Annotated in this window: 391 protein-coding genes, 2 pseudogenes and 1 riboswitch (1 of these 394 running past the window's edge); of the genes and pseudogenes, 96 read left to right on the top strand and 297 right to left on the bottom strand. The window is 48.6% G+C overall.

The genetic code is table 11. The annotated features are described in order from the left end of the window. Window positions 1–288: 288 nt before the first annotated feature. From ligA to V5J77_RS24105, 10 genes are all read right to left on the bottom strand, one after another. On the bottom strand, window positions 289–2337 hold the full coding sequence (ligA, locus tag V5J77_RS24060) for an NAD-dependent DNA ligase LigA (RefSeq protein ID WP_338557039.1): 2049 nt from the start codon (window positions 2335–2337) through the stop codon (window positions 289–291). Between the two features lie 32 nt (window positions 2338–2369). Beyond that, entirely contained in the window at window positions 2370–4721 is a 2352-nt protein-coding gene (gene pcrA / locus V5J77_RS24065) for a DNA helicase PcrA (RefSeq protein ID WP_338553321.1), read from the bottom strand. Between the two features lie 115 nt (window positions 4722–4836). Next, the gene (locus V5J77_RS24070) at window positions 4837–5559 is read right to left on the bottom strand and encodes a heptaprenylglyceryl phosphate synthase (RefSeq protein WP_338557041.1); all 723 of its coding nucleotides are present in this window, start codon (window positions 5557–5559) and stop codon (window positions 4837–4839) included. 164 nt (window positions 5560–5723) lie between these two features. After that, the gene (locus V5J77_RS24075; protein WP_338553322.1) at window positions 5724–5930 is read right to left on the bottom strand and encodes a hypothetical protein; all 207 of its coding nucleotides are present in this window, start codon (window positions 5928–5930) and stop codon (window positions 5724–5726) included. A 92-nt stretch (window positions 5931–6022) separates the two neighbouring features. After that, on the bottom strand, window positions 6023–8560 hold the full coding sequence (locus tag V5J77_RS24080; RefSeq protein ID WP_338553323.1) for a DUF3656 domain-containing protein: 2538 nt from the start codon (window positions 8558–8560) through the stop codon (window positions 6023–6025). A gap of 168 nt (window positions 8561–8728) precedes the next feature. Next, the gene (locus V5J77_RS24085; RefSeq protein WP_338553324.1) at window positions 8729–10666 is read right to left on the bottom strand and encodes a hypothetical protein; all 1938 of its coding nucleotides are present in this window, start codon (window positions 10664–10666) and stop codon (window positions 8729–8731) included. Window positions 10667–10792: 126 nt separating this feature from the next. After that, window positions 10793–11998 carry an efflux RND transporter periplasmic adaptor subunit gene (locus tag V5J77_RS24090; RefSeq protein ID WP_338553325.1) on the bottom strand — a complete coding sequence of 402 codons (1206 nt, stop codon included), beginning with the start codon at window positions 11996–11998 and terminating at the stop codon, window positions 10793–10795. Between the two features lie 157 nt (window positions 11999–12155). Beyond that, window positions 12156–15266, bottom strand: a complete 3111-nt coding sequence (locus V5J77_RS24095) for an efflux RND transporter permease subunit (protein WP_338553326.1) — start codon at window positions 15264–15266, stop codon at window positions 12156–12158. 168 nt (window positions 15267–15434) lie between these two features. Then, window positions 15435–16823, bottom strand: coding sequence for a HAMP domain-containing sensor histidine kinase (locus V5J77_RS24100; protein ID WP_338553327.1), 1389 nt, complete (start codon window positions 16821–16823; stop codon window positions 15435–15437). After that, window positions 16817–17500, bottom strand: a complete 684-nt coding sequence (locus tag V5J77_RS24105) for a response regulator transcription factor (protein ID WP_338553328.1) — start codon at window positions 17498–17500, stop codon at window positions 16817–16819. The genes V5J77_RS24100 and V5J77_RS24105 overlap by 7 nt, the downstream gene beginning before the upstream one ends. 250 nt (window positions 17501–17750) lie before the next feature. Between V5J77_RS24105 and V5J77_RS24110 the strand changes: the two genes are divergently transcribed. Both V5J77_RS24110 and V5J77_RS24115 read left to right on the top strand, forming a co-directional pair. After that, complete coding sequence (locus V5J77_RS24110) at window positions 17751–18719, top strand: sugar phosphate isomerase/epimerase (RefSeq protein WP_338553329.1); 969 nt, start codon at window positions 17751–17753, stop codon at window positions 18717–18719. A 175-nt stretch (window positions 18720–18894) separates the two neighbouring features. After that, window positions 18895–19329 carry a hypothetical protein gene (locus V5J77_RS24115; RefSeq protein ID WP_338553330.1) on the top strand — a complete coding sequence of 145 codons (435 nt, stop codon included), beginning with the start codon at window positions 18895–18897 and terminating at the stop codon, window positions 19327–19329. 129 nt (window positions 19330–19458) lie between these two features. Here V5J77_RS24115 and V5J77_RS24120 read toward each other — a convergent pair whose 3' ends face one another. The 13 genes from V5J77_RS24120 to ftsE all read right to left on the bottom strand — a co-directional run bounded on the left by V5J77_RS24120 (window position 19459) and on the right by ftsE (window position 35395). Then, a complete protein-coding gene (locus V5J77_RS24120) occupies window positions 19459–19881 on the bottom strand; it encodes an OsmC family protein (protein WP_338553331.1) in 423 nt (140 codons plus the stop codon). 83 nt (window positions 19882–19964) lie between these two features. Then, window positions 19965–20738, bottom strand: coding sequence for an amino acid ABC transporter ATP-binding protein (locus V5J77_RS24125; RefSeq protein ID WP_338557044.1), 774 nt, complete (start codon window positions 20736–20738; stop codon window positions 19965–19967). A gap of 121 nt (window positions 20739–20859) precedes the next feature. Continuing rightward, the gene (locus V5J77_RS24130) at window positions 20860–21504 is read right to left on the bottom strand and encodes an amino acid ABC transporter permease (protein ID WP_338553332.1); all 645 of its coding nucleotides are present in this window, start codon (window positions 21502–21504) and stop codon (window positions 20860–20862) included. Between the two features lie 78 nt (window positions 21505–21582). Continuing rightward, the gene (locus V5J77_RS24135; protein ID WP_338553333.1) at window positions 21583–22458 is read right to left on the bottom strand and encodes a transporter substrate-binding domain-containing protein; all 876 of its coding nucleotides are present in this window, start codon (window positions 22456–22458) and stop codon (window positions 21583–21585) included. A gap of 79 nt (window positions 22459–22537) precedes the next feature. Next, window positions 22538–23119, bottom strand: a complete 582-nt coding sequence (locus V5J77_RS24140) for a TetR/AcrR family transcriptional regulator (protein WP_338553334.1) — start codon at window positions 23117–23119, stop codon at window positions 22538–22540. A gap of 192 nt (window positions 23120–23311) precedes the next feature. Beyond that, the gene (locus V5J77_RS24145; RefSeq protein ID WP_338553335.1) at window positions 23312–23524 is read right to left on the bottom strand and encodes a hypothetical protein; all 213 of its coding nucleotides are present in this window, start codon (window positions 23522–23524) and stop codon (window positions 23312–23314) included. Between the two features lie 466 nt (window positions 23525–23990). After that, entirely contained in the window at window positions 23991–26873 is a 2883-nt protein-coding gene (uvrA, locus tag V5J77_RS24150; protein ID WP_338553336.1) for an excinuclease ABC subunit UvrA, read from the bottom strand. Between the two features lie 42 nt (window positions 26874–26915). Further along, window positions 26916–28922, bottom strand: a complete 2007-nt coding sequence (uvrB, locus tag V5J77_RS24155) for an excinuclease ABC subunit UvrB (RefSeq protein WP_338553337.1) — start codon at window positions 28920–28922, stop codon at window positions 26916–26918. 320 nt (window positions 28923–29242) lie between these two features. Next, complete coding sequence (locus V5J77_RS24160) at window positions 29243–30580, bottom strand: PDZ domain-containing protein (protein ID WP_338553338.1); 1338 nt, start codon at window positions 30578–30580, stop codon at window positions 29243–29245. Window positions 30581–30721: 141 nt separating this feature from the next. Further along, on the bottom strand, window positions 30722–32257 hold the full coding sequence (locus V5J77_RS24165) for a S41 family peptidase (protein WP_338553339.1): 1536 nt from the start codon (window positions 32255–32257) through the stop codon (window positions 30722–30724). 272 nt (window positions 32258–32529) lie between these two features. Beyond that, complete coding sequence (locus V5J77_RS24170) at window positions 32530–33795, bottom strand: peptidoglycan DD-metalloendopeptidase family protein (protein ID WP_338553340.1); 1266 nt, start codon at window positions 33793–33795, stop codon at window positions 32530–32532. Between the two features lie 12 nt (window positions 33796–33807). Continuing rightward, complete coding sequence (gene ftsX / locus V5J77_RS24175; RefSeq protein WP_338553341.1) at window positions 33808–34719, bottom strand: permease-like cell division protein FtsX; 912 nt, start codon at window positions 34717–34719, stop codon at window positions 33808–33810. Then, the gene (gene ftsE / locus V5J77_RS24180) at window positions 34709–35395 is read right to left on the bottom strand and encodes a cell division ATP-binding protein FtsE (RefSeq protein ID WP_338553342.1); all 687 of its coding nucleotides are present in this window, start codon (window positions 35393–35395) and stop codon (window positions 34709–34711) included. Before ftsE ends, ftsX begins: the two co-directional genes overlap by 11 nt. Before the next feature lie 172 nt (window positions 35396–35567). Between ftsE and V5J77_RS24185 the strand changes: the two genes are divergently transcribed. After that, window positions 35568–37040, top strand: a complete 1473-nt coding sequence (locus tag V5J77_RS24185) for a VanW family protein (RefSeq protein WP_338553343.1) — start codon at window positions 35568–35570, stop codon at window positions 37038–37040. A 101-nt stretch (window positions 37041–37141) separates the two neighbouring features. Here the strand turns inward: V5J77_RS24185 and argH are convergent, their stop codons facing one another. The 20 genes from argH to V5J77_RS24285 form a co-directional block, all read right to left on the bottom strand. Further along, on the bottom strand, window positions 37142–38557 hold the full coding sequence (gene argH, locus V5J77_RS24190) for an argininosuccinate lyase (RefSeq protein ID WP_338553344.1): 1416 nt from the start codon (window positions 38555–38557) through the stop codon (window positions 37142–37144). 96 nt (window positions 38558–38653) lie between these two features. Then, window positions 38654–39883 carry an argininosuccinate synthase gene (locus tag V5J77_RS24195; protein WP_338553345.1) on the bottom strand — a complete coding sequence of 410 codons (1230 nt, stop codon included), beginning with the start codon at window positions 39881–39883 and terminating at the stop codon, window positions 38654–38656. A gap of 94 nt (window positions 39884–39977) precedes the next feature. After that, complete coding sequence (gene argF / locus V5J77_RS24200) at window positions 39978–40934, bottom strand: ornithine carbamoyltransferase (protein WP_338553346.1); 957 nt, start codon at window positions 40932–40934, stop codon at window positions 39978–39980. A 44-nt stretch (window positions 40935–40978) separates the two neighbouring features. Continuing rightward, complete coding sequence (locus V5J77_RS24205; protein WP_338553347.1) at window positions 40979–42181, bottom strand: acetylornithine transaminase; 1203 nt, start codon at window positions 42179–42181, stop codon at window positions 40979–40981. A gap of 30 nt (window positions 42182–42211) precedes the next feature. Continuing rightward, window positions 42212–43003: an acetylglutamate kinase gene (gene argB / locus V5J77_RS24210; protein ID WP_338553348.1), complete on the bottom strand. Its 792-nt coding sequence runs from the start codon at window positions 43001–43003 to the stop codon at window positions 42212–42214. Window positions 43004–43048: 45 nt separating this feature from the next. Then, window positions 43049–44290 carry a bifunctional glutamate N-acetyltransferase/amino-acid acetyltransferase ArgJ gene (argJ, locus tag V5J77_RS24215; RefSeq protein WP_338553349.1) on the bottom strand — a complete coding sequence of 414 codons (1242 nt, stop codon included), beginning with the start codon at window positions 44288–44290 and terminating at the stop codon, window positions 43049–43051. A 49-nt stretch (window positions 44291–44339) separates the two neighbouring features. Next, the gene (argC, locus tag V5J77_RS24220; RefSeq protein WP_338553350.1) at window positions 44340–45389 is read right to left on the bottom strand and encodes an N-acetyl-gamma-glutamyl-phosphate reductase; all 1050 of its coding nucleotides are present in this window, start codon (window positions 45387–45389) and stop codon (window positions 44340–44342) included. A 197-nt stretch (window positions 45390–45586) separates the two neighbouring features. After that, complete coding sequence (locus V5J77_RS24225; protein WP_338553351.1) at window positions 45587–46510, bottom strand: YitT family protein; 924 nt, start codon at window positions 46508–46510, stop codon at window positions 45587–45589. Between the two features lie 223 nt (window positions 46511–46733). Beyond that, window positions 46734–47841, bottom strand: a protein-coding gene (gene prfB, locus V5J77_RS24230) for a peptide chain release factor 2 (protein WP_338553352.1) whose coding sequence is annotated in 2 segments (ribosomal slippage) — window positions 46734–47768 and window positions 47770–47841 — 1107 coding nt in all. Because the reading frame shifts where the segments join, the coding sequence is not laid out codon by codon here. A gap of 262 nt (window positions 47842–48103) precedes the next feature. Further along, window positions 48104–50608 (bottom strand): preprotein translocase subunit SecA, encoded by a 2505-nt coding sequence (gene secA, locus V5J77_RS24235; RefSeq protein ID WP_338553353.1) that lies wholly within the window; start codon window positions 50606–50608, stop codon window positions 48104–48106. Between the two features lie 310 nt (window positions 50609–50918). After that, window positions 50919–51464 carry a ribosome-associated translation inhibitor RaiA gene (raiA, locus tag V5J77_RS24240; RefSeq protein ID WP_046229713.1) on the bottom strand — a complete coding sequence of 182 codons (546 nt, stop codon included), beginning with the start codon at window positions 51462–51464 and terminating at the stop codon, window positions 50919–50921. Window positions 51465–51698: 234 nt separating this feature from the next. Then, complete coding sequence (locus V5J77_RS24245; protein ID WP_056036940.1) at window positions 51699–51896, bottom strand: cold shock domain-containing protein; 198 nt, start codon at window positions 51894–51896, stop codon at window positions 51699–51701. Window positions 51897–52034: 138 nt separating this feature from the next. After that, window positions 52035–52931, bottom strand: coding sequence for a methyltransferase domain-containing protein (locus V5J77_RS24250; protein WP_338553354.1), 897 nt, complete (start codon window positions 52929–52931; stop codon window positions 52035–52037). A 19-nt stretch (window positions 52932–52950) separates the two neighbouring features. Next, window positions 52951–54132: a UDP-4-amino-4,6-dideoxy-N-acetyl-beta-L-altrosamine transaminase gene (gene pseC / locus V5J77_RS24255; protein WP_338553355.1), complete on the bottom strand. Its 1182-nt coding sequence runs from the start codon at window positions 54130–54132 to the stop codon at window positions 52951–52953. Window positions 54133–54154: 22 nt separating this feature from the next. Continuing rightward, a complete protein-coding gene (locus V5J77_RS24260; RefSeq protein WP_338553356.1) occupies window positions 54155–55105 on the bottom strand; it encodes a GDP-mannose 4,6-dehydratase in 951 nt (316 codons plus the stop codon). Between the two features lie 29 nt (window positions 55106–55134). Further along, window positions 55135–55935, bottom strand: a complete 801-nt coding sequence (locus V5J77_RS24265; RefSeq protein ID WP_338553357.1) for a methionyl-tRNA formyltransferase — start codon at window positions 55933–55935, stop codon at window positions 55135–55137. Continuing rightward, the gene (locus tag V5J77_RS24270; protein ID WP_338553358.1) at window positions 55932–57281 is read right to left on the bottom strand and encodes a DUF4910 domain-containing protein; all 1350 of its coding nucleotides are present in this window, start codon (window positions 57279–57281) and stop codon (window positions 55932–55934) included. The genes V5J77_RS24265 and V5J77_RS24270 overlap by 4 nt, the downstream gene beginning before the upstream one ends. Window positions 57282–57309: 28 nt before the next feature. After that, the gene (gene pseI, locus V5J77_RS24275) at window positions 57310–58359 is read right to left on the bottom strand and encodes a pseudaminic acid synthase (RefSeq protein WP_338557047.1); all 1050 of its coding nucleotides are present in this window, start codon (window positions 58357–58359) and stop codon (window positions 57310–57312) included. Continuing rightward, window positions 58313–59440 (bottom strand): UDP-2,4-diacetamido-2,4,6-trideoxy-beta-L-altropyranose hydrolase, encoded by a 1128-nt coding sequence (pseG, locus tag V5J77_RS24280; protein WP_338553359.1) that lies wholly within the window; start codon window positions 59438–59440, stop codon window positions 58313–58315. The genes pseI and pseG overlap by 47 nt, the downstream gene beginning before the upstream one ends. 14 nt (window positions 59441–59454) lie before the next feature. After that, window positions 59455–60180 (bottom strand): NTP transferase domain-containing protein, encoded by a 726-nt coding sequence (locus V5J77_RS24285; RefSeq protein ID WP_338553360.1) that lies wholly within the window; start codon window positions 60178–60180, stop codon window positions 59455–59457. Window positions 60181–60477: 297 nt separating this feature from the next. On the opposite strand from V5J77_RS24285, the gene pseH reads away from it, so the two are divergent. The 4 genes from pseH to V5J77_RS24305 are packed head-to-tail and all read left to right on the top strand — an operon-like array spanning window position 60478 to window position 63236. Continuing rightward, window positions 60478–61014 (top strand): UDP-4-amino-4,6-dideoxy-N-acetyl-beta-L-altrosamine N-acetyltransferase, encoded by a 537-nt coding sequence (gene pseH, locus V5J77_RS24290; protein WP_338553361.1) that lies wholly within the window; start codon window positions 60478–60480, stop codon window positions 61012–61014. 26 nt (window positions 61015–61040) lie between these two features. Beyond that, window positions 61041–61265 (top strand): phosphopantetheine-binding protein, encoded by a 225-nt coding sequence (locus V5J77_RS24295; RefSeq protein ID WP_338553362.1) that lies wholly within the window; start codon window positions 61041–61043, stop codon window positions 61263–61265. A gap of 1 nt (window position 61266) precedes the next feature. Then, window positions 61267–62514, top strand: coding sequence for a fatty acid--CoA ligase family protein (locus tag V5J77_RS24300; RefSeq protein WP_338553363.1), 1248 nt, complete (start codon window positions 61267–61269; stop codon window positions 62512–62514). Then, window positions 62511–63236, top strand: a complete 726-nt coding sequence (locus V5J77_RS24305) for an SDR family NAD(P)-dependent oxidoreductase (RefSeq protein WP_338553364.1) — start codon at window positions 62511–62513, stop codon at window positions 63234–63236. The genes V5J77_RS24300 and V5J77_RS24305 overlap by 4 nt, the downstream gene beginning before the upstream one ends. Window positions 63237–63814: 578 nt before the next feature. Here the strand turns inward: V5J77_RS24305 and V5J77_RS24310 are convergent. From V5J77_RS24310 to fabZ, 42 genes are all read right to left on the bottom strand, one after another. Next, entirely contained in the window at window positions 63815–64993 is a 1179-nt protein-coding gene (locus V5J77_RS24310) for a glycosyltransferase (RefSeq protein WP_338553365.1), read from the bottom strand. 16 nt (window positions 64994–65009) lie between these two features. Next, window positions 65010–66167, bottom strand: a complete 1158-nt coding sequence (locus V5J77_RS24315) for a glycosyltransferase (protein WP_338553366.1) — start codon at window positions 66165–66167, stop codon at window positions 65010–65012. Window positions 66168–66211: 44 nt separating this feature from the next. Next, window positions 66212–68191, bottom strand: coding sequence for a glycoside hydrolase family 99-like domain-containing protein (locus V5J77_RS24320; RefSeq protein WP_338553367.1), 1980 nt, complete (start codon window positions 68189–68191; stop codon window positions 66212–66214). 54 nt (window positions 68192–68245) lie between these two features. Then, entirely contained in the window at window positions 68246–68899 is a 654-nt protein-coding gene (locus V5J77_RS24325) for an RraA family protein (protein WP_338553368.1), read from the bottom strand. Continuing rightward, on the bottom strand, window positions 68892–69587 hold the full coding sequence (locus V5J77_RS24330) for a hypothetical protein (protein WP_338553369.1): 696 nt from the start codon (window positions 69585–69587) through the stop codon (window positions 68892–68894). Before V5J77_RS24330 ends, V5J77_RS24325 begins: the two co-directional genes overlap by 8 nt. Next, window positions 69584–70579 carry a 3-deoxy-7-phosphoheptulonate synthase gene (gene aroF, locus V5J77_RS24335; protein WP_338553370.1) on the bottom strand — a complete coding sequence of 332 codons (996 nt, stop codon included), beginning with the start codon at window positions 70577–70579 and terminating at the stop codon, window positions 69584–69586. Before aroF ends, V5J77_RS24330 begins: the two co-directional genes overlap by 4 nt. Beyond that, entirely contained in the window at window positions 70580–71587 is a 1008-nt protein-coding gene (locus V5J77_RS24340) for a CBS domain-containing protein (RefSeq protein WP_338553371.1), read from the bottom strand. Window positions 71588–71605: 18 nt separating this feature from the next. After that, window positions 71606–73342 (bottom strand): hypothetical protein, encoded by a 1737-nt coding sequence (locus V5J77_RS24345; RefSeq protein ID WP_338553372.1) that lies wholly within the window; start codon window positions 73340–73342, stop codon window positions 71606–71608. A gap of 2 nt (window positions 73343–73344) precedes the next feature. After that, window positions 73345–74334: an SDR family NAD(P)-dependent oxidoreductase gene (locus V5J77_RS24350; protein WP_338553373.1), complete on the bottom strand. Its 990-nt coding sequence runs from the start codon at window positions 74332–74334 to the stop codon at window positions 73345–73347. Between the two features lie 181 nt (window positions 74335–74515). Continuing rightward, complete coding sequence (locus V5J77_RS24355) at window positions 74516–76762, bottom strand: 6-hydroxymethylpterin diphosphokinase MptE-like protein (RefSeq protein WP_338553374.1); 2247 nt, start codon at window positions 76760–76762, stop codon at window positions 74516–74518. A 13-nt stretch (window positions 76763–76775) separates the two neighbouring features. Beyond that, on the bottom strand, window positions 76776–79031 hold the full coding sequence (locus tag V5J77_RS24360) for a 6-hydroxymethylpterin diphosphokinase MptE-like protein (protein WP_338553375.1): 2256 nt from the start codon (window positions 79029–79031) through the stop codon (window positions 76776–76778). A 138-nt stretch (window positions 79032–79169) separates the two neighbouring features. Further along, window positions 79170–79493 (bottom strand): hypothetical protein, encoded by a 324-nt coding sequence (locus tag V5J77_RS24365; RefSeq protein WP_338553376.1) that lies wholly within the window; start codon window positions 79491–79493, stop codon window positions 79170–79172. Next, window positions 79493–79885, bottom strand: a complete 393-nt coding sequence (fliS, locus tag V5J77_RS24370) for a flagellar export chaperone FliS (RefSeq protein ID WP_338553377.1) — start codon at window positions 79883–79885, stop codon at window positions 79493–79495. Before fliS ends, V5J77_RS24365 begins: the two co-directional genes overlap by 1 nt. A 16-nt stretch (window positions 79886–79901) precedes the next feature. Beyond that, window positions 79902–81386 (bottom strand): flagellar filament capping protein FliD, encoded by a 1485-nt coding sequence (gene fliD, locus V5J77_RS24375; protein WP_338553378.1) that lies wholly within the window; start codon window positions 81384–81386, stop codon window positions 79902–79904. Between the two features lie 15 nt (window positions 81387–81401). After that, a complete protein-coding gene (locus V5J77_RS24380; protein WP_338553379.1) occupies window positions 81402–81791 on the bottom strand; it encodes a flagellar protein FlaG in 390 nt (129 codons plus the stop codon). A 160-nt stretch (window positions 81792–81951) separates the two neighbouring features. Continuing rightward, on the bottom strand, window positions 81952–82719 hold the full coding sequence (locus tag V5J77_RS24385; RefSeq protein WP_338553381.1) for a flagellin: 768 nt from the start codon (window positions 82717–82719) through the stop codon (window positions 81952–81954). Between the two features lie 122 nt (window positions 82720–82841). After that, the gene (csrA, locus tag V5J77_RS24390) at window positions 82842–83078 is read right to left on the bottom strand and encodes a carbon storage regulator CsrA (protein ID WP_338553382.1); all 237 of its coding nucleotides are present in this window, start codon (window positions 83076–83078) and stop codon (window positions 82842–82844) included. Window position 83079: 1 nt separating this feature from the next. Next, window positions 83080–83529: a flagellar assembly protein FliW gene (gene fliW / locus V5J77_RS24395; protein ID WP_338553383.1), complete on the bottom strand. Its 450-nt coding sequence runs from the start codon at window positions 83527–83529 to the stop codon at window positions 83080–83082. Window positions 83530–83622: 93 nt separating this feature from the next. After that, window positions 83623–84546, bottom strand: coding sequence for a flagellar hook-associated protein FlgL (gene flgL, locus V5J77_RS24400; RefSeq protein WP_338553385.1), 924 nt, complete (start codon window positions 84544–84546; stop codon window positions 83623–83625). Window positions 84547–84592: 46 nt separating this feature from the next. Then, a complete protein-coding gene (gene flgK / locus V5J77_RS24405; RefSeq protein WP_338553386.1) occupies window positions 84593–86125 on the bottom strand; it encodes a flagellar hook-associated protein FlgK in 1533 nt (510 codons plus the stop codon). 15 nt (window positions 86126–86140) lie between these two features. Beyond that, window positions 86141–86638: a flagellar protein FlgN gene (locus V5J77_RS24410; protein WP_338553387.1), complete on the bottom strand. Its 498-nt coding sequence runs from the start codon at window positions 86636–86638 to the stop codon at window positions 86141–86143. 16 nt (window positions 86639–86654) lie between these two features. Continuing rightward, the gene (gene flgM, locus V5J77_RS24415) at window positions 86655–86933 is read right to left on the bottom strand and encodes a flagellar biosynthesis anti-sigma factor FlgM (protein ID WP_338553388.1); all 279 of its coding nucleotides are present in this window, start codon (window positions 86931–86933) and stop codon (window positions 86655–86657) included. A 118-nt stretch (window positions 86934–87051) separates the two neighbouring features. Further along, window positions 87052–87471, bottom strand: coding sequence for a flagellar protein (locus V5J77_RS24420; protein ID WP_338557049.1), 420 nt, complete (start codon window positions 87469–87471; stop codon window positions 87052–87054). A gap of 388 nt (window positions 87472–87859) precedes the next feature. Beyond that, a complete protein-coding gene (locus tag V5J77_RS24425) occupies window positions 87860–88360 on the bottom strand; it encodes a hypothetical protein (RefSeq protein ID WP_338553389.1) in 501 nt (166 codons plus the stop codon). Between the two features lie 425 nt (window positions 88361–88785). After that, window positions 88786–90825, bottom strand: coding sequence for a helicase-related protein (locus tag V5J77_RS24430; protein WP_338553390.1), 2040 nt, complete (start codon window positions 90823–90825; stop codon window positions 88786–88788). Window positions 90826–91184: 359 nt separating this feature from the next. Beyond that, window positions 91185–91619 (bottom strand): hypothetical protein, encoded by a 435-nt coding sequence (locus V5J77_RS24435; RefSeq protein WP_338553391.1) that lies wholly within the window; start codon window positions 91617–91619, stop codon window positions 91185–91187. Between the two features lie 338 nt (window positions 91620–91957). Next, window positions 91958–92686, bottom strand: coding sequence for a response regulator transcription factor (locus V5J77_RS24440; RefSeq protein ID WP_056036894.1), 729 nt, complete (start codon window positions 92684–92686; stop codon window positions 91958–91960). 8 nt (window positions 92687–92694) lie between these two features. Then, window positions 92695–93855 (bottom strand): sensor histidine kinase, encoded by a 1161-nt coding sequence (locus V5J77_RS24445; RefSeq protein ID WP_338553392.1) that lies wholly within the window; start codon window positions 93853–93855, stop codon window positions 92695–92697. Window positions 93856–94218: 363 nt separating this feature from the next. Continuing rightward, window positions 94219–96930, bottom strand: a complete 2712-nt coding sequence (locus tag V5J77_RS24450; RefSeq protein ID WP_338553393.1) for a stalk domain-containing protein — start codon at window positions 96928–96930, stop codon at window positions 94219–94221. A 321-nt stretch (window positions 96931–97251) separates the two neighbouring features. Continuing rightward, a complete protein-coding gene (locus V5J77_RS24455; RefSeq protein ID WP_338553394.1) occupies window positions 97252–101610 on the bottom strand; it encodes an Ig-like domain-containing protein in 4359 nt (1452 codons plus the stop codon). A 313-nt stretch (window positions 101611–101923) separates the two neighbouring features. Beyond that, the gene (metK, locus tag V5J77_RS24460) at window positions 101924–103126 is read right to left on the bottom strand and encodes a methionine adenosyltransferase (protein ID WP_338553395.1); all 1203 of its coding nucleotides are present in this window, start codon (window positions 103124–103126) and stop codon (window positions 101924–101926) included. 179 nt (window positions 103127–103305) lie between these two features. Beyond that, a complete protein-coding gene (locus V5J77_RS24465) occupies window positions 103306–103578 on the bottom strand; it encodes an alpha/beta-type small acid-soluble spore protein (protein ID WP_338553396.1) in 273 nt (90 codons plus the stop codon). Window positions 103579–103684: 106 nt separating this feature from the next. After that, window positions 103685–104200: a hypothetical protein gene (locus V5J77_RS24470; RefSeq protein ID WP_338553397.1), complete on the bottom strand. Its 516-nt coding sequence runs from the start codon at window positions 104198–104200 to the stop codon at window positions 103685–103687. A 94-nt stretch (window positions 104201–104294) separates the two neighbouring features. Continuing rightward, a complete protein-coding gene (locus V5J77_RS24475; protein ID WP_338553398.1) occupies window positions 104295–106439 on the bottom strand; it encodes a hypothetical protein in 2145 nt (714 codons plus the stop codon). A gap of 193 nt (window positions 106440–106632) precedes the next feature. Beyond that, on the bottom strand, window positions 106633–109359 hold the full coding sequence (locus V5J77_RS24480; RefSeq protein ID WP_338553399.1) for an S-layer homology domain-containing protein: 2727 nt from the start codon (window positions 109357–109359) through the stop codon (window positions 106633–106635). 534 nt (window positions 109360–109893) lie between these two features. Next, window positions 109894–113556, bottom strand: a complete 3663-nt coding sequence (locus V5J77_RS24485; protein WP_338553400.1) for an S-layer homology domain-containing protein — start codon at window positions 113554–113556, stop codon at window positions 109894–109896. Between the two features lie 360 nt (window positions 113557–113916). Then, entirely contained in the window at window positions 113917–115059 is a 1143-nt protein-coding gene (locus V5J77_RS24490) for an MraY family glycosyltransferase (protein WP_338553401.1), read from the bottom strand. Between the two features lie 103 nt (window positions 115060–115162). Continuing rightward, window positions 115163–115873: a WecB/TagA/CpsF family glycosyltransferase gene (locus tag V5J77_RS24495; RefSeq protein ID WP_338557051.1), complete on the bottom strand. Its 711-nt coding sequence runs from the start codon at window positions 115871–115873 to the stop codon at window positions 115163–115165. A gap of 58 nt (window positions 115874–115931) precedes the next feature. After that, window positions 115932–117131: a polysaccharide pyruvyl transferase CsaB gene (gene csaB / locus V5J77_RS24500; protein WP_338553402.1), complete on the bottom strand. Its 1200-nt coding sequence runs from the start codon at window positions 117129–117131 to the stop codon at window positions 115932–115934. After that, window positions 117095–119245 carry a DUF5693 family protein gene (locus V5J77_RS24505; RefSeq protein WP_338553403.1) on the bottom strand — a complete coding sequence of 717 codons (2151 nt, stop codon included), beginning with the start codon at window positions 119243–119245 and terminating at the stop codon, window positions 117095–117097. The genes csaB and V5J77_RS24505 overlap by 37 nt, the downstream gene beginning before the upstream one ends. Before the next feature lie 86 nt (window positions 119246–119331). After that, window positions 119332–121041: a phospho-sugar mutase gene (locus tag V5J77_RS24510; RefSeq protein WP_338553404.1), complete on the bottom strand. Its 1710-nt coding sequence runs from the start codon at window positions 121039–121041 to the stop codon at window positions 119332–119334. 32 nt (window positions 121042–121073) lie between these two features. Continuing rightward, entirely contained in the window at window positions 121074–121505 is a 432-nt protein-coding gene (fabZ, locus tag V5J77_RS24515) for a 3-hydroxyacyl-ACP dehydratase FabZ (protein ID WP_338553405.1), read from the bottom strand. Window positions 121506–121943: 438 nt separating this feature from the next. Here fabZ and V5J77_RS24520 point away from each other — a divergent pair, with 438 nt between their 5' ends. Beyond that, complete coding sequence (locus V5J77_RS24520) at window positions 121944–124145, top strand: bacterial surface protein (RefSeq protein WP_338553406.1); 2202 nt, start codon at window positions 121944–121946, stop codon at window positions 124143–124145. Between the two features lie 177 nt (window positions 124146–124322). On the opposite strand, the gene V5J77_RS24525 is transcribed toward V5J77_RS24520, so the two are convergent. The 47 genes from V5J77_RS24525 to ychF all read right to left on the bottom strand — a co-directional run bounded on the left by V5J77_RS24525 (window position 124323) and on the right by ychF (window position 175924). Next, window positions 124323–124625, bottom strand: a complete 303-nt coding sequence (locus V5J77_RS24525) for a DNA-directed RNA polymerase subunit beta (RefSeq protein ID WP_338553407.1) — start codon at window positions 124623–124625, stop codon at window positions 124323–124325. 17 nt (window positions 124626–124642) lie between these two features. After that, the gene (locus V5J77_RS24530; RefSeq protein ID WP_338553408.1) at window positions 124643–125488 is read right to left on the bottom strand and encodes a flagellar hook-basal body protein; all 846 of its coding nucleotides are present in this window, start codon (window positions 125486–125488) and stop codon (window positions 124643–124645) included. 36 nt (window positions 125489–125524) lie between these two features. Next, complete coding sequence (locus tag V5J77_RS24535; RefSeq protein WP_338553409.1) at window positions 125525–126394, bottom strand: flagellar hook-basal body protein; 870 nt, start codon at window positions 126392–126394, stop codon at window positions 125525–125527. 195 nt (window positions 126395–126589) lie between these two features. After that, complete coding sequence (locus V5J77_RS24540; RefSeq protein WP_338553410.1) at window positions 126590–127591, bottom strand: rod shape-determining protein; 1002 nt, start codon at window positions 127589–127591, stop codon at window positions 126590–126592. Window positions 127592–127724: 133 nt separating this feature from the next. Next, on the bottom strand, window positions 127725–128012 hold the full coding sequence (gene spoIIID, locus V5J77_RS24545) for a sporulation transcriptional regulator SpoIIID (RefSeq protein WP_338553411.1): 288 nt from the start codon (window positions 128010–128012) through the stop codon (window positions 127725–127727). 171 nt (window positions 128013–128183) lie between these two features. Continuing rightward, the gene (locus V5J77_RS24550; RefSeq protein ID WP_338553412.1) at window positions 128184–128927 is read right to left on the bottom strand and encodes a M23 family metallopeptidase; all 744 of its coding nucleotides are present in this window, start codon (window positions 128925–128927) and stop codon (window positions 128184–128186) included. A 118-nt stretch (window positions 128928–129045) separates the two neighbouring features. Beyond that, a complete protein-coding gene (spoIID, locus tag V5J77_RS24555) occupies window positions 129046–130227 on the bottom strand; it encodes a stage II sporulation protein D (RefSeq protein WP_338553413.1) in 1182 nt (393 codons plus the stop codon). Between the two features lie 96 nt (window positions 130228–130323). Continuing rightward, window positions 130324–131496 carry an ABC transporter permease gene (locus V5J77_RS24560; RefSeq protein ID WP_338553414.1) on the bottom strand — a complete coding sequence of 391 codons (1173 nt, stop codon included), beginning with the start codon at window positions 131494–131496 and terminating at the stop codon, window positions 130324–130326. Then, window positions 131438–132196, bottom strand: a complete 759-nt coding sequence (locus V5J77_RS24565) for an ABC transporter ATP-binding protein (protein ID WP_338553415.1) — start codon at window positions 132194–132196, stop codon at window positions 131438–131440. Before V5J77_RS24565 ends, V5J77_RS24560 begins: the two co-directional genes overlap by 59 nt. Then, window positions 132193–133755, bottom strand: coding sequence for an efflux RND transporter periplasmic adaptor subunit (locus V5J77_RS24570; RefSeq protein WP_338553416.1), 1563 nt, complete (start codon window positions 133753–133755; stop codon window positions 132193–132195). The genes V5J77_RS24565 and V5J77_RS24570 overlap by 4 nt, the downstream gene beginning before the upstream one ends. Window positions 133756–133962: 207 nt before the next feature. Then, on the bottom strand, window positions 133963–135444 hold the full coding sequence (locus tag V5J77_RS24575) for a glycoside hydrolase family 32 protein (RefSeq protein ID WP_338553417.1): 1482 nt from the start codon (window positions 135442–135444) through the stop codon (window positions 133963–133965). A 25-nt stretch (window positions 135445–135469) separates the two neighbouring features. Then, window positions 135470–136297: a carbohydrate ABC transporter permease gene (locus V5J77_RS24580; RefSeq protein ID WP_338553418.1), complete on the bottom strand. Its 828-nt coding sequence runs from the start codon at window positions 136295–136297 to the stop codon at window positions 135470–135472. Further along, window positions 136297–137181 carry a sugar ABC transporter permease gene (locus tag V5J77_RS24585; RefSeq protein ID WP_338553419.1) on the bottom strand — a complete coding sequence of 295 codons (885 nt, stop codon included), beginning with the start codon at window positions 137179–137181 and terminating at the stop codon, window positions 136297–136299. Before V5J77_RS24585 ends, V5J77_RS24580 begins: the two co-directional genes overlap by 1 nt. Before the next feature lie 103 nt (window positions 137182–137284). After that, the gene (locus tag V5J77_RS24590; protein ID WP_338553420.1) at window positions 137285–138628 is read right to left on the bottom strand and encodes an ABC transporter substrate-binding protein; all 1344 of its coding nucleotides are present in this window, start codon (window positions 138626–138628) and stop codon (window positions 137285–137287) included. A 177-nt stretch (window positions 138629–138805) separates the two neighbouring features. Then, window positions 138806–139783, bottom strand: a complete 978-nt coding sequence (locus tag V5J77_RS24595; RefSeq protein ID WP_338553421.1) for a LacI family DNA-binding transcriptional regulator — start codon at window positions 139781–139783, stop codon at window positions 138806–138808. An 86-nt stretch (window positions 139784–139869) separates the two neighbouring features. After that, window positions 139870–141306: a UDP-N-acetylglucosamine 1-carboxyvinyltransferase gene (murA, locus tag V5J77_RS24600; protein ID WP_338553422.1), complete on the bottom strand. Its 1437-nt coding sequence runs from the start codon at window positions 141304–141306 to the stop codon at window positions 139870–139872. Between the two features lie 311 nt (window positions 141307–141617). Continuing rightward, complete coding sequence (locus tag V5J77_RS24605) at window positions 141618–141884, bottom strand: DUF1146 domain-containing protein (RefSeq protein ID WP_338553423.1); 267 nt, start codon at window positions 141882–141884, stop codon at window positions 141618–141620. A gap of 69 nt (window positions 141885–141953) precedes the next feature. Continuing rightward, window positions 141954–144494: a S8 family serine peptidase gene (locus V5J77_RS24610; protein ID WP_338553424.1), complete on the bottom strand. Its 2541-nt coding sequence runs from the start codon at window positions 144492–144494 to the stop codon at window positions 141954–141956. 473 nt (window positions 144495–144967) lie between these two features. Continuing rightward, the gene (locus V5J77_RS24615) at window positions 144968–146482 is read right to left on the bottom strand and encodes a proton-conducting transporter membrane subunit (protein ID WP_338553425.1); all 1515 of its coding nucleotides are present in this window, start codon (window positions 146480–146482) and stop codon (window positions 144968–144970) included. A 4-nt stretch (window positions 146483–146486) separates the two neighbouring features. After that, on the bottom strand, window positions 146487–148118 hold the full coding sequence (locus tag V5J77_RS24620; protein ID WP_338553426.1) for an NADH-quinone oxidoreductase subunit M: 1632 nt from the start codon (window positions 148116–148118) through the stop codon (window positions 146487–146489). A 1-nt stretch (window position 148119) separates the two neighbouring features. Next, window positions 148120–149985, bottom strand: a complete 1866-nt coding sequence (locus V5J77_RS24625) for a proton-conducting transporter membrane subunit (protein ID WP_338553427.1) — start codon at window positions 149983–149985, stop codon at window positions 148120–148122. 85 nt (window positions 149986–150070) lie between these two features. Next, entirely contained in the window at window positions 150071–150733 is a 663-nt protein-coding gene (locus V5J77_RS24630) for an NADH-quinone oxidoreductase subunit K (protein WP_338553428.1), read from the bottom strand. A gap of 251 nt (window positions 150734–150984) precedes the next feature. Next, window positions 150985–153213, bottom strand: a complete 2229-nt coding sequence (locus V5J77_RS24635) for a methyl-accepting chemotaxis protein (RefSeq protein ID WP_338553429.1) — start codon at window positions 153211–153213, stop codon at window positions 150985–150987. A 335-nt stretch (window positions 153214–153548) separates the two neighbouring features. After that, the gene (locus V5J77_RS24640) at window positions 153549–154334 is read right to left on the bottom strand and encodes a CpsB/CapC family capsule biosynthesis tyrosine phosphatase (protein WP_338553430.1); all 786 of its coding nucleotides are present in this window, start codon (window positions 154332–154334) and stop codon (window positions 153549–153551) included. Window positions 154335–154521: 187 nt separating this feature from the next. Then, on the bottom strand, window positions 154522–154920 hold the full coding sequence (locus V5J77_RS24645) for a F0F1 ATP synthase subunit epsilon (RefSeq protein WP_338553431.1): 399 nt from the start codon (window positions 154918–154920) through the stop codon (window positions 154522–154524). A 24-nt stretch (window positions 154921–154944) separates the two neighbouring features. Then, window positions 154945–156348: a F0F1 ATP synthase subunit beta gene (gene atpD, locus V5J77_RS24650; protein WP_338553432.1), complete on the bottom strand. Its 1404-nt coding sequence runs from the start codon at window positions 156346–156348 to the stop codon at window positions 154945–154947. A 78-nt stretch (window positions 156349–156426) separates the two neighbouring features. Beyond that, the gene (gene atpG / locus V5J77_RS24655) at window positions 156427–157290 is read right to left on the bottom strand and encodes an ATP synthase F1 subunit gamma (RefSeq protein WP_338553433.1); all 864 of its coding nucleotides are present in this window, start codon (window positions 157288–157290) and stop codon (window positions 156427–156429) included. Window positions 157291–157448: 158 nt separating this feature from the next. After that, complete coding sequence (atpA, locus tag V5J77_RS24660; RefSeq protein ID WP_338553434.1) at window positions 157449–158963, bottom strand: F0F1 ATP synthase subunit alpha; 1515 nt, start codon at window positions 158961–158963, stop codon at window positions 157449–157451. Between the two features lie 15 nt (window positions 158964–158978). Continuing rightward, window positions 158979–159527: a F0F1 ATP synthase subunit delta gene (locus V5J77_RS24665; protein WP_338553435.1), complete on the bottom strand. Its 549-nt coding sequence runs from the start codon at window positions 159525–159527 to the stop codon at window positions 158979–158981. Then, entirely contained in the window at window positions 159524–160006 is a 483-nt protein-coding gene (gene atpF / locus V5J77_RS24670) for a F0F1 ATP synthase subunit B (protein WP_056036774.1), read from the bottom strand. The genes V5J77_RS24665 and atpF overlap by 4 nt, the downstream gene beginning before the upstream one ends. 89 nt (window positions 160007–160095) lie before the next feature. Then, window positions 160096–160308 carry a F0F1 ATP synthase subunit C gene (gene atpE, locus V5J77_RS24675; RefSeq protein ID WP_338553436.1) on the bottom strand — a complete coding sequence of 71 codons (213 nt, stop codon included), beginning with the start codon at window positions 160306–160308 and terminating at the stop codon, window positions 160096–160098. An 85-nt stretch (window positions 160309–160393) separates the two neighbouring features. Next, the gene (gene atpB, locus V5J77_RS24680) at window positions 160394–161152 is read right to left on the bottom strand and encodes a F0F1 ATP synthase subunit A (RefSeq protein WP_338553437.1); all 759 of its coding nucleotides are present in this window, start codon (window positions 161150–161152) and stop codon (window positions 160394–160396) included. 22 nt (window positions 161153–161174) lie between these two features. Further along, entirely contained in the window at window positions 161175–161543 is a 369-nt protein-coding gene (locus V5J77_RS24685; protein ID WP_338553438.1) for an ATP synthase subunit I, read from the bottom strand. After that, a complete protein-coding gene (locus V5J77_RS24690) occupies window positions 161536–161769 on the bottom strand; it encodes an AtpZ/AtpI family protein (RefSeq protein WP_099518189.1) in 234 nt (77 codons plus the stop codon). The genes V5J77_RS24685 and V5J77_RS24690 overlap by 8 nt, the downstream gene beginning before the upstream one ends. 189 nt (window positions 161770–161958) lie before the next feature. Continuing rightward, entirely contained in the window at window positions 161959–163107 is a 1149-nt protein-coding gene (gene wecB, locus V5J77_RS24695) for a UDP-N-acetylglucosamine 2-epimerase (non-hydrolyzing) (RefSeq protein ID WP_338553440.1), read from the bottom strand. A gap of 39 nt (window positions 163108–163146) precedes the next feature. After that, window positions 163147–163776 carry a uracil phosphoribosyltransferase gene (gene upp, locus V5J77_RS24700; protein ID WP_046231319.1) on the bottom strand — a complete coding sequence of 210 codons (630 nt, stop codon included), beginning with the start codon at window positions 163774–163776 and terminating at the stop codon, window positions 163147–163149. Window positions 163777–163898: 122 nt separating this feature from the next. Beyond that, the gene (locus tag V5J77_RS24705) at window positions 163899–164990 is read right to left on the bottom strand and encodes a hypothetical protein (protein ID WP_338553441.1); all 1092 of its coding nucleotides are present in this window, start codon (window positions 164988–164990) and stop codon (window positions 163899–163901) included. Window positions 164991–165185: 195 nt separating this feature from the next. After that, window positions 165186–166433 carry a serine hydroxymethyltransferase gene (gene glyA / locus V5J77_RS24710; RefSeq protein WP_338553442.1) on the bottom strand — a complete coding sequence of 416 codons (1248 nt, stop codon included), beginning with the start codon at window positions 166431–166433 and terminating at the stop codon, window positions 165186–165188. Window positions 166434–166574: 141 nt separating this feature from the next. Further along, window positions 166575–167198, bottom strand: coding sequence for a TIGR01440 family protein (locus V5J77_RS24715; protein WP_338553443.1), 624 nt, complete (start codon window positions 167196–167198; stop codon window positions 166575–166577). Window positions 167199–167273: 75 nt separating this feature from the next. Continuing rightward, window positions 167274–167726 (bottom strand): ribose 5-phosphate isomerase B, encoded by a 453-nt coding sequence (rpiB, locus tag V5J77_RS24720; RefSeq protein ID WP_338553444.1) that lies wholly within the window; start codon window positions 167724–167726, stop codon window positions 167274–167276. Between the two features lie 153 nt (window positions 167727–167879). Further along, a riboswitch (ZMP/ZTP riboswitch) is annotated at window positions 167880–167960 on the bottom strand. Window positions 167961–168057: 97 nt separating this feature from the next. Beyond that, window positions 168058–168636: a low molecular weight protein arginine phosphatase gene (locus tag V5J77_RS24725; protein WP_338553445.1), complete on the bottom strand. Its 579-nt coding sequence runs from the start codon at window positions 168634–168636 to the stop codon at window positions 168058–168060. A gap of 14 nt (window positions 168637–168650) precedes the next feature. Continuing rightward, window positions 168651–169163, bottom strand: a complete 513-nt coding sequence (locus V5J77_RS24730) for a manganese efflux pump MntP family protein (RefSeq protein ID WP_338557053.1) — start codon at window positions 169161–169163, stop codon at window positions 168651–168653. Window positions 169164–169445: 282 nt separating this feature from the next. Beyond that, window positions 169446–170519 (bottom strand): L-threonylcarbamoyladenylate synthase, encoded by a 1074-nt coding sequence (locus V5J77_RS24735; RefSeq protein ID WP_338553446.1) that lies wholly within the window; start codon window positions 170517–170519, stop codon window positions 169446–169448. A 736-nt stretch (window positions 170520–171255) separates the two neighbouring features. Then, entirely contained in the window at window positions 171256–172008 is a 753-nt protein-coding gene (gene spoIIR / locus V5J77_RS24740; protein ID WP_338553447.1) for a stage II sporulation protein R, read from the bottom strand. 317 nt (window positions 172009–172325) lie between these two features. Beyond that, the gene (locus V5J77_RS24745; RefSeq protein ID WP_338553448.1) at window positions 172326–173417 is read right to left on the bottom strand and encodes a HemK/PrmC family methyltransferase; all 1092 of its coding nucleotides are present in this window, start codon (window positions 173415–173417) and stop codon (window positions 172326–172328) included. A 149-nt stretch (window positions 173418–173566) separates the two neighbouring features. Continuing rightward, the gene (prfA, locus tag V5J77_RS24750) at window positions 173567–174637 is read right to left on the bottom strand and encodes a peptide chain release factor 1 (protein ID WP_338557055.1); all 1071 of its coding nucleotides are present in this window, start codon (window positions 174635–174637) and stop codon (window positions 173567–173569) included. Window positions 174638–174823: 186 nt separating this feature from the next. After that, on the bottom strand, window positions 174824–175924 hold the full coding sequence (gene ychF, locus V5J77_RS24755; RefSeq protein WP_338553449.1) for a redox-regulated ATPase YchF: 1101 nt from the start codon (window positions 175922–175924) through the stop codon (window positions 174824–174826). 233 nt (window positions 175925–176157) lie between these two features. On the opposite strand from ychF, the gene V5J77_RS24760 reads away from it, so the two are divergent. Further along, window positions 176158–176580, top strand: coding sequence for a macro domain-containing protein (locus V5J77_RS24760; protein ID WP_338553450.1), 423 nt, complete (start codon window positions 176158–176160; stop codon window positions 176578–176580). Window positions 176581–176696: 116 nt separating this feature from the next. Here V5J77_RS24760 and V5J77_RS24765 read toward each other — a convergent pair whose 3' ends face one another. Beyond that, window positions 176697–178925, bottom strand: coding sequence for a methyltransferase domain-containing protein (locus V5J77_RS24765; protein ID WP_338553451.1), 2229 nt, complete (start codon window positions 178923–178925; stop codon window positions 176697–176699). 182 nt (window positions 178926–179107) lie between these two features. Between V5J77_RS24765 and V5J77_RS24770 the strand changes: the two genes are divergently transcribed. Beyond that, window positions 179108–179251 (top strand): hypothetical protein, encoded by a 144-nt coding sequence (locus tag V5J77_RS24770; protein WP_338553452.1) that lies wholly within the window; start codon window positions 179108–179110, stop codon window positions 179249–179251. Between the two features lie 126 nt (window positions 179252–179377). Here V5J77_RS24770 and V5J77_RS24775 read toward each other — a convergent pair whose 3' ends face one another. The 11 genes from V5J77_RS24775 to V5J77_RS24825 all read right to left on the bottom strand — a co-directional run bounded on the left by V5J77_RS24775 (window position 179378) and on the right by V5J77_RS24825 (window position 192048). Further along, window positions 179378–181726 (bottom strand): S-layer homology domain-containing protein, encoded by a 2349-nt coding sequence (locus V5J77_RS24775; protein ID WP_338553453.1) that lies wholly within the window; start codon window positions 181724–181726, stop codon window positions 179378–179380. Window positions 181727–181930: 204 nt separating this feature from the next. Next, window positions 181931–182242, bottom strand: coding sequence for a thioredoxin (gene trxA, locus V5J77_RS24780; RefSeq protein ID WP_046231307.1), 312 nt, complete (start codon window positions 182240–182242; stop codon window positions 181931–181933). Between the two features lie 70 nt (window positions 182243–182312). Beyond that, entirely contained in the window at window positions 182313–182732 is a 420-nt protein-coding gene (locus V5J77_RS24785) for an Rrf2 family transcriptional regulator (RefSeq protein ID WP_338553454.1), read from the bottom strand. Window positions 182733–182866: 134 nt separating this feature from the next. Beyond that, window positions 182867–183700, bottom strand: a complete 834-nt coding sequence (locus tag V5J77_RS24790) for an aldo/keto reductase (protein ID WP_338553455.1) — start codon at window positions 183698–183700, stop codon at window positions 182867–182869. A gap of 162 nt (window positions 183701–183862) precedes the next feature. Further along, entirely contained in the window at window positions 183863–184645 is a 783-nt protein-coding gene (locus tag V5J77_RS24795) for a hypothetical protein (protein WP_338553456.1), read from the bottom strand. Continuing rightward, a complete protein-coding gene (locus V5J77_RS24800) occupies window positions 184629–185780 on the bottom strand; it encodes an ATP-binding protein (protein ID WP_338553457.1) in 1152 nt (383 codons plus the stop codon). Before V5J77_RS24800 ends, V5J77_RS24795 begins: the two co-directional genes overlap by 17 nt. Before the next feature lie 182 nt (window positions 185781–185962). Further along, the gene (locus V5J77_RS24805; protein WP_338557057.1) at window positions 185963–186787 is read right to left on the bottom strand and encodes a carbohydrate ABC transporter permease; all 825 of its coding nucleotides are present in this window, start codon (window positions 186785–186787) and stop codon (window positions 185963–185965) included. 78 nt (window positions 186788–186865) lie between these two features. After that, on the bottom strand, window positions 186866–187777 hold the full coding sequence (locus V5J77_RS24810) for a sugar ABC transporter permease (RefSeq protein WP_338553458.1): 912 nt from the start codon (window positions 187775–187777) through the stop codon (window positions 186866–186868). Window positions 187778–187852: 75 nt separating this feature from the next. Beyond that, window positions 187853–189235: an extracellular solute-binding protein gene (locus V5J77_RS24815; RefSeq protein ID WP_338553459.1), complete on the bottom strand. Its 1383-nt coding sequence runs from the start codon at window positions 189233–189235 to the stop codon at window positions 187853–187855. Window positions 189236–189282: 47 nt separating this feature from the next. Beyond that, window positions 189283–190608, bottom strand: a complete 1326-nt coding sequence (locus V5J77_RS24820; RefSeq protein WP_338553460.1) for a glycoside hydrolase family 125 protein — start codon at window positions 190606–190608, stop codon at window positions 189283–189285. A gap of 282 nt (window positions 190609–190890) precedes the next feature. Further along, window positions 190891–192048 carry a GntR family transcriptional regulator gene (locus V5J77_RS24825; RefSeq protein WP_338553461.1) on the bottom strand — a complete coding sequence of 386 codons (1158 nt, stop codon included), beginning with the start codon at window positions 192046–192048 and terminating at the stop codon, window positions 190891–190893. A 226-nt stretch (window positions 192049–192274) separates the two neighbouring features. Here V5J77_RS24825 and V5J77_RS24830 point away from each other — a divergent pair, with 226 nt between their 5' ends. Further along, window positions 192275–192481: a hypothetical protein gene (locus V5J77_RS24830; RefSeq protein ID WP_338553462.1), complete on the top strand. Its 207-nt coding sequence runs from the start codon at window positions 192275–192277 to the stop codon at window positions 192479–192481. Between the two features lie 58 nt (window positions 192482–192539). On the opposite strand, the gene V5J77_RS24835 is transcribed toward V5J77_RS24830, so the two are convergent. From V5J77_RS24835 to V5J77_RS24860, 6 genes are all read right to left on the bottom strand, one after another. Further along, complete coding sequence (locus V5J77_RS24835; RefSeq protein WP_338553463.1) at window positions 192540–193205, bottom strand: serine/threonine protein kinase; 666 nt, start codon at window positions 193203–193205, stop codon at window positions 192540–192542. 139 nt (window positions 193206–193344) lie between these two features. Beyond that, on the bottom strand, window positions 193345–193659 hold the full coding sequence (locus tag V5J77_RS24840; protein ID WP_338553464.1) for a multidrug efflux SMR transporter: 315 nt from the start codon (window positions 193657–193659) through the stop codon (window positions 193345–193347). 1 nt (window position 193660) lies between these two features. Further along, window positions 193661–194074 (bottom strand): multidrug efflux SMR transporter, encoded by a 414-nt coding sequence (locus tag V5J77_RS24845; RefSeq protein ID WP_338553465.1) that lies wholly within the window; start codon window positions 194072–194074, stop codon window positions 193661–193663. A 41-nt stretch (window positions 194075–194115) separates the two neighbouring features. Beyond that, window positions 194116–194730 (bottom strand): TetR/AcrR family transcriptional regulator, encoded by a 615-nt coding sequence (locus V5J77_RS24850; protein WP_338553466.1) that lies wholly within the window; start codon window positions 194728–194730, stop codon window positions 194116–194118. Between the two features lie 307 nt (window positions 194731–195037). After that, the gene (locus tag V5J77_RS24855; protein ID WP_338553467.1) at window positions 195038–195733 is read right to left on the bottom strand and encodes a hypothetical protein; all 696 of its coding nucleotides are present in this window, start codon (window positions 195731–195733) and stop codon (window positions 195038–195040) included. A 468-nt stretch (window positions 195734–196201) separates the two neighbouring features. Then, on the bottom strand, window positions 196202–196789 hold the full coding sequence (locus V5J77_RS24860; protein ID WP_338553468.1) for a hypothetical protein: 588 nt from the start codon (window positions 196787–196789) through the stop codon (window positions 196202–196204). 59 nt (window positions 196790–196848) lie between these two features. On the opposite strand from V5J77_RS24860, the gene V5J77_RS24865 reads away from it, so the two are divergent. After that, on the top strand, window positions 196849–197184 hold the full coding sequence (locus tag V5J77_RS24865; RefSeq protein ID WP_338553469.1) for a DUF3139 domain-containing protein: 336 nt from the start codon (window positions 196849–196851) through the stop codon (window positions 197182–197184). A gap of 219 nt (window positions 197185–197403) precedes the next feature. Here V5J77_RS24865 and V5J77_RS24870 read toward each other — a convergent pair whose 3' ends face one another. The 4 genes from V5J77_RS24870 to V5J77_RS24885 form a co-directional block, all read right to left on the bottom strand. After that, window positions 197404–198750, bottom strand: a complete 1347-nt coding sequence (locus V5J77_RS24870) for an MBL fold metallo-hydrolase (protein ID WP_338553470.1) — start codon at window positions 198748–198750, stop codon at window positions 197404–197406. A gap of 3 nt (window positions 198751–198753) precedes the next feature. Continuing rightward, window positions 198754–200424, bottom strand: coding sequence for an iron ABC transporter permease (locus tag V5J77_RS24875; RefSeq protein ID WP_338557059.1), 1671 nt, complete (start codon window positions 200422–200424; stop codon window positions 198754–198756). A gap of 182 nt (window positions 200425–200606) precedes the next feature. Beyond that, a complete protein-coding gene (locus V5J77_RS24880) occupies window positions 200607–201692 on the bottom strand; it encodes an ABC transporter substrate-binding protein (protein ID WP_338553471.1) in 1086 nt (361 codons plus the stop codon). 73 nt (window positions 201693–201765) lie between these two features. Then, a complete protein-coding gene (locus tag V5J77_RS24885; protein ID WP_338553472.1) occupies window positions 201766–202740 on the bottom strand; it encodes an ABC transporter ATP-binding protein in 975 nt (324 codons plus the stop codon). 223 nt (window positions 202741–202963) lie between these two features. On the opposite strand from V5J77_RS24885, the gene V5J77_RS24890 reads away from it, so the two are divergent. Next, on the top strand, window positions 202964–203887 hold the full coding sequence (locus tag V5J77_RS24890; RefSeq protein ID WP_338553473.1) for a LysR substrate-binding domain-containing protein: 924 nt from the start codon (window positions 202964–202966) through the stop codon (window positions 203885–203887). An 87-nt stretch (window positions 203888–203974) separates the two neighbouring features. Further along, on the top strand, window positions 203975–204838 hold the full coding sequence (locus tag V5J77_RS24895; protein ID WP_338553474.1) for a hypothetical protein: 864 nt from the start codon (window positions 203975–203977) through the stop codon (window positions 204836–204838). A 134-nt stretch (window positions 204839–204972) separates the two neighbouring features. Here V5J77_RS24895 and V5J77_RS24900 read toward each other — a convergent pair whose 3' ends face one another. From V5J77_RS24900 to V5J77_RS24930, 7 genes are all read right to left on the bottom strand, one after another. Beyond that, window positions 204973–206580: a ribonuclease J gene (locus V5J77_RS24900; RefSeq protein WP_338557061.1), complete on the bottom strand. Its 1608-nt coding sequence runs from the start codon at window positions 206578–206580 to the stop codon at window positions 204973–204975. A gap of 195 nt (window positions 206581–206775) precedes the next feature. Next, window positions 206776–207198 (bottom strand): hypothetical protein, encoded by a 423-nt coding sequence (locus tag V5J77_RS24905; protein WP_338553475.1) that lies wholly within the window; start codon window positions 207196–207198, stop codon window positions 206776–206778. Further along, window positions 207198–208262 carry a histidinol-phosphate transaminase gene (gene hisC / locus V5J77_RS24910; RefSeq protein WP_338553476.1) on the bottom strand — a complete coding sequence of 355 codons (1065 nt, stop codon included), beginning with the start codon at window positions 208260–208262 and terminating at the stop codon, window positions 207198–207200. The genes V5J77_RS24905 and hisC overlap by 1 nt, the downstream gene beginning before the upstream one ends. A gap of 96 nt (window positions 208263–208358) precedes the next feature. Next, a complete protein-coding gene (locus V5J77_RS24915; protein WP_338553477.1) occupies window positions 208359–209027 on the bottom strand; it encodes a YIP1 family protein in 669 nt (222 codons plus the stop codon). A gap of 20 nt (window positions 209028–209047) precedes the next feature. Next, window positions 209048–209554, bottom strand: a complete 507-nt coding sequence (locus tag V5J77_RS24920) for an N-acetyltransferase family protein (RefSeq protein ID WP_338553478.1) — start codon at window positions 209552–209554, stop codon at window positions 209048–209050. Between the two features lie 81 nt (window positions 209555–209635). Next, on the bottom strand, window positions 209636–211228 hold the full coding sequence (locus V5J77_RS24925) for a helix-turn-helix domain-containing protein (RefSeq protein WP_338553479.1): 1593 nt from the start codon (window positions 211226–211228) through the stop codon (window positions 209636–209638). A 174-nt stretch (window positions 211229–211402) separates the two neighbouring features. Then, the gene (locus tag V5J77_RS24930) at window positions 211403–212431 is read right to left on the bottom strand and encodes an ABC transporter substrate-binding protein (RefSeq protein ID WP_338553480.1); all 1029 of its coding nucleotides are present in this window, start codon (window positions 212429–212431) and stop codon (window positions 211403–211405) included. A 367-nt stretch (window positions 212432–212798) separates the two neighbouring features. On the opposite strand from V5J77_RS24930, the gene V5J77_RS24935 reads away from it, so the two are divergent. The 3 genes from V5J77_RS24935 (at window position 212799) to V5J77_RS24945 (ending at window position 215714) form a co-directional block, all read left to right on the top strand. Further along, window positions 212799–213845, top strand: coding sequence for a fatty acid desaturase (locus V5J77_RS24935; protein ID WP_338553481.1), 1047 nt, complete (start codon window positions 212799–212801; stop codon window positions 213843–213845). Window positions 213846–213969: 124 nt separating this feature from the next. Next, entirely contained in the window at window positions 213970–215118 is a 1149-nt protein-coding gene (locus V5J77_RS24940) for a sensor histidine kinase (protein WP_338553482.1), read from the top strand. Continuing rightward, window positions 215115–215714: a response regulator transcription factor gene (locus V5J77_RS24945; protein WP_338553483.1), complete on the top strand. Its 600-nt coding sequence runs from the start codon at window positions 215115–215117 to the stop codon at window positions 215712–215714. Before V5J77_RS24940 ends, V5J77_RS24945 begins: the two co-directional genes overlap by 4 nt. A 170-nt stretch (window positions 215715–215884) precedes the next feature. Here V5J77_RS24945 and V5J77_RS24950 read toward each other — a convergent pair whose 3' ends face one another. Together V5J77_RS24950 and V5J77_RS24955 are read right to left on the bottom strand one after the other, a co-directional pair. Beyond that, window positions 215885–216697, bottom strand: a complete 813-nt coding sequence (locus V5J77_RS24950; protein ID WP_338553484.1) for an inositol monophosphatase — start codon at window positions 216695–216697, stop codon at window positions 215885–215887. A 166-nt stretch (window positions 216698–216863) separates the two neighbouring features. Beyond that, window positions 216864–217310: a hypothetical protein gene (locus V5J77_RS24955; RefSeq protein ID WP_338553485.1), complete on the bottom strand. Its 447-nt coding sequence runs from the start codon at window positions 217308–217310 to the stop codon at window positions 216864–216866. A gap of 307 nt (window positions 217311–217617) precedes the next feature. On the opposite strand from V5J77_RS24955, the gene V5J77_RS24960 reads away from it, so the two are divergent. Beyond that, on the top strand, window positions 217618–219600 hold the full coding sequence (locus V5J77_RS24960) for an AraC family transcriptional regulator (protein ID WP_338553486.1): 1983 nt from the start codon (window positions 217618–217620) through the stop codon (window positions 219598–219600). A gap of 229 nt (window positions 219601–219829) precedes the next feature. Here the strand turns inward: V5J77_RS24960 and V5J77_RS24965 are convergent, their stop codons facing one another. After that, complete coding sequence (locus V5J77_RS24965) at window positions 219830–220252, bottom strand: hypothetical protein (RefSeq protein WP_338553487.1); 423 nt, start codon at window positions 220250–220252, stop codon at window positions 219830–219832. A gap of 199 nt (window positions 220253–220451) precedes the next feature. Here V5J77_RS24965 and V5J77_RS24970 point away from each other — a divergent pair, with 199 nt between their 5' ends. Together V5J77_RS24970 and V5J77_RS24975 are read left to right on the top strand one after the other, a co-directional pair. Next, window positions 220452–221141 carry a helix-turn-helix domain-containing protein gene (locus V5J77_RS24970; protein ID WP_338551410.1) on the top strand — a complete coding sequence of 230 codons (690 nt, stop codon included), beginning with the start codon at window positions 220452–220454 and terminating at the stop codon, window positions 221139–221141. Between the two features lie 32 nt (window positions 221142–221173). Next, window positions 221174–222016, top strand: a complete 843-nt coding sequence (locus tag V5J77_RS24975) for an IS3 family transposase (protein ID WP_338556511.1) — start codon at window positions 221174–221176, stop codon at window positions 222014–222016. A gap of 138 nt (window positions 222017–222154) precedes the next feature. Here the strand turns inward: V5J77_RS24975 and V5J77_RS24980 are convergent, their stop codons facing one another. After that, complete coding sequence (locus tag V5J77_RS24980) at window positions 222155–223828, bottom strand: glutamine--tRNA ligase/YqeY domain fusion protein (protein WP_338553488.1); 1674 nt, start codon at window positions 223826–223828, stop codon at window positions 222155–222157. 204 nt (window positions 223829–224032) lie between these two features. On the opposite strand from V5J77_RS24980, the gene V5J77_RS24985 reads away from it, so the two are divergent. Genes V5J77_RS24985 through V5J77_RS24995 form a run of 3 tightly spaced genes read left to right on the top strand, consistent with a single transcriptional unit; the run spans window position 224033 to window position 227365 of the window. Further along, window positions 224033–225397: a hypothetical protein gene (locus tag V5J77_RS24985; RefSeq protein ID WP_338553489.1), complete on the top strand. Its 1365-nt coding sequence runs from the start codon at window positions 224033–224035 to the stop codon at window positions 225395–225397. After that, window positions 225394–226152, top strand: coding sequence for a glycosyltransferase (locus V5J77_RS24990; RefSeq protein WP_338553490.1), 759 nt, complete (start codon window positions 225394–225396; stop codon window positions 226150–226152). Before V5J77_RS24985 ends, V5J77_RS24990 begins: the two co-directional genes overlap by 4 nt. A 4-nt stretch (window positions 226153–226156) precedes the next feature. Then, entirely contained in the window at window positions 226157–227365 is a 1209-nt protein-coding gene (locus V5J77_RS24995) for a glycosyltransferase family 4 protein (RefSeq protein ID WP_338553491.1), read from the top strand. Between the two features lie 241 nt (window positions 227366–227606). Here the strand turns inward: V5J77_RS24995 and V5J77_RS25000 are convergent, their stop codons facing one another. From V5J77_RS25000 to V5J77_RS25015, 4 genes are read right to left on the bottom strand one after another with little or no spacing between them, the layout of a single operon-like run. After that, on the bottom strand, window positions 227607–229628 hold the full coding sequence (locus V5J77_RS25000) for a glycosyltransferase (RefSeq protein ID WP_338553492.1): 2022 nt from the start codon (window positions 229626–229628) through the stop codon (window positions 227607–227609). Between the two features lie 32 nt (window positions 229629–229660). Further along, window positions 229661–231256 carry a glycosyltransferase gene (locus tag V5J77_RS25005; RefSeq protein ID WP_338553493.1) on the bottom strand — a complete coding sequence of 532 codons (1596 nt, stop codon included), beginning with the start codon at window positions 231254–231256 and terminating at the stop codon, window positions 229661–229663. Continuing rightward, window positions 231213–233429 (bottom strand): glycosyltransferase, encoded by a 2217-nt coding sequence (locus V5J77_RS25010; RefSeq protein WP_338553494.1) that lies wholly within the window; start codon window positions 233427–233429, stop codon window positions 231213–231215. Before V5J77_RS25010 ends, V5J77_RS25005 begins: the two co-directional genes overlap by 44 nt. Before the next feature lie 18 nt (window positions 233430–233447). Further along, entirely contained in the window at window positions 233448–236633 is a 3186-nt protein-coding gene (locus V5J77_RS25015; protein ID WP_338553495.1) for a DUF6385 domain-containing protein, read from the bottom strand. A gap of 242 nt (window positions 236634–236875) precedes the next feature. Between V5J77_RS25015 and V5J77_RS25020 the strand changes: the two genes are divergently transcribed. After that, window positions 236876–237409, top strand: coding sequence for a hypothetical protein (locus tag V5J77_RS25020; protein WP_338553496.1), 534 nt, complete (start codon window positions 236876–236878; stop codon window positions 237407–237409). Next, on the top strand, window positions 237410–237994 hold the full coding sequence (locus V5J77_RS25025; protein WP_338553497.1) for a hypothetical protein: 585 nt from the start codon (window positions 237410–237412) through the stop codon (window positions 237992–237994). Window positions 237995–238083: 89 nt separating this feature from the next. On the opposite strand, the gene V5J77_RS25030 is transcribed toward V5J77_RS25025, so the two are convergent. The 3 genes from V5J77_RS25030 to V5J77_RS25040 all read right to left on the bottom strand — a co-directional run bounded on the left by V5J77_RS25030 (window position 238084) and on the right by V5J77_RS25040 (window position 240589). Then, window positions 238084–238629 carry a glutathione peroxidase gene (locus V5J77_RS25030; protein WP_338553498.1) on the bottom strand — a complete coding sequence of 182 codons (546 nt, stop codon included), beginning with the start codon at window positions 238627–238629 and terminating at the stop codon, window positions 238084–238086. Window positions 238630–238719: 90 nt separating this feature from the next. Next, a complete protein-coding gene (locus tag V5J77_RS25035; protein ID WP_338553499.1) occupies window positions 238720–240063 on the bottom strand; it encodes a DUF2252 family protein in 1344 nt (447 codons plus the stop codon). Between the two features lie 43 nt (window positions 240064–240106). Continuing rightward, entirely contained in the window at window positions 240107–240589 is a 483-nt protein-coding gene (locus V5J77_RS25040; RefSeq protein ID WP_338553500.1) for a cytochrome c biogenesis protein CcdC, read from the bottom strand. Between the two features lie 240 nt (window positions 240590–240829). On the opposite strand from V5J77_RS25040, the gene V5J77_RS25045 reads away from it, so the two are divergent. From V5J77_RS25045 to V5J77_RS25065, 5 genes are all read left to right on the top strand, one after another. Continuing rightward, window positions 240830–241534 (top strand): hypothetical protein, encoded by a 705-nt coding sequence (locus V5J77_RS25045; protein WP_338553501.1) that lies wholly within the window; start codon window positions 240830–240832, stop codon window positions 241532–241534. A gap of 4 nt (window positions 241535–241538) precedes the next feature. Then, window positions 241539–242804: a hypothetical protein gene (locus V5J77_RS25050; protein ID WP_338553502.1), complete on the top strand. Its 1266-nt coding sequence runs from the start codon at window positions 241539–241541 to the stop codon at window positions 242802–242804. Window positions 242805–242807: 3 nt separating this feature from the next. Further along, window positions 242808–244454 carry an MFS transporter gene (locus V5J77_RS25055; protein ID WP_338553503.1) on the top strand — a complete coding sequence of 549 codons (1647 nt, stop codon included), beginning with the start codon at window positions 242808–242810 and terminating at the stop codon, window positions 244452–244454. Window positions 244455–244616: 162 nt separating this feature from the next. After that, window positions 244617–244895 (top strand): type II toxin-antitoxin system RelB/DinJ family antitoxin, encoded by a 279-nt coding sequence (locus V5J77_RS25060; RefSeq protein WP_338553504.1) that lies wholly within the window; start codon window positions 244617–244619, stop codon window positions 244893–244895. 21 nt (window positions 244896–244916) lie between these two features. Continuing rightward, window positions 244917–245057, top strand: coding sequence for a type II toxin-antitoxin system YoeB family toxin (locus V5J77_RS25065; RefSeq protein WP_338553505.1), 141 nt, complete (start codon window positions 244917–244919; stop codon window positions 245055–245057). Between the two features lie 68 nt (window positions 245058–245125). Here the strand turns inward: V5J77_RS25065 and V5J77_RS25070 are convergent, their stop codons facing one another. Further along, window positions 245126–246223, bottom strand: coding sequence for a hypothetical protein (locus V5J77_RS25070; protein WP_338553506.1), 1098 nt, complete (start codon window positions 246221–246223; stop codon window positions 245126–245128). Between the two features lie 358 nt (window positions 246224–246581). Between V5J77_RS25070 and V5J77_RS25075 the strand changes: the two genes are divergently transcribed. From V5J77_RS25075 to V5J77_RS25085, 3 genes are all read left to right on the top strand, one after another. Continuing rightward, window positions 246582–247040 (top strand): MarR family transcriptional regulator, encoded by a 459-nt coding sequence (locus V5J77_RS25075; RefSeq protein ID WP_338553507.1) that lies wholly within the window; start codon window positions 246582–246584, stop codon window positions 247038–247040. Window positions 247041–247052: 12 nt separating this feature from the next. After that, window positions 247053–248798 (top strand): ABC transporter ATP-binding protein, encoded by a 1746-nt coding sequence (locus tag V5J77_RS25080; RefSeq protein ID WP_338553508.1) that lies wholly within the window; start codon window positions 247053–247055, stop codon window positions 248796–248798. 70 nt (window positions 248799–248868) lie between these two features. Beyond that, window positions 248869–250647 (top strand): ABC transporter ATP-binding protein, encoded by a 1779-nt coding sequence (locus tag V5J77_RS25085; RefSeq protein ID WP_338557063.1) that lies wholly within the window; start codon window positions 248869–248871, stop codon window positions 250645–250647. 103 nt (window positions 250648–250750) lie between these two features. Here the strand turns inward: V5J77_RS25085 and V5J77_RS25090 are convergent, their stop codons facing one another. Together V5J77_RS25090 and V5J77_RS25095 are read right to left on the bottom strand one after the other, a co-directional pair. Further along, a complete protein-coding gene (locus V5J77_RS25090; RefSeq protein WP_338553509.1) occupies window positions 250751–252337 on the bottom strand; it encodes a hypothetical protein in 1587 nt (528 codons plus the stop codon). Window positions 252338–252594: 257 nt separating this feature from the next. Beyond that, window positions 252595–254085, bottom strand: a complete 1491-nt coding sequence (locus V5J77_RS25095) for a catalase (protein WP_338553510.1) — start codon at window positions 254083–254085, stop codon at window positions 252595–252597. A 265-nt stretch (window positions 254086–254350) separates the two neighbouring features. On the opposite strand from V5J77_RS25095, the gene V5J77_RS25100 reads away from it, so the two are divergent. Continuing rightward, the gene (locus V5J77_RS25100) at window positions 254351–255652 is read left to right on the top strand and encodes an ATP-binding protein (protein WP_338553511.1); all 1302 of its coding nucleotides are present in this window, start codon (window positions 254351–254353) and stop codon (window positions 255650–255652) included. Continuing rightward, the gene (locus V5J77_RS25105) at window positions 255642–256304 is read left to right on the top strand and encodes an RloB family protein (RefSeq protein WP_338553512.1); all 663 of its coding nucleotides are present in this window, start codon (window positions 255642–255644) and stop codon (window positions 256302–256304) included. Before V5J77_RS25100 ends, V5J77_RS25105 begins: the two co-directional genes overlap by 11 nt. Window positions 256305–256378: 74 nt before the next feature. Here V5J77_RS25105 and V5J77_RS25110 read toward each other — a convergent pair whose 3' ends face one another. From V5J77_RS25110 to cls, 3 genes are all read right to left on the bottom strand, one after another. Continuing rightward, window positions 256379–257230 carry a winged helix-turn-helix domain-containing protein gene (locus tag V5J77_RS25110; RefSeq protein WP_338553513.1) on the bottom strand — a complete coding sequence of 284 codons (852 nt, stop codon included), beginning with the start codon at window positions 257228–257230 and terminating at the stop codon, window positions 256379–256381. Further along, on the bottom strand, window positions 257212–257601 hold the full coding sequence (locus tag V5J77_RS25115; protein ID WP_338553514.1) for a transcriptional repressor: 390 nt from the start codon (window positions 257599–257601) through the stop codon (window positions 257212–257214). Before V5J77_RS25115 ends, V5J77_RS25110 begins: the two co-directional genes overlap by 19 nt. 569 nt (window positions 257602–258170) lie before the next feature. Then, on the bottom strand, window positions 258171–259616 hold the full coding sequence (gene cls / locus V5J77_RS25120) for a cardiolipin synthase (RefSeq protein ID WP_338553515.1): 1446 nt from the start codon (window positions 259614–259616) through the stop codon (window positions 258171–258173). A 147-nt stretch (window positions 259617–259763) separates the two neighbouring features. Here cls and dgt point away from each other — a divergent pair, with 147 nt between their 5' ends. After that, window positions 259764–261080, top strand: a complete 1317-nt coding sequence (dgt, locus tag V5J77_RS25125; RefSeq protein ID WP_338553516.1) for a dGTP triphosphohydrolase — start codon at window positions 259764–259766, stop codon at window positions 261078–261080. Between the two features lie 419 nt (window positions 261081–261499). Here the strand turns inward: dgt and V5J77_RS25130 are convergent, their stop codons facing one another. Continuing rightward, window positions 261500–262462, bottom strand: coding sequence for a nucleoside hydrolase (locus V5J77_RS25130; RefSeq protein WP_338553517.1), 963 nt, complete (start codon window positions 262460–262462; stop codon window positions 261500–261502). 215 nt (window positions 262463–262677) lie between these two features. Further along, window positions 262678–263661: a D-alanyl-D-alanine carboxypeptidase family protein gene (locus V5J77_RS25135; protein ID WP_338553518.1), complete on the bottom strand. Its 984-nt coding sequence runs from the start codon at window positions 263659–263661 to the stop codon at window positions 262678–262680. A gap of 272 nt (window positions 263662–263933) precedes the next feature. Between V5J77_RS25135 and V5J77_RS25140 the strand changes: the two genes are divergently transcribed. Continuing rightward, window positions 263934–265802, top strand: a complete 1869-nt coding sequence (locus V5J77_RS25140) for an LTA synthase family protein (RefSeq protein WP_338553519.1) — start codon at window positions 263934–263936, stop codon at window positions 265800–265802. A 98-nt stretch (window positions 265803–265900) separates the two neighbouring features. Here the strand turns inward: V5J77_RS25140 and bcp are convergent, their stop codons facing one another. From bcp to V5J77_RS25200, 12 genes are all read right to left on the bottom strand, one after another. Next, window positions 265901–266368, bottom strand: a complete 468-nt coding sequence (gene bcp / locus V5J77_RS25145; protein ID WP_338553520.1) for a thioredoxin-dependent thiol peroxidase — start codon at window positions 266366–266368, stop codon at window positions 265901–265903. A 64-nt stretch (window positions 266369–266432) separates the two neighbouring features. Beyond that, on the bottom strand, window positions 266433–267494 hold the full coding sequence (locus V5J77_RS25150) for an asparaginase domain-containing protein (protein WP_338553521.1): 1062 nt from the start codon (window positions 267492–267494) through the stop codon (window positions 266433–266435). A gap of 131 nt (window positions 267495–267625) precedes the next feature. After that, window positions 267626–268201: a ferric reductase-like transmembrane domain-containing protein gene (locus V5J77_RS25155; protein ID WP_338553522.1), complete on the bottom strand. Its 576-nt coding sequence runs from the start codon at window positions 268199–268201 to the stop codon at window positions 267626–267628. Further along, window positions 268198–269298, bottom strand: a complete 1101-nt coding sequence (locus V5J77_RS25160) for an FAD:protein FMN transferase (RefSeq protein WP_338553523.1) — start codon at window positions 269296–269298, stop codon at window positions 268198–268200. The genes V5J77_RS25155 and V5J77_RS25160 overlap by 4 nt, the downstream gene beginning before the upstream one ends. A 2-nt stretch (window positions 269299–269300) precedes the next feature. Further along, on the bottom strand, window positions 269301–269690 hold the full coding sequence (locus V5J77_RS25165) for a hypothetical protein (RefSeq protein ID WP_338553524.1): 390 nt from the start codon (window positions 269688–269690) through the stop codon (window positions 269301–269303). Window positions 269691–269933: 243 nt separating this feature from the next. Then, window positions 269934–270953 (bottom strand): galactose/methyl galactoside ABC transporter permease MglC, encoded by a 1020-nt coding sequence (mglC, locus tag V5J77_RS25170; protein WP_338553525.1) that lies wholly within the window; start codon window positions 270951–270953, stop codon window positions 269934–269936. A 33-nt stretch (window positions 270954–270986) separates the two neighbouring features. Next, window positions 270987–272498: a sugar ABC transporter ATP-binding protein gene (locus V5J77_RS25175; protein ID WP_338553526.1), complete on the bottom strand. Its 1512-nt coding sequence runs from the start codon at window positions 272496–272498 to the stop codon at window positions 270987–270989. A 145-nt stretch (window positions 272499–272643) separates the two neighbouring features. Next, window positions 272644–273672: a galactose ABC transporter substrate-binding protein gene (locus V5J77_RS25180; protein ID WP_338553527.1), complete on the bottom strand. Its 1029-nt coding sequence runs from the start codon at window positions 273670–273672 to the stop codon at window positions 272644–272646. A gap of 144 nt (window positions 273673–273816) precedes the next feature. Further along, complete coding sequence (locus V5J77_RS25185; protein ID WP_338553528.1) at window positions 273817–274815, bottom strand: substrate-binding domain-containing protein; 999 nt, start codon at window positions 274813–274815, stop codon at window positions 273817–273819. Further along, window positions 274812–276602 (bottom strand): sensor histidine kinase, encoded by a 1791-nt coding sequence (locus tag V5J77_RS25190; protein WP_338553529.1) that lies wholly within the window; start codon window positions 276600–276602, stop codon window positions 274812–274814. The genes V5J77_RS25185 and V5J77_RS25190 overlap by 4 nt, the downstream gene beginning before the upstream one ends. Then, window positions 276599–278254 (bottom strand): response regulator, encoded by a 1656-nt coding sequence (locus tag V5J77_RS25195; protein WP_338553530.1) that lies wholly within the window; start codon window positions 278252–278254, stop codon window positions 276599–276601. Before V5J77_RS25195 ends, V5J77_RS25190 begins: the two co-directional genes overlap by 4 nt. Window positions 278255–278587: 333 nt before the next feature. Next, window positions 278588–279259: a pectate lyase gene (locus V5J77_RS25200; RefSeq protein ID WP_338553531.1), complete on the bottom strand. Its 672-nt coding sequence runs from the start codon at window positions 279257–279259 to the stop codon at window positions 278588–278590. A 285-nt stretch (window positions 279260–279544) separates the two neighbouring features. Between V5J77_RS25200 and V5J77_RS25205 the strand changes: the two genes are divergently transcribed. Together V5J77_RS25205 and V5J77_RS25210 are read left to right on the top strand one after the other, a co-directional pair. Beyond that, window positions 279545–280366 (top strand): formate/nitrite transporter family protein, encoded by an 822-nt coding sequence (locus V5J77_RS25205; protein ID WP_338553532.1) that lies wholly within the window; start codon window positions 279545–279547, stop codon window positions 280364–280366. A 53-nt stretch (window positions 280367–280419) separates the two neighbouring features. Further along, window positions 280420–281343 (top strand): L-lactate dehydrogenase, encoded by a 924-nt coding sequence (locus V5J77_RS25210; protein WP_338553533.1) that lies wholly within the window; start codon window positions 280420–280422, stop codon window positions 281341–281343. A gap of 155 nt (window positions 281344–281498) precedes the next feature. Here V5J77_RS25210 and V5J77_RS25215 read toward each other — a convergent pair whose 3' ends face one another. From V5J77_RS25215 to ggt, 4 genes are all read right to left on the bottom strand, one after another. Next, window positions 281499–283502, bottom strand: a complete 2004-nt coding sequence (locus V5J77_RS25215) for a CotH kinase family protein (protein ID WP_338553534.1) — start codon at window positions 283500–283502, stop codon at window positions 281499–281501. A 235-nt stretch (window positions 283503–283737) separates the two neighbouring features. Then, window positions 283738–284631 (bottom strand): fumarylacetoacetate hydrolase family protein, encoded by an 894-nt coding sequence (locus tag V5J77_RS25220; RefSeq protein ID WP_338553535.1) that lies wholly within the window; start codon window positions 284629–284631, stop codon window positions 283738–283740. Further along, window positions 284632–285978: an amidase family protein gene (locus V5J77_RS25225; protein WP_338553536.1), complete on the bottom strand. Its 1347-nt coding sequence runs from the start codon at window positions 285976–285978 to the stop codon at window positions 284632–284634. Between the two features lie 83 nt (window positions 285979–286061). Beyond that, window positions 286062–287642, bottom strand: a complete 1581-nt coding sequence (gene ggt, locus V5J77_RS25230; protein ID WP_338553537.1) for a gamma-glutamyltransferase — start codon at window positions 287640–287642, stop codon at window positions 286062–286064. 227 nt (window positions 287643–287869) lie between these two features. Here ggt and V5J77_RS25235 point away from each other — a divergent pair, with 227 nt between their 5' ends. Genes V5J77_RS25235 through V5J77_RS25245 form a run of 3 tightly spaced genes read left to right on the top strand, consistent with a single transcriptional unit; the run spans window position 287870 to window position 289531 of the window. Beyond that, on the top strand, window positions 287870–288352 hold the full coding sequence (locus tag V5J77_RS25235) for an Lrp/AsnC family transcriptional regulator (protein ID WP_338553538.1): 483 nt from the start codon (window positions 287870–287872) through the stop codon (window positions 288350–288352). Between the two features lie 3 nt (window positions 288353–288355). Next, window positions 288356–288976, top strand: coding sequence for a chromate transporter (locus V5J77_RS25240; RefSeq protein WP_338553539.1), 621 nt, complete (start codon window positions 288356–288358; stop codon window positions 288974–288976). 12 nt (window positions 288977–288988) lie between these two features. Further along, entirely contained in the window at window positions 288989–289531 is a 543-nt protein-coding gene (locus V5J77_RS25245) for a chromate transporter (RefSeq protein ID WP_338553540.1), read from the top strand. 109 nt (window positions 289532–289640) lie between these two features. Here the strand turns inward: V5J77_RS25245 and V5J77_RS25250 are convergent, their stop codons facing one another. The 18 genes from V5J77_RS25250 to V5J77_RS25335 form a co-directional block, all read right to left on the bottom strand. Then, the gene (locus tag V5J77_RS25250) at window positions 289641–290162 is read right to left on the bottom strand and encodes a tail fiber protein (RefSeq protein WP_338553541.1); all 522 of its coding nucleotides are present in this window, start codon (window positions 290160–290162) and stop codon (window positions 289641–289643) included. Between the two features lie 20 nt (window positions 290163–290182). Beyond that, window positions 290183–290686 carry a tail fiber protein gene (locus V5J77_RS25255; RefSeq protein WP_338553542.1) on the bottom strand — a complete coding sequence of 168 codons (504 nt, stop codon included), beginning with the start codon at window positions 290684–290686 and terminating at the stop codon, window positions 290183–290185. A 23-nt stretch (window positions 290687–290709) separates the two neighbouring features. Further along, entirely contained in the window at window positions 290710–291225 is a 516-nt protein-coding gene (locus V5J77_RS25260) for a tail fiber protein (protein ID WP_338553543.1), read from the bottom strand. Between the two features lie 50 nt (window positions 291226–291275). Beyond that, window positions 291276–296405, bottom strand: coding sequence for an Ig-like domain-containing protein (locus V5J77_RS25265; RefSeq protein ID WP_338553544.1), 5130 nt, complete (start codon window positions 296403–296405; stop codon window positions 291276–291278). 205 nt (window positions 296406–296610) lie between these two features. Beyond that, window positions 296611–299787 (bottom strand): MMPL family transporter, encoded by a 3177-nt coding sequence (locus V5J77_RS25270; RefSeq protein ID WP_338553545.1) that lies wholly within the window; start codon window positions 299785–299787, stop codon window positions 296611–296613. Then, window positions 299784–300257: a MarR family transcriptional regulator gene (locus tag V5J77_RS25275; RefSeq protein WP_338553546.1), complete on the bottom strand. Its 474-nt coding sequence runs from the start codon at window positions 300255–300257 to the stop codon at window positions 299784–299786. The genes V5J77_RS25270 and V5J77_RS25275 overlap by 4 nt, the downstream gene beginning before the upstream one ends. A 209-nt stretch (window positions 300258–300466) precedes the next feature. Next, window positions 300467–301675 carry an ABC transporter permease gene (locus V5J77_RS25280; RefSeq protein WP_338553547.1) on the bottom strand — a complete coding sequence of 403 codons (1209 nt, stop codon included), beginning with the start codon at window positions 301673–301675 and terminating at the stop codon, window positions 300467–300469. Next, window positions 301669–302355: an ABC transporter ATP-binding protein gene (locus V5J77_RS25285; RefSeq protein ID WP_338553548.1), complete on the bottom strand. Its 687-nt coding sequence runs from the start codon at window positions 302353–302355 to the stop codon at window positions 301669–301671. The genes V5J77_RS25280 and V5J77_RS25285 overlap by 7 nt, the downstream gene beginning before the upstream one ends. Further along, the gene (locus tag V5J77_RS25290) at window positions 302342–303484 is read right to left on the bottom strand and encodes an efflux RND transporter periplasmic adaptor subunit (protein WP_338553549.1); all 1143 of its coding nucleotides are present in this window, start codon (window positions 303482–303484) and stop codon (window positions 302342–302344) included. The genes V5J77_RS25285 and V5J77_RS25290 overlap by 14 nt, the downstream gene beginning before the upstream one ends. Before the next feature lie 23 nt (window positions 303485–303507). Continuing rightward, complete coding sequence (locus V5J77_RS25295) at window positions 303508–304221, bottom strand: hypothetical protein (RefSeq protein ID WP_338553550.1); 714 nt, start codon at window positions 304219–304221, stop codon at window positions 303508–303510. Window positions 304222–304257: 36 nt separating this feature from the next. After that, window positions 304258–304776, bottom strand: coding sequence for a stage II sporulation protein M (locus tag V5J77_RS25300; RefSeq protein WP_338553551.1), 519 nt, complete (start codon window positions 304774–304776; stop codon window positions 304258–304260). 110 nt (window positions 304777–304886) lie between these two features. Then, complete coding sequence (locus V5J77_RS25305; RefSeq protein WP_338553552.1) at window positions 304887–305093, bottom strand: hypothetical protein; 207 nt, start codon at window positions 305091–305093, stop codon at window positions 304887–304889. Window positions 305094–305132: 39 nt separating this feature from the next. Beyond that, on the bottom strand, window positions 305133–305309 hold the full coding sequence (locus tag V5J77_RS25310) for a hypothetical protein (protein ID WP_338553553.1): 177 nt from the start codon (window positions 305307–305309) through the stop codon (window positions 305133–305135). Window positions 305310–305321: 12 nt separating this feature from the next. Continuing rightward, window positions 305322–306029, bottom strand: coding sequence for an ABC transporter ATP-binding protein (locus V5J77_RS25315; protein WP_338553554.1), 708 nt, complete (start codon window positions 306027–306029; stop codon window positions 305322–305324). A gap of 17 nt (window positions 306030–306046) precedes the next feature. Then, window positions 306047–307795, bottom strand: a complete 1749-nt coding sequence (locus tag V5J77_RS25320) for a hypothetical protein (protein ID WP_338553555.1) — start codon at window positions 307793–307795, stop codon at window positions 306047–306049. A 484-nt stretch (window positions 307796–308279) separates the two neighbouring features. Next, window positions 308280–309170 (bottom strand): hypothetical protein, encoded by an 891-nt coding sequence (locus tag V5J77_RS25325; RefSeq protein WP_338553556.1) that lies wholly within the window; start codon window positions 309168–309170, stop codon window positions 308280–308282. Between the two features lie 206 nt (window positions 309171–309376). Beyond that, window positions 309377–311398, bottom strand: coding sequence for an ABC transporter ATP-binding protein (locus V5J77_RS25330; RefSeq protein WP_338553557.1), 2022 nt, complete (start codon window positions 311396–311398; stop codon window positions 309377–309379). A gap of 45 nt (window positions 311399–311443) precedes the next feature. Then, window positions 311444–313192 (bottom strand): ABC transporter transmembrane domain-containing protein, encoded by a 1749-nt coding sequence (locus V5J77_RS25335; RefSeq protein ID WP_338557065.1) that lies wholly within the window; start codon window positions 313190–313192, stop codon window positions 311444–311446. A 757-nt stretch (window positions 313193–313949) separates the two neighbouring features. Between V5J77_RS25335 and V5J77_RS25340 the strand changes: the two genes are divergently transcribed. Continuing rightward, window positions 313950–314846: a GGDEF domain-containing protein gene (locus V5J77_RS25340; protein WP_338553558.1), complete on the top strand. Its 897-nt coding sequence runs from the start codon at window positions 313950–313952 to the stop codon at window positions 314844–314846. Window positions 314847–314881: 35 nt separating this feature from the next. Here the strand turns inward: V5J77_RS25340 and V5J77_RS25345 are convergent, their stop codons facing one another. The 5 genes from V5J77_RS25345 to yidC form a co-directional block, all read right to left on the bottom strand. Beyond that, window positions 314882–316102: a Bcr/CflA family multidrug efflux MFS transporter gene (locus V5J77_RS25345; RefSeq protein WP_338553559.1), complete on the bottom strand. Its 1221-nt coding sequence runs from the start codon at window positions 316100–316102 to the stop codon at window positions 314882–314884. 230 nt (window positions 316103–316332) lie between these two features. Further along, a complete protein-coding gene (locus V5J77_RS25350; protein WP_338557067.1) occupies window positions 316333–316563 on the bottom strand; it encodes a cold-shock protein in 231 nt (76 codons plus the stop codon). Between the two features lie 298 nt (window positions 316564–316861). Beyond that, complete coding sequence (locus V5J77_RS25355; protein WP_338553560.1) at window positions 316862–317194, bottom strand: hypothetical protein; 333 nt, start codon at window positions 317192–317194, stop codon at window positions 316862–316864. Window positions 317195–317226: 32 nt separating this feature from the next. Continuing rightward, on the bottom strand, window positions 317227–317925 hold the full coding sequence (locus tag V5J77_RS25360; RefSeq protein ID WP_338553561.1) for a pirin family protein: 699 nt from the start codon (window positions 317923–317925) through the stop codon (window positions 317227–317229). Window positions 317926–318172: 247 nt separating this feature from the next. Then, window positions 318173–319033 carry a membrane protein insertase YidC gene (gene yidC, locus V5J77_RS25365; RefSeq protein ID WP_338553562.1) on the bottom strand — a complete coding sequence of 287 codons (861 nt, stop codon included), beginning with the start codon at window positions 319031–319033 and terminating at the stop codon, window positions 318173–318175. Window positions 319034–319491: 458 nt separating this feature from the next. Between yidC and V5J77_RS25370 the strand changes: the two genes are divergently transcribed. Further along, a complete protein-coding gene (locus V5J77_RS25370) occupies window positions 319492–320238 on the top strand; it encodes a hypothetical protein (protein ID WP_338553563.1) in 747 nt (248 codons plus the stop codon). Between the two features lie 147 nt (window positions 320239–320385). On the opposite strand, the gene V5J77_RS25375 is transcribed toward V5J77_RS25370, so the two are convergent. Together V5J77_RS25375 and V5J77_RS25380 are read right to left on the bottom strand one after the other, a co-directional pair. Further along, window positions 320386–320802, bottom strand: coding sequence for a glycosyltransferase (locus V5J77_RS25375; RefSeq protein ID WP_338553564.1), 417 nt, complete (start codon window positions 320800–320802; stop codon window positions 320386–320388). Window positions 320803–320935: 133 nt separating this feature from the next. Then, window positions 320936–321583, bottom strand: coding sequence for a hypothetical protein (locus V5J77_RS25380; protein ID WP_338553565.1), 648 nt, complete (start codon window positions 321581–321583; stop codon window positions 320936–320938). 92 nt (window positions 321584–321675) lie between these two features. Between V5J77_RS25380 and V5J77_RS25385 the strand changes: the two genes are divergently transcribed. Next, window positions 321676–322650: an aldo/keto reductase gene (locus V5J77_RS25385; RefSeq protein WP_338553566.1), complete on the top strand. Its 975-nt coding sequence runs from the start codon at window positions 321676–321678 to the stop codon at window positions 322648–322650. Window positions 322651–322801: 151 nt separating this feature from the next. Here the strand turns inward: V5J77_RS25385 and V5J77_RS25390 are convergent, their stop codons facing one another. After that, entirely contained in the window at window positions 322802–323461 is a 660-nt protein-coding gene (locus tag V5J77_RS25390) for a TetR family transcriptional regulator (protein WP_338553567.1), read from the bottom strand. Window positions 323462–323587: 126 nt separating this feature from the next. Here V5J77_RS25390 and V5J77_RS25395 point away from each other — a divergent pair, with 126 nt between their 5' ends. Beyond that, the gene (locus tag V5J77_RS25395; RefSeq protein ID WP_338553568.1) at window positions 323588–325153 is read left to right on the top strand and encodes an FAD-dependent monooxygenase; all 1566 of its coding nucleotides are present in this window, start codon (window positions 323588–323590) and stop codon (window positions 325151–325153) included. Between the two features lie 118 nt (window positions 325154–325271). Further along, window positions 325272–325421, top strand: a pseudogene (locus V5J77_RS25400) (putative sulfate exporter family transporter); the annotation flags it as partial. Window positions 325422–325648: 227 nt separating this feature from the next. Here V5J77_RS25400 and V5J77_RS25405 read toward each other — a convergent pair. Continuing rightward, window positions 325649–327625: a translation factor GTPase family protein gene (locus V5J77_RS25405; RefSeq protein WP_338553569.1), complete on the bottom strand. Its 1977-nt coding sequence runs from the start codon at window positions 327623–327625 to the stop codon at window positions 325649–325651. Between the two features lie 352 nt (window positions 327626–327977). On the opposite strand from V5J77_RS25405, the gene V5J77_RS25410 reads away from it, so the two are divergent. Further along, the gene (locus V5J77_RS25410) at window positions 327978–329423 is read left to right on the top strand and encodes an RICIN domain-containing protein (protein ID WP_338553570.1); all 1446 of its coding nucleotides are present in this window, start codon (window positions 327978–327980) and stop codon (window positions 329421–329423) included. A 254-nt stretch (window positions 329424–329677) separates the two neighbouring features. Here the strand turns inward: V5J77_RS25410 and V5J77_RS25415 are convergent, their stop codons facing one another. Continuing rightward, the gene (locus V5J77_RS25415) at window positions 329678–329935 is read right to left on the bottom strand and encodes a hypothetical protein (RefSeq protein WP_338553571.1); all 258 of its coding nucleotides are present in this window, start codon (window positions 329933–329935) and stop codon (window positions 329678–329680) included. A 1041-nt stretch (window positions 329936–330976) separates the two neighbouring features. On the opposite strand from V5J77_RS25415, the gene V5J77_RS25420 reads away from it, so the two are divergent. Next, the gene (locus V5J77_RS25420; RefSeq protein ID WP_338553572.1) at window positions 330977–331732 is read left to right on the top strand and encodes a hypothetical protein; all 756 of its coding nucleotides are present in this window, start codon (window positions 330977–330979) and stop codon (window positions 331730–331732) included. Between the two features lie 307 nt (window positions 331733–332039). On the opposite strand, the gene V5J77_RS25425 is transcribed toward V5J77_RS25420, so the two are convergent. From V5J77_RS25425 to map, 3 genes are all read right to left on the bottom strand, one after another. Then, on the bottom strand, window positions 332040–332552 hold the full coding sequence (locus V5J77_RS25425) for a DUF5412 family protein (protein ID WP_338553573.1): 513 nt from the start codon (window positions 332550–332552) through the stop codon (window positions 332040–332042). 549 nt (window positions 332553–333101) lie between these two features. Next, entirely contained in the window at window positions 333102–335309 is a 2208-nt protein-coding gene (locus V5J77_RS25430) for a bifunctional 2',3'-cyclic-nucleotide 2'-phosphodiesterase/3'-nucleotidase (protein ID WP_338557070.1), read from the bottom strand. A gap of 235 nt (window positions 335310–335544) precedes the next feature. After that, window positions 335545–336291: a type I methionyl aminopeptidase gene (map, locus tag V5J77_RS25435; RefSeq protein WP_338553574.1), complete on the bottom strand. Its 747-nt coding sequence runs from the start codon at window positions 336289–336291 to the stop codon at window positions 335545–335547. Window positions 336292–336566: 275 nt separating this feature from the next. Here map and V5J77_RS25440 point away from each other — a divergent pair, with 275 nt between their 5' ends. Next, on the top strand, window positions 336567–337070 hold the full coding sequence (locus V5J77_RS25440; RefSeq protein ID WP_338553575.1) for a hypothetical protein: 504 nt from the start codon (window positions 336567–336569) through the stop codon (window positions 337068–337070). 65 nt (window positions 337071–337135) lie between these two features. Here V5J77_RS25440 and V5J77_RS25445 read toward each other — a convergent pair whose 3' ends face one another. After that, entirely contained in the window at window positions 337136–338188 is a 1053-nt protein-coding gene (locus V5J77_RS25445) for a hypothetical protein (RefSeq protein ID WP_338553576.1), read from the bottom strand. 176 nt (window positions 338189–338364) lie between these two features. On the opposite strand from V5J77_RS25445, the gene V5J77_RS25450 reads away from it, so the two are divergent. Further along, window positions 338365–340650: an ATP-binding protein gene (locus V5J77_RS25450; protein WP_338553577.1), complete on the top strand. Its 2286-nt coding sequence runs from the start codon at window positions 338365–338367 to the stop codon at window positions 340648–340650. 134 nt (window positions 340651–340784) lie between these two features. On the opposite strand, the gene V5J77_RS25455 is transcribed toward V5J77_RS25450, so the two are convergent. Further along, window positions 340785–341354, bottom strand: a complete 570-nt coding sequence (locus V5J77_RS25455; protein ID WP_338553578.1) for a CatB-related O-acetyltransferase — start codon at window positions 341352–341354, stop codon at window positions 340785–340787. Between the two features lie 153 nt (window positions 341355–341507). Here V5J77_RS25455 and V5J77_RS25460 point away from each other — a divergent pair, with 153 nt between their 5' ends. After that, the gene (locus V5J77_RS25460) at window positions 341508–342365 is read left to right on the top strand and encodes a lipoate--protein ligase family protein (protein ID WP_338553579.1); all 858 of its coding nucleotides are present in this window, start codon (window positions 341508–341510) and stop codon (window positions 342363–342365) included. A 138-nt stretch (window positions 342366–342503) separates the two neighbouring features. Here V5J77_RS25460 and V5J77_RS25465 read toward each other — a convergent pair whose 3' ends face one another. From V5J77_RS25465 to V5J77_RS25475, 3 genes are all read right to left on the bottom strand, one after another. Continuing rightward, the gene (locus tag V5J77_RS25465) at window positions 342504–342947 is read right to left on the bottom strand and encodes a threonine/serine exporter family protein (RefSeq protein ID WP_338553580.1); all 444 of its coding nucleotides are present in this window, start codon (window positions 342945–342947) and stop codon (window positions 342504–342506) included. A 21-nt stretch (window positions 342948–342968) separates the two neighbouring features. Continuing rightward, window positions 342969–343730 carry a threonine/serine exporter family protein gene (locus V5J77_RS25470; protein WP_338553581.1) on the bottom strand — a complete coding sequence of 254 codons (762 nt, stop codon included), beginning with the start codon at window positions 343728–343730 and terminating at the stop codon, window positions 342969–342971. Between the two features lie 96 nt (window positions 343731–343826). Continuing rightward, a complete protein-coding gene (locus V5J77_RS25475) occupies window positions 343827–345209 on the bottom strand; it encodes an MATE family efflux transporter (protein ID WP_338553582.1) in 1383 nt (460 codons plus the stop codon). Between the two features lie 280 nt (window positions 345210–345489). On the opposite strand from V5J77_RS25475, the gene V5J77_RS25480 reads away from it, so the two are divergent. Both V5J77_RS25480 and V5J77_RS25485 read left to right on the top strand, forming a co-directional pair. After that, window positions 345490–347064, top strand: a complete 1575-nt coding sequence (locus tag V5J77_RS25480; RefSeq protein WP_338553583.1) for a histidine kinase N-terminal 7TM domain-containing protein — start codon at window positions 345490–345492, stop codon at window positions 347062–347064. A 10-nt stretch (window positions 347065–347074) separates the two neighbouring features. Continuing rightward, the gene (locus tag V5J77_RS25485; RefSeq protein ID WP_338553584.1) at window positions 347075–347701 is read left to right on the top strand and encodes an NAD(P)H-binding protein; all 627 of its coding nucleotides are present in this window, start codon (window positions 347075–347077) and stop codon (window positions 347699–347701) included. Here the strand turns inward: V5J77_RS25485 and V5J77_RS25490 are convergent. After that, window positions 347690–348169: a glutathione peroxidase gene (locus V5J77_RS25490; protein ID WP_338553585.1), complete on the bottom strand. Its 480-nt coding sequence runs from the start codon at window positions 348167–348169 to the stop codon at window positions 347690–347692. The genes V5J77_RS25485 and V5J77_RS25490 overlap by 12 nt on opposite strands. A gap of 211 nt (window positions 348170–348380) precedes the next feature. Here V5J77_RS25490 and V5J77_RS25495 point away from each other — a divergent pair, with 211 nt between their 5' ends. From V5J77_RS25495 to V5J77_RS25520, 6 genes are all read left to right on the top strand, one after another. Beyond that, a complete protein-coding gene (locus V5J77_RS25495) occupies window positions 348381–348830 on the top strand; it encodes a MarR family transcriptional regulator (RefSeq protein ID WP_338553586.1) in 450 nt (149 codons plus the stop codon). A 169-nt stretch (window positions 348831–348999) separates the two neighbouring features. Continuing rightward, the gene (locus V5J77_RS25500; RefSeq protein ID WP_338553587.1) at window positions 349000–349371 is read left to right on the top strand and encodes a GntR family transcriptional regulator; all 372 of its coding nucleotides are present in this window, start codon (window positions 349000–349002) and stop codon (window positions 349369–349371) included. Further along, window positions 349368–350258 carry an ABC transporter ATP-binding protein gene (locus tag V5J77_RS25505; protein ID WP_338553588.1) on the top strand — a complete coding sequence of 297 codons (891 nt, stop codon included), beginning with the start codon at window positions 349368–349370 and terminating at the stop codon, window positions 350256–350258. Before V5J77_RS25500 ends, V5J77_RS25505 begins: the two co-directional genes overlap by 4 nt. Window positions 350259–350260: 2 nt before the next feature. Further along, on the top strand, window positions 350261–350947 hold the full coding sequence (locus V5J77_RS25510) for a hypothetical protein (RefSeq protein ID WP_338553589.1): 687 nt from the start codon (window positions 350261–350263) through the stop codon (window positions 350945–350947). 195 nt (window positions 350948–351142) lie between these two features. Next, window positions 351143–352195, top strand: coding sequence for a Glu/Leu/Phe/Val dehydrogenase dimerization domain-containing protein (locus V5J77_RS25515; RefSeq protein ID WP_338553590.1), 1053 nt, complete (start codon window positions 351143–351145; stop codon window positions 352193–352195). Between the two features lie 310 nt (window positions 352196–352505). Continuing rightward, the gene (locus V5J77_RS25520) at window positions 352506–354209 is read left to right on the top strand and encodes an alpha/beta fold hydrolase (protein ID WP_338553591.1); all 1704 of its coding nucleotides are present in this window, start codon (window positions 352506–352508) and stop codon (window positions 354207–354209) included. A gap of 119 nt (window positions 354210–354328) precedes the next feature. Here the strand turns inward: V5J77_RS25520 and V5J77_RS25525 are convergent, their stop codons facing one another. The 3 genes from V5J77_RS25525 to V5J77_RS25535 all read right to left on the bottom strand — a co-directional run bounded on the left by V5J77_RS25525 (window position 354329) and on the right by V5J77_RS25535 (window position 356826). Beyond that, window positions 354329–355336 (bottom strand): ABC transporter substrate-binding protein, encoded by a 1008-nt coding sequence (locus V5J77_RS25525; RefSeq protein WP_338553592.1) that lies wholly within the window; start codon window positions 355334–355336, stop codon window positions 354329–354331. Between the two features lie 93 nt (window positions 355337–355429). Beyond that, window positions 355430–356269 carry an AraC family transcriptional regulator gene (locus tag V5J77_RS25530; RefSeq protein ID WP_338557072.1) on the bottom strand — a complete coding sequence of 280 codons (840 nt, stop codon included), beginning with the start codon at window positions 356267–356269 and terminating at the stop codon, window positions 355430–355432. After that, the gene (locus V5J77_RS25535; protein WP_338553593.1) at window positions 356269–356826 is read right to left on the bottom strand and encodes a DUF1697 domain-containing protein; all 558 of its coding nucleotides are present in this window, start codon (window positions 356824–356826) and stop codon (window positions 356269–356271) included. The genes V5J77_RS25530 and V5J77_RS25535 overlap by 1 nt, the downstream gene beginning before the upstream one ends. 241 nt (window positions 356827–357067) lie before the next feature. On the opposite strand from V5J77_RS25535, the gene pepT reads away from it, so the two are divergent. Next, complete coding sequence (gene pepT, locus V5J77_RS25540; protein ID WP_338553594.1) at window positions 357068–358300, top strand: peptidase T; 1233 nt, start codon at window positions 357068–357070, stop codon at window positions 358298–358300. Between the two features lie 133 nt (window positions 358301–358433). Here pepT and V5J77_RS25545 read toward each other — a convergent pair whose 3' ends face one another. The 4 genes from V5J77_RS25545 to V5J77_RS25560 form a co-directional block, all read right to left on the bottom strand. Beyond that, a complete protein-coding gene (locus tag V5J77_RS25545) occupies window positions 358434–359054 on the bottom strand; it encodes a flavin reductase family protein (protein WP_338557074.1) in 621 nt (206 codons plus the stop codon). Further along, window positions 359054–359665, bottom strand: a complete 612-nt coding sequence (locus tag V5J77_RS25550) for an alpha/beta hydrolase (protein WP_338553595.1) — start codon at window positions 359663–359665, stop codon at window positions 359054–359056. The genes V5J77_RS25545 and V5J77_RS25550 overlap by 1 nt, the downstream gene beginning before the upstream one ends. An 18-nt stretch (window positions 359666–359683) precedes the next feature. Continuing rightward, window positions 359684–360613, bottom strand: a complete 930-nt coding sequence (locus V5J77_RS25555; protein ID WP_338553596.1) for a ring-cleaving dioxygenase — start codon at window positions 360611–360613, stop codon at window positions 359684–359686. Between the two features lie 103 nt (window positions 360614–360716). After that, window positions 360717–361193, bottom strand: a complete 477-nt coding sequence (locus tag V5J77_RS25560; protein ID WP_338553597.1) for a MarR family transcriptional regulator — start codon at window positions 361191–361193, stop codon at window positions 360717–360719. Between the two features lie 191 nt (window positions 361194–361384). Between V5J77_RS25560 and V5J77_RS25565 the strand changes: the two genes are divergently transcribed. Then, window positions 361385–362398: an LLM class flavin-dependent oxidoreductase gene (locus V5J77_RS25565; protein ID WP_338553598.1), complete on the top strand. Its 1014-nt coding sequence runs from the start codon at window positions 361385–361387 to the stop codon at window positions 362396–362398. Between the two features lie 157 nt (window positions 362399–362555). Here the strand turns inward: V5J77_RS25565 and V5J77_RS25570 are convergent, their stop codons facing one another. The 11 genes from V5J77_RS25570 to V5J77_RS25620 form a co-directional block, all read right to left on the bottom strand. After that, entirely contained in the window at window positions 362556–369896 is a 7341-nt protein-coding gene (locus tag V5J77_RS25570; RefSeq protein WP_338553599.1) for a S8 family serine peptidase, read from the bottom strand. 62 nt (window positions 369897–369958) lie between these two features. Next, the gene (locus tag V5J77_RS25575; RefSeq protein ID WP_338553600.1) at window positions 369959–370501 is read right to left on the bottom strand and encodes a hypothetical protein; all 543 of its coding nucleotides are present in this window, start codon (window positions 370499–370501) and stop codon (window positions 369959–369961) included. 111 nt (window positions 370502–370612) lie between these two features. Beyond that, window positions 370613–370843 (bottom strand): hypothetical protein, encoded by a 231-nt coding sequence (locus tag V5J77_RS25580; protein ID WP_338553601.1) that lies wholly within the window; start codon window positions 370841–370843, stop codon window positions 370613–370615. A 66-nt stretch (window positions 370844–370909) separates the two neighbouring features. Continuing rightward, a complete protein-coding gene (locus tag V5J77_RS25585) occupies window positions 370910–371464 on the bottom strand; it encodes a hypothetical protein (RefSeq protein WP_338553602.1) in 555 nt (184 codons plus the stop codon). A 220-nt stretch (window positions 371465–371684) separates the two neighbouring features. Then, complete coding sequence (locus V5J77_RS25590) at window positions 371685–371852, bottom strand: hypothetical protein (protein ID WP_338553603.1); 168 nt, start codon at window positions 371850–371852, stop codon at window positions 371685–371687. A 255-nt stretch (window positions 371853–372107) separates the two neighbouring features. After that, on the bottom strand, window positions 372108–372653 hold the full coding sequence (locus V5J77_RS25595) for a hypothetical protein (protein WP_338553604.1): 546 nt from the start codon (window positions 372651–372653) through the stop codon (window positions 372108–372110). A 384-nt stretch (window positions 372654–373037) separates the two neighbouring features. After that, the gene (locus V5J77_RS25600; RefSeq protein WP_338553605.1) at window positions 373038–374759 is read right to left on the bottom strand and encodes a PAS domain S-box protein; all 1722 of its coding nucleotides are present in this window, start codon (window positions 374757–374759) and stop codon (window positions 373038–373040) included. A 189-nt stretch (window positions 374760–374948) separates the two neighbouring features. Continuing rightward, the gene (locus V5J77_RS25605; protein ID WP_338553606.1) at window positions 374949–377006 is read right to left on the bottom strand and encodes a methyl-accepting chemotaxis protein; all 2058 of its coding nucleotides are present in this window, start codon (window positions 377004–377006) and stop codon (window positions 374949–374951) included. A 169-nt stretch (window positions 377007–377175) separates the two neighbouring features. After that, complete coding sequence (locus V5J77_RS25610) at window positions 377176–378513, bottom strand: sugar ABC transporter substrate-binding protein (protein WP_338553607.1); 1338 nt, start codon at window positions 378511–378513, stop codon at window positions 377176–377178. 131 nt (window positions 378514–378644) lie between these two features. After that, entirely contained in the window at window positions 378645–380438 is a 1794-nt protein-coding gene (locus V5J77_RS25615; RefSeq protein WP_338553608.1) for a response regulator, read from the bottom strand. Then, on the bottom strand, window positions 380435–382309 hold the full coding sequence (locus V5J77_RS25620) for a histidine kinase (RefSeq protein WP_338553609.1): 1875 nt from the start codon (window positions 382307–382309) through the stop codon (window positions 380435–380437). Before V5J77_RS25620 ends, V5J77_RS25615 begins: the two co-directional genes overlap by 4 nt. A gap of 197 nt (window positions 382310–382506) precedes the next feature. On the opposite strand from V5J77_RS25620, the gene V5J77_RS25625 reads away from it, so the two are divergent. From V5J77_RS25625 to V5J77_RS25660, 8 genes are all read left to right on the top strand, one after another. Beyond that, window positions 382507–383397 (top strand): sugar ABC transporter permease, encoded by an 891-nt coding sequence (locus V5J77_RS25625; protein WP_338553610.1) that lies wholly within the window; start codon window positions 382507–382509, stop codon window positions 383395–383397. Then, a complete protein-coding gene (locus tag V5J77_RS25630) occupies window positions 383397–384230 on the top strand; it encodes a carbohydrate ABC transporter permease (RefSeq protein WP_338553611.1) in 834 nt (277 codons plus the stop codon). The genes V5J77_RS25625 and V5J77_RS25630 overlap by 1 nt, the downstream gene beginning before the upstream one ends. Window positions 384231–384446: 216 nt before the next feature. After that, window positions 384447–386261: a sensor histidine kinase gene (locus tag V5J77_RS25635; RefSeq protein ID WP_338553612.1), complete on the top strand. Its 1815-nt coding sequence runs from the start codon at window positions 384447–384449 to the stop codon at window positions 386259–386261. Next, window positions 386239–387471, top strand: coding sequence for a helix-turn-helix domain-containing protein (locus tag V5J77_RS25640; RefSeq protein WP_338553613.1), 1233 nt, complete (start codon window positions 386239–386241; stop codon window positions 387469–387471). Before V5J77_RS25635 ends, V5J77_RS25640 begins: the two co-directional genes overlap by 23 nt. Before the next feature lie 293 nt (window positions 387472–387764). Next, window positions 387765–389246 (top strand): DUF5605 domain-containing protein, encoded by a 1482-nt coding sequence (locus V5J77_RS25645; protein WP_338553614.1) that lies wholly within the window; start codon window positions 387765–387767, stop codon window positions 389244–389246. A gap of 34 nt (window positions 389247–389280) precedes the next feature. Continuing rightward, complete coding sequence (locus V5J77_RS25650) at window positions 389281–390573, top strand: extracellular solute-binding protein (RefSeq protein ID WP_338553615.1); 1293 nt, start codon at window positions 389281–389283, stop codon at window positions 390571–390573. Window positions 390574–390763: 190 nt separating this feature from the next. Further along, window positions 390764–391639, top strand: a complete 876-nt coding sequence (locus V5J77_RS25655; protein ID WP_338553616.1) for a sugar ABC transporter permease — start codon at window positions 390764–390766, stop codon at window positions 391637–391639. A gap of 26 nt (window positions 391640–391665) precedes the next feature. Then, on the top strand, window positions 391666–392499 hold the full coding sequence (locus V5J77_RS25660) for a carbohydrate ABC transporter permease (RefSeq protein ID WP_338553617.1): 834 nt from the start codon (window positions 391666–391668) through the stop codon (window positions 392497–392499). 129 nt (window positions 392500–392628) lie between these two features. Here the strand turns inward: V5J77_RS25660 and V5J77_RS25665 are convergent, their stop codons facing one another. Next, window positions 392629–393135: an effector binding domain-containing protein gene (locus V5J77_RS25665; protein WP_338553618.1), complete on the bottom strand. Its 507-nt coding sequence runs from the start codon at window positions 393133–393135 to the stop codon at window positions 392629–392631. A gap of 168 nt (window positions 393136–393303) precedes the next feature. Continuing rightward, on the bottom strand, window positions 393304–394236 hold the full coding sequence (locus V5J77_RS25670) for a YafY family protein (RefSeq protein WP_338553619.1): 933 nt from the start codon (window positions 394234–394236) through the stop codon (window positions 393304–393306). 125 nt (window positions 394237–394361) lie between these two features. Between V5J77_RS25670 and V5J77_RS25675 the strand changes: the two genes are divergently transcribed. Continuing rightward, window positions 394362–395081, top strand: a complete 720-nt coding sequence (locus V5J77_RS25675) for a 3-ketoacyl-ACP reductase (RefSeq protein WP_338557076.1) — start codon at window positions 394362–394364, stop codon at window positions 395079–395081. Between the two features lie 78 nt (window positions 395082–395159). On the opposite strand, the gene V5J77_RS25680 is transcribed toward V5J77_RS25675, so the two are convergent. The 3 genes from V5J77_RS25680 to V5J77_RS25690 all read right to left on the bottom strand — a co-directional run bounded on the left by V5J77_RS25680 (window position 395160) and on the right by V5J77_RS25690 (window position 399960). Beyond that, entirely contained in the window at window positions 395160–397688 is a 2529-nt protein-coding gene (locus tag V5J77_RS25680; protein WP_338553620.1) for a glycoside hydrolase family 3 N-terminal domain-containing protein, read from the bottom strand. A 221-nt stretch (window positions 397689–397909) separates the two neighbouring features. Then, a complete protein-coding gene (locus tag V5J77_RS25685; RefSeq protein ID WP_338553621.1) occupies window positions 397910–398200 on the bottom strand; it encodes a hypothetical protein in 291 nt (96 codons plus the stop codon). A gap of 59 nt (window positions 398201–398259) precedes the next feature. Then, the gene (locus V5J77_RS25690) at window positions 398260–399960 is read right to left on the bottom strand and encodes a methyl-accepting chemotaxis protein (RefSeq protein WP_338553622.1); all 1701 of its coding nucleotides are present in this window, start codon (window positions 399958–399960) and stop codon (window positions 398260–398262) included. Between the two features lie 215 nt (window positions 399961–400175). Here V5J77_RS25690 and V5J77_RS25695 point away from each other — a divergent pair, with 215 nt between their 5' ends. From V5J77_RS25695 to V5J77_RS25705, 3 genes are all read left to right on the top strand, one after another. After that, the gene (locus V5J77_RS25695; protein ID WP_338553623.1) at window positions 400176–400796 is read left to right on the top strand and encodes an acetate uptake transporter; all 621 of its coding nucleotides are present in this window, start codon (window positions 400176–400178) and stop codon (window positions 400794–400796) included. A gap of 259 nt (window positions 400797–401055) precedes the next feature. Next, a complete protein-coding gene (locus V5J77_RS25700; RefSeq protein WP_338553624.1) occupies window positions 401056–401481 on the top strand; it encodes a YkvA family protein in 426 nt (141 codons plus the stop codon). Then, complete coding sequence (locus V5J77_RS25705; RefSeq protein ID WP_338553625.1) at window positions 401471–401947, top strand: hypothetical protein; 477 nt, start codon at window positions 401471–401473, stop codon at window positions 401945–401947. Before V5J77_RS25700 ends, V5J77_RS25705 begins: the two co-directional genes overlap by 11 nt. A 109-nt stretch (window positions 401948–402056) precedes the next feature. On the opposite strand, the gene V5J77_RS25710 is transcribed toward V5J77_RS25705, so the two are convergent. The 4 genes from V5J77_RS25710 to V5J77_RS25725 all read right to left on the bottom strand — a co-directional run bounded on the left by V5J77_RS25710 (window position 402057) and on the right by V5J77_RS25725 (window position 405105). Then, complete coding sequence (locus V5J77_RS25710) at window positions 402057–402470, bottom strand: organic hydroperoxide resistance protein (RefSeq protein WP_338553626.1); 414 nt, start codon at window positions 402468–402470, stop codon at window positions 402057–402059. Window positions 402471–402484: 14 nt separating this feature from the next. Then, the gene (locus V5J77_RS25715) at window positions 402485–402772 is read right to left on the bottom strand and encodes a putative quinol monooxygenase (protein ID WP_338553627.1); all 288 of its coding nucleotides are present in this window, start codon (window positions 402770–402772) and stop codon (window positions 402485–402487) included. 406 nt (window positions 402773–403178) lie between these two features. Next, the gene (locus V5J77_RS25720; protein ID WP_338553628.1) at window positions 403179–403679 is read right to left on the bottom strand and encodes a hypothetical protein; all 501 of its coding nucleotides are present in this window, start codon (window positions 403677–403679) and stop codon (window positions 403179–403181) included. 4 nt (window positions 403680–403683) lie between these two features. Continuing rightward, window positions 403684–405105 (bottom strand): AAA family ATPase, encoded by a 1422-nt coding sequence (locus V5J77_RS25725; RefSeq protein ID WP_338553629.1) that lies wholly within the window; start codon window positions 405103–405105, stop codon window positions 403684–403686. A 294-nt stretch (window positions 405106–405399) separates the two neighbouring features. Here V5J77_RS25725 and V5J77_RS25730 point away from each other — a divergent pair, with 294 nt between their 5' ends. Then, window positions 405400–406035, top strand: a complete 636-nt coding sequence (locus V5J77_RS25730) for a DUF1361 domain-containing protein (RefSeq protein WP_338553630.1) — start codon at window positions 405400–405402, stop codon at window positions 406033–406035. A gap of 31 nt (window positions 406036–406066) precedes the next feature. On the opposite strand, the gene V5J77_RS25735 is transcribed toward V5J77_RS25730, so the two are convergent. Together V5J77_RS25735 and V5J77_RS25740 are read right to left on the bottom strand one after the other, a co-directional pair. After that, complete coding sequence (locus V5J77_RS25735) at window positions 406067–406291, bottom strand: hypothetical protein (protein ID WP_338553631.1); 225 nt, start codon at window positions 406289–406291, stop codon at window positions 406067–406069. Further along, window positions 406243–406584: a sigma factor-like helix-turn-helix DNA-binding protein gene (locus V5J77_RS25740; RefSeq protein WP_338553632.1), complete on the bottom strand. Its 342-nt coding sequence runs from the start codon at window positions 406582–406584 to the stop codon at window positions 406243–406245. Before V5J77_RS25740 ends, V5J77_RS25735 begins: the two co-directional genes overlap by 49 nt. Window positions 406585–406815: 231 nt before the next feature. Here V5J77_RS25740 and V5J77_RS25745 point away from each other — a divergent pair, with 231 nt between their 5' ends. Further along, window positions 406816–407094 (top strand): hypothetical protein, encoded by a 279-nt coding sequence (locus V5J77_RS25745; RefSeq protein WP_338553633.1) that lies wholly within the window; start codon window positions 406816–406818, stop codon window positions 407092–407094. Between the two features lie 331 nt (window positions 407095–407425). On the opposite strand, the gene V5J77_RS25750 is transcribed toward V5J77_RS25745, so the two are convergent. Both V5J77_RS25750 and V5J77_RS25755 read right to left on the bottom strand, forming a co-directional pair. Next, window positions 407426–408139, bottom strand: a complete 714-nt coding sequence (locus V5J77_RS25750; protein ID WP_338553634.1) for a DUF3169 family protein — start codon at window positions 408137–408139, stop codon at window positions 407426–407428. Next, window positions 408136–408357 (bottom strand): helix-turn-helix transcriptional regulator, encoded by a 222-nt coding sequence (locus tag V5J77_RS25755; RefSeq protein WP_338553635.1) that lies wholly within the window; start codon window positions 408355–408357, stop codon window positions 408136–408138. Before V5J77_RS25755 ends, V5J77_RS25750 begins: the two co-directional genes overlap by 4 nt. 233 nt (window positions 408358–408590) lie before the next feature. Here V5J77_RS25755 and V5J77_RS25760 point away from each other — a divergent pair, with 233 nt between their 5' ends. Next, complete coding sequence (locus tag V5J77_RS25760) at window positions 408591–409145, top strand: helix-turn-helix transcriptional regulator (protein ID WP_338553636.1); 555 nt, start codon at window positions 408591–408593, stop codon at window positions 409143–409145. Then, the gene (locus V5J77_RS25765; protein WP_338553637.1) at window positions 409120–409875 is read left to right on the top strand and encodes a CPBP family intramembrane glutamic endopeptidase; all 756 of its coding nucleotides are present in this window, start codon (window positions 409120–409122) and stop codon (window positions 409873–409875) included. Before V5J77_RS25760 ends, V5J77_RS25765 begins: the two co-directional genes overlap by 26 nt. Before the next feature lie 94 nt (window positions 409876–409969). Here the strand turns inward: V5J77_RS25765 and V5J77_RS25770 are convergent, their stop codons facing one another. Continuing rightward, complete coding sequence (locus tag V5J77_RS25770; protein WP_338553638.1) at window positions 409970–410941, bottom strand: ankyrin repeat domain-containing protein; 972 nt, start codon at window positions 410939–410941, stop codon at window positions 409970–409972. A 277-nt stretch (window positions 410942–411218) separates the two neighbouring features. Beyond that, window positions 411219–411482, bottom strand: a complete 264-nt coding sequence (locus V5J77_RS25775; RefSeq protein ID WP_338553639.1) for a hypothetical protein — start codon at window positions 411480–411482, stop codon at window positions 411219–411221. Window positions 411483–411893: 411 nt separating this feature from the next. Here V5J77_RS25775 and V5J77_RS25780 point away from each other — a divergent pair, with 411 nt between their 5' ends. Continuing rightward, window positions 411894–412628: an MgtC/SapB family protein gene (locus V5J77_RS25780; protein ID WP_338553640.1), complete on the top strand. Its 735-nt coding sequence runs from the start codon at window positions 411894–411896 to the stop codon at window positions 412626–412628. 119 nt (window positions 412629–412747) lie between these two features. On the opposite strand, the gene V5J77_RS25785 is transcribed toward V5J77_RS25780, so the two are convergent. The 3 genes from V5J77_RS25785 to V5J77_RS25795 all read right to left on the bottom strand — a co-directional run bounded on the left by V5J77_RS25785 (window position 412748) and on the right by V5J77_RS25795 (window position 414988). Next, a complete protein-coding gene (locus V5J77_RS25785) occupies window positions 412748–413170 on the bottom strand; it encodes a DUF1284 domain-containing protein (protein WP_338553641.1) in 423 nt (140 codons plus the stop codon). Window positions 413171–413262: 92 nt separating this feature from the next. Then, window positions 413263–414078, bottom strand: a complete 816-nt coding sequence (locus V5J77_RS25790) for a GNAT family N-acetyltransferase (protein ID WP_338553642.1) — start codon at window positions 414076–414078, stop codon at window positions 413263–413265. A gap of 28 nt (window positions 414079–414106) precedes the next feature. Then, on the bottom strand, window positions 414107–414988 hold the full coding sequence (locus V5J77_RS25795; RefSeq protein WP_338553643.1) for an NAD-dependent epimerase/dehydratase family protein: 882 nt from the start codon (window positions 414986–414988) through the stop codon (window positions 414107–414109). 121 nt (window positions 414989–415109) lie between these two features. Here V5J77_RS25795 and V5J77_RS25800 point away from each other — a divergent pair, with 121 nt between their 5' ends. From V5J77_RS25800 to V5J77_RS25815, 4 genes are all read left to right on the top strand, one after another. Further along, the gene (locus V5J77_RS25800) at window positions 415110–415787 is read left to right on the top strand and encodes a response regulator transcription factor (RefSeq protein ID WP_338553644.1); all 678 of its coding nucleotides are present in this window, start codon (window positions 415110–415112) and stop codon (window positions 415785–415787) included. Beyond that, window positions 415784–417202: a HAMP domain-containing sensor histidine kinase gene (locus tag V5J77_RS25805; RefSeq protein WP_338553645.1), complete on the top strand. Its 1419-nt coding sequence runs from the start codon at window positions 415784–415786 to the stop codon at window positions 417200–417202. The genes V5J77_RS25800 and V5J77_RS25805 overlap by 4 nt, the downstream gene beginning before the upstream one ends. Before the next feature lie 92 nt (window positions 417203–417294). Beyond that, window positions 417295–418419, top strand: a complete 1125-nt coding sequence (locus V5J77_RS25810; protein ID WP_338553646.1) for an ABC transporter permease — start codon at window positions 417295–417297, stop codon at window positions 418417–418419. Further along, window positions 418416–419096: an ABC transporter ATP-binding protein gene (locus V5J77_RS25815; protein ID WP_338553647.1), complete on the top strand. Its 681-nt coding sequence runs from the start codon at window positions 418416–418418 to the stop codon at window positions 419094–419096. Before V5J77_RS25810 ends, V5J77_RS25815 begins: the two co-directional genes overlap by 4 nt. Window positions 419097–419341: 245 nt before the next feature. On the opposite strand, the gene rsgA is transcribed toward V5J77_RS25815, so the two are convergent. Continuing rightward, window positions 419342–420505, bottom strand: coding sequence for a ribosome small subunit-dependent GTPase A (rsgA, locus tag V5J77_RS25820; RefSeq protein WP_338553648.1), 1164 nt, complete (start codon window positions 420503–420505; stop codon window positions 419342–419344). A gap of 521 nt (window positions 420506–421026) precedes the next feature. On the opposite strand from rsgA, the gene V5J77_RS25825 reads away from it, so the two are divergent. Next, on the top strand, window positions 421027–421542 hold the full coding sequence (locus V5J77_RS25825; RefSeq protein WP_338553649.1) for a nucleoside 2-deoxyribosyltransferase: 516 nt from the start codon (window positions 421027–421029) through the stop codon (window positions 421540–421542). A 155-nt stretch (window positions 421543–421697) separates the two neighbouring features. On the opposite strand, the gene V5J77_RS25830 is transcribed toward V5J77_RS25825, so the two are convergent. Next, window positions 421698–422297, bottom strand: coding sequence for an AAA family ATPase (locus V5J77_RS25830; RefSeq protein WP_338553650.1), 600 nt, complete (start codon window positions 422295–422297; stop codon window positions 421698–421700). A 300-nt stretch (window positions 422298–422597) separates the two neighbouring features. On the opposite strand from V5J77_RS25830, the gene V5J77_RS25835 reads away from it, so the two are divergent. From V5J77_RS25835 to V5J77_RS25845, 3 genes are all read left to right on the top strand, one after another. Beyond that, window positions 422598–423374 (top strand): IclR family transcriptional regulator, encoded by a 777-nt coding sequence (locus V5J77_RS25835; RefSeq protein WP_338553651.1) that lies wholly within the window; start codon window positions 422598–422600, stop codon window positions 423372–423374. A gap of 25 nt (window positions 423375–423399) precedes the next feature. Then, the gene (locus tag V5J77_RS25840) at window positions 423400–424044 is read left to right on the top strand and encodes a bifunctional 2-keto-4-hydroxyglutarate aldolase/2-keto-3-deoxy-6-phosphogluconate aldolase (protein WP_338553652.1); all 645 of its coding nucleotides are present in this window, start codon (window positions 423400–423402) and stop codon (window positions 424042–424044) included. A gap of 227 nt (window positions 424045–424271) precedes the next feature. Further along, window positions 424272–425573, top strand: a complete 1302-nt coding sequence (locus tag V5J77_RS25845; RefSeq protein WP_338553653.1) for an MFS transporter — start codon at window positions 424272–424274, stop codon at window positions 425571–425573. Between the two features lie 122 nt (window positions 425574–425695). On the opposite strand, the gene V5J77_RS25850 is transcribed toward V5J77_RS25845, so the two are convergent. Then, entirely contained in the window at window positions 425696–427417 is a 1722-nt protein-coding gene (locus V5J77_RS25850) for a family 10 glycosylhydrolase (protein ID WP_338553654.1), read from the bottom strand. A 122-nt stretch (window positions 427418–427539) separates the two neighbouring features. Further along, window positions 427540–428040: a hypothetical protein gene (locus V5J77_RS25855; RefSeq protein WP_338553655.1), complete on the bottom strand. Its 501-nt coding sequence runs from the start codon at window positions 428038–428040 to the stop codon at window positions 427540–427542. A 176-nt stretch (window positions 428041–428216) separates the two neighbouring features. On the opposite strand from V5J77_RS25855, the gene V5J77_RS25860 reads away from it, so the two are divergent. Further along, window positions 428217–430259 (top strand): DUF2157 domain-containing protein, encoded by a 2043-nt coding sequence (locus tag V5J77_RS25860; protein WP_338553656.1) that lies wholly within the window; start codon window positions 428217–428219, stop codon window positions 430257–430259. Here V5J77_RS25860 and V5J77_RS25865 read toward each other — a convergent pair. From V5J77_RS25865 to V5J77_RS25900, 8 genes are all read right to left on the bottom strand, one after another. After that, entirely contained in the window at window positions 430252–430623 is a 372-nt protein-coding gene (locus V5J77_RS25865) for a hypothetical protein (protein ID WP_338553657.1), read from the bottom strand. The two genes, V5J77_RS25860 and V5J77_RS25865, sit on opposite strands and share 8 nt — an antisense overlap. 233 nt (window positions 430624–430856) lie before the next feature. Beyond that, a complete protein-coding gene (gene speD, locus V5J77_RS25870) occupies window positions 430857–431300 on the bottom strand; it encodes an adenosylmethionine decarboxylase (RefSeq protein ID WP_338557078.1) in 444 nt (147 codons plus the stop codon). A gap of 2 nt (window positions 431301–431302) precedes the next feature. Beyond that, complete coding sequence (locus V5J77_RS25875) at window positions 431303–432187, bottom strand: carbon-nitrogen hydrolase family protein (protein ID WP_338553658.1); 885 nt, start codon at window positions 432185–432187, stop codon at window positions 431303–431305. Window positions 432188–432201: 14 nt separating this feature from the next. Then, a complete protein-coding gene (locus V5J77_RS25880; RefSeq protein ID WP_338553659.1) occupies window positions 432202–433743 on the bottom strand; it encodes a GNAT family N-acetyltransferase in 1542 nt (513 codons plus the stop codon). 279 nt (window positions 433744–434022) lie between these two features. Next, window positions 434023–434298 (bottom strand): hypothetical protein, encoded by a 276-nt coding sequence (locus V5J77_RS25885; RefSeq protein ID WP_338553660.1) that lies wholly within the window; start codon window positions 434296–434298, stop codon window positions 434023–434025. A gap of 41 nt (window positions 434299–434339) precedes the next feature. Further along, window positions 434340–434822: a transcription elongation factor GreA gene (gene greA / locus V5J77_RS25890; protein ID WP_338553661.1), complete on the bottom strand. Its 483-nt coding sequence runs from the start codon at window positions 434820–434822 to the stop codon at window positions 434340–434342. A 208-nt stretch (window positions 434823–435030) separates the two neighbouring features. Continuing rightward, window positions 435031–436122, bottom strand: coding sequence for a 23S rRNA (adenine(2503)-C(2))-methyltransferase RlmN (gene rlmN, locus V5J77_RS25895; protein WP_338553662.1), 1092 nt, complete (start codon window positions 436120–436122; stop codon window positions 435031–435033). Window positions 436123–436246: 124 nt separating this feature from the next. Beyond that, complete coding sequence (locus V5J77_RS25900) at window positions 436247–436684, bottom strand: hypothetical protein (protein ID WP_338553663.1); 438 nt, start codon at window positions 436682–436684, stop codon at window positions 436247–436249. Between the two features lie 198 nt (window positions 436685–436882). Here V5J77_RS25900 and V5J77_RS25905 point away from each other — a divergent pair, with 198 nt between their 5' ends. Further along, the gene (locus V5J77_RS25905; protein ID WP_338553664.1) at window positions 436883–438457 is read left to right on the top strand and encodes a sensor domain-containing diguanylate cyclase; all 1575 of its coding nucleotides are present in this window, start codon (window positions 436883–436885) and stop codon (window positions 438455–438457) included. Between the two features lie 3 nt (window positions 438458–438460). Here the strand turns inward: V5J77_RS25905 and V5J77_RS25910 are convergent, their stop codons facing one another. The 4 genes and pseudogenes from V5J77_RS25910 to V5J77_RS25925 form a co-directional block, all read right to left on the bottom strand. Further along, window positions 438461–439012 carry a DinB family protein gene (locus V5J77_RS25910; protein WP_338553665.1) on the bottom strand — a complete coding sequence of 184 codons (552 nt, stop codon included), beginning with the start codon at window positions 439010–439012 and terminating at the stop codon, window positions 438461–438463. 62 nt (window positions 439013–439074) lie between these two features. Continuing rightward, window positions 439075–440022, bottom strand: a complete 948-nt coding sequence (locus V5J77_RS25915) for a YafY family protein (RefSeq protein ID WP_338553666.1) — start codon at window positions 440020–440022, stop codon at window positions 439075–439077. A gap of 177 nt (window positions 440023–440199) precedes the next feature. Continuing rightward, window positions 440200–440298: pseudogene (locus tag V5J77_RS25920) on the bottom strand ((2Fe-2S)-binding protein); the annotation flags it as partial. Further along, the gene (locus tag V5J77_RS25925) at window positions 440255–440395 is read right to left on the bottom strand and encodes a hypothetical protein (protein WP_338553667.1); all 141 of its coding nucleotides are present in this window, start codon (window positions 440393–440395) and stop codon (window positions 440255–440257) included. The pseudogene V5J77_RS25920 and the gene V5J77_RS25925, both read right to left, overlap by 44 nt. A 198-nt stretch (window positions 440396–440593) precedes the next feature. Between V5J77_RS25925 and V5J77_RS25930 the strand changes: the two genes are divergently transcribed. Then, the gene (locus V5J77_RS25930; protein WP_338553668.1) at window positions 440594–442066 is read left to right on the top strand and encodes an MBOAT family O-acyltransferase; all 1473 of its coding nucleotides are present in this window, start codon (window positions 440594–440596) and stop codon (window positions 442064–442066) included. 10 nt (window positions 442067–442076) lie between these two features. Continuing rightward, window positions 442077–443165, top strand: coding sequence for a hypothetical protein (locus V5J77_RS25935; protein ID WP_338553669.1), 1089 nt, complete (start codon window positions 442077–442079; stop codon window positions 443163–443165). 176 nt (window positions 443166–443341) lie between these two features. On the opposite strand, the gene V5J77_RS25940 is transcribed toward V5J77_RS25935, so the two are convergent. After that, window positions 443342–444109, bottom strand: a complete 768-nt coding sequence (locus V5J77_RS25940; RefSeq protein ID WP_338553670.1) for an ABC transporter ATP-binding protein — start codon at window positions 444107–444109, stop codon at window positions 443342–443344. A 2-nt stretch (window positions 444110–444111) separates the two neighbouring features. After that, window positions 444112–445215, bottom strand: coding sequence for an iron ABC transporter permease (locus V5J77_RS25945; RefSeq protein WP_338553671.1), 1104 nt, complete (start codon window positions 445213–445215; stop codon window positions 444112–444114). 125 nt (window positions 445216–445340) lie between these two features. Between V5J77_RS25945 and V5J77_RS25950 the strand changes: the two genes are divergently transcribed. Beyond that, entirely contained in the window at window positions 445341–446420 is a 1080-nt protein-coding gene (locus V5J77_RS25950; RefSeq protein WP_338553672.1) for an ABC transporter substrate-binding protein, read from the top strand. 141 nt (window positions 446421–446561) lie between these two features. Here the strand turns inward: V5J77_RS25950 and V5J77_RS25955 are convergent, their stop codons facing one another. Beyond that, a complete protein-coding gene (locus tag V5J77_RS25955; protein ID WP_338553673.1) occupies window positions 446562–447626 on the bottom strand; it encodes an LLM class flavin-dependent oxidoreductase in 1065 nt (354 codons plus the stop codon). A 24-nt stretch (window positions 447627–447650) separates the two neighbouring features. Then, window positions 447651–447992, bottom strand: coding sequence for a zinc ribbon domain-containing protein YjdM (locus V5J77_RS25960; protein ID WP_338553674.1), 342 nt, complete (start codon window positions 447990–447992; stop codon window positions 447651–447653). Between the two features lie 226 nt (window positions 447993–448218). Between V5J77_RS25960 and V5J77_RS25965 the strand changes: the two genes are divergently transcribed. Then, a complete protein-coding gene (locus tag V5J77_RS25965) occupies window positions 448219–449268 on the top strand; it encodes a trifunctional transcriptional activator/DNA repair protein Ada/methylated-DNA--[protein]-cysteine S-methyltransferase (protein ID WP_338553675.1) in 1050 nt (349 codons plus the stop codon). Between the two features lie 19 nt (window positions 449269–449287). Here V5J77_RS25965 and V5J77_RS25970 read toward each other — a convergent pair whose 3' ends face one another. The 3 genes from V5J77_RS25970 to V5J77_RS25980 all read right to left on the bottom strand — a co-directional run bounded on the left by V5J77_RS25970 (window position 449288) and on the right by V5J77_RS25980 (window position 454044). Further along, complete coding sequence (locus V5J77_RS25970) at window positions 449288–450304, bottom strand: SDR family oxidoreductase (protein ID WP_338553676.1); 1017 nt, start codon at window positions 450302–450304, stop codon at window positions 449288–449290. 138 nt (window positions 450305–450442) lie between these two features. Continuing rightward, entirely contained in the window at window positions 450443–451456 is a 1014-nt protein-coding gene (locus V5J77_RS25975) for an NADP-dependent oxidoreductase (RefSeq protein ID WP_338553677.1), read from the bottom strand. A gap of 281 nt (window positions 451457–451737) precedes the next feature. After that, window positions 451738–454044, bottom strand: coding sequence for a beta-L-arabinofuranosidase domain-containing protein (locus V5J77_RS25980; RefSeq protein ID WP_338553678.1), 2307 nt, complete (start codon window positions 454042–454044; stop codon window positions 451738–451740). Between the two features lie 196 nt (window positions 454045–454240). Between V5J77_RS25980 and V5J77_RS25985 the strand changes: the two genes are divergently transcribed. Further along, window positions 454241–454942: an AraC family transcriptional regulator gene (locus V5J77_RS25985; RefSeq protein WP_338553679.1), complete on the top strand. Its 702-nt coding sequence runs from the start codon at window positions 454241–454243 to the stop codon at window positions 454940–454942. A gap of 48 nt (window positions 454943–454990) precedes the next feature. Further along, window positions 454991–455641 carry a pentapeptide repeat-containing protein gene (locus V5J77_RS25990; RefSeq protein ID WP_338553680.1) on the top strand — a complete coding sequence of 217 codons (651 nt, stop codon included), beginning with the start codon at window positions 454991–454993 and terminating at the stop codon, window positions 455639–455641. 48 nt (window positions 455642–455689) lie between these two features. Here the strand turns inward: V5J77_RS25990 and V5J77_RS25995 are convergent, their stop codons facing one another. The 4 genes from V5J77_RS25995 to lepB form a co-directional block, all read right to left on the bottom strand. After that, complete coding sequence (locus V5J77_RS25995) at window positions 455690–457111, bottom strand: hypothetical protein (RefSeq protein WP_338553681.1); 1422 nt, start codon at window positions 457109–457111, stop codon at window positions 455690–455692. Between the two features lie 36 nt (window positions 457112–457147). Then, window positions 457148–457918 (bottom strand): class III extradiol ring-cleavage dioxygenase, encoded by a 771-nt coding sequence (locus V5J77_RS26000; RefSeq protein WP_338553682.1) that lies wholly within the window; start codon window positions 457916–457918, stop codon window positions 457148–457150. Then, window positions 457915–458571, bottom strand: a complete 657-nt coding sequence (locus tag V5J77_RS26005) for an alpha/beta hydrolase-fold protein (RefSeq protein WP_338553683.1) — start codon at window positions 458569–458571, stop codon at window positions 457915–457917. The genes V5J77_RS26000 and V5J77_RS26005 overlap by 4 nt, the downstream gene beginning before the upstream one ends. 194 nt (window positions 458572–458765) lie before the next feature. Further along, window positions 458766–459326: a signal peptidase I gene (gene lepB, locus V5J77_RS26010; protein ID WP_338557080.1), complete on the bottom strand. Its 561-nt coding sequence runs from the start codon at window positions 459324–459326 to the stop codon at window positions 458766–458768. A gap of 173 nt (window positions 459327–459499) precedes the next feature. Between lepB and V5J77_RS26015 the strand changes: the two genes are divergently transcribed. Further along, window positions 459500–460048 carry a hypothetical protein gene (locus V5J77_RS26015; protein ID WP_338553684.1) on the top strand — a complete coding sequence of 183 codons (549 nt, stop codon included), beginning with the start codon at window positions 459500–459502 and terminating at the stop codon, window positions 460046–460048. A gap of 136 nt (window positions 460049–460184) precedes the next feature. Here V5J77_RS26015 and V5J77_RS26020 read toward each other — a convergent pair whose 3' ends face one another. Then, window positions 460185–461373: the final stretch of a hypothetical protein gene (locus V5J77_RS26020; protein ID WP_338553685.1), read on the bottom strand. The gene runs 1973 nt beyond the window's last position; only the last 1189 of its 3162 coding nucleotides appear in the window; the start codon falls outside the window, past its right edge; it ends in the stop codon at window positions 460185–460187.

Genomic DNA, 461373 nt, shown 5'->3' on the forward strand with positions numbered 1-461373 from the left:
CAAGGAACTTGTTTGTCACATTTTGTAGTGACAGTTGTATATGTTATCATCATTCTTCGACAGTGTCAACAGCTTATTTTATTGTTTATTTCTCAATATTTCTGCTGTGTAACTCGATGTCTCCGAAGCGACAAGAAGTAATATACCATGTCCATTTTCGAAATGCAACTACTTTCGCGAAAAACTTTTCATTTTTTTATAAACCCCCTCCTGAAACCTTATCCCTTATTATGAAAAAAAGCGCCGCGCACGTCCCAGAACCTAGGTGTGGCGGCACTTTTCGGCCAATTACGCTTCGTTTCCTTCCAATAAACGCAGCAATTCAGCTTCATCTTCAATTACGGTTATGCCTAGCTCCTTCGCTTTCGTGAGCTTGCTGCCTGCATTTTCACCAGCGATGACATAATCCGTCTTCTTCGACACACTTCCGGACACCTTCGCTCCGCACGCTTCGAGCTTCTTTGCAGCTTCGTCGCGGCTCATTCCCGATAAGGTTCCTGTAATGACTACGGTTTTGCCGCTGAATACACTATCTTCCCGCACAACGGCTTTATGCTCGGCTTCCGCCCTTACCCCGGCAGCCCGCATACGAGCGATGCTTTCAGCCATAACCGGGTCGGCAAAGAAGCTTACAATACTCTCCGCTACAATACTGCCGATATCAGGCAGCTCAACCAGCTCTTCCACCGAAGCCGACATTACAGCATCCAAGCTGCCATAATGATCCGCTAGCGTCCGCGTCGTAGACTTTCCTGTGTTCGGAATACCGAGCGCATATAGAAATGCCGTCAAATCACGGCTTTTGGACTTCTCAAACGCATCAAGAAGCTTACGCGCCTTCCGTTCCCCGAACCGTTCCAGCTTAATTAGATCGTCATACTCCAGCGCATATAGATCGGCAGGATCATGAACCTTGCATTCTGTATACAGCTGCTCAGCCGTCATAACGCTGAATGTATCAATGTCCATCGCATCCCGCGAGGCAAAATGCGTAATGCGACCAATCATTTGCGGCCCACAGCCTAAGCGGTTGTTGCAGAACAAATGCGCGCCGCGCTGCTCAAGCTCCGTGCCACAGGAAGGACACTGCTCTGGAAATACGATTTCCTGGCCCTCTATTTCATCGGTTTTGCCGAGAATTTCTGGTATGACATCATTGGAGCGACGAATAGTAACGAATGTACCAAGCGCAAACTTAAGATTTTTCCGTTCGATATCGCCAATATTATTGAGCGTACAGTTTTGTACAGTAACACCTGCAAGCTCCACAGCTTCGACGCGGGCGACGGGCGTTATTTTGCCGGTACGGCCAACTTCCCAAGAAACGGATTGCAGTATAGTTGCCGCTTCTTCCGCCTCGAACTTAAACGCGACCGCCCAACGCGGGAACTTGTCTGTGTAGCCGAGAGCTTCCCGAGTACGGATATCCGTAAGCTTGACCACAGCTCCATCTATTAGATAATCGAGATCGTTACGGCCCTCTGCCAAGCGCTCCAGCTCAGCAGCTACCTCTTCAATCGTGTCAAAATAAACCGCATATGGATTTACTTTAAACCGATTGTCCCGCAAAAACTGCTGCATTTCCTGATGGGTGGTGAATGCCAGCTCCTCTGAATAGCCTATATTGTAGAAAAATGCGCTCAGCTTCCGCTCCGCAGTCGTCTTCGGATTTAAGTTGCGCAGGGCACCCGCTGCTGCATTGCGCGCATTTTTGAGCGGCTCAGCTGCCGTCTGGTTGTACTTCTCCAGCACCGACAGCTGCATAATTCCCTCGCCTTGCACCTCGATCAAACCTTCTCGATAAGGAATGGTGAGAGGGACTGAGCGAATCGTCTTCACCTGTGCCAAAATTCCTTCCCCTATCGCGCCATTGCCCCGCGTAGCCGCCTGAGTCAGCTTGCCATCCTCATAGGTCAAATTCAACGTCAATCCATCAAACTTCAGCTCTATCACATAGCTTGGGTCTGGGAGCGGATCAACATCCGGATTTTTCGTATTATAATCGTTAACTGCCCGCAGCATTCGCTGGTTCCAGGCATGCAGCCCTTCGATGTTTTGCGCCTTGTCCAGGCTCCATAGCTTGGCACGGTGACGATGCGGCTCAAAGCCCTTAAGCAGTTCTCCCCCAACACGCTGTGTTGGAGAATCCGGCAGCACGATTCCCGTCTCCTTCTCCAATGCAACCAGCTCATCATAAAGCTTGTCATAGTCTGCATCGTCAATGGACGGCTGATCCAGCGTGTAATACTGGTAGTTATGAGCCGTAATTTCATCAATTAATGTAATCATACGTTCGGTTTGGGCAGGTGTAGCTGCAGCTGCTTCCGCTTGGTTCATTTCCACAGCAAATGTCCCCTTTCAATAATGAGCTAAACTTTCGTTATTGGCGCAAAGCCTGCAAGCAGTCGTTTCACTCCTGTCGGAGCGGGAAAAGCGATCTGAAGCTCCATGTCATTGCCTGTTCCTTTCACAGATACAATAACGCCTTCGCCCCATTTGCCGTGGGCTACTCGGTCGCCAGCAGCGAACTGCTTCGCGCCTGCATCTCCAGAAGCGCCCGTCACTCCTGCACCAGCTGCTTGCGGCGTGCTTACTCGAACACCGCTGCTTGAGCTCGTACCAAGCGATCGGCCGCCTGAGCCAAGCCCGCCAGTTGCCGCAGGACGCGAAGGAGCTGTGCGCCCACCTGAGCCAAAGCCAGCCGAGCTCCCAGCGCCGTATCTGCCTCCTCCTCCGCTGCGGCCAAAACCGCCCGAAGCGGAGGCATCCTTTTTGAGCTCGCTAGGCACTTCATCCAAAAAGCGCGAAGGCATATTCGATGCCGTGCGTCCAAACAAGGTACGCATCCGGGCCGATGTCATAAACAGCTGCTTCTCTGCCCTTGTAATGCCTACATAAGCAAGTCGTCGTTCTTCCTCCAGCTCATCATTGTCGTTCAAGGCACGGCTATGTGGAAAGATGCTCTCCTCCATGCCAATAATAAAGACAACAGGGAACTCCAAGCCTTTGGCGCTATGCATCGTCATCAGCACGACAGCGTCGCTTGGGGCGGCATTGCCTTGCTCATCCTGCTTATCCATAGAATCAATATCGGCGATGAGAGCAAGATCTGTCAGGAAGGACACGAGCGTCTTGTCTTCGTTGCGCTTCTCAAAGTCCATCGTAACGGACAGGAACTCGTCAATATTTTCGACCCGTGCCGTCGATTCTAATGTTTTCTCGCGCTGAAGCTCCAGCTTGTACTGGGTCATCTCCAGCACCTTCTCCGTCAGCTCCGTCACCGATAAATAATCGACCATACCGGCAAGGTTGCTGATCATAATATAGAACTCTCCAAGCAGCGCTTGCGTGCGGGCATTGATATCCAGTCCCTGTAGGTTGCCCAAAACGTTAAAAATCGAAGTGCCGCTCCGCGCGGCCTCCTCGGCCAGCTTGCCAACCGTCGTATCACCAATGCCACGCTTTGGCACATTAATGACGCGTGCAAGACTAATATCGTCATCCGGATTGGAAATTAGCCGCAAATAAGCGAGCAAATCTTTAATCTCTTTACGATCGTAGAACTTGATGCCGCCGACGATTTGATAAGGGATATCCGATTTAATCAAAATTTCCTCTATAACCCGTGACTGTGCATTCGTCCGATACAAAATAGCGTGATCCCCAAATTTACGGCCGCTATTTTTATTTTTGCGAATCTCACCTGTAACAAAATAACCCTCATCATGCTCGGAATCCGCCTGATACACTGTAATTTCGTCTCCGGCACCTTGATCGGTCCAGAGGTTCTTCGGCTTGCGCCCGGTGTTCAGGCTGATGACCGCATTCGCCGCATTCAAAATATTGGCCGTAGAACGATAGTTCTGCTCCAGCATAATCGTCCGCGCTTCAGGATAATCGCTCTCGAAATTCAAAATATTCGTAATGTCCGCCCCGCGCCAACGGTAAATCGACTGATCGCTGTCACCGACGACGCAAATATTGTGATGCTTGTCAGCAAGCATGCGGCACAGCATGTATTGCGCACGGTTCGTATCCTGATACTCATCGACATGGAGGTAACGAAATTTGTTCTGATAAAAATACAGTACATCCGGTACTTCCTGAAACAATTGAATGGTCTTCATAATCAAATCGTCGAAATCGAGCGAATTATTGCTTTTGAGCCGCTTCTGATAGGACTTGTATACCTTTATGACGATATCCTGAAAATAGTCCCCCGCCTTCTGCTCATAACGCTCCGGCGTAAGCAGCTCATTCTTCGCTGCGCTGATGGAGGCTTGAACGGCCTTTGGCTCGAACTTCTTCGTATCGAGGTTTAGGTCCTTCATGCAATTACGAATAACCGACAGCTGATCGCCAGAATCCAAAATGGTAAAATTCGAGGTAAAGCCTATTCGGTCGATATCCTTGCGCAAAATCCGTACACACATCGAGTGAAAGGTAGATACCCAAATATCATTGCCCGACGGGCCAATCAGTGCGCTAACTCTGTCCCGCATTTCACGCGATGCCTTATTCGTAAAGGTAATCGCCAAAATGCTCCAAGGCGCGACGCGCTTCTTCTCGATTAGATAAGCGATCCGATGGGTTAATACGCGGGTTTTGCCACTGCCCGCTCCAGCCATAATCAACAGCGGCCCATCGGTTGCTTTTACCGCTTCGCGCTGCGGGGAATTAAGCTTCTGTACCGCCTCGTCGATGCTTATAAAATTAAACATGGTCGTACTCCTTTGTTCGCATTTGTTCGCCTATCAATAGTGTAGACAACGGGCCGTGAAGTGTCAATTTGCAAACACAATTAATCGTCTAAACCGCCAATTGTTTTTATTTCAGCTAGGCTTCGTTTCTTATATGCTTGCGAATGATGCTGTGAACGGCAGGGACAGTAGCCAGCGCCGCCTCCAAATCCGCATAAATAATATTGCCAACGATGACGGTATCGCAAGCTGCCGCCGCCTCTGCCGCCTTCTCTGCACTATCAATGCCGCCGCCATAGAACAGCTGGGCCTGCGCAATGGTGTCATATGCTTTTTGAACGAGCGACATGTCTCCGTACTGACCGCTGTATTCCAAATAAATGACTGGCAGGCGCATGAGCCGATCCGCCATTTGCACATGTGCCAGCACCTGCTCCTCGTTCAGCCCGGCATTTGCTCCTGTCAGCTTGGCGGCGGTCGCTTCCCCATTCAAAATAATATAACCTTGCGCCGCCGTTTCCTCCCAAGGAATGAAGGAGCCGAATGCTTGCAGCCCTTCTGTCTGGCGGCCATTGATCCACTCAGCCCTGCTCGTGTTCAATACAAGCGGCACGAAATAGCCGTCGAAGCCGGGCACCGCCGCATCCATCGTCGACACCTCCAGCGCGCAATCTACCGCATAACGGCGAATGCGCGACATTAAATCTACGGTATTCTCAAACGTCACGCCGCTTGAGCCGCCTACTAGCACCGCATCCGTGCCCGACATGCAAATGGCATCCAGCTCCTCGTCTGAGATGCTGCGCTCCGGGTCCAGCTTAAATACATGTCTCCAACCTGCATACCAGTGTGCGTCCATCCTCATCATTACCCCGCTTTATCCTTATCCGTTATTCAGCTCACTTATCGTTATGAGTGCTTCAGTTATTTCAGTAACTATGGCTCTAAATTGCAGCCTGCTTCTTCCTATGCTAAGCGAGCCGCATGGCGGTGTCAAACCGCTTGAGAAGCCCCCATTACAGGTTAGACCTCCCGTTCCCAGCGCTCTTCCAGAAGCTCTTTATTCGACAACGTTTGCAGGCGCGTTTCTTGCAGGACAAAGCCCATTTTTTCATAAATTCTTCTTGCTGAGACAAGCTCAAAATTCGTCCAGAGCGTAATTTTCTTATATCCCGACTCCTTACAAAAAGCAATCGCCTTCTGAACGGATATAATCGGCGTCTTCTGCACGATATGCTCGTATCATTCTGCCACCCCTCCTTTGCCTTCAAAAAAGCCGGCACTGCGTTTCCCGCAATGCCGGCTCTCCTCTTTTCGCTTTGTTATTTCACCAATTGTCCGCGTGTTACGCCGATTTGGTTTGTTGCCTTCAGCGTGCGCCATACTTTCGTTCCCGTAATCCGCCCATCAAGCGCATCGCGGTAAAGGGACAATACTTCCGTTACCCGCTCCGGCGTTTCTTCCAAAAACTCGACGCGGAAGGATGGGATGCCCAGCTCCAAAAACTGCTTAATATATTCAGCTCCCGATTGCTCAATCGCATTGTACACGGTATTGCGGCAGCCTTCGTCTACGCGAACCGGATGGGACATGCCAATACGGTCCTGCAAGGAAGCACGTGAATCCTCACATGGCCGTCCACAATTCGTGAAGTTGGTGCCTTCACTCATAAAGGTGCAATAGACGCAATGCTCCGTATGGAACATGGGCAAATGCTGCTGGATGACAACTTCCAGCTTCGCCGTGTTAGCCTTGTTCAGCATATCCATCATTTGCTGAATGTTCAGGTCATAGGACGGTGTTATCATATCGAGGCCAACTTCTTCAAAAAGCTTTACCGTCTTGTGATTAGCTACATTCAGCGAGAAATCGCCAATCAGCTTAGGGAATGGCTGATCGGGGTTCTCGGCCTTGGCGCGCAAATAATAATACAGCGCGCCCGTATTGCGGACAAGCACAGCGTCTGGCTTAAGCTTCAAAATGTTGGCATGGTAGCCGTTCTCACCTGGCATATGAATGCGCGGTGTTGCCAGAGCGATAGGCTTGCCTGCCGCTCGCGCCAGCTCTACTGCCGCCGGAAATTGCTTAATAAATTCAAAATCAGCGTAAATCATATCGACATCGGCGGCAATCGCCGCTTCGACTTGAGGCAAGCTGCGGCATAGAGCCGTCAGGCGCGGCGCAAGATCGCCTTCGTGCGAATAGCCGGAGGCAGCGGCTGGAACAGCCTGTCGATCCGCGGTGTCTGCCAGCGGGTCGATGTTATTTTTCACATAAACGGGCGGCTTTGGTCGTTCTCCAGCCAAATGCTCCACCGCCTCGCGGCGCATCCGGTTAAGCTCGCGCACGGGCACAATCAGCTCGCCCTCCAGCAGCACTTCCAAATGGTCAAGCTGATAAACCGTTCCGCCTAGACGGCCCAGCTGATCATTAAGCAGCTCGGCATCCATCGGACGCTTCTGCGCCTGCTCCAGCAGTAGCTCAGATACGACCTCTACCGTCGTCCCCTTCTGCATATCCGTCCATATTGTGCGCAGCGGCTCGCCTAGCTTGCCCGTTACCGAAACATGAAGCGGGAACACGCGGTAAGGCTTCTCCGTCTCATAGGTCGCACGCAGACGCTTATCAAGCGCAGGATCATTCGTTTTCCATACCCGATCGCCTACATGCACCTTGCGCAAATCAACGTCGCTGCGACCTGGAACGAGCTCCAGCAGCGTGCCTTCCTGCGCCTCGCCTTCAATCTTCACGCCTTGTCGGCGAATGTCATAGACGCGGCCGCCCTCTTCCTTCTTCGTCGGATCTCCGGCATCGAAGACGACGCCATCGCCGCGCTTAAGCGGAGCTTCCAGACGGACGGTTACAGCATCGCGAAGAATACGTTCGACACGGCCAATAAAGACGCCGCGGCTTTTGGGAAACGTGCCTTCTACTAGCATTTTGTTGTTCGTGCCCGACAGGAAGCCGTGTGTGAAGCCGCGCGAGAAGCTTTGCTGCAATTCGCGAACCTCCTCTACCGATGGCTTCGACAGGTCGCCGTCAAAATATTTATCAATCGCCTTACGGTATTTGCTGACCACATTGGCAACGTATTCCGGGCTTTTGAGACGTCCTTCGATTTTGAAGGAGACGACGCCCGCCTCAATCAACTCGGGCACGAGGTCAATTGCCGCCAAATCCTTCGGCGACAGCAAATACGAAATGTCGCCCATCGGCTGATGCTTGCCATCGACCATCAGGTCATAAGGCAGACGGCAGGCCTGCGCGCATTCGCCGCGGTTTGCCGAGCGTCCGCCCCACATTTCCGAGGTCAGACACTGGCCAGAATACGATACGCATAGCGCTCCATGCACAAAAACCTCCATAGGAAGCTTCGCCTGCTCGCCGATTGTTTTAATTTGCTTGAGGTTATTTTCGCGGCCAAGAACGACGCGCTCCATATTAAACGGCTTCGTAAACTCCACCGCCTCTGGAGAAGTAATCGTCATCTGCGTCGAGCCATGAATCGGGAAATCCGGGGAAAGCTCGCGAATGAGCTTCACGAGTCCCAAATCCTGTACGATAACCGCGTCTACACCTGCATCTATACACATTTCAATGAGCGCTTGCGCATCGCGCAGCTCGTCCTCAAATACGAGAATGTTGAAAGTCAAAAAGCCCTGCACGCCGTAGCTGTGCAAAAAGGCCATAATCTCTGGCAGCTCCTCGCTGCGGAAATTATTCGCTCTCGCACGCGCATTGAATTTTTCCACACCAAAAAAGACAGCATCCGCGCCGTTCGCAACCGCCGCCCGCATACATTCCCAGTCACCTGCCGGAGCAAGCAACTCTACATCTTCACGCCTTATATTTGCTTTCATAATACCGCACATTCTCCTCAATAGTTAGCAATCTGTTGCTACTAGTGTAACAAACCGCCGCCAGCTATTCCACCATACATTGTTGACAAAATAGGAGATTCATAAGCAGAAGACTGCAAAAGCGCTATTTTATCAATCATTTATGAATCATTTAAGAAACGATGCCTTTTAGAATACCTCCTTATCGAAAGGTTGATAGTGAACCGTTATAGCTTCGTATAGATTCTCTTTATACGGTATGATAATCGTAGCGCTATCCTCTATAAACGGAGCCAACATACGAACGTCAAATTTTCCCCAGCCCACATCTACAGGAATTTTCGCGAGAAGCTTCTTTAAATCTGTCGTATATACTTCAATCATCATGGTTTGATCCTTAAAATGAAGGTTGTAGCCCTCGATGCTTAATCGTTTATTATGCTCCAATGTTACGAGTGCTCCATAACGACTAATTGTCACATCAGCCGCTTCTTCAAAGGGAGCCTCCGGATTAGCACGCTTCAGCATTCGAACCTCTTTCTCAATCGAATTTACTTCTTCGCTCACACCATCACTCTGCTCTTTTTCCTTATCTATTAAGGTAACCTCCATATTTAGTTTATTAAAGAAAAGAGTATACGAAGGGTCTTTCGTTTCAGACACCTCTAAACCAAGATCTTCATTCCAAGTCCCTAATGGGAGATACAAGTTATTGCCCCTTCTAATGACTTCATTACCTTTCATCGAGAGTGATGCTCGACGTTCATATCGAGAAAAAGATATATTTTCTTTACCTACAGAATAATCAATATGGAAGGCTTCGGAAAATTCCTTCAAAGGGACATAATACTGCTCATTCAGATAAAAAGCATTTTGCTCCTTCGACTCAAGCACAATACGACCTGCTTTAATGGCTACTGGAACAGCGACTATAAAAAGATCGTCATTACTAAAGGTTGTCCAGCCCGCATACATAAACTCATCTAAATAAGGATCATATTCAGCTCTTATACTCGAAAGACTTGAAAAGCTGGTGAAGTACATCGGATAATCAGAAATGATGTCTATATTATGTTCACCAACATATAGATCGTCGGAAACCCAAGTTACCCCCGTCATCTCTTTGTTATAGGGCGATTTATATTTTTTAAGCCATTGAAACTTTTCCAAGCTAATCATATGTACGACGGAGGACTCCAGCTTTTTGCCTTTGTTGGTTTCTACCGTTAACAGCAGATTTTTTTCATGAGGCGAAGCGAATGCCTTAATATTGGAGGCGTAGCCTTCGAAGAAAACGCTAGTTTGCCCGTCTTTAATAGCTGTTACTTTCCATTTAGAGGGATTGAACCTTCGATTTTCCTCCAGCGTTACTTTTACACCTCCTGCTGTAAATGTACGGGTACGTATTTTTTCAGCAGCATCATACTTGGCCTTGTTTACTGTAACTTTTATATTCTTCCCCCTATCTCCACCAAATTTTAATTGATAACAATCTTTGAGATTCGCATCAGAACAATAAACAATATAATTTCTACCTTCTGGAAAAGGCTCCATGCTATATTCGGTCATCCCAACCTGATAGCTTCCAAGCATGACTCCTCCTGTAAAAACAGGTTTATTATCGGACAATGAATAAAATTCCGCACTTGAGCCCTTTGACTCAATAGAATACAAGCCAACTCTTGAATACAAATGAGCATCTTGATTTTGATTCAATGAAAATTCTCTGACCTTCCTTAAAGAAAGCGTGGCATAATCAAACTCATAAATGACTACCACCCTTTGCTTCGATTTATTTATTAAATCTATCAAACCATACCCTTTAAGACCTGAAGGAGTGTCCTCAACAGCACTCGCTATTCCGTTGTGTAAATACCCATTACGGACTTGCGGAAGTAAAGAGTCATCAGTAAACCTATAATCCGCACGTTTAACCAAGCCTGTATCGTAGCTTATTTTATAGGTTGTTAAATTAACCGAGTCACCAAAAACCCAATAATCAAAATCAATCATATGCCTTATTCTTTGTTTCTCCGTCGCAGGAGCTTCCGCCATCCCTAATGCAGGCAACGAGGAAAATATGATGATTAAGCTCAACAGCATCTTGATTGACGTATTTATACGCATTATGCATCCCCCTGAACAATAAGCTTCTATAGCAAAACACCCCGCATTATGAGGAGTGAGGCTCCAAATGCGGGATGAATGACAGTATTCCATAACGGCTTCTAAACATGCTTTCTTGCGCTTTGTTTACTTCGCAGCCTCTTCGTTCTCAATCTTCTGTCCATCGCTCAGCGTATGCTGACCGGAGACGACTACGCTCTCTCCCTCTTTCAGCCCTTCCAGCACTTCCTGATAGACGCCATTGATACGTCCCAGTTTAACGGCACGCTTCTCAGCTGTACCTGCATTGGACAGCATAACGAAGGTTTCGCTGCCATCACGCACAATGCTCAGCGATGGAACAGCAATTACATTCTCCTCTGCAACGGTCGTCAGCTCCACCTGAACGCGACTTCCGGGCTTCAGTACGCCATCCGCATTGTCCGTTGTAAGCTCAAGCGCGTACATTCTCGTTTTTGCATTAGGCACTGAGGCGAGATAGACCACTTTCGCTTTTTTCTTCACAGATGGATTTTCCGCATTGTAGTAGACAAGTTCTGACTTGCCGCGGGCCAGCTCGGCTGCTGGTTCGCTAAGCTCCGTTTTAATCGAAATTTGCTTCACGTTCTGCACGACAGCTACTACTGTACCTGCGTTTATCGTCATGCCCTCGCTCACGGCAAAATCAGTAATCGTACCGCTCGCTGGAGCGGTAATTTGATAGCTGTCCAGCTGAAGATCAGCCTGCTCCACAGCTAATCTCGCCGCATCGATTTGGGACTGCAAGCCCGCAAGCGAGCTGCCATTATCCAAGTCGGCAAGCTGCTGCTTCGCCGACTCCAGATTACGACGTGCGGCATCAATCAAATTTTGATCATCACCGGCACTCGCCTGAATGTACTGCGTCTCCAGACTAGCAATATTATTAAGCAAGGTAGAACGACCTGTTGCAATTTCCTGCTTAGCCTTTACTAGAGATTGCTCGGCAGCTGACAGGCTGGTTTCCGCACGCTTACGATCCAGCACTGCGAGATTCGACTCCAATTGAATGATAGCTTCTCCTTTGTTAACGGTGTCGCCATTGCCCTTAAGCACGCGAGCAATTTTGCCGGAAGCCATTGTCGGAATGTCCAGACGAACCGAGGCGCTTACCTCAGCTACCTGCTCGCGCGGATTTCCCATGCTGTGCTTGGCTACCGCCTCTGTTTTAATGACTGTCACTTGCTGCTCTACTGCTGTCTCTTCTGCAGCAGGTGCGGCGCTTGAGCATCCCGCAGCCATTAAAGCCATTGCAAACACGGCTGCGAGAGCCGCTTTGCTTCGCCGCTCCTGCTTGATCAAACGAAAAAACATATATTCCAGCTCCCCTCTTTATTGTTAACCCTCTTAACCATTTATGTGCCAAGCAAAAACGACTTCGTCGTTCTTCTAGGACGTGCGCAAAGCTTTGTCGGAGAAATATAAGCCTGTTTATAAGAGAAAAATTTATAAAGGCTTATATTTTAAATGTTTAGCCTTCCAAATGGGCAGGCTTATTAAAATCCACTGGTGTTGCTTGGCCCTTTCCTTTGCGGAACAGCTTATTGCTAATCGCCTCAAGCATCTCATATACGACTGGTACAACTACAAGCGTAAGCAGTGTAGATGTAATCAAGCCGCCGATAACAACGACCGCTAGCCCTTTAGAAATAAGTACACCTTCACCAGTGCCCATTGCCAGAGGTATCATCGCTACTATCGTTGCGCCTGCTGTCATAATAATCGGACGCAGCCGGACTCTTCCTGCTTCAACCAGCGCATGGCGGACGGAGAAGCCATCATGCCGCAGCTGCTGCGCTCGGTCGAGCAATACGATCGCATTGGTAACGACGATGCCGATCAGCATCATAAATCCTATGAGGGATGTAATATTAATTGATTCATTCATAACCAGCAGGCCCAGCAAACCGCCAATAATCGCGAGCGGCAGCGAGAACAGAATCGCGAACGGCGTGCCGGCATTGCCGAAGCACAGAACCAGTATAAAATAAACAATAGCGATGGATACAGCCATAGCCATAAACAGCTGCGTAAAGCTTTTGGTGATGTCCTCCGTCACGCCTTTTACCTCGGTAGATACACCTGCTGGAAGCTCAATTGCATCCAGCGCAGCCGCCACTCTTGTGCTGACATCATTTTGATTTGCTGCATCAATGGTAGCCGTCATCTTCACGATCTGCGAGCGCGATTCCCGGCTCAATGCAGCAGGGGCCTGTACTTCCTCCACTTTGGCCACCTCTTGCAAATAAACGATGCCTGCCGTCTGCGATAAAATCGGCATTCTGCCAAGCTTATCCAGCGAGCCTTTATCTTCATCGCGAAGCTTGACCACTGTGGAATACAAAACATTATTAAAGCGAATATCGCCAAGACGCTGCTCTGCAAGCCACATCCGAACGGAATCTCTGACATCAGCAGGATTAAGTCCAAGCTCTCTAGCCTTCGTCTGCGAAACGGTAATGCTTATTTCCGTTTTGGCGTCGCTAAGCGTATCCTTGATTTTTGTAAGCTCAGGGAATTCCTTCATTTTATCCTTGACGAGTGCGGCACCCTGCTCAAGCACCTCTTGATTGTCACCTTTCAGCACATAAGAGAAGGTTCCTCCGTTAAGTCCTCCACTGCCACTTGCTGTCTCTCCCGTTACTTCCGTGCCCTTCGGCAACTGATTTTTAATCAGCTCCACATAGTTGTTCAAGACCGCAGTAGCATTCTCTGCTTCGCTGATCTCAGCGGTAAGCAAGGTTGTATAAGGAACGGTATCGTCACTATCCGCATATCCAACCAAGGACTCCACGAAGGTGAACACGGGGTCGCCCTTGCTGTCCTTGGCATCCAGCAGCATTTTCTCAATTTCTCGCGACTGCATGTCATTGCTTTCAAGTGACGTTTCATAAGGATACTTCACTTGGAAGTAAACGAGCTTCTCCGGACCACCCGAAGGCAGGAAGTTAACTGCCAAATTCGGAATTGTAATCGCCATCGTCATAATCAGCATGACAAGCGACAGCAGCAAGGTTTTGATCCGATGAGACAAGCACCATACTAGAATACGCTCATATAGACGCGTCACTTTGCCGTCATGCGCATGCTCGTTGTGCTTAATCTGCTTGCGGCTGCGCAGTACGAGCAGCTTTGTCATCATAGGAATGACCGTCAGCGCCACAACGAGTGAAGCAAGCAGAGCACATGATACCGTCAGCGCAAATGGTCGGAACATCTGGCCAACGATTCCGCCAACAACTGCGAGTGGCAGGAACACGCCTGCCGTAACGAGCGTCGAAGAGGTAATCGCCATGGAAACTTGGCGGGTAGCCATAAGAATGACGGAATCGCCGCGCTCCTGCGCTTTTTCCAGATTGCTGTATATGTTCTCAATGACGACGATACTATCATCCACAATTCGCCCAATGGCGATGAACATACCGCCAAGCGTCATAATATTCAGCGTAATATTCATGGTCGACATCATAATCAGCGTAATCAGAATCGAGAGTGGAATCGAGACGAGAACGATCAATGTCATCCGAATATTGCGAAGGAATAGCAGAATCATAAGCGAGGCAAGAGCAATTCCGATAAAGCCTTCTTTTAAAATGCCGCTGATCGACTTTCTAACCTCATCTGCGCCATCGTAAATTTTTTGGAATGTAATCGCTGGCTGCTTGGTCTCCCAATCGGTGAGCACCTTATTGACTTCATTGGAGAAATCTACCGCATTGGCTTCGCTCATCTTATAAAGACGAATGCCCAGCGCAGGCTGATTGTTGTAGCGGGCAATAAACTTCGATTCGTTCACAGCCTGAACATCTCCCAAATCCTGAAGCAGCACCGTTTGGCCGGTCCTCGTGGCAAACTCCAAATTTCGCAGGCCGTAAATGCTGTTCAAATCGCCACTCACCCGTGCCATCTGCGTTTTGCCGTCCAGCTCTACAGTACCGACTGCACCATCCGTCAGAGCGGATTGAATGGCACTGGTTACCTCTACAGCCGATAAGTTGAACACGGATAAAGCATCTGCATCCAGCAATATATCGAGCGAGGTTGAACTAACGCCAATAGAATTAACATGGTCAATACCATTAACACCTTCCAGCGATGGCTTAATGCTATCGTCGTAAAGCTTGTTGAGCTCCATTTGCGACATGCCTTCCCCAGCATATAGCGTTAAGTAATAAGCAGGCTGGGAGGAAAAGCCGAAGGTCATTACCTTTGGCGTACTTGTGCCAGCCGGAAGCGCTACCTCCTGCAGCAGACTTTCCAGCTCCGTCTTTTTCTCCTTTACATCGTAGCCCTGTTTGAACTGGACAATGATGCTGGAAATATTATCGCTAGATGTCGAGCTGAGTGTATCGAGCCCTTGTATGTTCGCGATTTTATCCTCAATCGGCTTCGTCACCTCATCCATTACATCCATTGGCGGTGCCGGATATGAGGTCTGAATCATGACGACTGGAAACGAGATATCGGGAATCGTCTCCATTTTCAGAGTCGCCGTTGCGTATAGCCCCCCTCCTACAAGCAGGGCAATCAATATAACCATTGCAGCCACTTTATTCATCGAAAAGCGGATTAAACCATTCAACCAGAACCCCTCCTACTCGCGTGTATACCTCAACGTTAAACTTTCTGTATGAACATAACGTGAACCATGCAAAAAAAATGATACAGGCAGCCCTTTTTTTTGCGTGGTACGCATTTGTAGAAGTAGAATGGCAAGCTATCGGGGGAGGCAAGCGGCTGCTTAAGACCGTCAGGATATGCGTTTTTTGGCTGCCATGCTCGGCAGCGTCACGTCTACGCGCGCACCGCCTTCCACCCGGTTTGTAATACGGATGACGCCTTTATGCAAATTTACAATTTTCTGGGCTATGGAGAGGCCAAGGCCGCTTCCGCCCAGCTTTTTGCTGCGCGATTTGTCCGCCTTATAAAATCGTTCAAACAGCCTAAAGCCGTCTTCGTCAGGAAACCCGCTGCCGTTGTCGGACACGGATACTTTAATGCTGTCTGTATCCAGGCTCATTTCAATGCGTATATATCCGCCTTCCGGCGCAAATTTAATTGCATTGCCGATTATATTTATCCATACTTGGCTAAGCCCATCCTCATCGGCATTAATTTTCACATGCGGCAGCTCCAGTATCATTTCAATTGATTTTTCGGACCACTGCGGCTCGTAGACCAAAATAACTTGGCGCAGTTGCTCATCGAGATCGTAGGTAACCGGATCAAATGCGGGCACTGCCGAATCCAGCTCCGCCAGCCTAAGCAAATTATCGCTAAGGCGCGACAGACGCTGGCTTTCTGTATAAATAATGTTTAAATATCGCTGCTTCTGCTCGGGATTCTCCACCGCATCCATCATAAGCATTCGCGAAAATCCGGCAATTGACGTCAGCGGCGATTGAATCTCATGCGAGACGCTGCTCACAAATTGCCCCCGCAGTTCATCCATCTGCTCAATTTCCTTCGCCATGCTGCTAAAGCTTTGAGCCAGTTGCCCGAGCTCATCTGTACGCTTGCCTGATCTTAGCTGAATGTCAAAGCGCCCACTCGCCATCCGCTCTACCGCCTGCTTCATTTCTTTAAGCGGACGCACCAAATAGATGGCGGCCACAAAGATGCACAGACCGCCCACTCCGAGCACAACAGCAAGCGCAACGAAGAGCATCTGATTGAAAATAACTGTCTTGCTCGTCGGCTGGTGTACAAACAACGCGTACGTTTTATGATTAGAAGTAAATGGCATCCCGAGCACGAGGCCTTTGCCTTCCGTAAGCCCAATATCAAAATACACAAACGGCTCGCCCTTTAATACTGATGCCGAAATGCTGCCTCCGGGAGCAATGCCAAATTCCGCAAACAGCTTCCCCTCCTCGGTGAGCCAGCCCTTGTCATCCATAACCATATATTTATAGTTCGGGGTAGGCTCTAATAGCGTAACAATTTGCTTCGCTTCCTCTATGCCATACTGCTCATATAAAGCGGCAATCGAATGGCCGTATTGCAAGACATCCTTCTGAACCTCGGTGATCACCTGGTCCTTAAACAGCGTAATCGTAATGAAGAAGGCGCTGACCAGACCAATCAGCACCGCTGTTATAAAACTAATAATAACCCTTACATATAAGGTTCTTAGCATGCGTCCACCATTTCGAGCCTGTAGCCAAGCCCCCGCTTGGTCACAATCGTAAACGGTGCATCCAATTCTACAAAACGTTCGCGCAATCGTTTAATATGTACATCCACTGTCCGCTCATCGCCGAAAAACTGCGGACCCCAAATTTGGCTGATCAGCTCGTTGCGCGTGAAAATTTTTCCCGGGTTGCCCGCTAGCTTGAACAGCAGCTCGAACTCCTTCAGCGGCAGCGCTACCCGTACCTGCCCCTGAATCATCTCAAACGTGTGCCGGTCCAGCACAAAATCACCCAACTGCAGCCGCATAGACGCCTCAATCCGGTAGCGCTTCAACAATGCCCGAACGCGCAGCACAAGCTCATAGGGCTCGAAAGGCTTCACCATATAATCATCGGTTCCCAGGCCAAACGCTTTGATTTTTTGATTAATTTCACGCTTTGCTGTTACCATCAGTACTGGGACATTCGGGTATTCTTCCTTTACAAATTTGCATAGCTCCCAGCCATCCATGAAGGGCATCATCACATCCAGCACTACTAAATCTGCTTTTTGCTTTCGCAGCAGCCGCATGGCCTCTTTGCCGTGACTTGCCTGAATCGTCTGAAATCCCTCACTGCTAAGCTGTGCGTGCATGAGCTCGCGTATATCTGGATCATCATCTACCAGCATGACACTTGCCATCTCTTTGTTCCTCCCGCTCTCCTGTGGCTTTCCCATTATTTTCGGCAGCTTCTTTACAAAATTATAGCCTAAAGATAGAAAAAGCTGTCAAGTATTATCTTTATCTTGTACGTATGAGCGGGCTTTAGGTAACCTTTTGTTTTGTTTATATGCAATTATGTCAAATTTGCAGTTTTCATTAGATATCGGCAATTAGGCAATGGTATAATGGGAATTAGCTTTTCTTATAAAATAGGAGGAATGATTGCACATGAAATTAGGAGTATTCAGCGTGCTTTTCGCACAGAAGTCTTTTGAAGAAGCGCTCGATTACATAGCTGCCAAAGGATTGGATGCTATTGAAATCGGCACTGGCGGTTACCCTGGCACAGCCCACTGTGATCCTGATGCCCTGCTTGCCGATGAGGAAAAGTTGAAAGCGTTTAAGCATGCGGTAGAATCACGCGGCCTGATCATCAGCGCCCTGAGCTGCCATGCTAATCCGCTGCACCCACAAAAGCATTTAGCTGCTGCGGATGACGCTACGATTCGCAAAACGATTGAGCTCGCAGGCCGCCTCGGCGTTCCTGTCGTAAATACATTTTCCGGCTGCCCCGGCGACCACGAGGATGCTAAATATCCGAACTGGCCGGTTGCACCTTGGCCAAACGATTTCCAAGAAATTTTGGCTTGGCAGTGGGAACACAAGGTTATCCCTTATTGGACTGAGATCGGTGCACTTGCTGAAGCGCATGGCGTGAAAATCGGACTTGAGCTGCACGGCGGCTTCTCCGTTCACAGCCCGGCAACGCTGCTTCGCCTTCGTGAAGCGGTTGGCCCGGTTATCGGCGCCAACCTTGACCCAAGCCATATGTGGTGGCAAGGAATTGATCCGGTTCAAGCTGTTCATATTTTGGGACGCGCTGGCGCCATTCATCATTTCCACGCGAAGGATACGACGATTGATCCAATCAACGTCAACCATCACGGCGTAACGGATATGCAATCGTATTCGCTGATGCTGGATCGCGCTTGGCAATTCCGCACCGTCGGCTTCGGGCATGACCTGAAGGTATGGGCGGACATTATTAGCGCGCTGCGTCTGGTCGGCTACGACTATGTGGTGAGCATCGAGCACGAGGACGGTCTGATGTCCGTAGACGAAGGGTTCACCAAAGCGGTGCAAAACCTGCAGCAAGTGCTGATTAAAGAACCACTGGGCGAAATGTGGTGGGTATAGGTTAAAGGAGGGCGGCTGCATCCGGCGAGGATGCAGCCGTTCTTTTTTCACAAATAGAGGGTAGGCTAGCTCGTGTAATTTTAACATCCCGCTAATAAATAACACTCTCCGCGTTAATCCTACCAGCGTAAGCTATAAGAGCAACTCCCACTACAACAGAGGATAGGTGATTCATATGACTAGCCATGCTTCTGATTTCAACGTTGTCGTTGCTGCATTCGTCCCTCAGCTTGCTACAGGCCAAACCTGCTATGAAGCACTACAGCTGTTCCGCAGCTACCCGGAAGCTCCATACGCTGTCGTATGTAATTCGCTGGCAGAGCCTGTTGGGCTCGTTATGCGCGACCGATTTTTTCTCCACTTATCGAGCAGCTTCCTTGGCTATTATCAGGCGGACATTACCAAACTCATGAACACCCGCTTCCACTCCATCATCGCTTCCTCCACAGACACAAGCTTTAATCTGCATAGCAGCTCCTCATTGAAAAATATAGCCTCTGATCGTCACGCCGACCTATGCAGCGATTGCATCGTTATGATGAATGAGCAGGGCAAATTCGCTGGTATCATTCATGCTACCGCCTCGGAGACAGCTCCAGCTTATGCTTAGATGCTAGCTGAGCGGTAGCCCTACTGCTTCCTGTATAGACAGAAAAAAAGCCGTAACCCTAACCGCCAACGGCAGTTTCGGATTACGACCTTTTTGTATGTGCTTAGTTGTGTTTGTACAGAGATCAGCTTATCCCCGCGTCATTTCTACCCCGTTGAGCACAAGCCGGTAACGAATGTCCGCTTTCAGCGAATCCGAGACAGCGCAATATTTTTCCTTGCCCAGCTCAATCGCTTTCCAAATCCGGTAATCCGGCACATCGCCATTCACTTTAAAAATAAGATCAATGGCCGTAAAGCCCTTCGGCATTTCCTCCTTGCGCGTGCCCTCCGCATCAATCTCGATGCTGCTGATTGAACCAAGGAACGCATCCATAATCATCGTAATATCAATGCCGATACAGCCTGCGAGGCCCGCCAGCAGCAGCTCCATCGGTGTAGCTCCTTGCCCGTCGCCGCCATAGGCTGCGGTCGCATCCATTCCAACGCTGTAGCCAGATGGCCCAACAGATGTAAATGCACGCTTGCCTGTCCATGTTGTTGTAACCTTCATTGTAATGTACCCTCTTTCTTTCGTAAGAATCGAAGGCCAAGCCTCCTGGTTTAACCTTGTCGTTCGTATTTATATTTTGTCGATCATAATTGCTGTTCTTGCTGCAATCCTCTGTGCTGACCCAGCTTGCTTAGAAATCGGCGCGCCCGTTCGGTAACAGGATGATCGAAAAACACATCTGGTGCTGCCTCCTCGACAATTTGCCCATCATCCATAAACACAATACGATTCGCGACATGGCGGGCAAAAGCCATTTCATGCGTTACCACCAGCATCGTCATCCCTTCGCGAGCCAGCTGCTGCATCACATCAAGCACCTCGCCAACTAACTCCGGATCAAGCGCGGATGTCGGCTCATCAAATAATAAAACATCCGGCTCCATTGCCAGCGCCCTTGCAATGGCTACCCGCTGCTGCTGTCCGCCAGACAGCCTTGACGGATATTCATCCAGCTTGCCCTCCAGCCCGACGCGCTTCAGCATTTTTTTGCCGATGGCAACCGCTTCGCTTCTAGGCAGCTTTTTCACGACGAGCAGCGATTCTATGACGTTGCCAAGCGCCGTTTTATGAGGATACAGATTAAACTGTTGAAAGACCATCCCGCTATGACGACGAATGGTTTGGACATGCTGTCTATGCTCGCGTGGCTTCATCTGGGCATCAAGGCGAACACCGTTCATCTCAATACGGCCGCCGCTTAATGTTTCCAGCCCGTTCAGGCAGCGAAGCAGCGTGCTTTTTCCCGAGCCGCTTGGGCCGAGCAGAACAATAATTTCCCCTGGATTAACCTGGAGGTTGATCCCCTTCAGCACCTCATTGCCTTGAAAAGACTTCGTTAATTTCTCCGTCGTAATCATCGTATTTCTCACGCCCCAACCCAAGCGTAAACGGCTGCCGCCGTCCTCTGGCGGCAAAGCTCCCGTTTCGCGATGAAATATAAGCCCATTATAAGAATGAAGCTTATCATTGCTTATATTTTTAATAAGCCTTGGACAAGCGCTTCTCAATCGACTCCAATATAGCTGAAAAAGCGGTGCTCATCACCCAATACATAACTCCAATTCCCACATAAAACGGCATATAGACGTAATACTGTGCTATAAGCAAGGTCGCCTGACGCAGCAGCTCGGTTACAGTAATAGCTGAAACGAGCGATGTCTCCTTAAGCATTCCAATAAACGTATTTCCCATTGGTGGAATGGCTACCCTTGCCGCCTGCGGAAGCACGATTCGATAAAGCGCCTGCCAAGAGGTCATGCCTGTTGCATATGCGGCCTCCATTTGCCCTTTTGGAATGGACAAAATCGCTCCACGAAACGTTTCCGACAAATACGCACCCACATTAATACTTAGTGCAATCGTTGCTGCCGTAAGTGGCCCTAATATAATTTTATAGTCCGCCAAGCCATAATAAACGACAAAAATTTGGATAAGCACCGGGGTTCCACGAATAATCGAGACATATCCCCGAGCCAATAGCCGAATGGGACGGTTACCCTTTAAACGGGCTATCGCAACTACTCCTCCAATTATGAGCCCAAAAAACATCGACATTATCGTCAGCAGCAGCGTGTAATACGCTCCCTTAAGCAGAAAAGAGAAATTTTCAAAAACGAGATTCATAACGTGAAGGTTCCCTTCCGTCTACGTGGTTTCGCGAGGTAAAGCTTATAAATCCATTTATTGTGACGAGGGCCGGGCTTATTCAGCCGCTGGCTCCTCACCGAACCATTTTACAAAAATAGTTTTATATGTCCCGTCGGCTTTCATCGCCTTCAAAGCCTCATTCAGCGCGTCACGGAACTCCGGGTTGTCCTTGCGAACGGCGATGCCTGCATTGTCCGATTTAATAGGCTCGCCAACCGCTTTGATTTTGAAGCCATTTTTCTCAACGATTGGTTTAAGAGCATACAGATTGTTGATTGTCGCATCAATACGTCCGGCATTCAGATCCTTCAGCGAAGTAATAACATCATCGTAGGTTTTAATCGTGAAGTCGCCGACTTCTGGAATCGCTGTTTTGCGAAGATACGTTTCGTCATTTGTGCCAAGGCCTACGCCAATATTTTTGCCTTTAAAATCAGCCAGCTTCGTAATCGTATCGTTATTTTCGGCTACGATGATTTTTACAGAGTTCGTAATGTACGGCTCCGTAAAATCCATTTGCTCCTTGCGCTCGTCGGTAATCGTCATTTGGCTAATAACGACATCGAACTTCTTCGCCTGCAGTCCAGCGATCATGCCGGAAAACTCCTGTGCGACAAACTCAGCTTTTACACCAAGGCGTTTGGCGATTTCTTTGGCAATATCGGCATCAAAGCCATCCATTTCCTTGTTATCGTTCAAAAAGTTATAAGGGGCATAGGTTCCCATCAAGCCTACCTTCATAACACCCGCTTGCTTCACTTGCTCCAGCAAATTATCAGAGGCTGCTGTCTCTGCTGTAGGGGAAGCCGTACCCGCATTGCCGCTGCTTGCGTTGTTTTCGTTTTTCGAACCGCAGCCCGCCACAATAACCGCCAGCAGCAAAATAGCTGTCATCAGCAATAACGTTTGTTTTTTCAGTTGAATCTTCATCTTCCACTCTCTCCTTCATTGCTTCTCTAATTTTTTAGTTTTGCTTATTAATGTGTCCGGCTTTCACAGGGAAATGCAGCTAAATGCCTAATAAACCGAAAAATTCAAAGCGTGCCGTTTCCGCAGCCAGCAATTCCGGAGATTTCTCCGCAATAGCATCGCCATCCAGGGAGCTGCGAAACAACCAACGGGACAACACGCCTTCAATGAGGCTCATCAGAAATGCCGCTCGCAGCTTGGCATCAATCGCAGCGGGCAGCATACCCAGCTCAGTGGCGCGTTCAATATTGAGTACAAAGGATTGCTCCATCGCCATTTGAGTGCCCGTTATTTCCTGTCTAACGACTTCGCTGAAGCCTGTGCCGTCAAGCAGCATACCCATTAAATAGCGGTTTTCCTGCGCAAAATGGAAGAGCTCGGCCAGCAGATGCTCCGAGGCTGACACCATATCGTGCACCGAGCCGGCATTTTTTCGATAGCCTTGTCCAATAACCGCAAGCAGCCGCTCCCGTCCGTCCTGTACAATTTCTATAGCAATAGCTTCTTTACTTTTGAAATACCAATAGAAAGTGCCCTGCGCTACTCCAGCATCCGCTACAATATCCGATACTTTCGTCGAATGGTAACCATGAAGGGCAAAACGCTTCAGTGCGGACTCCATTATTTGGCGTTTGCGCTCCGCATTGTTCGCCCTATTGCGATCTACGGTTCCGATACCAGCATCGCCTCCATTGATTGACTCGTCAGTCAGTTTTTATTTAAATCCTATCGGATCACTCGTATATTGTCAAGTGGCTAACAAAAAAAGACCGTCCAAGTCGTATTCAACCTGGACGGTCCTTCTTATTCGTCTTTATGCCAGCCATACTTTGGTGATCATGATGAAATCAATAAACAAAAACAATCCCAAAGATACAGCTGTGAAACCAATTGCAAAAATGTTCTTCTTGCGCTCTTTCACCAACCGGACAAAGCCGATCAATAACAAAATTGTAAACGCAAGCATAAACCAGTCAAACGTGTTAATGTTGCTGGTTGCTTGTGCTGCTTCTTCTGCCAAAAACATGTGAATGACCCCTCCCACAGTTAAGCTTTTGCTCCATTTCACTTGCTTTAGGACCTGTCCTCCAAACCAAGGTGAACCGGCTTTCGTCGTCCTCTGACGACGCGGCGCGTTTCATTCCGAGAAATATAGAGAAAAGATAGAAACCTCATATCCTTTCCTATATTTTCAAAAAAAAACGATTTGGCCACACGCATCCTATCCTAACCTATATGTTATCTTTTCCATGCGCCTGACGCAAGTCCGAATCTGTTTTCGTAACAACTTTGTCACGTTTGTCCAATAAGCATGACGATTGCCCGATTACCAACCAAGCAAGTCCTCCTCCACTATCTCCTTATACGTTGTCCAGCTTTGCCCAACCTTATAACATGCGGCCATCATGGAATAGGGATGAATTTCAATCAGACAAAGAAAAAAAGGGCTAACCCACACATCAGTGGGCTAGCCTAACCTAACATCATCAGATCTAATTAGACGCCGCAGCAACGGACACTTGCGTCTCGCGCCGCTGGATGGTCCGCTCCCGATCTCGCTCCATAATCGGCTTCAGGTATTTGCCCGTATAGGAGCTGTCTACCTTCGCCACTTCCTCCGGCGTTCCAGTCGCAACGATTAAGCCGCCGCCGCTTCCGCCCTCCGGTCCCAAATCAATCAAATAATCGGCTGTCTTAATGACATCGAGATTATGCTCAATGACAAGTACCGATTCACCTGAATCAACAAGACGATGCAAAACCATCAACAGACGGTCAATATCATCGGCATGCAAGCCTGTCGTCGGCTCATCCAAAATGTACAACGTTTTCCCCGTACTCCGGCGATACAGCTCGGAAGCCAGCTTAACACGCTGTGCTTCGCCACCAGACAATGTCGTTGCAGGTTGTCCCAGGCACATATAACCTAAGCCTACATCAAGCAGCGTCTGCAATTTGCGCTGAATTTTTGGAATATTCTCGAAAAACTTGCAGCCGTCTTCAATTGTCATTTCAAGCACATCAGAAATGCTCTTGCCTTTATATTTTACTTCCAGCGTTTCACGATTGTATCGCTTGCCTTTGCAAATTTCGCAAGGGACATACACATCAGGCAGGAAATGCATTTCAATCTTAATAATGCCATCTCCACGGCAAGCCTCGCAGCGGCCGCCCTTCACGTTAAAGCTGAATCTACCCTTCTTATAGCCCCGCACCTTGGACTCATTGGTAGAAGCGTAAAGATCACGCACATCGTCAAACATACCCGTATACGTAGCAGGATTCGAGCGTGGCGTTCTGCCAATTGGCGATTGGTCAATATCAATAACCTTCTCCAAATGCTCGATGCCGCGCATTTCTTTATATTGTCCAGGCCGTGTTCTCGCTCGGTTCAAATCACGCGCGAGCGTCTTATAGACGATTTCATTGACGAAGGTTGATTTGCCCGAGCCAGATACGCCAGTAACCGCCGTAAAAATGCCAAGCGGAATCTTTACATTGACACCGCGCAAATTGTTTTCCTTCGCACCGCGAACTTCCAGCCATTTGTCTCCCGCTGCACGGCGCTCCAGCGGCACCTCAATAAACTTACGCCCGCTCAAATATTGACCCGTCAATGAATTTTCATTTTGCATGATTTCCGCCGGTGTGCCTTCCGCGATAACGGTACCGCCATGAATGCCCGCACCAGGGCCAATATCTATAATATAGTCAGCAGCCAGCATTGTATCCTCATCATGCTCTACAACAATTAGCGTATTGCCGATGTCCCGCATATGCACAAGCGTCTCAATCAACCGATCATTGTCCCGCTGATGAAGTCCGATGCTCGGCTCATCCAAAATATAAAGAACGCCCATCAGACTCGAACCGATTTGTGTTGCCAATCGAATTCGCTGCGCCTCACCGCCGGACAGCGTTCCAGCCGCCCGATTCATCGCCAAATATTCCAGCCCGACATTGACTAGGAAGCCTAGACGGCTGTTGATTTCCTTCAAAATTAGATTGGCAATCGTTTGCTCCTTCTCCGTTAATACCAGTCCTTCGAAGAAGCGCTGCGAATCGCCAATAGAGAGCGAAGTAACGTGCGCGATGTTCTGGGAAGCGATCGTAACCGCAAGTGTTTCCTTTCGCAGCCGCTGTCCTTTACAGCCGCCACAAGGCTTGGCACTCATATAAGCTTCGATGTGCTCCCGCATGGAATCAGACGCTGTCTCGCGGTAGCGCCGTTCCAAATTATTGACGATGCCTTCAAACGGTACATAGGCTTCTTTACGATGGCCAAAGTCATTTTCATATAGGAAGCGAACGCGTTCTCCACCAGTACCATATAGCAGCTTATTCATTTGCTCATCACTAAGCTCAGAAACCGGCACATCCTGTGGTATGCCGTAATGCTCACAAACCGAGCTTAAAAACTGCGGATAATAATTGGACGTGCTTCCAGCCCAAGCGAGAAAAGCAGCTTCTTTAATAGATTTGCTCATATCGGGAACGAGCAAATCTGGATCGACAATCATCTTCGCGCCTAGTCCGTCGCAATCCGGACAAGCACCGAACGGGCTATTGAACGAAAACATCCGAGGCGCGAGCTCCTCGACGCTAAAGCCGCATACTGGACAGGCCAGGTTTGAGCTGAACAACAGCTCTTCCTGCTCCATGACATCTACGAGCACCCGGCCATCGGCCAATTTGAGCGCCGTTTCTATCGAATCAGCCAAGCGGCTGTGCACGTCTGCCTTGACAACGATGCGGTCCACAACGACCTCAATGTTATGCTTCTTGTTTTTCTCCAGCTCGATCTTCTCACTGAGCTCGCGTAGCTCACCATTGACGCGAACGCGGACAAAGCCCTGCTTCTGGATATCAGCAAACAGCTTCGTATGCTCACCCTTGCGACCGGATACGAGCGGCGCCAAAATTTGCAGCTTCGTCTTCTCCGGGTACTCCATAATGCGATCGACCATTTGCCCTACGGTCTGCGAAGTAATTTCAATCCCATGCTCTGGGCAATGCGGCTTGCCGATTCGTGCGTATAACAAACGAAGGTAGTCGTAAATTTCCGTTACGGTACCTACAGTAGAGCGCGGATTGCGGCTCGTCGTCTTCTGATCAATGGATATCGCCGGAGACAAGCCTTCGATAGAATCTACATCTGGCTTCTCCATTTGGCCGAGAAACTGTCTTGCGTAGGCAGATAAAGACTCCACGTAACGGCGCTGTCCTTCGGCGTAAATCGTATCAAATGCAAGGGACGATTTTCCTGAGCCGCTCAAACCTGTCAATACAACAAACTTGTCGCGCGGAATGGTGACATCAATATTTTTCAAATTGTGTGCACGAGCGCCTTTTACTACAATTTTGTCGCTTCCCAATCTTATTGCCTCCTCTTTCCTATCCATTCTCTTCTTGCGCTTCTACATTCCCGCACGCAGCTCCAACAACGCATCCCGAAGCTCAGCCGCCCGCTCAAATTGCAGGTTTTTCGCCGCTTCCTTCATTTCGACTTCTAATCTATTAATCATCGACTGACGATCCTTCTTCGACATTTTGCCAGATCCGGCATCTGCCAAATAATCAGCCTTCTGCTCGGCAACCTTAGTCGCTTCAATAACCTCCATTACTTTCTTGCGAATCGTCTGCGGCGTAATGCCATGCTTCTCGTTAAAAGCTTCCTGAGTCGTCCGCCTACGTTCCGTTTCCTTAATCGCACGGCTCATTGAATCCGTCACCTTATCGCCGTACATGATGACCCGGCCATCGCTGTTACGCGCCGCACGTCCAATCGTTTGAATAAGCGAGCGGTCCGAGCGCAAAAAGCCTTCCTTATCCGCATCCAAAATCGCTACCAGCGATACTTCAGGCAAATCCAGCCCCTCCCGGAGCAGGTTAATGCCAACCAGCACGTTGAACACGCCAAGTCTTAAATCCCGCAATATTGCAATCCGCTCCAGCGTCTTAATATCCGAGTGCAAATATCGCACCTTCACACCAATTTCCTTAAAATAATCGGTTAAGTCCTCCGCCATCTTCTTCGTCAGCGTCGTGACTAATACCCGCTCATCCTTCGCAACCCGATCGCGGATTTCGCCTAGCAAATCATCAATTTGTCCCTTCGTTGGCCGAAGCTCAATGATTGGATCAAGCAGGCCTGTTGGCCGAATAATCTGCTCTACCATCGTCGGACATTGCTCCAGCTCAAGAGGGCCCGGCGTAGCGGAAACATAAATCGTCTGCTTGGCCTTCGCTTCAAACTCCTCGAACTTAAGCGGCCGATTGTCCATCGCTGACGGCAGCCGGAATCCATGGTTGACGAGCATTTCCTTCCTTGCCCGGTCGCCGTTGTACATCGCGCGAATTTGCGGCAGCGAGACATGCGACTCATCAATAACAATGAGCATGTCATCCGGAAAATAGTCGAACAACGTGTACGGTGTCGCTCCGCGCTCCCGGAATGTCAATGGCCCTGAATAGTTCTCAATGCCAGAGCAAAAACCCATCTCGCTCATCATCTCGATGTCATAGCGCGTACGCTGCTCAAGCCGCTGCGCTTCCAGCAGCTTGCCTGCTTCCTTAAGCTCGGCAAGCCGCTCCTCCAGCTCTCGCTCAATATTAACGAGCGCAAGCTTCATCGTTTCCTCATGGGTAACAAAGTGAGACGCCGGGAAAATAGCTACATGCTCACGCTCGCCCACGATTTCGCCGGTCAAAACATCAATTTCCGTAATCCGTTCTATCTCATCGCCGAACAATTCAATTCTAATCGCCCGCTCATTATTGGCAACGGGAAAAATCTCTATAATATCGCCGCGGACACGGAACGTGCCACGAATAAAATTAATATCGTTGCGCTGATATTGAATATCGACGAGCTTATGCAAAATCGCATCGCGGGGCTTCTCCATCCCCACGCGCAGCGACAGCAGCATGCTGCCGTACTCCTTCGGCGAGCCTAAGCCGTAAATACAGGAGACGCTGGCCACGACGATGACGTCTCTTCGCTCGAATAGCGAGCTTGTCGAAGAGTGGCGCAGCTTATCAATCTCTTCATTAATGCTCGAATCCTTCTCAATATACGTATCGGTTGAAGGAATATAAGCTTCCGGTTGAAAATAGTCGTAATAGCTAACGAAATACTCCACGGCATTATCGGGGAAAAATGACTTGAATTCGCTGCACAGCTGCGCTGCGAGTGTCTTATTATGCGCAATTACGAGCGTAGGCCGATTAACCTGCGCAATCATATTGGCAATCGTGTAGGTTTTCCCCGTTCCAGTCGCTCCCAGCAGCGTTTGAAACCTCTCTCCTGCTTCAACGCCTTCAACTAGCTGCCTAATCGCACGCGGCTGGTCGCCTTGCGGCGTATAATTGGATTTAAGCTCAAAATTGCGGGCTTGCGGTGCAAAATTACTCACTTCAGCCATCCACTCCTTCTTCCTTCCTCAGCTATCTATCAGTATAGTCTATATCGTGCAAAAGAAGCAGCAAGCCTCCATTTGTTCATGCTGTTACAATTAATTGAATAAAGGCAAGTGTGCCCTTTATAAGAATATGTGTTCCCGTTCATTATAGCTCTAAGCATTCTCCGTTGCAACCAGCTAAATTTCCCTACATTAAAAAACCGCACTGGCAGCAGGAAAAGTCTGTCAGTGCGGTTTTGATTTCTATTGGAGAGGGAGCCACTCCAGCCAATATTGTCATTTCGGGCAGTGGCCATCATTTCGTAAAGCGCCTCTGCTTGCAGCTATACTGATGTTTTCTCGCTAGCAGCAGCGCCATTCACAGGGGCCGACGCTGCAGATGAGCTCCGGCGATGCGCAGTTCGCTTATTCCTCAACAAATCAAGCAGCGAAGCTGGGCCTGATGCCGCATAGAAATTCGCATCCTCGTCCGGCGCCAAAATAACCCCGAGCTGATGATGCTCATTTTCATAACGTGCACGCTGAACAAATTTCACTTCTCCCTCGAAGTTCAGCACTTCCAGCTTGCAGAAAGCCGAGTTGAGATGCAGCGCGGCATGCAGATCTGTTTTCGAATGCACGGGAACGCCATTAACCTTTGATATAATCTCGCCTGCCTGAAGCCCCAGCGCCTCAGCTGGCGTTTGCGGCAAAATACCTAACAAGCGCAAGCCGCGCTGGTCATGAACGAAGAGCGGGCTGCTGGCATTTTCCAAGCTGCGGCTGCGCCAGATAATCGCTTCATGGAGCAGCAGCGAGCAAAGCGCGGCAAGGGGCAGCAGCACGGGCAGCCACCAAGCCAGCAAGGCTGCGGCTGCGAGTGCGACACTGTAAAGCAGCAAGCCTTTCGCAGCGTGCTTGGCCTTCTCCTCAGGCAGCATCGAGCGTGTCAGTTCGCTAAAGCCGATAATCATTGGCAACGCAGCTATCGTCCAGCCCTGCGACCAGTCCGCGCCAAACAGCGATGTCCATGGCAAAACGGTTGTTGAAGCATCTGCACCCGTACCTCCGCCAATGGGAACGATCAGCAGCAGAGGGACTGGCCAGAAGCTTTGCAGCATGTAGCCGCCGACAATTTTCCCTCTCTTGCCCGAGAGGAACAGGGGCGTCGCCAGCTTGCCGCCCTGCTTTCGCACGAGCAGCGCCTCTGCCAAATGCAGCAGAGCTACCAGCAAGAACAGCCCTGTCATATCCATGGCTGCGAGCGAGGCTGCTGCTTTACCCGCTATGCCCTCGCCTGAAGCAAGCGGCGTAAACCCAACGATCCATTGCAGCAGGCCAAGCACGCCAGCCGCATAAGCAAAGCATAAATAGCGGATGCGAAACAGCATGAGCAGCGCGGATACGCCCCATAGCCACATGACCGACTGCTGCGTAACGGAAACGCCGATAAAAGCCCCTATGAAAGATACTGCTATGCCTACCAGCAAGCCTGTGACGATTGCCCGGCCGAGCAGCCGGGGCCATATATGCAGCTTAACGGCAAACAACTGCCGTTCAAGCTTAATCTGCTTCGTGTATTGGAGCAATATAAATAAAATAGCCACATAATAAAAAGGTTGTACCAGCAGTTGAAGCAACGCCAATTGAAATTGCTGCAACAAAGCAAGAGCCTGACTCACCGCATACACTCCTTCACATTTACCAACTTGTTCCTCTGTCCGCCTAGCGGCTTTTTCCCGTCTCATGCCTGATGTCTGCTCAAAAGAAAAGGCTGACTCCGAAGACAGAGTCAACCTTGTTATGGATTCGACAACGAGACGTTATTTCCTGCCTACACGTTCAATCGCTTCCCGAAGCTGCACATCGTTGTTCTTGTCTTTAATCCAAGCAACGACTGCTTTCTCCAATGCTACCGCTGTCGACGAGTCCAATTTCCCTGTCACCGCCAGACTCGATTGCCTCTGGAATTGCTTGACCGCCTGCACGGTTTCCTCATTGAAATAACCATCGTCACGCTTCGGCTCATAACCAAGCCCCTTAAGCATAATTTGCGCACTGCGAATTTGCTCATTGTTCATATCACGCTGCAGCGTTTCAGTTATGGTCAGCCGCGCAACGGTGTAAAGCGAAGGTGGAGCTACAGCAATCGTCGGCTCAACGCCCTTCTCATGAATCCAGCGGCCTTCCGGCGTCAGCCACTTGGCAATCGTCATTTTCACCAGACTGCCATCGCCCAGCGCTTTATTATAACTGACCTGCACCGTTCCTTTGCCGAACGTCGTCTCGCCGACAAGCATCGCCCCAGCTTCCTCGCCAAGCGCTCCTGCCAATATTTCTGAGGCGCTGGCGCTGCCTTTGTTCATGACTACGGCGACCGGATAAGCTTTGCTGCTGCCTTTTGACAGCGTTTTTTCACGCTTGCCGTCGCGATCCTCCACCTGTACAATCACATCGCCCTTGGCAATAAACTGCTCGGCAATTTCCACAACGACCGGCAATACGCCGCCAGGGTTATTGCGGACATCAATTACGAGCCCCTTAAGGCCTTGTCGCTCCTTATCGCCTGCTCCTTCGCTTATCTGGGCTCCAGACTGCATCTGAGCCTGCCCTGCTGACTGCTGCTTCGCCTCCTGCTCCAGACGAGCAAGCTCTTCCTTGAAGCGCTCGGCTGTATTGAGCGAAAACTGTCTAATTTCAATGACACCAATCCGGTCATCGGACAAATGGGCATATACCGTTTCCACATCAATATCATCCCGAATTAAAATCAGCTGGATCGATTCGCTTGTGCCTGAACGCTGGATTTGCAGCTTAGCCTTCGTCCCCTTCGGTCCGCGAATTTTGTCTACCGCCTCATTAAGTCCAAGGCCCTCCAGCTTCTCTCCATTAACCGAAATGACGACATCCTTCGCCAGCAGCCCCGCCCGTTCGGCAGGGGAGCCTTTAATCGGAGAGACGACGACGAGCTTGCCGTTTTGCAGTGTCACTTCCGCACCAATACCTGTGAACGATCCTTCGATGGATTCGGAAAAATGCTGAGCCGACGTCTTCTCCATATAAACGGAGTAAGGGTCATCGAGCGATTCCAGCATGCCTTTGACCGCACCATCTACAAGCTCTTCTCGATCCGTCTTCTTCACGTATTTGGTTTCAATCAAATCCAGCACCGCATTCATTTTGTCAATCTCGGCTTCATTCAGTTCATGTTGCCCGCTAGTTTCGGCAGTTGCCGGAGCGGAGCCTGACGCCTGATAGCTTCCCACGACAAGATCGCGGGCCACTACAAGCGTGACCAGAACAGAAGCGAGCATCGTAATCATTACAAAAGCAATGACTGTACGGCCTCTAAACTGCATATTCAGGACACCACCTTCTCGTTTGACCAAAGCATTAAATAGAACCTACTTCAGTTCATGCCTTCCGCTTGGAAGACACGCCCTAGTATATGACAAGTTCTGTCCATTTATTTGCGTCTGCCCAGCGACCTGCCTATTCCATATCTTTCAAGCGTAAACGGCGTTGCCATCCTTGGATGGCAACGCCCGTTTCGTACAGAAGCAGAAGAGTCGTATCATGGCTTTAATTTCGAACAAGGCAGCCCGAAGGCTGCCTCATGCTACTGCTCTTCCTATTTTAAATAGCTGCTTGGATCCGTTGTTGAACCATTAATCCGCACCTCAAAATGCAAATGCGGCCCTGTCGAATTGCCTGTGCTGCCAACCTCGGCAATTTTTTGGCCTTTTGTAACACTGTCGCCTTTGCTTACTTTAATGCCGCCTTCGCGAATGTGGCCATACAGTGTCCACATGCCGCCTCCGTGGTCGATAATGACGGCATTGCCATAACCGCTCCAGCGCTGCGCCATAAGAACAACGCCGCTTTCTGCCGCATGTATTGCTGTTCCCTGCGGAGCTGCAAAGTCAATGCCGGTATGGAGCTTTCTTGAGCCCGTTATGGGGTGAATCCGGTAGCCGTAGCCCGAGCTAACCCGATACGAGTCGAAAATTGGCATGCCCAGCTTTCCACCCGTATAGACGGTACCGCCGCTTCCGCCTCCACTGCTGCCATTTCCTTTAGCCGCAGCAGCGGCCGCAGCCGCTGCTGCGGCTTTTTCCCTCGCGATTCTTTCCGCTTCCAGCTTCGCTACCTTCTCGGCCTCCAGCTCGGATACCTTCTGTGCAAATTCAATCATTAGCGCTTCCTGCTCTGCGCTTATATCTTCGAGATCCTCAAGCTGATGATCGTATTCGGCAACCAGCTTGTTTTTCTCTGCTTCTTTTTTCGCTAGCTCGCTTTGGTATTTTTGCAGCTTGGCGTACATCGTTTTGACTTCTTCAAGCTTGTGCTCGACCTCGGCTTTTTTCTCCTCAACCAATGCCTGATCGGCTTTGTTTTGCTCTAAAATGCTGCGATCCTGGCTTAAAATCAGCTGAAGCGAATCAAAACGGTCGAGAAAATCGGAAAAGCTGCTCGCATTCAGCAAGACATCAAGATACGACACCGAGCCGTTCTCATACATAAGCCGCAAACGCTGCTGGATCAAAATGTCGCGCGTTTTAACACGGCCTTCTGCCTCAACCAGCTCTGCACCGGCCTGCTGAAGCTCCGTTTCCGTTTGGTCAACCTTTGCTTGCGTATTATTCATATTGACGACAACTGCATCCAGCTGTGCCAATACGGTTTTGATGGAGGCTTGTACATCAGATTTGAGCGTCGATACTTCCGTCTTTTGCCGCTCTGTCGCATCAGCTTCCTTCTGCGCTTTGTCAATGGCCTTCTTGGCATCTGAAAGCTGCTTGTTAATGCTGTCCAGTGAAGCGGCACTGCTGCTAAGTGGCTGAACGAGCAATACCGTCATTATCACCATAAGAACGATTAGATTTCTTCTCTTCACCGACGCTTCCACCTACACTTTCAAATATTTTCGAATGGATATCGTACTTCCCCATATGCCAATCAATGTGCCCAGCCCAATCAATACACCGCTAATTTCCAGTCCAACCTGCTGAACCGACACGAGACTGAGCATCATCAGCCCAAGCCCTTCTTGCGTCACTTGAACAAACTGCGCATAGCTCACAAGTAATACAGCTGTCGTCAATATTGAAGCAATCAAGCCAATAAGTGCACCTTCAATGAAAAAGGGCCAGCGGATAAACGCATTCGTCGCCCCTACCAATTTCATAATGCCGATTTCCCGGCGCCGAGCAACAATCGTCACTTTAATCGTATTGGAAATGAGGAACATAGCCGTAACCGTAAGTGCCAGTACGATCACGAGCCCAATTGTACGCACTGCATTCGTAATTTTGAACAGCGTCTCAATTTTGCCTTCTCCATATTTCACACTCGTAATCGGCACTGTTTCATCGCCCGTGTTAAGCGCCTCGATCTGCGCTGCTGCACTGCTGACAGACTGAGGCTTAAATACTTCTACGGTAAAAGAGTCCGGCAGCGGGTTGCTCGCTTCATCGTAGCCGTCAAGCAAGCCCTCGTCGCTCAAGTTTTTGCGAAGCTCCTCAAGTCCCTCTTCCTTCGTAACCAGCGTAACTTGCTTCACCTCAGAGAGGGCGAGAATTTTATTCTCGACCTCCTTCATCTTTGCCTTGTCTATGTCCAGCTGCAAAAATACGCGAATTTCCACCTTGCTCTCCACCGAGGAGGCAAAATTGTTTACATTCAGCGCCAGCAGCATAAAAGCCCCTAACAAAAATAACGAAATAAAAATCGAGCTAATGGAAGCAAACGACATCCAGCCGTTGCGAATAATATTTTTACAGCCTTCTTTAAGGTGGCGGAGCAGGGTTCTAAATTTCATAACCGTACTCCCCTCTTGCCTCATCCCGAACGACCAAGCCATTCTCGATAGCGATGACACGCTTGCGCAAGCTGTTTACAATATCGCGGTTATGCGTCGCCATGACGATGGTTGAACCGCGAAAGTTGATCTCCTCCAGCAAAGCCATAATTTCCATGGACGTCTCTGGGTCGAGGTTGCCGGTAGGCTCATCCGCTACAATAACCGACGGGTTATTCACTATTGCCCGGGCAATCGACACACGCTGCTGCTCTCCGCCTGAAAGCTGGGCCGGCAGGCTGGCATGCTTATGCTTAAGCCCGACGAGATCGAGAACCTCCATCGTCCTTTTTTTGATAATCCGCTTGGGCGCTTCAATAACCTCCATCGCATAAGCGACATTTTCAAACACCGTCAGCTTCGGAAGCAATCTAAAATCTTGAAAAATAACGCCTATGTTGCGCCGTACAAATGGGATTTTGCGCGGCTTGAGCTTGCCTATATTAAAACCATTTACGGAAAGCTGCCCTTTCGTAGGCACTTCCTCGCGATAGATCAGCTTCATAAAGGTTGATTTGCCTGCCCCGGAAGGCCCTACCAGATACACAAATTCATTACGATCTATGCGTACGGATACTCCTCGCAGTGCATGGGTACCGTCGACGTAAGTCTTCCATATGTCTTGCATTTCAATCACGTTATCACATCCTGTTTTTAGTCAGCATTATTAATTCGACAATGACGTGGCAAATCCTTTCTTTTCGACGGTTTCTTTCCTCATTTTTCACAATTCTCATATTCATTCTAGCTGCATGCATATATATAACAGAGTCGTTTTTGCTTGACCCGTAGGAAGGGGGATTGGTCTATTGAAAAAATTGCATCTCATCAGCATTTTTGTATTTGCCCTGCTGCTTGCAGCATCCGTCGGCTGGGGTGGACTCACCTATTATGCCGAGCAGCGCACCGTGCCGTCAGGCGTAACAGCGGGCGGGCTTAATATTAGCGGAATGCCTATTACGGAAGCGATAAAGCTTCTGAGCGACTATGAGCAGGCTCTAGGAGCGCGTGAACTGACGGTAACTACCGGCAACGCAGGCTCGGATAGGCGCACATGGAGGGCGGAGGAGCTCGGCTACCAAGCAAATACTGCGGAAGTGCGCGAGGCTCTGAAGCAGCTTGGCAAAGGAACGTTATGGGAGGCGGCAAAATATCGCTTTTATTTTCCGCGCACCTTCGAGCTTGCACAGACGTTTGATCAAGCATTATTCGAAAAGCTTGTTCGCCAGCAGTGGGGCTGGCTAGAGCAAAACGAGCCCAAGGATGCCACCCGAACCATTACGGATCAGGACGAGATTTTTTATGAGCCGGAGGCAGAAGCCTACCGTATTGAAATGAGCCGCCTCGCTGCTGAGGTGAAAAATTGGCTTTGGCTCGCCGCAAATGCTAGTTCTCTTGTAAATCAGGCGGCGTATCGCATAGAGCTTCCTATCCTAACCCTATCTCCATCCGTCACGCTGGAGCAGCTCAAGGCGCAGGGGGTCGAGCGCAAATTAATGTCGTTCACGACCGACTTCGCCGCTAGCACAGAAGGCCGCGCTTATAATGTCGCCTCAACGGCGGCGGCTCTCGATAACTGGCTCCTTGCTCCTGGCGAGGTGTTTGACTACAGCAAGGTCATTCGCAGGGCCGAGGAAAAATATGGTTTTCGGGAGGCGCCCGTCATCTTGAACGGCAAGCTTGTTCCCGGTATTGGCGGCGGCATCTGCCAAGTGTCCAGCACGCTTTACAATGCCGCATTGCGCGCCGGACTTGAAATTGTCGAAAGACGCAACCATTCGCTTCCCGTTTCCTATTTGCCCGTTGGACAAGATGCCACCTATGCTGACGGCGCCATTAACTTTCGGTTTCGCAATTCAACGGACAAGTATATTGTCATTCGTGCTACATCTGAAGGACGCAAGCTGACGGTCAAGCTATTCGGAAATAGGTCAGAGGATGTCCAATATCGCATTGAATCGGTTACTGTCGGCACGCTGTCTCCAGAGGTGCAGCAGCTTCAAGACCCCGCACTGCCAGCCGGCACACGCAAGATAATCGCCCCAGGGCGCAAGGGCTACGTCGTCGACACCTTTAGGGTGACGCTGGAAAATGGCAAGCCTCCAGTAAAGGAACGCATTTCGCGCGACACTTACCGTGCCCAGCCTACTATCATTCATATTGGCACGGGGAAGGCGGGGAAGGCTGATCAGGCCCCCGTCCCTCAACCCGCTCCCGCTCCAAGCGCACCCAACGAATGGGCTACACCGACCGAGCCGCTGCTTGAGGATGGCATAAGCTAAATTTCTTGCTGCCTCTATTGCTGCAACTAAGCAAAAAAATCTCCAAACCCAGCCTTCACTGGATTTGGAGATTTTTAATTACAGATTATAGGTTGATAAGCCTAACGGCTGCGCTCTGCGTATTCCGTTACCCAAGCCGCTACCTTCAGCAGCTCCTCATCAGCACGGCCAATAGCCGCTTCAACCTGAACGGTCGCTGTGCCGCCGTAGACGTTGCGGGCATCCACAACCTGCTCCGGCTGGAGCACCGCATAAATGCGATCATCGAACAGCTCGGAAAATTGCTTGAACTCCTCCAGCTTCAGATCGAGCAAATATTTGCCCTGCTCGATGCAATAAAGCACCGTCTTGCCAATGACTTCATGCGCTTGACGGAAAGGCAAGCCCTTGCCGACGAGGAAATCGGCAATATCGGTCGCATTGGAGAAATCCTGATTGACCGCTTGGCGCATCCGATCCTTATTGACCTTCATCGTTGCAATCATCGGCGCGAACAGCTGAAGCGCGCCTTGCAGCGTGCGAACGGTGTCAAACATGCCTTCCTTGTCTTCCTGCATATCCTTGTTGTACGCGAGCGGAAGCGATTTTAACACCGTCAGCAGGCCTACAAGATTGCCATAGACACGGCCTGTCTTGCCGCGCACTAGCTCAGGCACATCCGGGTTTTTCTTCTGCGGCATAATGCTGCTGCCTGTGCAGAAGGCATCATCCAGCTCGACAAAATTAAACTCTGTGCTGGACCACATGATAAGCTCCTCGCTCAGACGCGAAAGATGCATCATAATGATCGAAGCATGGGAGAGAAATTCCAAAATAAAGTCGCGATCGCTGACGGCATCGAGGCTATTTTCATAAACACGATCAAATTTCAGCTGGCTGGCTACAAAATGGCGGTCGATCGGGAACGTTGTACCCGCAAGTGCACCTGCGCCTAGCGGCAGCATATTGATGCGTTTGTAGCTATCCTGCAAGCGCTCGATATCGCGACCGAACATGGATACGTATGCCATCAAATGATGAGCGAACAAAATCGGCTGGGCGCGCTGTAAATGCGTGTAGCCCGGCACGATTGTAGCCGTATTCGCTTTCGCCTGCTCTACAAGCGATGCTTGCAGCTTTTGCAGCAAATCGACGAATTCCACAACGCGCTTGCGCAAGTAAAGATGCATATCGGTCGAAACCTGATCATTACGACTGCGTCCAGTGTGCAGCTTGCCGCCAACGGAGCCAATATCGTCAATGAGCGTCTTCTCGATATTCATGTGAATGTCCTCGTCAGAGACGGAAAACTCAATATCATTGCGTTTAATGCGCTGCAAGACGCGGTGCAGGCCGTCCTGAATCGTCTCCACATCTTTATCCGGCAAAATACCCTGCTTACCCAGCATCGTCACATGAGCCAGGCTGCCTTGAATATCTTCTTCCGCCAGTTCCTTATCGAACAGGATGGATGCTGTATACTCCTCCACCAACTGATCGGTCTTCTTCGTAAATCTGCCGCCCCATAACTTGCTCACGTTATCGCACTCCCTTCCGGATAAGGCACAGGCCGCTGCATGCAGCGGCCTCTCCCTTGCTTCCGGCATCTATTAATAAACGACGTACTTTTATTGTTATTTACCGCTGTATTTCGTTCCAACCTTCAAACGCAGCGCATTCAGGCGAATAAAGCCCGTAGCATCGCCTTGGTCATAAGCTTGCGTCGGATCAGCTTCCATCGTAGCGATTTCCGGGTTGTACAAGCTCACAGGGCTTTGTACGCCAGCGCCGATGATGTTGCCTTTGTACAGCTTCAGGCGTACCGTACCTGTGACGTTTTTCTGGGATTCAAGCACGAGAGCTTGCAGAGCAAGACGCTCAGGCGCGAACCAGAAGCCGTTATAAACAAGCTGGCTGTATTTTGCAATGAGGGAATCACGCAAATTCATAACCTCGCGGTCCATCGTGAGCGACTCCATTTTGCGGTGTGCGCTGAACAAAATCGTACCGCCCGGCGTCTCATAGACACCACGGCTCTTCATTCCGACAAAACGGTTCTCAACCATATCCACGCGGCCGATACCGTGCTTGCCGCCCAAGTCGTTAAGCTTGTCCATCACTTGCAGCGGAGTCAATGACTCGCCGTTAATCGCTGTACAGTTGCCCGCTTCAAAGGACAATTCAACATATTCGGACTGATCCGGCGCATCTTCCGGCGCTACGCTCAGTACGAACATATCCTTGTTCTCGTCGGAGCTTGGATCGAACCATGGGTCCTCCAGCATGCCGCTCTCAAAGCTGATATGCAGCAGGTTGCGGTCAGTAGAATAGGGCTTCGCAGCCGAAGCTTGAACGGGAATGTTGTGCTTCTCCGCATAAGCGATCATTTCTGCTCGTCCCGGGAACTCTTCACGGAACTGCTCTTCACGCCAAGGCGCGATTACTTTAATATCAGGAGCAAGCGCGGCAACACCAAGCTCGAAACGAACCTGGTCGTTTCCTTTACCAGTCGCGCCATGAGCGATCATGATCGCACCCTCAGCGCGTGCAATATCAACCATGCGCTTCGCGATTAGCGGACGTGCAATCGAAGTGCCAAGCAGATATTGACCTTCGTAGAAAGCGCCAGCTTGGAACATTGGGAAAATAAAGTCAGACGCGAACTCGTCGCGAAGATCGTCGATATAAACCTTCGAGGCGCCAGTCGCTAATGCCTTTGCTTCCAGTCCGTCCAGCTCATCCTTCTGTCCGATGTCAGCTGTGAACGCGATAATTTCCGCATCATACGTTTCTTTCAGCCATTTGAGAATAACGGACGTGTCCAGACCGCCCGAATATGCCAATACGATTTTTTCCTTAGCCATTGTAATTGTCGCACTCCTTAGTATCATGATGATTAATTCAGGCGAACCTTCTGCTATGCTTGCAGCAAGTCGAATAGTGCCGAATTAAGCTTTGTTACATAATGGCGGCCATAATAGCCTTTTGAGCATGAAGACGATTTTCCGCTTGGTCAAAAATAATCGAGTGGTCGCCGTCAATAACGCCCTCACTCACTTCCTCGCCGCGATGCGCAGGCAGGCAGTGCATGAACAAATAGTCTTTCTTCGCATGTGCAGTCAATGCTTCATTCACTTGATAAGCAGCAAATGCTTTCTCGCGTTCCTTCTGCTCCGCTTCTTGCCCCATGCTCGCCCATACGTCTGTATACACGACATCAGCACCTTCAATAGCTTCTCTCGGATCGCGGCACACATGAATGCGCGAGCCTGTCTCTGCTGCATGATCCTTCGTCTGCTGCATAATGTCCGCATCCGGCTCATAGCCTTCTGGAGTCGCAACCGACATGTGCATGCCAAGCTTAGCTGCTCCCATCAGCAGGGAGTGAACCATGTTGTTGCCATCGCCGATGTAAGCCACCTTCAAGCCTTCGAGCTTGCCCTTGTGCTCCAAAATCGTCTGGTAGTCAGCCAGCGCCTGGCAAGGATGCGAAAGGTCGGTCAAGCCATTAATAACCGGAATTGTTGCACCGCGAGCCAGCTCCACGACTTTGCGATGAGCAAACGTACGAATCATAATGCCGTCCAGATAGCGCGAAAGCGTCTGTGCTGTATCCCAAATCGATTCGCCGCGTCCAATTTGCAAATCATTGCCGCTCAGGAACAGTCCGTGTCCGCCGAGCTGGTAAATGCCTGTCTCGAACGAGACGCGCGTACGCGTCGACGATTTTTCAAAAATCATCCCGAGCGTTTTTCCTTTAAGCAAATGATGCGTTTCGCCCGCCTTTTGCTTCTGCTTAAGCTCGATAGCGAGATCAATCAGGTAACGGATTTCCGCTGGCGCATAATCCACCAGCATGAGAAAATCACGGCCTTTCAGGCTCGCAGCCATTTCTTCTTTTATTGCTTCTTGCAAACGTATCTCCTCCACTTCCATCTATGTGTCCATTATGATAGCAATTATTTGTTCAAGCCTGCATCTGCCAGCAGCTCTGCCAAAATGCGAACCGCCTGATCAATCTCCTCATTCGTCACGAGCAGATTAGGCAGCAAACGGATGACGTTCGGTCCCGCCGAAATGACGAGCAGCCCTTTATCCTGCGCCGCCGTGAGCAAGCCAGCGATTGGCTCTACGCATTCGATGCCTACAAGCAGCCCTTTGCCGCGAATGTCCTTCACGAATGGATTGCCTTCAAGCTTTGCTTTCAATTGCGACTTTAAGTAGTTACCCTTCTCCTCTGCGCGCTCAGACAGCCGGTCGCCTATAATCGTCTCCAGCGTCGCTTTCACAACAGCTGTAGCGATAGGTGTGCCGCCAAAGGTCGAGCCATGGCTTCCCGGACCAAACGCTTCGCGAAGCTCCTCCTTGCACACAGCCGCCCCCACGGGGAAGCCGCTGCCAAGCCCTTTTGCCAGCGTGAAAATATCCGGTTCAATGCCATAATGCTCATAAGCGAACAGCTTGCCCGTACGGCCCATGCCCGTCTGAATTTCATCGACGATCAGCAAAATGCCATGCTTGCGGCATAGCTTGCACAGGGCATGCACAAATGCCGGATCAGCCGGATAAATACCGCCTTCCGCCTGTACCAGCTCCAGCATAACCGCCGCTGTTTTGTCGCTGATTGCCGCTTCCAGCGCTTCAATATCGTTGTATGGAATATAACGGAAGCCCTCCGGCAATGGAGCAAAGCCTTCCTTTACCTTCTCTTGGCCCGTCGCAGTCAACGTTGCCAGTGTCCGTCCATGGAAGGAATTTTCGAAGGTAAGGATTTCGTAGCGGCCATTTCCTTTAATCTTCTGCTGGTATTTGCGAGCCAGCTTGATTGCCGCTTCATTCGCTTCCGCACCCGAGTTGCAGAAAAATACAGCGTCGCCGCTGCTGTTGTCCGTCAACAGCTTAGCAGCCTCCTCCTGATTCGGTATATGAAACAGGTTAGATACATGCCACAGCTCATCCAGCTGCTTAATCAAGGCTTCCTTGATTTTACGAGGAGCATGTCCCAAATTCGTAACAGCAATACCGCTCATGAAATCGAGGTACTGCTTGCCCTGATCATCCCACAGCCAGCTGCCCTCGCCCTTCACGAGCGCGATTGGGTATCTCGCATAAGTAGGCAGCAGCGAGTTTGCCGCTGCCGCAGACGTTGTTTTTTCACTCATCGTTTATATCCTCCCTCCCGCTCTCGCGAATTAAACCCCTTTGACGATTCGCGTACCTACTCCGCCCTCGCGCACGGCCTTAGTCAATACGCCCGGCTCCTCGCCGCTGACGATGACAACCTCCTGCACCTGTCCTTGAATGCATTGGACAGCTGCGCGGACTTTGGGAATCATTCCGCCATATATTTCTCCGCTTGCGATCATCTCGTCAATATCGGCAACGGTCACTACAGGCAATACCTGCTTCATACCATCAACCGTACGCATAATGCCCGGCACATCGGTCACTACGATCATTTGATGAACGCCCAGATGGGAAGCGACTGCACCAGCCGCGGTATCTGCATTAATGTTATAGCGCTGCCCTTGTGCGTCAATGCCTACCGGCGCAATAACAGGAATATATCCCATCGCCATTACACCCTCTATAACAGCAGCGTTGATGTCCGTCACATCGCCTACAAAGCCAATCTCATCGGCGTTTGCGACCGGACGAGCGGTTATAAGCTGACCATCCACACCGGATAAGCCGAGCGCCTGTGCGCCGCAGGAGGACATTTTTCGCACAATCTCCTTGTTGATGCGTCCAGACAACACCATCTCTACAACGTCAAGAACCGCATCGCTAGTCTTACGCAGCCCGCCGACAAACTCAGTCTCAATGCCCAGCTTCGCAAGCGTCTCCGAAATCGCCGGTCCGCCGCCATGCACAATAACCGGGCTAACGCCGGATTGCTGCAACTCCCGCAGCTCGCCAAAGAAAGATTCAGGCAGCGCAGCCAGTGTACTGCCGCCGCATTTCATTACAAATCGTTGCGTCATGCTATTATGAGCTCCTTTATCGCTTAATGCTTGCCTCAAGCACCGTTATGTACGGTAAGCCGCATTAATTCGCACGTAGTCATAAGTCAGGTCACAGCCCCAAGCTGTTGCTGCGCCCGCTTCCATATGCAGGTCCACATGAATGACGACCGTATCGCCCTTCAAATACTCCAAAGCTTTCTCCTCATCAAAAGCGACCGGCTTCGACTGTTGCAGCGTTACAATGCTGCCCAGTGCAATATCAACCGTATCCGGGTTGACAGGCTCGCCAGCACGTCCTACTGCTGCAATAATCCGCCCCCAGTTCGCGTCTGCGCCAAATACAGCAGATTTAACAAGGGAAGAACCAATGACGGTCTTCGCAATCGCCTGTGCCGATGCATCACTAACCGCTCCGCGCACTTGAACCTCGACCAGCTTCGTAGCGCCTTCGCCATCACGCGCAATCGCCTTCGCAAGCACCTCGCACACATAGCGAAGCGCCGCGCCGAAAGCAGCCCAGCCTTCATGCTGCGGGTTAAGCTCGCTATTGCCAGCAAGTCCGCTTGCCATCGCAACGAGCATATCGTTCGTGCTTGTATCGCCATCGACCGTAATCATATTAAAAGTATGGTTCGTCGCTTCACGCAGCTGCTGTTGCAGCGCTTCGCTGCCTATCGCCGCATCCGTCGTAACGAAACCAAGCATCGTTGCCATGTTTGGGTGGATCATGCCGGAGCCTTTCGCCGCTCCAGCGATATGGATGAGCTGTCCATCAATTTCAACGGACACGCATACCATTTTTTGCACCAAATCGGTCGTCAAAATCGCTTGGCAGAAGCTTTCTGCCGCTTGCTTGTCGGAAGCCAGCTTCGCTGGCAGCTCACTGATCCCGCTGCGCACGTTGTCCATCTTAAGCAGCTCGCCAATGACGCCAGTAGAAGCTACTGCTACCTCATCCGCTGCAACACCAACACGCTCAGCGAATTTGTTGCGCATCTCATAAGCATCCGCTTCGCCCTGCTCACCCGTGCAAGCATTGGCATTGCCGCTATTAACCAGCACAGCACGCAGGCGACCGCCTGCGCCAATGCTTTCACGCGTCACCTTAAGCGGTGCCGCCTGAAACACATTTGTCGTGTACACGCCCGCCGCCGCTGCAGGAACCTCGCAAACAATCGCACCAAGGTCATTGCGCGTCGTTTTTTTGAGGCCGCAGTGAATGCCGCCCGCTGTAAAGCCCTTCGGTGTTGTAATCGAGCCTTCCGCCACAACCGTATAAAGGAGTGCTGTGTGTTCCTGTCCCATAATTACATCGTTCTCCTTCGCTTCATGCTAAATTAGATTATGCTGCTTCTTATGGATAAACAGGAACAAACTGCAATCCAAGCGTCTCATCCCAGCCCATCATGAGGTTCATATTCTGAATCGCTTGTCCAGCTGCGCCCTTGACCAAATTATCAATAACCGAAACAATCGTCACTCGGCCTGTACGGCTATCGAACGCAAACCCGATATCGCAGTAATTTGAGCCCCATACTTCCTTCGTTGCAGGAAATTGTCCTTCTGGACGCAAGCGCACAAATGGACGGTTCTCATAATAGCTGCTGTACAGCTCCATAAAATCAGCTGCGCTTCTGCCATCCTTCACCGTTGCATACATCGTCGTCATAATGCCGCGAGTCATCGGCACGAGATGGGTCGAGAATGTGGTCACAACGGGGCTCCCCGCAACATCGGAAAGCACCATTTCGATTTCAGGAGTATGCTGATGCTGATTCAGCTTATACGCCTTTAAACTCTCGTTCAGCTCCGAATAATGCGTACCGAGGCTAGCGCCGCGTCCTGCGCCGGAAACACCCGATTTCGCATCAATAATAATGCTGTTCGGGTCAATAAAGCCTGCTTGTACGGCCGGAACTAGGCCCAGAAGCGCTGCCGTAACGTAGCAGCCGGGATTGGAAATGAGCTTCGCACCAAGTACACGGTCGCCATACACTTCAGCTAGTCCATATACCGCTTGCTTCAAATACTCCTCATCCGCCGCCGGCTTTTTGTACCATTTCTCATATAATGCTCTATCTTGCAGGCGGTAGTCGCCGGATAAATCAATGACTTTAAGGCCAGTCGCCAGCAAACTAGGTGCCAGTTTGGAAGCGACAGCTGCTGGTGTTGCCAAAAATACAACATCCGCCTTGCTGCGAATCGCCTGTGGCTCTACATCATCAAGCAGCTCTTCACGAATGCTTATCAAGTGCGGGTATCCTTCCGTTATCGGCGTCCCCGCGCTGGATGATGAAATAACCGAGGTCACCTCAGCAAGAGGATGTGAGGCTAACAATCGAATAAGCTCAACGCCGCCGTAGCCAGTTGAACCAATAATAGCTATTTTCAGTTTTTCGCTCATATCCTTCATCTCTCCCTATGAGACTATCTAAAAGTATATTGTACATGATTCGGCAGTCGATTAAAACACACTGTTTTTCCGTATTATTATACATGCCATTCTATATTAATACAATGCGCGGATGGATGTATTTTTGTATCGCGCAAGCTAACACGACGCGCTGTTAGGGCGCCCAATCGAGTGCCTAATCGCTATTTTCACTCCAGCTTAAACCCTTCGCCTACTACCTCTGATGTGTTGCTGATGATGACAAATGCGCCCGGGTCCACTGTCCGAACGAGCTGCTTGAGCTTCGCCACCTCCATCTGCCCTACAACGACCATCAGCACGGTCCGTCCTTCCCCGCTGTAGCCGCCATGTCCATCAAGCCTCGTCAAACCGCGGTCGAGATCATAAAGGATCGCCTCCGACACTTTTTCAGGCTCGCTGCTAATGATGAAAGCAACCTTCGACACCGGCAGGCCGCTTTGGATAATATCAATCGTTTTGCTCGTTACAAATAACCCGACTAAAGCATACAACGCTACTTCCGGAGAAATAAGCAGGCCTGCTGCAATGATGACACATCCGTCAAAAATAGCGACAGCGAGCCCGAGCGACAATCCCGTATAACGATGTAAAATTTGCGCAGCCAAGCCGAGACCGCCTGTCGAGCCGCCCCCGCGAAAGACAATGCCGAGACCGAGACCAACGCCGATCCCTCCATATATAGCAGCAAGCAAGGGATTATGTGTGGGTGTTTCCCAATGGGATGTGAGCAGAACGAATAGCGGAAGCACAACGGAGCCAAGCGCCACCTTAAGCGCATAACGCTTGCCCAGCAGCCACAGCCCTACAAAAAACAAGGGGATATTTACAGCCCACTGCGTATAAGCTGGCGAAATGCCGGCAAAGCGCTGGACCAAAATCGAAATGCCGGAAACGCCGCCTGAGGCAATTTCATTGGGCACTAGAAATAAGTTAAAGCTTGCCGCCATTAGAAAAGAGCCCAGCAGCACCTGCAGCATGCTCCAAGTGAGCTGTTTTTCTGGGCTTAGCGGTTTTTTTATCCGTTTATTTTTGACCGTCGATTTAGCTGTGTACGACCTGCGGCTGTCTTTTTCATTCTTTTCTTCCACCATATTAAATCCCACCTAAGTTCATAAAGTCTTAAGTAAATCGCTCATAAAAAAGAAGAGTTCCACCCTTATTCGAGTCGGAACTCTTCTTAGCTTACGTCAATATGGCTTGATCCATGCGTATTCAACCATATCCTGCATTCCTTCAGCCTTATATCCTTGTAGCCTTTAACCGCAAATGCTCTCCACTCAGGCTAGCTTATAGAAACGCCGCAATCGGCAGCTATTAGTCGTGGCGAATTTGATGGCGTAAATATCCGTTGATAAACGCATTCAGATCGCCATCCATTACGGCGCCAACATTGCCCGTTTCCACCGATGTACGATGATCCTTGACCATGCTGTAAGGATGAAAAACATAAGAGCGAATTTGGCTGCCCCAGGCAATATCCGATTGCTCGCCGCGAATTTCCGCGAGATGCTGCCGCTGCTCCTCAATTCTCCGCTCATAAAGCTTGGAACGCAGCATATTCATGGCGCGCTCACGGTTCTGAATTTGCGAACGCTCCTGCTGGCAGGCAACGACGATGCCCGAAGGAATATGCGTAATACGAATCGCCGATTCCGTCTTGTTGACATGCTGCCCGCCCGCCCCGCTCGCGCGGTATGTATCGACCTTCAAATCCTCGTTGCGGATTTCGATTTCGATGTCATCAGTAATTTCTGGCACGACATCGCAGGATGCGAAGGAGGTATGACGACGACCTGACGCATCAAATGGCGAAATGCGAACGAGCCGGTGTACACCCTTCTCTGCCTTAAGATAACCATAAGCATTATAGCCCTTGACCAAAATCGTGACGCTCTTGATGCCCGCCTCATCACCTGGCAAAAAATCAAGCAGCTCGACCTTAAAGCCGCTTTTCTCCGCCCAGCGCGTATACATCCGGTACAGCATTTGGCCCCAGTCCTGCGACTCCGTGCCGCCTGCGCCAGGGTGCAGCTCTACGATAGCATTGAGCTTATCATACGGCTGATTGAGCAGCAGCGTCAGCTCAAAATCATTCAGCTTGCTGAGCAGCTTGGACGTTCCCTCCATCAGCTCATGCTCAAGCGACTCATCCTGCTCCTCTTCCGCAAGCTCCAGCATCGTCTGCAAGTCTTCCATCTCACCATTTAAACGTAAATATTGATCAACGACCGATTTGACAGCATTCATTTCGGAAATGACGTTTTGCGCCTTGTCGTTATCATCCCAAAAATCAGGCGCCGTCATTTTTTCCTCGTAGTTTGCGATCAGCTCGTATTTAAGATCTAAGTCAAAGAGACCCCCTAAGATCTTGGAGCCGCTTCGCTATTTCTCGCAAGTCCTGCTTTACCGTTGGTTCTATCATAGCGCACGCTTCACCTCAAATTTCTTATCTTGTCTGGTCGCCCAGCTTGTACTTTAAATATAAGAATTTATAAGTATTTCCCCTTATAAATAGGCTTATATTTCTAAGGCAATGCTCTTCGCACGTCCTAGAAGGACGACGAAGTCGTTTTTGCTTGCTATGCTGCTTGATGGCATAAACGCGCCTGCTGCGAAGCGTTGCAGCCTTTGCCGCATCTCTTTCGCACACTGGCGCGTTAAGCCTTGCCTATCTGATCAGCACCTTATTTACCGTGGCACTGCTTGTATTTCTTGCCGCTGCCGCATGGGCAATCATCATTGCGCCCGACCCGCTCCAGACGCTTCGCCGGACGTTTCTCTTGGCTCTCGCCTGGGCTGTTCGTCGTCGTCTGACCTTGAGCCACCTCTTGACGCTCCAGGTTGCTCTCTACGCGCGACTTCATAATATATTTGGCAACTTCCTCTTGAATCGTATCAATCATCGCCTTGAACATCTCAAAGCCCTCAAATTGATACTCGCGAAGCGGATCTGTGCCGCCATATGCCCGAAGGTGAATACCTTGACGAAGCTGATCCATTGCATCTATGTGATCCATCCATTTGCTGTCAACCGCGCGAAGCGAGACGACCTTCTCGAATTCACGCATAGTTGCTTCGCCCAGCTCAGCTTCACGCTCGTCATAGTAAGCAACAACTTTGTCATAAATAAATTGTGTGATTTCCTCAATTTCTTTACCCCAAATGTCGTCTCTCGTGATGGTGCCTTCGTTGAGCAGGTTGGCATCTACGTAATCAATAATAGCCTCCAAGTCCCACTCTTCCGGAATATCCTCCGTACAATGAGCTTCAACCGTGCGGCCAATAACCGCTTTAATCATTTCCATGACGATTTCACGGATATTATCTGAAGTAAGCACGTCCAGACGCTGCTTGTAAATGACCTCGCGCTGTTGATTCATGACATCATCATATTGGAGAACGACTTTACGCTGGTCGAAGTTGTTTCCTTCTACTCGCTTCTGAGCCGATTCTACTGCACGGGTGATCATCCGGCTTTCGATCGGTTGATCCTCTTCCAGACCAAGGCGATCCATCATGGCCATAATGTTTTCCGAGCCAAAACGACGCATTAGTTCATCCTCCAGCGACAAATAAAACTGGGATGAGCCCGGATCGCCTTGACGTCCGGCACGACCACGCAGCTGGTTATCAATCCGGCGGCTCTCATGGCGCTCCGTACCAATAATATGAAGACCGCCAAATTCGGCTACGCCTTCGCCAAGCATAATGTCCGTACCGCGTCCTGCCATGTTCGTTGCAATCGTAACAGCTCCCGCTTGTCCAGCACGCGAAATAATTTCAGCCTCTTCCGCATGGAACTTCGCATTGAGCACTTTATGTCCAACGCCGCGGCGTTTGAGCATATCTGACAGCTTCTCGGAGTTTTCAATAGAAATTGTGCCAACCAGCACGGGCTGATTTTTCGCGTGACGAGCAACGATCTCCTCGACAACAGCTTTGAACTTGCCTGCTTCCGATTTATAGACGACATCTTGAAGATCTTTACGAATCATGGAACGGTTCGTTGGAACCTGAATAACGTCCAGTCCATAAATACGCTTAAACTCTTCTTCCTCAGTCTTCGCCGTACCGGTCATGCCCGCAAGCTTGCGGTACATCCGGAAATAGTTTTGGAAGGTAATTGTCGCCAAGGTCATGCTCTCATTTTGAACCTTGAGTTGCTCCTTCGCTTCTATCGCTTGATGCAAGCCATCGCTGTAGCGACGTCCCGACATTAAACGTCCCGTAAACTCATCGACGATAATAACCTCGTCATCTTGAACGACATAATCGACATCGCGCTTCATGATAACATTAGCTTTAAGTGCCTGTTGGATATGATGATTGAGCGTTACATTTTCATGATCAAAAAGATTTTCAATGTGGAACGCCTTCTCAGCCTTCTCCACACCTTCCTCCGTCAGCATGACGTTGCGCAGCTTTACATCAATCGTATAATCCTCTTCCGCCTTCAAACGGCTCAGGAAGCGGTCTGCTGCGTAATAAAGCTCTGTCGATTTGGCAGCCTGTCCCGAAATAATAAGCGGCGTACGCGCCTCGTCGACGAGAATGGAATCCACTTCATCAATAATCGAGAAATAAAGCGGGCGCTGCACCATCTGTTCCTTGTATAGAACCATATTGTCGCGCAAGTAATCGAAGCCAAATTCATTGTTCGTACCGTACGTGATATCGCAAGCATAGGCGCTTTGCTTCTCTTCATGCGATAAGCCGTTCAGGTTACAGCCGACCGTCATGCCGAGGAAATTGTAAAGCTGAGCCATTAGCTGGCTGTCACGAGAGGCCAAATAATCATTGACCGTTACGACGTGTACGCCTTTCTCCAATAGCGCATTCAAATATACAGGCAGTGTTGCCACGAGTGTTTTACCTTCACCGGTTCTCATCTCAGCGATTTTGCCTTCATGAAGAACGATGCCGCCCATCAGCTGCACATCAAAATGACGCATGCCGAGCGTACGCTTCGAGGCTTCACGCGTAACGGCAAAAGCTTCTGGCAATATTTGATCAATCGTCTCCCCTTTTGCAAGGCGAGCTCTGAATTGTGCCGTTTTAGCTGTAAGCTCCTCATCGGACAAAGCCGATATGGTTGACTCTAGTGCATTAATTTCTTCTACTTTACGCGTGAGGCGTTTAACCTCGCGCTCGTTCGCATCACCAAATATTTTTTTCACTAATCCGAGCATGGGCTTCCCCTTTCACCTTACGCTTGTTTGCCTTAAATTGTAACAGTTTGCAGGATGCACCGCAACGCATCACCATTATTTTCAGGTAAGAATATAACAAACCTTTCGAAAAGAAAAAGGCGAGCCGTCTATGTTTTCAACTGAGTTCATTATACATCGCGCAGAGGGCGAAATCAAAATGTCTCCCTATAAAAAACAGCACGGTCTCCTATGGATAAATACTCCATGCCAAAAAAATATAAAAGCCCTCCCTCCCGTAGGAGGAAAGGCTTGAAATTGCAATAAATGTATAAGTACGACTGGCCTTCTGCTAGCCTTGTTCAATTAGTCCATATGTTCCGTCATCGCGTTTGTACACGACGTTCACCTCTTCGTTAATGCTATTGGCGAATACGAAAAAGTTATGACCGACCATATTCATTTGCAAAATCGCCTCCTCCACATCCATCGGCTTGAGCAGGAATTTCTTCGTTCTTACGACCTCGAAATCCTCTTCCTCATGCTCGAGAACGCCTACGGCGGAGCCTTCTTCCCTGAATAGCGATTTCACACCGCTATCATGGCGGAATCTACGGTTGACTTTCGTTTTGTGCTTGCGAATTTGTCTTTCCAGCTTATCCACAACTGTATCAATTGAGGCGTACATGTCGGCACTTTTCTCCTCTGCTCTCAAAAAATTGCGGGCAATTGGAATCGTGACCTCAACAGCGTGTATGCCTTTCGTCACCGATAAGGTAACGGTTGTTTCGGAGGTAGGGGCTTCAAAATACTTCTCTAAGCGGCCGAGCTTCTTCTCGACATATTCCTTGAGTGCATCTGTCACTTGTAAATGTTGACCTCGAATGATGTATTCCATGGGGCATGCCTCCTTTACATGTTCTTATTATAACATAGGAAGGGAGGTCTAGCAAAACTATTTTCTATCTATTTAGAATTTTCTAATTATTTATGTCGAAGTTTTGAACGGCCGTTTGTTCGGGTATATCGGTGCGATTCAAGGACACTTATGGCAAAAATAAAAGCTCCGGTTGCCCGGAGCTTAAAGTTACATATAAATGAATCCTATAGACTGGCTATTGCAGCCTGATGATTACAGTTTAGTGACGTTAGCAGCTTGTGGACCGCGTGCGCCTTCTACGATGTCAAATTCAACCGCTTGGCCTTCGTCAAGAGTTTTGAAGCCTTCTGTTTGAATAGCCGAGAAGTGAACGAATACGTCGCCGCCTTGATCAGTTTCGATAAATCCATAACCCTTCTCCGCGTTAAACCATTTAACTTTACCTTGCATGCATAAACAGTCCCTTCATCTTCAAATACTGTGAAACACCTTACTCCTGTGGCCCACAATTTGACTATACCACCGCGTTATTGGAATTGTCAAACAATTTATTGTAAGCGAATACATTGTGCTTACGCTCTGCAATTATCAACTCAAATATTTGGAGGCTACAATCGCATTTTGCGGCAGCAGACACGGTATCCCACCAAGAAGCGGGTATGCTAGCAGGCTGTCAGCCGAATAATAGCAATCCTCCGATTTTTCAATTTCCGCCTTTGTAATTGGACAGCAGACAGGCTCCTCCACCTTCATGAACGCTTCATCATTTTTGCTGATAATAATCACGCTTACTGGATTAAGCTCATGGTAATTAGCTTCGAAAGGCCGATGCTCAATCACATTATAACCAAGCTCTACTGCTTTCGTGTATAGATCCTTCACATATCCATGCTGCGCCATGCGGCCTTTCGCTTCATCAGATGCAAACTCATTTGTCGGCTCCAGCAACACTAAATATTTTTTAGAAATACGGTATAGTTCCTTCAGCGCTTCCTCTTCTCTCCCGCCATTGGATTCAATGGAATGTGTCGTATACACAATATCAATTGAATTATCTTTAAACGGTGACTGGAACAAATCACCTGTCATCAACTCGACATGGTCCAGACCTTGTTCTTTGAGAAACGCTTTCGCGTATTTAATTCTTGACCATGAAATATCAAAGCCGTAAATGCGCGAAGGCGTTTGTTTCATTCGAGGGATCATGATTCCCAGCATCGTACCTTCACCGACTCCTACCTCTACGATAGAATCGCAGGAGCCCAAGCCATCCAAAATTTCCGCGAGGCGGGTGCTGAAGGTCTCTCTGCCAGTCGGGTTATTTTTATAGCCTTGCACATAAGTTCCCGCTTGCAGATCGTAGCTGATCATGATGTCTTCCGTACTATTATTAGCGCTTCCGCTCATTTCTTTTAGATACTGAATGATATTTCCGTTTTTTTGATAAATATCTTTCACTTTGTTTAGAATTGCGTACTTATCCATATGACCTCCTGAAATAACTTTAACGATCGAAGTAATACTTCCTATAAAGACTTTTCACAACAGAAACAACTTTTACGATGTCATCATTACTCATTAATGGGAATAGAGGCAAAGAAATTGCGGTTTGGTAATAGTTTTCGGCCTCCGGACATATCACTTCTGACGTTGCGATTGCTCTGTAATATGGCTGCGTATATACAGGTATGTAATGCACCTGTACACCAATGTGATTTTCACGCAGCTCCTCAAAAAGCTGTTTTCGATCAACAGTAAAGCGCTCCTGCTCCCAACGAACGACATAAAGATGCCAGCTTGACTGTCCGTCAGCATGCTGAAAGGGTGTAATTAGACCAGGCATATTTTGAAAAGCCTCATTATAAAAAGCCACAATCTCACGTCGGCGGTTTATGAATTGGTCTATCTTACCCATCTGGGAGCAGCCAAGCGCCGCCTGAAGATCCGTCATTCTATAGTTGTAACCAAGCGCCGTCATTTCGTAATACCATGGTCCATCGTTTTTCTCCAGCAATGCCGGCTCTTTCGTCATGCCGTGATTACGAAACAACAGCAGCTGTTGATAGTAGTGCTCGTTATCCGTTACAATCATGCCGCCTTCACCCGATGTAATATGCTTCACTGGATGAAAGCTGAACATTGTCATATCCGCCAGCGTGCCTACCTTTTTCCCCTTATACTCAGCACCTAATGAATGAGCAGCATCATGTATAACGACTAGCCCGTGTCTATGTGCCATTTCATTTATCCGATCCATCTCGACAGGCTGGCCTGTGAAATCTACCGGAATCAGAGCCTTTGTACGCTCTGTAATTTTCTTTTCGACTTCAGTCGGATCAATATTGTAGGTATCTTTTTTGATATCGGCAAATACAGGGACGCCTCCCGCATATAATACACAATTGCTGCTTGCCAAAAAGGTAATCGGAGTCGTAATGACTTCATCTCCCGGTCCAATGCCTGCTGCAAAGCACGCACCGTGCAAGGCAGCTGTTCCATTGCAGAAAGCGACAGCATAACGAGCGCCCACATAATGGGCTACTTTTTGCTCGAAGCGCTCTATAGCAGGACCCTGCGTTATAAAATCGCTGTTAAGGACCTGCATGACAGCTGCCTTATCATCCTCATCCAACCACTGCTTGCCATACGGCAGCATCGTACTACCGCCCGATTGAGCCATATTCATTGTCGCTGCCCCTCTCTGCAAACTAAATCAAATCCGTAGACTCAATCCATTCTCCCGTTCTTCTAATTCCTTCTTCCAAGCTAACCTCCGGCTTCCAGCCGAGCAATTGATAAGCTTTCTCCGAATTGCAAAGCAGCTTCTGGATTTCACTCTGCGGATGAATATGCTCTACATGCCGAATGCGGGATTCATCTCCATCCAACACAAGTTTAGCAAGCTCGTTGACGGAAATATCTCTTCCCAGACCGGCATTGACTATCTCTCCATCTACTTTGCTTGAATAGCCCGCCTGTACAACAAATCTCGCGCAATCCGCCACATACAGCAAATCCCGTGTCTGTGTTCCTTCTCCGTAAATATTCAATTCCTTGCCAGCGAGTTTGTTTTTCAGGAAGATGGCAACGACACCGCCTTCTCCTCCAGTTTTTTGGAATGGGCCATAGGTATTAAATGGGCGTATAACGACCGTCGGCAGTCCATAAGCATAATAATAGGACAGCACCATATTTTCAGCGGCGATTTTCGCGCCTGCATATGGAGAAGCTGGCTTGATTGGATGCTGCTCGGTAATTCCCGTCTCCTCCGTGCAGCGATCGTACACCATGCAGGTGCTCATAAAGACAACTTTAACATGATGCTTCCGAGCCTGCTCCAGCACGTAAAACGTGCCTATTGTATCATTATTAAAAGTCGTGCGGGGATCATCAATTGAATCCTGAACGTTAATGGATGCACCTAGATGATAACAAATATCAAATTGATGCTCGTCAAAAAGCTGTGTCAGCAGCGCCTCATCGAGAATCGAGCCCTTTACGAAGCTTTGCAGTTGAGGATGCTGGCGAAATTCTTCCACATTAGCCTCACGGCCATTCGACAAATCGTCAATAATCCACAATTTATGACCATCTTCCAGCAGTTGCTTAGCTACCCATCGTCCAATAAAACCTGCCCCGCCAGTCAGCAATATGTTCACAATAATCCCCCTACAGAATGTTCTTTGAATTAAAAAGCTTTGATCAGCTTTGGCTCCTCGTGCCCAAGCTCGCCATCCAAGTAACGATCGACAATATCATTATTGAACGTATTATAGACCAGCCTCAAATGCTGCGGCGTCCAGTCCTTTGACGTAAACAGCTTGCCGGTGGAGCGCTGCGGCACCGCTTCAAACCGATGGCCGCCGTTCATCATCACAAACAGCTGGACAAGATCCTCTGCCGCCTGCTTCACCGCGTTGCACGCCACGTCATGAAGCCCTTCACCCCGGCTCAATTGTGGGACGGAATGGTGAATAACAGCTCCGCCGTCCAATTGGGACGTCAATTGATGGATCGTCATGCCTGCCCAGTTCGGCTTCAAGAAATAGAAGGGCCAGAACAGCGTAATGTTCCCTCTGTACCAAGGAGATAAGCCGCCATGGATATTCCAGGATATTTCCGGGAAAACACGCAGCGTTTTTTCATCAAGCTTATGTACGCCATAGCTGATTACAGCCTCCGGCTTTTGCTCAGTTACCCACTGCCTTGTTTCCGCACTGTTCAACTGGTCAATCGACACTTCCCGCACTGGTATGCCGCTAAAAACTTGCAAATCAACATGTCCAAATGCTTGCTCCTCCGCCGTCTGCCGATCGGTAAAATGACGGACAAAATTGCGCTGGTCCAGCTCAGACCAACTGGGATGAGGCTTTGGCATCAGCTCTTCCCGCTTTTCAATCAATAGCGCTTGAAGCAGCCCTTCGGCATGTAGGCGCTTGGCGATATGCAAGTGACGCGGATGCGAGCCTGTCAATAAAATCAATTTCATGTAAACAGCCTTCCTTTCTCAGCATAGGGACCTTCAATAATGCCTTTTTCTTTCAATTTATCGACAAACGGTACAAGTATAGCGACACTGCATCGGCATATATCAGCAATTTCCGTCAGCGTATGCTCACCATCGGCATAATTCAGCAGCGTTAAAATAATGTTCAGCTGTCTGCGGTTGTCCATCACATCATTGGAGGACTGGGACCGGTTAAGCGGTGAATTAATATCCGGATACAAGCCATGCTTGTCCAGCTTTACTTCGCCAAAAGGAGAACGGTTCACATAATAGCCTTCGGCTTCATTTAGAAGCAGCAAACGCTCCAGCTCATCCACACTGCGCTGAAGCGCTTCAATCGTCATCGCTTCCTTCGTATCCAGCGAATTATGATAGCCGTCATAGGCTCCATAAACCGTTCTTGCCATTTGACCAACTGGAAGATTAAAGCCCGGCGAGCAGTATTGGCGTTCATCCGAGCCGAAAGCTGGCGTAAATGGACGAGTTTTGCCTTCCTGTTCTTCCCGCTCTACTAGCTGCTTCCAAATCCGGTCCAGCGGATTCTCCCCTGATCGGGAAAGCTTGTAATTCAGCGGATCAGCACCGCCAAGACACGTCAGCACGAGCCCAGCATCTGTCTTTTGCTTCATTTCCGCTCCGAACCTATGCAAATAGGCAATGCTGCCAATCGTCTCCGGCACAAAAACAAAACGGTATGTATAGCGGCGGCGGCTCCATTTGGCTATCCGATTGTACAGGAAGGCCGCCACAAGCGGACCGCTCAGCTCATTATTCGCCATGGAAGGATGGCAAATATAAGTGCTGAGCAATACCTCTCGGTCGGACTCTCCGGGAAGAATACTATGCGCATAGTTGAGCTCTCCGTCAATATGCTCGCTGTCGATAAACGCCTCATACTCCCCCTCTTCCAGCTTCTCCCGCTCACGATGCGTCAAGCAAAACCCCCAACGCTCCTTATAGTAGGAGGTAACATACGGGACGGCATCCGGCAAATGCGGAATGGAAAAAAGATGACCCTCAAGCTCCTTTAATGAAAGCTTCGCCTTAATCGGCGCGCTATAGTTTAAAATTTGCAAATTGCTGCTTTTAAAATCAGCCAGCTTGCGCCCGTCGGGCGCCTTTAGCCATCCGTCTCGTATGACCCATTCCTTCGGTATTTCCCAGTCGAACACCTGCTTGCCAGTCGGCTCGCCAAATGCTTCAAGAGGAAGATATTCCGATAAAATAGCAATCGTCTCGCGAAGGCCTTCCCCTGTAATGCTTCTGCATATGGGGAACAAGCGGTCAAACAGCCGATCCATTTCCGCCAATTCTTTTACTTTATCCACAGCTACTGCCCTTTCTTTTGCGATTTTATTATAAAATGTCCCAAGAAAGCGGCGTCCCTTTTTTCAAATCGGTTCTGGCTTCCTTGCCATTAATAAGCTCCATGTATTTGGTCGGCAGCCCTAGGCCCGGTCTGATTGCTCTGACATTATGGCTGTTAAACTGCTCTCCTGCCTTCATATCCTCCGCAATATAGAGGGAGCGGCGATAGTTTTTGGAGTTTTGCTCCGCTTTCGTCGCGCCGTATACGACCTGGCCGACTGCCTGCCACGCCCGCTCTGTTTCAACTGAAAGCAGCTTAAACTCTTCAGGCTCTAAAGAGAAGGTCGAATCCACCCCACCATCAGCACGTGAAAGCGTGAAATGCTTTTCAATGACTGTCGCGCCAAGCGCTACGCTCGCAACAGCGACTCCTACACCCATCGTATGATCGGACAGCCCGATTTGGCATCCGAACAGCGTTTCCATATGAGGAATCGTAGCTAGATTCGTATTTGTCGGCGTAGCCGGGTATGTACTGGTGCATTTTAAAAGCACAAGATTTTCACAGCCTGCTTCCCTTGCAGCCCGCACCGTTTCGTCAAGCTCCGCAATAGACGCCATTCCGGTTGAAATAATGACCGGTTTGCCCGTAGCAGCTACCTTGCGGATAAGTGGAATATCTGTATTTTCAAATGAAGCGATTTTATAGGCTGGCACTTCAAGCTCTTCCAGAAAATCAACAGCGCTCGCATCAAACGGCGTACTGAAGGCAATCATGCCATGCTCGCGGCAACGATCAAAAATAGGCTTGTGCCATTCCCAAGGCGTGTACGCCTCTTGGTATAGCTTGTAAAGCGAGGTACCTTGCCATATGTTATCGTTACTTGAAATAAAAAAATCTCCGTCGTGAAGATTCAGCGTCATTGTATCCGCCGTATATGTTTGCAGCTTGAGCGCATCTGCCCCGGCCTCAGCCGCTGCATCAACGATGGCAAGCGCCCGCTCCAGCGATTGATTGTGGTTGCCCGACATTTCGGCAATAAGAAACGGCTTATGTGTTTTCCCGATCGTACGGTTTAAAATTTGAATGTCCTTCATCACGCAATCGTTCCTCCGTTATAACCGTCATCACCCGGCTGTGTATCTGCCCGGGCCGGCTGCCCATTAGTTCAAGCGCTATAGCGCTCATATTGCTCAAGTTCCCGCCAATAGCCAGCACTTTATTAAGTATATCGGCATAATGCCCGGAATTTATTTGGGCATGCCAGCCCATATTCATAACAGCCCCAAGCTGCCCGGCCAATTTAACGGTATCTGCCTGATTGTCCGCTACAATGGCCACAGCTGCTGGCAAGCCTAGGTAGCAGCGCTCCCACATGGCCACGCCGCCAGCCCCGAAAGCAAAATCTGCCTCAGCAATAAGCTCCGCCATATATTCGATCTGAATATGCAGCGTAACTTCCTGCAAATCCATGCAGACTCGTCTGATTTCCTCCAAATAGGGATTGGCGTTCCCGACCACAACATCAACTTGCAGCTGCTGATCGCAGCTTGCGCGATGCTTCTCCCCCTCGCGAAGCGCCTCAAGCACCTTCGCCGTTTCATTCGTTGGATCGCTCCCGCCGAAAAAAACAAGCAGGCGACGAATCGCTTCCCCGCGCCGCTTCAAAGCCGCACGCTGCTCGTAGAAGGAGGGTCTTAGCAGCAAATAGGCCGGGCCCAGCAGCAGACGGCAGCCAGACGGCACAAGCTGCTGGTATCGCAGCTCTGGATTTTCCGCCAAATTCTGATCCAGCAAAATGTCTGCTGCATGCTTGCGATTCGCAAGATCATCTATCACTAATAGCTTTCCGGCATACGGCCTCACCATGCTCTCCCAGTAATTGTCTAAAGCATAATGATCTACGATGAGCCAATCAGGCTGTATGCTCACGCAATATTGAATCGTGTGCTCGGCATCCTCCTGCACCGCTGGCGTATCGTCCAGCGCCAGTGGCACAGGCAACGAGAGCAGCAAGGAGCGATGACCTCGCTCTTCAATATACTGGTGCATATTCCCCTCAAGCCCGCGGTTTACGAAGGCAATTGCGTAACCGGCTGCAGCCAGTTCATCCGCGAGAGCCAGACAGCGCATAATATGACCAGTCCCTATTATTTGAGACGCATCTGCACGAATCATGATGCGACCACCCATTAGACGACCGGCTTCTGCTCAATATGAGCGTTGAGCTTGGCGACCTCGGGGGTAGCTAGCAAATAACCGATAACTTGCGCTGATGGCACTGCCATATCGCCTTTGAAGGCATTTGCAGCTGCGCGGCACAAGGCATAATCCTCGGCTGTGTCCAGCGTAATCCGAAGCTCGGGATGGCGGAGCGCTGATGGCACCGATACGGTCGTACTGGAAAATTGCTCTGCATATTCATAGGCATAGTAGGTTACATGCTCCCGGTGTCGCTCCTCGTTCGGCGCGTGCTGAATGTGCGTTAATGCGCTGTGCGAAATCATTTCAACAGCAAGTCCTCTTGGAAGCTTGCCCTCCAGCAGCGCTATGTCCGAAGGCTGCTTCTCCATAGCTCTTACAATCTCGCTTGCAAGCCCGTAATCCACAAACGGACAATCGGAAGTGACTCTTATAACATAATCGGGCTCATAAGGAGCCGCGCATTCGTAAAAGCGGGAAAGCACATTTTGCTCAGAGCCTCTAAAGCAAGCAATTCGATGCTCTGCGCACCAGTTAGCAATAGCGTCGTCACTGGGCAGAACCGAGGTCGCTACGATCACCTCCTGAACGGAAGCAATAAGCCTGCTGCGGCTCACGACATAATCGAGGACGCAGCTGTCTCCTAGCGGCAGTAAGATTTTTCCCGGGAGTCTGGATGAGCCCATACGGGCTTGAATAATGACGATGGTTTTCATAGCTTCTCTCCCTTGGCGCTTAATCTCGATATGTATGTTATCGGCTGCCCGGATGATTACGAATAGGGCAAATACTTCCTGTATTATAGCATACGGGCTTCACGGCCAACGGCTGAGGCGCATTCGAAATCGTTAATACCCTACGCAGCCCTTTAACTCAACAAATGGAAAAATATTATAATCGGAGCAATCTAAGAAGTTTGGCTTGAAATGCCGATATTAATGATACAATTGCGATAAGCATGCGGAGAACTAGGCATGTCTTATTCGCCTGCTGCATGAGTTAGGAGGCCTTTCATGTTAACGTTCATCAAGCTCCGCGAAGAGCATCTGGAGCAGGTTTTGGGCTGGCGAACCAAGGAGAACGTCACCAAATATATGTTTTCGGACATCGACTATAACCTGGAGCATCAAAAAAGCTGGTTTCACCGCATCTCCCAATCGGAATCGGAAAAATATTGGGTCATTTCGATTAAAGGCACGCTCGTCGGCCTGATTTCACTGAACGGCATAGATTTTACCCATAAGCGGACAAGCTGGGGCCTTTATATTGGAGAGGAAGCCTACAGCATGTATGGGGGCATCGTCCCTCCGTATCTCTATTATCATGTATTCCATGAGTTGGGGCTTCATAAAATTACAGCCGAGGTCATGGAGGGCAATGACAATATTATGAAAATACATAAGCTGCATGGCTATCGAGAAATCGGCGTCTACAAGGATCACATTTTCAAATACGGATGCTTTCACGATGTGCATGTGATGGAGTTGCTTAAGGATACTTGGGCTGCGAAAAATAAATCTAAAAAATATGCAGGCAGCTTTGAAGCTTGAAGGCTGCACCTACTGGAGGAACGAACGTGAACGAACTATTGAACTTGCTGAATGAAATGCTGGAGGAAGCGGGACAAGAGCCGCTTTCTGCACTGGAAGGCTCTCTGAGCCTGCGTGATGACCTGCATATGGATTCCTTTATGCTCGCTGAGCTGACGGTCAGAATTGAAGAGGCATTTGAGGTCGATATTTTTGAAGATGGCATCGTGCAGACATTAGGCGAGGTAGTCGCCAAAATTGAAGGTAAATAGGATGGAGCAGCTTTTTCTGGTTGACCAAGACAGATTGTACACCTATTCCGAGCTGCTGAGTGATATACAGGCCAAGCAAACCTATTCCCCGTATGTATTTGTAAAAAACAATGAGCCCTACGCCATTTTTCTCGCCATTGTGCACAGTCTCGTTCATGGGCATGCCATTGAGGTGCTCGACGGTGATTTCTCTGAACAGGAGCTATCGGCACTGGGCATCGACTCAGTCGGCCTATTCGCCGAATTTCCCGTCCAACAACCGCTTGCTGTTACCGATATTGCCGACCTATGCATGCGAATCAAGCAAAATCAAGCCTGGTCTGCTACTCTGCTGACTTCAGGCACAACCGGCAGGCCAAAAAAAGTTATACATACTTTAGAAACCTTGACGCGCACGGCAAAAATAAATGAACGCTTCAGGCAGCATGTGTGGGCCTTTGCCTACAACCCTACGCATATGGCGGGGCTGCAGGTGTTTTTTCAGGCGCTGCTGAATCAAAATACGATCGTTTACGCCTTCGACGGCCGGCAAAAACAGCTGGCCGCGTTAATGAACGATTTTTCGATTACACATCTTTCGGCGACTGCCACCTATTATCGCAATGTGATGCCTTACCTGCGCGGCAGCGTCTATCCTGCTGTACGGGCCATTACATTTGGCGGAGAGAAATACGATGTCCAGCTGGAGCAGCAAATTTTCGAACTGTTTCCCAATGCCCGCATTCGCAATATTTACGCATCAACTGAAGCCGGCAGCCTGTTTACAGCCGATGGAGACAGGTTCGAAATAGAAAAAACGATAGCACACCTTATCAGATTTTCGGATGATAATGAACTGCTGCTCCACCGCTCGTTGCTAGGCGGTTCAGATACTTATGCGCTTGAGGGAGATTGGTATTCGACTGGCGATATCGTAGAGCGGGCAGAAGATGGCAGTTTCACATTTGTTTCCCGTCAATCGGAGTTCATTAATATCGGCGGCTACAAGGTTAATCCTTCAGAGGTAGAAAACGTGCTGATGCAGGTGCCGGGGGTGCTGAATTTGCTTGTTAAAGCAAAGGCCAATCGCGTGACTGGCCACATCCTCGTGGCCGAGGTGGTCAAGGATGAGCTTTTTGAAGAAACAGCCTTGAAAAAAGCGATTAAACAGTATGCTGCTGAGCATCTGCAGGAGTGGAAGGTGCCCCGTATCATTCATATTGTGGATGAAATTGCCGGCTCACGTACAGGAAAGAAGGTTAGAGCATGAAATGGATTATTGTCACGGGTCATTCAACCGGACTAGGTAGAGCGATTACGGAGCAAATTTTATCAGAGACGGAATATGGCGTCATTGGAATTAGCCGCTCTGGCGAGGAGGCTGTGCAAAGTCTTCTAGTCGCTTATCCCGATCGCCTGAAGGTACTTCCTTTCGATTTGTCGAACAGCTCGGATATTAAGACGCTGTATTTGCAGCAGATTCGGAAAATCGGCCCCGTATACGGACTCGTCAACAACTCAGCTGCCGCCTATGATGATATTGTTACCAATTTGAATATGGAACGGCTTGAGCATATGTTTCAGGTCAATGTATTCGCTGCAATGCATCTCACCAAGTATGCGATTAGAGATATGATTTTGAATAAAATACAGGGTTCGATTGTTCATATATCCTCTGTTAGCGCACACACAGGCTATAAAGGGCTAAGCATGTACGCCGCTACGAAGGGAGCCATGGAGGCCTTCTCCAAAAACGCCGCTCGCGAATGGGGAAGCAAGGGCATCCGTTCCAATTGTGTAGTACCCGGCTTTATGGAGACGGCGATGAGCTCCACACTGACACCCGAGCAGAAAGAACGTATCTACAACCGCACGTCGCTGAAAAAAGAAACAGAGGTTGGAAGCGTGGCCAGCACGGTGCTTTTCCTGTTGTCGGATCAGGCCCGTTCCATTACGGGTACGGTTGTTCATGTGGATAATGGGACGCTGTGAAAAGAATTTAAATATAAATTAAAATCAAAGCCGCTTTCAACCAAGAACTAAATTTAATTCCTAGCGGCTCGATCTTGAAATAACAATTGCTCAAGGAAAGCATAGTGCAACTAATTACAAAGGAGAGCAAAGAAGACAACTGCCGAGTTCAGTATCTGAAAAATGGAAGTCCGCATCTCCACAAATCTATAATCATAATATCCTATCTTTTTTCACTTTTTGCAAATCATATTACAATTTTATTTATATATGCTGGCGGAAGCCATACCTCTACTTTAATAAAGCGACTTCATTCGTTGGGCTTGGGTGAAAATATTTTTTTGGGGTATTGATCCAGATCTAAACAAAGCTGGACAATTACTAGAGGGGTATAAACGAAAAAGATATATAATGGGGATGAATATATAAAGCTATTGAGCTAATGATATTTACCACTATGCATTAAATTTCATTTCGATTCATCTTGGTTTACAACTTGAAAAATAAGATTACTAATATTCTTTTTAAATCAAAGTAAAAAGACGTAGCTAGTAGCCTGCCCAGATAAGCAGGGCTTTAGCTGCGTCTTTTTATCAATTCTAGCTTTCATATTGCAGGAGAACTGGCCTTAATTCTCTCCAAGTGATTTTCAGTTGATCCAATGAAGCATCCGGATTATTAAGAACTGCCATTAGATTATGGCTGCTGTCCATATAATTTTTAATTATTTCTGTCGCAAGAGTGAAGCAAGCTACTGCATTTGCTTTATCGTTCTCCAGAGCGTAACATACGCCGAGATTATTCCAGCTGGCTGCATCATAATCATTCAGTTCCGTTGCTTTTGCAAAGCTTTGCTTTGCATCCGCCGTTTGACTTTTATAAAGATGGTACAAACCGCTGTAAAAATAGCCTGACGAATATCCTGGATTTTCAGAATTAAAATGGGAAAGCTTCAAATATCCCTCTTCCCAAAAATCAAATTTATATAAGATACTAATAAAATCAATAAAGTTCTTCTCTTTAGAAAGGTTCCTTTTATTGATCTGCTCTTCTATAAAGGATAAAGAGTACTTTGAAATAATGACCTTTTCACCTTGCAGCACATCCTGAATATTTTTAGACACATTTGTGCTGTGGCGACGAACATAAAATAAAGGCTCGTCCACATATACAAACCCGCCTTTTGCAGCTAGCTTCAGCCATAAATCCCAATCCTCACAATATGTAATGCCTGGATCAAAGCCGCCGCACTCTACAAGCGCATCTCTTTTGACCAGCGTACCTGACAAGTAAATGTGATTTCTGACTAATTCATAGCCTAATATCTCTTCGGCTCCAACTTGTTGAAATCGCGTTATTAATTCGGACTTGCTGCCCAACTCATTGATCTGGCTATATGCACTATGAATCAACAGGTAAGGCTCGCATCGATCCATCGTGTAATGATTATACCGCTCCAGCAGACGCTCAACTAAATGGCTTTCTCCTACATCGTCAGCATCCATAAATAAAATCCACTCTGTCTTGGAAAGCTCTATGCCACGATTACGAGAAAAGGAAGCCCCGCTATTCTTCTCGTTGCGAACCACCCTAATGGTTGATCCATTCCTCTCAGCCAAGCTGTTTTTAATAATTTCCAAAGTATCATCTGTACTGCAATCATCTATAATAATGATTTCGTCCAATGGACACGTTTGATTCAGCAGACTTTCGAGCGTTTTGCCTATATATTTTTCCGCATTGTACACAGGAACGACAGCTGTAACACTATGCTTCATTATATAACTCCTCCAGCTATTGATTAACTGCAATACGGCAATAGCTGTTGTACACCGCATCTTTATCAGATAAAAAATGAATGAGCTTAAGCGACGCTATATCTTCTGTATCCATAAGTTTTATATTTTTATCAATTAATAAATAGTGGCTTTCCATGTGTTTCGCTTGCTCCAACAGCTGCCGGGCCTCCGTAAGCCTTTGAAGATGTAGGGCAGTCATTACTCCAAAGTTATGAACAATATGAAAAGAATCGGGTCTTATTTCATAGGCCTTCTCGCAACACTTATAAGCCTTCTCCAGTTCACCTTGCTTGAAGTAAATGTTTCCTAAATAAAAATAGGACTCTGCATTTCCTCCCCTATTAACCGCCTCTTCAAAATAGAATTCAGCATTCTGATAGTTTTGATGAAAATAATACTGATTTATCCCAAAAGTCGTGTTGATCTCAAGCAAGGAATGCTTTTGTTTTGTCCATTGCTCCAATAAAAAGGGATATTCGAAAATCCCCTGCACCTCCATTAAATTAGTAATCAGACGACCTGATTGTCCTGAGGTGTTATTTCCATGTATTCTATAATTTGTTAGTACGGAGCTTTCATACTCAAAGCCGTAGCCTCTACCTACTATTTGCAAAGTGATATAGTAGTCACAACAAATTAAATTTTTATCCCATTTCAACCATTCATAGTTTCGGAACGACATTCCCGATCCAGTAAAAAAGCCTCTCCGATACAATTGCATAAATAAATTTTCGTTATTCACATAGTCAGGTAAATCCAAAAACAAATGAAAAGATTCGCTATTTTCGTTAATTAGCAACATTCGAGAATAGACAATCCCAGTATTTGAATTATCAAGAAACTTCTCTGCGGTTTTTTGCAACCGATTAGGCCTTGCCACATCATCAGCATCCAAAAAACAGATAATCTCCCCGGTTACATGAGGAATTGCCTCGCGATAAGCGGAAGAAATCCCTCCATTTGACGCTTTATAAATGACTTTGACCATTGGATGATCTTCATATTTTCTCAAAATGTGGACCGATCCATCAGAGCTACCGTCATCTACAAAAATACATTCCATATCCGCATAAGTCTGATTTAATAGGCTTTGAATACACTCCTCCAAATACCTTTCATTATTATACACTGGAGTAATGGTGCTAATGCGCATAAGAGAATCTCCTTTACCGCTATCCCTATATTAACAACTACTAACTAGCCGTTAAAGCTATTAATTATAATGACATGCTGCATCCCTGTTTTGTATTTTCTAAAATCCCTGTCGACTCTAAAAACATTCGATCCATCTTGAGAAAAATGAGCATAAACAACATCCGCAAGTCGCTGGTCTGCTGCAAGAATAACAAGATTTGAAGTACGCGCAGTTGCTTTATTCAGCAACTGAAACAGTTTCTCTTCATAAAATTCCTTATCCTTAAGCCTTATTAAAGCATAGTCAAAATACTGATTGAGCTGATCAACATTTATTGGAGCTAGTGAAATATGAGTAAAGATGAGCTCTAAAAATGGAATGCTATCACGTACACCTTCGAGGTTCAATAATTTCACATGCTTATGGCTCGCCCAATTGGCAAGAGGAATGCCTGCTGTCCCCAACTCTTCTGCCACTATTTCCAGCAGCATTCTCTCGGCAGGCGAAGAACCGCATTTTCTGCACTCCAGTTGTTCTAAGGAAAATTTATTAAAGCCACACAAATTGCAGAAACAGTCATTCTCGAACATAACATAAGACTGTCCATTATAAAGCCTTTTTTGAATAGTTGATTGGTTGATGTTAATCGCAAAATCCTGGTTTCGGATATAGCCAATTGCCTTCAAATCTTTTTCAATTTCCTCATGAAACATAGAAGCAATGCAAATAAAAGGCTTCTCTTCTTTCACCTTTTCCATTAAAGCAGATTTGGATTTTACGATAACACCCTGTACGAGTGTATTAATTTTTAGGGGATTGTTGTCAATAAAGCCTTCGACCTTGATTCCAGCATCATTTAAAAAGTCCAACGTCTTTATCCCAGCAGCACCTGTTCCCCAAATATAAACGGGTCTTGCAGTATTCACTGTTACATTGACACTATGATGGCTGGTTTCGTCGGCCTCAGGCTGCTTTTCTGTTGGATGCGCGCCGGCTTTAATGCCTTCACGCGCGCTCCTCGTCGCTTCCAAAAATAAATGGCCGTTTCTGAGGTCAGGCTCTAAATGGCAGCCCTCTCCCCACTCATTCCAGGCATTGATGAACACAATCTGTTCATCAGGAGTATACCCTTCTACTCTCTTCATGCTATGCTGAAGCCAGTTCCTATATAAATCGGCATCCTCGTTCTGAATGATGGTTGCATTATTACTTCTGCGTGCCGTATTATCCCAGCTCGGAAACACACATGGAAATGCGGGCAGTTGTTCTTCCGCTTCTTTAACTAATTCCTTGGCCACCATGTCTTGATAGCTATAGATCGTTAAGCCAGGGAGTGTTGAAACGGAAAGATGCTCATTTGCTGTATCTCTAAAGTCAGGAGTAAAATCATACATGGAATCAAAGCCCGCCTCAAGCATATCCTCCACCGTGAAACTGGCTTTCGAATTATTGGCACAACACAAATAAATATCTTCAAATCCATACCTTTTAATTTCTTCACGCCATACCGCAATAATTTTCTTGAGATTAGTAATTTCGTTGGCGCGATAAACTAAAAAGAGCGGTTTATTATTAACTCTTATGTACCTTGAATCCTGAAAAGCTTCAGCCAACCACTTCATATGCTCAGCAGGGTCATACTCCTCATATTCCTGCTTAAGAAGAATTTGCTGATCCATACCATCCCAGCGTCTTGTCCAATTTTCATTGGCCCAGCATAAGCAAAAATCCAGATTAGGCTTGCCTGAATGAAGAACCTCATTAAATGGACGCTCCAATATCATTTTCCCATTAAACCAGTAATGGTAATAACAAAAAGCATCTATTCCATAGCTTGCAGCTAATTCGCCCTGTGCCTCACGGGTCTCAGGCAGCCTTAAATCATAGAAGCCAAGATCTGAAGGGATATGAGGTTGATAATGACCGTTAAATAACGGCCTAGCCTTGGCCACATTCGTCCATTCTGTAAAACCATTGCCCCACCATTCATTATTTTCTTTAACAGGATGATATTGCGGGAGATAAAAAGCAATGATTTTCATAGAACCTCCGAATTAAATTATTGAAATTCACTTCATATTTTCTAATTTCTCGAATTAGAAGCCATCAACGACATTTAATATTTCTTTAATGCTCTTGCCTTCTTTAATCATTTGTTTTATTCCATACTCTGTTTTAGCTGCTTCATTTACTACTTCAACAACTTGCTCAAATATAGCTTGAGGAATGAAAACAACTGAGTCGCTATCCGCAAAGAGATAATCTCCACTATTTACTGTAATTCCATCAATTATAACACTGACATCTGTATCCTTCACTCTTCCACGGCCCTTGATATCCACCGGGCTGTATCCTTTTGCCCAAATAGGCAATTCAATACTTTGCGTATAAAATGTATCTCTGGTTAGGCCATCAATAATGACTCCTGCTAGACCAATTTCCATTGAAAGTCTGGACATTAGTTCTCCAAAATAAGCAAAATCATTATTACCCTTTACTACAAATACCTCATTATTATTTAGGCTACCGAGGAAGGTCAGACCAACTTGAATTCTTTCGTCATTCGTTTCCAATGCCTCTAATTCTAAAGTGCGGACTTTTCCAAAAAGTCTTGCCTTTGTATTGTTTAGTTTCCACTGTGTGGAAACTTGATTTTTATATCCAAGTCGATCCAATTCATCGGAGAATACACCCGTACAATATTCATCCATATATTCATTTATAAAATATGTTTCAAATAGATTATTCAATGATATCACTCCTCAATTTTTGTATGCCGCTCGTGTAAGGATTTTCACTAGGGAGACCATTAGCCACCGCTGTAGCAAGCTCCATATCCTCGAGATAATCTATATCGATAGCTTCAAATTTATCTATTTCCAACATGCTGTAATTCCCAGCTACACGTACTTTTGTTTGCTCTAATATGTTTCTTTTAGTAAAATACAGCCCCATTCCCTCAATAATTGTGGGAGGAAGAGTAAAGCTGTTAGGCAAGTTGTACAGATCATACTTAGGCGCTGTTTCACCCCATAAATAGCATTGTGTCTTTAATACTGAAAACACTGAGTCGTACCCTGATTCGATCATCTCTATACCTTTTTGAAGGGTAGATTGCTTCAAAAAAATCATTGGAGGTAGATGCTGAATATAAACATCAGCATCTACCTGGCTCATTTCCCACAACATCAGTTCATTTCCATTCGTTGCATTAGTCGCAAGAGCTTCTGGCCGCTTTATTGCCCCAAAACCATGCTTCTCAGCAAGCAAAAGAATTTCATCACTATCACTATCAATAAAGATATCTTTACGATCTAATACACGATTTAAATTATTTGCTGCCCATAAAAATAAAGGCACGCCTTGGATTTGATACATATTTTTATTTGGCAGCCTTGTACTGCTACCCTTTGCGGGGATTACTCCGGCATACTTCAAATCATATTCCTCCCAATGCTTTCTGCTATTGGTTTTAATGTTTGAAGCATTTCGGAGAATTGATTGTGGTTTAACTGCTGAGCGGCATCTGATAGCGCCTCTTTAGGATTCGGATGAACCTCAATAAGTACCCCATCTACTCCCATAGCTACGGAAGCACGAGTTAGATCGGCAACCCCGTAGGAATATCCCATAGCATGAGATGGATCAACAACAATCGGAAGATTCGTATATTCTTTCAAGTAGGAAACACCACATAGATCCAAAGTAAATCTAGTTTTAGATTCAAAGGTTCTAATACCCCGTTCACAAAGTATAACCTGCTCATTTCCTCCACTTAATACAAACTCAGCCGCCTGCACGAACTCCTGCAAAGTGGAACCAAAACCACGTTTAATCAATACTGGTTTATTGCTTTTTGCGCATTTGCGTAAAATTCCTTGATCATACATTGCCTTAGCACCGATTTGTACAATATCGGCTGCTTCAATAATTTCATCAATGTGGGTAGCATCACGTGCTTCCGTAATGATTTTCAAACCATACTTTTCCTTCATTTCTGTTAGAAGCTCGAGACCTTTACTTCCTAACCCTTGAAATGTATAAGGAGACGTTCTCGGTTTAAAGCTTCCCGCCCTCATAATTTTAATTCCAGAATCTTTTAAAAAAGCCGCAGAGTGCTCAATTAATTCTCTCGATTCAACCGAACATGGTCCGCTAATAACGATTGTATTTTTACTGTTGCCTCCAATCGTCAGATCACCGACTTGAATTGCTCTCGCCGATTTGTATTGCTTGCTTGCCAATTGTATATCGTCAGACAAGACATAATAATCGTCTACCAGGTCTGCAAACTGATCCTCTAGCGTTTTTACTTTAGACGGAGTCACAAGTTTAATATGGTCTTCATTTGTTATTTGTATAGCCTCATAAAATACAGCCATTTTTTCTAAAAGCTCAGCACTGACACCCTTTTTTACGTGAATAATCATTTACATTTCTCCTTTAATCAAATCATTAAATGCAATCCAACCTACTAATTCTTTAGTGCCGCCTACAACTGGCAAAAACATAATATGCTTTTTACTATTTGAAATCATATCAAGCATTTCTTGAATTGTCGATTGATCGCTTATAATAAGCGGATTTCGATTAATGCTGTTATAAATATCAAATCTATTTAAGTCATCAACATTGGCTAAAAGCTCTCTCCTAATATCGCCATCAGTAACCACGCCCACTAATTGACCACTTTCATTTACAATAACTGTAAATCCAGCCTTTGACTTTTCAATTGCCTGAAGCACAGCTTCCAATGAAAGAGCGTCCTGCTGGACAACCGGAAAGTCATCAGAGGAGGACATAAAGTCCCTGATTTTAATATCGTGATCTGCTTTTTCCGTTCTCAATCTTAACAATGCATTGGCAATCAAGGGAGCATTCATCAAATAAGAGCCTGAGACAGCACAGTATACTCCCATATGACGAAGAATGAATGAGATGTCATTTGTAATTCCGCCATCTACATGTATGTTTTTACTAGGAAATTTTTTCCTGAAATCCCTTATTTTATTGAAGACAATATCATTAAAGCTGCCACCACTAATCCCTGGAGTTGTTGTCATAAATAAAAAGAAGGAGCATTCCTCCGCATATTCCTCAAAAACATCAATAGAGGTTTCCATTGTAATAGCTATACCCTTTTTCCCAGTGAAAGCAGCAGGCCATCTGAGCTTTTTATTCAGATTTTCATATTGAAAGGTAACTGCTTCTATGCGATGCTCAATAATAAAATCAAAAAACTTTTCAGGCTCACTAGTTATAATATGTAAATCAATCGGCGTACTACTGATTTCTCTTATTTTGCGAATGTCTTCAAAAACCTCAGTTTTTTCAATTGAGTCAATATGAAGATAATCAATTTTAAATAAATCCAATTCTGCTACAGCACTTAAAATATCCATATTTTTTGTTGAATAAATAGAAGCAGAAATTTTCATGTAGAGGCCACCGCCCAATTATGTAGTGTAACGCGAGTAGAAATTTTTGTATTTTACTGCTGGCAGATTATGATCGGTTATAATGTACGAGTTGGATACCTGATTTAAATCATTCACTGTCTCCATCTGGCTGGCAATTAACTGAGAAACTACTTCATTCGCTTCTAATTCATTTGAAAAAACAAACTTCGAATCCAAGGCAAAATAATCACTAAACAGTGGAGTATCCTCGCTTTCGTAAGCAAAAGCAGGTACATAATGATAGATTGATTCTAAAAATGTAGTACTGGCTGACACAAATGAAAAATCAATCAGGTCTAGCAATTCTATTATCGTTTTATCATGTGCAATTTCTCCCAAACAATGAGATAAGCTATTAATTGGGTAACTTTTGAAATCAGTAGGATGTTTCCGAATGTAGTAATTCAAATTAAAATCATTAGCAATTTTTTCAGCAATATTTATTAACTGCATATTAACATTGAAGTTATTATAAGCTGGATAACTTAAAAAAACGCAAAAGCTATTAATCTCTCTTGTACGATAAAATGTACGCTTTATTTTTGCATCATAATTGTATTTAGGATTGCCTAGTATAATGATTTGCTCAGAAGGAACACCGTATCCCTCCATAATTTCCTTATACTTCTGCCCCCAAACAATATGATGTTTGGCAAGTAAGTAATAATGTGTAAAATCCGTCATTGGATGCTTATTTAAATGTTCGGTTAATTGCTCAGCTTGAGCTGTTATGGAATGCTGCATTGTAATGGTATCTCTTTGAAGCTCATTCATAATCTGTGTAATAACATTCTGATATCCAAACACTTCGTTCACAGATATATTCATTTTAAAATCTTGCTTTTGCAAAAAGTCATACATGAAATCAATATAATTTTTATAGAAGTTCATCCAACTGCATAGCCATGAAATTTCTTCTTCGTTAACTGGCAGTTTCATTTGTTTCACTAAGCTTTGCATGGTTTCATCATTACTTGATAAGTAAGCATGACTTGCTCTATTTTCAAAAGTTAAGAGTTGTTGCTCCTCATAATAAGCTGAAATATCCTCTTCACGTTTGACTAAAAATGAAATATTAGCTTGGTTAATGAGACTAGCCGAGGCCTTCATGAGCTGAAAATAATCCTGACGACCAGGCAGCAGATTCGAGAAAAGCATTTTCCCTTGACCACAAAGCTTATATTCCAATCTGTTTGGAGGATAATAAAGATATCGTTCTACCTCTGGAGAACATAAATAGTCGATTAATGAACAAAACTCACTATTCAAAACATAGGAAAATATTATTTCTCTATAGCGTATTTCCGAAAAAGCCTGCATTAGATTATCATAATACTCTTTTTTATTAAAAATAATTTCACTATTGAGCTCTTCCATTCTAAGTTCTCGCTTTATACGTCGAAGTTCGTTAAATGTAACGTATTGCTTCTTAGTAATGTTGAGCTGTTCGAGTTGTCTCACGATTTCATCTGTGGCTGTACTTGCAATGAACACAATGAGCTCTTCTTTAATTTCTTCCTTTAAAATATTCGAAGAATAAATAGGACAATCGTTTACTTGCTCTGCCCATTTCAAAGGATTATTATCAATAAAATAAGAAACTTCACAATTATCTAAAACGAATGAGGAAATTTCAGAGTATGCGGCTCCAGTTCCCCAGATAACCACTTTTTTTCCATAGGTGATGGAAGCTATAAGCTCATTAGATGATAACTCCCCATGTTTTCCTCTCATTATTATCCCCCATCCAATATATCCTTCTCTAGCCATTCGATTATAGTTTCTTTAGTCACCAGATTATCTATCATATTATTTGAAACTATTCTTTTTTCTTTTTGAACAGTATTATAAACAGATGGAATCAAATACATATCAGAGAACTCTTCTGCAATTTGTTCTTCTTCCTTAGTCATGAGCTCTTCAAAGTGCTTTTCGCCGGCCCTGTAACCTACCGTATCAATATGAATTTTTGAATAAATATTATGTTTTCGAGTTACTACAGTAATAATCGCCTCCGTTAAATCACCAAGCTTAACTACAGGCATTTTAAGTACAAATACCTCTCCACCATTTGCCGATTCATTCGCCTTTAGTATTAATTGAATCGCCTCTGTTGGAGTCATCATATATCGGAGCATCTCGGGATCTGTTACCGTTATTCTGCCATGCTCTAGTATTTGTTTTTTAAACAATGGTATAACAGAGCCTCGTGACCCCATTACATTTCCAAAACGTACGGATGAAAATACCGTTGATTTTGCTCCTTTTTGATACTCGGCAGCCGATATGAGTCGTTCGCCCATCAGCTTTGTAGCACCATATGTATTGGTTGGCGATATGGCTTTATCTGAGCTTGTGAACAATACCTTCTGAACTCCAGCCTGTATAGAAGCTTGGATGACATTTTGCGTGCCGATAACATTCGTCTGCACTGCTTCAAATGGGTTGTATTCACAAAACGGCACGTGCTTCATAGCAGCCAAATGGAACACAAAATCAATATCTTCCAGCGCTCTTAACAGCCTCTGCTGATCGCGCACATCTCCAATTAAATAACGCATTTTATCATGATGCTCGTGAAAATCCTGACTCATTTGATACTGTTTATATTCATCTCTGCTGAATATCCGAATTACGCTTGGATCATAGGCTAACAAATGCTTTGTCAAATGGTAGCCTATTGTACCGGTTCCACCTGTAATTAATATTTTTTTGTTTTTGTACATTGCCCAAGCACCTCTTCTATTCACCTTTAACTATCCAAATAACTAATAAGCTGACGTCTTTTACTACTATCTATATCGGTTGATAGCGCTTGATTTATAAGAAAAACCGCAAGGAAAATGTATCCTTGCGGTTTTTCTCTAATGAGACGCTTTACGTTTATATATTATGTCACTTGGTGCTCTAGGAGCTCAAACTAGACAAGCGCTGCTGCAGTGCCTCTATAATTTCCATTAGAGGCTTCGCCTGATCCAGCAGAACTTTAATCAATGGCTGCATATGCTCCCGGTAAAAAGCAATCTGCTCCTGTAAACTGCGTGCTTCCGTTAAAAGATGCAAATGATGTTCAAAGTTTTCAATTGCTACTCGACTGCTCTGCAAATATAATCCGTTAAACACGTCACTCTTGACCACAAACTCCCAATCGCTATCAATCTTCTCCATCATACGATTACACTTATTAATATTTATTCGACTCTGCTGCTCTAGCTTTCCAATCTGGCTCACGATTGAGGTTAGTTTTTCAGAACATTCCTCCATATTTTTCGGCAAACTCGCAAGCTTGCTTAAAATATGATTTTTGCGACTTTCATTATAAGGGGCTGCAGCTTTAAGCTGATTATCAAGCTCAAGCTCCAAAACCTGCTGATTTTTCAAACGCTTATAAACCGACTCCATTGGCTCCCAGAGCGTATGTTTAATCTTCGCGCCCGTTTGCGAAGTATTTATAAATCGAATGTCAGCGTGTTCAGCTAGAAGCTCTTCTATATCCGCCAAAGCAAGCGCCAGTGCGTAGGTTGTCCGATTCACCGATCCGTGTACATTTTGGACAGTTATATCGGCAGATTCGACTGACTTGGCCATGATTGTCTCGGAAACATGCTTTGCTCCAACTGCATACATTTGATTATTAGGATAAGAAAAGTCTTGCCCAGCAAATATAATTTCTTGGCAGCCCATATAAATAGCAGCCTGTACTGCTGTGCCCGTAACCGTATGGTTCGAACGGAAGACTGGATCCTGGTCTCCCAGCTCGAGAAAGTAACGAGAAACCCAATCGCTCCCGACGAAAAAATGCACAAGCTGCTCTCTTTGAAGCGGCTCTATCACTTCAAAATGCACCGTAGGCGAGAACAGCATCGGAATATTAGATAGATTCAAATGCTGAAAAGCCTGCGCATTGGCCACAGCCCCATCAATAGAAACAATGAGATGAGGGATAATTTCATGATACAGCAGTGTCTGTACCGCAGAGCCTGCCGCAATAACAAATGCATGTGCTTTGAGCTTTTTCAGCTGTACAATATCCTGCTCTAAAGAAGGTCCTCCGCCGACAACAATAACCGTCTTCCCGTTTAAAGCTGTTTTTAATCGGGATAATGGAGGGGACTGCAGAACAGCAGGCATATTAAACAATCCATTTTTCACCCAACTCAAACCTAAACGCTGATAAATTCTCACATGATTTACATAGTTATAAAAAGCCATCTCCGCTTCATGACGAAAATCTGTTACTTCTGAAGCAAAGCTGCTAGCATAAGCTGGCGCTGCTGCAATACAAAGCGGCTTTTGCTCGAATATAGCTGCTTTTATAAACTGCTCTCTTCGCTGCTCCTTCGAGCTGGCAAGTCCAAAAAAAGCGACCTTTGCCCGCGAAAGCAGCTGTTCCATATTTACAATTTGCAAAGCAGCTAGCAAAATTTGCGGCTCCGGCTCGTAGATATACAGCTGATGCTTAGGACACGCCTCAGTCAGTGCCATAGCATAATCGCCTAACCCAAATCCATATAAAATAATGGCTTGATGCTCCGACGCTGTGCTAGCAAGTCCCTTCGCCCAATCAGTTATCTGCTTCATATGATTTAAGCCCAGTAAACGTTTCCTCTCCCCGCTGTCCCGCTCTATCGTCAAATTAACAACACCGTAGCGGTTGTATTCTATTTGATAGGCAGTCGCATTTGCTGCTGCAAATTGTAGCTGTGAAAAAATATCCGGATAGGCCCGCTTTAAAAATGCCATATTGTCCGCAAAGCGGCGCTCGCGCACCGAGCCGCTCTCACCTAGTCCTGACTTTAACAGCTTAAAAAGAGGAATCAGCTCAAATTGAAGGCTATCAGCTGCACCGATATAATTTTCATCATCGACATTCTGATTCAGCATCTGAAACTTTGCGCCAAATTGCTCCAGGGCACCATTAAGGAATAGATGCAAGGAGCTGTACTCTTCCACATCGCTAATTTCTTGTTGAATGGACTGCAAAGCTCTGTACAGATCGTCCATGCCTTCTACAATTTCTCCAAATGAAGGCCAGGTCTGCTCCATTTCAAAAGCATGAAACAGTGGCACTACCAATTCGCTTGCCTCAATCAGCTTTGGAAGAAAGGCGCGAACATCATCAATATAATTTTCCGTTGTAATGATTTGATTCATAGGGGCCTCTTTTCTAGCTGGTATATTCCTTCAGCCTGTGCAACGTACCTTCCACCACTTCTTTCAAATCTGGAACTTTATACAGCATTTTCGTGATCAGCGGCAGCATAATAGTTTGAGCTAAATCAGATTTTTTGATTATATTTTGCTCATTCGCTAGCTCAGGCAAATCTCGTTCGAACTCATTTAGTTCATTACGGAAAAGCATAAAACCAAAAGCAGTAAAAGGTACACTGGCTACAATCGCTTGCCAATCTTTGTTGATTGACTGTATAGTCTCTGCACTTTTTTGCGGATTTTTCCGGCTATTTTCGACCGCTTTCCCAATATTTCTTTTAATTCTTTTTAAGTGCTCCTCGTATACGAACATCTGCTGCGGCAGCTCAGTGAGAGCAACCGTCACTTTTTTCCTTTTCTCTGCAGAATAGCCGCTCATGCTCTCCATGGCTGTAATCAAAAAATTTTCTGGCAGCTTGTTATTTTGCAGACGCAGCAGCACCTTGTCCATCGTTTCAAAGCTCGTATGCCGAATACGCGCACCGTATCGCGATGTATTCACAAAACGAATATCGGAGAGCCCTTCCAGAAAATCTTCCACATCAGCTAATACAAGCTTCATAATTTTATTTGTTCGATTTAATGTTCCATTCACATTTTCTACCGTTAACTCCGCTGCAGAAACCGTTTTTTCTATGTAACTCTCCGAGACATGCTTCGCTCCTGACGCATACATTGCACCTTCAGAATAAGACAAGTCCTGACCAGCAAAAATAATTTCCTTACAGCCCATATAAGCTGCAGCTTGAATAGCTGTTCCTGTCACAGAATGGCTCGATAAGAAAATAGGATCGTCACTCGTCACTTGCATAAAATATTTTGTGACAGAATCATTCTTAAAGTGAACATGCATTAATCTATCTTTCTTCTCCTCCAAGATGCGATATTTCACCTGTGGTGTATATAAAAGAGGAATCCCCTTAATGTCCAAATGTCTAAAAGCCTGATAGTTTGATTCGGCTCCATCCATACTTACAATCAAATGCGGTTTAATGCCAAAATGAAGCAAGGATTGTATCGATGATCCGGCAGCAATAATAAAGGCATGCTGCTTAAGTTTTTTTAGATTTTCAATATCTGCGGAAAGGGACGGACCCGCTCCTACAATAACGGCTGGCACATCGGCAAACTTATTTTCCAGCTGCTGAATCGATGGGCTTGCTAACGTCGCAGGCAAATTGTACATGCTATTTTCAAGCCACTCCATGCCAAATCTCTCATACATGCGATAAGAGCTTCCATAGTTCATAATGGCAATTTTAGCATCATTGCTAAATTCCAATACCTCTTCTTTCATTAATTTCTCATACACGGGAAGAGCAATAATTTCCGGCTCTCCCTTTAAATATTTCAGGTAGGTATAAAACATACCTCCTCTTGTAGTTGCATTACCTCCAACAACAAAGTTTTTCACATTGGGTAGATCAAGCCACTGCTTAAGCTCTACCTGATGCATTGCTGCAATTAAAATCTGTACATCCGGCTCATAAAAATGCAGCTTGTGCTCAGGAAATGCCTGGGCATACTTGACTTGATGATATCCAAACCCTGTCCCATAAATAATAATGTCGCTTTTATTTTGCACTTTTTGCTGAATGTTTTTTATCCAATGAGCTATCTCATTTTGCGGATCATATTTGCTGTATAAAAAAGAGGGCTTCCCATCTACTGTTACGATGCATAAATTGGGCTGACCGTTTCTTGCATGGATAGTTTGATAATATTCCCGATTTCTAGAACATGCAGTGATCTGTTTATAGACCTCAGGGAATTTCCCAGCCAAATACTCGAGGTTGGATTGAAATAGCACCGCCTCTGCTTGGCGCCCTGCATGTCCCCCAAGCTCTACTGCAAGCTGTCGAAGCATTGGAATGAGTTCAAAGCCTAGGCAGTCTCCAGCATCCATATAATTTTCGTTATCCATATAAGCATTCAGTTGCCCGAAACCTTCTTCCAGCTCAGATGAAAACCGCAGTATAGTTTCCTGCAAAGCACAAAATACCTGCCATTCTTGCAGATGGCTATCAATAGCATTTAAGGTCCGGTATAAGTCATCCATTCCTTCTACGATTTCAGCGAAAGAATCCCAAAATGCATCAGCCAAAGACTCATATAACAATACTTGAACGGTTTCGGAGGCAGCAATCAGCTTTGGCAAAAAAACACTGATGTCCTCAATAACTTCTTCTATGTCCAACTGCTGCTGCTCCATATGTAAAAGCTCCCCCAATATACATATCGTTTATTTTAAACGCAGAAAATAACATATAAACTTTTCCGATAAAAATATAAACCGCCAGAGCATAGTTCCGACGGTCTCATAAAAGCTATATCTAGTAAAATGGTATCATTATTCTTTGTAATCAACAAAATAGCTTTCCGAAGTATAAGCTTGCTCATACTTTTGCTTTTGCAGGCGGTGAGTCTTCATCCTGTTCAATCCGGAAGAAGCCTCCCCCATTAAAAAATGCATACGCTCCAAAAGAATATTGTCATACTCGCCGATCAAACGAATTACCGTCTTCATTTCCTCTGAAACCTCGGCCTGCTGCAACGCGCATAGAACTTCCGTTCTTACATCTATAAGCTGAACGAGCTCTTCATAGCTTGTTTCTTGAATTTGCTCAACCATATGCTGGGTCTGAGCATAGAGAGATTGTAAGGAGGCTAGCATTACGATGCACCAGTTGGTGATTCGGAAATAGCCGCTTTCATCGCCTGCTTCCAAGTATCTCTGAATTCCTGTAAATAGCCAAGAGCCTCATTTGCTGCTTTTACATTCTTTTTCATATTAGCTTCAATCAACAAATGCAGCAAATACTCGTAAATACGTGAAAGCTCTTTAGAAATTTCATAACCCGCATCCAAAGACGCCATAAGCTCATGCACAATGGCTTGGGCTTTTTTTAGATTTTTGTTTGTTGCTTCATAATCCTTTTTCTCCAGGCCGTCTATTCCTGCCCGTGTAAATCGGACAGCCCCTTCAAAAAGCATAATGATTAACTGGCCAGGTGTCGCTGTCTGAACAGAGGACTGCTGATAAGCTTGATACGGCGAGTTTAACAATTCGTTTCACTCCTTCTTAGCTAGAAAAGCTCGATAATGCGGAAGACTGTGTATTAAAGCTGCTGATTGCCTTTTCCATTGCACTGAACTGCTTAAAATACTGATTTTCAATTGCGTTCAGCCTCGAAAGCATACGGCTTTCCTGATCCTTCATGGCCCGAATTTGCGTACTCATTAGCGAGCTCTCAAGAAAAGCTGCACTTGCGTCCGAGCTAACCAGAGACGTACCTGCTTTAGATGATAAGCTTTTTATAGCCGTCATCGAGGTTGCGCTCATTTTGGCGAACACGCCAGATGTGGAACTATTTGGTGAAGTATCAGTACCTTTAGCGGTGAAAAGGGAAATGACCTTATCCGGTTCCGTTTCCAGCGCTGCTCTCAGCTTGCTTTCATCTAGTACCAGCTTCCCCTTCTCCGAGTAGCTGCCAGTGGTTATCCCGATAGATAATTTGTTTCCACTGCTATCAACAATTCCCGCTATTAACGGGGTGGCGGCAATACGGAAGTTTGAAAGCATTCCACTCAAAATGCTATCATTGCGCAAAGTTCCACTGCGAGCCTTTTCTTCCCATTGTTTTATTTCATCCTCAGTCATTTCCTTCTTCTCGTCGGATGTTAACGGCTTATAAGTACGATTAACCGCCTCTGAAAGCTCTGAATTAATGGATCCAATCAAGCTGTTATACTCCGTTACAAACGATTTAATCGTATCAATAATTTTGGATGTATCCTGTACCGCCGTAATGGTTGTAGGGATAGCTGATGCAGATTTAGCTTTGACCGTAAAATCGAACCCGTTAAGATCGAATCGATTGCCCGCCTGATTATAACTAATTCCGTTTATGGTCACTTTCGCATCTGAGCCCGCATTACTCTCCAAAGCAGATAATCGACTAGAAAATACAGTATCTGTAATAGAAAGTTGATTTTCCCCAGTTTGTGTAGATGTAATAGAAAATTTACCTGAAGTTACATCATAAAGCGCTGTTGCTTTCAATGTACTTGAGCTTGCATTAATAGCTGTTGATAAATCGCTTAGTGTTGCATCTTTATTTATTTTAATCGTTTTATTGTTGATTGTAACATCCACAGTGCTTGCTCCTGCCCCGGACAAAGAAAAACCTAAATCCTCCAATGATTTCCCCTTATCAGCAGCCGAAAAAGAGTAAAGATTGTAACCGGCCGTCGCTACCTCGTCTACCTTTACGTTCAAAGCCCCACTTGCCGTAGAGCTAGTGGAATTGATCGTCAAAGTGTTAGCATCTCCGCTAACCTGCGAGGTTTTTGCGCTAATTGCCGAGGACAAGTTAAAGCTTGATAATTTATTGTTGCGGAAATCAACGATTTTACTGCTTAATGTCCGGTAATCCTCCTGCTGCCATTCCAGCTTCGTCCGTTTTTTAATCATGTTGTCGTAGCTGGCGCGTCGAGCCTTCATCATCTCCTTCACCATGCTGTCGACATCCATGCCTGAAGCCAAGCCTGTAATTCGATTAGCCATATCGTATACCTCCTTCTAAACTTTTTCGTCAATTAAAATGCCATTTACAAGTCCATTAAGCTCCATTAGCTTGGCGGCCATATCCAGCAGCTTTTCTTCCGGAATTTCCCGAATGACTTCCCCGGTATCCTTGTTCCGTATTTTATAAACGATATGGTTCGTTTCCTCGTGTACCGAGCGATCGACCATCGTATCTGGACCGCTAATAGATTCAATGACACGATCTACATTTTTGGCGAGCTGCCTGGCATCTCCTTGAATGGAAGCAACCTCTGCAAAGCCATCAATCGTCGTTCCTGGGCCAGATAGAGCTCCTACAGCTCCAGTAATCGGTTTTATAGAAGCGGCACCCGCCGCTTTATCGGATGCATAGCCGGTTGTGGTATTTACAGATGAAATATTCATCTTCATTCCCCACCTCAAATAAATTTAGTCATCTATATTTAATATCGGATTGAATCACATACTTTATTAGTCTAAATTCGCTTTTTCAAGCTCATTTACCGTTTTAATTATAGAAAAAGAGGCCCTAGATAATCTAAGGCCTCTCCGCTCAGAGCAACGATTATTGCAGCAAGGACAGAACGCCTTGTGGTTGCGAGTTTGCTTGAGCAAGCATCGATTGGGAAGCTTGAAGAAGAATGTTGTTCTTCGTAAGCTTAACCATTTCACTAGCCATGTCTGTGTCACGAATACGGGATTCGGAAGCAGTCAGGTTTTCAACAGTTGTACCCAAGTTGTTGGAAGTGTATTCCAGACGGTTTTGAACCGCACCAAGCTTAGCGCGCTCAGTCGATACCGATTTGATTGCATTTTCAACTGTCGACAAGCTGCTCGAGGAGCTCAGGGAGCTGAAGTCAGAAGTTGTAATGCTGCCGATGGAGATTGTTTGCGATGCATCATCGGATTGGATAGTAGCGCCGCTAGTGATATTAATGCCGTTAAATTTAGTGTCCGTCATGATGCTCGAGATTTGGGAACCAAGCTCGTTCAACTCAACATCAATGTTGGCTTTGTCGCCGGAGCTGTAAGTACCGTTCAGTTTTTGAACATTCAGCTCTTTCATACGAGTCAACATTGCAGAAACTTCGTTCATTGCGCCCTCAGCTGTTTGTACGAAGGATACGCCGTCTTGAACGTTCTTTTGAGCTTGCTCAAGACCACGGATTTGACCACGCATTTTTTCGGATACTGCCAAACCAGCAGCATCGTCCGCCGCACGGTTGATACGGAGACCGGAAGACAGCTTCTCCATGTTTTTACCTGCAGCAGCATTGTTCAAAGTCATGTTGCGGTGAGTGTTCAAAGCTGTGATGTTGTGATTAATACGCATTGTTATTTCCTCCCTGAAATGGTTGTTTAGTCCCACATCCTTGTGGTTAGCTGATCAAGCCGTTAAGCTCAACCCGCTCTATAATATTTATCGGCATATTTAACCAAGACTTTATAGCAAAATCATTTTTTTTTGAGATTTTTAAATTGATCCTTCAGCTCACTCGCCGTAATGGCTGAATCCCCTGCGGTCATATTCATTTCTTCAACCGATACATAGAGCTCTTTCCTCAGCAGCCCGACTTCTTTGGGCGCTTTAATGCCCAGCTTCACCGTATCCCCTACTACCTCCAAAACAGTGAGCTCAATATGCTCGCCGATGAGAATAGACTCTCCTTTTTTTCTTGATAGCACAAGCATTCTATTCCCCTCCTGTCACAGCATTTTTGCTAAACAGCTGATGCTGAGTGGAATAAGGGCTATTGGATAAAATGTACTGTACAGCAAGCTGCTTTGGTCCATTAATAATGATAGGAGCTAGCAAATTAATTGTTGCTGAAGACAGCTCCTCAGGAACCCTCACAATATTATAGATTTCCAGCCCCTCCTCCTCGGTGATTTTTAATTCGTCCTTCACTTGTTCAGACAAATCAAATTCATAATCGGGGTAAAATTCAAACGGCGATACAATGATAAAAGCCAATTCCCCATTTTCAAGCGACTGTAGGTACTGGAAAGGACTATCCTCTATTGTAACGATCATAAATGTCACATATTGCTTGAAGCCCGGTATACCTGTGACAAAAGAAATAATCTGCTCTGAACCGTATTCAAGCGCTCCGAATCGTGTTGTCTCCATAATCATGTTCATTCACACTCCACCCTCTGTAATAAAAAAGGAAGAAGCTACGGCACCATCACGGATTCCATAGCTTCTGTTCTATAATATTTCACCCCTAAAAGCTTAGCCTAAAAAATCCACCAATGATTTGCTAATTACCTTAGCGCCAACAGATAATGAAGCCTCATAAATATTTTGAGCGGTTGTCGAGTCAATCAGCACCTGCTCCAAATCGGCATCCTCAACTTTGGATTGCATGTCTGTGAGGCTTAGCTTAAAGTCAGCAATACGGTTTTGCATCAGCTCCACCCGGTTGACTTTAGCGCCTACCGCCGCGCGAGCGTTCAACATACGGTCCATGCTTGTTTCGATATTAGGAATTTCATTAGATATCGCATCATAGTCTGTCGTTGGAGGCGTCATAGCTGTCATTAACCGATCCAGCACGGAGAATACATTAGTCCCGGTACCCGCCGGGTCCGCGTCGCCAAATACTGCGTTGCCAGTCAAGCTAATTCCAATTGTGACATTCGCTCCTAAAGCATATTTCACGCTTTCTGAATCGGTTTCAATAGCTTTAGGATCAAAACCGGCTGCTGACGTATCAAATGGAACAGTTGTGAAATTTTCTCCGTTAAAAATATATTTGCCGTTAAACTTGCTGTTCGCAATGTCCACCAATTGGCTTTTTAGTTCTTCAATTTCGCTTTTAATAGCATCAAGCGCCTCTTGAGGGTTGGTACCGTTAGCTGCTTGAGTCGCAAGCTCTTTAACACGCTGCAAAACATCGCCAGCCTGATTAATAACGCTATCCGTATAGTCTAGCCAGGACAAAGCTTGATCTGTATTTTTCTCATACTGATCATTGGAACTCAGTTCCGTACGATAGCGAAGGGAATAGGTAATGCCGACAGGATCATCAGATGCTTTATGCAGCTTCATGCCTGTGGAGGACTGATTCTGAATATCGGACATTTTATTTAAATTTTTGCTTATATTTCTTGTGAGCTGGGCATGCATCATACCTTGCGTAATACGAAGAGCCATTACTTAAAACCTCCCTGTTTGGAGAAAAGTATTATTCTAATTAAAATTAACGTCCCACTACACCCGTATTATTAATGAGCTTATTCAGCATCTCATCGAATGTCGTCATGAAGCGTGCCGCCGCGCTGTAAGCATATTGATATTTAATCATATCGGACATTTCCTCATCCAGCGAAACGCCGCTAATGGACATCCGGCTACCGTCTACCTGAGCCAGCTGAGCTTCCGCGTTTGTATTTTCCCGTGCAGCAGATTGACTCTTAACTCCAAGCGCACCAACCAAAGCACTATAAAAGTCGCCTAGAGTCGCTTCCTTTATCCCGCCGCCTGTTGCCGTCTCATCAAATGAAAACTTGACTTCTGTCATTTGCGACATTAGAAGCGCCAAGCTATTATTCCCACTTACAACGGTAGAGACACCAGCACCATCCGTTGTTGTCCGCATAGATGAAGCAATCAGGTTGGAGTCCGCAGCAATGTTGGAATTGATTTCAATGCTCGCCGCCGTAATCGAGGTAAAGCCCGTCTTCACCGTAAACAACGGTTGCCCGGATGTAGCCGGATTACCCAGCGTATAGCCTAGCTGGTGCAGACCATTAATACCATTGACGGTCATCAATTGATCTGCCGTTGTTGGTACTGTTGTACCAGGCAGAACAGAGCCCTTTGGAATCGTGACCTGAAACTGTCCGTTTACAATCGTATTCGCAAGCGTATCCAACTGGCCAGTAAACTCGGCTGCAATATCTAAGGAGGTAAACATTCCGTGGACTTCTCCACCTGTCAACGTCCCGTTATCGTATGACTGCTCAAGTGAAATTGCATTTACCGGAGTAGTTTCTCCGCCAGTTACCAGATTCGCGCCGCCCATATTAATCGTATAGCCGTCTTCCGTATCTGTAACGGTTACATTCACCATTTTGGATAATTTATCCGTCAGAAGATCGCGCTGATCGCGAAGATCATTAGCGTTATCGCCAAGCGATTCAATTTTCTTAATTTGATCATTTAATGAAGCAATTGAGCCAATCATCGAGTTAATTTGCTCGGCAGACGTTTCAATCGTCATATTAATGTCCGCATCCAAATCGGAAAGCTGTTTGCTAAGACCATTAAAGGTATCCGTAAGAGCCTGTGTACGCTCTACCAAAATTTCGCGAGCGGTTACGTTCTCCGGATCTTTACTCAGATCAGACCATGCGTTCCAAAAGTCCGATAACACGGTACGAATACCAGTTTCCGATGGCTCGTTAACGAAGCCCTCCAGCTTGCTTAGTGTATCCATTTGTACAGAGGTAGTCCCAGCAATATCCGACTGATCGCGGTACTGCGCATCCAGAAAGGCATCGCGGATACGTGTAATAGATGTATACTCGACACCTGTTCCGATTTGACCGGGTGCTGTGGATTTCGTCATGCCATACGCTTCCATTGGACGAGTGGCCACCATTGTAACTTTCTGCCGTGTGTAGCCTTCTGTGTTGGCGTTTGCAATGTTATGGCTGAGCGTAGTCAAAGCAACCTGCTGCGTGATCAAGCTTCGCTTCGATGTTTCTAATGAATGAAAAGTTGAGGTCATCTGCTTGTCTCCTCCTTATGCTTTACTATCAAATAATCCATTGCGCTTACTGCCTGGATATTGATTCATCGGGTGCTGATAGACAAGATCCTCATTCGGGTCATCCATCATCAGGCTGATTGAGAAATCCAGAAAGGACAACGATTGCTTAATTAATTGCTGATTTAAAGTACTTGCTTCCTTAAGCTGAGCCAATACCGTATTGAGCTGACCGTGCATCTCCATCAGCTGTGATTTAATGACAGGATCAGTGACGGAGCGAATCAGCTCAGCTAAAATACCGCTGCGGATTCTAAAACCGATATCTTTAAAATAGCGGGAGGTCAGCTGGGTTCGCATACGCTCAAGCTCTTCTGCCTTCGCAACAAGCAGCTTCTGCTTCTGAGTGTGCACATTTAATTGCAGAACATCATTCTGAATAATCATGTCCTTCTTACTCTGTTCAATTTCCAACAGGGTTCTATAGAGCTTTAACTGCTGCTGCAGAGTATCTGCGATTAACTCAAGAGACATCTCCGTTCACCTGTCCTCATTCGCTTGGATTGTTGCCGAAGTACGGAAGCAGCTTCTCAGCCAGCTTGCCTGATTCAACATGATACGTTCCAGATGCTATGGATTGCTTCAAGCTCTCAATTTGCTTGGCGCGTTCGGGGCTATTCGTCTGACTCGTAGAGAGCATCTCCTTCGCGGCGGCTGAGATTTGCACCTCATCCTTCTTCTGCTTCTTATTGGCATTATTCACTGCCATTTCATTCTTCTTCTGGTACTGATTAATCGAGTTTATACGACCAGGTTCATTTATCTTCAATTTGTTCACCTCATTTATTTGGACACATGCTAATAAGCCGATAACCTTTAACAGTATTATCGGCTTATTCCCCAAGAAATTTATAGTTATATCGACGATTGACAAATATTAATAAATTCTAACGATCCTTATAGCGGTCCAAGCCTTTGTAAATGTTCTGGTTAGCCTTCTGTGCTTCCAGCTCCTCAGCCCTTCTGGCATCCTCGCTGCGCATCTTCCCTGTATCGCTAATTAAACGCGATCTACAGCTGTCACACATATTATTATCCCTTATGAGCGTACCGCAAACCTCACACGGATAGGACATATTTGGCGCATTCATAATCGAAATTCTGCCTTCTCGAACAAACTTCGTAATCTGGCGGACGGAGACTCCTGTTTCATTGGATAAATCATTTATATTTGTGCCTTTGTTTTTACGCAAGTAATCGGAGCAAAGCTCATACTCTTTATCTATTTCTCTAATGCAAGCCGGACAGACGTCACGAAAGTTTTTGGAGAACAGCTTGCCGCAGCGTGGGCAATTATCTAAATTCATCATTAATTTCCGACCTCCCTGATCTACCTTTTAAAGTTATGATTAGCTCTATTCTAGCTGAAAAAAAGGTAAAATTCACTAGTTATCTTTTTACAATCCTATTACAGGCTGTATCCCGCTAGCTTTCACTCTTTCATTTCTACACGCTATCTTCCCCAGCTTTCCATCTCATTTAGGGCTTAATGAACGATTCATAAACAAATATACCCGCTGCGGATACAAATCTTCTTTTATACCAGAAGAAGCTGAATGTGATAAAGCATTGAGATTATGGCGTAACCATTGCGGCCATTTATTAATCACTCATTTAAGATTTAGACATTTGAAAACAAAGGTGCACGCGGTTTATATTGAATTAGAATAATCAGAAATATATTCCCAATCGACTTCAGGAACGCGCCCAAGTCAAAGCGTATATTTCTAAAGGGCAGGATACCCCTCTATGAATAACCTCCGAGCAAGCTTGAATGGTACTTCCTGTCGTATAGATATCGTCCACAAGCAACAGCCTCATCGGTGCGTTTTGCGAGGCAGACTTGGAAAAGCATTGTACCAAACCTTCCAGCCCTTCCCGTTCAATTTCAAAAATATTTTGCATATCGCGCATTCTCTCCGAGCGCGTTTTAAAGCTTTGCTTGGCTGAATGCTTTTGGCGTACCAATAAGTTTACTAGCGGGATCCCACAGCTTCGAGAAACCCATGCTGCCAGCCTTTCCGCCTGATTAAAACCACGTTCTTCAGCTCTCTCATCGCTAACGGGCACATAAGTAATGGCGTGCCACATAGTAGACGACAGATTTCCCGCTCGGATACCAAGCCTTCCCATCAGCTCACGAGTCATCTCAGTGAGCGGGTGCAGCAGCATTTCTCCTAAATAGGGCTCCAGCAATTCATTTCCCCGATATTTATACTTAGCTAAAAGCTCCCGCATCTGCTCGCTATATTGTACCGCGCTCCTGTTAAGAAGAAAGGCAGCATTACTGCGCCTGATGCAGTCAGAGCACGCCACAGCCCTGCCACATATCCGGCATTTCACAAAACGTATCCAAGGAATGCTTTCCAAACAATTACCACATAACAGCTTTGCAAAGGATATCGACCATATTTTTTGTTTCTTTAGATCTTTGACAAATCCCCCTGCCTGTAGCGGTCTTGCGATTTTGCCGCATAATGGACAGAGCTCAGCAGATGGGCCCAGCAGACTCAAAATATGACCCATATAATTAGTAAGCCTCTGTCCTAAACGGTATATTGTGAGCCTGTTCATCTCAACGTAAGCCTCCTTTATAAAGCGTCCCCATCCTTCTCGATTCCCTACCTGATATAGCCTTTTGCTCGTGCGATACGATTCATCTTTTTAATATGATGGACAGCCATCATCTGGGAGCGAGTACGTTCTTTGGCGCAAAAAATAACATTGCCCTGCGGATCCTCGCTGGATCTTCCGGCTCTCCCCGCCATCTGCACAAGCGAGGCCTCATCAAACAGCTGTCCGTCTGCATCCAAAATAAAAACATCGCTTCTTGGAATGGTTACCCCGCGCTCCAAAATGGTAGTCGTCACCAGAATGCGAATTTTCCCTGCTCTAAAACGTTGAACCTTGTCCGCCCTCTCCTTATCTTGTGAAGAGGTACCTGCTACTTCGAGGTGCTTAAGCGCCTTCTGCAAAAGCTGTACCATACGTTCAACCTGCGAAATGCGCTGTACAAAGACAAATAGCTGGGCTCCTCGTTTCAAGGAAAACAGCATCGCTTCTTGAAGCTGACTCGGAAGCCGAAGCTTTGCCAGCATTTGCTCCACTTTCGGTGTTCGGAGCAGCCTTGGAACGGGGAGCGGGTGGCGATGAAAACGTACAGGCACTCTCGCATGGGCAAGCCTTCCCCGTCGTGCCAGCCGCTGTAGCTCGGTTGGAGGCGTCGCGGACAGCAGCACCCTTTTTCCTGTTGGGGAACAGCTTTTCTCCGCAGCATAATGAAGCTGAGGGTCATTGTGGTACGGGTAAGCGTCCAGCTCGTCTAAAATGACTAAGTCAAATGCTTGGTTAAATCTCAGCAGCTGATGCGTCGTCGCAAGCGTAATATCTCCTTGCTCCCACCGTTGCTCGCTGCCGCCATACAGCGTAACCACACTACATTTGGGAAATGCCCTTCTAATGCGTGGATTCAGCTCCAGCACAACATCCCTTCGGGGTGTAGCTATTAATGCTTTTCCCCCACGAAGTAGTATCGACTCCACAAGCGGAAAGGTCATTTCCGTTTTGCCAGCGCCGGTAACCGCCCATAATAGGAAGCTGGTTTGATTGACGTCCGAGGTGCGGTTTAGAGCAACACGAGACGTTTCATAGGCTGAGCGGCTTGGAGCAGGACGCTCTATAAAATGAAGCGCGGACTCTGCCGCCGCTGCTTGGGCAGGGCTTAGCCCCCAGCGCGCGAGTCGCTGCTTTGGGGGCGAAAGCTTGAAAGCGGAGCTGCTGGCGGTGCCAGCTCCGCCTAATATAAGCAGCTCGCATTCGCGGCTGCGTCCCATTGAGAGGCATGCGGTGCAATACGCGCATGCCTCTCGCCCACAGGCTGCACAGGGCGCCTTGTGCAGCTGCTCTTCTCCGCTGCCGCAACGCAGGCAGCGAAGCCCGCGATGTGGCCAGCCTGCTTCGCGGCTGGCCCCCATTGATACAGCGCTGCGCAGCTGTATCAAGCCCAGCAAGGACGCAAGCTGCAGCGCAGCGTCCTTGTCCACGGCAGGGCCAGCTGCCGCAGGCGCTGTCCCTTCAAGCAGTGCGTGCGCTTCGCCGCGCAGCAGCGCACGGCCTTGCAGCGCCGCTGCGGCCTGCTGCGCAGCGGCGGCAAGCGCCTGCACTGGCGCGCGTTCCACGCCGCGCGCCGTCCCCCCGCGCTCGCGGCTATCCGCAGCGAGCATCCAACCGCCCTGACCTTGCAGCGCCTTGGCAGCAATCAACCCTGCCGGACTTTCCAGCGTTGCTTGCCCCGCAGCGTTCTTCCCCTTGCTGCTCCACTGGCTTACATACGCCGAGATTCGGCTTAACCAGCTGCTCTTATGAGCATATCTGCCCTCCCCTGCCGCACGCTGAATGACAACGGCCAAGCTTCTGAGCATCTCGGCTGCGCTCCCGTGTTCTCCCTCAGGATGCCTGCCGGAATTAAACAGCTCTGCGGCCTGGCAGGCTAAATCAAGCGGCAGCCTTTCACCCAAAAGCACTGGATTCCGCTGCTCTTCGTATGGCGTTTTCTCTGCCAAATCACTCCAGAATAGTCTGTCCGCCTCAATAGCAATAGTCGCGAAGGCAAGCCATCCGAACTGCTTCCCCTTGTAAATCACGTAAACGTTAGCCTTCATATTTGGCTTATCCTCCCTTATTTTTTCTCACGCGATTCTTGTGTGAACTCCACTATCCAGAAGGGATGTGCCTCTGAGCACGGCCCAAATAAAAAAGCACATCCAAACGACGCTCCAGCGTCATTAAGATGTGCTTCATCCCATGTTATCGTTATCCCCGCCGCAGCGTAAAATAACTTCTATAGAACTATTTTACAGCTAAACCCATTCTCAAGCAATAGACTCAGAAAAGTGCAACTGCTTGACCTCTACTCTCGCTTTCCTTTGCTCATCTTTGTATTTCTACCCCAGCAACAGCAGCCTCACCTAATACTTGTTCATTTTAATATATGAGAACCTACTCATGGTCATTGACCGGCCTAAAAAGGCAGCTTCGATAAATCCTCCGGATTTTGGAGATCAATAAGTACGGGCGGCTCTGACCCGATAATCAAACCATTCCCCTTAAGCTCCCATAACCAGCCCTTTTCCTGTTGAGCCTCTTTTTTCACAATCCCAGCTTCTGGCCTATAGAGCCTTATTCTCTCATGAGCATGACTCATCCTCTCAACTATTTCCCGCGTTTGCTCACCAAGTCCGGCATCTATGACTGTCAATTGCACATCAACACCCATCCAACGCGAGAATGCGAAAAAGGATCGAATAGTCCGTTCCATATTAGCATGCTGACTGCCGCAAAGCAGTACATAGTGCCTGGTGGAATGCTGCCGATGGCGTTTCAAGCGGTATATAACATGCACCAGAAAGCCTGCCAGCACGTAGCAGCCCACGACTATCAAAAAAATATTGATCATGGCACCGCACCTCCTATAAAATACTTCAAGTCTCGGTCTCCTCTACCGACCGCTCTGCCTGCCCCCAACATGTCTTGTTCTGCATTATATGCCTGCTGGCGCCTAGTGGTTCCACCATTAGCGGACAAGCGCATAACTCTTGGAGAAAAAAAATAAACCCTTGTGCTAAATCCTTTTGCCCTAAACGATTTCCGTTACACTAGGCAAGCGCAAAAAAACTTCCAGCCATATTACTATGGTTCTGGAAGCTCTTTTTTCATGCCTATTTATTTCTTGTAACCTGTTTCACTACTGACACTTCATTCATTCATATAAGCAGCTACTGCCTGCCAGCAAAATTACAGCGTAACCCAGCCAAACTTAATGGAGTTGATAACGGCTTGCGTACGATCATCCACTTCCATCTTTTGCAATATGCTGCTGACGTGGTTTTTAACTGTTTTTTCGCTGATGAATAGAAACTCGCCGATAAGCTTATTGCTTTTGCCCTCAGCCATCAGACGCAATACTTCAGCCTCACGCCGTGTTAATGGATTGTCGTCGCCAGCGACAAATTTCACGCCTGGCTCCTTCGCAGCCGCCGCGCCAGATACGACACCCATCTCATCTAAGTACGTCATACGACGCAGTTGGTTGATCAGCTTTCCTGTGACTTTAGGATGTATGTAGGCATGTCCGTTAACGACAGAGCGAATAGCATTAATGAGAGCTTCCGCCTCCATATCCTTCAGCAGGTAGCCTGTCGCTCCCTTCCGAAGCGTCTCGAATACATAGCTCTCATCATCATGAATGGACAAAATAATAACCTTCACATCTGGGAAAATCGTCTTAAGCCGTTCGGTCGTTACGACCCCGTTTTCAATCGGCATATTGATGTCCATCAGGACAATTTCCGGAATCGTATGATTGCAAAATTCGAGTACCTGAATACCGTCACCGCATTCGCCAATGACCTCCAGGTCCTCCTCCATATTCAAGATACGTTTCAATCCTTCACGAAAAAGCTGATGATCATCAGCAAGCAAAATTTTAATTTTACGTTTATGATTAGGTGCGCTTTGGTTCATTCGTCATCTTACTCCTTTCTGTTCTCCGCTGTAATAGGAATTTTAAATATAATCTTCGTACCTTTTCCTACATTTGAGTCTATGTCCATCTTCCCTTCCAAGAGGTCAATCCTTTCCTGCATGCCTACTAACCCAAAATGCGAGTTGTCTCCGTTATGCACCTGAATGAGCTCTTGTTGGAATCCATTTCCATTATCGAATACGGTGATAGTAACTGAATCTGAGGTATAGACCATGTCTAAAGTAACGTAAGAGGCATTGGCATGCTTAAGCGCATTGGAGTAGGCTTCTTGAACCAAACGGTATATAGCAGCTTCCATGGCGGAAGGCATCCGAATCTCTCTCCCCGTAAGGTCAAATACAGTATGTATTTTGGTTTTCTCTTCAAAATCCTGTACAAATTTGCGCAGCGTGGGTACAAGTCCTAAATCATCAAGCGCCATTGGACGCAGATTAAAAATAATTTTGCGAATTTCCTCGAGCCCTAGACGAACCTGACCCTTTAAATCTACTAATTCGTCCTGTACTAGCTGAAATTCCTTCTTTAGAAACATTCTTTCTGCAATTTCCGTACGCATGACAATATTTGCAAGAGATTGCGCCGGTCCGTCATGGATCTCACGGGCTATACGCTTGCGCTCTTCCTCTTGTGCTAAAATAATTTTCAGGCCGATCAGCTGCCTTGTTTTAGCGGATTCTAAAATACGCGTAACCTGATTGAGGTCGCCCGACAAATATTCCAATACGACATTGATTTGCGAAGCAATCATCTCCGCTCGCTCAATCGAGGACTCCACATTGCGCACACGCTTTTGAAGATCATCCCGTCTTGATTTTAAATACGTTTCCTTCTCGCGGCAAACCATTAAATCCAGCTGAATCTGCGTCGCTTTTTCATACGCGGATTTAATATCCTCTTCTTTATATCTGACAAAATCACGGCTAACCTCCGTTAGGCGTATTCTCGCCTGCCGGTAATCCAGCTCAAGCTTGTCAACGCGTTCAATCGTCTTTACCGTTTCCTGAATGACGACTTCGAGCTCCTGCTCCAGTGATTCAAGCTCAGCGCGTGCAGCCTCGCATATTTCAAAAATCTGAAATTTGCTGTCCTCCATGACCTGCGTCGCATTCGTAATGACACGGTTAATATCTAAAATATGTTGATCCATAAACCATCGGCAACCTTTCTAATAGAAGGTTCTTTTAGACTATCATAACACAATTGCATAGTCCGCCGCCTCCTTCGCCTTGAACTCTAGCTGTCGATTACTGCGGGAAGGAGAGGGAATAAAGGAATAATTACCCATGTATGCTAGGCAATAATCCCTCTACTTGCCTCTCCTCCTGCAACTCCAGTCAGAGCTCCTCCCTAGGGCGTGTCTGAAAACCCGTTCAGTGGCCCCTTTCACCGCCTTCTCGCCCCCTGCTTCGTTCCGTTTGCTTGCCGTACCCCCGGTACGCCTTCACAAACGCGCCTTGCATAGAACGAAAATTCGGCAAAATTGGCTGCCCTCAGCGTTCTCAGACACGCCCTAGTTAATGGTAATTTTCTTCGTGCTATTATCAAAGCCTACCTTAAGTCCCAGCTGCTCCGAAAATAGTCGAATGGGAATGAGCGTACGATTGTTCCGCACAATAGGCGCAACCTCTGTTGTGGAGCGCTTGCCATTTGCCACAAGCTCTTTCTTTCCAATAACCATCTCTAGCAAATGAGCGCCATCAAATACCGTCACCCGATTCAGCTTATTGTCCCATTGAAGATTGGCTCCAAGCGCTTCGGATACGAAACGGATTGGAACGTAGGTCGTGCCCTTAAGCGTAATTGGCGTTACGTCAAGCGTTGTCGCCTTGCCACCAATGGAGGCCGCTTTACTGCCAATCGTCATGACAATGTCTTTCGCTTGGGAATTCGCGGCTTCGCCCGGATATTGTAGTTTCATATTGTCAATGCCAATCGTGCCAGTTGCCGCGCGCTCATCCGCACCCTCGGCTATTGTAACGACGTATACTCGCTTGAGCTTAACCGGATATTTCATCCCATAAGACGATAAGTCAGCCTTCACCGTCTTCCAGCCGCTCCAATTGAGCTGCTTCGCCACATCCACCAGATGTGATTTGCCATCGGCATCGGTGAATTCCGCCCGCAGCCAATTGAGGCTCTTATCACTAAAAACATCAAGTGTCATGGCCGTAGGCGAGCCTTCAACCGTTTTGCCAGAAGTGCCGTTAAACACTGCATAGACTGCCTTCGTCCCTGTTCCTGCGCTAAAATCGTACGTCAGCTGCAAAGCTTTAGCTGATGTCTGACCCGCCAAATCACTAGTCAGCTTGACGCTGCCCTTTGTGGTGGCCGATGGCGTTAGCTGTGTCGAAATGCCGTAGTTCACATTTTCAAAATCCTCAAGCGGCTTCTCCGAGCCTCCCTGCGTAAGCGGGAGCATTGTCGGATAGCCATCATAACGACCGATGGCATAACCAGTTGTTGCACCTTCGTTGACCGATTGCACGGTAAGCGTATCGCCCGATACTTTGCCGGTAAAGCCTACGAACTCCCATTTTAGCGAATCGCCGCTCAGCTTATAGCTTTTGCCATTTTTCAAGGTCATCGTTACTGGCACCGATACAGTTGCTCCTTTGGAAAGCATGCCTGCTGCACTGTCAATCGTCATCGACGCAATTTGATCCTGTCCGACAACATCTACCTTGTAGGTAGCACTCGCTGACCCAGACTTGACGCTAATAGTCGTAGAGCCCGCTTTAGTGGCCGTAAAGTCCGCGCCCTTGAAGGTGCCGATCGCCGAGGAGCTGCTCCATTTAGCATTGGTGCCGTCAACCGCTACCGGATTGTAATAGGTATCGTAACCTTTTACCGTAAAGGTGGCTTGCTGTCCAATAAGCAGGGCATTCGTGCCTCCTATTGTGATGCCTTTTACTTCTCCTTTAGGCGCTGTAGAAAACACGCCTATTCCACTGGCTACGCTGCGCATCGTCGTCCCATAAGTCGTGGAATGCGCCGATTGCAGGGCAAACTGCCCCAGCGGGCGCTCGATCATCGTTGTTGACCCGCCGCCATCCAAATTTATGCCTTTGTAGACGCCAAGCTTCACCATAATCTGCTGCAGCTCCGCCAAATTCACGCCCTTGCTGTCTCCATACTGTTCGCTGGTAATCAGATATACCTTTGTACCGTCCTTGGAATAGCCCACGGCTGAACGGGAAAGGTACGCCGCTCCACTAACACCTGTAATGCTTCGCGAGAATGTTGATGCTGCCCCATTATTAACCAGAATCGTATGACCGCTAACCATCATTTCGAATTGATTAGGATCTACTTTGCTTCCCGTCGTTTGGGAGACTAACGAGTAGTCTGACTTCAGCTTGTCCCCAACCTTAATCTCGGCACGAATGAATTTAGCTGCCGTACCGTTGGCGCGTAAAATATACCCGTCTTTAGGTGCCGCCATCGTGAGCGCAGTCCCATCAGAAATCTGCTCGACAACGCCATTGCGAACAAGCACTTCGGTCGGCAAGGCGGCAGAATTTTTCGGACGCTCCGTGCCTGCCCACGCGCTCGTATAAATATACATCGTGTTGGCGTGGCTGTATGTAGAGTCTCCACTATCCGGCGTATAAGCCGACTGGTTAATGCCAGAAAGGGCAAAGGAAGATCCGCCTGCAGAAGTTACCGTGCCGCTGAAGCTGTAGCTGTCGATTTTCGGCTGGCGGTCCTTCGTGACTCCAAAAGCATACATGCCTTTAATTTGCATCGGCGTCGTCATGAGCGTTCCGCTAGTAATCTGCGCCCCCATCGGCGAGCCTTCGCCCGTCGTCACATAGACGTCGCCGTTAATGCCGGCTACCGCTCCACTCGTTTTTGCCATATTCAAAATCGTATCACGATCGCCAATCGTATTGTTTTTGCCGCTCAGCGCATTCAACTGCACGTACTTATTCGTGAGATCGACCTCTATGACATGGACGTTCGCTTGCGCCGTTTTCCCGCTGCGTGTTGTCGTCCAAAGATAATCGACTCGTTTGGCGCCGGATGTCACATAGGACTCCTGCAGCTGTTTTAGCGTTCCGCTGCCTGCCGCTGCGGCCGTTTCTATTTTAAGCATCTTCCAGCTTGCCGGAGCAATTTCTGAAATGGGATGCAGGAGCAACGCTCCTCCGATTATAACAATAGCTACCTTTTTGCCTAGCCCGCGTTTATCTTGGTCGTATCCTCTTACTAGCTTGCGCATTATTTTCGCAACTCTCCCATCTCAGGCCCTGCCCCACCCATGCCAAAAATAGTAAAAAGGAAGGTTGGCAGCAGCCTAATCTACTAAGTCTATTAAATATAGACTATAAAGAGGTGCAAAAAGTTCCGCTAATCTTCCGATTTTTGCGAATTTTGTCGTATGGCAACAGCGTTCATCTCTGAGCCTGCTTCTTGCTGTGAGCGCCTGTCGCTGCGGCATCAGTCCTCTCTCAAATAAATGTAACCCCAAATTTGTAAGTACTTATTAAAAAAAGCCCCGTACAACCTTTATGCAAGGTTTCCCGGGGCTGGTAACAATGGACTACGTGTTTAAAAATTGAATATGCTCTAATAAACGCTTGATCATGACGACTGCTTCTGCCCGGGTTGCATTCGTCAAAGGACTAAAGGTTTTTGTAGTTTTACCGCCGATTATGCCGGTATAAATCGCTTTTGCCGCATCCGTACGCGCCCATGAGCTGATGCTGTTGCGATCAGTAAATGGCTGCAAATACGTGGAGGCTGAAGATGGCAGTTGAATGGTGGCGCCAGCTGCACTTGCTGCGCGCGTCATCATTGCCGACATCTCCTGGCGTTGAATGTATTTATCTGCTTTGAACGTTCCGTCCGTATAGCCAAGCACAATGCCTGCTTCGGAGGCCGCTCCAATATAGGCTGCAAGCTCGCTGCCTATGTTGACGTCCGAATATTTGGCAGCCGCTGCCTGGTTGCCCGGAAGCCCTAACCCCTTCGCAATATACGTTGCGAACTCACCGCGTGTTATTGGCCTGTCTGGAACGAACTGGTTGCCTGTGCGCGCTGCAACAATATTTTTGTTGGCAAGTGACTGCGCAGTTGGTCCAGCCCAATGACTGCTAATATCTACAAGGCTGACCGAATTGCTAACTAATGCAAAGGCGCCGATGCTTTTGCTTCTAAAGGTAGCAACCGTCTTGCCGCTCAACGTGGAAAACATCGTCGGTACGTAGGTCAATGCACCCGCAACAGGGTCAACCCGTACGATTGCCGTATTTTTCCTCGTTACAGCCAAGGATGTATCCACGCTTAAAGTCGCATAGCCGTTAAGCTCTGTAATCTCGCTTTTCATTGTACCACTAACTGCATAGAGCTGAAAATGTACAATTCCTGATAGTAGCGAAATGGTTGATACATTCAGCCTATTCGTCAGCGCTGTTGTGAGTGATGTCGTACCAAGCTCGATCTCGATAAGCAACTCACCCGTGGAGCCCACGGTGCTAGTGAGCCTTGAGTAGTTCAAAGCTCCCAGCGGAATTTCATATGATGTGCCATTATATTTCACAACAAAAAACGGACTCGTATTAATAGAGCTTGCATTTAGCAATGTTGATAGTGGCACAGCTACAACAGCCGCATTTTCCGAACTCGGAATTTCTACGATAATTCGCGATTTCGTGAGATTAGCCGTTCTTGCCGCCTGATAGGCAGGAGCAAGCTTATCCGCTGAGATAGAATATTTCACTGACGATCTGCCTGATGCGGTCTGATGGGACGTCTTTGTAAAAGCACCACTCGTCATTAGAACCCCGCCATCGGACGATTGGGTAAACTCCCCTGGAATCAAATCAATGATGGACGAGCTGTTCGTCACCGATTGGCTTAATATATTTTCAATGATTTTGCCCGATGAAGTACGAAGCGTCGTTCCTGAAGCATAATAGCTAAAGGTTACCGAACTGGTCGAAGCAATCGCCGTTGCAAGCGTCAGCGTAACGGTTGATCCGCTAATGGACACACTGGATACTGTCGCCGTAGTACTTCCTGCCAGAACTGAAAACTGCGTTGTATAGGGTACATAGGAGCTATTCATCGTTTCTCCGAATGTAAGCACAAGGGAGTTTCCTTTAATGACGGCTGAAGACAGCGAGCTGCTTGTGCTTCCCATAGATGCCCTTTGTGTAGAGAAACTTGCTGCCGCGTTTCCAGCCAAATCCACTACTCTAGGCGAAGACATATTATACGATACATAGATCGTATCGCTTAAGCTAATGGACGAGCTCAGTGTAAGCAGTACTTGGCTGCCTGACACAGAAATTTGCACAATTGAACGAATGCTTCCATTCACACTGACTGTATAGCTGCTAACAGGGGGAATGGCACTTGTACTCAGCGACTCATTGTAGCTTAGCGTAATGATGCTTCCATTTGCATATACGCCTTGCAGGGTTGGGGCCGTCACATCAACCGTATTCGTAATGTAGTAGCTGTTAAAGGCAGCCACAGTGCCTCCATCCGTACTTTTAAGCGGATAGCTGCCTGGTGTGTAAGAAACGTAAACGGATTGATTGGCAATCGTCGCATTTACACTCATCGTGACAACTGCGCCATTGATGCTAATAGCCGTCGGTGTATAGGAAGCACCACCGATATTGACACGGAATTGCTGATACGCCAAATTATTGACGGAAGCCAGCGCTTTATTGAACGTAAGCGTCACAACGCTGCCTGTTGCCGTCCCGCTGGAAAGTGTTGGCGCTGTTGCATCTACGGCAAATGCCACGTCCTGATTCGCAATGCTGAGCGCTTGATTTCCAGTGATATCCTGTATACCGCCCGTTGTCGTCGTAGGCTTGGAATAGGAAAGCTTGACTGTCTGAATATTAACGAGCGTTCCCGCTAACGTCAATGTAACAGTACTACCCGCTACAACGGCCGACAGCAATTCCCGCCGCTCGCCATTAACTGTAACATAGAAGCTGCTTAAGGCCGGGACAGAGCTTGCTTTAAGATCCTCGTTAAACGTCATGACGATAGTAGAGCCCCTGACCTCCATCTTGCTGACCGCAGGAGGCGTCGTATCGACACCTATTGTTTTAAAAGCCCACTGATAAGCGTTCTGAATACCTAGAAACGCATTATCCGACAGATCGTAAATTGCCGTTGGGCTAATCTCGATATAATAATTCGTGTTCGGAACCATCGTCGTTCCTGTTGGAAGCGTGATGACCAACTGACGGCTATTATCCGGATTAATGTAGAAATTAGCTGGAATATCAACTACGCCTGTCGCTGGGGTGACCGGTCTAATCGTTATTGTTCCGCTGCCCTTTACAATCGTTTCGCTGAAAATAGCAGAGAAATAGGCATCTGTAAGTACATTTTGCGTATTATTAACAGCATATTGCGACTCAATTGTTGGTCTTACCGTATCTTGAGTCACTCTGAACGTCCAGCTGTTTGCTGTAATTCCAGCGAAATAGTTCCCCGCGGCATCGCGGAAAGCACCGCTGCCAATAACCACATAATACTGCGAGTTGTTAATAAAGGTCTTATTCGGGTTGATCGTAATTTTACTCGTTCCACCACCTGTTACATAGCTTGAAGTGACAGGAATAGTGGCAAAAATCGTATTATTCGAGTTGCGTATTTCAATGTTGCCTGCGCTCGGATAAACCGGCTCTGTAAAGTTAATTTCAATGCCGGAGTTAAGTGTACCGATTGCTGCCGTATGAGCAGGATACGTACTCTGAATCCTCGGTGGATCGGTTTCATCGCCTGGACTCGTCGTAAAGCTCCACGTAGCAGCATTGGATATACCTTGGAACCAGTCCCGAGTCGAGCTGTCTGCGAAGGCTCCTGCATCAATTAAAATATAATAGCGTGTGTTCGCGAGCAGCTTTGGAGGCGTAAAGGTAACGGTATTTCCGCTAACGATAATACGGGACGTATCCGTTGCCTGATAGCGATCCGCATAATTATCATTTACGCGTACGAGACTTATGTATTTCCCAGCATTCGCTATCACATTTTTATCAAAGCTCATGCTAAAGGAGCTGCTTACTCCGACAGATGTTGCGGAGTTTGCAGGGGATAAGCCTGTTGCATTCACTGGTGCTGGTGCAGTTGTGAAGCGCCATGTCGTTCCGGCATAGCGATTGCCCGAGCTGTCTTGAATGACATGACTAGGAATCGTAACGGTATAGGTCGTATTCGGATAAAGCGCCTCAGTTGGCTTAATTGTTAAGGTTGAGGTGCCGCTGCCTACTACCTGCACAGAATTGACGGCTATCTCTCTGGAGTCGTACGCCGTTGCACTTGGAGCTGAAACAAGTGTAATCGCCCCATATGTTGTATATACATTCTCATTAAATGGGAGCGTTATTATTGTTGTAATAGGTGCTCCACCCGACTCAGGAGCAGGGGACACCACAGACCGCAAATCGGGAGGTGTACTATCTACCTGACTTACCGTTTTGAAGTTCCATTCCGCAGCATTGGATATGCCGCTAAAATTCGCACCATTGGACGCATTCACAAAAGCACCTTGGTCTATAAATACATAATATTCGGTGTTTAAGGTGTAGGAAGCACTCGGCTGTACCGTAACCGTTCTTCCGGCAGCATCAAGGGTAACACGATTGCTTGTCGCAACATTAAACGTCTCAAATAGTGAATTATTCGTATAATTGTAGATGGTAATCGAAGCAGGACCCGTTCCTTTTATTACACTTTCATCAAAAGTAAAGGAAAGCGGAGCAGACAGGCCGACGCTGCCAAAAGTATTAGCTGGTGATTTGCTTGTAATAACAGGTCCAGTGACTGCCGCATGCACTTCATTGGTCAGTAGGCTGCTGCTTGGCGGCAATGCAATTTGTAGCAAGAGTACGAATACTAGAAGAATACTAATTTTGTAACGACTCATTTCATTCACTCCCCAAAAATTTACACTCGTACCTTATTTGTCGGCTTCTGAGCGCCGAAAATGTAGGTTTTCCGTATAATTTCCATCCATTTTGAATAATTCGTCATTTCTCATTAAAAAATATTCTGTGAATGGCATTCTCATTCGAGATAATGCTTAGTGGAAGTCTATTCATATTCGAGTCTATTTTTTTATAAATTAACTTCTTTTTCAAACAATATTCCAAACTTAATTTACACAAAAAACCCTTCAGAAAAGTAAAGAACCGATGTTCTCAACTTTTTTCTGAAGGGCTTTAGTTTAGAAAAATGAATTAAGCCAAAGCATCTGCTTTCAGCTTGTCCGCTTTGTCAACGCGTTCCCATGGAAGATCCACATCTGTACGGCCAAAGTGACCATATGCAGCTGTTTGGCGGTAAATTGGGCGACGAAGATCCAGCATTTTAATAATGCCGGCAGGGCGAAGGTCGAAGTTGTTGCTGATCACTTCAACTAGCTTTTCTTCAGCCACTTTGCCTGTACCATAAGTGTCCACGCTGATGGAAACCGGATTCGCCACGCCAATCGCGTAAGCAAGCTGAATTTCACATTTATCAGCAAGACCAGCTGCAACGATGTTTTTAGCTACATAACGAGCCGCATACGCTGCAGAACGGTCAACTTTTGTAGGATCCTTACCGGAGAAGGCGCCGCCGCCATGACGTGCATAACCGCCATACGTATCAACGATGATTTTACGGCCAGTAAGACCTGCATCACCTTGAGGGCCACCGATAACAAAACGGCCTGTAGGGTTAATATAATATTTTGTCTCAGCATCCAGCCATTCAACTGGCACAACTGGTTTAATAACGTGCTCAAGAATGTCGCTTTGAATTTGCTCAAGGCTAATTTCCTCAGCGTGCTGTGTGGACACAACGATTGCATCAACACGTACCGGCTTGCCATCGACATACTCAATTGTAACCTGAGTTTTGCCATCTGGGCGAAGATACTCGAGAGTTCCGTTTTTACGAACTTCGGACAAACGACGCGCAATACGGTGCGATAAAGCAATCGGAAGAGGCATAAGCTCAGGTGTCTCGTTAGTTGCAAAGCCAAACATCAGGCCTTGGTCGCCAGCACCAATATCCTCGTTCTCTTGTTGAATATCTTTGCCATCACGTGTTTCAAGCGCAGCATTAACGCCTTGAGCAATATCAGCGGACTGCTCATTAAGCGAAGTCAGAACCGCACAAGTGCTGGAGTCGAAACCAAACTTAGCTCTAGTGTACCCAATTTCTTTAATTGTACGACGCGCGATTGCCGAAATATCGACATAGTCCGCACGGCTGCTAATTTCACCAATAACGAGAACAAGTCCTGTCGCTACAGATACTTCACACGCTACACGCGCATAAGGATCTGACTCCAGGAATGCATCCAAAACTGCATCAGAAATTTGGTCACAAATTTTATCGGGATGACCTTCCGTTACTGATTCTGATGTAAATAAATGACGGCCTTTAATTGACACCCGTATCAACCTCCTACAGATTTAGTATAAATAAGTTCAGAACTTATAAACAAAAAACGAACCTTTTCCTTAGGGAAAAGGTTGTTTTACAACTCTCTAATAAAGTATGTTACCGAAAATGTCGCTTCCTGTCAATGGATACTATCCCGATAAGAATTAAATTTGAGTAAAGATATATTTTAAATATAACCGTTTAAAACGGACTCTGCTTGAGCTACAAGGCGTTTCGTCATTTCACCGCCAACAGAACCGGCTTGCCTTGTTGAAAGCTGTGACCAATGCACCGAGCCTCTCGTTTGTGGTACTGCTCCTAACTCGCCAGCAAACTCTGTATCATCACCGAACGGGTCGGATACATAGGAGTAAAGTCCAAATTCTTCAGCTATTTCATACTTCATTTGCTGTAATGCTGCTTTGCTTAATGGAACGGCTACTTTATTAGAACGACTCATTATAAGAACACCTCACTTTTGGATGATTGGAGCATGCTCTTATTTTAACCTCAAGGCATTTGTTCAAGCGTATAATCTAATGTCAACTTGTACAAATTATACTAACTCAGTTAACGGATTGCAGTTTATATCCGCCTCGAACCAATACGGTCAACGATTTAGTGTAGCCTGTCGCGGCCGTAACGCCCCTGCCTGAGCGAGGCATCAGTAAAAGATGATTGTTAGTAATGGATTTCCCTTTAACCAGATCCTTGCCATCCGTTATATCCACAATTCCACTGCTATCTGAGCTGTAGGCTACTGCCTTGCCCACACGAAGAATGATCTCTGTACCTTCCTCACCAAGCAGCACTTTGCCGCTAGGTACATTTACGACTTGCAGTGAGGCCTGAGCACTGGAAGCGTTCGAGGAGCCACTAGAGCCACTCCCCGAGCTGCTGCCACCAGAAACTTTAGCAAGCTGCTCATCTAAATAACTTTTGGTAATAACAGGATCGTCGATAGAGCCTGGAGTTGTTGATACGCCATCTGCTTCGATAGCTTTTGGATTGAGGATACCAATACCGAAACCTATCAATAGGAGTGCTGCACCAATAGCCACTTTCATTGCTTTTTTCTTCAACTCTATTACTCCTCTCAGAAAAAAATCAGGTATCCTATTAAGATACCTGATTTCTTAAAAATTAACTACAATATTTTAATTAGCTATTATGAAATTAAAATTCCTTATTTTTTGGGTCAGCCCAGTTCAGGTATGCCGACCACTTAATATTTTTGGATACCAGCTTTGTTTTGTAACCATTAATCTCCTCATAAATATTGAGCTGAATGGTTTTGGCAACTAGCTTATCTGTGACGCTTTGGACAATGTTCGTATAGTTGTTGCCAACTTTCCAAACATATTGACCTGCAGTGCCACCTGCACCTTCGAGTTCAAATGGAGCATTAATCATGGAAATATTAGTAGATTGGTCCTCGATAGCAAAAGTGAACTTCTTAGCGCTAAAGCCTTCATAGCTAAGATCCTTCGTTACTTGACCAGAGAAATCAACATCAATTTTATCATCAGTCAAATAAGTAATAATGTTATCCATATTAATCGTATAAGGACCAACTTGAACCTTGTTAAATTCGGATGTTATCGTCTGGCTATACTGTGGCAATGCATAGCTCACTGGATTTACAAAGCCTGAAATTTCAGCATCATCTTTTTTAACAATACCTTGTGCATTAAAAGCACTACCCAGCACAACCGATGCGCCTGTTAAATCAAGCTGCTTCGGCACTTCTGTAGTAACAATAATTTGTTCCTTCTTGCCAGGATTGATCAAATTGCTTGTTTTCAACAATTTAATATCGTATTTGTCTCCATCAGCTGTTTTCAGAAAACCGACAAGCTTGGAAGTTGCAATTGCGCGGGATTGTTTATTTGTAACATCTAAATATACAGCATACAGATTGTTCGAATTGCCTTCGAGTAATTGTGTCTTCATTACATTTACTGCGAAGTTTTCTCCAATATCATTAACATTATTTTCACTGCCAATTGCAATTGATTTTGGTACGATAGCCGCAGGTGTTTTCAATGCAGCCAATTCTGTTTGTGATTCACCAGACTTCTCAAAAAGCTTGAGCTTAAGATCAGTTAACGAAGTAGTTGTAGGAACTGTACCCGTATAATAGATCGTTATAGAGCTCTTAGCTGGAATAGCTACAGGGTTAGTAAATGGAATAATGGTTGTTTTCACAGCCGCTTTATCCCCAAGATACAATGAACCCTCAATTGCTGGAATTGGAGCTGTTTTGGAGCTTGTATTTGTAATAACAAGCTTTCCGATCAGGCTGTCTTCACCGCCCCAAGTATTTCTTTGAATAGAAGCAACGTTCATTTTATAAGTGTAATCATCTTTAATATATTCATAGCTAGTTGATGTTGCTGTATTCGCTGTTTTTAAATTATACCCTATTTTAGAAACGGGCAGAGATAAACTAGATGCTCCTTCTCCAGTTCCAGAGCTAATACCTTGTGTAATAACAAGCTTTTGCCCTTTTGTAGAAACAGATTTAGGAAGAGTGATGCTTAATTTAATCGTTTCCAGAATTTTCGGACGCAAGACGATAGCATCCGCAGTACCTGAAGTAGTCGAAGTGACTTTCATCTTGTACATTCCACCAGCTGCGGACTGAGCCAAAAATTGCAGATTGGCAATCGAAAGCTCCGAGCTGCTAGTATTTCGCATGGCAAGCTCAATATTAACCGTGTTATTATCTGTGCTCGTCGACATCGTCGATTTGCTAATTCTAATATTTACAGGAGTACTATTCAACTTTACAGAGCTGTAGCCGCCTGCTTTAACATCCGTAGAATAGTCTGCTGGAAACTTAAATTGTCCCAATGTCTTCTCGTAACCGGCCACACTGAAATCAAACTTCACCACTTTAAAAATGAGCTTAGGCAAAGTCATGCTTGATGGCAGCTCGCTATAAAAAGTCAAAGTAACATTCGAATTGGCTTGAACGGTTTTTTTCGTCTTATCACTATCCAGCATATACAACGTATATTTAGTACCGCTAGTAGAAGCCAAACGGAACCAATAGTCTTGCAGATTAATCGCTTTGCTTCCTCCGTTATAAAACGTGATCGTGAAGCTGGCTGTTTTTCCTTTGCTAGTCGACAGTATATCCGCGCTATCGAGCTTTACATACGAATTGCTATTTATGTACACAGGTTTAATACTGCTTGCCGTAGAGGCCGCCTCACTCATAGCGGGCAACGTAGGGAATAGCAGAGCCACTACTAACAACATGCCTACATAAAAACGCCATTTCAATTTCGAGCTTGCTGAAAAAACCGTCTGCATTAAAATATCACTCCACATCTTTTTTTATATAGACGTTCATACCCAACAAAAAGTTTCGCTGCAATGCCGAGCAATTCACCCCTTCGGAACATTTTTTTCTACTTTAAGTATAACAAACTTTTATGAATCAAGTGTGAACGCAAAAAAAGAAGTCGATGAGATATCTCATCGACTTCTTTGGGTTAAAGAAATATTATTTCTTTTTAACAACTACGATTGCTTTAGCAAGTGTGAAGTTGCCATAGCTTGCATCGCCAACGATAGCGATACCGTATTTGCTAGTTGCTTCACCAAGGTGAGCAGTTACATCAGCAAAGATACCATCAGTTACAAGAGTATCATTTGCTTCGTCGTAAACATAGATTGCAGTCGAGCTGTTAACATAGTATACTACGCCGTTAACAGTTACAGTCGAATCAGTGTTGTTTACATTAGTCAAAGCGTTAGTAGCTGCATACACATTAACTGTGTCATAAGCAGTGCTAGCTTCTGCAAGGTTACCAGCAGCGCCAGCAATTACAGAGTCTTTAACTTCAATCAAAGTTCTGGAATCTTTGTTGTAAGTCGAGTTACCAGCAGATACGCTAGTTACGATCGAGTTGTAGATAGCAGCACCTTCAGTACCAGTCAAAGCAAGAGTTTCCTCTGTACCTTTTACGTTGATAGTGATCGAGTAGTCGTCACCAGTTTTAGCAGCGCCAACATACAAACCGTACTTAGTTTCTTTAGCATCAGTAGCCGATTTTTTAGTGATCAGGACATACTTAGCAAAAGTAGAAGTACCATCAGGGATGACAGTTACTCTGTTACCAACTGCAAGGTTTGCAAGAGTACTTGTTTCAACTTTACGATCACCAGCAGTTGCTTTGTCGTAAGTGCTAGCATCAAGAACTACAGTGTTAGCATTGATTTCAAAAGTAACTGATGCGCTAGTAGTAGTGTTTGTAACTTTAAGAGTAGTATCTTTCTTCTCTTTAACTTCCCATACTTGAGTCAATGGTGTAATTTCTTTAATACCATTGATGCTTGCATCGGAGTTTTTCAAAGTCCAAGTAACGAATGCAGCTGCACTGTTGTCAAATGCAGTTGTAGCACCAGTAAATGGAGAAGCATCTACAGCATCGCCCAAACGAATTGTTGTTTGAACAGCTTTGTTGACATCAGTTCCACCAATCCAAGTAAGTTCATTCAAGCTAACTTCATAGTTTTTGTTGTCTTTAATCGAGTAGTACTTGAATACGTCTTTGTTGTCACCAAATGCGCCCGATGGGGACACTTTGTTTTCAGCGTTCAGGATAACACCGTATTTAGCATCGGAGCTTCCACCGCTCAACAATTCAGCACCAGCAACTTTACCGTCTTTGTTCAAGAACAGTTTGAAAGTACCATCTTTAGTAACTTCTTTCGAACCAGTAAGGTTAGCGTTAGCACCTTTTACACTTGTGTAAGTTTTGCCATCAATAGTGTACACGAATGTACCATCAACAGATGTACTTACAAGAGTTACTTTACCTTCAACAACATTACGAGTCGCAACAACTTTAACCGCTACTCTGTCTTTGTTGTAAACAATGTCAAGAACATCGTTTTTAGCAAGATCAGTTGCAGCTTTAGCTTCACCGTTCAGAACGATAGAAGTGGAGTCGTTAAGCGATACAGAAAGGTTATCTTGTGTAAGGATACGAGCTTTAGCAGATGCAGTTGCAGCAACATAAGAATCAAGCAACTTGTCAGCGCCGTTAGCTTTAGAAACAACTACTGCGCGTACTTTACCAACTACACCAGCGCTAACGTTAGTGGAATTGTTATCGTACAGGTAAACAGACACATCAGCGTCTTTTTTCAGGTTCGAGTCAGTACCTGCAACAGAATCACTGTTGAAGTAGTAAACCGAGTTACCTACAGTGTTGTATTTAGTAACAGCAGTACCGTTTTTAACTTCAACTTGTGGAGCGTTATTGAAATCAGCATTCAGTGTACCAGTTACTACGTTGTTTTCATTTTGGTTGTCAGTGATAGCGCGAATACGACCATCAGTATCAGCCAAAACTGTTACATTGTGAGCAAGCAGATCAACCAGTTTCACTCCGCCAGTGATGATGAAGTTAGGCGCCAAAGTTTTGGAAAGACCGTTCAACGAAAGGCGACCATTGTCATCAAGAACCGCAGAAGTAACAACTTCTTCAGTTGTTGTTCCCAGACGGGAGATCAACTTTTTGCCAGTGCTGCTGTAAACTTTGGAATCAGCGATCCATTGTACCAGGTCAGTACCCAGTGCGTTGCTAATTTGTTGTGCTACAACACCACGTGTTGCTGCAGTACCAAGAGCTAGATCAACTTTCTTGAATACGCCAACTTCTTCAGCTTTCAAAGTGACGTTATAAGGCCACGAGCCAGTCAGGTTGGAGTCTTGGTAACCAAGAGCACGAACCACGATTGCAGCAACTTCTTCGAACTTGATGTTAGCGTTCGGGCGGAAGTTTTTAGTACCTTTGTCACCAAGCAGCAAACCTTTGCCAGTTGCTACGTTGATGTAACCAGTGTACCATTCGTTAGTTTTAACGTCTGAGAATTGGGATTTAACGTTTTGCAGAGCAGTAGCAGCTTGCTCGCTACCTGTTGCGATAACGATAATTTTAGCAAGCTCAGCACGAGTGATGCTGTTGCCTGGTTTGAATGTACCGTCAGTATAACCATTGATAATTCCAAGAGCTACAAGCTCCTCAATTGCACTTTGTTCTTTCACGCCTGCTACGTCAGTAGGAGTTGCAGCGAATGCTGGAACTGCCAGAGACATACCAAGGGAGAGAGATAGCACGGATGCCAATAAACTTTTCTTCATAACCTTTTTTTCTCCTCCTCTAAATTGCTTCGGTTGTTGAGAGTTTTGTTTAGAAAATGAATTGCTCGTTTCCCTCATGTGTGTGTCACCCCCTTCCCAGAGTTGAGCAGTATTAAGTATAAATAATGTCTGTCGCCATGTTTAACCCTATGTAATAACATGTCGCAGAAACTCGTAAACACGCAGAAAATTGCTAGACCCTTATACCACTATAACATTATACAATGGCATACCCTTATCGTAAAGAGAAAGTTGAGAATTCATTCCAACTAACTCTGATATTAGGCAAGTCTTAAGAGTGATTTTTGCCGATTGATGTAACACCACTTATTTAGACGCACAGGTCTCAGAAAAGTTGCGCTCATCTTAAAAATAATTTCAAAAAAGTTTTACCCTCGCTATGTAGCTTCGAAACAACTGCATGCGATCTTCAAGAAAACGGTCGCTCTAGTTCTTAATTCACTTCTATGTTTTATTACTTGTTCAGTATAGCTTGGCTGGACGCCTTACGTCGATGCAAAAGATTTTCCATGGATAATCTTACTCATTTCTTTAATGAACAGGAAGGATCAGCCAGAAGCGAACCCTTCCCTGCACCATTACTACTGAATTTTATAGAAGTTTGTTCTTTCTCATAACACGCTCAGCAATGATAGAAGCATCACCGCGTTTAAGATTAGCCTTAGGATCAAAGCGATAGGTCGCTTTAGCTGTCCCAGTGGTCGTGTTAGGTAACCCCTCTAAAAATTTGGATTTCACGACTGCAATAACCGAGCTTAATGCATACCCATCAATAGAGTTGGCATCCGTAAACTGTTTTTGCAGCGTTGCTCGATCTTTAGTTTGATCGTCCTTGCCATCCTTAAGAAGATTAGCAGCACGAGCGATCATAACTGCGGCTTCCTCTCTTGTCAGAGCTTCATTCGGCAGGAACTGACGCGGACCTTTACCTCGAATAATGCCTTTTCTTACTGCCGTTTCAATATAGCGATAATCCCACAAACGACTTATTCCAATCACTGGTATTACATCATCAAAGGTCATATCGTTTGGATTATAATCCAATGGAATTTGGAACATTTTCACGAGAAGTTGAGCAAATTCACCCCTGGTAATATTATCATAAACTCCAAATTCATTACTGCTCGTCGATGCCATTACTCCTCTTGCAAACATAAGCTCCATTGAGTTTCGAGCATAAGAATGCCCGATAACATCTGTAAAGCTATAGCGCAGCTGCATAACGACATAATAACCAAATCCATCAATTGGTGCGGTAATGGTTTTGCTTCCTGTATTTACTTTACCGCCCATATTGCTCCATTGACCATTGTAATAACGCCAAATACTTAATGTGTTTGCTGCCGTATTTATAATACCTGAATCATATTTCAATGTAATAGTACCCTGATTAGTAGTTTCCAGCCAACGTGTCAACGGTCTTGTATGGAATACATTCCCTGATGCATATGGTTGCTGACCCGCCACAAAAGTATAGTCCGTACCCTTTGAGCCTTCTACATAGCCTGGATCAATCCAGAATAGTTTAGAAGCGTAACCAAAATGTGCGGAAGGTCTTAACACAGCTGCGCCATAGTCATCATAACCAATAGCTGTAAAGGTCCCATCTTTTGCTGTTGGATCAGATCCTGTCGTATACTCCCCGACTGCATTATATAATTTTGTCGTTCTGCCATCTGCGCGATCAGCGATGGAGAATAAAATTTGCTGGGAATCAAACATATCGATCGTTGTTACATCTTGCCCTGGGCTAACATTAGCTGGGCGTAAGAACGTATTTTTAGGAAAGTTAACCGTCAACTCCCCTTTGAAAGCCGTTGCTTTACCTGCTTTGGTAATCGACGTTTTGTACTGTGCCCCGGACGAATTATCGGCAGCGTAGTTTACGGAAAATTCACCATTAATCTTCTGTGTCCCCCGAAGAACAGTAAATTTAACCTTATTAACACCTGCTTTAAGACCCGTTAGTTCATAACGGAAGATATCATCAGTAATGCTTTTATTCATTTCTGCTTTACCGATTACGATGCTGTCAGCACCTTCTGCGCGAATACTTACATTCAAGAAGTTCTGATTAATAACAGCCTCCTGCGGCAGTTTAGGTGATAAAAGCTCATAAGTTGGACGTTCTCTTGTAATCGTGACTGTCTGACTGACGCTTTCTGTACCTACTTGCGAGGTAACCGTAATGCTTTTAGTTCCGGTTGCCGGCAATGCAATGTTGTAAAGACGCAAACGATATTGTTTATTAGCCGAATCTGTTCCCACTGGCTCTAAATATAAATTATTGTTAAGCGTTGGGAAAACTATATTATTGCTACCATCCACAGATGCTGTCGTAAATGTCTGTCCATCTACGGAAATAATCAAATTAGCCAGCTTCGTTACAGTAAAGAGCAAATCCACCTTTTTCTCGGTAGTTGTGAAGGTATCCGCTGTGTCGCCGGGTATAAACTTATTATCAATGTCACTCTGATAACGACTATTGGTTGAGTCCGTTGTAGGATCGATTGCATATGGAACAGGAATAAGCTTCGTTACTCCCGGCTGTTGGTCGGAGAAACGGTAAATTAGAAGCGTATTAGTTACATAAACTCCATTGGCCCGTCCACTTAACACCAACTCATTGCTACCAAATACAAGCTTTGAACTTGTATCAGCATTTGTTAATGGAATCGTAAATTCAGAACCACTGAACATAGCTGCATTGAGCGCTACATCTGTTCCATTCAGCTTAAATGTAATAGAAGAAATATCCGTCGTTAAGTTAAAATTCAACAGTTTACCATTTAAGGTTGCTAAACCATTTCCGTAATATACCGCACCATTATAGGTATTGGTCACCTGAATGGAGGAAATCGGATTAAAATTAAACGTTCTAGTAACAACGTCCTTCTCAGCGCCTTTAATAATAGTAAAGGTTAGTTCAATTTCCCCTTGAGGCATATTATCAATTCGATACACACGCTCGGAGTTCGGTCCAGTAAATGCTGTAGAGCTAAACGAAGATCCCGAAATCGCATTGCCATTCAATTTCGCAGTCAGTGTTGTCGACCCGCCGGCCAAGCTAAAGTTAGATGTATCAATAGCTACATATAACGGAAGCTGTGTTACTGCAGCATTATTAGAAAAGATTCCACTTGATGTATAGCCTACAGTCGTTCCTGATGGAACGGCATCATACACTTGCTTAAGTCCTGTAATATAAGGCGCTGTTGCTGTTCTAACTGTAAAGTTCACCGGAAAATTAGCCTGCTGACCACTGTATGCCGAGCTTTTAACACGCAGTTGGTATTTACCGCTAATTGCCGCCGTTAAAGTAGTATCTGAAGTAAAGTTGAATTCTGTATAATCAGTATTTGATGTACCTGAAGTTACTGTAGTTGCATGAGTGCTTACAACGGTTCCTGTGTCATCGAAAAGCTCCAAAGTAATTGTAGGAGCTGCGGTTGCAGCAGCTGGTGTTGAGAATAAAACTTTACCAGTAATCGTTTGATTGGAAATTGGTGAAATGATAGGATCCCCATCCAACTGCGTAGTATTGGCAAACACATTATAAGCAGCTGGGGTATTGGCCCTAAAATATACTAATTCGCGATTCAACGTATAGCTTTTGTCTCCATTACGAGAAACAATCGTTAGCTTATTCAGTCCAAGCTGCAGCTCCAGATCGGAAGTAACGAATGTGCCTGCGCCACCATTAAACATAGCCGTACCGTTAATTAAAACTTCAGTCGCATTAGCGGCTTTGACAAGAAGTGACGGACGGGCAGCGGTGACAATTTTAGGTTGTCCCTCCTGAAGAACAGTCCCATCAGCAAGAGCAATGCTGGAGATAACCGGAACATTGCCATAGCTGACGTAACTTACGCCCTCCACTGTCCCACCGTTACCTGTAATACTGCTACTCATACCTGTTACTGTAATCCTGTTCAAGCCCTCATAGAGCTGTACTCCTGCAAACAAAAAGGTATTGCCTACAATTGACGGAGTAAGTGCTCCATTAGAAGAAGCAACTACAGCGCCATTAACGAGACGCTCTACTTTGAAGGTAATCGAGTTAGCCGATACATCACTGAAAGAGCCTCGCAAATCAACTGTACTCGTATTAACAATAGTTGGGCTTGCCTCTACTGTACTAAAATCAGTAAACTGAAAATAGATCGACGCAGCCTTCGCTGGTTGGAGCGGAGCCAACGTTACAATCAAGGCAATTGATAAAAATAAGCTTAGCATTTGTTTCCACTTTCTCATCGCACTGGTTCCCCCTTATATGCATTGCTTTTGAATAAGCACCCTGATGACCAGTACCTACTCTTCATAAAAATGATTTATGAACTTGCTGTATAAATAAACGTTGATATCGCACAGAAGAGCTTATCGTTCTCTACTCTATAAACTTTCCTCCTTCTCCCTCTTGAGCGAATGTTTGTCATTAGTCGTTACAATTAGACGCAAAGACCCAAGAAAAGTTCCGTACTGTAGTTATCGGTTATTACAGCCTAGATTTTTAGTCTATTTGGGAAAGTTACGCAAAAAAGCTCCACAGCCATTGCAAAGGCTGTGGAGCTTCATTATTAAAGTCTAATATAAAATAATAGCAGAAATCCTAATTTATTTCGAACGCGATTGCGCATCTACCTTTGTTCGCAGCAGCAGCCGATTAAAGAGATTAATAACCGGTCGGCGCGTTTTGTCAACGATCCCAATAAGCTCGGCGCCAATTTGCAGGCCAAACATCAGCAAGCAAATAACGGCGAACGTAACCCAGTTGGCTGCGGTTGATTGTATAACAGTAGACTGCAAAATCGCAAAACCTCCAAATATTGCCGCCACACCCCAAATAATCAGCACCGTACGACGATGGCTAAAGCCAAGCTCCTGCAAGCAATGATGCAGGTGTCCTTTATCCGGTGCGAAAATCGGACGCTTGTTCACCCAGCGGCGAACGATTGCAAAAAAGGTATCCGAAAGCGGAACACCAATAATGAGCAATGGCGTAACGAACGAAACAATGGTTACCTGCTTAAAGCCGATCATGGACAACGTAGCTAGGCTGAATCCAAGGAACAGCGAGCCCGAATCGCCCATAAAGATTTTTGCAGGATGAAAGTTGAAAAATAAAAATCCGACAATGCCGCCGAGCAGCAGGCTGCTGAGCAGAATAATAGGGATATTGCCCATTACGATCGCCATAATCAATATGGTAGAGATCGCAATACCTGAAACACCCGCCGCGAGCCCATCCAGGCCATCAATTAAATTAATCGCATTGGTTACGCCGACAATCCAGAGAATCGTAATCGGAACAGCGATCCAACCAGCAATTGGTTGCATAGCCTCACCGAACGGAATGTTAACTAAATCAATTTTGATACCAAAGCCAAATACGACAACGCTTGCCGCGACGAGCTGTCCCAGCAGCTTCACTTTGGCAGACAGCTCCAACCGATCATCCAAAGCGCCAATCAAAATAATAATCGTGCCGCCTACAAGCAGCGCTTTAATCATATTCATATTTGCATCTGTCAGCATTCCATCAGGAATGAACGGGAACAGCAATAAAAATCCTGCGACAAATGCAGCATAAATTGCCAGACCACCCATGCGTGGCATAATGCGGGTATGAACCTTCCGGTGATTCGGCTTATCAATCGCACCGACGAAAAAAGCGAATTTTTTAACAAGCGGTGTCATGACTAGCGCTAACGTCAGAGCAAGAATAAAACCAATCGAATACAATAAGCCTTCTGGCATGTAATGCAGCTCCCCTTTTGTTTCTACCGAAGTGAATTATACTCCGATCGAAAAAGAAACTCCAATCCCGTTTTCATTCAATTTCAACGGTTTTCACGAGTTTTTACGATAATGGCCCAGGTTTTGTTACGTTTTCTTTGTCGCGCATCACTTTCACAACGAATTTCGGCAAAACGAGCATTCTTGGCAGCCTTTTTGGCTCTTGAAGCAAGCGGTAAAACCACTCTAAACGCAGCTTTTGAAAAATCATCGGCGCACGCTTCAGCTTTCCTGCAATAATATCGAAGCTGCCGCCAACGCCCATTATATAGGGGACGCCAAGCTGTTGCTTATATTTCGCAATCCAAGGCTCCTGCGTCTCTGCTCCTCTGGCAACGAGCAATATGTGCGGCGCTGCCCGGCGAATCTCCTCCACAACCTCCTGATCCTGATCGGGACCAAAAAATCCGTTGCGATATCCTACGATTCGCACCTGCGGATATTGAAGCTGCAGCTTTTCGGCTGCTGCTTCAATCACCTCCTGAGATGTTCCGAGCAAATAAGCCGTCCATTTGCGCTGTTCGCCTTCGCGCATTAAACGATGCATCAGGTCAAAGCCGGCAACCCGCTCGGCAACAGGCGTACCTACATAATTAGCCGCCCATACTACGCCTGCGCCATCAGGAACGATAAGCTCCGCCTTTGTCATCATTCGGTAGTAATCAGCACTCTCCAGAGCAGACATCACCATAATCGGATTAGCTGTAATGACATGCGTTTGACGCTTCTCCTCAATTGCTTTCACTAAATAGCTGACCGTCTCATCCATTGTCATTTTAGAGAAGGGTATGCCGTAAATAGATACGGTTGGAACATGGTTCGACAAACGAATATCACCTCGATATGGGATGGAGCAGCAGCTTCATAATTTGCTCAGCAGGCTGCTGCGCTTGTTGCTTCAACTTCGAAATCGCTTCCTGATGAGATCTGCGCCAGCTGTCGCCATTTTCAAGCATCCGCTCCGCCTCATCGGCGAAAGCTTCTGCATCGAGCAGCTCCGTTGAGCCAATCGGCTGCAAATGGATTCTTTTCAGAAATTGATCAATTTTGGGATCATAGGATAAACCAAGCATGGGCACCATCTGGTTTGCCGCATAAATTAATGCATGCAGACGCATCCCGAATAATAGAGCGCAATGACTCACTTCCAGCAGCATTTGCTGCGGGTCGTCGCCCGGCGACGCCAGCTCAGCGATGCTTCCGCTGGCGAGCCTCCCTTGCAATCGTTCCATGACCTGCTTCGATGTTTCCACATCATCTGGGGTATGGAACGGGAGAAACCGCAGCCGCACTGGGCGGCGGCGCGTCAGCGCGATTAGCGCATCGACGGCGCGCGCAAGATCCGCGCCGTCTTCGCGCCAGCGGCGCAGGGACACGCCGACGACCGGCATCGCTTCGCTGCCGGCCTGCGCGGTCCCCGCACCGCTAGGCGCAGCCGCCGCGGTTGCCCCGCCGCCTGGCGCCCCGGCCGCCGCTGCGCCTAGCGGCAGCGGCAAGCCCATAACCGGATCGGGTACAACCTCGATCCGGTCATGCGGCACGCCCATCCGCCCCAGCAAAGCGGCGGATTGCTCGTCCCGCACTGAAACATACGCGCTCCGCCGCATAATATGGCGGATCATCGGGTCCATCCATCGGCGGTTCACCGGCCCGATGCCCTGCGAATAAATGAACGTCGGCTTGCCCAGCAATTGGGCAAGCTTCACGATTCCGGTATAATACGGAATCGTCTTCGTGCCTGTAGCATCCTGCAGCAGGCTTCCGCCGCCGCTGATCAGCCCATCGCAGCTGCGCAGCGCGCCCCACACATCCGCGGGGCGCATCCGATGCACGGCCTCTACGCCGTACATCGCCTTCGTCCAGGCCGGGTCGCCCGACAGCACGACTGGCTGCACCTCAAGCCCATGAGCCTTGCTCTGCTCGGCAAGCGCCAGCAAAATCGAGCGCAGCACCGCCTCGTCGCCGCTATTGTGACAGCCGTAATAGCCAGAAATCGCTATTCGGCGAATATGCGTTTGAGAGCTGGCGACCATTTAGACCAAACTCCTTCCAGAAGCTTCCACACTCCGATGAGTATAAACCCAACTGCCGCGCCGAGGCCAAGGCCAAGGAATACGCGGATGATGGAAATATGCAGCGGCGTATGGATATGCGCAAATGTATCGACCATTGAAAGCTGGCCAATAGAGCCAATAATAACGAACAGCCATGCTGCGCGATAACGCAGCGCGGCGAACAATCCCACCAGCAGCAATGGATGTGCCAGCAAAAACTCTTTATTTCGCGGACGAACGCCAAACGTGCCTTCCAGCCATTCGCGGAAAGGACGCTCAAATGGTAGCGTCTGTCCCTCATTACCTGTACGTGATAAATAATACATACCCGCCGCTAAAACAATTAAACCAACGATAACCATTAGCACATTAATCGGCGTAGACAGCATTTTGCGAATGCGGGCGATAGGAGCATGTCCTGTATAAAACACTACATAGATCGCAACGAGCCCAATCGGCGCAAGATGCAGCAGGCTTACGCCGCGGAATTGCTGAAGCACAAGCATATACGTAATATTGTTCAGCAAGCCGAACACATAAGGGACTGCAATAAGTGACATGAGCGCTACTACAATAAACCAGCTGAAAGCGAGTCCCAGACGGCGGCTCGCCGGCAAGCCCTCGAATACCCACTTGCCGCCAGCATCACCGGCGCTGCTCAGCGGAATAACTACGCCCTTTCCTTTATCTTTGCTGCGGAACGTCCAATCTGCCCCGCCAACAAAACGCTGGTTTCCTTCGGTTCTGGAATAAATCCGGTTCATGACCCAGATGAGCGCAAGCGTCGGCGCACTAATCCCGGCTCCAAGCGCAAGCGCCTGCTCCAGCACAGAGCTGCTAAGCACATATAAGCCGCCGCTTCCGATTATACCGAGCAGGAATACCGCGATAAGCGTCCCTGGCAGAAAAGCATTGATTAAAAGTGCAATTAAGGCAATCGCGCCAATAACCACGATTCCTTTCAGCATTTTAACCCATGACGGATATTCCCGATCAAATGGCTTCGCTATACCCGGAGCAAATCCGGCATCCGCCAAACGCTGAATCGTGCCTTTGTTGCCATCCTCCCCTTTAAGAGACAGGTAGAGGTTATCCAGTGGATTAATAACAGCTGATTTATCCTGGCTCGACGTTGGGGCACCATTTAGGAAAAACATCCGAATGTTGCGATCCTTCGCCGCGAGCAGGAAGCGATCTGCAATATCTTCCGGCTTCATTTTCATCGCATCTGTAGGAGACAACGAATAAAGACGTACAATGTTATAATCCGTCAGGTAGGCGAGTGTAGTCATGCCCGACTGCTCTTTTTTCAAATTCTCGATAGTCGTTACACCGATTTGATATTTGTTAAGCAGCTCCGCAAATGCGCGCAAGCTCTTGTCCTCGGCATTATCGGTGTAGCCTTTTACCTTATCGCCGTCGAACAAAATCCGTGTAACGCCGTAATTTTTCAACTGAGCAAGAGTAGCCTCTGCTTCTGACTGTGAGTACGGAAGCACCCGGTCAGTCAAACGAGGAAGAACATTGAAGCCTGCCGCTTTAATCCTTTCCAGAGACATCGGATCAAAACCAAGCGGTTGAAGCAGTGAATTTTGCAGCGGCAGCTCCACCACAAGACCATCGCGTCCATCGAACGACCAGTCCCGATAAACGACGCCAATCCGGTCAAATGCCGCTCGAATAATCGGCCCAATCTGCTCCTTCTCAACAGCTCCCGTATACAAAATATAAGTGAAATTTTGTCCCGGCGTCTCCAGCTTGCCTTGAAGCATAGCTGCATCCTTGGAGTTATAGTAGGTCAATCTGCCCGCCTGCATCAGCTCGCGAAGCGAGCTTTCATAGACGGCCATGGTCGATACGCCGGCTTCTTTCATAAAAATGAGATGCTGTGCCAGAAAATCCTGCGGCTTCGCCGAATATTCCGCAATTTCGATCAAGTCACGATAATCAAACACATACTCCACTTGCTTAGACGTTGACTCTGTATTCATTCGATTATAACCAATAGGAAGTGCCGCCATTACGCCAATCAGCGTAATGATCCAGAGCCACTGCTTGGCTCTGCGATTCCATTGCAGCCAGTTTTGAAGCACGAAAATCCTCCGTTCATCTATCCTTTTCATTCCGCTTCCTAACGCTCTATTACCGAGCACCTGTCCACGGTTGAAGCCTCATATTCCTATCCGTCTACTCTTGCCATAACCGCCTGACGCAAAGCATTCAACGCTGCTTCAGCTTGCGAGGTCGATTCACCGCGAACTGCAAAATAAACTTTAATCTTCGGCTCAGTACCCGATGGACGAAGACAGAACCATGAGCCATCAGCCAGCATATATTTCAGCACGTTTTCCGGGCGGAGACCATCCAGACCCAGCTTATAATCAAGCACCTGCTCTACCTTCACGCCGTTAATATCAACGGGCGGCTGATTGCGCCAGCTGTCCATAATGCCAGCAATTTTTTGCACGCCGTCAAGACCCTTCAGTGTCCGCGACTCCAAACCTTCCAAATAAACGCCGTGCTTCTCATACAGCTCAAGCAATACATCATATAGTGTCTTACCTAAGCTTCTATAATATGCTGCCGCTTCACAAATCAGCATAGCCGCTACGATAGCATCCTTATCCCTCGCGTAAGTTCCAGTCAAATAACCATAGCTTTCCTCATAGCCGAAAAGGAAGGAGCGCTCGCCTGTTTTTTCATAGCTGGTCATTTTCTCGCCGATATATTTAAAGCCAGTAAGCGTGTTTTCAACAGCTACGCCGTAAGAACGAGCAATATCCGCACCCATCTCGCTCGTAACAATGGTTTTAATCACAACGCCGTTATCCGGCAATTGTCCACGCTCCTTGAGCTGGTCGAGCACATAATTCACCATCAAAGCACCTGATTGATTGCCTGTCAGCACAACATATTCACCGTTATTATTTTTTACAACGGCGCCCATACGGTCGGCATCTGGATCAGTTCCGATAATAATATCGGCATTTACCTGCTGCGCCAGCTTGATTGCCAGCGTAAACGCCTCGCGTTCCTCCGGGTTAGGAGATTTCACAGTGCTGAAGTAGCCATCCGGTTGCTCCTGTTCAGCGACAATATGTACATTGCTGAATCCGACTTTCGCAAGCACCTTGCGAACGGGCATATTGCCTGTTCCATGAAGCGGAGTGAATACTACGCTGAACTGCTCGCCTACGCCGCTGCGAATAAGCTCTGCATTCAAGCTTTGCCCAACCACCGTATTAATGTAGGATTCGTCAGCATCCTCGCCCAGCCATACGAGCAAGCCTTGCTCCTCTGCTTCTTCACGGCTCAGACGCTTCACCTGATCAAAACCCGTCACCTGCTGAATGGACGCAATAACCTGCTCCGCATCCTCAGGAATGAGCTGACAGCCGTCAGCGCCATACGCCTTATAGCCATTATATTCTGGCGGGTTGTGACTCGCCGTAATGACAATACCGCTCGAAGCTTTAAGCGAGCGCACCGCATACGACAGCTGTGGCGTTGCGCGCAACGACTTGAACAAATACGTTTTCACGCCGTTAGCCGCCAGCACAAGCGCTGAATCGAGCGCAAATTCCGGTGAATTGTTGCGCGAGTCGTGAGCGATAACCATTGAGGGAGCATCGCCCGCAGCATGACCCAGCAGCCAGTTCGCCAGCCCCTGTGTCGCTTTGCCGACAGTATAAGCATTAAGACGATTCGTGCCAGCGCCCATAACTCCGCGCAGACCGCCCGTTCCGAATTCCAGATCGCGGTAGAAACGGTCTGTAATCTCCTTCTCATCGCCCGCGATGCTGCGAAGCTCCTCTTTCGTCGCCTCATCAATCAATGGATCGTTTAACCATGCCTTGTAACGCTGAATTGCCACTTCATTTTGACTCATATAGCCATCTCTCCTTTATATATAATGAAACTTTAGGCTGGGTCTGACAGAGCAAACATAAGCTCGCCTTCAGCAACAACTTGGTCTCCAACTTTTGCAGTAGCTCGTCCTTTGCCGATGCTCCCTTTTAATCTGGTTATGACAACCTCAAGGGTAAGTGTATCGCCAGGCTTTACCTGACCGCGGAACCGAAAGCCATCAATACCTGCAAAAAAGCCTAATTTGCCTTTATTAACCTCCAGCATAAGCATCGCTACAGTGCCGACTTGGGCCAGCGCCTCAACGATAAGCACGCCAGGCATAACCGGATAGCCTGGAAAATGTCCTACAAAATAAGGTTCGTTCATCGTTACATTTTTAAGGCCAACCGCTCTGACACCCGGCTCTACCTCCAAAATACGGTCTATGAGCAGAAATGGCGGGCGATGGGGGATAATTTCCTGAATTTGAGTAATATCGAGCATGAAAAAAGCTCCTTCCTTGTTATCGAGGGTATAAAAAACACAATTTTTACTGACACTATAGATATCCTTCATGAAGCTGCAGTTTGTGAAGGTTGAGATAGAGAGCTTGGCTATGCGGACCCGAAGCGTCTGCGGCCAAGCTTCTTTCATTTTACCGCTAATCCCGCTGGACTCCTTCGCGGCACGCAAGTAAAGAATGATAGGCATTCTCCCCCTTGACGGGCGCGGCATTAAGACTCCAAACCATTATACAACTACCGTATCAAAAATAAAACTGCCACGGCCCATGTATGGCTAAACTTGGGACTTGCAGGTACAAATACGGCAACTAATGATTTTTTTCAAACAAAATACGACATCTTTATTCATTTCCTCTATATGTAAGCCGTTATATAGACTAGAGAGTTTTTTATTCTATAGACGAAGGGATAGGATGTAGTGAATTTAAGTGTAAACGGAAACCAGTCGCTCAGAGAAATCAGGAGATGGCTCGCCGCCGTTCTATCTGTCATGCTCATCGCTACCACATTCAGCGGCATCGCAAGTGCTGCAGACGAAACTGTAACAAGCATTGAACTAAGCTATGATTCTTGGGATTACAATAACAGCACTTCATCATTGGAAGTATTCATTGAGGATGATGCCGTTATTGTTTCCTTGCTGGCTGCCACTTCAAGCTCTTCTACCAAGAAGGACGTTAGCGCCTCCGCTACTTGGAAGTCGTCCAACACCTCCTACGTCAAAGTGGACAAGGGCGTCCTGACGGCTGTAGGAAAAGGAACGGCTACGATTAGCGCTACTTATGGCGGATACACCGAAAATATTAAAGTTACATCCAATTACGTATATGATTCTGTACAAATTTTGAAAAACGGCAGCAACGCCGCAGAAAGCTACGATGTAAATCTTGGAGCAGAGCAAGTGTTTACACTAAGCGGTATTAAAAGCGGCTCATCTAATGAGAACATTACTACTAACGCAACATGGACATCCTCCAACTCCTCTGTCGCTACAGTTGATGACGGCACAGTTACGCTTGTAGGCGCAGGGACAACAACGATTACAGCAAAATACAAAGGAAAGTCCGACACTGTAAAGCTCGTCGTAACTTCCCCTTATACATCACTGGCTTTGTCGCCAAAGACAATACTTGAAATTGATATGGGCAGCGATGATCAGAAGATCGATGCCATAGCTACAACTACTAGCGGATCGACAGAAACCGTAACGGCGAAAGCAACTTGGACAACTAGCAGCGCTGCTGTTGCAACCGTCAAGGATGGTGTTGTAACTCCAGTTGCAACTGGTCAAACTAAAATTACCGCAACTTATTTGGGAGTAAGCTCGACTATTGATGTTGTCGTTCGCACACCCTACCAATCAATCAAGCTGTCGCCAGCCAAGGAATATCAAATGATGCTAAACAGCCCTGGCTTGCAAATTACGGCTGAAGTTCAGGAGCTTTCCGGCAATGACGAGAACGTTACTACGCAAGCGGAATGGACGTCCTCCAATTTGCTGGTCGCAACAGTAACGAATGGCCTTGTTACACCTAAGGCAGTTGGAACAACTAAAGTAACTGCATCCATTAAAGGCATCAGCCGCAGCATCGACATTACCGTTTTCCCAAGCGTCAATGAGCTGACAATAGATAAAGAATCTATCGACACCTTCCCTGAGAAAAGCGAGACGCTGCCTAAGGTCAGCGGCACTACCTTCGGAGGGGATACAGCAGATGTTTCCAAAATCGTAACATGGACCGTTGCCAACGAAAAAATTGCTACTATTAAAGATGGCAAATGGACAGCAGGAGCTGTCGGCAAAACGATTATAACAGCTGAGCTCAATGGACTGAAAACGACATTCGAGCTAAATGTGCACCTTACGCCTGTGAAGCTTGTCCCAAGCACAAAAGAGCTTAGCGTAGTAATCGGCAAAGATTCGGCGTTGCCTACGATTACCGTTGTGAATCAGGATGGATCGGAAGAGGATGTTTCATCAAAAGCAACGTGGAAAGCGTCCTCGGACAATGCGATTGTCGTTAATGGCAAGGTAAAAGGGATTGAATCCTCTAAAGTGACGTTGACGGCAACCTATTTAACTAAAACGACTACCGTAAAAGCTTATGTTGAAGAAGAAATCGAGAAGCTCGAAGCAGAACCATCCCGTCTGGAGCTTTTCCCAGGCAAGAGCAAGTCGGTAAAGGTAACAGGCTACTATGTGAGCGGCAAGAAGGTCGTTTTGAGCTCTAAAATGAACTGGACTGTTTCTTCCAGCACTCTGGCCACTGTTACTGGAAGCACCGTTAAAGCGCTGGCAGTAGGCAGCGGTAAATTGACTGGCTCTTATCAAGGAAAAACGCTGGAAATTCCGATTACTGTATCGCCTAAGCTTAAATCTTTGACCTTGTCGGATAAGTCGCTTAAACTAAGCCCAGGCACCTCTTATTCGCTTAAGCTTCAGGCCAACTATACGACTGGCAATCCAGTAGACGTAACAACGAGCGCAGCTTGGGTAACAAACAAAGCGAGCGTAGCCACTGTATCGAATGGCAAAATTATTGCTTTGAGCAAAGGTTCAGCTACTATTAAAGCTACCTTTGACGGAAAGACAGTATCCATGCGTGTAACTGTAAAATAAGCAAGGATAACATTTATCAATGCATATATTTAAAAAAAGAACACCGTCCGTATTGTTTTATTAACAAACGGATCGGTGTTTTTTCGCATGCTGATTTTCCCAACCTGCTGACGACGCAAAAAAACGGCATCCGCAACAAGCTGCGAATACCGCTTTCAACCATTCATACGGTGCGAACTACGAATCCGAGAATACAAGATCATAGACATGCTGCCAGGTTGACCACTCGAACACGTCATCCCCCGATTGCTTGCCCAGCACCGTGTAGCCGATGTAGAGGCCGGCAATCAGCATAATGACCATGATGCAAGGCACTATGCTGCGGAGCAAAATCCATAATATGATTCTCAGTACCAGGGGCCGTTTCTTCTTCTCTGGAGTGGAGCCCTGCCCCTTCCTGCGCGAGCTGCTGGTCTGTTCTGATTGTTCATCTTCCAGACTGCCATCTGCAAAATCAGCTCGTTCATTCGTCGTACTCATTACCACCATCACCCTATCTATCTGCGCAAGCCGTTCGCCAATCCCATCATCGAATCGCTTGATGTTAATGCCCTAGCTACCAGCTGGTAAGCACGTTGGACATTAATCAGCTCAGTCATCTCGCTGCTCATATCCACATTGGATTGCTCAAGAGAGCCTTGGCGCAGCGCGATCGCATTATCCGCGTCAGGAGTAACCCCTTGGATTACATCACCCACATTCAGTCCTTCAGCTACGGAGAACAAATTGTCATCCAGCTGAGTAAGAGCAGAAGGCCGGGTTGCTTGCATCAATTTAATTGTGCCTAAATTAATAGTCGTACCGTCAGCAGCAACACCTTGTGCGCTGCCATTAGCACCGATAACCAGCTTATAGCCATCTGGAACAGTTATCGGCTGCTCAACTACTACATTGCCTGGCTGGGTCACCACTGTCGAAACGATAGGATAGCCTTCAGCCGTTGCCAAAATGTTATCACCGTTTGCATTAACCGTCAACTGAAACGCACCGTTGCGCGTATAGGCGCGGTCGCCATTAGCGTTCACAATGACCTCAAACAATGCATTTCCTTCAATCGCAAAGTCCGTCTCCTTGCCTGTTTTGGCAATCGTTCCTTGCTCTAAATTTGGCTTAATCATCGTCAACTGGGAGCCCCAGCCTTGGTTGAAATCAAGCGGCGTCATACGACCTGGCTGTTTAAAATCATTTGGCTGCTTGCTGACATTCGTCAACAAATCCTCAAACGTTGCTTCCTTCCGCTTATAACCTACTGTATTCACGTTGGCGATATTATCAGCGATCATATCAAGCTTCTGTTGGAGTCCACTCATCGAGACTACTGCATTAATCATTGAGCCGTTCATCGTCTGCCTCCTTCACGTTCCGTTGCTGACTTCGTCTTAAACGCGGCCTACTTCCGTTACAGCCTTCTCCAGACTTTGATCGTAAAATTGTACAACCTTCTGATTGGCTTCATAAGCGCGAAGCGCCGCCATTAAATCAACGGAGGATTGTGCCGCATCTACGTTGGAACGCTCCACATAGCCTTGCTTCACCTCTACCTGATCCGTTTGCTGAAGCGCAACAGCCTGTGCTGTATCTCCATTAAAACGGAACTGGCCGTCTCCAGCGCGTACGAGTTGGTTTGGCTCATTAATCCGTGTCACCAGAAGCGGCTGCACCCCACTATCCACACCAGTTAACGAATTAACAAAACGCAAATCCTTCGTCAGTGACAGCTGCTCAAGCCCTATGCCTGCTGCGAATTGAATAGGGTTCCCATCAGCTCCAAGCACATTGGCGCCGTCTCCGTTAACGAGAAAACCGTCCGCCGTCAGCGTAAAGGAGCCTCCCCGCGTATAACGAATATCCCCTTGCGCATCCTGCAACGTAAAGAACGCTTGCGGCTGGAACGTCACTGTACCGTCATCCGCTACGTATTTACCGGACTCGTCAAAAGCCGCACCCTCCACCGCAATGTTGGACACGAGTGCAAAGTCAGTAGGCTTGTCCGTCTGGGACAAGTCCCCTTGAACGTGCAGCGACAAGCTTTCCTCTGCAAAAACCCCCATGCCGAGACGGCCGATAGACTTGCTTGGCTCGCCCTGTACCCCTGTCATGGAAAGCAGTGTATCCGGGAATGAACGCGTGACCGCATTCGTCTGCTTATAGCCCGGTGTATTTATATTTGAAATATTATTCGTTACGGTATCATGTCTGCGCTGCTGAGCCGTCAAGCCTGCAGCTGCTGTATAAAGCCCTCTAAGCATTGCAATTGCCTCCTCGAAGATCGTATAAGGCTGTTCCCTCTCGCTGTATATGCCATTATTTATATATCGGTTGAAGGCATGTCTTCAGTTATAGCATCCTATGCGACCTTTGACTCAATTTACGCCTCGGCGCGTCCCCTTTTAAACGCCCTACCTGCGCAAACGGCTATGCAAGCGCTGCTCCTGCCTTGTCTTCTAAAAACGAGGCTTCTTGCCGAGCTTGTCCAGGTTGTCAAGCAGAATACCAGTACCTTTAACGACGCAATGCATCGGATCCTCCGCAATCAGCACCGGGACCTTGAGCTCTTCTGCAAGCAGCGTATCCAGGCCATTAAGCAGTGCACCGCCACCGGTCAATATAACGCCCCGGTCAATAATATCTGCCGACAGCTCAGGCGGTGTTTTCTCCAGTACAGACTTCGCCGTAGCCACAATCGACATGACCGAATCCCAAAGCGCTTCTTGAATCTCTTCCGAATGAATCGTCATCGTAAGCGGCAGGCCCGTTACCATATCGCGTCCACGGATATCCATTTCTGAACGTTGTCCATCGTCGTAAACTTTACCGATTTTGATCTTGATGTCCTCGCTTGTTCGCTCGCCGATCAACAGCTTGTACTTATCTTTAATATACTTCATGATCGCAGCATCGAACTTATCTCCTGCGATTTTAATAGAAGAAGCGGTCACGACGTCGCCCATGGACAGGACAGCTACGTCCGTCGTGCCTCCGCCAATATCCACAACCATGTTGCCGCTAGGCTGGAAGATGTCCATTCCAGCCCCGATAGCAGCAGCTTTAGCTTCCTCTTCCAAAAATACTTCCTTGGCTCCGCTGCGTTCCGCCGCTTCACGAATCGCCTTCTGCTCAACGGATGTAATATTCGTTGGCGCGCAGATCAAGATGCGCGGACGGCTCAGCCACTTGCGCCCTTCCACCCGATTAATAAATGCTTTCAGCATAATTTCCGTTATTTCGAAGTCAGCAATAACCCCATCCCTTAATGGGCGGATTGCAACAATATTGCCTGGCGTACGACCCACCATTCGGTGAGCTTCCTCACCAACGGCAAGCACCTTCTTCGTGTCGCTTTCAATCGCGACAACAGACGGCTCATCGAGCACAACGCCTCTCCCTTTTACATGAATAGATACGTTAGCCGTTCCCAAATCAATTCCAATGTCCTTGCTCAGCATAAGGCGTAAGTCCTCCAACGAATAGTGTAAACGCTACGGTCAATTAGTTCCCACGACGTAGAAACCCCTAACGTACATTATTCGCCAAAAAACTATAAAATCCTCTACCCGTTTGTAATAATTTGCGAATAATTTAGGTTTTTCCGGCCGTCAGCACTTCCCTCTTCTTCGTGCTCGATTTCTTATATTTGATTTTCGTTGCTTCTCCCCCGCGCAGATGGCGGATTGACTTGTGATATTCCAAAATGTGCTTCACCTGATCCGCCAGGTCGGGATTTATTTCCGGCAGGCGTTCGGTTAGGTCCTTATGGACCGTACTCTTGGATACGCCGAATTCCTTGGCGATCGTTCGTACCGTATGCTTCGTCTCCACGATGCAACGGCCTATTTTAATGGTTCGCTCTTTGATGTAATCGTGCACGTTCCCGCCTCCCTACTCGAGATAGTTTGGTACATTATATGAGGGGAGCGGGTATATATTCTTTGTGGTCAAGCCTGACAAGCCAGTTTGTCATAAAATTTTCATAAAAATACAAAACAGGCAGGGGATATTCCCCTGCCTGCAAGGTCCAGAGACCTATTTTGCCCGCGCTTATTGCTCGCCGACTACAGTGCTTGGATTGACGGCTTTTCCGTTTTCACGCACTTCAAAGTGCAGATGGACGCCCAGATCCTTTTCCAGCTCATTGCGAGCTGCTTTGGCAATAATGGTTCCCTGCTTCACTTCATCGCCTACAGCCACGTTTACGTCGCTAAGGCTTTGATAAGTGGTCACAAGACCCTCACCGTGATTGATTTCGATAATACTTCCATTTGTCGGGTGGTTGAGCACTAAGCTAACCTTGCCCGACATAGCGGCTACAACATCAAATGGCTGGTCATTCGGGTCTACAAGATCAATACCCATGTGCGGCGAGAATGTATTCCCCATCTGTACCATAGCTGCCTGGCGTTCATCACTGCTTGCGTTAGCATCATAGAAAGGTGTCTCGATTTGCAGCGAATCCTTGTTCACAACCGGCCATTGCAATTGCTCGCCTTCGCGTATGACTTCATCTACTGCGCTCTCCGGCTGTACTGCCGTACCCTCGTCTACTGTGGCTTCCGTTTGGCCCGGATGTTCTGTAGCTGTCGTCTGCTTGCTGTCATCCGCTCCCTGGTAGGCCCACATTAAGGTTACGATAATTGCTGCCGCGGCCATAAATATGGCTGGCGAAACCCATTTGCGTGCCAGCAGCCTTTTAAATCCATTGCCTGAACCCGCGGCAGATGATGCTCCCAGTCCATTTTTGGGAGTTTCCTCTGATCCTTGCTTTGGTTTGTTTTGATTGTTCATTTCTATCACCTCACTAGCCATTGTTGCCAGATTCGCTAGGTTTATACGTGAGGCAAATGGAATGCCGGGTAAAAATATAGAGACTTTAAGATTTTGAAAAAGCCTATGCTTCATGGGGTTAAGAGCGCTCCAGCAGCTTGGCCGAGAACTTGGAAGCCTGCTCTACCTTTGCATCCGTATAATAGTAGGTTAATATATCTTTCGCCGAGTAGCCTAGCTTTGCCATGCCGTTCGCTCCCCATTGGCTCATGCCCACGCCATGCCCGTACCCATAGGTTGTAATGGTAATGTTCTTATCATTTATGATCCACGTAAACGCGGCTGAGGCTAGTCCCAAACGCTCGCGCACCTCGCGGCCAGTGAACACCGTTCCGGCAATTTCGATTTTGCTGATGCTTTTTCCCGCCGTTGCGGCTAATACCCGAATGGAAGGCTGAACCCTGCTCTCCCCCTGAAGGCCAAGCTTCTCATAAAATTGCGCCAGCGTCAGCTTCACGCTTTGTTTGTATCGCGGTGAAAGCTCGATATCCCATGGACTCGCGACGCTGCGCAAATATGGAATCTGATACGACCAATAGTCTTCGGAATTTTCCGTATAGCCGCTGCTTGTGGAGAAAAAAGCAGCCTGGATCGGCTCGCCCTTATAGGTGACGATCAGCCCCTCTGTCTGCTTCACCGCTTCATTCAGCTTTTTCATATTAGCTGTCTGCTTGGCTCCTTGCCAATGCTGCCTCAGCTGCGCGAGCGGCAAATACGCTTGATGGGCAATCGTGTCCGTTACGTCTGCCTCTACATTCTCTACGCCGCTGTCATCACCGGAAGCGAGGCGGCGCACGATATAGGTGCGTGCGGCTATCGCCTGCGCCTTGAGCGCCTCCAGCTCAAAATCGGCCGGCATTTCCGCTGCGATAACGCCGCGCACATATTCCTCCAGAGGCAAGCTTTCCGTCCGCTGCTCCTTCATCATATAGGTGCGTACGATGAGCCTGTTCAGCGCTCCTGTCGTTTTAGGCAATAGCCCGCCCATTTGCTGGGCGATAACGGCGTTGGCCGCTTCGACTTTATTCGCCCCGCTGCCGCTGCCTGTGCCGGGTGGCTCAACAGCCATTCCCGCTGCCCCTGCCGGCTGCGCATTCGATAGAGTCTCGGGCATGCGATCAGGCATGCCTCCAAGGGAAACTTTCATTAAAGCTACAGTAATGCCAAGCAATAAACCTATTGAAAAAACATGCACCCATCGGCTGCTCTTCAAGCGTTGCAGCGCTTCTGACACTTTGCGTTCGACTCTCCCTCGTCTCATTCCTGCTCCTTCCGCTCCTTTTATAGCAATGTCATCCTGCTTAACTGGATAGTCCATTCTATGAGCGGATTTAATAGGGTAGAACAGAAAGGAGAGCTAATCGTGGCGCAGCGCGTCGACTGGCTTCAGTCTCGAAGCTTTATTGGCCGGGAAAATGCCGAACACGATTCCGACAAAAGCAGAGAAGGCAAACGACAAAATGACCGTATTAAACGGAACGGAAGTATCCGTCCCATTCACCACCCCAATGACATAGGAGCCCAAATAACCAAACCCGATGCCGAGTGCGCCGCCCATACCGCTAATGACGACAGCCTCCACAAGAAACTGGAACAAAATATCTCTGCGCTTTGCGCCCAGCGACTTGCGAATGCCGATTTCCCGCGTTCGCTCCGTGACAGACACCAGCATAATATTCATGACGCCAATGCCTCCGACGAGCAGAGTAATGGCTGCCACGTAAAGCAGCATCGTATTCATCGTTTCGTTGACCGAATTAAGCGTCTCAACCGCATCCTGCTGGTTGAATACCCGGTAGCTGCTGTCATCGCCTCTGAATTTTTCCAGCAGCTTGGCTTTGAGCGCCGCTACTGTTAAATCCATTAGATCCAGATCGGTCACCTTCAGAGCAACCGTACGCACACCGACACTATCAAAAAGCTTTTGTCCTGTCGTAATCGGGATCACAATTTTCTCATCGTTGGAGCCGGTGAGCGTGCTCCCCTTCGCCTCCAACAGCCCGACAATCGTAAATCGGCTGCCGTTTACTTGAATCGTTTTGCCTACCGGGTCTTCTTCTTCGAATAGCTCCGTTGCCGTCTCCACCCCAATTAAGGCGACCTTTTGCGTGTTTTTAACATCCATCGCGGCGATGTATCTGCCGGACTGCACGCTAAAATCACTGACCTGCTCGTAATTCGGTGTAATGCCCTCTACCGTGACACTCGTGCTATTTTTCCCATACTTCACTGTCGCACTGCCGCTTACCGTTGGAGACACGCCCTCTACATTCGGAATATCAGCCAAAGCCAGTGCATCTTCGAGCGAAAGCGAGGTTGCCGTTCCACGGCCCGTTATCGTTACCGACAAGGAATTAGTACCAAGGCTGGCTACTTGCTCCTCCACCTGCTTCGTCGAGCCTTGCCCCATACCGACCAGCGCAATAACCGTCGCTACGCCGATCAGGATACCCAGCATCGAGAGGGCCGTTCTAAGCTTGCTTGACAAGACGCTCTTGATTGCCATCCTGAACCCCTGCGTCAGCTTCATCACGGTTCCTCCTTTCCTCGGTCAGCACGCCGTCCCGCATAATGACTGTACGGCTTGCCCGATGAGCAACCTCCATATCATGGGTAATCAGTACAATCGTGTGGCCCTGCCGATTTAAGTCCTCCATCAGCTGCAAAACTTCCTGCCCCGTCTTCATATCGAGCGCTCCAGTCGGCTCGTCCGCCAGCAAAATCGGTGGATTCGTCGCCAGCGCCCGGGCAATGGCAACCCGCTGCTGCTGACCACCCGACAGCTCGCTCGGACGATGATGCACTCGCTCCCCAAGACCGACCTGCTCCAGTGCCTTCATTGCCATCGCACGGCGCTGCTTGGCAGGCAAGCCACGATAAATGAGCGGCAGCTCGCAATTTTCAAGCGCGGTAAGCCGCGGCAGCAGGTGAAAGCCTTGAAATATAAAGCCGATCTTCTTGTTGCGAATATCCGCCAGCTTATTCTCGCTCATGCCTCTTACCTCAATGCCATCCAGCTTATAGCTGCCGTCGGTTGGCGTATCCAGACAGCCGATGACATTCATCATCGTTGACTTTCCCGAGCCGGAAGGCCCGACAATCGCCACAAAATCGCCTTTTTCCACCTGAAAGGATACACCTTTAAGAATCGTCACCGTTTCTCGGCCCATCACATAGTTTTTGACGAGATGGTTAATGTCGATTAAAGTACCGTTGCTCTCGCTGATCATGGGCGACCACCGCCTGCTCCGCCGCCGCCAGTAAATCCGCCGCCACCGCCGCCGAATCCGCCACCTGCTCCACCGCCGAAGCCACCTGGCATCATGCCGCCTCCCATATTCGCTTGATTTTGCTGAGTCGTCGTTGTCGTCATGCCAACTGTGCCCTGCGGTGTTGGAATAAGCACCGAGTCGCCTTCATTCAGCCCCGAAATAATTTCCACATACGTCTCATCGCTGATTCCCGCTTCCACTTCGACTAGCTGCCCTTCCATTTGAGCGCCGCCGCGCTGTGTACCCATCGCGCCTTGCGATGCAGCGCCCGTACCAGTTAACCCCTGCGCTGCCGCTCCTGTACCCTGAGCACCACCCGCCGTTCCTTGCGCTCCACGTGTGCCTTGTGCGCCGGAGCTGCCTTGCGCGCCCGCTGCATCTTGCGCGCCACGTGTGCCTTGTGCGCCAGAGCTGCCTTGCGCGCCCACTGCACCTTGCGCTCCACGTGTGCCTTGTGCGCTGGAGCTGCCTTGCGCGCCAGCTGCATCTTGCGCAGCTGGCGCCCCAGTCGCACCAGTCGCACCTTGCACTCCCGCAGCACCGCCCGTACCTTGTCCGCCGGCTGCGCCTGCACTACCTTGTGTGCTCGTTGGCACGCGAACAAAGGATTTGCCGCCACGTTCAATAACCGCATCTACCGGTACCACAACGACATCATTTCTGGACTCCAAAATAATGTCCGCTTCACCCGACATGCCAGTCATCACGCCCTCTATTGTGTCCAGCGAAAGGGTGACCTCATAGGCGGATACACCGTTTGATGCTGTGCCCTCACGAGCCAGGCTGGTTACCTTGCCTTCAATCGTCTTATCTGTCAGGGCGCTCAAATAAATCTGCGCCACTTGGCCTGTTTTGACCGACGGAATATCCAGCTCATCGACCTGCACGACGAAATCAAGCAAATCATAATTGACGATAGACGCAATAACTGTATTTGCTACAACCTCGTCTCCAACGGAAACCTCGCTTTCCGTCACCTCTCCAGCAATCGTCGCCACAACCTCCGTCACCTTTAGCTGATCTTCCCTCATGGTTTTCAGGCTGTCTTGGTTTTGCTTGATTTCCAGCGCCAGCATGTCCATATCCGTCTTGATGCTTTGCTGAGTCGTCAGCTCATCCTCCGTGCCCGCAGCTTCCTTATATTTGGTCTGATATTGCTCCATCTGCACTTGCTGCTTCTTAATGGAAAGCTCCGTCTGCTCAATCTGGCTATCGTAGTCCTTCTCGGATTCAAACGTTGCCAGCACTTGGCCCGCCTTCACTTTATCGCCGACTTTAAAGTTCAGCTTTGCAATCGTACCGGATACGCCGGACGTTACGGTTTCGCGAGAATTGGCTTCTACACTGCCTGTCGCGCTTATTTTCAGCTCAATGTTGCCCCGCGTCGCTTTCACCGTTTGCGAGGTTGCCGCCTGCACAGTCTCCGACTGCCCCATGTTCAAATAATAATAGGCACCGCCTCCCCCGGCCGCGCCTACTACAAGAATAATACCTAGCCATAGCTTCCACTTTTTCATCGACTGTATTCCACCCTCCGACTGACATATTCGTGACGAATATAGCATGAAAAAATGAACGGAGAATGAACAGGTCACGCAGTACAATCGCCCTAGCCAGTACCGTATAGGAAGAACCCTCATTATTTAGTCTACTGAAAATAAAAAAGAGAACAGGACACTTCCTCTGTCCTGTTCTTAAGCCTGGCCTTGCGCCAGTGGCGCTCATTAAAGCTGGCGCTCAATATTCCATTTTTTTAATGAAACGAGTGTACTCGTTCCGCCCAAGGCAAAGGCTGCAATGCCTGTCGAAGCCTCGCTTGGGTAAATACGTCCCGTCATCACTTTTTCCCCGCCTTGGATAAATACCTCAACCGACGATTGATCGACGAAAATCCGCAGCGAAAGCTCGCCGCCTTCTGCCAGCGCAACGTCCGTCCTCCTTTCGCCGCCCTGCCCGATTCCGGAGTGATCCCGATTGAAGCGGAACAGCCCTTCCTCCACATTATAAGCCAGCACCGTCTCTTCTCCCGCCCCATTCGTCCGCAGCTTCAAACCGAGCTCGCGAGCACTCCCGGTACGAAGCACGACTTCAAGCTCATAGCAGTCGCCCTCGGCAGCAAGCAGCTGTTCACCTGCAAGCGCAAGTCCGTTCAGCTCATAGCCATCGCGGCGGTAAGCCTTCAGCTCTTCCAGCGGCTTGAACAGCAGCTTCCTATCGCTGCTGCGCAGCACGGCTTCACGCGGCAGCGTCATCGCCCCGGCCCAATAATGCCCGAGTTGGGTCGGAATTTCTTGCTCCCACGTTTCCATCCAGCCGATGACAATGCGCCGGCCTTGCGAATCCAGCACCGTTTGCGGCGCATAAAAATCAAAGCCAAAATCAACAGGCTCATAGCCAGCATATACGAACGAGCCTGACTCCAAATTTAGTTTTCCTACCATATAAGTGGTGGAATGCAAATTGCGATAATGGTCACCTTGAGCTGGCATTCGCTGCGGCGACATCATCAGCACATCATAGCCGTCAAGCTCGAACAAATCGGGGCATTCCCAATTGTCACCCAGCTGACCGTTGCTGCGCGCCAGCTCGCCAACTAAGGTCCAGTTCACGAGATTTCGAGAACGGTAGAGCAAAATCAGGCCATGCCCAGCGCCATCATTCGAGCCAATGACTGTATAATAGAAGCCATCCCTAACAAACACCTTCGGATCGCGAAAATCCTTGCGGCTCACTCCAGCCGGAATCTGCTCCAGCCCTAGCACGGGATTGCTCGCCAGCTTAGCGAAATGTACGCCGTCCTCTGATACCGCAATATTTTGCGTCTGATAATAATCCGTATCTCCATTCGGCCCCGTCACAACATGCCCCGTATACATAAGATGGAGCTTGCCCTCATGGACAATCGCACTTCCAGAGAAGCAGCCGCCGCTGTCATAAGGCTGATCTGGTGCGAGCGCCACCGGCATATACTCCCACGAAACCAAGTCACGGCTGATTGCATGACCCCAATGCATCGGCCCCCATGCAGGCTGATACGGATAATATTGATAAAATAAATGATAATGCCCATTATGAAAAATAAAGCCGTTCGGGTCGTTCATCCAGCCGAATTCCGCCATTAAATGATAGCCCAGACGGTACTGCTGGCGCAGCAAATGCTTTCTTCCCGCCACAAACTGCTCCGCATTTTCAAGCGTATACAACATGTTCAATCATCCTATTCTTACGCGTTTATTTAATGGAGCCTTGCATGACGCCTTGAATAATAAATTTCTGTGCAAACAAATAGACGATGAGTACCGGCAAAATCGTAAGCAGCAGTCCCGCCATCAGCGGCCCGTAATCGACGGTATAGGTTCCATAGAAGTAAAAGGTTGAAAGCGGCAGCGTACGCTGCTCCGACGAAGTCAGCACAAGCGATGGAAGCAGAAAATCATTCCAAATCCACAGCACATTCAAAATCGCAATCGTCACTGACGTTGGCGCAAGCACGGGGAACACAATGCGGAAAAACGTCTGCGTCCGCGTACAGCCATCAATCATTGCGGCCTCCTCAAGCTCGGCCGGGATGCTTTTCACAAAACCATGATAAATGAATACCGCAAGCGGACTTCCGAAGCCGAGATACATATAAATCAGCGACCATTTGTTATCCAGCAAATGCAGATTTCCATACACCTTTACGAGCGGAATCATAATCGCTTGGAATGGGATTATCATCGCCGCCACCATCAGGAAAAACGTATATTGATTAAATTTGCTTTGATTTCGCACAAAGAAATGGGCTGTCATGGCCGCGAGCACCGAGATAAGCAAAACGCTCAGCACAGTAATGATAACCGTGTTTGTAAACCCGGATACATAATTCATTTTCGTAAACGCCGACTCGTAATTCGCCAGATTAAAGCTGGCAGGCAAAGAAAGCGGCGATGCCGTAATCGCTTTATTTTCCTTAAAGGAATTGACGATTAGCAAAATAAATGGAAAAACGAAGGCGATAAGGCCAACCAGCAATACAATAAACTTGCTCCATTCCATAGAGGCTTTCAAGCGTTTCATTAGGCCTCCACCTCCAGCTTCTTGCTGAAATACACTTGCAATAACGTAATGCCAGCTACGAGCAGGAACAATACAAGCGCCTCCGCTTGCCCTACCCCATAATCCCTTGAAAGAAACGCTTTCTCATATACATGCATGGAGACCATTTCCGTGCTTTTGAACGGTCCGCCCTTCGTCAGCGTCAGGTTCAAATCGTAAACCATAAACGTGCGCTGCAGCGATAAAAATACACAGACGATAAACGACGGCACCATAAGCGGTAAAATCATCGTCCGCAGCTTGCGGAATGCCGTTGCCCCGTCAATGCTGGCCGCCTCCATAATATCCTTAGGCACATTCATCAAGCCCGCGACGTAAATAACCATCATATATCCGGCATATTGCCATACTGTGACAATAATAAGTGCGAAAAACGCTTTATCCGGCTCAGCAAGCCAAGAGGTACCGAATAAGGCGATGCCCGATTTTTGTCCAATGGATACGAGAACGTTAGAGAAGATGAACTGCCATACGAACCCAAGCACAATGCCGCCGACTAAATTTGGAATAAAAAATCCAGCCCGGAAAAAGCTCTGGCCCCTCAAGCCGCTTGATAAAAAATAAGCCAGCAAAAAAGCCACCACATTAACGAGCGCCACACTAATAACCACATATTTTAGCGTTAAATAAAATGACTTCCAAAAAACCGCGTCTTTCCAAACATGCGCATAATTTTCAAAGCCAACCATCGTGCTCGTTGTCGAAATGCCATCCCAATTCGTAAACGTTAAATATATGCCATACAGAAAAGGCACAATCATGACGGTGGCAAAAGCAAACAGGGTCGGGCCAGTGAACAATAGCCTTAGCCAAAGACGGCTCCAAAGTCCTTTTTCCGATATCATCGTTATCCCTCGCTAACGTTTCTTTGAAGCAAAGCAATGGACAAGTCACATGGACTTCTCCACTGCTTCCTCTTCTTAGCTGTTGTTTATCGTCTATTTGACGTTACTTTACAGTCGGCCAGTAATCCTGAATTTCCTTAGCAAGCGTGGCGCGGTCAGCGGCTCCTGCCAAATATTTTTGCATCGAGGCGCCAAGCTTGCTCCAGTGATCTGCTGGGAGCGCACTCATTGATTCCTGAATTTTGCCGCCAGCGATATAGGCTTGAATCGACTTGGCAAGCGGGTCCTTCGGCTCAAGCGTAATGTTATTGAAGGCAGGAACAATGTTTGCTTTATTAATCAGGAAGTCCTGACCCTTCTCTTGGTAGACCATCCACTCAAGGAATGCCTTCGCCGCTGACTGCTGCTCTGGTGTGCTTTTCTCCTTGTCTAAAACGAGACGCTTCGAAACCGCGGCAGAAATTTGCGTGTTGCCAAAATCATCTGGGTTGTTGCTGATTGGCACGGGCAGAAAGCCGTATGCACCGCTGGCCGTATCGAAGCTGCTAATTTGCGGCCAAGCCCAATTGCCCTGGAACCAAATACCGACCTCACCTTTACCCAGCACCTCAGGCCCCCTCTCATAGGTGCCCGCGAGCGGCGATGCTTTATCAATGTTGTGCTCCTTCATAATGTCGAATGTATCCATCAGTCCGTTAAATACTGTATTCGACGACAGGTCTACACTCCCAGCCTTCAAATCCGCGATAAACTGATTAACCACCGCTTTATCCGCGGATTGTCCAGCGTAAGCAAGCGGAAGATAGTGTGCGCCCAGCGACCAATCCATTGGCGAGACGATCAGCGCGCCCGTTCCGGAGGCTTCGGTCTTTTTAAACAAATCCTCCAGTGCCTGCGTCGTCGTAATGGTAGCGGGATCAAAGCTGCCGCCAACCGCTTTGTCTAAGACTGCTTTATTGTAAATAAATCCGTAGCCTTCAATGGAAAGCGGGAATGCGTAGTTTTTACCGTCAAAGGTCGTCAGATCTGTACTGCCATCAACCTTGTCGGACATCCATTTTTCCCCGCTTAGATCGAGGATGCGATCCTTGAACTTCTCGACATCCCCTGTGTCTAGCATCGTAATCGTCGATGGGCTGTTCGCCGCATATAACGCTGATGCTTTCTCGAATGGCGATTGTCCTGCCGGAACTGGAATAATTTCCAGAGTGATGTTCGGATAGTCCTCTTTGAAGGCTTTCGCTGCATCCTCAAGCTGCGTTTGAATTTCGCCTTTAGAATTCAGCAGCGTAATTTTCACATCGCCAGAGGCGCTCCCGCTATTAGCACTTCCTTCAGCTGTGTTTGAAGCTGCAGGCGTTGAGCCTGCATTTCCTCCGCACGCTGTTACAACCGTTACCATTACAAATGATGCAAGTAGAGTCTGTAGGCTTTTCCAAGATTTCATTTAATCGTCCCCCGATTCAAAATGATAACTATTCTATGCTGAAAATAAATTGTAAACCGCTTTCATTACGTATTATAGTCTGTGCTAAAAAATATGTCAATCGTTTGACATGTCAAACGATTGACATTCCACATAAAAAATAAAAATCCCTTGCTGTATAAGGGATTTCGGCCTTTCCTAAGTCGTCAGTCTCTCCACTAGTTCAACATCCAAAACATACCGATGCTCCAGCGGCTCATTGTTCATTTGCCGGATGATTGAATCAACCGCAACCCGCCCGATTTCGACAATCGGCTGGCGAATCGTCGTTAACGCCGGTGTTATCCAATTGGCCGCGCTCACATCATCATAGCCGACTATTTTGATTTGCTCCGGAATAGACTTGTCCACCCTGCGGCATTCCTTCACCGCGAAGGAGGCGATAATATCGCTTGTCGCAAACAGACCATCAATCTCAGGATGCTCCGCAAACAGACGGCTCATAATCTGCTCATACTGCTGCTCGTCAAATACGTTCATATCCGTCTGAATGATAATAGGTTCGAGTCCATTGGCAGCCATTATATCACGGAAAGCAGTCGTTCGCTGGTTCGCCAGCAGCTGAAGCTCAAGATTTCCGCAAATATGTGCAATTTTTCTGCATCCTTTGTCTACTAGCAGTTGTGCAGCTAGTCTGCCGCCCTTGTAATTGTCCGATGATATAAACGGAATTTCCTCGCTGATCTGTCGATCTATCGTCACAATCGGAGAATGCAGCTTCCTATACTCCTTGACCTCAAGCGTATGACTGCCCATAATAATGCCGTCTACTCGGTTGCGCTTGAGCATTTCAATGTATTCCTTCTCCTTCACAGGATCAAGGTGCGAGTTGCATAGCATAATTTTATAGCCCTTCTCGTAGGCATAACGTTCGACGTGGCTGGCCAGCTCAGCAAAAAAAGGATGCGCCACGTTCGGAATAATAAGCCCGATGACATTGGATTGCTTGCGCAGCAAAGAACGTGCCAGCTCGTTCGGCTGATAATTCAGCTCCTTCATCGTCTGGAACACCTTATTGCGGGTCGTCTCGCTAATGTACCCCCTGTTGTTTAATACGCGGGAGACCGTCGTTACCGATACTTTAGCCATCTTCGCGACATCATGAATAGTTGCCATAGAATCTCCTTCTCAAAAAAAGAGCTGTTCACATCACCCCATCCGGCGCGTCTGCAAACAGCTCTGCTCTTATGCTGATTAAATGGTTAGGCCCAAGTAGGCTGAATCTTCAAAACCGTTGCTTCCTTCTCACGCTTGAAGCTTGAAGACGAATCCAGCTCAACTGCTGCTATGACAGCGGCCGTTTCTTTCGCTTGCTCTACAGCAGCAACCGCTTTAGCTTGAAGTGCATTTTCCACTTCAGCCGCCTGCTGTTTTTCCTCCTCCGCTTCTACACGGTGAATAAGCGCTCCAAGCGATGCCAGCTTGCCAGTAATATCTACATAACCGCGATCAACATGGTGGATACCCGTTACTTCCGTCTCGCCATCCGCGCGCAATGCCGCACAGATCAAGGCTGCACCTGCACGGAGGTCCGTCGCACATACTTTCGCGCCAGTTAACGGCATATTGCCGCTAACGATTGCGGAACGGCCTTCGATCTTAATATGCGCATTCATCTTCTGGAATTCTTCCACATGCATAAAGCGATTCTCAAATACCGTTTCGGTTACAACCGACGTACCCTCGGATACGAGCAAGAGCGCCATCATTTGCGATTGCATATCTGTTGGGAAGCCTGGGTGCGGCAACGTCTTCACGTCTACCGACTTCAGCGGATGATCCGCTTTAACCCGAATGCCATTATCCGACTCCAGCACCTCGACGCCCATTTCTTGCAGCTTGGATATGACCGGTGTCAAATGATCGCCAATCGCGCCTTCTACAAATACGTCGCCGCCTGTAATGGCTGCAGCAATCATATAGGTACCCGCTTCTACACGATCAGGAATAACATGATGCGTCACACCGCGCAAGCTTTCAACGCCTTCAATGCGAATGAGGCCCGTGCCCGCGCCGCGAACCTTCGCGCCCATCGCGTTCAAATAATTGGCGAGGTCGACGATTTCCGGCTCCTTCGCAGCATTTTCAAGCAGTGTTGTGCCTTCTGCAAGTGCAGCAGCCATCATAATGTTCTCGGTAGCGCCTACGCTTGCTACGTCGAGATATATTTTTGCGCCCTTCAGACGCGTGCTTGTGCTCGCTTCAATGAAGCCGTGTCCGAGCGTAATTTCCGCTCCCATCGCTTCGAAGCCTTTCAGATGCTGATCAATTGGACGTGTGCCAATCGCGCAGCCGCCTGGAAGAGATATACGCACCTTGCCGATTCGTGCCAGCAGCGGTCCCATAACAAGGAAGGAAGCACGCATTTTGCGAATCAGCTCATAGGGCGCCTCATAAGAAGCAATGGTACCCGCCGATATTTTCATGGTTGTATCTTGATACGATATCGTTGCGCCTAATGATGCCAATACCTTCTGTATAGTCATGACATCGTCGAGGAGGGGAACGTCACAGATGACGCTGTCTCCTTCCGTCGCAAGTAAAGAGGCTGCTAGAATGGGGAGTACTGCATTTTTTGCACCGCTGACACGTACCGTTCCCGATAAACGCTTGCCTCCGCGGACGATAATTTTGGTCATCTTATGGTTCCCTCCGCGAACTGAATTTCTGTCTCTCGCTTTAAAATTATTGTTTAAAAGTGAAAAATTCCCGTCTTAATCCAAACTCCATATTAACACTTATCTACACTAATCGACAAGCTTTAAATTTCCCTGTAACCGCAGCATTTAAAGCAGCCCGATCCTGACCCTAACATCCTATGCTGAACGATGCTTTTAGGTGTTGCCCTGCCTGATACTGGAACAAAATTCCCACACTTGTATAGCGTTCGGACGCGGGCGGGATTTTGAGTCCGTCATGTATTACCCATTGTTAACATATTTTGCTCTCGTTATTCGACAAAACTCTTCAGCATTGTCGTCCAAGACCAGTAATCCAAAATGAAGCTGGCAAATGCGTGCCCGAGTATGATAGCAATAACTGCCTGCAGCATGCGAGCCTTCGGGCTGCGGGGAAAGGCAAAAAAAACTTCCCATTTCAGCTCCTGCATAATAAACCATATAAGTATGATGCTAACAAGCGTTACAACAATGGAGAACAGTCCTGTTATTCCTGTGGCTGTCTGCATACTATTCAGCATATCCTGAGTCAAACCCATCCGTGCTCCAGAAGCCTCCTTTTATTCGCCTTAAGTTCCAGTGTGCCGCCTGTTTACTCCTATAATCAGCTAATGCACGAGCAGCCGCTCTTTAGCAAATAGCTGCCCTCTGCTTTCCAAGGCAGGCTCCTCCAGTCCAAACATACGGCGTGCTTCATCGGCTCCCGCTCCGGTTACCGGAAGCTTCTGCTCAGTCATCGCAGCAGCTCCCGAAGCTGCATTTTTGACCGTGACCTTGAAGCGGTAATATTGCTTGTCGAAGGGCTCATTGGCTGTCAATTTAAAATAATAAACGCCCGCAGGAAGCTGCTTGTTTTTCACTTCCAGCTTGCCTGTGCTGCCTGTTTTCTGCGCGAACAGCTGCTGCTGCTTTTTATCGTATGCTATGACTTGCATTACCTTTCCTGACGGAACATTAAACACCTGCAAGTCAAGTTGGCTCGCTTTGGTGAGGCGCAGTTGGAACCAATCGACATCGGTGCTGCTATCAATGACACCTACATACTCTGTACCGCTGCGTATGCTCAAGCCTTCGTAATACTGATTGTTCGGCTCGTTAGGATCATCGTATTTCGGCACATAATTCATTTTAAGCGTGTATTGTCCAATAACGGGGCTCGCCTCAGACGAAATCGCATTATGCACACGAATATAATATTTCCCGGGTGTTACTGTCAAGATTGGTGAAACTTCAGCTTGGCCTTCCGACTCCTCATCATAGGTCCGAAGCGATTGTCCCGCTCGCTGAATCGCAAGACCTGCATCTATTCGCGCTGTATTCCCTTCCAGAGTAAGGCGCAGTGTGCCGCTTTGCTTGAAGGTAACCGAATACCAATCGCGATCCGCCTTCTGATGGAAGTTGCCCACTACCGTCTGGCTGCGCGGCGACAAAGCGAATGCCTCATACGTCTGATCATTCGATTCATAAGCATCAGGCTCCATAATAAAAGAAGAGTCCAGCAAATAAGGCTGGCGAGCTCCGTTATCGCTGTTCATGAACTGGACGCCTATTTTTTGCGGCCCTTTCTTTACGATGAACTCGGCATTGCCGCTGGCAAGCTTCGTCGTATACGTATTTTTTTGGACACCATTCACATAATGCAGGAGCCGAACTGGCGGAATTGCCGCTCCGGGTTGTGTAAGCGATTGGTACTTCATCGTGAGCTTGCCGTCATACGGAGCCTCCACCGTATACCAGTCTATATCCTTGCCTGTATTCAGAAAAGCAGCTATTTGCTTGTTCAAGGGTAGAAAAGCCGCCGAGCCCCTCGTGTCATTCGGCTCATAGCCGTCCGCATTAACTGGCGTGCTCAATGCTTTATCAATTTGCAGCAGCCCATAGCCTGTTCGATTGTCGAAGCCGGACTGACCAATGCTGCGCGTCGTTTGGCGCAGCAGCTCCCTGACTTGATACGTTTTGAGCTTCGGATAACGGGCCCATAGGAGTGCCGCTGCCGCTGCCACCTGAGGAGCAGCCATCGACGTGCCCTCCTCCTTCTTATAGCTCCCGCCTACCGCCGTCGTATAAACGTTCCAGGCTGCTGACAAATCCAGCTCCGTACCGGGATTCGAACGTAAATCTGGCGAATTGTCAGCCTTCACGCCGCCAACGGCAAGCACCGTCGAATAAGCGGCAGGGTATTTTACAACAGCCTTGCTTTCGAGCGACTGACCGTCATTGCCAGCGGCCGCTACTAGCAGCACTCCTTTGCTTTCGGCATAATTTACAATGTCCTGCATATAAGGAGAATAACGATATAATCCGACGGAGAGCACGACGATCTTAGCCTGTTTGCGAACGGCATATAAAATCGCTTCGCCCAAATCCTGCTCCGTGCCATCACCATGATGATCAAGCGCCTTGATTGGCATCAGCTTTGCTTTCCACAAAATACCAGAGATGCCGATACCATTGTTGCCGGATGCAGCGATTACTCCGGCCACGCTTGTCCCGTGGCCGTTATTGTCCTCAGGCGGCATGTCCGTATCAATCAAGTTTATGCCGGGGACAAGATTTTTCTTGAGATCGGGATGGTCGAGATCAATGCCCGTATCGACAATCGCGATTGTCAGTGCGGTTTGCTCGCTCACGGTTTTCCAAGCGGCTAGCGCGCCAATCTGCTTGAGATAGCCTTGCTTCGCAAGCTCGGGGTCGCTGGCCGCCGCATTTAGCGCGGCGGCGGCTGAGAGCGCCGAAGCCCCGCTTGCGGCAGCTTCGGCTGGAGGGCTGTCGCCCGCCTGCTGTGCGGCGGGCAGGTCTAAGGCGTGCACCCGGCCATTCGGGTGCACGTATTCGACGCCCGGCGTGCTTCGCAGCCGGCGCAGCCATGCTTCGACGTCCGCCGATGCTTCGGCCGGACGTACGACGTCCACCGCCGCCTCAGCCTGGCGGCGGATCACGTGCGTCCCGCGCAGCGCGGCTGCTTGCGCGGGGCCCTGCCATTTGAGGAGCCAGCTTTGCGGCGGCTCCTCTTGTGCACCCCAGGCGGCGTCAATGCGTTCCGCCGCCATGGGCACTGCGGCGGGTACAACGCCGCAGAGCAACATAACCGCCAGCAGCGAGGCAAGCTGGCGGCGCAAACTGCGGAACCTACCATGATTAAGCAACATGTTATTATTCTGCCTTTGCATTCGTATTTTTCTCGCACTTTGCATTCGTACTTCTCTCGCACTTACATTCGTACTTCTCTCGCACTTACATTCATACTTTTCTCGCACTTGCATTCATATTTTTCTCGCACTTGCATTCATATTTTTCTCGCACTTTGCATTCGTATTTTTCTCGCACTTTGCATTCGTACTTTTCTCGCACTTGCATTCGTCATTTTCTCATGCTTTTCGTGCTCTCATTGCTATTGCCGTTTTTTCAACTGACTCTCTCATTGCTATTGCAATTGTTTCCGCTGACTCTCTCATTTTTACGCCGTTGTTTCCGTTAGCTCTCTCATTTAACTCTACCATTAATTTTCGCGCTTCGAGTAGACATGTCCTTGTTCTCGCTTAAGATAGTGACTAAAGACCCCCTTTGTCGGGACCATACTGTCTTCTTACCCAGTTGGTGGCCTTCCAATCAGCAGCACCGACTACTTCATCAGCAAGCCTGGGAACAAGCCCAGCACGACAAGAGTAACGGCGCAAATCGCAATGCCCGCAGAGACGGCAATCGGCAGCGGCAGCGCTCGCTCGTCGCTGCCTGTTCTCATAAACATTTGCCGGATGAAGCCAAAATAAGCGTAGGCGGCTGCCAGACTGCATACCGCCATGACACCCAGCAGCCAATAAGCCTCTGCTGCAATGCTGCCCAGCCAAATATACACTTTAGCAAAAAAGCCCCCTGAAACGGGCAGCCCTGCAAGCGACAGAACGAAAACAGCCATAGCCGCCGCAAGCCCAGGCGACCGATGATACAAGCCAGCCATACCGCTAAGCTTGCCATGTCCCACTGCTTTCTGAACGATTGACAAAACAGCCGTAGCCCCAAACATCGCCAGCATATACACGGAGAAATGATAGACGAGCGGTGCCAATGAGCCGCTATGAGCAGGTGCAAGACTAAGTGCAATCGGAACAAGCAAATATCCGCTATTGATGACGCTTGCCCAGCCCAATATGTGAGCAGCCTGCTTTTGCCTCAGCAGGGCGACCGTGCCCCAGGCTATTTGACTGGCTGCAATGGCCTGCAAGCCGATGTAGGCGCTATTTAAACCTAATAGTTGAACAATGCCCATTTCTTCAAGCAAATGAAATAATACAGCGGCAGTTGCACCTTGGCCAGCTATAGTTAGAAATATTGCACCAGCTGTATAAGAGAAACCTGTGTTAGTATCTTCATCGTTTGATACCCAAATACCGAATGGCAGAGCTGCCACTTTTATGCCAAGACCACATGCCATTAGCAAAATCGCCATGTAAACAAGCGAAGTATAAGGCTTTAAATCAGAAACACCCGCTCGAATAGAAGAAAAGTCCAGCTCTCCAGTCAAGCCATAAATATAAGACATGCCGAACAGCAGCAGGGCAGTGGCGGCTCCAGAACGAGCCGAGAAGCGCAATGCCGGGCGCCAGGGCCGCGAAAGGTGCTTATAACGCTTATCTAGCGTAGCAAATATCAGGCTGAGCGCCGCCAAGCTGAATAGCTCAAGTCCAATATACAGGGTAATCAGATTGGAAGGCGTCAGCATCAGACGTATGCCAAGCAGAGCAGCAGGAATAAAGAAATAATGGTTGATACGCTGCTCCCGCTCTTCTCCAAGGCTTAGCAGCACCGCTATGAATGCACCAGCAATAGCCAGCAAGAACATGATGCTTTCCGCATTCAAGGCAAGATACTGGATTCCCGCGACTTCGCCGGGCGGTCTGCCTTCTGCATTAGCCGATGCCGCCTCTGTGCCATTTGCTAGCATGCGCCATAAAACGGACGCAAATACAACGGCCAGCCATGGCAGCATCAGCGAGACTGACGGCGCTCCCTTGCGGTACATGAAGCGAAGCCGGTCACCCGCGGCCAGTATAATCAGCAGCAAAAGGAGGAGCAGCTCCGGAATAAGCTGTACCGCAGCCAACCAAAGCTGCGATCCTAGCGCTTCATTATTTGTCATAAGCTTATCCCTCCATCCTGCCTGACAGCAGCTGACTATAAAGTCCCGTAATGCTTTGCTGAACCGTGTCGGTCAAAAATGACGGGAAGCAGCCCAGCAGGACGATAAAAGCAAGCAATATAATCATCGGCATCGCCTCAATGAAGCGGGCATCCTTGAAGGCGCTATGCCGATCATCAATCGGCCCGAAGCTTACGCTAAGCAGGCCTCTCAGCATGTAAACCGCAGTGAGTATGATTCCCGGTATTGCAGCAGCCGCAAGCCATGGCAGCGTATCGAACAAGCCAAGCAGCGACAGCAAAATTCCGGGAAAGCCAGCTAGGCCCGGAATGCCGACAAACGACAGCACGGCGGCCATAAGCATGCCGCAAATAAACGGAAGCGAACGGGCCAAGCCGCCAAGCTCACCTATCGCCGTTGTTTTAGCTCTCTCCTGCAAGCTGCCGACAACGAGCCATAGCAGGGCAAAGCATAAGCTGATCGCCATGAGCTGAAAAATTGCCCCTTGCAGCCCAATCTCATTAAAGGCGGCGATACCCAGCCAAACAAATCCCATTTGGCTAAGTGACGCGTAAGCAAGCAATTGCCTCATATCCGTCTGACGCAGCGCCAGCAAAGCCCCATACAATAGCTGAATAATACCGATAACAGCTATAGCCGGCGCCATTTTCTCCGCTTGCTCTGGAAACAGAAACACCCCATAGCGCAACAGTCCATAAGCTCCCGCCGCCGGTAGAAGACCTGAAATAATCATAGCTACAGACAGTGGTGCATTAGCCTGCGCTCTCAAAAGCCAACTATGAACAGGCAGAAGCGGCATAAACAGCCCGAAACCGACAAGCTGCAACATAAACAGCGCCATCCTCACGCCTTCTGACAATGGCTCGGCGGATACCCGGCCCTGTACGGCTTGGCTTGCTGCCGTTTCTCCCGCAAGCAGTCCATAGGCAATTCCCCCGTATCCCCCGCTATATACCGTTTGGAGCTGCTCGCCAGCCTTTTCTACACGAAGACCCGCCGTACAGGTCAAAATAAGGAATACGACAAGCAGCAGCATGGAACTGAGTCCAGCTCCTGCCAATAACCGATTCGCCGTACGCTCGCTATCTGGATGACCCCAAATGCCAACCAGAAAATAAAGAGCGACGACCGCAGCCTGTAAAAATACAATAAACAGCAAAACATCTCTGGCCATAAACATGCCTATCAGTGAAGCCTCCAGCCCTAGCAGCCAAAAATAAAAAGCTTTGCGCCGCTTTCTAAGCTGAACAGCTGTCACAACAGCAAGCCCTGTCACTAGGGAGGCGACGAGCAGCAAAGGCAATGAGAGCCCATCTACCGCGAGCGCGTAGGAGAAGGATAATTTTGCTTCGCTATGTGCTTGTCCTGCTGATGCAGCAAATGGAAGCGGAATTTCTATCCACGGATGCTGCTCCGCATAAGCGCCGCCTCCCTGCTGCTGATTAAACGTCGCATATAAAAAAGCGGCAAACAGCAGCGGAAGCAGCGCCGCCAGCACAGCAAGCAGCTGCAACGCTCGTCCTTGCCCTGCTGGGATGAGCAGTATAAGCAGCATCCCGACAGCTGGGGTCAGCCACATCAAAGACAAAAGCGGCAGCTCTGTCAAAAATGTCATTTTACCAATCCCCCTTTGCTGCCATGATGATGATGGTGATGACTAGGCCGAGTATAATCGCCAGTCCCATCCCTCGAATCGTACTGCGAGCGCTCCAGCTCACAGCCAGCCTCCCCATCGCATACAATAGCTGAGCCGCCAGCTTGGGCAGTGCACCCATAGCTTGCTCAATCGCCGCTAATACCGCTCCAGCAGACTGGAGCATCCGCTGGAGCGCACTCGCTTTGCCTGCCGTCCATCCGGCAGAAGCATCCCGGAGCTTCGTATCTTCAGACAGCAGCTCGCTCGTCTCTCGCTTGTTTTTCAGCCATCCAAGCCAAGCTCCGCCTAGAAGGATCACCACAGCAGCAAGCAGCCATACTATGGACATACTGCCCGTCCTGCTGGCCGCTTCTCCATCAAGCCATCGTTCAGGCAAGCTGCCCCAGACCAATTGAAGGAAGCTCGAAAGGGCAATGATTGAGGCCAGTGCAGCAATCGCATAGCTCATAAGGCGTGAACGCTTTTGCCCTTGAACAAGTGTTGCAGCAGCAGTTGAACGCGGCCTGCCTTCAAATATAAGAAAATACATACGAGCCATATAAGCTGCTGTCAAAAGCAGTACAAGCATGATCGCGGCCACCCATACGCTATTACGCTCCGATGCCTCCACCCAAATAGACTGGTGCAGCCAAAAGCCCGTAAAAGGGGGAAACCCGCACAAGGCCAAGCCGCCAATTAAAAATGTCCACGCTGCAAGAGGCATATGCTTACGCAAACCGCCCATATTCCGGATATCTGTTGTTCCTACTGTCTGCAATAAATAGCCTGCTGCCAGTACGAGCAGCGTTTTGACAATCGCATGGACCAGCATATAAAGCATACTGCTCACAGCTGCCCCAAAAGCTAGCGAAAGCTGAACAACTCCTAACTGGCTAATCGTCGAATAAATCATTATTTTATTTATATCCCGCTCCATGAGCGCCCTTACAGCAGCATAGACCGCTGTCACAACGCCAATATAGAGCGCTGCCTTCGTTACATTTGGAGCTAATTGGAATATTTCTATCGTTTTGTACAGAAGCAGAGCCCCGGCTATCATACCGGCACCTTGCAGCATTGCGCTCGCTGGAGCAGGGGCTTGCTTGGCACTAATTAACCAAGCATAAAGCGGAAGCTGCGCAGCCATTCCAGCCGCTCCAAGCAGCAGCAAGCTTGCGATCAGCAGCGTTATATTTTTTGCAATCGCACCGGATTGGCCTTCAAATACATTATGTATAGCAGCGAAATCGAGCGCATGCTCCGGCATGAACCAGAACAGCAGAAGCAGCGCAAGCAGCAGTCCCGCACTAGCTATGCGCAGCATTATAAAAGCTCTATTGGCAGCGGCTCGCGCTGCGCTCTTCGCGTACCAGAAACCAACCAACAGAAAAAAGCTGACGGAGGCCAGCTCCCAAAACAAATAAAAGGCGAGTAAATTATCTGCAAGAGTAAGCGCTAGCAGCGAGAAGCTGCATAAGGATAAATAGCCGTAAAACACCGTCAAGCGTTCATCCTTTTTCATGTAACCAGCGGCATAAACATGAACAAGCACGCTCAGCAAGCTGACACCTGCCAGCAGCAGCGCGCTCAAATTGGTAACTTCAAATCCAAGTCGCAATGTAAAGCGATCTATAGAAATCCAGTTAAAGCTATCATTATAATCGACCGCCCCCTCGCGCAGCCGCTCGATACATACCAGAAGCGACAACAGCAGCGAAGCAGCTGCGCCTCCCGTTCCCACAAAGACGCCCGCAGGATGAGACCCTCGGCCAAGTGCCATCAGGATCAAAAAAGCAGCAAGCGGGAGCAGTGGAATAAGAAAAGCAACCTCTGCATACATTTGCATCTGCTATGATCACCTCCTGTCCAACTATGGTTCACAATTAAAAATGATGAAAAAAGTACCGCTAATTTGCTAACAATAGTGGGTACTAATTTCCTCGCAGCTCCTTAGAGATGGAGTCGCGTTTATATAAGGCATTTAATACGGCCACTCCAATTGAAGCTTGAGCGCAAAAAACCACCAAAGGAAGCATTCGAAGCCCCTCCGCTATTCCCTGCTTAAATAAGCTTAAAGCAGCAATATTCAGCTGGACACCACATAAAATGATACTTACACACAGCAAGGCCACTAAAGAATTTCTTTTGACAATTACCCCATACATACCAATAGCCATCAGCATCGCCGCTATCATCAAATGAGCGGGAAGCAGCGGCATTTCAGCCCCAGAATAAGGAGCCTTTACAATGACATAGAATAAAATAGCGAGTAAAGGCGGAATACCGGCAATAGCGACCATTTCGCGGGAAGCGATTGCAATCGCCCGGTTATGCCTGCCTATTTCCGAATGTCTCCTAATCTCTGAGCCTAGCAAAATTCCCGTTATCCCCACATAAAGGAAGGCTTGAAAAAGCGCGATCAGACCAGCGTCCAATCGGACGAGCAATCCTGAATTTCCAATAATAGTGAAGACTGCACCTAGAGCCAGCCTGGGCAGCATTCTGGCGTGAATCATAATGAAAGAGCCCACGACAACAAGGGCCGAATAAAGGAAGAACACGGTTGTTTCTGCCGCAAACCATCCATTAAACAATGAACCGCACTCTCCCTCTCTAAGTTTAACATGAAAGGACCGAGCTAATCATTAGCTTCGGTCCTTGCAATAAGGGATTTGCTGCTCCCATGCATGCCAGCTTAGCATGGTGCTATCTTCCCTTTGCCGTCACCTTTAACTATCCGATGAAAAAGGGTTGCATTTTGCTTTTTTTCCAATCCTACTAATAGCTAAAATTATAACAAATGCTCTCACTACCGTCTATTCTATTACCTTTATGCTTGGAAGCATTATCGGATTCTGGATTCCGTTAATTTAAATTGGCCTACGAGCTGCTGGAGCAGCACTGTAATAGACTCAACATTCGTTGAAGTATGGCGAACGTTGTCCATCTCCACAATCAGCTCCTGCACTTGTCCTTCCACATCAGAGGAAACCGAGCGATTTTGCAGACTGACCTCCGCAATTTGTTCCATCAGCCTGACAACCTCCTCTACCACCTGGGTTTTGCGTTGATCATCCGCTTGCGCTGATTGCAGGGTGCGGGCTGCGGCGGCTACCAGTTCCGTTCCCTCTTCTACAACCTTCGTACCTTCGTCCATAGAATGATAGGCATGTTCAGCTTCCGAATAGATTTGACGCGTAATCCCATGTACTTCCTCTGTCGATTTCTTGGTCAGCTCCGCTAGCTTGCGGATTTCGGAAGCGACGACCGCGAAGCCGCGACCCTGCTCACCGACACGCGCCGCCTCAATAGAAGCATTTAATGCCAGCAAATTGGTTTGTGCCGATATTTCCTCAATAACCTGCAGCACATCGCGAATATCTTCCACCGTCTTCATAAACTTGCGAATTGTACCGTTCGTATCTTCTACCTTGGAGGAAATATGCTGCATCTTCTCGCCGATACGGCCAACCTCCGTTTGCGCGACTGCGATTTGCTCTGCCGCCTGGCTCTCCAGCATGGACAGCGTATCGCGCATTTCGCCAGCCGCCTGCTTCGCCTTGTCAATATCCTTCAATTGGTGGCGCAGGCTGCCGATCATATCGCCTACCTTATTTCCTACACGCTCCGTTGACAAAGCGGTATGGACAGACGATTCATTCATAACGGTCTGGCTGCTCAGCACCTCCGCAGCAGTGAGCTTCACCTGCAGCATAATGCCCTCGAGGGAATCAATCATATTGTTGATCCATTTTGCCAGCTCCTGCGTCTCGTCGCAATCAAACTCCTTCGTCGACAGCCGCTGAGTTAAATCACCCTTCCCCTCGGCATTAATGCGAATAAAACGGTTGATTCGCTCCATATGGCCCGTCACCCGCTGTGATTCCTTGCGCTGCACCGACATTGCAAACAAAATGCCGAACAGCAAATTAAATCCGCCAAGCACAGCGGCCGCTCCCCATAGCGGCATATAGCCGATGACCAGAGAAGCAAGCAGAAACGTCAGCAGGCTTTGCAGCATCGCCGCATACATTTGCAGCTTGCGCTGCCGCCAGCCAATACTGCGCAGTCGGTAAACCTCTTCAAGATCGCCCTCGCACATCATCCCCCATAGATCAGGGCAATGAGGCATTCGGAAGGTCAATCCTTTGCCGATGACGGCAATGTGGCGATAGTCCGAGTAGCCGGGAAACTGCGCGAACAAATTACTGCCATTGCGAATGGTGCCTGCGACGCCAGGATGCAGCTCGCCCGTTGCCGGATCGGTAAAAATAATTTCCAGCTCCGTGTGCTCCTTAATGGATACGGTACCCCAGTCTGTCGTTACGCCATCCTTTAAATTTTCGCCATGTGTAAATGTACGATCCTCAAAGCGGCTGCGGGACAACGCCGTTCCGGGAACAATATTACGTTGCAGGCCAGGCTCTGCCATAAACAAATAATTGTCGCCTGAATCCGGATATACATGCCCTGACTCACGCTGAATCAGATCGCCAAGCACATCATTAGGAACCCTCCCGCATAAGGTTCCGACTCTGCTTCCGTTCACATGCAGCGGCTGCATGAACATGATCGTCATTTTGTCGTGAAAAGAGGACGTTCGAGCCCCTAGCTTGAGTGTAATCACGTCTTCGAAAGGGCCAAAGAAGCAGCGTCTGTCCGCTGGGCTGCCTATTTGGGTATATTGCATACCTGGAGAAAGGGGACTGCCCTCTCCATAATGTGTGCCGATATGTGCGGGATAGGTGGAGTGAGCTACATGGTTGTCGTTGTCTAGGAGGAACAGCTCCGTAAAATCCATCCCCCTCGCATAGGATCGTTCGAGCAAAGGAGCTATCCATTTCTGCTGTTCTTTTGAGAACGCAGCGGTTTGCAGTGCAGATAGGCCATCCGTTAATTGATTCGATAAGCGCTCCATATGCCCCCAATACTCATCTGCCCATTGCAGCAGCAGCTCCTTGCGAGTATCTGCAACGCCCTCGAAAATATGCTCGACATCTTCCTTAATGCCAGAATTGAGCTTCCATGATACCCACAGTGGAAACCCCGCCCTTGTACCTAGCCAATCAAACATACGAACTCCCCCTATACCCTTCCTTAATCTACTTATATGTAAAGTATATTAACATACATTTCCATCCTATTCATAGATAAATGTTAGCTTTTTCAGCCAAATATGTTTAGATAACAGCGATATGAACGAAAAAAAACCAATCATCTGTACGAATTCCGTACAATTGATTGGTTTGCTCATTATATTGAATGATTAGTTCAAAAGGCTTAATTCATAAATATAAATGAATATCCCTTACTTCTCGAGCAAAAACGACTTCGTCGTCCTTCTAGGACGTGCGAAAAGCTTTGCCTTAGAAATATAAGCCTATTTATAAATGAAAAACTTATAAATTCTTATATTTTGAAAAATGCTTTTAAAGCTCTCCAGCGTTTTGCCGCAGCACTGCCCTGCCAATCTGGCGCATCGGCAATAGCCTCATTCCTTAATAGTGAAGCAGCATTTTGCTGAAAATAATCCGACCATTCCCCGCCCATGACCTCATGTATCCGGTTATACGCTTCCTTGAGCCTAAATCCTCTGCGCTCCACATGATGTGCATCAGATGACACGAGATGAATAAGTCCCGCTTCACACAGCCTCCATGAGGCCCGCTCCACCGTCTTGCCGAAAGCGCCAAGCAGGGAATGGCTCGTCACTTGCCCAAATGCTCCTAGACGCACAAGCTCTTCAAGCCGCTCTGGATGCGCAATGATGGCTGCGTTCCGCTCTGGATGCGCAATTATCGCATGAATGCCACGCAAACCAAGCTCATAGACGGTCTGCTCCGTATTTTTCGGAATATGAGACGACGGCAGCTCCAGCAGCATGTAGGATGAACCGGCCAAAGACAGCAAGCTTCCTTGCTGAAAGTGATCCAGCAGCTCCTGATGCAGCCGCACTTCTTGTCCAGTATGCACAACAATCGGAATATCCAGCTTCTGCAGCAGCTCATTGAGCGTACGAGTAAGCTCTTCTACAGCTCGAGCTGGATTCATATATCTCCCATTATAGTGATGGGGAGTTGCAATAATCGTTTTGATTCCCTCGGCAGCAGCCGCTCTTGCCAGTGCAACCGAATCTTCCAGGCGGGCCGCACCATCATCAATACCGGGAAGAATATGTGTATGAATATCAATCATAATGGAGGGCTCCTCTCCTGCATGTGAATTTACAAGGTGAAACAGCCGAAAGCCGTCCTTTGGCGGCACAGTGCGATTCATTCCAAGGAAAATAGAGAAAGGAGGGCAAAATCATATACTTTCCTATATTTCAAAAAACACCGCTAATGCCTCTTACAGGCCATTAACGGTGTTTGGGTATCAGGTATTATTTTTTCGCTATGCCAATACGGTTCATTGCACGCTGCAAAGCAAGCTCCGCACGGCGGAAATCAATCTCATCGCGTTTGGCCGACAGAAGCTGCTCGGCGCGTGCTTTCGCTGCTTTCGCACGATCAAGATCAATATCGGTCGCCAGCTCGGCGCTTTCAGCCAAAATAACGATTTTATCTTTACGAACCTCGATAAAACCACCATTTACAGCAATAACATCAACTTTTCCATCGCGCTTGATTACAACTGGTGCAATACGAAGCTGTGTTACAAGTGGAATGTGGTTTGGCAAAATGCCAAGCTCGCCTTCGACACCCTTCACACTAATCATATTCGCATTCTCCGCGTACACTTTACGCTCAGGAGTAACGACTTCTACCAAAAAGGTACTCATGTGGATTCCTCCCGCCTTTCGCTACTACAGCGTTTTGGCTTTCTCCACGGCCTCTTCAATCACACCTACATACCGGAAAGCTTCTTCCGGAAGGTCGTCATGTTTGCCCTCGAGAATTTCTTTGAAGCTGCGCACGGATTCTTTAACTGGTACATATTTACCTTTGATGCCTGTGAAAGGCTCGGCAACGTGGAACGGCTGGGACAAGAAGAGTTGAATTTTACGTGCGCGAGCAACGGTCAATTTATCTTCCTCGGACAGCTCGTCCATACCAAGAATCGCGATAATATCTTGAAGCTCTTTATAGCGCTGAAGAATTTTCTTAACGCCTTGAGCTACATTGTAGTGCTCTTCGCCTAGAATATCCGGGCTAAGGATACGGGAAGATGAAGCAAGTGGATCTACCGCTGGGAAAATACCCATCTCGGAAATTTTACGCTCAAGGTTAGTCGTTGCATCCAAGTGAGCAAACGTTGTAGCTGGAGCTGGATCCGTATAGTCATCGGCAGGTACATAGATCGCTTGGATCGAAGTAACCGAGCCTTTTTTCGTCGAAGTAATACGCTCTTGCAGTTGACCCATTTCAGTTGCCAGCGTTGGCTGGTAACCTACCGCGGACGGCATACGGCCTAGAAGGGCCGAAACCTCGGAGCCTGCTTGTGTGAAACGGAAGATGTTATCGACGAACAGAAGTACGTCTTTGCCTTCCTCATCACGGAAATATTCAGCCATTGTCAAGCCTGTCAAAGCTACACGCTGACGTGCGCCTGGCGGCTCGTTCATTTGACCGAATACCATTGCTGTTTTACCAAGTACGCCGGAGTCTTTCATCTCGTGGTACAAGTCATTACCCTCACGCGTACGCTCACCAACACCCGCGAATACGGAAATACCGCCGTGCTCCTGTGCGATGTTGTTGATCAGCTCTTGAATCGTTACCGTTTTACCTACGCCCGCGCCGCCGAAGAGGCCGATTTTACCGCCCTTTGCGTATGGTGCAAGCAAGTCGATAACCTTGATTCCTGTTTCGAGAATTTCCGATTGTGTCGACAATTCGTCGAAAGCAGGGGCTTCACGGTGAATAGGAAGATTAATGGAAGAAGTAGCATCGCCAGCTTCATCAATTGGTTGTCCAAGTACGTTAAATACACGGCCAAGTGTTGGAGCGCCAACCGGAATGGTGATTGGAGCGCCAGTATCAATGGCTTCAGTACCGCGTACAAGACCGTCCGTTGTGCTCATCGCTACAGCACGGACTTTATTGTCACCGAGGTGAACAGCGACTTCAAGCGTAAGATTAATATCTGCACCGCCATTTTCGCCCTTCTTCTCGATTTTGACAGCGTTCAAAATTTCCGGCAGGTTGCCGCGTTCGAACTCTAGATCGACGACCGGACCCATGACGGATACAACGCGTCCTTTTTTCATGGTATTCCCTCCTGGTTCCTTCTTGTTACTAGGCAGCAGAACAGCCCCTCTTAAGGCCTCTGCCCGCTAGTGTATTGCCTAAGATTGAGCATTCGCTCCTGCAACGATCTCGGAAATTTCCTGCGTGATTGCCGCTTGACGAGCACGGTTGTACGTAAGCGTCAAATCGCTGATCATCTTCGTCGCATTTTTCGTCGCACTGCCCATAGCCGTCATCCTAGCACCGAACTCACTTGCCTTGCCGTCCAACACTGCGCTGTAAATAAGCGTCTCCGCATATTTAGGCAGCAATGCCTCCAGCACGCCTTCCGGCGATGGCTCGTATTCATAAGCTGCTGTAGAAGCTGCGCTTCCGTCTACCGAATCAAGCGGCAGCAGGCGCATTTCTGTAGGAATTTGGGTAATGGCATTAACGAATTTATTGTAATAAACGTACAGCTCGTCGAAAGTGCCATCGGCAAATTTCTGAACGGCTGTTGAAGCTACGATCTTAATATCAGCAAACGTAGGAGAATCCGGAAGACCGGTTACCTCTTCTATGATCGGCATATTGCGGCGGCGGAAATAATCCCGGCCCTTCTTGCCGATGACGAACAATACGAAATCATCGTTCGACTTATGCTTACTGCGAATCGTGTCCGTTACCTTACGAAGCACGTTGGCGTTATAGCCGCCTGCCAGACCACGATCAGACGTAATGACGAGATAGCCTGTCTTTTTGATCGGACGGGTTTCCAGCATCGGGTGCTTAACGTCTTTCGTGCCAGCAGCGATGCTTGCCACTACTTCCTTCAGCTTCTCTGAATACGGGCGGGACGCCTGTGCAGCTTCCTGCGCTCTTCTCAGCCGGGAAGCAGAGACCATCTCCATCGCCTTCGTAATCTGCTTCGTATTTTGTTTACTCTTGATTTCGCGTTTAATTTCGCGCATACCTTTAGCCATTTGGTTTCACCCGCCTTTGTTGCCTCGCAGCTTTCCTGTACGCAAGCTCGGATATAGAGCCGCGCAAGCTATAAGGGATGGCTGCGAAGCCTAATGATTGGTACGAGCAGCATATATAAGAACTTAGAGGAACCTATCGTTCCTCGCAAGCTCCAAAATTAAGCCGTTACGGCAAAGCTTTTCTTAAATTTGTTGATCGCATCAACAAGGGCTTTCTCGTTGTCAGCAACCAGATCCTTCGTATCGCGGATCGAATTGCCGATTTCCGGGTGATTGGAATCGAGGAACGCCAGGAATTCTTTCTCAAAGCGCAAAATGTCGGCAACCGGAATATCATCCAGATGACCTTTAACCGCAGAGTAGATCGAGATAACTTGCTTCTCAACCGGCATCGGCTGGTTAACGCCTTGTTTCAGAATTTCCATTGTGCGAGCACCACGGTTCAGACGAGCAAGCGTTGATTTATCAAGGTCGGAACCGAATTGCGAGAACGCTTGAAGCTCGCGGTAAGCCGCAAGGTCAAGACGGAGCGTACCGGCAACCTTCTTCATCGCTTTAATTTGTGCGGAACCGCCGACACGGGATACCGAAATACCAACGTTAACCGCTGGACGTTGACCGGAGTAGAACAGGTCTGCTTCCAGGAAGATTTGACCGTCAGTAATCGAGATAACGTTCGTCGGGATGTAAGCCGATACGTCAGAAGCTTGTGTCTCGATGAAAGGCAGGGCAGTCAAGGAACCGCCGCCTCTTGCATCGCTCAGCTTAGCTGCGCGCTCAAGCAAACGGGAGTGAAGATAGAAGACGTCACCTGGATAAGCTTCCCGACCCGGTGGACGACGAAGCAGCAAGGAAAGCTCACGGTATGCTGCCGCTTGTTTCGACAAGTCATCATAAATAACGAGTACATGCTCGCCTTTGTACATGAAGTATTCGCCCATCGAGCAGCCTGCATAAGGAGCCAGGAACAAGAGTGGAGCTGGCTCAGAAGCGCCCGCCGTTACAACGATTGTATATTCCAAAGCGCCATGACGGCGAAGGGTTTCTACAACGTTAGCAACCGTGGATTGCTTTTGGCCGACAGCGACATAAATACATTTTACGCCATTGCCTTTTTGGTTGATAATCGCATCAATCGCGATTGCTGTTTTACCTGTTTGACGGTCGCCGATAATAAGCTCACGTTGACCGCGGCCAACTGGAACCATTGCGTCGATCGCTTTAATACCTGTTTGCATAGGCTCATGAACCGATTTACGGTCGATAACGCCTGGAGCCGGAGATTCAACCGGACGGGAATGCTTCGTGTTGATTGGACCTTTGCCGTCAAGCGGCTGTCCAAGCGGGTTCACGACGCGGCCCAGCAGCTCTTCGCCAACTGGAACTTCCATAATACGGCCTGTACGTTTTACTTGATCGCCCTCACGAATGTCCTTGTAAGGACCGAGAATAACGACACCGACGTTGCTTTCTTCAAGGTTCAATGCCATGCCGACAACACCGTTGGAGAATTCGAGCAATTCGCCTTGCATCGCATTTTCCAAACCGTGAACGCGAGCGATACCGTCACCGATGCTAATAACGGTGCCAACATCCACGACTTGAATTTCGGATTTATATTGTTCGATCTGCTGTTTAATCAGCGTGCTGATTTCATCAGGTCTGATACTCAATTCGCTCACCCCTATCTACAGTGCTTTAGATTTTAACTGTTTTTCTAACCGTTCAAGCTTGCCGGACAAGCTGCCATCATAGAGACGGTCGCCAATGCGAACCTTCACTCCACCCAGAAGGGCAGGCTCTACAACTTGCTCGGCAATAATCGTTTTGCCCGTCAAACCGCCGAACTGTGCTGCAACCTCTGCCAGTTCTGCGTCATTCAGCTGACGAGCTGTATATACAGTCGCATGCGCTTGCTTAAGCACTTCGCCTGCGATTTTTGCAAACGCTTCGTTAATTTCTACAATTAGCTCCTGACGCCCGCGCACAAAAATCAGCTCCAGCGTATTCAGCAGCAATTCGGAAATGCTTCCACCGAAAGCGGCCTTAAGAACGGCCAGCTTCTTCGAAGCATCAATATTCGGATAGCTTAGAAACTTTTGAATTTCCAGATCTTCTCCAAGCGTTTGTGCAATAGCTTGCAGCTGCTGCTCTACCTCAGAAATAATGCCGCCTTGCTGTGCAAGCTCGAACAACGCTTTGGCGTAGCGCTTCGCTACCGCTGCGTCCCGGCTCATTTGCCGCTTACTTCTTTCAGGTATTGATTAACAAGCTGCTCCTGCGATTTCTCATCGACCTGCTTCTCAATGATTTTCGAAGCGATTTGAACAGAGATGCCGCCAACTTCAGAACGAAGGGCTGCAATTGCCTTGTTTTTCTCGCTTTCGATGTCTTTAAGAGCATCATCTTTCAAACGAGACGCCTCTGTCTTAGCTGTATTCACAATCTCATCAGCTTGCTTGCTGCTTGTAACTCTCGATTGCTCAATAATTTCGTAAGCCTCTTTACGAGCCTGCTCAAGAGCCGCTTTCTGCTCAACCATTTGCTGTTCAGCTTGCTTACGGCTGGATTCAGCTGTATTCATCTGTTCAAGCACGAGCTGTCTCCGTTTCTCCATAACGCTGAGCAGCGGGCCGAATGCGTACTTGTTCAGCAACCAGTACAATACTAAAAAAGCTACTATCGCATATACTGTCGATTCCCAATGCCATCCCATTAAAGACACTCCTTTCCTACCACAAAATTGTCTCAATCATAGCGAAGGCGAAGAGGGCTAGGCCTTCCCCGCCAGATGCGTGTTTTGAATTATTTAAAGAATGCAAGGAAGCCGATAACTACGCCGATAATCGGCACAACTTCGACGATACCTACACCGATAAACATAGTTGTTTGCAGTTTGCCTTGAAGCTCAGGCTGACGAGCGATACCTTCAACTGTTTTGCTGACGATCATACCGTTACCTACGCCTGCGCCGATAGCGCCCAAACCAACTGCCAATGCTGCTGCCAATACTTCCATTTTTAAAATCCTCCTCAATAATATCTCGTTTTGGTTTTGTATTGCTAACCTAGGGGGTAATTAAATCCTAGGCATAAAGCTTAACTTAATGGTCTTCCTCGTGAATTGCAGCCTGTGAAATGTACACCATCGTAAGCATAGTGAACAAGAAGGCCTGAATCGCACCGACAAAGATACTGAATGCTTGCCAAGCAGCGAGGAACGGAGTTCCGATAACTCCCAGCATCAAGATGGTCGAGATCAGCACTTCGCCCGCATAAATGTTAGCGAATAGCCGTAGTGCCAAAGTTACTGGCTTCGAGATTGTCTCGATCAAGTTGATCGGCAGAAAAATCGGGAACGGATGGAAATAGTGTTTCACGTAATGCTTCGTGTTCATCTTCAAGCCCAGATAATGGACGAGGATGAATACGATTAGCGCCAAGCCAGCTGTTACGGAAAGGTCAGCCGTAGGTGATTTCCACCAAGCCATCTCCAGATGTCCGCCCTTCGATTGCAGCAGCTCCTCTGTAATACCTAGCGCCGGGTAAGCGTGATGGACATCCGTCACGATACCGAAAGGCAAACCAAGCAGGTTGGAGATGAAAATAAACATAATCAACGTCATACCCAAGGAAATGAAAGGCTTGACGCGGTTAAGCGGCATTGCGCTGGAAATCAGATTGTGAACAAATTCGACGACCCATTCCAAAAAGTTTTGCATCTTGGAAGGGTTGTCCACCGATAAATTGCTCACAGCAAGTCTCGCCACAATAAACGTGATGATGGCGGAAACCGTTATCGCAATAAACGTTGAAATGTCGATCTGTAGCGATCCGAGCTGCCACACCGGAAATTCATGCATGTAAAATTCTCACCCCTTTCCACTAAAGTTTATTTCTATTATGAATATAAGCTGCTACCAGAAGAATAAAAGGCATAACCATACAGCCAATTAATGCGGCTGGCATGCTGAAGTCTTCCGGAAAGCGATAAGCTACCATGGCAACCAGCAGCACCATAGCGATGCGGCTTCCAAGTCCCATACCCATTCTGCGAGAATTTCCTCCTGCTGCTTTAAGCGTAATCATTTCCACTCTGCGCCTCAGTAAAAACGCATTCATGAAACTCGCTGCAAGCCCTAGCAGAAGACCAAGAGCGACCGTTCGCAGGTCCGGCATCAATGCCCAGACAAGCAGACATACCCCCATCGCGAAGAGCAAAGACCGTACTGCGGTGTTCATTATTTTATCCATCGGCATCCTCCATTACCTTCTTCACAAGCAGAATGCCTGAGAGAAGACCGACAGCCAGACCGACCAGTATGCCCCCGACCGTCCAACCCGAACCTCCGCCAAAGCGTTCACCGAGCGACGATCCGAGAAAGTACCCTAAAAAGATACAAATAGCGACTTGCAGTCCGAGTCCGCCGACAAGACCTGCCGCGAACAGCGGATTGTCTCTTCTGTTCTTTTTATCCATGGCCCATACCCCTGTCAATCCTCATTTATTTTATCCAAGCGGCGCAAGGTTTGTCAATTGATAATCCTGTATAGTTTTACTGTACAGATTGCCCAAAAACCAGTCAAATCAAGCATTCAGAGCCGACAAAACCATACAGTACAACTGTATGCTGTGCATTGCGCCGCTATTTATAAGACCAGGTGTAAACTATGAACGTTGTGTGAACGGATCAGGACGCTCCGCATTTCTTCCAAAATGATGCAGCAAAGCTTGCACGATACGTGTCGAAGCTTGTCCATCGCCGTATGGATTTGCCGCATGGCTCATCCTTTCATATAAGGAAGCATCGTTAAGCAAGGCGCTTGCCCGACTATAAACAACCTCTTCATCCGTACCCACTAGCTCAAGTGTACCCGCGTCAATACCTTCAGGACGCTCTGTTGTATCGCGCAGCACCAGCGTCGGCACGCCAAACGAAGGAGCTTCCTCCTGCAGGCCGCCGGAATCGGTCAAAATCATGTAGGCATGTGGATAAAAATTGTGGAATTCAAACACGTCCAGCGGATCGATAAGCTGAATACGCGGATGACCGCCGAGAATTTCCATTGCCGGTTCTTTGACGGCTGGGTTCGGGTGAACGGCATAAACAATGGCAACATCCTCATGCTCATCTGCAATGCGCTTTACCGCACGGAAAATATTGCGATGCGGCTCGCCCAGCGACTCGCGGCGATGCGCCGTCATTAGGATCATCCGTTTTCCCTTAGCCCAGTCGATAACCGGGTGAGCAAAAGAAGGATCAACGGTGTATTGGAATACGTCCGTTGCCGTATTGCCTGTCACATAAACCGTGGATTCCGACTTATTCTCCTTGAGCAGGTTGTTCGCCGACCACGAGGTCGGAGCAAAATGCACATCAGACAACACGCCTGCAAGCTGGCGGTTCATCTCTTCCGGGTACGGAGACAGCTTGTTCCAGGTCCGAAGGCCCGCTTCCACATGTCCAACCTGGATTTGCTTCAGGAAAGCAGCATAGCTGGCAAGGAACGTCGTCTGCGTGTCACCGTGCACCAGCACGATATCCGGCTTTGCTTCCGCCAAAATCGGATCAAGGCCCTCCAGAACGCGTACGGTCGTTTCCGTTAGCGTTTGACGGTCCTTCATCACATTCAAATCATAGTTCGGCTGGATTTCAAAAAAATCAAGCACCTGATCCAGCATATGACGGTGCTGCGCAGTTACGCAGACGATAGATTCAATATCGTCCGAGTGCTTGTTCAACTCAAGAACAAGCGGCGCCATTTTAACTGCCTCCGGGCGCGTACCGAAAATAGTCATTACTTTTAATTTGGACAAAACAATTCACTCCTATAATCTGCTTGCGCCAGGCAGGCGCTAATTAGTGCCGAACATGCGGTCGCCCGCGTCGCCAAGACCTGGAACAATATAGCCCTTCTCGTTCAGACACTCATCCAGCGCAGCAATATAAATATCAATGTCCGGATGCGCCTCCTGCACGGCCTTCACGCCTTCAGGCGCAGCAATGAGACACATTAGCTTAATATGCTCACAGTCGCGTTTTTTGAGCGCAGTAATAGCCGCGATTGCGGAGCCGCCAGTCGCCAGCATCGGATCTACAACAACGAGCAGACGATTCGGAGCATCCGTCGGCAGGTTGATATAATATTCCGTCGGCTGCAGCGTCTCATGATCGCGGAACAAGCCGATATGACCAACCTTTGCAGCAGGAATCAGCTTCAAAATACCTTCTACCATGCCAAGACCAGCGCGCAAAATCGGAACAAGACCGAGCATCCGGCCCGATACAACCTTCGATGGCGTCTCCGCAACCGGCGTTTGCACCGTAATCGTTTCAAGCGGAATGTCCCTTGTAATTTCATATGCCATTAATGTTGCTACTTCATCAACCAATTCCCGAAAATCTTTCGTATTCGTATCTTTATTCCGAATAAAGGTCAGCTTATGCTGGATTAACGGATGGTCGCAGATGACCAATTTGCTCATGGAGCGTTATTCCTCCTGTGTGATAACGTATTTCTGTATCAGTAGACACAATCCCGTATATTATAGCATTGTAAAAGGCCTGATGCATCCTGTGATTTTTCACTTTGAAAAATCGTCCATTTTCAGCTGCTGCAGCCGCCGCCACAGCCACCACCGCCGTCTCCCCCGCTGCTGCCTCCGCAGGAGCTGGATGAGTCGCTGCCGCTGTCATGACCGCCGCCGGAATCATCACGGTCATGAGAGGAGCCCAATCCGTCGCAGCCGTACGTCGAGGACCCGCTGCTATTGGCATCTCTTTGGGCTTTTGACTGCGCTGCATGCATTTGCTCGGCAAAGTCATTAGGCGAAGAAGTGGATAGGGAATGAAAAATGAGCAAGCCGGACAGCATGCCTGTCGCTCCGATTACCGGATCATAGCCGCCATTCCAGGAGGAAGGGGCTCCCCCCGGATAAGCCTTAGCCTGCTCATCGCTGCTATGAAGCTGCGATTTCAAGCGCCACTGCAAATAATTTATCGTCTTCTGCATATCAGGATATGCTGCCGCTGCCTTTGCATTAAACCACTTCTCCATCAGCGCCTGCTCCGATTGCTCGGCAAACTCATCCATCCACTCGCGAGGGAGCGGCATCTTGAAAAATGCGCCCCACACCCGCCCGCTTGCCGGCGTTTGCTGAAACAGCTCTGTGTATACCCAATCAAACCACGCTCGGCCATCGACATTTGGACGTTCATTTTCAGCGTGCGGGGCATGATGAATCAGACTGCCGCAGAAGGATGTGCAAAACTGCTCATACTCCCGTGTAAACATCAGCATTTCATGCCAGATGAGATCCGCGCGGCCGCTGTACATCGGAACTCCCCGGAGCAACCCGCACATAAGGAAAAACCGTTTCAGCTCGAAGAAGGTCCATTTCCATTCCTTATCGGACAGGCTCGGCAGCTGCTTGAGCACCCGATCCTTGATCCGGTTTTCAAAATCATTCGTAAGGGCAGCCTCAAGACGCTCGGCAGCCGGGCGGGCAGGATGCTCATAAGGAACACCCAGCGCAAGCGGCGGCTCCTCCGAAGGCCAAGAGGTTAACGACAAGCTTCGTTTGCCCCGCGAGGAGCCATTTTCATTTCTTTGTTGCCAACGATTGGCTCGGGTTACACTTACAATTACTATTCCGATAATGACAACGACAATCAGAACGAGAAAGATCGTATCGCTCATGGCTGTACCATCACCTTCCATTTAGCTTTGTCTGTACTATTGTAGCATGCCGAATGTCTTTCCTGCATAACATATCTACCATAAATGAATAAAATTCCCTTTTTGTAGCGTGACGAAAGCGTCCAAACGCTTGTTTATACGCAAAAATGCCGCAAAGAGGCCAAAGCCCTATGCGGCATTTTTCATAGTTTAAGCTTAGTATTTCAGTTCTGGATAAAGCGGATATTGCGCTGTCAGATCGCGAACGATTTGACGGGATTTTTCGAGCGTTGCCTCATCCTTCGGATTTTTCAGCGTAGCAGCGATTACTTCGCCGATTACCTTCATCGCTTTCTCATCCATGCCGCGCGAAGTAGCTGCTGGCGTTCCAAGACGGATACCGCTAGTAATGAACGGGCTCGTAGGATCGAAAGGAATCGCATTTTTGTTAGCTGTGATACCGATTGAATCCAGCACATGCTCAGCTTCTTTACCTGAGATGTTCAGGGAACGCGTGTCGATCAGCATCAGATGGTTGTCTGTGCCGCCGGATACGATGTTAATGCCTTCTGCAACGAGTGTATCGGAAAGCACCGCAGCATTTTTCACAACGTTTTGCGCATATGTTTTGAACGATGGCTGCAAAGCTTCGCCGAGCGCTACTGCTTTAGCCGCAATAACGTGCATCAGAGGGCCGCCTTGTGTACCTGGGAATACCGCTTTGTCGATCGCAGCCGCCCACTCTTTACGGCACAAGATCAAGCCGCCGCGAGGACCGCGAAGCGTTTTGTGCGTTGTCGTTGTAACGAAATGTGCATGCGGCACTGGGTTAGGATGAAGACCAGCAGCCACAAGACCTGCAATATGAGCCATGTCTACGAACAATAGCGCGCCTACATCGTTGGCGATTTTAGCCATTTTTTCGAAATCAATAATACGCGGATATGCAGATGCACCAGCTACGATCATGCGAGGGCGGTGCTTGAATGCCGCTTTGCGAACTTCTTCATAATCAATCGTGAAGGATTCTTCATTTACGCCGTATGCTACAAAGTTGTAAAGCAAGCCGGAGGCGTTAACCGGGCTGCCGTGCGTCAAGTGGCCGCCATGCGCCAAATTCATGCCCAGTACCGTGTCGCCAGGCTTAAGCGCCGCCAAATAAACAGCCATATTCGCTTGTGCGCCGGAATGCGGCTGTACGTTGGCATGGTCTGCGCCAAACAGCTCTTTTGCGCGATCGCGTGCGATATCTTCAACGATGTCCACATGCTCACAGCCGCCGTAGAAACGTTTGCCTGGGTAGCCCTCTGCATATTTGTTGGTCAAAGCAGAACCCAAAGCTTCCAGAACAGCTTCGCTTACGATGTTTTCTGATGCGATTAGCTCGATGTTATCGCGTTGACGCTGCAATTCCAATCCCATTGCTTTCAAAACCTCTGGATCTTGTTTACGTAGATTTTCCATTATTATTGCCTCCTCAGTAGTGTGTACTTGTTATATAAATTAGGATCAAGCAGGATATGCTTGTCAGATACATGTTCTACGGGATATTCGCCAAATCTGCCAATAATAAATACGAATGAAATACGAATGAAATACGAATGCTTAATCGCAAGTCCCGGCCGACTGCTCTGGAGTCAACACAACAGCATCACGGCTGTCTGCCACGCCCCCCAGCTCATACACCGCACGCACACCGCCAATCAGCTTTGGCCGCGTAGCCGCCATCGTGACATGCGCCTGACCAATACTGCGAATAGAAGGCCGCACTGGAACCGCTACTCTGCGCAAATGCATGCCGATGAAGGTATCGCCGATATCTATTCCAGCATGAGCAGCTACCGTCTCGACGAGGCAAGCATCGCTGATGTGCCGATATGCGTAGGCCGCCATGGAGCCTCCTGCCTTCGGAACGGGAATCGCCGCGACCAGTTCAAGCCCATAGCGTTCAGCGGCTTCACGCTCGATAACGAGCGCACGATTCAAATGCTCACAGCATTGATACACGGGATAAAAGCCAATGTCGCGGCGTACCGCCTCTACTCCAGCGAAAATTTCCGCAGCCGCTTGAAGCGTGCCCGACGTTCCAATACGCTGACCCAGCACCTCACTCGTGCTCGTGCCGATGACGAGAAGCTGTCCAGCCCGCAGACTGCCTGCTGCCGCAAGCTCGCGAACGATCGTCTCCACTTCCCTTGCTATCGCTAACGTTTCCTCGTTTGCACTCATCGCAAGCGGCCTCCTTGTCTGACTAACCGTTTCCATGTAAGAAGGCAGCAAAGCCTTCTTCCGTACTCATTTAGCTTAAGCGTTATATTTTTGCTCGATTTGGCCTACTTTATGAATGCGTCCCTCGTGGCGTTCGCCGCCGGAGAATGGCGTTTCCAGCCAAATACGAACAATTTCCTGTGCAACGCCAGGGCCAATGACCCGCTCTCCGAGTGCAATGACATTCGTATCATTATGCTCGCGCGTCGCTTTGGCGGAAAATAAATCGTGCACCAGTGCGCAGCGGATGCCTTTAACCTTATTAGCGGCAATCGACATGCCAATGCCTGTTCCACAAATGAGTATGCCGCGATCCACATCCCCGCTTGCCACCTTTTCAGCTACAGGCAGTGCATAGTCCGGGTAATCGACCGATTGGTTGCAGTCACAACCGAAATCTTCAATTTCATGTCCAAGCGATAGCAGAAATGGTACAATCTCATCCTTCAGCCGATAGCCGGCATGATCGGCGCCAATGGCAATTTTCACGTATAAACCTCCTCCAAAGTATGACGATGCTGCACTTGCAATGATACTTGCGGCGCTCGGCACATAAACTCCGCTTCCGCAATTCGACGCCTTTATTATACCTAAATTTGTCCCAAAGACGAAAAAAGAGCATGACATGCTCATCAGCATGCTGCTCTTTGCCCAGGCGACCGGCCGTATGTTCCGATGCTCCACCGTGGTTACCCACTTCCGTCGCCAGTCACATCGGAAACCGTATATCTGTACCCATCATAGCCGAAATATTGTGAAAAATCAATCGTTCCTACGCCTAAATTCACACTTTCACTTTTGCGCCGCCGCAGTCATCCGTTTATTCCTGCTTTAAACGCGCGAGCAGCAGCTGCAAGCAGCTGCGAATTTCCTCAGCGCAGCTTTTGTAATTCCCAAGCGTCCCGCCAAACGGGTCTATAATATCAAAGCTCGGTATGCGGCGCTCCAGCACGAGCAGACGATTACGCTGGCTATCTGTCAGCTGCTGTCCCAGCGTCTGCTTCATATGCAGCTCCGTATACAGCTGCTCCAGCTCCTTAATGTCTGCCAGCACGTCCGTATCCTGATTGACATACTCTTTGAGAGTATGTGCTTTATCGACAGCTTCAGGAAACCATTGAAGCAGACCTCTTTTGTGGCTGGCCGTCATCGTCAGCACGAGGTCTGCCCATTTCACCGCTTCTCCAGTCAGCGCGCACGAGGAGCTTTGATGTTCAATGCCATAATCGCGCAGCACCTCTGTCGCATGGCCGGAAACGGCCAAACCGTCAATCGTCGAAATGCCTGCCGAACGTACTTCTATAGCTACGTCCTGCTGGCTTGCCATATTTTTCAGCATCGCCTCCGCCATCGGAGAACGACAGGTATTTCCTGTACAAATGAACAAAATGCGCTTCATGCCGCATGCCCCTTTCAGAAAATAAACATTAAACCGAATACGAGCAGCACCGCGCCGCCGCATGCCTCGCCGTAGCCGCCCAGCCTGTGACTGACCTTTTGGCCAAGCAGAAGTCCCATGATCGACATTATGCTGCCAAAAAAGCCAAACAGCAGCACCGTCAACAGTAAATCAGCTGCGAACATGCCGAGCGTTACGCCAACGGAAAAAGAATCAGCGCTAACGCCAAGCGCGAACAGCATCGTTCCCCAAATCGTGCGGTGATCAAAGGTTTGTGCATCCTCTCCCCGCAAGGAGCTATAAATCATATGCCCGCCGAGCAGCACCAGCAGTACACCAGCAGCAGCCGTTGCTACATGACCGAGCATGCCGCTGACGAATCCCCCAGCGTACATGCCCCCAAGCGGCATAATAATATGAAATATCCCGATAATGGCACTTAATCTGATCATATGGAGCCAACGAATGCCGCGCAGCCCTATTCCAATTCCTAGCGAAAAAGCATCCATGCCAAGCGCAACCGCCATAAGCAGCAGTGTAACAAATTGCCCTCCAAGGATATGGCTACCCCACAAAACGATCTCCCCCCACGTCCAAGAACATTAATACTCCAACATATGCGGGTGTGGGGACAAACATACTATAGCTTGTTTAATCGGTTTTTGACATAATCTTACCCTTGTATGATATAAGGCAAACTCCAAGGCTTGAAACACATCACTTCATAGGATTGCACAACAGGCACAGACTTACGCGATTCTAGTGAAAAATAGAGCTCTGGCTCTTCTCTGGCTTAAGCTTGTCTCACCTTATACTTGATTCATGCGATGACCAGCTGCCTTGAGCAGCCGATTCATAAGCGCGGCTCCAATGCCATCTGGCACGCAGCCCTCTGCCCAAATTCGCTGCACGCCAGCAGCATCAAACTGGCGCAACGCCGCATAAAGACGATGCGCAGCCTGCTCCAGCTGCCGCTCATCTCCATAAGTGAGCACGAGGGCGGACCCGCCTTCCATGGCAGCGGCCTGCTCATTGAACACGAGCACGCCTGCTTTCAGTCCGGCTTGTGCAGCTTGCAGCACCTGCTCCTGCATATAAGCAACACGCCTCGCCGCTGAGCTTCCTTGCACAATGCTAAGCTCGCCCTTCGGTGCATAATGCGTGTATTTCATGCCCGGGGAGCGCGGCACGGCAAGCTCCTCTGCTGCCGATTCGACATCCACAGGCGCATCAATTTCCACTTGCGGCGCCGCTTGGCGCAGTTGCTCCACCGTTACGCCGCCGGGGCGCAAAATACGAAGCGCCCGCTCGCCCGTCAGTTCAATGACGGTCGACTCAAGGCCAATGCCTGTAGCACCGCCATCGACAATGCCGCCGATACGGCCGTTAAGGTCTTCGGCCACATGGTCTGCGAGCGTTGGGCTGGGCCTGCCTGAGCGATTAGCGCTCGGCGCGGCGACTGGACAGCCTGCGGCTTCAAGGAGGCGCAGCGCTACCGGATGGGAAGGCATCCGCACGCCGACCGTGGATAAGCCCGCCGTCACAAGCGGCGACACGGCTCCCGGCTGAACGGGAAGCACAAGCGTGAGCGGTCCCGGCCACAGTTGCTCCATCAGTTGCTTCGCCAGCAACGAATAAGGCAGCACCAGTTCATCGAGCTGCGCAATATTTGCAATGTGAACAATAAGCGGATTATCAGAGGGGCGGCCTTTGGCCTGAAAAATCCGCGCCACGGCCTCCGAGCTGCGGGCATCGGCCCCAAGTCCATACACCGTCTCCGTCGGGAAAGCCACAAGCTCTCCAAGGCGAAGCAGCTCCGCTGCTTCCGCAATAGAAGCCTCCGCATATTGATCCGTCATGCGCCATACCTTCGTTGTCGTCATCTCTATCCTTCAATCCTTACGCTGTTATAGTCATCCTTCTAGTCCGTATACTCCCGTTAGTATACCATACGCTTGGATAAAAACAGAGCCAGCAGCAATACCGCAGCCCACGGATGCTCACCGGCTCAAATCAATGTATGGACTTCTGCATGATAGGATGTGTATGCAAGCATAAGTGCTCCTTCCACTCTCTGCTCAGAGCTTAACAGAAAGCCAAGCCCATCTGGTGGTTTGATGCCTGAAAACAAAAGCGCACGATTGTCGCAAAGACCTCAGTTGCCGAGCCAAAACAGCGGTTGTCGAGCATTTGCCGCGCTTGTCTTGCCAATGTGGCTGTGACTGACTAAAGTACATTGCAGAAGACCGCACAGCTCGGGACGCCTCTCTCTTTTTGAGGACTGAGAATCCGCTATTCTCGCTGTTGACTCGATTTCTAACCATAAGCGGACAGGAAATTCGTTATCGTGCTCATTATCCCGTCAAAATAGCTAAAGACAGCGTATTAGCCTCACCTGAGTCCGCCGCCAATGCCTTTCCCGTAATCTTGTTGAAATAGCGGCCGCTCTGTCCACCAAACCTATCATTGCAAAGGTTGTAATCGTCTGGAAAGATGAATATGACACTAACTCCAAAAAATATGCTCACCTTTATAATGTATGACACTCCTTGCTGGAGAGGCATTATGTTTGACACTACATGTGATCGGCTCTGGCTTACTTAAGTCTACACACACGCTCTAGGCAAACAGGCTTTGCACCCAAGCAAGCAGCTTTTGCAGCATTTCCCAAAGAAAAAATTTCGCTTCTGGCGCTTCGCCCTCCGCTTTGCTAGGAGCAGAATCCTGCTTGGCATGTACGACCTCGCCGGTATTTGCTTTTTGTACGGACGCCTTTTTTACAGATGCTTTCGCTTCTTTCGCTTCTGCCTTGCTTACTGCATTGGTCGCCTCTACCTCGGCATCAGCGGCTACCGCTTCCCCGGATGCTGCGTCGATGAAGCAAAGCGGCGGAAACAGCACGCACCACCAGTTTTGGCCTTTTCCTTCTCCTAACGTAATGAGCAGCGCTTCGTAGCTGCCAGCAGGATATACTTCGCTTCCGTACATTTTAGTAGGGAAAGGAACCTGACCAAGCTCCATGTGAAACGCATAATCAAAACCTCGGCTGCTCAATACTTTGCCAACCACAAGCTCCATCTCGCCCATATGCTGACGCATCGTTGCACGGGCTTCCTCTATTGTTTGCGGCCCAGTTACCCAGCTATTCATCGCCTCTACTACCGCATCACGAACGACGCGTTTAACCGCCTGATCGGCAGGGGCGTCGGAATTAGCCAATATGCGGAGCCTGATCGACTCCTTCGGAATATGACTGCCAGCTACAGCGGCATCTACCTTTTGCAGCTCCCAGCTCATCACAAGTACAGCAAGCACAACCACAATAAGAACAACGGACCTACGGTAAGAAAAACGGGAATAATGGCGGGACATACACAAGCTCCTCTCGATGGCACCCGTCGGCACCTCTGCTTGCGTTCCGGAACGTATCTATCCGTAAGTATGTCCGCGATTCCCGTTCTATAAACCTCAAAGCTAGTAAATTTTAATAGACAAGCAAAAACGACTTCGTCGTCCCTCCATGGCGATGAAGAGCTTTGTCGTAGAAATATAAGCCCATTTATAAGTGTGAAACTTATAAATGCTTATATTTCAAGCGTAAACAACTAACGCCGTCCTCTGAGAGCACGGCGCATTTCAATCCTAGAAATAGCAGAACAGTAGAATGCAAATGAGATTGTTCATCCTGCCTATCCGTTAGTGCGAACCGCGATAACATGGCGGTCAATGCCGCCATAATCCGTAATCGTCCGCACCTCGTCCCATGGTCCGGCTTCCCTTAGAAGCTTCGCCACCGCTTCCGCTTGGCCCATGCCCAGCTCGAAGGCGACGATGCGCGGCATTTGCCTTAGCAGCGGAAGCTGCTCTACCATGCGGCGGTACGGGTTCAGACCGTCCGCACCGCCATCCAGCGCGAGGCGCGGCTCGTAATCCCGCACCTCGCGCTGCAAGCCCGGGAGGTCATCCGCCGGTATGTACGGCGGATTGGACACCAGCACATCGACGCGGAGGTCTGCCGCGGCGGGTGCTTGGTTTGCGGCGGCGCCGCCCGTTCCGAGGAACGGCGCCAGCAGGTCGCCCTGCACGAATGCCATGCGGCCCGCCGCCCCATGGCGGGCCGCATTCGTGCGGGCGACAGCGAGCGCGTCCGGCGAAAGATCGGACGCGCATACGCGCCAGAGCGGACGCAGCGCAGCCAGCGTCACGCCGATGGCGCCGCTGCCCGTGCCGACATCAAGCACCGTCGGCCGCGCAGCCCAGCCCTTAATCGCGTCAGCAGCTGTTGCTGACGCCTCTTCCTGCTTCGCCTGCTCGCCCCCGCTGCCGCTGCTCACAGCAGCGGCAAAGCCCGCTCCGGCCGCGCCCTCCACTGGCGCGCCCTCTGCTTCCGCCTGTGCCGCTTCCGGCCACAGGCGGTCCGCCGCCTCAAGCACGGCCTCGACGAGCAGCTCCGTCTCGGGCCGTGGAATCAGCACGGCCGGCGTAACCGCAAACGGCCTGCTATAAAACCACTGCTCGCCGATAATATATTGCACCGGCTCGCCATTTCCTTTTCTCCCTATGAGCGCATCCCACGCCGGAGCCAGCTCAATCGGGAAAGGCTCGCCCCCGTCGCGCAGCAGCTCCATGCGCCCGATGCCCAGCAGATGCAGGAGCAGCAGCTCCGCATTATTGCGCGGCTCCTCAACGCCCTGCCCCGCCAAAAACGAAGAAGCCTGCAAGCAGGCTTCTCTAATCGTACAAGGCAGCAAAACGCTCCACTCCTTGAACCTGTCACCCATCTATTCAACGTCCCCTTCTTTACTTCCCTAAATGCTCGGCCATTTAGCACATAGCCGCATAAAAGGCAGGCTCTCCAAGCACTGATGCTCGAAAATCCTGCCTCTTCATACCGCATGCCTTAGTCGGCAGCTCACCTTGGGAAAGCAACTTAGTTCAGTTCTCTCTCCATAATATCCGCTTGCTCTGCAATGGTCAGCGACGAAATAATTTCCTCCATATCGCCGTTCATAACCGAATCAAGCTTATGCAGCGTAAGTCCGATACGGTGATCCGTCACGCGGCTCTGCGGAAAATTGTACGTGCGAATCCGCTCACTGCGATCGCCCGTTCCGACTTTGCTTTTACGCTCGCCGGCATATTTCGCTTCTTCCTCTTGACGCTGTACATCGACAATGCGCGCACGCAATACTTGCAGCGCTTTAGCTTTGTTTTCATTTTGCGATTTGCCGTCTTGGCAGGTCGCCATAATGCCCGTCGGTACGTGCAGCACCCGGACAGCGGATTTTGTCGTATTAACCGACTGACCGCCAGCGCCGCTGGAGCAGAACGTATCTACCCGAATATCCTTGTCGAAAATCTCGACCTCGACTTCCTCAACCTCCGGCATAACCGAAACGGTTGAAGTGGACGTATGAATACGGCCGCCAGACTCCGTTACCGGAATACGCTGCACCCGGTGAGCGCCGCTCTCGAATTTCAGCTTGCTGTAGGCGCCTTTGCCCGTAATCATGAAAATAACCTCTTTAAAGCCGCCAAGATCATTTTCATTAAAATCCATCAGCTCTACACGCCAGCCTTGCGTATCCGCAAACTTCGTGTACATCCGGTAAAGCTCATAAGCGAATAAAGCCGCTTCATCGCCGCCAGCAGCGCCGCGGATTTCCACGATAACGTTTTTGTCATCGTTCGGATCCTTCGGCAGAAGCAAAATTTTAATCTGCTCTTCCAGCTCTTCCTTGCGGCCAGACAGCTCGTCAATCTCCATCTTGACCATCTCGCGCATTTCATCATCCAGCTTCTCGCCCTGCATAATCTTCGCATCGTCTAGTTGCTCCGACACTTGTTTATATTCAGTATAAGCTTCATAAGATTGTTGCAGATCGGACTGCTCCTTGGAATATTCCCGCAGGCGCTTCGGATCACTTGCTACATCTGGATCACACAGCAGCTCACTAAGCTTCTCGTAACGATCGGCTAGTGCTTGTAAACGGTCCAACACCATCATTCACCTCTGTTATCACACTTTGATACTCCATTATAACATATACGCGTCAATCTATCGACAAGCGAATTCCTTACGCCGCGCCCAGTTTTTACTTATCCGTTTGCCAGCTTGTCCACCTAGACGAAAGAGCCCCCGAATCCGCTTGTGCAGCAGATCGAAAGCTCCCTCCTCCTTCAAAATCTAAACGTTGAAACGGAAATGAATAACATCGCCGTCTTTTACAACATAATCCTTGCCTTCCAAACGAACCTGGCCACGCTCTTTCGCCACGTTCATCGAGCCAGCAGCAGACAAATCGTCAAACGATACAATCTCGGCGCGAATAAAGCCACGCTCGAAATCCGTATGAATAACGCCCGCCGCCTGCGGCGCCTTCGTCCCGCTGCGAATTGTCCAAGCGCGAACTTCCTGCACGCCTGCCGTAAAATACGTATAAAGGCCCAGCAGCTTGTATGCTGCACGGATCAGACGGTTAAGTCCCGACTCCGCAAGACCAAGCTCCTCAAGGAACATCGCCTTGTCTTCGCCCTCCAGCTCAGCAATTTCTTCCTCAACGCGAGCGGAAATAGGCACCACCTCTGCATTTTCAGCAGCCGCAAACTCGCGTACTCTATTAACAAATTCATTATTGTCCGTATCGGCAACCTCTGCCTCGCTCACATTGGCTGCATAAAGCACAGGCTTCATGGTCAGCAAATGAAGATCGCGAATAAGCAGCTTCTCGTCATCGGACAGCTCCAGGCTGCGCGCTGGCTTATCATTGTAAAGCGCTTCTTTCACACGTTCAAGCACTTCAACCTCTTGCGCAACTTTTTTGTCGCCGCCCTTGAGATTTTTGCGGGAGCGCTCGATCTTTCTATCAACGGAATCAATATCCGCCAAAATCAGCTCCAGGTTAATCGTCTGAATATCGTCAATCGGGTCGATTTTGCCCGCTACATGCGTAATATTCTCGTCTTGAAAGCAGCGAACGACATGAACAATCGCATCCACTTCACGGATATGCGCCAAAAACTTGTTGCCAAGTCCTTCGCCCTTGCTCGCGCCAGCTACGAGACCGGCAATATCAACAAACTCAAATGCTGTAGGCACGATGCTTTTCGGCACTACAAGCTCAACGAGTCTATTCATGCGCGGGTCCGGCACCTCTACCACACCGACGTTAGGATCAATTGTACAAAAAGGATAGTTAGCGGATTCAGCACCCGCTTGCGTAATTGCATTAAACAAAGTCGATTTGCCGACATTCGGCAAGCCTACGATACCAGCTTTTAAAGCCATGCGTAAAGACACCCCATTTTCCGAAGTAACAAGCTCTCGTCATTATACCCGATGCGTATAAACAATAAAAGGGCGAGTTCGCTGACACGTCTAGCAAAAGACCCATGCGGAGCCATTGGAGCTACCTATTCCAGCCATCGAATAAGCCTTCCCAGCTAGATCAACCACCAGTAAAAACTCTTCCCAAGCCTGCTTGAGCTTATGATAAAATCATAGCAGAGGAGTGACCATTCATGGAATTTACCGAAATAAAAAAGGATCTATTCACGATGCCGGACACGTACAGCTTGGCCCACTGCATTTCCTCCGATGCCAAAATGGGGGCGGGAATCGCCGTTTTATTCCGAAAGCATTTTAAGCTTGCATCCCTTCAAAATATGGCAAATAGCAGCCCCTTAGTTATAGGAACTTGCTATAAGGTCGACAGAGCTTTAAATTTGGTAACCAAAGCAAAGTATTTTCAGAAGCCCACCTACCAAACACTTACTCTAGCCATAGAATCCATGAGGGACATCTGCTTGCAAGAAGGCATTGCCCAGCTTGCTATGCCGCAAATCGGCTGCGGACTCGATAAGCTCCAATGGGGCCGGGTGCGGGAAATCATTAAAGATGCTTTTGCAGAGACGGACATCGAAATTGTTATATGTACATTGTAACGCAGAAAAAACGCCGACCGCCGCACCAACGCACAGCTCCAGGCAGTTGCCCGTCTCCATCAGACGGGCAACTGCCTGTGAAACTGCCTGTGATCTCTGTGCAATACCGCCTTCCCTTATTTCTTGCGGCACACCGCAACTACATACATGGGCTCGCAGCTCTTAAAGCGGCTCAGCGGTATTAGCTCATGTCCCTCCGATTGCAGCACCCGCTCCGCATTTCTCCCCGGCTCCAGCTGGAACATGCGTCGCAGCCCATTCATCGCTGCCATACGTGAATCGTCGACCGGATTTTGCCCGTACAGCTCCACAATATTGTAATGAAGCAGCAGCTCGCCAGCCAGCTCCGCTGTTCTGTATTCAAACTGATGGTAGGGATTAAATGGCTGCTCCTCAAAATAAAGCGCCGGATTCGTCACCGCCCGATTCGGTGTGGATACGATGAACAATCCTCCCGTCTTTAAAACGCGCGCCGATTCTGCAATCCAAGCCGCCCCATTCGCAACATGCTCAATCGTCTCAAAAGAAACCACAGCATCAAATGCCTGCTCGTCAAATGGCAATTGCAGTACGTCGCCAACTGCGAAGGATACACCGGCTTCGCCATAATCCCGCTGCGCCAGCTTCACTGACTGGTCGTCGATGTCGATGCCAACAACCTCGCTCGCCCCTGAACGCTTAAGCAGCGCAGCTCCATAGCCTGCCCCGCAAGCGGCATCCAGCACCCGCAGTCCGTCTACAAAATGGGAGGCCAAGGTATAACGGGCAAGATGCTCCTCGTACACATCCTTATATTGCTGTTTCACCTCGCGATTTATGACAAGCCTTTCCCCACTGAAAACAACATCATTTTGCTCGCGAATGCCCTGTTCATTTATCTCAGCTTCATCACTTGCATAACTCGCAGACGGCTCAATCGACTGCCTATCCCGTACAGCCCAGCTGTTTGGCGCTGTAATTGTCTTGGCACGGCGGCCGAAAGCAAGCAGCTCGCTTGCGGTCAGCCTTCCTTTCAACTCCTCATTAGTCAGTTTAATGACCTGCTCCAAACCCTCCACCACACGACGCTCCTGCTCAGCCAGCTCTTGGCCAGCCTGCACAAGCGCAATGGCCGTCCCAACGAATCCAGCCTGCCCATACAATTGACCTAGCTGCTCTGCGCCATATAGGCAGGCTGCCTGCTGCTGCGCGCCGTAATTATCAGGAGCCAAATAATGACGTATATAGCGGTAATAGTGGCGATTGGCAAACGATCCGATCAGCCAGCCGCCGGGCTTGAGAAGTGCCGCGAGTTGCTTTAGCTGCTCTAAATTTCCATATTGATGGGCATCCCCAATCATAATGCCATCCATGCTGCCTGCTTCAAGCCCCCAAGCCTCGAGCCGCTCCGTATCGTACACTGTAACGCCAATGGCGGCAGCCATTTGCGCGGCACCCGTGTTTTTCTCCACCCCGAACAGCTCAGCCCGCGGCAGCCGCTTCTTCAAGCGCAGCAGGGTTGCCCCGCAGCCGCAGCCAATTTCCAGCAGCCTCGCGGGCGCCGCTCCTTCATAAGGCTCAAGCCGGGGTTCAATCAGCGACACCATATCCGAACGAATGACGAGTGCCTCCGTCGGCTGAAAGCCCCATTTTTCCATAAAACGTCTGCGGTTGCTTTCATAGGCCGCTTGATACAAGGCAGGCTCCGCCTTGAAGCTTGCGCCTCCCCGATGATGAATGAACGTATCCTCGCAGAGCAGAAGCTTATAGCCGGCGAGCCGCAGCCGCAGCGAATAATCATCATCCTCAAAATTTCCAATACCAAAGCTTTCATCCAGCCCGCCAACTGCCTCATACGCCGAGCGGCGCAATAACAGACAGAAGCCTACCAGCTTGACACGCTCCTCCCATCTGTGCGGCCCATGTTCCCCCCTCCGCGCTTGGGCGAAAGCGTCCAGCTCCTCCAACGACGCATACTCCGCCGAAACCTCGCTCCAATAGGATGCCGAATTCGTAACCGGACCTACTGCACCGACTTTGCTATCGCTAAGCAGCGCCTCCTTCAATCCTTCGAGCCAGCCAGGCGTCACAACAGTGTCGTTGTTAAGCAGCAGCAAATGGCTTCCTATCGCTTGCTCCAGTCCCTGGTTGCAGCCCTTTGGAAAGCCTTCATTTTCCGCATTAGCGGTCACTCGCATATCAGGCTGCCCCAACGCCCATTGAACCGTTCCATCGTCGGAGCCATTATCAATTAACAGTAATTCGTAGCTTCCAGCTTCCGTATGCTTGCGTATGCTGTCCACGCATTGTTTTGTATAATCCAACTGGTTGCGGGTAACCAAAATAATGCTCGTTATTTCCTTCATCTGCCCCTCCACGGCTCCCTCTCCTTCATATACGCAATAGCCCCTTTGCTCATTCCTTCAGCATATGTCCGCAGCAGGCAATCAGTATAGGCGAAAAGGGGCTTCTGCCGATTTCAGCGCATGCTTCCAGACGCATCGGTCATACTAATGCAGGGATAGACCCACAAAGGAGGTGCGGCACAATGGAAAACAATACCCATAAAGGCAACTACAAAGGCACGACCAAAACACATGCAAAAAATCAGGATATGGCTTTCGTAAACGACAATATCAAAGACACAAAATCCGTATCCAACTTCTCAGACAATAAGCAAAAAACGGATTAACGCTCTTCGCATCCAGTAAAAAGGAAAACGGAAGAGCGGTCAGACGCTTCCTCGTCTGCCCATAAGCTCTTCCGTTTTTTGGACTGTTCATATACATCATTCGCCTTGGCGCAGCTTAGCTGCAGGTTAATTGCGAATCGGCGCCTCCTTCAAATCCGCTCGCGTTTGCAGGTAACGGAAAAATGCTGTTGCCGCCTCTGCTCGCGTCACTTTACGCTCCGGGAGGAAGCTCCCGTCCGACAGCGACATAATATTCAGGCCGACAACGATTGCCGCCTGGCCTTTTTTCTCTGTTTTGTCCGCATCTTTAAAATTAAGATTAAACAGTTGGTCATATTCCGCCAGCGTATTGTAGCCCAACGCCCGCACGATCAGCTCGGCCATTTCCTCACGGTCTACCTCGCCCGCCGGATTAAAGGTGCCGTCGCCAATATCAATCAGGTTTTGCTCAAGCGCGCTTTGGACATATACATAATAGCCTGATCCCGCTGCCACATCATTAAAAGCCGCGCTTGCTGATTCAGCATTCGCCATCACCTTCGGACCACGCCCGCTGTTCATGGCAAGCACAAGCATTTTAATCAATTCGCCGCGGGTCACAACCGCATTCGGACGAACCTTGCCATCCTTCACATCCAGCGCTTTGTAAGCAACCATCAGCTCCAGCTGACGCTGCGCCCAGTGACCCTTCACATCCAGCGCCTTAGGCTTCTCCAGCGCCGTAGCCTCTCCACTTTCGCGATTCCGCCATTGCCCGCTTTGGGCATCCAGAAATACGGATTCATCAATAGCAGCGGGCACAAGACGGTAAACAAGCTTCACTTCTGCCTTGCTCTCCACCTGCTCGGAATCTAGTTCGCCAGCAGCGAGCATCAGGTTATATTTGTCGATAGGAATAGGCTGGCCTTGCAGGGAATATTCCCGCTCTACATAATACGTCAGTTCTGTTCGATAGTAGGTGAGCCACTTTTCAATCGCTTCCGTTTTCTCGATGACCTTTGGCGCTTGCGCCGGGTATTCGAAGGAAGCAAGCTCGGCATCATACATCGTCACTTCATTCGTCCGGGCATCCACATTGACGTTGACCCGATCATAGGACACCGTCGCTCCTTGAATTTTTCGAACAAAAGAAATGTAGTAGGAAGTAATCGTTCCGGCAGGCGCCTCGCTGTACTTCGATGGGTCAGGCTTTTCAACGTACAGCTGCGCTGCCGCCCATGGAAGCTGCTTTTTAACCATATCTATTGCGATTTTCTCCGCCTGCTCGTAGGACAGGGAAGGCTTAACCGACGTGTCCCCGCCATCATAAGCATAGGCATAATAGCTGCGAATAATCCCCGTCTTGCTATCCACGGTTGCCGATACAGAGCCCGTCTCTCTGGCACCGCTTTTCGTCGTCCAGTTGAGGTTCCAATACGATTGGTTACGGCCTGTTGTATCGTCGCTGTACTCATTGTAGCTTGTATTAGACAGCATAGCGCCTGCTGGCAGCTTGAAGGTCGACTCTACGAGTGCAACCGCCTGTTTATCGGTCAAATCGCCCGCTTTAGGCGCTTCCCCGAGTGCTACTGGGGCGATTGGCGTTGCAGATACACTGCTTGTTTGATTATACAGCTTCTTAATAAGCGAGCCGTCTAGTGCATTTATCGCCAAGCCGCCCATCTCGTAGCTAAGCAGAGGGGTGTGCTGGCCTTCTGGACTATAAGGCACAATATATTGAAGCTCTGGCTGGGCAAGCTCGCGAAGCTTTGCATTTGCCTGAGCTAGCGTAATACGCGAGTCTGCTGTTGGAAATTGCAGCGTATCATCCCATTGCAATTTATAGTTGGTAATATGCCCTTCACTGTCCACATCGACTTCAATGTAGTTGTCTACATAAAGAATGTCGTTAACGATTCGGTCATAACGAATTTTATGAACAACCTCGCCTGTCAGCGGAGGAAGCACCTGCGCCCCGTATTCCGGATTGTAGCGCACCTGGCCTGCGTAATTTGCTGCAATTTGCTTCATGAAGGAAGCCGCAATATCCTGGGCAGCCAAACGCTCTACCTTAAGAGGATACGTGGGCTTGGAGTTAGGATTGTCTATATAGGATTGAAAAGACAGCAACTGGCCGCCGTCAGCATCTATTTGAACATAAATGCTGCCCTTATGCTTGCCATTTACTTTCTTGACGAAATCAAGACCCCAAATATTACGTTTGCCCTGTGCCAGCACGCTAACCGCCAAAGATGCGCCTTGCAGCGTGTATTCCTTCGGAATGCTCACAAGCTCGCGCGCCAGCTTCTCTGCCTTATCCTTCGAAACCGATACATTCACTGTAGAATCCATCGAACCCTCCCCGGAAATACGGTCTGCCAGAGTATTCTGGCGATCAATCGTCACCTTCGTCCCATTTGCAAAAGCGGCAGTAGGCACACTGCTTGTAATCGCAATCAGCGCAACAAATGCAATCAACCTTTGTTTGCTTCCCATCTCCTGCTTCCCCCTCCAATACATTCCTGAATATCCTATAGACGCCCGAGCTTTGAGGGAAGTTGCGTCTTTTTGAAGAATAATTAACCTAGTGTAAACGGAGTTGTCGTCCGTTAGTTTCTTTATCCAAAAAAAGAAGCCGCACACCGATAATCATCGGCAATGCAGCTTCCCTTCATTTCATCCATGTAAGGCCAAAAGGTCTTACAGTTGGTTGTTGATTTTTGTTTTCAAAGCATCTTTGCTTTGCAGACCTACCATTTTGTCAACGGGCTGTCCGTCTTTGAACAAAATAAGCGTTGGAATGCTCATTACGCCGAATTGCGAAGCCAGTTCAGGCTCTTCATCGACATTGATTTTAGCAATTGTAGCTTGGCCTGCAAGCTCAGTTGCCAATTCTTCCACGATTGGAAGCTGCATTTTGCAAGGTCCGCACCAAGGTGCCCAGAAATCTACCAGAGATACGCCGCTCTCTACGTTAGATGAAAAGTTGTCTTTCGTTAATGCTACTGCCATTTCAATCATCCTCTCCAGCTGTGTTGTATGATAAGGGAATACCCCTCACACCGTCTTATTAATCAGTTGCCTATTCACATGCATGAATCTGGCCTAGCACATCCTGAATGGTCGTGTGACTGAAATGCGCTTCTAGCTGCTTCTCCGCCTCACAAAAAATCCGGAACATCACTTGGTTCATATTGGAGCCTACGACGCACTCCATGCCCGGATCTCCCGAGCACCAGCTTGGAATAAGCGAACCTTGCGCCATCACTCGGTAAACGTCAGCTAGCGTCACTACACTCGGATCAATCGTCAGCCGATAGCCGCCGCCCGATCCTTCGCGTGTATCCACATAGCCGCTGCGGCGCAAGCCGCTCATCACCTTGCGAACGCGGGCCGAATGAGTCCCAACGTTGACGGCAATCATCTCGCTGCTTGCCATGTTTTCCGGCAAATGAGCTAAATATACAAGACTGTGTACGGCAATTGTAAATTCGCTGTTCAATGTGAACGGCCTCCCTGTTTAGTACTGTAATTTTATCAATTACAGTTCAAACTGTCAATAGTCCGTTCCGCTAAAATTCATCATTAGGATGCGATGACACTCGGTCTATTATGCATGGGCCATCTGTGGCCGCTTTAAAAATTAAAATTCATTGGATTGGAGCCATAACGGCGGCCCTCGTTCAACCCATCAATGGCTGCAACTTCCGCTTCTGTCAGCTCAAAATCAAACACGTCGCCATTTTCGATAATGCGCTCTTTGCGAATAGATTTCGGAATCGTAATGACACCTTTTTGGAGATCCCAGCGAATGACAACCTGCGCCGGGCTTTTGCCGTATTTGCCTGCAAGCTCCTGAAGCAGCGGTACATCTAAATTCCCTTGCATGAGCGGGCTCCAAGCCTCAAGCTGGATGCTTTGCTCGCGGCAGAAGCTTTGCAGCTCCGGCTGTGTCAGCAGCGGATGGAATTCCACCTGATTGACCATTGGCTTAATCTCGCACCCTGGCAATAGCTCATCGAAATGCGGCAGCAGGAAATTGCTTACGCCAATGGCACGCACGTAGCCATCCTTATAAAGCTTTTCAAGCGCACGGTACGTTTCCGTAAATTTGCCGGCTACTGGCCAATGAACTAAATATAAATCTATTACATCCAGGCCTAGACGCTTGCGGCTTGCTTCAAAAGCTTGCAGCGTCGTCTCATAGCCTTGATCCCGGTTCCATACCTTTGTCGTAATGAACAGCTCGTCCCTCGCAATACCGCTATCGGCAATAGCACGCCCCACACCGGCTTCATTGTTGTAAGCGCTTGCCGTATCAATGCTGCGGTAACCTGCCTCTATGGCATAACGCACGGCGTTCTCAACCTCATCGCCTTCTTTCGACAAGTATACGCCAAGCCCCAGCCGCGGCATTTGCACCCCGTTTTGCAGCGTCGTCACTTCCGTGCTAATTGATGCTTTAGTCATTTTGGTTCCTCCTGTTCTTTTTGAAAATATAAGAGAAAAGTGATGGACGATAGCAATAAAACTATTTTCCACAAAATAGTAACAACAAAACGTGGGTGGGTCAACCTCGTGCATTAGCCAAGAGTGAACTATATCATTAGAATTTTATAATAACTAAAATGCTTACTCTTCTGTAGAAACGATTTCGATTAGTCCTAAATCCAATAATATAATACAGACTAAACTTATAACTTTGTATTTTCTAGTTTTTACATAATTATTTTCTTGAAAATTAAATACCAATAAGTTAGTTTCAGAGAAATCATCTAAATTGTAATGGTTAATACCTAGCTCAGCTAAAGCATTTTCCATCTCCATCGTTGCTTTTTTTATTGATGCTGCAGTAATATTACTTTGATTCACCTTACACTCATTTAAATACTGCTTAAGCTCTTTTCCTGTCCTAAATGAAAGCTCAAATGAATTATCAATAAAATTTGAGGCAATAAAACTTTCCACAGAAGGGAAACTAAGAAGCAGTAAACCCTGACGATTAAAGCCATTATCTTCTCGGGAGCTACTTAATGATTCAATTAGCTTTTGTATAAGAAGAGTGTCCGTATTAGAATCCACATCTCTATCGAACACATAAAAAATTGCAGCACGATCCACAGGAAACTGATACTCTTCGATGAGCATTTCAAATATTGAATCCAAATAGGCATCTGAGTCTTCAATAAAAGAGATTGCGGATTCTTTAGAATTGACGACGAAAACAGACGACTGTATCCCTTCCTTCTCATTATATTTCCTGTACTTCAACATACGATCAAACTTCTCAAACTGAAAATCAAAAATTCGGGTGAAAATTTTATGCAGTATATAAAATTCATCACTCAAACCCTCTACAATTATCAGCACTTTCCCTATATTTTTATCCGCATTTATTTTAGTTGTTTTTGTCATCTTTATACTCTGGCACTCCTCCAAAGACATCGCCTGTGTACATCCTCTCAAGATTTTGAGCTACTCTTGGCTGCTCTGTAGAAAATCTCTTTAGTACACTTCCTTCTATCCCATTGAAATTAACAGCATATATTTGATCAGGTCGTAGTAACGAATTAGATAGTAAGTTTGTAGAGTGCGACACAATAAACAATTGCGATTTTTTTGATTGTTGCATGAAATATCTCACGAGTAACTCTTCTAAAAAATTATGGAATCCGCTTCCAAACTCATCCACAATTAGCATACCACCATTTTTCACCACATAAAAAAAAGAAGGTAAAAATCTTAGTAATTTTTGATTTCCTAAAGATTCCCACGGAAACGGAATAGGCTCGCCCACTCCTTCACGCTTAAAGAAAATATCTTTCTCATCAGGGGACTCTATTCTTGTCATTTTTCCTGAGCTTGCCTTAGAGTACTCGATCCTCTGATTGAAATTAAACTTCTCAAAAAAGTTATTAATTTCCTCTGCTCCCTGACTCTCAAGATAGTCTTCAATTTCCAAATCAATTTTCCCTGGAGAAAAAATAGTCCCTAAATACCCATCCATGTAAACTGAATTCATCAGAAAATCAAACCATTGTTTTAAAATAATTTGCTTTCTAAATTTTGTATTAAAATAAATCTCCCTCAGCAATAGGGTATTTTCATCAATATCATTGTATATCTTATTCTCCGTTATTTCGGATTCGGCATTATTCCCAATACGATTTAACACCATATCGTTATTAATAAATAATTTCTCAATTAGGCTTTTTTTCTTTCTTTCATATTCTATATAATATTTAACCATATCGCCTGAAAACTCAAATTCATATTCTACAAAAAAAGATTTCTCGGCAGAAAATAAACATGCTTGCATTCCTAAATTAATACTCTTTTCTGCGAATAATAAATCAAGTAATACTTTTAAAGCACGAATTACATTCGTTTTACCAGAAGCGTTTGCTCCTACTAAAAAAAAACCTTTCAAAACATCATTATATACATTGGATTCAGACAAAACTTTATATCCAGTCGCTCTCATATCCATCATTGTTTGATTTTTAAAAGAGAGAAAATTATTCATCGTTATTTTTCTTAACATCATCATCACTCCTTTCTCTATATTTTACTCCATAACGTAAAAAATATACATTAACTATTTTATGAAGCGTAATATTTTTACTATCTTTCGAGAGCTGGCTATCCTCTAATTTATAAGTTATATCTATCAATATGATAAAAGCCGTCCTAGCAGCAAAACGCTGGTAGCACGGCTTTATTTTTTAGCTATTAACCCTTATTCGCCCCGCCAAAGCTAAAGCCTTGGGACATAAAGCGTTGGCCGAACACATAAAGCGCGACCGCTGGAATCGTGTAAATGATCGAGAAGGCAGCCAGCTTGCCGTATTGCACAATGCCATTTTGCCCAAAATACTGGTAAATGGTAACGGCGGCAGGAAGCTTCTGCGGGCTTTGCAGCAAGATGAATGGAACGAGGAAGTTCCCCCAGCTGCCGGCAAAGGCGAAAATACCGACTGTGAAAATACCTGGCAGCATCAGTGGCGCAACGACTAGACGAAGCGTCGTCCAGATGGATGCGCCGTCCACCCAAGCAGCCTCCTCCAGCTCCAAAGGAACGGAATCCATGAAGTTTTTCATCATCCAGATGGAGTATGGCAGTGCAGATGCAGCCAAGAACAAAATGGTGAAAAACAACGAATCCTGAATTTGCATGTACAGGAAAAACTGATAAACCGGAACCATAACCGCCGTAATCGGCAAGCCTGTTGCGAACAGGATGACATACATGAACGGGCGTTTATACCGCAGCTGATAACGTGACAGCGGATAAGAGGCAAGCCCCGCCGCAGCAACGACAAGCAGCGCTTGTCCAAGAGCGAGCAGCAAGCCATTGCCGAAGGACCTCTGATTGTCAGAGCTCGCTAACGTAGACGTATAGTTGCTTAGCGTTACCTCTTCAGGTATTTTCAAAGTAAGGGTTGCCGCTCCGTCGAACGAGGCCAATACGAGCCACAGCATAGGAAGCAGGAACAATAAAGCGATAAAACTCAAAATAATATAAGGAAGCACCCGGCCGACCATAAACCGATTCATTCTGGGGCGCTTGCGTACGTTGCTGCTCATTCTCGCGTCCTCCTTTTTATAAACCTATATCCAAGCATAACGCAGGGCTTACAGCTTCACTTTTAGAAGCTTCATATACAACAGACTGGCAACAATACCGATCAACAGCAGAACAAGTGAAATAGCTGTGCCGTAGCCAAGCTGATAGTTGACAAAGGCCTGATGATACATATAAATGGGCAGCGTCTCCGTTGCATTTCCCGGACCGCCACCTGTCAACGCATAAATAAGCGTGAAGGAGCCTAATGTTTGAAGGGTTACGAGTACCATATTCGTTACAACAGAACCGCTGATCATTGGAATAGTAATGCGGATAAGTCTTTGCCAAGCCGAAGCGCCATCAATCATTGCCGCTTCCTCAACCTCTTTAGGCACATCGCCCAGTGCAGCCTGGAATACCATCATCGAGAAGGCCGTTCCATGCCATACGTTTGCAATAATAACGGATACCATCGGGAAGGTGTACAGCCAAGCAATAGGCTCAAAGCCGATGCTTTGAATGAATGCATTAGCCGTTCCCGTATCATTCAGAAAAGCAAACCATACAAATGCGCAGACCACTTCTGGCGCTACCCAGCCCGAAATGACGATAGAGCCAACAACGCTTCGGAATACGCGGTTTCTACCATTCATTAGAAACGCAATAAGGAAGCCCATAACTTGCTGGCCAATAACGGCCGAGAAAATGAGGAAAAGAATCGTGTTACCTACAGAAATGCGGAATGTTGCATCCTGAAACATATTCACGAAGTTTTGGAATCCGACAAACTGCGTATTCGCTGCTGCCGCTCCGGTCAAAGCCATATTCGTAAATGCGAAATAAAAAGTTAAAACTGCCGGCACGAAGAAAAAGAGTAAAAGCAGCAGCCAGCTAGGCGATAAGAATAGCGCCGCCCTCCACTGTTCACCGCCGTTCCCTTTCCTTTTCGCTTTGGGAAATCGCGAGTTTATCGCTTCCATCTGATATCCTCCTGACTGATTTTGAAAAAGACAAGCCGATTGTTGTTAAGCAACAATCGGCTTCCCAGCTGTGTGCTACTTCGTCGCTACTTTATCAGCGCCGACCGTTCTTTCTACGCTTTTTGCATATTCTTGCATAGCAGCGTCAGGAGCAAGTGAGCCCGATGCCACTTTTTCAACCATTTCTTGAATGGATGTCGATACTGCCGGGTAATTCGCATTAGTTGGACGAACGTGCGTGTACGTAATAAACTCAGCTGCTACGCCATACAGCGTACCAGGCTGGCCTGTGTATTCCGCATCAGCCGCAACGTCGGTGCGAGGCGTCAAAGCGCCGTCCAGCATGGCGAACTCTTTGTTGTGCTGTTCATTAGTAGCCATTTTAATAAATTCGAAGCCCAGCTCTTTTTCAGTCGATTTCGCGCCAACGCTAAGCGTCCAGCCGCCAGACATCGAAGTGAAGCCAGGAGCTTGACCTTTCTCTGTCGGCATTTTCACGAAGCCATAAACATCAAGCGCTTCCGGCCAAGGCTTGCTGCCGCTTGCCGCCCAGTTGCCTGTCAGCCAGTTGCCGTTCAGGACGATTGCTACCTTTTGATTCGGCATCAGATCTGTTTCCAATACTTGACCTGCTTGCGCAGTCAAAACTTGCGACATTTTTGGACCCATGCCCTCGGAGTAGATCGTGTGAATGAAGTTCAGCGAGCTCAGGATGCCTGGGCTTTGTGTAACCCATTTGCCATCCTCATAAAGCTCGTCATCCGTTCCGTAAAGCAGCATTTCGAACGTTTGCATAGTTGTTGCTTCTTGACCAGCTTTACCAGAGTTCATCCAGAAAGGAATAATATCTGGCAGCTTGGATTTAATAGTACGGGAAGCGCTCAGTACTTCATCCCAGCTTTTAGGCTCCCAAGGCACAGGCAATCCTGCTTTCTTGAACAGCTCTTTGTTGTAGTACAAGCCGCGAACGTCAGTAGAGAAAGGTACGCCATAAACCTTGCTGTCCGTTGCTGTTACAGCCGCTTTAATACCTTCGTTGAACTTGCCCCAATCTTCCCATGCATCCACAGCGAGCGGTTCTAGGTAACCAGCCTCACTGTCGGCATTAATCATGAAGGAATCTTCAGCAAGCACCTCAGGCGCCGTTTTGCCATCCATCATGAGCAGCGGAATTTTCGTTGCATATTGTGAGCCTTCAATCGGCTGCAGCTCAACCGTCACGCCAGGGTTCGCTTTCTCAAAATCCGCCTTTACGCTAGTCAGCCACTTGCCCCAGTTATCCGTTTCATTCCATTTGCCATAAGCAACTTTAACCGTCTTTGTTGCTCCAGCTGCGGAAGTTGCTTCTGCACCCTCCGTGCTATTTGTGCCATTTGTGCCTGCATTTCCCGAACATGCTGCTGTGAATACAGTTAAAGCTGCAACCGTACCTGCAAGAATTCTTTTTTTAGCTGCCATCTTGATCGCTCCCCTTATTGTCCGTTTGTTACGCTTATTATTTGTTCCTATAATGAACGAGCATTCATGCTCGATGGAACCTTAAAGCCGCAATACGTCAAAATCAATTCGCTAAACAAGGCATTAGCCCAAGAAAACCATTCCCGTGTATACTCGCTTGGATTATCTTTATGAAAGCCTTCATGCAGAAAATCAGTTCCCGCATCCGTGCTTTCCAGCACGCTCAGCAGCCGTTCAACCTCTGCCTCATCCTGTGAAGTCAGCGCTTGCATAGCCAGCGAAATGTGCCAGATATAGTTTTCCGGGGTATGAGGGCTGCCAATTCCTTGTGCCGCCGTCCCCTTGAAATAATAAGGATTTTCCTCGCTGAGTACAAATTGTCTTGTATTCATATAGATTGGATCATCCAGCTTGCAGCAGCCGAGATAAGGCAGGGACAGCAGGCTCGGCACATTCGCATCGTCCATTAGATTGTAACCGCCAAGACCGTCTGTTTCATAAGCGAAAATTTTGCCGAACCGCTCATGCTCGACAGTGGCATACTGTTCAATACCGGATTGAATTTCCTGCCGGAGGGCAACCGCCTGCTTCGCCAGCTCTTTATTGCCAAGCACCTCAACTGCCATTTCCGCCATATAGTCCAGCACTACGACTGCAAACATGTTCGAAGGAATGAGGTAGCCATAATCGCAAGCATCATCACTTGGGCGGAAGCCCGACCAGGTCATGCCCGTTACTGCGCTCGGCGTGCCTTTGCCTTCATTAAGCAGCGTGTCCGACGGCGGGCAATCCGTTCTTTGGAAACGATAGCTCGATTGCTGATCGTGGTTCTGCTCTGTTCTCCACAACCGCAAAATGCTGTAGCAGGCCTCTTTAAAAGCCTCGTCCAAATGCGCGGTGGTTCCCGTCGTCTTCCAAAGAAGATAAGCGAGCTGAATCGGATAGCAAAGTGAATCTATTTCATATTTGCGCTCCCATAGCCATGGAGACATTTCCGTTAAATCGTTCTGATGACCCTTGCTGTTGGCGTGCTCATTAAACGCATTCGCATAAGGGTCCTGCAATATATGTTGAATTTGCCTTTTGACAACGCCTTCAATGAGGCGAGCCATCGCGGCATCTTCCTTCGCCAAAATTAAATAAGGACGAACCTGCGCCGCGGAATCCCGCAGCCACATCGCTGGAATATCCCCCGTAATGACGAAAATAGCACCGTCAGGCTGAGGCTTCAACGTCGTTGTTAAAGTATTGGAGAAACAGTTTGCAAACATCCGGGCCAGCTTTGTACGGGAACCAAGCTTCCCTTCTACTTCCTGGATTAACGACTGCACCGATGCCGGCAGCGTTTCCATTACTTCAGTCATTTGATACATCCCTTTCTATTAAGCGCTTTCAAGAGGTTTATGTACCGATATTAATCTATATTTCATGTCATGTCAATATACTATGTTATATTATTTATAAACAAATAGCATACTAATCATTTTGCTAGACACACCTCCGATTCGAGCCCTTAAGGCATAACGATATATAACAGAAAACCCTTGCTGTCTCGGTTGACAGAAGGGTTTTGTCTATCTTCTCACTCGTATTCAGCTTCTCACATTAGCCGAAAAATATGCAAAGCGCACATAACTCAACGCTTGCCCGTTAGCCTATTGAGGCGCCGGCCCTGTCGATTTGCCTGGGACAAGCTTTACTTGCAGCGATATTTTGCTTGGGAGCGTGGCGCCTTGAATCAGCTCCAGAACATTATTGACGGCGAGGCGGCCAATCTCCTTCTCATTTTGCTCCAAGTGCGTGAACGGATACAGCGCCGACGTGCTCTGCGGGCTATCAAAGCAAATAATCGAAATTTGCTGTGGAATATGCAGGCCCATCTTTTCTACCGCTTCCTTCGCGATGAGCGCCAGCTCATACTCCATCGCGAACAATGCGGTAATCCGCGGATGCTCGCGCAGCATCTGCTGAATGATGTTCACATATTTATCAATGAGGTGGCTGCTGGAATTGTCATTGGACGTCCAGTTCATATCGGTCAGCCAGGACGAGCGGTCCAGCAAAATGCCGCCTTCGGCATGCGCCTGCACAAATCCCTCAATCCGTTCCTCAATCGCTACATTATCCGTCACCCGCGAAGCAAGCAGCCCGATATGGCGATGCCCGTGGTTAAACAAATGCTGTACTCCCATTTTCGCCGCTTCCACATTGTCTGAGCTTATTGCCGTTGTGTCCGTCCATTTCAAATATCGGTCAACCAGCACATGAGGGAATTTATCAATGACCAGCTTCAAAATTTCCGGACTGAAGTTTTGCCCGCGCGTTGGATAAATAATTAAGCCATCTACCCCATATTGGCGTAGCATCTGAATCGCTTTCTCCTCCACATCGGGCTGGGAAAACGAGATGCGCAGCATCAAATAAACGCCGAGCTCCTGCGCGGTTCGCTCCATCTCCGACAGCATTTCCTTGCCATAGCTGTCGCTGAAATCCTCCATGATAAGCCCTAATACCACTTGCTGCGTGCGCACAGCTGCGGTTACGGATTCTTGCGCTGGCGGAGCCTCCGCCTGCTCCTGCATAGCGTGCTCGATAACGAAGGAGCCGCGGCCCGGCTGACGCATAATATAGCCGTCCTGAACGAGCATATCCAGCGCCTTCTTGGAGGTAATTCGGCTGACTGAAAACTCCTCCATCAGCTCCTTCTCCGAAGGGATGCGGTCACCGACCGTATAATCTCCGATTTGAATCTTTTCGCGCAGCATCAGATACATTTGCTCGTATCTAGGCTTTAAAGCGTTCATGCCTTCCATTATACATTCACCTTCAGCATCTATTTGGTCGTACTGGGTCGATGTCGTAATTATACATATCCACCTAGTATACTATGTCATGTCATTTCTGGAAAGCTTATAATGCCGCTTCCGGCAAATGCAAGCTTATCCTTTAGCTCTCGAATAAATCTGTCATGGTAGCGGGAGGAGCCGGAATATATATAGCTTGAACGGATAATCTGTGCAAAACTCGGAGGTGCATAGGATGGGGCTGCTATGGCGACGGTGGGTAGCCATCAGAACCGAAAGCGGTTCTAGGGCGGATATCATTGACCGATTGGAGGCTCATTTGAAGGCAAGCGGCATTAAGGCAAAAGTTACTCTCGAAGGCAATTTAAAAAGGCTTCATGTGCTTAAGAAGAACGTTGAAGCCGCTCAGCAACAGCTGGACGCTTTCGACTCCGAACCTTAAGCTCAGGCGCGGGCCGGGCGGCACGCATTGAAGGATGCAGTTGCCCGGCTGCGCAGAACTATCTGGAGGAAGAACGCACCCAGCGATAGCCTTTGCGTACACCATTCATAACCCATTCCGGCACGGGCATGGAATGCTTGAATAGAAACGGCATGTAAATCCGGTTGTACGCTTTTTTCAAGTCATCCCACATCATGCAAGGCTCTTCTTTAAGAAAGTCAGACACGTCCACGACAAGGCCTCGGTCATCATTAGATACCATGACATTTTTGCCATGAACATCATGTGGAAACAGTCCCTGCTCACGAGCATAATCCAAGGCTGCATCAATTTCCGCAATAATGCGCTCCTCAATAATGACGCCCTCAAGCACGCACTTATATAGCGTCGTCCCTTCAAGCCTGCGCAGCATCAAATATTCCAGCCCATTGCATTTGGATGCATGATAGCAAGTGGAATATGCGGGATGATCGCCCAAACGGCGATAAACCTCCCTCTCCGCCTCCCAGCCCTCTCTGCCCGGAGCATAAACCTTCACTGCTATATCCTGCGCATCCTTGTGGACGAATACCCCGGCATAATTTCCTGCCCCAAGCAGCTCCCAGCCCTCCGGCAATACATCCACTTGAATGGGCTCTCCATGGTTAATGCTTTGCAGCTTCACACCTTCAAGCAGCGTCCGTTCAGTCATCTCGATCCATTTCTTCAGCCGATTCTCTTCCATACCTCGTGCCTGCCTCTCTCGCCATGTCTATACTCTATTCTATTATTTTAATTCGGACGCGGCGAAAAGAAAAGAAGAGCGATGCAGGCTCGCTCTCCTTCTTTAGGTTTATTGTCTACTATTATCCAATTCTCAACGTTTAAGCTACCAGCTTGAGACCTATTACACTTCCAACGATGAGAAGGACGAAAAATATTTTACGCCAGTCGCGCGATTCTTTGAAAAAAATCATTCCGAGAATGACGCTGCCGACCGATCCGATTCCCGTCCAAATGCCATATGCGGTACTGATCGGAATGCCCTGAAGCGACCGCGATAGGAAGTAAAAGCTGGTGAAGCCAAAAAGAATGGCTCCAACCGTCCCTCTCCACTTCTTAAAGCCATCCGACAGCTTCATGAAGGTCACACCGCCGACCTCGCTAAGGCCGGAAATAATCAGAAAAATCCATGCCATATTATTTTCCGCCCCTTCCCTGTACGACCGATGCTGATTTCAGCGCTTCCGGCGATGCTCCATCAGTTGCCTGCTCCTGCTCCTGCTTCGGCTTCTCGCTCGATACGAGCTTTAGCCCGATTATGCCGATGATCAGCGTTCCGACCAGCAGCAGGCGCTTAATATCCGCAGACTCGCCTAATACCAAAATACCGAATACGACCGTACCCGCCGTACCAATTCCGGTAAATACCGCATAAGCCGTGCCAATTTCCAGCAGCTGCATCGAACGGGCGAACAGCACAAAGCTAATAATAATTAAAACGAGCGTAATGGCGCTTATCAAAGGATCTGTAAATCCATTCGAATATTTAAGTCCGAAGGTCCAGAACACTTCAAATATGCCCCCAAATATGACATAAAGCCAAGCTTTCATAATAAATCTCCTCCTGTTATGATGCGATGAAGCCAAGTTGATTAAGCTTTCGCCCACTCCTTCTCCAGCATTTCCCATACGATCTGCTTGCGCGAGCTAAATTCCGACTGTTCATAAATCTGATTGGCCACGAGCAATCCATCCAGCAGCGTATAAAATACCACAATCATCTTCTCCACATTCTGCTTTGGAAAAATGCCTGCTTGCTGTCCTTCCAAAAATAATGCCCCTACGATGGTGTCTACTCGCCGCTCATGCTCCAAAAAATCGGTGCGAAACTGCTGCTGCAAATGCTTGGGCGGCATCAGCATCATCCGTTTCAGAAACCACTGACCGACTGTCAGATGAGGGAAATCCGTGAAAAAATCATATACCTCGCGCAGCCGCCCCAGAACGGGCTTGCCTTGCGATTGCTGCATAAGCTCCTCAAATTTCATGCCTTCTTCGGCAATAACATCTGTACATAACGCCAAAAACAGCTGTTCCTTCGACTTAAAATGAGCATAGATAGACGGGGTTTTAATTTGAACCGCCTTGGCAATGTCAGACATTGACGTTCCTTCGTAGCCAAATTCGGTAAAGATCATCAAGGCAGCATGCTTAAGACGCTCTGCCGTTGCCTTTGATGCCGGTATTTGTATGTTGTCCTTCTTCATAGCCTCATTCACCTTTCGGCAATCACTATTTTACCTAACGAACGTTAGTTAGTCTTTTTGTATTTTATGCTGCCTTTATCCAAAAGTCAAGGCCACAGGTTTAGTAACGCGTTTTGTCCCCCTACCGCCTTCTATGCTGCACACGCAATTGCGGCGGCGTTTACCTTTACATACAAAAAAAGTCCCCCGCCGCTTGGAGTTGAACTGTGACCCATAAGAGGGTCACAGTCCACAGACAGCAGGAAGGACTTCTTTATATCTATATTTCAATATTCCTATAGTGAGGCGATTATTTTCCTCGCCAAGCTTATAGTTTAGCGACGCTCACTGCGATTTTTTCCATTTGCGCCTGAGTCAGCGCTTGGTCAGGGGAGCTGATGGTAATTGTGCGATCATCAAGCTGGAAGCTCAGCATTGGCAGATCGCTCGGCGTATACCATTTTGCTTTTACCCCATTCGACAGCACGACCTCCTTGCTTTCATAACCAGCCGAGTAGTCCCTTGGCGATACATTGACATTCATATGCTTGAAAATAACACTAACGCCGTCGCCCCCGGCGAACGATTTAACAAAAGCATCTCCGGCTGCCATCTGCTTTGGCGCATAGGCTGTTTCAAAGCCTTCAAATGCCGCAAATTCCTGCTTGATCGCTTTAATTTGCGCATCGCTATATTTGACCTCTGCATATTGCTCGGATGCTTGCTGCCCTTTGCCAATCAGCACCTGATTGTTTTTGGAATCATATTGAATCGGCGTATGGAGCGCTCCCGCAAGCGAGCGGACAGGCAAATACATTTTATCCTGATACATAATGGGAGAGAGCTTGCTGCCGTTCTCATCTTTCAGCGTATAAGCAGCCCCATCGACTTTGACGCTAATATTGCCGTTTAAATAGGCTGAGATTTTTTGCAGGCTCGCTCCAGCATATACGCCTGCCGCTCCTGTCAATGTCATTCCGACAACGACCATAGATACAATTCCTTTTTTCATGTTGTTTTTCATTTTATGATCTCCTTTTGAATACTCCGTTTTTTTGTTTTATCTCTATATTTTATAATTTCAATTTTTGGACGCTCTAGCTGGACGGCTACCGCTATCCCTCCTTATATGCCGCCACTGCGTCCTCCCTGATGAATACAGTATATAAAGCGGATATCTCAAGACTACGTCCAGCTTGTATCTAACTTGTAAATAATATTGTGGGAGATATGTAAGAAACAATTGCAGCATATTATAGAAAAACTCCCTATATAGATTGCCGTGCAATCCTGTTGTACTCCCCACTCCTAAAATTTCACAATTCAAAATCCCAACTTTCTTAAGCCGCATTTTGTAAATGCTCGTTTCTTGAACTTCTATATCATAAAAGATTACATAAAAAACGACGCCTGCAGAGTACAGACGCCAATTTTCATTCTGAATATTCGTATTAATCAGTTAATTTAAGATAATGCTTTATTATAAGTTTATTTATGAGACTTTGAAACTACCTACGTTATTCATTACGAAAGAAGCTTGAAAATCTAAAGGTGTCCATATACTTGTTGATGTTCCCGTTTTATAATTGCCTAAATAGGGTCTATCAATATTTGTATCTGCTCCATAATAGAAAGATTGCCAAATAAACTTTGTGCAGTAATTTGAGGATATAACACTCATTTTCAAATTCGACGTAAAGCTATACTCTGTAATTTTAGACACATTCTCCCGTGCCCATTTACCTGCTTTACCCCGTTCTAAATAAGGACCAACTGAACTTCCTTTATATACATACACATCTAGAGTAGTACCAGAATCAAATCTGGATAGATAGGCAGTCAGAGACTCTCCTACTCCACCTGATGCAACAGCAGGCGTAGAATGATAAATTTTACCATCATCTCCTACTATTGCTACGTGTCCAACAAAGAATGTTTGCCACCCTTTTGAACTATAAATAACATCTCCTGGTGAAACTACAAGTCCGCTATTTGGATAGGTAGCTGCTTCCGCTTTTGGTACTGATAGTGTTAAAATAGAAACTATCAACAACAATAGTGCTGGGAAACATTTTTTCACAAAAATCCCTCTATATACTTTTTTTGTATAATTATACCATGGAAAGGTTGTTTGATCAAATGTATAGAAAAAAAGTCGTTTTATTCTTTGCCATACTCGTATTTTTACTAATCATACTCTATGCCTTTTTTTCCATTAAAGAATACCAACTCAAAAAAAGTGTCGTAGATTATCTTAAAGAGAAAAATTATCAAGAAAGCGAAATACTTAGCATAGATACCTCAATAGCAAAGGCTCCTGTCTTTTCGGCTAGAGTTATTTTTTTCGATGAACCGGACATTATCTATTATTATAGAAATAAAGATGGAAAAATAATTCAGTACGGGACGCCTTCTAATCTTAAAAGCACTAACAATACTGACGAACAAAGCTTCAAACATCAAGAGCATCAGTAAGTGAATCTTGACTGTATGGAAATATAAATTGCCGTCGTACATTTCGTATGCCCGCCTAAAACTTTTAAAAAAAGATAAGACATCCCTAAACCCTGTTTTATGCAGTGTTAAGGAATGCCTAATCATTTTTTGGACTCTCATTTATAGAATTTCACCCTATTATTGTATCAAATTCAATAAAAGGAGCTAAGAGATGCCTGAGCCTAAACTACCCACCTTTCAAACAAAGAACAGGTCACCCGGACTCAGCGAATAAACTCCCTTATAGCCCTCTTCCTTCAACACTTCAAGCAACTCATCCGTTCTAGGCTTAACGGCATGTGCCAGCACGACAGCACGGCTGGGCACCCGCTCCAGCATCTGGCGGACATCCGGCAAGCCCTGATGCACCTTATAGCAGATATGCTGCACCGGAAGCGGGAAGTCGGGGACTCCGCTGTCGCTTCCCCGCAGTGCCATTTCGCCATAAGAGCCGGAAGCGAGATGACCGGTCAGCAGTACGGCATGGCGGGATACGCTCGCAAGCTGCTGGTAGTACCAGCGTGCAACCTCAGACTGCATCATGCCATCATTCGTAAAAATCAGGGAGCTGCCCTTGCCAGCAAGCGCCCTCAAGCGCTCCTCTTCACTTGCGACAATCGTTAGCCTGTCACTCGCCAGCAGCTTCTCTATACGAGCCAGCGCTCCGACATGAAGCCATTCAGGCAACGCAGTCAGCTGGCGGAGCGGCTCCATCAGCGCCCGCTCCACAATAAGCTGCGCCTCTGGGAAGCGCTCGCTCGCCCACAACAGCAGCTCCTGCCCTCTCCCGCTCGTCGGTACCGGATACAGCACAGAGCCCTGCGCCCGCAGCACCACTTCGGTTGCCTGCTCCAGCTCCGCCAGCCGAACCGCCTGTGAATCCGAATTCGCCCCGTAGGCTGCGTCGATGATTGCAAGATCCGCGATACATCTCGTCGCTGCAATCAGGCAGCGGGCGGCATCCGTCCCTTCACTTCCCTCGCCCATCATTCCTAGTTGCGGCTCATCTGCCGCAAGCAGAGCTGATTCCGCGGTGTAATCTCCCGAGAAATAAACCAGCTTTCCATGCCAATCCAGCGCTAACCACACCGCGCCCGGCAAATGCCCGCTGCGCCCCCACTTCATGCGCAGCCCCGGAAATACATTGCTCCATTCACCGGCGCTGGACCGCTCCTCCAAATAAGCATAGCGGATAGCCGCAATATGCTCTTCCCCATAAGGAAGCTCGGCAGCCTGCGAGCGGGCATAACGACCCCACGCCTGAAAATAACCCGGAAGCTGCTGCGCCGTCACGCGGCTCGTCCATACTTCACCTTCATAACCGTGCTTATACAGCAGCGGCAGCGCCATCGAATGATCCTCATGCGCATGCGATAAAAATACCGCTTTCAGCTGTGGAAGCACTTCCGGGCTAATGAGCGGATACTGGCCGCCGCCTTCTTTTTTCCCGCCGCAGTCCAGCAATACGGCCTCGTTCTTATATTGCAGCAAATAGCTGGAGCGTCCATGCTCGCCCGCTCCACCCCAAATGGTCAGTTGCATCATCAGCTATTCCACTTTCTGTTGTGAGCTAAAAACATTCATCGCCAGCAGCAGCACGGTTGTGACGCCGACCGTAATGACGGCCATCGCCATTCCCATCGACACCTCACCCTGCTCAAACTGGGCAAAAATATAGGTCGCCGACGTTTTCATCGACGGCGGCAGCACGAGCAGCGACGCCACCAGCTCCCGATTGGATATGGTGAACGTCATCATCCAGCCCGCCAGCATGCCCGGCAGCAGCAGCGGCAGCAAAATCCGCCGCAGCACATAGAGCCTGCGCCCGCCAAACACTTGACCCGCCTGGAGCAGCATGGGGTCAATTTGCCCGTAGCTCGCTTTCACGTATTGCACCGTGTATGGCAGGAACAAAATGACATACGTCAGCACAACCATGCCGTACGTATTATAAAGCGGAATCGGCATCCACTTTGCGTTCCATAACAGAATCAAACCGACAACGATGACGATGCCCGGCACTGTATTCGGCAGCAGGCTGAGCAAATCAACCAGCTTCTGCCCCGGCGTACGCGAGCGCTGCACCGTCAGAGCGAACCATGTGCCAAGCACGACGGCAATCGTAGAGGCGACAATCGACAGGCCGAAGCTGTTCAACAGCGCATCCAGACTAGAAGACCCCGGCGTAAGCAGCTCCACATAATGCTGAAGCGTCAAATTGTCCCATGCCAGGCCTACGCCGCGCAGCTTCAAGAGCGATGCCGTAATAATCGAGAAATACGGGATGCCGATGGAGGCAATGAGCAGCACCGCAATATACAGCCAGCACAATGCACGACCCCAGCGGCTCATCGTCGTTGCCTGCTTGATGGCACCCTTCCCTCCGACTAAACGATAGGAGTAGCGGCTGCTAATCGTGCTTTGGATATACCACATCACAAGGCATGCGGCGAGCAGCACCGAAGCAAGGGAAGTTGCCTTGCCAAAATCAATCGGCCAGTTGGAAATATATTTATGAATTTCCGAGGTCATGACGTAAAAGCCGATTTTGCGCCCAAAGGTCGCGGGTGTGCCGAACTCAGCAATCGTTTTTACAAAAATGAGCAGGCTGCCCATAACGTAGCTGGACAGCAGCAGCGGCAGCACGATGCGCCGCAAGCGGTACAGAAAGCCGCCGCCATGTACCGCCGCAGCCTCCTCCATGCTGCCGCCGATTTGCAAAAGCGCATTGCGCAGCAGCAAATACAGAAACGGAAATAAATGCAGGCTCATAATCGCCACCATGCCGCCAAAGCTGAAGAAGGCGGGAGTGATAGCCGAAGCCGCCGGAATGAACTGCTCCATGTAGCCATTCGTCTGCATGAACAGCATCCAGCCCATTGACCCGATGTAAGGCGGAGTCATAAAGGGGATGAGCAGCACGATATCCAGCCACTTATGACGGCGCAGCGGTGTCTTCGCCATAACCCAGGCCAGCGGAAAGGCAAGCACCGTCGTGGCCGCGATGACGCATAGTCCAAGCCAAATCGAGTTAAACAGCACCTCGCTCAGCTCGCTCTGCCTAATGATTTGCAGCGGAGCTAGCAAATCCAGCCTCTCGTCGGTATATAAGCTCGTGCCAAATACGATTAGCAGCGGCGCAAGCACCAGCATGACGAGCAGCGCCAGCGCCAGCCCCATGCCGAGCCATGCATAGTTTTTGAATGTAGAGGATTGCATCATCAGACCACCTATCTATTGCCTGTCTATTGCCTAATCTATTGCCTGATCTATTGCCCGTCTTATGCTTGTCTTATGCTTGTCTAATGCTTGTCTAATGCTTGTCTAATGCTTGTCTATTACCAGCACCGCCTGATACCTGCTGCCTTAAGGCAGCAAATATCAGGCGGCGGGTGTTCCCTTTATTTAAACAATTGGGTAAACTTCGTCGTCACGCTGTCGCTATTTTCGTTCATCCACTGCCAGTTCACATCGAAGGTAGGAATTGCGTCCACACTTGCGCGATCCTTCGCCTCCACGTCCGAGCGGCCTGGGAGCAAATAAGCGCCAGTAACCATTTTTTGAGCATCATCAGACAGCAGATAGTCGATAAAAGCTTTAGCATTGTCCGCGTTTTTGGTTGTGCCGACAATAGCGGCTGGACGCGGGCTAATGACGCTGCCCTCTTTTGGATAAACAATATCAACTGGCTCGCCAGCCGCTTTCGCTTTGTACGCCATGTAATCAACGCCAGCCGCTACAACGGATTTCGCTCCTGTGATAACGGGATCAAGCGCCTCTTGATTCGCGCCAGCCATCGCTACGCCGTTTTGCTTATAGCTTTCGAATAGCGACCAGCCGCCATCGCCCGATGCGCTCAAATAGCCGGAAATAAAATCAAGTGCCGAGCCGGACAACGATGGATCAGGAATGTTAACCTTGCCGCTCCACTCCGGCTTAGCCAGATCGGCCCATGATGTTGGCGGCGTCTGTACAAGCTTCGTATTATACACAATGCCAAGCGCAGAAGCGCTGTAGCTGAAATATTGACCATCCTTATCCGACCAGTCAGCAATCAGCTTGTCTGCATGAGCCGCTTCCGGATAGCTCATAAGAATGCCATCCTCCTTCAAGCCCTGCATCGCCGGAAGGGATGCCAGTACAAGCACATCAACGGCCGGATTGGATTTTTCCGCTTCCATGCGAGCAAGAATTTTGCCCGTTGTGCCTTGGAACATTTCGACCTTCACGCCAGTCTTCGCTTCAAAGCCTTCCTTAATTTTGTTCGCAAGTCCTTCCGGTCCTGCGCTATATACCACTACGCTGCCGCTCAGCTTTACCTCTGCCGGCTGCGCTTGCTCCGCTGCTGCAGAAGCAGCAGGAGTCGAAGGTGATGCAGATGGTTCACTGCTCGCTTGCCCATTGGTTGCTGCAGCTCCGCAGCCTGCTAAGCTGACTCCCATAAATGCGGTTAAAGCAAGCATCATGCCTTTTTTAGCTAATTTCATTGGTAGTGCCTCCCGATTTTTCTTATTTTATATTTATGATTTAAAACCTATCGCCCACTTGTGCATGAAACCACTACGACACTACTTCGTGTACATGCTCTGGCGAGGCGTATACCTGAACCTTATCGCCAACGAGCAGCCTTGACGGTGAATAGGCTGTCCAAATGCCCATATTCTCTTTCATCTCCAGCTCTACCTCATAACGGTCGCCCATGTAGCTGGCATGGCGCACCTCCGCCTCGAAGCGGTGGTCCTCCGCATCCGCCTCACGAAAGCGCACATGCTCAGGTCGCAGCATCCATTTGTCCTTCATAAGCCAATTGGACTTGCCGATAAAACGAGCGACGAAGGGATGCTCCGGGGCGCTATAGATTTGCTCCGGCGTGCCTTGCTGCAATATTTCTCCGCCTTGCAGCACGACAACCTCATCCGACATGCTCATCGCCTCCGTCTGATCATGGGTGACGTAAAGCGCCGTCACACCCGCTTCCTTCACCAGATGCAGCAGCTCTGCCCGCATCTCATCGCGCAGCAGCGCATCCAGCGCACTGAGCGGCTCGTCGAACAGCACGAGCTGCGGCTTCATGACGATCGCTCTGGCAAAAGCAACGCGCTGCTGCTGTCCGCCGGACAGCTGATGGGGGTAGCGCTTCTCCATTCCCCCTAGACGGACAGTCTCGAGCGCGCCCAGCACCGCTTCCTGAAGCCCGGCTTTCATACCGGCTGCACGCAGGCCAAAGGCGACATTTTCAAACACCGTCATATGCGGCCAAAGCGCAAAATCTTGAAAAACCATTCCGAAATGCCGCTGATGAGCTGGTTTATTGATCCGCTTCATTTTGGAATAGTAGCATTCTCCATTCACATGAATCTCGCCGCCATCCGGGGTTTCAAGTCCTGCGAGCATTCGCAGCAGCGTCGTCTTGCCGCAGCCCGAAGGGCCAAGCAGCGTCGTAAAGCTGCCTTTGGCAATTGATAGGCTGGAAGGCCGCAGCGCCTGAACAGCACCGAAGGACTTTTCCAAATGATTCATTACAATATGTCCCATATGCATTAACCTGCCTGTCTATTAAATGACTGGCGGAGCAGGCAACCGAGGCTTCCTTGTCCGCTAGGCTTTAAGCTTGACCTCAGTATAGCCCCCGACTATTCGTTATTTATTTGAGCTGTGTAAATGAAAGATTAACTTTTTAGTGGATTTGTTTTAACATCCATCGAATTTTTCTATGCTACTTTTGTACATATCCGCTAAACGTAGGAGGCAACCGCCCGTGAATTTATTGAAGCTAAAAATTATCGAGCTGCTCGACAAGCATAAGAAAATTACCCCCGTTGCCCATGAGCTGGATCTCAAGCAACCAACCATCACCTATCATATGAAAAGCCTAGAGCAGGAAATGGGCGTCAAGCTGTTCGAGGCACGGGCAGATAAAATGCTGCTGACCGCACCCGGCAAAGCGCTGCTCCATTATGCGGTGCGCATCAATAAGCTGGCGCAGGAGGCCGAGCGCGTCGTTATGGAATATGGCAGCCTTACCCGCGGTAAGCTCACGATCGGCGCGAGCTACGTACCTGCCACCTATGTGCTGCCGGAGGTGCTGAGCGATTTTTCCAAGCATCATCCGGGCATTGAAATTTCCGTTCTGGTGAAGCCTGCACCTATTATTAAAGAAAAGCTATGGAACCACGACATTCATCTCGGTCTTATCTCCTCAGAGCCTTTCGAACAGCCGTCCCTATTCACCAAGCGCCTTTGCGAGGACGAACTGGTCGTTATTTTTTCCCCTGAGCATCATCTGGCTGCTTATGAAGCACTTAATCCGGGTCTCATTGCAACAGCAAACTTTGTGCTGCATGGCGAGCAGTCCAGTACACGGGAAATGACAACGAGGTGGCTGGATAATCACCGCATTGCTCTCATTGGGCCGATTGAGCTCGATTCAATTGAAGCAATTAAGCAGACGGTGCAGCAAGGCGGGCATATTGCTTTTATATCAGAGCTTTCCGTGCAGGAGGAGGTTAGAAAAGGGCAGCTGCTCATGCGCAAAATTCCGAATACCCGCTTTCAGCGATCGATTTATTGCTGCTATAACAAGGATCGCTATGACTCCAAGCTAACCGAACAATTTATGGATACCCTCCAAAGAAGCTTCAAAAATTCTCTGACCCCATCCAATAATTATTGGAATAATTAACATAATCCATCTCCCTTTATGATTCTTTACGAACAATAGCTCCCTAAAGTAGAGCTTGTACTTCCATTATGAAGAGGAGCTGAGATAATGAAACATTGGTTAACGAAAGCAGGCACGATGGTATTAAGCGCGACACTGCTGCTGTCGGCGTTCCAAGCGCCCGAGACGGTACAGGCAAAAGCACAGGAAGCGAATATGGTCCCAACCTACGAGGTCAAGCTGCTGCTCGATTCCACACAAGTGTTAAACAGCAATTCAACGCTAACCTCCGCGGTAAGCTCCCAATTTAATCTGACTACCTCGAGACAAACCAATGTGGAATACTTCGATACCAATAGCCTTGGTCTTGATGATGCCGGCTGGAATGCGCGTTTTCGCAAAAAAGAAGATAAAAATAACTACGAGCTCACGTACAAAAAACGTTATCCCGTACAAAATGGCAATATTGATGCAGCGCTAACACTCGCCAACTCAGAAGGCTTCGACATTACGGATGATAATTACAAGGCGGAGATTGATTGGGGCTACAGCAAGCAGACACTCAGCTTGTCAGTAGATAAAAAGGTAACAAAATCCTTGAACGGCGCACTCGGACTGCCTTCAGAATCCGCAGCCCGTCAAATGCTGCTCGACGAGCTGCCAGGCAAGCTGAAAAACTGGGGTACTAGCAATTGGGGCAAAACGCAGCTGCAAAACTCGCGCGCTTACGGCCCTGTCCTCGCAACGAAGCACACAGGCACTTGGAATGGCCTTGAGGTAGATGTTGAAATCTGGCCGATTCGCAATGCTGCGGGTACAGGTGTAGAGAATATCGTGGAAATATCCTTCAAAACAGATGAATACAGTATCGCGAATACGAAGCGGACTGCGCTAATCAACAGCTTAAATAGCCTAGGCTGGCTCGTGCCAGCAGATGGGCTGAAAACACAGCTCGTCATGGAACGTTATTAATCAACCAGGTTATTAAGAAGCAGAAGACCGCATAGCCACCTGTCGAAACAGGTCGGTTATGCGGTCTTCTTGTTCATGAATCTATTCAATGATCGGCTCACTAAGTAAAGTGAAGTGGACTGGTTAGGTGCCGATTAAACTTCCATGATGATCGGAAGAATCATCGGCTTTCTTTTCGTTTGCTCATATAAGAATCGTCCGAGCGCGTCTTTTACATTAGATTTTAGCGTCGTCCATTGATTGACGTTGTCGCTAATTGATTTAGTAATGGTGCGGGATACAATGCGGCCTGCTTCGTCGAGCAGACCTTCCGATTCACGTACATAGACGAAACCGCGCGAAATAATATCCGGACCTGATTTGATCGTTTTATCCTGCTTGCTGATTGTTACTACGACAACGAGAATGCCATCCTGCGACAAATGCTTGCGATCGCGCAATACAATATTGCCGACATCGCCAATGCCCAGGCCGTCGATATACGTATTGCCGGACGAAACCTTACCCGCTTTGCGCGCTTGGCCATTCGCAATTTCGACCACCTCGCCATTATCGACAAGGAAAATATTTTCCTTCGCGACGCCTACTGCTTCAGCAAGCTTCTTGTGGTGAAGCTGCATCCGGTATTCACCGTGAATCGGAATGAAATATTTTGGAGCCATTAGATGAAGCATCAGCTTCAGCTCTTCTTGGCTGGCATGGCCGGATACGTGCATGCCTGTAGCAGCGCCCTGACCATAGATGACGTTCGCGCCAAGGCGGAACAGCTCATCTACTGTACGGCCAATGCTCCGCTCGTTGCCTGGAATCGGCGTTGCGGAAATAATAACCGTATCTCCCTCCAGAATTTCAATCTGGCGGTGGTTGGAACGCGCCATACGCGTAAGCGCCGACATTGGCTCGCCTTGGCTGCCCGTGCACAAAATAACGACCTGATTGTCAGCATAACGGTTTACTTCATTCGTTTCAATGAGCATTCCATCCGGAATATTCAAATAGCCAAGCTCAGAAGCAATCGTAATCATATTGACCATGCTGCGGCCAATAATCGCCAGCTTGCGGTTCGTTGCGACACCCGCGTCGATAACCTGCTGCAAGCGGTATACGTTCGAGGCGAACGTCGATACGATAACGCGGCGCTCTGCTTTGCGGAAAGCGTCTATGAAGTTCGCTCCGACATTTCTTTCTGAAGGCGTGAAGCCTGGACGCTCTGCATTTGTGCTCTCCGATAGAAGAGCCAATACGCCTTTGCGGCCAATCTCAGCCATGCGGTGAAGATCAGCATGGTGGTCGTTAACCGGCGTCTGATCAAACTTGAAGTCGCCTGTGTGTACGACGACACCTTCAGGCGTATCCAGTACAACACCGAGGGAATCCGGAATACTGTGGTTTGTACGGAAGAAGCTTGCAGTCATTGTTCCGAATTTCAACTCGGATTCTGCATGAATCAAATGTCTTTCCGTTGCGCCAAGCAGGCCGGCTTCCTTCAGCTTGCCTTCGATCAGTCCCATTGTCAGACGACTTGCGTAGACAGGCAGGCTAAGCTGCTTCAAAATATAAGGTAATCCACCGATGTGGTCTTCATGGCCGTGCGTAATGAGCAGCGCTCTGACCTTGTCCTTGTTCTCGATTAAATAAGAAATGTCCGGCACGATAATATCAATGCCCAGCAGCTCTTCATCGGGAAACTTGGAACCGCAATCAATGACAATAATATCGTTAGCGTATTGTACTGCGTACATATTTTTCCCAATTTCACCTACGCCGCCCAAGGCAAAAATGGATAGTTTGTTTTCTGTTCTGTTATTCAAAATAATCCTCCTATTTTATAAGACTGACGACGATTAATATACCTCAAACTAAAAAGATCCGAACCAGTCACTTGTCACCATTATAGCACGAAAATTTAATAAAAAGGAAATAGGCTTATTCACCTGTTATTCCTTGTTCATTCGACCCAAAATGTAAAGCAAGCCTTTAACAACAATCCCCATGAAAGCCGATGCCGCTACCGAGCATAAATTCAGCCCGTGAATATAAACAACGAGCAGGCCTCCCGAAGTCACTTCATCGGATAAAGGGAACAACAGCCCAAGCCCATACGATAAAATGACCGTCAGGGGTACCCAAAGCACCGGAATAAATAGCGGAAAATACCAATAGTATCCGCCAAAGCTTCGAACGATAACTATCGTATAAAGCACGCCAAGCAGGACCAGCAAAGTGAATACACCATTCAAAATCGTCACGCTGTAAGCCGTCGCATAATACAAAGTATTGCCGATTAACGAGAAAATTAAGCTAAGCAGCGCAACCCTCCGCATAGCAAAACCGAACGACGAACGATTTCCCTCGCGCATTACGGCATTACAATGTCAGCGATTACGTTAAGAAATACGTCCATTTCCTCATCCGTACCAATACTTACCCGCAAATACTGATCAATGCGAGGCTGCTTGAAATATCGAACGAGTACGCCCTGCTCGCGCAGCTTGCCAAAAATCGTTTCCGCCGCTTGGTCAGGGTGGGAAATAAACAGGAAATTGGCTGTGGAATCGGTCACGACAAAGCCGAGTTCCCGCAGACGCACAGCCGTCTGTTCTCTAGTCTCATTCACTTTAACCGTAATCTCCTGGAAATACTCCTCATCTTCTATAGCCGCAACAGCACCCGCAAGCGCTAAACGGTCAATCGTATAGGAGTTGAACGAATTTTTCACACGGTTAAGACCTTCGATAAGCTCCTCGCTGCCAATAGCCCAGCCTACCCGCAAGCCAGCCAGCGAACGCGACTTTGAAAGCGTCTGAATAACGAGCACGTTCGGATAATCGGCAACTAGCTTAACAGCCGATTCGCCGCCGAAATCAATATAGGCCTCGTCAATGATCACCACTTGATCGCGGTTATGCTCAAGAATCGAGCGGAACTCATCAACCGGAACAAGCATCGCCGTCGGAGCATTCGGATTAGGAATGACAATGCCGCCATTTTCACGTGAATGAAATTGCTCCAGAGGTATACGGAACTGCTCATCCAGTGGAATTAAATCCGCCTGCAACCCGTAAAAATCGGCATATACTTTGTAGAAGCTGTATGTAATATCAGCAAACAGCACCGGCTTAGCAGGATCGAAAAACGCCGCGAAAGCGAACGCCAGCACCTCATCAGAGCCATTGCCCACAAACACCTGATTCGGGGTAACGTCAAAATAAGAGGCCAGCGACTGCACAAGCGCCCCGCCCGTAGGATCAGGGTATAAGCGCAAATCCTCATTTGCCGCCGCTTGGATCGCCTCGATCACCTTCGGAGAAGGCGGATAAGGGTTTTCATTTGTGTTGAGCTTAATATATTGCTTGTCCTTTGGCTGCTCGCCCGGCACATAAGGCACTAACGATGCCGCAAGTGGGCTCCAGAACTTACTCATGAGTCAAGCTCCCTTCCTTCGATTAACGGCCCTTGCCGTTTGTCCGTTTTATTCATCCTCATTCAGCATAAAACATTTTGATGCCGAATGCATCCACTAATTTGCGATTAGACCAATGACTAAAAATGGCAATACAAGAATCATTATAAGTGCGAATGTGGCGAACGTAATAATCAATGAAACGCCGAGTGCGCGCCAAGCCGAAAACTGGTGAGCTTCACCCACCGCATGCAGCATAATAATGGACATCCAGATGGTCAAGCCAATTTTGATAATGGCTAGCAGCCATTGAAGAGCAGTCAGTAGGCCACCTGGAAGGTTAAGCGCCGAGGCGAGTCCACTCGCATACATAGCTGGTGAATCGGTAAAGGCACCTTTTCCGAACAGCAGCAGCTTCGGAATCCAAAGCAGCCCAATTAATACAGAAGGCGCCAAAACACCCCGAGCAAAGGCAATGTACAATTGCTGCCTGCTGGCAGTGCCGCCGAACCACGAGCCCACCCATTTATACAATACACTAGATAAAAATAAACCACCTATCCCGAGCGCACCGCCAGCTACAATCGCCAGCAGCAATATAATACCTAAGTATAGGTAGTGTCCCCATGCAAACTCAGCACCAGTATCCAATATTTGAAACAATCCGCTAAATGAGGCAATCACGACAAGCGGCCAAAATGGCGCCGGGTGATTGAGAAAATGCCTAATCGTCTGACGAGGATGAACCCACACTCGAAGCCAATATGTCCAATTTCCCTGCTGCATCTGATCTCTCCCTTCGTCCTTTATCCAACCCGCAGTCCCATAATGACCAAATCCCGCTCTACCCCATCCAGCTCGGCCACCTTGGGCATATATGCCCATTGCTCAAAACCGAACTTGCCAAGCAGTCCAAGGCTAGGAGCATTGTGGGCAAAAATAAAGCCGAGCAGCGTTCGAATATGCAACGCCGGACATGCCTCAAGCGCATGCTGGAGCAGCATGCTTCCCAAACCGCGCGCACGATGCGGCTCCGCTATATAGATACTGATTTCAGCCGTTGCCTGATAGGCTGGACGTCCATAAAAGGACTGAAAGCTGAACCAAGCCAGCAGCTCTCCATCCTCTTCCACTACCCAGAGCGGCCTAGTATCCGGCGCATGCTCGTCAAACCAGGCCTGCTTAGCTTCCACCGTTGACGGCTCCAAATCCGCTGTCACCTGACGCGATGCAACCGTTGAATTATATATAGCTACAATGCCGGGCAAATCCTCCTGCACGGCATCGCGAATACGATACGTTTCCTCTGCCATAAACCGCTCTCCTTAGGATCTGCGAGAAAATGAGCAGTACATTATTTCGTCGCAGTCTCTTAGCTTTATAATATCAACAGTTTAACACAATACGCGCAGCACATCGTCGATTTTTCTATGATGGGACAGCACGCCATAATTCATCCACGACAAAAAATCGACCTCATACACGCTGCCATTTCGCACAGCGGGCAGCGACCGCCAGAGCGGCGATTGCAACAGCTCAATCTGCTCACCTGCAATCTTATCAATGGTAATAAACAGATGATCGGCGTCAAGCAGCGCCAGTTCCTCCATTGACAGCTCGATAAACCGCAGACCTTTAGCCAGCTTTTCTACAAACGAATGCTGGGTGAGACCTAAATCGCGATACAGCACAGAGCCAGTGTAGCCATGGTCCGGCCCGCCATATAATAACACCGAGTTTGCGGACAAGCGCAAGCAGGCGACCGTCTGTCGCTTCGCCACTCGCAGCAGCTTTGCCTTTGCGGCAGCCGCTTTACGTTCATAGTCAGCAATAACGGGGCTTACTTCCCTAGTCTTACCTAGTAAATCTGCAATGTTGTGCAGCGTTTTACGCCATTCCTCGCCTCTATAGGAAAGCTGGATGCTAGGTGCAAGACTCGCGAGCTTGCCCATGCCCCAGCGCTCAATGCCCGTATCCATCAAAATAAATTCCGGTGCAAAGCTAGATAGGGTCGCTTCATTATCGGTAACCACATTAAATTCAGGCACATCATCGAGACCAAGATATTCCTGCCGTCCCCAATGATCGTGGCTGAATTGCATAATGGGCTTGATGCCAAGCGCCAGCAAATAATCCTCGATGAAAGGTGCGAAAACCCGAATATCTTCATGTTGATGGCGGCGATATTGACCCGGTGTAAGGCCGACGGACTGCTTGAAGCGACGGCTAAAATAATATTCATTACTGTAGCCTACGCTTTGCGCGATGTTGAACAGCCGATCATCCGTGCTTGCCAGCAGCTTCTTCGCCCGCTCCACACGTACGCCATTCAGATAATGCAGCGGAATTTCTCCTGTCAGCTCCTTGAATAGACGGGAATAGCGCCAGCGCACCATGCCCGCATGGTCGGCAAGCTTGTCTACCGTCAGCTCTTCCCGGTAATTTTGCTGGATGTGCGCAATGGACAATTCGATTGCCCGCCTCATGCTGCTTTCTGTGCGCTGAGGCAGGTTTTGCTGCATGATGAACAATAGAAGCTGTTGAAACCTGATGTCTTGACGGAAAGCCTCCAGCTCATCCTCCGCTTCCCGCTTATCATAGAGCGCTTGCAGCTCACTTATGCAATGAGAGAAAGGCTTGCAGGAAACCTCGCCCAGACAAGGAAAGGAAACCAACTTCGGCTCCGCACCGATTCCATCAAAGGCGACAGAGTAGAACGACAGTCCTGCTTCTTCGTCCTCGTATCCGCAGGCTGTCAATTCCAGCCTTGTACCCGGGCCAAAAATAAAACAGGCTCCAAGCTCCAGAGTATGCCGCTCGCCATTTACGCTCAGCGTTCCCGTTCCGCCCGTCACTATCAGGATAATATGTTCATTAACGGTGAGCAGCAGCTGCTCCTGTCCATCCTTGACATTCATATGTTGTATCGCAGTCAGCCTATAAAAAATCGCATGGCGCAGCTGCGGCTTATTCCCCTCGTCGCTCACTTCATATCCCCCTTAGGAAGTCTTGGCAAACAGCAGGCGCTGTGCCTGCACATTCCGAAGTAAATGAGAATGATTTTCACAACTAGTATAAATGAAAAAGGAAAGCCCATCAATGCGCAGATGGACCTTCCTCTTCATTTGTTGAATAGCGCAGCCTGTCAGGGGCGCTCCTTATTAGAAGAACATTTTCATAATATCATCAATTTTCATCGAGTTAGCTGTAACCGCTCCGGATTGCCAGTGTGATCTTTCTACACGGTGTACATTCCCAGCCTTCACTGCGGAAACAGCCTTCCACATTTTCCCTTCCAGCAGCTTAAGCGCCTCAGCATTTTCTGGCGAGTCCCAAGCGCCGTTGGATGGGAAAATAATGATGTGGTCGGCATCAATGTCTGGAATGCTTTCTTCCGCAAGCACCTGATGGAAATCCGTCATCTCCTTCGACCATTTATCTGGATTCAAGCCCAGATCGGAGAAAATAAAGCCGGTATACCGATTGTTGATTCCGAACAGCGACAGCGTCTGGTCATCGACATTCAAGCGCACAACCGCTACCGTCTCTTCGCCGAGCGTTTTAGCAAGCTTGTCCTTGGCATCGGCAATTTTCTGCTCGTAGTCACTCAGCACGCCTTCACTCTGCTCCTTCATATTCAATACATCGGCAACTGTCTGCAATATCGCTTTTGAGTCCTGCAAAATGCTTTCCGGCAAGCGATAGGTAGGCGCTACTTTAGAAAACATGTCATATTTGGTTTTGTCCGCCCAGCCATCCAAAATAATAAGATCCGGTTCATAAGCGAGCAGCGCCTCAATATTTCCCGTAATATCAAATGTCGGCAAATCCAGCTTCAAATATTCCTGCGTGCCCCAGAGAGGGTGATACCATTGTACGACTGGCGTTACGCCAAGGGCTGTCAAATAATCCTCCATATAAATCGCCGCCACGCGCTTAGGATGCGCCGGAACCGTTACCTCGCCAAATTCGTCCTGCAGCACTCGTGTTTCCGCTTCCTGTTCTGCAATTGCCGGCTCATCCGCTTCAGCAGGAGACGGGCTTACAGTCGCCGCCGCATCGCTAGCCTCCGTATTAACAGCTGGCTCGCCTTGCGAGCCGCAACCCGCAAGCGCTATGATAACGGCTAACGCCAGCAGCGTAAGTGCCGTCATTTTTACTTTGAGCGTTTTTTTTCCCCATTGCATCATCTCTGTTCGACTCCTCTTTAAATCAGTGATTATCATTATCAAATGATGTGATCAAGTTTAGTCTATCCCCACCCTGCCTTCAATGCACATACGCTACAATTTTCTTATACAAACGCTATCGGCACAGCCTATTCTTTCAGCCCCTTCCAACTGCCCTCTATCTATTCCAGCCCCTGCAAAAATATTGCTAATAATTTGAACTTATGGGCATATAGAAGCGTTTTCACATGACATTTGTCATATAGCTTTACTGACGTTTATGACTTATGGCGCATGACATTTTTCTTTACAATTTAAATATAGCTATCAGGATACGGGCATCTTTAACAGTGGATGAACGTCTTGTTATTGAAGGAGGAGCTTCATCATGGATCAGAAAGCCAAGCAAGCAAGCTTGAAAAAGAGTCTTGCCCCTTATGAAAAAGTGAATATGAAAACCAGCATACAACAATTAATCAACACTTTACTCCCACTAGGGTTTTTCTGGTACGCGGCGTATGCCGTCATGCCAATCTCCTACTTGCTCACGATTGTTTTCTCCTTGATTACAGCAGGCTTCGTCATTCGAACCTTTATTATTTGCCATGATTGCTGCCACGGCTCTTTCTTCAAGAGCAAACGGGCAAATGCTATCATCGGCACGATAACGGGAATTCTTACCCTCGTCCCTTTCCAACAGTGGAAATACAGTCACTCCATCCACCATGCAACGAGCAGCAATCTCGATAAGCGCGGCGTTGGCGACATTTGGATTATGACTGTAGATGAATATATTGCTGCAACACCTTTGCGCCGCCTTTTCTATCGTATTTACCGCCATCCGGTCGTCATGTTTGGTCTTGGCCCGATTGCTGTTTTTCTTATTCAATATCGCTTCAACCGCAAGGGCGCTAGACGTCAGGAACGCCTTAACACTTATTTGATCAATGTAGCAATTGTCGCCTTATATGCAGGTCTCAGCTGGCTTCTCGGCTGGCAGGCTTTTGTCATGGTACAGCTGCCTGTTATGTTCTTGTCGGGACTGTTCGGCATTTGGCTGTTCTACGTCCAGCATCAGTTCGAAGATACGTATTTTGAAAATGAAGATGAGTGGAGCTATGTGAAAGCAGCCGTTGAAGGCAGCTCTTACTACAAGCTTCCCCGCCCATTGCAATGGATTACCGGCAACATCGGCTTCCATCATGTGCATCACCTGAGCCCAAAAGTGCCGAACTACTATTTAGAAGATGCCCATAACTCATCCGTTCCGCTTCAGCAGGCAACGACCATTACAATCAAAACTAGCTTAACGGCACTGCGTTTCCGCTTATGGGATGAAGAGAACAATATGTTCGTCAGCTTTAAAGGCATGAAGCATCGTCTGCACAAGCCGCGTGCGGCAAGCACCAAGCTGGATACCAGACGCGTTGGCTAACAGGTACAAGGATATACACACGAAAGAGGCCGCGCGGAACAAAATGCGCGAGCCTCTTTTATGTTAAAATAGCTTCAAAGCAGCTCCTTATGCTGCAACAGCGATTTGAAAAGGCGGGACGCATATGCAAAAATGGCATCATATTTTTCATAAAAATACGGGAATCAGCCCCTATGTATGGGTCGTTTTCTACATCCTGCCCTTCTATTTTATTTTCCGCAACTCATCGCCCTACCAAGCAACCTCCGGTATTGTGATGATCGTTTTATTTTTCATCTGCTACATGCTTTCCTTCATGTCCAAGGGCTGGCAGGTTTATTTCTGGACCAGTATCCAAATTATTATTTCCATCGCGATGACGCTCATGTTCGGCTATGTGTATTTTTCCATCTTTCTCGCCTATTTTATCGGCAATATTCAGAACCGCATCGGCTTCTTTACACTGTATTCCATTCATATCGTCACGACCTTCCTGAGCATCAACTATGGACTAGCTGTGCAAAATCCGGTCTTCCTCGCGCAATTCCCCTTCGTGCTCATTAGCTTAATCGGTGTCATTTTGCTTCCGGTCAATACGTACAACCGCAATAAGCGGGACAAGCTGGAAGGCGAGCTTGAGCATGCCAACAAGCGGATTTCCGAGCTAGTCAAGCTGGAGGAGCGGCAGCGGATTGCCCGTGACCTGCATGATACGATCGGACAGAAGCTGTCGCTTATAGGTCTGAAAAGCGATCTGGCAGGCAAGCTGATGCAGAAAAATCCCGCCAAGGCGCAGGAGGAAATTGATGATGTGCGCCAAACGGCACGCACGGCGCTCAAGGAAGTACGGGAGCTTGTGACGGAAATGCGTGGAACACGGCTTGAGGATGAGCTTTTTCGGGTAAAACAAATTTTGAAGGCTGCCGATATTCAGCTTATCGTTGAAGGCGACCCGTCGCATACCGACACCTCCCTGCTTGCCGAGAATGTCGTCAGCATGTGTCTCAAGGAAGCAGTAACGAATATCGTCAAGCATAGCTCCGCCACCAAATGTCTGGTTGAAATTGAACCGACTCGTACAGAGCTCATTGTCCGCGTGCAGGACAACGGCACGGGTATTGCTACGGGCGGCAAGGAATCGCGCAGCTATTACCGGGGAAATGGCCTTAGAGGCATGAAGGAAAGACTGGAGTTTATTAATGGCAGTCTGGATATTATTTGCGGCGACGGCACGCTGCTCGTCATTAAAGCGCCCAATATCGTCCAGAAGCCTGAAAAGGAGTCCTCTCTATGATAACAATTGTCATCGCCGAAGACCAACGAATGCTGCTGGGGGCGCTTGCGTCCCTGCTTGAGCTAGAGGATGATATGACCGTGGTTGGCAAAGCTGGTAACGGCGAGGAGGCAATCACGCTCGTCCAGCTTCACAAACCGGATATTTGCATTATGGACATTGAGATGCCGGTCAAGAGCGGACTTGAGGCAGCGGAAGAAATTCGCCAGCTAGGCTGCAAGGTTATCATTTTGACCACCTTCGCCAGAAGCGGCTATTTCGACCGTGCGCTCAAGGCAGGCGTATGCGGCTATTTGCTCAAGGACAGCCCAAGCGAGGAGCTAGCCAGCTCCATACGCAGCGTCATGACTGGCCGCCGCATTTATGCACCCGAGCTGGTGGACGACGCCTACGGGCAGGAAAACCCGCTCACCGAACGGGAGAAGGAGGTTCTTGGCCTCATCGCCGACGGCAAAAATACGAAGGAAATCGCTGACCAGCTATATTTGACCAACGGCACCGTACGCAACTATATTTCCGTCATTTTGGATAAGCTTGGCGTGAGCAATCGGATTGAGGCGATTACCCGTTTTAAGGAGAAGGGATGGTTTAAATAAAAAAAGCATGCTCTTTCCCGCAGGCAGCGGTGCGGAGCATCCTTTTCTTGGTTTGACCAAGCTTGGCTTGTCGATTTTGCAGCAGCGCGGCCTTTTAGCAACGAATATTTCATTTGAAAAACCTCCTGCCGCTGCCAGCTTAGTCTAGCTGTATCGTAAAGCATTCTCGCTTACTTCCCAACAAGGCCATTATGCACAAGACCGCGAAAAAAAGGCAAATGCTGCGGATGGCACGCAATCAAATACGGCTCGCTGCTCATGCCCGTGAAAGGCCTGCCCTCAAAGTCGGTAATGCTGCCGCCTGCCTCGCGCACCATGAGCATTCCCGAATAAAGATCCTCGCCCTCCGAGTTGTACAAAATAATTGCATCCAAATCGCCCTTCGCCAGCATCGTCCATTGCAAGGTAGGCGCCCACAGCCGCATCATTCGCTTGGTGCTCGTATCAAGATGCTGACGCAGTCTAACCGCCTGCGGCTCTTGCTGCACTTTATGCCCTTGAATCCAGCCAACAGTCGCTTTATTGTATGCACGCGGCTCACCTAATCTAATGATTTTGCCATTGCAGCGAAAACCGCCGTTTGCCACCGCCTCATACAAGCGGTTCGTCATCGGCTCATAAATAACCGCCATCACGGCCTCCCGCTGATACATGAGCGTAATGGAAACGGCAAATAAGGGCATTCCGACGGCAAAATTGTTCGTCCCATCCAGCGGATCAACGAGCCATAGCCAATCGCTTGAAAGACGGTTATCTCCCGCTTCCTCCGATATGATGTGATGGTCAGGGAAGCTATGTTTAATTTTGCCCAAAATAATCTCTTCCGCTCTGTGGTCGGCTTCCGTCACTAAGTCGCCATGCTCGTCCTTTTGCTTATAGGTACCGGTATCCAGCTTGTCAAAAAGCTTTCTCAGCAATTCCCCCGCTTCTTTCGCTGCCTCAACAGCGACTCGCCGCGCTTCTCTTACTACTGCTTGTTCCACTTCAAAGACCCCCTCTTTCATTCACTTGCTGAATGAGAAAACATGACTCAAAAGCACGATAGGCAAAATAAAATCCTTCTCGAGATGAAGAAGGATTTTATCTACTGTAACAATCACGGACCACCTTAGAACAATAGACTGAAGCTATTATTATCTATTAATTATTCTATTCCTGATTTGTATTTCGGAATTGGTTAGGCAATGGCGGCGGCGACGTTTTGGTCAACTGAATTTGGTTCGCTGCTTCATAAGGGCTGCCTGGCGGGTTGATAGGAGCAGGAGCCCCTTGCTGATAGCCGTGCCCTGAAGGTCCATTGAATACAAACTCATTCTTTTCTTCCACAATAAGCTCCAGTCCACCAAACTTCTTGGCAAGCACACCATACAGAAGTGCAATAACCATGCTAATAACGCCGTACATTCCAATGATAAAGACCGGCATAACGGTGTAGGCTAGCCCAATGCCCCATAAGCTCGGCTCGCCTACCGCTATTCCGATCAGCAGCATCGCTAAACCTATTAAAAATAAAAGTCCGGCAGGGATAATGGTAATATAAGTGACCGCTTTAAAAGCACTTATCGTCCCTATTCCTTTTATTTCCATTTTCTTCATTCATTTCGCTCCTGTCTTTGTTTTGGCTGAAAATCATTAAAACGGCAATAAAAATTCCAACAACCGCTAGGCCTCTCCGAGGTCGAAGCCTAGATGTTGTCACGAATTTACAATATCATATAAAGTATCCCCTAAATTTGTCAACCTAGCATCCAGAAGAAGCTCCCCAAAAGCCCCCTTCCTGCTCGTTTCTAATGAGCTTTTGTCGTCTAAAATCTGATTCTAAAAACGATGCTTATTGATTGTGATAATGATTATCAGTAAAATGAAGGAAACATATGAAACAGACGATGATAGGGGGTGCAAGATGGAATGGAATGAGCATGCTCATTTATGGACACAGGCGTCGGTGAAGCTGATGGATGTCAGGTTCGTGTCGTTGCGGGGAAGCGATACGCCGCCGGTCTATCAGCTTCCAGCAAACGGCTTCCTCTTTGCCGTGCGCGGTGCGGCGCATATCGCCATTGATTATACGGAATATGAGGTGAACGGCATGTTCGCGCTGCATGGCGGCAAAGGGATGCTATTGGATATTCGCCTCGTAGCAGAGCAGTTCGACTACTATCTTGTTCTGTATAAAGCCGATGTTTTTGTGCCAGGTGGTCGGCACAAACAACCTATTCAATCGCCCGCTTGCCCTTTTCAGGTACAATACGGCTGTATTCCCTCCTATCCATTGTCGCTGTTCGATAAGCTTGAGCTTCTCTTGCATGCTTGGAATTCGCTGGGGAATGTGGAGAAGCTTCATGCCAAAACCTTATTTTATCAGCTCATATATGAGCTAACACGGCAGCTTCGCGAGCAGACGGTAACAATCATTTCGGCTGATCCAGCCGAACAGGCTTTGCGGTATATTCATGAGCATTACGCGGAACCCCTTACACTTGACAAGCTGGCGTCTGTGCTGGATTGCAGCCCCAGCCATCTCTCACGCCTATTCAAGCAGCGCGCCTCCTGCAGTCCTATTGAATATATGATTCGTTTAAGAGTAGACAAAGCTCGCCACCTGCTCAACCACACGGATGCGAGCTTACAGGACATTGCTGCGGCTATCGGTTATTCCGATGTCTATTATTTCAGTAGAATATTTAAAAAACAGGCCGGTTTATCACCACTTAAGTATCGTGAGCGTGAGTCGGAGAACCGCAATAACATCAAACAACATAATCCATTCCTGATGCTAAGATCGTCCATTGCTCCAGTCAAGCCCAAACGTTATATTAAAGCTCGGAGTGATAATGGTTATCAATACAAGAGCAGAGGGGATTTTCAATTGGTTAGGAACAAAAGAAACTCAGCGGCGTTGACATTACTGGTATGTCTCACGCTGTTATTGAGCGCGTGCTCAGGGACGACAGCAGGTAATCGGGCAGAAGGCAGCAATAGTGCCGCAAATCATTCTGCCGCTACGTCTGGCAATACTGCAGGCAATGTTGTGCAATCGGAAGCAGCAACTATGAATTACACGGGAGCAGACGGCGAGGTTGCGGTTCCCCGCAATCCCCAACGAATTGTAGTCCTCACCCACGCTTATGTCGGTTACTTTATGGTGCTTGGCATTAATCCGGTCGGGGCGCCCAGCATGACGATGGAAAACCCGCTTTACGAAGGTAAAATTGACGGAATGGAAGATATCGGGGCATGGGGTGCCTTCTCGATCGAAAAAATCATTTCCTTGAACCCAGATCTTATCGTAGCACTGGCGAACACGGAAAATCTGGATGAAATTAAGAAGATTGCTCCAGTAGTTACCGTGAACTATGGAGAGAAAAATTATAAAGAGCAATTAATCGAATTCGGCAAGCTGACAAACCGCGAGGAGGTGGCCAAGCAGTGGGTAGCTGGCTGGGAAGCCAAAATCGCCGAAGCTAAGCCGAGAGTGCTGCAAGCAGTTGGCGATAAGACCGTTTCTGTGCTGAGCCCTCACAGTAAAGGCATAAACATTTACGGCGAAGGCTTTGGACGCGGAACTGAAATTTTGTATGACGAGTTTGGGCTCAAGGTTCCCGCTGACTTTGATGTCAAGCTTGGCTCCAAGGGAATCTCGCTTGAGAAGATTGCCGACTACGCAGGAGACTATATCTTCACGACGCTAGATACAAGCGAGAGCAGTGAAACAAGCCCGACGTATGATACTGAAATATGGAGAGGACTTTCAGCCGTTCAAGCGAACCGTGTTTTCTACATGGAAAAAGGGTCTGCAGCATTTAATGATCCAACAACACTAGAAGCAATTCTTCCATTCATTGTAAACAGCCTCACGAATGGAGAAAATGAAGATGGCGCATGACTACAACTGAGATCCCCGATTTCATCGTGCTATTGGCGTTAAGGCGGATGAGAGAATTGCTGGCACGCTGCATCTCGGCTATTTTGACAAAACACCGAAAGCAAAGCACAGAACCCCCGCAGCCAAGCTGCTAACCTGCTTTAGGGATTAGCCGCCTGAATGGCGGGCAAAGAAGCATAGCTCAGGGCTCGCCCTTGTTATTGCGGTGAGATCACTCCGCGAAATGCTACTAATTATTATTCTGATCCCGATTGGGTGAAACGGTTGAAATAGGCGGTGGTGTCGTTTTTGTAAGCATGCCTGAATTTGTTGAATGAGTCCCTTGATTATAAAAATGGCTTGTAGACCCATTCATCATGTCCGATGCCCCCTTTTCTTCCACGGTTAGCTCTAATCCGCCGAATTTCTTGGCAAACATGCCATACAACAGCGTATTAAGCATATTGACCGCACCATAAAACACGATTAAAAAAATCGGCATGACGAAGAAAGGGAATCCCATTCCAAAAATGGAAGACCTGCCGGTAGCCGCTGCAATAAGCATCATAACAACACCAATTACAAATAACAGCACAGAAGGTATAATCATCATATACGCCGTCGCTTTAAAAGCACTGACCGCACCTATCCCTTTAATTTCTAATTTCTTCATCTTTTCAGCTCCTAATTATGTTTTTTCACTTTCTACTCCGCAGAAGCCACTAGGAAAAATTCACCAAAAAGTGACAAATTCCTGCTTGCAGCGTAAAAAAAAGAAAAAGCCGTGAAGACTGCCTGTGGTACGCTCCCATCATAGTAGACAGTAGAAAAAACAAAAATTTCTACGTCTACTCATGATGGGGGTTTTTCTCATGTCAAAAAGAAGTCCTGTTCCTTTAGAAATCAAACTACAAATTGTACAACGATGTCTGGATTACCGTTCCAACCCAAATGCTGAGGCTAAACACATGGGGGTGAGCCAGGACTCAGTCAAGGATTGGATCAGAAAATATAGCGCACATGGATTGGACGGGTTAACGGAATCGAAAACGTGGAAAACGTATGCCAAGGAATTGAAGCTTGATGCAATCCAGGATGTTGTGTCTGGTCGTTTATCCTTAACTGCCGCAACAGAAAAATATCATATTTCAAGCAGAAGTGTGTTGTCGAAATGGCTAACCAAGTATACTGAGGAGATCAAATGGAAACCTGCGCGTAAAGGGAAAGGACGATCTCCTATGAACAAAGGACGTAAGACAACGCTTGAAGAACGGATTGAAATCGCACAATATACGCTGGCTCATGACTTGGATTATTCAAAAGCGATGGAGAAGTTTGGTGTATCTTATCAACAGGTATATGCATGGGTACGAAAATACCAAGCAGGTCAAGAAGGAGCCCTTCAGGATGGTCGGGGACGTAAAAAGCCTGTAGAAGAACTCGGCGAGCAAGAACGACTCAAGCTACGGATCAAAGAACTAGAAGCCCGAAATGAATACCTAGAGATGGAGAATGCCTTCGCAAAAAAGTTGGCAGAGATCGAGCGACGAAAACCACGTTAACGCTGGTTCGACATGTACAGCGGTATCAAGCGATACAAGAACTATACGTTGAGAAAGGATACGCGATTGCAGCATTATGCGCGTTAGCTAGTGTGGCTCGATCTGCCTACTACAAGTGGTTAAAGTGGACACCTTCTGCCAAAGAACGTGAAGCACGTATGCTTGCTAAAGAAGTGAAGCGTCATTATGAAAAGCGAGATGGGATTTTGGGCTATCGCCAAATGCGAACCCAGTTAAATCGAAAGCTGAACCAGAAGTACAACAAAAAGCGCTATTACCGAATCATGCGTGCGCTGGAGCTAAAAGCAGTCATTCGTAAAAAACGGCCACATTACGTAAGTGCCACAGCGCTCCATGTGGCTGAGAATAAAATGAATCGCGACTTTGATGCCTCTGCTCCAAATGTAAAATGGTCTACGGATGTAACCGAACTGAAATACGGAAATGGGCGTAAAGCGTATTTAAGCGCTGTTATAGATCTGTACGACAACGCCATTGTTTCATGGGTGCTCAGTCATTCCAACAACAATAAACTCGTGATGGATACGCTGAAAAAAGCGTATACCAAAAATCCAGGTGTGTCCCCGATGATCCAGAGTGACAGAGGTTTTCAGTACACGTCCCATGAGTATAAAAGGCTTCAATTGAAGTATGGATTTACGAAGAGCATGTCTCGTGTGGGTCGATGCTTGGATAACCAGCCAATTGAACGATTTTGGGGTACGTATAAGTCAGAAAGTTATTATCTTACGAAGTATGATGCCTATGAGAGCCTATACAGCGCCGTTCGCCGTTATATGAACTACTATAACAACTACCGTTATACGGAATGTCTGGACGGCTTGTCTCCAAATGAATACCGCAGAGCGGTATAACAAAGATACCTTAGCACGTCATCCGAGTTAAGGTATCCATCTGAACTGTTTTTTTGTTTTTTTGACTGTCTACTTGACGGGGAGCACTTCACTGACAGGCAGTCTTTCACGGCTCTTTCTATTAAACTGATGCGTTATTTATGCTTTCGCTGGATCGAAGGAGCTTTTCAGCGAAACGATACGGTTGAAGATTAGCTTCTCCGGCGTCGTATCCTTCGGATCTACATTGAAATAGCCATGGCGGAAAAATTGGAACTTCGCTTGTCCTTCGGCATCCTTCATATTCGGCTCCACGAAGCCTTGCAGCACCTCAAGGTTATTCGGGTTGATGCATTCAAGGAACGGCTTGCCTTCCTCTTCTGCTTCATTCGTAATAAGAGGCTCGAACAAACGGAAGTCTGCCGGAACTGCCTGTGACGCCTCCACCCAGTGAATCGTGCCCTTTACTTTGCGGGCGTTGAAGCCCGAGCCGCTTTTTGTTGCCGGATCGTAGGTGCAGCGCAGCTCAATGACGTCGCCCGCTTCATTTTTCACAACCTCTTGGCAAGTAATGAAATACGCATGCTTCAGACGCACCTCATTGCCAGGGAACAGGCGGAAATATTTATTCGGCGGATTTTCCATAAAATCGTCCTGCTCAATATAAATCTCGCGACCGAACGGAATTTGGCGAATACCCATGTCTTCGTTCTCAGCGTTATTTTCTGCATCGAGCAGCTCGGTTTGGCCTTCCGGGTAATTCGTAATGACGACCTTGAGCGGTCGCAATACCGCCATCGTCCGAAGCGCCTTAAGCTTCAAGTCCTCACGGATAAAATGCTCAAGCATCCGCTCATCGACCGTGCTGTTCGCCTTCGCAACCCCGATCTCGCGACAGAAGGCGCGAATAGCTTCCGCCGTAAAGCCTTTGCGGCGCAAACCGCTGATCGTCGGCATACGCGGATCATCCCAGCCGTCTACCACTTTCTCATCAACAAGCTGCTTCAGCTTTCTTTTGCTCATGACGGTATTCGTGACATTCAGACGGGCGAACTCGTATTGACGAGGCACTGCCGGCATCTCGCATTCGGCAATCGCCCAGTCATAGAGCGGACGGTGATCGGCGAACTCCAGCGTACAGATGGAATGCGTAATGCCTTCAATCGCGTCACTGATCGGATGAGCATAGTCATACATCGGGTAAATGCACCAAGCATCGCCAGTCCGGTGATGGTGGGCATGAGCGATACGGTACAGCACGGGATCACGCAGGTTAATATTCGGCGAAGCCATATCAATCTTCGCTCTCAGCACCTTCGAGCCGTCAGGAAATTCTCCTGCGCGCATACGGGCAAACAGATCAATGTTCTCTTCTGCACTGCGCTCACGGTAAGGACTGTTTTGCCCGGGCTGTGTCAGCGTGCCGCGCGTCTCGCGGATTTGCTCGGCGGACAGGTCGCATACGTATGCTTTGCCTTTATTAATGAGCAGTACAGCGCGATTGTAAAGCTCTTCGAAATAATCCGAGGCAAAGCGCAGCTCGTCCCAATCAAAGCCCAGCCACTTCACATCCTCTTGAATGGAATCGACGTATTCCGTATCCTCCTTAACCGGGTTCGTATCGTCAAAGCGCAAATTCGTTCTGCCTTTGAAATCGTCAGCCAGCTCAAAATTCAAGCAAATGGACTTCGCATGTCCTATATGCAAATAGCCATTCGGCTCCGGCGGAAAGCGCGTCACGATTTCCTTGACATGGCCGGTCTTCAAATCTTCGCTCACAATATTTTTTATAAAGTTAGAGGATGACAGCTTAGTGTCCACGTTGTTTTCCATTGTGACCAACCTTTCCCACGAAAAATAGATATCTTTCTATAATACACAAAATCCCGCAAAATTATAAGATCATCCGCATCGTTATTAAAATAGATGGCATGTGAGCAACCTTTGTTTTCATAGGTTCTATTAATAACGTATTTGCTCGCGGCATGGCATGTGCTGCCAGATGCCCTTGCAACCTGAACGGATGGTGAAGACATCATGACTGGGAACCCGATCGTTATATTTCCCTACAGCGGGTTTGAAGCTTTCCCTGCGGCGGAGCGCGACTGGCTTGCCAAGCTCGGAGAGCAACGTCAAATCTATATGATTGCAGAGGACGCACTACCAAGCTGGGCAATCGCCGCATCTATCGCTCCCCTATCGCTCGCTCGTCTGCCTGAGCAGGATTGGGATCACACCTGCGCACTTGTGCTCCATCCTTGCTGGACGCATATCGCAGCACCACTGGCTCCGCGCAGCCTGATCGCCTATCTTCCCGATTCAGAGCCGCAGGAAGAAGAGCAATGGCGCTCCTATCGCAGCTGGCTGTGCGCACGGGCGACGCTCGTTGTTGCTGCCACTGAAGCCTTTTATTTGGAGCAGGCCTTTTGCCGCGGCGATATTTTTCTGCTTGATGGCACCGATGAAACGTCCGATCTGCTGGCGAGACAAGCGATAGAATGGCATATAGACGGCTATGAATCGCAGATGCTTATACGGCTGCAACAACGGTTCCGCGCCATTTGGCATGAGGAGCAGGCCGATAAAACGCAGGCCGCAAGAAGACTTGCTGAATTAAGGATGCAGGCCGATCCGACGGCGCTGGGGCAGAACAACCTTGCTGAGGCTGAGCAAGACGCTGCACCGCAGCAACAAAGCAGGCAAGCAGCGGCGAGCGCGGAAGAGAATCCAGCTGGCCTTCCAGACGGTCATAGGCGCAGGCTGACGGACCAGCTTTTTTTCCATGCGGTATATCGCTATTTGACTGGCGAAAGTCTTCGAGCGCAAGGCGAGCTGCTCGCCGCCTTTGAGCAAGCCGTACTGGATGGGCGCGAGCAGGCGCTCCAGCAAATTTATCGGTTTCGCTCCGCCATGCAGCTGGAGCTGGGATTGCTAGATGAAGCGGTGTGCACCTATCTGCATACAGCGCTTTCCGAAGAAGAGCGATTGCAGGGTGCGCGGCTGCTCCAGTGGATGGATGGCGGCAAGCCCCTCCTAGCTGAGGCACTTCTGTACCAGCTCAACGATGATTACCGATCAGCGATTGTAAGGCTTAAGCCACTACAAGCCGACCCGGAAGCCCGCAAGCTGCTTGCCGAGCTTTACCTGCAAAGCGGCAGACTGGAAAGCGCCTACCTGCTGCTGTCGAAGGAGCCGCTAAGGAGTATCGCGGAACGCGAGCAGCTTCAGCTGATGACCGGCACGGTGCTGCTGCTTCAGGGCAAGCGCCATGAAGCGATCCATTGCTGCCTTGTCGCAGCGGAGACTAACATCGAAGCGCTTGGCAACATCATCGAGCTTGCCAAGCTCGATCATATCGTAATGGAGCAGGCGCACCATCGCGATAAGGAGGTTCAGTCATGAGCGGTTTAAAGCCATTTCGCATGCCTCGCAAAACGACAGGCAATAAGCTCACCGCTATTATGCAAGTACGCAATGAGGAAGGCCGCTATTTGGAAGCGCTGCTTGACGACCTGTCCAGCTACGTCGATGAAATTGTCATTGTGGATGATGCAAGCACCGACGCAACCGTTGAAATTTGCAAAGCCTGCCGCAAAGTTGTGAGGCTGGTGGAAAATGAGGAGCGGCTGTTCGGCTGCGAATGGCGGCTCCGCCAAATGCTGTGGCGGGCGGCCGAGGAAACCGAGCCCGACTGGCTGCTTGCGGTTGATGCGGACGAATTTTATGAGGAAGCCGCCAAGACTGAGATGCGAAGCTTGATCAATCAGGGAGCATATGACTGGGTTGCTTTTCGCATGTATGATTTCTGGGGGTCTGTGACGCATTACCGAGAGGATGCCTGGTGGAATTTGCATCAACGACCGACGGTGACTCTCACTCGCTACTTGCCCGGCTATCATTATGCCTATCCGCAATGGGCCCATCATGTGCCGCGTCTCCCACTCACTTGCAGTGCGCTTCCCGGAGCGCTGACAGAGCTGCGTATTAAGCATTTCGGATGGGCAGGAAGCGCGGAGCAGCGCCTTCAAAAATATGAGCGGTACATGCAGCTTGACCCGGAGGGCAAATGGGGCAGCCTCGCCCACTATGCCTCGATTCTTGATCCGAACCCCCGGCTAGTTCGCTGGGCGGAGCGAATAGTGCCGAAGGGGGAGTAGAAGAATGGGCAATGGGGATGCACGGGCTGACGTTACGATATTGACCCATAGCTATTTGAATGCCTATCAGCAGCAGTATACCCGTCCCTTCGGCGGCGGGCTTGAGCGTTATGTAGGACTGCTGTGCCGCACCATTGCAAGGATGGGACTGCGCCCGCTCGTCTACCAGCTCTCTTATTATGGTGAATTCTTCACCAGCTACGAAGGGAGTCCAGTCCGCGGCTGGACCTATGAGGTGGACGCATTGGCTGCCGCCTTCGAGCGTATGGCGGATGCCGCTGAGGGTCTTATTATATATGCGAGCTGCATTTGGCAGCCCATTGCTTATCGTCCCGGCAGCATCGGCATCTGCCACGGCATCAACTGGGATTACAGCCGCATGGAGCTGAAAACGAAAGCGAACATCGCCGCCATAATCGGCAGCGCCATCCGCCAGCTCGACCTGATCGTGTCGGTCGACTCGCATTTTCAAACCTATTGCCGCGCCACCTGCGAGTTTGACGATTCCTCCAAAATCGCCTTGCTGCCAAATTCGGTGGACACTAGCCGATTTCTTCCTAAAAACGAGACATCGGCAAATCGTCTCTCACCGAAGGATGTCGAGGGGCACGCCTATGAAAAGAAACAGACGGACTATAAGCCGCTGCGCGTGCTTTATCCAAGAAGGCTGAGCTATGAGCGCGGTGTTGTAGCGATGATGCTCGTGACAGATAAGCTGCTGAACCGTTTTGCAAATGTGACCGTGGAGTTCGCGGGGGAGCTGCTGGAGCATACTCCCGTTGCCGCCGCTTTTCAGCTCTGGTTAGAGGCTCAGCCGCATAAGGAGCGCATCCTCGTGCGGACCTACAGCTTTGATAACGTGTTAGCTGCCTATCATGCGGCAGATATTGCCGTCATTCCTACGCTTTATTCCGAGGGAACCTCCCTCTCATGCTTGGAGGCGATGAGCTGCGGCGTACCCGTCGTCGCCACGGATATCGGCGGGCTCAATGACATCGTCATTGATGGTCTGAACGGACGCCTCGTCCCCCCTCGATGGGTACCGATTTATGAAGCGATATGCGACTTGCTTGGCGACGCCTCTCTTCGGAGCGAAATGGGGGCTTCCGCCCGTCAAACCGCGCTCGCCTTCGATGAAGCGAGATGGAGCAGCAGGTGGGAGCGCCTAATTGCGGCCCAGTTGGAGAAGCTGGGGCGGAATGCTGAGACATAGATATAGCGATATAATGGCTTAACGACGTAGAGACTAGAGACATAGCGAACAACGGCATAACGGCATAACGAACAACAGCATAATGAGATAACGACACCATGACATAACGAACAACAGCAGAACGAGGTAACGAACAATGAGATAACGGCATAACGAACAATGACATAACACCAGAGCAGGGATGCCTTGAACGCATTCGTGCTATAAGCATTATGCCATTTATATAAGGAAGCGGCTGTCGTTATAGCAGCCGCAAGGGGAATAGGGCCGAGCTGATGCGCTGCATCAGCTCGGTTTCGCTTTGCAGCGGCGCGGGCGCGGGACTGACGCCGCGTGCTGCGTGGCTGTCCGCCCGGCGGCCGCATAGCAGCCGGGCGCGGGACGCGTAGGCGGCGGCTGCGCCGGAGGCCGCCGCACGCGCGAGCCAGGGCGGCGCGGCAGCAGCGCGCGCCGCCGTAAAATGCGCAGCGGCAGCAGGCCAGGCGCCTGCCGCTGCTGCGAAGGCGCCCGCGGCCAGCTTTGCTGCGGGCGCGAGCAAGGCCTCGGCCGGCGGCGAAGCTGCCGGCTGGCGGCCTGGGCTTGCAGCCTGCATGCGCAGCAGGCTGCACCACGCCAGCGGCGGCGCATCCGCCGGTGCGCCGCCGCTGGCGCAAAGCGCTTGCCAGTCGCGCACATGATGCAGCGCCTGTGTCACCAGTGCGGAGTCGGCTCCGCCTCCCGCACGAGCTGAGTCATCGCCTGCTGACGAGTCCAGCGCCGCCGTATAAGCCTCCCGCCATTTCCCGGCGGGCAGGCTTTGCCATAGCTGGGAGCCGCCAGCCTTGTCGCCCTGCTGAACAAGCAGCAGACCTTGCCAAAAAATGCGTTGGTCGCGCTCCGCCAACGCTTCAATCAGCTGAGCGGACACCTCCGGCTGCCGTTCCAAGCCCATATAAGCAAGCTTGCCCAGCAGGTCGTTCAATAGCTTTTGCTGTTTTAGCCCTTCTCCTGTCCGTCCTTCCTGCTTCGACGTTTCACCTTTATCTGCCTGAAGAATACTTGTGCTTGCCAGCAGCCATTTGCTGCGTATCCCTTCGTCCCACGCCCCTAGCAGCAGCAGCCGTTCCCAAGCCGGAGCATAGTCTGGCCGCGCCTGAATGGCGGCCACGTAGCGGTCAGCAGCCGCTTGCCACTCATACATCCGCTCATGGCAAAAGCCTGCTCCGCACATGGAACGGTAGCTCCCCGCTCCTGCGGCTGACGAATAAAAGCTGGCTGCCGTTCCAAGCTCAAGCGCTATCTCCAGCTTTTTTAACGCTTCCTCAGCAAAATCCAATTCCAGCAGCGCTGCTGCCCAAGCTTCATATAAATCAGGGAAATCAGCGTAGCCGAATGCTTTGACTCCCCTTTCCGCCCAATGCGCCGCCGCTTCCGCTGTCCCTCTTGCCAGGCAAGAGCGGCTCAGCTTAAGCAGCACATCCGACGCGTAGCCGCAATCCGGCGGCAGCTCGGCGGCAAGCGGCTCGAGCCAGCCAATCGCTTTTTCCCAATCGCCATAGGTACAGCATTCCGTGCCCATGGCATAGCGCAGGACGGGATCTGCGGGATTACGCCGCAAGGCGTTTTGCAAAATAGCGGCGTTCCGTTGTTTTTTGCCCCGTGCGGCTATCACCTCATCCCGATAGCCCTCATGACGCACGACGACCGGAGCAAGCAGCAAGCCGCCCCGCTCCAGCGCAGCGACAGCTGTCGCCGTCTCCTCGTGAATAGCGCCTGCAAACCGAATCCGCTCATCGTTGCGGAACAAGCGGCATACCGCATCCGTCAGCTCATCTTCCGCTCCTTCGCACCCTATCCGGCTAATAAGCCGGACATAATAGCCGAAGTGCTCCTCATCCGCAAGCAGCATCCGCCACTGTTCCAGCTGCAGCGGCTCCAGCCGCTCATCAGCGTCAAGCACTAAAATCCATGGCTGCACGGCCGCCTCCAGCCCTTTGTTGCGAGCCCGCGAAAAATCGCTGTGCCACGTAGCTTGCAGTACCCGAGCGCCATATGATCGCGCGATTTCCACCGTCCGGTCAACCGAGCCCGTATCGACGATGATCATTTCACTCACATAGGGGAGGACGGATTCCAGGCAGCTCTCCAAAAACCTTTCCTCATCGCGCACAATCATACACAAAGATAAGGGCAGCTTTTCCGACTCTACTGCCCTCGCTTTCTCCCCCCATGCATCATCGGCACCGCCTTCACGAAACGCTGCATCCACATTTTCACCCTGCATCCACAACCCCTCCCTGCTGCTTCGCTTTCTGTCTACCAGCCCTCCTCACCCGGCAGCAGCAAACGAGTAAGCTGGATCGCCTCTTTCCTCAAGCTCGCTCGGCCATTCTGGCCAGCCTGCCGCAGCTGCTGGTGCTTTGCCAGCCATTGATCGGCTCGCAGCCACCACTGGCGGGCGGTTACAGCCGCACTTCCTGTACTTCCTGTACTTCCCGCACTTCCCTTATCCCCTACACCATAGCCTATGCTCCACTCCGCATCCCTTGCGAGCTGCTGTGCCAGCTCATCTGGCAGCGGAAGCCCGCTGTACTCCCGCCGCTCAATAGCCTCCGCCTGCTTACGAAGCAATTGGCGATGCTCATGCTGCTCCTGCAAATCCGCCTGCCATCGCAGCCAATCGGCAGCCGCAGCAGGGCAGCCGGAAGCCAGCATAACGGCGGCAAGCTTGCGTACAGCTCCCTCATTAGGGCAGCCGATACGTGCGGCAAGGACAGCTAACAGCCGTTCTTCCTCGCCCGCTGCGCGAAAATACCTGCACAGCCTGAACAGTGGCGGCAGCAGGCTAGGCTGCTGCCGCAGCGCCGCCACATAGGCGGACACCAGCCCTTGCTCATCGAGCAAAGCTTCGCTGATGCGCCCTAGCAAGTAGGCGGTGCGATACGTCCCAATGCCCTCTTCTGTATGGTAGTGAGCGGGCGCACCTGCTAGCTCAAGTGCATGCTCTGCTGTCTGGGCTGCTTCCCGCAAGCTTCCAAGCTGCGCGAGGCTAAGCGCCCAATAATGCCACATATCCGTATAATCCGGATAGCGGGAGGCACCGTCCGCTGCGACCTCGGCGGCTTCGGCCCATTTTTCCAAGGCATGGAGGCTTCGCACTTCATATTTGATTACAAGATGAGCATAGTTTAAATGCGCAAATTCCTGTGAGCTGCGCGCCCTTCGAAAAGCATCCAGCGCCTTAACCGCCTCGCCCCGCCGCAAAAACTCCACGCCTATATTGTAGTGGTGAAACGTATTCGACGGCTCCTCCGCGAGCGCGAATTGGAGCAGCTTCATATTGCGCTCCAGCTTATTTTTCTCTAAAACATCCTGCGCCCTGTAGCCATAATGATGAATGACAACATCCGTCATTTGAAATTTCGCTTCCGGATTCCCGCGCAAAATCGCCGCTGCGATTTGCTCATGTATCCGCCCCTCAAATCGGTGCTGCTCGGCATTACGGAACATGCGGAGCACCGGATGAACGGTGGAGCCTGACGCTCCCTCATCGCCAATGACGTTCCGCACCTGAAGCAAGAGCGCCATCAGCTCCTCATCTTGGGCCCACACCCGCAGCTGCCTTCCGCCAGCCGAATCCAGCGCTTCATCGGCATCGAGAAATAGAATCCATTCCCCGCGCGCCGCATCGAGCCCCAAATTCCGCGCCTTGGAAAAATGCTGCTCCCACTCCGCCCTTATGACCGTCGCTCCAAAGCTTTGCGCTATTTCAACCGTCCGATCCATTGATCCGGTATCCACCACAATGATTTCGTCCACTATGCCTTTGACGCTGGTCAAACAATTCGGCAAATGCTTCTCCTCATCTTTAACGATCATGCATAAAGAGATCAGCTTCCGCTGCCCCGCCATTCGTCCGCCTCCTCTGCACGGCATTCCAGCTCGTGTGCCAGCCGAGCGCATTCACCCGTGCAAGTGCTGCGCGAAGCCGCTCCTCATCCTGCACGGCCCAACTGCCGTCCCAGCCTCGACTGCCGCTATATTGGCCGGGCTCCAGCGCTGCAATTCCCATTTGGAGGCAAGCTGCCGCTGAGCCAAGCTGTGCGCGATCACCATACTCGCCTGCTTCGGATATATTTTCGAATAGGGATAATGCTTCACCGTAGAGCCCTTTATCATACAGCAGCTCTCCTAGCCGAAATTGCTGCCCCGCGCTCATTGCGCCTTCTCTGGCATAACTGCGAAGCATAAGCTCCGCTGCCGCCTCGACATATCCGTTATCATAAAGCAATTGCTCGCTTTCCAATTGCAGCCCCTGATGACAAGCCGTCAGCCTTGCCGCCAGCGGAAGCATATTCAGCTCGATGGCCTGTTTTACATAAAGGGCAGCTGTCTGCTCGCCAAGCTGATCGAACCACTCTTTTTCCACTGAAAAAATACGGCCATTCGCCTGCTCCCACCCCAGATAGCGCTGCAGCGCTCCAAGGCCTATTCCTTCTTTTATCGTTTCATCAAGCTGCCAGCAGCATAAAGTCCAATCGCGAGCAAGTGAACTCAGAACAGTCTGTTCATCCGAATCCTTTATAGCCTCTCGATCTGCTATCGGCATACGATCAAGCCAAGACTCCCAGAGCGCATTTGCCTCCGCATATTGACCGCAAGCCATGAGGCATACGCCAAATTGGCGAATTTCTTCTATACTCCAGTCCGACTGCTCCGTTGAAAAGGAATCCCGATCCGGCATTCCATCATGCCCTCTTACAGCAACAATTAGGCCCGCCTCAATCGCGCCTTCCATCCACAGCTCTCTGGCGCATTGCCAAGCGCCAATCTGCTGCATGACGGAGGCTAAGCGTTTGTTGACCGAATCCCGCCGCTCTCCAACGGCGAATAACGCCCTCAAGCGCTCCGCTATAGCCATATCGCTCCAACCAATAAGCTGAAGCGTATCCGCCATGCCTACAGCCGCTGGCTGATGCCATACTGCAACGAGCGCCAGCTCATAGTGTCTAATTGCCGCCTCATGGTTTCCCATACGCTTCTGCACCGCCCCCAATGCCGTTCGAATAAACGTTCCATCTGCACCAAGCTCGGTAATATACTCGCCAGCAGAGAACTTATTTGAGGCTCTATCTAGCCGCCCTAATGATTTGGTAGATATAAGGACCGCCATCTCATAGGCTTGTGCTGCTTCTGTAAGCATCCCGGCAGAAGAGAGCGCCTCACCCATGAGCATATGGAGATCTGCATAGTTTGGGTAACGCAGCACTTCTTCGCGGAGCAGAGCCAACGCTTCCTCTGGCTTTGCAAGTGCGAGCAGCACTTTTGCATAGTCCCGAATGAGCGAAGGGCGATAGGGGGCGTTTATTGGCACCGCTGCCCAAGAAGCACGTAGCGCAGGCTCAGCCTCAGCCGTTCTACCCAGCTGACACATCGTCACCCCGTAGTTGTAAAGACAAAAAGGATCATGAGGCCGCTGGGACAGCTGCCTGTCAATGATCCGTAAATTTCTTTCGGCTTTATTTTTGCGGGCAATGACTGAAGGCTTATACCCGTCGTGAACAAGCGTGAGCGGTGTTTGAAGCAGCGGCCCGTCTATACTTCTCGCCTCAGAAGCACACCCGCTTTCAATGGAGCTGGAAATAAGCTGTTCATGGATTTCACCTTCATAACAGTAGCCGCGGTCGGCTCGAAACAACCTAAGTGCTTGGCTGTAAAGACAGTGGTCTGCCGATGCGTCATCATATAGATGACGCATCGGCAGACGGAAAGCGGGATTTTTCGTCTGCCGCAGCTCTTGCCTTAACGCTTGACCCGTCTCGCCTTCCAGCCATTCGTCGGCATCCAGCACCAAAACCCAGAGCGTACGCGCCTGTTCAAGTGCCGCATTGCGGACGCTGGAAAAGTCATCCTGCCATTCCACATGCAGCACTCTGGCTCCATATTGGCTGGCCAGCTCTATCGTGCCATCCGTAGAGCCTGAATCTGCAACGATAATTTCGTCTGCGATATTTTTAATGCTTTTGAGACAGCGGCTCAGTACATCCTCTTCGTTGCGAGCGATAATGTGAACTCCCAGCAGCATGACGAAAGCCCTCCTAATTTAGTTGCCCTGTCCGTTGAAAAATACATCCAGCGTCGTCGACGAGCCCGCTAGACTGGAGCGGTACGAAAGCCGCGTGTATTTTAAGAAACGCTGCGGCACCAGCACATCCACCGATCCTGTGGCAATGCCCGTTACCGTTTCAACATCCGTATACCAGTTCGATCCATTAGCGCTAATTTCCACACGCGCATCTGCACGATTGGCTCCCGGTCCCCGATTGTATACGAAGAAGGAATAAGTGCCAAATACGCTGGTCGTAACAGCGGTCAATGCCGTATATGCGTCTGCTGTTACAATATTCAAGCTGGAGCTTTCCTGGAAGCTCCTTTGTGAAATTGACGTTACGCTGCTCAGTGTACCCGTCGTGATCGTTGCTCCGTTCACCGCACCCAACGTGCCTGCTGTGATTGTCGCTCCTAATACTGCCGTCAACGTCCCTGCTGTGATCGTCGCTCCATTCACCGCACTCAACGTGCCTGCCGTGATTGTCGCTCCATTCACTGCGCTCAACGTGCCTGCTGTGATTGTTGCTCCATTCACCGCACTCAACGTGCCTGCCGTGATCGTCGCTCCTAATACTGCCGTCAATGTGCCCGCTGTGATCGTCGCTCCATTCACTGCACTTAACGTGCCTGCTGTGATCGTCGCTCCTAATACTGCCGTCAGCGTCCCTGCCGTGATTGTCGCTCCATTCACTGCACTCAACGTGCCTGCTGTGATTGTTGCTCCATTCACCGCACTCAACGTGCCTGCTGTGATTGTTGCTCCATTCACCGCACTCAACGTGCCTGCTGTGATCGTCGCTCCTTCCACTGCCGTCAACGTGCCTGCTGTGATCGTCGCTCCTTCCACTGCACTCAACGTGCCCGCTGTGATCGTCGCTCCTTCCACTGCCGTCAACGTGCCCGCTGTGATCGTTGCTCCTTCCACTGCACTCAACGTGCCTGCTGTGATCGTCGCTCCTTCCACTGCACTCAACGTGCCTGCTGTGATCGTCGCTCCCAATACCGCACTCAACGTGCCTGCTGTGATCGTCGCTCCCAATACCGCACTCAACGTGCCTGCTGTGATTGTTGCTCCATTTACCGCACTCAACGTGCCTGCTGTGATTGTTGCTCCATTCACCGCACTCAACGTGCCTGCTGTGATCGTCGCTCCTTCCACTGCCGTCAACGTGCCTGCTGTGATCGTCGCTCCTTCCACTGCCGTCAGCGTCCCTGCCGTGATCGTCGCTCCGTTCACTGCACTCAACGTACCCGCTGTGATCGTTGCTCCTAATACTGCACTCAGCGTCCCTGCTGTGATCGTCGCTCCATTCACTGCACTCAACGTACCTGCTGTGATCGTCGCTCCTTCCACTGCCGTCAATGTGCCCGCTGTGATCGTTGCTCCTTCTACTGCCGTCAGCGTCCCTGCCGTGATCGTTGCTCCATTCACTGCACTCAACGTGCCCGCTGTGATCGTTGCTCCTAATACTGCCGTCAACGTGCCCGCTGTGATCGTCGCTCCTTCCACTGCCGTCAACGTGCCCGCTGTGATCGTCGCTCCTTCCACTGCCGTCAACGTGCCCGCTGTGATCGTTGCTCCTTCCACTGCCGTCAGCGTCCCTGCCGTGATCGTCGCTCCGTTCACTGCACTCAACGTACCCGCTGTGATCGTTGCTCCTAATACTGCCGTCAACGTGCCCGCTGTGATCGTCGCTCCTTCCACTGCCGTCAACGTGCCCGCTGTGATCGTCGCTCCTTCCACTGCCGTCAACGTGCCCGCTGTGATCGTCGCTCCTTCCACTGCCGTCAGCGTCCCTGCCGTGATCGTTGCTCCATTCACTGCACTCAACGTGCCTGCTGTGATCGTCGCTCCTTCCACTGCCGTCAACGTGCCCGCTGTGATCGTCGCTCCTTCCACTGCCGTCAACGTGCCCGCTGTGATCGTTGCTCCTTCCACTGCCGTCAACGTGCCTGCCGTGATCGTCGCTCCATTCACTGCACTCAACGTGCCTGCTGTGATTGTTGCTCCATTCACTGCACTCAACGTACCTGCTGTGATCGTCGCTCCTTCCACTGCCGTCAATGTGCCCGCTGTGATCGTCGCTCCTTCCACTGCCGTCAACGTCCCTGCTGTGATCGTCGCTCCTTCCACTGCCGTCAACGTGCCCGCTGTGATCGTTGCTCCTTCCACTGCCGTCAGCGTGCCTGCCGTGATCGTCGCTCCATTCACCGCACTCAACGTACCTGCTGTGATCGTTGCTCCTAATACTGCCGTCAACGTCCCTGCTGTGATCGTCGCTCCTAATACTGCCGTCAATGTGCCCGCTGTGATCGTCGCTCCTAATACTGCACTCAGCGTCCCTGCTGTAATCGTTGCTCCTTCCACTGCCGTCAACGTGCCCGCTGTGATCGTCGCTCCATTCACTGCATTCAGCGTCCCTGCCGTAATCGTTGCTCCATTCACTGCACTCAACGTGCCCGCTGTGATCGTCGCTCCTTCCACTGCCGTCAACGTGCCCGCTGTGATCGTTGCTCCTTCCACTGCCGTCAGCGTCCCTGCCGTGATCGTTGCTCCATTCACTGCACTCAACGTGCCCGCTGTAATCGTTGCTCCTAATACTGCCGTCAACGTGCCTGCCGTGATCGTCGCTCCATTCACTGCACTCAACGTGCCTGCTGTGATTGTTGCTCCATTCACTGCACTCAACGTACCTGCTGTGATCGTCGCTCCTTCCACTGCCGTCAACGTGCCTGCTGTGATTGTTGCTCCATTCACTGCACTCAACGTACCTGCTGTGATCGTCGCTCCTTCCACTGCCGTCAATGTGCCCGCTGTGATCGTCGCTCCTAATACTGCACTCAGCGTCCCTGCTGTAATCGTTGCTCCATTCACCGCACTCAACGTGCCCGCTGTGATCGTTGCTCCATTCACCGCGCTCAACGTGCCTGCCGTGATCGTCGCTCCGTTCACCGCGTTCAATGTTCCTGCCGTGATTGTCGTTCCCAAGACAGCTGCGATAGTACCAGTGGTAATTGTCGCCCCCATTAAATTTCCAATTGTACCGTCCAGCATAATGTTCAGCAAGTTGCCTGATGTGTCTGTTGCAAGGGGCTGAGCTGTTTGTGTGTCGTCTTTACCAAATATTAATGTACGTAAATTATCCGGATTCGGATTAAACGTCGAAAAGTTTGGCATACCATCACCTAGTTTCCTTTTAGTATTACAGGAAAGAGATAGAAGAATGCCCGTACGTCCTTCCCCGTTCGCTTCCTCTCTATGTCCATGTGCTCACACTGTATGTACATTTGAAAGTGTCGGAGACGGCAGCTGTCCGTGTAAAATCCGCCTTTTCTTCACAACGTGCGGCATGTCCCCATACCTATCATCGCTAATCCCCATATCCTGTCATATATTGATTTGATTTAAGAGGTGATGGAATGACCAATAATGCTGTTTTTAATAATGAAAAAAACCCCTTAAGCATGCTCATCAACAATGCTTATACTTCACCAGCCATCATAGCGCCGCCAGAGGAAAATGCAGCTGTAAACGGCCGGCTATTTATCGTTACAAGCGGAAGTAGCAGCATTGGTGCCGCAAACAATCAGCTCATTCAAATTACGAACCCTTCTGGAAGCGGGAGATCACTGTACATCTCCAGTATCTCCGGCGGTATTTCAGCTGCTGCTACCCTTAATTTATATTCCACCGGCACAGTCACCGGGGGAACCACGCCCACACCATTTAACAGCCAATTTGGCAATACAACAGCAAGTATTGCCACCGCTCGCGTTGCTACGGGAACCATAACCGGAACACCTACGCTATTTATGACCATGCTGCTGGCAGCAGGCGTATTCAACTTTACTTTTACGGGAGCGATCATTGTGCCGCCAAACCGGGCGATAACGATTTCCGTCGGGACAGGCGTCATTACCGCAGCCACCAACATTGTGTGGTGGGAAGCCTAAATGCCGAACCAGTCTATTTTTAATACCTCCAATAAACCGCTGATTGGGCAAGCTGCGAACACCATAAATAAACTGGGCTGTTACCTCCCCTCAGATTCGGCCACCTCAGCTGCTGCTGCTGGAGCCTTCTCCATTTATGCTTCCAACAGTGCCTCTCTAGGAATTCTCGGCGGCACCGTGAATACGTCGCTTCAGGTCGTTAATCCCGTTGGCAGCGGCAAGCAGCTTTTCCTCGATCAGGTATACTGTTATATCGACGTGTCCCTAAGCCTGCTATCTGGCTTTAGCGGACAATTAACTATTTTTCAAGGAGGCAGTATCGGCACCTCTACATCGCAAACACCTGCAAACCTCGTGCTTGGCAGCAGTGTTGCAAGCGTAACGACCGCAGCTTCATCCATCAATACCGTAAGCGGGGGAACCACTTACCAGGTTTATGCGCTATATCCCGGCCCCTTTCAAATTCCACTCGGTGGCAAAATCGTCGTGCCGCCAGGTCAGACCCTTACGATTAATGTGTTTGGCTCCCTAAGCTTGCTAGGTATACTGGGCAATGGCGCATCTGTAACTTGGTGGGAGAAGTAGCATGTTGGGCAACCTACAACAAAATAAAAAGGCCGCCCCAAACATCAAATGAATGATGCTTGAAACAGCCTTATGGCCTATTTTAAAAGCTACAGCAGCTTCTCAATATCTTCCTTCATGCTGAGTGGCTCATCGGTCGATTCAAAACGTTTGACAACCTTCCCTTCCCTGTCAATGAGGAACTTGGTGAAATTCCATTTGATGGAGTCTCCATCCATAAAGTGCGGCAGCTTTTCGGTCAAAAATGCACTAAGCATTTTGCCGCTTGCTGCGGATGTATCAAAGCCATTAAAAGGCGCCTCGGCTGTCAAATAGTTGAACAGCGGGTGTGCTGTTTCGTCACGTACATCCGTCTTCGCAAAAAGCGGGAACGTTACGCCATAGTTCAACTGGCAAAAGCTTTGCACATCCGAGTTTCCGCCCGGCTCCTGCTCGCCAAATTGATTGCTTGGGAAGCCGAGTATTTCCAGACCTTGATCCTTGTACTGCTCATACAGCTTTTGCAAATCAGCATATTGGGGTGTAAAGCCGCATTTGCTCGCCGTATTGGCAATAATAACGACCTTGCCTTTATATTGCTCCAGACTAACCGTCTTTCCTGTAATCGTATCCGCTTGATAAGCATAAATGGACATGAATGCACACTCCTAATTGTAGGTTTATTTATTTGTCTGTGTTTTGGCCTGTCTTCCTATGTGGCAGCAGTTGCGAAACACACTTTTTCGTTAATCTGTATTGGACTTATTGCCCAGCCAATCTACAAACAGCGCATAATCCTGCTCTGCTTGATCTGCATAGGATATCGCCCACTCTGCGATGAAGCGGCTAAAGGCCTCTTCGTCACTGCCCATCGCTTTGACGATTTCATGCTCGCTATGATAGTCCAGAATACCGCTTTGCACATCAGAATCCGCTCGCGCATGCAGCTTCGCGGTCAGCTTGCCCATCGTCTCTGTCACGATCAGCATATCCTCTGCCGTCTCCAGCGATTCAAGCTTGAGCCGCTTCTTGAAGGGAGAACGCTCCCGCACATAAAACTGTCTGCCGCCTATCGTCAGATGGCCAAGGTATGGGTCCGCCTCATGGTGCATAGCCTGCTGGGTCATCGTCACGCGTTTGCCCTGATGCTCAAACGCTGTCCAGAACGACTCATCATAGGGCAGAAAATAGGCCGGAACCGCAATCCGCACCTCTTTCACTTCCAGCACAATATCATCCTCGTGCCCTGGCTCGCCGCTGCCCGCTTCAATCAGTACATAAAAACGATCCAGCCCGATTGAGGCTGTTCCAGAGCCATGCTTAATCGCTATATCTTTAATTTGATAGTGAGCAGCCTCCTGCGCATCATCAGCATGCAGGCTTTCTATATATTGCGGCCACGCCTCTAGTAGCGCAGTGCGCTCTTTCTCCGTCGGAGCGACGATCTCAGCCGTATGCGCAAACCTGCGATGCTCCTGCACGAGCGCCGTAACCTTTTCCAAAAAATGCTGGTCCCTGCGTTTGCGCAGCTTGCGAAGCAGCTTTCTTACCTTGCCGCTTGCTCGCTCCTCATCCATTATGAACGTTGCCGGATCATCCTTGCCCTTGACGAACCTCCACATTTGTTTCACATAGGCACGTAAATAGGCCTCGATTTGAAGCTTTTGGGCTTCCTCCGCTTCCCCCTTCATGCGGCAAACAAGCGCTATGCTCACCGACATGCGCAGCAAATCATATAAATAGGAGCCCAAGTAACCCTCGTCAAAATCATTCACATCATACACAAGCGCCCCTTGCTCATTGCGGAAGGCACCGAAATTTTCGAAATGCAAATCGCCCTGAATCCAGGTCGGACGCTCTGCCGGGGTGTGGTAGGGAAACCACTCCCTCGTCACATCCATATAAAATAAATAGGCGCTGCCGCGGAAAAAGGAAAAAGGACTTAGCGACATTTTGCGGTATTTCTCCTCACGCTTCTGACTGCTGAGTCTCATAATTTTATGATCAAATTCATTAAGAACGGCCGTAATCGTTCGTTTCCGAAGCCTCTTTTGCGTAAGCTTTACACGTTCTGTCAATGCTCTATCCATTCCTGTTCCCCCTTAGATAGCTCTATTATTTATACGATTTCATCTATGAAGAAAGCTTGTTCAATCTAAGATAGTCATTGACCATTGCCAGACGCCACGGAATGATCATGCCGAAGGCCACGAGATAGAACAGCGCCCCCGTCTGCGGAATCGACATATAATGCTCCACCACGCTATGCAGCGCCAATCGAATAATGAATAGGGTCAGCATGATGAAAATAAAAGCCTTGGAACGCCTGACATAAATATCGGCATCAATTCGCTCCAGCCGGGTTGATACGACCAGCGGAAAAGAAAAAACGAGCAGGCCTGTCCCGAAGGCAGCTACACCCCAGCCCCATGGAATATGAGTCATTGGCGCCAGGAACATCATAAACCCGGTCGACATGCCGACTGGCGGGATAATGATTTTACGAAGGGTAGTCGGCTGTTTGCCTGCCCGGATACGCAAAAAGATGAGCATAAGTCCTCCGATAGCCGACATGATAATGAAGCCTACCTGAATCATTTCAGTAGACAGCTGCACCGCCCTTTTCCCCCTTGCTCCTAAAAGTATACCTTTTCTTTCTTTATCCTACTTCAAAAGGCAGGCCGCTGCAAATATTGTATAATGGCTTAGGGCCGCTGGTTGTAGCGCTTTCTGAAGCTTTCGGATTGAGGCAAACAATGTGCGAAGGGCTACAGGCACCCAACATTCAGTTGCCATTCAGGCAACTAAAAAATTGAAATGTTATACTCTTGTCACAAACGAAAAGGAGACTGACCGATGAAAAAAACGAACCTATGGACTCTTCTCATATTGGCAGCGCTGCTGCTTGCCAGCGGCTGCTCTAATGGAAATGCAACCGAAGCGCCTGAGAGCAGCGATTCCGCGAGCAATGCAGCAGCAGAAAACAGCACCTCGACTGGCTCTGAATCGACAGATGCTGCGGATGACAGCGGACTTACTCAGCAGGTCACACAAGGACCTTATTATGTAACGGGTACAAGCGTGCTCGAAAATGGCGTTCTGAACTACGATAATTTGGAAGGCGAGCAGATCAAGGTGAAGGGCTACGTCTATGCAGGAGCGACAGGCACAGCTCCAGTCGTTGGCGCCAAAATCGAAATTTGGCAGGCAGATGACAGCGGCAATTATCACCCGAACTCCAATGGCGCTGCCAGCAGCTACAATGCAAGCGAGCTTTCGCTTCGCGGCTTCGTTACAACCGATGAGAATGGCTACTATGAATATACGACGATTTATCCAGGCGAATACACAGGCCGCACGCGCCACATTCATACGAATACGACAGCAGATGGCTACAAGGGTGTCATTACCCAGCTCATTATTCCAAGCCTCACTGGCGACCAAATGACAGCTGACGAGGATAACATCGCCCAAAGCCTGCCGGCTTACAACCAAGTAACCTTTAATGAGATAAATGGGTTGCCTACGACAACCTTCAACTACAGACTGGCGGCTCAGTAAACGGATGAGCAGACAGCGGGCTCCTTTTAAAATACTGTTCTCCCTGCTGGCATTCGCCATCGTTGCGGGTGTCATTTACAGTCTGGTTCCTACGCAGAAGGACAGCGAGACGGTCATTTCCGGCAGCGGCAAAAACGCCCACGGGCAGCTAGCAAACTATTCGACTAGCGGTACAAGCAGCAGCATTGATATTCCTGAAAAGGTTGCCGAGGTCGCGGCGGGCTTCGATCATTCACTCGTGCTGACGGAGGAAGGAAATGTCTACTCCTGGGGCGATAACACCTACGGGCAAGTGGGCATCGACAGTGCCAAGGGCATTGTGAGCGGGCCGCAGAAGGTAGAGGGCTTGCCGACGATTACACACATCAGTGCCGGCTTCCGTCATAGCTTGGCGCAAGATACAGATGGCAACCTGTGGGTATGGGGCAACAATATTGCTGGGCAGCTAGGCACGGGCGACCGTACCGATCTGCGCAAGCCAACGCAGATTACGCTTCCCGGTAAAGTAACAAGCGTCGCCGCAGGGCATCGCTTCTCGCTCGTCACACTGGATAATGGACAAGTGTATGGCTGGGGCGCCAAGTGTGAAAATGATACAAAACGGACGTTCGCTGAGCTGATGCAGCTCATTGGACAATCGGCAACCGGCATCAGCTATTATGTCGATGCGAATGCCGACCCAAGCAGCAGCGATACGCAGGAGCTTTGTGAATTTCAAGGCTTTGTCGCCGTAAGCAGCCTGACTCCCGTGGAAATTCCCGAGCTTGCAGGCAGCACTCAAATCGTAGCCGGTTTTGGGCATGTGCTTGCGCTTCAGCCGGATGGCACCGTGAAATCCAAAGGCTGCAACGCCTACGGACAACTGGGCTATCCAACAGCGGACATCGTGCCAGCAGAAACGATTCCTGGATTAAGCGGCATTGTGTCGCTTGCCACCAGTACGCGACATTCCATGGCGCTCGACAAGGACGGGAATGTCTGGGCTTGGGGGGCGGACAACACAGGCCAGCTAGGTAAAAATCTAGGCAATCTTGAGGGCGTGTTTGAGCCTGAGATTGTAGCTGGTTTGCCTGCCATTGCAAGCATTGCCGCAGGACATGATTTTTCACTGGCGCTTGATGAGCAAGGAAAAGTATGGGCATGGGGCGTCAACAACAACAGCCAGGCACCAGGCATTGATGCTGCTGACTATAACTCGACGCCTAAACTGACGAGCTTAACGAACGAATCCACTATTATAGCAGGGGGAGCCTTTATACTGGCGTACTAAACTATGAACCCAACAACGAAACGAAAAACGGCTGCTTTTTTGTCCCGAAATGTGATTGTGCTGTCGATTGTCAGCTTCTTCACTGATATTGCGACGGAAATGCTTTATCCGATTATGCCGCTTTATCTAAGTGATATTGGGTACGGCGTCATCCTGATCGGCTTAATTGAAGGACTTTCGCAGCTGGCGGCGGGCGTCATTAAGCTCATCAGCGGCGTCTACTCCGACCAGCTCAAGAAGCGCAAAGGTCTCGTGAATGCAGGCTACCATATATCGGCGCTTGCCAAGCCGCTGATGGGCTTGTTCCCGACTTACTGGGCGATTTTCGGCTTCCGCCTAATTGACCGTTTCGGTAAGGGCGTGCGCAATGCGCCGCGCGATGCGATGCTCGCCGATGCTTCAACTCCCGTCACCCGCGGGCGTGTATTCGGCTTCCACCGTGCCGCCGATACGCTAGGTGCGACGCTTGGCCCGCTTATTACACTGGCGATTTTGTATTTCTACAGCGAGAACATCCCGCTTATTATTGGACTGACGATCATTCCCGGCATTGGCGCTATCGTCGCTGGCTGGTTTCTGAAAGAAGCGAAGGACAAGACGGAGCTGCCAACTGCGGAAAAAGGCGGCCTTAAAGGCTTATACCGCCGCCTCAAAACCCATTATGCGGGCGCTTCGCCAAGCTACAAAAGAATTTTGTACCTGATTACGATTATTACTCTGCTGAAAAGCACAGATATTTATTTACTGCTCCGAGCCCGCGAGCTCGGACTAAGCGATCTGCTCATTATTAGCGCTTATGTCGCTTATAATCTCACAGGTACTGTTATTATTTATTATTTAGGCTCACTCAGCGACCGCATCGGCTTTGCCAAAACATTCGCCATTGGCGCGCTGTCGCTTGGCGCAACGTATATGCTGCTCAGCCAAAATGAGCTGCCTTTGATTTTGGTTTTTGCCGCGTTTGTTATTTATGCGGTATTCCAAAGCGTTTTTGAAGGGCTCACCAGCGCCTGGATGTCGCTGCATATCAAGCAGGAGGAGCGTGCATCCGGCCTTGGTGTCATGATGACCTTTCAGGCAGTAGCGACACTCGTCGGCACCTTGATTATTGGTTTTGCTTGGGCAGGCTTCGGGGCAAAGATCGTATTCGCGATTACAGGCCTGCTCGCAGTAGGCGTCGCCGCGTATCTGTTCTTCTATCAGCAGCGCGATTACAATAGCACGACGGATTTTGGCCGCAAGCCTTATGTTGTCGATGTTAAAGCGCTCACGATTGAAAATGAAAATTTCCGCACCGCTATTTGGACAGGCGCACAGCTGCAAGTAACGACGATGTCAATTCCGGTCGGCGGCGAGGTCGGGCTGGAGGTCCACAAAAATATTGACCAATTTTTGCGGATTGAGGAGGGCGAAGCGCTGGTGCTGATGGGTCCGCGCGAAGATGAGCTTACGTTCCAGCAGCCTGCGGCAACCGATTATGCCATTATGGTTCCTTCCGGCATGTTCCACAATGTCGTCAACACAGGGAGCAAGCCGCTCAAAATCTACAGTATCTATGCGCCTGCTGAGCATCCATACGGCACGGTTCACAAAACAGCAGACGACGCAGATCGCGCCGAGCTCACTGAGCTTTTGGAGGATGACGATTAGAATATAATCAACGTGCACTTATTCAATTGGTGCGCGTTCAATCCATTTGTAAATTTTCAGCCCTCATTTTCAATCAAAAGTTATATCAATGCGCACATTGTATTCACAATGTACATAAAATATAATACAATGTGCATAATAGTAATCGAAGGGGCGTTGAAAATGGCACAAACCAATATCAACATTCGGATGGATGAAGACCTCAAAAAAGAAGCGGAGTCTCTATTTTCGGATTTGGGGCTGAATATGACGACCGCGGTAAATATTTTTGTTCGTCAGTCAATACGCCAAGGCGGGATTCCTTTTGAAATCACAACCCAAACAGATCCTTTTTATAACCAGGCCAACCTAAAAAGACTAAAGCAATCCATCCAGCAAATGGATCAGGGGAAAACGCTTACGAAAACGATAAACGATTTAGATCATACGGATGATGAATAATCTTATTTTTACAAGCTTCGCTTGGGAAAGCCTGAACCGCTGCGCGGTGACTTATCCGGATATTGGAATCGCCGAATTGATGATACCAATCGTATAGTCTACCGAATTCATAATGGCATGATTGAATTTTATGCTTTTCGCACACATTATGGTGATAAATAATGCTTTAACAAAAAATAGAAAAAGCTATCCCTGAGGCCGTTCGAAAACGGCTTAGGGGATAGCTTCTTTTAGTTATAGTAATTAACTGTAGGCGCAGGCTCAATTCCATTTGCATAATAGTAATTCAAGCTACTAACAAAATCTATGACCTTGTTCGTATTCAAATCATAAACCAAAATATTAGGATTTCCGATCGTATCTAAAAAGCCAAATCTTCTCGGTGTCGTTAATCCTTTTGTATCCACAAAGGTTTGAAAATATTGCGTTGGAGGACCTGAAGCGAAGGTCGAATAGTGATACGTGAACAAGGTATCTTCCTTCAATACAATAAGTACAGCATTATTGGAGCTTGCATAAGTAGACTGATAGTTTACCGCCGTCGTAATATAATTCACCCGTGCATCCGAAATGCTATGCGTGCGTGAATTATAGCCGCCTCCATATGAGAAGTAATATACTCTCTCCCAATCAAGCTGCGGATTGCTATTTGCTGCATCCGATGTATTTGCGATTCGCTTATTGTTGAGATATAAGTCATTATTCGCATACTTCCATACAACGGATTGCAAAAGACTTGAGCTTTGAGTAAAAGATATGGCACCACTTGGAGCGGAAGCATTGGACTGGATATTGTAGGCTGCTCCTACTGTGCCTGTTGAAGTAACTAGAAGTCCAAAATCACCTGCTGGCAAGTTATTTGCCGCCGACAAATTGCCGCTTGTATTGCCAATCCCCGACGGATAAGCGGTGCCCGTGCTCCAATCAATTTGATAGAGATCTACACGGTAGCTGGCATTGGTAGATTCCGTCCGAAAAATAATGCTGCGCGGCGTAGCCACGCTGAAGAAATAAAAATTTTGCGGGTTGCTTGCCGTTAATGAGCTGCTATGGAACAGAAGATCGCCTTCCACATTATAATTCAATCGGCTTGCTGGATTAGCTGGCTTAGGCTTCTGCAAAAGCTCTGACGGACTAAGCGCTATACCGCTTTCCCAATCTGTGTGTATACTTCCTACCTCCCCTATTACCTCAGGCTCTACTTGAACAGTAGGCTGCGGCACCGCAGAATTGGAAGGGACGGCTTCGGCTGAAATAGGAAGAGCCATTACGAAAAATAGCAGCAGCACTATAAAAGGCGTTGTCACGTATTTTCTTTTTAACGTCATGGATGGTACCTCCATTATCTTAATTATTTTTTCCTCCAAAAATAACATGCATCATATGACCATAACTGATTATTCCCCACTAAAAAATGAACGCCTCCCCTATCTGCTTATTAGGTTAAATCAATTATGTTATAAAAAAAGAAAATTATGTTAATCTCAACTTATAGTTTAATCTAGTTCCAAATAACATTCAATACATTTTTAAACAAAAATTTCTTTTATATAGGAATAATAGATCCCATAGAAAGCAGACTGCACGCTGGATAAAGCTTGACGGCGGTTCCAGCCTCGTTTTAAAATATAGTTAGCCGACAAACTAATTATAGACCTGTATGTTCAAATAGAGAGGGGTGCCGCTATGCCATTACGCAGAGGGCCTGACCATATTTCTCGGATTCTCCGCCATTTAACCCGCCAGCATCAGAAGCAGCTGCATGCCCAGCTTCAGGACTATGATCTTTATCCCGGACAGCCGCCGCTTATGTTCGCCTTGGAGCGTGGACCGGGACGGAGCCAGAACGAGCTGGCACAGGAGCTTGAGATTAAAGCGGCAACGCTGACCGTGATGCTGAACCGCATGGAGAAGAATGGTATTGTCCGTCGGGAAGCCGATCTACGCGATCAGCGCGTGTCCCGCATTTTTATGACCGACAAAGGAGAAGCGATGCTTGGCAAGCTGCGCGAGACGCTTCACCTGCTGGAGGAGCAGTCTCTACAAGGCTTCGGCGAGGAAGAAAAACAAATGCTGAAAGGGATGCTGCACCGAATTGGCGATAATTTAAACGCGATGAATCCTACCGAGGATAATCAGAATTAGAGGAAGTGGACGATGATCAAGCTTGCGCGATATTTAAAGCCTCACTGGATGGCTGTATTGCTCGCCCCGCTGCTGATGGTTTTGGAAGTGTGCATGGACCTGCTCCAGCCTAAGCTGATGGCGAGTATTGTCGATGAGGGCATCATAAAGGGCGATTTAAGCCATATCAAAATAACAGGCCTATATATGCTTGCAGCCGCATTGATCGGCCTGATTGGAGGGGTTGGCTGCACGGTATACTCCAGCATCGCCTCGCAGAAATTCGGCGCTGATCTGCGCGGCGATTTGTTCCGCAAGGTACAGACCTTTTCCTTCCAAAACCTGGATGAACTAAAGACTGGATCATTGATTACGCGACTTACGAGCGATATTGTCCAGCTCCAGACGATGGTGCAAATGCTGCTGCGCATTTTTGTCAGGTCGCCAATGCTGGCCATTGGCAGCATCATTATGACGATTGCAATTAGCCCTAAGCTGGCGCTCATTCTCGCCATTATCGTTCCGCTGCTGTTCATCGTCATGTTTGCCCTTATTCGCTCTACACTTCCGTTGTTTGCAAGCATGCAGTCAAAGCTGGATGCGGTAAACACGGTGCTTCAAGAAAACTTCACCGGCATTCGGGTCGCCAAAGCCTTTGTGCGCTCCAGCTATGAAAACGAACGGTTTGGCCGTGCCAATCGCGATTATACAGGCTCGGCTATTAAGGCGATGCAATTGGTTGCCATTAATATGCCGATTCTCACTTTTATTTTGAATGCGGCGATTGCTGCCGTGCTTTGGTATGGCGGTCTTGATGTACAGAAGGGCTCGCTGCCTGTAGGCGATTTAATTGCTTTTATCAATTATGTGACACAGGTCATGATGTCGCTGTCGATGATCGGCATGATGCTCGTCCGCTTCTCAACGGCGAAGGTATCTGCACAGCGCGTGCAGGAGGTGCTGAATACGTCATCGGAAATTCGCTCAGCCGAATCGCCCGCCCAACCTAGTAGCGCGGCGGGAGAAATCGTATTTGAGCATGTTTCATTCGCTTACGCAGGTGCATCTGCGCCTGAAATGGCATATGAGCTGCGCGACATTAGCTTTACGGCGAAGCCGGGACAGACGCTCGCACTGATTGGCGCAACCGGAGCTGGCAAGTCTACGCTCGTCAATCTGATTCCGCGGCTATACGAGGCTACGCAAGGTCGCGTGCTTCTGGACGGCATTGATGTGCGCGACATGGAGCTTGGAAGCCTGCGAAGCCATATTGGCATCGTGCTTCAGGAGTCGATTTTGTTCACGGGTACAATTCGTGAAAATATTTGCTTCGGCAAGCCAGAGGCCACCGAAGACGAAATGCTTGCCGCCGCTAGAGCAGCGGCAGCCCATGAATTTATTACCCGCCTTCCCGAGGGCTATGACACGCAGCTTGGCCAGCGCGGGGTCAATTTGTCTGGCGGGCAGAAGCAGCGGCTTTCCATCGCTCGCGCGCTGCTCCTCCAGCCGTCGGTGCTTATTCTCGATGACAGCACGAGCGCCATCGACATGGGAACGGAGGCGCAGATTCAAGCAGCGCTGCGCAAGCTGATGCATGGACGAACCAGCATTATGATCGCGCAGCGCATCTCCTCCGTCATCGACGCCGATCACATTATCGTGCTTGATGAGGGGCAAATTGCCGCGCAGGGCACTCACGATGAGCTGCTTCGCTCCTCTGGGCTTTATCAAGAAATTTACCAGTCGCAGGCTGGCAAGGAGGCGACCGTTCATGGCTGATCCAAAGCATGTCTCTGGCAGCGAGCGCACGCAAGCTCCAGCAGCATCGCCTGCTTTGCCCAACCTCGGAATGCGTGGAGGCCCTCCGGGCATTTCATCTGCAAAAGCCAAGCCCAAAAACACGTTCCAGACGCTGCGCCGGATATGGAGCTACTTGGGCCGCTACCGTGCAACGCTAATGAGCGTGCTGTTTGCAACGATAGGAGCAACGCTGCTGTCGCTCGCCGCGCCATACCTCATCGGCTACGCCATTGATCAATATATTATTCCTCGAAGCTATGACGGACTGCTGTCGCTATGCTTTCTGCTGCTTGCTGTATATGCGGGCAGCTCCGTGTTGACCTGGCTCCAGCAGAAGCTGGTGGTGAGCGCATCCCAGAATACGGTGCTGGATATGCGCCGCGACCTGTTCGGACGATTACAGCTGCTGCCGCTTCGCTTCTTCGACGGCAAGACGAACGGGGAACTCATGAGCCGAACCACGAACGATATCGAAAATGTCTCCAGCACGCTCAGCCAAAGCGTCACGCAGCTGTTATCCAGCGTCATCATGCTTGCTGGATCACTGGCCATTATGCTGTCGCTCAATGTGTGGCTGACTCTGCTCAGCATGGTTACGATTCCGCTCGTGCTGCTGTTCACCCAGAAGGTGGCGGGCTTCACTCGCCGCTTCTTCTCCAAGCAGCAGCAGCATTTAGGCGAGTTGAACGGCTTTATCGAGGAAACGGTAGCCGGGCAAAAGGTCGTTCAGGTGTATCGCCGCGAGCAGCGTGCTGCGGAGCAATTCGATAAAATGAACGGCGAGCTTACGAATGCCAGCATTCAAGCGCAAATTTATTCGGGAACCATCGGACCGTTCATGAACGTGCTGAACAATCTCAGCTTTGCGCTTATTGCCGCTGTTGGCGGCTGGATGGCGCTGAAGGACTGGACGACAGTCGGCATCATTGTCAGCTTCTTGAACTACTCCAAGCAATTCCAGCGCCCGCTTAACGAGCTGGCGAATCAGTTCAATTTGCTGCAATCTGCTGTGGCGAGCGCGGAACGCGTATATGAGCTGATTGATACCGATACGGAATACGAAGGAGACGGCAACAAGCAGCTTGAAGTCTGCACCGGCCATGTCCGCTTTGACGATGTATCGTTCGGCTATCGAGAAGGGCATCCGATCTTAAGCCATGTATCGCTGGAAGTAAAGCCCGGACAAATGATTGCTCTCGTTGGCCCAACCGGAGCCGGTAAAACAACCATCATTAATTTACTAACGCGGTTTTATGATATTGGTGAGGGCACGATTACAATTGACGATGTCAATATTCGCGAGCTTGACCGAAACAGCCTGCGCCGCCAGCTCGGCATCGTGCTTCAGGACGCTTATGTATTCTCCGAAACAGTGCGCGAGAACCTGCGCTACGGGCGGCTTGACGCTACCAATGCGGAGATTGAACAGGCCGCGCGGCTGGCGAACGCTCACAGCTTTATCAGCAAGCTGCCGCAGGGCTATGACACGCCGCTCACTGCTGGTGGCGGCAACCTCAGCCAAGGGCAGCGCCAGCTGCTGACCATCGCCCGTGCCGTGCTTGCCGATCCGTCCATCCTCATTCTGGATGAGGCAACAAGCAGCATCGATACGCGGACGGAAATGCATATTCAGTCCGCCATGCGCAAGCTAATGGAGGGGCGCACCAGCTTTGTGATCGCCCACCGTCTCAGCACCATTCGCCAGGCCGATCAAATTCTTGTCATTGCGGACGGCGGCATCAAAGAACGCGGGACGCACGACGAATTGTTAGAACAACAGGGCTTCTACTATGACCTGTATATGAGCCAGTACCAGCGCAGCGGTTAGAGCCGCAGGCGAGGGCAAACAAGGCGAGCGGAATGATCTCCGCTCGCCTTTGCTTTATTTTCAGCATAGTTTGCCTATCTGATAATATCGTTCACAGCTGGTTCTACTTTTTCAAACCGCCTGACAAAATAAGCAGCAGCTGCCGTTTAGGGAGGAACATATGAGCGATAACATACAGGAGCAGGGGCGGCAGGGCAACCCAATAGCCATAAAGCCCCCCAATTGTCCTCATGACCGCCTCTCCTGATTGACTGAGTATTTCCGCGCTTCGTATAATTTGCATAAACATCATTACAGGCGACTGATGAGCATCCGTAATGTACAGATAGGAAGGCACGAAGTTACCGTAATTAAGCGCTGTTTGCAGCAGCAGCATGCCGCAGGCAGCGGACAGCAGCATCACAAGGGACAGCTTAGCCTCCAGCCGCAGCACAGCGGCAACCGCCCAAACTGCCGCCGCCGAAAAGCTGGTAACTGTTATCACAGCGAACAAAGTATTCAACATTCCCATCTCTCGAATGGTCATATAACTGGATATTTTAAACGGCTGGATGGTTAATAGGGTAATCATTGAAAGGGCGATAGAGGCTGAGAACACGATTATTTTTTGCTTGGATCTAAACGCCCCAGCCATCGCCATTGCAATAACGACCGCCGGAACCGCTCCTGCCAGCGAGATAAGCATATATAATAAAATGGAGGTGCCAAAAGACGGCCATCCCTGCTCTGGCAATGGCTCAAACGAGCCGCCTTCCACCCAGTAAGGCAGAAAATAAATTATTGTAAACAGTGCAAAAACGACCACTGCTGTAATCGCTCGTCCCATATAACTAACATTCGTCTCTAGCTCTCGTTCTCCGCAGAAAGTCGCCTTGTATAGCAGTCGGAGCGGAATAAACAAAAGAAGCAAGGATACTGCCGATAGCAGCATTTGCAGCACATTGATGGCGGCGCTGTAGCTGAAATTAGCCTGCATCATTCCCGATTTTAATATATACGTGTCCAGAACATCCAGCGATGGAATAGTGATCGGATTCGACAACAAATAGGTCATGGAAAATAAACCGTTGCCTATAAAGGCAAGCGATGAGAGCGCGAACAAGCCCGCCCCTTTGAGCGGCAGCCAAGCATCTCTGTCACTTCGGCTTTCACTCGCAGCATAGATGATAGCGATAGGTACACCCATATACTTCAAAGCGCTGAGCAAAGGATGCAAGAAGCTCATCACGGATTCCTGTAAAAAAGGCTCGCTGCCGAGCACATACATCCACCACTGGCTATAAATGCTGACAGGCAACAAAACAATCAATGCTCCTAGCATGACTGCTCCTTGCCGCAGCTTGGACGGAAGCACAAGCAATACATAGCCCGCTATAGCAGCAAACACAAATACAAGGCCCGCGAATTTCAGGTTAAAGGCGACTGTATTGCCTACAATTTTCATAAATTCAGATGATTCCATTAAAGCTTGGAAATGTCGGAGCCCCACCCAGGATGAATTCACAAAACCGCTAAAAGGTTTATAATCCTGTATGCTCATCACGATTTCTTTCCCAAATACTACCATTGCCATCAATAAACCGATACCCATGGCAATTAATGATACTAGCGTATAAACCTTTGATCCTGCTGTTTCGCTATTGCCATCTGCTGGAACTACGGGCTTGGCATACTGATTTTCGCTACTCATCGCTTTTCACATCCAGTTTTATTTAATCTATTATTTCCGAAACAATATTACCCATAATGCAAAATTATTACAACACTTTTATAAAAATTATGAAAAAAAGCGCTCCAAGTCCCCTTGTGTGTAAGGAGGCCTAAATATAAAACAAACAGGCGTAGCCCCCTTGCCAGAGGACACCGCCTGTTTATACTTCCTTTTTATACCCTTGCATTTTTCAACAACCTATAAATGCGCCGTTACCCGCTGTGCCTTGACTCTTCCTAGCTCTGCGGCATATGCTTGCGAATATCTACGCCAAGCCCTTCGGACAGTCTCATCCCCAGCTCCACGTTAGCCCGGAAAAAGTTGCAAATGGCGCGCAGTTGAATATCCGCATTCGTTTGCCCCAGATCATTAACCAAATTTTTCACCAAATTGTCCTGCTGCGGCCCTGTCAGGGAAAGATAGCGCTCGCCCGCCTGCGTGAAATCATCGGTTTTATCAATTTTCTGGCGGCCGGCAAACCCGTGGACAGGAAGGGTATGGTCAGCGTGACCTCGCTTGGCCTCCTGCGGACTTGTGCTTGAGCTATTTGGCTCATAATTGACGCTGGAGGAATCGGCCTTCATCGTCATCGCTCCGTCGCGCTGGTGATTACGGGCAGGCGCATAGGGGCAATTAACCGGAATGTGCAAATAGTTCGCACCCAAACGGTAGCGCTGTGTATCTGGATAGGAAAATAAGCGGCCTTGCAGCAATTTATCCTCAGACGGCTCAATGCCTGGCACCAAGGCGCTCGGCGAGAACGCCGACTGCTCGACCTCGGCAAAATAATTTTCCGGGTTGCGATTCAATGTCATCGTACCGACTTTGTGCAGCGGGTACATATCCTCCGGCCACGTCTTGGTTGGATCGAGCGGGTCAAAGGAATAACGCTCCATATGCTCAGGAGGCAGCATTTGCACATGCAAATCCCATTCCGGGAAATCTCCTTTTTCGATGGCAGCATATAAATCCCTAGTCGCATGGTTAAAATCACGCCCCTGCATCTCCGATGCTTCCTCAGCGGTAAAATTGCGCACACCCTGCTTCGATTTCCAGTGGTATTTCACATATGTCAGCTTGCCCTCGGCATTAATCCACTTGAACGCATGCACGCCAAAGCCGTCCATTTCACGGTAGGTCGCAGGTGTGCCATCATCGGAAAACAACCACGTCAGCATATGCGTCGATTCTGGCGACAGCGTCATAAAATCCCAATAGCGGCCGGGCTCCTGCACATTCGTCTGGGGCGACGGCTTCAGGGAATGCACCATATCGGGAAACTTCATCGCATCGCGAATGAAGAACACTGGAAGATGATTTCCAACAATATCCATATTTCCCTCTTGCGTATAAAATTTCACCGCAAAGCCGCGCGGATCACGCGCCGTCTCAGGAGAACCCGTTCCATGAATAACGGTGGAAAAACGGACAAATACCGGCGTTTCCACCCCCGCCTGCTGCAAGAAATGAGCCTTCGTATGAGCAGCCATGCTGTTCTCTACGCGAAATACGCCGTGCGCGCCTGCGCCTCTGGCATGAACAACCCGCTCTGGAATCCGCTCGCGGTCAAAATGAGCCAGCTTCTCCAGCAGATGATAGTCCTCCAGCAGCGTCGGGCCGCGCTGTCCGGCTGTACGCGAATTTTGGTTATCGGCAACAGGCGCGCCTTGATTCGTTGTCATGTAGCTCTCATTCGATTGGGGATTCATATTCGTTGTATTGGTCATCGTTTTTACCTCCGAGTTGGATTTAGACTTGGTCTAAATATTTACCCTTATTATAGCGAGGCCAAACGACGCCTGTCATGAATATTGGATGAACGTATGATGAAGGTTGGATGAACATGCTGCTTTTATAATCAAACTTCAATCTTGAACACTTCACCTTAAAGCAAATTTACGCTGATTTCTGTGAATTTTTCTCACGATCTGTATTAAACGAAAGAAAAAGATTATAATTATAAAGATGACCCAGAGAAATGAGGTTGATAAAATGTTAGTCCAGTTTAGTGTGGAGAATTTTTTATCTTTTAAAGAGAAGATGACATTTAATATGACTACCCATAAATCGATGAATGAACATGAAGAAACTCATGTATTCGAGCATGAGGATTTCCGCTTTCTAAAAAGCGCTGTATTATATGGAGCGAATGCTAGCGGTAAAAGTAATTTGTTTGTAGCCATGGGGAGAATGAAAATGCTCATGCTTAATTCCTCAAAAGAATCTCAAGCAAATGAAGAAATAGAAGTAGAAGCTTTCAAACTTAGTACAGAAACAGAGAATTCCCCCAGTTTGTTTGAGATTGTTTTTATATATAACCATGTGTTATATCGCTATGGCTTCGTTGCTGATCGTAAACGTATTCATGAAGAGTGGCTTTACTACCGCCCAGATTTAAAAAAGAAAAAGGAAATTGAGCTTTTTGCTCGGGATGGAGATAGTATCAAAATTAAGCCTAAAACAATATTTACTAGCGAAGCTAAAGGCCTAGAAAGTAAAACGAGAAAAAATGCTCTTTTTATTTCTGTTGTTGCTAATTTCAATGGGAAAGTCGCAATGGATATTTTAGAGTGGATAAAACACTTAGATTTTCTTTCAGGAATTAAAAACCCTATCGATTACACGTTAGAAATGTTAAGTGATCCCATCTATAAAATGAAAATTTTAAATTTCATTCGAATTGCGGATTTAGACATAGAAGACTTGCACATGGAAAAAATTGATTTAACCCAGTATGAATTCCCCAATGATATTCCTAAAGAAGTTACAGAACATTTATCAGGAGTGAAAGTAGCAATTAGTGCTCACAAGAAATTTAATGAGAACAAAGAGCAAGTCGGTCTAAGTCTCTTTGATGTAAATGATAACGAGTCCGAGGGAACCAAAAAGTTTTTAGGTCTGGCTGGTCCAATTCTCGAAAAGTTTGAAAAAGGCGGTGTTCTTGTTGTTGATGAGTTGGATGCAAAGCTACACCCCTTGCTAACCAGAAAAATAATCGAAATGTTTAACTCCTACGACATAAATGCAAATAATGCCCAGCTTATTTTTGCCACTCATGATGTGACTAATTTAACGAAAGATATTTTCAGAAGAGATCAAGTTTGGTTTACAGAGAAGGATCATTATGGCGTGACCGATTTGTATTCATTAGCAGATTACAAACAGGAGCAACTAGAAAAGAAAGTTAGAAATGATGCTTCTTATGGAAAAGACTATTTATTAGGCAAGTACGGAGCCATCCCTAATATTGGTGATCTTCATTTGTTTTTGGAGGATAACGATTATGGGAACTGACGATTTACATCATAAAAGTAGACGAAGAACACAAACCGGTGACTATAGCAGAAAATCTAGAGGAACAAAGGAAAAGCGTGAAACATTTCTCATTGTTTGTGAGGGGAAACAGACTGAACCAAACTATTTTAGATCATTCCCTATTAAATCTGAGGTTGTACATTTGGATATACGCGGAGAAGGGAAGAATACGATAAGTTTGGTGCAAGAAGCAGTCAAGTTGAAAAATGCGGCTATAAAGCAGGGGAAGCCTTACGTGCAAGTATGGTGTGTATTTGATAAAGATTCGTTCTCCAATGAACAATTTAATAATGCTATCAAACTTTGTAAAGATGTATCAATTGATTACGCCTATTCAAATGAAGCCTTTGAATTATGGTACCTACTGCACTTTAATTATATTGATACAGCACTCTCACGTGAACAATATAAAGACATGCTCAGCGAACGCTTAGGCAAAACATATCGTAAGGAAGATCCAAATATATATGCATTATTACAACAAAAAGGAAGAGAAGATCAGGCAATACAGCGCGCCAAAAAGTTAGAAAAACACCATATTTCTATTAATGGAAAACTTGATCCCTGCAATCAAAACCCTTCTACTAATGTATTTAAACTTGTTGAAATTTTGAATAAATTTGTTCAATAAAAACATTTTCAATTTGTAATAGTAAGCCCTTCCTGAATAAAAGATCAGGTAGGGCTTACTATTTATTTTATCGCTTACGACGATACAACCTCATCCGCCAGCCGGTAGCCCGCGCCCCGCACCGTCACAATGTATTTCGGCGCTACTGCGCTGTCCTTCAGCTTCTTGCGGAGCGACTTAATGTGCACATCTACGACATTGCTGCCGCCGAGAAACTGACTGCCCCAGACCGAATCGAACATCGTCTCCCGCGAGAGCACGGAGCCATCGGACGTAATAAACATAAGCAGCAGATCGTATTCGGTCTTCGTCAGATCAATGCGCTGCTCGCCGCGGAATACAGCCATTCTTTTCAGATCGACCGTCAAATCCTTGTAGTGGTAGCCGGATACGACGACGGGGCTCGACTGCGGCTGCTGATCCATCATGCGGTTGATCTGGTTAACAGCCTCCTGCGGAGCAGCCGGCCATTCAATCATCGCTGCGGCATCTGGCAGCAGATGGCGGATCACGCCTGCCGGAGCGCCCGCCAGGAACAAAATCGGCACTCCTTTAAGATGCGCCGTATGCTGCAAGGCAGCCTGCAGCGCTTCTACCGCATCCGTATGTCCCTGCACATACGGCGTCGCATCATAGATCAGCAGCTCGGGCTGCAGGCTGTGCACGAACGCTTTATTCAAATCATGCAGCGTAAATAAATCAAAGCAATCTGCCGCAAGCAGTTGGAGAAGACTGTGCACCCGCTGCGGGAACGGGCTGACAACCATCACCCGCTTCGTCATGGAGCAGACCGCTCCTTCCGGCAAAATGTCCTCGCCAAGCTGCTCCGTAAAATCCGGCTCAAAGCTGTCCTGACGTGGCCGGGCGGGCTTTTTCCCATTTAAAGCTGTCTGTTTGTCCTGATTCGTTACGACTGGCTCGCGCATGGCTCGCAAACCCCCTCTAACACAATATGTGAATGGTGAATAATGAATCTGGTTTCCTCCGCAACCCGGCGAGTCCACTCCTGTGGCACCTCAATCATTACTTCCTCAATTCGCCCGCATTTGCTGCACATAACATGCTGGTGCTCTTCCGTACGACCGTCGTAGCGGCTAACCGCCTCACCGAGCTTTAGCTCGCGGATAACACCCGCATCGGTTAAATAACGAAGCGAATTGTAAACCGTCCCGTAAGCAAAGTTGAAGCCTTTGCCCCGCAAACGCTCAATGATATCGGCAGCTGCCGGATGATCGTGAGATTGCTGAATAACGTCCAAAATCGCCTTGCGCTGAACCGTTAAATTTAGCTTTGCCATAAGGCCTTCATTCCTTCAATTTTTGATTTAGACTAAGTATAATTCTGTTGTCAAAATCGGTCAACCCCACCTCTACCCCCTAATGACCTATTGTCAAAAGCTAGCTGAATCAATGTGCTCACGACTTTGTAATCATTTTGCGAAAAATGAGGAATTGTAATATTCTGAATATTTACAAATTTCAAATAATAAGATATGATGTACCTATCCTAAACGAGAGGGGATAGCCCGTTGGAGTAGCGTAAGCGAAGCATGTCTCCCATTATAAGTGGAAAGGAGCTTACAAGGATCATCCGGACATGTGGGAACTCACCGTAATGAGCAAGCGATAAGGCTGCACCGTCACTTAGTTGTTTAAGACAGGTAAGACAAGCAATACTTAACTTTGATAGTTTGGTTTTCAATGAGAGTTCATTCGGTTGTGATTGTGGCAAGCGCAATAATGAATGGAAGTTGTAAATGGAAATGCGAACTTTGGAATGGAGCGTTTGAATAAATTGAATAGAAGTGAATCTGAAAGTTAAAGGGGTTCCGGTTATCATTGATAAGCGGGACCCCTTTATGCTGCCCTATAGAATAGGTGAGAGCAGCCTGCTGATGGATTCCTTGAAGCGTTCAAACAGCGGACGTTTGGCAAACTCGTCTTTCTGGAGCTTGATGCTATTGTTAATATCCGCCTCGAAAATTTGCTTTAATTGGCCCGCGGTACTTTCCTCATAAATAAAAGCGTTCATCTCAAAATTCAGCTTAAAGCTGCGAATATCAATATTCGCTGTCCCCACCGAAGCAATCTTGCCATCGATGACAATCGTTTTGGCATGCAGGAAGCCTTTTTCATACAAATAACACTCAATGCCTCCTGCCAGCAGCTCGGCAATATAAGCGCGGGTCGCCCAATACACGAAGAAATGGTCGCGTTTTTTCGGAAGCATAACCTGCACCTTCACACCGGATTGGACGGCAATTTTCAGGGCGGTCATGAGGCTTTCGTCGGGCACAAAATAAGGCGTTTGCAGGCAGATCGACCGTTTTGCCGAATAAATCATTTTAATGTACGCATCTTTAATTTGCTGATCCTCGGAATCCGGGCCGCTGGCTACAACCTGCATTCCAATGCCGTCGCCTTCTTTTACTACCGGAAAATAACTGCGATTCAGCTCCACCGTACCAGAGGAAGCGAGATTCCAATCCATAAGAAACTGCGCCTGCATTTGATGCACGGCATGTCCATTCACCCGCAAATGCGTATCCCGCCAATCGCCGAAATGCTTGTCCAGACCTAAATATTCGTCTCCCACATTAAATCCGCCAATATAACCCGTCATGCCGTCGATGATGGCCAGCTTGCGATGGTTGCGATAGTTCAGCTTTAAATTTACATAAGGAATGCGCGAGGGAAAAAAGGCCTGTGCCTTGCCGCCTGCTTCTCGCAGCTTGTTAAAAAACGAACGCGGAAGCCCGGAGCTCCCAATGTGGTCATAGAGAAATTTGACCTCTACCCCTTGCTGCGCCTTCGCTACCAATACTTTGAGCAGTCGGTTGCCCAGCACATCATTACGCACAATGTAATACACCAGATGAATATGATGCTCTGCGGACTCCATATCGGCTATTAAAGCATCAAATTTTTCGTTGCCCTCCGTATAAATCCGAATGGCGTTATTTTGCGAAAACAACGCATAGCTGCTGACCAAATTCATAAAAATCATATCCCGGTACTCATTCGTCTCGGTATCACGAAAGACGGTGTTGCGATCCTGAAGCTGAAGCTTCTGCCGCTCCACGGTATCTTCAATGATGCGCTGGCTGTCTCCAAGCAGCTTGAACAGCTTGCGTTTGCGTAATTGCTGGCCGAGAATCAAATATAGAATAAAACCGAATACAGGTATGAAAGATAATACCATGATCCAAGCCCAGGTAGAGCTAACATTGCGTCTCTCCAAGAACACAAGGGCGAAAGCGAGCAATATATTCAGCAAGGTGAAGATGAAATAAAAGTCTTGAAACGTAGTCATCGCTAAAGCTCCCCCGTTATGCCATTTATATCTTGCACATTTATTTATAATTAATCAAATCATACTCTATGGGCGGTATATGTTCAAACTTGAAAGTATGCTACAATTTTTCAAAAGAACTGCTGGAGCGGCATGGGAGGAACAACAATGGACTTACGCAAGCTACGATTGGACGAACCTGCGCTGGGAACTTTCAGTGAAGAACGAGACGAATATGAACGGGATTATGCCCGCTTGATTCAATCCCCCGCTTTTCGCAGGCTGCAAGGAAAATCACAGGTATTCGGCGCTGGTTCTGGCGACTATTACCGCACGCGGCTGACGCACTCGCTTGAAGTTTCACAAATCGCCCGCGAGGTTGCACGGAGACTGGGCAAGCAATATGCCTTTTTAGCTAAAAAAGAACATCCGGGCCTCATGCTCGATCCCGCCGTCGTTGAAATTGCGGCGCTCGCCCATGATCTTGGCCATCCGCCATTTGGTCATAAAGGGGAAGAGGTGCTTGACCACCTGCTTCAGGAGGAGCATGGCATGACCTATGAAGGCAATGCGCAAAACTTCCGCATCCTTATGTTTCTGGAGAAGCGCGCCGGAAGCGGCAGCGGGCTTGATTTGACCGCGGCCGTGCTGCTGGCTACAAATAAATACCCCTATTCGCTGGATGAGCCTGGCCGGCTTAAAGGTCTTTACAGCTCCGAATGGGCAGATATTGAGCAACTGCGTCATTTATGGAAAATGCCCAAGGGCCGCTCCACACTCGAAGCGCAGCTGATGGATTTATGCGACGATATCGCTTATTCCACCCATGATATCGAGGATGGCATTCGCGCAGGCAAAATTCAAATGAATCGCACGTTTTTTGAAGATCAGCGCCTGATTGACCATCTGGTACAGGAAATTGTCGAGGACCAGGGCAATATGGAGGTTGGCTGGCATCAGGTGGACATTCCTGCGATGGTGAAGAAGGTGCTCGCCGCTTATTTGGAGCAATGGGAAGAGCTGTATGCGCTGTATGATCAGGAAACGTCGCGCACGCGCAGGGAGATGAAAGCGCGCTGGGTCAGCGTTTTTGCCGGAAAGGTCGGCATTATTGACTCTTCTTCGCCAGGCTGGAAGAAGGTTACCTTCGTCAAGGATGGACAGCAGGATCTGGAGCTGCACCGAACGATGGAAATTCTCAAGAAGCTGGCGTGGGTGACGCTGATTAAAGATTTCCGCGTTCAGCGTCTGCAAAAACGCAGCGAAATTATGATTCGCAGGCTGTGGGAGAGCTTCCGTATTCCTGATCACGGACGTCTCATCATTCCGCCAGACTGGATTGCGAACTATGAGCAGCACAAGCAAAATTGGACTTGGCCGCGCTTCGTCGCAGACTATATTTCCGGTATGACTGACGCTTATGCGGAAAAGGTTTATGCCGAGCTTTATGCTAGCAAATCTGGGTCGATTTACGAAATGGACTAGCGTAATTCAAAGCGTCGTTCTAGTGCTTTTGGTGAAAAGAGGCTGCGCTGCATGAAAAGGTTGGCTTCCGATCGCCATTGCCCTTGAATATCTTTGAATAAGCCACCCAAGGTGGACATTCAAGGACAAAAGTATATGCTTACGATGCTGCTTTCCTACGGAAAGCTTTAAACGAACGCTACGCTTCTACAGTCCAACCTTTTCATTCCGCTACGCCTTATTCTCTAATTTTCTAGAAAAGACTTTTTAAATATACTGCTTAAGGATGGTACTTAAGCAAAAAAAGAAAGAGATGCAGCTTGTCAGCTTCATCTCTTTTTTTACCAAAGTGAATTGGAAGCCTCTGTGTACTAATAACCCGCACAGGTAGGCTTTGAAACGCCACAATTACTAATGCTAAATTACTAATGCTAAACTGCTTAAGCTGGATTAAGCTCGGCGTTGCAGGCCAGCTGTGTTATATAGTCGAAGAAACGCTCCGGCTCCACATCGTATACGAGGCTGACCGGACGGCCATCAGCCGCTTCAATGGTGCGTCCTTGGCTGGCGCCATGCGCAATCGCCTTGCTGTGCACCGTCTTCATTGAGACGAGGCTTGAATCGCCCACCGTCGCTGTCGTTAGAACATCCCATAGGTAATACGTCGAATTTGTCTCCATATAAACAAGCGGTGGACAGGCTGCATAACATTGCCCGACAAAATCCATGCCCTCATGGCGGCGCAGTGAAGCCCAACGATTGCGAATCGGCACCGTGAGCGGCACTTTATTCGTGCTTTCCAATGCAACGAGGAAAATCGGAATTTCGCTTGCCCATACCCGCTCTACGGCCTCCGGGTCCCAGAACGCATTCCACTCAGCAGTGCCATCATGCTCCGGCTCCTGTACGTTGCCTTTCTCATTGAACGTTCCGCCCATCCAGACAAGCTTCTCGATCTTCGCTTCTATATCTGGCGCTTCATCTAATGCGCGGGCCAAATCGGTCAGCGGGCCCGTGAACAGCAGCGTTGTTTTCTCATCTGAGGCACGAATAACCTCAATCATGTGAAGATGGGCTGGAAGCTCCGCTTCGCGTGTCTTGATCTGCTCTGGCTCGTTTAAGATCGGCAGCGCATCGACGAAAAACGTATGCATCCGCCATTCCGCAGGAAACGGATTGCGCCCGCGAGAATTGGACCGTGCAACCTCGACGCTTGCCGAGGCATTGCCACGTCCAAAGCGGTCGATGATTTTGCGGCTGGCTTTCATGCCAGGCTCCAAATAGCCATCGGCCGGTATGACCGATACGCCGACCAACTCCACCTCTTTCATTTGCAGCACAAGAAATAAAGATACAAGATCATCTACACCCGCATCATGATTGTAATAAAGTCTAGTTCCCATCCGCATCCATTCCCTTCATTCGTATAAAATGATCCTTAATTTGTCCATCCTAAAGCTGAGGAGGTGAGCTGTCAATGGCAAAGGACGCTCGAATCAAAAATCTAGTTAGCATTCAGAAGCGGATTGCAAAGCGGCAGCATACTCATAAAAAGCAGCGTCTACCCGCCTGAGCTCATTTCCAGACTGGGTAACGCTGCTTATACAATACACTGCTATTACTGACTTACTGGAATGGCGTTATAATATTCCTCCAGCGTCTCGTCGTTATCCGTCAGTTCCTTCGCCAGCGCCTTCCCTACATAACGAAGATGCCAAGGCTCGTATTTGTAGCCGGTAATTTTATCCTTGCCTTCGGGATAACGGATAATAAAGCCATATTCATAGGCGTGCTTGCCAAGCCATTCCGCTTCATCGGTTCCGCCAAAGCAGCTTTCAGCTGCGCATTTGCCATCGCTTCCAGACACGTCAATCGCAAGCCCAGTCTGATGCTCGCTCGTTCCCGGTATCGCACTGTACGTCCTAGCCTTCTCTAGTCCATCTCTTTTCACATAACGATCAAACAGCGACTTTTGGGTCGCCTGTGATCGGTACGCTGACACACCGGCTAAATAAATTTTGTCCTTCTTCGCTCCTGCGAACAGCTCTTCCAAAGCATCCGCCGCAACCTTCCGCATTTTGCGCTTATCAATCTTCTCGCTGAAAATAAAGGCTACATCTGGATATACCAGCTCCGAAGGCTCATAGTCATCCGGGAGCTTGTTTTGCTTATTCACTAGCGCCGTAATGCTTTCCGGCTCCGCGACAACGGCTAAGCCCTCATCCAAGTCCGAGGACGAGCTGCCGCCAGATGGCTTTGCTGTTGCCTTCGGCGTCGCTGTCGGCTCTGGGGCCGGCTTCACAGTCGGCGACGCTGTAGGAGCAGGCGTGACCGCTTGCGTTGCTTCTGCTGTTGGTGTTTCTTCCGCTGTCTCCGTGGCTGTTGCCTCCGGTGTAGAACTCTCCTCAATCGGCGATAGAGACGGCGAAGCGTCTACCTCGGCAGCAGCCTCTAACGTCGGCGAAGCAGCAGCTGTATTACCTGAGCCTGAGCCTGGCGCCTCCGCTGCCGTTTTATCAAACCTCACAACTACTATAATAGCCATCGCAATTAAACATAAGGAAAATAAAATAACGACCGCTCTTCTGCGTTTTCTCTTCATGATGCACTCCTCAACTAGTTTCATTAATAGGAAAAAGGTGTAATAAACGATTGAGCTGTACTTTTTATACTATACCTAATAGACTTCATTCTGTCTTAAAAGGTTGCCGAAATTTCCAATGTAATTTTTGTGAGCCTATTGCGCGAAAACGCAGCATAGGGTTATTTTTGCATTTTGACATTCTACTGCGGAAAGAGGCATAATAAGTATGAATTTATCGTAAATTTACGAGTGACTCGGCCCTTAAATGGCGAGGAAAGGTAGGAGATATTTTGACTTTATCTGCACCAAAGCGTCTGTTCAGCACCCGGCCTATCATTGCTTTCTCTCTTATTGTTCTTTTCAAAAGCTATCTGGCATGGATGGTTGTATTCGGAAGCCCGTCGTGGAGCACCCTTTTCAAGGAGGTTCCATTTGCCTTAATCGTCTTTTGTCTTATTGAATGGTTCGCAACGAAGCGCAAGCTTACTTATTATTTAACAGCCAATTTACTAATCACGGCCATCCTCTTTGCTGTGCTAATGTACTATAAATATTACGGCGTCATAGTCACCAGCTCTGCCTTAAAGCAGGTCAATCAGGTAACGGCGGTCAGCAACAGCGTATTTTCATTGATGGACCCGTATTATTTACTCGTCTTCATTGATGTGATCCTTATGTTCTATTTTCTTATGCGCAAGCAGAAGGCGCGGTATTGGAAAACCGCCAGCCAGACTCGCTTGAGCAAAAAAATGTTAACTAGCGTTTTCGCGGTATCGCTCGGCTTGTGCTTGTTTAACATTTTGCCGAATAGTGCCAGCATGAACGAGATTGTGAAAGCCGAGCAAATGGGCATCCTGAATTATGAGGCCTATACGCTTTTTGGCAAAAAAGAACCGGAGCTTGTCGATTCCTCCACGATTACGCAGGAGCAGATCAACAGCCTCAAGACGCTTGAGCCTGTCGCCACGCCGCAGCTGCAAGGCGCTGCCAAGGGCAAAAACCTGATTATTATCCAGCTGGAATCCTTCCAAAACTTTCTCATTGGCCTTACTATTGACGGCAAGGAAATTACGCCGAACATGAATAAGCTGGCGAAGGACAACTATTATTTCAAGCATTTCTACCAAGGCGTGGGCCAAGGGAATACGTCCGATGCTGAATTTATAGTGAACACATCCTATTATATTCCGTCAAATGGCGCCGCTACCCAAGTGTATGCGGGCAAGATACTGCCGAGCCTGCCGCGCGTTTTAACGGAAAACGGCTATGATACGGCGACGTTTCATACGAATGTCGTGGAGTTCTGGAACCGTGGCGAGCTGTATGAGGCGCTTGGCTTCAATCGTTATTATGACAAAGCCTTTTTCGGTGAAGAAGATACGGTATTTTTTGGCGCTTCCGATGAGGTGCTTTATAAGAAAACAGCGGCTGAGCTGGCGAAAATGGACGGCAAGGATCAGCCCTTTTATGCCCAAGTTATTTCGATGACCGCTCACCATCCCTTTACGATACCGGATACGAAGTATCAAATGGAGCTGCCTGAGCGCTACGAGGGCACATTCGTCGGCGATTACATTCGCGCCCAGAACTACGCGGACTACGCGCTGGGTAAGTTTATTGACGATCTCAAGCAGCGCGGCTTATGGGATGACAGCCTAATTGTGCTGTACGGCGATCATCTGGGCTTGCCGATTTATTCGCTGGATCGCGATGATAAAGAGTTAATGGCGGAAATTTACGGCTATGAGTACAGCTATACCGATATGATTAATATTCCGCTTGTTATTGCTCCACCTGGCATTACTTCGCCTAAAGAGTTTGATCAGCTAGGCGGACAGGTTGATTTGCTGCCAACGATTTCGAACTTGCTTGGCATTTCGCTGGATAAGCAAATTCATTTTGGCCAGGATTTGTTGAACAGCACCTCATACAACCTTCTGCCACAGCGCTATTATTTGCCAACGGGCTCCTTCGTCAGCAGCAAGGAGCTGTTCCTTTCCGGCAGCGGCTACGATGATGGCACCCATCACCCGCTGGCAGGCGATGGCCGGGAAAGCGCCAAGAAAACAACCGAGGATGAATACAACCGCGCACTGGAGCTGCTCCAGCTCTCCGACAGCTACGTTGGTCAGCTGCCAGACCGCGAACCGCAGAACTGACGCAAACAAGCGGCAGGCAAGACCCTGGGCGTATACCCGGGTCCTGCCTGCCGCTTTATTTTTCACAAAATCGCTTGTCATCTAGCATGCTGCACCTATTAGACCTGCTTCGCTGCCTCCAGCACTTCCTGCACATGGCCTTCAACGACGACGCTGCGCCATTCCTTTGCCAGCTTGCCCTCTTCGTCGATTAGAAAGGTTGAACGCTCAATACCCATAAACTCCTCGCCATTGCGGCTGCGCAGCTTCCATACGCCAAACTGCTCGGCAACCTGATTAGCGGTATCCGAGAGCAGCAGAAATGGCAGCTCATGAGCCGCGATAAACTGATCATGCGACGCCAGATCATCTGGGCTGATGCCTATGACTTCGGTGTTGAACGCTTTGAATTGTCCATTGTAATCTCTAAAATCGCACGATTCCGTCGTACAGCCCGGCGTCATATCCCGTGGGTAAAAATAGATGACCAGCTTCTTGCCTTTATAGTCATGCAGCGAAACGTCCGTACCATTCGAGGCTGGCAATGTAAAATTTTCAACCTGTTGTCCGATTTGCACTTGCGTCATCTCCAATCAGCTCCTTTATAATGGCTATTGCGCCTTGCTTACTCAATCAACGATAGCATGTCCATCAGCGGGATGCCACAAACTCATAGAAGAGCGGGGTATTCATGACAAACTCGCGAATTTGCTGCTTATCATTATAAATGGAATAAGCAAGCGTCAGCTTCATAAGCGCTGCGTCCACCGACATATTTTCGATAAAGGCTACCCCCGCCTGCTGCAAGGCAACCGACGACGCGTAAAGCGTCTCTGAGCTGTCCTTGAGCGGACACAAATACAAGTCTACGCTATGCTTGGCGCAATACTCGGCAAAAGCAAGCAGGGAATGACGCTCGCTCCCACTCGTGTTCGCCGTGCCGGAGTGGAACAGATCGTGAACGACGGCCTTCGGCGCTTTTTGTCCAAAATCAAAATAGTCATAGGTCATGCCGAAAAACGGCTTCACATACAGCAGTCCCGATTGCAGCTTATCCTTGCCAGCGGCGAAAGGACTCGGAGCAGGCTTGCGAGAGCGAAGCTCCTGCGGGGAAGGGTTGTAAGGATGCTCATTTACGATCAGCTTGCCCTCGCTCATCATCCCGTAATGCACGTCATACGGGCATTCCAATTGATCAGTGAATGACACCGCCTGCGTAACGCGTGTACCCAAATACACGATAGCCTCGCCTGCACTATTTTCATAGACGACATAGACACCCTTTAGCCTCTCGCCATCTATAAATTCAACAGCCGCGGCAAAGTTCCGCAGTCCATTGCTGCGCGGATCGCCAAGCGGGTAGTTGCTCGCCACAAGTACTATCGGAAGGGGACTATCACAAAAAATATAACTCAGCATTGCAGCCGAATAGGCCAGCGTATCCGAGCCATGAGTCACGATAATGCCGTCATAGCGAGAAAGGTCTGTGCTGCGGATCGTTTCAATCAACACATTCCAATCATCCGGTACTAGGTTTTCACTAAGAATATTTAGCGGCTGAACACATTCCAGCTTTACAGACTTGCGGTAACGGGGGCCCGATTGATAGCCTTCTATGATGGCATAGGAGCCTGCCTCGCGCACGCTAATCGCTCCCGCGCCAGCTTTGCTGCCAATCGTCCCTCCCGTGAAAATAACAAGAAGATTGCTCACTTCGTTTCCTCCATATCCAGCGGCTTTGAAGAACATCCTTTACACCAGCCGCCTGTTCATACCAATCCCCATTCATTCTACTATCTTCTCCGCAAGCTGTCTAAACCTATACGGGACTGCTAAAAAAATGATCAGCCTTTCGCCGCGACACCCCGATTTTTCACAGCTCCTGGCTTTTTCTTGACGGTTGCCCGCCCCAGAAGCAGGCATACGGTGACGATTAACGTCGCGCCATACATGAATTGCACGAGGCCAAGCTGTGTGTCCGTCCCAGCCAAAATACCATGAAACAAGGCCAGCAAATAAATCGGATAAGCTAGCATATGGATAGCGAGCCACACTTTGCGTTTCAGCTTTGGCCGTAGATCCGAGGTCAAAATGAGTATCAGCATGCCGTAAAGCGCAAGGGTGCCTATGCCATAGACGACCGGATGATCATGTGCGGTAAAAGGAATCAGCAGCTCACTCCATGTAAAAGGCGTGTACGTATCAATGACGAGCACCGCCATGTGCAGCAGCGCCAGCAGCGTTCCTCCATTCGTAAAGCGGATATGCCAATTGTAGACGCGAGCTTTGCTTGGCCCTTTCACAAACGGATAGCTGTACAGCATGCCCAGCGACATGCCAACAAACAGCATTAAATAAGAGCCAATACCAAGCACCCGCGTCATTTGCCATGTCGGCCAGCTCAAAATCCATTCTGTCATGCTAATTCCTCCTTCTCGCGTTCGATTATGCTTTCAAGCTCGCTTTTAATCACACCTTCGACTCTGCTTTCGCTGTCATTGCCGTTGCCGCGTCTACCTGCCGACACCGCATTTACCGTACTATGCAATTGCTGCGGGATATGCCACTCCAAGCCAAGTCTGCGGCTTTTTCCATGCTTCACGATCTCTCCATTGCTCATAAAAATAACGGCTTCAAAGTCTCGCGCATGCTCGTCCATTAGCCGAATGCCCTTATCAAGGCCGCCGATGCACAGCGATTTCGCCCATATTTCGCAGGCGACGGCATCCGGGCCAGCAACTGCTGCCTGAACGATGTTGCTGACGCTTGGCTTCATTGTCAGCGGATCGATCAAATGATGGAAGCTTCTGCCGCCCGCCTCCCAACGCCTGCCCAGAATGCCCGAGGTTGCAACTGCACCGTTCGCCAGCAGCAGCTCCCCGATTACAGCCCCAGCTTCCCATGGGTGCTGGAGATCAATCATTGCTGGCTGCGCGGCTTCGCTCCCGCTATTCCACGCATACAAATCGCCGCCGGCATTGACGATGCCTGCCGGAACCCTTCTGCTGCGCCTCAGCCAATCGGCGAGCTTCTGCACCGCCCAACTCTTCGCGATACCGCCCGCATCGAGCCCTGTTCCTTCGGCGAGCTTCACCGCCTTCATGCCATAATCCAGCTCCAGCTCGCCAGCCAGACTCAGCCTCTGCCGCTCCGCACCGCCCGCTTTCGCCTGAAACGCCGCCGCATGCTCGAAGGACTGCGAATAACCAGATGCCTCAAGCCCCGGCAGTATTCGCAGGTCGAATATTCCCTCCGTCAGAGCGCGATGGTGCTCCGCCGCGGCAATAACCTCAAATACCCAGTCCGACACAACGACCCAGCTGCCAGTCGAGCGGCTAAGCCTGCTCCATTCGCTATCCGGGCGGAAGCGGCTGAACCGCTGCTCTACCGCCTCAAACCAGTCGCGAGCGCGGTCGGCATAAAAGGCCGTTGTGCGACGTTCTTCTGCCGCATAATCCAGCAAAATTTCGACATTCGTATTCATCGCCCGAAACCGTATCGTCCCCCGCCCGCTCATAATTAGGACCTGCCTGACTGCGAGCGCATGCTGCCCGAGCTGCTGGAGCTGCCGCTTCCACTGCTGCTACGGCTGTCTACGCTGCCGCGGCTTTCTGAACGCGAACTGCCCGTTCCGCTTTCGCTGGAGCTATCCGACCAATTGCTCCCGCTGCTGCCATTATTCCAATCTGAGCTGCCGCCTCTGCTTCCGGGCCCCGTGGACAACCACTGGTCCACCGTATCCTGCTGATCGCTTTGCTGCTCCGTTCCTGAAACTGAGCTGCCGCCAGCTGATGCCGTTTGCGCCGCCTGAAAAGCCGCTGTATTTTGCACCGTGCTGAACAATATAAAGACGCCGACCGCTCCTGCGGCTCCAAGCTGCCATTTTAACCATTTCGAATTTGCACTCATCTTACTCCACCTGCCCTACTCGTTGTAATTTAGTTAAGTATATGGAGGCAAGATGAAGGCAGGGTTAAATGAATCTGAAGAAATGCTAAAAGAAGCCCTGCTCTACGATGCCTGCTGCACCTTTATACAACAGAAAAGAATGCGGCCCGAGGACCACATTCTTCACCTGTCTCTATTCAGCTTGGCTAATGATCAGTAAGCGAAGCCTTCTTCCTGCCCTTACCTCGTTGATTCTAAGCGCCGCTATTTCTTCGCCACATATTTGCGAATATCAAAAGCAACCGCAGCGACAATAATCATCCCTTTAATAATGAGCTGCCAGTACGGGCTTACGCCGACAAAGGTCAGACCGTAGTTGATGACGCTGAAAATGAGCACTCCGGCGAGAATACCCCGCACGCGCCCCACACCGCCCGCCGTCGAGACGCCCCCGACGACACAGGCCGCAATCGCATCCAGCTCGTACATATTTCCGTAGTTGTTCGTAGCTCCCCCAGTGCGGGCAGCCTCCAGCACGCCTGCCAATCCATACAGCGCGCCAGCAATCGCATAAATATAAATTAAATTGCGCGATACATTAATGCCAGATACATTAGCCGCTTGGATATTGCCGCCGATGGCATACATATTTTTGCCCAGCCGCGTGTTGTTGAAAATAACCCAGACGATAAACGAGACGACAATCGCTATAATGACGATATACGGGATCGAATAGGTGCCGTTCGGCCCGATATACCCGGTCCCCAGCTTGCTGAATTCCTTGCTTAAGCCCCCAATAGGCTGCGACTGATTAGGCTTCATATCGAAGTAAAACGAGTTTACGCCGTACACGATAACCATGGAGCCGAGCGTCGCAATGAACGGCGGAACATGAAACTTCGCAACAATAATGCCGTTGATCAAGCCAAAAATCAAACCGACAACAATCGCCAGTATAATCGGAACGATAATCGGCAGCTCCGGCAAATTTGGGAAAAACTTGCGCGGATAATCCGACATTTGCAGCATCGACGCCGAGACAACGGCGCTCAAGCCAACAATTCGCCCGGCGGATAAATCCGTTCCTCCCGTAATGAGTACAAACGCCACGCCTAAAGCGATAATGACCCGTGTTGACGATTGCAGCAAAATATCCCGCAGCGTCGTAATGCCGATAAAATTAGGATCGGCTACAGCTATGCCGACGATAAGCAGAACCAATATAATATAGATCGCATTTTGGGAGAAAAAATGCTTAACTCCCTTTGCCTCCAGTGCATTCATCGTATTCACTCCTCCAAGTTGTGCTGTTCGCCATTACTGTGCGGCAAGCCGCATAATTTCTTCCTCTGTCGCCGCTTTGCCATCCACGATGCCAGATATGCGCCCCTCGCGCATGACGATGATGCGGTCGGACATGCCGATCAGCTCCGGCATTTCGGAGGAAATCATAATGATGCTTTTGCCCTGCTTTGCAAGCTCAATCATGAACGAATAAATTTCGTATTTCGCTCCAATATCAATGCCGCGCGTCGGTTCGTCAAGCAGAAGCACCTCCGGATCGGTCAGCAGCCATCTGGCGAGCAGCACCTTCTGCTGGTTGCCGCCGGACAAGTTGCGAATAAGCTGCTTGGTCGATGGCGTTTTGACCCGAAACTTCTCTACGCTTTGCTGCGACACTTCGGAAATCCGTCTATTGCTGATTAAGCCATAAGGTGTCTTGAATCTGCTTAAGTTTGCAATAACCGTATTTTCCGAAATCGTCAGCACAGGAAAAATCCCGGTAACCCGCCGTTCCTCCGTGAGCAGCGCAATGCCCTGACGGATAGCGTCAGACGGCGCCTTTAATTTAATTGGTTTACCATGCAGATGAATGCTGCCCTGCTTGAGTGCCCGCATGCCAAACAGCGCTTCAATGACCTCCGTACGCTGCGCCCCAACTAGCCCGCCAAGTCCTAAAATCTCGCCCTTGCGCAGCTCGAACGAAACATCCTTAAACGAATGCGGATGCACCGAGGTTAAGCCCTCCGCCCGCAGCAGCACCTCGCCCGGCACATTCGTCCGCTCCGGATAACGATTCGATAGGTCCCTGCCAACCATGCGGGTAATGATTTTATCAATCGTCAGCTCCTTCGCTTCCCAAGTGCCGACATGCTTCCCATCGCGCATAATCGTAACATCATCTGAAATCCTCAAAATTTCTTCCATTTTATGAGATATATAAATAATTGACACGCCGCGCCGCCGTAGCTCATTAATAATGCGGAACAGCTGCTCCACCTCATTGCCCGTGAGCGAGGAGGTCGGCTCATCCATGACGATAACCTTGGAATGAAACGATACTGCTTTGGCGATTTCCAGCGATTGAATTTTGGATACGGACAGATCGCCTACCTTTTGCTTCGGATGAATATCCATCTCCAGATCTTTGAGCAGCTTCACCGTTTCCTCCTGCATTTTGCGGTGGTCAATGAATTGCAAAGGCCCTAGACCTCTGGTCGGGAATCGTCCGAGCCAGATATTTTCCATGACGTCGCGCTGCGGCACCGGGTTCAGCTCTTGGTGAATCATCGACACCCCGAGGGCCAGCGCGTCCTTCGAGCTGTTGATTTGCACGAGCTGCCCACCGAGCATAATCTCGCCGCCGTCGGGCTTGTAGATGCCAAACAGACATTTCATCAACGTCGATTTCCCTGCACCATTTTCACCCATTAAGGCATGTACCGTACCGGGGCGCAGCTTCAGCGTCACATCGTCGAGCGCCTTTACGCCGGGAAAAGATTTGGAGATGTTATTCATCTCTAGCACATAAGCCGGATGCTCTGGCATTTGTGTAACACCCCTTTACATACAATTAAGTTAAAATTATCAATTTAATAATCGGAAAAAGAGCAAGGGCAGCGCCAGCCTAAATGCTTCCCTTGCTCTGCTTATCCGCTATCCACCGTCTCCCCGCAGGCAGTCGGCTTAGCGATTATTTCAACACTTCATCCTTGTTCGCGCTCGTTACCTTCTGATACGGAATCCACACGTATTTGCCATCGGTAATTTCGAAGCCTGTATTCTCCTTGCTTGGCGTCTCGCCAGCAGCAAGTACACGGGACAGCTCAACCGTCGCCTTGCCTTGGTTCGTCGCATCATTCAATACCGTTCCGAGCAGCGTGCCTTCATCCAGTGCCTGGATAGCAGGAGCGGTAGCATCCACGCCGACAACTGGAATGTATTTATCGCCTGTAAAATAACCCGCAGCCTTCAGAGCTTCAATCGCCCCCAGCGCCATATCATCGTTGTTGGCAAGGACAGCTTCGATTTTATCGCCATGCGAAGCGATGAACGCGGCCATTTTTTCTTGACCCTTCACGCGGTCCCACATTGCGGTATCCTCCGCCAGCTTCTCGACCTTAATGCCTGCATCCTCAATCGCCTGCACGGAAAACTTCGTCCGCAGCTCGGCATCCTGATGGCCCGGCTCGCCTTTGAGCATGACATATTGCAGCACGCCGTCGCCGTTCTTATCCGCTTCCGGATGCGCCTTCCAATAATCGACGATGAGATCGCCGGACATCGTGCCCGACTCCTCCGCCTTCGCTCCGACAAAATACACCTTGTCCCATTTCGCCATATCATCAGCTAGAGGCTCGCGGTTAACGAACACGACCGGAATATCCGCGGCTTTGCCTTTATCAATAATGACGCCCGCTGCTGTACGGTCTACCGGGTTAATGATCATGGATTTGACCTTCTTGGTAATAAACAGGTCAACTTTGTCATTTTGTGTCGGCTGTGAGTTTTGGCTATCTACGATATCCACCTGTACCTTGCCTGCCGCCGCTTCCGTAATCGCGTTGCGGACGCCCGTCATAAACGTATCGTCGAACTTGTAAATCGCTACCCCAACCTTTGGCTGGTCGCCCTCGCTTCCCCCTGCGTTGCCGTTGGATGCCGAGCAGCCTGCCGCTACCGCCAATGCGCCGATCAGCAGCGCAGCTGTTACCTTTTTCATTTCATCATGACCTCCCCGTTTTTTTGAAATATTGGTCCATGCTGATGAGCATTTGCAGCTCTGTTTCTCTTTCTTGTCCTCATTATGTCCGAAACGGGGTCGGAAACGAATGTAAAATCCTCATCATTTTTATTAAAATCCTCCTTACTTCTGAATAAAGGGAAACAGTAGCCGCTGATTTTCAGGCCAAAATAAATTGTCGCCATTGATCAGCTTGATCTCCATTACAACGTGAGGCGGCACTTTCTCCCCTCTGAGCGCCAGCACGGCATTTTTGATGCCGAGATAGCCAATGCTGAATGGATTTTGTACTAAAACCGCCTGCAACTGGTCCTCCTGAAGCAGTTCAAGCAGCTCCATCGAGCTGTCGAAGGCGATAATTTTCACTTTACCGCCGCCAAGTCCCTGCTGCTTGATTTCCAGCGCGGCAGCAACAGCCGCCTGCACATTAAGCGCCAATATACCATCCACCTGCTGCTTGTTCAGCAAAGTGCTGACAACGCTTCGGCAGTCTTTATACCGCTCCAAGCAGGGCTCGCTGCCGATTACCGTTATCCCGCTCTCCTCAGCCAGCACCTCCCGAATGCCCGCCTCGCGGCGCTTCTGATTGTTATCATCCGAGCCATCTGTCAACAGAGCTACGCTTCCCTTACCAGCAAGCAGCCCCACCATTTTGAGCGCAGCCGCGCGTCCTGCCTGATAATGGTCAATCGTAATGCTGGAGCTAATGCCGCCCACATCGCTCTCCGTATCAATGGCAACCAGAGGCAGTCTCGCCGCTCCCCCCGCCTTCACAATACCCGCAATGACCTCATCATTGCCTGCTGCGAACACGACTGCGTCGGGATGATGCACCATAGCCAGCTTCACCGTCTCAAGCTGCTGCTCCGGGCTGCCCAGCTTCTCGGGAGCCGATATATGCAGCGTCACATCAAACTCCTTCGATGCAGCTTCGGCGCCCATGACGACGGAGTTCCAGTAGTCGCCGTCCAGTCGCTTGAGCAGCAGGCTGATGTCGATATTTTCACGCTGAATGGCGCTGTCCTCTGCCCGATGCAGCGTGCAAGAGCCCAGCAGCAGCGCAGCAGTCATAGCCGCAATGCACAGCATTGCGGGCCTTCGCAGCCTGCGGATTACGCTCATCCTTCCTCCCCCTTCCCTTCCGTCTCAGCATCTGCCGGCTTGAATGGAAAACGGATCGTCACCGTCGTCCCCTCCTCCAGCTCGCTCTCAAATTGCAGGCCATACGGATCGCCGTAAAATAACCGAATACGCTCATGCACGTTGCGTACACCAACGCCGGAGCCCGCGCCGGATGCCACGCTGGATGCAGGACTAGGCTTGGCTGCTCCGTCAGCCTCTCCGGTGAGCAGCGCAGCCAGCTGCTCGTCACTCATCCCGAGCCCGTTGTCGCTAACTTGCAGGCAAACCTGTCCGGCTTCGATCCATGCCCGCACCGTAATCAATCCTTTATCGACGGACGGCTCAATGCCGTGCATAATAGCATTTTCCAACAGCGGCTGCAAAATCAGCTTGAGCGACAAGCTAGGTAACGCCGCCTCTTCGACATCAAACAAATAATCGAATTTATTTTTGAAGCGGATATTCTGAATGATCAGGTAGTTCCTTGCATGCTCCAGCTCGCTCGCCAGTGGAATCATCGGCTTGCCTTTGCTAAGGCTGATGCGAAACAGCTTGGACAAGGAGGTAATCGTCGTCACCACCTCCTCATTGCGATTCATTCCAACCATGCGCACGACTGTATTGAGCGTATTGTATAGAAAATGCGGATTAATTTGCGATTGCAGCGCCTCAAACTCATATTTGCGCTTCGCCTCCTGCTCCACAACGATTTGTCGCATCAGCTCGCGGATTCGCACAACCATGAGATTAAAGCGTCTCGATAGCCGCTCCACCTCCAACGGCCCACGAATGGCGGTCATTGTATGGAAGTCGCCGCGCTCGACATTTTTCATCGACTTCTCCAGTTGCCGAATCGGACGGGCGATAATACGCGAGATGAGCCACGACATTGCAATGACGAATACGAGCAAAAGCAGCAGCAGATTCAGCAAATAATCGTTTAGCTCGCGCTTTGTCGTAATCATTTCGTCGGTGAAGGACACCCCGACCACCTTCCAGCCGATGTTGCCGATCGTCTGCACCGTAATCATTTTATCCTCGTCCCCAGATTCGTCATGAAAGCTGCCAAACGTATATTTCAGCGCCTGCTCGACATTTTCGCTTTTCAGACCGGCATAGATGAGCTGCTGCTGCGGATGATACACCATATTGCCCGCGCTATCATCCACAATGTAGACGTAGCCCTTCTTCCCTAACACGACCCGCGAGGACAGCTGATTGATTTTGTTAAAGTTGACGTCCAGCAGCAGCACGCCATGCTCCTTTTTCCCGCTCCGCGCTACGGTAATGCCCTTGCTAAGCGATACGACCCATTTGTACTGCATTTTGTACATATTCTGCACATGCGGCAGCGAGTAGCTGAGATGATTCGGCGTTTGCAGGGCGCTTTGGAACCAGCGCTGATTGTATAAGCTCAGATTTTCCTTAAGCGCAACGCCTGGAATACTCATCATCACCTCGCCATTATGCCCAATGACCGCCAGCGACACAATTTCTCCCCTAATGCCGATAATCGTATTCAGCTGGCTGCGCAGCTCCTCTTCGTTCACATCGCCGCTGCGGCTGATCGTATCGTGAATAACGCCGTATATTTCCGACATGCCTTGGATATAATCCTCCAAATTGTAGCTGACCTGATCGACGACCTGCTGGGTATTGCGCAGCGCATTTGTCTCTGCGGTCTGTGAGAACTTGTTGTACAGCAGCACGCTGACCATTATAATTGCCGCCGCCGAAAACACGGACAGCGCCACTGAAATGAGAAACTGAATACTGCGCTTTCTCATGGCGCTTCCGTATTCATCGCCTGATTGCGATAATCCTTGGCGGAGACGCCGACATTTTTCTTAAAGCATAGGGAAAAATAATTCGGGTCCGAGAAGCCGACCTTCTCGGCAATTTCGAACGTCTTTAGCTCCGTTGCCCGCAGCAGTTCCTTCGCCGCCTCCATCCGCAGCTGAAGCAAATACCCGCCGAACGTCAGCTTCACCTCCTTCTTGAACAGGCTGCTGAAATAGCCCGCGCTAATATGCAGATGGCTGCACAGCCGGGCAATCGACAGCTCGCTGTCATGGAAGTTCGCCTTCGTGTAGCGCACCGCTTCCTCAACCAGCTGCTTGTAGGAGCTTTGTCTGCGGCTCGCGATATGATGGCGGATTTTCTCGCAGAGCGACATATACCAAGCTCTCGTCTCCTCAAGCCCGCTAAGCTGCTCCAGCTCCGCATAAATTTGCAGCTCGTAGCCCATGACTTCATACAGATTCAGCCCTGCCTCCTTCACAAGCTTCATAATCGCAGTCATCATCTCCAGCATGTACAGCTGATACTCCCGATAAGCGGCATGAACGCCTTCAATCTCATCAAAAAGCGCAGCCACCATCTGCTCCAGCTCCTCATGCGTGCCTACCCGTAAGCACCGAACGAGCGCCTGCTCCTTGAGCTCATCGAATTGCAGTTCCTCAACGTAGCGCGTTTCCACATCATCAATGCAAATGATCCGGTTGCTGCCCACCAAATTATGATAATCCAGTGCCTGCTGCGCCTCCCCGTAGCCCTGCTTCAGCTGCGCGACATCCGGCAATGTCGAGCTGACCCCAATGGTCACTGGAAAACGCAAGTATTTCCGAATATTTTGCAGCATTTCAGCGAGTCCGCCCAGCGTCCGCTCCATTAGCTCCGGGGCGTCACCTCCTCGCCCAACTGCAAGCAGCGCCACCTGATCTTGATGCAGAAAAACTTTGCCCAGCCCGAGCCTGCCCCATACCTCCTCCGCCACATTGCGAAGAGCAAACAGCTTGAGGTCGAGATCGCTGGAGGCTGCAAGCGAGCTTTCAGCTGTCCGCAGCGGAATACCGGGTAGCGCTTCCAAAATAGGTGTGTGCAGCACAGACACAATGTAAGCCTCCCCCGCCAAATCGAGCTCATATTTCGCTGCCTTCTCCTCAATATGCCGCAGCGGAAGCTTGCGGGAGAGCAGTGACGACAGGAACAGCTCTTTTACGACCGGCAGGCTTGTACGGTAATGCTCCTCAAGCAGCTGCATATTTTCCCGCTTCTCACGCTCATCATCTAGCCGCTCCTTCACCTTGTCCATGACCTCAAGCAGTTGCTGCGCGGAAAAGGGCTTTAAAATATATTCATCCACCTGCAGGCCGATCGCCTGCTGGGCATATTCAAATTCATCATAGCCGGAAAAAATAACGATGCGCGTCAGCGGATACGTCTTCCTCGTCCATTCCGCCAGCTCCAAGCCATTCATATACGGCATGCTAATATCCGTCACTACGATGTCCGGCTCCAAACGCTCGATCAGCTCCATCGCTTCCCGACCGTTCGCTGCCGTATCTACGATTTCAAAGCCATGGCGCGCCCATGCAATTTCCTCCAGCAGTCCGCTGCGCGTCTCCTCTTCATCATCCACCAACAGCACTTTATACATCGTTTATCCCTCCGCTATTTAACTTCGCGGCCGAGCAGCCGCAATGACCTGATTCCTTAAATATGCTATTTATCATATTCGTTTTCAAGTTTTCTGGAAAGAGGGTGAAGCATGGGCATATGATGTCAATAAATGACTGAAGTTATGGGAAAATATAGATATGTAAATGGTCGCAAAACGGGAAACAGAGCCCATGCCGCCAAATCTCGGCACAGACCCTGTTGAAGATGTATAAACAGGCTTACTTACGGGGGGGCAGTCCTCTTTTCGAGCTGATGGAGCGTCGAAGCAGCCTTAATCAGACTGCCTCAGCGTTCCAACTGAAAGGAGTTCCTAATAAGCCGTGTTTCCAGATTGGCTGGTTTTGCCGGAAGCAAAACCTTTGAAGAGCGTTGGCACGTTGGAATAACGTGTATTCGTAATTTTGCCCGTTGTCGAGCTGCTGTCGGTGCGGAAAATCGAATCCTTCACCTTGGAAATATCACTATTTGATAGGTTCATGGTAACGGTAAAGGTTGTGCCGCCATTTTGACGAACGAGCTTGCCGATGTCATTGGCTTTGAAATTTTTAATATTGATGGTGCCGGCTGCATTTATTTGAAACACCTTGTCATAGGCTTTATATGCCCCGCCTCCTGTAATATTAACCGTGCCGGAGGACTTGAGAGTCAGAGCGTCCTCGCCTACATCCTGCCAAGTTACATTCTCAATGTTGCAGTTGCCATAGCAGTGAACGCCGTCAGCAGCCGGTGCGCCGATAATAACATTTTTCAGCGTTGCGCCTGCCTCCAGACGAAATACTGGCTTTTGATTTTCCGCTTGGCTGCCATCACCTAGCGTGCTTGGGTTCGCGACAAAAACTTTGTTTTGGCCATCGAAGGTTGTATTTTTAGGAACAATAATGGTAGCGTTTACAACTTCTGCCGCCGCTACAGGAGCAGGCTGTACACCAGCAATTGCAATAATAAGGGCCAAAGATAATAGAGCACCAATCCATTTTTTCATTGAATAAACTCTCCTTTATTCCATTTAATTGGGTTGTGGTAAAGCCTCTCATCCGTTAATGCCACTTCCTTATATGCAAATAGATGTGCACCTCCGTTTGCATCTATTAGAATAATACCTAATATTTGGCATTACAGGAATAATCATTAGCTCAGTAGTTGCCCAGCCCGCCGGGAATCCCTTATTCTGTAACAATTTGCGCCTTATCCTGTGATGAATGTCACAATCAATTGCGCCTTCCTGTGTTATTCTAACCTCAGTAAGCAGCAAGAGGAGTGATGGCTCATGGAAACAGAAGCGCTGCGCAAAGTCGAGCAGCTCGCACAGAAGAAGCATATGATTTTTAAGCAAAGCTATATTCGCTATATTTCCAGGTCCATGCTCGCCAGCATGTTCATCGGCTTTGGGGTAATCGTCGCCTTCAAGACGGGCAACTTTTTTTACGCCGAGCATTCTCCACTCGCTTATCCGATGGCCGCGCTTACGTTCGGTGCTGCTATTATTCTCATCGCATACGGTGGCGGCGACTTGTTTACCGGCAATACGTTTTATTATTCCTTTACCGCACTGCGGCGCAAGCTCAAATGGACAGAAGTTATCAAAATGTGGCTGACAAGCTACGGCGGCAACATGCTCGGAGCAGCCGTATTCGCCCTGCTCATTATGACAACTGGACTGTTCGACAGCGGGAAGGTCAATACGTTCCTGCTCAGCGTCGTCGAAGCGAAAATGCATACATCGTCGTGGGAGCTGTTTTTCCGGGCGATTTTATGTAACTGGCTTGTCTGTCTTGCCTTCTTTATTCCAATGGGCATGAAGCATGACGGGGCAAAAATGTTTTCGATGATGCTGTTCGTCTTCTGCTTCTTTATTTCGGGCTATGAGCATAGCATTGCCAACATGTGCACCTTCGCCATCGCACTAGTCGTCGACCATCCCGACACGATTACTTACGGCGGCGTCATTCACAATCTCGTGCCTGTCACACTCGGCAATTTGATTGGCGGCGGCGTTTTAATGGCATATATGTATTATTTCGTGAACAAGCCTTATTTCGACAAAGAGGAGCACGCACAAGAACAAGCACAAGAGAAATTGCACGATTAACCGCAGAGCAGAATTAGGAAGCAGCTATATCACTAGACAGGGAGAGATCGGATATGAAAAAATCAAGAATTGTTGTCATTGGCGCTGGGGCTGTAGGCTCGACAACCGCTTACACGCTTCTGCTTCGCAATCGCATGGATGAGCTGGTGCTTATTGATGCCAATGAGAAAAAAGCAATCGGCGACGCACTCGACATGAACCACGGCATGCCGTTCCTTGGCGGCACGAAGGTATGGGCGGGCACTTACGAGGACTGCAAAGGCGCAGATATTATTATTATTACAGCAGGCGTCGCGCAGCGTCCCGGCGAAGAGCGTATTCAGCTGCTGAAGCGCAACGTTGCGATTTTTGATCAAATTATTGACGAGGTCTTAAAATATAATGACGATGGCATTCTGCTAATCGCCTCAAACCCGGTAGATGTCATGAGCTACTTCTCCCTGCGTAAATCGCGCTGGCCCGTTAATCGCGTCATCGGTTCGGGTACACTGCTCGACAGTGCACGCTTCCGCTATCTGATTGGCGAAGAGCTTAATATTGATCCGCGCAGCGTTCACGCGCCGATTATTGGAGAGCATGGCGATTCCGAGCTGCCAGTATGGAGCTTGTCGAACGTCGCAGGTACGGAGCTTGAGCTGAACGACGAGCAGAAGAACCGGATTTTCACCGGTACACGCGATGCCGCTTACCAAATCATCGAAGCCAAAGGCGCTACGTATTATGCCATCGCTTTGGCGCTTGACCGCATCTGCACCGCTATTTTGCAGGATGAAGGCGCTGTGCTGAACGTATCGACCCTGCTCGACAACTACCTCGGCGTATCCGATGTGTACATCGGCGTGCCATGCGTCGTTGACCGCAACGGCATCCGCAACGTTCTGGAGCTGAAGCTGTCGGACGAGGAAACGGCGCTGTTCCAGAAGTCGGCGAACAAGCTGAAGGGCTTGATTGAGTCAATTCGGGATGAGATGGCATAAAGGACCTTATATAAGGAACACAACACCAGAGCGTGTATTCGAGAAATAGCTCGCAAACAAAGAAACCGATTCCTCTTTTTCAGAAAGAGAGTATCGGTTTCTTTGTTTTTTATAAAACGATGTGCTCAGTGCTTGAATTGTTGAAAAGCCTTTTGCTATGACTTGCTCGCAATTCTCACCGTCGCGGTTGCTGCATCCCATGCCGCATCCATGTCCAATCCTTCGGAGATGAATCTTACTGGCACGAGCGTCCTGCCATTCACTACCGAAGCGGGAACATCGAGCGTCACCGCCGTTCCATTCACATAGGCCGTCGTGCTGCCAATGGTGAGCGTTACCGTGCGGTCATCCTTGACCGCTGTAATTTTTTTCGTTGCCGCATCCCATTTCACCTCAGCGCCAAAGGCTTCAAAGATGCCGCGCAGCGGAACGAGCACTCGCCCCGACTGATTAACCGGCTCCTGATTATCAAAGCTCACTTTGCTGCCGTTCAACAGGACAGATATAGCTCCCGCAGCTGTGGCTGGCGTCGTTGTCGCAGTCGTCGCAGGCAATGGCGTTACCGCCAGCCCTAGCTGCTCTTGCAAGCTCGCTAATCTATTGAGCGCAAAAGTCATCAGAGACCCCGCTGCCATCGTCCTCATTCCTTGACCGCCTTGACCGCCTTGCCCTTGGCCTCCTCCTTGACCTGGAACTTGCCCAGCAGTGCCTGTGGAAGTTGTATCACTGGTACTGCCTGTCGCCGCTCCGGCATTGTCCGGCCTCGCTGCACTCGTGCCATCCGGCATCGTCGGCGGTGTCATGCCCGCATCATCAGGAGGTGTCATGCCTTCCATTGCTCCGCCGCCCTGCATGCCGCCAGCTGCATCGCCTGTAGCGGAATAAGCTACATTCGATTCGAATTGCTCTACCGTATAAAATTTGGTCGGATCAGCTGTTACGCTTGGCCGAATAATAGCAGCCAGCTCGGTAATGCGATTCTCAATTCCGCCCAGATAGTCCACCAGCTCATTTACATAGGTCAAATATTTCGCCTTATATTCCGGCACCTCCAGCAGGTTTCCGATCATTGGAACACTGTCCAAGCTGATACCCATTACGGGCACATCAACCGAAGCGGTTGTTGCATTTGTATTCGTGACTGTCGTTGTTGTAGATGTCGTTGTTGTAGATGTCGTAGTTCCCGCTGCTGCCGTATTGCGACCGCCGCCGCCACCTGAGTAGCCGTTAAACGACATATTGAAATCCCATGGCAGGACGCTGAATTTTCCATCTGCATCGCCATACAGCATATAGTTATGGCCCTTATCGCCATTATAGCTGTCGTAGTTGCCTAAGACGGCGTTGCCCGCAATGTATTTTAAAGCCGAGTCTACATCAAGAACGTCCTCGATGTCCCCTTTTTCGCCAGCAGGCATGTCGTTCAGCACGCTAATAAAATTTTTCAATGATGCTTTGTCATCCTCTGTGCCGAGCTCATAGGTCAGCGTCTCATATTCGCCGTCTTCCTCATATTGCAGATAGCTTTTCTCATCGGTATCGTAGAGTACGCCATCGTTGTAATCTTCGCCGTAATTTCTTTCCATATAGCTGTCGTCAATGGCCTCAACACCAATATAGAAGCCGTACAATTCACCATTAATGTACAGATTCGTAAATACCGTCAACGGGGCATCCAGCCCAATGGAGCGCAAAGCTTCATAATGCAAATATTCACGTAAAAAAGAAGGATCTGCGTAGCTGTTGTTCAGCACCATTTTGTCCAGCCCAAGCAGCGTTTGTTCCTTATCGTATTTGTCGAATTTCAAGCGAAAGCTATAGCGGTCGGAATCCGTCATGCTGGCTACGGCCTTCAAGGTCAAATTGCCTTTAGTGGAAAATCCCACATTGCTCAGCACATTGCCGTCCACATCTACCGTTACCTTCTTATAATCCTTATCTAGCGGGCTTGCGAGTATGCTTTCCCAGTCGTCATCGGCTATCGTTACGTTCACATTAATGATCTTGTCCCCTTCGAAAAGAGACTCATACTTCTGCGCGATTCCCGCCTCGGCGGCATATACCGTTGCCTTGCTGCCCATTGCTCCAATGCCTGAAACCGCAATGGTCAATGACAAAGCCGTAACCGCGACCTTCTTCCACATGTTTTTCAAATTCATCGCTTCCATTCATCCTCCTTCAAACCAGATTTTAACTCCAGTCTTAAGGCTAAATGATGAAGGTTAAGTAAATCTTAGCTGAAATTGAGGGTTTGCTGAAAGTTGCAGGAGCTTGCGGAGAAGGGCCGGAGGGGGGCAGTTGTACGTAAAAAAGAAAACCCAAGCAGCCGCTCGGCTTGGGTTTTGAGGAGAGGCAAAGCCTATTCAGCCCAAATGGGGCTAAAGCCAGATCAAGCTAGGCGGGTGAAAAGAGCGGCGCGCTTGCCTTAACCGGATGAACCAGCGGCTCAAAGCCGGGAATGCGCGCCTCGATGACGTCGCCATCGCGAATGACGACTGCGCCAGGCGTCCCTGTCAAAATGACGTCGCCGGGCAGCAGCGTCATCACCTGCGAATGGAAGGCGATAAGATGCGCCGGCTGGTAAATCATATTAGCCAGCACATTGCGATGGGCAAGCTCGCCATTATGCCAGGTTTCCACTGCCAGTTGGGACAAGTCCTTGATTTCATCACGCGTAATCAGCTCCGAGCCGAAGCCAAAAAAGGTGTCGAAGCTTTTGGCCCGCGTCAGAAAACGCTGGTGCTTGGCATGAATATCCGCAGCCGTTACATCAACGGAGACGGCAAAGCCCGCTGCGTATTCCAGCGCCTCGGCTTCGGGAATATTTTTGCAAGTACGCCCGATAATTATCGCCAGCTCAGCTTCTGCTGTCACATGCTCCGTTTGCTGGGCAGGCAGCTCAATCGCCCTGTTCGGACCGATAAGCGACGTATCCGGCTTCATAAAGCTAACGGGATCGGCTTCTGCAAATAAGGCCTCCCGCTCCTCCGCTTGCTTCACATAGTTCATGCCTATGCCCCAAATTTTTCTCGGGTGGCGATACAACGGTGCAGCCGCAATTGCTTCGCTCGGCACCGACTCCAATTGCGCCAGCTTATCGCCACCGCCCTCGTTGTACCATCCGGTCAACGCATCGAGCCGCCCCTCTTGCAGCAGCTCGAACATGTGGATGGGCCACTGCGGCTGCGTATCCTCCAACTGATTAATCGTATGGAGGCGCACATAGCGATTATCTCTGTGAATGCACACCTGCTCGATGCCCTCGTAAAGAATCGTTGCCAGCTTCATTTATATGGATGCCTCCCCTTCTGTTGCGCTTTCTTCCCGCTTGCTTCGCTTCCATAAATCCGCATGCTGCTCTATCCATCGCAGCAGCTTCAAATCCTGTCCTGCTCCTGCAATGATGGATAGACCGATGGGGGCACCATCTACCTCGCCAACGGGAAGCGTCACCTGCGGCAAACCCGACAATCCAGCTATGCAGCAAAGCTGCATCGTTAAAGCCCGCTGCTTGTCTGCCGCTTCCCCGCTAATGTTGCGATCCGGCGCCGTGCCCGGAATAGTTGGGAGGAGCAGCAGGCTATCCGTACCTAGCAGCTCGCGCAGCTTGGAACGGATGCGCCGCCTCTCCTCTGCCTTCTCCTCGCCGTCCGCCTTGCGTAAAGTGCTCGCCCAGCGAAAGCGTTCGGCTATTCCTGGGCCAAATACAGGCTGCTCTCGCGTAATCCACTCACCATGCGTCTGCCAAATTTCCAGCCCTTGAAGGATGCGGAATACTTCCAGCCACTGATCCAGTCCTTCTGGCGCAAGCGTCAGCCGCTCGGTATTGCCTACCGCTTGCCCCAGCTTGGCAACGAGCTCTCTCAGCTCTAGCTCGCTGGCAGATTCCGCCCTGCTCCATGCATCTTCGGCAATAAGCAAGCGGCTGAACGTTACTGTATCCCCCATTACCTCCTTACTCGCGCTCGAAGCTCCAGCTTCCTGCACGCTTGCCTCCAAGACTTCCACGACTTCCACGTCCGCCTTAGCTCCAAGCTGCTCTTCCTCTTCTCCTGCTGCGCCATTATCGAGCAGCAGCTCGCCAATCTTCAGCAGCAACGCGCTGCCTTGCGTCATCCAGCCTACCGTATCAAAGCTCGGGGCCAAGGGAATGACGCCATCCATTGAAACTGCGCCATGAGTTGGCCTAAAGCCGTATACGCCGCAATAAGCAGAGGGAACGCGGACTGAACCACCCGTATCCGTACCGAGCGCAAAGTCCACCGCCCCCGCTGCAACGGCTACGGCGGAGCCGCTGGACGAGCCGCCTGGAATACGGTCTGGCGCGGCCGGATTAATCGGCGTGCCGTAATGGGCGTTTTGCCCATTGATGCTGTACATCAGCTCATCGGTATGCGCCGCCCCGCTCAAAGCCGCTCCTGCGGCAAGCAGCCGTTCAATCGAAGAGGCGGTAAGCTCCGCCGCTGCATGCGTACGCAGCCAATCGGGATTGCCCGCGCTGCTGGCATGTCCTCGTATTGCGAATACATCCTTAACCGCAAATCGAAGGCCATTAAGCTTGCCCGTATGAGTTGCTGGAAGCTTAAGCTCCGGGTTTATAAAAGCATGAAAGGTATCGTTTATTTTATCCCGCATAATTGCTGTCTCTCCTGTTCCGCCGTTGTTCTAGCCTTCCGATTCGCGCCGCCTTCGCCTACCAGACTGCCATGCTACTTGGGCTACCAGCCGATAGCCGCGCCATCGCTGCGCGGATCAGCTCCGCCGCTGATGATGCCGTTAGGACTAATCGCAATGGCATGAGCGTGACCCATAATACCGTCGAACGCCTTCATACAGCGCACATCATGCCCAGCTTGCTCAAGCTGTGCAATAACCTCACCCGACATGCGGCTCTCCACTTTCAGCTCCTGCGTCTGCGCCCCCCATGTGCGTCCCCACACCCAGCGCGGCTCATTCACCGCCTGCTGCGGATTCATGCCAAAATCAATCATCCGTGTCAGGATGGCCACCTGCGTCTGTGGCTGCCCTTCGCCACCCTGCGTGCCGAACAGATGGCTTGGCTTGCCATTCAGGCACGCCATAGCAGGCATTAGCGTATGGAAGGTCCGCTTGCGCGGCTCCAAACGATTCACATGCTGAGGATCAAGCGAGAAGAAGGAGCCTCTATTTTGCAGCAAAATGCCGGTATCCCCCGCTACAACGCCTGAGCCAAACTCAAAATATAGGCTTTGAATGAAGGAAACCGCGTTGCCCTCTTCATCCACAACCGCCGCATAGGCCGTATCATTGCCGACAGGCTTCGTATCAATAGAGCAGGCCTCATCCAGCTTAATAGAAGCTGCAAGCTCCGCTGCATAGGCAGGACTCAGCAGACGCTCAAGCGGAATTTCCGCAAAAGCAGGGTCTGTCAAATATAAATTGCGGTCGCGGAAGCCTAGCTTAAGCGCCTCAATCATGAGATGGTAATAGGCATAAGAGCCATGTCCATAGCTTTTCAGATCATAGCTCTCCAGCATTTGCAGTGCCATTAGTGCCACGAAGCCTTGCGAATTGGGCGGTACCTGATACACCACATGTCCGCGGTACAAGCCCTTGAGCGGCGTTACCCACTCACCCGAATGCTCGGCAAAATCCTCCTTGGTCAGCAGCCCGCCGCCGCCTTCCAAATAGCGGACGATACGCTCCGCAATATCGCCTTTGTAGAAAGCATCGCGCCCCTGCTCCGCAATCGCGCGCAGACTCGCGGCGAGGTCGCGCTGGACAAAGCGCTCTCCCGCCTGCACAGGGCGCCCCTGCGGCAAATATACCGCCGCTGTTGAAGGAGTTTGCGCAAGCATGTCCGCATGCTGTACCGTATTTTCATATTGATCCGGCGACATCGGAAAGCCGTTCTCCGCATAACCAATGGCAATGCCGAGCACCTGCGCAAAAGGCAGACGTCCATACCCGCTGTGCACGGCATGCCAGCCGTCAACCATGCCCGGAACCGTAATCGCGCTGCGCGGCCCGCGAACTGGAATTGCAGCTTCGCCAGCATAAGCTCCGCGCGTCGCGAGGCTGCCCGATCGTCCGCTAGCATTATAGGCTCTCACCTGCTGCTCCTTTTGTGCGTAAGTGAGCCAAAACGAGTCGCCGCCGAGTCCCGTCATATGCGGGTAGACAACAGCCAGACAAGCGCTGACCGCAATAGCAGCATCAAAGGCATTGCCACCCTGTTCTAATATTCGCGCCCCTGCTGCCGAAGCAAGATGATGCGGGCTTACAACCATGGCCTTCGTGCCGGTTATCGGCTTGTTCATGCGATCTCATCCTTTTGAGTCAAGTTATCTGACATACTCTATATGAGTATTAAAGTAACATGGCAGCTCGGCTAGTGGCAACTAGAAAATTCTTTTTGCGCTGCATCAGCAAAATTTATGTTGATAAGGAACGTATTTGATTATATATTTATTCGTATCGTAATCTAATCAAACTTATAACATACGTTTTGATATTTCGGCTCAATAGAGCAAAAGGAGCTTTTCACATGCAATCCAAAATACCGCCCGCCCAAGCGGAGCACGCCATTGACGATATAGATCGTAAAATCATCGCCGCCCTGCATGTTAACGGGAGAATATCTTACACCGATTTAGCCAAGGATATCGGTCTATCACGCGTAGCGGTGCAGGCTAGAATCAATACCCTGCTGGAGCATGGCGTCATCGAGCGCTTCACAGCCGTCATTAATCCGGAGAAAATTGGCGTGACGGTGTCAGCTTTTTTCAATGTCGAGGTAGAGCCCAAATTTCTGCATGAGGTAGCCGATCGCTTATCCGAGGAGCCTGTCGTTACCAGTCTGTATCACATGACAGGCCCCAGCAAGCTGCATATGCATGGCCTGTTCACCAGCAATCAGGAAATGGAGCTCTTTTTGAAAGAAAAATTGTACCCGCTGCCAGGCATCATGAGTGTGGATTGTCAGGTTTTAATTAATCGCTATAAAAGTAGAATGGGAATGAGGCTGTAAGCAATGGAGACAACAACAAGCAGCAAGGCATATGGACAGCTATCCTGGGCGATGTTTAAAACCGGTATTTTCGGCTTTGGCGGCGGCCCCTCCGTTATTCCTCTCATTCGACATGAGGCTGTAACTCGCTATGATTGGATTAACGATGAGGAGTTTGGCGAAATATTGGCGCTGGCCAATGCTTTGCCTGGACCGATTGCAACCAAAATGGCCGCTTATCTCGGCTATCGGCTGCAAGGCTGGCTAGGCGCGCTCGCCGCTGTGCTGGCTCATATTTTGCCTTCGGCTATCGCAATGATTGCCCTGCTGTCCGCTGTACAAATTCTTAGCGGCTCCGCTGTTGTGCAGGGCATGATCGCTGCCGTCATACCTGTGATTGCAGTTATGCTTGGCGTGATGGCTTATGAGTTCGGCAACCGCGCGGTGAAGGGACTGGGCTGGGTGGCTGGCCTTATTAGCTGTGCGCTCGCTTTTCTTCTTTTGCAGGTTGTGAATATTCAGGATGCGGTTGTCATTGCTGCCTTCCTTCTCTATGGGGCGATGCATTTCAAGGCTGCCGCATGGGTGAAGAAGCGAAGAAACAGTCGGCGGGATAAAGGCAACAATACGAGCGCGAGCGCATAAGGAGCAGACGATATGGATTGGTTGGACTTAATTATTGGTTTTTTTATTGCAAATATTTTAGGCTATGGCGGTGGACCTGCTTCTATTCCGCTCATGTATCATGAAATCGTCAGCCGCTATCACTGGTCAACCGATGCTGAATTTTCTAACATACTCGCGCTTGGCAATGCCCTCCCAGGCCCGATTGCTACGAAAATCGCTGCTTTTGTTGGCTATGATGTATACGGGATTCCTGGCATGGTGATCGCGCTTGCAGCAACGATTGTCCCTTCTGCCGTTGCGCTCATATACTTGCTCAAGCTGCTGCAAAAGCATCGCCAGTCTCCCATCGTCAAAGGCATGACACTGCTCGTGCAGCCCGTCGTCGCCATTATGATGCTGCTGCTCACTTGGCAAATGACAAGCACAGCTGTGCAATCAGCAGGCCTCTGGCAGACATTAGCTATCGCAGCTGTTGCCTACTGGGCGATGGAACGCAAGAAGATTCATCCGGCGATCGTCATTTGCGTCGCCTTCGCTTACGGGGGGATCGTGCTGTCGCATACGATGGCATAAAGGACACTCCTTTCTCATTGCGCCATTTCTTACGAATAGAAGAGGTCCGCACATTCGCCAACGCGGTTGTGCGGACCTCTTTTTTGTTATTCCACTCTTCAAAACTGCTTTAATCCTTAACGGGATAGATGCCTTCTTCTAAGCAAATAATATAATTGATTGCTACAAATGGCTGCATATTATTATGGGCCTGAGAGCCCCCGCTTGCCTGTAGAGCAAGAGGGTTCATGTTTGCATCCGGAGTTTCACCATATGCATACGTCGTAGTGCCACGCGGTTGATTGGCCCAAATACTATTGACGGCATCCATTGTATTTGCCGCGGTCTGGGCATTGAGCACATGGGTGTGATTAGGCATTTGCATTTCACTAATCTTTTCCGTGCTGCTGCCGCCCTTCGCATAGAGCGCCCTTGGTGTCAGACCAGTTCCTACACCTTGATGAATCGGCACAAGCCCTCGCAAATCTGGCAGCGTAAAGTACGTTTTGTAATCTGAGCCAAATGCACCTTGTAGTAAGGAGTACAACGCTTGATATTTCCATATAGAAAGCTGCTGGCCATGACAGAAAGCCCAGCCCTTTGGAGCATAATTACCAGTAAACAAGCGTATTTCGCCAAGAAAAGCGTCCATGTAGAACCCCCTCTTTCTTATTATGATTTCGGTGGAAAAGTTCCCATCACCGCAATACAGAAATTAGCGACAGCATAGGGCTGCATATTGTTATGAGCCTGTCCCGCCCCCGTTACGCCGACCGCATTGTGCGACATGGCGCTACTAGCCGTTTTGCTGAAAGGTTTCAAGCTGCTTTCACTCCATACATTAGCTGAGGATGCAACTTTTGTGCCGGTGACGGAGCTGGCTCCCACCGAGTGGGTATGCATTGGAATCTCATTCGTCGTCAAGGTATGCGTCTCGGACCCTCCGGTTGTATACAGAGGAATGTCGGCATTTGCAGTTGGATTTATGACCGCTCTGCCCTGCAAATTCGGCAATTGAAAAGTATTTTTTCCATCTCCCCCGAATGAATATCCAATAACCGAGAATAAGGCTTGATACTCTCTTACCTGAAGTATTTGTCCATTGCATTGAGCCCAGCCTTCTGGGGCATAGCCGATTGAAAACAATCGAATTTCGCCAAGAAACCAATCTCCCATTACGTACTCCTCCTCTTTAATAGTTATGGTTGGACAGGGTAAAGACCTCTCGTACAAATAATATAGGTCAAGGCCATGAAGGGCATCATATTGTTGTGGCTTTGGTTGCCGCCTGCTGAGGATAAGGCGTTTGTACTCATTGCGACATTAGGTGCTTGTCCTTCTGAATATTGCTTGCTTGTGCTCGCCGCCCAAAAGTGATTTGCAGGCGATGTCTCTTCACCCGCGGACTGCTGCGCTTGTGCAATATGGGTATGAGCAGGCAGCTGCGCCTCTGTCAGTTGTACGGTTTCCTGACCGCGATTAGCACCCAAACTAAAAGTGCTTCCCTCTGCACTCTTGCCCATATGAATGGGAACCCTCCCCCGGAAATCAGGGAGAGCAAACGTCGTTCTCCCGTCCCCTCCGTAGACTGACCCGATTAAACTGTATAGGGCTTCATTTTCCGAAATCTGGAGTATCTTCCCATTGCACAGCTCCCAGTCCATTGGCGCAAACGTACCGACAAACAGCCTGATTTCACCCAAATATGGATCCATTCTAATCTCCTCCTCGAATTGTTTCGTTGCTCGCCGGACAGCTAAGCAACCTAACCGTTGATCAAATCCGCCTTCAGCAGCAGTCTGCGAATAAGAGCAGCAGCCTCTGCTCGGGTAATGTCATCCTGTGGATGCAGTTGCCCGGAGCTGCCCGTCACAATTTGCTGTTCAACCGCAGCAGCCATGGCGTCTTTCGCCCAACTGCTGATTTCATTCTGGTCCGTGAATGCGGACAGCTTATCCAACGAGCTCGAAGCGCTCAGCTTCGTGTAAGCGATAGCTCTTGCAATCATTGCAATGGCTTCCTCACGGGTAATTGTCTTCAAGGCGCCGAATGTTCCGTCAGCATACCCGGTAATAAGACCATAAGCCGCAGCTGTTTCCGCATAACCGGCATACCAGCTTCCAGCCTGTACATCTGAAAACTTGCTTTGCCCCTGTCCTGTCGCTGGACGCAAGCCTAAACCGCGCACCATAATGGCCGCAAACTCAGCGCGAGTAATCGAAGCATCCGGGGAGAAGGCCGTCTCGCTTGTCCCTTGTACAACCATACGGGAAGCAAGGTCATTCACCTCATCGCGGCTCCAATGCTGCGCCAAATCCTGCATCTCCCGTGGATGCCAAATGACAGAATAGGTGCTGTTGGTCAAGCTGTTAATCACTGCATAGTACTTTCCGTTCATCATCGTAATATTGGTAGGCACATGATAGAGCTGTCCATCAGTATGCAGCACGACCCCTGTCGTAATACGATTCGCGTTGGCGTCCTCCGGCATTGGAATCATCATTTGCACATAACCGTTGAACGTAGAGACATTCGTCTGCTTCCCGCCGTATGAAGCTGTAATATGGAATTCCAGCGGCGATGCTGCAATTTCCATACCTTGGCTGGATGCCGCAGCGTTTACTTTATCGGACTCCGTTTTTGCCGATTTTGCTATCGTAATACTGAAAATAATATCCTTTAAGCTGCTTTTCGCCCCTAGCTCCGTGGCAATCGCATCAACAGGGATAAGCGATGCCGGGAATACATAGCTGGCCGAAGCCGTTTGAATTTCAAGTGTCGCCGTTTTATCCGTCATCACCTTGAGCAATTGACCATTCAGCAAGCTGTTCACGCTATCTGTCGCTTCTGTATACGGAATCGTTACTTCACGGTTGGATTCGGACTCCAGCTTTCGAATGATTTTGTCATTGTCGAGCGTTACTGTCGCATAGCGTAGTTGATTGTTGGTGGACGTCTGCACCGTCGCCGTCTGCTCCTGCTTCACTCCGTCTACGTATACCGAAATCCCACTCTCCGCTGCACCTGTCCCCGTCTGGACGGTAGTGCCTGTAGAAGGTGATGAGCCACCTGAGCTCTGCTGCGCGCGGGTCACCTTTATCAAATAAGTGCGGCTCGGTTTGGAAATGTCAGCCGCTGCAACCGTGACCGATATTTCATTCAGCCCAACGTTTAGTTGTACAGCAACCGGGCTGTCTGCCGCTTCGCCGTTTATCGTGACCGTTGCGAGCGGATCAAAGGCTTCAGCTGTAATCGTCGATGCCTCAACTGAGTAAGCTACACTTTGCTCGTAGCTCAGCGTATTCTTGCTGAAAGCAGGCGACAAGCTTCCTGTGCTGGTCGAAAGCGCCCCTAATTCGCTAATCCCATAAGGTGTAATATTTACAGTAATAACGGCCGGATCGGAATCCTCCTGCCCATCCGAGGCTACATAGGTAAAGCTGTCTGCCCCTAGCTGACCTGGACTTGGCACGTATACAAACTCATCGCCGTTAATAATCGTTACACTGGAGGACTTCGTACCAGTTGTGAGTATACGGAAGGTCATTGCATCTCCGTCCACGTCAGTGGCTTGCAGCTTCTTAGTCAAGGATGTAAGACTTTCTACATCGTAGCTCGCATTCTCCGCTACCGGCCGGTCATTCACTGGCGCAACCGTCACTTGGACCGTAATCGGATCGGATTCATCCACCCCGTCAAACGCTTTTATGGTGAAGCTATCACCCCCATTAAAATCTGGATTCGGCGTGTAGGTCAGCTGATTCCCGTTAGCAATAACCGCTTGGCCGTGTTCTGCCTGAGCGTCGATCAGAAAGGTCAGCGTATCCAGATCCTCATCCGTACCCAACAGCGTCAAGCTCAATACATCATCCTCAGCAATTTGCTGTGGAGCAATTGCCGATGCCACTGGCTTGCTGTTCCCTACAGTCACTGTAAAGCTGGATGTGCCTTCCGCCAGACTGCTATCCAGTACATGGATTGTAATGGTAGCCGAGCCTTGCATTCCTTGAGCAGGCTCCACTGTAACCGTACGCTGTTTGCCGGTGCCCGCTAGTGTAATTCCACTGAGCGGAACAAGAGCGGTATTGCTCGATTCGGCCGTTACTGCAAAATCGCTAGGCTCTGCATCAGGATCAGTAATCGTAAAGCTTAGAGCGGCAGTTGCTGTATTTTTGCCTATGCTTTGATTGGAAATCGTACTCACCGTCGGGGTATCATTCACCGACGTCACAATCAGGGAGGTCTGGCTGTCTACTACTGGTGCAGCTATCCCGTCATCTACCGTCACCGTTAAAACAACGGTCTCCGTCGTTCCCGGAGCGACCCGGTTCGCCTCTGGCGCAAATACCAATTGGCGAATGGCTGTTGTCAGATCATCAGCCGTTCCGCTCGCCTCATATTGGCTGCCCACCAGACTGAAGCCGGATGCTTGAAGAGACGCATCTGTAAATTCGCCTTTTGCCGCAGTATCGAGTGAAATGCTGACCGTCAGCGTCTGACCAGGGTCCGCATCCTCGATGGATACACCAGTAAAGGGCTGCTCCGTCTCCGTATCCAATAGCTCAAATGGAGTGGCGATTATGCCCGTCATTAGAGGGGCATCATTTACCGAATGGATGGTGACTGATATCGTGCTGACCACCGTGCCTCCGTTACCGTCGCTCACTTCAACTTTAAATTCATCCTGACCATAATAGTTGGCGTCTGGCGTGTATTCCCACGCTCCGGTCGACGAATCAACCGTCGCCGTTCCATGGGCACCCTGCTGCGACACCGAATACGTCAACGTGTCGCCATCCACATCGTTTGCCAACACTTGCCCAGTAACTGCTGTGTCCTCATCAGTCGTTACGGAATCATCCGCAGCTGTTGGCGGATCATTCACCGGCGTCACCGTTACAGTAATGGTACTTGTCGCCGTACCTCCATTGCCGTCGCTAATCTGAATCTTGAAGACGTCCTGGCCGTTATAATCTGCATTCGGGGCATATTCCCATTCACCGGTCGCCGAATCGACCGTGGCCGTTCCATGAGCACCCTGCTGCGACACCGAATACGTCAACGTGTCGCCATCCGCATCTGTCGCCGTTACCTGACCTGTCGTACTTGTATCCTCGTCAGTCGTGGCCGTATCATCCGATGTTGTCGGAGCTGCATTGACGTTCACAATCGTTACGCTTATTGTGCTCGTTGCTGTACCTCCGTTGCCGTCGCTAACCTCGATCTTGAAGACATCCTGGCCGTGGTAATTAGCGTTCGGAGCATATTCCCATGCCCCGGTCGAAGAATTGACCGTTGCCGTTCCATGGGCGGCCTGCTGCGACACCGAATACGTCAGCGTATCCCCTTCCACATCCGTTGCCGTTACCTGACCCGTCGTATTCTCATCTTTATTCGTTGTCGCGGTATCGTCGCTCGTAACAGGAGGATCATTCACCGGCGTCACCGTTACGGTAATGGTGCTCGTCGCCGTACCTCCATTTCCGTCGCTCACCTGAATCTTGAATACGTCCTGTCCGTAATAATCCGCATTCGGAGCATATTCCCACTCACCAGTCGCCGAATCGACCGTTGCCGTTCCGTTCGCCGCCTGCTGCGACACCGTATATGTCAACGTGTCGCCGTCCGAATCTGTTGCCGTTACCTGACCTGTCGTACTTGTATCCTCGTCAGTCGTTGCCGTATCATCCGACGTTGTCGGTGCCGCATTTACGTTCACAATCGTTACACTTATTGTACTCGTTGCTGTGCCTCCGTTGCCGTCGCTAACCTCGATCTTGAAGACATCCTGGCCGTGGTAATTAGTATTCGGAGCATATTCCCACGCCCCGGTCGAAGAATTGACCGTTGCCGTTCCATGGACGGCCTGCTGCGACACCGAATACGTCAACGTATCCCCTTCCACATCCGTTGCCGTCACTTGACCTGTCGCATTCTCATTTTTATTCGTTGTCGCCGTGTCGTTGCTCGTAACAGGTGGATCATTCACCGGGTTGACGGTAATCGTGACCGTGCTGGTCGCAGTCCCCCCCTTGCCATCGCTAACCAAAACCTTGAATACATCTTGGCCATGATAGTTCGCGTTCGGAGCATACTCCCATGCCCCGGTCGCCGCATTGACCGTTGCCGTTCCGTGCGCGGCCTGCTGCGACACCGAATACGTCAGCGTATCGCCATCGTTGTCGGCGCCAACAATGCTGCCAGTGACGAATTCATCCTCATCTACCGATTCCGTGTAGTCTGCTACGGTCGGTGCCTGATTCACAACGGTTTGTTCATATTCAATATATGGATCCGCATTAAATCGGAACCTCTCCACATCGGTTCCATTCAAGCTTTCTGTACCTGTCAGAAAGAAGGTAATTGCCCCATTCGAAGCGTTATTAAAATAATCTGTGACATCGAAGGAAAGCAGCTGTCCGGCGGCAATTCCACTCGTCACGCTATCTAATAGCTCATACTTGCTTGGCGTATTAAGAACATCACTCATGCGAGGCCAGCCTGTATGCGCCATATCCACGCTGGTTGGAAGAGTCGTCGACTTGTAGGCCCATACTTTGGCAATCGGATTTCCTCGGACAGCCACCTCTTCCGGACCTGCTCCTTCGTTTTGGGCCACCTGAATGCGCAAGTAGACCTTGTAACCGGCAGGAGCGTTCGCCGTTTTGTTAAATCGTACAAAAGCGTGATACTCCGCCGTGCCTCCAGTCTGAAACCCAATGTAATAAGGAGCCCCGACGTATGCCCCGTAACTGAAATCATGCCCCGCTATATTGTTAAGTGTCGGACCGGGCAAGGTGGCTGCTTGTGCTGTTCCAGCCCCGATAAAGCTTCCGAATATAAAATGAATTGCAATTATGCCCGCTAAAAAGCCTGTTAATCCTTTCCTTCTCACGTGTTCCTCTCCTTTGCTCATCCATCTATAATTCTATTCACCCTGATTATACCAATTTTCTCTGAACGCATTCTGAACCTTGGCGCGCTCCGCCACATCCGCACAATCGCAAAAAGCCCTCTTATCGAATGGATAAGAGGGTTTCTTCACAGCCATTTTATTTTTACACAAATCGCTTTACAGTTGCTTTAATGATAGCTTCCTATTAGGAATGATGAGAAATATCCTTGGATGCAGCGTAGCGAACCTCGTGCTCGCTCTCATTCATAAACGGCCAATAGTTTGCTTTCCCGAACATGCGCACCATGACTGGAATGAACAGCGGCAGCATAATGAGCGCGTACATGAACAATCCGCACAATACGAGTGTCGCGATTTGCAGCAGGGACATAACCCCAGAAGGCAGCATCGCTGCAAAAGTACCGCCAAGAATAATGGCAGCCGACATAATGACGCCGCCCATGCTCTTCATCGCTTTCAAAATCGCCTGTGTTGGCGATAGATCGCGATATTCCCGGAACCGATCCATGAGGAAAATACTGTAGTCGATGCCCAGCGCGACCAGCATAACGAATCCGAAGAACGGAACCGCCCAGCTAATGCCCGAGTTGCCAAGCAAGCGAACGAAAATAACTTCTGTTATCGCCATAGAGGTATAGAAGGTCAACAAAAGCGATGCCATCAAATAAAGCGGCATAACAATGGAGCGGAACAGGATGATTAGAATAATCGTAATGCCAATCAGCATCAGCATCATCGTACGAGAGTAGTCCTCGTTCGAAATATTATTCAAATCATGGTTGGAGCTAGTCACTCCGCCCACTGCATAATCAGCCTGCGCATAGGCTGTACCTTGAAGAGCACGGCCAACCGCGGCATTTAAATCGTCGATTTTCGCCATAGTCGCCATATCATACGGGTTGCCGCTGAAAATGACATCGAATTTCGCGCTCATCCGATCCTCGGACATATACACATCAAGAGCCTGCTGAAATTCGGGCTTCACAATCGCTTCCTCTGGAATAAACCAGCCTGTCATTTGTTTGTTCGACGAGGAGCCAAGCTCGCTCAAATAGCTTTTCGCTGACCCAAGCCCGTCGCTAACCTGCGTAATGCCATCCACGCTTTGATCAAGTCCATCCGTCAGCTCACTGAGCTGACCGTTCAAATCGGCAAAGCCAGCTTGTAACTCAGATTGACCGCTTGCCAGTTGATCAGCCCCCTTCGCTATGTCAGGAACCTTCGTTACAATTTGGCCTTGGCCAGCCGCAGCCTGCGCGATGCCCTGCTGAAGCTGGGAAATGCCCTGTGCCAGCTTCTCCAAACCTTTCGCAAGCTCGCCTTGGCCAGCCGATGCTTGCGAAAGTCCCGCATTCGCCTGCTTCAGCCCTTCATTAATACCGCCTAGCTGTCCATTGATTTGCGTCAGCTGCTCGCTGAGCATAGTCGCTGTCTGCTCCATTTGGGATGCAGCGCCCAATACCTGCGCATAATCGGCATCGCCTGCCAGCTCAGGGTACTTCTCGCCTAAGCCGCTGATGCCTTTGTGAAGATTCGCAAGTCCGCCTGCCAATTGCTGCTGTCCAGCGGCGATTCCACCGTAGGCTTGCGATAATTGCCCCACTCCTGCTTCCATCTTCTCATAATTCGTCAATAGCTCTTTGCTGGCCGCTGCCAATTGATCGGCGCTTGTTTTCGCTTGCTTCAATCCTTCAGCAAGCTCACCCGCTCCAGCGGAGCCATCATTTAGCCCTTGCTGAATGCGTTTCAAGCCATCCCCAAGCTGCACAATGCCGCTTTTCAAATCCTTCGTTCCCGCAGCGAGCTTACCCGCTCCTTCCACCGCTTCATTAAGCTTTGGTTCATTTTCACTCAGCTTGGTGCTCGCTTCGGCTAGGCCGCTGCTTATTTTCCCAAGACCTTCCTCACCTTTGTCAAGACCATCCTTCAGCGTTCCCACTTGATCCGATACTAATAAGTCGTCGACCTCATCTCCTGTTGGGCGGGTCGCACTGCGTACAATCGCTACACCTTCAACCTTCGAAAGCTCACGAGTAATTTGCTCAATGGTCGCCAGTCCATCCGTTGTATCCATCGGCACAGCTGTTTTGACTACTACTGTAGACGGCAGCGATTCACCAGGACCGAAGCTTTCCGAAATGATGTTAAAAGCTTTAACCGAATCATATTTATCGCCAATTTCATCGAGCGAATTAAAGGAAACATTGCCTTTGTACGCCACTAAAAAAGGAACCGTCAGCACCATAACGACAACCAGTGCCCAAAGCGGCTTGCGCAGCGAGAAGCTTCCAACAGCCCCCCATAGTCCGCTCTCCTTATGCTCAAGCGAGCCCTTCGACGGCCAGAACAGCTTGGCGCCTAACACCGACATGAAGAATGGCACAATTGTAAACAAGGCAATGAGCAAAATCGCGATGCCGATCGCTACCGCAACCGCCGAGCGATACAGGACGAACGTCGAAAAACCGATAGATGCAAATCCAACAAATACGGCGAGACCCGAAAACAAGACCGTCTTGCCCGCTGTTTTGTAGGTTGCCAAAATGGACTCCTGAATATCTCCTCCCCGATGTCCCAGCTCTTCCTTAAAACGGCTGATCAGCAAAATGCAATAATCCGTACCAATCCCGAATAAAACAGCAACCAGGAAAATTTGCGTAAAGTTCGAGAGTGGGAAATCAAAATATTCCACAAGAAACGCGACAATGGATTGGGATAGCAAATAAGTAAAGCCCACTGTCAGCAACGGCACAATCGGCGCTACGGCCGAACGGAACACCAGAAATAATATAATTAAAATAAAGCCCACGGTTATGAACTCTGTCTTCTTTAAGCCCTCTTGTGCGCTTGTCGCAACATCGTCACCGATAATCCAGCCGCCCGTATAGTAGTGCGCCATTGGAACATCCGAAACGGCGCTGTACAGCCCTTCTCGTATTCCAGACAGATCACCGCTGGAGGTGTCTACCTTCACAAGCACAAGCAGCGTCTTGCCATCCTCGGACAGCATTTGCTTTTTAAGCTCTTCCGTATCAAAATGCGTCGTAATCGAGGTAATATGATACTGTTCCTTCCCTGCCTTCAGCTTCTCCACACCTTGCTTGGCGGCTGCCAAGTCCGCATCGGATAAGCCTTCAGGATTATGGAACACAAGCACGGTGGAAGAGCCATTCCCCGCATCCTTGCCGCCAATCTCCTCAATCATTTTCTCGGCAATCGTGGAGGAGTACCCTTGCGGAACAGACACCTGCCCTTTTTCACGAACCAGCCCTTCCATATTCGGCGCGCTCATCATTAAACCGACTGTAACAAGCAGCCATGCAAGTATAAGTACCCATCTTAGCTTTAATACCGTCTTCATTGCTGTATTTCTCCTCCTTCTATCCCCTGCGTGCCAGACATAACTTTAGCCAGCTTCTCATAGGTAGTTATAAACTGCAGAGCTTCCTGCTCATCAAAATGCTGAATATACAATGCCAGCATTTCTTGAATTTTCAATTCAGACTGATCGGTAAGCTGCTCGCCCGCCGGCAAAAGCTTCAAATAAGTAACACGCCTGTCCTTCGGATCCTGCTCCCGTTCAATGAGCTGTTTATCGAATAAACGTGTCGTTAGTGCCGTAATGGAGCTTCGTCCTACACAAAATGTATCCGCAAGCTCGGAGGAATTTGTCTTTCCCTGCTTACGCAAATAACGAAGCACCGAATATTGCTCTACCGTAAGCCCATCAGGCATTGATGCTCGGAACAAGCTGCCTATCTGACGATTGATGGCTAAGTATGTCGTTTCATATCGCGCAATAATTTCCAGCATCAGTTTTTGATCTAACATCCCGATTTCTCCTTCCATTTATACTCTCTTTAAAAGGTTCCATGATGAAATAGTTCACTAGTAGAACTATATCAAACGCCTCCCAAATGTGTCAAGGCGTTGATTTTATAAAAAAGTACAACACTAAATCAAATAAGCCCGTGCGCAATCGCATGGGCTTAGAAATTTTTTCAACGTACCGCCTTCGTTATAGATTAAAAAATATTACTTCAGGATTCAAACAATAAAGAGTCCATAGGCTCCCATTTTGATGCCTTATTAGCTGGAAGCATTCCAAAAATGATTCCAATCAACATGGAGAATAGAACGCCGCCCACAATAACATACATTGGGACTAATAATGGTAATTGCGTAACTAGCGAAATTAACTTCGCTGCGCCAACTCCCAATCCAATCCCTACAATTCCACCAGCGGTAGTCAATACCGCCGATTCTATTAAGAATTGCGTCAGAATGTTGCCCCTTGTAGCTCCAAGCGCTTTACGTATTCCAATTTCCCGTGTTCGTTCTGTCACGGAAACGAGCATAATATTCATTACGCCAACTCCACCGACAAACAAGGAAATACTAGCTACCGAACCTATAATCGCTGTCATAATTCTCGTAATGGATGCGACTGAATCCTGAATTTGCTGCATGTCTAAAACAATATATTCCCCACGACCATTCTTCTCCTGATTTAGAGCGTTCAGCACTTCTATTGAGGCTTCGCCTGCTAATTGCAAAACCTCTGCGCTTTGAGCCTGAATGGTCAATGAATCTATTTTGCTTTCACCAAATAAAGATGGCCAAACGGCATTAGGAATCAGGATCTGATACGCTCCAGCATTAAAAATACTTTTTCGTTCCTTAAACGTGCCAATCACTTTGAACGCCGTGCCTTCCAGTTCTATAATTTTGCCAAGCATAGAATGATTCGGATCTAAGCGTTTCAGCGCATCCTCACTAATAAGTGCTACCTTGCGGGCCTTCTCAAACTCTCTGGCTGCAATATTCCGACCTGACAATAGCTCTGCATTATGTATACTAAAATAAAATTCAGTTGTACCATTTAACTGAACCATTAATGTCTTATCCCGATAATTCAAAGTAGAAGTAGTCCTATTATTAGCGATAACCTGCTCGATTTCGGGTATTTTCTCTAAAGCTAGCAGGGCATTTTCTTCAAAAGCCGGTACACTAGGATCATCAGAGAGAACATTCCCTTCCTCATCTACGCTTTGATATACGACTTCAAATGTATGGTTTCCGCTTCCTACAAAAAAAGTTTTAAGGGATGCACTTCCTCCCTCACCAATGGCAACAATAGCGATAACAGAAGCTACACCAATAATAATGCCAAGCATGGTCAGCACAGATCTCGACTTGTGTGCATATAGGGCAGAGAAAGCCATCAGTATGCTTTCCCTTATCAGCATGATTTCACTCTGCTATCATTAATAATTTCCCCATCCTTTAATACAATCCTTCTATTCGCATATGCTGCTACATTATTATCATGAGTCACCATTACTATCGTTCTTCCCTCTTTATTTAACATCGCAAACAGCTCCATAATTTGCTCACTCGTTTTTGAATCCAATGCTCCTGTCGGCTCATCGGCAAAAATAATCTTTGGGTCGTTGATAATCGCCCTTGCGATTGCTACTCTTTGCTTCTGTCCACCTGATAACTGATTAGGATAATAATTCTCCCGATTTCCTAAACCTACTTTATGTAGAGCCGCCCGTGCTTTTTCTTGCCGCACACGCTTGCTGACTCCTGAATATACCAATGGCAGCTCAGCGTTACGAATCGCACTTAGCTTAGAAAGCAGATGGAATTGTTGAAACACAAAACCAATGTACTGATTTCGCAACCGCGCTAATTCATTATCACTAAGAGAAAATACATGATAGCCAAAAAAATGATAGTCCCCTGACATTAGCTTCAAATCCAAAAGCCCGCATAAGTGCATTAATGTTGATTTTCCAGATCCTGAGGCTCCCATGATTGCTACAAATTCTCCTGATTCAATGGATAAATTAATATCCTTTAGCACCGGAACTTCGTTCGAACTTAACAAATACGATTTATGGACATTGTTAAGGGATAACATTAAGCTTCACTTCCATTCCTTCAACCCAAGCCACCTGAGGGTTCCTGGCAATTACTTCTCCTGCTCGAATGCCAGATACAACCTCTTCCCAGTTATCATCTATTAGGCCAATCTCAACTTCCCGTTTACGAATTGTGCCCTGTTCGACAACATACACGTATTCCTTATCATTCTCCATAAGTACGGCATCAAAAGGTACAACAACAACATTTTGTTTCGCATTCAACTCAATTTCTAAAGATACATGAAAGCCCTCTGGCAGGCTCTTGTCATGCTCTTTAATTGAGACCAGAAAAGGATAAGAGGTCACCGCGCTTACTTGACCATTACCAGCTTGAATCGGAGTATAGCTGAGAGCTTCAACAACCCCTGCCCACTCTTCTTCTGGCATTGCTTTAGCATGAATTTTAACCAATTGACCAGCTTTCACGCTAGTTGCATCAAATTCAGTTAATGTCCCTTTTATGACCGGCGTTTTAGAAGTTAGAATCCGCAAAAGCGGCCCCTCTGATTGATATTCAAGTATATTGCTTGGACTATTTATTTTAACCGTCCCTGCAACTGGGCTTACAACCTTAAAATCAGCTTCATTTTTTTTCAATGCTGCCAATTTCATTGTGTTGCTCTCTATTTCCAGCTCTGTAAATCTGATTTCACGCTTGCGTGCGGATATCTTTTTTTCAGCATTTTTTTTAGCTGTTTCCACATCAATTCCTTGTTCTAAATCCTTCCTAAATTCGTTTTCTATTTCATCAAAATTTTCTTGCTTCCCTTGCAGAGTAAGCTGTAGGCTGTTTTGAAGATTCTCAAGCTGCTCCATGTTTAGGAGCCATTCATCATTCGCATATTCAAATAAAAGATCCCCCTTCTCAACCTGAGCGCCTTCATGAACATGCCATTTTTTAATTTTCCCCATTGTTTCATCCTTGTAAATTTCAGCCTTTTCATTAGCAATAACAAGACCAGATGCAATCAATGTCTCTGATATGGTTTGTGTTGCCGCCTTTGCAGTATCAACATGGATAATTTCAGAATGGGAAGTTCCCGTTCTATTAAGTAAAAATATATTCCCTATAATTATTCCTACTATAATAACGCTTGCGACTAACATCATCCTGTTTCGTTTCATAATACCGTAGCAAGTCCCCTCCTCTAAATCAACACAACAATAACATTAATAACAAATAACACTCCCCATATTGAAAAAGATGATAACATCCCTTTTTTTATCGTCGTATGACCAATAAATGAAATTCCTAGCCCTATTAGGATATAGCTCCACAGCTCTAATAAATCTATGCTCGATAACAAATTGATTAGAAATCCGTTGGTAGTAATCTGATTTGCAAGTAATCCTAAATTGGTAATCGTACCCGTAGAAACAGGAGTAGACAGACTTAAATCTGTCCAATTCACAAATGCCAATTTCAATCCCTTGCCAATTAAAATAGGCACTTGTGCATATAATAAAACCAAAAATAGCTGCTTCTTCGTAAATGATAATTTAAATAGCTTCCCGCTAATACGCAATAAAACAAAGGTGACCAACAGAATCACAAATGCAATAATGGTTGAGAAAAAGGTTGTAATGATTTGCATCAATTGCATGACAGAGGCTGGCATTTCCAAGCCGCTTTCGCCAAGCGTTTTCTGTACTTCCTCCGTCATGAGGAGCTTATTGGACACAAAATAATTGAAGGCATAATACAAAATAAAAAAAACAAAGATAATGCCTTTCATGCGATAGGTAGGCTGTATTGCACCTAATACTTCAGCGGGGGAATATATAACTTTAATTAAATCAAATAAGCTTTGTTTTTTTGTTGCGTTTACTGGTGTAATCGAAGCTGGATTAGCGCTCACCATACTCACTCCTAATTCATGCTTTCTTTCAACTTTTACCTATACTACCGAGGTCACGAAGCCCTCTATTAATGCAGCTACTACTAGCAACAATATGATCCATCTCGTCATCCTATAGTAAAAACGCCAATCTTTTTTAGATTGAAAATAAAAAACAAACCCTTTTAAACCAATAGCACCTGCAAGTAATAATGCTGGCAGCTCAAGCACACCATGCGGCAGCAGCTTTAAGAGAAGGGTTGCTAAAGAAACTCCTTCTGCTAGTCTGCTCGCAATAACAGTCCCTATCCAAAGTCCATTAATAAATAAAACAATCAGAGTGGGCAATCCAAATAAAAATAAACCGGATGCCAGAATCGCAGCAACACCGATATTGCGTATGAAGATGCCAAGAGAAGCTTCGAATCCTGCTTTATGGTTCACTAAAATTTCAGATGATTCTAACCAGTCTTGATCGGACATAGAATATACAACGATGATCCCGCTCACTGCTCCCATTAAAAAAAAGAAAAAAGCACCCCAAAAAAAATATTGAAATTTCACATTTTCTATTTTCAAGTCATTTCACCATACTTTACATACTAAAAAATATGGGGTAAGATAAATTAAAAAATCATTTATCTTACCCCAACTCCAAAAAGATTGTTAGCCGCGCATGGTAACCCTAATTACCATGCAACTGCAGCTTTAGTGGTCATTTTCAACGTCGCTGTTCTAATAGCAACAATAAGGCCTGCGCTGATTCCAGCAGAAGCAAAAATCGAAACTAGTGCGACAACAGTGGCTCCAGCATTTATCGCGGTAACGATAACTGTAGCCCATGCAGTAGATATACCTGCATAAGCAGCCAGGTTAGCAACCAACAATTCCAACATATTTCTCACCTCCCTTCATAGCTATTAGCTGTCTGCTCCTTATTTGTTTTTAAACGTCCTGCCGGACAACACCATCAATACTACGATACAGACAATCAAAAATAATGCATATAACCAATGGCCTTGATAAATTTGCAGCCCCAGAGGCGGTAAGCCGAGCAATAAGATCATAATATATATCAGTATTTTTGTATTTTTCGATTTTGCTTTACTCATATGAATTCTCCTTTATGTCTTGATTTGAGAGACATAGTATTGCTCCAAGGAATTACTTTGTTCCAACACCTCGGATAAGCTGCTTTTATCTAATAAACGCCCCTCTTTAATTAAGATTACTTCGTCACAAAATTTCTCGGCAATCTCAAGTTGATGCGTGGATAGCAAAATAGCTCCTCCTTTAGCAGCGTAATCCATAAATATTTCACGAGCCAATATTGAATTATGCGGATCTAACCCCGATATATACTCGTCCAATAATAATATTTTGGGTTGCTTCAATAATGCGACAAGCAACGCTAGCTTCTTCCTATTTCCAAGCGAATAGTGTTTGATTCGCTTGGAAATTTCTGAGGAAAACCGAAATCTCTCAATTTCCGCTGCTAGCTGACTATCTGTCATTTTTAACTCGAATAATTCCATTGAAAATTGAATATATTCCATTCCGCTCAATTCATCATACAATAACGGGTAATCCGCAATTATGGAAACTTGACTCTTTGCTTTTTTCCAATCTTCATGTATAGAAATTCCATTAATTAATATTTCTCCCGACGTTGGCTTCATTAGCCCCGCTGCCATATGCAAGGTTGTCGTCTTCCCGGCACCATTCGGCCCAAGAAACCCGAATATTTTCCCTTTAGGAACCGTTAAAGACAAATCGGACACGATCGTTTTGTCATTCATTACTTTATTGACATTAGACAGTTGCAAGCTCATGATATTCACCTGTTTTTTTATAAATTAAAATCATCAATATACGGCCGGCTGTTGTGCTTTCTTCTGACATAAAGCAAGCTTCCTATCCAAACTGCTAATATCGCAATTGGAGAAACTACAAACTGGATAATGAGAAAAGACGTTTTATCCATATAATCTGCAATATAAAAGGCCAACGGCAGCAATAAACAAGGAATAACAAAACTAAGCATGCACATTCTAACTATCGTGTTCACTGTTGTCCTGTCCGTGAACTCATCTAGCTGTTCTTTATTGATGAAATTGTAATGCGGACTCATAAAGCCAGCTATTTGATGGATAACTGCGAAGCATAAGTAATTAACGATATGAACAAAAATCATCATTGCATATCCAGCACGACCTCCAAGAATAATAAACACAATCTCGCACAACACAAATTGCGGCATAGAAATAATTAAAAATAATTGGAGCTTCTGTATAAATACACTCCATATCGTTTGACCAGAGGATACATACAACGAAATTTTTTTCCCATCACTGTCCAAGGAGAAATGCCCCAAAAACGAATCGAACAATAGAGCAGACAGCTGGAATATGACGATATACGACACCATAGTTGTGACTAAAAAATAAACTTTATCCGATTCCGCGTATCTGATTAAGGAACTACATGCCCCAATTAACCCCCAAATTAGCATTCCCCCAAACAATCCGGAAGCACGCTGCAGCGTATAGGAATCCCGACAAAAAACTTTAACTCGTGCAATGATGATTTGTTTATTCATCCGAACGAGTCCCTTTGCAAGAGCCAAAAACATTTTTTCCAGCCAAATAGGTTTTTCAATGGCTCTCGTAGACATTTGCCTATCAGCCATTCTAGCTAGTAGAAATACAATAAATAAGGACGTTGCTATCCATGCGCTCCAATATATCCAACTGATGAATTCACTGCTGGCAACAGCTATTCGAGACATGAAATTGTGCGGCCAATATTTCCAAAGGAATATGTCGAAAATATAATTTAATCCTTGCTGTAAAATCTGTCGCCCTTCGAAGAGCCATTGCTCATATGCTTTTTGATTAATTACTCTCCCTAAAATAGGAAAAGTATTTATCCAAGGCGATACTACCTTTCCCAAAAAATAACCAGCTGCCAAAATGGCTGCTTTTAACAATAACGATTGTATGATTATGTAGTTAAAGTATCTTTCATTCCTCGTTTTCCTAATAGTCAAGTAATTATGAATGATAGCTATGAGCTGTGTTTGAACAATATAGGTAACTATAATGATCACAAATGTTACTAGTCCTTGCAAAAATAAAGGTTTTGTCACAAAGAGTATGGCGACTAAAAATGGGATCAGGCTTGTAAATAAGCGTTTAATATTCCAAACCATCTGTTCATAGAACAAAATGAATTTCTTATCTTGATTGTTCCAGTAGACATTTTGGAAAAGATAATCATCACCATTATTGAGCTCCCATTTTGAAGCCTGAATTCCTGAGAAAATTGAAAAAGCACAAAATTGAACGAAAAAAATGGTCCAAATGACGTTCATTTTTCCTTGAACAGTTAGCGCACTAATTCCATTAATGAGATTTTTAATTTCTTCATTGTTTAAAAAAGTAACTACTTCACTTAAATTGTCGCTATGAAGAATAAAAAGAAAAATTACAGCAAAGTAAATTGCAAAATTAAAGAAATTTTTGAATAATTCTAAAAATAGAATGAGTATGAATTTAATTGTTATTTTACTCCATTCGTTTCTCCAACGAATTTTCAACCTCCACTTGAGCCACACCAACAATGAAATATCAGCCATCTCCATACATTTTTAGTGTTTTTTCCATTAACTTCATAAATAATATTATTACAAATTTAAGTAACTGTCAACCATTTTCCCAATTTTAAATAAGTATTTTTCATATCTAATTACAAATAGCTAGATTAAATATTGTTATGTTTGAATCAATAGAATCCCTTCGCATAGGTCTGTCGAAAAAAACAGAATGCTGTCTATTAACAATTATATATTATAATTATAATTGTTATATTTTAAATTAAAAAGAATAATTCCAGAATCACTTTTTACCAATCCATTTTATCCACTTAAGCTCTTGGCTTGCTTTTACATCGTTCAGCAAAAAGAAAAAATCTATCCCTCATTACAAATAGGCTGCGTACAGGTTCTGTTATGCCCCTTTACGCAGCCTATATTGCAACTCTCAAGCTTTTCCCTGCACTGTATGTCTTATTAAGCCGTCAGCTTAAGCTGTTTGATCGGTAGAAGCAGTTGCCGCTGCCTCCGTAGTTTCTGTTGCTCCATCACGCTTCCCATGCTTGCCTTGACGTCCCTTTCCATCGCCTTCCGGCTTCTTAAACTCGCCATTAACGAGCAGGGTAACATGCTCCGTGAGGGCAGCGATTCTCTCATCATATTGTTCCTGTGTCAGCTTGCCATCCGTGAGGGCTTGATCAAGCCTCGCTTGTTCCTCACTGCGTTTTTGGTCAATTACCTTCTGTACGTCTACGCCTTTTTCAGTCGCAATGGCAGCCAGCGATTTGCCATCCTTCAGCTCCGCTTTTAGCTCATCGACTGTCACGCCAAAAACGGTCGCTGTTTCCTCGCTTGCGAGGCCGCCTTTACCAAATTCGGCTTTGCCACCGTCACGCTTTCCACCTTCACCGCCAAGTCCAGCTTGGCCATTCGAATCCAATATTTTATCAGCTATTGCTGAGCTATCCCATTGTTTATCCGCTTTAGCTGCATCGAGCGTCTTGTCCGTATTGTCGCTTTCAAGCTTCTCCTTCCGAGCAGCTGCTGCTGCATCAATCCATTCCACCAGCTTGGCCTTCAGCGTCTCACGATCTACGCCCTGAGCGGAAGCGACCTCTGCGAGCGTTTGCGTTTTGAGCTGTGTATCCAGCGTCGCTTCGTCAAGCTTCAAATATTCAGCAAGCTGCGTTTTCCACTGTCCAAAACCAGAAAATCCGCCCTTATGCTTGCCTGCTTCACGCACTTTTCCGCTTCCTTCCGCATTGCTTTGCGCGCTTGTATCCGTTGAAGCGGCATGAATAGCCGGTATGGCCAGCGCACCTCCGCCTACTACCAGCGATAATGCGATTGCGCTTGCGACGATTGTTTTCGTACCCTTCATGACTGTATTCCACCTTTCAGTTGAATTTGCCTTACATTTCTATCATAGGCATCCATTCTTAGCTCAGTTATAAACCCAGCTGAATATTTCCTGAAAATCGTGAGGATTCATTCATAAAAAAGCAAAAAAAGGCGGAGCCTCAGCAGCTCCGCCTATATCCTATACGATCGTATTTCCCGTTCTTTCTGAAAATGAAGCCTTCAGCCCTACGCCGTTACAGGCGCCCCCAGCTGCAATTGATACATCGCGAAGTATTTGCCGCTATGCTCCATCAGTTGATCATGGTTGCCCCGCTCAACGATCTCGCCATGATCCAGCACCAGAATTTGATCGGCCTGACGAATCGTTGACAGACGATGGGCAATAACGAACGTGGTGCGCCCTTTTTTGAGTACATCAAGCGCCCCCTGAATAATCGCCTCTGTCTCGGTATCAATGCTCGCAGTCGCTTCATCCAAAATCAAAATCGCCGGGTCATACGCAAGCGCCCGGGCAAAAGAAATCAGCTGGCGCTGGCCCGCAGACAGCGTGCTGCCCTTCTCGATAACCGGCGCATCAATACCGCCGGGAAACTGCATAAACATCTCGTACGCCCCAACATCGCGCAGCGCCTGCTCTACCCGCTCCCGGCTAATGTCCGGGTTGCCTAGACTGACGTTCGATGCAATCGTTCCCGTGAACAGGAACGGGTCCTGCAGCACGATGCCCATATGCTGGCGCAGCTGCTGCTTCGGAATATCACGCACATCGCGTCCATCAATTAAGATGCTGCCCTGCTTTAAGTCATAGAACCGGAACAGCAGGTTGAGAATCGAGCTTTTGCCAGAGCCGGTATGCCCTACGAGCGCCACCGTCTCGCCCTGGCGAGCGATGAAGGAAATATTTTTGAGCACATTATCGTCTTTTTTATAGGCGAAGGTGACATCCTTAAACTGCACTTCGCCCTTGTAGCGCTCGATTTTACCGCTTGCAACGTCAACGCCCTCTTCATCCATCAGCTTGAAAACACGCTCCGCCGATACACGTGCCGTTTCCAGATTGGAGAGCTGGTTCACCACGCCGACAATCGGCTGGAACATCCGATTCATGAGATCAATAAAAGCATACAGCGTACCGACGAGCAAAATCGTACCGAACCAATTGCCCCAGAACATCCAAATGACAACCAGAAACATAATGTTGCGGATGACCTGAACCATATTATGCGAGGTGATAGAGTTTAAATGAAGCAGCTTGTTTTGATATTTGAAATAATGATTGTTCAGCTCATCAAATTCTTCCATTGTCTCTTTCTGACGGCGGAAAGCCTGAATGATTGGCATCCCCTGAATAGCTTCATTGATCATGCCGTTAATTTCGCTCAGCTTAGCTCGAATAACCTTATTGTAATGCGCCGCAAAGCGGCGATATACCTTGATCCATACGAGCAGCAGCGGTACTAGCGGCAGTGCGAACAACGCCAGTCTCCAATCGAGAAAGAACAACGCTACATAGATCGCCGACATATAAATGATGGCTGAGAAAAAGTTGGCCAATACCGAAACATACAGCTCCCGCACCGCCTCGGTGTCATTCGTAATGCGTGATACGACTTGGCCTGCGGCCAGTGTATCGTAATAATTGACGGGCAGACGCTGCGTATGCTCGAATACATCATTACGCATACGGCGAACGATGCTGTTGGCTGACGTCTGCAGCAGCAGCCTTTGGCCATAAGTCAACAATCCGCCTATGAGCAGCAGCGCGCAATAAAGCACCGCAAGCTTAATAATGCCAGGTGTTTCTGGCTTGTAGAAGGCGAACAGCTCTTTTGCAGACAGGGCGGTTACGGGGAAAACAGCCACCTCTCCTGTCGCTTTGCTCGTAAGGGTCATCTGCTCACCCTCTACCTTGCGTTTTCCATCCTCGAAGGGAAGCTTCCCTTCAAGCCAATAAAACGTTCTTCCCGACTGCAATATCCGCACACTGTCACCCTGCGGCTCTCCTGCCGACAGATGATCCTCGCGTTTGTACCATTTTCCATTATGCTCAACCGCGAAGCTGTCTTGCTTCGCCGTCTCATACCATGTCTTCTCAATGCCAAGTATGTTTTGGTCGATCATGCGCTTGGCAATGAACGGTCCCGCGAGCTCCGCGGTTACCGCTAACAGCAGCAGCACAAGAGCTCCAATAATCGGCTTCTTATATAGCATGGCGTATTGAAACAATCGTTTACCTGCTAAGCCCATTGTCCCTAGCGCCCCCCATTTCCTTTGCTTTTCTTACGTTGTATATTAGGACTCAATAATCGACTCCAGCTGCTGGCGATCATATTGCTCCTTGTACCAGCCGCCCGCTTGCAGCAGCTCCTCATGAGTGCCCTCCTGCACAATGCGGCCCTCATCTAGTACAATAATCCAATTTGCATGCTGAATCGCGGACAGGCGGTGTGTCGTAATAAGCGTCGTTTTGCCGGCACGTTCTGTGCGGATGCCCTCGATAATTTCCGCCTCTGTCTTACCGTCCACAGCAGACAGCGCATCATCCAGCATTAAAATTTCCGGATCAGCGATGAGCGCACGCGCAATACTCACACGCTGCTTCTGTCCGCCAGACAGGGCAACCCCCTTCTCACCGACCATCGTTTCCAAGCCTTCAGGCAAAAACTGAATATCCTTGGCGAAGGAAGCCCGTTCCAGCGCACGCTGTAAATCCGCTTCGCTCGCCTCTCCCTTCTTCCCAAACCATATATTATGGCGAATGGAACGGGAGAACAGCACGGGCTGCTGCGGCACATAGCCGATCCAGCCGAGCAAGCGCTCCATTTCGAGCTTCTCAATGGGCACATCCGAGACGGAAATCGTTCCTTGTCCAATTGGATATTCACGAAGCAGCTGCTTGAGCAAGGTCGTTTTGCCACTTCCTGTGCGGCCGACGATACCTAATGTCTCGCCTTTGCGAATCGAGAAGGAGACATTAACCAAATTATCAACCTTCGACGAAGGATAACGGAAGGTCACCTTACGGAAGGAAATCGTCTCCGGCTCTTCTACTGCAATTACCTCTGATGCATCCTTTACATCCGGTTTGTAATTTAGTGATTCGTTAACCCGATCAAGCGAAGCATTGCCCCGCTGCATAACGTTAATCAATTCTCCGATCGCCAGCATCGGCCAGATCAGCATACCCAAGTAAATATTAAACGAAACGAGCTCGCCCAGTGTAATTTCACTTTTGAACACCATGTAGCCGCCATAACATAAGCCGATCAAATAGCTGAGGCCAATAAGAATTTTCATCGTCGGCTCGAACAGCGCATCAATGCGGGCAACCGCAATATTTTTCTCATAAACCTCGTCCGTCTTGCGGCTGAACTGCTGCTGGCTCGCTTCCTCCTGTACGAAGGCACGAATGACGCGCACCCCAGACACCGCCTCCAGCACCTGGTCATTCAGCTCGCCGAAGGAGTCCTGAGCCTCCATGAAGCGGCTGTGAATTTTGCCGCCGAAATAGCTCATCGCCAGCGCCATAAGCGGCAGCGGCAGCAGGGCAACAAGCGTCAGCTTGAAGCTAATTGTCGCAATCATCACCGCAAGAATGGTGAACATAAAGAAGGTCGAGTCAATGAGCGTCAATATGCCGAAGCCTGCCGTGGTGGAAACAGCCTTCAAGTCATTCGTGGCCCGAGCCATCAAATCGCCAGTACGATTACGCTCAAAAAAGGTCGGCGACATTTTCATAAAATGCTTCATCAGTTGGGAGCGCATAATACGCTCCAGAAGGAACGACCCGCCGAATAATTGATAAAACCAAATATAGGACATGATATAACCTACAATTGTTATAGCAATCCAGCCGCCAATGATGAAATAAAACTCTTTGTCAGCAAGTGAACCCTGCGCAATGCCATCAATGGCATATCCCGTCATCCAAGGCGGAATAATATCCAATACGCCAACCAAAATGAGCAGCACGCCCGCTATCGCGTAGCGCTTCCAATCCATTTTGAAAAACCATCCAAGCTTCTTAAGTACGATAAACATAGCGCTGCTTTGATACCTCCCCATATCCATCCAAACGTTTATTTTTCCCATAAAAAAAGGAAACGCATCGGTTACACGATACGCTTCCTTCGCAAGCATCATCGACCTCAAGCGGGTCGAAGGCATTGAAAAAGGCGCACGGCTGCATCGAACGCAACCATACGCCTTTGATTTATGGGAAAGCTCCCTTATTCATCAAAGAGAATTAACGCACGGATGGATTACGCTCATTAAATTATTATTTACAATAGCAAATTCTGTTGTGAGATGTGCAGTAAATTTACGCATGAGTCATAATCCTCCTTTCAAGTTGTTTAATCTTCTGCCACTTTAACATCGCTTGTAAATGCTGTCAATACCTAATTTTGAAAACAGTTGTGCCCATTTTTCAGATTTTCAAGGTTTATTTTATCTTAATAAGCATTTTACCCCATAAACCCTCTAAATATTGCATGAAAAAGTGTCGAATTTGCAGGATAGCAGGAAGGGTCTGTCGAAGCTATTCAGCTAGCTATCTAACGGAAGGCATCATTATGGAAAAGAGGCAGATATGTTCAGTCGATCTTCATTACCCCACCATGACTCATCAAGCTGGTATCGCATTATGCTCAATGTGTACTGGGTATTGTGTATACTAGCACTTACCTGTCAATACACGATATTTGCTCTCCAAAATAATGCTAGTGATGAAACCTTTTTCTCCAGCCAACTATTTTCATATGACATTCTGATACAAAACATCCTTTTGCTTGTCGTTATGGCATCCCTTGAGCTCATTATTCGCTATGCAAACCGCTTTATTGAAAAAGCACTTATTATCGGCGCTCATCTTATTACGATGAGCTTCTTATTTTTTTTAAACGCCCAGCTTTTGGCGGCTCCCACTCTGCTGCTGCTTCCAATGCTGATTACGGTGCTATTTTTGCGGCCTTATTATTTATTTGTTTCTTTGCTCGTTTCGTTGATTTATCTATTTTATATTTATTTTTCTTATTATTATGATGAAGGATTTACTAATATCGATAACCTCTTCTTCGCGGGCATTCTAATTGCAACAGCACTAGTAGGCTTCGCAATTATCCATCGGGCGAGAGGCTTGCTTGTCACGCTCAACCGTACGCTAAAATCCGAGCAGGAGCTGCTAATCAAAAATATCGTGATGGATCGCATGTCGAAGATCGACCCGCTTACCGATCTTTATAACCATAAAACATTTCATGAATATGTGGAAAAACTCATTGAACACCAAGAAACTAACCCGTTCAACTTTCAGCTCGCGATTATAGATATCGACAACTTCAAGCATGTCAATGATACTTACGGGCATTGGGTTGGCGATATTACGCTTAGGCAGATGGCTGCGACGCTGATGAAGCACTTGAAAACCGATGATTTTGCCGCTCGTTATGGCGGGGAGGAATTTATACTCATTCTCCATGAAGAGAGCCTGGAGAAGGCGCTTGCGCTCGTTGAGGAAATTCGCGTGTCCATTTCCCAGACCAAAATTGCCGAAATGGACAATCATTCCGTCACTGTAAGCATCGGCTTGCATGAGCATCTCCCTGGCGAATCCAAAGGGACGAGCTTCCAGGAAGCGGATCAAGCCCTATACGAGTCGAAAAATAGCGGCAAAAATAAAACGACTATCCGATAACTTGCCCGGATAGTCGTTTTTGTGCGAGCCGACGTCTAGCGCACGCTTCCTCTACGCGCCATAAACACATAGAACAGCACAGCGAATATGCTTGATGCTGCAATAACGATGCCCATCGGCAGCGCCGTGTGGCTGCCGCCCAAGCCTACCATCGGCGCAGCAATGGCGCCAATGACGAAGGATAGCAAGCCGATTAGCGCTGAGGCGCTTCCGGCTGCTTTGCCTTGACTTTGCATCGCCAGCGTAAAGCTCGCCGTCTGGATGACGCCGACGCTGGATACGACGAAAAATAGCGGAATAAGAACAGCAATCAGCCCAAGATCAGCTAATATGACAAGCAGCAGCGAAACACCGCCAATGGATGCCATGCTGAGCCCAACGATGAGCAGCTTCTTCTCGCTCACCTTGCCGGCGAGCCTGCCAGCCGTTTGGCTGGCAATAATGATGCCAACACCATTAATAGCAAAGCATATACTGAACATCTGCGGCGAGACGCCAAATATTTCCTGCAATACAAACGGAGAGCCCGATATGTAAGCGAACATCGCTGCGGTTACAAAACCTTGAGAAAGCGCATAGCCCATAAATACACGATCCCGAATTAGTGTGCCGAAAGTGCGCAGCGTGCTTTGCAGCCCACCCTTTAAGCGATTTTGCTCCTGTAGCGTCTCCCTAAGTCCAAGCCATGATGCCAACAGCATGACAACCCCAATTGCGCCAAGCACAAGAAAAACACCGCGCCATGATGTCCATTGCAGCACTTGTCCGCCTGCTATCGGTGCCGCAATCGGCGCTACCCCGTTCACCAGCATAAGCAAGGCGAAAAACCTCGTCATTTCAGAGCCTTCATACATATCCCGAACAATCGCTCTAGACAACACAATGCCGGCTGCCCCGCCCAAGCCCTGCATGAGCCGCAGCAGCACGAACGTCTCAATTGAAGGCGCGACGATACATAACACCGAGGCTACAACGTATACGATAAGTCCAATCATAAGCGGCTTTTTTCTGCCAAAAATATCGCTTAAAGGCCCTATGATGAGTTGGCCCACCGCAATGCCAAGCAAGCAGGCTGTCAGACTCAGCTGCGTCATGGATGTGCCCGCGCCAAAATAATTCGCCAGCTCCGGCAATGCCGGCAAATACATATCAATGGATAACGGAGCGAAGGAAGCTAATGCGCCAAGCAGCAGCGCCATCCGAATGCGCCCAGAGGAAGTAGGCTGTTGGATCGAAGTCAACACCTGTCGTTTCATCAAATTGTCTCTCCATTTCTATCTTCCATTTACGTGCCTACATTCTGTAACAATTATAATTACAACAGACACTAGGTGTCAATGCTTGGGCATTAGGACAACAGAGCATAGACATTAGAGCATTAAGAAGATCGGTGGACTTAGCCTGCCCGATTTCCCAAAGAAAGGGCGCCCAATTGGACGCCCTTCGCTTGAATCCGCCCTATACTGGGCAAATTCGATTATTTGATTTATTCCGCTACCGGAATGCTGTTTTTCGCCCGATTTATATCATTGGAGTTGACGAGTTGCGGCAGCATCTTCTCCGACTCTTCCATAGGAGAATTACATTGCAGACAAGTGGGCGTCTGCTCGAACGAAAAGTTTGCACGCATCCAGCCATTGCAAACATCACTCGTACAAGCCCATATTTTCGTGCTGACCTCAGGGACTTCCTCTTGAAACTTTTTCCGACTATAGATCGTCAACGCCTCCTTTAATTGGACATGCTATTGCCATGATAATCCTGTTCCTGCTTCTAGCGTTTGATAAATCACGTAATTCCATACATAGGAATTTAACGCCAATGATTACCAGACGCTTCCAGCCCAAGCATTGAATCGTTGTACATCTGATCGGTAAGATTGATTAAAAAAACAAAGCACCCTGTCCTTCATTCCCATAAAGGATATATATGCAGCAGCGAGCGATTTTATTAAAATATTAAGAAAGTATAAGTTTTCTCTTTATACTTAGCTTATATTTGAACTTGGCCCCTCTTTACAGCTTGTAGCCGTAGCTTTGTGGAATATATTCAATCATCGCTTTCGCCTTGAAAGCAAGCTTGCGTTCAACCGCTTGAAAGCTGACGGATTGCTCCTGTACGTAGAACCAAATTTTGACCGTCGGCTTATCCTCATGCTCTTGGAAAAGAAAGACGTTCAGCTCTTCCTTCCACGCAAGCAGATGGCTCAAATCAAGCTCCGGCGGCGTTGTGACCGTGAACGCCCATAAATCATCAGCCTGCTCAATTTGATAATGAACGTCATACTTGCTGGAATCTACAAAGGTTCTTCCTCCAACCGCATGCTTGATTAGTAACGTTTCCTTCATCGCTTTCTCCCCTCGCGCAGAAAATTCCGTCCTTAAGGCATATCAATGAGCATGACGAAGGTATCTTCCTTCGCCTTGATTAGAATTTCTGGTTCAAACTCCGCACGAAGGCTGTCCTTCGCCATCATATTAATGTTGTTGACGTCGGCAGCGCCCTCGATCAGCATCAAAAATACACGCCTGCCTGCCTTTTGACTGTAATAAAGACGTTTACCCGCCTCAACACGACCCAGATGAATCGACATATCCTGATGAATCATCGCTGTGCCATTCGTCCCCTCCGGCGTGACAATCGGCAGAAAAGCATTGACCATCTTCTCCTGATCATACCGAAGCACCTCGTAGGATGGGGTCAATCCGCGCTCACGAGGCATAAACCACAGCTGTAGAAAATGTCCCTCCTCGGTTTCCGAGTCATTGTATTCTGCATGAACAATGCCTGAGCCGGCTGTCATCCGCTGAATTTCCCCGGCAGTGGTAACCTCCATATTGCCCAAATTGTCCTCATGCTTGAGGCGGCCCTTCAACACAATGGTCACTATTTCCATATCGCTATGAGGATGCGCTCCGAAGCCGCGGCCCGGCGCAATCTCATCTTCGTTGCATACACGCATGACGCCGAACTGAGCGTTATCCGGATCAAAATATTCACCGAATGAGAAGCTGCGCGCGCCCCTCAGCCATCCAATATCAAAAAAGTTCCGCTCGTTCGCAGGATAACGCTTAATCATCGTGCAAGGCCTCCTTTTTTTCACTTAACTGTCCGCATGCCAAACCATACCTTACACTTATTGTATCATACTTCATTCAAAACTGTCCCATGAAGCTCCTCATCTTCTCTGCGCACGGCTTTTCATTCCGCTTGGAGGCTTCAACCAGATCGAATTAACATTTCTCTACAGCGTGGTCCTTTGCAATAAAATAAAAAAAACGCCCCGAGGGTTGAGAGGCCTCCGGAACGTCTATTAGGTGTAGAGCTTAAGATTTTGCAGAAAGCTTTTTACCTTTTGCTTTCTTCGGCGTCGGCGCTTCAGCCTCTACTACCGGCATAACTGGCGTTATGGGCATCGGGTACAACCGCTTCGAAAGCATAGTTTGTAAAATCATGAACACTCCGCCAACAACCCAATAAAGCGGTACAGCAGCAGGTGCGGTAAAGGAGAAAATACCCATCATAATCGGTGAAAGGTAACCAATCAGCGCCATCTGTTTTTGCTGGGCGGGGTCCATGCCGATTTGAGACACGCGGAACTGCACATAATAGATGGCAGCGGCGAGAAACGGCAGGATATGATCCGGCGTACCAAGCTGGAACCAGAGAAAGGAGTGTTCCGCAAGCTCCGGCGTCATTTTGATTGCATAATACAATCCTGACAAAATCGGCAGTTGAATAAGCATCGGAAGGCAGCCAATGGCAAGCGGATTAAACTTGTGCTCGCCGTACAGCGCCATCGTTTCCTTCTGCATATTCGACTGTGCTTCAGGCGATTTGTCGTTTTTGTATTTTTCCTTGATTCGGTTAAGCTGCGGCTGCATGACGCTCATCTTCTGCTTCATTGCCTGCTGACTCTTGGATTGGCGAAGCATAAGCGGAAGCAGGGCCAGACGAATAAGCAACGTAATCGCAATAATCGCCATGCCAAAACTGTCGTTAAAAAACTGCGCAATGTGTTGAATTAAATAAGAGATGGGGAATACGACGTAATGGTTGAAAAACCCTGGTGTCGCCGAGTCAACTGTTCCATTCGGCGCACCGCAGCCGCTAATGACGAGCAGCAGCCCGATAATAAGGATAAAGCGGTATTTTTTAAGCAATTCCATTGTATATTTAGATAACATATATATCCTCCTCGTTTGTTTGGATGTTGCTTCACAAACGAGGAGCTGCAATCTGTGGGATCACCATCAGGCGCTTCTTTTCTTTTTACTTTACGTACAAGCCATAGGGCAACGGTATGAGCCCGCTGAACCGTTGGTAATATACGTGCAGGTGCTGACATATGAACCTTGCCTTGCGACCAGCGGGACGGCTCGCTTGCAGCATGAAAAGTGAAATACGCTGCATAGGCGAACGTGCAGATAATGCTTACAGAGAAAAAATACGGTATAATATCATGCAGCTCAAGCAGCTTCTTCACCTCCAGACTCAAATCGGTTACTCTTGTAGTATAAAGCAACCATTCCTCATATTCCCTCGTCTAAAGTCTAGGTACAACCTGCACCAGAGACTGTTATAGCGAGGAGCTCGCAGGCGATAAAATAGATCTAGTCATTATTATACTGGGAGGTTAGCTATTTTGTATATCACCTTGGTTCATCTTACGCTTGGTTGTTTATTCCTAGCGCTGCTGTTGTCTTGGATTGCCGGAAATAAGGCCTCCTCCCTGCTCTACAGCAAATCCGAGCAGCAGCTGCACCAGCGTGCCAAAAACTTGATTATTTGGACAATTGTATTGTCCATCCCAGCAGCAGCGGCATTGGGCGGAGTCGTCACCATGGCCGTCAAGCTGCCGCCGGATTACGATTTGGGCATGCTCATCTGTGTACCAATCCTGACCCTTTCGCTAGCGTTGTTGTGGGCTAGAAGCATTCCAAAGCTGCTCAGAATGCGCAAAAATACAGGACGGAAGTCCAGCGATCCATTGCCGGTACGCATGCTATATCGCGCTTCAGAGCCCGCGTTCATCTTGCCTTACCAGCTGCTGTCGCTCTGTACGCTAACGATCTTTTATCTGACCTTATCCGTCGCTGTATCGCTGCATTCTATGCCGCTTGCTCTCCCGCTTTCGATGCTCGGCTTCGCTGCTGCCGTTCTCTGGATGATTCACGGCGAACGCAGCAGCAGGGTGACCTTGCCGAAAGCAAAGCTCCAGCGCCGTCCAAGCGAGCGCATGGTACGCAGGCTGGCTGTAGCCATTGCTATTGTGCTGCTTGCAGGAACTCCTTATTACACTGCTTTTGACAAAATAGACTTGCCGGAAGCGCTCACCATGACCAACAGCGCCGACAACCTGCACTCATTCGGCTTTTACATTGAACAATAACGGAGCCGCAAGCGCCTTCCTTCTAAAAGCACATCAGGTCAATCCTGTGTTATGCATAAATGACATCGCTCCACTCAAAAATAACCCTCGCCTAATAAGGCGGGGGTTATTTGATGCTAAAGAAAAACCATTCAGTTGTGCTATTTATTAGCATGCGGCACTCTCCGAAGCAAAATCCCAAAGCGGGGAATGGGTAAAGCCCTCCTTAGCCCGTACAACATAAAACGGAGAAGCACCCTGCAATCCCGCACTTACGCTGCGGAAGCGGTCAGATACCTCCATGACGATCTTATGCTCGCCTGAAGCATGGTCGGCTCCTGCGGCAACTGCCGCATCATAACCAAAGCTGCTGGCGAAGTGGATCGCACGCACCCGAATATCTGCTGCGCAAAAGACTCGAAGCATATCTGCCGAGCGATCTGTGCTGTTGTCATTTACAAAAATCAGTTCGTAATTCTCGCCAATGGGCGGAATGATTCGTTTTAGCCGCTTGTAGGTGTCGTAAAGCATTTGCTCATCATTATACACAGGAATGACTACGGAATAAGTGACTGGCTCACGCATAACAGGTCCCCTCCCGGCTTCGAATGCTGCTTTAACAGCTTATCCATCTACTATACATGATTTTGCTTAAGATTCCCTTAATTCTAACTGATCATTTTTCATAAATTTATGATGAATTTTGTCGGATTTCTCCTTATCCACCCAAAGCAAACCAAGTTTCCACCTGCTTGAAATAGAGATGACCATCGGGCCATGGCTGAAAATGCAAATCCATTCGCGCTTCGCTCCAGTCCTCAGGCGTTCCACTTGTCGTTAGCTTGCGCGGCAGCGCTGGCTCCTCCACAACAGCCGGAAATTCTTGATAGCCGAATAGCAAATTTTCGTGCAGTGCAATGATTTCATATTTTGGACCATAAAACGCGTGCTCCTCTTGCAGCTGGTAGTGGAAATAAATGTAGCTCGCCACCATCTCCGGCTTCAAATGCGCCACGCGACCGACACGCCGCTCCACCGCTGCCTTGCGCCGCCAATGCTCTTGGCTTGCTGGCGCATTGAAATGGAAAACATCAATCATTGGAATCCATAAGCGCTTCTCGGCTTGTCCGGGCCATGGCTCCAAATAACTGCCAAGCTCACGCATGAGCTCCTCGGGCGCTGGCGGTTTATCCATCAGGCTTTCTACGTATAAAAAAAGATTCCGCTCCCATTTAAACAAGGCCGCCGTCATGAATTTGCCTTCCTCAACCCAAGGAAGCAGTTGCTCTCTCAAGAGCTCCACAGAAGCGAGCGCTTTCATTTCTTCGTCGGCAAGCAGCTGCGCCCGTGCTATTACTCTTTCCATCGTCGTCCCCCGCTATCTTATGCTATATTAAATGCCAAGCGTGCTTCTGCCTAATTGCACGAATTAAACGTTGAACGGAGTGACTTAAGCTTATGAAGTATAAACGTCTCGGCAATAGTGGACTAAACGTATCCTCTCTCGGCCTTGGTACCAATTCCTTCGGCTCGCGGGCGGATAAGCAAAGCTCTATCTCTATTATACATGCTGCGCTTGACAGCGAGATAAACTTTCTGGATACTGCCAATATTTACTCAGGCACCGCATCCGAGACCATTATCGGCGAGGCGCTTAAAGGTCGAAGGCATGAGGCCGTAATCGCCACTAAGGCCGGTCTGCCTCGCGGCCAAGGCGCAAATGAGCGCGGCTCGTCCCGCTATCATTTGCACCTTGAGCTGGAGCAGAGCTTGCGGCGGCTGCAGACGGATTATGTGGATTTATACCAAATCCACACCTTTGATCCGGGGACGCCGCTGGAAGAAACGCTGCGAGCGCTCGATGATATGGTGCGAGCCGGCAAAGTGCGCTACATCGGCGCATCGAACTACGCGGCCTGGGAGCTGATGAAGGCGCTCGGCATCAGCGACCGCCTGAGCCTGAATCGCTATGTGTCGATTCAGACCAGCTATTCGCTCGCCGACCGGACGCCGGAGCGCGACATTACACCGCTATGCCTCGATCAGGGCGTCGGCATTATCCCTTATTTTCCGCTAGCCGGCGGCCTGCTGACCGGAAAATACAGCGAGCAGCAGAGCGCACCGCAAGGGTCGCGACTGGATAAAAACCCGGAATTCGCCCGCTTCTTCACAGGCGAAGGCTTCACGCTAAGCCGCAAGGTCGGCGAGCTTGCGGCTGAGGCGGACTGTACGCCGGCTGCGCTTGCCCTGCACTGGCTTATGCAGCAGCCAGCGGTGGCAAGCGTTATCGTCGGCGCGACGAGCGCAGCTCAGCTCGAGGCCAATCTAGCTTCAGCCAGCCTGCAGCCTGAGCCGACCATTCTGGAGCGGCTGGATGAAATCAGCCTGCGCTTTAAATATGGCGAGCCATTTGCGCTTTACAGGCTAAGTTAGACCAGAGGTTCGAGGCCTCCGCCATGATAAGCTGTACCTAGGGTTCCTCCAACATTTTAACGAAAATAACGCTGAGCCTTCGGATGTGATCGGCTTAGCGTTTTTTCTTTCTCTATGCCCACTAATCTTCTATCGTTAAGCAAAATCGCGATTAGTTTAATTGTCGATTTTTGTTTTGAACGGTATGTGGTGCATAAGCGCAAAGAAAGACGCGTACGCCTTCAGTGATGATACGTTTGGTTTGTTCCTCCTCTAATGTCCCGGTTTTTCTAGGTTGATTAAATACCAATAAAATCGTTAATGCAGCGAAGTGCTTTGCAGCCATTTTAGGATCAAGCACATCGAGCAATCCTTTTTGTCCAAACTCTGTAAACCTCCTGATAATTCCCTCTTCAGTTGCGTTATCCAGCCTTTCAAAAAACGAGTCTGGCAGGTTGGAGGCTTCCACCATAACCAGACGGATCAAAGCCATGTAATCGGACGAACCGTTCGCAGAAGCTACGATTTGTTCGCAAAATAAGATGAGCGCCTGCTCCAGATCCTCGAATTCCCATAGGTGGTCTGAAATCCCTTGCTCAATCATGTCCAGAACCGCCGAACTGGATTCTTCCACAACGGCAAGCAGTAGATTCTGTTTGTCGCCATAATAATCATAAACTGTCCGTTTGGAAACTGCCGCTTTAGCTGCGACCGCATCGACGCTGGAACGATCAAACCCATCTGAAAGAAACAGTTCTCGTGCCGCCGCAATAATTTTAGCTCGTTTGTCTGAAGAGCCTTTGCGGATTTTCTTGTTTTCCGTATTAGCCATTCTTATGTTTCCTCCTTATAGATATACTATCAGAAATCAATTAGAATCCCGCTGTACAAATTACACTGCACGGTGTAGTATAGTAAATGCAGCATATCACAGCTTTGATCAAGGAGGATTCTATCCATGAATACCATGTCGTCTTTTGTTGATGTTCTCATTGTCGGGGCCGGACCCACAGGGCTTACACTTGCCTGCGACCTTGCCCGTCGAAACGTCGACCATCGTATTATTGAACGAAGCACCTTGTATAACGTTGCATCTCGCGCCAAAGGAATCCAGCCTCGCTCGCTTGAAGTCGTCGATGATTTGGAGGCCGTTCACTACATTATTAACACAGGTGTTGTGGATTTGCCTGTTCGTTATTATACCTCAGATGGCAGGAGTGTGGACAAACCGTCTATTAACGTTGCAGCCAGCGCCAAACTTGAGACACCCTATCGTGATCAGGTCTGGATTGCTCAATTCGATGTGGAAAAAGCATTACGCGACCGATATGAAATGCTTGGCGGTCAAGTAGAGTTGGGTATGGAAGCTATAGGGCTTGTTCAGGATTTGGATGGTGTAACGTTAACCGTGAATACAACACAAGGAGAAGAGCAAATTCGCGCTCGTTATGTAGTCGGCGCTGACGGGGGCAAAAGCAATATCCGCAAGTTTGTTCACTTGCCGCTGGTTGGGGAAACACACGATCATGAGCGATGGTATCTTGGCGATGTACGATTGGAAGGGTTAGATCGTGACCATATCCATATCTGGACATCTTCGGAGGGGATGGTCGGGGTGACACCGCTGCCGAAATCCGATATTTGGCAACTGCAGGCCACAATTCCGGAGGACATCGAAGAACCAGAGCAGCCGTCGCTAGAGGCGTATCAAGCCATGCTTGACCGTCGCGCCGGGGCAGGGCGTGTTCGGCTCACGGATGCTTCTTGGCTGTCTATCTATCGGGTCAACGTCCGTATGGTCGACTGTTACCGCAACGGCCGGACTTTCCTTGCCGGCGATGCTGCTCATGTTCATTCGCCGGCCGGCGGTCAAGGCATGAATACGGGGATGCAGGATGCGTACAACCTCGGCTGGAAGCTGGCGGCTGTCATAAGCGGAGCGGACACCGCCTTACTCGACACGTACGATGAGGAGCGCCGCCCTGTGGCTCAAGCCGTACTCAAGGACAGCACGAAGAAGATGAGAGAGGTCGTAGGAACGGCCACTGAAGGCGGAGGCTTGTCCCAAGCCTTAAGCACCATATCCGACGATTTGACGAGCGGTCTTCTCATTTCCTATCGGTCAAGTTCTCTTACCCGTCCGTCAGCTCAAACAAATGCTACCCGTTCATTCCCTGGTGATCGCGCTCCTAATGCTTCGGGCCTGCAAGGCACCGGGTTCGCAGGAAGTTTGTTTGACCTATTGCGCGGCCCGCACTGGACGCTGTTGGCTTTTGCAAACTGCATCGTTCCTTCTCTGAAGAACCTCACCAATGACGAACTCCATGTGCATTATATCCTGCCATCGGACGTGGAGGGGGCGGAAGGCATAATAGACACAGCAGGTAATGCTTATAGAATTTACGATGTAGAAAGTGAAGAAATCGTATTGATTCGTCCCGACGGTTACATCGCACTACGTACCTCCATTGATGATACCGCATCAATCTTGAATTACTTGAATTTCATTTATCGCAAAAACTGATTTAAAAAAGCTGGCGGCAATCTTTTACAACATTTATGGAAGAAACTGTTTGAACCGTTTAAGTCGGCGGCGGCGGCGGCATGCCTTCACGATTGTGCACAATTTCGATAAAAAGCTCCTGCCGATAACCGCGGAGCAATATGGCATTTGGGCAGGAATCAGCCTGCATGAAATCGCTCATGTGGCGCTTGCCGCAGAGCCTGCTGGACAGGATGCGGTTGCTCTGGCGCTGCTAGCAAAGCTGAGCCGCAGGCTGCCCCTTAGCCCGTGATTCTATTGAAATAGCTGCTGCTGTGTCCGCTAAGTCTAACTTTGTGCAAGGTGCAATTCTCTGAAATGCAAGCCCTATTGCTAAACAAAGAAAATCCCCACTCCTTTTATACACAAGGAGTGAAGACTTTGAGGTTGTCTTTATTCGGCTCCGCGGAACCTTCCAGCAGAATCCTTACTCTGACTTCTTATTCTCAACCTTTAACCAGATTGGCTCTAGCGCATCTAGCTTTGCAAAGCCTTCCGCACGCTCAAAATATATTTCGACTGCTCCAGCGGATTGACACCGCGCCGCTGGCGCACGGCTTTCACATCTAGCGGGCAAGGCTCATAGCCAGCGAAAAAGGTAGCGATTGTGCCGCGGCCTTTCGTCAGCGAGCTGAGCTCCACCGCGTATTCCAGCGAGGTCGCTGCGGGAATGCGCCCTTCAATAATCATCCTGTCGCCATGCAGAACAGGCGCACCGAATGTGCCGCGCATCAGAGATAGATCATTCATTACTCGGCCTCCCGCCTCCTCAGGCACGACGATGCGGAACTGAAGTATCGGCTCTAGCAGACGGGTACCTACCGATGCAAGTCCATTCATAATACCCATTGGCGTCGCTACTGCAAAATCTAACGGGTGCGTATGCCACACATGATGCTGCCCCTCAATGAGTGTCACTTTCAGGTCAACAACCTCCCAGCCGTACAGCCCTTGCTCCAGCGCCTCCGGCACGCGCCGCGCAACCTCGCTTTGGTATTGCGGCAGCAAATCCTCGGTACGCACCACCGAAGCATATTGCAGCCCGCTCCCCCGCTCGCCAGGCTCCATGCGAAACCGTAATACCGCCCAGCAAGGCTTGGGCATTAAATAGGAAATATACCCTTCGCCTACTTCCTCAAGCGTCTCCTTATAAATAACCGACGGCTGGCCGAAGCGCACTGCAAGTCCATACCGCTGCTCAATAACACTCGTCAGTATTTCCAGCTGTATGGGTCCCATTACCTTCACATGCAGCTCCCGCTCATCCTGCAGCCACTGCACATTCAGCAGCGGGTCCTCATCGGACAGCTCCGTAAGCGCCTGGACCATTGCCGGATAATGCAAAGCGTCTCCCCAATGGGCTTGAACGGTCAACAGCGGCACCGCAAGCTGCGCCTCCTCGGGAACGGCATCCGGGCTGCCGATAATATCGCCAATCCGCACATGGGACATGCCGCACACGGCTGCAATGCCGCCAGCCGCAAGCTCTCCCGCATCCTCGGAGCGGAAGCCGTCCATTTTACGAATTTGCGTTACCTTCTCATCCATTTGCTGCGTAAAATTTCGAACGACATCGCGATTGCGAATTTTCCCTTGATAGAGCCGGATGTATGCCATCCTGCCCATCACCTTGTCTCGCTCAATCTTAAACACAATGCCCGATGGCGGCGCCTCCGTCTCACCGCCCGGCGCAGGCAAATATTCAACCATGGCGTCCAGCAGCGCCTGCACGCCAATGCCTTTGCTCGATGCACCGTACAGCACCGGATACACCTCAGCGCGGCGCGCCTTCGCGGCGGCTTCCGCCCGCCACTGCTCCAGCGGCATCTCCTCGCCGGTGACATACCGCTCCAGCAGGCGCTCGTCCCGCTCTGCTATCGCCTCAAGCAGCGCTGTGCGCGCAGCGGCATCCGCGCCCCCCGCCCATAAATCCTCCGCGCCAGCGAATTGCTGCTCGCTGCCAAGCGGACGCTGCACCGCGAGCAGATCCGCCGTTAAATAGCTGCGGATATCAGCAAGCACCGCGCCTGGATCGGCGCCGACGCGGTCCATTTTATTGATATAAATCAGCGTTGGGATACGCAGCTTGCGCAGCGCATTCCAAATCAGCTCCGTCTGCGCCTGTACGCCTTCCACTGCGGAAACGATCAGAACAGCGCCATCCATCACCCGCAGCGCGCGCTCCACCTCCGAGAGAAAATCGACATGTCCTGGCGTATCGACAAGCTGCACATGCGTACCCTGCCACTCCAATGCGGTCATGGCCGCCCGAACCGAAATGCCCCTTGCCCGCTCAACCTCCATGGAATCCGTTATCGTCGTTCCTGTATCGACACTGCCGAGTGTCCGTGTGCGCCCGCTGACATAAAGCATATGCTCGGTCGTCGTCGTTTTCCCAGCATCGACATGTGCAAAAATCCCGACATTGCGCCAATTCGCGCGGTTATTCCCCATCCGTATGCTCCCCTGTCCGCCTCGATTATCGCCGTACCGCATGGCGGCTTTATTTTGCTTTTAGCGTAACGCGATAGCGGTTACACGTCAAATGCTGCGGTGCCCTCCATCCACCTTTTCCCCACCAAAAAAAGTAAAAATAATAGGATGCTTTTCCCTCTCTATCGTTGTACAATCTTAATTGCAAACGCTTTCTTTTTTGTCATTCCTCTATCTCTATCTCTATCTCTATCTCTATCTCTATCTCTAGCCACATGACCCGAGCAAAGCCAAGGCCGGGCTCCGATCAGCCGAGCGGTCCATGCTTACGCCAATGCTTGCGATGCCCTCATTAAATTCCAAGGAGGTATTTATGATGAAAAGCAAGTCCCGGCTTTTGCTCGCGTATGTGCTCACTGTTGCTTTGACTCTCAGTCTGATGACCGTCCCCGCGTCCGCTGCTCCAGTTACGTTCGACAATGGCGTTCAGTTCAAGGACACCGCTGGCAATCCGATTCAAGCCCACGGGGGCGGCATTCTCAAGTCAGGCAGCTATTATTACTGGTTTGGCGAAAATCGCGACGGCGCCAATTACGTTTCCGTCTATCGCTCAGCAGATTTGAAAAACTGGGAGCTTCGCGCCCATGTTCTCAGCAAAACCTCATCGCCCGAGCTGGCAACCGCCAACATTGAGCGCCCCAAAGTCATTTATAACGCGGCTACGAATAAATATGTGATGTGGATGCACAAAGAGAATGGCGTGGACTATGGCGACGCGCAGGTCGCTGTTGCATATGCCACCAACATCGAAGGCCCTTATACGTATCAGGGCAGCTTCCGCCCGCTAGGCTACGATTCCCGTGATATGACCGTCTACAACGACAATGGCACGGCCTATCTCATCTCTGCCACCCGCGTCAACGCCGATTTAAATATTTATCGTCTAACCTCCGACTTCCTTGGTGTCGATTCCCTCGTCTCCACACTTTGGGTCGGCCAATATCGTGAGGCGCCTGCCATGTTCAAGCGAGGCAGTACCTATTTCCTCGTCACCTCCGGAGCGACGGGCTGGTCGCCAAACCAGGCGAAATATGCGACAGCCAGCAGCATTTCGGGCACATGGAGCGGCCTGACAAACGTCGGCAATGGCAACACCTACAACTCGCAATCTACGTATGTGCTGCCTGTTGAAGGCTCGTCCACTACCTCTTTTCTGTACATGGGCGACCGCTGGGCAGGCGCTTGGGGCGGCGCGGTCAACACCTCGGAATATGTATGGCTGCCGATAACCTTCCCTTCATCCACCACCATGACGCTGGACTGGGCTGACCAGCTTACGATTGACTCAGCGACGGGTACCATTACTGGCACTGTAGCTCCACCTGTCAATACGACATCCTGGTATAAAATCACCAATCGCGCCAGCAGCAAGCTACTTGGCGTCACCAGCGGGGGTACGACCGACGGCGTGCAAATCGAGCAATACACTGATGGCGGCTGGACGAGCCAGCATTGGCAGTTCACCGACGTAGGCGGACGTTACTATACGATCAAAAACCGCAACAGCGGCAAAGTCATGGACATCACCAGCAGCTCGCTCGCAGACGGCGCCAATGTCATTCAATATACGAGCAACGGCGGGCTTAATCAGCAATTCCGCATTCTCAGCGCCGGAAGCGGCTATTTCAAAATCATGAACGTCAAAAGCCGCAAAGTGCTTTATATTACGGGTGGCTCCTCCGACAACGGTGCCGATGCCATCCAGTGGACGGACGATAACAACACGAATAAGCATTTTTCATTCGCGACGACGAGCTAGTCTGGTTCATCGTTCAAAGCCACACCATTCGAGTAGAAGAGAGTAATCAGAACTACTAATATATTTCAAACATACTAGACAAAAAAGGGGCTGTCCCAAAAGTCATTTTATGATTTTTTAGCCCCCACTTTAGATAGGATTTCAAGCAATAGAGAAGCCTTCAAACCCACTTTAGCGGTGGTTTTGAAGGCTTTTCCGTTCAACGTTTGGGATTGGCTTATCCGTCGGTACCCTTTTGGGACAGCCCCTTTTTATTATTTACCTAAATCTCGTTTATCCTTATTGTCTGAATAACTAACATACTCTGCCGCAATTAAATAAATCACGCCCGCTATAAGAGAAATTACTGCTAATATATCCAAGTGATCTCCTACCGCCTCTAAAACAATATTAAAGGAGATATCACTCCAGCTTTGCATGGAAGAACCGAATATAGCCGCCACCATATACTTCGCAATATGCAGAATTCCAGATAAAAATACGAAAGTCACACCAGCCAATCTACGCGACATCACTATACCTCCTTTGTTTATATACAAGCTGACTATAGCTTATCTAGGCACATACTCTAGCCAGAAATTCACGAAACAAGAGTAAATAAGTATTAATCTTATATGTTCAGCTACTTATTTGTCAATATACTCCATGAACAGAAGATATGTTCCATCCACTATAGAACCAAGCGTTTATAGCATAACGTACGACATTTAAAAATGCTCCATTACTTATTCATGTATAAAAAAAGCCACTTTTCAGTTCTTTTAAAGAGAAAAATTATTAACCGTTAGAGAAGGTTAGTAGCTTCGCCATTGGACAATCCATCAGCGCTCCTTAGTTAACGCAAGTGTGACGATTTCGAACATAGGGAAGTTGACCATGATGGTTTTAGTCTTTTTAAAAGCAAACTTTGTATTACCACATTCGATGAGCATATTACCCTGTTCTATAACTCTTTCAAAATAAAAGATCGTACAACTTCTTTCTTGAATACAGTCTACAAACATGCATGCGGCCACCTTTCAGCCTCTGTATGTGTAGCAACTACCGTTGAGACCCCAGTAAAGCGTTGGCCCACCACAAACACTTAATTAATCCTCATTCCATGAAGATGTATTTGGACCGATCCGTATTCAGCTATCTCAATAGCCTAGATCAGCAAACTAGATACCTTCATTTCTAAGAATGTCCTTACATAATACAAAGCACGCTATTTTAGGAAAAAAGTTAAATTTTTCACGAACTAAGCTATAGGTCAATAGTTCTGATTATTCCGCTAGAAAACTCTCAATATATACAACCCGGAGTTTAATCATAGTTCTCTCTTTGAACAGTATAACAACTTGTGTTGCTAATGGATACAGAGGAACTTCCAAATTTTGCTCTACATAGTTTCATAATCAATCTTAATGATATTCACTAATTCAAGGTACTAAATTCCCATTTCATTATTTATTTTAAACTTAAATTGGTTTATTGAAATTTTTAAGTGTATTTACAAATTATTTTTATCCATATATTATGGTATTAGAAATCAAAATTCTAGGAGGTAAACTATGACTAAGTTGTTTCATTCATTCTCTCTTCTAATTCTCGTTTCATTATTCGTGCTCTCTATTAACGCTTATGCAAATGCTAATGAACAAAAGATTATTCCTCAGGCGGAGCAAACTTATTATGATGTTGAAACTGGAGAAACAATTACTAATATCTACGCTATCACTGAGGACGGTTACAAAGAAATAAGCTTCGAAACCTTCAAACAAATTCGTGAAGAGGGCAAACTAAATAGTAATGAGTTAGAAACGCAAAGAGTCGCAAATGAATCACCTCTTTTAAAGGATAAGACTTTAAAAGAACCCTACATATCAACCTTTGCTCTTATATCCAACTATGTTCAGACCTCTTATTCAGACAATTGGTATAATGAGACTAATAAAGTTACCAACAATTTTTCTTGCCCCGCGAATGGCGCAGGTTGTAGTGTAATGGCGAACTATTCATTAACCAAAACGGAACAGTTTACAGCAGGAATGGACTCCACATATAAAAGCATTATTAAGGGAGCTGTTAGCTTTTCGTGGATATCATCAGCATCTGTAAGTTCAAGCTATAGATTAGATTTAAAGCCAGGACAAACTGGATATATAAACTTTATGCCCGCCTATCGCTATACATCAGGAAAACTCACAGTTTATAGCAGCATTCCATGGAGTACAGAAAAAATCTATGAGGGACCTGCTTTTGGTGCTTCACCTAGAAAACTTTCAACTGGAGAATTAGAGGGTATAGTTTGGGGAGTAGTTTCTTAAAATTAATTAACTTAGTTTATCTATTAAGAAGCCAATTTAAAATCTTTATTTTCATCCTACCGTTGAAACCTTTGTTTAAGTAATAAACTACGAAGGTTTCAATGGGGGTAATACTCTCAAATTAAAAAAGTTCAAACATGCTAATACTAAATTTTCTACTAAGTTAGAGTATTCATAAACTCTTTTAATGATCTCCTTTAAAGTACATCTAACTTATTAGATTATCAGCCTTGTTCAGACATGAATTCTTAAAAAATGCTATTCGTCTGCATTCAATTACAAAAGTTAGCGTCCTTGCATCCTGACGTTATATCCTTCCTTGCGGAGGAAGTGCTTTATGCTTTTGCGTTTGATTGCGGAAATCATAAACCTCATTTTTCGAAATATCCAATGTTTCTCGCCCAATTTTCACAATATGATGGTCTAACCAGCTAACGGCCGGACTACGGTCATAATCATTAAAGTAAATCGTCCTCCCCTTCTCACTCCGGGTATCTACAACCTCTGCCCGCGCTGTTCTATAAAATAGCCGATTATAATGATACGTTCGAATTTCATAATGACCATCTGGAGAGACAATCGCACGTAGATTCAATTCACCTTTAGGAAGAAAATCAAGATTATAAAAATGGTTATAGCCGTATATCCCGATTAGTAAAGCTCCAATTGCCGTAAGCAATAAGCTCATCTTCGGCAGCCTTCTTGATTTTTTCATCAAATTGCCCGCCAACGCTAAAATAAAAAACAATAAACAAATAGCCGTGGCTACAGTCACTGCCAGCATGACATATAGAAGCGCCTCATACATTTTTTCACTCATAGGATAGCCCTCACTCTCCTTGACGATAGGATAACCCTCTCTCCTTGACGATAGGATAGCCCTCTCTCCTTGACATCTACTGGCGGACAGACGTTCCGTTATGATGGCAATTTGGGCGATTTCAGCAAATAAGCGGACAGGAAAACCGCTATGCCCTTGCTTCTGCTTTAAAAATAGGAGCTTAACAACCATTAGCGCCCCCTGAGTCCGCATTCCCACTCAAAAACCCTAGTTTGGTCAAAATAACGTCATCTGTGTCCTCCAGGCCAATCAGCGCTTGTTTTTCCCGCCCCCGGTATTGTCCAAGAGGCTGGAAGCAAAACCATCCTAAGATTCCGCTATCATTAAAAAACACCCTTCGAGCATTCATCCAAACAACCGCGGAAACTTAAATGGCTGCAAGGACGAATGTCGAGCGGGTGTTGCCTTCCTCCAATGGCTAGCTTCCAAGCTTCCAAGCTTTCAAGCTTTCAAGCTTTCAAGCTTCCAAGCCTGCAAGGCTCAGCGCGGCCTATTTCACCGTTCCAAGTCTGCAAGGCTCCGCCTGCCCTATTTCACTGCTGGAATCAAAATCCTCTGGCCAATGGACAGACGATTCGGGTTCTCCAGCTTATTATAGGCCGCAAGCTTCTGCCATGTAGTGCCGTGATTTAATGCGATGCGATACAGCGTATCGCCGCTTTTCACTATATACACCGTGTCCTGCGTCGTACCCGCCGCCGGCTTAGTAGGCGCTGCTGGAACAGGCGTAGCTGGCTTGGACGGTGTAGCTGGTGTTGTCGGCTTCGTCGGGGCTGGGCCATCCGGCTTCTCCGGCGTTGCTGGTGTCGTCGGAGTCGTTGGCGCGGTTGCACCTGCGGACAAATTAATTTTGAACTCCGCATAGCCGTCATCGCTCTGACCTACATACGACAGCGCATCAAGCGACTCTGCGAGCGTCTTCGCAGCAGGCGACGTCTTGAACGAAACGTTGACATCTGCCTTCACAGCTGCGAGCGACCAGTTGCCGTCAGCGGCAGGGTCAATCGTCTTGTTCGAGCGAATATAGTCAATGACAACCTGACGGTTCTCATCTGGCGAAGCCAGAACGATCCGCTTGCCATCCGGATTCGCAAACTTGCTCGACGACGCGCGGTAGTTATTCGACGCTACGACAAATTTTTGCTTCGGATCAATCGCTTTGCCCTCATATTGCAGATTGACGATGCGGCTCGATTTTTCGCTGACTGTCGTTCCCTTTGCATCATATTTGGCTGGCTGTGTCACATCAATCTGGTACGTTACGCCGTCAATAACGTCAAAGTTGTAGGTCGGGAAGTCAAGGTTGACCAGCTCCTGCTTTGCAGTCGACTTGATATCAATCTGGTTGAATTGTCCAGCCGACCATTCCAGCCATTCCTTCAGCTCGGCACCTGTTACTAATACAGCGTTAACGGTATTGGAATACAGGTACAGATCAGCTACATTTTTGATCGCAATATCGCCAGCCGCGATATCCGTGTAATAGTTCGGGCCTTGCCGTCCGCCTGCCTTGAACGGCGCACCTGCGGACAATACCGGGATGCCCTCGTATTCCGTGCCTTGCATTTGTTTTTCTACATACCATTTTTGCGCGTTCGTTACAATTTGGATCGAAGGATCATCCTGTACGAGCGCGAACCAACTGTTGATCGGCGCTGTTGTCTTGCCTACTGGCCCGCGAATATAGTCCAGCGTGTGCTGATGATCTTCTTGTACGGCGTCCAGTACCCCTTGATCTGCCTCTACAAGCGGCTGCTTGTTTACCGCATCAAAAATCGGCTTAACCTCAACCTTGGAGTCCACAACCGACCACTTGCCATCTACGAGCTTGAGATCAAGGTCAATAATGCCGAGATTATTGCCCCAGAAGCCCGGCTCAACCGAAGGCACGCCGTTAATTGTCCCTTTTTCCAAATCAACGCCCGGCTTGCCCTCGAACGACTTGTCTGGGAACACCTTGTGGGCGTGGCCGAACAAAATCGCATTAATATCCTTGACCTTGCTGAGATACAGCACGGAGTTTTCCATATTGTCAGCCTGCGGAATATCCTCGAAGCCCGAATGCGGAATCGCCACAATAATGTCGGCGCCCTTGGCCTTCATCTCAGGAACGAACTTCTCCGCTGTCTTGATTATGTCCTTGGCAATGACCTTGCCTTCCAAATTCGCCTTATCCCACTGCATAACCTGAGGCGGCACGAAGCCGATTACGCCTACTTTAAGCTTATGTACGGCGCCGCTCTCGTCCTTTACTTCCTTATCCAAAATCAAATAAGGCGTGAACATATTTTTATCATTCGACTCGTCTTTATCTTTGTCATCCATATAGATGTTCGCATTAACGTAAGGAAAATCCGCCCCTGCCAGCGATTTATTCAGAAAATCCAGACCATAGTTGAACTCGTGGTTGCCCAAATTCCCGGCGTCGTAATCCAGCAGATTCATCGCTTTGTACACCGGATGCGTCTCCCCCTGCTTCAAAGGATCAATAACCGCCGTATAGTCGCCAAGCGGATTGCCTTGAATTAAATCGCCATTGTCAAAAAGCAAGCTGTTCGTCGCCGCTTCGCGCGCCTGCTTAATGAGCGTCGCTGTTTTGGCAAAGCCATACTCATCGGTCGGCTTGTCCGCAAAATAATCATAGTTCACCATATTCACATGCAGATCGGTCGTTTCCATAATACGCAGCTTCACCAGGCCGCTGTTCCCGGTTGCGGCTGTTGCCACAAAGGGCATGGACACTAGGCCCACAGTAACCGCAATAGATAAAGCACTTCTCCACACAACTGATGATCTCAACAAATGAATACCCTCCCCTTAAATAACTACAATCATGTAATGATCACGTTATGTAAGCCGAGCTGTTGGATGATCATTCCCATTATTCCATTTATTTTAGATGAATTAACCAGTTTTGTCATGCACAAAAAAGAGGGATTTCTCCCTCTTCGCGTTATATACGTGTAATATCCTATTGCTGAGTCAAAATAAGCGGGCCATCCTTCGTTATCGCAATCGTATGCTCGTACTGGGCCGACAGCCTTCCGTCCCGTGTCCGTGCAGTCCATCCATCGGAATCCAGCTTGCTGAAATACGTGCCCGCATTTAGCATCGGCTCAATGGTGAACACCATGCCCTCTTTAATTCTAGGTCCTTTATCCGGCGGGCCGTAGTGAGGCACCTGCGGGTCCTCGTGCATGTCCTTCCCAATACCATGGCCGATAAAATCGCGCACGACCGAGAAGCCCTCCGCCTCGGCATACGACTGAATCGCGTGAGATACATCGCCAATCCGCTTACCGATCAGCGCTTGCTCGATGCCAAGATACAGCGATTTTTCCGTTACCGCCAGCAAATGCTTTGCTTCATCGGTTACCTCTCCAACCGCATAGGACCATGCCGAATCGGCAAGCCAGCCGTTCAGGTTGACGACCATGTCGATGGTCACGATATCGCCTTCCTTGAGCTTCTCCTTCTTCGGAAAGCCGTGGCATATAATATCATTCGTAGAGGCACAGGTCGCGTATGGGTAGCCGTTATAGCCTTTCTGCTCCGGCGTAGCGCCATTTTGCTTCATGAATTTTTCTGCAAACTGGTCAATTTCATGCGTCGTGATGCCGGGCTGAATGAGCTTGGCAATTTGCCTGTGGCATTCAGCCAATATTTTACCCGCCTCATGCATGCGGTTGATTTCCGCCTCGGTCTTAATAATGATCATTTCCGTTCCTTCTTTCCATCAAATTAACCCGGCTTCGTTCCGGGACTTCGCCAGAAGCTCCGCTAGAAGCCACATGCCTATGCTCATCGTAGCATATTATGATAAATATGCGAATATGGGCTGGACCATGACGCCGCTTTTTCGCTTGCTTCCTAGACTTTAGTCTAGTTCGCCGCTTTACCTCTAGCATGACGACATACTGCGTGGGGCTGTGCTATGCTATTGTAGCTAAGAAAAACAACGGATAAATAAATTAAAGAGGAGAGATAAGAGAAATGTTAAAGCGCTCGATTATCGGCCCCGCCCTTATGCTGATTGGTGTATTTCTTTATTTCAACCAAGGCCAGTCATTTGGAGCGGGCGCTGTGTTCGCGAATTTTTGGGCCAGCATGTTCATCATTCCGCTAGGACTGTTTTTCCACTGGCTGTATTTTGGCGTGACAGGCGGCAAAGGGGTCGGGCTGCTCATCCCGGGAGGCATTTTGTTCACCGTCGGACTCGTCTGCCAGCTCTCCACGTTATTCTCGGCGTGGCATATTTTGTGGCCGGGCTTTATTTTGGCGGTAGCGATCGGCTTGTTTGAATTTTATTGGTTCGGCAGCCGCAACAAGTGGCTGCTTATCCCGATTAATATTTTAGCCGTCCTGTCGCTGCTGTTCTTTGGCGTCTTCTCGCTGAGCGCCGCCTCCGGACAGCTTGCCACCGTGCAGCCGCTGCTCGCCATTGCTCTTATTATTGTAGGAGCCTTCGCTATGCTGTCGCGCAAGAAAGAGCAATAATCGCATAGGCCAGAGCCTCCGGCTTCGCTTGAAGGGATCGCCCTTCTATAGCGAAACCGGATTTTTTATGCCTTAAGCTCTGCCCTGCTCATCCGAGCGTGGCAATCCGTTAGAAACGCCTGCGGCCGGTCGATAAAGATATAAACCTCTCTAACGCTGCGCTGGCTGGCGAACAGACCGTATCCAATACCTTCTTCTTTTAACCGAATGCTTACGTTTGGCTCCACTCCCTGCGGCTGAATAGCCGATGTCGATGTCCCTACCTGCGTACCACGTTCTTTGAGCTCTTCAGGCGGAAGCAGCGTGACAGACTTCACGTTGCTTATGTCCACCTCCATTCGCAATTGAATACCGAACTGGATACGGATGCTCTGATCATTCACCAAAATCGGGTTCAACTGCATGGCCCGGTAGTTCGCCAGCAGAAATATAATGAAAAGCAGATTGCTGACCGACAGCAACCAAGCAGCGCCGAGCGACCACTGCGCCAGCAGGAAGTGCAGCAGCGCGCCTTCTAAAATAAGAATTTTAGTTATAAACAGCAGCATAATTAACGCATTGGAATTTTCATGACAGCTATAGGCGGCTGTATCCACACGGATATAAGGCTTTTTTCGCCATGCCAGAAAAGCATAATAAACGACAGATATATCCTGCATTAGCCAGGCTGCTATACGTGGAGAGCGAATAGCGCTTTGCAGACTGATTCGCATCGTATCCAAAGGATGGGCATCCGGCTGACGACTGCTTTTGAACGCTCTAACAACACGGTACAGCTTATACAGCTCATAGCAGACGAAGAGCAGCTCCAGCGGGAGCAGCGTATACTTGACGAAAGCAAGCGCCGCATTGTCCGTTTCCGGCATTAGCAGCAGAAGCGCAAAATAGCCTAAAATTGCGAAGGGTAGAACGCCGAGCAGCGGCTTTTTTATTTTTCTATAAACAAAAACATAAAGCAGCAGCGGAATGACCATTACAAAATCTGCTGCGATAGCTGGGCCCAGCACCGCCGCATCCTGTTCAAAAAGGCTCGATTGCATAATGAATGCATCTACAGAGACGATAATAGCGCTTATAAGCATAAAAAGCATGACATTGTTTTTTTGCAGCTTAAACATCGTGCAGTTCCTCCCTCTTATAATGCTTTTACATCAATATAGAGTATTTATAACTATTTTCCAAATGGATATTAAGCAGTAAAATAGTCTCTATCTCCTCTCACAAACAAGGAATTTGTCATTAAGATGTCAAATAATACAGAAGCATCCGCAACCATCGCCAGGAGGAATAGGATTTGTCAATCAGAGCGAAGCTCGTTTACCTCATATCGGTTACCGTTACCGTGATTTTGCTGCTCAATATTACGATCTACTATATGTCTTCCAAGGATGAGCTACAACGGAACGCCGAGCAGCAAATGCGTTTTATTGGCAATCAGATAGCCGTCTCCATCGCCTCCGCCGAGCAGAACAGCCAGTTGACAGAGGACGAGTTGGGGGAGCGTCTGCGCGCCGTTGCAATTGCCATACAGAGCAAGCTCGATCCCGATATTAAAAATGTTCGCAACGACGAGCTTGTACAGCTGAGCAAGGAGCTGGGTGTTGATCACATTACGCTGTGGATCCAGACGAAAGACGATATTTTATCAGTTCGCTCGACGAACCCCGACGAGCTCAATATGAGTCCGAAAACGTGGAACTATTGGTATACCGCCTTTACCCAGCTATTCGAGCAGCATAAGGTTACGATTCCCGAAGGACAGAAGCTTGAAAATTTTTGGGCAGGACCGATCAACTTCGGCACCTCCGACCCCGATAAAGTGTTTAAATGGGGCAACTATTATGACGGCACGACCAACTATATGATAAACCCTTATATTCATGCGCAAACCTTTTTGGACAGCAAAAAGAAATATGGTGCGGATGCCATCGTCGCGCAAATTTTACGTGATAAAAATAATATTCTCGAAGTGACCGGCTTCGACCCTGCCTACTTCGGCGAGACGCCTGTTGTCAGCATAAAAAATGGTGCCGTCGTATACAATCTCGATGTACGCACCATTATTTTCGGCCAATATTACTACAAGGATTCGGTCAATGACCCTATCAATACACATAAAGCGATTGAGAAAAACGAAGTCGTTACCATCGAAAGCAAGCTGAATGGCAAGCAGGTCATCAAGAGCTTTATTCCTGTTCAAGGGCCAAAGCCATACGTTATTGGCATTACCTTCAATAACTCGGCCCTACAGCAAACACTGCTGCGCCAGGTTCTGACGCAGGGCGCGATATCTCTGGGTCTGATTTTGGCGACGGTGCTGTGCAGCTACTTCATTTCCGGCTTTATGGTGCGCTCGCTTAATCAAATCGTCTGCAAGGTTAATGAAATTTCCAATGGTAACTTCGGCGCCCGCATTTCCTTAAAGAGCAACGATGAATTCGGCGTATTGGCTAATCGCGTAAATGCGATGGCGCAAAATCTGCATACGTATATGAACCGATTGACCGAATCGGCGGAAGAGCTGCGGCAGACAAAGCAGTATTTGGAATCATTCGTCAATCATACCTCTGATGCGATTCATGTCTCCAACCTGCACGGCTCTGTCATTCAGATGAATAAAGCGTTTGAGAAAATGTACGGCTGGACGGAGGAGGAGCTGCTTGGCCAACCGCTGGACAACATACCGTCTGAGCTTGAGATGGAGGGTACCTTTATGCTCGAGTTCATCCAGCAAGGCGGCTCCGTCGCCGATTACGATACGATGCGTTATGACAAAAGCGGCAGGCTGCTCGATGTGAGCATTACCGTCTCTTCGATCCGCGATGAGCAGGAGCAGATTATTGCGATTGCGACGATTTCGCGTAACATTACCGCGCGCAAGCAGACGGAGGAGGTGCTGCGACGCTCGGAGAAGCTGTCCGTCGTCGGGCAGCTGGCGGCTGGCGTCGCCCACGAGGTCCGCAATCCGCTAACGACGCTGCGCGGGTTTGTTCAGCTGTTGAAGAAAAACGGTCAGCTAGCGCCCGCCTACATTGATGTTATGCTGTCTGAGCTGGACCGGATTAATTTTATCGTCAGCGAGTTTCTTGTGTTCGCGAAGCCGCAGGCGAGCCGTTTCCAGCGTGCCAACATTCATGAGATTATGCGCGGCATCATTTTATTGCTCGATTCCGAGGCGAATATTAGCAATGTCCAGTTTACAACCCGTTTTGATAATGAAATACCCGAATTGAAATGCGAGGTTAATCAGCTGAAGCAGGTATTCGTCAATATTATTAAAAATGGGATCGAAGCGATGCCGGAAGGCGGCGAGCTTGACATTGACCTGTCCTATACGCCAACTACCGGCATTATTATTCGTATTACCGACCATGGCTTCGGCATTACCGAGGACAATCTGTCACGGCTCGGCGAGCCTTTTTTCACAACGAAGCAGGAAGGCAACGGACTTGGCCTGATGGTTTGTTATCAAATTATTGCCAATCATCGCGGCACGATGTCCTTCCAAAGCAAGAAGGGCATTGGCACGCAGGTGGAAATTCGATTGCCTGTCATACAGGACGCGCCGCCGACCGGATAGCTGGCGGTGACTCTCAAGCGCAAGGGGAGGCAAGGGGAAGCCTCAGCATATGTACGATCTACAAAAAAGACAGGGCAACTGCTCGCGCTTGCCGCCCTGTCTTTTTTGCATTTTTCTCCCACATATCTCTTTCCTCAATAGCCATGCGATTCGCAGTAATCCAGAAAGGCTTTCATATCATGCGACGCGATGAGCGGCACCACCTTCTGAATACGCATCGGCGGCCAATCCCACCATTTAATGCGAAGCAGCTTGGCAATAACCTGGTCGCTAAAGCGATACCGAATGAGCTCTGCCGGATTGCCTCCAACGATTGCATAAGGCGGAACATCCCTCGTTACCGTCGCATTCATGCCGATGACCGCTCCATCCCCAATCGTAATGCCAGACATAATGGTCGCATGTGTACAGATCCAAACGTCGTTACCGATGACGACATCACCATTTGTTTGCGGCTGGCCGGTAATGTGCAAATGCTTCGTTAGAAACGAAGTAAAAGGATAGGTCGAAACCCAATCCGTTCGGTGGTTGCCTCCTAGCATGACTGAAACGCCACCCGCAATACAGCAAAATTTGCCGATTGTCAGCTTCGTTCCCTCCCCCCAGGAAAAAGCATGCGGTTCACCGACGGTGTATTCGCCAATTCGCGTATGCCCGTCCTTATGCTTGGCAGGGAATACCGTTCGCAGCAAGTCCATGTCCATCCTATCACTCCTTCCATACCTCGCAGCGAGCTAAAATAGTATATTCAACAGCTTGCCTTTTCGCTTCCGCTCCTCTATAGAGACAGGCTGGACTTCTATCCCCGACGCTTAGTATGATGGATAAACAGATAGCTTAGAGAGGAGCAGCACACGATGACGATCCAGCCAGCAAGCCCGGTTCCCGAACTGCAAAATCTGCTGCTGCTTGACCGGATGAACGATTATTCGCAGACAGATCCGCTTTACCCATTCGCCCTAGATGAGCTGCTGTGCCGCAGCACTGGACAGGGTGGACCAGCGATATGCCATATTTGGCGCCACGAGCGCGCCTTCATACTGGGCCTGCGCGACAGCCGGCTGCCGCTGGCGGGCGACGCCTCCCGCTGGCTTGAATCGCTCGGCTATAAGGCAGCGGTACGCAACTCCGGCGGTGCGGCGGTGCCGCTTGATCCGGGCGTCGTCAACATTTCGCTCATATTGCCCAAGGCGAATACGCTAGATTTTCATTTTCATCAGGACTTTGAGCTGATGTACAGCCTTATTCGTTCCGCGCTCGCTGGGGCTGGCGTGCCAGTCGATAAAGGCGAAATCGCCGGGGCGTATTGTCCCGGCGATTTCGACCTTAGCATCGACGGCTTCAAATTTTGCGGCATTGCGCAGCGCCGCCAGGCACACGCCTATATCGTGCAGGCGTTTGTCATCGCCGAAGGCGCAGGCCAGGAGCGGGCGGCGCTGGTCCGCTCCTTCTATGAACGGGCAGCGGGCGACGCCGAGCCCGGCGCGCATCCGCTCGTAGAGAGCGGCAGCACGGCCAGCCTTGAGGAGCTGGTCGGCTTGGGGCAGGGCGGCGGTGCAGAGCACTTCGCGGACGCCGTCAAGCAGATCATCCGCAGCGGGCAGACGGCGGATGGCCTTGCCGAGGCGGCGGCTCGGCTCCAGATGCCGTCGCCTCAGCAGATCGAGGCCATGGCGCAATCGCTGCGCGGGCGCTATGCAGCTACGCAGATGTAGCCCATCCGGCTAGGTCAAGCCTAGCTAAGCTAAGCTTAGTTTAGTTTGATCTGGCGTTTCCCACCTTAGCGTACCTTAAGTAAACAAAATGCCTCCTGCCCTGCTGCGAAGCAGCATAAGCAAGAGGCATTATTAGGGTCATGATGATCGCGGGGTTCTGCGAAATATAATATAAATGACCTCGGAGAAGACTAGCCCGATGGCGATAGAGCCTGAAATCATGAAGGCCTGCATCGCAAGCTCGACAGCCACGACATATTCCTCCTGCACGATATGGCGCATCGCATCATAGGCGATTTTGCCCGGCACAAGCGGAATAATGCCCGCCGCACTGAATACAATGATGGGCGTCCGATAATGCTTCGCCATTATTTGACTAATAATGGTCACCACACAGACCGCCAGCAGCGTTGCGGGAATTGTCCTCATTTCCAGCATAATGCATACCGTATAAGCAAGCCACCCGGCCGAGCCTACCAGACCGCACTGTATCAGGCGCTGCTTCTGCACGCTAAAGATTAGGCTGAATGCCGCGCAGGCTATGAAGCTGACGACAAGCTGTTCAAGCAGTTGTACAACCATCGTTCCCCCCTCCTTTTAAGGCTACGAATATACGGACAACACGAAAGCAATGCCCGCACCGATGGCAAAAGCAATTAAAAAGGCCTCGGCTCCCTTGGACAGACCCGAAACGAGATGCCCCGCCATCAAGTCCCTTACCGCATTCGTAATATGAAGACCGGGCACGAGCGGCATGATGGAGCCGATAATGATTTTATCCAAATTATGCCCAAAGCCGAGCCACACCATCAGCACAGCCAACGAGCCGCTAATGACCGCCGATAAGAAGCTCGCGAAAAAAGTAATCGGCATAATGCGGTGCAGCGTCAGCAAGCACAAAAAGCCGACGCCGCTCGCAAGCGCCACCGGAAGAAAGTCGTTCCAGCTGCCGCGGAACATAATCAGGAAGCAGCCGCTTGCAATAGCGGCAACCAGCACCTTAAGCCAAGCCGGATAACCATCCGCCGCCTGTTCAATATCCTGTAATTGCTTATAAGCCTCATGACGCTGCATGCTTCCTTGGCAAATGCGCCTGGAAATATCATTGACGAGCGTCACCTTCTCCAAATTCGTCGAGCGCTCCGAAATCCGAACGAGCCTCGTCGATTGCGCAGCGCCATCCAGCGCAAAAATAATGCCCGTTGGCGTCACATAGCTGTAAGCATTCGCCACGCCGTAAGCCTCGGCGATCCGTACCATTGTATCCTCAACCCGGTACGTTTCCCCGCCATTTTGCAAAATAATTTTACCCGCAAGCAAGCAAATGCTCGCAATATCCTGACTATCATTATTAGCGTAATCCATACGCAGCCAGCCTCCTTAGCTTCGCAGCCTCAGCACTGTATCAACAGAATCTGCAACAAGCGTGTTGTCTGCTCGCCTGCCAAGCACATCCTGTCTTTAATGAGAGGCTGTATGCTCTACAAAGTCCGGTTTCACCAGCGCATGCCGTTCCCACTTCCGGCTCTTCCACCGGAAATACATAATGACCGCACGCAGCCACTCATCCGTCGCAATAGCCAGCCAAATGCCCGCCAGCCCCATGTCCAAATGAAAAACAAGATAATAGCCGAGCGGTACGCTTATGCCGACCATTGTAACCATCCCAATCCAGAGCGGAAACTTCGCATCCCCGGACGCTCGCAGCGAATTGACCAATATAATATTGATCGTCCGCCCGGTCTCCAGCACAATGCTGTACAGCAGCACATTTGCCCCTAGTCGTATAATGTCAACATCATCCGTGAACAGACCCATTAGCTGCTCGCGGAACAGCAGCACGACTACAAGCATGACCATCGTCGCTCCGCTGGCCCACAGCACGCTTGCCAATACCTGCTTATACGCAGCGTCGCTGCGCCCGCCGCCTACGTAACGGCCTACCATAATCGCCGTACCCATGCCAACCGCCATCGCAAATAAATAGATCAGCACCGATATATTCGAGGCGTACTGCCGAGCCGACAAGGACGCTTCACCGAGAAACGTCACATAATACAGAAAGATCATCTGGCAGCTATGGTACATCACCTGCTCGAAGGCCGATGGAACACCGATCTTTAATATTTTGCCAATAAACTCCTTCGACATCTTGAAAAAATAATGCAGCTTCACCTTAAATACCATAACCCGATTCATCAGCCAGAAAAACACCAGCATCGCCAGCAGCCGGCTGACAACCGTCGAAATGGCCGCTCCTTCAACACCAAGCTCGGGAAAACCGAATTTGCCAAAGATCAGCACATAATTGCCGACTAAATGTATAATATTCATTCCCAATGATACCAGCATGGCTTCCTTCGTGAAGCCGTATACCCGAATAATTGCAGAAAGTGAATTAATAATCGCCTGTAAAAAAATAAAGCTGCCTACAATTCGCAAATAGCTTTGCGCATAGACCAATACTTCCCCTTGCAGATTCAAGCCCTGAAGTATGACATGGCCAAATAACAAGCAAGAGACACTCATTAATAAGCCTACCAGCAGATTGAGCGAAATGGCCAGCGCCGACAGCTGCGCAGCCTCGACCAGCTTCCGTGAGCCTATATATTGCGCAACCACAATGGATGCCCCGTTGCCGATAACCTCCATAATAAGCAGCATAATGTGCAAATATTGATTGGATGCACCTACGCCGGAAACCGCATTATCGGACAGCTTGCTAAGCATGAACGTGTCTGCCGTTCCCATCATCATAAACAAAAATAGCTCCAAAAATATCGGCCAAGTCAAGAAAAAGAGACTATTGTCCCGTTCCCGCTTAACCCCCAGCTTAAATCCCAAGATGTCACCTTCTCCAGCACATGATCCCAATACTCCTATATTCCTAAGAAACTCAAGGTATCTTAGCATACTTGCCTTGCAAATGCACGAACTAAAGCGGGTTTTGTCGGCTTTTTGACGCCGCAGAGGGATGAAAGCGGTTTATGCTTAACATTACCATTCAAATCGCGTATCCTTAAAGGCAAAAAATGTGATACCATTCTAAATAGATTGTTTAGCAACCTGAGAGCGCTTCATTGCTTCAATACCTAATTATTAACTAACTGGAGCCATACAACTGATGAATATGACGATCTCCAATTATATTGTTATTGTATCGATTTCAAGCGTACTCAGCGCCTTGCTTGCCATTTACGGATATTTAATAAAATCCAGCTTTGCCGGGATGAGAGCCTATATTTGGACCTCGATTTGCTCAGCTATCTACACCTTCGGCTTTGCTTTTGAATTGGCAAGCGATTCGTTAGCCGAAATTCGATTCTGGATTGGCGTTGAGTATTTGGGACTGCCTTTCATATCCCCCGCTATGCTAGTGCTCATTCTGTATTTTACTGGAATGGATCGCTTCGTTACCCGTAAAATGCTGATCTGGCTTTTTACGATTCCCTTCATTACTTTATTGCTGGTCGTAACGAATGAATGGCATCATATATTTTACCGTTCGATATTTTTACGTCCCAATGAGTCGGTCATTGTCGCCGATATTGTCTTTGGGGAATGGTATATCATAAATGGAAGCTTTACGTTCGGCTGTCTGGTTGTAAGTGCATACCTGCTGCTTCGCCAATGGAACCACACCAAGATGATGTACCGCAAGCAGCTTCTAATGATGGCAGCCGGCATTTTCATTCCCATGACCGCCTCCTTCATATATTTGCTTGATCTGACGCCTCACGGCATGGATATTGTGCCTCCGCTCATGTTTATCACTTCCATTTTGCACATTTGGGCGATTTTGACGTCAAATATATTGAAGGCCGCGCCTATTGCCCGAGAACGTATTTTCGAAAGCATGCGCGACGGCGTTATTGTACTGGATACGAACGGGAGAATCGTCGATTATAATCGCTCTGCGTCGCTAATGATCGCTTCGCTGAAGCCTACGGTTATTGGAATGCCTTTCGAGGATATATGGCTTTTCCATACGGGACAAGCCGTTGATTTCATTCATTATGATGAGGAGTTCAAGCATCATGAGCGGGAGGTGCGCTGGATTCAGCTGCATACGGGCTTGCCGTTGTTCTATCTCGTGCGTTCATCGCCTGTCCACAGCCGCAAGGGCGATATGATCGGAAGAACGATTGTACTGATGGATATTACAGAGAAAGCAATTCTTCAGGAGAAGCTGAAGCATATGGCTACAACAGATGGACTGACTGGCATATCCAATCGGACCTATTTTTTAGAGCAAGCAAGGCTTCTGCTGAACAAGGCGCTGCAAAATCAACAGCCGTTTGCGCTTATTTTATTCGATATTGACCATTTCAAAACGATAAATGACCGCTTCGGCCATGACATTGGCGATTTAGCCCTCTGTCATGTCGTAGCGGTCTGCCAAGAACAGCTTCGCGATAGCGATCTATTTGGACGTTACGGTGGAGAAGAATTTATTATTTGTCTTCCAGCTGCTGCACCCGCTGAAGCAGGGGAGCTTGCCGAGAAGCTGCGCAAGGCCATTGCAGATCGTCCGCTGCTGACACAAGCTGGTACCATTCCTTTATCTGCAAGCTTTGGCGCAGCTGGGATAACGGCGGCGGAGCTTGCTGAACTAGACGAGATGATTCGCGAAGCCGATAAGGCGCTGTACCAATCCAAGCATATGGGACGCAATGCCGTTCATATTTTTAGCAAATGAGGGGAATCACATGCAAATTACTTTATTAGGCGCTACAGGCCGCGTCGGGCGTGAAGTCATGCTGCGCGCCCTTGCGGATGGACATCGCGTCCATGCCTTGGTGCGCTCAGCAGACAAGCTTGGGCTTTCGCATCCGCAATTGACAGCGATCGTCGGAGATGCCCGCGAAGAAGCTGCGCTCAAGCAAGCAGTTGCAGACAGCAGCGTTGTCATTAGCGGTTTAGGAACGGACGGCGGGGATACACTCTCCGCCTGCTTTCCACTCCTTCTTGCTGTCATGGAGCAGCAAGAAATCCATCGTTTAGTGACGGTTGGAACAGCCGGAATCTTGGAGAGCCGCAGTGAGCCCGGGCTGCTTCGCTATCAATCGAGCGAATCGAAACGCCGGTCTACTCGAGCTGCTGAGGAGCATCATGCTGTACTTCGCCTGCTTCAAGCATCTGCCGAGCTGCTAAATTGGACGCTTGTCTGCCCAACTTATTTGCCGGATGGGCCATATACTGGCACTTACCGTACCGAGCAAGACTATTTGCCTGAAGGCGGGCTGCAAATTACCGTTGGCGATACCGCCGACTTCACCTACCGTGAGGCAGTCGGCGGAGCCTTCTTCCGATGCAGGGTTGGCTTAGCCGAGTAGCTTTTTAATATCTTCTACAAGATCCTCCGGCTTATCATTCGGCCCAAACCGTTTGACCACCTTGCCGTCCCGGTCTACTAGAAACTTCGTAAAATTCCACTTGATTGCCTTCGAGCCCAGCACTCCGCGAGCTTCATTCGTCAGGTGCTGGTACAGTGGGTGCGCGCCATTGCCGTTAACATCTATTTTGCCAAACAGCGGAAAGGATACCCCGTGGTTAAGCTCGCAAGCCTGCGCAATTTCCGCATCACCCTCCAGCTCCTGATTCATAAACTGTCCACTTGGAAAACCTAGAACCACAAGCCCTTGCTCGCCATACGTATCCTGCAATTGCTGAAGGCCTTTGAATTGAGGTGCGAATCCACATTTGGTAGCTGTATTAACAATCAGCATTACTTTGCCTTTATAAGGCGCCAGCGTCTCCTGCGCACCTGTAATCTTCTTCACTTCGATGTCATAAATGGACATAGTAATAACCTCCTTGAATTCATCTATTGATTTTGATAAATTTAATTTTATACAATTTAATTTCGATTGTCAAATTAGCTTATTGTAACAGTCTGCTATGCATACTGCGCATTCTTTTGACAGGCTCCGCGTGCAATGCTACAATAACTTAATTAATTGCACACAATTGATTACTTGTACAACCTTGATTTGGAAGGGAGAGACAGCTAGCATGAATGAAGATGAATGGATGAAGCTCGATAATCAAGTTTGCTTTTCCTTATATGCCTGCTCGCGGGAAATTACTAAGCTATACCGCCCTGTACTTTCTGAGCTCGGCTTAACGTATACGCAATATGTCACCCTGCTGTCCTTGTGGGAACAAGACAAGGTGACGATGAAAGAGCTTGGCGCGAGACTGCTGCTTGACTCAGGTACGCTAACCCCGCTGCTTAAGAAGCTGGAAGGCATGAGCCTGATTACCCGCATTCGCGATAAATCCGACGAGCGCAATCTCGTTATTCAGTTGACGGATGCTGGCCGCGAGCTTAAAAAACGGGTTGCCGATGTTCCGAAACGCGTTTATGGCGGCTTGGACATTACGCCTGAGGAATTTCATGCCGTTCATAAGCAAGTACGAGACCTGCTTGGCAAAATAGAAGGCGCACAGCAGCCGACCTAACAGGCTTTAGTCGGCCGCTACAACCGATATCAAAAGGATAGAAGAGCAGAGATAACGCTGCCTCCTCTATCCTTTTTTTATATTTTCATTACTGCCGCCCGTTGACGTTTCGGTTGATTGCATGTATAGTTGGTTACATGAGTAACTAACCAGTTTGGTGGTGGACAATATGAGCTTAAGCATCGACGATAGCAGACCGATTTTCATGCAAATTGCCGAGCGCATCGAGGACGATATCATTCAAGGGCTGCTGCCTGAAGAATCGCAGGTGCCTTCGAAAAATCAATTTGCAGCCTTTTACCAGATTAACCCCGCCACAGCAGCGAAAGGTGTCAATCAGCTAGTAGATCAAGGCATTCTTTATAAGAAAAGAGGGATTGGCATGTTTGTTGCGGCAGGTTCAAGAACCTTATTGATGGAGAAGCGTCGTGAGCAGTTTTTCGAGCAGTATGTGGTGACGATGATGCATGAGGCAGAGAAGCTGGGCATTACGGCAGAGCAGCTCTCAGATATGATCAGAAGAGGAGGAACCAAGCCATGAGCCCTATTGCAGAGCTAAAGCGGGTTACGAAAGCCTATGGAAATTTCAAGGCCGTCAACGAGGTCAGTTTCACACTGGAGTCTGATAAAATATATGGTTTGCTAGGACGCAATGGCGCTGGGAAAACGACGATTATGCACATGCTGACGGCCCAATTGTTCGCGACCAGTGGCGAGCTTACCGTCTTTGGCGAAGCCCCTTATGAAAATAACCGTGTACTGAGCCAAATTTGTTTTATTAAGGAGAGTCAGAAATACCCTGACAATTACCGCCTGCTCGATGTACTGGAGCTGTCCGCCTCACTGTTTCCGAACTGGGACCGCACCTACGCGAATAAGTTAGTTCAGGATTTCCAGCTGCCATTGAAGCGTAAAATTAAAAAAATGTCGCGCGGCATGCATTCCTCCGTCGGCATTATTGTTGGACTAGCGAGCCGCGCCCCGCTGACGATTTTTGATGAGCCTTATTTGGGGCTTGACGCTGTGGCCAGAAATTTATTTTATGGTCATTTGCTGGAGGATTATGCAGAGCACCCTCGCACGGTCGTCCTTTCCTCACACCTTATTGATGAGGTTAGCCAGCTTCTTGAGCACGTGATTGTCATCGACAAGGGCTCGATATTGATTAACGAGGATGCCGAGCTGCTCCGGGGTCGTGCCTTCACAGTAGCAGGCTCCGCTTCCGAGGTCGAGTCGTTTCTCGTCGGCAAAACCGTGATCTCCCGCGACCCCTTTGGCGCCTTGCTGTCCGCCACTGTAGATGGCACGCTGCGTGCAGAGGATCGCAAGCAGGCGATGGCGAAAGGGCTGGAGCTTGGCTCCGTATCTCTGCAACAGCTGATTATTCATCTGACGAATGGCAAAACCGAACGAAAGGCGGCTGATTGATCATGAACCGTACTTTAAGCGTAATCAAGCTGCATAGGCGTGATAAATTTACTTGGCTCTTTATCCCGCTGCTCATTGTTGGCTCCAGCTTTCTTGTAAATTGGCTGATAAGTGCAATGATTTCCGAGGGAGACATCTTTACAGGCGGAATCGGCTCCTTACTCGTTTATATGTTTGTAATCGGCATCCTCGTCGTCGCTCAAACTTTCCCGTTTGCGATAAGCTTCAGCATTAGCCGCAGCAACTATTTCACAGGTACCATCGTCATGGGCCTCTTAAGCAGCTTAGGCTCAGCGCTATTGCTGCTGATGTTATCTTTTATCGAACATCAGCTCACAAGCCATTGGTGGACAGGATTGCACTTTTTCCATCTCCCCTACTTGAGTGACGGGAATCTACTCGCGCAGTTGCTTATGCTGTTTCTGCTCATTTTGCATTTGTTTTTGTGGGGGTTCGTCATCGGCTGCTTCTACCGTAAGTTCAGAAAAGTCGGCATGCTGATTTTTGCTCTAGGTTCTTTACTCGTCCTCACCACTGTCTTCTATATCACTAATCAAAATCAATGGTGGGACGATATTTGGACATGGATCACCCAGCATACGGCACTTGGCCTCACCCTTTGGCTCATTCCGTTCATCCTGCTGAATGCTCTGCTATCCTTCCTTATGCTTAGAAGATCAACGATATAAAAGCTTGCTTGAAGGGGTCGCTTCATCATTTCAGACAACGGGTGATAGCGGCTTCTTTCCTATCCATGCCACCCCATTCTAAACGATGCCCCCCAATTCGTGCATAAGTGGTAGCAAGCTGCGCCGCGGTTGAATACACCAATAGTAAGCGAGCGTAAACGTCTTTGCGCTACAGCATAAAGGGGGCTGTTATCTATGGACGGGCATAGCTTGAGCGCAAGCTTACAGGGCTTCGAACGGCTGGATATGATGGAGGATGCAACGAGCGGACTCAAAGCGATCATTGCCATTGATCAGACTAGGCTTGGCCCTGCACTGGGTGGCTGCCGTATGTGGATGTACGCGTCAGAGGAGGCGGCCATTCTCGATGCGCTTCGACTTGCACGAGGCATGACGTATAAATCAGCGCTGGCTGGCATTCCATACGGCGGAGGCAAAGCCGTTATTATCGGCAACCCTGCCACCGACAAAAGCAGCAGGCTGTTCCGCTCACTCGGACGTTTTATCGAACGACTGAACGGGCGTTATATTACCGGGATGGATTTGGGTACTACTCCGCTGGATATGGATGAAATTCTGCATGAAACGCGCCATGTGACCGATGTTACCGGCTCGCTAGGAGCAACTGGCCATTTCACGGCGGAAATGACCGCCTATGGCGTATATATTGCAATTCGTACATCACTTAAGCAAAAATACGGCTCTGAGCAGTTGCAGCAGCGAACCGTTGCTGTTCAAGGACTTGGCAAGGTAGGCTTTGCCCTATGCCGCTATTTGCATCAATCAGGCGCACAGCTTATTGTTGCCGATTTGGATAACAGGCTGGTGCAGCTGGCAGCCACGCAATTTGGGGCTGCACCCGTCGCTGTCGATGTAATCCATAAGCAGCCTTGTGATGTTTTCGCCCCTTGCGCGCTTGGAGGCATTTTGAACGATTTAACCATCCCCGAGCTTAAGTGCCAGATCGTTGCAGGGGCAGCCAATAACCAGCTGGCTGAGCCACGCCATGATGCTTTGCTGAAGCAGGCGGCCATTCTCTATGCTCCCGATTACGCTATTAATGCTGGAGGCATTATCGTAACCGCAGCTGAGCTGGATGGCAGCTCCGCCTCCTATGCCCAAAGTCAGGTCGAACGCATCGGCGATACACTTGCCTCTATATATGGAAAGTCTGCTGGCACCGCGCCTGGCACGCTGCCGCCAGCTGCGGCCGCAGATGCCATTACGCGCAAGCTGATCGGCCTATAGGTATACATGCTCATAGGTTCATAACCCCTTATACTTGCTCCTGGTCCTCACAAAGCCATTGATTCCAGCCAGCAGCAGCGGGCTGCTGGCTCAGGCAACAGCAGCGGAATTATGCCAATACGTGCTTCTTCTTTGTTAGCACCATAATGTGGAAACCAAGGATAGGGCTACTTCGTATAAAATAAAGATGCGGTCACCGCGTCAAATGTACATAGTTATTCAGAGCTTCATCACCCACTTATTGCTCCATGACCTTATATGTCTTGCCGGCAACAAGGCAAGCACCATCCGAAGGAGGACTGCATTTATTTTGAAAAAGCATTTGGCATCCACTATTGTATTTTCCCTGCTGCTCATGGCTGCTTTTCCCGCTATGACGGCCGCCGCAGAAAGCATGAGGCTGTTTATTAATGGAAGCGCCGTTTCTGCCGCAGGCGAACAGCCTTACAAATCCCAGAATACCGTCATGATCCCGCTGCGCAGCACAGCCGAGCAGCTAGGCTTTAAAGTGACTTATCAGAAAACAGGCTCCGAAATCGTGCTTGAAGGACAAGAGCTTTCCGTCATTTTCCGCACCGGGAGCAGAACCGCTGTTGTAAATGGCGAGAAACGCTCATTCGATGCCGTATCCGTTCAAAAGCAGGGACGTACTTATGTACCGCTCGCTTTTTTCGATAAGGCACTCGGGCAGCAAGCTAGCTTTGACAGCGGCACGCAGCAAATTTCCATTACGACAGCGCAGTTTGAGGCTGAAGGCTGGATCAAGCGCGTAACTGAGCTGCTAAGCAAAGGAAGCCACCAGAAGCTGTCGGATGATTATTTTTCCAGTGGTCTCAAGGCACAGCTCTCCGTAACAGCACTCGAGCAAGGATGGGAAAGCATCAAGTCACGAGCAGGCAACTTCGTTCGCTCAGAGGACATTGCCATAACTGGCACAGCTGGTGAGAAGACTATTATTAAGGCTACCGCAGCGTTTGAGAAAGCCAGCTTTAATCTGACGCTTTACGTCAACATGCAGAGCAAGCTGCTGGAAGCCATGATGATTACACCAAAGCCCGTCGATAAGGAAGCCCCCGTTACGATTGTTGAAGAAGAGGTTACTGTCGGAGAAGGCACTCCTTATGCGCTTGGCGGAACGTTGACTCTGCCGAAAAATGCCTCTGGCCCGCTGACAGCGGTCGTATTGGTTCAAGGCTCTAGCGCGACTGATCGCGATGAGGCGGTAAGCGGCTATAAGCCCTTCCGCGATATCGCTTGGGGACTTGCTGAGCAAGGGATTGCCGTACTGCGCTATGACAAACGTACATTTGTGTACGGCAATAGTATGACGAAAGAAGCATTAATGAAAATGACCGTAAAGGAAGAAACCATTGACGACGCCATAGTTGCGGCCAAGCTGCTCAAGGCGGATAAACGGATTGATGCCTCAAAGGTGTATGTAGTTGGTCATAGTCTTGGCGGTATGCTTGCACCTCGAATTGATGCGGAAGGCGGCGACTTCGCCGGACTTGTGCTGCTTGCTGGCTCGCCGCGCTCGCTGTGGGAAATCCTCTATGACCAAACTCAGGCTGTTGTTGCCGCTATGGATGATAAAGACCCAGCCAAGCAGAAGAATACCCAGTTCATTGAAGCCGAATACAAGAGGGCACAAGCACTGGATACGTTGACCGATGCGCAGGCGCAGGCGACGACGATTTTCTCGATTCCCGCCTACTATTTCAAAGAAATGGATAAACATCCCGCCAGCGAATATGCTGCAAAATTAACGAAGCCTGTGCTTATCCTGCAAGGCAAGGACGATTTCCAAGTGTATGCGAATAAAGACTATGTGCTGTGGGAGGAACTGTTCAAAGGAAAATCGAATGCTTCCTTCAAGCTGTATCCGGGCCTTAACCACTTTTTCGTAGATTACAGCGGCGAAGGAGAAGGTACAGTAGCGGAATACAACCATTCTGGCAGCTTCGCTGAAGAGGTTATTACCGATATCGCCAAGTGGCTGAAGCAGCAGACCTAGCCCTCATCTCGCCTCCAATACCAATAACCGCCAGCCTGGACTGTGGAGCTTAATGCTCCCGCGCTGTCCAAGCTGGCGGTTTCTTTTTGCCCGATGCCTATTTATTTTTTATGATCCGCTCATTCGCCCTTAAGCAGCTTCTCCATAAAATCGAGTCCATTGGATTGTCCCATGGCGAGCGGCCCTACGATTTCTGTATTTACGACATAAACATGCCCGTCTTTAACCGCCTTAAGGCTGTTCCATACCGCATTTCCCTCAAGATCCTTCATCGTCAGCTCTGCTGTTCCCGTATAATCCTCTGCGACAAAAAGATAATCCGGATCGACTTCGCTGACACCTTCCAGATTGATTTCTCCCCAATCCTTCATATCCTTGAACTTGCTGAAGCCGATACCCTCATAATATGGACTCAGGCGGCTGCCGCCAAAATAATAGAAGCCTTTGCTCCACATCATTACAAACATCGCCTCTTTACCTTGAATACCTGTATTTTCAGCCATAGCTGCTACTTCCTTCAGCTTTGCATTATAGCCATCAATATACTGCTTTGCCTTGTCCTCCTCGCCTAAAACCTCCGCAATTTTGACAATGGTATCCTGCCAGTCTTCCGTTTGCGTTATGACAACCGTCTTTCCAATCTTCGCAAGCTGCTCATACGTCTTCTCGTCCCCATCAGAAGCAATAATGACGTCTGGCTCAAGCGCCATTATCTTCTCCAAATCGACCTCGTCGCCAAGATCTGCAACCGCATCCCCCTGTAGAAATACCTCATATGCCGGAAAAGCTTTAAGTGATCTATACCCAACGACACCGCTAACTACATCCTGCTCGCCAATTGCGAACAGTTGATCCGCATAAGGGAAATAGGTAACGGCGACCTTCTTCGGCTTCGCATCAATGACTGTCTCGCCTTTCACATGCGTAATCGTCCTTGGAAAGGCTGCTTCGCTGCCAGCTTGACCAGCACCGCCTTGCTTAGCCTCCTCCACAGCCGCATCGCTATTGCCGCCCACTGCTCCGTTAGTCGCTGCATCAGGAGCTGCTTCACTTCCGCAAGCTGAAAGTAAAATCACCAGCAGCAAAATACTAACCGCGCTTGTTATCCCTTTAAATCTACTAAACATACGTAATCCCCCGCCTCTAGCCTCTTTATGATAATGATTTTCATTGTCGTCCAAATTATAAACAATGAACGGGCGAGATGAAATAGACGATTGTTAAAAGTCAGGTGGATTATTTCCTAAGCTTTGCCGAAACATACTCGGTGAACAACCGCTATGCTTTCGAAACAGACGACTAAAATAATGGGCATCCTCATAACCGACGTTGCGTGCGACGCTGCTGACCGAGCAGTTGCTCGTCGTAAGCAAATACTTGGCGCGTTTCATGCGATGCTCGATAAGATAGTCGATTGGAGAACGACCCGAATACTTGTGGAAGGCGTACGCAAATTGCTTTTTTCCCATGCTGTGCAACTCGGCGAGTCCTGCTGCGGTTAGCGGCTCCATATAATGGTGATGGATATAATCCAGCGCCTGCTCCACCATTTTGCCATTCTCGTTAGTGCTGTGACTGCGCACGCTCACCAACCACTCATTCATAATGCTGTAGAAAAGCTCCTTCTCCCGCAGCATATTCATCTGGCCAGCAAGCGCCGATACTTCACAGAGCCGTTGCAGCAGCTCCACCATGCGGGTATTGCTGCCATACTCTGACAAGTAGTGCGTTTCCGCATAATGGATTTTTCCGGCTGAAAGGTCGGGGAGGGTGCTGCGATAATGAATAAGCACAAATTGAAAATCCTCTGCTTCCGCCACCTCTAGCTTCAGCAGCATGCCCGCGCCGCCATGAACGACACTGCCCGGCGCAACCTCATAGGCTGTGCCGTTAAATTCAAATATCGCATGCCCTCTTAAGGCAAAAACAAACCCCGAGAAGCGCGTAGGATACGTTGTTGTATGGCTGTGGTAAATGCCCGGCGCTATCGTATTCATATAGACGCCTTCAATAGTAATCATGCCCCTGGCGAGCTGCCCAGCCAGCATGTTGTAATCCATCACGATTGCCGTTCCTCCATGCTGGCCGCGAGGCTAAGCAGCTTGTTCATCGTCTGCCAGTTGCGCGAGGTGGCGGCCACACCTAGCTTTTTCTCCAGTAAATTATTCGAGAACATCGACTTGCGCACGCTTTGGCGGCAATAAATATACACTTCGCTATCATGCAGGCGGTAGTCGTCCACCTCGCTGCTGCATGCGAGCAGCCGCTGCTTGCCTTCTTCGGTAGGTGTGTCCGCCAGCAGCGCGACATAAATATTTTCACCAGCCTGTAGCTGGGCTGCATCAAAGGGGCTGCGCGCGACAATCGCCGCCAGCTCGGTGTTGGTACGTATGACGACGGGAACGTCGAATCCGAACACCGCCATTATTTCCTGCTGAATGTGCAGGCGCAGCAAATCCGCAGGCGCTTCCGATTCGAAGAGCACATTGCCGCTTTGAATATACGTTTTCACCTGCTGCAAGCCAAGCTGCTCAAACATCCGCTGCAAATCCTGCATTTTAATGATTTTATGCCCGCCGACATTAATGCCGCGGAGCAATGCTATATAAATGGCCATTCAACAGCACCTGCCCTCTTCTCAATAATCCTAAGTATAGCATGTACACCCCTACGCGCGAACGCTGCTGCAGTTGTGCTAAAATAGAAATAAACCTACAGATACATACGGGCAAGGTAAAACGGCTTTTGCCGTCCTCTGGCGGCGCGGCGCGTTTCAGTCCGAGAAATATAAGCCTATTTATATGTGTAAGCTTATAAATTCTTATATTTTGAAATAGAGGAAAAAGGAGCATGGAAGCATGAAACAAGAACTGATGGAGCGCTTTATTTCTTATGTGAAAGTGAATACGCAATCAGATGACCGCAGCGAAAGCTGTCCGACGACACCGGGGCAGCTGGTGCTTGCCAACCAGTTGATCGAAGAGCTCATGAAGATCGGCATGGAGGAGGTTAGCGTCGATGAGAACGGCTATGTGATGGCTACACTGCCTGCCAATACCGACAAAACCGTTCCGACAATCGGCTTTCTCGCCCATATCGATACTGCACTAGACTTCACTGGTGAAAACGTTAAGCCGCAAGTGGTCGATAACTATGACGGCGGTGACATTGTTCTCAACGAAGCACTGTCTATTGTTTTGTCGCCAACCGCTTCACCAGAGCTGAGCCAGTACGTTGGACATACGCTGATTACAACAGATGGCACCACGCTGCTGGGCGCCGACAACAAAGCGGGCATTGCCGAAATTATGACGGCGATGGTGTATTTGATTCAGCATCCTGAAATAAAGCATGGCAAAATCCGCGTCGCCTTTACGCCGGATGAGGAAATCGGTCGTGGGCCGCATCGCTTCGACGTTGCCGCCTTCGGTGCAGATTATGCCTATACGATGGACGGCGGGCCGCTTGGAGAGCTGCAATACGAGAGCTTTAATGCGGCTGCTGCCCACATTATTTGCAAAGGCACGAACGTGCACCCCGGCACAGCCAAAGGAAAAATGGTTCATTCGGCGAAAATCGCTATGGAATTGCACAGTCAGCTTCCCGCTGAGGAGGCACCGGAATTTACGGAGGGCTACGAAGGCTTTTATCATTTGACTCAAATGAGCGGCGATGTGGAGCAGTCCGAGCTGCGTTATATTATTCGTGATTTTGATCGAGCAGCCTTTGCGGGCCGCAAGCAGAAGCTTACGGACATCGTCAGCGGGCTTAAGCACAAATATGGCGAGGCCAGTGTAGAGCTCAGCATTCGCGATCAGTATTTTAATATGCGTGATAAAATCGAGCCCGTTATCGGCATCGTCAATCAGGCTAAGCTGGCGATGGAGAACCTCGGCATTAAGCCAGATATAAAGCCGATTCGCGGCGGTACCGATGGCTCGCAGCTATCTTATATGGGGCTTCCTACACCTAATGTGTTCACAGGTGGCGAGAACTATCATGGCCGTTACGAATACGCATCGGTAGACAATATGCTGAAAGCCGTTCAGGTCATCGTGGAAATTGTCAAGCTGGCGGAAGCAGACGCTTGAGCTTGAGCTTGAGCTTAAACTTGAGCTTCTGCCTGAGCTTATTGGAGCAAACACAGCGCACATTATGACTTTTACAAGCAAAAGAACCTTCGCTCTACACCGAATACGGGGTAGTCGAAGGTTCTTAATTCTATCACGAGGTCGGACGATCAATGGAGAAACGTTCGCCGAGTCCTGCATAATCGCTGCCGGCAAGTCTCGCTATTGGTGCTAGCTGGTCAGCGTCAATATAACCCCGTTCATCGTAAACCGTCTCATCCAGATGATAGAATACCACCTTGCCGATTAGCAAATCGCAGGCTGGCGCATCGTCTGTTCCACCGAGCGGAATCGCCTTCTCCAGCACGCATTCCATCCGAATTTTCGCTTCAGCTACACCAGGTACGGCGATCCGAACGCTTGGAACAGGCGTAAGTCCTGCTGCTGCGACCTCGCTTTCCTCTGGTGGAAGATTTGCCGCCGTCACGTTCAACTGTTCAATATACGATTGGTCGGCAATATGCACGACGAATGCGCCTGATTCAATCGCATTGCGGGCGGTATCCTTCTGCTGACCGCCCTGCTTCCGCTGTACCGAAACCGATAACAGCGGCGGATTAGACGATACAACATTGAAGTAGCTATACGGCGCAGCATTGAGCACGCCTTCTGACGACAGCGTCGTCACAAAAGCAATCGGCCGCGGTATAATGCTGCCCGAAAGCAGCTTATAATTGTCGCGGGCCGAGCGCTCCGACGGATCAATGGTTACCATCATGGACATATAACCTTGGCATACCAAGCTGCGGCTGCATCGACTTCACTGCCCGTTAGCTGATGGCCATAGTTTTCCCAATGTACGCTAACCGCTGCTCCTGCGCCGGACAGCATCGTTTGCAGCTCCTCCGTCTCCTGCGGCGGGCACATCTGATCATTGCGGCCTGCTCCGATGAAACAGGAAATACCGGTCATATCGGGAAGCTCGACGCTGCGAAGCGGTACCATCGGGTGATGTAAAATCGCGCCGCGAAAGGCATCCTTGTAATGAAACATCAGGCTGCCAGCTATGTTGGCGCCATTGGAGTAGCCGATGGCGACGAGGTTTTCACGATCAAAGCCATAGTCAACGGCAGCCTGGTCCAGAAAATCATGCAGCTCCTTCGTACGAAGCACCAAATCCTCCTCGTCAAACACACCTTCGGCGAGTCTGCGGAAATAGCGGGACATCCCATTTTCCAATACGTTTCCTCTTATGCTTAGCACCGATGCTCTAGGATCAATCCGGCCAGCCAGCGGCAGCAAATCTCGTTCTGTTCCTCCAGTACCGTGCAGCAGCACCAAAACTGGCGCCGCTGCATTCGTTCCTTGCTGATAAATATGCTTCATTGTCCATTCCCCTTTCACTTACGGTAATTGGATAGGCGGCAGCAGCCGCACAATGTCCTCACGATGCTGTTCATACCATTCTGGCAGCATCAATTTTTCACCAAGATGTTCCGGCTCCTCATCACGAGCAAAGCCTGGAGGATCTGTCGCAATCTCGAATAATATGCCGCCCTCTTCGCGGAAATAAATTGCATGGAAATATTGTCTGTCAATTATTGGTGTAGGTTGGTAGCCATTTGTCTCTACATGGCTTCTCCAAAGGGCATGCTCTGCATCATCTTTGGCGCGCCATGCAATATGATGCACCGTACCGGAACCGCCATGGCCAGGCTCGACTCGCTCAATCGGAAGATCAATGATATTGCCAAGGTCAGCCGATGATCTGAAACGTGCATAACCAGCATCCTCACCGATTTTGCTCAGTCCCATTACCTCTTCCAGTAAACGGAACGTTTGTTGTGGAGCAGAGCTGTACAAAATCGCACCGCCAAAGCCTTTAATGGCTTTGTCTGTCGGTACCCCAGCATAAGACCAGTCGCTCAGCGGGCCTTCCTCCCTAGCTACAAGCTCAAGCTGCAAGCCATCAGGGTCAACGAATTGTACATACGACTCGCCAAACCGCTGCGTTTCGGTAAATGGCACTTCATATTTTGTCAAACGCTCTTTCCAAAAATCCAGCGCTCCCACAGGAACAACATAAGTGGTTACCCCAACCTGTCCTCCGCCAATCACACCTTTACGACCGTGTGCGAATGGGAAGAAGGTCATGATCGTGCCTGGGCTGCCAGCTTGATCTCCGAAATACAGATGATACACTTCCGGGGCATCGAAATTGATTGTTTTTTTCACGAGCCGCTGGGCAAGTACGCCCGCATAGAAAGTAACCGTTGCTTGTGCATTAGATACGAAAGCTGTAATGTGGTGAATGCCTGCTGTTTGTTGTGTCATTTGTGAACACTCCTCTATTATATCATGGATTTGAGAATCTTTAAATTAAGATATTTGGGCTGAGAGATTACGATAAGTGACTGTACAGGATACGAAGCAGCTTCTAAATAAATGTATCCTGCGCGTGCCTTCCGAGCTTCTTGAGCAGTTCGCTTGCCAGCTTCTGTTCCTCTGAAGATAAGCCGCTAACCGCTTCTTTAATAATAACTGCATGTACAGGGAATACTTCTTCAATAAACTGTGTGCCCTGACTCGTTATTTCTGCGAAGATGAGCCGACGATCATCAGCCGAAGCTCTACGCTGCACGAGCTGCTTCTTCTCAAGCTTATCTATGACGTAGGTAATGTTGCCGCTGCTCATCAGCACCTTGCCGCCGATTTGCTGCAAAGGCTGTGCACCCTTGTGATACAGCATTTCCAGTACCCCGAATTCGGTGCGATTCAAGCCATGCTTGCGAATGTCTCGGTCACCGTGGGCATTAATCCATTGGCTGGCTCGGTTGAGCGCAATGTAGAGCTTCAAGGCGCTGTCCTCGGCTTCCTGCGGTGACATCTTCATCGTGCTGTCCGCCTCTTTCATTGCCCTCACCTCCTTGCATTTATTATCTTAAATTTAAGATACTACAATTAAAGATAAATTGCAAGCATTTGCTTCAATATTTTTTCACCCTTCTTCACGCCTGCGCGTCCACTCTATCCTTGGCGTTCATTATGATATAATGGAGAGTATGACTTACAAGTCCATTCACTGTACAGGAGGTTATTGTTATTATGACCTATTCACATACCGTTCCTCTTTCCATTCTTGATCTGGCTCCCGTTGTTGAAGGCGGCAATGCAACCGATGCCTTCAAAAATACGCGTGATCTCGCCCAGCATGCTGAGCGTTGGGGCTATCAGCGCTATTGGCTGGCTGAGCATCACAATATGCAAGGCATTGCCAGTGCCGCTACCTCCGTTCTCATCGGTTATGTTGCCGAAGGCACGAATACGATCCGCGTCGGCTCCGGTGGTATTATGCTGCCCAATCATGCGCCGCTTATGATAGCCGAGCAATTCGGCACGCTTGCCTCCATGTATCCGGGGCGCATTGATCTCGGACTTGGGCGTGCGCCAGGCTCAGACCAGGCAACCGCCCGCGCGCTGCGCCGTGGGCTTAATGGCAATAACGGCCAAGACTTCCCTGAGCTGCTTGGCGAGCTTCGCAGCTTTCTAAACCCTTCTATAGAAGAGGGCGTTCCTGCGGTTCGCGCTTTTCCAGGCGAAGGACTCGATATTCCGATCTGGCTGCTAGGGTCCAGCGGCTTTAGCGCTCAGCTGGCAGGGCAGCTCGGCTTGCCGTTTGCTTTCGCCAGCCATTTTGCACCTGACTATTTAATGCAGGCTTTGCAATTGTATCGCAGCAGCTTCCGACCTTCGGCAGCGCTGAAGCGGCCTCATGTCATGATTGGCGTAAATATTCTCGCAGCCGATACAGATGAAGAAGCACGCTTCCTCGCCTCCTCGCAGGAGCAGCAGTTCCTGAACCTCATCCGCGGCCAGACGAGCAAGCTAAAACCGCCCGTTGCGAACATGGATGACCTGTGGAATGAACAGGAGAAGGTTGTCGTCCGCAGCAAATTCAGCTTCGGCGTAGCCGGAAGCAAGGAAACGGTACGCCGCAGAATCGCTGACATTATTGAAAAAACAGGCGCTGATGAGCTGATGATAACAGGCTCTGCTTATGATCATCAGGCACGCCTTCGCTCTTTTGAATTGATTGCTGAGATCAGGAACGAGGGTTAGGGCATTTTCAGCCGCAATATAAATATGTCATAAAAAAGTACCCACAAGTCTGAACGCTTTTATACGCGTCTGCTTGTGGGTACAAATTTTTGCATTCTAATTACAATCTATTCGAGACTGCACACTTGAAACACTTGTTACAAGTAGGAGATTATAATTATTGCATTACTTTAACTGGTAATGTTCGATTCGCTGTAGTTCCGTCTCCAAGTTGGCCTTTTCCGTTCCAGCCCCATGTCCAAATGCTTCCGTCGCTTTTAATTGCAGCACTGCTCAAGGATCCCGCGCTTACGCTCCGCACCCCCGTCAAGCCCTTCACCTGTACAGGAGTCGATCTATCCGTTGTCGTGCCATCTCCCAGCTGACCTTCTGCATTCCTTCCCCATGCCCATACCGTGCCATCACTCTTTAGAGCTAATGAAAAGCTTCCTCCTCCAGCTATGCCTACGACCCCGCTTAACCCGCTCATCTCCGTTGCCTTGCCTGAGCTGCCTTGACCCGCCCACGGCCAATACCATACCTTCCCGCTCTCCGTGAGCGCCAAAGTACCTGAGGCCTCTGAAATCGCGACTACTCTTTCAGGCACCACAATCTGAACAGGCGTTTTTGCATTCCGAGTGACCTCCCACACCGTTCCATCGCTTTTGAGAACCGTTATTTTGTCTGTTCCCGCCGAAATCTGACTTACGCCCTCCAATCCCTCTTTTTTCTCTGCTGCGTATAGGTTCAGGTTATACATATGAATACTGGTTCCCCATGTCCATACCGTTCCGTCTTTTTTCAGCGCGTAGCTGGTATTCCCTGATGCTGACACGGCTATCACGTCTGTTAATCCCCATGCCTGCTTGGCCTTCATTTGACCATTCCGATCGCCTGTTCCCAGTTGACCATACGTATTGTCGCCCCATGCCCACACGGTTCCGTCTTCCTTTACCGCCAACGTATGTGCGGAGCCTGCTGCTGTATGCACAATCCCATTTACATCCGGCACTTGCACAGCCGTTGATTTCGAATTAATCGTGCCATCTCCCAATTGTCCATTGCTATTGTTGCCCCAACCCCATAACGTCCCGCCTGCTTTTACATACAACGCATGGTTGCTGACCACTAGTTTGTTCTCAGGAGAGACAACCGTAACTTTTAGCCAGCCATAATTCGTCCATTCTGACCATAACGCATCATCTTTCACCCTAACTCTAACTTTAAGGAGCTTGTTCTGCGGCAAATCAGCAGTCACCACCCAGCTCCCTCCTGCTTGACGGCTATTTTTCGCAATCTGACCCGAATCCACTACTACTGCCCCTGACTCATCCGCGATTTGTACATGCAGCTGGCTGTAGACCGTTTGGGCATCCGTATCCACCTGCTCCCAGCCGATAGAAGGACGCGTAATATTACTGATCATGGGCTGACTTTCTGTACCTATCGGATATTTCAACGTAATCGTCGGCGCCGTGTTGTCTTTCACTTGAACAGGGAGCAAACGATTCGTAATCGTGCCGTCACCTAATTGACCTTGACTGTTCAAGCCCCACGTCCAAACCGTCCCATCACGTTTTATCGCCGTACCATTTGAATAACCCGCACTTATACTCCGCACCTCCGTCAAACCCTTTACTTGCACAGGAGTCTGCTTATCGGTTGTCGTGCCATCCCCCAATTGACCTTCTGCATTCCTTCCCCATGCCCAGACCGTGCCATCACTCTTTAAGGCTAATGAAAAGCTTCCCCCTCCAGCTATGCCTACAACTCCGCTTAACCCGCTCATCTCCGTTGCCTTGCCTGAGCTGCCTTGACCCGCCCACGGCCAATACCATACCTTCCCATTTTCCGTGAGCGCCAAAGTACCTGAGGCCTCTGAAATCGCGACTACCCTTTCAGGCACCACAATCTGAACAGGCGTTTTTGCATTCCGAGTGACCTCCCACACCGTTCCATCGCTTTTGAGAGCCGTTATTTTGTCCGTTCCCGCCGAAATTTGACTTACGCCCTCCAATCCCTCTTTTTTCTCTGCTGCGTATAGATTGAGGTTATACATATGGATACTGGTTCCCCATGTCCATACCGTCCCGTCTTTTTTCAGCGCATAGCTGGTATTGCCTGATGCCGACACCGCTATCACGTCTGTTAATCCCCATGCCTGCTTGGCCTTCAATTGACCATTCCGATCACCCGTTCCCAGTTGACCATACGTATTGTCGCCCCAGACCCATACCGTTCCGTCTTCCTTTACCGCCAACGTATGTGCGGAGCCTGCTGCTGTATGCACAATCCCATTTACATCCGGCACTTGCACAGCCGTTGATTTCGAGTTGATCGTGCCATCTCCCAATTGACCATTGCTATTGTTGCCCCAACCCCATAACGTTCCGTCTTCCTTTGCGTATTGCATGTGGTTGCTTGCCACTAATTTATTTCGCCCCTCAGCAACTACGAATATACTTTCGAAGGATTTGCTTGCAGCAGATATATTTCCCGCCGCATCATATGCCTTTACAGTTAGGGCATAAAGTTTATTTGGCATGAGACTCGTTACTTCAAAGCTTGTAGAGCCTGTTGTTCCTATTAAATTAGAACCCTCATATATTTGGTAACCCGTCACCGCAACATTGTCCTTCGCTTCTTTCCACGACAATTTCAGCTTAGTTGCTGTTTTTTCGCTTGCACTTAAATTTGTTGGCGCCTCCGGAGGAGTTGTATCTGGCATCGTCCGAACATTTAAAATCGAGCTTAACTCTGAAGCATTTCCTTTGACATCCTTAGCTTTAATAGAAATATCATACGAAGTATCCGGCATCAGCTTTGTAACCGTATAGGAGGTAGAAGCCGAAGTACCTGCTAGTTCTGTGCCCACATATATATCATAATTTTTTACCGCAATATTATCGGTAGATGCTGACCATGATAGCGTTACGGTTTGATCTGTTTTAGTCAGCAATTGCAAATTAGTCGGAACGGAGGGCGCTTCTGTATCCGCATTAGTCACCACCGTTATCGCTGTGCTGAAACCAGAAATATTACCCGAGGCATCCTTGGACTTGATGGTAAAGGAATATGCCGTCTCTGGAACCAGCCCCGTTACAGTGAATTCTGTAGATACAGAAGATCCCGCAAGAACATTTCCGTTCTTATAAACATCGTAACCCGCGACGCCAACATTATCTGTAGACGCAGCCCATGACAAGGTCACCGACTTTTCTGTTTTTGATTTAACGACTATCTCTACAGGAACAGTTGGCGCTTGTACATCCCGATTAGTAATAGCAACTACTTCTGCACTTGAATTCGAAGGGTTACCTTCCTTATCTACCGCCTTGATGGAGAATCTGTATGAAGCATTCGGCTTCAAATCTCGAACGGTATACGCCAACGTCTTGGAAAAACCAACCTGCTTGGCACCTTCATAAATTTCATAGCCTTTTATACCTTCATTATCCGTTGCAGCCTGCCAGACCAAAGACACTGTCGTTTCTGTTTTCCCTGCAACAGACAGAGCAGTCGGCACAGTTGGTGCAGTAACGTCAATATAGGAATTATCCAAGTACTCATCAGCTGGAACTTCTTTCGTTAGATGAAGCACTTGCACGTTTCCATCACCATTAAAGTCATACAAAATATCCGTTTGATTCGTACCTGCTTGACCGCCTGTGAATTCAAACTTAATTTGGGACTTATCGTTAATGTCCAGGTTCTGAATCAAATTCGTGCGAACAGGAACAGAGGATTCGTATCTGGTTACACCCAGATTTACCTCCCCTTCATCTGTTCCAACAATATCAAAATTCACCTTTACACCTGCTGATATAAACAAGAGCTTTGATTCGCCTACTATTTCATAAGTTAAACCCTCAATGTTATTCACAACAAAACCATTCTCATCGACAAAGGCTTTGTTACCATATTGATCCGTTACAACGACATTAACCGGGCATAAAATATCTATAGCGTCACCTTTAATTTCTGTTAATGACGGTTTGGGATAATTATAGGCTGGCAATGGGTCATTATCTGCCACGATGCTTTTGACGATTTTGAACATGTTAGATGGTTCTGTTCCTTTGGGTCGGAGTATACCGATATGGGAACTTCTCAAATAATAGTTTGTAGAGCTGCCTTGCTCGTTAAAGTTCGCACTGAGCAGCGATACAACCCCATCCCCCATTCCCCAAATAGCTTTATACGAGCTACTTGTATATCGGTTAGGTCCCTTGTACTCCAATAATTTCAATATGGTCTCCCTGTCGTCATCGTAATAACCGATAAGACGATACTCCTTAATGGCAGAATCTAATTGCTTGTTTTCAACGGTGTATCGGAATGAACTACTATACTCCGGGACTTCATAAATAGCATTATTGAAGTTTTCTTTAATCATGGCTACGGTATCAGAGTAGCTAGATTTGTTTTTAGATGGCGTTTGCGCATTTGTATACTGATAGAAGCTAGAAAATTTATTTCCGTATAAACCCTTATAGGCATTCACATATTTCTCACCCGGAAGCAATTGGAATACAGCAGGATAATTTTGCACCATTCTATGCATTTCGGTTAACGTCAAAGGAAAGTATTTATACTGAATAACTCCCAAATCATCCCCAACCGCTAGTCCTTTTAAAGCTCTGGCTGTGCCCAAATTAGGTGAAGCAATATTTATAAAGTTTTTTACTTTGTTTTTAGCTGTAGCATCTGTAAGCAAATAGTATCTGGCTACAATACCTCCTGTGCTATGCGTGACCAGATTAATCTTTTGTCCGCCTGCTTTATCAAATTCAGCATCCACCTTTTCCTTTACAAGCTCCGCTGCAAGCCTTAAATCTCTCCTCCAATCATATCCTACTGGTTCAACTGTAACATTACTAACTTCTAAATAGTCAATAAATGCTTCTCCATAGTCGTTATTTGCATATTTCTCAAATATTTTACCTTGAGTAGTTCCATTATCAGGTACACCTGCACTAGTCAACAAAAGAGGATTCTGAAAAGGACTTACCCTTATACTCGGCCAGACCTCAACACCATCTTGTAAAATCTCTGAATTCATAAACCCGGGTACATAAACAATAACCTTTTTCTCAGGACTTACAATAACGATTTGGCTCCTAGTCTGTGAATTCCCCGCTTTATCATACCCCGTCAATTCAAATATATAGTTCCCAGCTGTTGTGGGCGTATACTTCTGACTAGGTGTATTTGGTGGAAGATCCTTATTTAATAAAAAGACACCATCTTTCTTCACTATAAAATTCAGCTTCGTAACCGCTATATTATCGGACGCTGAGAAATGAATTAGAATCTCTTTATTTTCATAATAGGGTAGCGCAGTGGCCACAGAAATCGAAACCGATGGGTTTGTTGTATCTGCTAGTGTTTTCTTAGCCAACGCATTACTAAATTCACTTAGCTCCCCGCTACTATTTTTCGAAGCAACGGTGAAATTGTAAGTAGTATCTGGATCAAGGCCCGTGAAGCTCTGATAATTATTGCTTGTTGTTGTGAAATATTGTCCATCTTTACGTACACTATAATCTGCTCCTACGATTCTATTCCATCTTAACGTCATAGATGTTTCCGTAACATCTGTTACCGTTAGCCCAGCAGGAACAGGAAAGAGTGTACTTTTGTAAATAATCGCATCATCGCTTCTTTCTCCCGATGCATTAGTCGTTAACACCTGCATGACATACTGCGTATTTGGCTGCAAGCCTGTAAATGTATAGCTCTTGTTCATTGTAGTGGTGACAGTGCTACCATTAAGTCTAACAATATACTGCAAGCCACCACCCATATCGTTCCAGTTAATTCTAATGCCGCTATCTGAATAGCTGCTAATATACAGTCCCGTAGGCTTTACTGGCGTGGCATTGGATTGAGTTGCAGTAACATAAATAGTAAAGAAATCTGTTAAAGTGGTGCCTGAGTAGGCATATTTAATTTTGTATGTTCCTGGAGTTAAACCGGAAGAGGTGTTCCATGTATATTCAATGGGAACGTTTGCACTTACGTTAGTAAATTCTCCGTCTCCAATTTTAACACCTGCTGGATTAAAAACACCAATATATACTTTGCTCTTCGGAGCAGAAAGGATTAAAGAAACCGTAGCGCTTTCTCCAGGCACGATGGACTGTCCATTACCACGATGCCCATAGGCAAGAATAGAAACCTCTCCATCCTGTGCCTCAAATATGGGAGGAATCCACTCTTCATCCTCATTTGTGTCAGAACCCAAAAAAATGGGAGGGATAGGATCCTCGTTAAGACCAATTGCTTTTGCAACGTTTACTATTCCACTGCCATAAGAAGTTTGTTCACCTAACGGTGTCGCACTTGAATGTAGTGTTGATTTGAGCTCGGAAGGCGTTTGCTGAGGATTTGTTGAGATTAAAAGCGCCGCCGCTCCTACTACAAATGGGGCTGCAACTGATGTACCTGATAAAACACCGTAATCACCATCAAAGGTTGTGCTTAAAATATCACTACCAGGGGCAACTAAATTTAATTGAGCGCCTGTACTTGAATAAATGGCGCGTTTGAATGATCGGGTAACAGCGCCAACGGACACAACTTCCCCAAAACGCGCTGGATAAAGCTCAGTCTCTTCCCCTGCACCTGAGTTACCAGCAGCAGCAACAACCAATATTCCTGCATCATTCGCTCGAATGACGGCTTCGCGCAAAATTTCGCTCGATTCCATTCCGCCAAAGCTGATGCTAATTATATTCATTTGGTTATTAATGGCCCAGTCTATGCCATTTACAACTTGTGCATACGTACCCTTACCCTCTGCATCTAGCACTTTTACCGCATATAATTCCGCATCAGGAGCCACACCAGCTACTCCCTGACCATTTATTTGCGCGCCAATAATGCCCGCTACGAATGTACCATGCCCATTATCATCCTCGAAATTTGCGACCCCGTTTACAAAAGATACGCCACCATTCACACGGAGATCCGCATGTTCTGCGATTCCTGTATCTAAGACAGCGATTTTCACTCCTACGCCTTTCATTTCTGCCTGATGGGCTTGATCTCCTCCAATCGAATAGAGACCCCAGCTTACTGAATCACCATCTACGTTTCTATACGTATAGGCATCTCCCTCTTTGACGGGCACTCCCTCTGTTAGCATACTCACGGGGCTATTGGGCTCGATGTACTTTATTTCTGGGTTTTGCTCCAGTTGCTCCTTCTCAGATTCGGTCAACAGCACTGTTGTTATTTTACTATCTTGCTGTTCTGCATTTTGTTCAAAAATGCTTCTTGCAACCATATCTGTCTCATCAATAAATTCTTTAATATCTACTTTCTCCTCAAAAGCAATCATATACTCCTGAACTTCACCCGTATCCTCATATACCGATTCAGTTGCTGTTGGACTCCAGACATTTGTATCCTCAACACCTGCTTCGTTTATATTCTGAGCATAAGTAGTTGGCGTGAGATTAAAGATTAGTGAAAGTGTAATTACAGCGGCTATCATAGATTTAATTGTTCCCATTTAACATTCTCCTTTATCTTCAAAAAACTACGCCTATTAGTTTATGATTGATAACCTTTATATTAATCCGGTGTACAAGATCCTCTATCTTTACTTTTGTAAACTCTCCCTATATTCAGAGTGCGGCATGAATCTTTATCAGTCATAGACCTGTACCTTACCTGCCATCTATTGTTTATAGAGTCATATTTAATTTGATCATACTCCCAACGTGTAAGTTGATCCTTCATATCATGATTAGCATATTCCAACGCCTTCGCCTCACTCATCGGAGGAACATAGTTCCACCACAGCATATAGCCCGTTATAAAGACCGCCATTGCCCCTAGTATGCTCAATAAGTAAAGCGTTTTCTGTTTCTTCTTGGTCTGCGAGCGTCTGAAATATCGGATGTGGAAGGCTACCAGCGTACAAGTGTAAATCAAATATAAGATTTGATAGATATTCGCTCTCTGCACTAGCTCCTTTCCTTCCGACCCTCCATTCCAGCTTTCATACATTAAATGGAATGACACTTCACCGACATACCAAAACAATTGAAATCCAAAAAGAAACCAACTTACATGCAAAACAATCCCGATCACAATGTAACGAGAATCTTTCACCTTTTACCCCTCCTGTCCTTATCCAGCATCTTCCCACTTCCGGGCAAGACTCTTCGACTCTTACTTGTAAATATTTCAATAACACATTCGCCCAGCTGGTAAATAAGTCCACTATTTATAAATTTTTTGTCGTATAATAACATCTACTTTCTCCTCAAAAGCGAGCATGTACTCTTGAACTTCTCCATTGTCCTCATATACCGATTCGACAACCGACGGAATCGCTACATTCGTATTCTCAATCCCTGCTTCGATTATATTTTGAGAATGCGCTACTGGCGTAAGATTAAAAATTAGCAAGAGGATCAGTATAACGGCTAGAACTGGCTTAATTTGTTTCATATAAACTTCCTCTTTAATGGTTAAGTAATTTCATTCAAAATAAATTAGATTTTATACTTTTAAAATTCAATCCTCTTGAAAAGAGAAACAAGTTACATTATTTATTGCATCATACTCTCTTGTAATTTCTAGTCTTACGCATTGATCAGAGATATCCTCATATTTATATTCGACTAACCATTGATTATTATATTTATCATATCTAATAGAATTAAACTTTAGCTCAGATGAGTATTCTTCCATTTTCACCTTAGCAAACTTCAATGCTTTCGTTTCACTCATTGGTGGGGCGTAATTCCACCAGAGCAGGAATCCTGTTGTGAACAAAATATTCACTCCCATAATAAAAAGTAGATGCAGCAGCTTCTTTTTCACTGCCGTCTTCGATCGATTAAAATAGCGCCCATGGAAATACAACAGACTAAAAGAGTACAGGACAAACAGAATTTGAAAAATATACATCCTGTTTGCTACTGCCTCTGTCCCTTCCAATCCTCCACTCCAACTATCATATATCATCATAAAGCTTGCCTTTCCGATATACTGCAACAAATAAAATCCACATAAAAACCAACCCACATGCAGAATAATTCCGAATACAATGTAACGAGAATCTTTCATTTTCAGCCCTCCTATTCTATATCTAGCTAGCTAGCTCTTCCCACTTCACAACCACACTACACCGTTTACTCCTGCCTGATGCCCCTGATCTCCCCCAAAGGAATAGAGACCCCAGCTTATTGAATTACCCTCGACATTTCTATATGCATAGGCATCGCCTTATTTGAAAGGTCCCCCTTCTGTTATACTCACAGGGCTATTTGGTTCTATGTATTTAATTTCAGGATTTTGCTCCAGTTGTTCCTTCTCTGATTCGGTCAACAGCGTCTCTTTCAACTATCTCGGTCTCCATAAATTCATTAACATTTACTTTTTCTTCAAAAGCGACCATATACTCTTGAACTTTGTCCGTATTCTCATATACCGATTCAATCACCGAAGGAATCACATCATCGTTATCCTCAATCACGGGCTCAATTATATTTTAAGAATGTGCAACTGGAGTAAGATTAACGAGATAATCAGCATAACGGCTAAAATTGACTTGAGCTTTGTCGTTTGAACTTCCCCTTCACATTCATGTGATTCCAAGAGCAAAAAAATAAATTTATATGTGAAACAATGAGTTTGCAGGAAACATGCTGCTTCACCTAAAATTAAAAAAGACCTATAGGAATTCTTTCATAGTGCTGCATCGTTCAATTTAATTTTGTGAGCACGTCCCTCCTCCTCGCATATCATATCCTTTTCCAATAATAACTGTTGTACATTGATCAGATAGATTTAGTATTCTATACTCTACTATCCACTCTTTACTCATTTCGTTATATTTAATAGAATTAAAATCTAAATTTAATATAGAACCCGCTACTTTTTTTTCTGCATATTCTAGCGCCTTCGCCTCACTCATTGGAGGGGCGTAATTCCACCAGAGCAGAAAGATAATTATAAAAAATATGCTCACTCCCATAATAAAAAGCAGATGAAGCAGTTTCTTTTTCACTACTGTCTTCGAACGAGAAAAATAGCGTCCATGAAAATACAGCAGGCTAAAAGAGTAGAGGACAACAAAAATTTGTAAAATATACAATTGGTTAGCCGCTGATTTCATTCCCCCTACCTCGCCATACCAACTATTAAGCATCGCCATAGAGCTTAATTTTCCTGTATACTGCAACTGGTAAAATACCCACAAAAACCAACCTACATGCAGAATAATTCCTATTATCATGTACCGAGAATCTTTCACCTTTAGCGCCCCTTTTTATGCAAAGAAACCTTTCGCCTTTTAAAACCATGCTCTTCAATTTCTCAACTGTAAAAATTTTCAACAAACACATTCGACGACATAGTAAAAAAGTCCTCTATTCGGAAATATTTTGTCGTATATTAAAGCTTATTACTTCTATTTAAAACGTGCCTATACAAAAAGGCATTAATAACTCGAGCCACACAGGTGGATTCAAGCTGTCAATGCCTAACCTACTTATAATCTTATTTACTGGATTCAATATCCCAAATCCCCGACTGTCCAAACCATTCATCAGCAAAAAAACGTTAGTGTGGGAAAACATCCGGTTCCACCCCAACGATTGGCTGCTTATCATGAGATTGTGCACTGCTCGGCGGGCTGTTAAAATACGACCCGGAATGTCGTACCCTCCTCACTGGATTCAATCTCGATATTGGCGTCATGATGCTCCGCAATGCTGCGGCACACGGCAAGTCCAAGCCCGCTTCCTGTCTCCTTTGTCGTATAAAAAGGGGTGAAAATCGCCTCAATATGCTCCTTCGGAATGCCATGACCCTGATCAGACACTTCCAGTATGACATTGCCTTGATTCATTCTCGTCCGAATCGTCAGCTCGCCGCCGCTCTCCATCGCTTCGATTGCATTGCGCGTCAAATTCAGCAGCAGCTGGCGGATTTCCTTCTCCTCCACGGTAACGGGCTCTGTGGCATGCAGATCAAGCACGATTAAAATGTTAGAGTAGGCCGCATCCGCTTCCAGCAGCGGAAGGATATTCGAAACGAGAACATCCAGCTGCTTCTGTTCTTTTTGCACAAAACGGGTATTCGCCAGTGATAAATATTCTGAAATAATGCCGTTAGCGCGATCCAGCTCGCTAATCATTAAATTTAACGTATCGCGGTAAGAGGCGAGCGTCGTATTTTTCTGCATCAGCTGTAAAAAGCCTTTGATCGTCGTCATCGGATTGCGTACCTCATGGGCGATGCTTGCCGCCATAGAGCTGAGCAAATTCAGCTTGTCCATTAGCAGAAGATGCTTTTTGGCTTTGCGCAGCTCTGTAATATCAATGGCAAAGGCGAGAAAATAACGCTTGCTCTTCAGCTCAAGCACTTCGCCCGATATGACGCCATAGCCCGTCTCCCCAGACTGCCGCATAAAGGGAAGCTCAATGTTTTCCAACAACCCCTGATCTGGAATCGCTTGCATAATACTATTAACAAAATGGGAATAATATCCTCGCCGCATCGTCTGCGAGAACTTCTGATTCATCTCTATAATCGTCGCTGTTTCCAAATCTATTAGAAAATTCATCGTCGCATTCGTATGGAATGCGCTCGTAAATTTCAGGTTCGAAAGCTCCAAATGCTCCTGTGCTCGGCGGTATTCCGTTACATTTCGCCAGCTGCAGGCGAAGCCGTCACCCATTTTATAATAGAGCACATCATAGCTTTCTTCATCGGTCAGCCACTTATTGTACACTCGTTCCTGCCGCAAAACAGGCTTGCCGCTGCTCGTCACCTGCTTCAGCACTTCTCTGATCTCCTCTGTAAAATCAGGAAAAAGCTGCGACCACAGCCGGCCCACAGCTTCATCTTTCGAATAATTCATCATGCGGCAAAAGGTATCATTCATATACTCCGACCGAAAATCAATAATGTCTCCGCATTCGTCCCTGACCGTCTTATAATAGCTGAAGCCATCCAGCAAATTGTCGAGGCAGGAACGGTACCATAGCTCCTGTGCTGCGAGGTGCTGTTCGAAGCTCTTCTGATGATGCACATCACGCCCTATGACATAAAAGTACATATTAATCTGATCCAGAGAGACATTCCATTGCAGCCATTTATAAGAGCCGTCTAAGCAGCGGAATCGGTTTAAGTACCCGCTAAGCTCTCCCTCCTGTATTAATTGCGGAATTAAAGCCTCCATTGCTGCTATATCGTCGTGATGCATATACGTATAAAAATCTTTCATACTATCTAATGAGACAGGATAGCCCAGCATCTTCTGCAAACCACTGTTATAGTGCACAACGCGGCCGTTGCAGTCCATGACTACAAGCATGTCAAAAGATAGCTCAAATAAATTTTTGAAGTGATCCACCACCGCAATCTCCTTTTCGCAACAAACTGTTTTCCTGCCTGGCAGGCAACTAGCGCACACGCTTCAACCCGATATTTAGCGATTATTGTTATATTATAGCTTATTTTCACCCGCTATGAGTTCCTTTATTTAGGCGAACCAAACACCCCTGTTCTACTATCAGAACAGGGGTGTTTATGAACTGTATCGTTATTCTACTTTAAATTCGCCAGCCGCTTGTGCAAGCTCATTGCTTAAGCTTTCGATCGTTTCAACCATCTCCGCAAGGCTCTGTACCATTGCCGATTGCTCCTGTACCGTTGCTGTTACTTCCTCTACAGAAGCGGATACCTGCTCGCCGGAAGCCGACAAGCTTTGCGCTGCGCCAAGAACGCCGTCTTTATCCTGCTCTATCGCTTTAAGCTGGACGGCAATCGTCTTGACCTGCTCAATAATTTCACGAATGTTATCGGTAATATAACCGAAGGTTTGCTGTGTCTGCTGCACACTGCTGTTATGCTGCTCCGAAATGGACTCTATCGCCTTCACACTGTGGTCGCTTCTCTCTACATATTCAATCGTCTGCGCGACAATTTGATTAATATCCTGGGATTGCAGCGACGTCTGCTCCGCCAGCTTGCGAATTTCCGAAGCAACGACCGCAAAGCCGCGCCCCTGCTCTCCTGCTCTTGCCGCTTCAATGGAGGCATTCAGTGCCAGCAACTGCGTCTGATTGGCAATTTCAGATATCGCCCCCGTAATTTGGCGAATGCCCGCTGAGCTTTCCGCCAGCTGCGCGGTTACCTCAGAAATGTTGCGCACCTCCAGCTCGCTGCGATGATTGATTTCCACCAAAGCTTCAATTACCTCATAATTCGCTTTGAATACTTGTGCTACGGAATCTGCTTTCGTTCTAATTTCCTGCGACTTGCTGCTTACATCAGCAATTTTATCCCCGACCTCCATGAACTTATCGACGATTGATTCCGTATCGTTAGCCTGCGATTCCATCGCTTTGGCGATTTCCTGAGTCGTAGTCGACGTCTCGGCGATTGAAAGATTCGTCCTTTGGGACGTCTCTTCAAGCTCTGACATGCTGTTTTGCAAGACGGCAATCGAGCCGTTCATGCTCGTAATAAGCTGCTTGTTGCGTGAGACCATGACATCAAAGCTATCAGCGAGAACCTTGAACTCCCCACTGTACTTTCCAGTGGCCACTACGGTCAAATCGCCTGAGGCCAGCTTCTTGAATAAGGTTGTCAAGCGGCCGACTGGCTTCGTAATCAATAGGGAGATTCCGATACCGACGGCAATGGAAATGACAATGGCAACAAGCAATACGATGAGCATCTGCTTCATCATATCATTCAATGGCTTATTCACGTCGCTGGAGGCATCCTCAATAAGGATGGACCAATCAGCAATCGGCGTTTTGGAGTAGAAGGCGACCTTATCTGGGAACAATAGCTCATTTTTCACCATTTCCTTGCTTGGGGGCAGCTCCAGCACTGCCTTATAATCCTCGGTTTCGAGTACTGTGCCGACGAGCGCTTCATCTCCCGAATGATAAAGGATCATACCAACGCGGTCTAAAATAATGACTTTGCCCTCGTCATTAATTTTTACATTTTGCAATTTATTGACGAAGAAATCCGTAACGAGCGTAATCGCAACAACACCTTGAACGGCACCCTGCTCGTCCCTAACAGGAGCGGCAAGCACGGTAACCAAGTTACCCGTGGATTTGGACACCAGCGCATCGCTCACTACCGCATTTCCCTTAATCGCCTGCTGAAAATAATTGCGATCAGAGCGGCTATTATTCAATGTTGCTTCGCTGCTGCTGGCGACAATCAAGCCATTTTTGTCCATAACCAAAATCGTTTCCGTGCCCTGCATGCCTTGAATACTCGTTGTTAATTGTTCATTCACGCTCGTTAGAGCGGTATTATCCGCTGTGAAAAACTGCTCCTCGGTCATCGAGCCGCTATTGTGCAAACTCACAATATCCAAGATGGGAGCCTGTACCGACAGCAGAAATACGGATTGCTGCGCTAGCTCAATCGACGAATACAGCCCTTCTCCGATACGATCAGAGGTAGCACGAATTTCATCCTTGCTCTTATCCATTGTAATTGTCGCTGCGATGCGATAGCTTAAAATGCCCGTTGCCGCAAGCACGATACATACAAGCATGCAGATCATGACGGGCAGCTTAACCCGAAATGACAGATTAGTTAAAAATTTTAATGGACTAGATGCTTTCATCTCGTCACTCTCCTCTAGCTTAAAAGTTAACCCTTGTCCCTAGCTATATCGGTTAACTTAAGAAGGATAGTAAGCGAAAAAGCCAATATTTAAAACACTTATTGTAGAATAGCCCTGCCAATTCATGACAAAAAGCACAGGGGATGCTTCCGTCCCTGTGCTCGCTTGCTTACATCGAGGAGCCGAATTGAATCCACGCTTGCTGGATTTCGGTAATCGTCTGCTCCTTCGTTTTGCCGCCGCTAATGTAGCTCTGCATCAGCTCGCCGAATTTTTGATGGAACGTGTCGAGGGAGTAGTTGACCGACAGATCACCAGATTTCTCCGTCTTCAAAATCTCCTCCATCTGCTTCGGCATATCGAGATCCGGCAGCGCTGCATCTTTAATCGGCGGAATGACCTTCGCGACCTCCGAGAACCATTTTTTACCGTAATCGGACGTATACAGCCAGTTGAAAAATGCAATCGTTTCCGCCGCGACAGCGGAATCCTTGTTAATGCGCAGCGCCTGATCGGCTCCCGTTACAAGCAGCGCCTGCTCCGGCTTATCGCTGACCGGGTAACCTGCAATTCCAATCTCAATATCAGGCGTAATTTTCTTGATCGCTTCCTCGTCCCATGCGCCCTTGCCCGTCATGAAGGCCGCTTTGCCTGAAGCAAAGTCACTTACCTCAGCGTTGCTGTCACGCTCCAGCGGCTTGTCTGTTCCGTGCTTTACGGTCAAATCAATAAATTGAAAGAAATTGTCGCTTAGCATAGGATGGTCTTTAAAGGTCGTTTCACCCGCTATGAACTGACCTACCAGCTCCTTAGGCGTAGTACCCGCATCTGCTGCGGCAGCATTGACGAAGTTTTGGAAAATATGCTTCCATACCCACCACTCCTTGTAGGCGTTGGCAAATGGCGTAATACCCTTCGCTTCCAGCTTGGCCACCGCATCCTCAAGCTCCGCCGTCGTCTTCGGAGCGGCAGCGATGCCTGCGTCCGCAAGCAGCTTTTTATTATAAATCATCATCATCAAATTGCCCTTGACCGGAAGCCCCAGCACCTTGCCTTCACTCGATGTCATATTGACGCGAACCGCATCCGTCATAGCTGCCGCAAGCGGCTCATTCGTCAAGTCGGCGCTGTATTCGGCGAAGGTGTCAATGTCGCCGCCTGCCGTCGTCTGGAATACATCCGGCGTGCTTCCAGCCGCGATTTTCGACTTCAGCACCGTATTGTAATCGGCTTGCATAATTTCCAGGTTGATCGTGACGTTCGGCTTTACTTTTTTGTATTCGGCAATGTAAGCATTAAACGCATCGGTATATTCGGGAGAAGCGGTGAACATGTTGATCGTAACCGGTTTTGTCTCATTCGCAGCTCCGCCAGCGTCTGCTGTGCTGGTTGCTCCCGGCGTATTGCCACTGTTGCTTGTGGTGCTGCCATTGCCGCTGCCGCAAGCAGCGAGCATGACCGAAGCCAGGACGATACTGGTGGACATGGACATGATTTTTTTGAACATGATAGGGCCCCCATTTCTTTTCGCTTGGAATACAAGTCTTCGCTGCTTATTCTAAAGAAAAGGATAGGAGATAAACATGCAGATAAGTGGTGTATTAAGGGTAAAAAAGTGATGTATGGCTGTCTGCTCCCCTAATCATTCCCCTTGCTGCTCCGATATTCCGAAGGTGATAGGCCGTAATAATTGCGGAACGCCTTGCTGAAATAGTTGTTGTCCTTGTAGCCGAGCAGTTCGGAAATATCCTGAATTTTGAGTGCCGAATCGTCCAGCAGCTCCCGCGCTTTATCCATCCGAACCTTCTGCACATATTCATGAATGCCGCAGCCAAACTGCTGCTTGAACAGCTTCATTAAATACTCGCGGCTGAGAAAATATTTATCGGTATACAGCGAGATTTTAATATCCTCAAAATAATAACGGTCGATATGCGCTTTAATATCGGCAATATCGAACGGCTTCTGCACCGCCTGCGCTGCCCTGAGCTGCTCATGGTAGAAGCCTAGCAGCCGCTGAAGCAGGGCGGCGAACTGCTCGAAGGTGGCAAAATCGAGTGAAAGCCCCCTGCTGCGCAAGCTTTCCTCGCTGCCGTCCGGCAGCCGCTCCTGCGGCACGCCAAGGGCAAGCGACAGGTCGCCAAGCAGCACGATGCCCTCGCGAATGATGCGATCAGCCTCGCCCAGGCTCAGCCTGTCCGCCTCCTGCCAGCTGCGGGTCAGCTCGCTGATGATGCTGCTCGCCTGCTGAAGGTTGTCGCCCGCCAGCGCTTGGCGGATGACCGCCATTCGCCCTGGCAGCGACAGCCCCTCCTTCGGCAGCCGCTTCTCTGCGCCAGCGGCTGACACCTCCGGCGCGCGGCTTTCGCCTTCGTCCGTATAGCCGCCGCGGCCCACCGCTCTTCCGCTGCTTGACGCCCGCTCGCCACTGACGCTAACGCTGGCATCACTGCGGCTGCGGCTGACGCTGCCACGGTGATCAGCCGCGGCTCTAACGGCTGCTGCTTCATTCATCCGCAGCAGGTCCATCTCACCCAGCGCTGTGCGCGCTTCTTCGAAGGAGGCGGCCATGTCCAGCGCCTCCATAACCGGGCCGCCGATGCCTGCGGCGACCCGAATGCCGAATAGCCGCTGAAGCGTCGCGGCTATTGCATTCACCTGATGCAGCGCCCGATAGGCTGCATCGGCTGCACCCCCGCCATTCATCGTCAGAATGGCGAACAGCTCGCGCTCCTGCTTCGGATTCGCGAAGCTGAACGCATGAAAGTGCGCGCCCGCCACCTCATTGACGACGTTGCTGACGGCGAAATGCAGCAGTTCCGTATCGCCGTGGAAGCGGCTGCGCCTGATCTGGTCGAGATTGAGAATGCGCAGCAGCACAACAACGAAGCGATTGGCCTTGTCGTCCGCGCCAATGAGCGGCAGAAACGCTTCATTCGCCTGCTGCTTAAAGCTGCGCTCGAGAATAGACAAATACATTTTCTCCTTGAGCCCTGGCAGCGACAGGTTAAGCGTAATATTTTGCGCGATAAAATCACTCTCCTGCCTGCGCTTCGCCTCCAGCACATCCATCGCCTTGCGCAGCGCCTGATTCAGCTCTGCCCGGTTTACCGGCTTGAGCAAATAATCGACGACTTTGGAGCGAATCGCCTGCCGCGTATATTCAAAGTCATTGTAGCCGCTGACGACAATGGTCAGCAGCCCCGGGTACTGCTGCTCCACGGTTTGCAGCAGCTCCGCCCCATTCAGGCCAGGCATCTTCATATCGACGATAGCCAGATCCACTTTATGCTCCGCAAGCATACGCAGTCCACTTAAACCATCTGCCGCCTCCAGCAGCTGCGCTACGCCAAGCCCCTCCCAGTCGCCAAGCAGCCGTATCGCTTCGCGCAGCGGCTCTTCATCATCTATGATCAGCACCGTATAATTCATAAACCGTTCCCTCCTCGCCGGGGCAGCCGCATCGCCAGCTCCGTCCCCGCTTGATCGCTCTTAATAAGCAGCTCAGCCTCTTCCCCATACAGCAGCTTAAGCCTCGTGTAAAGGTTGACGAGTCCAATGTTGTCGCTTTCCCGCTGGCCCCAATCGCGCCGCAGCGAAGCCGCCACCTGCTCCAGCCTGCCTTGCGTAAAGCCCGGCCCGTCATCCTGAACAGCGATCAGAGCTGTTCCGTCCTCATGAAGCGACGCCTTAATGCCAATAGTGACGGGGCTTGTTACCTTCTCCAGCCCATGCTTAATCGCGTTCTCGACCAGCGTCTGCACCGAAAGCTTCGGAATCTCAAGCTCCATCAGCGCTTCCTCCCATTCATAGACGACCTGCAATCTAGCGCCGAACCGCGCCGTTTGCAGCCCCATATAACGCTCAATATGCTTCAGCTCCTCGCGTGCAAACACAATATCCTTCCCGCTAATGCAATAGCGGAACGTCAGCGCCAGCGCATCAATCATATCCGCGACATCATACGTTTGATGCTTGAGCGCTTTCGTGGAGATCGCTTGCAGCGCATTATACAGAAAATGCGGATTGATCTCCGCCTCCAGCGCCTTTAAAATCGCATGGTTTTCCGCCAGCTTCATCTTGTAGCGCTCATTAATCAGCTCATTCGTCCGCCTGACCATCAGGTTGAAATGGCGCGATAAATAAGCAATTTCATCGCGGCCCTTCACCTCGGCCTCCGCATCAAAGCTGCCTGCGCTGAAGCGGCTCATTTGGCGGGATAATTTCTTGAGCGGCTTTGTGATAGCGCTCGACATCAAGCTGACGAGCACGACGGCGAGCAGCAAAAACAGCAAGCCAATGGCATAGTTCAGGTTGCGCGTCTTCGTCGCAGCCTCGTAAATTTGCGAATAAGGAATCGGCTTAATCAGCTTCCAGCCGCTTTTCTCCGCCACGTTGTAAATAATTAAATATTTCTGCTCCCCCGTCACCCAAGTAAATGGCTCACTGGAGGCCCTAGCCTGTCCGGCCATCCCCTCTCCTCCACCTAGCGTTTGCAGCACACCTGCGTCCCGCAGCTCCGTGTAGAACGCTTCATCATCCAGCTCAAAAGGCTCATTATCCGGGCTGACATACAGCAAATGCTGGCCTTCGCTAAACGGTATATCCTTCACAATTTCGTCCTTGACTGAAGCGTTGTAATAAAAGGAAAGCACCGCCTGCGGCTTGCGCGTCTTAATCGAACGCATAACCCGGTGATACGCCATAAAGCTGGCCTGCTGAATTTCGGCAGAATAGCCGAAATCCGCCTCCGCACCTGGCCCCGACAGCGACTGATACGCTTGATTACTCGGGTCAGCCATCGCCTTGGCATACCAAGGCTGCTCTGCAATGACGGCGTTCGTTCCCGTCCGCACCGTTATATTGTAATTTTCTCTCGTTATCGCGTAATACTTCTGCTTCTCGACGACATACAAGTAGATAGCCTCCAAGTCGTTGCGGGAATAAAACAAATTGCGCAAATAATTTTCAACATACATTTTGGAGGAATAGTCCTCTGACTCGTGCATAATGGCATAGGTAATTTCATCGTAGCCGATTTGCGGCAAGGAAATTTGCTCGATGCCCTTTAAATAATCCTCTAAATTGCGGCCAACGAGCAGCAGGTTATTTGTCGTACTGTTGATGCTGTTGCCGACCGCTTCCTTCTCAAGCATCTGGTAGGAGATAAAATTAAGCGAAGCCACAACGAGCACAATGACGCCCGTAAACAGTAAAATCAGCTTATTGACCAGCCTTCTGGCAACCAGCTCCCGCCAATAAGAAAGCAGCCCCCATACCTTGCCCGCAATCGCTTTCATCATCGTTTCACGCTCCGCATACAGTTCACCTTTTTACCCCTAACTGTTTTCTATAATCCATTTAGACGGGCATCCGTCTGCTCTATAATACACATTAAAGCTAGTTTGGAAAATGCTTTTTCCAGCGTAAGCGGCTGGCGCCATCCTCTGGCTGCGAGTCTCGCAAGCGTGGATGAAATAGAAGAATTGGGGTGCATCATATGTTCAAAGCATTAGGTAAAAAGTGGGGCGAAAAGCTGGAATTCACCTTGTTCAGCCTGCCTGTACTGATTTGTATTGCCATTGCCTTTTATATTCCTTTTGCCATGACCATCCGTTATTCCTTGACCAAATGGAACGGTATTTCCAAGCATCCAAAATTTATTGGGCTCGATAACTTCAAGCAAATTTTTCTGAATGATGCGAATTTCACCAGCTCGGCGTGGTTTACGATTAAATACGCGGTGCTCTACATCGTGCTTGTCAATGTGCTGGCGATTGGGCTTGCGGTGCTGCTCGACATGAAGCTTCGCACGACGACTTGGCTGCGCGCCGCCTTCTTTATTCCGTACATTCTGAGCCTCGTCATCGTCGGCTTTATCTGGAAGTTTATTTTCATGCAGGGCTTTGAATCACTGGGAGAAAGTACGGGCTGGGGGATTTTTGACTTAAGCTGGCTCGGTACGCCAGGGCTTGCCTTTGTTTCGATCCTGCTCGTGTCGATTTGGCAATCCATTGGCTTCTACCTCGTTATTTATATCGCCGGGCTGCAATCGGTACCGGGAGATTTGAAGGAGGCCGCAACAGTAGACGGAGCAGGGCCGCTTCGCACCTTTTTCAACATTACGCTGCCCCTGCTCGCCCCTTCCATTACGATTGCCGTCTTCATGGCGCTGACGAATTCAATCAAGGTGTTCGATGTGATTTTGTCGCTGACGGGCGGCGGGCCGGGCGGCTCGACCTACAGCATCGCCTATGACATTTACCGCGATACGTTCCAGAACAATCTGTATGGCTATGGTACGGCGAAGGCACTCATTTTGTTCGTTGCCGTGCTGTTCGTTACAATCATTCAATTAACGCTGTTCAAGCGCCGGGAGGTAGAAGCCTAATGAGACAAAATCGCCCAGTCGGACGCTATGTGCTGGAAGCCTTCATGCTTCTGCTCTCGCTGCTGTTTCTATACCCGCTGTTTCTAGCCATAAACAATTCGTTCAAAAGCTTTGGAGAGGTGATGAGCGATGTCATTGCGCTGCCAGAGAAAATTATTTTTGAAAACTATGCTTATGTGTGGCAGTTTATTAATTATCCGAAGCTGTTCATGAACAATCTGGTCATTACCGTTGTAGGTCTTGCGGGCATTATTCTCGTCTCCTCTATCGCAGCCTATAAGCTGGCGCGTACAAAAACACGGATGAGCGGACTCATCTATTTACTCTGCATTATGCCGATGCTCATTCCATTCCAGTCGATTATGCTGACGGTGCTTCAATTCGCCAAACAGCTGCATTTGTCGGAGAGCACCTGGGGACTTGGCGTGCTGTATTGGGGCTTTGGCGCCCCACTTGCTGTCTTTATCTATCATGGCTTCGTGAAAGGCATTCCGCAGGAAATCGACGAAAGCGCGACGATGGATGGCGCATCTGGCTTTCGGCTGTTTTTCCTCGTTATATTCCCGCTGCTGCAATCGGTCACGACGACCATCATTATTATTGATGTGATGTGGATTTGGAATGACTTCCTGCTGCCGCTGCTTATGGTGAACGGCTCGCCGGATACGAAGACGCTGACGCTGGCGGCGTACACGTTCGTCGGCCAATATACATCCGACTGGCAATATGCAATGACCGCTATGGTCATGGCCGTGCTGCCTTCGATTATCGTCTTTATTTTTCTGCAAAAATACATCGTTAAAGGCGTCGTTGCCGGCGCGGTGAAAGGGTAACAACATGCATAGCCGTTCCTATATTTCAAGCAAGGAAAAGGTCTATCCCTTCATAAGGATAGGCTTTTTCCTTATTTTACGGTTTAGTGGTTTAGTTTGTTTAGTAGTTTAGTTTTGTCTTCTGAACGCAATCATGTTAAAATGCTGGAACACTGCGCGGTATGAAAGCGCTATACTTCATACCTGCTTCCAAGCATTCAGGAAAGGATGAGCCCATTGCGACGCTGGAGAAACGCACGTTATCAGACTAAGCTGCTCATTTTATTTTTTCTGCTCAGCTGTATTCCCGCTTTCATTATAGGAGCTGTCGGCTCAACGAAGTCTTCGAGTACGTTGGAGGCACAGACAACGCAGGACTTGAAGGTCATACTGGCGCAGTTCAACGCTTCGATTGAACGGCAAATTAGCGACTTTGACCGTTTCAGCATGCTGCCTTATTTTATGCCGGAGGTGTTTGCCTTTCTGAACAAGCCTGCAATCTCGCCTGAACAGTGGGGCACGGAGGAAATTAACGCCCAGAAAACGATGGCACGGCTGATGAGCGCATATCCCTCCATTAATTCCTCCATTAAAGGCTTGATGGTTTACGGCATGAACGGATCGATTAATGGCTACCGCATAGATGGGGACAGCCCCCTTAATGGAGCCTATGACGCCAAGGATGAGGACTGGTATAAAGAGGTGATGGCGGGTAAGGGCCATTTCACCGTGACCGGCATTCAGAACATTCAGCAGTTTAAAAGCAATTCTTTCGAAGCCATCATTGGAGCTCGGCTGTTGATGGACGAGGACTACAAGCCGCTGGCCGTCACGGCGATGTTCATCTCCCCGCGCTTTATCTCGAATCTTGTACGTTCGTTAGAGCTGCCTAATGCGCAAGTAACCGTCGTAGATAGAGACGGCAATTTAATTTATGCCTCGAATCGGATGCTTGCAGCCGAGCTTCAGAAGCACACAAGCCAAAATAAGCAGCAGGACGAATGGGAAATTTCCATCGACGAGCAAGCTGGAAGCAAAACCTTTAGCGGCGTTTCCTTGAAAAGCAATTATTTGGAATGGCAAATTTATATGGGTGTGGATAAGGATGCCATGCTGCAAAGCAGCCGCTCCATTCAGAGCTTCACTCTCTTCATTATTATTTTTGTTGCTGTACTGGCGGCCGTTGCCTCCCTCCTAATCGCGCGAGGGTTTTCCCAGCCTATCTCCAGGCTTATAAGCTCCATGCGCAAAGTAGAAAAAGGGCAGTTTTTCACGCCCGAGGCGCATGGTCGCTCCGATGAAATCGGGCAGTTGGAAAGCAGCTATGGCCGAATGGTTATTCGGCTGGAGGAGCTCATTCAATCCATCGAGGAGAAGGAGCGACAAAAGCGGCATGCCGAGCTATACGCGCTGCGGGCGCGTATTCAGCCCCATTTTTTATACAATACGCTCAACTCTATTCGCATGCTGGCCGTTCTCCAGCAATCCGGGCAAATCGCCAAGCTGATTCAATCGCTGAATAAGCTGCTCCATGCGAATATGAAGCTCGACAGCGAGCTCGTTACGTTTGAGGAGGAAATTCGGCTGCTGCGCGACTATGCGACGTTAATGGATTTACGCTATACGAATGTATTTGAAATGGAGTGGCTTATTCCGCCCGAGCTGAATCAGGCAGCCATCCCGCCCATGCTGCTCCAGCCACTGCTGGAAAATGCGATTTTTCACGGGGCCAAGGGGCTGGAGAGAAAGCTGCATATTACGCTCGCAGCCCGCCTTGATTCAAAGGATAGCCGCCTGCTGGTCATTGAGCTGCGGGATGATGGGAGCGGGTTCGACAGCCATGCCTTAGAGCTGCTGAAGCGGCCGCAAAGCGATACTGGAGCGCAAAATATTGGACTGCGCAATGTGCAGGATCGCATTCGGCTGCGTTTTGGCGAGGAATATGGCTTATTCTTTGAGCGTACGGACACCCAGACGATTGTAACGGTCAGAATGCCCTATCGGATATTGGAGAAGGAGGAGATTGCGGATGTGGAATTTGCTCGTCGTTGAAGATGAATCCATTGCAAGACTGGGCTTGCGCTATATGGTGGATTGGGAAAAATACGGCGTCCATTGGCAAGCCGAAGCCTCGAATGGGGAAGAAGCGCTGCTGGCGATGGAGACCGCGCAGCCTATCCATATTATCCTTTCGGATATTCGCATGCCCGGCATGGACGGTCTCGCTTTTGCCAAGAAGGCGCTGGAGCGTTACCCGGACGTGCAAATTATTTTCATCAGCAGCTACGATAATTTCAACTATGCCAAGGAGGCCCTTCGCCTCGGCGCCGTCGACTATTTGCACAAGCCTACGATGGATGAGGAGGAGATTGGCGCTTCCCTGCTGAAAGCTGCGGCGAAGCTTGCCCAGACCACAGCTCCCCAGCCCGCCTATACGGAGGAGGAGAAAAATCAATATTTGCTGTCGTTGCTCGATGAGTATACGTTTCCTGAACAACCGCTGCTGGCGGAGCTTGAATCAGCCGCCTATGAGACAGGCTTTCGGCTTACCGTCTTCCGTAAACGCGATGATGCCGCAGCCATGCAGGATACCGGGCATTTTCGCTTTCGCTCCATTCAGCATCTCATTGCCGAATTTGTCATGAAAGAATGGGGCGGGCTCGTCTTCCATCGTAATTACCGCGAGGTAATATGGCTTTGTCCGCAGGCTGCGCACTTAAACGGTGCTATTCCCGCTCAAGGACATGGCGAACAAGGCGATGCCCACAAAGACGACAAAAAATGCCCCGCCGAATTAAACAAGCTGCTTGAGATGGTGCGGCAGAAAACGCTGGAGCTGCTGAATGTAGCGATCATCTGCTCGGTCAGCTCGCGCTACAGCACCCTTCAGGAGCTGCCGAAGGCTTATATGGAGACGCTGCTGCAGCTGCCTTTAAACGAACAAAGCGATAATTTTATCGTTCGAAAATCGAAGGCGTTTATCGACCAGCATTTACTGGAGGACTTGACGCTCGTAAAAGTAGCAACGGCCATTCATGTCAGCCCAAGCTATTTAAGCCGTATTTTTCAAAAAGAGATTGGGGAAAGCTTCAGCGATTATGTCATTCGCCACAAAATCGAGCATGCGCAGCAGCTTCTGCGCACGACAAGCTGCAAAGTATATGAAATTTCCGCTGCTATCGGTTATATGAACCCGCATTATTTTAGCAAGCTGTTCAAGGAGCGTACTGGCGTTTCTCCATTGGAATACCGCAACCAATAAGCTGCTTATTCTAGAGCTCCCTGCCTCTTCCCTCCAAGAAGAATACAGGGGGCTCTTTTTTTCGTTACATGCGGCTCTGTATCTGTCCCTAACGAAGCGCAAGGTCATAAAAGGATAGGAAAAAGCATCATTCGTCTACTTATAACCGCTTATTGGCAAATCTAGCACAAGCAACGAGTCATATTAATGCACAAAAGAATACTTTGGACCGCTACGAATGGGCAGCCGCATCCTATAAAATGAAGCCATTCCCTAATACGATGTATTTTTATGATCAGAGAAGGAGGAACAGCATGACTCTCATAAGGACAGAGCCTTTCGAGACAGAGCAGTGGAATCGCTTTGAGCTTCGCATAGAAGGGCCGCAGGAAGGAAATCCCTATAAGGAAATTGCGCTGAGCGCTCAATTCCAATTCGGGCATAGAAGCATTCAGGTTGACGGCTTCTATGATGGCGATGGACAATACGTCATTCGCTTCATGCCGGACTGTATAGGCTCATGGTCCTTCACGACGAGCAGCAGCACGGCGCAGCTGGATGGCTTGACAGGAACGCTTATCTGCACCGCTCCCACGTCAGCCGATAATCATGGGCCTGTGAAAGTGGATCAAATGTATCATTTCAGCTATGCCGATGGCACGCCCTTCTATCCGGTTGGAACGACCGCTTATGTATGGAACCATCAGGGGGAGCAGCTTGAACAGCAAACGCTGCGCTCGCTGAGCCAAGCGCCGTTCAATAAAATTAGAATGTGCGTATTCCCGAAGCATTATGATTATAACGCGAGCGAGCCTGAACATTTTGCTTTTGCAGGCTCCTTGCAGGAGGGCTTTGATTGGGAGACTTTTAATCCCGATTTCTGGCGCCGTCTGGAATCCCAGCTGGAGCAATTGCAGGCTCTAGGCATTGAAGCGGATTTGATTTTGTTCCATCCCTATGACCGCTGGGGCTTCTCGCGCATGTCCGCTGAATCCGACGATTATTATTTGCGCTATGCAATAGCGCGGCTCGCCTCCTTCCGCAACATATGGTGGTCGCTTGCCAATGAATACGACCTCATGTTCGAGAAGAAGATGACGGATTGGGATCGGTTTTTCCGCATCCTTCAGGAGCATGATCCTTATCAGCATCTTCGCTCCATTCATAACTGGCACAATCCAGAAATCCACTATAGAAGCAATCTGCACTGGTATGACCATGGCAAGCCTTGGGTCACACATGCCAGCATTCAGCATGCCGACTTGAATTTTGTAACAGAATGGCGCGAGCTTTACCGCAAGCCGATTGTCATTGATGAATGCCGCTATGAAGGCAATCTGAATCACGGCTGGGGCAATATTACCGCGGAGCGCATGGTCGAATGCTTCTGGGAAGGGATGGCCCAAGGCGGCTATGTCACTCATGGCGAGACGTATGTCCACGCAGACGATATTATTTGGTGGTCGCATGGAGGAGAGCTGCATGGACGCAGCGCGGAGCGCATTGCATTTCTGCGCCGGATGATGGAGGAAGGGCCACGACTCGATACGAGCCGCATTAATTTCAAATGGGATGCTTTTGCCGGATGCGTGGAAGGCGAATATTATTTGATTTATTTGGGCACCAGCCGCCCTGCGTTCCGCAGCTTAACGCTCCCGGAAGGCGCAGCATTCCGCATTGATTTAATTGATACTTGGGAGATGTCCATATCGCCGCTAGAGGGAGAATTTACGGGAGAATGCAGCGTTCCGCTGCCCGGCATTCCTTATCAAGCGCTGCGTATCCGCAAAATTTAACTACGATTTAATCAATCATTTGAGGGGGATTCACATGACAAAAAGATGGCAAGCTCTTGTTAGTTTACTCATCATCGCGCTTATTGCAGCTGGCTGCTCTTCCAGCAACGGCACAAATTCAGAGGCTGGCAGCACTAACGGTACAAGCAGCACTGGCAGTGCAAAGAAAACCATCGTATCGGTATGGGCTTTGCCGGAGCATACGTGGATGGATGGCGCCGCCGCCGATTTTAACGCGGCTAACTCTGACATTCAAATCGAGGTTAGCAAATATGCTGTAGATCCACTGAAGGAGGCGCTAAAGGTAGCGGCCAATTCAGGTACGCTGCCTAACATGTGGTTTACATGGGGCGGCTCTCTAGGCTCCTTTTATGCCGAAAATGGACTTACAGCCGACCTGACTCAAATTTCCAAGGATCACAATTGGTCCACTCTTTACAATCAAGCAGCTATTGATATGGGAACCTATAACGGTAAAGTTTCCGGTATCCCGTATCACTTAAACGCCGTCGATACCTGGTACTCCAAAGTAGCCTATGACAAGGTCAAGCTTACCGCTCCCCCTACCACCTTTGAGGAGTTTGAAGCACATCTGCAGACGCTAAAGGATGGCGGCATTACACCGCTTTCGCTTGGCGGGAAAAATGGCTGGCATGTGATGCGTTTAACGGAGCAACTGCTAGAGCATTTTGCAGGACCCGAGCTGCATGACAAGCTGAACAGCCTGACGGCCTCTTGGAATGATCCGGCTGTTGTTCAAACGTTCGCAAAGCTCAAGGAATATAACGATAAAGGCTATTTCCCTAAAGGCTACGTCGCTCTTGATCCAACGGAAGCCGTCAATCTCTTCTATCCGGGCACTACGGCAATAGACTTTGAAGGAACATGGCTGGATGGCAATATTGCTACAGCCGGGTTTAACGTCAATGACTTTGATGTGTTCAAGTTCCCTACCAGCCGTTCATCGGTATTTGCCGAAATGTTCCAAGTCAGCGCTGACCTTGATCAAGCGACGCTTGCGGCCACCATTAAAGTAGGTGAATATTTGACTAGCGCTGAAGTGGTCAATAAATACATTGACACTTATGGCGCACCCGCTGCTCTTAATGTCAACTATTCGGACAATACGCCTCACCTGAAGCCGCTGCTCGATATGGCCTCAAAGGGCAGCTTCCTCATTACCGACCAAGCGCTTCCGCAAGAGGTTGCCCAGAAGCTATTTGAGGCACAGGACAAGGTTGCGCTTAATGAATGGACGCCTGAGCAGGCTGCTGAAGGCATTGAGAAGGCCGCTGCTGACTATAAGGCTAAAAATAAAAAGGACTAGGCTGCATCAATAAAGCGCTGCAAGGTGAAACGGCTGTCGCCGTCCTTTTGGCGGCGCAGTGCGTTTCACTACGAGAAATATAAGCCCAATGATAAGTGCAAAACTTATAAATGCTTATATTTTAAATGAAACAAGCGATGGAGCGCGGCGGCTTGCCCGCTCCATCTTGATTCGCAAGGAGGAATGAAGCTTGAAAATCGGCGTATTTAAGCCTTGGCTGTTTGTATTTCCCGCTCTTTTCATTTATACAGTCGTTATCTTTATCCCGACGCTCTACACCCTGTATCTCAGCTTCTTTAACTGGAATGGCGTTGCGAAGGAGAAAACCTTTGTCGGCTTAAGCAATTACACCGATCTGCTGCTGCACGACTCCGTCTTTCCAAGAGCGGTCGCCAACAATCTGTTGTGGACGCTCGGCTCTCTGACGATCATTATGGGCTTGGGCCTGATGCTGGCGATTTTATTGAATCAGAAGCTGAAGGGCCGCATCGTGTTTCGGGGCATTTTTTATTTCCCATACGTATTGTCCGGGGTCATCGTTGCAACGATTTGGACCTGGATGTACAACCCCACGCAAGGTTTCTTCAATAAAGTGTTTGAGCTAATTGGACTGGGCAGTTGGGCGCAGGCTTGGCTGGCGGAGCCTAAATTTGCCCTCTATGCCGTGTTTGTGGCTGCGGTGTGGAATGGCGTTGGTCAACCGATGGTGCTGTTTCTTGCCGGACTGCAGACGATTCCACAAGACCCTTATGAAGCGGCAACGATTGACGGCGCCAAGCCGTGGCAAATGTTCTGCTTTATTACCGTTCCTCTGCTGCGGGAAACGTTCGTTATTGTCGTTGCCATCACTATGGTAGCCGCCATGAAGGTATACGATTTAATTTACGCGATGACAGCCGGAGGCCCCGCGGAAAGCACCCATGTGCTCGCTTCCTGGATGTATATCCAGACGTTCAAATTCGCCAACATTGGTATAGGCTCAGCGATTTCCATGTTCTTGGTTTTCATTACGCTGGTCATCATTATCCCTTATGTTTATTACACAACTAAAAAATCGCATTTGTAATATGGAGGAAGGATGGTGTCCATCCGATGGAACAGCGCGTTCATCCCGTCAGTAAGGCACTGAAATATGCATTAATCATTGTATTAGCAGCTATTTTTCTGCTGCCGGTTTTGTTTATTACCTTTACAGCGCTGAAGTCGAGCAACGACCTGCTGACACGCCCTTTCTATATGTTCCCCGCGAAGCTGCAATGGCATAATTTCGCGCAGGCTTGGGAGCAAGGACGCATGAGCATGTATATGAAAAATACAGCGTTTATCGCCCTAATAAAGGTTCCTCTTGGCATTCTGATTGAAGCGCTGGCCGCCTTCGCTCTGACGCGAATGGCATTTAAGGGAAGCAACTGGGTCTTCACCTTGTTTCTCATCGGCATGATGGTTCCGATACAGGCTACGCTCGTTCCGCTCAATATGATTCTTAACAAGCTCGGACTTGTTAACACGTATCCTGGCATTATTTTTATTTATTTGGGCTTTGGCATCCCGTTCGGCATTTTGATTTTGCGCGGATTTTTCCGCACCATTCCCAAGGAGATTGACGAGGCTGCGCTGATTGACGGCTGCGGAGTCATGGGGAAATTTTTCAAAATTATTATTCCATTATCAATGCCCGCTATTGCCACGCTGTTTATCTTTGACTTTATGGCGACATGGAATGAATTTCTGCTGGCCCAGATTTTCATTACACAGGATTCAATGCGTACCATCACGACAGGACTGCTGGCGTTCCGAGGGCAATATTCGGCCAATTACCCGCTGATGAACGCGGGAGTGCTCCTTTCGGTTGTGCCCGTGCTCATCGTCTATGTCGCATTTCAGAAATACTTCGTATCCGGCCTCGCTGGCTCCGTGAAGGGCTAGGCCGGAAAAGAAACCGTCTCCTCGGCATAGGGCAGCTTCACGCTGTCCTTTTTGCCGAGAAACGGTTTCTTTGCGGTTGCTTCTGCTGCTTGAACCTTTGCCAGCGGGCCGACGGTAACAGCCTAGCGCTCAGTCTTTAATGGCGATATAAATACGAACGGAAGCTTCCCCGTCCTGATAATCATTTTTATCATAGCGCTCAAAATCACCCGTATACGCCCGCTGCTCGGCAGCTGTCTCATAATAGGCCCAAATTTCCTGCCAAGCCTCGATGACAACCTGCGGCATAGGCCCTCTCCTCGTCTCAAAAACCCGGTACTTAGAGCTCGGCACAACAATTTGCTGTAGGCTTGCGGCAGCAGATGCCCCTGTTGTCATGGGCAGGTCTAAATTATAGGTGTGTCCGATGAAAGCTGTATAAGCGCCGCTCGCATCCGTTTCATAGTCCAAATATACCCCATATATAAAATCGTCTTGCGCTTGAGCCTCATTGGAGTACGTGCCCGCCAGCTGAAAATACTGTGTCCAGAGCGCAGGAATCCGCCCACTCGGCCCCGCTTCCTCCTGATTTGATGTCCGAACGCCAATGCCCGCCAGTTTCAAGCTCCCTTGCTGCTCCAATTTGGATTTCAACATGTCATATCCTCTTTTCCGTAAGCACGGCGGTTAAGGTGCCAGCCATTCACCATGCTTACCTAGATTTACCCAAAGCTTATCGCATCTTATAAGACAGCTATATGTCCGGATTCAATATGGCTCGGAATAAAACGGCTGTCGCCTCCCTCTTACAGCGCGGCTGCTAACTTAATAGCTTTCAAAAATAAGCCGCGCTCTGCGCTTCACTTCTTCAGCAGCATGTGCGGGAGCCAGCACCTTAACATGCTGGCAGAAGCTTAGCAGCAAGCCGTAAAACCACTCATCGAGTGAAAAAGCGCCCGCTACCTGCAAGCTCCCATCCGCTAGCTCGGTAATAAACAGGCTTGGAAAAGCATCATATACCCGATGCTTCACCTGAGGCTGAAAGTGCAGAAGCATCGGCGTCTCCTGTTCTGCTCCCCAGTCGCTGCGCCAGACCAGCCCTTCCAATTGCGGCGACTGCCGCGGCTCGAAGCGCTCCAGCCTTAGCGACAGGCTGAGTATGCGCGTCAAACGAAACATGCGGAAGCCCTGTTTCCTCCGGCAATACGCCTGCACATACCAGACGGAGCCTTTCATGATGAGCGCTGCCGGCTCTACCTCCCGCTCGCTTTCAGTCCCCGCCGAGCTGGCATAACGCAGACAAGCCACCTTGCTTTCTGTAATCGCTTGTTGGAGCAACGCCAGCTTGGGCTTCAAATCCAGTCCCGAACCCCATGATTGCAAATCAAACACAAGCTCCTCTCCTTGCCTCGCTTGCTCCTCATACGCAGCTTGAGGCAGCAGCGCATTCACTTTGGCGAGCAGCTCATGATAGGTTTGATCATCTAGTGCTGCGGCGATTCCCTTCACTGCGGCAAGCAGCGCCTTCCATTCCTTCGCGCTTGCAAGCTGCCGATTTAACGTGTATTGCTCCATAATTTCGTAACCGCCGGCTGCGCCATGATGCGAGACTATAGGAATGCCGGCTAGACTCAGCGTATCCATATCGCGGTAAATGGTTTTGATAGATACTTCAAAACGCTCAGCAAGCTCGGTCGCATTCCAACGCGTCCTGCCGAGCAGCAGGACGACGATGCTGAGCAAACGATCTATTTTCATAAGAAACCCCCTGCCTTGCAGCATTTGCCCGCTTATTGGGACTTATTTGTATTCCGGTTATTGACAGCTTTATAATGAAGTGGAGAAACGAGAAGCGATTTACCTAAGGAATGGAGAGATTAATGATGACACTAAGCGGAAAAACAGCGATTATTACCGGCGCGGGCAAAGGCATCGGACTTGCGATTGCCCATGCACTCGCGAAGGAGGGCGTAAGCCTTGGACTTATTTCCCGAACAGCATCCGATTTGGAGACGCTCGCCGATACGCTGAAAGCCAGCTATTCGATACAGGTCAGCCTTGCGGCTGCAGATGTATCGGTTAATCAAGAGGTTCAGGCAGCTGTTGCCTTGATTACCGAGCAGCTTGGTCCCATTGATATTTTAATCAATAATGCAGGCATTGCCAAATTCGGCACCGTGCTGGATATGGACCCAGAAGAGTGGAGGAGCATGATGGATGTCAATTTATTCGGCACCTACAATGTGACTCGCGCTGTACTGCCAGATATGATTGCCAGAAATAGCGGCGAAATTATTAATGTGGCCTCTACAGCGGGCGAGCGCGGCTTCGCAACGGGCTCGGCCTACTGTGCTTCCAAGTTCGCAGTTCTGGGCTTCACCGAATCGCTGTTGCAGGAGGTGCGCAAGCACAATATTCGCGTCACAGCTCTGACGCCAAGCACGGTCAATACCGAGCTTGCTACGAAAGCCGGGCTCAAAATCGGTGATGAGGACCGCATGATGCAGCCTGAGGATGTTGCGGCTTTAGCGCTTGCCGCTATATCGCTGCCGCCACGCGTCTTTATTAAGACGGCGGGTATTTGGACGACGAATCCGCAATAAAGTTATTTTTATTGGGAAATAAAGCATAAAAAAAGACAAGGTAAGGGAAAGCAATTCCCACCTTGTCTTTTTTTGCGGCTATGTGAGCCATTCGAACCCCGCTGTCAGCGTCTTTCTTGAGCTTCCGCCTACATATACGTTAAACTGTCCGACCTCCACCTCATGGCGCATAGCAGCTGTTGTAAATTTCAAATGCTCCTCCGAAAGGGTGAAGCTTGCTTTCCTGCTTTCCCCTGCTTCCAGCCACAGCTTCTGGAAACCTTTCAGCTCCTTCACCGGACGCACGACACTGCCGTGAACGTCCTGAACGTACAGCTGCACGATTTCTTCTCCTGCTCTGCTGCCTGTATTCGTCACCGTGACGCAGACCTCCAGCGTGTCGCCCGCTCGCAGCTCCAAGCGGCTAAGCGCCAGCTCTGCATATTCAAATGTCGTATAGCTGAGGCCGTAGCCAAATGGGTACAAGGGCTCATTCGGGCCGTCGATATATTTGGAAATAAACTTCTGGCCGCGATTGCTCTCCGTAAGCGGACGGCCGGTTCGATAATGATTGTAATACACGGGCACTTGGCCCGTCTTGTATGGGAAGCTCATCGTCAGCTTGCCCGATGGATTGTAATCGCCTAGAAGAACATCCGCTAAAGCGTGTCCCGCTTGCGAGCCAAGGAACCAGCTTTCTACTATCGCAGCCACGTGGCTATCAAACCATTCCAGCACCAATGGCCGTCCATTGGTCAGAATAAGCACGACCGGCTTGCCCGTCTGTGCAATAGCCTTAGCCAGCTCCAATTGAGCTTCCGGCAGCGTCACATCCATACGCGATGCCGCCTCGCCAGACATATCGCTGCTCTCGCCTAGCGCTAGCAGCACGATATCCGCTTTGCGCGCCTGCTCCACAGCACGCTCAATGCCTCCGGCCAACGGCTCATGCACGCCGCAGCCTTCAGCATACAGCAGCTGCTCCGGTGTGAAGCCCTTCGCTGCCAAGCCTTGCAGCAGCGTCGCCGTTTCACTCGCGTAATTGGAAAACTGCCACGGCCCGAGCAAATCCCGGCTGGCCGCGAACGGCCCGATTACCGCCAGCTTGGAGCCATATGCAAGCGGCAGCACGCCGTTATTTTTCAGCAGCACAATGGATTTGCGGGCTACGTCACGGCTAGCCTCCAAATGCTCCGCTGATAAATAATGCTCGTATGCTTCTTCCGGCCTCACATAACGGAAAGGGTCATCCATAATGCCGATTTTAAATTTATAGGTCAAAATTCGGCGCACCGCTGCATCCAGCTGTTCTTCAGACACTCTCCCTTCAGCTAATAGCGCGGGAAGATGCTCCTCATACAGCCGCGTCACCATTTCAATATCCATCGTTGCTTGCAGCGCTTGCGCCGCAGCCTCATTGCCGTTCTCGGCAGCTCCATGGACGACCAGTTCATCTATGGCCGCATAATCAGAGATGAGCATACCCTCAAACCCAAGCTCCTCACGCAGCAGATCGCGCAATATGCGGGTATTTCCAGCAATCGGAATGCCATCATATAAATTAAAAGCATTCATGACCGATCCCGCTCCCGCCTCAATGCCCGCACGGAAGGGCGGTAAAAACACATCGCGCAGCGTACGCTCGGAAATATCGACCGTATTATAATCGCGGCCAGCCTCGGCCGCTCCATACGCAATAAAATGCTTCAAGCAGGCTATCATTGTATCCTGATCCAGCAGGCTTTCGCCCTGAAAGCCCTCTACCTGCGCTTTGGCAATGGCTGCGCCAAGATAAGGGTCCTCGCCCGCTCCCTCGACTACCCTGCCCCATCTGGCATCGCGCGTAACATCGACCATTGGCGCATGATTGTATGTGATGCCGGAAGCGGCCGCCTCCTTGGCCGCGATTGCGCAGGCTTTGCGAATCGCCTCCATGTCCCAACTGCACGCCCAAGCGAGCGGCACCGGAAAAATCGTCTGATAACCGTGAATCACATCGGCATTAAACAGCAGCGGAATACGGAGCGGCGATTGCTCAACTGCTATTTTTTGCAGCTCCAGCACCTGACTCATATCGAATGCGCCTAATATGGAGCCAATTTTCCCTTTTGCGATCAGCGCCTCAACCGGCTCGCTCTCCACATCGCCGCCAAACGAAAAGTTGGACGCGCCAACCTGGCTCATCTGGCCGATTTTCTCCTCTACGCTCATGCGCTCCAGCAGCAGCTCTACCTGCTCGGCGATTTCCGCATCCGTTCGCTCTACGACTGCCCCGCCCTGCACCTCGGCGGCTCTTGCTAATAGGGCTTCATTGCGAAAGGACGGATGTCCCTGCCTCCCTTCGAGCGGAAAGGGGCCGCCAAACGGCAAGCTCACCGTACCTGTAAGTGATGTTTCTCCAAATAAAAGATGAACCGTCATATTCGCTCCAAGCATCGCCAGATGCCCGGTCGCCTTAAGCTCATTGCCCTTGCTTCCCTCTGCTTTCAGGCCGCCTGCCTCAAAGCTGTATATGCCAGGTACCGAATGCACAGCAAGTCGGTAAACGCCATCCCATTCCTCTACCGTAAAAATCAACAGCGTGGAGGCTTCCCCCATTTTCACATGCCCATGCCATACACCCTTCATCGCTATCATCCTCTCTCTATTCAAAAGTGCTGCATTAGATTAGTTTGACTATAACCTATATGCATCCACCCTCACTACCGATGAGACGACTATTTAATAGTACAATTGCGACTAGAATATGGCATTTCATTGCTTCATCACCGTCTGTTTCATAGAGGGTAGTAAAAAAGCTTCCGCCGCACCAATAAGGTACGGCGGAAGCTTTCTATATATCCGTCACTTTAATCAACGTAGCCGGCTACGCCCTGATCCATCAAATATTCCATTTCCAGATCAAGAATCGTCTCTATGGACAGCTCATCCAGCTTTACATCACGCTGCTTCAAAATATAATCGACCAGCTCATCGCTGTCGACCTCAACCTCGCCCGCAGCATTTTCCTGCGCATTGTTAATGAAGGTCATCTCATGCTTAAGGACAAGCTTTACATCCGCCTCGGATGCCTTTACTTTGCTCGTTATATAGGCAATCAGCTGCTGCTCGTCGATTTGGTCATTTCCTTGCTCGCTCATCTGTCATCGTCTCCTTATCGGCTATCTATTGCCATTGTATCACAACAGCCCCAACGCAGCTAAGCCTGCTCTTTCTCAAAAGTAAACCTCTGGATTTCGCCCCGCAGCACATTCGCCATCTCGCTCAGCGCCTCGGCCGAAGCTGAAATTTCCTCCATGGATGCCAGCTGCTCTTCGCAAACGGCAGCCACACTTTGAGAGCTGCCCGAAATATTTTTCGCCAGCACCACCAATTGCTCCTCGGTCGCCAGCTGCTGCTCTGTCGAAGCAGCCAGCTCCTCAGCCGATGCCGATACTTCCTGTACTTGGCTGGTTACCGTGCGAATGGCCGCATATACTTGTTTAAAAGCCTCGCCCGTCTGATTCATATAATTCGTGCTGGTCTCCACCTCGCCAGAGCCCTTCTGCATGGAAGCGACTGCGCCATTCACCTTGTCCACCATAGCATGAATGGATACCGCGATTTTATCAGACGCTTCCCCAGTCTGCTCAGCCAGCTTCTTCACCTCGCCAGCAACGACTGCAAAGCCTCTGCCGCCTTCGCCGGCCCGTGCTGCCTCAATGGATGCATTAAGCGATAGCAAATTTGTCTGATTGGCAATCTCGCGAATAAACTGTGTAATCTCCTCAATCGCCCGCGATTGCTCGCCAAGCTCGTAAATGACAGCAGCGGATTGATCAATCGTCAGGTTAAGCTGCTTCATTTGGTCAATCGTCTCGCCAAGCAGCGCACTTCCGCGTTCTGCCTGCCGCAAGGCAAGCTCAGACGATTCTGAAGTGACAGACGCCGAATCGGCAATACGTTGAATGCTGATGGCGCTCTCCTCGATCGCCTGCTTATTCTCATGGATACTAGCTGACTGCTGGTCGGATGCCTCTGATACCTCCTGTACAGACTCCGCTATATGGTTGGAAGCCATTACCGCCTGCTCCGCCCCTCCGGACAGCTCCCTCGAGGCCGCTTCGACCTCCATTGCATTATGATTAATAGCCAGCATCAGCTGCCGCAAATTATGCTTCATTTTGTTGAAATCCAAAGCCATCGCCCCGATTTCATCCTTCTGTCGCAGCACAATGTCGGCTCCAGTCAAATCGCCTTCAGCAATTTCCCGCGCCGCCTGAGCCACCCGCTGTACAGGACGGGCAATTATATGTCCAATAAGCAAGGCCAGCGCGATACCAAGAACCATAGCGACGATGATTGTGGTTAAAATGATCGTCTGCACCTCTCCTACCTGCTTCGTTAGGGATGCCTTTCCTTCATTTAACTTATTCGTCTGATATTCCTCCAGCTCGCTAGCTGCACTCAAAAAACGCTCTGCGATTGGCACGCCCTTTGTTTCCAGCAAAAAGGATACCTGATCCATATCATCTTGTTGTTTGGCTGCAATAAACTCCAGCGTTGCCGCATGATAATCTACTTCCAGCTGCTTGAGCTCCTTCGTTAATTCAATCGTCGTTTGCGTCGTAATCGCGGCCTCCAATTGCTTTAATGTATCGGCAAATGCTACGCGAGCCGCTTCATATTTATCTAACTGGGATGAGCTTCCGGTAATTAAATGACCCCTTATGTAGCTGAATTCACTCATCGTTAATTCCTTAAGCTTATTGACCCAAATAATTTTCTGAACGCGATCACTTAGCAAATCCTGATAAGACTGATTAAGAGAAGTAAGCTGGAACCAGCTTACTCCACCAACAGTTAAAGTAAGCAATAGTACAATGGCAAATCCTGAAATCAGTTTTTTTCTGATATCCACATGAAAGCGCTCCCTTTTATCTTATGTATTAGTTCTCTTTACCTATTAAACCAATATATTCGAGTCTAAACAACTAAATTCAACAAATATCGACTTTTTGACACGAATTATACCCTTTCTTCTTGTTTCGAATTCAGTTAGAATAGTTCATTGTGCGTTAGTAGTCGGCAAATACGCATGAAACAAAGGAAATCGCAGGATTATTGGAGGCTTATATGCAAAAGGAATCATCGAACGTCAAAATTATTAATGCTGATCCGAGCGCCCTCGGCCTATTCGGACTAGCTATCGTCACCTTGGTCGCATCCTCTCAAAAGCTCGGTATTACAACGGGCTACAGCTTCGTTATCCCATGGGCTATCTTCCTGGGCGCTTTCGCCCAATTATTCGCTTGCATTCAAGATTCCAAGCGGAACAATACATTCGGTACGACAGCCTTCGGCGCTTATGCGTTTTTCTGGTTTGCAGTCGCAACCAGCTGGATGTTTAAAATGGGTGTCTTCGGCACTGCGCTCGCAGGCGATGTGGATGGCAAACAGCTCGGCTTTGCATTCGCCGGCTACCTCATATTTACGTTATTTATGACGATTGGCGCAGTAGAAGCGAACCGTGTGCTGTTGATCATTTTCTGTCTAATTGATCTATTGTTCCTAGGACTTACGTTCGACGCTTTCGGCGTTGCACCTGAAATTTTCCATACGCTGGCCGCCTACTCCGAGCTGGCCATTGGAATCGTATCGCTTTATGGCTGCGGCGCTTCCGTACTGAACGCTCATTTCGGCCGAAGCTTCCTGCCAATGGGCAAGCCTTTCGGCATTTTCAAGCCGCGTGCTTAGCCGCTCGCATCAAAAAACCGTCTCCCGCACCGATTAGCGAGGGACGGTTTTTTGATTTATTTTCAAAACGAATCAAACTTGGGTATAACTACGTATAAGCATTTAGGCCTGCGTTTGCGGGTTTAAGATATGATGGATTAACGATTAAATGGACTAAAGCGTGAAGCATTAAAGGATTAAAGGATTAAAGGACAAATGGTTGAGGTTATGAAACGTTTGCGCAATAGATGGATTTTATAAATGAAAGGGGAAAGTGATAATGGATAACTTGATTACAGGCCAGCCTTACCGCTTTAAGGATGAGCAGGAGCAGCAGACGGCACCTGAGGATACGCCAAATGTGAATGAGTGGACGTCCAAAATTGGCGACTCCGCCAAGCAGGAAAAGTATGTAAAGCAAGGCTTTCTGCGGAAAATTAAAAAGCACGCCAAGAAAATACCTTTTGCTAAGCACGCCGTCGCGATGTACTATTGCGCTCTTGACGAGAATACGCCTACTTCAGCTAAAGTTATTGCCATCGGGGCGCTTGCTTATATTTTGCTACCGATTGATTTGATTCCTGACTTCGTGCTCGGTATCGGCTATACCGATGATGCAGCAGCGTTCTGGGCAGCCTATCGCAGCATCAGCATCCATGTGACAGATGCCCATACAGAGATGGCGGAGAAATGGTTTGCGAAATAAACGCAGACGGAGCAAAAGCAGTCCAGCTCGGACGCTGGCCCTTGCAGCCGCTGCTGGCGTAGGCGCCGGCTTACTGCTCGGCTTATTTATGAAGGCTGTTCAGCAGTTGACTGGTCAGCCTGTCTATACCTTGCTGCTCAATGTCGATTATATTCCGCTGCTGAAAGAGCTGGCACTATCCGAGCTAGGAGAATTCGCCTTGCACTTGGTCGTATCTGCGCTCGTCGGCATCGGACTAGCCCTCTTATTCGGAATCGTTCGCTGGCCCGTCGTTCGGCAAACCTATACTGCCATTGCAATCAGCCTGCTGATCGGCTTGGCGCTTTTTCCGACTACGCTCCTGTCCGATCGCACGCCCTCCATCGGAAGCGGCGCCGCATGGACCTGGTGGCTCGCTGGCCATGCCGTTTATGGGTGGGTGCTGGGGGAGCTGCTGGGACTTCTCCCCCGCAAACAGAGGCACTAATGCAAGAAAATTTCAAGCTAATAAAGGTTAATGGCTATTTGCTATTGGCTGAGTATTTATTTCCCGTTTACGCAAAAAAACCATCCCGCCAAGGATGGTTTTTCTGCATTTAAACGATGTTCAGTTCGACTTTAATGTTTCCTCTTGTTGCTCTTGAATACGGGCAAACCTGATGCGCTGCTTCGACAAGCTCCTTGGCTACTTCCGCATCTACGCCAGCTACGGAAATGTCCAGCTTCGCTTCCAGACCGTAGCCGCCATCGTCTTCTTTGCCGAGCGTGACATGCGCGGTAACCTGAGTTTTCTCAAGCTTAATCTTTTTCATTCTAGCGACAACGTTCAAAGCACTTTCAAAGCAAGCCGCATAGCCGCCAGCAAAAAGCTGCTCTGGATTCGTGGCGCCGCCTGGGCCGCCCAGCTCCTTAGGTGCACGAATCGCTAATTCCAAAATGCCGTCCTCGGATTTAAGCTGACCATCTCTTCCACCTACTGCTGTTACTGTTGCTGTGTATAAATTTTGCATATCAATCGCCTCCGTTATTGTTTTGGTGTGGAAACTTTAAGTTCTGGCGGTGCCGCCAGTACGCCGCGTGTATATAGGGCAAATGCCTTATAATGCGCTGTTTCATTATGTTCATCAATAGCCTGCTGATCCCGCCATTCCTCCAGTAGGACAAAATGGCTTGTTTGCTCTGCATCCTCATACAGCTTGTAGCTTATATTGCCCGGCTCCTGCTGCGTCGCGGCGATTGCAACTTTCGCCTTCTCGATAAAAGCCTCACGAGCCTCCGCTTGCACCTTCAGAAAAGCTTGTACAATAATCATCTGTGCCTACCTCCATGAACTGTACTACAGCACCCTACCTTCTTATTACCCAAATTCGCAATTGCTATCCCTAGCAATTGGTATTATAGGCTAAATATGAAGTGGACTTGCAAATAAATTGCGTAAAATTTAATTTGATAAAACCAATATTACCGTAACGTTTCGTTGCTGTCAACTACAGTCGCAAAAAAATTCCCAAGACGCCTGTGACAGGCTCCTCGGGAATTTACTTAACTATACGATATGAAAATACAAATATATAATAGCTTGAATGTTTAAATCGTTATTGTGCCTGCACTCTTATCTTCTTGCTTCTCAAGCAGCACAGGATTATGTGAAAAATCCACCTGCTGCTCAGGAAACAACTTCAATGTCTTGCTGTTCCATTCTTCAATCTCTTCTGGATTTATACCCACAGCCTTTTGGATGCCGCAATGCCTGTAATTCTTTTCTGTTTTTCCAGCATATCCTGTGACTTCTTCATCTGTCGATCTTCCGTAAATGCAGTAAAATAATAAATCTGTTCGACAGGCCCCACGCCGATCGTTGAAGCAAATGCAAGCGCGCGAAAAGTGGCTCCCTGAAACTGCTTTTTCACCTTTTTCCAGGTGTTGACCCCTATCCCTGTTTTCAACTCAATAATGTAAACCTTTGCCCCGCGATTACACGAGCCGACTAAATTCCACTCCAATATGATGCCATCCGCACATTTTCGATTCTCTGTATAAGTAAGAATATGATCATGCTCTTTAAGCAACCTTATATATTGTTTATCCGCTTGGGCTGTAAAATAGATTTCCAGTTCAGCAGCACCATCTTCCGCCTCTTCTCGCAAAGTGAAACGATTGGACAATACTTCATAATATGCTCCATTCACCCGGCTTAAATCATAACCGATGTCGACCACGCTATCACTCCGTAAAATTCTGAATAAGATCCGTTTCTGTTACTAGCTTGACCAACGTATCATTAAACGTATCCATCACAAAACCATTCTCTGTTAACGGCAAATGCGTAACCTCTGTAATGCCATTTACTACTTCAAACTGATAAGCATTAACGATTGAGAGGTCCTTAATAATATCTTGCTCCGTATAATTTAGCTTTTCCAAAAGTTTATCTTTATGCTTATGTTGAGCAATAGCTAATAGATTATTAATTTGCTGTGCCAAATTATCGCTATGTGTCGTCATCCAGATGGATTTCCCTTTATTGATTAGCCGAAATAAGAAGCGTACCATTCTCCGTTGCAGCTCGGAGTGCAAATGCGATTCAACCTCTTCAATGATCCAAAGCTTAGAGTCTTCTTTGGCTGTTAGGAAAATAGATAATGGGGCAACTTCAGCAACAAGAGAAGAGGTGACGTGGAGCGGATAAGCTTGCTCACCGCCTCCTGGCTTAAACCTGAACTGATTCCCCGCTCCCTTTTCTACTCGTCCATCAAGCAGCTCCGAATTAAGAAAATGGATTTCATCCTGGTAAAATGCTGTGGTTTCTTCATTCGGGTCATGCCTTTGCAATCTGCTGAGAAACTGCGCGACAGGGAGCGTCAGCTCTGTACCGCTTGTATCCGGCAAACTGTTCTCGCTACCTTCCATTACATATGATCCAACCTCCAGCTGCTTATCAAAGTAACTGCCAATAATGGCACGATAAGTTTGCAAAAATCCCGTTCTGGACGCCGGAAAATAAAGTGGTGCATTACTAGCTGTTCTGAGCGCAGCAACATTAAAATCGGAACATATCATGTTCACTAAACAAAGCTCAAGAAAGGTATTAAAAAATAACTGCTCATCTCTGGGAGCAAATCCTCTTATTATCACTTTTTTATTGTAGTCAATCTGAAAAGTAATACCGCTCTTTATAGCAAAAGTATTTAAGGTAATACTATCTTCACGAGGTAGAACCTCTTTTCTATATTTAGAATAGAAGGGTATTTGATTATTTCTGCTAATCTTCAAGCTGCCCGCGCGCACTGGAAACCTGAAAATTTTATTCAACAACTGTTCTTTGTTCTCATTAACAATATCATTAAACATATTTAATAGCTCATCCTGAGCGGCTTCATTTAGCTCAAATACAGTATATTGCTCCTCATTTGCCTGCTCTAACCCCTGCATGAGGGTATTCATGAATGAATGGTAGCCGGGATGCTCTGAAAGGTGCTTCCTAATCAACCCCCGTGCTTCGGTCAAAATCCCCCAAAGCAGCATCATTAAGTACGTCTTCCCGCTATTGTTTTTACCAACAAACAGCATAAAAGGAGAAACGATAATGTTGGCTTCTTTTATACGACCAAAATCCTTAACATTCAATTCCCATTGGTTGCTCAATCCACTCACCCTCTCAAAACCTCTTCTTAATATAAAATATGCCCGTTCTGCGCGGCTTTATAACGCTTTAATTATTACATGCTTCCTACTCTAATATGATAGCAATAAATGGATTACCCTACAATGCGCAATCCTGTCACCTCCCGCCAGCAACAAAATCCCAAAACAAACGTTATACATATATAGGAAAACGTCTAGGGAGGGTTCAAACTGAATTTTCGGGAAAATACGCAGCTGCACAGCAAAGCTATTATTATTGCCGTCTTATTGGCGGGTACTATAGCAAGTCTCACTTTGGCCGATCACCTAAGAGCGGTGACAGGACGCGAAATTTATTTATTTTTGGATTGGGATGTGTTTCTGGCGTGGGTTCCACTGGGGCTTTCCATATTCATTGAGCTGGGGGCCTTTTATTTAAAGCAGAAGCATACAGCTGTAAAATTGCTAATTTTGCTGCCTCTTGGGCTCGTATGGCTGCTCTTCTATCCAAATGCCGCCTACTTAATTACGGACATGCTGCATCCGTTTATGCGGGTTCAGGCCGATGGGGGCGGTCATTTTGTTAGGACGATGGAATTTTGGCAGCATCTTTTTATTTTTATGACGGCAGCTTCGGTTGGCGTGCTGCTCAGCGTCGTCTCGCTGTACTCGCTGCATCAGCTTATTCGTCAAGCCTTTGGCGCTGTTATCGGCTGGCTGTTCGCCGTTGTTATTTTGCTGCTCAGCAGCTTCGGCATCTATATTGGCAGGTTCGTACGCTGGAACACCTGGGATGTTTGGGCAAGACCCCATGTTGTTTTCGGACAGCTGCATGAGATTGTAACGGATGCGAAGGCGGAAGTGCTGCTTATCCCCTTCACGTTATCCATCTTTGCCTTCACTTTGTTTTTCTATGTCGTGATTTACGCCTTTACTTGGATGAGGCGATAGATAAGCCTACAGCCCCCTTTCCCGATATAGGCTAGGGGGCTTCTTGTCCTTCCTTTAAAAGAGCGAGCAGCTCCACAATCATGCTCTGCATAGCATCCTCTTGCGGCATGCGGATAAATCGGCTGATCCGCTTCATCTCCGGCTCAAAAAAATGAATCAGCGCGAGCGTCGCCTGCTCATCATTTTGCTGAACCAAATGGAGCAGCCTCAGGAACTCATCATCTGACATAGCTGCTTTAGCGTTTTCTGCTTCCATTTGTTCACCGCCTGCTGGCTCATATTCAGCGCCTTGGCCGCTTGCGCCTCCGTCTTGCCCTGCAAATACAGCTCTTGAATGATCGTTCGAGCCTGCTGTGAAGGGAGCGCTGCGAGCAGCTGCTGCACTAGTAATTTCTGCTCCAGCTGAGCCGCGGCGCTGTCTGGACGGACGGGCTCATAAGTCAGCGAGCATTCATGCTTGCGCTGCTTCTTCGCCTGATACTGAATACGCCAGCCAATGCGGTAGAGCTCTTTTTTATAAAAATCAATGACCGTCCTCGCTTCATCCATTTGTCGAAACCTCCTCTATTCTTGTAATCATCCCTAGTAATAGGATAATTATAACAATTATAGGATTTCGTTAGTGGACATTTGGCGGACATATAGCGGACTGCAAACGGACCAGTGTACAGCAAAATAATAGGTATTATTAAAGTTAGAGCTGTAGGAATGCTTCCATAACGGTTAAATTAAAGATATAGAGGTCATTTGAAAATGAATGGATAATGAGGAGGATTTAAAATGATGAAGCAAGCTGGTATTTACTCTTTAGTTGTTATCTTCAGTTATCTATTTGGGGTCATTTTTTATAAAGCGGCTTATTCTGCACTTTCGATTTCCGAGAGAAGTGAATATCATTTACTTTATACCGGAATTAATTTATTTTTTGTTTTCTGCACAGTTCCTGCTTATTTTATAATGATTCTCATCCTAAAGTCCGTGAATATCCAATCTACTGCGGTCTACGCCTTGCTCTTAACCCTTTTCGGCTTTATCCCCTCCACATTCGTCCCTTTTTGAGCGGGTTCGGTTTTCTTTTTCTAACGCCGAGCTATTATATTTCCGAGTTAGCCATTCTGCTTTATGCCTTTTTCACAGGCACAGCCCTCTCGTTTACCCTAGGAGTGAAGCTGCTAAGACGTTACCCCGCATTACTAAAATAAGGTGCACAACTAAGAGCAAGCCCAGGAATGCTGCGATTTCCCCGGGCTTGCTCTCTTTTACTTCTTGACCACATTCACTTCCTTATTAAACTTAATGAGGCCTGTTTACAACCTAGCTCACAAATTTAATTTATATACCAAGACATCGACTTACCGTTAAGCCTAAGCAGCCAGCAAGCCTCCGCTCGCTACTGATACTTCTGAGTCTCCTTAAAATATGCCAAATTGTTCGCGATAAACAAAGTCAGCAGGAGGAGGAACGGAAACAGTTGAAAGCCGCTTAGCGCAGAGTATGCAAAGGTGACAAATACGAGCGCATACAGCGTATTATTAATCATATTGAAGGCGCGATATGACGCTTTATACACAATGAATTTCTCCGCCTCATCCAGCTTATCCATATAGGCCTGTTTTGCCCCAAAAGGACGTCCAGTGTCAAAAGACCGTTTCGGAAAATTACGGTTAAACACTTTAAACAGCAGCGATTGCAGACGGATATGCGCCAACACCAGTAATAGCGAAATAATTAAAAGCGCAAGCACAGGCTTGCCGTGAATGGCCTCAATAATCATTTGCGACAGCAGCGCCATGCTGCCAACGATGGCCGTATACGTACCGAACGTGTTCAGCATCATGCTGGTGCCAAGCAGCTTCTCCCCCTTTTCCTTATCCTCCTCCTGATTAAACTTCAAGCAATATCTTACACTCGCAGCCCAAGTTCCAATGGATGCGAGCAGAAACAGCATATGAACGACATCAAGGCGAAAAAGACCCACCGATATCCCATCGAAATCCAGCTTCCCTGCATTCGACATTCCAAAATAACTTACTGCAAAGCCTAATAATCCACCGACAACAATAACAAGCACCCATTGCAGCTTCTGCGATTTCCTGTTGCTCATTGAAGTTCCCCCTCATTCTCATCATCCAATATAAAAATAAATTCCACAGGCTCCTTAAATAGCTTCGCCAGCTTTAATGCCAGAACTACTGATGGTGAATAGTCGCCCCGTTCAATTAAGCTGATCGTTTGCCGAGAGACATCAATGGCTTCAGCCAGATCCGTCTGGCTCATTCGAAAACGAGCCCTTAATTCGCGAACCCGATTATCCAGCTTCATACGCCCACCTCCATGTCATCAATATACAGGATATATGACATAATGTAAATTAAAGTTGTCAAAATAATAAATAAAGCTTACATTTCTTATACTCACAAGCCTGCGAGCCTGCTTTTTTCACAAAAAAAGGATTGACGAATTTCCAAAACCAGGTATACTCATATATATCAAATAGATATATCTAATAGATATATCATAAATAAATTCAAATCACTGAACGGACGTGAATCACGATGCTCGAAAATATTATTTTAGGACTGTTGATGGAGCAGCCAATGAGCGGCTATGACATGAAGAAGACGATTGACCATTCTGTCGGCATTTTCTATCGGGCAAGCTTCGGAAGCCTGTATCCCGCTTTAAAACGTCTGGAGACCAAGCGCTGGGTAAGCGTTTCGGCAGAGCTGGACAACAGCAAAAATAAAAAGCTATACACGCTGCTCCCAGAGGGCAAAGCCACCTTTCTCACCTGGCTGGCCGAACCAATTCAGCTGTCGCGAAGCGAGCTGCTGCTGAAGGTTTTCTTTTTCGACTATTTGGATGAAGAGACTCGCCAGCAGCGCCTTAGTGAATACCAGATGCGGCTAGGGCAGGAGATTGGCAGACTGAAGGCTGTAGAAGGCATTGTTGCCGGGGAGCTACAGGAAGTGCCGAATCCCGAAAACTACTATTACCGCGTGTCCGTGCTGTCCTATGGACTCGACTATTTTCTAATGGAGCAGAAGTGGATTCAAGCGATTAAAGAGAGGAAGAATCTAAACGATGACCGAAACCAAAGCGAACACTAACCCCCTGAATAAACCTGCTTTTTCTGAAAAGAGACCTGTACTCGCGATCCTTATCATCCAGCTGCTGCTGCTGTTCGCTGTATCCGCTGCCGGAGCCTATGCCACCATTAAAGAGCTAAACTATACAGCACCTGTGCTGCTATCGTTCATCCCTATTGCTCTTGCCTTAATCCTCTACTTAACTTTGCGCAGAAAATGGGGCTTTGCCGGCTTTCGCCCGCTCTCTGCCATTCCGCACGGTGGCTGGAAGTATTACCTTCCGCTCGTTGCTGTGCTGATCGTTATCGGAACTAATGGACTAAAGACGCTAACGCCGGGGGAAATTTATTTTTTCGTCTTTTTCACCTTGCTGGTCGGCTTTGTAGAGGAGACGGTTTACCGCGGCCTTATTCTTAACATTCTGCTGCGCAAATCAGCCACAACTGCGGTCATCGTATCGAGCCTGCTGTTTGGCATCACGCATATTTTGAACGCTTTATCGGGTCAAAATGCCGTTGATACGACAATCCAAATCGTTTACTCCTTAATGGTCGGCCTTTCCCTTGCGTTATTAATGGTGAAAAACCGCAACATCGTGCCGCTGATTTTGTTTCATTTTGTGCATAACCTCATTCAGTTTCTTGGCAATGAGCGCACCGCCATCGGCCCAGATCTGCTCATCATCGTAATCCTTGCGGCGCATTGTGTGTGGGTAGGCATGAGCTTGAGAAAAGCAAAGAGACTTCCATAAGCCTCAGCAGCTTGAACAGAAGCCTCTTTATTGATCTCTTTATTGATCTCTTTATTGATATGTATGCTTGCTGCGGATTAACAGTTTCTCCCCGTTAGTCCGCAAGCACCAGCGGCTCATACTCACCGTCCAGTATGCGGTTGATGAATGCTCCCGGCTTTTTCCGCAGCTTCGCCCATGTTGCATCAGGCAGCAGCATCAGCTCCTGATGCTCCACATCATAGCTTGCGAATTTCTTATTCGCCGGCACCCAGACAAACATGCCCAGCGCAGAATAATTGTCCATATCGACAAGTAAATTCAGCAGCTTGAGCCCGTGAAATTCCAGTTCAGTAACATCCAAAACCGAACCAAACTCAATATAGGAAACCTGCTCGCAATCCGATAATTCAACGCGGCTGCTCGTCTCTCCCAGATCGCGGATAATGGCAGCAGGAAGGCCCGCTTTTTTCAATTGAGCCGCTCGGTTATCGAAATCATGCAGCTCCTTCGGCTCGTATGAATAGATGAGCTCCATCACTTCTTTGTGCTTGTGGCGCTTCGCGTCCGTATAAGCCCGTTCTCCATAGCTGTCTTTAATCGACGGATCAGCGCCCGCCTCCAGCAAATAACGAACGGTCGGCAAATGCCCGATGCCCGCCGCTGCTTGCAGCGGCGTTCCGCCATATGGGCGCACCATATCCGGCTCATTAAAATTAACAGGGGCGCCTGCCTCCACCAGCATTTTAACCAAATGCAGATGCCCTCCCGCTGCTCCTCGCAAAGCAAGGCCGCCATGTAAAGCCACATCAATGCCGAGCGCCAGCAGCGCCTCTACCGCCTTTGCATTTCCCCAGCTGACGGCATGAGACAATGCCGAGCTGCCAACATGATTCACCGCATTAATATCAGCGCCCGCCTCCAGCAAAAACTCGAATACTGGACGCTTGCCCTGCTTTGAAGCCGTAACGATTGCTGGATTTTTGGAGTCGTTCAAATCCATGCCCTCGGAAATAAGCGTTTTGATCGCCGCAATATTGCCGCTTTTGCAAGCTTGCAGCATACGCTCATCCCATTCCGTTCCCATAAAAACTCCCCCCCTCTTTGTCAGGTGTAAACGGCCGAAAACAGTTCCTCTGGCGGCAAGACTGCGTTACCGTTTCGAGGATGGAATAACTAAAGTGGAAGAAAAAATCATACCCTCCCCTATTTTACCCTTAATCGCTCCTGCACGGGTATATGAAGGTTCCACTCTTTAGCGGCAATGATTATGACCGTATGACGCAGCCTGAACAGAAAAATACCGCTCCCCCAGACGATCACCCGGAGAAACGGTATGTTTCACTGCTTATTGCATTCCGCATTTATTCTGCACCTGCCGTGCCGGATTTTTTCCGCTTGCCCGTCAGCTGGAACTGCTCGATTTCCTTGCATAGTTCATGCTGCCAATTTATATCCTTGCTCATTGAAGCAAGCAGCGACATATTCGCCAAATAAGCGGCTTCGCTGACATAATTCACGTTAAGCTGCTGGCATTGCTCTAGCTCCGCGGCTTCGCTTGGCGAAAGCTGCCGTTGTTTGCTATGCAGCCACAGCTCTGCCATGCGCTGATGAAACGGGAGTACCACTTGCAACCACCACCCTATAGGAGCCAGCGTACCCTTTTTAGCCGCAAAATATGCTTTGCACCCTTTTTTTGATTGAATAAATCATTATAACGTTTTAAAAATTCAATTTTTCGTATTTTTATTTCGCTTATTTTGCACCATTGTACTGCGCGGGCATGCTCTTTCTGCTAAACTGGTATTAGGTATAGCGCTTTCATTCCACTTGCTTTGCGAAGCTCCCAGCTATTGACGTAACGATCATTCGATCGTATTATCGTTGATAAACCGCAGCAGTGTTGACGGCATTATGATTTGCATAAGATGAGGAGGAAGCGTACTTGCGTCTAGATTTTTATTTTCGCCTGGAAAATAAACCTGATTCAATAACTCAGCTGCAACCGCTGACGCCACTCTTCGGGAAAGGAGATTAACATGACGAACGCCGTTTCTTCCGTGTGGGAAATCAGCTATTACGAGCTGACCATTCGCCTGCTGCTCGCAGTCGTGCTAGGTGGACTCGTCGGTCTTGAGCGTGAATTCGGCGGCCACTCCGCGGGCTTCCGCACACATATCCTCGTATCTCTAGGCTCCTCTACCGTCGTTTTGCTATCCATGTACGGATTTGCTGCATTCGCGAATGAGCCTCGTGTTACTCTCGATCCGGCAAGGCTGGCTGCGCAGGTTATTAGCGGCATCGGCTTCCTGGGAGCCGGCACGATTCTCCGCAAGGGCACTGGCATTTCGGGCCTGACAACGGCAGCCTCTTTGTGGGTTGTAGCAGCCATAGGATTATCGGTTGGAGCTGGATTTTATGTGGCAGCAGCTATCTCTACTACATTGGCGGTGATATCTTTGTTCGTATTCAACAAACTGGAAAAAACATTTTCACGAACCAAACGCATTCATGAAATTAGATTCAAGCTGGCGAAGCACACCTCCGGCTTGCAGGACATAGTAGCTACTATCCATGAACACGGCATGAAAATTCATAAGCTGACCATATTAGATGATGACGATGATTCATCTGAGCAGATGGGCGGCTCGAAGACGATGAATGTCATTATTCAGGTGAAATTCAAAGGAACAAGCCTTTTCAGCGACCTAACGCTGATGATGGCCTCCATGGATGGCGTTCGGGGCATGGAAATTAGCGGTGAACCGCTTTAATTCCAGTTGGCAAGCCCGTTATGAAACGAGGCTGTTCCTAGGGTCTAAATGGACCTTAGGAGCAGCCTCTTCTATTTATCCATCGCTCTTCATTCGTACATGCCTTGCTGTTTGAGCTACTAGCCTGGCAGCGCCCTTAGCTCCCGAGCTTCGCGGATATGGCCGATACCCTCCTGGCACATGCCGTATGGCCGCCATTGGCAGTCCGAGCATAGGCGATCAATGTCGCCAGGCACAATGCGGCTAGCGACGGACTCGCATACATCGGACCATTTTGCCACACTGCCTATCGTCAATCCAACTTCCTGCAAAATAGCTTGGTCCTTCTGATAGACGCTCTTATTCTGGCAATGGGACGGCTTATCCGGCGGAAAAGCCTTGCAAATATCGTCAGGACCATCAATGATTTCAACAATGGTATTTGGCTGCTGGCGCAGCTGCTCATATACGGCTGTCATATTGACGCAGAATCCCTCTGAGTAGCCCTTGCCCCGATAACCGAGCAGACAAAACAAATGATGGCCCCGCAAACGAATGTTCATGATGCTCACTCACTCTCCGAATTAATGTTAACCAAATTATACCACGAAGGTTAACATACATGCGAGCAATGTGAGGCGAATTCGTTCATATACTAGGAAAAGCGATATTCAGAAATTTGCCCGCTAGGGATATAGCCGATATTGCGATACGCTTTGTTTGCGGCTGAGTTTTGAACATCCGCATACAGCATCGGCTCTAAACCACCTTCCACAATAATGGCGCTTACCTTTGCAGCCACAGCGCTGGCAAATCCGCGATTTCTCGCATCCAATGCTGTATAAACCGCATTAATTCTCGCATGCCTTGCTGTACGGTGTGCAATCGCCGCCATAGATACAACCCTCTCCGCCTCCACCCACACATATAATTCGCCCGATTCCACCATCTCCGCGGCAGCCGGAATTTGGCTTGCTACCTCTACCTGCTGACCATAGGCCTCATGCGTAAAGGCCGCGATAAAGCCCGCCACCGTCTTAATATCTTCCTCTTTTGCTTTTCTTATGGTTCCAGCTATACCTGAGGGTTGCCGCACAACTGGACATCTATAAGCCTCCAGCTTCATATGTAGACGCTGGCTCTGTCCTGTTAACGGAGGATACACTCTGGCGAAAAGTCCGGCCAGCTCTGGGCTGGCTGATATTCCCGTTACCTCAATACCCTCTCTATACAGCTGACCCGCCAGATTTCGAGCTATTCTCTCACGAACCGAGCAGGGCAGCTCTGACGCCATCCACAACCAGCCGCCATTTCCGGGCGTTTGTGCAAAAATCATTGTATCATCCGCCGTCTTCCAGCAGAGCTTCGTTTCTGAATCACAAATACGGTAAATGATATTGTAGGCGACCTCATCGGCGAGGAATGAACCCTTATTCAGCACCGAATCATCGCACTCAAACCTTTCCAGCATCGGCCTCTCTCCTCTTTATAAAATCGCTTTATTGCTTGGTTTTCGCCAGCTCGCCGATCAATTCTGGCAGCCAATTTTTGATGTGCTTAAATGCAAATCCTGCCGTTTCCGCCTTACTTGTATCCATATACCAAGAAACAGGTACGCCAAACGGCGATTGATGCTCTTCGGATGCCTCTTCAACAATTTTTGCATTTTTACCCACAAATTCTTCAATAATCGACATCATTTGATTCAAGCCAATCCTCCCTTGAGAGCAAGCATTAATTGGCCCTGTAAGATCAGATTTCCCAAGCCATTCGAGGAATTCAGCAGCTTCATCCGAGTGAATGAACGATAGCTCCGCCTCAGGAGCAGGCATGGAAATCGCCACTTCTTTTTGCACATGTTCAATATGGAAGTGCAGCCGGCGGGTGTAATCATCCGGTCCGAGCACAAACGGAATGCGAACAGCTGTTGTTGGAAACGGCGCTTCCTGCATAAAAACCGCCTCAACAAGCCGTTTTCCGTCGGCATAACTGAGGGAGGAGAAGGTATCCGGTTCGGGCAGCTCGCAAGTATAGGGATCAAAAACCTGCTCCGTTAGCGGCTCCTCGCCAAATGGATATACGCTCATAGAAGAAGTGACGATGTATTTGTCCGTACGTCCACTAAATAGGCAAGTGGCCTCCCGTGCCTCCTTAGGCGAGAAGCAAATGTTGTCGTAGATGACGTCGAAGCTTGCTCCGCCAAGCGCATTAGCTAGTGCGGCCGCGTCGGTTCGGTCGACACATATGCGTTTTACCGCGTCGCCAAAAGGGTCAAGCTTAATGCCTCGAGTAACGATCGTCACTTCCGCCTGCTGATTAATAAGACGCTGCACAAGCTTTTTTCCGAAAAACCGCGTTCCTCCCAGAATCAATACCTTCACCTATCTGCACCTCCAACACTTTGAATTTTCGTATAGTTCCTGTATTGTATCATTATCGCAAATACTACAGTTAGAAATATAAGGAAATTCTAATTCATTCACTCTATTTTAGGAGGCTGCTATGAAAACCCTGCTTGTAGTCGATGATGATCCCCATATCCGCACGCTGCTGAGGCACTTTATGACGAAAGAAGGCTATCGCGTCGTTGAGGCAAAAGAGGGAGAGGATGCCGTACATAAGCTGAAAGAGCATCCGATTGATCTTGCGATATTAGATGTAATGATGCCGCGGATGGATGGACTGGAGCTTTGCGGGTATATTCGGACGAATTACGATATCCCGATTATTTTGCTGACGGCGCGGGAGCAGCTGACGGATAAGGAGCAGGGTTATTTGCGCGGCACTGACGATTATGTCACTAAGCCATTTGAACCGGAGGAGCTGCTGTTTCGCATCAAGGCGCTATTTCGCCGCTATTCCGTTTCCTCCAGCGACAAAATCCAGCTCGGACGCCTCACCATCGACCGTAAAAACTACGAGATTGCCGATGGCGATGCAATGCTGCTGCTGCCGCTTAAGGAGTTTGAGCTGCTGGCGCAGCTTGCCGAATACCCGGGACGGCTGTTTTCACGCGAGGAGCTCATTCGACTCGTATGGGCCGCGGATTATGCAGGGGATGAACGGACGGTGGATGTGCATATTAAACGTCTGCGGCAGCGTTTTGCTGCATATGAGCAAGATTTTCGCATTACGACTGTGCGGGGAATCGGCTACAAAATCGAGGCAGCAGCGCCATGAAGTCACTCTACTCTCGCGTTTTTCTAGTAGCTATGGCAGTCATTATCGGCAGCAGCTTTCTCGGTTTTCTGGTATCTAATCTTTATTATCATCATAAGCTCAAGCCTTATAATGATGCCAAGCTGACCCGCATTGCCCTGCAAATGCAGCAGTTCGCCGAAGACCAGCCGGAGCTGGCTGCTGCTTACCTTGCCAATGCGGCCGAGCTGGGCTATGAGATACTGCTGGCGGATGGTCAAGGCACCGAGCGTTACTTCGGACGAGCTTTTCGTGAAAAAGAGCTGGCGGATGACGTGCTGCGCAACGTACTCGCTGGCGGACAATACCATGGCATCGCGCAGTTTCCCAATCAGCTGTTTATTACCGGCTTTTTCGACAACATGCTCAGCAATACGGTGGGCGTACCGCTGCAATTGGAAGGCAAGCGGTATGCGCTGTTCATACGCCCGGATGTCATCCTGCAATTTGGCGAGCTGCGCAGCTTCTTTGCGATGATCGGGCTGCTGACCGTTGCCTTCAGCCTGCTCTGCTTCCTGCTCAGCACCCGCTATTTGGTGAAGCCCGTCACGAGGCTGACAGAAGCAACGCAGCGGATCGCTCAGGGAAATTACGCCCTGTCGCTGAATACGAAGCGGCGGGATGAAATCGGGCGGCTCGCTGCCCACTTTATGACGATGAGTCAGGAGCTTGAGCGGGTAGAGCAAGCACGGCAAGAGTTTGTCGCTAACGTCTCGCATGAAATCCAGTCGCCGCTAACCTCCATTCAAGGCTTTGCGCACGCCTTGGCGGAGAAGGAATTGCCCACCGATGAACGCGCCCATTATGCCGCCATTATTGGCGAGGAAAGCCGCCGCCTAGCGGCACTCACCAAGGAGCTGCTGCTGCTGTCATCGCTGGACCAAGCTGCAGAGGCGCTTCAGCGGAAGCCCTTCAATCTGCGAGCTCAGCTGCGACAGGTTGCGCAAGTGATGGAGTGGCAGCTGACAGAGAAGGAAATTGCACTCAAAATCGCTGTCCCTAGCTCTCTAATGCTTGACGGCGATGAAATGCTGCTGTATCAGGTATGGATGAATTTGTTGTCCAATGCCGCAAAATACATCCCCTCAGGAAGAGCGATTGAGGTGGAAGGCAAGCTGGAGCGAGGACGCTGTGTCATTCGGGTCACCGATACGGGAGATGGCATCGGCAGGGAGCAGCTGCCGTTTCTGTTTGATCGCTTCTACCGCGCCGATCGGGCACGAGAACGAGGCACAGAGGGAGGCTTCCCCCCAAACAATCGTTCAGGCGACTCCGTCGGCTCGGGACTAGGGCTCGCCATTACCCAAAAAATCGTCCACCTGCATAACGGGACGATTGAGGCAGCCAGTGAGCCCGGTCAAGGCACGACCTTCACCGTGACGCTTCCACAGCTCTAACGGAGCGCTTTTGCCAAATTTGTAATTTGCCGTTCATACGCCGTTCATTTTCAATTTTTACACTTGTGGCATCACAAGTAGGAGGAATGAGAATGTATTTGGCCCTTAGAGAAATGCGTTTTGCCAAAACCCGTTATTTGCTCATTATGGCGATTATGCTGCTCGTTTCCTTTCTGGTCCTGTTCGTAACTGGACTTGCAGGGGGACTCGCTTATGCGAATGCCTCCGCTGTCGAAAATATGTCCGCCACCCATTTCCTTATGCAGCAGGATGCGAGTCAACGGTTCGCCCGCTCAATCGTTGGGGAGAAGGAGCTTAACAAAGCCCGTTCGGTCGTTGGCGATGCGAATGCCCAGCGTCTCGGCGTACAGATGACGACAGTAACAGGCGGAACGAACGGGATGAAAACAGATATTACGTTATTCGGCGTGGACATGAGCAGTTGGCTCGCACCGACTGTCGTCTCCGGCTCGGCCGTCTCCAATACGGGTACTGGCAAGGTTGTCGTAGACCACAAGCTGGAGGAGGAAGGCATCACCGTCGGCAGCTTGCTGCATGACCAAACGACAGGTCTCACGTGGACCGTTAGCGGCTTTACGGAAAATCAGTCGTTCAGCCATACGCCTGCCGTATTTATGAACCTAAGCGACTGGCAGCAGCTAAAGCAGCAAATGGCGGGCCGAGCAGCAGCTGATCCCGCATTCGCCGCTCCCTTCAATGCTATTGCTATCCAAGCAACCGCCGCAGAAGCAGAGCAGCTTTCGCTACAGCTAGAAAATGTGGAAATAATGACGAAAAAGCAAGCGGTGGCCAGCATTCCCGGCTACAAGGAGGAGCAAGGCTCGCTGATGATGATGATTAGCTTCCTGTTCGTTATTTCCGCTTTTGTGCTTGCAGTCTTCTTCTACGTCATCACCATTCAGAAAACGAGCCAATTCGGCATTCTCAAAGCGATTGGCACCAGGACCCTTTATTTAGCGCGCAGCGTCGTCGCACAAGCGCTCGTGCTCGCTGCCGCCAGCTTGGCCATAAGCTGCCTGCTGGTCGCGCTCATGCAAGCGGCGCTGCCCGCTTCAATGCCGTTCCAGCTATCGCCGATGACGACGCTGTATACTTGCCTGCTGTTTATCGCGATGTCACTGCTTGGCTCGCTCATCTCCGTCATTCAAGTGGCGCGAACCGACGCGCTTGATGCTATAGGGAGGGCTGCAGCATGACCGAAACAAAGCTGATACTCCATGAAATTACGCGCGTCTATCATGACGGCGATACTGAACTCACCGTACTGAACAAGCTTTCCCTTGAAGTAAAAGCAGGGGAGCTCGTCGCAGTAATGGGGCCTTCCGGCTCTGGCAAGAGCACCTTCCTATCCATTGCAGGAGCACTTCTGTCGCCAACGAGCGGCGAAGTACACATCGACGGCGAAGCGCTTGCTGGCAAAAACGGGCAGCATCTCAGCAGATTGCGGCTGCATCAGATCGGTTTTATTTTTCAAAGCGCCAATCTGCTTCCCTATCTGTTGGTGGAGGAGCAGCTCATGCTCGTCGCCAAGCTCGCAGACATGGACAAACGCTCCGCACAGGCTCGGTCAACGATGCTGCTGGAGCGTCTAGGCCTGCTGCATCGCCGGGCCGCCTATCCGAATCAGCTCTCCGGCGGGGAAAAACAGCGCGTCGCCATTGCACGAGCCTGGATGAATGACCCGGCTATTTTGTTTGCGGATGAGCCGACAGCGAGTCTGGATGCCAGCCGTGGTCAGGATGTGGTGGCGATGCTCGCCCGCGAGGTGAAAACGGAGGGGAAGGCCGCCGTTATGGTGACGCATGACGAGCGAGTGCTGCATTTATGCGACCGTATTTTACATTTGAAAAATGGCGTATTAGTCAGCGCATAAGCTGCGATGCTTGAAAAATACGAAGCTGAGCCTTGCCGAAGCAGGCATCGCAGTCGATGTGAACTCGTTGCTTGACGTTTTTGACGCTGAGCGGGATTTCTAAATGATCGGTTAGGCTTACGCTGGACGCGAAAAACCGCTTACTCTCCAGACTTCTGGAGAGCAGGCGGTTTTCGTATTTCCCGAGCTTATTTTCAGCCTAATAACAGCTCATTACTGCTCATTGCCGCACACTGATGCGCTAGCTACTCATCTTCCCCCATATCCATTGCATAGGTAGGGATTGTCCGTTTACCCGTCCGCGATTTGGCGGATACGCGCTTCTCGGCCTGTTTTTTCGTGCGCCTATTTACCGATTCCTCTTTACGTGCCATATGCGCCAGCTCCTTCTCCAGCTTCTTGAAGCTCACAAAGCGGCGCTGCTCCAGCGTTCCATCCGCAATCGCCTGCTTGACCGCACAGCCCTCCTCCTGGTCATGCCGGCAATCGTGGAAACGGCAGCTTGCAGCAAGCTCCCCAATATCGGCAAAGGTCGTATCTATGCCCTCATCCGACTCCCATAATTGCAGCTCCCGCATACCCGGCGTGTCAACGATAATGGCACCGCTTGGCGTCACAAACATTTCCCGATGCGTCGTCGTGTGCCGCCCTCTGGCATCGCTCTCGCGAATATCCTGAACGCGCTGCTTATCCTCATCTGCCAGCCAGTTAAGCAGCGTCGACTTGCCGACACCAGAGGAGCCGGTTATCGCAATCGTCTGCCCAGGGAGCAAGTATTCGGCTAGCGCATCCCGCCCCTGATTTTCAAAAGCGCTCACAGCATGGACGGGAACACCCGGGGCTATCCCTTCCACTAGAGCCACATAATGCTCAGGGTTCTCAATAAGATCAGCCTTGGTCAGCAGCACAACCGGTCTTGCCCCGCTATCCCAGACAGCGAGCAAATACCGCTCTATTTTTCGCAAATTAAAATCCTGATTCAAAGCATTCGTAATAAAAACATAGTCCAAGTTAGCGCTGATCACCTGCACATCAATGCGCTGTCCCGCCTCCTTGCGCACCATTACCGAACGGCGGGGAAGCAGCGTATGAATAACAGCCTTCGCTTCACCCGGGAGCGGCTGCACCAGTACCCAATCGCCGACTGCCGGAAAGTGTCCGCGATTGATCGCTTCAAACTCGAACTTTCCGGTGACAACGGCCGACTGCTCGCCTGCCTCCGTCACAATGCGGTACTGATGTGAAAATTGCGCTACGACGCGCGCCGGCACCAGCGGCACATCTCCCGTAGCTGCGCGGCGCTGCTCTGCTGCCCAATGCTCATTCCAGCCATAGACCTGAAGCAGCGTTTCCTGCTGATGTGTTTGAAATATCTTAATCTTTTCTTGATTTTCTGGCTTCCATGTCAAATCGTATTCCTCCGTTTGTTGGATCATTATTTTTTTAGGTACAACAAAAAAAGACCACAGCATGATCCTGCGGTCTTTTTTCTCGCACAGCGATGCTCGACGCCACATCCAGCTGTACGCGCAAACGCAAAGAGAAGCCCCGCCTATCGGCGGCCAACGCCCATTACGCTGCGATAAAAAAAGTCCGCAGGACACCAACTTGGTCTCCTGCGGACATTAAAAAAGCTTCAAAAGCAGCTCTGCTGCACCTTCCCCCAGCATAAGCCTTCTGCTTTATCCGTCTTCTTATGTTAAGTCCGTAGAGACCGACGCCATAACAACCAATCCTCTGCTCATTGTGCTCATATAACATCAGCCTCCTTCTTCAAATTAGTTCCAGTATAGTGTTGAAAGTCCAGCTAGTCAAGCCGGGCAAGCGCCTTTTTATTGCTAGCATCATCAGAGACGTAGTAGAATGAAGCCAAGCGAAAACCAAGGCTTATCTTTTTAAAACCGTGTCGCAGGCATGAAGGAGAATGGAAATGGACGAGAAGACAACTGGAAGACTAAAAGTATATATGGCAGGCTTCGAGGTGTTCCGCACGGATGCTGTAGAGCTGGGCAAGCAAATGAAGGAGCTGTGCGAGGCTTATGGCTTTGAAGGTATTTTTCCGCTGGATAAAGACATTAAGCCTTTACCAACAAAGTCGGAAACGGCACAGGCAATCTTCGAGGGCAACGTCAAGCTTGTACAGAAGGCTGATGTCATCATCGCTAACTTGAACCCTTTCCGCGGACATGAGCCGGACTCCGGCACTGTATTCGAGTGCGGGCTTGGCTACGCCATGAATAAGAAGCTGTATGGCTTCGTCAGCGACAAGCGCACACAGGCGGAGAAGCTGCTGCCCGACATTGATCCGCAAACGGGATTGTATCAGGATGGCATGCAGGTAGAGAACTTCGAGCTGCCGACCAACCTTATGCTGTCCGTGCCGCTTACGATCGTTGAGGGCGGGCTTGAGGATGCCTTAAAGCAGGCACGCCAGGACCTTTTATAATCGCTGACCTGTAAGCCGCAACTCCTTTCTTTACGTTGAAACATAAGCACAATAATAAGAGCTGGCTCACAAGCAACTATCGCTTGGAGACAGCTCTGTTTCTTCTTCAAGCACCAATAGCGCCCGCCTGGCAGTCATCTACATGCTGTGTCCAGCTAGCCAGCAGTTATATCCTTATGCGAGGAATCCTGCCGCAGCAGAAAATGAAGCTGCTCGACATTAATCTCTTCATCGCTATTATCGTATTCCCTAACTGCAACGTCCTCCCATAAGCATTGTTTTTCTTTAATACCCTGAACAAACGTATCCCAATGCTCAAGCTTCCAAACATCCCTATCCAGCCCCCGTGCCTCCATTCTACCCTTAAGAATGTCAAAATCGACCACAACCCGCAGAACAAGCGCCTTTACACGATTCCAGCCATATTTCTCCCGCAGCTCGTTAATATAAGCGACGCGTGAGAAATAGCTCAAAAATGGCGCATCCAGCACAACGGAGCGGCCAAGCATTAAATTATCATTAGCAATGTTGAGCAGCGTTTCATATTCCAAATCCATTACGACATCGCTGTAAAAATCACAGCCATCCCGGTCGTGAGGCGAATATCCCTTGGAGGTGAGCAGCGCTCCGGTAAACGTATTGCAGACGACATCTTTATCCAAATAGCAATAATTATATTCCTTGGCAATCCACTTGCCAATTGTCGATTTTCCAGATCCTGCTGATCCGATTAAAAAAATGACTTTAGGCTCCAAATTTGCTCCTCCTTCAACTACCCGCTCTTTTTAAATACCATTAAATTACTGTATAAAATTCACATATGCGAACTCTATTGTTAATTCTCAAACAATATAGCTTAGAATATAACGATTCATAACGTAATTCAATCCCATTTCCAAAAAATTAAATTAAAAAAATAAAATTAAAAATAATATTGAAATTATTCAGGCGACTATACTATAATCAAAACATAGTTCGAAATGGCGAAATAAGTTCACATATGCGAACTATTATCTATTTTGCATCCTAAAGGAGACGCTATGGAGAAGTTTCGTATGAACAAATCGGCAGAAAGGGTTGTCGATCTTCTTATTTTGCTTTCCAAGAAAAACGCGCCCTTGACGTTGAATGAAATTTGCTCGGAGCTGAGCTTACCTAAGAGCAGCGGCTTTGAGCTGGTGCAGACCTTGCTCTTCAAAGGCTTTATTGAAATGGATGATGCACGGCTCAAAACCTACCGCCTTGGGATCGGCGCCTTTGAAGCGGGCATCGCCTATCTGTCTAATATGGGCATTCCCCATCAGGCAAGGCCTTTGCTGCAAGAGCTTAACCGCTTGACCGGAAGCACGGCTTTTCTGGGTATAGAGGATAAGGGAAAGATCGTGTATTTGGACAAAGCCGAGCATCATTCGGAAATGCGACCTACCGCCAAGCTGGGCTCTAGAAGATTTATGCATACGACCGGCCTTGGCAAAGCACTGCTGGCAGCTTTGCCAACAGAGAAGGCGCTCTCTATTTTGGGCGAGGGTGAAATCGCTTCCCGAACAGCGTTCTCCAAAGTTACAGTGCCCGATATTATGCAGGATATGAGGGAAATACGGGAACGGGGCTACTCTATTGATGACCGCGAGGACCATCTGGAAATGTATTGCATTGGATCAGCTATTTATGATCAATGGAACTTGCCTGTAGCTGCAATAAGCGTCGCCAGTATGCTTTCGACAATAACGCCGGAGCGTGAAGCTTATATCGTGCAATTGGTGACCGAAACGGCGCTCAAGCTATCCCAGCAGTTGGGCTACAGCGGAGATCGGCTTTATTTGAATCATTAGAAACAGAAATGGAGAGAAACTCATCATGTGGAGAAAGCTTGAGCATTTGAAAAAGATATCCGAAAGCGGAATCGTCCTGATTATCCGCTCCGACAGCGAGCAAGAGGCTTTAGCCGTTGCCGAGGCTGCCATTGCTGGCGGCATTAAGGTGCTGGAAATTACAATGAGCGTGCCTAATGCGCTTCAGGTCATTCGTACGCTTGCGGACAAATACGCGCCGGCTGACGTTCTTATCGGCGCAGGTACGATTCTGGATGGCGAGACGGCCCGCGCAGCTATATTGGCAGGCGCCGAGCTGCTCGTCAGTCCGCAGCTAAACCCGGAAATGATCAAGGTTGCCAACCGCTATCAAGCCATTACAATCAGCGGCGCATTTACGCCGAAGGATGTTGTCGAGACGCTGGAAGCGGGCGCCGATATTGTGAAGCTGTTTCCGGCCGAGGTTGTTGGACCTGGCTATGTGAAGGCTCTATCGGCTCCATTGCCGCAAGCCCCGATTGCGCCCACTGGCGGTGTTACGCCGCAAAATGTGCATGAATGGCTGCAAGCGGGCTGTATTGGCGTAGGCGTTGGCAGCTATATTACAAAAGCAGCTAAACAAGATGGAGATTACGGCAAGGTAACAGCTGCCGCGCGCGAATTTCTTCAAGCCGTTGCCGCTGCACGATAGCCAAGGCCTGCAACTGGACTAAGGGGACTCAGGCCTATTTCACAACGATAATGCAGCGCTTTATGAGGTTCAAACACCATGGCTTTGTCGTTGTGAGCGGCTTCCTCCCTGTGGGTCATAAAAGAAGGATTTAAAACGGAATGCCGCCGCAGAGACTGCGCACGAGGCCGACACCTAATGTAAACGCATACATTTAGCTACTAAATAATAGCGGAGAGTGACACAAGATGACCAATTCTAACAAGCTTCACCATGCGAATGCCGCCAAGGCGAAAAAACCCGGACTTCGCTGGGGCATTATTACGCTGCTGCTGCTCGGAGCAGTAGTCAATTATTTGGATCGCTCCAATTTGAGCATTGCCAATACTACGATTGCAGCTGAGTTTGGCTTATCCTCAACTCAAATGGGGCTGCTGTTATCCGCTTTTCTATGGCCTTATGCCTTGGCTAACTTGCCGGCTGGCTGGCTCGTTGACCGCTTCGGCCCGAGGAAAATGTTCGCATGGGCATCCGGCCTTTGGTCGGCTGCGACGATTATCAGCGCCTTTGCCAATTCGTTTTCCTTCATGTATGCGATGCGAATGCTGCTCGGCGTATCCGAGTCGCCCTTCTTCACCTCAGGCCTAAAAGTAACGAATCGTTGGTTCTCGAAGGAGGAGCGCGGCTTGCCAACCTCCATTATCAACACCGGCTCGCAGATTGCTAATGCGATCGCCCCTCCCTTACTGACCGTTCTCATGCTGACGATGACGTGGAGAGGCATGTTTATTTTCATGGGGGTCGTCGGCTTCGTCGTCATGCTGGCTTGGCTGAAAGTATATCGCGATCCGACTGCTGCCGAGAAACGTTTGATCAATGTGGACGCTGCGCCTTTGGCAGAGCCAGCCGCAACCACAGCGGGTGAAGTGAAGCAGGCTAAATGGTCCTCGCTTTTCAAGCATAAAAGCACTTGGTTTATGATCATTGGAAACTTTGGCATTATGTTTACTATTTGGGTTTACTTAACGTGGCTGCCAAGCTACTTGGAGAAGGAGCAAGGCTTCACCTTAAAAGAGACGGGCTGGATTGCCTCCATTCCGTTCGTAGCTGGTATTATTGGCGTGCTGCTTGGCGGCTTCATCTCTGACTTTTTCATCCGCAGAGGGTTTGCCGCTGTAACCTCGCGCAAAATCCCGATTGTCGGCGGAGCCATTCTCGCTGCGGCATCCGTCGCTCCGATTCCGTTTATCGACAATACAGCACTCAGCATCGTTATGCTGTCGATTGGTTATTTTGCATCTCAGCTGCCTTCCGGCGTTATCTGGACACTCGCAGCAGATATAGCGCCAGGCGAGCAGGTTGCCTCCTTGGGCGCCATCCAAAACTTCGGCGGATTTCTTGGAGCTGCATGCGCCCCAATCGTAACGGGCTACATTTTGGATACGACTGGAAGCTTCAATAATGTATTTCTGCTGGGCGCAGGCTTGCTGCTGCTTGGAGCGATCTCCTACGGCATTTTCTTGAAAAAGCCCATTCCCAAAACCGCATAGCCGAGCTTGAGAAGAAGAGGCAAATAAAGACAGCCGCTGATCCCTTTCCTTAAAAAAGGGCGCAGCGGCTGTTTTCGCTTTATTTTTATAAATATAAAATGGCGTTTGGACACGGTTCTAGCTTACTTCCCATAATACTGCTTTAAAGCCTCTATAATACCGAGCGGGTTTTTGCGCAAATCCTTGGCGCTAAAATAAATATCGCCCTTCACCTCAGGATGCTTCGTATTGTATTTCAATTGCTTGATGATTTCCTCCGAGGTTTGCCACCCTGTTTCTTTCGTTCCGAGCTTGTATACGGCATGGCCGATATAAAGATCGACGTCCGTGTTCGCCACTTGAGCCGCCCACCAATCCACGACCTTATCGTAACGCGCTGCGGAAAGGGACATGCTCCAATACACTTGAGGAGCGACATAATCAATCCAGCCCTGCTTGACCCATTTGCGTACATCCGCCGACATGCTGTCGTAAGCCGTTACTCCGGCATTCGTATCCGAGCCGCTTGCATCCTGCGATTTGTTGCGCCATACACCGAATGGGCTGATGCCAAACTCGACAGTCGGTTTGACCCTGTGAATCGACTCGTCAAGCTGCCGTACGAATTCATCAATGTTATTGCGTCTCCATTCCGCTTTGGTCGCCAGCTTCTTGCTGTTATAGGTTTTGAACGTGGCATCATCACTCAGCGTAATGTTGGACGGATAAAAATAATCATCCAAATGTACGCCGTCGATATCGTAATTATTTACAACCTCCATAATGACATCCATGACATGCTGGCGCGCTGCCGGAATGCCCGGATTAATCAACAGCTGCGAGCCTGAGGTCAGCACCCAGTCAGGATGCTCTACGGCTACATGATTGGACGCGAGCTTGCTTGTGTCGGTATCCGTATTTGCCCGGAATGGATTAAACCAGGCATGGAACGTCATGCCGCGGCGATGCGTCTCATCAAGCATAAATTGCAGCGGGTCGTAGGACGGCGCTACCCCCTGCTTGCCCGTCAGCACCTTCGACCAAGGAACAAGCGCTGATGGGTAAAGAGCGTCGGCTGATGGCCGAACCTGTACAAACACAGCATTCATCCCCATCGCCTGTACATCATCAAGCAGCGCCTTAAATTCTTTCTCTTGCACAGCCTGCTTTCCATAAGAGGCCGTTGAAGGAAAGTCCAAATTGTAGATCGTCGATACCCATACCCCTCTTAGCTCGGTGCCAGCGGCGGGAGTCGGTGCGACTACCGGCGGCAATGGCTCTGTTGAGGCAGCAGGCGTCGCGCTTGGAATAGGCGTTGGTGCCGGAGTCGCTGTCTGACTCGGCTGCGCGGTAGCCGATGGCGTTGGAGCAGGCGTAGCTACTGGGCTCGCTGGCGTGCTCGGCACCGGGCTCACAGTGTCCTTGTACAAATGGACGACCTTCGCGTCATTATCCCATTTAACAGCAACGCCCAATTGATTGCTGACAAAACGGAGCGGTACCATTACTCGCCCGCTCACGGTCTGTACCGTCGCATCAAGCGTAATGACTCCGCCGTTGACAAAAGCGCTATTTTGCCCCGAAACCATCGTAATAATCGTATCGTCCTGACTAATCGTTACCTGCTTGGCCGCCTGTGACCATCTCACCTGTGCGCCAAGACTTTCACTAATAACGCGCAGCGGCACCATCGTTACGTTCAAATCCTCACGAAGATAGGGAGGGACATCGCTGCTCACCACATCGCCATCCAGCACAATTTGGATCGCCTTCGCCGCCGCAGCTTGTACAGAAGCAGGCGCAATGCCGGCCGGGATCATTAGAATAAATAACAAGGAGAGCAGAAGCGCCCGTTTGAATCTCATTTCCTTAAAACCTCCAGATTTTTTAGTCATTTTTTCCTCTGAATGCACTGAAAATATAGACGCTTCTTATCCAGACGAAGTTGCGTTTTTTCGCAATAAAGCAAGCCATTTATATCAACCGCTTAATCTATAACGGCAATTTTGTAGTCGCCTTCTTTGCTTTTTTGGAAGGTATAGGTCATCGCGCTGTTCTCTTCGAAACCTGCCTCAGACAATAAATCAACCCTGACAACTACATTGATATTGCCGGAATCGAAGGAAGTGACATCTTCAATTCCCGTAAAATAATAGTGGTAATAGCTCAAATAAAACTGAAATGGATCCGCATGCGCCTGATCAAGAAAGCTGCTGTTAAATGCCCTCTGATCCTGCTTCAGCAGCGCCTCCAAATTCGTTTGCAGCATTTCCGCCATTCCTTGCTCCTTCAGCTTGGATTGAGCAGCTTCCCAATCAATGTCCATTCCCGGCTCAAAATCGGCGGCCGTGTTGGCTGGCGCATTAGCCGTATCACTTGGGCTTGAAGCTGTGGAAGTCTCTAACTGCTGCGGCGCATTCTCGGCTGCGGAGCAGCCTGTGAGCAGCAGGAGACAAACAGCTGCCGCCTGAACTATTTTCAAAATCACAATAAACCACCCTCTTCTCTCATTTCTTCTACTGCTATGATCTAAACGCCAAAATCAGGAAAATAGTTTCAATCCGCAGCAGAGCAGTACGGTACTACAAAAAGTGAGTACTAGTTCAGAGAGAAACAGGAGAATATAATAAGGCGTATACTCCCAGGGAAAGGCAAGTGAACGCTATGCTGCGTATAAACATGATACGAATGGGCTTCCTGATGGGCATTGCCTTGCTGCTTGCGGCTATCTTCTATTTATTCGCTGCGAATTGGGTCGGATTCAGCAGCTCTCAGAAGATGCTGACCTCCGCTGGATTCGTGTTATTTTTCTATGTGCTTTCCTACGGCTTCTCCCGGACCAGGCTCCCCCTTGGCTTGTCCGCCTTTCTAAGCGGCATATTTCTCGTCGCAGGGTGCATCGCCTTTGGAGCAGCGGCTGCGCTTGCTGACCAAGTTTATAGCCTGCATCAGCCCCCTTACATCATTTGTCTGATTTCATTTCTGCCGAGCCTGCTGCTCGCGTGGATTACGCGATACAAGCCGCTATATGTGCTGACATATATATTGGCGCATTTCACGCTTTATTTTTTATTCGATTATCGTTTGTTTACACCGAATGTGGAGATGAACACCCTGCTGGCTGATTCCACTTTTGTTTTGTTCAATCTAGCTTTGTTTCTGCTAGCGCAGACTAAGCGGCTTGCTTCTGAAATCATTCGGCTGGCGAGCTTTGTGATGCTCCACATTTCGCTGCTCAACCTTGCCGGCGCCTTTGACCATGCTGGCCTGTCGCTGTTTATGAATGTATTGGATATCGCCGTCATTGCGGCCTGCTTCTACTATTTCATGCGCATTCGTCTTGATAAAACGCTGCTGACCCTTACCGCACTAGCGGCATCCGCGTATACGGTGGCAAAATTCATCCGTTTCTCGCTGGAAACCGAATCCGTCTTTCGTTTCGTGCTTGGCATTCTGTTCGTTATCGTACTGCTTACGGCAAACGTACTGTTTTTCCGCTATATGAATAAGCTAGGCAACAAAACCTCTACTGAAGAGCAGACAGCAGAAGTTATGAAAGAGTCTGTTGGACCTGATATGTCCGCTGTGGAAGCTGGCCCTCAGCAAGTAAATGGTACCGCGAGTCGAAGAACCACTGACCATCATCTGCTGGGCAGCATCATCTCTACGGTCATTACAATAGTCGGCATCATCATCGGCAGTATTTCCGTTATTGGTCTTGTAGTGCTGCTAACAGATGAAACCGGACCGTTGAAGACGCAGCACGCCCTGTATGCGCTATCGCTGCTGTTCATCGTGCCGATGCTTCTGCTGCCACGCGTAAATGCAGTCGTTCGTTATACGGTGTTTACCGTTGGCTTCGCTATGGGGCTCGTGTCCATTGCCTGGATTGAAAAAGCGCCGCTAAGCGTCATCTTCTTAGCTATTGCGATCATCAGCTGGCTTCGCCTGCAAGGACGCATGCAGCAATTGATCACCTATATGCTGATGAATATTGCCGCAGCCATTGTACTTTATCAGCTATTTCAAAATATGCACGATGCATTTTCCAGCATTATCATTTCCTTGACCGTGCTTAATGCGGCGGTATACGGCAGCTCATTCGCCAGATCAAACGACGAGCGGCTCGCCCATCTGAGGGAAGGCAGCCTGCTGTTCAGCTTTATTTTCCTCCTATGGCTGTCATCGCTGGACCCGGTATTTACTTTTTCAGTGGCGCTATTCAATGTGTTGGCCTTTATTGTGCTGACAGCTGCGGTGTTCCTGTTCATCAAACGCGAGCAAACGCTGGAAACAGCGGGAAGCTTCTTCTTCTGGCTCCTCTTTCTCGCGATTAAGTATCACGATTATTTGTGGACAATGCTGAACAAGTCGGTCACGCTTGCACTGCTGGGCTTTGTCGCACTCGGCGTCTCCTACTGGTTTGTCCGCCGCCCTGCAAAGGGTGGAAAGCCTCTTGAGACAAGCGGCAAAATAGATTTTTTTGTTGGAAAAAGAAGCTTGCTCATTACCGCAGTTGTATTACTCCAGCTTGGCTTTATCGGCTTTCAAACCGTGACAAATGAGCGGACACCTAGCCGTATTAACCATTCGGCAGCTCTTGCTGCTCCTGCCAATGATGCAGCATTCGGCGTCACCGTATCTCTGCCGCACGGTCGAGTGATAGCTACTCAGACTGCACAAGCTGCTCATAGCTACATTAGCTAGCCATCCCAGCAAGCTGTAGAATATTTTGCATACGCAAAGCACAAAAAGCGTCAAGCCTGCGGGCTTGACGCTTTTTGTGCTTTGTTGCTTTGTTGCTTTGTTGCTTTGTTGCTTTGTTGCTTTGTTGCTTTGTGCTTTGTGCTTTGTTGCCTTGTGCTTTGTGCTTTGTGCTTTGTTGCTTTGTTGCTTTGTTGCTTTGTTGCTTTGTTGCTTTGTTGCTTTGTTGCTTTGTGCTTTGTGCTTTGTGCTTTGTGCTTTGCGCTTTAGTATTTTTGTATTGATTGTTAATTAGGAGCTTACTCGTAATAATCACAAAAGAGCGGAGCAGCCGAGTCGCTTGTTCATTCTGGCTTCTATCGGACACGCTTCTAGCGGACACCAGATTCGCTATTTGTGAAAAAGAGGGGCTAGAACTACAACTTCGGACTACAGATCCGTTATTTGTCTAAAACGGGTTATATACAATAGGATAATAACAAAATAAGTCCTCTGGTGTCCGCGCAACTCCAAAAGCCGTTCATTTATCCGAAATAACGTCTCTGGAGTCCGACCTACCGTATAAATTCGGCGAAATCATTCGCATACCACACTACAGCTTCATTTCCCTTGCTCGCTTCCAAGGACGGAAGCTGGCACCTTCGCGTCGGACTCCATTCGATTCGCTAGCGGGTAGCGCTGAATAACGAGCTCTCCCATCCCTCTCGTCATTTTCACCTCAGCTGTTTCCTTCGGTTGAAGGAACACAAGCATCGCCTGAATAGCAACATGCGGATCGACGGTGTCGCCGCAGGTGTAGCAGTCGAGCGCAGCGAAGCCCTTCTCGGGATACGTATGGATCGACATATGGCTCTCCGACAGCATAACGAGCACCGTCGCACCCTGCGGCTCGAACTGCTCAGCCTGTACGGATAATATCGTCGCGCCGCTCGCCTCTGCTGCTTGTACCATTTGCTGACTCAGTAGATCAGCGGCGTTCAAATGCTCGAATGCAATGCCCCATGCGTCCATTGCGACATGGCGGCCATACGTTGAATATTCCATCATCAGCACTCCCTCAGCAGCCTATTTTCTTGTTGTTTATAAAGGTCAGGACGGCGGTCATAAAAAGGAGCGACCAGCCCCTGCTCCCGATTCGTGCGCAACATGGAAAAATCCAGCTCTGCCATCACGAACATGTCCTGATTCAGCTCACCTGTCTCCAATATGCCATCCTCGGCAAAAGGCACATCGCAGGGCGTGAACAGCCCCGCCTGGCAATAGCCGCGGTCCACCTGCGGACGATCCTCACCAAGCTCCCCAACGATGCCGCTAAGCACAACGAACAGCTGGTTCTCGATTGCCCGAGCCTGCGCGCAGAGACGCACCCGGTAATAGCCGAAGGAGGTGTCCGTGTAGGACGGACATAACAGCAGCTCCGCGCCTTGATCAGCAGCAAGCCTCGCCAGCTCTGGAAACTCGATATCGTAGCAGGTCAGCATCGCAAGCTTGCCCCAGCTTGTCTCTACAATGTTGAGGCTATCCCCTGCGGTTAGCGGCCAGCGTGTTTGCTCCTCAGGCGTAAGATGCAGCTTGCTTTGCGTCTCTACCCGTCCGTCCGGGAAGAACAGGAAAGCTTTGTTATAAAACTTCCCTTCTTCCTTGCAAATATGGGTACCGCCCAAAATCATCAAGCCCTGCTCACGGCTGTTTTTTTGCATCAGCGCTACATAATCCTCGGTGTAGCTGTCTAAGTAACGGCAGGCTGCCTCATGATCCATTTCCTCCGCAAAACCGAGCAAGTGTGCGGTCATATATTCAGGAAACACAATAAGCTCAGCGCCACGTCCTGCGGCCTCCTGAATGGTGGATGTAATTCCCCCCCAAAATGCCGCCTCGTCCGCGATGCCCGTCAAGCTATATTGCACAGCTGCTACCATAAATGGCTTCATAAGCGCCTCCTATGCTACGAATGAATTTGCAAGGAATAGATGTCCGTCCTGCGGTCGCGGAACGTCAGCACATCCTTGGACTTGCGGTAGCGCTGCAAAATTTCCATGTCGACTTCGACCATGATAATCGTCTCTGTATTTTCACTGCACTCTCCGGCAATGCCGTCTCGCGGGAATGAGGAATCAGCTGGCGTATATACGCCGGACTGTGCATATTGAATATCCACATTGTCCACATGGGTCAAATTGCCGACGGTTCCCGAGGTAACCGTAAACACTTGATTTTCGACCGCCCGCGCCTGAGCGCAATACTTAACCCTTAGAAAGGTCTGGCGATCCTCCGCGCAAAAGGGAACGAAAATCAGCTGCGCCCCGGCCTCCGCCACGGCACGCGACAGCTCCGGATATTCAATGTCGCTGCTGAGCTGAATTGAAATTTTGCCGCAATCGGTATCGAATACCTCAAGCCTGTCGCCTCCGTTGATGCCCCACCATTTGCGCTCATTTGGCGAAATATGCAGCTTGTACTGCTGCTCAATCGTCCCGTCGCGGCGGAATAAATGCCCTACATTGTAAATGCGGTTATTCCGTTCCACAAAATGCGAGCCGCCAATAATGTTGACATTGTATTTCACAGCAAGCTCCGTGAACAGCTCCACGTATTCCGCTGTGAAGGTCGTCAGCTTGCGCACCGCAAGGCTAGGCGACCGATCATCGTCGAGGAAAGAGAGCAGCTGCATCGTCACATTTTCCGGGAACACGACAAAATCTGATTTATAATCGGCCGCAACATCGACGTAATGCTCGCACTGGGTCGCAAACTCCTCGAAGGAGTCGATTTTCTTCATCATATATTGAACGACGCAAATACGCACTGGAAATGAAAGCTTGTAATGGATTTTGTTGTTGCTCGGCTTATAATCAATATTGTTCCATTCCAGCAAGGAGGCATAGCTCATCGAATCATCATCATCGGGCAAATAGTTCGTCAAAATCCGCTTGAGCGTAAAGCCGTTCATCATTTGGAACGTCAGCACCGAATCATAGATATTTTGCTGCAGCACTTCCTCCGCATACTCCCGCGGCGTCAGCTTGTCGCTGTATTTGTGATAGCCGGGTATGCGCCCCCCGACTATAATGCTTTTTAGATTAAGCTTCTCAGCCAGCCGCTTGCGCGCTTCATAAAGCCGCCTGCCGATTTTCATCCTCCGGTAATCGGGGTGCACCATAACCTCCATTCCATACAAGCTCTCGCCTCGCGGGTTATGGTTGCGGATAAAGCCTTTATCCGTAATTTCCGAATACGTATGCTGCTCCAAATAGTCATCGAAGTTGACGATCAGGCTGGAGCAGGAGCCAATAATCTCGCCATCCAGCTCTACGCAAATTTGCCCCTCAGGAAAAATGCGAAGATGACTTTCGAGCTGTACTTTTTTCCATGGAGCCATATTAGGAAAGCAAATGAGCTGCAACGCAATAATTTGGTCGATATCTGCCATTTCTATATTGCGGATGATCATTTTTTTCTCAAACTGAGCAATAGGATCGGCTGTCATAGAACGCCTCATTTCATTATTTGTCCTCAGTATACGCTTGAAAGTTCATAGCTGTATTAGAGTAAGGTAAATGCTTTGTAAACTTCGCTGCATATGCATAGCATTGCCGATTTCCCCAAAAATATGGAGGCTCGCGCAAAAACGGAGGCAAAATGGGAAAAAGCCCGGCGCACAGGCTGCTTTCCCCAAAAGGGAAGGCTTTCTGCGCACCGGGCTTTTTCCGCGACAACTCGCTTTGTTTAAAGCTCTTATTACAGCTCTTATTACAGCCACATTGACTTAGTCAATCTTTATAACGCGGCCCTTTTCATCCAAAATAAACTTAGCTTTCTTCACTGTATCCTCTTTGACCATGCGTACGGAACGAACCGCTGCATCGGAAGCATCCACGACCGTCTTCCAGCCGCCTGTGTTCACCAAAGCCAGCACCTGCTCGAAATTCATATCCTTGTAGCCAAAAAAGCCGCTTTGTCCCGCCCATTCCTTGAGCAGCACCGTAAGCTTATGATTCAGCTTGTCTTCTACTGTCGCGTGAATGATTTTTTTTCTAGCCATTATTCATTTCTCCTCTATTTGACCACGAATAAGTTTAAACGCTACGCCTTAATTTCGAGCAATTCGTATTGAATGATGCCCATCGGTGCATTTACGCTGATAATGCTGCCTACTTCCTTGCCCATCAGCTCTTTGCCGAGCGGGCTTTCGTAGGAGATTTTATTGCTTGCTACATCGGCCTCTTCCGTGCCTACGATTTTGTATTCCAGCTTCTCCGCGAATTCCACATCATTCAAAATAACGGTGAAGCCAATGTTGACCCGGCTCGTATCCAGTGCTCCCACATCAATGACGCGGGCCTTCTTAAGCATTTTCTCCAAAATGATAATTCGAGTTTCCATGAAGGACTGGTCGTTTTTAGCAGAATGGTACTCGCTGTTCTCCTTCAAGTCGCCATAGCTGATGGCCAGCTTGATCCGGGCTGCGAGCTCCTTGCGCTTCACATATTTGAGATCGTCAAGCTCCGCCTCGAGCTGAGCAAGCCCCTCTTGCGTTAAAATAATTTCTTCTCTATCGTTCGACATCTTAACAGCTCCTGTCCAGCATTCTATTGTTCATTCTAACCTAATTCCACTCAACATGCGAAGACTGCCGTTTCAAGCGCGAAATATAAGCCCAGAATAGTGTGAAGCTTATAAATGCTTATATTTTAGAAAAAGCATCCCCTGACGCCTATAAAAAAGCAGTCGGAGATGCCCGTATGCCTTGCTGCCGCCCATCCTGCTCTATGTGCTATCTAGCCGCGCTTTCCTGCGGCACTTGATCCTTGGATGCCTTAATTTGCTTGCTGCGAAGCTGTCCACAGGCCGCATCAATATCCGTACCATGCTCCAGTCGAACGCTGCAGCTGAGGCCATTTTTCTTAATCGTATCATAGAACGCCCGAATCGACTCCGGCTCGCTGCGCTGATACTGGCTATGCTCATCGACAGGATTATAGGGAATGAGATTCACATTTACGAGCGGCCCTCTATCAGCGACAAGCTCGACCAGCTCAAGCGCATGCTCCACCTGATCATTCATATCCTTGAGCAAAATATATTCGAGCGTAATTCTCCGCTTCGTCTTGGCCAAATAATAATCAATGGCTTCCATCAGCTTCTCAATCGGCAATGCGCGATTAATCTTCATAATGCGCGTGCGCAGCTCATTATTCGGCGCATGCAGCGAAATCGCCAGATTGACGCCAAGATCGTTGTCGGCAAAATCCATAATCTTCTTAGTCAAGCCGCTTGTCGAAACGGTAATATGCCGCGGGCCAATTGCCAGCCCCTTTTGATCCTTGATGACCTGCAGAAAATCGACCAGGTTCGTATAGTTGTCGAACGGTTCGCCAATGCCCATAACGACCAGATGGCTGACGCGGTCGCCCTGCTGCTCCTTATCCAGATACAGCTGCGCCTTCATCACCTGCTCAACGATTTCGCCGCTTGTCAGGTCGCGGCTCTTCGCCAGCAGCCCGCTCGCACAGAAGCTGCAGCCGATGTTGCAGCCTACCTGCGTCGTCACACAGACGGACAGGCCAAACTTATGCTTCATCAGCACCGTCTCGATCAAATTGCCGTCGCTGAGCTTGAACAGAAATTTGCGCGTTCCATCCGCCGACTCCTGAAGGGTATGCTCTGCCAGCGTCTGGATGGCAAAATGCTCGGCAAGCAGCTTCAAGCATTCCGCATTAACGTCCGTCATTTCCTCAAAGGACGTGACCCGTTTCCGGTACAAATACTCCCACACCTGCGTCGCGCGGAATTTCTTATGTCCATACTCCAGCAGCCAGGCGGTTAGCTGCTCGAAGGTTAATCCATAAATGGATGGTTTCATCATGATTGTTCCTCTTTCCACTGCATTGAACGACCGATCCGTTCTTCTTTAACATTATTGTCCCAAAAATACTACTCGAACACAAGGGGCGAGGAGAAAATGGCTGTACGGGGGCCATAGGGAATGACTACCAACAATTTTCTATGACTTCCGTTCCCTTATCCGTGATGGTTACTTCCGAATATCCTGTTAACGATTCAGCATAGGAGCATATTCCTTTTTTTAACACCGCTCCTTCTGAGTTAACATAGCCTATATAAACCCCTCCCTCTTTCCCTCCCAGGGATAGATTAGGTTTTATTTTCTTTTTTTCGCCGCTTTTAATAACATCATTAGAAATATGCTTATTCTCCATTTTCACACTTTCGTATGTGTCTGCTCCTGTCAGCACCCCAAGCTCTAGTGAGACAACATCATAGCTGGATTGATTATCAATAGTGACTGAATAACTTTGAAATTGCGAAAGTAGATCTCTATTGCTTTGTATCAAGGTGAAAATAATAGTTAAACCTATGAGTAGAAAGCCAACAAAGGATACTAAAAAAACTTTTTTGCTACTATTCATATAGCTGCTCTGACCTCCTAATATATCTTCCTTCCTTTAGAATTCCCCCTTTCCTTCTCCGCTCCTTTTTTTCTGACCTATTTTCACATGGAGCTTAAAATACATTTCAAATCGACAAATAGCGACGAACTGTCTAAAATGGGGGTAGATGCTTGTGCAGCATGCAGATCAGATATAGCCGGAAGGGGCAGAGGGGCCTTGAGTCTGTCGGAGGTATTAGTTTCATTGGGTGCTTATATGCTCCCCATGCTTTTATTTTTCTATATGGGTCTGGATGTCTTGTACCGCAACCCGAAGAAGATCGAGCATCAGCTCGTCAGTCTTATTATTGCTTGTTACTTTATTCTATTTATGGAGGAGTACGTTCGTTTTCTGCTTCCTATTGAATATAGCCCCGCTCTCACAGCTTTTTGGTTTTCTAACGTTGGCATCGCCATACCTGGAATTGGCGTGCATTTCATCTCCAAATTTTCTGGCATGGACAAGCGGCTTCCGCGCTTTGTCTACCCGTATATTTTCTACCTGCCGCTGCTAATCATTCCCTTCAATATTTTTAGCAATCAAAAATACATCTCCTCGCAAGAGTTTGTTCAGGTTGGAATTTGGAAATATCCTGTATACAATTTCCCATATTTCGCCGCCATGACGGGCAGCATTGTAATTGCCATTGTGTATCTCATATTTCTATTGCTTGGACAGGCTGGAGTTAAAGCCTCTGCCGATCGTGAACGGGAGCCTATTTATCGGCTTATGATTGCAGGGACTATTATTACGATGCTTTGGGTCGGTTTTTTTGGCTATTTCCAATTCGAAAATACGCTGCCTCCTTACTCGTATTTATACGGCGGTCTCGTATGGTGCTTTATGCTGCGGCTCGCTATGCAAAGATTTGAGTTTCTCAACTCCAATAAACAGCGATATGAGCGACTGTTTAATTTGAATCCAGCTGCTATATTGCTTGTTGAGAGCTCCGGCACCATTAAAGAAGCCAACCCAAGTGCGAAGCAGCTGTTTGATCATTTACAGCTGGAGCATGCCGGACTCGATGCATTAGCTAGTACCGAGCTAAAAAAACGGCTCCGCAACCAATTGGAAATTAAAGAGCTGGAAACGAAAATTCATAAGGGAGAAAGAGAGCTGACGGTGCTTATTGATGGGGACTATGTGACGGTGGATAATGAACCGCATGTCATTCTTATTTTCCGCAATATTACGCTCATCAAGGAGCATCAGGAGCAAATTGCCTTTCTCGCTTACCATGACGCATTAACCGAATTGCCGAACCGCCGCTTCTTCTACGAAAGGCTGGCGGCAGCCATTGCGGAGGCCGAGCGGAAGCAGCAGCAGCTGGCTGTTGTGCTAATAGATCTGGATGAGTTTAAAGAAACGAATGACCGCTTCGGGCATGATGCAGGCGATGCTCTGCTGCGGCACACCGCTGGAATCATTAAAGAAAGCGTCGGCAGTCAAGGTATGGCAGCACGGCTGGGCGGCGACGAATTCGTCCTATTCTTCAGCCCGCTCCCGGCTGCCGATTGCATTTACGAAATTATTCCCGAGATTGAGGAACGGTTCGCAAGCCGTTCACTATCCTATGGCAATGAGCAGCTGTTCGCCAAGCTAAGTATGGGGATCAGCTTATATCCACGGGACGGACTGGATGGGGATTCCTTGCTGAACCGTGCAGATAAAGCGATGTACAAGCTCAAGCATGAACGCAAGCTGCGGAAGCACAATGGGGACCAGCTCCCGCAGTCGCAATCTATTCTGTAGCCGTTATATCGAAGCTGCAAAAGGCTTCAAACGCTCCAACTGACGCAGATGATGACGGAAATGCATTTCGATGAGCAAAAACCATTCCTTGGCGTACAATTCCCCAAAGCCTGGATGGGGAATTGTACGCTGCTCTGGCGCCCCCGCAAGCGCTGGCTCCAGTTCCTTCATCCGGCGCAGTACCTCGCCCATTCCTTGTACCAGCTCAGCTTTGCTTATTGGCTGGCTAGGCGTGTACTCAGGGGAGGGCTGCACCTGTATGCGCATCGGCGGCAAACTGCCCGCTGCAAAAATGGCATTTTTCCTCGCATTCGTTTCGCTTGTTGAAGCGCTTAGGCTAACGGGTGCTTGCGCTTCATCGCTCAAGCATTGCTTAGCGAAATTAAGCTGCATGTATAGCGCGCTATTTATTAGATGGACATATACCTGTCCGATCGACCATTCAGCCTCGGCTGGCTTCTGCTGCAGCTGCTCAAGCGTAAACAAGTCCAGCTCCCGTTCATATTGCTCCTTCAATGATTCAAATTGCTTCAAAGATTGTAATGTATTTTTCAATTTATACAGCCCCTTTAGATAAGATAGGGCCATTATAAGAAAAAGCTACTGACAGCTGTATGTCAGTAGCTTTCCAACATTTTAGCGGCCTCCGCCCGAATTTGCTGACGCAGCGATTCCGGCTCCAGCACAATGACGCCAGAGCCCCACCCGAGTATCCAGTGCAACAGCTCCTCCTGTACACGAACAAGAAAATTGATGTATAGACCGTCCTCTGTCTCCTCCAACGATTCCATATAAAAGTTGTTTTGCTCCTTCACTTTATCCGCGATAGAAGGATTCACCCAGATGCGTACAGACAGCTTACGGTCGTTTTCAGGCACATGAGCATGAAGATCAAAGCCCTGCGGCCGCTTGAAACGCTCATCAAGCAAGGCAAGCTGCTCCATGCGCGACAAGCGAAAATGGCGCAGCGCGGACCGCAGCTCGCAATAGGCCAGCAGTAGCCAGTTTCCCTGCGATAATACGAGTCCATATGGCGCGACTACCCGGATGCTATGCCGTCCTCCGTCCGCATTCGCAAACGCTCTCTTATAATGGAGACGTATTTTGCGCTGCTCTAATATTGCGGTACGCAATAGAGTGATATTTTGCTTATCCACTCCCCCCGCTAACGGGTCATAGGGTGCCAGCAGCTTAATCGAAGCGCGGACGCGCTGCGTTTCCTCACGGACATGCTCCGGCAGTATGGCCTCGATTTTCCCGCGGGCAGCGCCAGCCTTTGATGTATATCCCTCATCAAACTGCTGCTCGACAAACACCGTGCCGATCAACAAGGTGACCGCTTCCTCCACGGTAAAGCTCACAGGCGGCAGAAAATAGCCCTCCATTAGCGAATAGCCGACACCTGGCTCTCCGACAATCGGGACCCCGGATTCGCTGAGCGCCTGCATATCGCGATAAATCGTACGGACGCTCGTCTCGAATACCGCGGCCAAATCCTCGGCGCGCATCCTGTCTTTACGCTGAAGCTCCAATACAATCGCCAGCAACCGCTCTGTTTTATTCATAAATCCAGCCTGTCATTATCATAGCAAATACTCCTAGTTCCATATTGGATGAAAGGGGCTGCACCTGCGCTTTAAACAATCCCCATAAGCCCTTAAGCTGCTCCTACTGTACCATTTACGGATACAGGCGGACAAGCCGGGACTGAAACCTGATCCTCGCGTTTAATGGACTGCTGTTTACAAGTGCAGTCTTGTCAACGGCTGTTTGGCAGCCCATTCCATAACATCGCCTTCATAAGAGAAGCGCGAGCCATGGCACGGACAGTCCCACGTGCGCACCACATTCATTCAGAAGCTTGCCGGCCTCCATCAACGCAACTTTAAAACCAGCTTTTGCGAGAACATATGCCGTAGTGATACCCGAGATTCCCACGCTAATTACAGCAATATCTGTTTCGTGATTGTGCTTAAGTTAAAAAGAGCCTCTACAACTGAGAACAACAGAGGCTTTTTGCACTTGGAAATAATAATGCTTTAATAGTTAATAAATTTAATTTATAATTTGAAAAACAATATAGTATTTCTCCATGCTCAATTGACCCCAAATAGACTGTAACAGGATGTGCCCTTAATGCTTTTTAATTCACCCGCTTTCATTTTCGGCTTTTTGCCTCTCGTTTTTGGTGGTTATTTTCTTTTCTCATCGATTGCTTCCCCCTCCATCTCAAGGTCATGGTTAGCAGTCTGTTCGATCTTCTTCTACGGCTGGTGGAATCCTAGCTATCTGCCCATTCTTTTTGTATCCATGCTAATTAATTTTTTCCTAGGAAGGTTTTTAACTACTCATAAAAAAAAGACTGTACTCGTTATAGGCATTCTATTTAATTTAAGCTTATTAGGTTATTTCAAGTATACTGATTTTCTAATTTCTAATTTCAATTTCACCTTCTCTACCCATATATCGCTGCTCCATGTTGCATTACCCTTGGCTATCAGCTTCTTCACCTTCCAGCAAATCACCTTTATCGTAGATTGTTTTAAAAACAAGGTGAAAAATTACAGTTTTATGAATTACGCATTATTCGTTACGTTTTTTCCGCATCTTGTTGCTGGTCCCATTGTCCATCATAAAATCATGATGCCCCAGTTTCAAAACGAGCACAATCATAAAATAAATTACGAAAATATTTCCCGGGGCTTGTTTATTTTCTCCATTGGGTTGTTCAAAAAGGTTATATTAGCGGATCAATTTGCAACAACGGTAGGCAGCGGTATGGGCTATCTCGATACCATTGACTTTTTCGATGCATGGGCTCTCATATTATCCTACACGTTCCAGCTTTACTTTGACTTTAGCGGCTATTCAGATATGGCAATTGGACTAGCTCTGCTTTTCAACATTAAACTGCCCATCAATTTCAATTCGCCCTATAAAGCGACCCAATTTCAAGATTTGCTCTCTCGATGGCATATTACGTTAACTCATTTTCTCTATGAATATGTATACTTTCCAATAAACCGCTTCTTTAGTAGAAAAGTAATCCCGAGATGGAAAATTCGACTATCCTCGACCACGCAAGTCAATCTTAGCCTAATGACTTTGTTCTTAATGAGCGGTATTTGGCATGGAGCGGGTTGGAACTTCGTCATATGGGGGCTGCTTGTAGGAATTGGAATTGTCGTCTATCGGACATGGAGTAAATGCAAGATTAGACTTCCCACTATTCTCGCCTGGATGCTAACTTTCAGCTATTTAAACCTGACTTTGGTTTTCTTTAAAATGGAGAGCTTTCAGCAGGCTCTGTTGTTCTTCAAAGCTTTATTTGGTTTTCAGGGCTTCACATTACCGTTTGAACTGTCAGGCCTGCTGTCCCCTCTTGCTTCCTACGGGTTTCGATTTGTTCCAACCCCGATTAATAAGGATTGGAAATATGCGGCTTTGATTGGGTTAGGACTTATAATTGTATTAGGCTTTAAAAATAGTTCAGAGAAGATGGCGGCCTTTAAGCCTAGTATCCTTCATGCTCTCTTCTTCATCCTAATTCTTGTATATGCGCTATTAAATCTAACCAAAATATCCGAATTCCTATATTTCAAATTTTAAGGTGAATGCTATGAAAAATGATAGACGATGGACATTATCCGTTTTGACCGCAACCGCCCTGCTGCTGCTTCTAACAGCCTTCATAAATTATAAAATTGATCCGTATGGGCTATACCATTTTTCTGGAGAAAGCTATAATTACCGAAAAAGCATAAATCGGGATCCCTATCAATTTAAAACCTATCACAGCAAGCGATTACAGCCTCAGGCCATTGTTCTAGGAACGTCAAGAGCGATGAGACTCGACCCTGCCTTTATTCAATCACTCACTGGAGAGGTTACCTATAACCTAGGTCTGCCTGCTGCCACTCCTTATTCAAGCTATCAATATCTTAAATATATGCTTAAGGTTAACCCACAGCTAAACACCGTTTACCTTGGTTTAGATTTTGAAGTCTTTGATGATCAGCTAGCCGATCATGTCAACTATGTCGAGAAGCGCTTGACCAGCCCCTTCTATATTACGGACTACTTCTCTACCTTATTATCTGAGCCAGCTCTTAAAGAAAGCTGGAAAATATGGTATGACAACCATAATCACACTACTACCTATTCAGAAACCCGTTATTTGCAGGATGGCAGCTTTGATGAGAATTATGTTTATCCTGCTAATATTAATGAAGGCACATTGAATATTCTTCCAACTACGCTGGAGCTATCATCAAACAGCCTGGATGTTTTAAAAAGAATAACCCAACTGTGCGAGCAAAATCACTTGCAACTCTACCTCTACATCAGCCCGGTTCATGCAATTGTTTTAGAAACCTATTGGCAAAACAGCCTGTGGCCACAATATGAAGAGTGGAAACGACAACTAGTTAATATCGCCCCCATATGGGACTTCACTGGCTACCACAATATTTCTACCAGTTCGCTGCAAACAGGGGAGAACTACAACGACCTTTCTCATTTTTCAAAAAAAATAGGCAACCTCATATTGGAGCGCATGCTGAACCTTCATGATGAGCAGGTTCCTTCCTATTTCGGAGTCCTGCTTACCACGGATAATGTAGAAGAGCATTTAAAGGAACTACGACAAAATAGAGAACGATGGCCCGAAAAGAATAAAAAAATGGCCGACCTATTGGCCAGCTATTAATAAATATAAACACCTTTCCTTATGAATCCAGCCCACTGCTGGGACGCGCTAATGGTATAGTAGCGAATCAAACTCAACAAGGGAGCAAATGGATGCCTTCCTTATTTGCTCCTTTAAAACGTTATGAGTCGACTATAGAACTTAGTCATATTATGGTTTAAATTTCGCAGATGTGGTCACCGCGCATTCAAATAGGCAATGCCCAGCCCGCCCGTCACCGGATTTTTATAAATTTCGCAATTGACATCAAATACGTCGCTGATCGTTTCCTTCGTCAGCACCTCTTCCGGCGTACCGCCGGCATAGATTCGACCCTGCTTGATGATATACAAATAATCGCAATACTCAGCCGCCAGCGTCAAGTCATGCAGCGCAGCCAAAATGCCGATGCCCAGCCCTTTGACGATGCTTAAAATTTGCAGCTGATATTTAATGTCGAGATGATTCGTCGGCTCATCCAATATCATAAACTTCGGCTGCTGCGCCAGCACCCGGGCGAGCACGACGCGCTGCTTCTCCCCGCCAGAGAGCGACATATAGCTGCGATCGGCATAATGGGACAGGTTAACCCGGCGAAGCGCCTCATCCACAATTTCCTCATCCCGCTGATTATCCGTCTCCAGCATGCCTTTATGCGGCGTTCGGCCCATCATGACCATTTCGCGCACATTGAAGTCGAAGCTCATTTCATTGAACTGCCCGACTACGCCGAGCTGCCGCGATACGATCTTCGGCTTGGCTTTCAGCACATCGGTATCACTAAGAAACACTTGTCCCTCCTTAGGCTTAATTACTTTGTAGATGCTTTTGAGCAGCGTTGATTTGCCGCAGCCGTTTGGCCCGATAAGGCCAACAAACTGCTGGCTGTTCACCTTGAGCGAAATGTCCTTCACAATGTCCGCATTCGCAAACGATACGGATATATGGTCTACCGTCAGCTTCATCGTTATTTCCCTCCAAAAGCGTAGCCTTTTTTGACCAGCATGTACATGAAAAGCGGTGCGCCGATCATCGCCGTAATAATGCCGATAGGCAGCTCTACGCTTGGAATAATCGTCCGAGAAAGCACATCGGTCCAAATGAGAAACAGCCCGCCGACCAAAATAGATGCCGGCATCAGCCTTCTATGATCAGAGCCGACAACACCCCTCACCATATGGGGAATAATGAGCCCTACGAAGCCGATCATGCCGCAGCTCGCCACAATAACGCCTGTTATAAGCGCAGCTAGCAGCAAATAAATTTTGCGAAAAACGGCTAAATCCACGCCCAGCGTCACCGCCGTATCATCGCCAAGCAGCATCGTATTCAATATTCGGGATTGAAAAATGAAAAACAGCGCCGCCGCGACGACGACCAGCGATATGAGCGGAAGCTTATCCCATTTGGAGGCTGCAAGGCTGCCCATTGTCCAGAACGTCACCGTCTTAATGCCTACAGCATTGTTCGCAATATAGATAATAAAGTTAGCAAATGCCGTGCATAGGGCATTAATGACCATGCCGGACAAGACGAGCTTGACCGATGTCATTTTCCCGCCCATGCCAGCCAATAGAAAGACGAGCAGCGACGCGCCGAGTGCGCCGGCAAAAGCCCAGAAGGCTACCCCTGTCTGTCCAAGCAGACCGCCCGCGCCAAAGCCGATCATAATTGCAAAGGTCGCTCCGAGCGATGCGCCCGAGGAAATGCCCAAAATATACGGATCAGCTAACGGATTTTGCACCGCCGCCTGCATCACTGTACCGCACATTGTAAGTCCTGCGCCAATAAACAATGCCATCAGTACGCGTGGAAAGCGAATTTGCCACAATATATCGACATAAGAGCTTGTCTCCATAGCGCTGCCGTCACCAAGCTGAATGCCTGTAAGCTTATAAAGCAAAATACGATACGCATCCCCCAGCGGAATTTTAACCTGTCCGATGGATACCGCAACGCCAACAGACACCACAATAATAGCCGCGAGAACAAGCATTAAAGTTAAAAAGAGCGACTTTTTTCGAATGAGAGCTTCTTTCTCTTCCCGCTTACTTACAACAACCTCAGCCATTCCTCTTTACCCTGCCTTTTCATTCATTGCTCCGAATGTAGTTTACAACTGACTGTTTTTAAGTATAATTGATAATGATTATCTTCGTCAATTAAAGACAATAAATGAAATGAGGTTAGTAGGTTATGTTCCGTTTTTTACGTAAAATGACGTTTTTGGCTCTCCCCCTTGCTCTGGCAGTAACTGCCGGCTGCTCCTCCGCTTCCACCAATTCGGCTGGCAGCAGTATCTCCCCAAGCCCCTCCGCCGAAGCAACGGCTTCAGCGGCAGTAGTGGAGGCTTCCCCTAATCCCGGCGGCAAAACCACTTATCCGCTCTCGATTGAAAATTACACATTGTCGACAGAAAGCGGCTCCTACCAGCCGAAGACGCAAACGTTCGAGAAAGCGCCGGAGCGTATCGTTGCCAATACACAGTCTGCTGCGGAAATTTTAATCCGTCTCGGTCTGACAGATAAAGTGGTTGGCGTTGCCGCTCTATACGGTGACGTGGAAGCAGATATTGCCGAGGAGTTCGCCAAAATCCCTGTGCTTTCCGAAGGCTATGTCGGCAAGGAGCTTGTCGTCGGCGCGAGCCCGGATATCGTCCTTGGGCGCGGTGATCTGTTCGCGGATGCAGATTGGGGCGTTGGTACTGTCGATGCGCTTAATGAACTGAATATTGCAACCTTTGTTCAAAACAATTCCCGCCCTGGTGCCGTCCTAAACGATCTTTATAAAGATATTGAGCAGCTGGGTCAAATTTTAGACGTGCAGGATAAAGCTCAGGAGCTCGTTCAAAGTCTTCAACAGCGCGCCAAGGATCTTGAGACGAAGTATGCCGGCAATCAGGAGCAGAGCTTTGCGTTTATTGGCAGCAGCACACCAGACTCCATTGCCATCTACAGCGCAAATAATGATACGTTCCAGGCCGAAGCGCTTAGCCTATTGAAGGTGACCAACGTCTTTGCGGACGTATCCGGTGAAATCAGCGCAGAGCAGCTCGTTGCGAAAAACCCGGATTTCCTAGTCATCTCGGATTATAAAGGCGGACCGGACATCAACGAATCGGTGAAAAATATTTATGACAATCCGGCGCTTCAAAGCATGTCCGCTATTCAAAACAAAAAAGTATACATTATCGACTTCAATGATTTTTGGGGCTACGGCTATCACATCTTTGATGGTGTCGAGAAGCTAGGAGAGAATTTGTCCAAAGCCTCATAAACCTCCTGGAGCCAGTAATCAGACAAGCTCCGTCCCTACACGGGTGAATACGACAAAGCGCCTCTTACTTGTGCGAGGTCAGCTCTTTGCCAGAGCTGACCTCGCAAGTAAGAGGCGCTTATTTTATCGCATAGCGCAATTCTAGTTCGTCTTTCCTTCGTTTTCCGCTTCCCACTTGGCAATTTCTTCGCGCACACGCGGTGCAACCTCTGTACCAAGCAGCTTGATCGCGTTCATCACGTCCTCATGCGGCATCGTACCCAGCGGCGTATGGAGCAAAAATCTCGTAATGCCAACATGCTTGCGCAGGTTAATAATTTTGCGGGCAACCGTTTCGGGATCGCCTACGTAAAGTGCGCCTTCAATGCTGCGAGCAGCATCAAAGCTGGAACGGTCATAATGTCCCCAGCCCCGCTCTTTGCCGAGCACATTCATAACAGCTTGAGTCGAAGGGAAAAACTTGTCCGCTGCAAGCTGCGTCGTCTCCGCAATAAAGCCGTGCGAGTGCGAAGCGATAGGCAGCTTCGAGGCATCATGCCCCGCATGAGCAGCGGCTCTCTTATACAGCTGCACCAGCGGCGCAAAATTCATCGGACTGCCTCCGATAATAGCGAGAACGAGCGGCAAGCCGAGCAGGCCGGCACGAACAACCGATTCCTGGTTGCCGCCGCTGCCAATCCACACCGGAAGCGGGTTCTGAACAGGGCGCGGATAAACGCCCAGATTGTTAATGGCTGGACGATGACCGCCTGCCCAGGTTACTTTTTCGGATTCGCGAATTTTCAGCAGCAGCGCCAGCTTTTCTTCGAACAGCTCATTGTAGTGTTCCAGATCGTAGCCAAACAAAGGGAACGATTCAATGAAGGAGCCACGCCCCGCCATAATTTCAGCACGACCATTTGAAATGCCGTCCAGCGTAGCAAAATCCTGAAATACGCGTACAGGATCAGCAGAAGACAGCACCGTAACCGCGCTTGTCAATCGAATCTGCTTCGTTTGTGCAGCAGCGGCAGCCAAAATAACGACTGGAGAGGAAGCCGCATAATCCTCGCGATGATGCTCCCCTACTCCATAAACATCAAGCCCAACCTGATCCGCAAGCACGATTTCTTCCACGACTTCGCGTATACGCTGAGCATGGCTCATCACCTCTCCTGTTTCTACATCGGGCGAGGTTTCGACAAACGTACTAATCCCTATTTCCATCGTACAATCCCTCCTGCTTCCGCTCTATATTTTTTTAACAAACTCCGATTTCAGCTTCATTGCGCCAAAACCATCAATTTTGCAATCAATATCATGATCGCCGTCGACGAGACGGATGTTTTTGACCTTGGTGCCGATTTTGACAACGAGCGAGCTGCCTTTTACCTTCAAGTCTTTAATGACCGTGACAGAATCACCATCGCTCAGCACATTGCCATTCGAGTCCTTTACAACCTTCTCATCTTCAATGGCATTATCCTGTGCATTCTCATTCCATTCATGCGCGCATTCCGGGCAAACGAGCATCAGCCCATCCTCATATGTATATTCTGACTGACACTGTGGACAATTCGGCAAGCTAGACATGTATTCATGCCCCTCCATTCCTGTTACTATAATCGTTACGACTTTACTTGGAAGTTTCATTATAAACGGTAAAATAGCAAGCGTAAACGGCTGAAGCCGTCCTCCGGCGGTAAAACTGCCGTTTCTCGGTGAAATATAAGTGAAAAATCAATGCCTGATTTTCGGCTGCAACAGTTGACTGAAATCTATATAATAAAACCCATCAGAAAAGTAAGGGGCGCACGCCATGATACCTGCCGAACGTTATTCCGAATGCTATAGAGCCTTAGTGGAGAAAAATACCGAATATGAGGGCGTTTTTTATGTTGGAGTTAAAACGACCGGGGTATTTTGCAGGCCAACCTGCCCGGCTCGCAAGCCCAAATTTGAAAACTGCGAGTTTTATGAAACGGCGCAGCAGGCTTTGCTTGCGTCTTTCCGCCCTTGCCAGCGCTGCCAGCCGCTTTCCCACCCGAATCAAGTGTCAGAGGTCGTTCGCCTGCTCGTCGAAGCGGTGGAGCAAAATCCGGAAAAACGCTGGAAGGGCCAGGATTTCAAAAATCTATCCGTCGATGAATCAACGGCTCGCCGCCAATTTAAGCAGCGCTTCGGTATGACCTTCGTCGAATATGCCCGTGCCCGCCGTATGGGCATCGCCTTGAAAAACATTAGAGCTGGCCAATCGGTTATGGATACACAGCTCACAACCGGCTATGAATCCAGCAGCGGGTTTCGCGATGCTTTCTCCCGTATTATGGGGGCGGCTCCTACTTTATTGGAAGATGGCAAAGTGCTGAAGGCGGCTTGGATCGATACGCGGCTTGGGCCGATGATGGCGATTGGCAATGAGCAGCACTTGTATTTGTTGGAGTTTGTAGATCGGAGGGGCCTTGAGCGCGAGGTCGAGCGGCTGCGCAAAAGGACCAAATCCGCGATCATTCCCGGCACAACAGCATCCATTCAGTCCATTGAACGGGAGCTGGCGCTTTATTTTGACGGGACATTGACGGAATTTAAGACGCCGCTATTTTTATTAGGCTCGCCGTTTCAGCAAAGCGTATGGGCACAACTGGTGCAAATACCGCCGGGCGAAACCCGTTCCTACTCCGATATTGCGGCAGCACTTGGAAAGCCGACAGCCTTTCGCGCAGTCGCCCAGGCTAATGGAGCCAATCAGCTGGCTATCCTCATCCCCTGCCATCGCGTTATTAATTCAAACGGTGAATTGGGCGGCTATGGCGGCGGATTATCCCGAAAAAATTGGCTGCTCCAGCATGAGAGACAAGCATCATGCTGAAGCAGCCGCTTCAAACGAGCTATTCGGCTAGAGCCTTCTCGGCAGCAGCCAGAGCATTCACTACTTTATCGCACCAGAGATCGAATTCCTCGTCCTCCTTCTGATGCTCAGGATTGGCTAGAATGTGGGCAACCGTCTGCTTGATGCCTTGATCAAGCCTCGTCGTAGCTACAAAGTCAGGAACGAGTCTTTTCAGCTTCGCATTGTCAAAGACGACGGAGTTCGCCTTGTCGCCCAGCAAGCCGCCTCGGAAATCATATTTACTGCTCGCCGCCAGAAAATCAGAAGACACATGCACCGCATTCAGCTTCACGCCGAGCGCATCCGCGATTATTTCGTAAATTTGATTCCAGGTAACCGACTCATCCGACGTAATATGAATGGCTTCGCCAATGGCATGAATATTGCCCATCAGTCCGATGAAGCCTTTGGCAAAATCGCTGTTATGCGTCATCGTCCAGAGGGAAGTGCCGTCGCCATGGATGATGACCGGTTTATTTTCAAGCATACGCCTTGCGACCTGCCAGCTTCCGTTATTGCCATGCACGCCCAGCGGTATCGAGCGCTCGTCATACGTATGGCTTGGCCTTACAATTGTGATCGGGAAGCCATGCTCACGGTATTGCTTGGTCAAATACTCTTCACATGCTATTTTGTTGCGGGAATATTCCCAGTAAGGATTGGATAATGGCGTTCCCTCGGTGATGCGATAATCAGACAGCGGCGTCTGGTAGGCCGAGGCGGAGCTGATGAACATAAACTGCTTGGTTTTCCCCTTGAATAAGCGGTAATCACGCTCCAGTTGCTCTGGCTTGAAGGCGATGAAATCCGCTACTACATCAAATGATAGATCGGCTATAAGCGCCGCCACCTGCTCCTCATTATTAATATCGGCTTTAATGCTATGAACACCTGCCGGCAAAACAGCATTTCTAGTTCCCCGGTTCAAAAGATAAAGCTCGCATCCACTCTCTACTAACTGCTTTGTAATGGCAGAACTAATCGTACCCGTTCCTCCAATAAAGAGCGCTTTCATAAAACACCTCCGTTAGTATCGTTTTGCTGTAAAAGCTGCTTCTTTTCTTCTTTATGATAGCATAGTAAATCGACTAGAAAAAGGCACCGACATTACTGTCGATACCTTGTCGTTGCCTTCTTGAGAGCTGTGCTTTTCCTAAGGAATCTTAACCAGCATTTTCCCCATATTCTTGCCTTCAAACAGCTGTAGAAACGCTTGAGGCACTTTGTCGAAGCCTTCGACAATCGTCTCCTCGTATTTCAGCTTGCCTTCTCCAAGCCACTGTCCTAGCGCCTGAATGCCTTCTGCCGTACGGTCGGCGTAGTCACCGAGCACAAAGCCTTTAATAAGCGAGCGCGTCTTGATCAGCTGCGTCTGTATCCGGGGGCCAATGTCGCCCGACTGGCTATTGTAAGAGGAAATGGCTCCACATAGCGGAATACGCGCATGCGTGTTCAGCAGCAGCATCACCTGATCGGAAATTTCGCCGCCTACGTTATCGAAATATACATCGACTCCATTCGGACATGCCGCTTCCAGCGCTTTGCCTAGATCGCCGACCGTTTTGTAATTAATCGTTTCGTCAAAGCCAAGCTCCTGCTTCAAATAACTGGTCTTCTCATCCGTTCCCGCAATGCCGACGACACGAGCGCCCTTGAGCTTGGCAATTTGCCCCACAATCATGCCGACTGCGCCTGCGGCGCCAGATACGACGACGGTTTCTCCCGCCTTAGGCTGTCCAATATCCAGCAGACCGAAATAGGCAGTCAGCCCTGTAAGCCCCAAAACGCTTAAATAGGCCGCTAAAGGCGCTACTTGATCATCCACCTTGCGAACGCTGGCGGCATCCACGACATTGTACAGCTTCCAGCCCAGCATACCGAGCACCTTGTCCCCAACTGCAAGCTGATCGGAGTTCGATTCGACAATTTCGCCCACAACACCGCCTACAATCGGCTCACCCAAGGCAAATGGAGGGATGTACGACTTGCTGTCATTCATTCGTCCCCGCATATACGGATCAACAGATAAATATAGGCTGCGTACGATAACCTGACCTTCTGCCGGTTGCTCCACCGCTGCGTCCTTCATCGCAAAATGCTGCTCTGTCGGCATGCCCTCAGGCCGTGCAGCCAAAACGATCATCTGGTTATTTAATGCTTGGTTCATGATTCAAAAACCTTCTTCCTCGTTTTAAAATAATATTCCCATTTTGACGGGCGGTATGCCAGAAGCCCCCAAGCCACAATCAAGCTGTTTATTAACATAGCTGTAGTTGTATTTAAGAAAGTAACATACGGAAGACAAAGTTTCAATGTTCGATTTTCATCGAACCGTTTCCGCTGAGCCATGCTCGCAATTAGCGTATCTATGATCCAAGCGTTGAAAACGACAAAACAACCGGAGCCTCTTATGGCGCCGGTTGCTTGACTTGTTTTTGTACCGCAGCCTTATGGGCTGACTACCGCACTTATCGTTCTAACTCCAGCCACGCGGCCCGCGCAGCTGGCAAGCGACTTTGCTTTAAACGTGACAATAACACTGGTTTTCTCTCGTGTAAGTGACTCTGGCATCTCATAGGTTACATAAAAAACATGCCCGATTTTGTTGCAATGGATCGTCTGATCTCCGACGATCTCATTATCGACAAGCACCTCAAACTCCCGGTTATATGCCGTCCCTTCATGCTCGAATCGGAAATAATCGCCGCCCCAATAAGCTACGCAAAGATGATTGATGCTCGCGCCATCAACCGCAAGGCGGTAGCTGAAGTAGGCATCGCTGACGCCAAAAGCTTCTCTCCACATGTGCAGCTTGTTCTGATTATCCGTGAATGATCCATTATAGGCACTCGTCAAGCAGTTACCTTGAAGCTGATGCCCGATCTCATCCTGCTGACCGTCCGGCTCTACGCTGTCGATGGTCACCTTATTCAGCTTCTTCTCGAACGCATCACCCTCGTCATTCAAATTCCAATACACCGTATAAAACTCATGATGCAAGGCGTAGAAAGGAATAAGCGTAGCCCCTTTTCCATCGGAGGTCACTTCTTTCGCTATATCAAACGTGAGCGTAGCAGCGTCCCGCAGGGTAATGAAGTCGGATAAATTTTCACTTTCCGTCCATAGCACGGGCACATCTGCCGTCTTCATGCTTAACGCCGTCTCATCTACTATCGTATCCTCGGGAAGACCCTCATTGCCAAATTTGCCCGCAAGCACGATAGGCCCATAAAGAAAGGCGATCTTGCTTGCACTATCCTTGGCGTTGTACCTTCTCAGTGCCATTGGCAGCGTGAGGATGATTTGATCCCCCTTGCTCCATGTGCCACTGATGGTCAGGTAGCCAGCTTGACTTGCAGCATATTTGCGCTCATCGTTGACGACCGCTACCATCTCACCCGAAAGCCAAGATGGCACGCGCAGCTTGAGATTAGCCTCTGCCGTTCCCTCAGCAATAACAAGCCTCACCGTGTCCGAATACGGAAAGCTTGTTTCCTGCCGGATGACTAGCTCCTTGGCTTTCCATTCCAGCTCGGAGGCTATATATAAGTTCACATACAGATCGTCCTGATTTTCAAAATAAATCGCCTCGGCGTATTTACCTGGGTTCTCCATGCCCGTTCCCGTACAGCACCACCAAGCGGAATCATGGGTGCCGTAAATTTTGAAATGGCCCGGCAGCGTCGAGGCAAAATAGGTTTTATTGCCGTTATCCGGGTCCTGCGCGCCGAGGATGTGATTGTACAAGGCATTTTCATAATAATCCATATACGAGCTGTCTTGCTCCCAGCCAAATAAATATTGGGTCAGCTCCAGCATATTATGCGTACAGCAAGACTCCGCCGATTTAATGCCCAAGCTTTCCATATCCATCGCTTCATAATGCTCGGAGAGGCTGCTCCCGCCAAAAACATAGGAGCGCCTGCCGGTCACCGTATGCCAGAAAAATTCGGCTGCTGTGCGATAGCTGGTGTAATTTTTGTTCTGCTCATAAATGCCAGCCACACCGACGACCTTCGGAATTTGCGTGTTGGCATGCCTGCCCTGCAGCTCGTCCCGCTCCTGCTCCAGCGGCGAAATGATGGCTTTATGCGTAAATTGAATGGCTGCTTCCATATAGACGGCTTCTCCTGTGAGGCCGTACAGCTGTGCAAATACTTCATTCATGCCGCCATGCTCACATTCCAGCATATGCTGGATTTGTTCCTCCGATAATTGCGACAGTCCCTCGACTGCCCAATCAGCAAAGGCTTTGACAACGCGCAAAGCCTCCTCATTTCCCGTCAGTGTGCAAGCATCAATTAAGCCTTGATAAATTTTATGCACGCTATACCATGGCACCCAATACCCATTCATGCTGAAGCCACCAATGTCCGTACCTTTAAAGGCTTCGATAAAGGGCGTTTCGACCAAGCCTCCAACATAACCGCTTCCGGTCGTTGCTTGTATGCCTGCAAGCTCCGATACGGCATAATCCAGCCTCTCTTTTAGCTCCTCGTGGCCTGTCGCCTGATAGGTGGCGGCAAGTGCCGACATATAATGCCCGAGCGAATGCCCGCTGATCGTTCTGGCCTCCCAGCCTTCGTACCGCGGCTGCTTGGGTGTCAAACCATGCGCCTCATAGCATGGGGCGAGGAAGCGGTCGATATTAAGCTCGTGCAGGTAACGCTCGCCAACCTCTTGTGACGTTTTAAAAAGTCCGTCAAGCAGCCGTACGTCACTTTGGCTGACGAAGCCTTGATTTATTTTTGCCATATTTATGAGTCCTCCCTAGACCTAAAATCAGCTATTTGCTATTCTTTACGAATCATTCATGGTAGTATCTTATCAAATAAAAATCGAAATAATCAGGCTCATAATCAAAGAAAAGGTGGATAAATCAGTCTATATGAATGAAGAGCTGAGTCACTGCCTATGCGGTAAATTCATATCCGAGGGCAACTGGTCACACATGAGACGAAATATGCTGCATGATGAGATTATTATGATGCTGGAGGGCGAAATGTTCATCGCCGAGGAAGAAAGGGAGTATGTCGTCCGTCCGGGAGATATGCTGCTTCTAAGGCACGGCTTGACGCATTACGGATACCGGAAAAGCGAATCACCCGTCAGCTTTTATTGGGTGCATTTCGGTACGAAGCTAGAGAAATATCAGAGCTATCCTACCCATGTGTCCATTGAAGGACCTTCGACGATTAATCAGCTGTTTAAGCAGCTGCTGCACGTTTCTTCTTTTTCGGCTGAGGAGGCAAATGCCGCGTTATTGTTATTATTGAATGAGCTTGCGCGGACGATTGACAAGCAAAATCATGCCCCCCACGCCATCGTCGATAACATTTGCAAATGGATTGATGCCCATTTGCATCTGGACATTAATGTCCGTAAAATTGCCGAGGTGTTCAGCTTTAATAAGGATTACATCTCAAAGGTTGTAAAGCGGGAGAAAGGGATGGGCATTAAAGCTTATATTTTGACGCAGCGCATCAGCCGGGCGAAGCTGAAGCTTCTGAACACCAATTTGAGCGTAAAGGAAATTGCCGGAGCATGTGGTTTTTCCGATTATAAGCTGTTTCTGCGAACCTTTAAGCATTATGAGGGCATGACACCGAGTGATTATCGCAATATCTTATACTCGACACCATTGAATATTTAAAGGTTGAATATGGACAAACCAGCTGGAAGAAGCTTAGGAGATGATCGTATGAGTAAAAAGAAGAAGGCGACGGCGATTGAGGCACCGATTCTGCCAGCTGAACTGCCTGTGCTGGAGCAGACTGAGCTGCAAGCTCATGCTTTTTTTGAAATGGGCATGATCCAGGATTGCGTATGGGATGGGCAGCAGGCACGTAAGGTGATTTTCGACAAAATTATTTTCAAAAATGTCACTTTTACCGAGACTGCGCTGCATGAGGTCGAATTGACGGATGTGATTTTCGACAAATGTGATTTGTCGAACGCCGATTTTAGCGATGCCATCATCCACCGGACCGTGTTCAAAAACTGCAAAATGATCGGCATTAATTTGACAGGCGCAACGCTGCGAAACATGGTTTGGAAGGATAATTTGGCCGATTACGCCAATTTTAGAATGTCCGATATGAAGCAGGTATCGTTACAGGATAGCTCGATGGGCAAAAGCGATTTCAGCTTTGCAAAGCTGCAAAAGCTTGAGCTTTCCCAGTGCCAAATGGACCAAGCCCAATTTTCAAATACGAAGCTGGCCGGCCTTGATTTGAGCACCTGCGAATTCAATGGGATCGCCGTAGCGCCCGAGGATTTGAAGGATTGCACGATTTCTCGGGAGCAGGCTTATGTGTTTGTGTCGCTGTTTGGGTTGATTTTGAAGGAGTAAGGGCCATTATAAAAATATTAGGGCATCCATGAAGGGCGCCCTTTCCATTCAAAGCAACATTAAATACAATAACAGCGCCAGCCCCATAAGGGCGGCAAACCTATAATTCGGCCGAGCCAGCCCGAAAGTCGACTTGTTGAAAAGCCCCGCCAGCAAATTGTTAGCCGCCGAAGCGGGAGAAATGGGATTGGACAGCCCCCAGCTTCCCAGCAGCAATACGCCGAAATAAATGGGGCTAATCTGCACGGCGGCCGGGTCTATGCTGCTCGCAAGAATCGTCACCAATACAATCGGATGCAGTCCAATTAATGAGGTCGATGCAAGGATAACGATTGTGAAAATCGAGAACGATAATGCAATCGGGAGCGGGATATATCCAAGCAGGGAGGGAATGACATCCCCAAAGCCTGTAGCACTGATTGATCCGCTGAAGAAGCCTGCGGCTAAAAACAGCGTAATCTCCTTCTGCAAAGCGGGCAGCGTGACGGTTAAATGATTGTTCAGTCCTTGCCGAAATGTCGGCAAAGCGCCTTTCGCAAGGCACCACAGAAGTGGAAAAACAACCGCCGCCATACAGGTGATCAGCACCATCGGAAGCTCAATCAGCTGCTCTAGCAGAAGAATGGCCGCCGTCGCCAGCAGCAAATAGAGGCCAAGCCCAATCGGGAAGGAAGCGGATTCCCCTTTGTCCTGCTCACCACTCTGTTCCTTCTGACTGTCGCCTGCTTCCACGGTTTCCTTGCTTGACCCTCCCGCTTCCACAGCCAGAAGCTCGTTTGACTCATCCTTCGCTCGCAGAAGCTTGAAATCAACAACTACACTTGCCAGCAGACTGATCAGTGACAGCCCGATTAAATAGGGCAGGAGCGCTGACCAATTCAGCTTGAGTGACGAGGTGACGAGCGCCATCGCAGCAAAATAGGGCGACCAGCAAATCGCGCCGCCAAAGCCGCGATTCAACGCATTCGCAAGCAGCCCGGATAAGCGTTCAGAACGCGGCTTAACGAACACCAAGTGATAGACGACGGGAATAGATCCGACGTTAATAAACCCGCCCATGATATGCGTCATAAGCTGTGTACCGATAAACAGGGCTGAGCTGCTGCGCATGCGTGTTTCATAAAAACGTTTAAGCGCGGCGACATACTCTGGCAGCCTTACTGGAATGCCGAACAACGGGGCAAATACGAATAAGGTCACCAACGTCGCATTCATACTAGCAGCTTTAAACCAATAGGCGACGTCCTGCTGTTGAACGAGCATGAGCGCCATTCCGCCCGTCATAAAAAAGAGTGTAAGCCATCGCGCTACGCCCTTAAGCTTAGGCAGCAGCAGGAGCACCGCCAAAAAGGATAACCCGCCGAGCACATAAACCAGCGGCTCAAAGTGTGTAAGCTGCTGAAAAATAAAAACGGCAGCGAGAGCAAAAACAATCGCTCTGTCGATCACTGCCTTTGTCCCAACTATCATGACCTTCGCCTTCTCTTCTGCTGCTACTGCTGCTTTCTAGTTAAACCTCCAGCAGCTTAAGCTTAAATTGCCGTACTGATAGCTGCGATGAAGCAACGTCGCTTGACGCAGCTTGTCGCCCGAACCCATAGCCAGCAGCAGCGGGATAAAATGCTCATTTGTCGGCACTGCCTCCTGCGCATAAGGAGCTTGCTCCCTATAATTGAATAGCGCGGGGAGATCCCATGCCTCAAGCTTGCTCTGCAGCCAATTATCGAACGATTCCGCCCACTCGTCAATCCCCTCGGACTGCCAATTCAGCCTTCTGAGATTATGAACCGTGCCGCCGCTACCAATAATGAGCACATCCTGCTCTCTAAGTGCTGCTAATGCCTTGCCAATTTCGTATTGCTGCTCATTGTCTAAATGACGATTGACCGAGAGCGCAATGACCGGAATGTCCGCATCCGGATAAATCAGCTTGAGCACTGCCCACGCACCATGATCAAGGCCTCTTTCCTCATCCAGCACGCTTGGAATGCCATGCTCCGCGAACAAGGCTTGAATATCCTCGCTAAGCTGCCGATTGCCTTCCGCCGGATAAGTCATTTCATACAGGGCATCCTGAAAGCCAGAAAAATCATAAATGGTGCTGTATACCGGCGCTGCTCCTACGCTTTGTACCGTCTGCTCCCAATGGGCTGAAAAAAGCACAATGGCTTTAGGCTGTGGCATCTGCTCCTTAAAGCTGTTCAACAAAGCCGTGTAACTATTACTCTCTAGTACAATAGACGGCGCTCCATGAGCAAAAAAGTATGCGGGCATCATTGTGCTTGTTCCCCCTTGTCGTTAGTAAGCCAAGCTAGAAAATCCTGCTGATTCTCCACGGAAACACCATGGTCAGTTGGATAGGTTTTAAAGGTGAAATGCGGCGTCAGCGCTTGAAAATAACCCGCCGTTTCATGTCCAATCCGAATTGGAAACACGGAATCAAATTCCCCATGCGATACAAAAACCGAGACGTCCTTCAGCGATTGCAGCACATATTCATTTTTGACAAATTCGGGCACATAGCCGTTCAGCGCAACAATGCCTTTCAACTGGCTCCCCATCGTAAGCGCAAGCGTCATTGATAAAATCGCCCCTTGGCTAAAGCCCAGTACATAGCGCTGGCTCGCATCTATCGGGTATGCTTCCGTTGCATATTCAATAAATGCTTCAAGCTGCTGCACCGCCCGGTCAAAAATGTCCCGAATCGGGTTGCCTAGGCTCTTCAGCTCATAATATTGGTATCCGGCACCAAGCCTAAGGTCGCCACGGATGTTAATTATAATAAACTCCTTCGCCAAAGGCGCTACCAGTCCGTGCATGTTCGCCTCATTCGAGCCTTTCCCATGAAGGGTGAAAATAACGGGGTATGTTCGGCCTGCACTCGCATGCTCCGGCAGGTGAACGTCATAATGATAAGCGGGGTTCATCATAACCCTCCTCAAATATTAGTATTAATAATTAAAGTTCTGTATTACAAATATATAGTGAAGCTAGGACTTTGGTCAACAGGAAAATCGCTGTGACCGCTTTTGACGCATGACGCATGTAAACAGCGCGTGCTGATCTAGGATCGGCACGCGCTGTTTGGTTTCTTTTTTAATTAGACTACGATCTATCTGGCTTCTTAAGGGAACTTTTTTATGCCCATCACATGATCGAGCGGAATATAGCCAATTTCTCTGCTATCACTGCTATGATTGCGGTTGTCACCCATAACAAAAATATGCCCCTCTGGAACGGTCCATTGCCGATCCGAAACAAAATTCATCGTTTCATTTAAGTAGGGCTCATCCAGCGCTACGCCGTTGCGATAGGTTTTATGCTCCTTAAACTCCAGCACATCGCCGGGTTTGCCAAGCACTCTTTTTACATAAAACACTTTATTGTCATTCGTATTGTTGTCCATAAATAGCTGAAGCAGCGGATGCTCCAAAAGATCGTCTGTTAAATATCTATCCCTGTTCACTCGGCTGTCGATGACGACTATATCACCATATTCGGGAAGCTTGGACAACGTATGAGAAATTTTCGAGACGTAAATCCGTTCCTGATCCTGCAAGGTAGGGTCCATGGAATGGCCATCAACCCTATAGGGCTGAATAACAAATACGCCAATAATTAATGAAAGTACAATGGCTATGCCGAATGTGCCTACCCAACTGCTAATTTCCTTCAACGTTTTCATTTTAATCACGTCATCCTCCTCGTCCATATAATAGTTAAATTATAACATTCCCTCTACTACATGCAAACTTGGAGCATGACACCCCCCATTCGTGCATACTTGTAAACTTTTAATATTATTTTCAGCATAATCGGGTATGTTAATCGTAAATCTTATATTGGAGGGAGCACGCCATGGACACTGGGAAAGCGCCTACATTAAAAACACAATGGATTCCTGCAAAAGACCGTAAATGGGTTTTGGGAGCCGTCATTTTATCCATGGTATTTGTCATATGGGAGCTCTGGAGCCTTGCTCATCTACCTTCTGCAACTGTGCACAATCGCAGGTTTGAGCATACGTTTAAAGACTTCGGCTCAAATGCTCGCATCGCCTTGTTTTTGGTTCTCGCAAACTATGTGCTGCTGGTACTCATTAAGCTTCGAATATGGGATCAGCGGAGTCAGGTCAAAAAAGGACTCGCAACCCTGCTGCGCTTCGCACGAAGATGGCATACGCCAATTGCCATTATTGCGATAGCCTTTATTTTGCTCCATGCGGTCGCTGTGTTTATGTACGGCATTAAGCTGGATTTTAGCAATATAACCGGTTTGCTGGCTCTGCTCATGCTGCTTCCCGTGCCCGTCTCAGGCTTGTTTAGATACAAACGTCTGGATCGAAAATGGCATTTGCGGTCGGGCCTCGCTTTCACTATTTTATTTTTAATACACGCGTTCCTCTAGCTTTCACATAAAAAAATGATCATGCTCCTTTTTACGTCATTCCTTCAAACGAAATAAAAAAGGGTCAGCTCACCGCTGAGCTGACCTCAAATATCCTTCACAAGCTATAATTCCATTCCTGCATTAAAAATCCGACTTACAGCTCGATGACAGTATAGTGAATCTCGCGCTCCTCCACAGGAGGTGCCGCAAACAGCTCGGTATCGCCCGCTTGATCCGCATTTGGCTTGGATACGACAAATCCCTTTAGTCGGTCATTTGTCCGCGGCGCCGCATAAGCCTCTGCTTTGCCTTCAACAGTCATCTCAATTCGGTTGATGTTGTTCAAATTGACGCCGTCGTTTATCGACATGCCAGCCAAATCAACGCTAGGGACTTTAATGGACCAGACGGATAACAGGGCTGGCATAATCCGGGTACGGCCATCGCCTACAACGCCACCTGCCATAAAGGTGAGCTTCTCTCCATCAGGCTGAAGGTTCACATCATATTGATATAAGCCTAAGCTGCTTTTATGAATAAAATCGTGTCGCTGGGCATCTCGATCAAGGAAGGTGGAGGAACCAGAATGCATAAAATCAACATATACTTCCCCTTCCGTATCACGCGCTCCAGGCAGAACAACCTTGCAGCCGCTCACCATCATATGCGCTTTCCCGGCGATTTTGCTTCGGATGAGAGGGTTGTCAAGCGATAAGGAGAATACAGCCGCAGCGCCTGCACGCAGCGCTGTAAACTGCTCCGGGAACGTTTCCTCTTTAAAAATAAACTTAATATTTTCATACGGCTGAATGGCGCTATCCGCAGCATTAAGCATATTTTTCAGCTTGACGACCACATCGGCATGGATACCGCTCAGCTCTGCAACATGGCTGTCTTTGATTTTCGGGAAGCGGTCATTGCCAAGCGTCATATAGCGGAATGCCTGATATTCCTGATAGAGGAAGTCGATCAAGGCAAGCCTAGCCTGACTGAAGCGTTCGAAAATATAATTATGGAACAGCGGCAGGCTTGCGTCCATACCGTCTCCCAGGTTTTGGCGCAAGCGGTCCTCATTGGCTTGCAGCTCAATTAGCTCAGCCGACAGTTTCTCGTCCTCCAGGAAATACGCACTGTAGGCTGACACTTTATTCTGATAATCCTCGACCACATTAAGGAATTCATAAAACGCCTTCCGGTATTCTCCCGCTTTCTCGGGAACCTTGTTGTAAACCGGCTTCAGCATTTCCTCAAATTCCTCACGTGACATCGTCATCAGGGCCGTGTTATATCCGAATTCCTTTTGCGCGTTATTCATCTGCTTCGTCAGGTCGATCAAGCCGCCG

The organism is Paenibacillus sp. KS-LC4 (assembly GCF_036894955.1).
GTDB lineage: Bacteria > Bacillota > Bacilli > Paenibacillales > Paenibacillaceae > Pristimantibacillus.

What these genes read in the sequence shown, in the direction of transcription:
- ftsX (WP_338553341.1), bottom strand. Translation starts at nt 34,719, where the DNA reads ATGAAATTTAGAACCCTGCTCCGCCACCTTAAAGAAGGCTGTAAAAAT.
- V5J77_RS25110 (WP_338553513.1), bottom strand. Translation starts at nt 257,230, where the DNA reads ATGCGCGAGCCAGTCGTAACGAATCAGGACAAACAGACAGCTTTAAAT.
- V5J77_RS25955 (WP_338553673.1), bottom strand. Translation starts at nt 447,626, where the DNA reads ATGGAAATAGGGATTAGTACGTTTGTCGAAACCTCGCCCGATGTAGAA.
- hisC (WP_338553476.1), bottom strand. Translation starts at nt 208,262, where the DNA reads ATGAGTAAGTTCTGGAGCCCACTTGCGGCATCGTTAGTGCCTTATGTG.
- V5J77_RS24115 (WP_338553330.1), top strand. Translation starts at nt 18,895, where the DNA reads ATGACTAGCCATGCTTCTGATTTCAACGTTGTCGTTGCTGCATTCGTC.
- V5J77_RS25290 (WP_338553549.1), bottom strand. Translation starts at nt 303,484, where the DNA reads ATGAAACGAAACAGGATGATGTTAGTCGCAAGCGTTATTATAGTAGGA.
- V5J77_RS25340 (WP_338553558.1), top strand. Translation starts at nt 313,950, where the DNA reads ATGGCATCCCTTGAGCTCATTATTCGCTATGCAAACCGCTTTATTGAA.
- V5J77_RS25840 (WP_338553652.1), top strand. Translation starts at nt 423,400, where the DNA reads ATGTGGAGAAAGCTTGAGCATTTGAAAAAGATATCCGAAAGCGGAATC.
- V5J77_RS24480 (WP_338553399.1), bottom strand. Translation starts at nt 109,359, where the DNA reads ATGAGGGAAACGAGCAATTCATTTTCTAAACAAAACTCTCAACAACCG.
- V5J77_RS25050 (WP_338553502.1), top strand. Translation starts at nt 241,539, where the DNA reads ATGAGCAGACAGCGGGCTCCTTTTAAAATACTGTTCTCCCTGCTGGCA.
- V5J77_RS25095 (WP_338553510.1), bottom strand. Translation starts at nt 254,085, where the DNA reads ATGACCAATACAACGAATATGAATCCCCAATCGAATGAGAGCTACATG.
- glyA (WP_338553442.1), bottom strand. Translation starts at nt 166,433, where the DNA reads ATGGAAAATCTACGTAAACAAGATCCAGAGGTTTTGAAAGCAATGGGA.
- V5J77_RS25585 (WP_338553602.1), bottom strand. Translation starts at nt 371,464, where the DNA reads ATGAAAGATTCTCGTTACATTGTATTCGGAATTATTCTGCATGTGGGT.
- V5J77_RS25160 (WP_338553523.1), bottom strand. Translation starts at nt 269,298, where the DNA reads ATGAGCGGGCGGGGGACGATACGGTTTCGGGCGATGAATACGAATGTC.
- V5J77_RS24310 (WP_338553365.1), bottom strand. Translation starts at nt 64,993, where the DNA reads ATGAAGCATAGTGTTACAGCTGTCGTTCCTGTGTACAATGCGGAAAAA.
- V5J77_RS25670 (WP_338553619.1), bottom strand. Translation starts at nt 394,236, where the DNA reads ATGAAAATAGATCGTTTGCTCAGCATCGTCGTCCTGCTGCTCGGCAGG.
- V5J77_RS24565 (WP_338553415.1), bottom strand. Translation starts at nt 132,196, where the DNA reads ATGATCAGCGAGAGCAACGGTACTTTAATCGACATTAACCATCTCGTC.
- V5J77_RS25155 (WP_338553522.1), bottom strand. Translation starts at nt 268,201, where the DNA reads ATGACAGAATGGATTTTGAGCTGGCCGACATGGCAAATGACGCGGGTG.
- V5J77_RS25325 (WP_338553556.1), bottom strand. Translation starts at nt 309,170, where the DNA reads ATGAAGGGTACGAAAACAATCGTCGCAAGCGCAATCGCATTATCGCTG.
- V5J77_RS25900 (WP_338553663.1), bottom strand. Translation starts at nt 436,684, where the DNA reads ATGAATAGTAGCAAAAAAGTTTTTTTAGTATCCTTTGTTGGCTTTCTA.
- pepT (WP_338553594.1), top strand. Translation starts at nt 357,068, where the DNA reads ATGAAACAAGAACTGATGGAGCGCTTTATTTCTTATGTGAAAGTGAAT.
- greA (WP_338553661.1), bottom strand. Translation starts at nt 434,822, where the DNA reads ATGTCGAACGATAGAGAAGAAATTATTTTAACGCAAGAGGGGCTTGCT.
- V5J77_RS24265 (WP_338553357.1), bottom strand. Translation starts at nt 55,935, where the DNA reads ATGAAATTGATTTTATTGACAGGCTCGCATCCGCGTCACTTGCATATC.
- V5J77_RS25695 (WP_338553623.1), top strand. Translation starts at nt 400,176, where the DNA reads ATGCAAAAGGAATCATCGAACGTCAAAATTATTAATGCTGATCCGAGC.
- V5J77_RS25660 (WP_338553617.1), top strand. Translation starts at nt 391,666, where the DNA reads ATGGAACAGCGCGTTCATCCCGTCAGTAAGGCACTGAAATATGCATTA.
- V5J77_RS24305 (WP_338553364.1), top strand. Translation starts at nt 62,511, where the DNA reads ATGAAATGGATTATTGTCACGGGTCATTCAACCGGACTAGGTAGAGCG.
- V5J77_RS24970 (WP_338551410.1), top strand. Translation starts at nt 220,452, where the DNA reads ATGTCAAAAAGAAGTCCTGTTCCTTTAGAAATCAAACTACAAATTGTA.
- V5J77_RS25825 (WP_338553649.1), top strand. Translation starts at nt 421,027, where the DNA reads ATGGACGAGAAGACAACTGGAAGACTAAAAGTATATATGGCAGGCTTC.
- V5J77_RS24535 (WP_338553409.1), bottom strand. Translation starts at nt 126,394, where the DNA reads ATGCTTAGAGGGCTTTATACAGCAGCTGCAGGCTTGACGGCTCAGCAG.
- V5J77_RS25310 (WP_338553553.1), bottom strand. Translation starts at nt 305,309, where the DNA reads ATGAGTAAAGCAAAATCGAAAAATACAAAAATACTGATATATATTATG.
- V5J77_RS24550 (WP_338553412.1), bottom strand. Translation starts at nt 128,927, where the DNA reads ATGAACAATCAAAACAAACCAAAGCAAGGATCAGAGGAAACTCCCAAA.
- V5J77_RS25335 (WP_338557065.1), bottom strand. Translation starts at nt 313,192, where the DNA reads ATGTTTATCGTACTTAAGAAGCTTGGATGGTTTTTCAAAATGGATTGG.
- V5J77_RS25780 (WP_338553640.1), top strand. Translation starts at nt 411,894, where the DNA reads ATGACGAACGCCGTTTCTTCCGTGTGGGAAATCAGCTATTACGAGCTG.
- V5J77_RS25755 (WP_338553635.1), bottom strand. Translation starts at nt 408,357, where the DNA reads ATGAAGCTGGATAATCGGGTTCGCGAATTAAGGGCTCGTTTTCGAATG.
- bcp (WP_338553520.1), bottom strand. Translation starts at nt 266,368, where the DNA reads ATGACGCAAGTGCAAATCGGACAACAGGTTGAAAATTTTACATTGCCA.
- V5J77_RS24080 (WP_338553323.1), bottom strand. Translation starts at nt 8,560, where the DNA reads ATGAAAGCAAATATAAGGCGTGAAGATGTAGAGTTGCTTGCTCCGGCA.
- ligA (WP_338557039.1), bottom strand. Translation starts at nt 2,337, where the DNA reads ATGAACCAAGCGGAAGCAGCTGCAGCTACACCTGCCCAAACCGAACGT.
- argJ (WP_338553349.1), bottom strand. Translation starts at nt 44,290, where the DNA reads ATGGGACAGGAACACACAGCACTCCTTTATACGGTTGTGGCGGAAGGC.
- V5J77_RS24685 (WP_338553438.1), bottom strand. Translation starts at nt 161,543, where the DNA reads ATGGATAAAATAATGAACACCGCAGTACGGTCTTTGCTCTTCGCGATG.
- V5J77_RS25215 (WP_338553534.1), bottom strand. Translation starts at nt 283,502, where the DNA reads ATGAATTTGAAAAACATGTGGAAGAAGGTCGCGGTTACGGCTTTGTCA.
- V5J77_RS24620 (WP_338553426.1), bottom strand. Translation starts at nt 148,118, where the DNA reads ATGACATTTTTGACAGAGCTGCCGCTTTTGTCTTTGATGTGGCTGACC.
- V5J77_RS25570 (WP_338553599.1), bottom strand. Translation starts at nt 369,896, where the DNA reads ATGGGAACAATTAAATCTATGATAGCCGCTGTAATTACACTTTCACTA.
- V5J77_RS24995 (WP_338553491.1), top strand. Translation starts at nt 226,157, where the DNA reads ATGGGCAATGGGGATGCACGGGCTGACGTTACGATATTGACCCATAGC.
- V5J77_RS25455 (WP_338553578.1), bottom strand. Translation starts at nt 341,354, where the DNA reads ATGGACATGGACTTGCTGCGAACGGTATTCCCTGCCAAGCATAAGGAC.
- V5J77_RS25645 (WP_338553614.1), top strand. Translation starts at nt 387,765, where the DNA reads ATGACTCTCATAAGGACAGAGCCTTTCGAGACAGAGCAGTGGAATCGC.
- V5J77_RS24765 (WP_338553451.1), bottom strand. Translation starts at nt 178,925, where the DNA reads ATGAAGGAAATAACGAGCATTATTTTGGTTACCCGCAACCAGTTGGAT.
- V5J77_RS24715 (WP_338553443.1), bottom strand. Translation starts at nt 167,198, where the DNA reads ATGAGTGCAAACGAGGAAACGTTAGCGATAGCAAGGGAAGTGGAGACG.
- V5J77_RS25165 (WP_338553524.1), bottom strand. Translation starts at nt 269,690, where the DNA reads ATGAGTGCAAATTCGAAATGGTTAAAATGGCAGCTTGGAGCCGCAGGA.
- V5J77_RS25280 (WP_338553547.1), bottom strand. Translation starts at nt 301,675, where the DNA reads ATGCTGATAAGGGAAAGCATACTGATGGCTTTCTCTGCCCTATATGCA.
- atpF (WP_056036774.1), bottom strand. Translation starts at nt 160,006, where the DNA reads ATGGGATGGCATTGGGAATCGACAGTATATGCGATAGTAGCTTTTTTA.
- V5J77_RS25625 (WP_338553610.1), top strand. Translation starts at nt 382,507, where the DNA reads ATGTTCAAAGCATTAGGTAAAAAGTGGGGCGAAAAGCTGGAATTCACC.
- V5J77_RS24760 (WP_338553450.1), top strand. Translation starts at nt 176,158, where the DNA reads ATGGAATTTACCGAAATAAAAAAGGATCTATTCACGATGCCGGACACG.
- V5J77_RS24105 (WP_338553328.1), bottom strand. Translation starts at nt 17,500, where the DNA reads ATGGCAAGTGTCATGCTGGTAGATGATGATCCAGATATACGCGAGCTC.
- V5J77_RS24575 (WP_338553417.1), bottom strand. Translation starts at nt 135,444, where the DNA reads ATGTTGTATACGCTTGAAAATGCGGAGCAGTTTGTGGCGGGAAGAAAG.
- V5J77_RS24360 (WP_338553375.1), bottom strand. Translation starts at nt 79,031, where the DNA reads ATGGAGCAGCAGCAGTTGGACATAGAAGAAGTTATTGAGGACATCAGT.
- V5J77_RS25860 (WP_338553656.1), top strand. Translation starts at nt 428,217, where the DNA reads ATGCTGCGTATAAACATGATACGAATGGGCTTCCTGATGGGCATTGCC.
- V5J77_RS25425 (WP_338553573.1), bottom strand. Translation starts at nt 332,552, where the DNA reads ATGAGTGAAAAAATGTATGAGGCGCTTCTATATGTCATGCTGGCAGTG.
- V5J77_RS24465 (WP_338553396.1), bottom strand. Translation starts at nt 103,578, where the DNA reads ATGAGTCGTTCTAATAAAGTAGCCGTTCCATTAAGCAAAGCAGCATTA.
- V5J77_RS24735 (WP_338553446.1), bottom strand. Translation starts at nt 170,519, where the DNA reads ATGACGACAACGAAGGTATGGCGCATGACGGATCAATATGCGGAGGCT.
- V5J77_RS25200 (WP_338553531.1), bottom strand. Translation starts at nt 279,259, where the DNA reads ATGAAAAAATGGATTGGTGCTCTATTATCTTTGGCCCTTATTATTGCA.
- V5J77_RS24540 (WP_338553410.1), bottom strand. Translation starts at nt 127,591, where the DNA reads ATGCTGAGCAAGGACATTGGAATTGATTTGGGAACGGCTAACGTATCT.
- V5J77_RS25605 (WP_338553606.1), bottom strand. Translation starts at nt 377,006, where the DNA reads ATGAAAGCATCTAGTCCATTAAAATTTTTAACTAATCTGTCATTTCGG.
- V5J77_RS25330 (WP_338553557.1), bottom strand. Translation starts at nt 311,398, where the DNA reads ATGGGCTTAGCAGGTAAACGATTGTTTCAATACGCCATGCTATATAAG.
- ychF (WP_338553449.1), bottom strand. Translation starts at nt 175,924, where the DNA reads ATGGCTTTAAAAGCTGGTATCGTAGGCTTGCCGAATGTCGGCAAATCG.
- V5J77_RS25295 (WP_338553550.1), bottom strand. Translation starts at nt 304,221, where the DNA reads ATGGTGAGCGCTAATCCAGCTTCGATTACACCAGTAAACGCAACAAAA.
- V5J77_RS25980 (WP_338553678.1), bottom strand. Translation starts at nt 454,044, where the DNA reads ATGGCAAAAATAAATCAAGGCTTCGTCAGCCAAAGTGACGTACGGCTG.
- V5J77_RS24800 (WP_338553457.1), bottom strand. Translation starts at nt 185,780, where the DNA reads ATGATGATGTTAAGAAAAATAACGATGAATAATTTTCTCTCTTTTAAA.
- V5J77_RS25080 (WP_338553508.1), top strand. Translation starts at nt 247,053, where the DNA reads ATGATCAAGCTTGCGCGATATTTAAAGCCTCACTGGATGGCTGTATTG.
- V5J77_RS25765 (WP_338553637.1), top strand. Translation starts at nt 409,120, where the DNA reads ATGACCGAAACCAAAGCGAACACTAACCCCCTGAATAAACCTGCTTTT.
- V5J77_RS25545 (WP_338557074.1), bottom strand. Translation starts at nt 359,054, where the DNA reads ATGGTAACCATTGATCCGTCGGAGCGCTCGGCCCGCGACAATTATAAG.
- raiA (WP_046229713.1), bottom strand. Translation starts at nt 51,464, where the DNA reads ATGGAATACATCATTCGAGGTCAACATTTACAAGTGACAGATGCACTC.
- upp (WP_046231319.1), bottom strand. Translation starts at nt 163,776, where the DNA reads ATGAGCAAATTGGTCATCTGCGACCATCCGTTAATCCAGCATAAGCTG.
- V5J77_RS24205 (WP_338553347.1), bottom strand. Translation starts at nt 42,181, where the DNA reads ATGAGTGAAAAAACAACGTCTGCGGCAGCGGCAAACTCGCTGCTGCCT.
- V5J77_RS24900 (WP_338557061.1), bottom strand. Translation starts at nt 206,580, where the DNA reads ATGTACGCAGTACAATACGCTAACGATATTATTGTCATTGATTGCGGT.
- V5J77_RS25420 (WP_338553572.1), top strand. Translation starts at nt 330,977, where the DNA reads ATGACTAAGTTGTTTCATTCATTCTCTCTTCTAATTCTCGTTTCATTA.
- map (WP_338553574.1), bottom strand. Translation starts at nt 336,291, where the DNA reads ATGATCATTATTAAGACCGAGGCGGAAATCAACCGCATGCATGAGGCG.
- V5J77_RS24880 (WP_338553471.1), bottom strand. Translation starts at nt 201,692, where the DNA reads ATGAAATTAGCTAAAAAAGGCATGATGCTTGCTTTAACCGCATTTATG.
- V5J77_RS25555 (WP_338553596.1), bottom strand. Translation starts at nt 360,613, where the DNA reads ATGACACAACAAACAGCAGGCATTCACCACATTACAGCTTTCGTATCT.
- V5J77_RS25790 (WP_338553642.1), bottom strand. Translation starts at nt 414,078, where the DNA reads ATGCTGGAAAGGTTTGAGTGCGATGATTCGGTGCTGAATAAGGGTTCA.
- V5J77_RS24570 (WP_338553416.1), bottom strand. Translation starts at nt 133,755, where the DNA reads ATGAAAAAGTGGAAGCTATGGCTAGGTATTATTCTTGTAGTAGGCGCG.
- V5J77_RS24915 (WP_338553477.1), bottom strand. Translation starts at nt 209,027, where the DNA reads ATGCAGCAGGGAAATTGGACATATTGGCTTCGAGTGTGGGTTCATCCT.
- V5J77_RS24165 (WP_338553339.1), bottom strand. Translation starts at nt 32,257, where the DNA reads ATGCAGTTTAGAGGCCGTACAGTCATTGCTTTTGTAATGATTACGATG.
- V5J77_RS25565 (WP_338553598.1), top strand. Translation starts at nt 361,385, where the DNA reads ATGACCTATTCACATACCGTTCCTCTTTCCATTCTTGATCTGGCTCCC.
- V5J77_RS24450 (WP_338553393.1), bottom strand. Translation starts at nt 96,930, where the DNA reads ATGCGCAAGCTAGTAAGAGGATACGACCAAGATAAACGCGGGCTAGGC.
- V5J77_RS24635 (WP_338553429.1), bottom strand. Translation starts at nt 153,213, where the DNA reads ATGTTTGATTGGCTAGGTACAAGGGCGGGGTTTCCACTGTGGGTATCA.
- V5J77_RS25875 (WP_338553658.1), bottom strand. Translation starts at nt 432,187, where the DNA reads ATGAAGCCATTTATGGTAGCAGCTGTGCAATATAGCTTGACGGGCATC.
- V5J77_RS24965 (WP_338553487.1), bottom strand. Translation starts at nt 220,252, where the DNA reads ATGAAGAAATTAGAAATTAAAGGGATAGGTGCGGTCAGTGCTTTTAAA.
- secA (WP_338553353.1), bottom strand. Translation starts at nt 50,608, where the DNA reads ATGCTCGGATTAGTGAAAAAAATATTTGGTGATGCGAACGAGCGCGAG.
- V5J77_RS24845 (WP_338553465.1), bottom strand. Translation starts at nt 194,074, where the DNA reads ATGAAAGCTTGGCTTTATGTCATATTTGGGGGCATATTTGAAGTGTTC.
- V5J77_RS25100 (WP_338553511.1), top strand. Translation starts at nt 254,351, where the DNA reads ATGTTAGTCCAGTTTAGTGTGGAGAATTTTTTATCTTTTAAAGAGAAG.
- V5J77_RS25135 (WP_338553518.1), bottom strand. Translation starts at nt 263,661, where the DNA reads ATGAAGAGAAAACGCAGAAGAGCGGTCGTTATTTTATTTTCCTTATGT.
- pseG (WP_338553359.1), bottom strand. Translation starts at nt 59,440, where the DNA reads ATGATTCGTGCAGATGCGTCTCAAATAATAGGGACTGGTCATATTATG.
- V5J77_RS25445 (WP_338553576.1), bottom strand. Translation starts at nt 338,188, where the DNA reads ATGTTTAAGCTGCAAAAAAACAATGTCATGCTTTTTATGCTTATAAGC.
- V5J77_RS25680 (WP_338553620.1), bottom strand. Translation starts at nt 397,688, where the DNA reads ATGAAGGGTGTATGGCATGGGCATGTGAAAATGGGGGAAGCCTCCACG.
- V5J77_RS24955 (WP_338553485.1), bottom strand. Translation starts at nt 217,310, where the DNA reads ATGAAGAAAATGGAAATAAAAGGAATAGGGACGATAAGTGCTTTTAAA.
- V5J77_RS25380 (WP_338553565.1), bottom strand. Translation starts at nt 321,583, where the DNA reads ATGGAAAGAGTAATAGCACGGGCGCAGCTGCTTGCCGACGAAGAAATG.
- V5J77_RS25935 (WP_338553669.1), top strand. Translation starts at nt 442,077, where the DNA reads ATGAAAAATGATAGACGATGGACATTATCCGTTTTGACCGCAACCGCC.
- V5J77_RS26000 (WP_338553682.1), bottom strand. Translation starts at nt 457,918, where the DNA reads ATGATGCCCGCATACTTTTTTGCTCATGGAGCGCCGTCTATTGTACTA.
- V5J77_RS24835 (WP_338553463.1), bottom strand. Translation starts at nt 193,205, where the DNA reads ATGGAAGAGAATCGGCTGAAGAAATGGATCGAGATGACTGAACGGACG.
- fliD (WP_338553378.1), bottom strand. Translation starts at nt 81,386, where the DNA reads ATGGCTAATCGAATTACAGGCTTGGCTTCAGGCATGGATGTCGACAGC.
- V5J77_RS24795 (WP_338553456.1), bottom strand. Translation starts at nt 184,645, where the DNA reads ATGACAAAAACAACTAAAATAAATGCGGATAAAAATATAGGGAAAGTG.
- V5J77_RS24490 (WP_338553401.1), bottom strand. Translation starts at nt 115,059, where the DNA reads ATGCCAGAAGGCTTATTGTATTCGATTGGTTTTATTCTTGCTCTGACG.
- V5J77_RS25950 (WP_338553672.1), top strand. Translation starts at nt 445,341, where the DNA reads ATGTTCCGTTTTTTACGTAAAATGACGTTTTTGGCTCTCCCCCTTGCT.
- V5J77_RS25915 (WP_338553666.1), bottom strand. Translation starts at nt 440,022, where the DNA reads ATGAATAAAACAGAGCGGTTGCTGGCGATTGTATTGGAGCTTCAGCGT.
- V5J77_RS25060 (WP_338553504.1), top strand. Translation starts at nt 244,617, where the DNA reads ATGGCACAAACCAATATCAACATTCGGATGGATGAAGACCTCAAAAAA.
- V5J77_RS24825 (WP_338553461.1), bottom strand. Translation starts at nt 192,048, where the DNA reads ATGGAAGGCATGAACGCTTTAAAGCCTAGATACGAGCAAATGTATCTG.
- V5J77_RS25710 (WP_338553626.1), bottom strand. Translation starts at nt 402,470, where the DNA reads ATGCAAAATTTATACACAGCAACAGTAACAGCAGTAGGTGGAAGAGAT.
- V5J77_RS24315 (WP_338553366.1), bottom strand. Translation starts at nt 66,167, where the DNA reads ATGCGCATTAGCACCATTACTCCAGTGTATAATAATGAAAGGTATTTG.
- V5J77_RS25740 (WP_338553632.1), bottom strand. Translation starts at nt 406,584, where the DNA reads ATGGATGAAGCGAGGACGGTCATTGATTTTTATAAAAAAGAGCTCTAC.
- V5J77_RS25785 (WP_338553641.1), bottom strand. Translation starts at nt 413,170, where the DNA reads ATGAACATTCGTTTGCGGGGCCATCATTTGTTTTGTCTGCTCGGTTAT.
- V5J77_RS25975 (WP_338553677.1), bottom strand. Translation starts at nt 451,456, where the DNA reads ATGAACCAAGCATTAAATAACCAGATGATCGTTTTGGCTGCACGGCCT.
- V5J77_RS24420 (WP_338557049.1), bottom strand. Translation starts at nt 87,471, where the DNA reads ATGAATTTAGATAATTGCCCACGCTGCGGCAAGCTGTTCTCCAAAAAC.
- V5J77_RS24865 (WP_338553469.1), top strand. Translation starts at nt 196,849, where the DNA reads ATGTATAGAAAAAAAGTCGTTTTATTCTTTGCCATACTCGTATTTTTA.
- V5J77_RS24770 (WP_338553452.1), top strand. Translation starts at nt 179,108, where the DNA reads ATGGAAAACAATACCCATAAAGGCAACTACAAAGGCACGACCAAAACA.
- V5J77_RS24920 (WP_338553478.1), bottom strand. Translation starts at nt 209,554, where the DNA reads ATGGCAGAGGAAACGTATCGTATTCGCGATGCCGTGCAGGAGGATTTG.
- V5J77_RS24100 (WP_338553327.1), bottom strand. Translation starts at nt 16,823, where the DNA reads ATGCTAAGAACCTTATATGTAAGGGTTATTATTAGTTTTATAACAGCG.
- V5J77_RS26015 (WP_338553684.1), top strand. Translation starts at nt 459,500, where the DNA reads ATGGACACTGGGAAAGCGCCTACATTAAAAACACAATGGATTCCTGCA.
- V5J77_RS24345 (WP_338553372.1), bottom strand. Translation starts at nt 73,342, where the DNA reads ATGAGAGGAAAACATGGGGAGTTATCATCTAATGAGCTTATAGCTTCC.
- uvrB (WP_338553337.1), bottom strand. Translation starts at nt 28,922, where the DNA reads ATGGCTGAAGTGAGTAATTTTGCACCGCAAGCCCGCAATTTTGAGCTT.
- V5J77_RS24930 (WP_338553480.1), bottom strand. Translation starts at nt 212,431, where the DNA reads ATGATGCAATGGGGAAAAAAAACGCTCAAAGTAAAAATGACGGCACTT.
- V5J77_RS25130 (WP_338553517.1), bottom strand. Translation starts at nt 262,462, where the DNA reads ATGGGAACTAGACTTTATTACAATCATGATGCGGGTGTAGATGATCTT.
- V5J77_RS24300 (WP_338553363.1), top strand. Translation starts at nt 61,267, where the DNA reads ATGGAGCAGCTTTTTCTGGTTGACCAAGACAGATTGTACACCTATTCC.
- V5J77_RS25470 (WP_338553581.1), bottom strand. Translation starts at nt 343,730, where the DNA reads ATGGATTACGCTAATAATGATAGTCAGGATATTGCGAGCATTTGCTTG.
- lepB (WP_338557080.1), bottom strand. Translation starts at nt 459,326, where the DNA reads ATGAAAACGTTGAAGGAAATTAGCAGTTGGGTAGGCACATTCGGCATA.
- V5J77_RS24440 (WP_056036894.1), bottom strand. Translation starts at nt 92,686, where the DNA reads ATGAACCAAAGCGCACCTAATCATAAACGTAAAATTAAAATTTTGCTT.
- V5J77_RS25650 (WP_338553615.1), top strand. Translation starts at nt 389,281, where the DNA reads ATGACAAAAAGATGGCAAGCTCTTGTTAGTTTACTCATCATCGCGCTT.
- V5J77_RS25375 (WP_338553564.1), bottom strand. Translation starts at nt 320,802, where the DNA reads ATGCGTGAGCCAGTCACTTATTCCGTAGTCATTCCTGTGTATAATGAT.
- atpB (WP_338553437.1), bottom strand. Translation starts at nt 161,152, where the DNA reads ATGCATGAATTTCCGGTGTGGCAGCTCGGATCGCTACAGATCGACATT.
- V5J77_RS24120 (WP_338553331.1), bottom strand. Translation starts at nt 19,881, where the DNA reads ATGAAGGTTACAACAACATGGACAGGCAAGCGTGCATTTACATCTGTT.
- V5J77_RS25960 (WP_338553674.1), bottom strand. Translation starts at nt 447,992, where the DNA reads ATGTCTAGCTTGCCGAATTGTCCACAGTGTCAGTCAGAATATACATAT.
- V5J77_RS24940 (WP_338553482.1), top strand. Translation starts at nt 213,970, where the DNA reads ATGCAAAAATGGCATCATATTTTTCATAAAAATACGGGAATCAGCCCC.
- V5J77_RS25850 (WP_338553654.1), bottom strand. Translation starts at nt 427,417, where the DNA reads ATGAGATTCAAACGGGCGCTTCTGCTCTCCTTGTTATTTATTCTAATG.
- V5J77_RS24355 (WP_338553374.1), bottom strand. Translation starts at nt 76,762, where the DNA reads ATGAATCAAATCATTACAACGGAAAATTATATTGATGATGTTCGCGCC.
- V5J77_RS24640 (WP_338553430.1), bottom strand. Translation starts at nt 154,334, where the DNA reads ATGATTGATATTCATACACATATTCTTCCCGGTATTGATGATGGTGCG.
- V5J77_RS24380 (WP_338553379.1), bottom strand. Translation starts at nt 81,791, where the DNA reads ATGAATATTTCATCTGTAAATACCACAACCGGCTATGCATCCGATAAA.
- argC (WP_338553350.1), bottom strand. Translation starts at nt 45,389, where the DNA reads ATGAGCGAAAAACTGAAAATAGCTATTATTGGTTCAACTGGCTACGGC.
- V5J77_RS24605 (WP_338553423.1), bottom strand. Translation starts at nt 141,884, where the DNA reads ATGGGTTTGACTCAGGATATGCTGAATAGTATGCAGACAGCCACAGGA.
- V5J77_RS25250 (WP_338553541.1), bottom strand. Translation starts at nt 290,162, where the DNA reads ATGGACGCTTTTCTTGGCGAAATACGCTTGTTTACTGGTAATTATGCT.
- V5J77_RS25615 (WP_338553608.1), bottom strand. Translation starts at nt 380,438, where the DNA reads ATGAATTATACGGTGCTGATCATAGATGATGAAGAGCCGCTGCGCGAA.
- V5J77_RS25440 (WP_338553575.1), top strand. Translation starts at nt 336,567, where the DNA reads ATGTTAAAGCGCTCGATTATCGGCCCCGCCCTTATGCTGATTGGTGTA.
- V5J77_RS24830 (WP_338553462.1), top strand. Translation starts at nt 192,275, where the DNA reads ATGGGGCTGCTATGGCGACGGTGGGTAGCCATCAGAACCGAAAGCGGT.
- V5J77_RS25965 (WP_338553675.1), top strand. Translation starts at nt 448,219, where the DNA reads ATGATACCTGCCGAACGTTATTCCGAATGCTATAGAGCCTTAGTGGAG.
- V5J77_RS24730 (WP_338557053.1), bottom strand. Translation starts at nt 169,163, where the DNA reads ATGGCGGTTGCGCTTGGCATGGATGCTTTTTCGCTAGGAATTGGAATA.
- V5J77_RS24945 (WP_338553483.1), top strand. Translation starts at nt 215,115, where the DNA reads ATGATAACAATTGTCATCGCCGAAGACCAACGAATGCTGCTGGGGGCG.
- V5J77_RS25480 (WP_338553583.1), top strand. Translation starts at nt 345,490, where the DNA reads ATGAATATGACGATCTCCAATTATATTGTTATTGTATCGATTTCAAGC.
- V5J77_RS25305 (WP_338553552.1), bottom strand. Translation starts at nt 305,093, where the DNA reads ATGTTGGAATTGTTGGTTGCTAACCTGGCTGCTTATGCAGGTATATCT.
- V5J77_RS25220 (WP_338553535.1), bottom strand. Translation starts at nt 284,631, where the DNA reads ATGAAGCTGGCAACGATTCTTTACGAGGGCATCGAGCAGGTGTGCATT.
- V5J77_RS24385 (WP_338553381.1), bottom strand. Translation starts at nt 82,719, where the DNA reads ATGCGTATTAATCACAACATCACAGCTTTGAACACTCACCGCAACATG.
- V5J77_RS25175 (WP_338553526.1), bottom strand. Translation starts at nt 272,498, where the DNA reads ATGCCAGAGCATCCGGCTTATGTGCTAGAGATGAATAACATCTCCAAA.
- flgL (WP_338553385.1), bottom strand. Translation starts at nt 84,546, where the DNA reads ATGGCTCTTCGTATTACGCAAGGTATGATGCATGCCCAGCTCACAAGA.
- V5J77_RS25415 (WP_338553571.1), bottom strand. Translation starts at nt 329,935, where the DNA reads ATGTCGCGTAGATTGGCTGGTGTGACTTTCGTATTTTTATCTGGAATT.
- V5J77_RS25315 (WP_338553554.1), bottom strand. Translation starts at nt 306,029, where the DNA reads ATGAGCTTGCAACTGTCTAATGTCAATAAAGTAATGAATGACAAAACG.
- V5J77_RS24145 (WP_338553335.1), bottom strand. Translation starts at nt 23,524, where the DNA reads ATGTTTTTGGCAGAAGAAGCAGCACAAGCAACCAGCAACATTAACACG.
- atpE (WP_338553436.1), bottom strand. Translation starts at nt 160,308, where the DNA reads ATGGAAGTATTGGCAGCAGCATTGGCAGTTGGTTTGGGCGCTATCGGC.
- V5J77_RS24980 (WP_338553488.1), bottom strand. Translation starts at nt 223,828, where the DNA reads ATGGAAAACAACGTGGACACTAAGCTGTCATCCTCTAACTTTATAAAA.
- V5J77_RS24140 (WP_338553334.1), bottom strand. Translation starts at nt 23,119, where the DNA reads ATGGAGTCCGCACTGAAGCGTTTTGCCCTTCATGGTTACCATTCGACG.
- V5J77_RS25940 (WP_338553670.1), bottom strand. Translation starts at nt 444,109, where the DNA reads ATGAAGCTGACGGTAGACCATATATCCGTATCGTTTGCGAATGCGGAC.
- V5J77_RS25090 (WP_338553509.1), bottom strand. Translation starts at nt 252,337, where the DNA reads ATGAGTAGCGAAAATCAGTATGCCAAGCCCGTAGTTCCAGCAGATGGC.
- V5J77_RS24815 (WP_338553459.1), bottom strand. Translation starts at nt 189,235, where the DNA reads ATGGCAGCTAAAAAAAGAATTCTTGCAGGTACGGTTGCAGCTTTAACT.
- V5J77_RS24580 (WP_338553418.1), bottom strand. Translation starts at nt 136,297, where the DNA reads ATGAAACGCTTGAAAGCCTCTATGGAATGGAGCAAGTTTATTGTATTG.
- V5J77_RS24705 (WP_338553441.1), bottom strand. Translation starts at nt 164,990, where the DNA reads ATGAGCGATACGATCTTTCTCGTTCTGATTGTCGTTGTCATTATCGGA.
- V5J77_RS25630 (WP_338553611.1), top strand. Translation starts at nt 383,397, where the DNA reads ATGAGACAAAATCGCCCAGTCGGACGCTATGTGCTGGAAGCCTTCATG.
- V5J77_RS24455 (WP_338553394.1), bottom strand. Translation starts at nt 101,610, where the DNA reads ATGAGTCGTTACAAAATTAGTATTCTTCTAGTATTCGTACTCTTGCTA.
- atpG (WP_338553433.1), bottom strand. Translation starts at nt 157,290, where the DNA reads ATGGCTAAAGGTATGCGCGAAATTAAACGCGAAATCAAGAGTAAACAA.
- V5J77_RS24810 (WP_338553458.1), bottom strand. Translation starts at nt 187,777, where the DNA reads ATGGAAGCGATAAACTCGCGATTTCCCAAAGCGAAAAGGAAAGGGAAC.
- V5J77_RS24895 (WP_338553474.1), top strand. Translation starts at nt 203,975, where the DNA reads ATGAAACATTGGTTAACGAAAGCAGGCACGATGGTATTAAGCGCGACA.
- V5J77_RS25760 (WP_338553636.1), top strand. Translation starts at nt 408,591, where the DNA reads ATGCTCGAAAATATTATTTTAGGACTGTTGATGGAGCAGCCAATGAGC.
- V5J77_RS24585 (WP_338553419.1), bottom strand. Translation starts at nt 137,181, where the DNA reads ATGATATCGGAAAAAGGACTTTGGAGCCGTCTTTGGCTAAGGCTATTG.
- V5J77_RS25580 (WP_338553601.1), bottom strand. Translation starts at nt 370,843, where the DNA reads ATGAAACAAATTAAGCCAGTTCTAGCCGTTATACTGATCCTCTTGCTA.
- V5J77_RS24745 (WP_338553448.1), bottom strand. Translation starts at nt 173,417, where the DNA reads ATGGGTGACAGGTTCAAGGAGTGGAGCGTTTTGCTGCCTTGTACGATT.
- V5J77_RS24560 (WP_338553414.1), bottom strand. Translation starts at nt 131,496, where the DNA reads ATGAAGCTGACGCAGGGGTTCAGGATGGCAATCAAGAGCGTCTTGTCA.
- V5J77_RS25240 (WP_338553539.1), top strand. Translation starts at nt 288,356, where the DNA reads ATGGAGACAACAACAAGCAGCAAGGCATATGGACAGCTATCCTGGGCG.
- speD (WP_338557078.1), bottom strand. Translation starts at nt 431,300, where the DNA reads ATGGAATATTCAACGTATGGCCGCCATGTCGCAATGGACGCATGGGGC.
- V5J77_RS24445 (WP_338553392.1), bottom strand. Translation starts at nt 93,855, where the DNA reads ATGGATCAACATATTTTAGATATTAACCGTGTCATTACGAATGCGACG.
- murA (WP_338553422.1), bottom strand. Translation starts at nt 141,306, where the DNA reads ATGACCAAAATTATCGTCCGCGGAGGCAAGCGTTTATCGGGAACGGTA.
- V5J77_RS25530 (WP_338557072.1), bottom strand. Translation starts at nt 356,269, where the DNA reads ATGGATTACAACATGCTGGCTGGGCAGCTCGCCAGGGGCATGATTACT.
- V5J77_RS25490 (WP_338553585.1), bottom strand. Translation starts at nt 348,169, where the DNA reads ATGTCCATTTATGACATCGAAGTGAAGAAGATTACAGGTGCGCAGGAG.
- V5J77_RS25495 (WP_338553586.1), top strand. Translation starts at nt 348,381, where the DNA reads ATGAATGAAGATGAATGGATGAAGCTCGATAATCAAGTTTGCTTTTCC.
- V5J77_RS25205 (WP_338553532.1), top strand. Translation starts at nt 279,545, where the DNA reads ATGGAAACAGAAGCGCTGCGCAAAGTCGAGCAGCTCGCACAGAAGAAG.
- V5J77_RS24610 (WP_338553424.1), bottom strand. Translation starts at nt 144,494, where the DNA reads ATGTTGCTTAATCATGGTAGGTTCCGCAGTTTGCGCCGCCAGCTTGCC.
- V5J77_RS25275 (WP_338553546.1), bottom strand. Translation starts at nt 300,257, where the DNA reads ATGTTAGATCAAAAACTGATGCTGGAAATTATTGCGCGATATGAAACG.
- V5J77_RS25405 (WP_338553569.1), bottom strand. Translation starts at nt 327,625, where the DNA reads ATGGGGAATAACCGCGCGAATTGGCGCAATGTCGGGATTTTTGCACAT.
- V5J77_RS24855 (WP_338553467.1), bottom strand. Translation starts at nt 195,733, where the DNA reads ATGAAAAACAACATGAAAAAAGGAATTGTATCTATGGTCGTTGTCGGA.
- V5J77_RS25045 (WP_338553501.1), top strand. Translation starts at nt 240,830, where the DNA reads ATGAAAAAAACGAACCTATGGACTCTTCTCATATTGGCAGCGCTGCTG.
- V5J77_RS25835 (WP_338553651.1), top strand. Translation starts at nt 422,598, where the DNA reads ATGAACAAATCGGCAGAAAGGGTTGTCGATCTTCTTATTTTGCTTTCC.
- V5J77_RS24350 (WP_338553373.1), bottom strand. Translation starts at nt 74,334, where the DNA reads ATGTACAAAAACAAAAAAATATTAATTACAGGTGGAACCGGTACAATA.
- V5J77_RS24530 (WP_338553408.1), bottom strand. Translation starts at nt 125,488, where the DNA reads ATGAACGGCTCAATGATTAATGCAGTAGTCTCGATGAGTGGACTCCAA.
- V5J77_RS24485 (WP_338553400.1), bottom strand. Translation starts at nt 113,556, where the DNA reads ATGAGAAAGTGGAAACAAATGCTAAGCTTATTTTTATCAATTGCCTTG.
- mglC (WP_338553525.1), bottom strand. Translation starts at nt 270,953, where the DNA reads ATGAATGCACTGGAGGCAAAGGGAGTTAAGCATTTTTTCTCCCAAAAT.
- V5J77_RS24245 (WP_056036940.1), bottom strand. Translation starts at nt 51,896, where the DNA reads ATGCAAGGTAAAGTTAAATGGTTTAACGCGGAGAAGGGTTATGGATTT.
- yidC (WP_338553562.1), bottom strand. Translation starts at nt 319,033, where the DNA reads ATGTTATCTAAATATACAATGGAATTGCTTAAAAAATACCGCTTTATC.
- V5J77_RS25945 (WP_338553671.1), bottom strand. Translation starts at nt 445,215, where the DNA reads ATGGCTGAGGTTGTTGTAAGTAAGCGGGAAGAGAAAGAAGCTCTCATT.
- V5J77_RS25190 (WP_338553529.1), bottom strand. Translation starts at nt 276,602, where the DNA reads ATGAGAAAGCGCAGTATTCAGTTTCTCATTTCAGTGGCGCTGTCCGTG.
- V5J77_RS25070 (WP_338553506.1), bottom strand. Translation starts at nt 246,223, where the DNA reads ATGACGTTAAAAAGAAAATACGTGACAACGCCTTTTATAGTGCTGCTG.
- V5J77_RS24510 (WP_338553404.1), bottom strand. Translation starts at nt 121,041, where the DNA reads ATGAGTCAAAATGAAGTGGCAATTCAGCGTTACAAGGCATGGTTAAAC.
- atpD (WP_338553432.1), bottom strand. Translation starts at nt 156,348, where the DNA reads ATGAAAAAAGGACGCGTTGTATCCGTCATGGGTCCGGTCGTCGATCTA.
- dgt (WP_338553516.1), top strand. Translation starts at nt 259,764, where the DNA reads ATGGACTTACGCAAGCTACGATTGGACGAACCTGCGCTGGGAACTTTC.
- V5J77_RS24495 (WP_338557051.1), bottom strand. Translation starts at nt 115,873, where the DNA reads ATGACAATGGATGAGACGGTCAGCTATTTAGTGAAAGCAATTGAGGAG.
- V5J77_RS24985 (WP_338553489.1), top strand. Translation starts at nt 224,033, where the DNA reads ATGACTGGGAACCCGATCGTTATATTTCCCTACAGCGGGTTTGAAGCT.
- pseI (WP_338557047.1), bottom strand. Translation starts at nt 58,359, where the DNA reads ATGAAGGACATTCAAATTTTAAACCGTACGATCGGGAAAACACATAAG.
- V5J77_RS25675 (WP_338557076.1), top strand. Translation starts at nt 394,362, where the DNA reads ATGACACTAAGCGGAAAAACAGCGATTATTACCGGCGCGGGCAAAGGC.
- V5J77_RS24790 (WP_338553455.1), bottom strand. Translation starts at nt 183,700, where the DNA reads ATGACTAAAGCATCAATTAGCACGGAAGTGACGACGCTGCAAAACGGG.
- V5J77_RS25460 (WP_338553579.1), top strand. Translation starts at nt 341,508, where the DNA reads ATGACGATCCAGCCAGCAAGCCCGGTTCCCGAACTGCAAAATCTGCTG.
- V5J77_RS25255 (WP_338553542.1), bottom strand. Translation starts at nt 290,686, where the DNA reads ATGGGAGATTGGTTTCTTGGCGAAATTCGATTGTTTTCAATCGGCTAT.
- V5J77_RS24905 (WP_338553475.1), bottom strand. Translation starts at nt 207,198, where the DNA reads ATGCGCGAGGGAAATCGTTCGTCGTTCGGTTTTGCTATGCGGAGGGTT.
- V5J77_RS24250 (WP_338553354.1), bottom strand. Translation starts at nt 52,931, where the DNA reads ATGGATAAGTACGCAATTCTAAACAAAGTGAAAGATATTTATCAAAAA.
- V5J77_RS24960 (WP_338553486.1), top strand. Translation starts at nt 217,618, where the DNA reads ATGGAATGGAATGAGCATGCTCATTTATGGACACAGGCGTCGGTGAAG.
- V5J77_RS25235 (WP_338553538.1), top strand. Translation starts at nt 287,870, where the DNA reads ATGCAATCCAAAATACCGCCCGCCCAAGCGGAGCACGCCATTGACGAT.
- V5J77_RS25560 (WP_338553597.1), bottom strand. Translation starts at nt 361,193, where the DNA reads ATGAAAGAGGCGGACAGCACGATGAAGATGTCACCGCAGGAAGCCGAG.
- V5J77_RS25465 (WP_338553580.1), bottom strand. Translation starts at nt 342,947, where the DNA reads ATGGTTGTACAACTGCTTGAACAGCTTGTCGTCAGCTTCATAGCCTGC.
- V5J77_RS25500 (WP_338553587.1), top strand. Translation starts at nt 349,000, where the DNA reads ATGAGCTTAAGCATCGACGATAGCAGACCGATTTTCATGCAAATTGCC.
- V5J77_RS25345 (WP_338553559.1), bottom strand. Translation starts at nt 316,102, where the DNA reads ATGAAACGACAGGTGTTGACTTCGATCCAACAGCCTACTTCCTCTGGG.
- V5J77_RS24820 (WP_338553460.1), bottom strand. Translation starts at nt 190,608, where the DNA reads ATGTATCAAATGACTGAAGTAATGGAAACGCTGCCGGCATCGGTGCAG.
- V5J77_RS25225 (WP_338553536.1), bottom strand. Translation starts at nt 285,978, where the DNA reads ATGCGGGATAAAATAAACGATACCTTTCATGCTTTTATAAACCCGGAG.
- V5J77_RS26005 (WP_338553683.1), bottom strand. Translation starts at nt 458,571, where the DNA reads ATGATGAACCCCGCTTATCATTATGACGTTCACCTGCCGGAGCATGCG.
- V5J77_RS25510 (WP_338553589.1), top strand. Translation starts at nt 350,261, where the DNA reads ATGAACCGTACTTTAAGCGTAATCAAGCTGCATAGGCGTGATAAATTT.
- rlmN (WP_338553662.1), bottom strand. Translation starts at nt 436,122, where the DNA reads ATGATGAAACCATCCATTTATGGATTAACCTTCGAGCAGCTAACCGCC.
- V5J77_RS25030 (WP_338553498.1), bottom strand. Translation starts at nt 238,629, where the DNA reads ATGTCCATTTATGCTTATCAAGCGGATACGATTACAGGAAAGACGGTT.
- V5J77_RS25180 (WP_338553527.1), bottom strand. Translation starts at nt 273,672, where the DNA reads ATGAAAAAGGTAACAGCTGCGCTGCTGATCGGCGCATTGGCGGTAGCG.
- V5J77_RS24090 (WP_338553325.1), bottom strand. Translation starts at nt 11,998, where the DNA reads ATGTTTTTTCGTTTGATCAAGCAGGAGCGGCGAAGCAAAGCGGCTCTC.
- V5J77_RS24645 (WP_338553431.1), bottom strand. Translation starts at nt 154,920, where the DNA reads ATGAGTACCTTTTTGGTAGAAGTCGTTACTCCTGAGCGTAAAGTGTAC.
- V5J77_RS25185 (WP_338553528.1), bottom strand. Translation starts at nt 274,815, where the DNA reads ATGAGCGTAATCCGCAGGCTGCGAAGGCCCGCAATGCTGTGCATTGCG.
- V5J77_RS25620 (WP_338553609.1), bottom strand. Translation starts at nt 382,309, where the DNA reads ATGATGAAAGCGATTGCGGGCAAGGTATGGGGGCTGCTTTCTTATTGG.
- V5J77_RS25525 (WP_338553592.1), bottom strand. Translation starts at nt 355,336, where the DNA reads ATGTTTAGTAGATTTAAAGGGATAACAAGCGCGGTTAGTATTTTGCTG.
- V5J77_RS25000 (WP_338553492.1), bottom strand. Translation starts at nt 229,628, where the DNA reads ATGCAGGGTGAAAATGTGGATGCAGCGTTTCGTGAAGGCGGTGCCGAT.
- V5J77_RS24665 (WP_338553435.1), bottom strand. Translation starts at nt 159,527, where the DNA reads ATGAGCCGGGACGCAGCGGTAGCGAAGCGCTACGCCAAAGCGTTGTTC.
- V5J77_RS24690 (WP_099518189.1), bottom strand. Translation starts at nt 161,769, where the DNA reads ATGGATAAAAAGAACAGAAGAGACAATCCGCTGTTCGCGGCAGGTCTT.
- V5J77_RS25995 (WP_338553681.1), bottom strand. Translation starts at nt 457,111, where the DNA reads ATGATAGTTGGGACAAAGGCAGTGATCGACAGAGCGATTGTTTTTGCT.
- V5J77_RS25930 (WP_338553668.1), top strand. Translation starts at nt 440,594, where the DNA reads ATGCTTTTTAATTCACCCGCTTTCATTTTCGGCTTTTTGCCTCTCGTT.
- V5J77_RS25385 (WP_338553566.1), top strand. Translation starts at nt 321,676, where the DNA reads ATGAAGTATAAACGTCTCGGCAATAGTGGACTAAACGTATCCTCTCTC.
- spoIID (WP_338553413.1), bottom strand. Translation starts at nt 130,227, where the DNA reads ATGAGACGAGGGAGAGTCGAACGCAAAGTGTCAGAAGCGCTGCAACGC.
- V5J77_RS25640 (WP_338553613.1), top strand. Translation starts at nt 386,239, where the DNA reads ATGTGGAATTTGCTCGTCGTTGAAGATGAATCCATTGCAAGACTGGGC.
- flgK (WP_338553386.1), bottom strand. Translation starts at nt 86,125, where the DNA reads ATGACCTCAACTTTTCATTCATTAGAAACATCGAAGCGAAGCTTGATC.
- V5J77_RS24365 (WP_338553376.1), bottom strand. Translation starts at nt 79,493, where the DNA reads ATGCTAGCCTCCTTACAATCTCTCTATGCTCAGACCCAGCATATGGTT.
- V5J77_RS24525 (WP_338553407.1), bottom strand. Translation starts at nt 124,625, where the DNA reads ATGAGTACGACGAATGAACGAGCTGATTTTGCAGATGGCAGTCTGGAA.
- V5J77_RS25815 (WP_338553647.1), top strand. Translation starts at nt 418,416, where the DNA reads ATGACCGAAACAAAGCTGATACTCCATGAAATTACGCGCGTCTATCAT.
- V5J77_RS24840 (WP_338553464.1), bottom strand. Translation starts at nt 193,659, where the DNA reads ATGGCATGGATTTTTCTGATTATTTCCGGCCTTAGCGAGGTCGGCGGT.
- V5J77_RS25805 (WP_338553645.1), top strand. Translation starts at nt 415,784, where the DNA reads ATGAAGTCACTCTACTCTCGCGTTTTTCTAGTAGCTATGGCAGTCATT.
- csaB (WP_338553402.1), bottom strand. Translation starts at nt 117,131, where the DNA reads ATGGTCGCCAGCTCTCAAACGCATATTCGCCGAATAGCGATTTCTGGC.
- V5J77_RS25770 (WP_338553638.1), bottom strand. Translation starts at nt 410,941, where the DNA reads ATGGGAACGGAATGGGATGAGCGTATGCTGCAAGCTTGCAAAAGCGGC.
- V5J77_RS25105 (WP_338553512.1), top strand. Translation starts at nt 255,642, where the DNA reads ATGGGAACTGACGATTTACATCATAAAAGTAGACGAAGAACACAAACC.
- V5J77_RS25745 (WP_338553633.1), top strand. Translation starts at nt 406,816, where the DNA reads ATGATGAAGCAAGCTGGTATTTACTCTTTAGTTGTTATCTTCAGTTAT.
- V5J77_RS25390 (WP_338553567.1), bottom strand. Translation starts at nt 323,461, where the DNA reads ATGGCTAATACGGAAAACAAGAAAATCCGCAAAGGCTCTTCAGACAAA.
- V5J77_RS25355 (WP_338553560.1), bottom strand. Translation starts at nt 317,194, where the DNA reads ATGAAGGAAACGTTACTAATCAAGCATGCGGTTGGAGGAAGAACCTTT.
- V5J77_RS24850 (WP_338553466.1), bottom strand. Translation starts at nt 194,730, where the DNA reads ATGAAGAAGGACAACATACAAATACCGGCATCAAAGGCAACGGCAGAG.
- spoIIR (WP_338553447.1), bottom strand. Translation starts at nt 172,008, where the DNA reads ATGTCCCGCCATTATTCCCGTTTTTCTTACCGTAGGTCCGTTGTTCTT.
- V5J77_RS25535 (WP_338553593.1), bottom strand. Translation starts at nt 356,826, where the DNA reads ATGGCCATTTATATAGCATTGCTCCGCGGCATTAATGTCGGCGGGCAT.
- V5J77_RS25985 (WP_338553679.1), top strand. Translation starts at nt 454,241, where the DNA reads ATGAGACGAAATATGCTGCATGATGAGATTATTATGATGCTGGAGGGC.
- pcrA (WP_338553321.1), bottom strand. Translation starts at nt 4,721, where the DNA reads ATGTTTAATTTTATAAGCATCGACGAGGCGGTACAGAAGCTTAATTCC.
- V5J77_RS24435 (WP_338553391.1), bottom strand. Translation starts at nt 91,619, where the DNA reads ATGATCAATATTTTTTTGATAGTCGTGGGCTGCTACGTGCTGGCAGGC.
- V5J77_RS25970 (WP_338553676.1), bottom strand. Translation starts at nt 450,304, where the DNA reads ATGAAAGCGCTCTTTATTGGAGGAACGGGTACGATTAGTTCTGCCATT.
- V5J77_RS24775 (WP_338553453.1), bottom strand. Translation starts at nt 181,726, where the DNA reads ATGGGAAGCAAACAAAGGTTGATTGCATTTGTTGCGCTGATTGCGATT.
- V5J77_RS25880 (WP_338553659.1), bottom strand. Translation starts at nt 433,743, where the DNA reads ATGACAGCCGATCCTATTGCTCAGTTTGAGAAAAAAATGATCATCCGC.
- V5J77_RS25845 (WP_338553653.1), top strand. Translation starts at nt 424,272, where the DNA reads ATGACCAATTCTAACAAGCTTCACCATGCGAATGCCGCCAAGGCGAAA.
- V5J77_RS25395 (WP_338553568.1), top strand. Translation starts at nt 323,588, where the DNA reads ATGAATACCATGTCGTCTTTTGTTGATGTTCTCATTGTCGGGGCCGGA.
- trxA (WP_046231307.1), bottom strand. Translation starts at nt 182,242, where the DNA reads ATGGCAGTAGCATTAACGAAAGACAACTTTTCATCTAACGTAGAGAGC.
- V5J77_RS25055 (WP_338553503.1), top strand. Translation starts at nt 242,808, where the DNA reads ATGAACCCAACAACGAAACGAAAAACGGCTGCTTTTTTGTCCCGAAAT.
- V5J77_RS25360 (WP_338553561.1), bottom strand. Translation starts at nt 317,925, where the DNA reads ATGATTAAGCGTTATCCTGCGAACGAGCGGAACTTTTTTGATATTGGA.
- V5J77_RS24725 (WP_338553445.1), bottom strand. Translation starts at nt 168,636, where the DNA reads ATGAAGCGCATTTTGTTCATTTGTACAGGAAATACCTGTCGTTCTCCG.
- V5J77_RS25410 (WP_338553570.1), top strand. Translation starts at nt 327,978, where the DNA reads ATGATGAAAAGCAAGTCCCGGCTTTTGCTCGCGTATGTGCTCACTGTT.
- V5J77_RS24430 (WP_338553390.1), bottom strand. Translation starts at nt 90,825, where the DNA reads ATGAAGGCTAACGTTTACGTGATTTACAAGGGGAAGCAGTTCGGATGG.
- V5J77_RS25260 (WP_338553543.1), bottom strand. Translation starts at nt 291,225, where the DNA reads ATGGATCCATATTTGGGTGAAATCAGGCTGTTTGTCGGTACGTTTGCG.
- V5J77_RS25035 (WP_338553499.1), bottom strand. Translation starts at nt 240,063, where the DNA reads ATGGATAGAGCATTGACAGAACGTGTAAAGCTTACGCAAAAGAGGCTT.
- aroF (WP_338553370.1), bottom strand. Translation starts at nt 70,579, where the DNA reads ATGATTATTCACGTAAAAAAGGGTGTCAGTGCTGAGCTTTTAGAAAAA.
- pseC (WP_338553355.1), bottom strand. Translation starts at nt 54,132, where the DNA reads ATGAATATGGCTCAATCGGGCGGTAGTACGATGCTGCCGTATGGCAAG.
- V5J77_RS24805 (WP_338557057.1), bottom strand. Translation starts at nt 186,787, where the DNA reads ATGAATCGGTTTATGGTCGGCCGGGTGCTTCCTTATATTATTTTGAGT.
- argB (WP_338553348.1), bottom strand. Translation starts at nt 43,003, where the DNA reads ATGACGCAACGATTTGTAATGAAATGCGGCGGCAGTACACTGGCTGCG.
- V5J77_RS25115 (WP_338553514.1), bottom strand. Translation starts at nt 257,601, where the DNA reads ATGGCAAAGCTAAATTTAACGGTTCAGCGCAAGGCGATTTTGGACGTT.
- V5J77_RS25015 (WP_338553495.1), bottom strand. Translation starts at nt 236,633, where the DNA reads ATGCCAAACTTTTCGACGTTTAATCCGAATCCGGATAATTTACGTACA.
- V5J77_RS25665 (WP_338553618.1), bottom strand. Translation starts at nt 393,135, where the DNA reads ATGTTGAAATCCAAATTGGAGCAGCAAGGGAGCTTGAAACTGGCGGGC.
- V5J77_RS24320 (WP_338553367.1), bottom strand. Translation starts at nt 68,191, where the DNA reads ATGAAAATCATTGCTTTTTATCTCCCGCAATATCATCCTGTTAAAGAA.
- V5J77_RS25085 (WP_338557063.1), top strand. Translation starts at nt 248,869, where the DNA reads ATGCGTGGAGGCCCTCCGGGCATTTCATCTGCAAAAGCCAAGCCCAAA.
- V5J77_RS24595 (WP_338553421.1), bottom strand. Translation starts at nt 139,783, where the DNA reads ATGGCAACTATTCATGATGTCGCGAAGATGGCTAAAGTATCGGTAACG.
- csrA (WP_338553382.1), bottom strand. Translation starts at nt 83,078, where the DNA reads ATGCTTGTGCTATCAAGAAAAAAAGGAGAGTCTATTCTCATCGGCGAG.
- V5J77_RS24125 (WP_338557044.1), bottom strand. Translation starts at nt 20,738, where the DNA reads ATGATTACGACGGAGAAATTAACGAAGTCTTTTCAAGGCAATGAGGTG.
- V5J77_RS24135 (WP_338553333.1), bottom strand. Translation starts at nt 22,458, where the DNA reads ATGAAGATTCAACTGAAAAAACAAACGTTATTGCTGATGACAGCTATT.
- V5J77_RS25210 (WP_338553533.1), top strand. Translation starts at nt 280,420, where the DNA reads ATGAAAAAATCAAGAATTGTTGTCATTGGCGCTGGGGCTGTAGGCTCG.
- V5J77_RS24085 (WP_338553324.1), bottom strand. Translation starts at nt 10,666, where the DNA reads ATGCGTATAAATACGTCAATCAAGATGCTGTTGAGCTTAATCATCATA.
- V5J77_RS25700 (WP_338553624.1), top strand. Translation starts at nt 401,056, where the DNA reads ATGGATAACTTGATTACAGGCCAGCCTTACCGCTTTAAGGATGAGCAG.
- V5J77_RS25800 (WP_338553644.1), top strand. Translation starts at nt 415,110, where the DNA reads ATGAAAACCCTGCTTGTAGTCGATGATGATCCCCATATCCGCACGCTG.
- V5J77_RS25735 (WP_338553631.1), bottom strand. Translation starts at nt 406,291, where the DNA reads ATGGAAGCAGAAAACGCTAAAGCAGCTATGTCAGATGATGAGTTCCTG.
- V5J77_RS25195 (WP_338553530.1), bottom strand. Translation starts at nt 278,254, where the DNA reads ATGTATAAAGTGCTGTTGGTGGATGATGAAGAGGAGACGCGCAGCGGA.
- V5J77_RS24130 (WP_338553332.1), bottom strand. Translation starts at nt 21,504, where the DNA reads ATGAATCTCGTTTTTGAAAATTTCTCTTTTCTGCTTAAGGGAGCGTAT.
- V5J77_RS25810 (WP_338553646.1), top strand. Translation starts at nt 417,295, where the DNA reads ATGTATTTGGCCCTTAGAGAAATGCGTTTTGCCAAAACCCGTTATTTG.
- V5J77_RS25285 (WP_338553548.1), bottom strand. Translation starts at nt 302,355, where the DNA reads ATGTTATCCCTTAACAATGTCCATAAATCGTATTTGTTAAGTTCGAAC.
- V5J77_RS25715 (WP_338553627.1), bottom strand. Translation starts at nt 402,772, where the DNA reads ATGATTATTGTACAAGCTTTTCTGAAGGTGCAAGCGGAGGCTCGTGAG.
- V5J77_RS24340 (WP_338553371.1), bottom strand. Translation starts at nt 71,587, where the DNA reads ATGAAAATTTCTGCTTCTATTTATTCAACAAAAAATATGGATATTTTA.
- ggt (WP_338553537.1), bottom strand. Translation starts at nt 287,642, where the DNA reads ATGAACAAGCCGATAACCGGCACGAAGGCCATGGTTGTAAGCCCGCAT.
- V5J77_RS25990 (WP_338553680.1), top strand. Translation starts at nt 454,991, where the DNA reads ATGAGTAAAAAGAAGAAGGCGACGGCGATTGAGGCACCGATTCTGCCA.
- V5J77_RS25005 (WP_338553493.1), bottom strand. Translation starts at nt 231,256, where the DNA reads ATGGCGGGGCAGCGGAAGCTGATCTCTTTATGCATGATCGTTAAAGAT.
- V5J77_RS25075 (WP_338553507.1), top strand. Translation starts at nt 246,582, where the DNA reads ATGCCATTACGCAGAGGGCCTGACCATATTTCTCGGATTCTCCGCCAT.
- V5J77_RS24225 (WP_338553351.1), bottom strand. Translation starts at nt 46,510, where the DNA reads ATGGTGGAAGAAAAGAATGAAAAAGACAGCCGCAGGTCGTACACAGCT.
- V5J77_RS24875 (WP_338557059.1), bottom strand. Translation starts at nt 200,424, where the DNA reads ATGCAATCCTCTACATTCAAAAACTATGCATGGCTCGGCATGGGGCTG.
- V5J77_RS25550 (WP_338553595.1), bottom strand. Translation starts at nt 359,665, where the DNA reads ATGAAGCATATTTATCAGCAAGGAACGAATGCAGCGGCGCCAGTTTTG.
- cls (WP_338553515.1), bottom strand. Translation starts at nt 259,616, where the DNA reads ATGACTACGTTTCAAGACTTTTATTTCATCTTCACCTTGCTGAATATA.
- V5J77_RS25885 (WP_338553660.1), bottom strand. Translation starts at nt 434,298, where the DNA reads ATGGCTAGAAAAAAAATCATTCACGCGACAGTAGAAGACAAGCTGAAT.
- V5J77_RS25515 (WP_338553590.1), top strand. Translation starts at nt 351,143, where the DNA reads ATGGACGGGCATAGCTTGAGCGCAAGCTTACAGGGCTTCGAACGGCTG.
- fabZ (WP_338553405.1), bottom strand. Translation starts at nt 121,505, where the DNA reads ATGCTCGATATTACTCAAATTCAGGAAATTATCCCCCATCGCCCGCCA.
- V5J77_RS25020 (WP_338553496.1), top strand. Translation starts at nt 236,876, where the DNA reads ATGACCAATAATGCTGTTTTTAATAATGAAAAAAACCCCTTAAGCATG.
- V5J77_RS25010 (WP_338553494.1), bottom strand. Translation starts at nt 233,429, where the DNA reads ATGCTGCTGGGAGTTCACATTATCGCTCGCAACGAAGAGGATGTACTG.
- V5J77_RS24285 (WP_338553360.1), bottom strand. Translation starts at nt 60,180, where the DNA reads ATGAAAACCATCGTCATTATTCAAGCCCGTATGGGCTCATCCAGACTC.
- V5J77_RS25750 (WP_338553634.1), bottom strand. Translation starts at nt 408,139, where the DNA reads ATGAGCAACAGGAAATCGCAGAAGCTGCAATGGGTGCTTGTTATTGTT.
- V5J77_RS24195 (WP_338553345.1), bottom strand. Translation starts at nt 39,883, where the DNA reads ATGGCTAAGGAAAAAATCGTATTGGCATATTCGGGCGGTCTGGACACG.
- V5J77_RS24625 (WP_338553427.1), bottom strand. Translation starts at nt 149,985, where the DNA reads ATGCAAATGTATGCAGAGGTTGCTTTTCTTATTCCACTGCTCCCGCTT.
- pseH (WP_338553361.1), top strand. Translation starts at nt 60,478, where the DNA reads ATGTTAACGTTCATCAAGCTCCGCGAAGAGCATCTGGAGCAGGTTTTG.
- V5J77_RS25430 (WP_338557070.1), bottom strand. Translation starts at nt 335,309, where the DNA reads ATGCCCTTTGTGGCAACAGCCGCAACCGGGAACAGCGGCCTGGTGAAG.
- V5J77_RS24870 (WP_338553470.1), bottom strand. Translation starts at nt 198,750, where the DNA reads ATGATGCAACTGACCATTTGGGGTGGAGCGGGCGAGCATGGACGCTCC.
- V5J77_RS25270 (WP_338553545.1), bottom strand. Translation starts at nt 299,787, where the DNA reads ATGAAGACGGTATTAAAGCTAAGATGGGTACTTATACTTGCATGGCTG.
- V5J77_RS25685 (WP_338553621.1), bottom strand. Translation starts at nt 398,200, where the DNA reads ATGAGCGAGCAAGGAAATGACCAAATCGACGAGCAGCAGCTGATTGCC.
- V5J77_RS25245 (WP_338553540.1), top strand. Translation starts at nt 288,989, where the DNA reads ATGGATTGGTTGGACTTAATTATTGGTTTTTTTATTGCAAATATTTTA.
- V5J77_RS25610 (WP_338553607.1), bottom strand. Translation starts at nt 378,513, where the DNA reads ATGTTCAAAAAAATCATGTCCATGTCCACCAGTATCGTCCTGGCTTCG.
- V5J77_RS25485 (WP_338553584.1), top strand. Translation starts at nt 347,075, where the DNA reads ATGCAAATTACTTTATTAGGCGCTACAGGCCGCGTCGGGCGTGAAGTC.
- V5J77_RS25025 (WP_338553497.1), top strand. Translation starts at nt 237,410, where the DNA reads ATGCCGAACCAGTCTATTTTTAATACCTCCAATAAACCGCTGATTGGG.
- V5J77_RS24615 (WP_338553425.1), bottom strand. Translation starts at nt 146,482, where the DNA reads ATGACAAATAATGAAGCGCTAGGATCGCAGCTTTGGTTGGCTGCGGTA.
- V5J77_RS24885 (WP_338553472.1), bottom strand. Translation starts at nt 202,740, where the DNA reads ATGGGACATATTGTAATGAATCATTTGGAAAAGTCCTTCGGTGCTGTT.
- fliW (WP_338553383.1), bottom strand. Translation starts at nt 83,529, where the DNA reads ATGAACATGATTATGGAGACAACACGATTCGGAGCGCTTGAATACGGT.
- V5J77_RS24935 (WP_338553481.1), top strand. Translation starts at nt 212,799, where the DNA reads ATGGATCAGAAAGCCAAGCAAGCAAGCTTGAAAAAGAGTCTTGCCCCT.
- V5J77_RS24110 (WP_338553329.1), top strand. Translation starts at nt 17,751, where the DNA reads ATGAAATTAGGAGTATTCAGCGTGCTTTTCGCACAGAAGTCTTTTGAA.
- V5J77_RS24590 (WP_338553420.1), bottom strand. Translation starts at nt 138,628, where the DNA reads ATGAAATCTTGGAAAAGCCTACAGACTCTACTTGCATCATTTGTAATG.
- V5J77_RS25505 (WP_338553588.1), top strand. Translation starts at nt 349,368, where the DNA reads ATGAGCCCTATTGCAGAGCTAAAGCGGGTTACGAAAGCCTATGGAAAT.
- V5J77_RS24990 (WP_338553490.1), top strand. Translation starts at nt 225,394, where the DNA reads ATGAGCGGTTTAAAGCCATTTCGCATGCCTCGCAAAACGACAGGCAAT.
- V5J77_RS24410 (WP_338553387.1), bottom strand. Translation starts at nt 86,638, where the DNA reads ATGTCTCTTGAGTTAATCGCAGATACTCTGCAGCAGCAGTTAAAGCTC.
- V5J77_RS24475 (WP_338553398.1), bottom strand. Translation starts at nt 106,439, where the DNA reads ATGCAGACGGTTTTTTCAGCAAGCTCGAAATTGAAATGGCGTTTTTAT.
- V5J77_RS24070 (WP_338557041.1), bottom strand. Translation starts at nt 5,559, where the DNA reads ATGGACGCACACTGGTATGCAGGTTGGAGACATGTATTTAAGCTGGAC.